We start from the raw sequence: 461,373 nt of genomic DNA on the forward strand, positions 1-461,373 counted from the left end.
TGGGACCTGTGCCCAAAACAGAGAAAATCTCCATGTCATGGCTGCTGCGTTATCTAAAACCAGTTAAAGGACGGCTGGCCTTACTTTTAATCATGTTGCTCACATCAACGGGGCTTCAGCTCTTGAATCCACAGATTATCAAACGTTTTATCGATACAGCAGCAAGTGGGGGAGTCCTCACCAATCTTGTTCAGCTCGCAGGAATATTTCTGGTTGTTGCCGTGTTTAATCAACTCATCACGGTAGCGGTCAGTTATTTGGGGAACGACGTGGCCTGGCGGGCCACAAATCAACTGCGCGGAGATCTGCTGAAGCACTGCCTGCGTCTTGATATGCGTTTTCATAATGTGAAAACACCTGGAGAGATGATTGAACGTGTGGATGGTGATGTAACGAGTATCTCCAATTTTTTCGCGATGTTCATTGTGCAAGTGATCGGGAGTTTTGTACTGCTGGCCGGAATTCTCGGTTTCATGTTCAGTGTCAATGTGCCCATTGCTTTGGTTATGACCGTGTTTACATTGTTATCGATCCTGTTCATGGTGTTCATACGGAATCTGGGAGTTGACTCTTCCAAAAATGAGCGGGCGGCCAGTGCTTCCCTGTTCGGATTAATTGAAGAACGCATTGCCGGGATTGAAGATGTGCAAGCAAATGGTCATGTGCCGTATGTGATGAACCGTTTTTACCGCACAATGCGCACGGTATTCCGTAAGGGAAGAAAAGCCTGGCTGCTGCGGGTTATTCCGTGGAATACCACTGTAGTTTTGTTTGCTCTGGCGGTCACTGCGGTGCTTTTGCTGGGTGTGCATTATTATATGGAAGGTCTAATTAGTATCGGAACATTATTTCTGATCTACCAATATACACAGATGCTGAATGATCCGATTGAGATGCTTGGAGATCAGGTACAGGAGTTTCAAAAAGCAAAATCAGGCATGCTGCGCTCCAGAGAGCTGTTGTCTATGTATAGTGTGATTGAAGAGGGCACAGAGGAGCAATTGCCGGAAGGACCGCTTGGATTGGAATTCAGTCAGGTGCACTTCAGTTATAACCAGGATAAACCGGTATTGCAGGACATTAATTTTGCTATTAAGCCTGGTGAACGTCTGGGAATCATCGGTCGCACAGGTAGCGGCAAATCGAGTCTTAGTCGTGTTCTTCTCCGGCTGTATAATCTGGATCGGGGCACGATCCGTGTAGGTGGAACGGATATCACAAAGCTTTCATTACAAGCGCTTTATCGCCGCGTTGGCATGGTGACACAGGACGTGCAATTGTTTGATGGCACGCTGCGTGACAATCTGACCCTGTTCAATGAGGATGTATCGGATCAGATGATCAAGGAGACGACGGATCGCCTTGGACTTAGCCAATGGATTAATTCACAACCAGAAGGGCTTGATACGTATCTGGCAGCAGGTGGGGCTTCATTGTCCGCAGGGGAAGCACAGTTATTTGCCTTAACCCGCGTATTCCTGACCGAACCGAGTCTGGTTATTCTGGATGAGCCTTCGTCACGTCTGGATGCTGCGACCGAAAGTATGCTGCAATCTGCAATTGACCAGTTAATGAAACAATCCACAGGAGTCATCATTGCTCACCGACTGGCTACGCTGGAGAAAGTGGACCGGATTATGGTGCTAGGTGATGGGAAGGTACTGGAATTTGGAGCGAGAGAAGAACTTGCCAGTAACCCGGCATCTCACTATGCCAGACTGCTGATTACAGGCCGAGAGGAGGAATTGGCATGACTGTAGCAGGATTTATAGGCCGTTTGTTTCGATTCAGGCCTTTGTTATTTGTAATCAATGGATTGTTATGGTGTATATTTCACTCCTTACCGCTAGCCATTGGTATTGGAATGCAATGGTTTTTTGATCGCACAACAGTGGGGTCCAATGACTACATGTGGCTTGCTGTGCCGCTTATCTTTATTGCTTTGGTCCGAATGGCACGGGTGGGCACATTTTTTGTAGCCTTCTATGCATGGGTTACGTATCTGTATCATGTTCAGGCGATTTTGCGAACCAACATGCTCGCAGCGATCATGCGCTGGCCTGGGCGTAATCTTCCGGCTTCACCAGGAGAGGCGATGAGTCGCTTTCGGGATGATGTCGATGAAGTCGTCGAGTATGTAGAATCATGGGTGGACTTCTGGGGACGACTTGTATTTGCTGTTGTGTCCATCGTCATTATGGCGAACATTAATTGGCAGATCACATTGGTTGCTGTGCTGCCATTGGTGGTCGTGACCTTACTCAACAACCTGTCCGGGAATCGGGCTCGGAAGTATGCACAGGTTAATCGTGAAGCGACTGGGCGAATTACCAGTTTTATTGCGGAAACGTTTGGAGCAGTGCAAGCCCTGAAACTGGGTCAGGCCGAAGAGCATGTCTCTTCACGTTTCAACCAGTTGAATGAAGATCGTCGCCAGGCTGCACTTCGAGACAATCTGTTCAAGCAGTGGATGAGATCGATGAATCAGCATGTTCTAAGTATCTGTACCGGATTGATTCTACTGATGTGTGCAGCTGAGATGAAAGCAGGGAACTTTAGCGTAGGTGATTTTGCCTTATTCACCAGTTATCTGGCCAATATCGGATTTAGCATCTCACTGTTTGGTTATATGGTGTTTCAGCACAAAAGGCTCAAGGTATCCTATGATCGTATGCGTAAGCTATTCCGCCCGGGGGAAGAAGACCAGATCATGGATTCGAGGGAAATCTATCTGTATGAAGATCCGCCGGAGCTTGTAAGTGAACAGAGGGACCCTAAGGAGAAGTTGCAATCTCTTGAGGTGAATAAGCTGACTTATCAATATCCGAATTCTGCAAATGGCATAGAAGAGATCAGTTTCCGTCTGAAACGTGGACAATTTCTTGTTATTACGGGAAGGATCGGGTCAGGTAAATCAACACTTGTACGCACACTTCTTGGACTGTTACCCAAGCAAAAAGGGGACATTCACTGGAATGGAGCAGCTGTTGATCCAGCCACGTTCCTGATGCCGCCTAGAGCTGCGTATACCCCGCAAGTGCCAAGACTGTTTAGTGATACGTTGAAAGAAAATATCGTCCAGGGCAAACAGGGGAACACTGAGCAAGCCCTTGAAAAAGCCATTCGTCTGGCTGTGATGGAGAAGGATATCAAACATCTGGATCAGGGGCTTGAGACCCCGGTTGGTCCAAGAGGGGTGATGCTGTCAGGCGGGCAGATTCAGCGCGCGGCCACAGGACGCATGTTAATGACGGAGGCGGACCTCTTTATCTTTGATGACCTGTCCAGTGCACTGGATGTGGAGACAGAACAACAAGTATGGGAAGGGCTGTTCCAAGAGCCGGATGTCACCTGCATCGCAGTTTCTCACCGCAGGGCAGCACTTTCCAAAGCAGATCACATTATCGTGATGAAAGATGGACGCATTGAAGCTGAGGGAAGTTTGGCCGAATTGCTTGCCACCAATGAAGAGATGCAGCTGCTGTGGCAAGGGGAGCAAACCCCCGCGAAAGTCGGGTAGCTTTGAAAATTTAGAAAAGATAATAAGAAAGCAAAAAAAGCCTTACAGACAACTCATTGAAGAGTACGGTCTGTAAGGCTTTTTATTGTTATAACGAGTGTAACGATGTAATATTTTTATCTCATCATTTGAGCAATCAAGGAATACGCAATGATGACCAGGAAGATAATAGTGATATGGTTAATGGAGAAGATAAACATCCGTTTGGACCATTTCTCTGTTTCTTTCTTATCAAAGGTAGCCACACTAAGAATGAGCCAGGCCAAGCTAACCAGAAATGCCACAATAGCGACAAATGGACTCATCGGCCAGAATAAAAAGCTGGAGATCAGTAACAGTACCAGATACACATTTGTCTGAATGTATGTCCGTCTGATGCCTTTAACAACGGGCAGCATGGGAACACCAGCAGCCTTGTATTCGTCAAAACGGCGAATCGCAATCCCATAGAAGTGAGGCATTTGCCATAAGAGCATCGTAACAACCAATGCCCAGATCTCGAAATGACCCAGTTCAGGTGAAATGGCTGCCCAACCGATGAGTGGAGGCACAGCACCCGAAAGACTTCCCACTTCCGTGTTGTAGATCGTTGTACGTTTGGTCCACATCGTGTAAGGGAACACGTAAAGCAACAGACCCAAAATACCAAATACAGCAGCGGATGGGGAAGCGATGTACAACATGATGCCCCCGATGATGGTGATTGCAATACCGAGAATCAGACCCGACTTGGTATCTACGCGTCCCGTAACGGTAGGACGTTTCTTCGTACGTTCCATGATCGCATCAATATCACGATCATACAAGTTGTTAAACACCCCTGCAGCTCCAATAATGAGAGAAGACCCAATAAAGGAAAGGATGATTGGTACAATATTAGCTAAGATTGAAGCATCAAATACATATAAAGCCAAACTTAAACCCGCAAACATGGCGATCAGGTTGGACTTGATGATTCCGATTTTGATCGTATCGAAGAAAACTTTCGGAATCGAGCTATACTCCAGGCTGATATTGGTCTGTGAACCATTGTTCAATGTTTTCAAGAACTCACTTCCTATATCTATACTTATATATTATGTCGCTATTATACCATTCAATACACTATGTGATTTAATTAACGTTTTAGTATTTAAAATAATGTCATTTGATTGTGAACAATTTAAAAACAAGGTTTTTTTTAATTGTTAAATAATTATTTCTGTGTTACAGGAGAAAATCTAAAAATCCGGGTATAACAGTGATTCAAAGTTTGCTCTGTCATTGTAGTGTAAGTGTAAATAATCTTTTATTCAACTCACACAGGCTGGATTGAAGAAGGGAGTTAAAGATATATGTTGCAAAATGGTTAGGTTTTGTTTATTGTAGATATAAGATATCTTTAATGGTTTTGTTTTGTTAGAGTGTGTTCTTGTAAATCTCCGATATTACTTTCTTAAGAGAAAGCGGAGGTTATTTTTAAAACTAAATTAGAGATATTAAATATCTGGAAAGGGTGAATATTATGAGTAATATGGATCAACTCTTGGATGTACTTATTATTGGTGGAGGACCAGCGGGGCTTAATGCAGCCCTAGTACTTGGCAGGGCCCGCAAGAACGTTGTGGTCATTGATGATGAGACACCGCGTAACTGGGTTACAAGGGAGACTCATGGGTTTGTGACAAGAGATGGGGCAAGTCCACGTGAATTCCGGAAAGCTGCCAAAGAACAGATTGCAGCGTATCCTTCAGTTCAATTTGCATCCGATACAGCAACAGCGATAACAGGTAGCGATGGTGATTTTGTAGTTAAAACTACACAAGGGGCAAGTTATCGCACGAAAAAGATTTTGTTTGCGGTAGGTAAGAAAGACCTTCCCTTGGATATTAACGGATTAACAGAGGTTTACGGTAAAAGTGCGTTTGTGTGTCCATATTGTGATGGATGGGAGTTAAGAGACCAATCGCTGGTCATCATCGTTAATGGAGTTAACGCATTACATATGGCAAAAGTCATATCCGGCTGGACAGAACGTTATACGATCTGTACGAATGGATCAGATTCCTTAACCGATGAGCACCGTGAAGAGCTGAAGCAGCATCATGTTACTGTATTCGATGCACCGATTCAATCCATTGACTCTGAAGAAGGGATGGTACAGCAAGTTGTACTACAGGACGGTACTGCGATTCCATGCACAGGGGTTTTCTTCCAACCGAAACTGTTTACCGGATCAGAACTGCCAAAGGCCATCGGTTGTGAAATTTCAGAGTTGGGAACGGTTATCGTTGATGCTTCCGGCAAAACATCTGTAGCGGGTGTATACAGTGCTGGTGATGCAGCATCCGAGATATATCAGGCAATCACGGCTGCGTCTCTGGGGGCATTGTCTGCGGTAAGCATTAATAATGAATTGAATTTCGAGAACTGGGATGAGCCAAGTCAACATTAGAATAAATTAAAAAGCTTCATAGAATCAAAGCGTCATTGGTTCATACAGTAGGGGATTGCATATGCAATCCTCTATTTGTTGTTATTCAACTTAAACGTTGAACGGTTCAAGTGAAAGTTCCCAGCCGGAAGAAAATTTGATATTAAATTTATTATGGTTTATTGTATTATCAAATGATATATATTGCTATCATTTATAAAATTTTCAAAGGAGAGATCACTTATGAATGAAAGCAGAACAGCCATCATATGGCTAACGAATACCTTGCTTCACGGCGTACAGATAAGAGGTGATCATCATGAGTGATGCAGCTTACATTCCACAGCCAAAAATGTATGGACCACTTGGCAATCTGCCTTTGATTGATAAAAATAAACCAACGTTGTCGCTAGGGGTGCTGGCTGAACAGCATGGACCAATATACCGAGTTACCGTTCCCGGTTATACCGGTTTAATCGTATCTGGGCCAGATCTTGTGGCTGAGTTGTGCGATGTGTCCCGGTTTGACAAGTTTGTATACAATGAACTCGATAATGTACGTGCCTTTGGCGGCGATGGTTTATTTACAAGCAGAACATCGGAGCCCAATTGGAAAAAGGCCCATAACATTCTGCTTCCCACCTTCAGCAAACAGGCCATGAAAGGTTATCATCCCATGATGGTTGATATTGCCGAACAATTGATCAACAAATGGGCACGCCTCAATTCCAACGATACGATTGATGTTGCGGACGATATGACACGGCTGACGTTGGATACCATTGGACTATGTGGATTCAATTATCGATTTAACAGTTTTTACAGACAGGACCACAGTCCTTTTATTGAAAGCATGGTTCGGGCATTAAATGAAGCAATGCAAAAGAGTTCACGTTTGAAAATTCAGAATCTGCTTATGGTCAAAACCAAACGACAGTTCCAAGAGGATATTCAGACGATGTTCTCTCTGGTAGATCAGATTATAGAGGAACGTAAAGCGAGTTCAGCACCCGAAGAGGTCGACTTGCTCGCACGTATGTTGAATGGTAAAGATCCGGAGACTGGAGAAATGCTGGATGATGAGAACATCCGTTATCAGATTATTACGTTTCTCATTGCCGGACATGAAACTACGAGTGGTTTATTATCTTTTGCTCTTTACTTTCTACTGAAAAATCCGGAATCGCTTCAAAAGGCGTATGACGAGGTGGATCAGATATTGGTCAGTGACTCACCACAGTACGAGGAAGTTCTTCAGCTTTCCTATATACGCATGATTCTTAGTGAATCGCTTCGTCTCTGGCCAACAGCCCCGGGATTTGATGTATATGCCAAAGAAGACACCGTCATAGGTGGCAAATATCCCTTGAAGAAAGGGGAAAGTTGCAGTATTCTTCTGCCCCAGCTACACCGTGATAGAGAGGCATGGGGAGAGGATGCGGAGCTTTTCCGTCCGGAGCGATTTGAAGATACGGCGAAAGTGCCTCATCATGCGTATAAACCTTTTGGTAATGGGGAGAGAGCGTGTATCGGCATGCAGTTTGCTTTATATGAAGCAACACTTGTGCTTGGCATGGTCCTTAAACATTTTGAGCTGATCGATTATAGCAACTATGAGTTGGATGTTAAACAGACACTGACATTGAAGCCGGGAGACTTCCGGATCCAGGTGAAAGCGCGCGAAGTGTCACAAAAGACGAATAAGTCTACCAGATCTGTGGAAGAGAAACCTGCTCCTGTTGTTCATAAAAATATAACAAGTGACAGCCAGAGGGGAGAAATCCTGGCCGTTGAAGCAGATGGTAAACCTTCGCTCCTGGTGTTATATGGTTCCAATCTGGGAACGGCTGAAGGCATTGCCCGAGAGCTTGCGGAGAAAGGCCGTTCTTATGGAATCCCAAGTGAAGCAGCCACTCTGAATGAGTGGGTTGGTCGCATTCCCCACAAAGGTGTCGTTCTCATCGTCACTGCTTCGTATAACGGTAAACCTCCGCAAAATGCTACGGCATTTGTAGACTGGTTAAAGGGAACAGAGTCAGAGGAAGCACGGGATGTAAACTATGCCGTTCTGGGTTGTGGAGATCGGAGTTGGTCCGGGACGTACCAGAGCATTCCTCGATGGATAGATGAGAAGCTTGAAGAATGGGGAGGTAAAAGACTGTTATCCCGCGGTGAAGCCGATGCCGGAGGTGACATGGAGAAACAAGTCGAGGCGTGGCAACATATGTTGTGGCCTCAGGTGGTGAATGCTTTGGGGATCAACGAGGAAATGGTAAAGGTATCCATACCAAGCACAAGCAGACTTCACATGGAGTTTGTCCGCGAGAAAACGGATATGCCACTTGCACGAACTTATGATGCCAGCTATGCCACGGTTGTAGTCAATAAAGAGCTTCAGGCGCTGGGAAGTGGAAGAAGCACGCGTCACATCGAAGTGTTACTGCCTGAAGGCATGAGTTATAGAGAAGGCGACCATCTCGGCGTGTTGCCTGGCAATCAGAAGCAGAATGTGGATCGGGTACTCAGTCGGTTCGGACTACGTGGGGATATTCCGATCCAACTAACTTCGGACGTCAGCCATCTTACACACCTTCCACTGAACAGACCCGTCAAGATTCATGAGTTACTCACTCACTGTGTGGAATTGCAGACACCAGTTTCCAGAACACAGTTGCAGGAGTTAGCTAATCATACGGTATGTCCACCTCATAAGCGTGAACTGGAAGGCATGTTGGACGAAAACAGCTACAGGGATGATATTCTTGCCAATCGAATCACCATGTTGGACCTGCTAGAAAAGTATGAGGCGTGTGAACTGCCATTCGAAAGGTTCCTTGAACTATTGCCACCGCTCAAGCCCAGGTATTATTCAATATCCAGCTCGCCAAGCCTGATTTCCGAGCAAGCGAGCATAACCGTATCGGTAGTAAGAGAGCCTGCATGGAGTGGCAAAGGCGAATACCAGGGAGTTGCTTCATCGTATCTCGCCGGTTGTCCATCCGGAGAACGTATTCTGATGTTTGTACGTACGCCGGAATCCGAATTTTGTTTGCCGAAAGAGGCTGACATACCCATGATCATGGTGGGACCAGGGACGGGGGTTGCACCGTTCAGAGGTTTCCTCCAGGCGAGAGCTATCATGAAACAGAGAGGTTTGCCACTGAGTGAAGCGCATTTGTTCTTTGGGTGCAGGAATGATTCAGATTTCATATATCGTCAGGAGCTTGAGCAATACGAAAGGGAAGGGATCGTTAAGCTACACACTGCTTTTTCTCGTGCGGAGGGCAAGCCCAAAACGTATGTACAGCATCTAATGAAAGAGAATTCCGAACAGTTAATTCACATGCTGACGAACAAAGGAAAACTCTACGTATGCGGGGATGGAAGCCAGATGGCTCCTGCGGTAGAAGAGACTTTGCAGCAAGCATATCAGGAGGTGCAGGGAGCAACGATGCAGCAAGCGAAAGACTGGCTCATTCAGCTTCAGGCCGAAGGACGCTACGTGCAAGACGTGTGGGCAGGTAAACGAACGGTTGAATCCTCTCAACTTATCTATTAAAACTTAAAATGAAAGAGTAGTTTCAACTTCAATCAGTTGATGGTCAAACAGGTTATACATGGACCGTGATCTACGGAGGTTATGTAACCTATTAATTAATAATGAAATAATACTAATCATCCAAAAACAGCCGTTCGATCTGGAGTTTCACATCCAAATCAGCGGCTGTTTTGATTAGGTGTTTTGTAAGAACGAGTACTGATTCTTATCTGGAATCCTGAATCGTTGCTGTACTGTTGTTGGCGCTCAGGGCGGAAATCGGATCGAAAGGCGGCCCTGTTATTGTACCTACGAGCAGTGCAATATCTACCGCATTGACCGGACTGCCCCATGAATTTCCAGAGAAGACCATAACGGCCTGGTCATTAACAAATCCTCTCGTATTATAAACAACATTGCTAATAACTTCCCCAGTTGTATTAGGGTTAAAGTAGGCTGGCTGACGTAGGGAATAAAAAATATTGTTTTGTACAAGCAAGCCGGTCATATTACCGATTTGGGTCACGAGACCTCGATTGACAACCCAACCTGAAGAAGGGCCAGCTTGAGGAGGACCGAATATCGTATTATTTATTACGGTATGATTGGTTCCGCCTAATTGAATAAATTCAACAGCATAAGGATTATCACTCGTGATCGTTAATCCGTCTACAGTTACTCCACTTCCAATGATGGTGAAAGGGATAACAGCAGCTTGTAACAGGATGATCGTACTAGGATAGCCTTTTAGAGTTATTCCTGCTTTATTAATGGTAATGTTCGCAGTGATTGGGTATGTGCCACCAAGAATATGAACGGTTCCTGTTGGAGATACCGCGGTTACACCTTGTTGAATCGTTCCGAAAGGACTGGCCTGTGTTCCGTCCCCGCCAACTGCACCTTGCAAAACATATACATCAAAGGGATTGGGCTGCACTGTGCCCGTAGCGCCCGTAACACCAGTAGCTCCAGTAGCTCCGGTAGTTCCGGTAGTTCCGGTAGTTCCGGTAGTTCCGGTAGTTCCAGTGGCTCCGGTAGTTCCAGAAGGTCCAGAAGTTCCAGTAGCTCCGGTATCTCCTGTTGCACCAGTAGGGCCTTCTGGACCGCCGGATGGACCCGTATCTCCCGTTGCACCTGTAACTCCTGTAGAACCAGAACTACCTGTAACTCCGGTAGGGCCTGTTGAACCAGTCACGCCTGTGGCTCCAGTGATGCCAGTCGCTCCAGTTACACCAATCGTTCCCGTATCTCCAGTGGCGCCTGTCGGACCTGTAACTCCTGTTAAACCCGTGATCCCGGTATCTCCGGTAACTCCGGTAGGGCCTGTAATGCCTGTAGGTCCAGTAGGACCTGTTGCGCCAGTATCACCGGTCGTCCCTATGACTCCAGTGAGACCCGTGGCACCTGTGGAGCCAGTGCTACCTGTCGTCCCCGTAGCTCCATTAAAATTCTCGCTGCCAAATAATTCGGAATAAACGAGTCGGTGAGCAGCAACCAAAGAGCCGGCACTGTTTTTCCCCCAAAAAGAAACCAAAATGTCCTCAGGGGCTGCTCCTGTAACTGTAATAACGTATTCGAAACTGTTAAGATCGGCAAAATAAGTTCGTGTAGCAACCGCACCGGGTAAGATTGTGAATTGCTCACTTACGTATAAAGCTCTGCTTGTAATTAATGAATATCCCTGGACAAGTATAGTTGCGGCGTTCACGGCACTCTGATTTTCAATTTTAATGGAAACGATCTGAGTTGGCCTTACCCCATTTACGGGGCTATTATCAATAGGGCCAGTTAGCAGGATTGCCAAGTTTCTCACTCCTTTTCTCAAAAATCGAAATTAAGTGTGACTCACACTGATGTATGTTTATTCGAAGACAGGGAAAAGTTCCCTACTTTCTCAGAATCAAATGTATAAAAGGTAATAATTAAAAAAGAGGATGATATGATGACTCTGATATGAAAATGCTTTCAAATAAATTTGAAATAAAAATGATTGACAGTGCCGATCTGAGCGGTTTTAATTATATAGACCGATTGTTATAATTATTTGAAGGAAGTGGCTTTCGTTGAGTGAAAAGTCTAATGCTAGAGAGTCTATTGTCAGCACAGCAGCGAGACTGTTTTTTTCACAAGGATATCATGCGACCGGTCTGAATCAGATCATCAAAGAGAGTAGTACGCCGAAAGGGTCGTTGTATCATTATTTCCCGCAAGGGAAGGAAGAGCTCGCGCACGAGTGTATTCAAAAAGCCAATGAACATATCCTGCTGACATTTGAGAAAACATTTGCAGCCCATGACAATACGGGGGACGCCATTCAGAGATTTATTCATGATTTGGCTCATGAAACAGAAGCAGCCGGGTTTACCGGATTTCTGCCATTCAGCTTCTGGGCAGCTGTGGAGACATCGTGTATTAGTCAGCAGTTACGTATTGCATGTCAGGGTGTATTTGCAGATTGGCAGGATGTCATTAAGAAACATCTGATTCTGGATGGCGTTGGTGAAGAGAAGGCGCGGGAGACGGCACTTCTGATCATTTCTTTGATGGAGGGAGCACTGATTATCAGCCTGACGAATCAGGATAAACAGCCTCTGCTGACGGCTGCTGATTATTTGTCGGTTGTGACGAAGAACGCCAAACAGGTTCAATAATTTATAGCAAGAGACAGAGAAAAAGAAAGTTCGATACGTTTGAGGAGGATGGGATCGTGGAGGTTTCCATGAAGGCTGATTCTGCACAGAATCAACAAGAAACACAGCAATACAAGGTATTTCCGATTTTGTTCGCGATGCTGCTGAGCGGCTTTATTGGTCTGTTTGGAGAAACGGCATTAAACGTGGCATTGACGCCACTTATGGCTCTACTGGAAGTAGGTCCTACAACGATTCAATGGTTAACTACAGGTTACTTGCTTGTGTTGGGAATCCTGGTACCGGTATCCGGTATGTTGCTGCAGTGGTTTACCACAAGACAGCTGTTTACAACATCTTTGATTTTCTCGATTGCAGGAACATTTGTTGCTGCACTTGCACCTAGTTTCGAAATTCTATTGGTGGCACGGGTACTACAGGCGATAGGTACAGCACTATTGTTGCCACTGATGTTTAACACCATATTGGTTATTTTCCCGATTGAAAAACGTGGAGCGGCCATGGGATTGATCGGTTTGGTTATCATGTTTGCGCCAGCAAGTGGTCCGAGTATCTCCGGTCTGATCCTGGCTAATCTGAGCTGGCATTGGATCTTCTGGATCTCCTTGCCGTTCTTCCTGATCTCACTGGTATGCGGCTTGTTGTTCTTGCCGAATATTTCGAAACTGACCAAGCCCAAAATTGACATACTGTCCATTATCCTTTCTACCCTTGGTTTTGGTGGTATCGTATACGGCTTCAGTAGTGCAGGAGGACATGGAGAAACTGGCGGTGGCTGGACAAGTCCGGTTGTTATCTCCACTATCGTAATCGGCGCACTGTCCTTGTTGTTATTCAGCATCCGTCAGCTGAGAATGAAACAGCCAATGATGGATCTGCGAGCGTTCAAATATCCGATGTTTACGATTGGCTTGATCCTGATATTCATCTGTATGATGATGATGCTGTCATCCATGCTGATCCTGCCAATGTATCTGCAACAAGGTATGGCCGTTACAGCGTTAACTGCCGGACTGGTTCTATTGCCGGGCAGTTTGCTGAATGGTTTACTGTCTCCGGTTATGGGTCGACTGTTTGACAAGTTCGGTCCGAAGTGGCTTGTGATTATTGGTCTGGCTATCGTAACGGTTGTACTCTTCATGTACACTGGAATTACACCTACAACAACACTGGCGAAAATCATTACGCTGCATGTGTTCATGATGGTCGGAATCTCGATGATTATGATGCCTGCACAGACGAATGGTCTGAACCAATTGCCACGTGAGTATTATCCTCACGGTACTGCCATCATGAATACGTTGCAACAGGTTTCCGGAGCGATTGGTACGGCTGTTGCGGTAAGTATACTGAGCGCAGGACAATCCCGCTTTTTGAGCGGAGTGGCGAACCCGGAAAGTCCAGAAAATCAACTGGCAGGTTTCACGTCAGGTGTACAGAATGCGTTTGTATTTGCATTAGTTCTGTCGATTATCGGTCTGATTACTTCACTCTTTGTGAAACGGGTCAAAGTAGGATCAACGCCAGGACAACAAGGTCCTATGCATTAATCCATTAACTAACATGAATAATTGATATAATATAAGAGCGATGGGTTCCTAGTATAGGAGCCCATCGTTTTTTTTGTTTTTACATATTGCCCTTTTTTGGTCTTGACGTGAAACGGGTTACAGCCATTAGAGTAATAATGTAGACGGAATACGGCGGTTTAAAGAATGAATTTCAGAGCAAATACTTCATGTTCCGGCAAAATTGTATATGTTCATACTAATATAAAAGGGTAATATAGAATGTATTAGTACAATTTTTAACCAATTCGAAAACGGTTTATATTTTATTTTTAATCAAGGAGACATCATTATGATCATCATTAATCCCATTGGCGATAACATTGAAAAGATGCTGTTGCACTACGAAAAAAACGGCCATCTCACTCTACAGGCTTCGCTTATCAGTAATCGCTCGGTTGTATATAGATTGCAAGACTATTGTCTCAAGGTATATGCTTCACGTGCAAGATTGGATGGGGAGATGGAAAGTGAGGCACTTAGGGCATTGCAGAGTAATCCTTATGCACCTAAATTGTATGCGTATTCACCAGGTGAGTACACCCTGACAGAGTGGATTGAAGCATTCAAACTGAAAGAGTACCGTGTGACATATGGACACATTCCTCCCAACTTGATATACGATATGTTTACGACGGAACTTCAGCAGATTCATGCTGGATATTGGGACTGGGATGTGATCCGATATGAGAATTTGCTCTGGACCAAGACAGGTGAAGTGAAGAGAACGAACTTTTGGTTGTGTGAGCCTGTGAACTCCAGACGTGAGAGCTTATATAACCAGATCATTCGAAGAATTGATAACATCTACAAGGGCGATCAAACCGAAATGGAGGCGATGGAAAAGTACTTTTATCGTCACCAGTTGACTTCATTAGAGATCGAACAAGCTTTCAGCGATTTCAGGTCCCAACGGCCAAGACTGGCGATAGCACAATAAATCTCATACTTAAAACCCCAAAGATATTAGAGAATCTTTGGGGTTTTAAGTATGAGATAACATAGCCTTACTTTAGCAGGGTGTACGTTACTTCTTCACCAGGGCCAATATCTCATCCGCAACGAAGTCCGGGCGATATTGATGGATGTAGTGATCGGTATCTTTAATGGTCACCTGTTTTGAATCATCCGACCAGGATTTAAATTCAACTTGAGTTTTGTCCCATTCGGGTTCACTGGCACCGAGGTAATCAGCGGTCAGTATGGTGAGGGGAAACGGTAATTTTTGCTTGTGATCTACGACCACTTTGGCATTGGCAGCTATTTCACGTAATTCATCCAACGTGTTAGCATTACCATAGTTGTACAACAGCGCAGTTGTATCCAATTTTTTTAGATCGTCGGGTACAAGTTTCAATTCATTACGATTGGCATTGGAAGTTTCGACAACCAAGTCAGATTGCATCGAGAGGCGGAATAGTCCGGTTTGGATACGTAATTTATTCGCAAAACCACCAATTGTGTCTGCCAAAGAGTCATCGTCATTCGAATAATATTCGGGACTCCCGCCATCAATCATGACGATGCCTTTCACGAGATCCGGGTATTTTTGTGCAAAACGGATGGTCTCCAGCGAGCCGAGCGAATGTCCAACTAATACATAAGGCGGCTTCTGTCCAGATACCTGCAATAACTCGTGTAATTCTTCAGCTACGGTATCGACATCACGTTTCTTATCGGTCCGATCGCTATATCCATAGCCAAATCGATCATATACAGCGAATTTAGTGTTGGGAGCAAGCTTTTCATATAATGGATAATAATCTACATAGGGATTAGCAGTACCCCAGCCGGAGGCGAGGACGACTGTTACATCGCCTTCTCCTCCAGTATATAGATGCATATTGTCTCCATGGACTTCGTAGAGCTTTCCAGGGGGGACGAGTATTTTGGCATCCTGCCTTAAACCCACTTGTTGGTAGATCACGCCAGTACCCAGAAGCAACAGAACTATTGCCAGGTCAAATATCAAAAACTTAACTAATCTTTTGCGCCATTTCTTCATGTTCTCTCACATACTCTCCATGTATTTTCTCTATCATATATGCCTAATCTTATACGAGAGAAAACAGAGTCTTAATTCTATCTTAATTAACCGAAAATTGTATATCAACGGCCAATGAATTAATATATAGCTACGATATGAATATATCTTAAACAAAAGTTGAATCACAGATTGATTATATAGAACAGAAGGTATGTATAATGACAAAATACGAAAATCAGCTTCCGACATCAGCCGGCATGAACTTCAAATCCCTAATCAGTATATTGAGAGATTCCATGCGTGGCAATGTAGAGCGGAGGCCATCTGGCACGATGCCTATGGAGATATGTGAACCTGCTGAAACCTTGAATGCATCCGATAATCCACAGGTTACATGGTTCGGTCATTCGGCCTTTTTGCTTGAGATTGAAGGTCACAGATTGCTCTTTGATCCGATGCTGGGCAATCGTCCATCCCCCGTATCCTGGGTAGGTACCAAACGTTATAGCACGAATCTACCGATTCAACCGGAGGATTTCCCGGCGCTTGATGCAATCATTATATCGCATGACCATTATGATCATCTGGATTATGACTCCATCCGCAGATTGAAGGATAAAACAAAGCGATTTATCGTGCCACTTGGCGTCCGTCGTCGAGTGATTCAACTGGGTGTGCCTTCAGAACAGATTACCGAGCTCAACTGGTGGGATGAGTTATCGTTCAAAGGTTTAACATTCGCTTGCACGCCAGCTCGCCATTTCTCGGGCAGAGGATTATTCGACCGTAATTCTACCTTATGGTGTTCGTGGGTCATCGCTGGACAACATACAAAGGTATTCTTTAGTGGTGACAGCGGATACGGTCCTCATTTCAAGGAAATTGGCAGTAAATATGGTCCATTTGACCTGACCTTGATGGAGTGTGGGCAATATGACGAGCGTTGGTCCAACATTCACATGATGCCGGAAGAAACGGTGCAAGCGCATTTGGATGTAGGGGGTAAGTTGCTCATTCCGATTCATTGGGCCGCATTCACGCTCGCCTATCATGCCTGGAATGAACCGGTTGAACGGATTACGAAGGCTGCACATGCTTTGAACGTTAAGATTGCAACTCCCAAAATCGGCGAGAAGGTTGTTCTTCATAAGGAGGATTACCCTACACGTCCATGGTGGAGACCGGAATTAGGATAAAAATAAAAGCGTTCAGCTCATCGAATGAGTGGACGCTTTTTCTATTGCATTTACATCAGGATCGATAGTGCACTGTAAATTAACAACATACCCATGACGATATTAACAGGACGCTCGTATCTTAATAAAAAGCTCTGGAATAACATACCACCAAACGCCCAGGTCATATTGGCACTAATACCGATGAAGGTGAGCAGCAAGGCAAATACGATTAAATGAACATGGGACTGCCCAAGAGGCAGAACAAAAACGGATATGGCAGTAAGCCCATACAGAATGACTTTGGGATTGATGAATTGTAGGGTGAACCCAAATAGAAATGAATAATGATTGACCTTGTTGTCTTGCGAATCTGCAGGTTTACTTCGCATGATTTTGAGTGCCAGATAGAGCATATACACACATCCTAAGACGTTCAAGACAGGTGTGATTCTAGGAATGTATTGATGAAGAATAAGGTTGAAATAACTGGACAGAAACATAATAAGCAGGCAGCCAGTTGCAACTCCACTAATAAAAGGAAGGGTCTTGAGGAACCCCTGATTTCTGGCATGTGTCATGGAAATGATATTGTTGGGTCCGGGTGTAAATGAAGCAATGATTGCATAGGTCACTAAAGGTATGATATTCATGGTTCCTCCACGTTTTCTTAGTTGTGTGATATAATGAACTGAAATGTACGTTATAACGTACGGTCTTTATTATTGTACAATATGTACGTTATAAAGCACAACACATAAATATAAAATGAGGAGGATGGATTTTGAAAAACATTAATAGTATTCTTGCTCAGAACCTGAAACAGCTTAGGGAACAACGAAAACTCAGTCTGGACAAGGTCGCCGAAATGTCTGGTATTAGCAAGACCATGCTTGGTCAGATTGAACGTGGTGAATCCAATCCATCCATTGCAACCGTGTGGAAGATTGCTAATGGCCTGAAAACCTCCTTTACTGCTTTGATTCACGAGCCGAAGTCAGATACTACCGTTGTAACGGGCGATGATATTCAAGTATTGATGGAAGACGAGGGCAGGGTTCGAATATATCCGCATTTTCCTTTTGAAGAAGGACGTCGCTTTGAAATGTACATGATGGATATGGACCCCAAGTCTGCGTTGAATGCTGAACCGCATATTGAAGGTACGGAAGAATTTATTATGGTTTTTGAAGGAGAAGTTACGATTCGGGTAGGGACGGAAGAATATATGGTGAACCAAGGGGAGTCGATCCGTTTCCGTGCAGACAAGCCCCATACCTATATTAACTCCGGTGCTAAGTCGAACAGATTGAACATGGTTATTCATTATTCAAAGTGACAATAAAGCAGCCTGATGTAATGAACTGAAACTCCTTTGTTAGTTGTGTCTCACAAAGGGTTCGGTTCAATACATTGGCTGCTTTATTGATGTGTGCACTATGATGGAGCCCAACCGCTCGCGATAGGGGACTCTGAGTTAAGGCTTTTCTTTGGCCTGACGCTGGATTTCCTTGGCTGTTAATGCTTTATCATATACTCTTACATTATCCAAGCTTCCGTTGTAGAACGGATCAGCCGTATAACGACTCTTGCCTACATAAGCTTCCGTTACCTGCAGATCTTTCGGGTTAAAAGTAATCTCAGAGCTGCTTGCAACCGATGTACCATTTACATACAGAGTTCCTACATCGCCCTGAAGGGTTACAGCCACATGAACCCACTCTTTAACAGGCAGTGGATTTGCTGCAATCAGGCTCTGATCCCGTCCCTCATTATGGATGGTGAATTGTAATGCCCCATTATGTTGGGAGGGAGTAAGGAACATATGCCTCGTCAAGCCATTTCCAAAGTCGAAAATACGCTGCCAAGACCCGCCACCGTCCCAATTGATCCAGGCGCTAAACGTGAAATCCGTTGTATCTGTAATGAGTCCAGGTAACTGAATGTAACTGTCGGTTCCGTTAAATGTGGCAGCCTGATTTTTGCCACCAGCAGTAGAACTGACCACATTAAAGGCTTGTCCGTGATATTTGTTTTTACTGGAATCCTGTGCGACTTTGGCAAGTTTCTTGTGTTCAAAAGTATACTCCCCGAGCAATGGGCTTACCGCTTGCTGTGGAATGATAACGTTAAACGTTTTGGAGCTTACCGCAGTTCCTTTACGAATCGTGGCGGTTAATTTGACTTTGGCATCACCCTTACCAGCGCGTGGTCGCTGCACTACACCTGTAGCGGATAGAGCCGAAGCATTGGAGCTTTTCCACGTAATGTCTGCATCACTTGTTCCCTTGGTAGGCAGAGACAGATTGAAGAACACGTGATCCGTATTGCTAATGCTCAGGTCCTTTTTCACCGCATCTACAATGTCCTGATCACTCCGTTCAACACCTTGACTTCCCCAGATGGCAATTCCGGAGGAGGAGAGGGCGCTAAAGGTCAGAACCGTACTTTGAGATTCCGAGTTCCATTCATGTGTGAAAACGCCTTTGTACACAACGTTATTCGAAGTGATCTGAACCTTGTTGTCTGCGTCAAGACTCCAAGTTCCTGTCACGGCACCATGAATCTGCCCATCTGCCGTGAACTGAGCGGTCTGGGATGACTTAATGTCCGCCGTGATGTCCTTACCATGATTCACCCATTGGTACTGACCAGCGATATCCTGAGTTGTCAGTTGCGTTGTATCCTCTCCCAAAGCCGCATAGCGATATGGAGAAACAACGGGCCAACCATCTGCATTCATATGCATCTCATGTACGCGAACTTCATGCTCTTCGCCACGCCCTGGAAAGCGGGTATGGAAGATAAGAAACTGTTTGCCAGTCTCCGGATCAACATAAGCAGAGTTATGTCCTGGCGATACATAGCCGCTACCTAGGCCTGTGCCCGGATCACCGATCTGTCTCTCGAACAGGAAGTTCCCCATTAATTTGACTCCAAAAGGCTCAATAGAACGATCATCAAACAATGGTTTATCCTTGTCAGCTTTAACGTTGATCATATCGTTTCCTTCCGCATCGAGGAAAGGCCCATCCGGTGTTTGGGAGCGAGCAACACGAATGTTGTATCCTCCATCAGCACCTAGTCCACCGTAAGACAGGTACAGATAATAATAATCGGTTTCGGGACTGTAGAGCATGTAAGGTGCTTCAATACGACTATGATTGCCTCCGGTCAGCTTTTTGCCATAACCTTGATTCGGCAGTGGTTTGCCTGTCGTTGCATCCATCTCCAGAATGAAAATCCCCCCGGAGTATGAGCCATACACCATCCATAACTTGCCGTTTTTATCATAAAAGACATCCGGATCAACCACATTGGGATGAATCGTTGCATCGTAAATGGTACCATCCTCACTGATCTGATCCCACATGCCGGATTTCAACAGAATGCCTTGATCCTTATAAGGCCCTTCGATGTTGTCTGCGACAGCAATGCCGAGCGCTGATCGCGGGGAGTCCCCTTTACAAGCATTGTAGTACATATAAAATTTGCCGTCCGCGAGCTGAATGACATCTGCCGCCCATAACGTATCCGTCTGCGCCCATTCCAGCGCTTCAGCGAATTCCTTGGTTACATTGGGGACAACAGGATTGTTATCTGTAACGCCGGATGCGACCAAATCCCAGTTCAAAAAGTCTTTGGACTTGGCTACTTGCAGATGAGATCCAAAAATATAAAACGTATCATCCACTTTAATGACAGAAGGGTCATGAACGGAAACATTTTTGAATGATGGAGCAGGAGTTGCGATAGTTGTGGTGGAGGATTGCGAGTTACCCAAGGTTGCCCCCAAACCATTTGCAAACACCGAGACCGGCGCCAAAGTTGTTGCAGTAATTAATGCGGTGCTTAGTACAGAAATGTTAAGTACGCGTACCCAATAACGTTTCATACGTTTCCCCTTTCCTAATCCCCGGAATGAAAAATTAACCGATACTTGGCAACACACGATATAAGGTTTGGCAGCCCTCCTTTGGAGCAACTCCTAAATCAAGCGCTTTCATTTGTTATATTATCAATTGGTTTATATGTTTGTAAACCATAAATATAAAGTTTATAAGACTAAAAATGAATAATTAAAGAGAGACGGGAAGAGCCGATACGGCTCATTACACTCAAATAAATCAGTTGTCTTTCTCAAATTAGGATTGAAATTGGGATCGATGATGCGATATTATTACGTTTAAGTAATGTGTTTAACTATATATCAATCATTTTATATTAATGCGAATCAAAAGGGTAAATCGACAATCCCCAACTACATAGGAGGTAAGAACATGAGCACATATCAAAATCAATTAATCGCACAATACACGTTCGAGGATACCGTTCAGATCGGAAAGGACAGTTCCGGTAAGGGACATGATGCTATAGCCAAAGGTGAAATCCTACCTGTGGTATCCGAGGTGAGAGGTAGATCAGCGGTAACTTTCAACGGGGGAGCGAATGGAACTTCTTATCTGCAATTACCTTCAGATCTGCTTCGGGATGTAAGCGATAACACAGGAATTACGATTGCCACTTGGGTGTTTCTGGGTAAGGGGTCTAATGTGTGGGAACGCATTTTTGACTTTGGTAAAGGGGAGAAGGGACCGTATTTATTTCTGACACGTCAGCTTCTGGGTACGTTATACGCTGGTGATAGTCTGGTTGTCCACCCAAGCCGGGGAGTTGCAAGTGGAGAATGGATACATATTGCACTCTCCGTAACAGGTAGCCACGGGGGGACGTTGAGCAGTGCAGGGCCAATTGTATATGTAAACGGGGAGAAGGCGGCAGATGGATCGATCAGTCAGACGTCCAGTGGCAATTATGCCAAATTACGCGAATGGTTTGACTCTTTCACCGATTCTGAGAATTATAGCCAGAATTATATTGCACGTTCCCAGTATGCAGCGGATGTGGACTTTGCAGGTTCGTTATCCGACTTTCGGATCTACCAAGCAGCGCTTACCATGGATGAAGTCATTGAAGTCATGTGTGAATCACTGACAGATGAAGCGATTGTGAAGCTTGCGGCGGACAAGTACTTGTCCTTCCCCAACCGAATCATCACCAAGGATGTGTCACTGCCGGCACACTTGTTGGGTGGTAAAGTGTCTGTTGGATGGAGTTCCAGTAAGCCGGAAGTCCTGACCGAGAACGGAGAGGTCCAGGCAATCACATCGGCACAAGAGGTTACGCTCCGTGCGCTTCTGAACAGAGGTGATAGTGAGCAGAGTCAACGCTTTGACGTGTCTGTTGTGCCCGCGCATCTCCCGCCTTATACGGTCACCATCCATGGAGATCAGAAGGTAGCTGATATCAGTGAAGTCATGTATGGGCTGTTCTACGAGGATATTAATAACGCGGCAGATGGCGGAATCTATGCAGAGCTTGTTCAGAATCGATCATTTGAATCTTTTGCATTTGATACGTACTCGCATGACTCTGGAGAATGTGGTTGTTCGACAGGTCGAAATCGTGAACCTTTGTTTGCCTGGTCAGGCGATACGGAGAAAATGCTCGTACAACATACGGATGGACTAAACGTTCATTTTAACGTGGAAGACCCTGAAGTAAATGCTTATTATGTAACGGTTCAGGATGGGGCAACGATTCGAAATCGTGGATTCTCAGACTCCAACCAGCATTGTGCCATGTCCATCAAGCAGGGTGAATCCTATGACTTTACCGTATGGGCAAAAGCAGAATCGGCAGGAACAATCACCGTTCAATTGCAGGATGGAAGGGACATATCCATCAGTGATTCGGTAACACTGCATGTTGAAGGCGGGAACACATGGAAGAAATACGGTTTGTCTCTGATTGGAACGGAGACTGTACTTGGTCAACTGGCACTTACGTTTGCAGGTGACATCTCGATCGATATGGTGTCCTTAGTCCCTCAGAATGTATGGGGAGCTGATCCGACAGAAGAGGGAATATCGGCTACGGCACATGCCAACTACACAGGTAACCCGAACTATCGATTGAGAAAAGATCTAATCCAGGCACTCGCAGATCTGCATCCAAAGTTCTTGCGTTTTCCGGGAGGATGTATCTCGGAGGGATCTTTTATCTGGGATAACGTATATGACTGGAAGGATTCTGTGGGTCCGGTTGAGCTCCGCAAAGAAAATTATAATGTCTGGGGTTACATGATGACGATGGGCCTCGGTTATATGGAGTACTTCCAACTGGCGGAAGATCTGAATGCCGCTCCGGTTCCAGTCATGGCTTGCGGTGTGTTGTGTCAGGCACGCTCGGATTATGCTCACCCTGCGGGTGGCGCTTTAAGGGATTATTATATCCGCAACTTTACAGATCTGATTGACTTTGCGCTCAGTACAGACTTTGAACACAACGAATGGGCGGCGGTACGAAGCCGGATGGGACATCCTGAACCATTCGATCTTCGTTATCTGGGTGTAGGTAATGAGAACTGGGGCACTGAATTTTTTGCCAACTTCGAAGTATTCAAACGTTCGATAGATGAGTACATGAAACAGAACTATCCTGATCATGAGCTGCATATTATCTCGACGGTTGGTGCTCAGGCGGATGATGATGCGTATCAGGAAGGATGGAAGTTCCTCAGCGGAAATCTGACCGGATCAGCTCAAGTGGCTTTTGCCGATGGTACTGAGGTGATTGAGGAGACGGTAACCTGGTATGAGAACCAGGACAATTACATGGACACCATCGCAGATGAGCACTACTACCGCTCCAATGAATATTTGTTGAATAACGTAGATCGATACAACTACTATGACCGGGCCTATCTTGAAGACGGAAGTATCGATTGGAAAGAAACATCCAAAGTATTTGTGGGAGAATATGCTTCCACGGACAAAAACACTCTGGCAGGAGCGGTCGCAGAAGCTGCGATCATGACCGGATTTGAAAATAATGCAGACGTTGTTCGTTTGGCTGCCTATGCGCCATTGTTCAACAAAGTACTAACGGACGGTACCTACCGCTGGACGCCGGACTGCATCTGGTTTGATGATGAAACAGTATGGTATACACCGAATTATTATGTACAGCAGCTTTTTGCAAAATATGTAGGAGATCAGGTGCTCGAGACTTCATTCTCCACCTATAGCAAAGGCAAACCGCTGAATCTCATTCCGCGTGGCGGCATCGAGATTGCAACAGGTCATGCAGACATCGTGGTGAAACGAGTCACGGTCACGTCCAATGTGGATGGCGCCATATTGCTAGATGAAGATTTCAGGGAACGCACAGAGCCTAGTGAGGCATGGAACCAGATTCCCGGATCGGAAGGATATACGTTGGCCGAAGGAAAAGGACTCATTTTGAAGGCACAATCAAGTGGATTGAATGGATTGTACCTGTTGAATGACGAATGGACTAACTACAAGGTGCAGGTTGAGGCTGAAAGAATTTCAGGTGAGGATGGTTTTTACATCGGCGTGGGACTGACAGATATCTCGTCCGAGAACAAGGATGTCATTGAGTACGCAATCAGTTACGGGGGAAGTGCCACAGCGGTGAAGGTGTACAAACAAGGGATTGAGGGTTATACCTTAGGAGACTATTCATCCAGTTCGGCAGCGGGTAACCTGAGAGCGGCCAACTATGAACCACTCGAGAATGGGACCGATTACACAATCACGGTTAACTATGGTGGAGATACAGGAAAGAATCTGATCTGCTCCTATACAGACGGTCGCAATATCAGCAAGGTTCTGGATTACAAGCTGGAAGCTTACAACAGGGAAGTATTCCACTCTGTTACAAAGGACGCACGGCATGTGTATGTGAAACTGGTGAATGCAGATGGCGTGGATAAATCAACCCGGATTTGCCTTCAGGATCTGAAGGTTGATGCTTCAGCCAGATTGATCACACTTACTGGAGAAGATCATTTGGTGCATGTGCCGAATGTGAATCAGAAGAATGATGAGAAAGTGGTTCCCCAAGAACAGGAGATCAAGTTGAATGGTGAATCAGTGATCGTTGGTTTGTCAGCTCATTCGGTAAATGTTCTTATTATGGATCTTCTGTAAGCAAAATATATAAATAAAGGCCCCCTTAAGCAGACATCTGTCGTTTGCGATAAGGGGGCGTTTTGCTATTGAACTTGTTTTGAACTAGAAAGCAATTACTTTTCCACAAAAGGATTAACATGTCCTTAGTACGGTATGTTAACCAATAAGGACATGGTCCTCTGCATAACCGATTTTGGATGTGCGTTTCTTCTGAGCCAGTGCAAAAGCCAGAGTTAATGGTCCCAATCGTCCTGCAAACATCGTAATAGAGACTATAATTTTACCGGCAACACTCAACTCACTTGTCAGACCCATCGAGAGTCCTGTGGTGCTAAATGCTGAAGTGGCTTCAAACAGAACATCCAGAAAATGATTTTCAAGAATGCCTTCGGATATCGAGAGAAGAATGGAGATCCCTAGTACAAAGGCGAGAGAACTTAAGACAACAGCGAGTGCACGCATTACTGTTTCTTCTGCAATTTTACGCTCAAAAGCATGAATCTGTCCGCCGCCCCGAAATGTTTGTATGGTCGCAAGAACAAGGACCACAAAAGTATTGATTTTAATTCCTCCACCTGTTCCGCCGGAAGAAGCCCCAATGAACATTAGAATAATAATGAAAAATTGGGATGTGGCCAACATACTTCCAATGTCAATGGTATTGAATCCAGAGCTTCGAGGAGCGGTGCCCTGAAATAGAGAAGCCCATATACGTTCACTGTAAGATAAATCAGCGAACGTTGAAGGATTCCAACTCTCGAGTAAAAAAATGGTGAGGAATCCAATCAAGTAAAGAGAAAAACTACCGATTAACACAATTTTTGAATGAAGAGAGAGCTTTCTCCATGAACGTTTGCGGAATACATCCACAACCACAATATAACCCAAGCCGCCAATGATAAAGAGCGTAATGACCGTAAGATTAACAATCGGGTCACCAACAAATGGGGTGAGGCTGTCACTCCAAAGAGAGAAACCCGCATTATTGAAGGCAGAGATGGAATGGAATATGGCGTAATAGAAAGCTTGTCCCCATCCCAAATCGCTCTGCCAGCGCAATGTAAGAACCACTGTAGCCAGCGCTTCAAAAGCAAAGGCTATAAGTACAATATACATGGATAGCTTAACCAGACCTTGAGCTGAGGAGGTATTGGTGGCTTGTTGAATAAGAAGCCTCTGTTTCAAGCCAATCCGTTTCCCCAGAATAATGGCAACCATTACACCGAGTGTCATGAACCCTAGTCCACCAACCTGAATCAAAATCATGATAACGACCTGTCCGAATGTTGAAAAGACACTCCCTGTATCCAAGACAATCAGCCCATTTACACATATAGCAGAGGTTGCTGTGAACAAGGCATCAAGTAAACCGATGGAAGTCCCAGTACTTGAAGATATGGGCAGTGCAAGCAATATGGCTCCGATCCAGATGAGAGTGAAGAAGATCATCATGATGAGTTGGGGAGGACTCATATTATTTTTCAACTTGTTCACAATCGATTCAATGTTCGTCAGAGCCGAAGTTCCCGTTACGCGTTTATCTCTTTGTTTCATAATCACTCTCCAGATTTCGAATGTCATCGTTACTACCTATTAACAAGAGCATATCTCCCGCACGGACGGTGTCTTCCGCCATGGGCGAGATATTCAGGTTATTCCCCGTTTTGATGGCGATAACGGTACATCCATATTCAGCCCGAATATTGAGTTCTAGCAATGTCTTCTGATTCATGCTTAAGGGAGCTTTGATCTCGACCAGATTATAATCTGAAGACAATTCAATGGAATCTATGATGTTGTCTGAACTAAGCTGATTACCGAGTCTCGTGGCCATGTCACGTTCAGGGTAAACAATCTGATCCGCACCGATCTTGCTAAGCACACTACCGTGGTTATCATTTTTGGCCTTGGCTGTTACTTTGGGCACATTAAGTTCTTTCAATAACAGAGTGGTCAGTATACTTGCTTGCAGATCTTCGCCGATCGCAACAATGGCGTGTGAAAAGTTGCTTGCCCCAAGCTCCATAAGGACTGATTTGTCAGTACAATCTGCTTGTACGGCATGGGTTGCCACCGTTGAAATTTCCTGAACAAGAGTTTCGCTTTTGTCTACTGCGAGCACTTCATGCCCATTTTTAATGAGTGTGTGTGTCAAGCTTGAACCGAATCGTCCAAGACCAAGTACCATAAACTGTTTTTTCATAATATCCCTCATTGTAATCAAAATAAATAACGGTTTACTCTATATCCTAATAGGTAAATATTACATTACGTACACAGGATTGTAAGGTTTCATATTGTAGTTAACAAACCCTGTCCAACATATCTATGTCTATGCATATCTCCAAAAGAGTTCATTCTAATGCCTCAAGAATAGAATTGCAACTGATTCGTTTCTTTTTTGGGATATGCTGTTGAACTGTGGAAAGCAGTCAACAAAAGATACCCAAAGTAAATAGCCCACACTATTGCGGTGATCTGGCTGCTCCTATAATAAACGTTGAAGGAGGAGTCAGCTATGCGTTCCAACTACAAACAATTTATCCGAAACGTTCCGCTTCATCTTATGATTCTGCCTGGACTGCTCATTATTATTGTATTCGGTTACATTCCGATGGCAGGTCTCTCTATTGCCTTTCAGAATTTCTCTCCCATTGCCGGATTCAAAAATCTAAATTGGGTGGGTTTGGACAATTTCAGGTATCTGTTCGATCTGCCGGGGTTCTCGCAGGTTGTATGGAATACGGTATTTATATCGACGATGAAAATTGTGTCCGGCTTGGTAATTCCGGTACTTGTAGCCTTATTGCTCAACGAGGTTCGCAAGACAGGATTTAAACGAACGATTCAGACGGTGATCTATATGCCTCACTTTTTCTCATGGGTTATTCTGGCGGGAATCATCGTGGATGTGTTATCTCCAAGCACCGGGATCGTTAATATGTTGCTGAAAGCCGTGGGCATTGACCCAATTCAATTCCTGGCCAGTAACGAGTGGTTCCCTTACATACTTGTCATCACAGACCAATGGAAAGAATTCGGATTTGGGACCATTATCTATCTGGCCGCCCTCACTAATATTGATAAATCTCTGTATGAGGCCTCTGTTATGGATGGTGCGGGAAGATGGAAGCAGACATGGCATATCACGCTGCCAGGCATTCGCCCGATCGTCATTTTGATGGTAACGCTTAGTCTGGGTAACGTACTTAACGGTGGCTTTGACCAAGTGTTCAATCTCTATAATCCATTGGTATATGAATCAGGAGATATTCTGGATACGATGATCTACCGGATCGGATTGCAGGATGCTCAGTATTCTGTATCGACAGCGTTGGGTCTGATCAAATCTGTCGTGTCTTTCATTTTTATCGGACTTGGTTATTTCTTGGCCTATCGGTTCGCGAATTATCGGATATTCTAGAAAGGAGGCAGAATCATGCACCATGCTTCAAGAGCCTATCGGTGGTTTCTAGGGTTTAACTACGTCATCCTGACGATTCTTGCCTTGTTATGCCTGTTCCCGATTGTGAATATATTAGCGATTTCATTTAGTTCAAGTGATGCGGTAAAAGCGGGTAGCGTCACATTCTGGCCTGTCGATTTCACGTTGTCCTCCTATCAATACATTCTGGAAAATCAGCAATTCCTGAACTCATTCGGCACAAGCCTTCTTCGTGTCGTTCTGGGGGTTACAACCAATCTGATCTTCACGGTTCTCGTAGCTTATCCGCTCTCCAAAGAGGCTGCTAAATTCCGTTCAAGAACGTTCTACGCGTGGATCTTCGTATTCACCATGTTGTTCAGTGGAGGGTTGATCCCGGGTTACCTGGTGGTTAAAGAAGCGGGGCTGTTGGATTCCATCTGGGCTTTGATTCTGCCGGGCGCCGTTCCGATCTTCAATGTACTTCTAATGCTTAATTTTTTCCGGGGATTGCCGAAGGAACTTGAAGAAGCTTCCTGGATGGATGGGGCAGGACATTTCCGCACCCTATGCAGCATCTATCTTCCTATTTCTCTTCCCAGTATCGCGACCATTACGCTGTTTGCCATGGTGGGACACTGGAATGCCTGGTTCGATGGCATGATCTACATGAAGAGCCCGGAAGGCTATCCGCTGGCTACATATCTTCAGTCCATGTTACAGCAGGTAACGATGATTCAGAGCGAGATGATGACGCTGGAGGATGCAACGCTCTTAAGTCAGGTATCGGATAGAACAACCCAAGCTTCCCAGATCTTTTTGTCCGTTATTCCGATTCTGCTCGTGTATCCGTTCCTGCAACGGTATTTCGTTCATGGGCTTGTCGTTGGAAGTGTAAAGGGATAAGATCGGTAGGAGGAAAACCGATCGATGGAAGGAGCCGATTTCTGGCTCCTTTTTTGCTATTGAGGAGAGGGGAGATGGAATATTGAGATTCATTCGGGGGAGATGGAGAGAGTCATCCATTGTCGTCAAACTGATGATTGCTTTTGTACTGGTCATTCTGCCCTTGTACGGGATAAGCATAATGATTACGCAACTCAGCTCCAAACAAATGCAGACGGAGGTGGAGAAGGCACATGAGTCCAAATTGTACTTCTACCATAATCATCTGCAATTCGAATTGGAGCGAATGAGTGCGCTGGTTACCGAATTTTCATTTGATGAACCCATGTCCACGCTAAGTACACGAGCCGCGATTATGAGCAGATATGAAGTCACGTCCAGTCTGAACAACATTCACAATAAGCTGGGTCAGATTATGGTAACGAGTCCCTACATTAGTGATGTGGTGTATTATGTTCCCGCTCTGCATAAACGAGTCAGTGCGGTGGACGGGATTCGGGACGTAGAGGATACCGAGTGGAAGAATCTGCTCGCGACGATGGGGAATCTGAATGGCGAATTATCGCATTCCAATAACGATCTCTATTTCCTGAAAAGTAATCCGTATAACATGAACCATGAGGAGCCACCTAATTTCATATTAGGGATACGCTTGTCTGCTGAAGAACTGAAACACCGTTTGCAGCAGCTGTCGGAAACGGGTGAAAGTGAGATTACACTGAGTTTTGGTGAACAGCAACATGTAGTGATCTCTTCTTCAGAGCAGCCAGCACCTGTAAACCCGATTCGAACAGTTTCACCTGAACCATCCGAGTCCATGCAAGTTACGAAGTTCCAATCTGATCCATATCTATATTATTCGTTACATGATAAGGATCACTCGTTCACGCTGACAGCCACTATTCCGCAAGATGTGCTGAGCGCACCGCTGGAACAATACAACGTATGGTTATGGATGGTGACCTTCATGTCGGTTGTGATCATTGTTGTCTTCTCGTTTTCGATCTACAGATCGATTCACCAACCCTTAGCGGTGCTCATTCGAGGATTCAGGATGGCAGAGCAGGGCCAGACAAGCGTACATATTCCTTCATCCAGAAGGGATGAATTCGGCTATTTGTACTCTCGATTCAACCATATGATAGAGCGCTTACATATTTTGATCGATGAGAATTATGTTGCACGGATTCGAACAAGTGAAGCGGAACTCAAGCACCTGCAATCCCAGATTCAACCTCACTTTCTATACAACAGTCTATTCAGCATCAAGCAAATGGCTGAAGTGGAGAACGTGGAGCTCATTCAGGAATTCACCGACTACCTGGGTCAATATTTCAGGTATATGTCCCGTGATTCTCATACGGAAGTATCGTTGGGGGCTGAGATTGACCATGCGCTGGTCTATGCGTCCATTCAGAAAATCCGGTTTGGTTCGAGGATTCAATTGGAATTGGAGGATCTGGGTGCAAGGTACAGAGTTATTTCTGTTCCCAGAGTCATGATTCAGCCGATCGTAGAGAATGTGTTTGAGCATGCACTAGCCAAACGTAGCCAGGGAGGTATTCTACAGGTTTCGTACCAAAAGGATCAGGATAACCTGTCTATTCGCATCGAGGATGACGGGGATCAGTTAACCGACGCAACATTGAATTACTTGCAATCTGCCTTCGAGGAAACAGAGCGGAAACATGGAAACGAAGAGATAACCGGGCTCATGAATGTGAATCAGCGATTAAGAATCAAATTCGGGGCTGCCTATGGTCTTACAGCGCAGCGAAGTGAGCTTGGTGGATTGTGCATTATAGTGAAGATTCCATGGAAAGGGGAGTAGGATTATGCAGCGGATGCTTATTGTCGATGATGAACCTGTTATTCTGGACGGACTGTATGCGTTCTTTCAAAAAGCAAATCTTCAGGACATGGAGATAATCAAGGCATACTCTGCCTATGAAGCTATTGATTGGTTGAACTCGGTAAAGATTGATATTGTACTCAGCGATATCTGTATGCCTGGCATGGATGGCATGCAGTTGATTGAGCAGATTATGGACCGGTGGCCACGATGCAAAGTTCTATTACTAACGGGACATAACGAATTCGATTATGCACACCAAGCGATTCGAAATCCTTGCGTTGTTGATTACCTGTTAAAGACAGAGGGCATGAACCACATTCGGGCTGCAGTAGAACGGGCATTAGCACAGATCTCGGAAGAGAATGATTTTCGCTACCAAGCTGCCTGGTTTCGCAGTAAATTACCGCGAGCGCTGCCCCAGTTACAGCGTCAATTGCTGCTTGATGTACTTAAGCGAACGGATAGACATGATACCGTTTCACTTCAAGAAGAACTGGATGCTGTGCAGCTACCTTTCGAATCCGATCAACTCGTTATTCCAGTGATCATCCGGGTAGAAGAATGGAACAACTATCAATCCCAGGCGGATCGCAGTCTAATCCGCTATGCCGTTGCCAATGTTGCGGAGGAGCTGCTGCAAGACAAGGCCAGGGTGAAGGCGATTGATCTGGACACTCAGGTCATCGCGTGTTTTATTCAATCGCAAGAGGCGCATTCGTCACACATATCTAATACGCAAGGGGAACGAGGGAGTCAGCCGGACAGCTGGAACCAGACCCTTCGTTTTGTCTATGGCACACTGGAGTCTGTGCAGCAATCCTGTGCGGACTGCCTGAACCTGTCTGTATCCATTATGGTCAGCGAGCAAGCGGTAGAGTGGAGCAGGGTTAATCAGGCGATCGCGCAGTTACGCCTGTCGATTCATGAGAGCCCCGGGTTTGGGATGGAGAAGCTCTTGCGTGTAAATATCCAGGATGAATTGCCATACACCCCTAGCATTATGAATCAACAGGGTGTTGTAGCGCTGCATCTGGATCAGATCAAACAGCGAATAACCGCCGGGGATCGGGAATGGATAGAGTCCTTCCATAAATGGACTGAGGCGGCGAAGGAGGGGCTTCAAGATCCGTTCTTTCGTATGAAAACGTATACGGGTGCAGCTAGTATACTCATTGAAGTCCTGCATGAACTAGGGTTGTATGAGTCGGCACTGGAAGAAATATCGCTGTCCCGAATGCTGCATTTTGACATCCATACGGCATGGTCCGATCTGGTCATCTTTTATCAATCGGCATACGAATGGATGATCTCCAAACGAAGCGATGCCCGCGTGAACGACCAATCACAGATTCTGATTACGATCCATCAATACATCAAGCACCATCTGGAGGATGACCTCTCACTCACACGGATCGCACAGGAAGTCTCTCTTAACCCTTCTTATCTGTCGCGTTGGTATAAACGAATTACAGGTAAAGGCATATCCGACTACATCCATGACCGTAGAGTGGAGCGAAGCAAAGAGTTGCTTCTGGGTTCTTCTTGCAAGATGCATGAAATATCTGCGAAGGTTGGATTTAGTGATCAACATTATTTTTATCGTTTCTTCAAAAAAGCAACAGGCTGCACCCCTCAAGAGTATCGGGATCAGAAAAGTTAAATGATATTTCAAATGGTAAATCAAAGATACCAGATGTCAACGGGGTACACTCGAAGTGATAGCGCTTTCTTTATAAAATAAAATTATATATAAGATGAGTCAAATTAAACCTTGAACGGAGAGAGCAGAAAAAAACTGAAGAAGCGAAGCGTTCACCTTTATCAACAGATTTCACCCATAGAAAAAGGGATAAAGGAAATCTGGGGATAACAGTGATCGGAAGGTTATTCTGCTATCGGAGTGGATGTTTAATATTTATAGTTCATCTTATATACCTCACGGGAGGAGAAAAAAGGGGGATTCGCATGAATATATCATTCAAGAAGTTCTCATTATTAACATTAACCATGGTGCTGGCCACCACGCTTGCTGCCTGTTCGTCTGGTGCGGGAAGCGCCGAGAATGAAGCAGCGCCGAATACACAGCAGGATGCGGGAGGACCACTTACGAAATATGACCCACCCATTAAATTGACTTCCACCATGAATGAAACAGGGAAAGAATCGCTCGCCCAAGGAGATACACACGCCAACAACATCTGGACCAGAGGGTACAAGGATGAACTCGGTATTGATGTAACGTACGAATGGATCGTTCCGGATGCCAATTATAACGATAAGATGAATGTCACGCTGGCGAGTGGTGATCTGCCGGATGTACTGAAAGTAAGTGCTGTTCAATTCGAACAACTTCATGAAGCGGGAATGCTGGAGGATCTGACCGAAGTATATGACAAGTATGCATCCGAACTGGTGAAGGAGTTCATGGCTGCTGAGGATGGAGCAGGTCTGAAGCCGGTAACGAAGGATGGGAAAATATATGCCATGGTAAGCTTCCCGGGCTCGCTGGATTCTTCTGATATGATCTGGATACGCCAGGATTGGCTAAAAAAGGTCGGTCTTGAGGCACCCAAATCCATGCAGGATGTCATCCAGATTGCAGAAGCCTTTACCTTCGAAGATCCAGACGGAAATGGCAAAGATGATACGTACGGTATTGCCTTGAACAAAGATTTACCTATAAATGCGTTCTTGCTCGGTTATCATGGTTACCTCGAAACCTGGATTAAGGATGCTTCAGGTCAAGTCGTGAATGGAACGATCCAACCGGAAGTGAAAGAAGGATTGCGTGAACTTCAGACTCTGTATCAGAAGGGTGTGCTTGATCCCGAATTTGGCGTGAAGGATTTTGCTAAAATGATGGAGGATGTGAATGCAGGTAAGTCAGGCATGTTCTTCCTGCCACAATGGGCACCATTTCAGGTTAGCAGCATGATTAAGAAAGACAAAAACATCGACTGGATGGCTTACCCGGTTCAATCGATTGATGATCAGCCAGCCAAAACACAGAATCATCTTAGTCTGGGCGGTATATTTGCCGTTCGCAAAGGCTACGAGCATCCAGAAGCGTTGATTAAACTTCTTAATTTTCAGGCTGAAAAAATGTTCGGTGAGTCTGCCAAGGAAGAACGGGCTGCTTATTTGAATGGACTGACAGGTCTTGGTTTTCATAATGCGACAGTCTCCAACCTGCCAGCCAACAAAAATGTGAAAGCACAGGATGAAGTAGAGCAGGCGCTCAAAACAGGAGATACCTCTGGATTGGAACTCGAAGCGAAGCTGTTCTATGACGATATTATGGATTATCGGAATGGGAATCTCGATAAGTGGCATATGGAGCGTATCTTTGGCCCAGAGAGTTCACAAGGTGTGATTAAATACTATCGGGATAATGACCTGATTGTTATGAATGAATTCATCTATGCACCAACGAGAACGATGAATACCAAACAGGCAACACTTGATAAACTGAGAGCCGAGACGTTTCTGAAAATCATCTATGGTAATTTGTCGATTGACGAGTTCGATAACTTTGTAGCCAATTGGAAGAAACTTGGCGGGGATCAGATCACACAAGAAGTGAACGACACCATCGCAGCTAACCAATAAAAGGATTGAATTTCATAAGATCAAAGAAAAAATGAAAAATGGTGCGCTCCCATAAGGAGAGGCACCATTTTTTGGGGCTAATTATTTTCGTTTCAATAACAGAACCCCACTGATTTCAGACGTTTTGTAGCGGTATACCACTTTGAATCCAATATCATTGTCCAGCAAGCAGTTCAGTGCATTGATCAGCCGTGCACCAGGAACCAGTGTGAATGTACATGGAGATGTATTACCAATCACACGTACACTTTGGATTCTGCGCGCAGAACCGGGAATGAGCGGATTTCTAGACCAGTAGATTAATACCAGATCCGGTTGTGGAACAGCATTGACACGAGCCATACTAATCATCTCTTTTCTATTAAAGGTTCTTAATAGTAGATGAAAAGTAGAGGAAAGGGTGTTAGACGGAAGACATGATGTTTAATAAATAGACTCTACTTATTCGTTGAGTGCTGTTTGGATGGCAACTTGTCCCCTGGCGTTCCCTTGCCGTTGTTTTTATTGTGACGCGCTTTTTCGGCATTTTCGTTAACTTTCTTCACAAAATCTTGAGTACTTTCCATTGTAAATTACAGCTCCTTCCATAAGCAAAATGTGTATTCCGATTGTTAATATAACCACTGGCAAGTGATATTATTTTGGTGACATCGCTAAATTTAATTCTGATTCCACATTCCTAGGTCAGTTGGGACATACTGGACATGGGAGGTTCATGCATCTAAACTAGATAGACCAGACACACTAAGAAGGGATGCGCAGATCCATACCATGTTGCAGAAATTCGGGTTTACACAATATGAAAGTCAGGTATACGAGGCTATATTCGCGCAGGATGAACCACTTGATGCCACATCGATTGTAAATTACTCCAACGTTCCCAAAGCCAAGATCTATGAAGTGCTTAATCGCCTGATCGACAAGGGAACGGTGCTGACAACGATGGATGGGAAGAAGAAACTATATATGGCGGTGGATCTTCAGTCCATTATCCATAAGATCAAGGCTGATTTTGAGAAAGATATTGAGGAATTGAAAAGTTACAAAATCAAACGTACATTCACCGATGAACATATCTGGACGTTAAAAGATGAGTCGTCCATCGCATCGAATATCGAACAGCTTATCGAGGAAGCAGATTCATCAATTCTTTTTCTGGCCTGGAATGAGCGAATGGAGAAATATCGTGAACTGCTGGAGCAGAAGGAAAAGCAGGGCGTATACGTTGAAGTACTTGCCGTTGGGGGCATGGAGACATCCTTAAACCGGATATACTCGTTAATCCCATTGCTAGATGCACCGGAACCTTCACAGCTGCTTATTGTGGATCATGCATATCTGCTGTTTGCCGGTGTGGAGCATGATTCATGGCGAGCGATCAAGACGATGTCCAAACCGATTGTTAAAGCGATGACGGATTATTTCTACCATGATGTTGCACTTACTCAGATTACCAAAAAATACGGTGACCAACTATTACAGGATGCTGAAATCGAGAAACTGCTCACCAGGTTGATCTATTAAAACTATTCTCTCGCAGGATAGTTTTTTTTGTTATATCTTTGTTTGAAAAAAACATGAAAATAACTATTGAAACTTTCATTTTTATGGGTTACTATCGTAGTTGTAACTTTTTGAGGAGGATTCAAAAATGAATAAGAAAGTATATGTGCTTGCTATCGCAGCATTTGTGGTCGGAACCGTTGAACTGATCTTGGGCGGGATTCTGGACCTGATTGCTACGGATCTTCATCTTTCCCTAGCGAAAGCCGGGTATTTAATCTCTATTTTCTCACTTGTCTATGCGTTGTCTGCGCCGATTTTATTAAATATGACGGCCAGATTCGAGCGTAAAAAGGTATATATGTGTACACTATTTGTTTTTCTGATCAGTAACCTGATCTCTGCATTCAGTACCAGCTTTTATATGCTGATGGCGGGCAGAGCACTCGGAGCCGCAACGGGTTCACTTATTTTTGTGCTCTCCCTGACCCTTGCAGCACGTATTGTGGAACCACAATACAAAGGACGTGCCGTGGGGATCATTACCATGGGAGGCAGCGCATCGCTTATCCTGGGTGTACCACTTGGTATCTTTGTAGGTAACTTGGCAGGCTGGCGTGAGGTGTTTATGTTGATCGCTGTTCTAACCACAGTGGTTATGATGGCCATCTGGATTGCAATGGACCGTGTTCAGCCTATTCCTGCCGTATCTCTGAAGAAACAGCTTACGGCTCTGTGGAATCCAAAAATGTTGGCAATCCATGCTACAACTTTGCTTGTACTGGCGGGGCACTTGACTTTATATGCGTATTTCACGCCATTTTTGCAAGAAACGCTGGGTGCCAGCGCCACGATGGTTACCTTTATCTATATGATGTTTGGGATCGCCGCTGTTGCAGGTGGAGGCATAGGTGGCATGTTATCTGATCGTCTCCATCCTGCCAAAGCCATTGTTATTGTGCTGATTCCCTTTATTGTGACTATGGCTGTCATTCCGTTCAGTGTGGGATTGCCTTTGATCGCCTTCTTACTGCTGTTAAGCATCTGGAGTGCACTGAGTTGGACCGTTACGCCTGTACAGAATAGTCTCATTATCAAAACTTCGCCGGAAACAGCTGAAACGCTAATCAGTACCAATTCAGGAATTGCACATGCAGGTATTGCACTGGGTACTTATATCGGTGGCATGGTAATTGATCATTCATCGATTCTGAACACTGGATGGGTTGGTTCTGTGCTGGTTTTGCTTGGTTTGGTGTCTGCCATCTATGCCATTAGCGTTAAGGAAAAAACCGTTCAGGCGGTTGCTTAGAATAAAGAAATTGGAGATTGGACAAAAGGTTTGAACCTCTGCATTCCCATAGTCTAATGGGTGTAGAGGTTTTTTTATTGTTGATACACTAGAGTACGCGTCAGTAGATTAAACCATTTTCATATCGAGAAAAACTTGCTTTATTCATGGTAATCTATATAATTAAAAGAGTTTTAAAAAGTGTTATTTAATGTTGAATTACATGATGTGTAAAGAGGGAGCGGTGATCATGACTACGAAGACGGAAAAACAAAAAATGCTGGATGGCGAGCTGTACATGGCTTCGGATCTTCAATTGTCTGAGGACAGAGAGTATGCAAGAAAAATGACGCGGACGTTCAATCAAACGACGGAAACGGACGGTGAGCTTCGCACCAAGTTATTGAAGGAACTGTTGGGATCTACAGGTGAACACCTGGGTATGGAACCTAATATTCATGTGGATTATGGATATAACATTCATGTAGGCAATCATTTTTATAGCAATTTTAACTGTACAATATTAGATGTGTGTGAAGTTCGTATTGGAGACCATTGCTTGATGGGGCCAGATGTACATATCTATACGGCTACTCATCCACTCCATCCGCATGAACGCAATACGGGTGCAGAATATGGCAAGCCAGTCACGATTGGCAATAATGTATGGATTGGTGGCAGAGCCGTTATTAATCCGGGGGTTACCATTGGAGACAACGTGGTCATTGCTTCTGGGTCTGTGGTTACAAAGGATGTTCCCGATAATATGATTGTTGGCGGCAATCCTGCTAGAATCATTAGAGAGATTGAGCTTTAATTTATTTTTAGATAGAAGATGGGAAGTGCTTACGAAATGATGACTGAAAAAGAAAAATCCCAATTAGGGCTCTTATATAACGCCAATTATGATCAAGAGTTAATTGAAGAGCGTTTACATGCCAAGGGACTTTGTTACGATTATAACCAGCTTCATCCAGCCAAGATCAATGAAAGAGAAGCGTTAATCAAGAAACTGCTGGGGAAAACGACGGATCGTTTCCTGATTGAACAGCCATTTTTATGTGATTACGGCTATAATATTGAAATTGGTGAGAACTTCTACAGCAATCATAATATTGTCATGCTGGATGGAGGAAAAATCAGTTTTGGAGATAACGTTTTTGTTGCTCCCAATTGTGGATTTTATACGGCAGGCCACCCTTATGATGTTGAGCAGCGCAATGAAGGTCTGGAGATCGTTGGTCCCATCACGGTGGGCAATAATGTATGGATCGGTGGCGGTGTGACAGTTCTTGCTGGTGTGACGATTGGAGATAATACGATCATCGGCGCAGGGAGCGTAGTGACCAAGAGTATACCGTCTGGTGTGATTGCTGCGGGTAATCCTTGCAGGGTCATTCGCAAGATAACGGAAGAAGACAAAACAAAGTACAGCAGGGATGTAGTGAAGTGTCGAGGGACAAGAACATATTCCCATTGAAGTCGCTATTTTAGCGGCTTTTTTTATGTTATCGGTACAAGAACATGTTCCTATTTCCGATTAGACATATAACTAATCTTTATTTTCCCCTTAATTCATTCAACTAACGGAATCGATAGCGTTATGAAACAAAAAAGCAGTCGATTTACGAGATCGGTTGCTTTTTTCAACTAACGGCCATTTCTCGTGAAAAGATCGGGTACATAGAAGGAGCACTTATTTTCTTAAATGGAAACGATGGTATGCGTTATGTTAATCTGTCTAATAGTGGACACCATTCAGAGAGAGGGATGTTACTTGAGAAGAAACTTATTATACATCGAAGATAATGAGAAGATAGGCAAATTGGTAAAGGAGGAATTAGAACAGCGAGGTTTTTCGGTTCAATGGCTACTTAGTGGTGAGGGAGCTGAAAAAGATGTACATCAGTATGAAGTCGTTATTTTGGATATCATGTTACCTGGCTTAGATGGATTTACTGTGGGAAAACGATTAAAAAAGGCAGCTCCTGATGTTCCGATATTGCTGTTATCTGCTCGAACATCGATCGATGATAAGGTAGATGGTTTACAATTTGCCGATGACTATGTAACGAAACCATTCCATACAGATGAATTAGTTGCAAGATTAGAAGTACTAATCCGGCGAAGTGGCGGAATACATTCCGAACGCATTTCATTAGGAAATCATATTGAAGTAGATCTAGGGGTCAAAATGATATTTGATAAACGCACAGGTGAAGAAATTATATTGACAGGGAAACAACATCGAATATTAATGTACTTCTTACGCCACCCTAATCAAGTTCTGCCAAAAGAACAAATCTATGAGGCTATTTGGGAAGAAACTTATATTACTGGTGATAAAACATTAATGGTACATATCCGTCGGCTGCGTCAGAAGTTGGAACGTAATCCAAATTCCCCGGAGATTATAGAAACGTTGAAGGGAATAGGATATCGGGTGAAATTATGAGACAGAATAGGTCATTATTTCGCCGTTTTCTAAAAGTACATTTTCTATTTATCTTTTTTCCTCCCATAGTGCTTATTTTCTTCAGTGCGTTTGTTGGGTTTGCGGGTAGTATCCATGAAGAAGATCTGAATACGTTGAATTTATTTTATATCACTGTTCTATTATTTAGTTTTATCATGGTTGCATTTGTTGTTTTGTCTTGGTTGTTCTTCTTGAAACTTCGCAAACGTCTCACCTACTTACAAGAATTCATGTCGTTTTCAGCTACAAATCACTCATTTCCTAAACCAATATCGGTTCAGAGTGATCGCATGGATGAAATAGACCAGTTAGGGAGTTCCTTTAATTGGATGATTCAGCAGCTTGAGGACAGCCGCAAGCGGGAAAATGAAGAGGAATCATTAAGACATCGGCTCATCGCGAATTTATCTCACGACTTACGAACGCCACTTACTATTTTGAGAGGACATGTCACCAGGTTAAATGAGGAATCAATTAGTTTGGAAGGACAAAACTCATTAACGGAAATGAACCATACAATTACAAGAGTCGGAGAGCTAATGGATGATTTACTTTCTTATACCTTGATTACATCAGGGAAACATCCTTTTCATCCGACTTCAACAGATATTGGACGCTTAGTAAGAGCATCAGTTGCTGCGTGGTATCCTGCATTTGAAGAACAAGCAATTCGGATCGATGTTGATTTACCGGCAGAGAAGACTTTTTATTGGGAAGTAGATCCTAAATGGATGACACGAGTTCTGGATAACTTATTTCAGAATGTTCTTCGGCATGCAGCAAAGGGGGAATATGCAAACATTGTAGTTGATATAGAAAATGAACAGATTATTATTGAAGACAGAGGTCCGGGTATGAATAACTCATCCGATGAGCGCGGGGTGGGGATTGGCTTATCGGCTTCAAAATATATGTTGAAAAAAATGAAGTTGAAAGCTGTCTTTACATCCAATAAAAATGGCACAAGAATAGCTATTGGCAGGGCTTAACCTAAAGTTAACCCAGAAGTAAACAACATGATATCCGAGATGCAACTTTGCTTCTTTATAATTACAACCATAACAGAAGGGATGTGTTATGGTTGATTACCATTAATAACTTAGTCAAACACCGAGGAACCCAAAAAATCTTATCAGGTATCAGTTTCAAAGCCAGACCAGGTAGAGTCACCGGTTTTTTAGGTCCAAATGGGGCAGGGAAAAGTTCTACACTTCGTATCCTGCTTGGATTAGATCGTGCCTCCTCAGGGAGTGCACTAATTAATGAAAAGCCATTTGCAGAATTACACAATCCTTTAGTAACTGTAGGCGCTGCAATGGATGGATCGGGAGCTCATCGCATGCGAACAGGACGGGCGCACTTACGTTGGATTGCTCGTGCCGCAGGCTTGCCTCGCTCACGTGTCGAGGAAGTTTTGGAAATAGTAGGTCTTACTACTGCGGCGGGAAAAAGAGTCGGGAGTTATTCACTTGGTATGGGGAAAAGACTTGGGATGGCAGCTGCACTACTTGGCGATCCAAAAATATTGATTTTGGACGAACCCGTAAACGGGCTCGACCCGGAAGGGATTCGCTGGATTCGGACATTTTTACGTGAACGTGCCGCGTCTGGAAACACCGTGTTACTATCCAGTCATCTAATGGGAGAGCTTGCAGAGACGGTTGATGATGTGGTGATTATTAAGCATGGGAAAATCGTTGCAGATGGAACATTGGAAGAAGTCATAGGTACCCATTCCACGCTAGAGGAATCCTTTTTTGCCCTGACATCTGAACGTGCAGGGAATGCTCTATGAGAGCAATCAACGCTGAACTGTCTAAATTACTTTCCCTGCCGGGCATTTGGCTTGCTCTTTTTATTGGAGCATTTGCTCCAGCGGTCTTTGCTGCATTGGATAGTCTAACACAAAAAGCGGATATTATAGCTGGAATCAGCACACGCCTAGCGGAAGTCGGCTATATTGGATTAGGTTTTGGGGTACAAGGCGTCATCATCCTTGGTGTGCTTGCTGTAAGCAGTGAGTATTTGACAGAGAACAGTGAATCTGGTGGAGGACAACAGATGACAACCAGTTTATCTGTTGTTTCATCCCGACTTTATGTTTTGTTGGCAAAAGGAGGCGCCGTAACAGTAATTAGCGCATTGCTTTGTATGGTTGCTATTATAATAATGGTGCCAACAACGCATCTTATTCTTGATGAATATGCTCCTGCATTTGAATGGTCCAGACTGTTCGGTGCCCTTTGTTACTGGATATTTACCGCTCTTTTAGCAGTTGGGTTCACTGTTCTAACTAAAAATGGCGTTATACCTCTTGCTGTGCTCATGATCAACTCATCCATCGTATCATTTAGTGTTCTGCTTTCTAAGATTACGACGTTGGCGATGTACTTACCCGATCGGGCTGGCATTGATATGTTTATGTCTATGAGTGACAGATTCCACACTCCGTTCATAGGCGGTTTAGTCATGTTTGCTTGGGTATTTGTTCTCTTCATTATTGCAGCTATTGTATTCTATAGGAGGGACGTTGCAGCATGAGTGTCTCTTCTAGTAAAAAGATAACACCAATTCTCAGTGCTGAACTGGGCAAACTCGTTACATTACCATGGATATGGTTCACTCTTACGGGAGCGTTCATTGTCAATTTAGTTCTAGCTGTAGCGTTTACTTCTATTGGCCAACAAGGGGCTGCAGGAACTCAAAGGATGGTGGATACAGGACTTGCGTCTATGGGATATCTTCAAGCAGGGTTCATTATTCTTGGAATCTTAACAACTTGTTCGGAGTATACCGGCGGACAGATTCGAACCACTTTAACTGTGACACCTTGGCGTGGGTTTCAATTATCCGCGAAGCATCTGGCATTGGCTATTATAGCTATTCCCGCGGCGTTTATTATGGTTGCATCAGGTGTGCTATATGCTTTTGTTATGATGAGAGACACAAAAGTGATTGAGATGAACACATTAATTAAAACATTAGTAGGTGCAACAGGCTATTTAACAATGACTAGTCTTCTCAGTGCAGCTATAGGTGCTTTAATTAGACGAACGACTCCTGTACTAGTCATTCTGCTTGGGTATTATTTTGTTGTCAGTCCATTGGCAAGAAATTATCTGCCTGGTATTAAACATGTTTTTCCGGATACGGCAGGATATTATATGTATAGGTCGCTTTCCTCTGATGAAATGAATGTCCTTACACCAATGCAAGGGACAGGCATTTCAATGTTATGGACACTGATCTTTATTATATTTTCTGTTGTATTATACCGTAAGCGAGATGCCTAAGCGATCAATGGTCAGAGATATTCATAAAACAAAGGTAACCAAAAACTTGTTGTTGTATAATCATGGTAAACACAGATATGTGAGGAGAGAGTTTGCACAGAAAAAGGTTTTTTAAGGATGCTGAAGAGGTCATAGCAAGAATAAGTAATTATGTAACTTTTGCTGCGTTTGGTATCGTGTGTTTTTACAAGAGGAATGGAAGTCAAGAATCAAAATGAAGAATGATTTAAGCAATAAACGAGATGGAGGTGAAATTGTCCAGCAGCTACCGTTCGAATTAATCATAGTCCAAAAACTAGACGTTAAAGATAGCACGATGAATGTGTCAACAGTAAATCATTACGCTAACGGGAAACGATAGCTCTATAATACAAAGAAAGCAGCTGATTAATGTGATCAGCTGCTTTTGTTCAGAATAGTTAAGTACCCATCACGACACAGTTGGAAATCGAAGGATATTTAAAGTCAATTTCAATTGTCCAAGGCAAGAACATTGTGTCATCGCGGATTAAATTGTTATCTAAATATTATCTTGAGATAAATTATGTGGTGGGATAAGGCTCAAATCATTCTCTGAAGGCAAAATCTCCGTTCCACTTCTGAATAGAGTGGGAACTTCAAACTGTCGAGTGGGATATTTAATCTGTTTCATTAAGCTAATAGCAGGTTAGCTTACCTAAATGTAAGTCAAGAGGGAACAGAACTTGTTCTCTTTATCGATTAGATAAATGTCAAAACAAAATCATTTACTTAAAAAAAACATATAGTGAAGAATATTATATTAGCCATTGAGAATACCCGATGTTTATCATCGGGTATTTTTAATAAATCCCCCAGACAGAAAACATGCCAAGGTATCGTATAACCGACACTTTTTCATGTGATAATGTCTGGGGGATAGAAGAATGGATCTGTTACATTTGCTTAAAGAACCTTAACGTTGCAAACTTTTTCCGTTACTACTGATCACTTCTTTGTACCAATGGAAGGATTTCTTGCGATAACGTTCGAGTGTTCCTGATCCATCGTCATGACGATCCACATAGATATAACCATAACGTTTTTTCAACTGGGCAGAAGACGCACTGACAACATCAATGCAACCCCATGATGTATAACCCATAATTTCAACGCCGTCTTCAATGGCTTCGCCAACCTGAACCAGATGATCATTCAGATACTGGATTCGGTAGTCATCTTCTACTGTTTTCTCACCGTCCGCACCTGTGATCAATTCGTCCACAGCTCCCAGGCCATTCTCTACAATAAACAGTGGTTTTTGATAACGGTCATAGAACATGTTAAGCACATAACGCAATCCTTGCGGGTCAATCTGCCATCCCCATTCACTTGCTGGCAGATAAGGGTTTGGTACACCCCCAAGAAGGTTACCTTCACCTGCGATTTGTTTCTCCGGGTCTGCTGTCTGACAGATACTCATGTAATAACTGAAAGAGATAAAGTCTACTGTATTCAGTAACATTTCCTCGTCGCCAGCTTCCATCTGAATCTCGATTCCATTTTCACGGAAGTAACGTTTCATATAACCAGGGTAGCGACCTCTTACGTGTACATCGCCGAAGAAATAGTTGCTATGTTCGAATTCCATGACTTTAATCATATCGTCTGGATTTGGTGTCAGCGGATAGGTAGGCATACTGAGCATCATACAACCAATCTGTGCCGTAGGAATGATCTCATGACAGAGTTTCACAGCGGAAGCACTGGCTACAAACTCATGATGGATCGCCTGATAGAGATCTTGCTTGCTAAGCTTCTCCTTAGGCGTGTAGATGCCTCCACTCATGAAGGGTGCTTCAAGAATGGAGTTGATTTCGTTAAAAGTAAGCCAGTATTTTACTTTGTTTTTATACCGTTTAAATACGGCAGTTACATAACGCTCATAGAATCCAACCATTTTCCGGTTAACCCAGCCGTCGTATTCTTTGGACAAGTGAAGAGGTGTCTCATAGTGGGATAGTGTAACCAGTGGTTCAATCCCGTATTTGTGACATTCGTCAAACAGATCGTCGTAGAATTGCAGACCTTCTTCATTTGGTTCCAGCTCGTCCCCTTTTGGGAAAATCCGGGACCAGGCGATGGAAGTACGGAATACCTTGAAGCCCATCTCGGCAAACAGTTTCACATCTTCCTTGTAGCGATGATATAGATCGATACCGATCAGTTTCATGTTATCTTCGGTTGGTTCTTCCGTGATTGGCCCCATGATGCCTTTGGGAGCTACATCCTGTGTAGATAATCCTTTGCCACCTTGATTGTATGCACCTTCAGCCTGATTGGCTGCAATTGCGCCACCCCACAGGAAATTTTTCGGGAATTGATAAGTATGATTTTGAGAGTTGCTCATGTGTATCGCTCCATTCATCAAATTGATTTTAAGAGGTTGTTCATGTATGACATAAAAAAAGCTTAAACGTTGTAACGGGTTACACGTCAAGTTTTACTTTTGACCCAGATTTGATGCATACTATTATTCTAAATAAGTTCAACTAAATTTACACGAAAACGGAGAGGACAGAAATAACCAGAAGAAGCGAAGCGGTCGCCTGAAAGCTTTCTGAAAGAAAGCTACATCGGAAGCATACGCTATCCCCGGATTTTCCCGTTTAGATAAGGGAATCAAAAAATCTGGGGATAACAGCGATCGGAAGGTTGTTCTGTCATCGAAGTGCCAGTGTAAATAATCTTAGTTGAACTTATATAGTTCGTTAGCAAGAAGGGAGTCTCCGATGTCCAAGTTTGATGAAATAATGAAGCGGTCCGGTTACTCAAAAGCGACTGTGTCACGCGTGATTAATCATTCTCCGCATGTTAGTGATGAAGCAAGACAGATCATAACGGATATTATGAAACAGTTGAATTATATTCCCAACCGGAATGCGGTATCGTTATCTACAGGACAGACAAAGCAGATTGGAATTGTGACCTCTACCACAGGTGAGATCATTCTTACATTCATGAATCAATTCATTGATACAGCCATGGATTTTGGGTTTCAGACGATTATCTATACATCCCGTGGAGATCCGGAGATTGAATTGCAGGCATTCGAAGATCTGCGCAGTAAACGAGTCGATGGGCTAGTTATTATTGCTTGTGTCAATGATCCTCGGAAATTAAAGGCGTATATGGAATACGGTCCGATTGTCTCCTGGCAGCGAATGGGGAATGACGAGATTCCGTCTGTTGCGATGGATCAGGCAGAAGGATACAAGTTAGCTCTGGAGCATCTGGTATCAAGAGGATACACCCGAATTGCGAATGCATTTGGCAGGGCTGAAAGTTTGAATACCCAGAGCCGCCGTGAAGCCTATGAATCTTTCATGAAGAGCAGAGGGTTGCATGTGTGGACTGAAGCGTATCAATATTCCGTATTTAGCTCCTCCGATGGCGAAGAAGCGATGCGAAGAATGGCTGAGGGGCCAGAACTTCCACAGGCCGTATTATGTTCAAATGATTATGCAGCCATCGGCATTCTGAGTGAAGCACGCAGACGAAATATTCAGGTACCGGAACAACTTGCCATTGTGGGGTTTGATGATATCGAGCTTTCCCGTGTTCTTGGAATCACGACCATACATAATCCGATTGCGGAGCAAGCTACCCAGGCTTTCCATCAATTGTGGGCCGTATTGGGTAAAGTGGAGTTGCAGATCGAACAGCTGACATACCAGCTGATTGAGCGTGAGACGACTTGAATCCGTAAGATCTGATGCTGGAATCTGGTTTTATGGATTCAATAATTATTCAAATTTGAAGCATCTTCGAGTCAAACTCATACGTTATACTGAAGATGTGCTTTAGAACGACATATCTGTACAGAGATGTCGCTGAGGTTTTTTGTATCATGTTACAAGTTACATATTTCACAAACGATTAGCGGGAAAGGTGAGAATGGACTTTATGAAGACAGTGACAGGCCGATTCAGAATTGCGGGCATATGGGAGGGTGTATCCTTACTTCTATTGATTTTTATTGCTATGCCTCTGAAATATTTTGCAGATATCTCTTCCGCTGTAGCCGTAATGGGCATGATTCATGGTATTTTATTTCCCTTGTACCTTATTGCGCTAGTTCACTTGGCTCTGGTCAAAAAGTGGAAGATAACGCGCTGCCTGATGGGTGGACTCGCCGGTCTATTGCCGTTTGGAACTTTTGTATTTGAATCTTATCTTCGGAAGAGAAATTGGAAATAAAGATCAATAAGAAAAAATGAAAACAGGCGACTAATTCAGATGTTATCCGAATTGTCGCCTGTTACTTTCTATACAAGTACTACTTTACTGTACCTTGCTGACGATCAGACAGCAGGCTTACGCCAATATCGCCAGAGGCATTTGACACAGGTGCATACGCCGAGAAGGAAGTAACAACTACCAGGGCAGTGAACAGAAATACGAATGATTTTTTCATACCATAACCTCTTTCATATGGGGATATATTCCATTTGATTCTAACGCACATAGGTTATACTTGAAAAGAAAAAGTTTAAAATGAGCAAGCTATTGATGACTGAAAGGATTGAGCTTCTATGAAAGATATTCATGAGTTAACATCCATAGAAATGGTTGAAGAAGCTATTCAACAACATGAATTGGTTTTTTTGTATGTATCTCGTCCAGAGTGCAGTGTATGTCACGCTTTACTCCCCAAGATCAGGGCATTGCTTGAACCTTATCCATCGGTATATCTGGGTCACATTAATGCTAATGAAGTGGAAGAGGTTGCATCCAAGTTTCTTGTTTTCACCGTTCCAACAATGATCATGCTTGTGGAGCAGAAGGAATATATTCGAGCGGATCGTTTTGTTCGCTTGGAACGTCTGGAAGAGCAGCTGCAACAGATTCAATCCATGTATATCCAGGATGAGGAATAGAAGCTAAAGCTTCATGAACGGCGGCTCATACATGAGCCGTTTTTTTGCGCCCGCAGTGGCGTATAGCTATGAACAAAGTTACATGATGCCTGAACTCGCAAATTAAAGTGTTGCGATGAAAACGGTTTTATGATAATTTAAACATTATAAAAACGTTTTTATAGTAAAGGAACAAAACTTATGGCAAAGATAACGATTAAAGATGTAGCAAGGGAAGCGGGCGTATCCATATCTACTGTCTCCAACGCCTTAAATGGTGTGGATGTCTTGAACCCGGAGACCAAATCACATGTTCTTAAGGTGGCAGAGCGTTTAAATTATGTGCCCAATCTGAATGGCAAGCTGTTGAAGTCCGGTCAAACCAAAATGCTCGGTTTTTTCACTACAAGTGTATCGGGTCCGTATTTCTATAAGCTGGTTGAATCAATGTCTCGCGAATGTGATCGTCTGGGGTACGGGCTGAATGTATTTGTGACCAAGGATAAACACGTAATTATGAGTAATATTCTGGGTCGGCGGGTGGATGGTGTCATTATATACGAAGAGCTTCGGATCGATGAGCAAGATATTATCGCCATGGAGAAAGACAAGATCAAGGCTGTTTTTCTGGATCGGGTCTATCAGAGCGATACGATGGGAAGTGTCATTTTTGACTCGTATGTGGCGGCCTATGAAGCAACCAAGTATTTAATTGGGCTGGGTCACAAGAAAATTGCTTATATTTCGGGCGTGGACACAATGTTTGACAGTGTGCAGCGTAGAGACGGCTATCTGGCTGCCTTGCGTGAATACCAGCTTCCAATCGATGAAGATTACATTATACAAGGGTATTTTGAGGAGGAGAGTACGTATAGTGCGATAAAATCTTTTCTTCACTTACACCCGGGCAAGCGGCCTGATGCATTTCTTGCAGGGAATGACTTGAGTGCAATTGGCTGTATGCATGCGTTGAAGTCTGAGGGTTTTGAAGTGCCACAAGATGTTAGTGTCGTGGGTTTTGACGATATTGATATCGCACAGTATTTTTCTCCACCGCTTACAACGGTAAGAAATCAAATTGCAAGACAGGGTATCCTGGCCATCAATCAACTGGTGGGTATGATCAAGGAGAAAGAACAAGGTGCTGCACAAAAATTGGCGGGTGAGCTGGTGGTGAGAGGTTCAAGCCATGTGAAGATCGACCGGAAAGACTACCGTACATAAGTTGATTCAGCTTCTTCTCCGGTCTTTTTTTACTTAAATATAAACAAAGGGGTTTTTTATGTCGAAAAATAAAAACGTTTTTATGAACATGCATGCATGATGGAGGGGAGTAAAAAAACGTGGATAAATTAGCCGTAGAGACATCAACCGGTAAAAATGCGATCAGTCCCAATGGGAAGAAACCCATCGGACAACGGATCAAAGAATTCATAGTCGATTATCGGAGACAATGGGAGATTCAATCGATGATTATCCCGGGCATTATTTTTATGATTATTTTCTGTTATATCCCGATTTACGGTTTGACAATTGCCTTCAAAAATTACACGGTCATTGATACGCTGGCTACCGCTCCTTGGGTAGGGCTGGATAATTTCAGAATCATTTTGTCAGACAAATACTTCTGGGATGCGGTCGTGAATACGCTGGGGATCAGTTTTTTGAAATTAGGTATCGGGTTTGTCATTCCGATCATTCTCGCGATCATGATCTACGAGTTAAACAGCGGACGCTTCAAGAAGTTTGTGCAAACGGTTTCATATTTACCTCACTTTTTGTCCTGGATCGTACTTGGGGGAATGCTGATCACGTGGTTTTCAACCACGGGCTTATTTAATCAGTTGTTACTTAGCCTGGGAGTGATCTCGCAACCGCAGAACATCTTGCTGGATGCAGGTAAGTATTGGTGGATTGCTACGTTATCGGATATTTGGAAAGAAGCAGGTTGGGGAACGATTCTGTATCTGGCGATCATGGCAAAGATTGACCCAACATACTATGAAGCTGCCAAAATTGATGGTGCAAGCCGTCTCAGACAGATCTGGAATATCACATTGCCTAATATGAGATCAATCATCAGCCTAAATCTGATTCTAACTGTAAGCGGTTTATTGGGGTCGAATCTGGATCAGACCCTGGTTCTCATGAACTCTCAGAACCGCGACAAAGCGGAAGTCATCAATTCGTACGTCTATCGTATGGGGATGTCTCAGGGTGACTTTTCATATGCAACGGCCGTTGGCTTGGGTGTCTCAATCATCTCTGTCATTCTACTCGTCACGGCAAACAAAATCACAAGCAAATTAAACGATAATCAATCTGTGTTGTAGAAGGAGGCAGCCCGCGTGAATGGAAAGGTGGCAAAAGAAGATCTCGATAGTCGGATCTTTGATACCTTAAATATGATTTTGCTAATCATCTGTACGGTCGTTATTCTCGTTCCTCTCTGGAATGTCATCATTTCTTCCTTTAGTTCAGGCAAAGCGCTGGCGGAAGGTGGATTCATCTTCTGGTCACCGGAATTCTCGCTGGAGAATTACAGAGCTGTATTCAACGATCAGGGCATCTGGCAGGCTTTCTTCATATCAGTGTCCAAAACAACGATTGGCGTTGTTACACATGTGTTCTTCTGTGCCATGGTTGGTTACGGTCTGAGCAAAAAGTACATAAGAGGCCGTAAATTATACGTTGCCATGGGTGTTATTACCATGTTCTTCTCGGGCGGTATGATCCCGACGTATCTGTTAATCAAATCACTTGGCTTGCTTAACAGCTTCTGGGTGTACATTATCCCGGCGCTATTCAGCTTCTATGATGTCGTGATTCTGATGAATTTCTTCCGGAATGTCCCGGATTCGCTGGAAGAATCGGCCAAGATTGACGGCGCAGGGGATTGGCATATTTTCCTGAAAATATTCATTCCGCTCTCCATGCCAGCCATGGCGACAATTGCGCTATTTAATGGGGTGGGGCAATGGAACGACTTCATGACAACCAAGTTATATATTACCGATCAGTCACTGTATCCACTCCAGATGATGCTGTATGAGATTATCGTTCAGTCCCAGACACAATCCATGCAAAATGTCGGGGGTTCCGCTGTCATTGAAACAACGACCAAAGGCGTGCAGTTGGCCACCATTGTCATTACAACACTCCCTATCGTGCTGATCTATCCCATCGTTCAGAGATACTTTATCTCGGGAATGATGCTCGGAGCGGTCAAGGAATAGGAGCAACAAATACCCCATTTTGAGGAGGAACAAAAATATGTTGAAGTTGAACAAGGCATCAGGCAAAAAAGGGATTAAATTGCTGGCAACACTGCTCACAGCCGTACTTATGATTACAGGTTGCAGCGGTGGATCGGGGGGCTCCAGTGAAGGGAATTGGGTATCCATTGAAGATCGTTATACGGTTGACCCGGAAAAGCCGGCTTGGCAGTTGGATAAAAAAGAAGAGGCTACCGACCTGACCTGGTACGTCAATGCAGACTGGTGGAACACTGATTTTGGCAAGGATATTGTCACCAAGAAAATCAAAGAGGATCTGAACATCAATATTAAATTCATCACGGGTGATGATACCAAGTTAAACACCTTTTTCGCAGGTGGAGATATGCCTGACTTGCTGACCGTATTTGACTCCAATTCTCCAGTGGTGCAAAAAGCTGCAACCTGGGCTATGCCGCTGAACGATCTGGCGGAAAAATATGATCCTTACTTCAATAAAGTTGCGGCTGCCGATACATTGAACTGGTTCCAGTTGGCAGATGGTAAAACGTATGGTTACCCGAACTATTCCAATACGCAAGAGGATTATGATAGCGGTAACATTCCTGCCAAAACGGCATTTATCATTCGTAAGGATGTGTATGAAGCACTGGGTAGTCCTGTCATTGGAACACCAGAAGAATTCCAGAGTGTGATGAAACGAATTAAGCAAGAATTCCCTGCGCTGATTCCGTTTGGGTTCAACTCCATTGGTGAAGGAACAGGTTCACTCGGGGATACGTTGCAAGATTTCATCGGTGTTCCGCTGGAGACGGAATCAGGAGAATTCTATGATCGCAATCTGGATGAAGATTACCTCACGTGGTTGAAAACATTGAACACCGTGTACAGAGATGGCAATATCAGTGATGACAGTTTCGCGGATGATGGCACGGCTTTTGAAGAAAAAGTGAAGTCCGGTAAATATGCAACCATGCTGCTCGACGGTACACCTCAACAAGGAGGGAACCTGCAGATCTACATGAGCGCCAATCCGGGCAAAGAATATATCGCCATTGATGGACCGCAGAGCACTAAAGGCAATGCACCAACATTGAATCAATCCGGAATAACCGGGTGGATGATCAATTTCGTTTCCAAGGACTGTAAAGATCCGGCCAAGGCCATTCAGATATTCACATACTTGTTGAGTGAAGAAGGACAGACGCTTATGAATTACGGGATCGAAGGGGAGACCTTCCAAACTAAAGCTGACGGTAGCGTGGAATTGCTGCCAGCGGTGAAAGACTTGCAACTCAATAACGCAGATCAATTCAAGAAGGATTATCGGATGGGTGAGTTTATGTTCTTCGGTCATGACCGCCACAAAGCACTCAGTGCAGATGCTTTTCCGGAAGCCATTAAACAGATGCAGGAGTGGGGCAAAGGCAAGCTGAAACCTCACTTTATTCTGGAGAATATTAGCCCGGATCAAGGTACACCTGAAGCTCGTGCGTTGTCAGCAATCAATACGAAGTGGAATACAACACTGGTCAGTATGGTACGTTCCAAGGATGATGCCTCGTATGACAATGCACTGGCTTCTTACAAGTCATTTTTAGGTGAGAACCGTTGGGAAGAGATTGTGAAGGTACGCAGTGAAAAGATGAAATTGAACAAAGAGAAACTAGGCATTCAATAATAGAAATACAAAGGAGAATCCTATGACTACATTCAAAATGTACAGATCCACGGGTGAAGAAAATTTATTTGTATCTCTCTCCCGAGAACAATTAAAGCCTCTGGATGCTGATAAGGAGACAACGACCATCCATCTGGATGATCAGCTAACGTATCAGGAGATGGACGGATTTGGTGCTTCTTTTACCGATTCATCTGCCTATTTGATCAACCAAATCTTGAGTGAGGAGCAACGGGATGAGGTCATGACCCGACTGTTCCATCCGGAGAAAGGGATCGGGCTGTCAGTCATCCGTAATCCGATGGGCGCTTCGGACTATGCGAGAACGGTATACAGTTATAACGATATGCCAGAACAGCAGACAGACCCGGAATTAACCCAATTCAGCATTGCACATGATGAAGGGGACGTTATTCCTTTAACGCAAAAGGCGTTGGCATTGAATCCTGAACTGAAGCTGTTTGCTTCACCATGGAGTGCACCGGGATGGATGAAAACGAGCGGATCGATGATTACCGGACAATTAAAGACGGAATGGTATCCCGTTTATGCTGAATATTTCGTGAAATACATTCAAGCGTATGGCAAGCATGGATTACCGATTCATGCCATTACACCACAGAATGAGGCGCTTTATGAACCAGGGCACTATCCTGGTATGTTGATGCCAGCCGAGGCCCAAGCAGATTTTATCAAAAACCATCTTAAACCAGCCTTTGTGCAAAACGATATTCAAACCAAGATTCTCTGTTACGATCACAACTGGGATCAACCGGACTATCCCCTGACAGTAATTGAACAAGCGGGAGAGGAAGTAGATGGTGTAGCCTGGCATTGGTACGGGGGCGATGCTTCTGCTCAAACGAAGGTTTATGAAGCTTTTGCAGGTAAAGAAGTGCATTTCACTGAAGGTTCGGGTGGAGAGTGGATTCCGCCATTTGAGCAAGCCTTCTCAAATGTGATGCGAACGGGAATTCAGATTCTTCGCAATTACAGCAAGTCCTTTGTACTTTGGAATATGGCACTAGATGAGAATAATGGGCCTACGGTTCCTGGTTTTGGTCGCAGTACGTGTCGTGGTATCGTGCAAGTGAATCAGCAAACAAAGGAACTTACGTATACACTTGATTATTATGCTCTGGCTCATTTCAGTGCTGTGATCCGTCCGAAGGCTGTTCGGATCGAAACAACATCCAGTGATGATGGAATTTGCTCTGTGGCTTTTAAAAATGCCGACGGTTCCGTAGGTTTAGTCCTCTTCAATGATGGGGAGGAGACGGGCAACATACAGGTTAAGCTGCGAGACGATGTATTGATGAAGTTCCAGCTGGAAAGCAAAAGTGTCTTGTCCGTATTAATCACAGATTGATAAATTTGATGAGTTATAACCAGGCTTCATCAGAAAAGAAACAAAAAGAAGCGATATCCGGAGTGTACACGGATATCGCTTCTTTTTGGTGAAATTCATCTATTCAGAGTTATATTATACGGGCTGAATAGCGAGATGGGGTGTCCCGCTACTCTCATCAACGAACAGTATATATTGGTTGCCAGCTGTCCCTGTTAAGACCAGACCGGGTTGACCTGCAACACCAGGATTGTAATATCTGAATTGTTGCAAAACGGGGAGGGAGACTGGAAGAGTAGGTTGATTGAGTGCCATTAATTGTGTAGCGGCCTTAACGCTATCTCCAGATTCAATCACTCCGCCTACACCCAAATGGTTGACAATCGAGGAGCTGGCGTTGATTTGAAGGCTGCCTGTTATGGTCTGACTGCCATTGACGTTTAGATCGACACCAACGGTTTGATTACCATTAACTTGATTTCTGATCTATCGACCAGCCAGTATTCCTCAATGTGAGGAAATGATTCAGTTTTGGCGTGAATTGGCGCTGAAGCATGGCCTGAAAGGGATCCATTTTGTGCAGACCATTGGTGGATTCCCTACATTTAATCGTCAGATTTTTGATGCGAGTATGGAATTTGAACCACATTATACGTTTGCACATGGACATATGAATGGAATCTGGATCGAAATGAACATCAAGGGACAGCAGCATATTGCTGTGAATTACGACAAGGTATGGTCCTCCATTCTCGAACGAACACCACACCGTAACGGAGAAATTGTCTATCCAGGAGCTTTTGTCAATTGGGATAATACACCGCGGAGAGGCGTTGACGGACAGAGTACGCTTGGGTCCACCCCAGAGAAGTTTGGGCTGTATCTATCCAGACAGATGGAACGAGCGAGGACGCTGTACAAAAGTGAATACCTTTTTGTTAACGCCTGGAATGAGTGGGCGGAAGGGGCATATCTTGAGCCGGATCAAAACTATGGTTATGCTTATTTGAGAGAACTCAAGAAAGCAACTCAGCATGAATCGAACAGAAACAAGTCTGTAGGAGGGAGTTCCGAATGAGGGAACTCTCTCTGTTTTGAGGTTGTTTACAGACCATGTTTCGTTGTAAGTAACGTTTTTTGTTTGCGGTACTCCGTTGGAGTTAACCCTGTATGTTTTTTGAACTGTCTGGAGAAATAGTACAAATCACTGAAACCGAGATGTTCGGCAATGGCAGTTATTGTGTTCGGGGTGCAGGCCAGCAACTCCTTGGCCTTATCGATTTTTTTGCCAGTAATATAGAGGATCGGAGGAACTCCGATCTGCTGCTTGAAGAATCGAATGAAATAATTTGGATGCATGTAGGCGATCTGAGCCAGATCCTGAACCGAAATATTCTCTTCGATGTTGGAATCAATATAAGCCAGGATGGTAGACAGTTTCTCCATGACAGGAACGTTAATAAAAGAGATCTGATCCAGATCCAGATTCATTAGATAGTGGGATAGTAACTCGGTCAGTTTGCTCTTGGCCATCATATGGGCATAGACTTCATCGGATTTTGCATATGTAAGGATACTGCTGAAGATTGCTTGAATCAACTCAGGTTGATCTATCGTACAGATGTGTGGGAATTTCAGAATTTGGAACAAATTGATTCCCCCAACCTTCGCGCTAAAGTGACACCAATATTTGAGAAAAGGACGGTCGTTAATGGCAGAATAAGACTGTTTGATCCCCTCTGGCATTAAAATAAGCTGATTAGGCGCAGGATAGTACTCCTCATCCCCAATTTTGAGCCAACCTTCACCTTCGCATATGAAATAAAACTTGCTGTAATCAGGCGTGTAATCCAGGTCCCGCCAATCCGTATCGCACCGATTGTAGTTGACCATAAATAATTCGACTTGGAGATTGGACAGGTAGTTCGTAAGCAAAGTTTGGTGATTCATACTTTTCATCTCCATACAAGGTTATTATTGTCCATCTAAAAGTTAGTGTTCTGCATGTCTATCCTTCGGCTGTAGCACTACAATACAGCTACAGACAATAACAGAAGGGATGAGAACATCTCATGGACAAAAACGAATATTTGCAACAGATTGAAGCAACGATTAAGAGCGGTAAATTCAAGGACAATTGGAGTTCGCTTAGCGCCTTTCAAGTTCCCGAATGGTACCCAAAAGCGAAATTCGGTATATTCATTCACTGGGGGCTATACTCTGTACCGGCCTATGATAGCGAATGGTATTCGCGAAATATGTACATACAAGGCACCAAAGCTTATGAACATCACCTTGAGGTGTATGGGCCTCATAAGGACTTTGGATATAAAGACTTCATTCCGATGTTTCGTGCAGAGAAGTTCGATGCAGACGAATGGGCAACGTTATTCAAACAGGCTGGAGCCAGATATGTTATGCCTGTGGCTGAGCACCATGATGGTTTTCAGATGTACAAAAGCTCTATCTCTCACTATAACACATATGAAATGGGCCCCAAACGGGATCTTCTGGGTGAGATGAAGGTTGCATACGAGAAGCAGGGGCTGACCTTATGTGTGTCGTCTCACCGCGCCGAGCACTGGTTCTTCATGTCTCACGGGAAGGCGTTTGATTCAGATATTAAGGAACCCCTGGAGCGTGGGGATTTCTATTGGCCTGCCATGCCTGAACCCAAGGATCACTTCGACTTGTATGACTCACCTCCAACCGAGGAGTATCTGGAGGACTGGTTGATTCGCTGCTGTGAACTGGTCGATCAATATCAGCCAAAGGTCTTCTATTTCGATTGGTGGATTCAAACGGTTGCGTTCAAACCCTATCTTAAAAAATTTGCTGCCTATTATTATAACAAAGGTGAAGAATGGGGTGTGCCTGTAGCTATCAATTATAAACATGAGGCCTATATGTTTGGTACTGCCGTTCCGGATGTGGAGCGGGGACAGTTCGCTGAGCTTAAGCCCTATTTTTGGCAAACGGATACAGCTGTCGCTAAAAACTCATGGTGTTATACGGAAGATAATAACTATAAAACGGCTGAGGAGATCATTCGGGATCTCGTCGATATTGTAAGCAAAAACGGAAATTTACTGCTGAACATTGGTCCCAAAGCAGATGGCAGCATACCGGAAGAAGATCGCGACATTTTGCTGAGCATTGGCAAGTGGCTGGAAGTGAATGGGGAAGCGATCTATGACACGTCATTCTGGCGTACGTTTGGCGAGGGTCCGACAGAGGTGAAGGAGGGGCAATTCACGGATGGGGATACGAAGATATTTACGAGTGAAGATATACGGTTTACGTTAAAAGAAAGCAGTCTGTATGCCACGGTTCTTGCTTATCCAGATAACGGAGTGGTGCAGATTAAATCCCTGAAGGAAAATTCTCACCATTATCAAGGGGTCATTCAAGATATTCAGGTACTTGGCTATGAAGAACAGCCGCAATGGGAGAGAACAGCGGACGCACTGACGATCACAACGACAACTGTGAAAAGTAATGCGCCTATTGTTTTCAAAATTAAATTGGACTAATCAACAAAGATAAATTGAATACTGTAAATATAAAAAGGGCGCATCCAGGAGTATTGTACTCATCGGATAGCGCTCTTTTGGTTGGGCTACTACTCATATAATAATCACGAAATTCTTACTTGCTAATATACTGATACCATCACACCAATGATGTTCGCCCGTAATGGAATGATTGAGACTCACTAAGGAGGATCTGCAAAAAAGATGAAACCAAAGAAACGCATCAGATATGGTTGGAGCGGATTTAAGAAAAAAAAAGCTGAGGACTGTGACCATCCCCAAGAGCAGCAACAAGAACACCATCACGAGCACCATCATAATCACCAGAATAACCATCATCATAAGTGTTTTGACAAAGAAGCCGAATTGCTTCTCAAATTAATTGGTGAGTTGAAGGGCGCAATTGTACAGGTTTTTGCCAATCCCACTCCGCACAATGTTTCACTTCTGATTGAGGTACTGCGTAAATTACTGGCTCTGGTTCATCATTCGGATTTGAAAAAGGGAACCAAGGCAGACCTCGAAGCGGTCTTGGAGCTTACCATTGTATCTGTAGAGGCCGTTCCATTTTCTCCGATCAGTGTGGGAACCAATTTGCAGCAATTGCTGGATGTGCTCCTATCTGTCATTTTACAGGGGAATATCGATTCGTGCGAGAAAGATAAACTGGTCATTTTAATCCGGGCGACCGAATTGGCTATCACAACAGGGCTTAGAAACATAGGGAGTCAAGGTCCGGTAGGACCTGCAGGGCCAGCGGGTCCTCAGGGCGTACCTGGTCCACAAGGCCCGGCTGGCCCTGCAGGTTCTCAGGGTGGTGTAGGTCCAGCAGGTGCTACTGGCGCAACGGGTGCGGCAGGCCCAGCAGGTGGCGCAACAGGAGCCACAGGTGCAACGGGGAGTACAGGAGCTGTTGGGGCAGCGGGCGTTACAGGAGCAACAGGTGATCCTGGCGTAGCAGGAGTCACCGGAGTCACAGGGAATACGGGTGCAGCTGGACTAGCGGGAGTCACCGGGGCAACGGGTGCAGCCGGAATTGCAGGGGTAACCGGGGCTACCGGCGCAACAGGGATTGCGGGAGTTACTGGAAGCACTGGTGTTACAGGAGCTACGGGTTCGGGCGCCATTATACCGTTTGCTTCTGGCGGACCTGCCATATTAACAACGGTTCTTGGTGGACTGGTCGGAACGACAAGCCTTATCGGTTTCGGCAGCTCGGCAACCGGAGTCAGCATTCTGGGTGGCACCATTGATTTAACGGGAACGATTGTTGGACCACTCATTAACTTTGCGTTCTCTGTTCCACGGGATGGCGTTATAACTTCCATTGCTGCCTATTTCAGTACCACAGCAGCCTTGGCCCTGGTTGGTTCCACGGTGACCATCACTGCGCAATTATTCAGTTCACCTACTCCTGATAATGCATTTACTGCGGTTCCGGGGGCGGTCGTTACACTGGCACCTCCACTCACCGGTATTATTGCATTGGGTAGTATCTCCAATGGTATAACAACCGGATTGGCTATACCGGTGACTGCACAGACACGTCTTCTGCTTGTATTCTCCGCCACGGCAACTGGACTTTCTCTTGTGAATACCGTTGTTGGTTATGCAAGTGGCGGCGTGAACATTACATGATGAGATATAAATTTTGATATGAACGACATGGGAGTTCTCATGTCGTTCTTTTTCTTGATTTGAAATTTTGAGCATAAAGTCTTGGTTATATAGAACTTTGAAAAGCTATTATTCATCAAAAACATGCAGAAATACGAAAAATAAGCTGAAATACGTAAGCGACATTAGACACATAAAAGCATTAAATAGACTTATTTTCTATATTTTTCAATAAAGTGCTTGTATATATCGAATAATGATTTTATACTATACCAATAAAATCCAATTAAATTCCTAATCGACTATTATATGTAATTAAAATATTTGACTACTCACTCGAATCACGATCGAAAGTCATATCCACCACTCCTTAGCAAGCGTTCTGCTAACGCTCCAGATTACCCTTCCACATGAATGCTTATAGACATTCACTCACATGGTTTAATCCGATTCTTTCAATCTCCTAAACTTCCAAGTAATAAACATAGACTGATCTGTTATCTCTTCTGACTCATATTGATTCCTAACCAGACCTGTAAAGGAGGTGAGGCTTTATGTGAAATCCAGGGTATCTATTTCGTCCGCAATAAAGGTTATTTTACCGTTTTATTCTGCAGAGAAGGGCATATGTACCAGACTAAATCAAAAAACCGGGTAAAAGGAGTGGAAAAGTTTGATAAAGATTAATCGGTTACGCAAGCCCATCTCCATGGGGCTCTCGCTTCTCCTTGCATTTTCGATCATTCATCCGGTTTCAGCTGAAAACTCCACATCATCCAAATTGGATATGAAATCTGGACTTGCTAAAGTTACGGAGTCCAAAGTAAACGCCAAGTTGACCAAAGAATTTGATGGTAGTGAATATGTTACCTATCTGGTGAAAATGAAGGAACAGGTGGATACAGCAGCAGTCTCCAAACAGGCCCTGGAAAAGGCGACTATCGCCAAACAAACGGCTTCAGCAACGAAGCTGTCCGTCCGGAATTCGGTCGTCAGCTCTCTGCGGGAAACGGCCTCACGTACACAATATCCATTGGAAACTTATCTGGAAAAGGAAGTTGACCTGGGCAAGGTCAAAGAATATAAAAGCTATTTTATTGTCAATTCACTGGCAGTAACGAGTACCAAAGAAGTCATGGAACAGATTGCGCTGCTGCCTGAGGTGGAGAAGATTCTACCGAATGAGACACGATACTTACAGAAAGCCGAAGTGAGTAAAGAACCGGCGAATGCGGTATCAGGCAAAGATGCTGTCCAAACGCCAGCTAAAGACTCTTCAGTCGGAGTCAAAGACAAAGAGCCTGCTGCAAAAGACAAGCTTGCGACAGAAAACGTGGAATGGAACCTGGATTACATCAATGCGCCAGCCGTGTGGGATCGGGGCATCGATGGAACAGGGATTGTTGTTGCCAATCTGGACAGTGGTGTAGATTATACCCATCCGGCGCTTCGCAGCAAATGGCGGGGACTGGATGCTTCAGGCAATATCGTTGATCCCGAACTGAGCTGGTATGATCCGCACAGTAATGCTTCCCTCCCTGCGGACGGAGACGGGCATGGTACGCACACGATGGGTACGATGGTTGGCTCTGAAGCAGATGGCACCAACCAGATCGGGGTTGCTCCCGGTGCGAAGTGGATTGGTGTGCGGATATTCAATCCGGAGACAACAGATGCCATCATTCTGGATGGCGGACAGTGGTTGATCGCTCCGGTTGATGCGGAAGGCAATCTGCATCCTGAACTTGCACCGGATGTCGTCAACAACTCATGGGGCGGCGGCCCGGGACTTGATGAATGGTTCCGACCTATGGTTCAAGCCTGGCGTGATGCGCAGATTTTTCCCGAATTCTCTGCGGGAAATGTAACACTGACGAATCCGGGTGGTCCCGGCTCCGTTGCGAACCCGGCCAATTATCCCGAAAGCTTCGCAACGGGAGCCACAGATATCAATGGTAATCTGGGTTCCTTCTCCCTGCTGGGCCCATCCCCGTATGATGAGATCAAACCGGAAGTATCTGCCCCTGGGGTGAATATCCGTTCATCAGTTCCGGGCGGAGTATATGAGGGAGGCTGGAACGGAACATCCATGGCAGGCCCGCATACAACTGCACTTGCTGCACTGCTGCTTCAGGCCAATCATTCCCTTACGGTGGATCAGCTGGAGCAGATCATTACAGATACAGCCACGCCGAGAACGGATAGTCAGTATCCGACCTCTCCTAATAACGGCTACGGTCACGGCATTATTAATGCCCTTGATGCTGTGGGTTCTGTACTCGAAGGGATCGGCACAGTATCCGGCAGAGTGGTTACAGCCGGAGATGATCTGGAAGAGCCAGTACTGGCACATACCCCTGTTAATTCAGCCTTTACAGGCATTGATATACCATTAACCGCTCATGTGACAGATAACGTCGCAGTAGTCTCCGTCGAGGCTTTTGCCAAAACGACAGGTACCAACCAGTACGTTTATCTACCGATGAACCGGATTGCTGGGGATAACAAAGATGGGACATATACAGCGACAATCCCTGCTTTTCTCATTGAGCCACAAGGTGTAGAGTATTATATCCGCGTAAATGATTACGGCAACAACGGATTCGAAAGTCAGGTATATAAAGTGGCTGTGTCCAATGGTGTTCAGCCAGGGTACCTTCAGGATTTTGAAGAAGATCAGCTGGGCTTCACGACTGGCGGAACCGGAAGTACTTGGGTATGGGGAGCACCAACCAGTGGTCCTGGAAGTGCATACTCCGGTGACAAGGTGATTGCAACCAATCTGCAAGGAACTTATGTGGCGAATAGCAATGCATATCTGCTTGCGCCGCCAATTGATCTCACCGAGAGTCCGGAAGGGGCATTGTTATCCTTCAAGCACTGGTATGACTTGGAGAATAACATCGACTTCGGCAAGGTATACATCGCTTCCGAGGATAGCGATTATGTGTTCGAAGAGCTGTTAACCTTCACGGGTACAGGTGGCAATTGGAAGACACAATATGTGGATCTTCGCGAATACGCGGGACAGCAGGTGTTCATCAAGTTCAATCTGACGAGCGATAATTCATTGCAAAAAGCTGGCTGGTACATTGATGATTTCGCTGTAGAAGAGCTGGATGAGATTGCTCCAGGCGCACCTGCCGGATTGTCTGCGACGGCCGATATTCTTGGTAATGTAGCCTTGAGCTGGACGGGTCCGAGTGATGAGGATCTCGAATCCTATATCGTATATCGCTCCACAACCGCAGGTTCAGGTTATGAATCCATTGGAACTGCAACAGGAACAACGTTTACAGATACGGCTACGGTGACAGATTCGACGTATTATTATACCGTTTCCGCACTTGATTATAGTGGCAATGAAAGCGACAAATCGAATGAGGTCTCCATTACAGTAGAGGTGCCTCAGGATATCTACATCGATCATTTCGATGGCAGTGATGATAATGGCTGGACTCATTCAGGAACCAAAGATGAGTGGGAACGCGGTATTCCGGTAACGGGTCCTGCCAGCGCGGTTTCTCCACCGAATGTCTGGGCGACCGATCTCGACAATACGTACGAGAGTGGTTCCAACTATTCACTCGTATCTCCGGTCATTGATTTGACGGATGTATCCGAAGGAACACTTACGTTTAATCATTGGTACGAGATTGAGAGTGGATACGACTACGGATATGTGGAAGTCACCAAGGATGGTGGGACCACATGGTCAGAATTGGGCAAATTCTCTCATACTACAAACGGTAAACAATGGACACCCGTATTTTATGATCTGGATGCACTTACCGGTAATGAAGTTCAATTCCGGTTCCGCCTGACCTCAGACAACAGTGTTGTGAAGACAGGCTGGTTCATTGATGATTTCCGTGTACTGGGAGTTGCTGCGGAGACGGTAACGGAGGACAGTGCGGTTGTGCTTAACAATGACAAACCAAAACCGTCCTATGATAATCCATGGTACAAAATTTCGCGGACAGACAAAGCGGAATTTAACAAAACGAAACAGCAACAACCGGAAGTTGAAAAACCAGAAACAGGTTCGGTTAATCCACAAAGCCTGCCTGCAAGTGCAACGGTTACCGTACTGGAAACCGGACGTTCGGTGAAGACAGATCCAGCTACAGGCAAGTATAATTTCACACACGTAGCAGGTGATTACACGTTAAAAGCTGAAGCATATGGATATTATCCTCAAACTCAGCAGGTAACGATCACGGATGGCAATGGTGCCAAAGCCAACTTTAATCTGGAGGAAATCCCTCATGGGCAGATTGAAGGTGTAGTAACCGATGAGCGGACAGGCCAACCATTGGCTGATGCTTCCGTCCTCGTGGTGGAAGATGCCAATATAGGTGAAGTTCGCACAGGTTCAGATGGCAGCTTCAATATTCAGGTATTGGAAGGAAGTTATACCCTGTCCATCCGGGCTGCGGATTATTACAGTAAAACCGTAACTGTAACTGTACCTGGTAATGGGACAGCAGAGGCAAATGTTGCCTTGAAACCATTCATCGGTTTCCCAGGGGAAATTGCTTATGATGATGGATCAGCAGAGAACGCACGAGCTTTTAACGCTGCGGATAACGCTTGGGCAGTTCGAATGACACCAGAGCTGGAGACCGCTCAACTGACAGGTGCATCGTTCCGATTCTGGAACACAGAGTGGCCTGTGCCTGGAGGTACAACGTTCCAATATGCCGTATATGATGCATCGGGTGCGGGTGGAGCTCCAGGACGACAGCTGGCTGGACCATTCGACGGTACTGCACTTCGTAACGATCAATGGACAACCGTTGAATTCCCAGAACCGGTCATTGTAACGGGTGACTTCTATATCGTGTATGTACAAAGCGTAGCCGGAACAAGTGCTCCGGGACTCGCTACCGATGAGAATGGTACGAATGCTGGTCGAAGCTGGCAGCGTGTAAGCGGAGCATGGAGTACTTCACCGGTAGAAGAAGGCAATTACATGATTCGTGCAGTCGTGAGATATCCGGTAAATGCACCTGTGCTCACAGTACCTGCAAACACGTATACGAATCAATCGACCTTTACTGTGTCGGGAACGTCTCCGGCATCTGGAGCTCAGATCAAGATCTACAACGGCAAGGATCAGGCTGGCACCACAACAGTGGCAAATGGGAAGTTCTCATACGGTGTGAAGCTCCGTTCTGGCATTAATGCGATTACTGCGGAGGCAGTGGTAGACGGTAAAACAACGGACCGTTCACTCCCCATAGTCATTATTCTGGATCAGACCAAACCAGAGTTAACGATTCTCACGCCAGCTCAAGGGGATCGCATCAATGCAGAAGTGGTTCACGTAACGGGTAATGTCGTGGAACAATTCCTCGATAAGGTAACCGTTAACGGACAAACCGTACAAGTGGGTAAAGACAGAAGCTTCAGTCACCGTGTATTGGTCAATGAAGGCGAGAACACAATTACCATTACAGCAACCGATATCGCTGGTAACAAAACAACTGTAACCCGCACCGTCTATGTGGAAACGGCGTTGCCAGAACTTACGAATATTACTCCGGCTGAGGATGTTCGAATCACATCAGGGGAGAGTGTTACCGTTTCATTTGACAGTAAACCTGGTCTGCAAGCATCTTTCCGTATTCAGTTACCTTTGAATCTGAATGACCAAGGCGCAGGAGAGATTCCATTGCTGGAGACTGAACCTGGTCGTTACACGGGTACGTACACAACACCTTCATCCCTTGTTCTGGATGGTGGAGTCATTGTGATTCGTGCTCAGGATGCAGCAGGCAACAAAGTAGAAGCGGAAGCAGCTGGACGATTGTTCGTCAGCGCAGCACAAGAACAATCCGTTCCAGAACCAGATTCGAGCCCTGAAGAGAATGGAACGGAAGTGAGTCCACCGTCCGCTGAGGGTCTGCAACCTTAATTATGCAAAGTATGACTTGGACGATAACTGCATTTTGACCGTGTAAGCAAGAAGCCGATAAGCCGAGGTATCAGGGCTTGTCGGCTTTTTGTTGTATCTCGATTCACATTTGACGCCTAATTTATCTACGCCAAATAAATTTATTAATAAACTTTTGGAAATGAAGCATCCATGGGGTGCTTTTTCTTTTGTTCTCACATGAAAGCAGGTGAGTTGTCTCCTTTCTTCACATTAATGATATAACATGATATATTAGGATGTAGAACATGAGAAGTATGGGTATTTATGGAGGTGCTTGTATTGGGGAAAGATTCGGCATCCAAGCCGATGTATGAACAGATCTTTGAATCCTTGCGCGAACGGATACAGCTTCATCAATATCAAGTGGGTGAGCGTGTTCCTTCGGAGAAGGAATTATGTGATGAATTCGGAGTGAGCCGGATTACAACTAAAAAAGCGCTTGAGATGCTGGCGAGTGAACAATTAATTGTTCGTCAGCCGGGACGGGGTTCTTTTGTAGCCGACACAGCAGATGTGTTACAGGAAAGATCTAACAGACCTGCTCCGCGTTCTGCGATCAAAGATCCAGAGAAGAAGCTGCTCATTGGTCTGGTCATTACTAATTTCAGCGATATGTATGGTACAGAACTGTTATATGGGATGGAAGAAGCTTCGCGAGAGCATGATTGTTTTCTCGTACTTAGACGTTCCTTCGGGATTCCCGAACAGGAGGAACAGAGCATTCAGGAACTGCTGGAACTGGGTGTGGATGGATTGATTATTTTCCCGGCACAGGGTGAATATTTCAGCGATGAGATTCTTAAACTGGTCGTTAATAAATTCCCGTTTGTCCTGATTGACCGGTACTTGAAAGGCATCCCGGCTTCATCTGTCAGTACGGATAATGTAGGCGCGGCGCGAGAAGGGACGAATTATCTGTTCGATCTCGGTCACCGACACATCGCTTTTCTGACGCAGCCTCCGGCGAACACTACACCGATCGAAGAACGAATTGAAGGCATTATTGAGGCTCACAATGATCAAGGAGTTCTGGTGAACAGGGAACTGTGGTTAGAATCTTTTCTTTCGACACTGCCAAGTGTGTTTGATCCTCAAGTCGAGGTCCGTGATGTGGAGACACTGGTGGAACATTTACAGAAATACCCTCAGATTACTGCACTCTTTGCTGCGGAGTATCATATTGCTTTACTTGCAGAACAGGCAGCGGATCGGCTTGGTCTGAGAATCCCGGAAGATATGTCCATCATTTGCTTTGACAGTCCAAACGCTGCCGAAGGAAGCCGAGTAACCCATATGAGACAAAGCCAGTTTGATATGGGAAAACAGGCATTTGAGATGGTGCTTCAAAGTATGCAAAATAACGAAATGACAGTGAACAGAGTTGTTTTGCCTGCCCAATTGGTGAAGGGTAAGTCAACGAGTATGGTGAAACAAAAGGGTTAATTATAGCAACTTAATATTCATTGTGTTCAATCAGGGGCTTCGTGTAAACGAGGCCTCTTTTTGGTGTGGATAAAATGGGGAGAACTGCTTTGAATGGTATGTTATTTGATGCCGTTAAATTAAAATAACATGCTAATATACAAATAAATATATTGACATAACATTATATTCGTTTTAGGATGATGAAAGCGGTTAACAAACTGGATTACATAAGGAGGACAACATGCTGACACCCAGAGATGATCAAGAAATTTCCCCCTCGATATACGACATGATTGATCGGGTTAACAAACGTATGCCGGAATATCCGGAACTTAACCAAATGTTCAAAAATTGTTTTACCAATACGATGGCAACCACGATTCAGCGCAAAGAAGATGGAACAACTTTTGTGATTACGGGAGATATTCCTGCCATGTGGTTACGTGATTCTGCTGCTCAGGTCAGACCTTATCTGGTTCTCGCTTCAGAGGATGAAGATATTGCCGACATGATCGCTGGACTGGTTGAACGTCAACTGAATTATATTCTCCTGGACCCTTATGCAAACGCTTTTAATGAGACGGAGAGTGGAAAAGGACATCAGCAAGACCTGACGCAGATGAATGATTGGATCTGGGAACGGAAGTATGAGATTGACTCTCTGGCTTACCCGATCCAACTCAGTTACCTCTTGTGGAAGAACACGGGCAGAACAACTCAATTCAACGATACGTTCCGCAAAGCAGCCAAGGTCATCATGCAGTTATGGCAAGTGGAACAGCATCATGAGACGAAATCACCCTACACGTTCCAACGTCTGGATGCTCCTGAAACCGATACGCTCACCCGAGAGGGACGAGGTACTGAAACGGTATACACAGGCATGACTTGGTCGGGATTCCGTCCCAGCGACGATCGCTGTGAATATGGATATCTGATTCCATCCAATATGTTCGCCGTGGTGGCGCTTCGATATCTACAGGAAATTGCTGAAGCGGTGTTCGAGGATGAAACGCTGGCAGCGACTGCTCAGCAGTTGGAGGAACAGATCAACATAGGTATTCAGGATTATGGCACCGTTGAACATCCGGAATATGGAACCATATATGCATACGAAACGGATGGGAAAGGCAATTACAATCTGATGGATGATGCCAATGTGCCGAGCCTGCTGTCTTTACCTTATCTCGGATATGTGGAGGAGAACGACGAGGTGTATCAGAATACACGCCGTTTCATTCTATCCTCGCACAACCCGTATTTTTATGAGGGAACAGCAGCAGCGGGAATTGGTAGTCCGCATACACCGGAAGGGTACATCTGGCATATCGCTTTATCGATGCAGGGGCTGACTACGGAGGATCGCAATGAAAAACTACGATTGCTTCAGCTCATCCATAAGACGGATGCGGATACCGGACTGACCCATGAAGGTTTTTCGGCCAACAATCCACATGAATATACACGTCCATGGTTTTCATGGTCCAACATGCTCTTTAGTGAACTGATGATGGATTATTGCGGATTCCGCGTACAGAAATAGGATAGGAAAGCAAGAGATAACCTGCGAGTACATCATAACGTTCGGAGTTCATTGAATTCCGACAAGAGGAGAGCGAATCATGAGAAAAATATCATTGAAAATGCCGGTAGCAGCAGTTATGACATCCTTGCTCATTCTTACTACAGCCTGTTCGGGTGGAAGTTCAAGTACAGGCACAACCAGTGATGGCAAGAAGGAAGTAACCGTATCATTCCGTTCTTCAGGATCTGAAGATACACTTACGAAATTCTTCCAATCAGGCTTGGTGGATCAATTCGAGAAAGAAAATCCGGATATCAAAATCAATATCGCGCCTGTACTGGCAAGTGAGGGTGATTATACGTCCAAAATGGTTCTGCAGATGAAATCCCCGGATACGGCGCCTGATGTCATTGCCGAAGATACATCCATCATCAAATCCGATGCTGCTGCGGGATATCTGGAGCCGCTGGATACACAGGTTCAGGGATGGTCTGATTGGGAAGATCACATCATCGACAACCTGAAGGCAGGGGTTACCGGAGAAGACGGCAAAGTGTACGGCGTTCCGGCTACTTCGGATACACGCGGAATCTGGTACAACAAGGAACTGTTTCAACAGGCGGGACTTGAAGTTCCGTTCAAACCTGCAAGCTGGGCAGAAGTACTCGAAGCAGCACGTACCATCAAGCAAAAGCTGCCGGGTGTGACGCCACTTAATATGATCGTGGGCAAAGCAAACGGGGAAGGTGTCACCATGCAAACACTGGAAATGCTGCTCTATGGTACGGCGGACACGCTGTATAACGACACGAGCAAGAAATGGGTCGTGAACAGCCCGGGGCTGCTGGATTCCTTCAAATTCATAGATCAAGTGTTTAACACGGATAAAACTGGTCCGACCATGCAGGTTGCCCTGAATGGACAAGCTGGCAGTATTGCATTCCAGCAACAGTTCCCGCAAGACAAACTGGCGATGGCTGTAGATGGTAGCTGGGCAGGTTCGACATGGGCCGAGAACGGTGCTGCTCCAATCGCCAACGTTGAAGAGAAGATAGGCTTTGCACCATTCCCAACACAAAATGGGGAAGAACCTGGAGCAACTACGATGTCTGGAGGATGGGCTTGGTCTGTTCCTGCACAGGCGAAGAACAAGGAAGAAGCATGGAAATTTATCGAGTTCCTGATGAATAAGGAAAATGCGACTGCACGCGTAGTAGCGGAAGGTAGCCTCAGCCCACGTAATGATTCTACGGAAGTTGAAGGTTATACGGATCGTCCATATACCAAAGAAGCACAGGAACTCTTGAATGTGGCCCACTTCCGTCCAGCGAACGATCAATATGCAGCGGTATCCGCACAATTGCAAAGCATTGTTGAGAGTATTGCCTCTGGCAAGCTGACGCCGGAAGAGGGAATTACACAATTGAAGGACAACGTATCCCGTTCCCTGGGCGCTGAAAGCATCGAAGAGAAATAAGGATATCGATATATTCGGAGGGGGAGGCACAAATCTCCCCTTTTTCCGGTTCGAATGGAGAGTGACTTATGAAAAGGAAAGCACCAGGTTCATTTCTGTTTCTCATGCCTTCCGTACTGTTATTACTTGTGTTTTTCATTGTTCCCATCATTCTGACGATCTGTTTTGCCTTTACGAATATGGCTCTTACCGGGGCGGCAGCCAAGAGTTTGGAGTTTGTTGGATTCCAGAATTTCATTAATATGTTCCATGATCCGGACTTCCGGATTAGTGTCTGGCGCACGCTGGTTTTTCTCATCTTCTCCGCAGTGATTGGTCAGGTGTTGCTTGGGTTCATACTGGCCCTTCTAATGAAGGAGAAAAATGTGACGTTCCGCCGGGTCATCGGGATCATCGTCATTGCCGGTTGGGTGACACCCGAGATTGTCGTGGCCTTCTGTATGGTGGCCTTTTTCAGTGACAATGGTTCATTGAATCAGATCCTCGGCTGGTTTGGAGCGAATCCAGTCTCCTGGTTGTTCAGTTTCCCTATGGTGAGTGTCATTATCGCGAATATCTGGCACGGCACAGCCTTTTCAATGATGGTCTATCAGTCGGCACTGGATGATATCCCGAAGGAAGTTGAAGAAGCTGCGATTATTGACAGTGCCACCGGGTTCCAGATTGTCAGACACATTACGATTCCAATGGTAAAAGGGTCCATCGTGACCAACATGATGTTGGTTACCCTACAGACACTGGGTGTATTTACGCTGATCTATACGATGACGGGTGGTGGCCCGGGTACTTCGACACAAACCTTGCCGATCTTCATGTACAACCAGGCTTTTGTGAACTATCAATTTGGATACGGCACAGCCATATCTCTGGTTCTGTTGTTCATCGGTATTATCGCCAGCCTGTTCTACATGCGATCCATGAAAGTGAAAGTGTAACCATGAAGGAGGTTCGATCCCAATGGTCAAACATGGGCTTCAACGTAAAATCCAGTACGGGATTCTAGTCTTTCTAGGGCTCTGTTTTTTATTGCCGCTGCTCTGGATCATTCTGGCTTCATTCGACCCAAACGCGCAACAGGGCATCAAAATGCCCAGTACCTGGACCATTCAAAATTTCAAGGATGTGCTCGGGGATTCGAGCAATCTTCGTTCATTCGGTGTAGGCCTTATTCTGTCGGGAGGGCAAGCGATATTGGTTGTTCTGGTATCAGTTCTTGCTGCTTATCCTTTATCCCGTTATGAAATGAGATTCAAAAAAAGCTTTCTGTTATCGATTCTGTTCATGACAGCTCTTCCGATTACTGCCGTGATGGTTCCGGTATTTCAAATGTTTCTGTTCTTCAAAATGCAAAATAGCATCATTGCCACGATGCTGTTCCTGACCGCATCCTCACTTCCTTACGGTATCTGGATGATGAAAAACTTCATGGATTCGGTGCCGATTGATCTGGAAGAATCGGCATGGATCGACGGTGCATCCGTGTGGAACGGATTGAGACGAATTGTGGCGCCATTGATGTTGCCTGGTATTGCAACGATAGCGATATTTACCTTTTCGGGAAGTTGGGGCAACTTCTTCGTGCCATACATCCTGCTCCAGACACCGGAGAAACTTCCGGCATCAGTCACGATTTATCAATTCTTTGGCAGTCACGGTATGGTTGAATACGGCAGATTGGCTGCATTCTCACTACTTTATACAATGCCTTCGGTTGTGTTATATATCTTCTCCCAGCGGTACATGTCAAAGGGCTTCAGCATGGGCGGGGCAACCAAAGGTTAACGACAGGAGGTACGCAACATGACAACCAAAAAGACGGCACATCTTATCTCGCATACCCATTGGGATCGCGAATGGTATATGCCTTATGAACACCATCATGTACTGCTCATTGAGCTGATGGATAAACTGCTGGACACGCTTGATCAGGACCCGGAATATCGTTATTTCCATCTGGATGGGCAGACGATTATTCGTGAAGATTATTTGCAGGTTCGGCCCGAACAACAGGAGAGACTCGACCGTTATATCCGCGAAGGACGCATCCATTTTGGTCCATGGTATGTGTTACAGGATGAGTTTCTGACTAGCAGTGAGGCCAACTTGCGTAATCTGCTCATCGGTCATCGTGATGCTCGACCTTTGGGTGTGATATCCAAGACGGGATACTTCCCGGACTCGTTCGGAAATATGGGACAGGCACCGCAGATTTTGCAACAGGCGGACATTCACAACGCGATCTTTGGACGCGGGGTAAAGCCTACGGGATTCAATAATGCGGTGGTTGATGCAGACAGTTACGAATCTCCCTATTCCGAGATGATCTGGCGTTCGCCGGATGGTTCGGAAGTGCTCGGCATTTTGTTCGCGAATTGGTACTGCAATGGGATGGAAGTTCCCGTTGATTCGGAGAAAGCCCGAGTATATTGGGATAAAAATCTGGAGGATGCCGAGAAGTTTGCCTCGACTCCACATCTGTTGTTCATGAATGGTTGTGATCACCAGCCGATCCAGACGGATCTTCCCGAGGCATTACGCACGGCAGCTGCCTTGTATCCTGATGTGGAATTTATCCACTCCAATTTTGACGAATACATTGACGCGGTTACGAAGAATGTCCCTGAGCATCTGGCGACTATTGAGGGCGAGCTTCGCAGTCAGCACACGGATGGTTGGGGAACACTGGTGAATACGGCATCCGCACGGGTGTATCTGAAACAGTTGAATCAGCAGGGGCAGACGTTGCTTGAAAAAGTAGCCGAACCACTCGCTGCCATGGCCCATATAGCCGGGGTAAAAGATTATCCGCACCATCTGTTGACGCATGCATGGAAGATGCTGATGCAGAACCACCCACATGATAGCATCTGCGGGTGCAGTGTCGATGAGGTTCACCGTGAGATGGTGACCCGATTCGCCAAGAGCAGACAACTTGCAGAAAAATTGGTTTCCCAGAGTGCGCAGGCGATTGCTGAGTCCATTCATGTGCAAACTGCTGAGGCTTGGGGAGAGGAAGCTGTGCCGTTCACTGTGTTCAACACGAGTGGGTGGAATCGAAATGGAATCATCGAGATGGACCTGATTGTGGACAAAGCATTTTTCCCAGAAGGTCCTAATCCCCAGGCGCTTGCGCAGAAGGTGGAAAAAGACGCACTGCCAGTGTATCAGCTGGTCGATTCGGATGGACGTACGTATTCGGCAGAAATCAAGGATCTGGGTGCACATTTCGGCTATGAACTTCCGAAGGATCGCTTCCGACAGCCTTATATGGCTCGTAAAGTAAGAGTGACTTTCCAGGCGGTGGATGTACCTTCTCTGGGTTATAAGACGTATGCTCTTATTCGGGTAGAGAAGCAAGCAGAGATTGCTGAGATTGCTGAGATGCCCGATACGAGCGACGTCATCGAGGTGCAGGGCATGATGATGGAGAACGGTCAATTGCGGGTGACGGTTGAAGAGAATGGTACGGTAACGATTGAAGATAAGGTCTCCGGTGCTGTATACAGGGGATTGAATTCATATGAGAATACCGGTGATATCGGCAATGAATACGTCTATCGTCAACCTGAGGGAGAAACAACGCTGACCACGGAGCATCTGAAGGCAGACCTGCGGATTGTGGAGCAGTCTCCGTATCGGGCAGTTATGCAAAGTGTATTACGCTGGGATATTCCTGCTGGAGCAGATGAACTGTTCGAGCTGGAGAAGCGCCAAATGGTTCCTTTTACAGAACGGAAGGCACAGCGAGTCGAGCAGAATGTTCCGCTTGTGATTACGACAACGTATACGTTGGAAGCAGGCAGTAATATGGTCAAGGTGAAATCCGACTTTAACAATCAGGCCAAGGATCATCGACTGCGTGCACTCTTTCCATCCGGACTGGTGACAGACAATCATTATGCAGATTCCATCTTTGAAATCGCCAAACGTTCCAATACACCGGCCAAAGAATGGGTGAATCCAAGTAATGCGCAGCATCAGCAAGCGTTTGTACATGTGACCGATGGTGATCATGGCTTGATGATTGCAAACAAAGGGCTGAATGAATACGAGATTTTACAGCATGAAGAGGGCAGTACGATTGCAGTTACGCTGCTGCGTGCCTCTTCGGAACTGGGAGATTGGGGTGTGTTTGAAACACCGGAAGCTCAATGTCTGGGATCTCAGAGTGTGGAATATGCGATTATTCCATTTGCGGGCGATGCTGCACAGTCAGGTGCATGTGCATCCGCATACGTGTATCCGATTCCGTGGACGACTGTACAGCAAGGGGCACTTGCGTATACATTTGAGCGAGAAAGTCATGCCGGTGCCGATGGGTACAAGGTGGAACTACCTTTGACGAAGCAATGGTTAGCGTGGAATTCGCAAGGTTCGACACTGGCATTCTCCACATTGAAGATCGCAGAGGAAACCGGAGATTTGATTGCTCGCTGGTATAATTTGAACTCTGAATCGGTTGAGTTGAACGTGCAAACTGGATTCGAATGTGCTTCCGTCTATGAGAGCGATGTGCTGGAACGGGTTAAGGGCACGTTGGAGGGACACAGCCAGATGGTATCCGGGTACAAAATCGTTACACAAGGGTATGCGTTACGTTGAGTTGATTATTGAACATCATAACTATAGAAACCTCCTGTTCACGGTAGAGTGGACAGGAGGTTTTTGGATGTTTTCTTCTAATTGGGGATATCAAATCAAAAAATAGAATAAAAAAATATTGCAGTTTCATCTTTAAATTTTGATTCCGTTTCCTCTACTATTTTCTAGCACAATTAGTCTGTCTATTGAGGCAAATTTAATTTCCTCGTATCTTTATTTCTTTAGAGTTCAACCGAATTTCTCTCCTTGTATGGACTAATTATAATATGGTCTATTTTTGTTTGACAATTTTTTTGTCTTTAGATACTATAACATAAACGACAGTGATCACTGACATTCTTTGAAAAGAGGAATCAAGTTGTCTAACAATACAAAATTAAGCAGCAAGGAGAAATTAATGACGGCTGCTATCGATTTAATTTCAAAAAAAGGTTATAGCTCTGTAACAACTCAAGAAATTGCCACTACTGCTGGTTTAAGTGAGAAAACATTATTTCGACAATTTGGGACGAAACAAAACTTATTAGAAACAGCTTTTGACCACTATCACTACTCAGAAGAAATGGCAAAGATATTTAATGAAAGGTTAGTATGGGATCTACAAACGGACTTGTTATTGATCTGTAGAACATATCATGAAATTATGAATCGTAATCGAAAAATGATTATGATTAGCTTAAAAGAAGAAGATAATTTACCTGGGTTCAGAGAACGAACAATAAAACATCCTCGTCAACTAATGGAGGTATTAACTAATTATTTTAATGCCATGTATGACAAAGGAAAGTTGATAGAAACGAATCCTGAATTACAAGCTTTTTCTTTCATGGCACTGAATTATGGTACGTTTATAAATCATCTAGATGAACAATCTAATTTTCCAACCCTCTCATTGGAAGATATAATTAAAGAGACTGTATGGATATTTTCTAGGGCGTTAACTCCCTAGTTTTTTTTCAACAAAATGACAGTAAGTACTGACTGTCATTTGACTATTCATTCAATGCATACAAAGAATCGAGGAAAATGATATGAACACCAAAGCTGCTACAACAAATGAAACAGGCCCACTTTTACTGCGTGTGCTAGTCTTCACACTTATCATTTCAGTCATGAACGGAACCATGTTTAATGTGGTCTTGCCAGTAATTAGCAAAGAATTCCAACTCACTGCATCACAAGTAACTTGGATTGTTTCAGGCTATTTGATTGTGTATGCGATAGGTACAGTTACCTATGGGAAACTGACAGATAAATTTAGTATTAAAAGTTTAATTACGTTTGGTCTGTTACTTCTGACGGTTGGATCTCTTGTGGGAGTAGCTGCTACACAATATTGGATGATCATCGTTGCACGTATCTTGCAAGCCGCTGGTGCGGCTGTGATACCTGCGTTGGCTATGATAATTCCTGTTCGTTTTTTTTCACCTGAGAAGCGTGGGCGCGCTTTGGGAACCTCTGCAATAGGTACGGCTCTTGGAGCAGCACTTGGTCCAATTATCGCCGGATTTGTCTCAAGTGCTTTAAATTGGAAATTTCTCTTTGTCATACCTCTGCTTTCTCTTATCACATTACCTTTGTATAGAAAGTATTTGGATGATGAGCCGGTGACAAACGAAAAGATTGATTATATCGGCGGAATTTTATTGGCAGGAACGGTTGCTACATTCTTACTCGCACTTACACAATCCAATATGTGGTTGTTAGTAACTGGACTAGTTATCCTAGTTTTGTTTATCATTCGAATTCGCTATGCCTCTGTCCCCTTTGTGAATCCAGCGATCTTTAGAAATAAACAATATTCTAAAGGGATGGCTATTGCATTTGTATTAGTCGCTGTTGGATTCGGCATTCCATTCCTGACACCGCTCATGTTGTCGGATGTTAATGGTCTGTCACCTGCATCAATCGGGCTCATTATGTTACCTTCAGCTCTTATTACCGCCATTCTTGGACGTAAGGGTGGAAAATTAGCGGATGAGAAAGGGAATCCATTTCTACTGTATATCGCATCAACACTTCTTGCTGGAGGTTTCATTATTCTATCGTCAGTGGTGGGGATGTCGCCTACGTATATTCAAATATTCCTTACCTTAGGTGTAATGGGTCAATCTTATATACAAATTGCTATGTCAAACACCATCTCACGAACTTTGCCTAAAGATGAGGTAGGAATCGGTATGGGATTGTTATCGATGTTTAACTTTATTGCAGCAGCAGTATCCACGACTGCGATTGGTAAGCTACTTGACGGTGGAGCAACTACTGTTCACTTGAATCCGTTTGTTCATGATAAGGTTGCTTTTGTGTACAGTAACATATTGCTGGTGCTGGCTTTAATAGTCGTTGTAATGGCAGTACTTTATTCTCTTCAATTTGGACGTAAATCCAACAATAAATAAACATCTTATTGGAATTGAAAGAATATCTTCTGCGGACTAGACCCTAATGATCAGTCGAGTATGCGTTCTGTGTAATAACGAGATTTATCAAGCGGTCTGCTTATGTACACGATTCCGATGTATAAATATCTAATAAAAATATATGTCGTGATTTTATACATTTATTGTCGTGAGTTTCTATTAAAAATAGATTAAGTCTGTGATAACTTATAGATAAATGTCAGAATATTATATAGTATGGAGGTAAGACACATTGACCATTCGAATTGGGAAAATTAGCTTGTGGCATGTTCACGCATGGGATTACATCAAGCAGGCACAGGAACATGAGGATACAGTTATCGCAGCTGTTTGGGATGACGATGCCAAGCGGGGGCAGGAAGCGGCTGAACGTTTAAACGTACCATTCTATGCTTCACTCGAAGATATGCTCGCCAAGGATGACATCGATGCCGTTATTGTAGATGCGCCAACCCGCATCCATGAAGAGGTGATCACCGCTGCTGCAAAAGCAGGTAAACACATCTTCACGGAGAAGGTTATTGCATCAACACAGGCGGAATCTAACAGAATCCTTAATGAGGTAAAGGCAAACAACGTCAAGATGACAGTTTCCTTACCACGTCTGAATGCAGGGTATACGTTAACGATTCAGGATGTACTTAACCAGGGATTGCTTGGTAAAGTGACTTATGTAAGAGCGCGTTTATCGCATGATGGAGCAATATCGAACTGGTTGCCTGAACACTTCTATGATCTGAAGGATTGTCAGGGCGGTGCGCTGATTGATCTGGGCTGCCATCCCATGTATCTCGCCAAATTGTTTCTGGGTCAGGAAGTAACAGCGGTTAACGCGAACTTCGGATATATTACAGGCAAAGAAGTGGAAGATAATGCAGTCGCAACCTTGTTTACGGATTCTGGAGCAGTCGGCGTTGTTGAAGCTGGTTTTGTGAACAGCCATTCTCCATTTACGATTGAGGTTCATGGTACGGAAGGTACGCTTCTGTACGGAACACCCGAAGAAAAGTTATTGATTCGCACGAAAGCAGCAGAGGGACAGTATCAAGAGTGGACTGAGCTTCCTTTGGCAGACCAAAGAGAAAGCGCATTCAATCAATGGGTTGCACATATACAGAATGATACGGATGCAACCGAAAACGTGCAGATTGCTATGGAGCTGACCCGGTTGATGGAAGCAGCGAATCTCTCTGCCAAAGAAGGGCGCAGAATCACTCTGAATGAGTTGAAGGGTTAGGTTTTATTAAGGAGGTATGCAATCTTGAGCCTGTATCCTTATGAGAAAATGCTTGAACGGCAGGATCTCCTGGAGAGACTGGATATTTCAATGGTTTGGGGACATTATGAGATTCGCGTGATGCGATTTCATCTGACTTCTTTTCCAGCGGGCCGAGTTGTGGATTTCCATAATCATGCGGAGTTTGAGTTTCATTTTATCCCAAGAGGTAAAGGTAAAGTTATTCTCGATGATCAGACACATGCACTCTCGGAAGGTATGCTTTATTTGACTGGACCGGGTGTACTTCATTATCAGGAGGCTGATGCCAAAGAGGACATGGATGAATTATGTCTTCATGTGGATATCGTTCACAAGCCAAGAGAGCATGTTGATCCCTGGGAAGCAGCAGAATCTGAGGAAACGATGGAAAAGCTGAGAACGCTTCCGCTTACTCCAGTGAATGATTATCATCGGGCAATGCATTGTTTTTTGGAAGCCTACGAGGCATGTGATCAGAAATTGTTAGGTTATTATACGTCGATCAAGCAACTGGTTATCAGCATATTACTCAAAACCGTGCGAGCATACGACACCGGGGGGAATCGACCGGAAGCCCCTGTGCGGGATATGTCGGTGTATCGCTATGAGTATGCAGTGCAGTATATGGAGGCGAATCACCCTACAGTGGTCACGCTGGAGCATGTAGCTGAGAAACTTCATATTAGCAGCAGACAATTGCAGCGAATCTTCTACCAGGTACAGCCGGAGATGCCGTTCAGCCGTGTACTGGAGGATATTCGTCTGCGCGCCGTGTGCCGCAATCTGGAGGAAAGTAACGTATCCATTGAACAGATCGCTCTTGCTTCAGGCTTCAATAATGCCAACTATTTGCATGCTGTATTTCGCAAACGTCTGGGGATGACCCCGTCGGCTTTTCGCAAAATGAAACAACCAATACTTAAGTGAGGGTGAATATATATGAGTAAAGTATATCGTATCGGAATTATTGGCTGTGGTGGAATCGCGAATGGCAAACATCTGCCGAGTCTGAGTAAACTGGATAATGTTGAACTGGTGGCTTTCTGCGATATCGTTCAGGAACGTGCAGATGATGCCAAACAGAAATATGGCTCTACTGATGCTGAAGTCTACACGGATTATCAGGAATTGCTTAAGGATGAGTCTTTGGATATTGTGCATGTGCTTACGCCGAATATTTCTCATGCCGAGATTTCTATTGCTGCTCTGGAGGCGGGGAAACATGTCATGTGTGAAAAGCCGATGGCGAAGACATCTGCTGAAGCACAACTCATGCTCGAAGCGGCAGAACGTACCGGCAAGAAACTGACCATCGGATACAACAACCGTTTCAGAGAAGACAGTCAGTATTTGAAGAAGGTGTGCGAAGCAGGTGACCTGGGTAATATTTATTTTGCCAAAGCACATGCAATTAGACGTAGAGCAGTACCAACATGGGGTGTTTTCCTGGATGAAGAGAAGCAAGGTGGCGGTCCGCTGATTGATATTGGTACGCACGCACTTGATCTGACGCTCTGGATGATGGATAACTATCAACCAAAAGTTGTGCTTGGTACGACCTATCATGAGCTTTCACAACGTGAAAATGCGGCCAATGCCTGGGGCCCGTGGGACCCAAAACAATTTTCCGTAGAAGACTCAGCCTTTGGTATGATTGTGATGGAAAATGGAGCAACGATCATGCTGGAATCCAGTTGGGCACTGAACTCACTGGATGTGGATGAGGCAAAATGTAGCTTGAGCGGTAGCGAAGCGGGTGCGGATATGAAGAACGGGCTGCGCATCAATGGTGAGAAATTCAGCCGTCTATACACCAATGAGATTGAACTGAGTGCAGGCGGGGTAGCTTTCTACGATGGTAAGAGTGAGAGCGCACCGGATGTTGAGATGAGAAAGTGGATTGAAGCGATTGAGAAGGACCAGGAGCCAGTCGTTACACCGAAACAAGCGCTGGTTGTATCTCAGATCCTGGAAGCTCTCTATGAATCTGCTCGCACAGGCAAGGCTGTATACTTGAATAACGGTAGCGAAGCATAGAACAGACATAAAACAATTAGATTACAGAACCCTTTGTCCTGTTATTTGGGGACAGAGGGTTTTTGGTGTTTTGGTTACTAGCTATTGGTCCATACCAGACTCTATTTCGGCACATATGATGAGAGAAAAATGAGCTGAAAAGAGGGTATGTCTTGACTAAACACAAAACGGGTCATGGTGTTTCCATTGTTGTATGTACCAATCGGCCGCAATTTTTTGATAACATCCTGCAAAATTACAGTCGGCAGCTTTATAAAAGCAAAGAATTGATCATTGTCCTGAATCATGACAGTATGAATCTGGCATTATACCAAAACCGGGTTCGAAAATATGCGAATGTTCATGTATATCAAGTTCCTGAGAGCATTTCCCTAGGACAAAGCCTGAACGCCGGCATGACGAGGGCTCGTTTTTCGTTGATTGCCAAATTTGATGATGATGACTACTACTCGCCGTATTATTTAACAGAACAGGTGAGAGAACTGAGACGGACCAAAAGTGATATTGTTGGCAAACATTCGTGCCTGGTCTACTTGGGTGCGTCCAAGACACAGTTGGTCAGATCTCCAGCTGAAAAAAATAAACCGGTTGAATTTGTTCAAGGGGGCACTATTTTATTCAAAAGAGAGATCTTGAAAAAAGTCCGCTTCACGGACCGTTCAATAGGGGAAGATGTGACCTTCCTGAGACAATGCAGGAAAAGAGGATTCAAAGCGTACGCGACCTCTCCTTACAATTATGTCTATCACCGCAGACAGAACAAAAAAAGTCATACCTGGAGAGCGGATGACAGCTTTTACCTGGAGGGAAGCAAAAAACTTGCGGTTACAGAGGATTTCAGACCCTATGCTAATAAAAAGTTATAGTCTGTAATCGTAGTGCCCATGTGTGTCGTCAAATAACGAAAGCGAAGATGCATCTGCTGCGTGTAGATGCATCTGCTGCGTGTAGATGCGTCTTTTTTGTGCCAAAATGCTTCAATTTGGTGGTGGTGAGAAAAAAATATGAATTTACTTGAAAAAAAGTATTGCATATAAGTTTAGTCGGAATTATATTAATGGTATAAGGTCTAGACCATATACAGATCGGAGTGTTTAGATGTCCAGTACGTTTTCATTTCGTTTTGAGAAAGTATCTACCAAAAAGGTTAGTGAATTCATTAGGGAACAACTGGAAGAAGCCATTATTCTGAAAGAATTAATGAGTGAAGAACAGCTTCCAGCCGAGCGAGATCTGGCAGAGATTTTTAACGTAAGCCGCATTACCGTTCGTGAGGCACTCTCTTCACTGGAAGAGAAAGGCTTGATTGAGAAAAGGGTGGGTGCCAAAGGCGGAACATTTGTACTGCCTCTGACAGCCAATTCGCATAAGCGCACGAGAGAAGAAATTAAACGGGATTGGTCACAGATGCTGAAGGTGTTTGAATTTCGAACCATCATCGAGCCAGAGGGAGCTTTTCTCGCTGCTGAGCGGATCACCGCAGGCGAACTGGAGCTGCTTGAGAATTACATGGAACAAAGTATAGAGCCAGACTGCACAAGGGAATGGTTCAGGGCGCTGGATGTGAAATTTCATCTGACCATCGCCAAGGCTTCGGGGAATCCATACTGTGAGAGAGCCGTCAGACAGATCCGGACCAAAATTAATCCGGCGCTCGACTTGATGCCTTATGATGACCGGATACGTTCCGTCAACCACGGTGTACATATGGAGATTCTTGAAGCATTGAAAGCCCATGATAGCATCAAGTCCAAGGAGACGATGAAAAGGCATATCGAATTCTCGGCTGACGCGATCTATGCCCGTTTGGTTTCTGAATCGGAAGAAAATGAAGGGAATGACAGCAAATGAATCGTTCAGAACTAATACAGCTGGCTCAGCCACTGCAAGCCCAGTTAAGCGCTTGGCGCAGAGATTTACATCAGCATCCGGAGATCGGTTATGAGGAACATCGCACATCCGCTATCGTAGCCGAGCATCTGGAAAGCCTGGGACTCGAAGTTACACGCAATGTCGGAAAAACCGGGGTTACAGGCCTGCTTCGCGGAGAGACCGATGGACCAACCTTTGCCTTGCGCGCAGACATGGATGCTCTGCCAATCCAGGATCAGAAAGCGGTGGAATACCGCTCGCAAGTGGAAGGCAAAGCGCATCTGTGTGGACATGACGCTCACACCTCCATCCTGATGGGAGCCGCCCAACTGCTTACTGGTCTTGGAAGACCGAAATCAGGCAACATCAAATTTATTTTCCAGCCAGCCGAAGAGGGACTTGCAGGTGCAAGAGCCATGATCGAGGACGGTGTTCTGGAGAATCCGAAGGTTGATGCCATCGCAGGATTACACATGACACCTGGACAGAACACGGGAACCTTGGGTGTAAGTCAAGGCGTTGCGTTTGCGTCAGCTGATCCCTTGATTATCAAGGTGTTTGGCAAGGGTGGGCATGCAGCTCGTCCGCATGAGGGTATTGATGCGATCGCGGTATCCGCTCAGGTCATCACCGCATTGCAAAATATCGTCAGTCGGATGGTTGATCCACTTGAACCGGCAGTAGTCACGATTGGCAAAATCACGGGAGGTTATATGGGAACAGCCATCGCCCCCGAAGTGGAGATGATCGGTACGGTTCGTACACTCTCACCTGCCATTCGTGAGCGGATGCCAGCTTTGATCGAGCAAGTTGTTAAAGGGGTCTGCGATTCTTTCGGCGCAGGATGCGAGGTAATTTACGGCGATGGTTACCCTGTTGTTGTGAATGATCTCGGCATGGTTGACCTGCTAACAGAGACTTGTGATCAGGTTAATGCGGAGAAGGGATGGACTTATATCAAACCCTCCACAGGGGGCGAGGATTTCGCTTTTTATTGTGAACAGGTTCCGGGTGTGTTTTTCAGACTAGGATCTGGGAATGATGAGGAACGTACTCGCTATCCACTCCACCATCCCATGTTTGATCTTGATGAGACAGCGATGCCTTATGGTGTTGGCATGTTGTCTGCAGTAGCACTTGAATTTTTGGCACGGAATACATCTTCTGAGGGGGAGCAATCACAATGAAAAAAAGACAATGGACAGGCTTGTGGATCACGTTACTGGCAGTCGTAATGGTACTCAGCGCTTGCGGAGGAAAATCGACAAGCACAAATGATGGTTCCGCAACAGAAGGAACGGGCAGTGGAAGCGCAAGTACAACACTGACCGTTGCTGCGGCAACCGATATTGAGAGTTTCGATCCGCACAATAACAACAACACTTCCAGTGAGGCGGTTCTGGTCAACGTTTTTGATTATCTGATCAAAAATGACAGTGAACAGAAAAAAGTTGCGGGACTTGCGACATCATGGGATCAGGTTGATGATACAACGTGGAGATTTAAGCTGCGTGAAGGTGTTACCTTCCACAATGGCGATCCATTCACTTCAGCAGATGTAAAATACACGCTGGAGCGCGTAGCCAAGGACGAGACACTGAAACAAAACAGTTATTTCAAAAATATCGTAGAAGTTAAAGTGGTGGATGACTATACCGTAGACATCATCACGGATGGTCCAGATCCGTTGCTCCTGAATCGTCTGTCCAAAATGGGAGCAGGCATTCTGCCAGCAAAATATATTGCAGATAAAGGATTCGATGCTTTCCTGAAACAACCGGTAGGCACAGGCCCTTACAAGTTCAGTAAATGGACCAAAGATGATCGTGTGGAACTTGTGAAAAACGAGAACTACTTCGACGGTGAACCCAAATGGAATGAAGTGGTATTCCGCGTTATTCCTGAAGCGTCCACTCGTGTATCCGAATTGCTTGCTGGTGGTGTAGATGTTGCGTCTTCCATTCCATCCACTGACATTGCACGGATCGAAGGCGAAGCAGATAAGAAGATTGTCAAAGCGCCAATCCAGCGTGTGCTTCAGTTGATCTTCCGTCAGACAGAAGGCAGTATCACAGCTGATCCAAAAGTACGTGAAGCCATTGACCTGGCTATCGACAAACAAGGCATTGTGGACAGCATTGCCGGCGGAGCAGGTATCGTAACCCGCACATCCGTAACACCAGGCAACTTCGGTGCTGATCCTTCATTGTACAAAACGTCACTCTATGACCAGGAAAAAGCCAAACAACTCCTGCAAGAAGCTGGCTATGCGGAAGGTGAAGCTGAGATGACCATCTCCGTTTCCGCACAGTACAAAGAACAGGCTGAAGTTGTCGCAGCGATGCTGGAACAAGCCGGATTCAAAATCAACCTGGATGTCCTGGAAGCAAGTGCATTCAGTGAACGTTACAGCTCCAAATCATTCAAAGAAATCTTCATGATTGGTATTGGTAACTCCTTGTTCGATGCTTCGAATAACTACAATCGTTATATGTTGGAAGAAGCGAAAGGTGAGTCGGATTACAACAATCCTGAAGTAGAGAAACTGCTTCAATCTGCATTGGTGAACATGGACCCTGCGTCTCGTGAGAAAGAGTATCAGCAAGTACAACAGATTTTCTCTGAAGAGCGTCCAGCCGTATATCTGTACCAAATGGAAGGTGTATACGGAACAAATGATAAAGTGAACTTCGCGCCGCGCAGTGACGAGATGTTCTATGCTGACGAGATTACACCTGTTGCACAGTAACATCGGGTATAACAACCGGTCATTGAAAAGATAGGCCGTGAACGGCAGGGACTGGATAACCATGTTCCTGCCGTTCTTTTTTAAAAGGGAGGTGAACAAGGAATGGGCAAATACGTACTTAAGTCACTACTGCAGATCATTCCGGTGCTGTTCATTGTTTCATTAATTGTGTTCATTTTGGTTCGAGTCACCGGTGATCCGGTTGCGCTAATGTTGCCTGAAACGGCTACCGCTGAAGATCGTGCTGTCTTGACCCAGGCACTTGGTTTGGACCAGCCTTTATATACGCAATACGTGAAGTTTCTGGGCAGTGCAATACAGGGAGACTTTGGGCAATCTTTTCGCTACAATCAGCCTGCATTGGAACTTGTGCTGGAGAGGTTGCCTGCCAGCTTTGAACTGGCGGTAGCGGCTATGTTTTTTGCCGTGCTAATGGCTGTTCCACTTGGTGTCATTTCAGCTGTCAAACGCAATACGTTTACCGATCTTATTATTTCAGGAATATCCGTTATTGGTAAGGCGATGCCAAACTTCTGGATGGGGATTATGCTTATCCTCTTGTTCTCCGTCATGCTGGGTGTATTGCCAGTATCCGGCCGCGGAGGATTGTCACATCTGATTTTGCCGGCATTTACACTTGGCGTTGGACTGGCTGCGCAGATGACCCGGCTGATTCGCTCCAGCATGCTGGAGATTCTGAATCAGGACTATATCCGAACAGCCCGCAGCAAGGGGCTTGGCCGAATGGTTGTCATTGTGAAACATGCATTTCGGAATGGATTGATTCCTGTCGTAACGATTATGAGTTTGCAGTTTACAAGTCTGATCGGGGGGACTTTGATTACGGAAACGGTATTCTCCTGGCCTGGACTGGGGCAATTGCTGGTCGTTGCAGTCAACACCCATGATATGGCGATTGTACAGGCAGCGGTGTTTGTCATTGCCTTTATCGTTGTGGTAATCAACATCTTGACGGATGTAGCTTACAGGCTACTTGATCCGCGCATCAAATACGACTAGAAGGAGGTGCAATCATATGACAGGCAGCAATGAAATGCCAATTCCGGGTACAGAACAGGAACAAGACAATGGGCGTGCACCAACGGGATTTCGTTATATCTGGCAACAACTGATCATCAGCAAGACCGGAATGTTTGGTGCTGTGCTTGTATTGTTGGTTGTGTTAATTGCCATAGGTGCACCTCTATTGACGAGTCATGATCCGGCAGCGGTGAATCCGCTCAACCGACTTAAACCACCAGCATGGCTTGAGGGCGGAACGGCCGAATACTGGCTGGGTACCGATAATCTCGGCAGAGACATGTGGAGTCGAATTGTATATGGTGCTCGAGTTTCCTTAATCGTGGGGATGGGTGCCGTGATTGTATCAGGAATCATTGGCGCGATTCTGGGGCTGGTATCCGGATTCTACGGGAAATGGCTGGATGCTGTCATCATGCGTGTAGGTGATGCATTCATGGCCATTCCAACCATTCTGTTCATGCTTGTTGTGATGGCGATTGTTGGTCCGGGTATTACAACGCTGATCTTTGTCATCGGTGTAACGAATTGGGTTCCATTCACCCGTGTGGTAAGAAGTGAGGTTCTCAGTATCAAGGAGCGGGATTTTGTTCATGCGGCCAGATCAATTGGCGCGAAAAATGGAAGATTGATTCTCAAACACATTCTGCCGAATATCCTTTCATCCTTTATCGTCATCTGTGGTATGAATGTCGGCACAACGATTATTATGGAAGCTTCACTCAGTTTTCTGGGTCTGGGTATCAAACCACCCGATGTGTCCTGGGGAGGGATGCTCAGTGATGGCAGACAATATGTTGCTACAAGCTGGTGGGTTGCTACATTCCCGGGGCTAGCCATTACATTTACCGTACTCGGTGTTATTTTCCTTGGAGATTGGCTGCGTGATGTGCTTGATCCACGTACGGAGACAACCCATAAATAAACGGAGAAGGGAGCTATCAATATGAATCAAAGACCAATTATGCCGGAGGATCTGAGTCACTACCGTTGGATCAGTCAGCCGGTGATCAGTCCTAACGGACAAGTAGCTTATGTGGAACAGACCATAGATCAGGATAAAAACGAATATAACACACAAATTCGAGGAATTTCGCTCGATGGTGATAAAGATATTGCACTTTCGGATGGAACAAAGGATTCCTCACCTGCTTGGTCGCCTGATGGCACACAACTCACATTCATTCGCTCAGTGGATGGTGGCAAAGGACTATGGACGCTCCATTCAGATCAAAAAGAGCCAGTCATGCTGATATCTCCCGCACGTAAAATATTGAGCTATATCTGGTCTCCGAACGGGCAGTACATTGCGTTTACCAGCAAAGTACAACCGGAGGCCCAACAGAAGAAAGCTGAGGCCCAACAGGAGTCTGTACCTGCACTGCGAGGTAAAGTCTTTGAGCGTACAACGCCGAAGGCGGAAGGGGCTGGCTGGTGGGATGGTCTATACAGCCAGTTGTTTGTATATGAGAGTAAAAGCGGGGAGATCACGCAGGTGACTTCCGGGCTATGGAATATCAGTGCTCCAGCGTGGTCGCCAGATAGCAAGCAGCTTTCTTTCATTTCGAAGCAAGTAGAGGATGAGGAACTTGATGCAGATCTACTGTACTTTACGGATATATACAGCGTTCGATTGGGAGAGCGTGATCTCTTCAAAGTGACGGATTCCAGTCTGGCGATAAGCCAGTTCTCCTATTCGCCCGACGGGCAGCAGCTGATCCTGATCGCCAGTGATCGTGAGTATGGAAGTGGGAGCCACAACAGCTTATACGCTGTCCCCGTTCATCGAGGTATACCCAGGCCAATCGCACCTCAAGTAGATATGCAGCTGGGTAACGCGGCGCTTGGTGATATGAAGTCAGCAGGTGCGTCTCCTTCTCCAATCTCGGATGCCCATCATCCAGAACGTGGTGTATATGTACTCGGAACGCATAACGGGGATGTGGACGTGTATCGCATTCAAGATAATGGAGAGTGTAAATCCGTTACGGGCGATGGTGAGAAGGATGTGTATCAGTATACCTTAACACCAGATGGTTCATCGCTGGTAATCGCTGCGTTGACTGCTGAACACCCTGGAGAGTTATATCGCGTGGATATCGACAGTGGTGAAATGTTCAGACTCACCCGGCGAAATGATGAATTCATGGCTGAATTGGCTGTAAATGTGCCAATCCGTGTAGAGTTTAAGTCCTCTGATGGATGGCCGATTCAAGGTTGGTTAGCCACACCGGCAATACGTGACTCCAATGGGAAATTGCCATTGATTTTGCAGATTCATGGTGGACCGCACGCGATGTATACGGGTACATACAGTCATGAAATGCAGACACTCGTTGCGCAAGGGTACGCTGTGCAGTGGATCAATCCTCGCGGAAGTATGGGATATGGTCAGGAGTTTGCCAGAGCTTGCCGTGGTGACTTTGCCGGAGGGGATTACCGGGATCTGATGGAAGCTGTTGATTATGCCCTGGCTACACATGATTTCCTTGATGCATCCCGTCTGGGTGTAGCGGGTGGCAGTTATGGCGGAGTGATGACCAACTGGATTGTAGCGCATACCCACCGTTTCAAGGCGGCTGTAACCCAGCGTTGCATCTCCAACTGGTTGTCCATGTATGGAACGAGTGATATCGGAATTTCCTATGTCGAGGGAGTCATTGGTGGTAATCCGGCGGAAAACGCTGAATTCCTGTGGTCCCGTTCACCTCTTGCCCATGCACATCACATTGAGACGCCACTTCTGATCATGCACGGAGAGCAGGACTATCGGACACCGATTGCGCAAGCGGAGGAATTATATACTACGCTAAAACGATACGGCAAAAAGACCAAACTGATTCGTTACCCGGGTTCCAACCACAGTTTGCTGAAAAGCGGTAAACCTTCACTTCGGATTGATAGCTTCGAACAGGTGAATGCCTGGTTCAATCAGTACCTCGGGAATGAGGAGGGCGAGCAATGAGTCAGACTCAGCTGTCCATTCCTGTAGGCCTCCTTGTAGAAAATGTTCTGACAAGCGGGGAATCAAAAGAAGTGATTATTGAATGTTTGCAACGTCGAGACTATTCCCGGTTGTTGCCTCTGGTTAAGGAATCCACGATGGATTTTGATGAAAGACTACAGACAGCAGCTGATATCGGAGACGATTGGGAAAAGGCGATACGTCAAGGTTATGAGTTCAAGTTTTTGCATATTAACGGGTTGAAGCGATTGCTCGATTTCCGGTTTGACCGTAAGGTGGATCGGGATTACGTTCAAGATGAACTGTCACTGAAGCATATTCAACTGACCGTAGAAGAGATTGAATTGCTACAAACGTTAATTGGCAGGCAATGGCTCGTGCAAGCAGAAACAGAGCAAGCAGAAGAGGGCAGAACAGATAGGGAGTTATCTTCCTGCATTCCTGTCCGTATTCAATTAAAATTCCCTTAATATGGACCAGAAGAAGCCGCGATGATCGCGGTTTTTTTTGCTATGTACAGGTAGAAATGTGGATGACTGAATTCAAAAGTTGAAATCGGACTTCGTATGATTTATATTTGTATTAAATGATAATATTATCTATCAAAAAATACGGGCGCAAAGAGGGGGACCTAGGATGTCCATTCAAAATGTTTTGGGAAAAATTCAAATATCGGATGATGTGATCTCCAAAATTGTCGGCAAGATTGCAAATACTACCAGTGAGATTTCCTCCATGTCGACAGGACTTGTAGAAGGCATCACCAAAAAGTGGAGCGGGAAAAGTCTGCAAAATGGCATAGCTATCCGCAAGGTAGAATCAAGACTGGAGATAAACGTAAAGGTTGTCGTGTGTTATGGAACGAAAGTGCATGAAGTCTGCAGGGAATTGCAAAACAATGTGAGATTGCATGTGGAACAGCTGACCGGATTAACCATTGATACGGTGAATGTGATCGTTGAGGGGTTATCATTCAACCAACCTGCTGCCCAGCTTTAATTCAATTTCAGCTACCTAGAGGAGTGACAGCGATGAATAAGATTTCCATAACAAAAGCCAGTCCACAATCATTAGTCGGCGGGCAGCTAAATCAGATGGCACTTGAATATATGGCCTATTCGCTTGCAGGTACCAAGGATAAAGGCATTATAGAGAAAACATTTAACAAGTTATGGCGTTCGAATCAGAACCGATTCAGTCACCAATATGCTTATGAAGCTAAAATGGGCAACCAAACGCTGGGCATGATCGTATGTTATCCGACCACTATCATGAACAAACTTGCTTTACCAACGTTCTCCAAGCTGTTTGAACTTCGGAAATGGAGCCTGATCAAGTATAATCTCCAACACTGGAAAGAGTTCTACTCCATGGTGACATTAAAAGAAGCGGAGAACGATGAGTACCACATCGGAACATTGGCTACCTTGCCTGAAAGCAGAGGACTTGGTGTAGGGACACAGCTCATTCAATTTGCTGAGGAGCAAGCTGTAACACAAGGTCTGTCCAAATCTTCACTTACGGTTAAAAAGGAAAATCTACTAGCTATTAAACTCTACGAGCGTTTGGGATACCAGAGAGTAGGGGAAATCAATAAACCTTCGTTATCCCTGTACAGGATGTCCAAAAATCTGGTGTAACGTTTTCAGATACGAATAGAAAAAGCAGCTAATTGGAGAGTTTCACATATATAAGCCCACATTGGAACGGTTAAAAGTGTGAGCTGGAGGGGCGCTTTATGTGTCCCTTTTTTTAGTTTTCAGATTTTTCTCATAAAAAAAGCAACTTGACTTTTGTGTGTGATTAAGCAGGTACTTGACAGGGGTGTGGTATAGTATAAAAAGTTCTTTTAATGAAGAAGACGGAGAAATATACAATGTGGGGTGTAACCAGTGTATCAATATAAGGATCAGGATTATGAAGCAGTACATTTTGAGGGACGTGATCTGCGCTATGGAGAACTCATAAGCTGTGTTTTCAAACAGTGTACATTTATGAACGCTTCTATGGAAGAAATCGAAACGAGTAACTGTCGTTTTATCGAGTGTGACTTCAAAGGGGCTTCCATGAATGGTTCGATTCATACGGAATCGGCTTTTGAAAATTGCACCTTCGGTGGTGCGAATCTCTTTGCTTCCAAATTCAGCTCCTGCAAGATGACAGGCTCAGACTTTTCAGGTGCGCAAATGGATGGCATCACCCTAAGTCACGGCGATTGGTCCTATACCAATCTGAGACATACACGTTTGGGGAAACAGGATCTGCGAGGAATTCGTTTCTTTGAGGCTGACTTTACGGACACGGATTTCACCAAAGCGGATTTGAGAGACTGTGATCTTACCAGAGTTATATTAAGCAGAGCCAAGCTGCAAGGGGCCGATCTTAGAGGGGCTAATCTGGAAGGAATCGATCTGAAATCGCTGGATATCAAAGGCGTACGTTTGGATCGCGAACAAGCTGTTCTGTTTGTACGCTCGTATGGTGCGAAAGTAGATTAAGTTGAACATACACAGCAGCAAGCCGCCCTTGAGGCGGCTTTTTTGACGTTAAGCTTTCCCAATTCAAACAAATTGGCAGGAATAAGAGATCTAAACAAGAAGTAGTTAACATAAGTTTCAACTAAAAGGAGGTTATCATGACAGTCACATTAATTTTTATTGTTGCTATTATTGTCATTGGGCTTATAACCGGCACGATCACTACAATTATGGCATTTAGACTGCTACGTAACAATAAAGAGCAACATCATCTTCGCAAGAGCATTCTGATGGACGGAATTCCAGCAGAAGCAATAATTCATGATATTGTACAGACTTCATCCAGTATGGATGGAAGGCCTGGCGTGCGATTGGATCTGACTGTAACCCAAGTTGACGGCCGCACCTTCCCAACAATTGTAGAGACTTATATTCCAATCACACATATTCCCCATTTTCAGAAAGGAAATGTCATTAACGTAAGATACATTGCGATGGGGAATGAACGAAAAGTTGAGGTAGAGGATGCCTACCTTCCGTGAGGTGCCGCAGGGTGGTAAGCTTCGGTTATCAGGCATATCAAAAACCATTACCTGAAACAAATCAGGTAGTGGTTTTTAACGTTAATTTAATTGAGTTAATCCTCTTCTTTTGACATATTTCGTATATACCTTGCTTTTCTTCATGAAGTGAATTTCATTACGTTTTAACGCTGTGCTTGTGGGCTCGTTTCAACCGCACAGCAACCCAGCTCATGATCAGAGCAGCAATGAACAGAAATACGGTCACACCTGCGATGACAACAAAGAAGGATTGGTCAAATGCAGCAAAGGCGGCATTTTTGAGCGATTCAGCAGACGCAGCAGGCAAGCTTCCGGCAGCGATAAGTGCTTCATCCAGACTGTCTTTCGCATTGGCTGGCACACTAATTCCCACAGGGATCTTCATAGCGAGTGTGTAGAAAAGGGTCGACATGCTGCCGATGATTGCAATACCGGATGCCCCGCCCAGCTCATAACCTACTTCCTCAATGGAAGCGGCCATACCCGCTTTGTGTGGTGGGGCATAACTCATAATGGAATGTGATGCAGCGGTCATCCCTGATCCAAGACCTGCACCAAGTAGTGCCAAACCGAGAATTTGCCCGGTGAACCCGGCATTGAAATACATCAGATACGTCCCCATGCCAAGGGCAGCGATGAAAAGAGTGAAGCTTTTGATATATACAACATCCACACGGTGCATAATGGCCCCCGTAACAGGTCCGGCGATGAGTGCTGCAATAGGTATGGATACGGTGAATAGTCCAGCCTGAAGAGGTGACATGCCTTCCACCAGTTGAAGCCGCTGAGTGACCATATACTGCACACCCATTTGTGCAAACAAGCCAACCAGTGCGGTAATAAAGCCGGTGCTGAATCTTGGGATTTTGAATAAGGATAGATCCAGCAGCGGATTGGGACTGTTATTCTGACGGCGAATAAAAATGATCAGAGACAGAACACCGATCACAGCAGCAATGATAGCGAGTGTGAGAGATCCTTCGCGTCTTGTGAATTCCTTAATGGAATAGATAATTCCGACCATGGCAATCATGATCTGAATAGAACTGGTGAAGTCCCACTTTTTCGAGGTATCCCCGTGATGTTTAGGGATCATTTTCAAGGCGAATACAAACGCGATAATGGCTATGGGCAGGTTAATCAGAAACACAGAACCCCACCAGAAATGTTGAAGAAGCAGTCCACCAACAATCGGTCCTAGTCCAGCACCGCCTGATGCAATGGAACCCCAGATGCCGATTGCCAGTGCGAGTTCTCGCTCATTCGTAAACGTAACTCTGATAATCGACAATGTCGCTGGCATCATCATGGATGCACCTACGGCAAGAAGAATTCTGCTCATGACCAGCATAGCCGGTACTGGAGAAAAGGCAGCGGCAAGAGAAGCAGCAGAAAAGACGAGCAAGCCCAGGGTAAATATTTTTTTATGACCAAGACGGTCTCCGAGTGTTCCCATTGCAGGAAGCAGACCCGCCATGACAAGGGAGTAACCGTTCAGAATCCATAATTTCTCCGAAGCTGATGCACCGAGATCATGGGTCAAGCTGGGTAAAGCGGTGTACAGGATGGTCATATCCATCACAATGAGTAATAGTGCACTTGAGACAATAACTAGAATCATCCAACGTTTGAATTTTGACATGTTTCCCTCCGGCGATATGAATAACTTACAATTCAAGACTAAACTATCGGGTAACTCTATAGTCAAACTTTTCTTTACAGACTATAATGCATGTATATTGATAAAACTTAGACTACATATGTACATGGAGGGCCCATAGATGGCTGGACATCATGCACAACATTTTACCACCAGTGAATTTGCCAAGATCTGCGGAGTGACCAAACATACCTTGTTTCATTATGACGAGATTGGGCTGTTAAAGCCTGAATATACCAATGCCAAGGGCTACCGCTATTATGGTATGCAACAAACGTATGTGCTGGATGTCATACATGTGCTGAAGAAGGCAGGAAGCTCACTCCAAGAGATTAAGTCGTTCATTCAAAATCAGAATACACCATTGTTAATTGAGCTGTTTGAACAGAAATTAAAGGCACTTGAGTTGGAGCAACAACGAATCAAACGTATGCAAAAGCTGCTAAGTGGTGCCATTGAAATGACGAAACAAGCCACGGATGTTTCTCCTGAAGGGCTGCATATCGAACAATGTGAGCTGGAGTATTTTATTACTGTTCCACTGGAACAAGGGGATGGGGATAAGGAATTCTTCCGTAAGTTCATTGAATACAGGACCCATTGTGATGAACAGATGATCGACTATGAGTTTCCGGTATGGACGATCTTAACTCAGGAGCACTATGAGGCAGGAGATTACTATCCGGATTACTTTGGCAACAAAATAAAAGCTCCCATTTCAGGGGAAACGATATGGATTAAGCCAAAAGGGATGTATGCCGTCATGAATCATCGAGGTTCATACGAAAGCATGCCAGAGACGTATTCCCTCATGAAAGAGGAGATAGAAAAAGAGGGACTGCGAGTCTGTGGACATGTGTATGCACTGGACCTGCTCACTTATTTCGCAGAAAGTAATCCCGATGAGTACATCATCAAAATTTACGTAGAGGTGTGTAAGCCAGAAAACACGATGGTTTAACGGTATGGGGATGGAAGATGAGATCGAGGCTGTACTGCCTTGACCCATGTCGTATTCCATGTTAAGTTTTCTGTAATAAATTGTGAGTTTTCAAAGGGGGTATGGAGTGATGACAGAATTAGAGGTTGTGGATGTTTATGTGGACCTGTCAACAAACATGAACAGTGGCATGGTTCACAATATGACTAATCAGAATCTGACACTTTATCCTCCTATGCATAGATCTACTTGGCGCTGAGTGGTTTATCGCCAGGTTTCTTTTATTGTATAAGCGAATCTAAATTCTGATTATGTTCAAATATTAAAGTGAGGGAATCCATGCCATGTTCCATGGTGAAATCCCATCAGTTTACTTTTATATTTCACATAAAAAGGATGATATGCATGTCTTTAATCAACGTTACCAACCTGACTTTTGCCTATGAAGGCAGTTACGATAATATATTTGAAAATGTTAGTTTTCAGTTGGACTCCGATTGGAAATTGGGTTTTACCGGAAGGAACGGCAGAGGCAAAACGACATTCCTTAATCTGTTGCTTGGCAAATATGAATACAGCGGACATATCTCGGCGAATGTTAGCTTTGAATACTTTCCTTACCAGGTAGAAGATAAGGGAGCCATGACCGTTGATGTCATCGGTGAGATTCATCCTGAATATCTGCACTGGCAAGTTGTGCGCGAGTTTAACCTGTTAAAAGTGTCAGAAGATGTGTTGTATCGACCTTTTGATACGTTATCCAACGGAGAACAAACAAAGGTGATGCTGGCTGTTTTGTTCCTGAAGGATAATCGGTTTCTGCTCATTGATGAACCTACCAATCATCTTGATCTTCATGCGAGACAAATTGTAGGTGATTATCTCCGCAGCAAGAGTGGATTTATTTTGGTGTCTCACGATCGGGCGTTTCTGGATCACAGCGTGGACCATATCCTTTCCATCAATAAAAGTAACATCGAGATTCAGAAAGGCAATTTCTCCGCTTGGTGGGAAAATAAAAGAAGGCAAGATCAGTTTGAACTTGCGAGTAATGAGAAATTAATAAAGGATATCAAGCGTTTATCCGATTCAGCCAAACGGACCGGTGGATGGTCGCATGAAGTTGAAAAAACCAAAAACGGTACGAGAAATTCCGGCTCCAAGGTGGATAAAGGATATATTGGGCACAAGGCTGCCAAAATGATGAAACGTTCCAAAAATATCGAACAAAGGCAGCAATCTGCGATTCAAGAGAAATCCAAACTTCTCAAAAATATCGAGAGTGCAGAACGTTTACAGATTCATCAGCTGGAGTTTCACAAGCAGGAACTTGTCGAATTGGAACATGTGTCGATATCATACGGCTCTAAGACGGTGTGTAAGGATGTCAGTATCTCGGTTGAAAAAGGGGATCGTATTTCCCTATACGGTAAAAATGGATCTGGCAAATCAAGCATTCTTAAACTGATCTGTGGCGAAGATATCCCTTATACAGGTCTTTTCCGTAAGGATCATCAGCTTAAAATCTCGTATGTGTCGCAGGACACATCTGATCTTGGAGGGCATTTATCTGAGTATGCGGCCACACAGGGGATTGATGAAAGCCTGTTTAAATCGATACTTCGAAAGTTGGATTTTTCCAGACTGCAATTGGAGAAAGATATCTCAACGTTTAGCGCAGGGCAAAAAAAGAAAGTGCTCATTGCCAAAAGTCTTAGTGAGAAAGCTCATCTGCATATCTGGGATGAACCACTAAACTTTGTAGATGTTATTTCACGTATGCAGATCGAAGACTTACTCTTGGAATACTCGCCAACCCTTCTTTTTGTAGAGCATGATCGTGAATTTTGTACAAATATCGCAACGAGAATCATCGAACTGTAAGTATCGTGAAAGATAACCATGCTAAGAGCCGCCAAATGGCGGCTTTTAGTATTACTCGTGAGGAAATATGCTATAATTTTATAATCTCATCCAATCATTTGATGGATGACTAGATCAATTGTAGACTAATTCGCCAAGAGGTGTAATACCAATGAAAAAGGAAATGACAACAATCAAACAAACCAGGCTTCATTCCATTCTGGACGAGGCCACCAAATTGCTGATTGAAAAACCGAATGCTTCCATGAATGAAATTGCAGAATCTGCAAAAATCGGGATCGCTACGTTACATCGATACGTGGAAAGCCGCGAACAGCTTATGGTATATCTCGGATTACGCGCAATCGAGGTGGTCAGTGAGACCATGAAAGAAATCCAACTGGATGAGGAGCACTGTGAAAAGTACATACCTGAGCTGATCGAGGCGCTGATTCCATTAGGCGACAAAATATATTTTCTGGCTCATGACACCACCATTAACTATAATCCCGAAATTGAAGGAGCAGATCTGAAACTGAGAGAACCGGTACTGCATGCGGTCGGTCTGTTACAACAGAAAGGTTATTTCCGCTCCGATCTCGATAAAACCTGGATTGTCGATGTGCTGTATTCCATCATGTTCCTGACATGGCAGCAGGTTGTAAGTGGTCATATCGCGAGAAAAGCAGCCCCTGCACTTGTAGTGGATACGTTTTATCATGGATTTAAGCAGCGTTAGGTCAGGGTCTATCCAATGAAAAACAATAGATTTTAATACGAATGACACCCCAAAAAAGTCAACTGTATCGGTAGATACACAGACTCTTTGAGGGTGTTTTTTTGTGTTCACATCAGCGTTTCTCAGTGCGCAAGCTGCAAAGACTTGATTTTCTCACATATTCAAATATTAACAGTGTTCAGAATTTAAGATTTTCAGTTTACAAAAAATGATATAAATTTCTAGTAGATTCAAATCATTACCAAATAAAGACAAAATATTCAAACGAGGGGGCCGGGCAGAAATACCTGCAATTGTGCAGTTCAAAATCAGCTTATGTACTCATTCCATCAACCCAAATCAGGAGGGATTCCATGCTTTACACCATTATTGTGCCAGTCAACCAGGACTATAACATTTTGAACCTGTTCACAGATTCGCTGCTCCGGACGGTAAGCCCATCCACTCAGATTATTTTCATCAACGATGGTTCCGGCTCAGCAGTCTTTCAACATCTGGATAAACTGAAGCAAGAAGTAAGAGAAGGTGTGACCATCGAGATTCTTCAGCATGATTTTCCACTCGGTTGCGCCGTGTCGATTAATAGCGCACTGAGTCTTGCCAAGGGAGAGTACATTTTCTTCCTGGATTCTGACACCATTCTTCAACCGAACTGGCAACCGATGATGAAAGAGACACTGGATAGCGATATTACGATTGGCATGATTGGAGGGGTTCTGTTGTATCCGCAAACAGGAGGCGTGCAGCATTGCGGCATTGCTTTTGCGGACACCATCGGCCGACACCTGTTCCTGAACGCATCTCCTGATGACATCCCAAAAGAAACCTTCTCTGTTCAACTGGTGGTGTTCGCCATGTTTGGCATGAAGCGGGAGGTGTATGAGACCATCGGCAACCTCGATGAGAAGTTCTTTAACGGATACGAGGACTTTGATTATCAGATGCGGGCACGAGCTGCCGGATACGATACGGTCATTAACCCAAATATTCAGGCGTATCACTGGGAACGCAGCAGCGGCATTCACCGCAACTTCAACCGTAAGAACAATCTGGCACGCTTCTGGAAAAAGTGGGGCGGTCAAATCGAGGCTGATGTGTGGCCATTCGTTTTCAGTCATCTGAAAGCACAGCTGGAAAGCCAAGAGGAATACCAGCATCTGCCGATTGTCGGGATTGACCTTGCCGAGGTTCGAAGTGATGCCGATACATTCTGGACCAAGCTAGAGGAAGCCGAATTTGCAAATGTAGCCGAAGTACGGGACTATTCAAACCGCTTTAATTCCAATGGGGCCATCTGGCTGCCACAGGTACTGGGCAAGGAACTGATTCATAGTGAGAACCGGTTACTGTTTTTGGTAGACAATTTCGCCCGTTTGCTGGAGAACCGCTACTGGATTGAGATGAGACATGCTCATCGAGCCAAGGATCTGATCATTGACCTGTATGGCAATGTGATCACGATGGATCGCATCTACGATGGATGCTGGCCTGGAACCAAAGTTCGGTAATTCACTCACAACGAAAATAAACAGGGAGGTACTTAAGGTGAAAGAAAAAGAGAGCACGCTCGATCGTGCCGTACGATTTACCCGTAATCTGGAGTGGTTGGAACAAGTCGAAAAGGTAATTCCGAGCGGATGCAGCACTTTAGCCAAAGCACCTGAACGTTTATTCCCGGGACATACACCCGTGTGTTGTGCAGAGGCTTACAATTCCCGATTCACAGATATTGACGGCAATGAATGGTTGGATTGTGAGATGGCCATGGGTACGGCACCATGGGGTCATGCTAGACATGAAGTCCAACTCACTGTCATTCACCAGCTGAAAAAAGGGACAAGCTTTTCGATTCCGGCCGACATCGAACTTGAATGTGCAGAGTTGATTCTGGAGCGGTTCGAGGGGCGCTATCCGTCACTGCGCTTCACCAAAAGTGGTGCCGATGCAGTGAGTGGGGCTGTACGTCTAGCCCGCGCTGCAAGTGGAAAAAGCAAGGTTATTGCGACAGCTTATCACGGGTGGCACGATTGGTCCGCCTATGGTTATTATGGCGGCCAGACGAAAGAACGTGGCATCCCGGTAGATATCGAGCGTTCAACGATCTGGGTGAACAAGCCGACAGCAGAGCGAATTGAGGCCCAGATTACCTCATCTCCCGAGGATATCGCATGTATAGTTCTATGTCCCAATGAGTGGAAAAAGGAAGCGCTGGGGGAAGTGGTAACCCTGTGCCGGTCCCTGGACATCATTATCATATTCGATGAGGTAACTTCCGGTATTCGGATGGGCAAACAGGCTACAGCAGGAGAATATGATATCTGGCCTGATCTGCTTTGCATCTCAAAAGGTATGGCAAACGGTTTACCTCTCGCAGCGGTTATGGGACCTCAGCATCTGATGTCCTTGTCAGGACAGGTCAGATTCAGCAATGCCCATTCCAGCGAAACGACAGCGCTCGCAGCAGCCATTGCCTGTGAACGACTAATGAAGAATGCGAAAGTATGGCCGACTTGGCGAGATCCGACAACCCGGATCATGGATCGTCTGGAATCTGAACTTGTGTTACTCGGATTGACGGATCAATTGGAAGTGAGAGGGACATATGCAAGCTTCTGCATTCAATCCTTGGCTGAAGATAACTTCCAAACAGATCCTTTCCGCGAGTTCATGGTGAAGAGAATGGCTCACTTCGGCATTTTCACCAAAGGCTACTTTATTTTCTCCGATGCTCATACACGTGAAGAGTTGTTGTGGGTTGAGGAAGCTCTGTTGCAGATCCTGTCAGACTGGAAAGAGATTCAGAAGCAGGAACATCTTCATTCCATGCAACTTTCGAAAACGTTTGAAGCTTAATCCATAGATCATAATCGACAATCGACTAGGAGGAATTATTCAATGAAAGCACTCGTATATCAGGATCTCAAACAGGTGGCATACCAGGATATTGATGAGCCATCCATTCAAAAACCTAATCAGGTAAAAATTAAAATCTATGGTTCCGGCATCTGCGGGACAGATCTGAATATTGTCAAAGGCAAAGTGCCTGCGAATAAAGGAACGATCATTGGTCATGAAGGTGTGGGCACCGTAGTTGAGGTGGGTGATGAAGTTCGTGGTTTCAAGATCGGTGATCGGGTATTGGTTGATCCCACGCAATCTTGCGGTACCTGCTCTTATTGCCGCGAAGGTCTGTTTATCTACTGCGAGAATTTTGATGACTATCAAGTAGGGATGACGACACACGGAACCTTTGCTGAATATTTTGTTGGGGACGAAAAGTATATCTATGCTATCCCGGATTCCATGAGTTGGGAAACGGCCATGATGATCGAACCACTGGGATGTGTACTTCAGACGTTCATGAAAGCAGGGACTAAGCCAAGTGACTCTGTACTGGTCCTCGGTTCTGGAGCAATCGGTTCCCTGTGTCAGCTTGTTAGCAAACGATTGGCAAGGCTTACCGTAGGCACGGAAGTTGATCCATACCGCAAAGAGTTCGCTTCAGGGATCGCGGATCATGTGTTCTATCCTCAGGATCTGACACTGGATAAAGTATACGAGATCAATAATAACAAAAAGTTTGATATTGTAGTGGACGCGGTTGGTAACCAGCTTCATGTAGGATTTGAGCTGATTGCCAAAGGCGGCAAAATTATTCCTATGGGATATGACGACAGCTATGAGGTGACATTCAAATCAACAGCCGTGATTAATGATGGTATTAGTATCATTGGCGCGGTGGCTAATCACTCGATGATCAGTACGGCACTGAAATTTGCCCAAAGTATCCCGGAACTGGAACAGATGGTGACAGCCAAGGAACTGCTGAGTGACTATGAACAGGCCTTTAATGGAACGATTGGTTATGACATGCATACTGGAGAGAAATTGCCGATGAATTCGGTCAAAACAGCTCTTATCCTATAAGCATGTAGACATTAGCGGGTTTGCCGCTGCGAGAAGTTGGAATTCGCAGCGGTGAAAACCGCAGAAGGAAGGGATATCGATTGAAATTGCTTCAAGATTTGCCGAAGAATCCACGCTACTCCATTTTACTCGAACCGGTATGGGCCATTCCGGGCACGATCGTTCTCTTCTACGCTCCTTTATATATGAAGGAAGCCGGACTTTCGGATATTGAAATCGGTTTAATCAATTCGGTGAATCTTTATTTTGCCTTTATCTTTCAATTGTTTGCGGGTTCCATTACGAATAAGCTGGGCCGGAAACGAACAACGCTGATCTTTGATCTGCTTGCCTGGAGTGTTCCCATGTTCATCTGGGCCTTCTCCCAGAACTTCTGGCTGTTCCTGATCGCTTATTTACTAAACGCAACATCCAAGTTTGTAACGGTCGCCTTTAACTGTCTGATCATAGAGGATGTGGAGGAACACAAACGATCCAAGGTATTTGCCATTCTCAACATGATCATTACAGGAGCCGGGGTATTAACACCTATTGCCGGCGTTGTCATTGCTGATTATGGTATTGTGCCTACACTCGCCAGCATTTACTTTGTCGGGGGCATCCTGATGACTGCCATGTTCTTCATTCGTAACCGATACACGGATGAGACCGAGGTCGGCAAGGAGCTTATGGGGTTGCATAGCAAAACCCGCGTCCTTCAGAGTTTGGGTTCAAGTCTGCGCCTGTTCGGCAAGTCATTCTACAAACGGAGACTTTTTCCGATCATTTTGATTACGGTTTTATCCAATCTGATTCTGCAGCTGAATTTCTTTCAGGTCATTTTCTTCAAGGAACAGTTGAAGTTTGATGACCGTGTCATTTCGTTTATCCCAGTAGTGACTGCGGTAACCGTCATGCTGCTCTATCTGGTGATCATTCCGCGACTGAAACGGCGTTCGGAAGAAAAGTATGTTGGTTTTTCCATCGTACTCAGTACGGCAGGAGCCATTCTATTTCTATTGATCCCTGTGGGGAATATCGCGATGTTGTTTCTCACGCTAATCGTGCTCGCTGCGGGTAACTTCATTCTGCAGACATATCGGGATTCCCTGCTGATGAACCGATTGGGTACGCATGAGAAGGCTGATATGTTCTCGGCCGTGCAGACAGTCATGACGCTTACAGCCATTCCATCCGGTTACCTGACCGGCTTGCTCTACCATCACAATCCAACGCTGTTGTTCAGTGTCATTCTTGGTCTGTACGTCGTGCTGATGGTCATTATGTTATTCCTGCCTGATCCCCAGAAGCACTCCCAAGTGCTGGAACCTTACAAAAATATGTAGAAGAAGGGGTTTTCTGTATATGGAGCGAATATGTAGTACAGAAAAAAACTAGAACTACCTCTAGAACATATTTTAACTTGGGAGGCTGCTAAGAATGACTAACATAATGACAACAGAAGCACGGAAGCAATGGAGCTGGATGAACGAGCCCGAAACCTGGTCCTATACCGATCAGGGAGGTGTGCTGGTGGAAGCGAAGGCGGACACCGACTTTTTCCAAGATCCAGCGGGGAAGCACATTCGTGCAACGGCTCCTTTCTTGTCCATGCCTGTGCCTGGCGAATTCGAAATCACAACCCAATTAACCGTAGATATGAAAAATCAATATGATTCCGGATGTCTGATGGTGATGGCGGATGATCTTAACTGGTGCAAAATTTGTTTTGAGTATGATGGAAAAGTGCCTACCATTGTGTCCGTGGTGACACGTGATGGTTCATCCGATGATTGCAATTCAGTTGAAGTCTCCGTTCCTAATCCCTACCTGCGTATACGCAAAGTAGAAGACTGCATATCATTCTTTTATTCACCCGATGGGGATGAGTGGAAACTAATTCGATATTTCGGCATGCCGATCAAGGGGGAACTACGAGCTGGATTAGTTGCACAGTCGCCAACTGGAACGGGCTGTTCGTGTCACTTTGTATCTGTGAACGTCACCCATCCGGACTTGACCGCACGCTTCTAATTCGCTCCCCCGGCCAACCATTGGAGGGAGAATGGATTCATGGTAAAAGCATTTATATTTGATTTTGATGGACTCATTGTGGATACGGAGACGCCTTGGTACTATGCGTTTCGGGATATATATGAAGAGCACGGACTCGAACTGGGTCTGGAGCTGTGGTCGAAAAATGTGGGGACATCCTTTGAGGAGTTTCATCCGTTTCTATATCTGGAGCAGGCGCTCCAAAAAAAGATAGATCATGATCATATCAAACTGCTCTCTGAACAGAAATACGAAGCTTATTTGGGACAAGCTGCCATTCTTCCAGGGGTATATGAATTGCTGCAGACTGCCAGGGAAAAGGGGATTCAGCTTGCGGTTGCTTCCAGTTCCACCCGGGACTGGGTACATGGTTACTTGCAGAAGTTAGGCATTTTCGACTATTTCACAGTCGTTCATACTTCTGAGGATGTGAAGCGAGTCAAACCTGATCCTGAACTGTACCTTCTTGCTCTCCAAAGTCTTGGAATCGAGGCTTCCGAAGCGATCGTGTTCGAAGATTCGCCTAACGGACTGAAGGCAGCCAATGCAGCAGGTATTCGTTGTATCATCGTGCCGAACGAGGTAACGCGAGGTCTGGAATTCGCCATGCATGAACTGCGGTTATCCTCGCTGGCCGAGATCAATGTGGAGGTTCTTTAATCCAGGTATTGCTTGCGTAGCTCGATAGGGGAGATCCCTTCGTATTTTTTGAACACTGATCCAAAGTAACTGGCACTGTTGAAACCAACCGCTTTGGCTATTTCATGAGCCGTGGTGGCACCATTCTCAATGAGCATTTCCTTGGCTTTCAACAACCGATATCGCGTCAGATACTCCAGTGGAGTCATTTGAAATTCTTTTTTGAATATGCGATTGAGATGCTGCTCGGTAACGTCCATCTGTTGAGCCAACATGGGGAGAGAAATATCCTGATGATAATTCTGTTTGATAAAAGTAATGAGTTCATCCAATCTTAATCGGGCATCAGAACGTTCGTAAGCACTATAGCGTTCACCTTCAATGGTTAATCTGACCAAAAGCATGTACAGTAACGCAGATACGTGCCAGATCTGATCCTTGTGCCGGGACTGCAGCGCCAACGTTATTTCATGCAACAGGATATGAAGCATTCCATCCGGCTTGAAGGCGCGCAGCTCCCCGATCTGCAAGGAATGCAAGAATCGTGGCAATAAATAGCCATTGAAAGACAGACAATCAAATCGTAATGAATCACTCAGATTGTGGTAACGGTACGTTACCTCCGGAAACAAAATGAGAGCGGTCCCTTTTTTGATCGAAAACTCATGATTCTTTGCTGCGATTCGCCCTGTTCCTCCGATGCACTGTACAATGCTGTAATCCCGTGAATGGTCGCTCCAATTCATCAATTCATCAACGGTCAACTGGTTTTGCCCTGTAATCATGAGCGGCATATCGGTATCCAGCGGATTCCCCATGCTAGGTTTCGGCATCGTCGTGTTATTCCTCTTTTCGTTAAAGGATCATGTGCGTAAGTGGCGTGGTTACAGCGTTAAAAGAAACCCAGAAAGAATTATATTACATAAATGGAATTATTTTAATTGATTGGAAACCAATAATAGAACGTTTTCAAATAAATGCTCCATCAATTCCATATGGGATGGATGAGTGTGAACCGTGGCCCGATTATTCTCTGTTAATGAATCTAAAGGTACGCCTGCCTTGCCAACTTCATGCGAAACGGTATACGCTATAATGAATGAGTGATTAAGGAAAGGAATGCAAAACATGAAGAAAGTCATCGTAGTCGGATCGGGTATTCTGGGGGCATCAACAGCCTATCAATTAGCCAAACATGGCGCAGAGGTAATCATCATAGACCGAAAAGATATAGGACAGGCAACGGATGCAGCTGCTGGGATCATCTGTCCATGGCTGTCACAGCGACGTAATCAGGACTGGTATCAGCTCGCCAAGGCTGGTGCGCGGTTCTATCCTGGCATCATAGCGGAGCTTGAAGGCGAAGGTGAAACGGAAACCGGTTATGCTCATGTGGGCGCGCTTAGTATTCATACGGATATGGACAAAATCAACAAGATGGAAGAGCGGGCCCATCTTCGCAAAACAGATGCACCGGAGATTGGCGACATTACACCTCTGGATGCAAAAGAAACCCGTGATCGTTTTCCTTTACTGGAGGAACATTATCAATCCGTACACATCAGCGGTGCTGCACGTATAGATGGAAGGGCGCTGCGCGATGCCTTGATCCGGTCTGCACAGCGAAATGGCGCTACGCTGATTCATGGAGATGCTACGCTTCAATTCGAAGCGGATCAGGTCATCGGTGTGAGTGTTCATGATCAAAGTTTCCTGGCAGATGAAGTCATTGTCTGCGCAGGTGCTTGGGCCAATTCACTGCTGAAACCACTCGGCATACACTTTAAAGTGCACTATCAAAAGGCACAAATTATGCATCTACATGTCACGGGTGGGGAGGATACAGGCCGTTGGCCTGTGATCATGCCACCTTCCGACCAATATCTGCTGGCCTTTGATCAACAGAAGATCGTGATTGGTGCCACTCATGAAAATGATGTGGAAGGTTATGATACAAGAGTAACTGCAGGGGGCATGCAGGAAGTTTTGAATAAAGGTCTGGAACTGGCACCAGGGCTAGCCAATAGCACATTTCAGGAAGTAAGAGTTGGATTCCGTCCCTTCACACCTGGCTTTCTGCCTGTAATGGGCGCTGTCCCTGGCTGGCAAGGCCTGATTACAGCAAATGGACTTGGGGCCTCTGGCTTAACCATGGGGCCTTTTATCGGGAGTCAACTGGCCAAATTGGCTCTTGGCATGGAGCTGGATATCGATATTGAGCCTTACCATATTGGCAAAGCAATGGATGAAATTGAAAGAGGTGAACCATGACATATTCACAACGTTTATCCGATGGAGCGAACTCGTCCGATATCGTATATCTGGAACATCAGATTGGTATGACGAAAGAAGAACTGCAAATAGCCTTGGAGGAACGCGAAAAATACGAACGCGAATTGGCACATCTCAAGTCATCATCCATTGGAAATGCAACGAAAGATGACTCGGATGAGCAAGCCTTAATGGAAAAGTCGAGCCAAACGCAGAACTTGATTGAAAACCTGTCTGCACAGCTGGAGCAGCTACAGGAATCATTGGCGAAACTAGGCGATTGATCGGTTCGTATGGCTTATCTTTCTGAAACACCGACAGAAATAATATACGATACGTATAAAACAAAAACCCCTTATGTTAAGGGGTTTTTATGATTTAGTTCAAATGGTTTATATCAATAAATGAACGTATGGTATAAAATGGAATCAGGTGCTGAACTGTCAATTCAGGTACCCATGTAACCAATCACAAAACGATGCTGAGAGGTGGATTCCAAATGTATAAAGAAGTGATACGCGTTGAGGACATCACGGGGTTTCAGTCCAGATCTGAAGAGTTTTTCCCACTTCACTGGTTTCGAAAAATGCTGTCCGAGCATCCTGTGTACTATCACGAAGATACAGACACCTGGAATGTGTTCAGATACGATGATGTGAAGCAGGTCCTCAGTAATCATGAATATTTTTCAGCCGAAGGAAACCGGACGACCATTGCCGTTGGAGCAAAGAACAATGAAGGCACACCTCCAGACAAATTCAATATGTCAAGTATTGATCCTCCCCGTCATCAAAAGAGTCGTTCGTTGTTATCTGCTGCTTTTACACCGCGTAGTCTGAAAAACTGGGAGCCACGAATTCGCAACATCGCAGAGCAGCTGGTAGCAGATATTGAGCCAAATAAGACCATTGATATTGTTCAAGCGTTGGCCGCTCCACTGCCTTCGATGGTTATGGCCGATCTGCTCGGTATCCCCCTTACAGACAGCCATCGATTCAAGAACTGGGTAGATATTCTGTTTCAGCCCTCCAATCCAAAGACGGCTGAGGAGAGTGAACTGAAAAAACAAACTGCAGCGCAAGAGTATTATCAATTCCTATACCCCATTGTAGTTCATAAACGGACCCACCCTGGTGAGGATATCATTACCGACCTGTTGAACGTTGATGTTGAAGGTGAGAAGTTCACGGAGGATGAGGTTGTTCGCACAACCATGCTGTTGCTCGGAGCTGGAATTGAGACAACCAGTCATATGGTTTCAAATACATTCTATTCATTCCTGTATGATGACCCCAGCTTGTATGATCAACTAAGACAGAATCCCGAGTTGGTTCCGCTCGCAGTCGAAGAAATGCTCCGTTATCGGTTCCACAATGCCAAGCGACATCGGACAGTGAAGCAGGATAATCAATTGCTCGGAGTGGATTTGAAAAAAGGTGATGTTGTGATCTCCTGGATGAGTGCAGCCAATATGGATGAGCAGATGTTTGAAGACCCGTTTGAGTTAAACATTCATCGTCGTAATAACAAAAAACATCTTACCTTTGGGAATGGCCCACACTTTTGTCTGGGTGCCCCGTTGGCAAGAATGGAACTCAGCATTGCCTTGACGGCATTTGTGGAGAAAATTGCGCGGATTGAACCAGTGGATTCATTTGATCTGGAGAATAATCTGGCCACTTCAGCTCCGGGGCAGTCGTTGATCCATCTGCCAGTGAAGATAGTTGGCTAGAGCGAAAGGTTCATACGGGATACAACCTAAAAAGCGGCAGATCAGACGTAAACGTCTTGATCTGCCGCTTTGTTATGCAAGCAAGTATGAGGCTGGACACCTTAATTTGAATTCATGGAAACTTTTTGTCTTACAACCTGTTTAATTTCTTCCTCTTTCGCTTGTTTGGTACGTTTGATAAAGAAGGAAAGAACCAATCCCACAACAGCGATACCGATGATAACAACATATGCATCATTAATACCCTGGATCATGGATTCTGTAGCAAGCTGTTTTTGACTGAGACCATTGGCTGCACCAGTCGCTATCATATCCTGTACGTGTGCCGTTGTACGGGAGGTCATGACACTTACGAGCAATGAAGTACCTACAGCGCCAGCCACTTGTCTGACGGTGTTGGAGATAGCTGTACCGTGTGCACCAAGTCTTGGTGGCAGTTGGTTAAGTCCCGCAGTCTGAATCGGCATCATGAGCAGAGCCATACCAATTCGGCGGCCGGTAGACATTAATACCAGGTAACCATAACTGGTTGAATCCGTTAAGTCGATGAAACCAATGGTCGTCACGATGGTGATCACCATCCCGATAACAGCGAGCCATTTCGCTCCAAATCGGTCAAACAATTTTCCGGCTACTGGCATCAGGAAGCCCATGACAAGCGCACCCGGAAGGAGTAATAATCCGGACTCCAGTGCAGTGTAACCACGTGCGTTCTGGAGATACAAGGGAAGCAACATCATGTCAGCATACATGATCATTGTAATCGCGATACTAATGACCGTGGTCAAGGAGAACATGTTGTATTTGAATGCCCGCAGATCAAGCAGCGGAGTTTCAGAAACGAGCTGTCTCCATGTAAACAGGGCAAGAGAAACAATTCCAGCCCCAATGCAGATAAGAACTTCTGCACTTGACCATCCCAGACTTCCTGCTCTGCTGAAACCATAGAGCAATGCGCCAAATCCGATCGTGGAGAGCACCACACTGATTGTGTCGAACTTTGTGTTGACCCGTTCGGATACATTCTTCAGGTATACAAACGCAAAAGCAATGACAATAAGAGTTAATGGAATCATGCCGTAGAACATCGTTTGCCAAGAGTAGTTCTCGAGGATATAACCGGCAAGGGTAGGCCCGATTGCAGGGGCAAAAATGATGGCAAAGCCAACCATACCCATTGCAGATCCTCGTTTTTCAGGGGCAAACAAGGTCAAAATAACGTGCATTAAGAGCGGCATGATAATGCCGGCACCCGCTGCCTGAATCATGCGTCCTGTCAGCAATGTGCCAAAGTTATCTGCAAGAGCGGATACGATGGTACCAATCAGGAAAATAAACATGGAAGCTTGGAATAATTGCTTGGTTGAAAAGCGTTGCATGAAGTAGGCCGTGATGGGGATAAGCACCCCGTTCACCAGCATGTAACCTGTCGTTAACCATTGTGCTGTTGCGGCGGAGATGTTAAAATCACCCATCAGTTCCGGTGTAGCGACACTCATGATCGTTTGATTCAACGTTGCAAGGAAGGCTCCCAAAATCATGATAAACAGGATGGGGCCTTTCTTTACGGATAATTCTTCTTGTGCTCTAGCCTGACTCAATCCTTTTCATCCTTTCAATCCACACGTGACTAAATTTACAACGTGTTGTATAGTTTACATTGTATTTATTAAATTATATACATATTCGGACAGATTACAATTTACGTTATGGCGTGTTATCGTTGTTTATTTTACAAAAAAAATAAATTTGTTGTGTAAATCAAAAATAAACGACTTATCGTTTAAAATTGTAATGTTTAAAATTTAAAGGAGGAATACATGTGAAAGACGAGAAGAAATCGGCCGTGGACCCAAGGATTTTGCGAACTCGTCAGTTAATCCGGGGTGCATTTGTTGAATTGCTGCAGGAAATGGATATTGAGAAGTTGTCAGTCAACAAAATTGCTGAACGAGCGACGATCAATCGGGTAACCTTCTATCTGCATTATCGGGATATTACAGATATGATGGAGAAGATGGCTGACGAGATGATCGAGCATATTGAACGGATCGTGGATGAATATGCCCCTCATTTTGAGAAACAGAGAACGGAAGAGGCTTGGCCTGTTCTGGTCAAGTTGCTGGAGCATTTTGCAGACAACGCATCGTTCTATCAGGTGGTACTTGCCACGAAGCGCACACCAATCTTTACCGAACGGCTGCTCAAATTGTTAAGTACGCTGGTCAAAGCCAAGATTGATCGGGTGGAGATCGAGGATGAACTGGAAGAGTCCGGCATTCACAAAGAAATCGCAATCTGGTACGGTTCTTCGGCCCTGATTGGGACCATTGTTTCCTGGCTGCGCAATGATATGCCTTATTCACCGCATTTCCTGGCTAAACAATTCTCGTTGATTCGCTCGTACTCTTATAATGACCTGATATAATCATGCTACAATTGCACCTAAGGTTAATAGAGGAGGAATAATGTAATGAAATATAGTGCAGAACGTATCTATGTGAGATTTTGGAATGTGGAAGATGCCTCATTGCTTCTGGATCTACAGGTTCGCAACCGTGCGGAAATTGAAAGAATCTCAGCGAGTAATCGGGATGAGTCTTTCTATAGCTTGGAGGGGCAAAGGTCACTCATTGAGAGCTGGAACAAGAAGAGAGAAGAAGGAGATCGCTATTCCTTTGGTATTTTTCTACATACAACGGATGAACTTGTCGGTGAGATTTCCGTGTTCGAGATCATACTGGATTCTACCCCAAAATGGATCGTTGGTTATGTGACGGATACTCTTCATCAAGGAAAAGGATATATGAGCGAAGCCCTGCAATGTGTACTGGAATTTGCCAAACACGAAACTGAAATTACTCGAATCGAAGCTGGCGCTGTGCCCGATAATACAGGTTCCATCCGTGTCCTTCAAAAAGCAGGATTCAAGGAGAATGGGTCGCAGCCTGTGCCAATCCAGGGAACGTTGAAAGAACATACGATGTTTGCTGTGGATATACTATAAGCAAGATGTTTTACCATTTACTATATCAGTTGAACTATATATTTAAACGTAACGGAGAGGACAGAAAAAACTATGGCTACTATACTCGTTGCAGACGACGATGCGAACATTCGTGAACTCGTCTGTCTATTTCTCAAAAACGATGGATTCACCACAGTGGAAGCTGCGGACGGTAAAGAAGCTCTCACTATATATGGCGAAACTCCAGTGGATCTGGTTGTGCTAGATATTATGATGCCTGTCATGGACGGCTGGGCACTGTGTAAAGAACTCCGAAGAGCCAATCCCGACCTTCCGTTACTCATGCTGACGGCGAGAGGAGAGACGTGGGAGAAGGTGAAAGGATTCGAACTGGGTACGGATGATTATTTGACCAAACCGTTTGATCCATTGGAGCTGACCGCTCGTGTCCGAGCATTACTGAAACGATACAAAATTGGCTCCACTCACATAATCCAGTTTGGCAACGTCATTCTGGACCGCCAGACGTATAAGGTGATGAGAGGCACAGAGTCGCTTACGTTACCACTTAAGGAGTTCGAATTGCTGTATAAGCTTGCTGGAACACCAGGACAAGTCTATACACGTGAGCAATTGATCGATCAGATATGGGGTGTTGATTACGCGGGAGATGATCGAACAATAGACGTACATATTAAGCGCCTGCGCGAACGATTCGCGACAACACCTGATTTTCGGATTGAAACGGTGCGTGGGCTAGGGTACAGACTTGAGGTCTATGAATGATCCGATCCATATATATTCGTGTGGTCCTGACCTTTTTGGGGTCTGTCATCGCTGGTACGGTCATTTCATTTTTTGTGTCTACTTGGATATTCGAAGAAAAATTGAACGAAAACGCGCAAATTAACTTACGCAACTTCGGCCAAGACGTTTTGCAGATCTATAAGGCCCTGCCAGAGAGTGAGGCGGACTTGTACGTAAGTGGAATGAAGCAGCTCAGCTCCTATCATATTCGAATTTTCGAAGCTTCAGGTGAGTTCAAGACTTATGGAAAACTTAACGGACATAAATCTGCTACAGTGACGAGCGAGCAACTAAAGAAAGTGTTAGCTGGGGGCGTTGTTCAAGACTCAACGAATGGGATTGCTACAGGGTTCATAGGATTACCGTTGAAAACGGAGATGGAAACAAAAGCGATGTTTTTGGAGACACTCTCACCGCCTTCAACCTCTTTTGTGATTAAGTGGGGTTTAATCTTCGCAAGCTGTTCGTTGATTGCAGGAAGTTTGTTGATTCTGGTTGCTTCTATATATCTGGTGAGACCGATCAAGAAATTGACACAAGCGACCAAACGGATTGCAGCTGGAGATTTCAACGTCAAGCTGAACATTAAGCAAACGACTGAGATTGGTACGTTGGCCCGGAGCTTTGAAGAAATGATGCGCGATCTGAAGCAGTTGGAGCAGATGCGGAGGGAATTCGTTACAAATGTGTCGCATGAGGTTCAGTCTCCGCTCACCTCGATATCCGGTTACGCTTCGGCACTGAAGCAAGTAAATCTCTCAGAACACGAGCGAAACCGTTACCTGGATATTATCATCTCCGAAGCAAAACGAATGTCCAAAATGAGCGATAGCCTGCTCAAATTGAGTTTGCTTGAATCGCAGTCACAGCAACTACGGCTGAGCTCCTTAAGCCTTGATGAACAGATCAGGCGGGTTATTGTCGCGCTTCAACCGCAATGGTCTGAGCGCAACATTCATTTCGAACTTGATTTAGAGAACGTTAAGGTAACAGCTGATCACGACCAGTTAAATCAGGTATGGACGAACATCGTCGGAAATAGCATCAAGTTTTCCAAGGATGGCGGCATGATTAAAGTCAGTATCAAAGTGGATATTAAAACTGTGACTGTTCGAATATCCGACACGGGTATTGGTATTCCCCTTGAAGACCAGAAGCGTATATTCGAGCGCTTTTTCAAGGCAGATCGTTCCCACAGTCGTAAATATGACGGGAGTGGTATGGGACTTGCTATCGTTAAACAGATCGTGTCCCTTCATCAGGGGGATATCCGTGTGGAAAGCGAACCTGGTCAAGGCACAACCTTTATGATCACGTTACCCATCCATCCACCAACGGATACTTAGGCTCTCAGCATAGGCCAATGAATAGAATACCTATCGGAATATCCTAGACCGAATGTTCATGTCATGTGTAACATGCAAGCTTCCTTGTATGTTACATATGGCATTTTTTTTGCTTGTTCATACTCCGTTCATATTCCGGTCATGGGGAGTACATCTTTGTTGATTAGGATTTCTTAAGAAGACTGTTAGGCCAATATACAGATGAGGATAGGAGCAGATGAATGTGAAACAACAAGCAGACAAAGAAGTAGAGAGTAAAAGCAAAATCAAGAAAGTGTTAAGCACTTTGTTTAAAGTACTATGCGCAATCATTATAGCAATCCTACTTTTTGTAGCTATCGTATATACCGTCAATAAGATTAGCAGTTATTCGGAGCAACAAAGAATGGAGCCGTATGGTCAACATGTATCCGTAGACGGGAAAAATATGAATGTGTTCATTCAAGGGGAAGGCGAGGAAACAATTGTGCTTCTGACTGGTTTTGGAACAGCGGCACCAGCGCTTGATTTTAAGCCTCTCATCTCCGAGTTATCTCCATATTATAAAGTTGTCGTTGTTGAGCCCTTTGGTTACGGATTGAGTGATCAGACTGAAAAGGAACGCAGCACAGCAAATATCGTCAGTGAAATTCATGAAGCGTTACAGCGTCTACATATTGATCGTTATATCCTCATGGGTCATTCCATTTCGGGGATCTATAGCCTGGATTACGTGAACAAATATGCAGATGAAGTAAGTGCATATGTCGGGTTGGATAGCAGTGTTCCAGCGATAAGTGAACAGAAGATTGATTCATCAGACACACAACCGATTAAATGGTTCCGCAACTTGGGTTTCGCCCGAGTGCAACTGAAACTGAGTGCCGACCCTTATGATGGACTGCCTTATGATGAGCAAACGAAAGAACAATTGAACATTCTGATACGCAAAAATATGTATAATACCACGCAATTAAATGAGGCAGAAAGTATGTATTCCAACTTTAAAACATCTGAACAACTAACGTTCCCTGTTCATCTTCCAGTTCTTTTCTTTGTTCAAAAGAATCATCCGGCAGCAGACAATTGGGTTCCGGAACACGAGAAGTTATTAGAGAACTCTGTGCGTGGTGAAGTGGTGCTGCTGGAAGCAAATCATTATTTGTATCGTTCCCATGCCAAAGAAATTGCTGAAGGTGTCAGAGCATTTATGATCCGTGATGAGAGAGAGGAATTCAATTGAGATTATTTGAGATACTGTTAGTTCTATCCTGTTTGGCTTTACTAGTAGACCTCCTATTTATTACAAGAAGTGCAAAGAAAACAGGATTGGGTTTGGGGATAGGAAGTAGCGTTATACTCGTAGTTCAATTGTTAGTTGAGGGATACAGATGGCAGTTGCTTGTGGTATATATCATGACGGCTCTATTCATAATCATCGTTTTATTCAGACATTCCGAAAAGATGGTAAATCTTAAAATAGGGAAGTTCTTGAAATATAGTTTATCTTCCTTAATCGTCATTCTGCTTGTTGGTTCTACCGTCTTGTCTGTATACTTACCTGTTTTTAATCTGCCGAAGCTTGATGGTCCAGAGAAGGTGGGTACTCAAACATTTCATTTAACAGACCAGAACAGAGACGAAATCTTCACTGAAGATCAAAGCGATAAGAGAGAACTAATGGTTCAAGTTTGGTACCCAACTGAAAACAGCAATAATAACAAGCGTGACACGCTGTTTCCAAAAGATAAAGAAATGTTCAAAAAGTATATTCAGAGCTTCTCTGCTTCTTTAAAACTGCCCGAATTTTTGCTCGACTACTTGAAGTATAGCCAAACCAACTCTTATGAAAATGTAGAAATATTACCTTCTTCAAGTCCTTATCCCGTGGTATTACTATCTCATGGTATGGGAACCAGTAGAGTTCTACATGTATCACAGGCCGAGAATCTGGCCAGTCATGGGTATATCGTGGTCACCATCGATCATACGTATAGCACCTTCGCTACCCTTTTTCCAGATGGCCGTGTAACGGATTACAAAAAAAGTACGACTACACTAGATGAACGTACAAAAACAGGGAGTATATGGACGAAAGATGTGGAGTTTGTAATCGATCAAATCGAAAAGCTGAATTCAGGTGCAATCGAAAGTCAGTTTAAAGGGAAAATCGATCTAGATCACATCGGCGCGATGGGGCATTCTTTTGGGGGTGCAACCGCGTTTAATGCAACGTATTTAGATCAGAGAATCAAGGCCGGGGTTAATATGGATGGGTCACTATATGAAGTTGAAAATAGAGATGATATAAACAAATCGTTTATGTTCATCCGATCGGGAAGTTTTGAAGATTGGTTCGCCAACTTTGAAATGGATAGAAATTCGGATGATGAAGTAACTAAATCTCTTTCAGATGAGCTGCACATTATGAAAAATGTTATGAATCATGGGGGAAAAGTGATCTATGTAGAAGGAACCCAGCACTTCAATTTCACGGATCTTCAATTCTACTCGGAGTTGATTAAACTGTCGGGCATTACAGGAGATATCAATGGTAAAAGAGGAGCAAACATCGTAAATCAATATGTACTCGATTTCTTTAACAAGCAACTGAAAGGAACGGGTGGAGATCTGATTCAGGGACCAAACGACTTGTATCCGGAGGTGAAATTTGTAGACCCAGAAGAAATCAACTAACCAAAACACTTAAAATTCAGGAGATGATGTGAATGGGACGACAAAAGGGAAAACGCACTTCAATCGCCGTGTTAACGCTGGCATTAACGATGTTAGCTCCAATGTCTGCAATGGGCGCGCCTGCTACAAGTAGCAGTGATCATACGTATGAACCAACCAAGAAAACGGTGATGGAGAAAGCCAAGTTACTCACCGAGAAACATGGAATCACAAGTCTGCAATATGCCCTTATCGATGGTGGCGAGATTGTGGTGTCCGGTCAGACGGGCAAAAACGATAAAAACAACAAGGTGCCTCTTACGCCGGATACGATCTATGGCATAGGATCAACGAGTAAAATGTTCCTCACAGCTTCTGTTATGAAGTTAGTTGAAGAAGGTAAGGTGGATTTGGATCTGCCTGTTGTGAACTATATACCTGATTTTCAGATGAAAGATCATCGCTACAAACAAATCACACCACGCATGCTGTTGAATCATTCTTCCGGTCTGCTGGGCAGCACGGGCAGCAATGCCACATTGTACGGGGATAATGATACGTACTCACATGATACGTTTCTCGAGCAATTAGCGAGTCAAAACCTGAAGGCAGATCCCGGCGCGTTCTCGGTGTATAGTAACGATGGGTTTACGTTATCCGAGATTATGGTTGAACGTGTTAGCGGCATGAGTTTTACAGCTTTTATACACCAATATTTTACGGAACCTTTGGACATGAAACATACCAAAACACCACAGGATGTGGTTGACACGGCAGCAATGGCGGGAATCTATTCTCCTATGTATGAGGGTCAGCTTCCACAAGAGAATTATAATGTTATCGCTACTGGAGGCATTTATTCCACCGCTGAAGATCTTGCGAAGTTTTCACAAATCTTCACGGGAGAGGTCCAAGGCATTCTTACCGATAAGTCTGTAGAAGCCATGGCGCAAGAAGAATACAAAAAAGGCATGTGGCCAGAGGGTGGCGATACGTCTATATCTTACGGTTTAGGGTGGGATAGTGTAAATCTGTACCCATTCAGTGAATACGGTATCAAGGCAGTAACAAAAGGTGGAGATACCATATCGTATCACTCATCATTAGTCGTACTGCCGGAATATAATCTGGCTGCAGCCGTTACCTCATCAGGTGGGACAAGTGCCAAAGATCAGTTCATTGCGAGTGAATTATTACTCAGCGCACTTGAGGAAAAGGGGATTATTACAGAACGGAAGCCGGAAAAATCGTTTGGTGTGCCCGTGAAGGCAGATATACCTAAAGAAATAGCCACGAATGCAGGTATATATGGCGGCAATAATTCAGTTAAGAAGATCGAAATGAATACTGCTGGACAAATGACTGTATCCACACCTTCAGCTCCAAGTGATCCGGCTCAAAAATACACCTATACAGCGGATGGTACTTTTGTTAACGATGAAGGCACGGAAAAGTTGAAATTTGTTAAGGAGAAGAATGGAAGGACTTATCTGTGGTATCGATCTTATATATCCTTACCAGGACTTGGACAATTGGCTTTCTCCGAATATAAAATGGAGAAGCTGGAAGCCAATGAATTATCCCAGGATATTAAGGCCTCATGGGAGCAACGTGAAGGTGGAAAATATTACCTGCTGAATGAGAAATATACATCAACGGTTTATCTCAATTCGGCACCAATTCTCCCTATTCATTTGGACAAAGAGACCCCTGGGTATGTATCCAATACTAAGATTATTGGAGCAAACGAAGCAGTCACGGAGCTGCAAATCCCTGGCCTGGCTGGACGTGATACAAAGGAGATTTACTTTGCTAAAAAGAACGGAGTAGAGTACATTACAGCCGTTGGTAGCATATACGCCAGTGAGGAAATGGTACAACCACTCTATTCGGGTAAACAATCTCTAGCAACGATTCAAGCAGATGGATATGCCAGATGGTTTTCGATACCAGCAACGGTGAAAGGAAAAGTCATGACGGTTAAAATGCCTGCAACTGGCGCCTTTGCCGTATATGATCAGAAGGGTATTTGTATTAATCACACCGTAGTCAGCGGTCAGAATGAGGTTGTTTTACCAGAAAACGGCCGCATTGTATTTGCAGGTGACGTGGATTCCACATTTGAAATTTCATTAAAAAAGTAAATGGATTGGTTCGTTGATCCAATGAAAATATAAAGACATAAAACCTTCTCCATGACGTAGAGGAGGTTTTATGTTGTTGTTGCAGAGCGTATTCAAATTTTGGAATTCAGGATGGAATTAATTCCCCTCCGAGGCTTTTGCCTGCTTGATCCGAAAGGAAATTGTAAAGCTCAAGAGAACGAAAAGCAATTGAAGAGACAAAGCTAATATAATCCCGGTCAACAATCCCCAATTTAGTGAATGACTAACGGCAATGAGCGCTCCGCCGATTCCAATGCTTACCCCCGGACTAAATGCATCTGTAAACTGAAGGCTGGCAGATATCTCTCCTTCTTCACCCGTTTTCGTGTGCTGTAATGCAATCGCCCCGGTCGTGGGATGTGCCAAACCGATGCCAAATCCAGTGAAAAGCTGTGAAATTACTGCAAATATGATCCCGCCTTCAGGGAGGCCAACAGCAAGAATGACCGTAGCAACTCCAATGATCATAAATCCTATACCAATGGTTACCCGTTTCTTTCGGCCCATCCCATGGTCTTTAGCATCGAACTTTGACTGAAGCCAGGCTGCCGCTGACCAGCTTAATGCACCCGCAGCTACAATTAATCCCGCCATATCTGCTGGAAGCTTTTTCACATCTGTCAAAGCCAGGACAACATAGCTCTCGGTCGCATTATAACTAGCAACAAAGAATCCTCTTGAAGCAATCGTGGCCGGTAAACCTCTTCTGGCACTTAAAGTTCCCTCAGGCAGCAGCTTTCGCAAAGGCTGAATCATGATAAGCAATCCTGCTACCGAAAGTACAATTCCTCTCCAATCCGATATAAATCCTAGCCCAGCAAGCAACATTCCCGTTCCAATGGTCAGTAGTACTGCATAACCTTCTTTTCGGTTATTCTTGGAAGGGGTATTCCTTCTAACTGTAAATTTTCGGAAAGCAGGAAGAGTCAGCATGACAGCCAAACCAATGAAGGGAAGCACAAGCCAAAAAACAACTCTCCAAGATATATGCTCCGCTATAAGGCCAGCAATATAAGGGCCAATTAGTGCAGGTATAATATATGCGCCGGAAAACAAAGCAAGTATTTTTGTTCTCAGCTTATCGGGATAACCTAAAGTAATGCTGTAATACACACACGTAATGATCCCGCCTCCACCAAAACCTTGAAACACTCTTCCTATAATTAGGGTAATCATATTCACGGAAGTAGCCGCAATCACAATGCCGATCACAAAAAAAAGTATCGATATGCCAAACGATGCGAATACGCCGTTTTTGTTGATCCGCGCCCCAATGATCATGGTTCCAAGGATTTGTGCCAAAAGAAAAGAGCTGAATATCCAACCGTACAAGTGGAGCCCATTCAATTTTTGAGCCAGGCTTGGGGCAATCGTAACAACTGCTAAACCTTCAAATGCGACGGTAGTGACAGCAAGAATAATCCCTATGGTCAATGCTCTGTACTTGGCGTCGAAAACACCTGCTTCTTTTGGTGTTATATCCATTTTAAAAATCTCCTTTTAGAATAAATTTTAATAGTCCCAACCATAGTTGCTGCAGCAACTATATGTCCAAAAAGTTATCCCCCCCTTTAAAGTGGAGAGGACTCATCTGTGGACTATAGATCTTTTACGTTGTTATACATTACAGTAAGAATCCTTCTAAACATCTCAACCTCCTCCTTGGATAATCCCTGGATCGTTTTATTATATGCGTCCATGGAAGGAGCAAGAATTTCATCTTTCATATCTCGTCCTTTAGGAGTTAAATAAACACGTAAAGATCTTCTATCCGTCTCATGAATCACACGATAAATAAATTCCTTCTTTTCAAGCTTAAACAGCATTCGTGCAACATTGGTCTGGTCCTTGTGCAGTCTCTCGGCAAGGTCCTTTTGAGTAATCCCTTCTTGTTCCCATAGTACGACCAGGATTTCCCACTGATCCACTGTGATGTCAAACGGAGTGACTACCTTTTGATAGTAATTATTCAGTTTAAGTGCCGCGCGCTGTACATTAACACCGATATATTTTTCTAATTCCAAGGTTTTCCTCCTAAATAACCGTCATGATTATAGTTGCTGTGACCATTATAATTCCGCCTCTTTTTTGTGTCAATCATATTTATTGGAGTGAAAACGCCGCCGCTAATCTAAGCATTATCTCCATTTAAACAAGTTTTCCGGTACGCACTAAATTGTAAATCATCATGTACTAAAATTATTTTGCCTGTTCATAATCGGTTCATATAGACGTCACGAGCAGTCCATTTACATGGGTTAAGCTTATTTTAGCGCCAAAGCAAGATACTCTAATAAAGAGATACTGACAGGAGAAGATGCAGATGATACAACAAGAGAAAATGAACGCGGTCAAGAGAGCAATCAAAAAACGAACATCAATTGCAGCTTTAACCCTAGTGTTAACGATGTTAGCCCCGCTATCTGCAATGGCGACACCGGCTGTCATGAACAACAGCAACCTTACGTATGAGACAACAAAGAAAGCCGTGATCGAAAAAGCCAAATTACTGACCGAGACATATGGTACGACGAGTCTGCAATATGCGCTCATCGATGGTGGAGAGATTGTGGTGTCCGGTCAAACGGGCAAGAACGATATAAACGACAAGGTACCTCTTACTTCGAACACTGTCTATGGCATTGGTTCAACCAGTAAAATGATGCTTACAGCCGCTGTAATGAAGCTGGTTGACGAAGGCAAGATTGATTTGGATGCGCCTGTTGTGAACTATATGCCTGACTTTACAATGAAAGATACCCGATACAAACAGATCACACCCCGTATGTTGCTGAATCATTCCTCCGGTCTTCTGGGCACCTCAACCAGCAATGCCACATTGTACGGAGATAATGACACGTATTCACATGATACGTTTCTGGAGCAATTGGCGAATCAAAACCTGAAAGCAGATCCCGGCGCATACTCCGTCTACAGCAACGATGGCTTTACGTTAGCCGAGATTCTGGTCGAAAGAGTGAGCGGCATCGGTTATACCGCATTTATACACAAGTATTTCACGGAGCCTTTGGATATGAAACATACCAAATCACCACAGGATGTGGTTAATCCGTCAGACATGGCGGCAATCTATTCCCCTTTTTATGAGGGACCACTTCCAAAAGAGAATTATAATATCATCGGTACTGGAGGTCTGTATTCCACCGCTGAAGATCTGGTCAAATTTTCAAGAATATTCACGGGAGAAGTTGATGGTATTCTTTCCAGTAAGTCTGTAGAAGCTATGGCGCAAGAAGAGTATAAAAGAGGCATGTGGCCAGAGGATAGCGATACGCTGATGTCTTACGGGTTGGGGTGGGATAGTGTGAACTTGTTCCCATTCAACGAATACGGCATTAAGGCCGTTATGAAAGGTGGAGATACGTTATCTTATCAGTCTTCACTGGTGGTACTTCCGGAATACAATATGGCTGCAGCCGTTATCTCTTCAGGCGGGTCAAGCTTAACCAATAATTTCATTGCGAATGAATTATTACTCAGCGCACTTGAGGAAAAGGACATCATTACAGAACGGAAGCCAGAAAAATCATTCGGCGTACCCGTGAAGGCCAATATGCCTAAGGAAGTCTCCAAGTTTGCAGGTATATATGGTGGCAATAATTCAGTTATGAAGATCAAAATAAATAAGGCTGGACAAATGACTGTATCTTCACTTACAGCTCCGAGTAATCCGGCTCAAGAATACACATATACAGCAGATGGTACTTTTGTTAATAACGAAGGTACAGACAAGTTGAAATTCGTTGTGGAGAAAAATGGGAAAACCTACTTGTGGTCACGATCTTATATATCCGTTCCAGGACTCGGACAGCTGGCTTTCTCAGAATATAACGGGGAGAAGCTTGAAGGCAATAAATTATCCAAGGAGATTAATGCCGCATGGTCAAAGCGCGATGGTAAAAAATATTATCTGGTGAATGAGAAATACACATCCATGGTTTATCTCAATGCTTCATCGATCCTGCCTATTCATATGAATCAAGAGAATCCAGGGTATATGTCCAATCATAAGATTATTGGAGCAAACGAAGCAGCCAATCTTTTGCAGATTCCGGGTACTGCCGGACGTGATACGATGGACATTCGATTCTCTAAAAAGAACGGTGGAGAGTATCTTACAGCCTTAGGTTATGTATACGCCAGTGAGGAACTGGTAAAACCAATCTATTCGGGTAAACAATCCGCAACAACCATTCAAGCAGATGGATATGCCAAATGGTTTTCGGTACCAGCGACTGCGAAAGGAAAAGTCATGACAGTGAAGTTGCCTGCAAATGGAGCCTTTGCTGTCTATGATCAGACTGGAATTTGTATTAATCACAGCGTGGTCAGCGGTAAGAATGATGTTGTTTTACCAGAAAACGGCCGTATTGTATTTGCAGGTGAGGTTGGTTCTTCATTTGAAATTTCATTAAAAAAGTAAAATGAATGGATTTCCAAACGGCTGAACACCAAACGAACTCAACAGGAGAGAACCATCATGATGAAAAAAATATTAATCATTTTGCTCAAAATATTCGGAGCCATCGTTATCGCTTTTGCATTTTTTATTGCCACTGTTTTTATTGTTAATGTATTTAGCAACAAATCGGAAGAAGGGAAAATAAAACCCTATGGTCAGTTTGTAGCAGTTGACGGGAAAAACATGAATGTGTTGATTCAAGGAGAAGGCAAAGAAACGGTCGTATTGCTTCCTGGATACGGAACACCTGCCCCAGCCCTTGATTTCAAACCTGTGATCGATGAGCTATCTCCATTTTACAAAGTTGTTGTCATTGAGCCTTTCGGTTATGGATTAAGTGACATTACTGAAAAAGAGCGTACCACGGAAAATATGGTTAGTGAAATTCATGAAGCGTTACAGCAACTTGGTATTCAACGTTACACGCTCATGGCTCACTCCATTTCAGGGATATACGGACTGGATTATGTGAACAAATATCCAAACGAAGTAACTTCCTTTGTCGGCATCGAGAGCAGTGTCCCAACGCAGGGAGGTAACGATGATCCATTCCCAACTGAAACGTACAAACTGCTTAAAAAATCAGGATTCTACCGATTGTTAATGAAACTGGCCCCTGATCAACTGATTGCACCTGATGTTGATGATGAGACCAGAGAGCAAATTCGAATACTTTCACTCAAAAATACGTTTAATCCGAACAACCTGAATGAAGGTGAAAACTTTGGTCCTAATTTCAAAGCAGCTGAGAACCTGTCCTTCCCCAAAGATCTTCCTGTGATTTTCTTCTTACAAGCGAATGATACGGAAACAGAAGGCTGGATACCCTTGCATGAAGAGCAAGTCAAAGATTCTGTGCATGGAAAAGTGATGACATTTGATGGAGAACATTATTTGCATCACACCCGATCCAAAGAAATGGTTCAAGAATATAGAAAGTTTATGAGTGAGATAAAATAGTGTCGCCAACAAAAGAAGTCGCGAAATCGCGGCTTTTTTCTGTTAGGGAGATGGTGAATATACATACTTCGTTATCTATTGGAAAATTTAGGTTGACACTTCTTTTTGTCGCGTATACAATCGTATACATGAACACGTTGTATACATATGTATACACGTAATGGGGGTGGCACAAATGAGAGATCGTCCTATCGAAGAGATGGATGGAAGTGTACGTCAAGGTGAGCGTCCGAGACGCGATATGAGTGACAATGAGCAACGTGGTGAACGTTCCAGACGTGGAAGAGGTCATGGTGAACATGAGGGAAAACGGGGCCGTGGTGCGCAGACATTCCGTCGCGGCCGAATTCTTGTATTTCTGGAACAAATGCAGAATCGGAGAACAACGCTTGTCCGACAACTTGGACAGGAGGAGTATGAACATATTCGCCCGGTGATCAGTGGGGAGTTAAAAGCTATTGATCAGGTCATCGACGAGTATATCCATCTTTTCGAGCTGCAAAATGAAGATGTAAACCCCAATAAGGATCTGGAGAGTGAGAGTGAATAAGTATGATTCGTCGTTTTTTTTCGTATTATCGTCCTTATAAAAAACTGTTTTTGATTGATTTTGGATGCGCTGTACTCGCAGGTCTTCTGGAGTTGGCTTTCCCCCTTGCCGTCAGCAAATTCATTAATGAATTGTTGCCAGGTCAGGATTGGCCTCTCATTATGCTTGCCTGCGTCGTGCTGTTATCCATCTATGCACTTAATACCGTATTGAACTATGTAGTTACATATTGGGGACATATGCTGGGCATTAACATTGAGACCAACATGCGTGAGAAGATGTTCGCTCACTTGCAGAAGCTGTCCTTCCGTTTCTTTGATAATCGTAAAACAGGCCACTTAATTGGTCATCTTACGAATGATCTGAATGATATCGGCGAGGTTGCTCACCATGGACCTGAAGATGTATTCATCGCAGTAATGACATTAATCGGATCGTTCTGGCTGATGGCTAACATTAATCTTGAGCTAGCGCTGCTTACCTTTATCATTATCCCAATTATGGCTTGGGTCATTATCGTATTTGGTGGCCGCATGACAAAGACGTATCGGCGACTTTTCGGAGACGTCGGCAATTTCAATGCGCGTATTGAAGATAACGTCGGCGGTATGCGTGTTGTGCAATCGTTCGCCAACGAAGAACATGAGAAAGAACTTTTTGCAGTGGACAATCAGAATTTCCGTAAAACCAAACTGCTTGCCTACAAAACGATGGCAAAAAGTATCTCGGTCAGTTATATGATGATGCGACTGGTTACTGTGTTTGTCATGATCAGCGGGGCTTGGTTTTATATCGATGGCAGAATCAATATGGGTGACTTTATGGCTTTCCTGCTTCTGTCCAATATCTTCTTCCGCCCGATCGAGAAAATCAATGCCGTCATAGAAAGTTATCCAAAGGGCATCGCTGGTTTCAAGCGTTATCTGGAGATCATTGATACAGAACCAGAAATTGCGGATAGCAAAAACGCCGTTGAATTCGAAAGTGTGAAGGGTGATATTCGCTTCGAGAACGTCTCGTTCGGATATGAATCCAGTCGGCGTATTCTGAGTGATATCAGTCTATCTGTTCGACCAGGGGAAACCGTTGCTTTTGTGGGTCCTTCGGGTGCAGGCAAGACGACAATCTGCAGTCTGCTGCCCCGATTCTATGAGGTTGAAGAGGGACGTATCACTGTGGATGGCGTCGACATTCGTAACGTTAAGCTTCAATCCTTGCGCAAGCATATTGGAATCGTTCAACAGGATGTATTTTTGTTCTCGGGTACCATTAAGGAGAATATTGCTTATGGTGATCTGAGTGCAACGGATGAACAAATCTGGGATGCCGCCCGTCGTGCCTCGTTGGAGGAATTAATTCTTACGTTGCCAGACGGTATGGATACAGTCATTGGGGAGCGTGGAGTCAAGCTGTCCGGAGGACAAAAACAGCGTTTGTCCATCGCACGTATGTTTTTGAAAAACCCGCCCATTCTTATTCTGGATGAGGCAACCTCTGCGCTGGACACGGAAACGGAAGCACTGATCCAGCAATCACTCGCTGAATTGTCGGTGGGCAGAACAACACTTGTGATTGCACACAGACTGACAACTATCAAGAATGCAGATCGAATTATCGTAGTGAACACAGATGGTATCGCTGAGCAGGGCAACCATGAGGAATTGGTCGCTGCTGGAGGAATATACAGCCGTCTTCATCAGGTGCAATATAGTCACTCTTAATCCATATAAATTGAAGTATAGAATGTTTACACTGTACACTCCGATGACAGAACAACCTTGCCGCGCATATGCGCGGCTTTTTTTATTGATTAGATATTAAAAATGAAGTTATAAAATGCTATGCAAAATATAATGTTGACAACGTCCACTAACGTGACTATTATAATGTTGACAATGTCCACTAAAAAGGAGGGTTTGACATCAACTCTCAGTACATAAATCCAGATATCTTGGCTGACATGCGACGTTTTAACCGTTTTTATACCAATATTCTTGGTGTACTCGATAAGCATATTCTTGGAACAGGGTACTCGTTTGCGGAAGTACGGGTCATTATTGAGATTGGAATTCGGGGAGAGAGCATCGCGAACAATCTGGTAGATACACTGACCATTGATCGCAGTTACATGAGCCGAATCGTGAACAAGCTGTCCAAGGAAGGACTGCTGGTGAAAGTGAATTTTGCTGCCGACAGCCGGGTCAGTCTGATTCGTCTGACAGCCAAGGGTGAGGAGCTGTATGCCCAATTGAATGATCGATCCGATCAACAGATCCTGAAGCTGATGCAAGAATTGAATGAAGAAGAGATTCAAGAGGTGTACACCTCCATGATGAACATACAAGAGAAGTTGAACAAGAAGGCAGGAGAGACAACACGATGATACGATTTGAATGTGATTATAACGAAGGTGCGCATGAACGAATTTTACAAAGACTGATGCAAACCAATATGGAACAGACGAGCGGGTATGGCACGGATGAGCATTGTGAACGGGCGAGAATGCTTATTCGTCAGGCATGTGACAATGAGCAAGCTGATATTCATTTCTTGGTTGGCGGTACACAGACAAATACAACGGTGATTGCATCTATTTTGCGTCCATATCAAGGTGTAATTGCAGCGAGCTCAGGACATATTGCGGTTCATGAAACCGGAGCTATTGAAGCTACGGGACATAAGGTGCTCACAGTTCCAAGCGAGGACGGAAAGATCACGCCAGAGCAGGTTAGAGCAGTCTATGATGCACATATGAATGACTCGTCACCGGAACACTGTGTTCAACCAGGAATGGTCTACATATCCCAACCAACGGAGAATGGAACGATGTACGACAAGGCAGAGCTGCAAGCATTGCATACAGTGAGCAGAGCATGTGGTCTTCCGTTTTTCGTGGATGGAGCACGTCTTGGATATGCACTCGCTTCACGCGATTGCGATATGACACTTGCTGAACTTGCACGCTTGTGCGATGTGTTTTACATCGGGGGAACCAAGATTGGCGCATTGATGGGAGAGGCGGTTGTTATCCTGAATGATGCACTGAAACCGGATTTTCGTTATATGATCAAACAAAAAGGTGGCCTGCTTGCCAAAGGCAGATTGCTGGGAATCCAATTCGAAACATTGTTCGAAGATGGTCTGTACCTCAATATTTCTCGCCATGCCGTAGATATGGCCTTGAGAATTCATGACTCACTCGAACAGCAGGGGGTACACTTCCTGTACGATTCACCAACCAACCAGCAGTTTCCGATTCTGCCTGATCGTTTGCTTGAGAAATTACGCAGTGGTTATACCTTCTCCTTCTGGGAAAAGGTTGACGATACACACAGTGCGGTGCGGTTCTGCACCAGCTGGGCAACTCGTCAAGAGAATGTGGATGCACTGACTCGTGATATCACTCAATTATTGCACGAAGAGATCCACGTGCCAGAACGGGTCGAAGCATTGGTCTAATCTTGAAGGACAACCTATTGTGGTTGTCCTTTTTTGGTTTGCCTTTTGTGTGATAGTTGTGAGATAGGGAGTGCATACTCGGTTACTCACTCAAGGCCATGTCATATTTCTCTTTCAGCCGTCGGATATCGGCTCTTGGCGGCGCACCGAACATGCGTGCATATTCCCTGCTAAACTGAGAAGCACTCTCGTATCCAACCCGGAATGCTACATCTGCCGCATCTGCAGATTCGGCCATCAGAAGTCGGCGGGCTTCCTGTAACCTTAATTGTTTCTGGAATCGTAATGGACTCATGGCTGTGATCTCTTTGAAGTGACGATGGAATGAAGAGACGCTCATGCTGGCGGTCTCAGCCAGATCTTCAATGCGAAATGGCTGTTCCCAATGATGAACGATGTACTCAATCGCTTCTCTGATCCGATAAGTGCTGCTACCTTCAACCGCAATCTGCGCCAGTTCTCCTCCGTAAGGCCCTTGAAGGAGGCGGAACAGGATTTCTTTAACGTACAACGGAGCCAGAAACGGAATCTCTCCCGGCGTATCCAGCAATCGAACAAGTCGGAGTACAGCGTCCTGAATGGACGATTCCATCTGACCTACAAACATAGCTCGTCTGGCGTTTTCGTTGAATGTTACCTTGATGTTGCATTCGTTAAGTACTTCGAGAATTTGGTTCGGTGTAAATTCGAGCTTGAGACTTAAGTAGGGTGCATCGGTGGATGCCTTGATAATCTGCCCGATGACCGGGAGATTCATGGAAGCAATCAGGTAGTTGGAAGGTCCATATTCATAACGCTCCTGTGCGAGCAATACTTCTTTCAACCCTTGAACAATCACACAAAATGAAGGTTTATATACTCTGTATGCCGGCTCACTAATCTTGGAATGGTGATAGACAAACAAGGAAGGAATCGCTGTTTCCATTGCACCGTTATGGTGGGAATGGCGTTCGATCAGGTCACTTAATTCCTGTTTTGGTTGAAATAATTCTTCGGTCATACGTATCCTCCTCACAGATTTAACCTACATACATTATAAAGCTTACCGTACAGAATCAAAAGGAGGCCTGAGAGGATCAGGCAATCAATTAAGACGATTGATATACCGCTTGCAGCCCATGACTCGGCATACTAAGAGTATGTTAACAGAGCCAAGCGATTAAAGTTTATTTGAAAAGTTGGGTGAACAAGGTGAAGAAGTGGTTATCAAACCATGTGAGGCAAATTTTGATTGACAGGCTCGAATCACAAATTAAGTATGAAGAAAATTCCGTACATCGAGAGATATACTTCACATGCTGGTTAGAGCTAGTTACCGAAGATTTCGAGTGAACTTCAGTTTACAGAACAAATTCAAGGAGAGTGTGAAATATGGAATATGTGGGCTAACACGAAATCTCAGTTGATCCGAATTCTTAATGCTAAAGTCGCCATTTGGCGGCTTTTTTTATGGTGATTTGATGAGTGAATTGACAGTTCCTTTATATTAAAGTTATTATAGATACATTAGATCCTTAATTGAGAAGGAGATTATAATCTATGAATAACGGACATTCATCCGGCCAAACGAACGAATCGTGGAGTGGTCATTCCGCTCCTTTCGCTACGTTACAGGAAACACCTATCTTATCCTTGCTCCAGCCATCCCAAGGTGAACGAATCCTTGATGTAGGTTGTGGCAATGGGGATCTGACAGCCAAAATTGCAGCCGCAGGAGCGCTGCCAACAGGCATAGATTTTTCAGAAGAGACGATTAGGCAAGCTAAACAGAAATACCCTGATATGAATATTAAAGTAGCAAATGCTTGTCATTATCGGACAGAAGAACCGTTTGATGCTGTCTTCTCTCATGCCGTTCTGCATTGGATAAAGGATGCTCCAGCTGTAGCACAATCAATACAGTTAGCGCTTAAGACGGGCGGGCGATTCGTGGCTGAGTTTGCTGCAAATGGTAACACGGCTATATTAATTACAGCGGTACAGGAAGAACTGGATGCCCGTGGATACAAATGGGAAGGACGGAATCCATGGTATCACCCGACCATTGTTGAATATGCTAATCTTCTGGAGCAACACGGATTTCGAGTTAGTCTGGCCCAGCACGTTGATCAATTTACCCCGTTCAAGCCAGGTGCCAGAAAGTGGTTGACCAGTTTCGCGGAGTATTTATTCAGTGGTATCACACCTGCGGATCAGGATGTTATTATGGATGCTGTTGAGAAAAGGATACAGCCACTACTGATGCGGGATGGACAGTGGTATCTGGACAGAAGCCGACTGCGAGTCGTAGCTATTAAAGAATAGGGGAATACGGGATGAAAATGGACAAACCCAAGATTCAGGAGCAGTTGCTCGAACCGGAAACGATAGCATTCCTGGAATCCAAAGTAGAGTACAAACACAAACTGATCGAGAACATTACATTGGATCAACAGGAAGCGAGTAAGGTTTCCTTTGAAAATGTTGTATTTAGACATGTGACAATCTCGGAGTCTGCCTTGGAACAATTTGAATTCACCGATGTACGGTTCGAACACTGCGACTTCTCCAATGTCAATCTCTCTGGTGCCTTCATGCATCGGATCGAATGGCATAATTGCAAGTTTGTCGGAACTGATTTTTCCAATAGCCGATTGCAAAATGTCAGTTTCTTTCATGGTCTAGGCGACTACAGCAATTTCCGTTTTGCCCATCTGAAACAGGTCTCCTTCTCGGAAAGTACCTTGATTGGTGCGGATTTTGCCTATCTGGCGCTGCAAAAAATGGAGTTCAGTCAATGTAACATCGACCAAGCTTCCTTAACGGGGACCAAAATGAAGGATTTGGACCTTAGCGATTGCGAATTTGACTCCTTGGTGCTGACCATGGAAGATCTCAACGGTTGTGTGATTTCACCACATCAAGCCGCCACATTTGTAGGATTAATGGGTTTGATTATCAAATAAATGGCATGATCACATATAAGGGGTTGCCAAGATAGTGGAAGTGTGTATAATTGGAGACACATTAGAATAAAAACAGGTTTTCTAGGGTTCCGCGATGGATGTGTCGGTCTGGTCCGAGAGAAAACCCGCAACCTGTTGGTTGTGCCACGGAGGGATAAAAGCCTGGGAGATGAACTGCTACATGCAGTTTGTTTCCCGGGCTTTTTTTGTTTTTACGCTAATGTACCCATACTAGGTGTAAAAAATGAATTAGAGAAAGGGAGTTATAGGAATGAATAAAACGTGGATGTCGGTTGTGATTGCTGCGTTGTTTGAAGTGGGTTGGGTCATTGGATTGAAACATGCCAGTGGTCTGCTGGAATGGGGGTTTACGTTGGTTGCAATTATCATTAGTTTCTCCTTGATGATTGCAGCTTCGCGGACACTGCCTGTGGGAACCGTATATGCAGTATTCGTTGGCCTGGGTACCGCAGGCACGGTACTTGCAGAGATTATTTTGTTTAATGCGACTGTTCAAACCGGAAAAATGGTGCTCATTGGTGTACTTTTACTCGGCGTAATTGGTCTTAAAATGCTGAGCAAAGAGAAGAATAAGGAGGTGCAGCTATAATGAACTGGGTATTTCTTATCTTGGCAGGTATATTTGAGATGATCGGAGTGCTGATGATAAACAAGTTGCACAAAGACCGTAGTCTCATTTCACTGGTTCTATTGGTAGCCGGGTTTGGTTTAAGCTTCCTGTTCCTGTCCATTGCGATGGAAACTCTTCCGATGGGAACAGCATATGCCGTGTGGACGGGAATCGGAGCCTCCGGTGGTGCCATTCTGGGCATGGTGTTTTACGGAGAACCTCGAAATGCCCTAAGAATTCTGTTTATCGCTATGGTGCTCGGATCGGCAGTCGGCCTTAAATTGGTCAGTTAAACAAAGTGATATTAAAAAGATAATGTACAGATTACGTTTTTAATGGTATCCTTATACGTTACGTGTGAAATAAAAGATGCGTCTTATTGATAGATGTGCGTAAATGAAGGAGACAACATGACATTTAAGGACTTGAATATTATCCCCTCTATTATGGAAGGGTTAAGCAAAGCAAACTATACTAATCCTACCCCTATACAGGAACAGGCCATACCAGCTGTATTAGCTGGCAGAGATCTGCTGGGATGTGCACAGACAGGAACAGGCAAGACAGCAGCATTTTCGGTGCCGATCATTCAATTATTAAGCGAAAGATCCAAAGGACAAGGATCAAAGTCCGCACGACATATTCGCTCATTAATTTTGACACCAACACGAGAACTGGCTATTCAGATCGCGGATAACATCAAGGTATATAGCCGGTATACGGACATTCGTTGTACGGCAATCGTTGGCGGCGTTTCGCAAAAAGTACAAGAGCGTGCGCTGAATCAAGGTGCAGATATTATTATCGCAACGCCTGGCAGATTGAACGATCTGATTAACCAGAAACGGATTGATCTGAAGATGGTTGAAATTCTGGTTCTGGATGAAGCAGACCGGATGTTGGACATGGGCTTCATTCATGATGTGAAAAGAATCATTGCCAAAATGCCGAACAAAAAGCAGACGCTGTTCTTCTCAGCTACGATGCCTCCTGAAATCACCAAAATGGTTAAAACCCTGCTGGTTGATCCAGTCAAAGTAGAAATCACACCGGTATCTTCCACAGTAGACCGCATTGAGCAGTCTATATATTTGCTGGAGAACGGCAAGAAGCAACAGATGTTGAACCAAATTTTGGAGGATAAATCCATCGTCACGGCATTGGTGTTCACACGCACGAAGCGCGGCGCTGACCGGGTTACACGTGATTTGGCCAAAGTTAATGTTACGGCACAGGCTATTCATGGCAACAAGTCTCAGAACGAGAGACAACGGGCACTGAACAACTTTAAGAGTGGTGCAACACGTGTATTAGTTGCGACAGATATCGCGGCAAGAGGAATTGACGTGGAGGAACTGTCACATGTCATTAACTTTAACCTGCCTAACATTCCGGAAACGTATGTTCACCGTATTGGCCGTACAGGGCGGGCAGGCAAAAGCGGGATGGCCATCTCGTTCTGCGAGAAGGACGAACTTCCATTCCTGAAGGATATCGAGAAAGTAATCAAAAAGACGATTCCTGAAGTGAAAGGTCATCCGTATCCAATGACAGGTGTACCTGTGTTTGATAAAACCAGCAAAGCATCAGGCAGTAAACCTTCGTTCAACAAATCGGCTGCAGGCAAACCGGCGAAGTCCAAAGCTAACCCGGCACGCAAGCCAAAATCCGAATGGTTTGCCAAGAGTGGTAAATCAAACAGCAGTCGTTCAAACGACGGTAGACCCAATAGTAGTAGATCCAACAGCAGTAGCAGTAAATCAAACCATGGCTCATTCAGCCGCAGCAGCAAAACTAGAAATGATAGAGCCAATTAAGATCTAAATAAATCCAGACAAAACCTTCTCCATTCATATGGAGGAGGTTTTATTATGCGCTTTTATGTGTAACAACCTTATTTACATACGAACTTACATTCGGTATCATTATATCGTTCACTGGTGAAAGGGAGGTACTGACTTGAAGGATACGATAATTGAATACAGTTTGAAGAAAAAAGGTGCGACCAAGGATTATCCATTTGGTCCTGATCCTGTAACCATTAAGGTCGGAGGGAAAATATTTGCATTACTTTTCGAAGACAAAGAAGAAAATGGTCTATTAAACTTAAAATGTGATCCTATAATTGCAGAGAACCTGAGAGAGCAGCATGAAGCGGTTCGACCAGGATATCATATGAACAAAAAACACTGGAATACCATTACGCTGGATGGTTCATTGTCCGATGAAGATGTCTACGTCATGATTGATCACTCCTATGATAGGGTTGTCCAATCCCTTCCGAAAAGGATTCGGGATTCTCTGAACGGTAAGAGATAAGAAGAAATAAATGAGGTAGGTAAAAGGCTAATGGTCTGCTTCACTAACAGAATGAATATCCTATGAAAATGAAGACATATTTGAAGTCCATTTGGTTCCATTACCTTGGAAATAAACAAGATCGAACGGCCTTGTATAATGTGGCTTCCCTTGTTATCAATGCTGTAACAGGGATAGGCAAGTTAATCCTGGGCATATATCTGCTTTCGGGATGGTTCATTACAAATGCTGTATATTATCTGATTCTGTGTGTGGCGAAAGGCCAAGTGCTCCATAAATATACAGTTACCAAGAGAATGGACTCTCCCGAAGAAAGATACAGATTGGAGCTTTCGGTATATAAGCGCGGGGGTCTGTTCCTGTGTTTACTGGGTGCGTCCTATTCGATGGTCTGCCTGCGAATGTATCTAATCGGCGATGCTTTCATATATGAGGGTATTATCGTGTATATCGTTTCTACAGTTGCTTTTACCAAGTTGGTTTTTGCCGTGTATGGTACCTGGGCTAACCGTCATCTCCATAACCCGATCATATCTACATTGAAAATGATTAACTTCACCGATGCGATGGTATCCATCGTGGTGACCCAAGCGACATTACTTACCATGCAAGGCTCACCTCTTGCATTAAAAACCAGTAGCTTGTTTGGCATGGGGTGCAGCGTTTTATTTTGTTTGATGGGGGTCTGGATGATGTTCCACAAAAAAAGGGAAACAAGCACGGATCCAAACCGATCTCCTGGCACTGAATGTTAACATTGAAGCATTATTGGCAATCCACTAAAGGAGTGATATCTATGGATCAACAACAACAATTGGCAATGGTACAACGTATGCGTCAAAATGTCGTCGGTACAGGTGCAGCTCTTCAACCCAGTTCCACGTATGCGGTCACAGTAAAAGAAGTCATGATTCCTACAACTAAAGGGGATACACGTGTACTTGTGTATACACCGGATAGGGATCATTCCGCGCCTCTGCCGGTCTTCTTTAATATGCATGGGGGTGGTTTCATCTTGGGACAAGCAGAGATGGATGACCCATGGTGTCGTCTGATCGCTGACCGTGCTGATTGTGTGGTCGTTAATATCGATTACAGTCTTGCACCAGAGCACAAGTTCCCAACGGCGGTCCATGAATGTTACGACGTTGTACAGTGGGTCCACGCCAATCCGCAATCCTTATCGGTTAACCCGTCTCTATTCGCTATCGGGGGGCATAGTGCTGGTGGTAATCTTGCTGCAGCAGTATGTTTATTGAACCAGCAACGTGGAAGCGAGCTACCTATTGTACTACAGGTTATCGATTATGCCGTGTTGGATGTGGCTACAGATCCGGCCGAGAAACCGGGTTTTGAAGAAGCCATTCCAGCCGATATCGCCAGAACGTTCAATGCCATGTACCTTGGAACGTCAGAAGATGCGCAAGACCCGCTGGCTTCACCTGTGTTTGCAACATCATTAGAGGGACTTCCAGAAGCATTGATTATTACCGCGGAGAAAGATTCACTAGCCCAAGAAGCAAGAACATATGCAGCAAGGCTGGAAGCAAGCGGTGTGAAGGTGACTCTTAAGGAGTACGAGGGAGCTGCTCATGGATTTACGCATTCTGGGGATCTCCAGATGGCTGAGGATGCCTGGTACCGAATGAGTGACAAGATCAGAGAAGCATTTTCCAAATAACTTGCATCAGAATGACACTTAGAAGGAATCTGGTTATCTTGAAGTCGCCTAAAGGCGGCTTTTTTCGTTCATTAGTGTGATTGCTTCAATGGCTTGGTGAAACCAAGCTTCTGAGCTTGCGGATGTGTTAATAAACTAGATTAGGAGCCTTATTGAGATTATAACGATATCGTTAAGGGTAAGAGTTGTTAAATTAGAGGAAATAATGACCAATACCAGGAGGTTTATTATGAACCAATATAACAGTCCATCCGATATCGCGATTCTTGGCATGGGAACGGCTCTACCTGCTCACCCTGTAGCACAGTCAGATATTGCAGAATTAATCGCTTCTTCTCTTCAGGATCGGCCAGATTTGGCCCGTTTTTCCAGACGAATATTCAAGTCCTGTGGTGTTGAAACACGATATACTGTGGAACCGAGCTATCTGGGTTCACTGGAAGAATGCCGTTATCTGCCCTCTGGTGAGCGATCAGACATCCCGACAACCGAAGAACGAATGAATACATACAAGCGAGAGGCGCTTCCGCTCGGGATTGAGGCTGCTGAGAAAGCCCTGAAGGATTCAGGCGTATCTCCTAAGAGCATCACGCATATCATCACGGTCAGCTGCACCGGTCAATATCTTCCGGGTCTTGATGTTATGCTCATCCGTCATTTGGGTTTGTCTGCCCGAGTTAATCGACTGCCGCTGATCTTTCAGGGGTGTGCCGCAGGGTTGAAAGCCATTCAGATGGCACGAGATGTCGTGCAGGGTGCTCCCGGATCACAGGTCCTTGTGGTCTGTGTAGAATTGTGCACCATTCATTTTCAGCCCGTACAAGATCGGGAAGCGCTGTTTGCAGCTTCATTCTTCGGAGACGCTGCTTCTTCCTGTGTAGTGGGTACACCAGAACCTCAGCACAAGAATGTTCTGAGTCTGGGCACGGGTTATTCTGTGCTTCTTCCGGATTCGACTGAAGATATGACCTGGGAGGTGGGGAATCTGGGGTATGACCTGTATCTATCCCCACGTATTCCGAAGCTGTTAGGTGTTCATTTGGAAGAGGAACTACGTCTTTTATTGCAAAGTGAACAGCTGCCTGAACTGTGGGCCATTCATCCGGGAGGACGTGGGATTGTGGACTCTGTGCAGAATGTAATGAAGCTGCGAGACGAGCAAACGAAGTATAGCAGGGATGTCCTCAGAATGTTTGGTAACTTATCCTCCAATACCATTCTGTTTGTACTGAACGCGATGCGTGAGGACATGAAGGCACAGGGTCAATCCTCTACGGATGGTGTAGCCATGGCATTTGGACCGGGACTCACCGCAGAGTTGATGAAATTCACTTATGTCCCCTCATTATCTTCAGTGATGGAGGAGCACGATCATGTCCTTTTTTAGAACATTGTCCATTCGAGCCAAGGAAGATGAACTGATGGATGACTTTTCTCTGGGAGGGGAGGAGCTGCGTGAAGCGCTTAGACATCTGAGACGTCTTAACAAAATATTTGCAGCACCTGGCCCAACTCTGGCTGGTGTAGAGAAGTTATGGAACTCCGTCGGTAAGCCGAATAAGCTGACCCTGCTGGATGTGGGCGCAGGTTCAGGAGATGTGAACCAGAAACTATTGCAATGGGCGGATCGTCAGGGTGTTCAGCTGGAGATTACACTGGTTGATCTGACGGAAGAGGCGTGTGAGGAAGCGAGACAACTATTCCGTCACGAACCCCGAGTCCGGGTACAACGTGCCGATCTTACACAACTGCCGGATGCTTCAGCAGATATCGTGACAGGTTCCCAGTTTGTACATCATTTTGACGGAGATCAACTGGTTGATATGGTTTCTCATATGCTGAGAGCATCCAGATACGGTGTCGTTATTAATGATATTCACCGCCATCCCGTATCCTATAAGGCGGTCTGGATTACAACACGAATGATTTCGCGCAATCGGTACATTCGTCATGATGGGCCTCTTTCCGTAGCCAAAGGTTTTACAGGGAGGGATTGGAAGGAACTTAAACAACGGCTAAATCATGATACGATGACCTATGAATGGAAGCCATTATTCCGTTACTCTGTTGTTATTCCCACGAAAGGCAGGTGATCTTACGTGTCGAAATCGATAGATGTGATTGTCATCGGAGCCGGAATTGCCGGCAGTACATGTGCAATGCAACTGGCAGGGAAAGGACATCGGACGCTTTTGCTGGATCGCCAGGAGTTCCCGCGGCACAAAACCTGCGGTGAGTTCATGTCACCCGAAACCAAGGAGATGTTAGAAGTTCTGGATATTCACCTTCTGGACCAGGCGAAGAAACCCAGCACCATGGATCATGCCAAAATCGTTATGCCACAAGGCGGAGTGATCGAAGCACCGCTGCCGGGATTTGCATATGGCATTAGCCGATATGAGCTGGACCAGATTTTGCATCAGAAGGCGCTGAAGGCCGGAGCCCAGATTGTGACCAAAGCGACCATAACGAGCATCGAGCAGCTTGAGGATGCCACTTATGAGGTTCAAGTGAAACAGGGAGATGAGCGGATCAGCTACAGAGCCAAAGCCGTTATCGGAGCACATGGGACCAAAAAGCCGCGCGGGATGGCTTCTGCACCTGATCTGCGGGACCAAACCATATACGTTGGCGTCAAGTCTCACTTCAGCGGGATAGAGATTCCCGCACGGGTAGAGTTATATTTTTGCGAGGGTGGTTACGTGGGCATTTCTCCGATTGAGGATGGCATTGTGAATGTCGCCGCATTGTTGACACTGGATACCGTTCAGGGAAGTGGCAAGTCTGTAAACGATATTTTACAGGCGGCATCCCTGACAAACGTGAGTTTGGCAGCCCGTTTAGCCGAAGGAAAGCCTGTAGATGGAACGCAAGTGTCGATTGCACCGCTGCATCTGTCCAATGTTCCAGAACCGTGGTCCCAATATCCGCATATTGGGGATGCCATGCTGATGATACCGCCCTTATGTGGAGACGGAATGTCCATTGCCCTTCGCTCTTCACTCCTGTGTGCAAGGTGGACTGACAAGTACCTGCAAGGCGACATTGAACATGCCGATTGGCAGAGTAATTACACGCTGGAAGCAAGCCGTGAATTCACTCAATTGCTCAGACGCGCAAGAAGAATTCAAAAGCTGGCTTTTGCCAAAACCAATAAATTCTATCCTGGTCTGGCCCGGATGATCCCCGGTCTAGCCGCTTATGTTGTGAAGGCCACACGGTTATCTGAGATGAACGCAGCGCGCTAATAGGCTGAAAGTTTGCTCAATACTTATGCGAAAGAGGTTGCTGACGGCGGCCTCTTTTTTGGTGTACAAACATTAATTTTGTGGAGACAGTTTGGAAATTCGGGAAATGCTCGTATAATAGAATCTAATGTAATGATAGAGAGTTAATTCAGATGAAATGTCGGGAGGCACTATTTAAGATGAACTATTCATTTTCCAATCGTATCGCAGCACTGCAACCATCCATTATTCGTGAAATTCTGAAGGCTTCTTCGGGACAAAATGTGATTCCATTCTCTGCGGGAAATCCTGCTCCGGAAACCTTTCCTATTGAGGCGATTCGCACATTCACTCAATCCATTCTGGAGCATGACCCGGTCACAGCTCTGCAATATGGGATTACGGAAGGATATGTTCCCCTCAGGGAAGCATTGACTCAACATTTGAAGACAGGATTTGATACGGGGAAGGCATCCGATCAATTGTTCATCGTATCTGGAGCACAGCAGGGCATTGAACTTGCGTGTAAAGTGTTCTGTAATGAGGGTGACACGATTATCTGTGAGAGCCCAAGCTTCATCGGTTCTTTGAACTCCTTCCGGGCATCCGGTGCGAAGCTTGCGGGTGTTCCGATGGAGATGGACGGTATGGATATCGAGAAGCTGGAACAGGCACTGCAAACAGAGCCCAATGTAAAACTGATCTACGTGATCCCAAGCTTCCAGAATCCGACCGGTGTGACGACGAGCCTGGAGAAACGTAAAGCCATATACGAACTGGCGAAGAAGTATGGCGTGATGATTCTGGAAGATAACCCGTACGGAGAACTTCGATTTAATGGAGAGGATGTACCGACCATCAAGTCTATGGATGATGAAGGTCTGGTCATCTATGTTGGATCATTCTCCAAAATTCTGTCGGCGGGACTGCGTGTTGGTTTTGTACAAGCGCCACATGAAGTCGTGGAGAAGATGGTTGTTGCCAAACAGGGAGAAGACGTACATACGGCCATGCTTCCACAGATCCTGGCATACAAGTTCATGACAGAGTATGACTACGCGGGGCACATTAACAGCATTCGTGAGGTATATCGGAGAAAAGCAACATTGATGATGGACATGCTGCAAGAGCATATGGGTGAGTCCATTACCTATACCCAACCGGATGGTGGACTGTTCCTCTGGTGTGATCTGCCAGCACATGTGCCAATGCTTGATTATGCCAAGACAGCGGCAGCTCAAGGGGTTGCGGTTGTACCGGGAAATGCATTCCTGGTGAACGAACAAGACCCTTGTAATGCCATCAGACTTAATTTCTCAACCCCGTCAGACGAACAGATTGTCAAGGGTGTAGAGATTTTGGGGCAGGTATTGAAAGGGTATAACGCTTAAAAATGCTTCAATGTGATATATCTACGAAAAGCCGCCAATTGGCGGCTTTTTGGGCTTTTTCTCAGTCTTAATTATCGATTAATGCACTTAATTCTGCCTGAAATACCTTTTGATTTTTCTGATTGAAAGTACTCAGCAGCACCGTAACAATTCCATTTCCTTTGCGTCTGGGAGACAGTCCAATAACTTCTGCAATGACATGAAGTTCATCATCCGGAAAGACCGGTTTCAGGAATTGAATGTTATTCATTCCGGTGCCCGCCACGACATGCTCTCCATAGACCCCGACCTCAATCCATAATTTAAAGGAGATATTCATCGTTTGCATGCCAGAAGCAATTAAACTGCCGAAGCGGCCTTGCTTGGCCTTTTCCTCATCCAAATGCATGTACTGTGGATCATAGATTGTGGCAAACTCAATAATATCACGCTTGGATAATGCCAAGGATGTGGTTTCGTAGCGCTGACCTATTACATATTCACTAAATCTCATGAAGCACCTCGGTTTCTTTAATATGTTTTTTCGTAGTTGATGTTTTGCTAAGAGACATGACCGAACTGACGTGTTAAAATGCTAGTGAACTATCCATGTGTATTGCTGTGTTACGCCATAATGGACTAAACAGATGAAACTGTCTTTGAGGAGTATATATGATGACAACGATTAAAGATGTAGCCAAGATGGCTGGTGTAGCCAGTTCGACCGTATCTTGCGTACTCAACGATAAAGGGAATGTAAGTGAGCCGACAAGACTCCGAGTACTTGAGGCAGCGAGCCAACTCAATTACGTTAGGCATGGTCCTGCATCGGAATTAAAACGAAATAGTACACAAACCATTGGTATTATTGTCCATGACATGTCCAGCCCGTATTTCTCGGATTTGGTGAACGGAATAGAAACCGTCGTCATGAGTCATGGATACGATATGATCGTATGTAGTTCGTTGGGTGGAGAGAAGTCGACAGCCCATCGTTACATTCGTGAAAGAAGAATTGACGGAGCTATTGTTATCGCTCAGAATATTCAAGATCAATTGCTGATTGAAGCATCTGAAGCAGGGTTTCCGATTGTTGTCATGGATCGGGATCTGGATGCTCAACATATTGTAAAGGTTTTGATGAGTGATACGCAAGGCGGTTACCTGGCTACCCGTTATCTGATCGATAAAGGGCATCAGACAATAGCTTATATTAGTGGCCCGTCACAATCGGAATGTAATCTCCATCGTTATCGAGGTTATTTGAAAGCCTTGAAGGAGGCAGGCATTGAAGAGAACCCCGAATGGAAAATTGGCGGACAATACATGAAGCAAGATGGCTACAATGCAGCCAAGAAACTGCTTGAAGGAGAGTTGCCATCCGCTGTATTTTTTGCCAATGATGAAATGGCGATCGGCGGCTTGGAAGCCTTCAGGGAGCATGATATCTCAATACCTGAGCAGTTATCCGTAATTGGTTTTGACAATATACCTGCATCTCAGTACATGAATCCACCTCTAACCACATTTCGTCAGCCGAAGAGGGATGCAGGCCAGCTTGCAGGTCATGTTCTCTTTCAACTGCTGAATGGAGAGATCGTAGAGACGTTATATACACTGGACATCCAATGCGTGGAACGTGATTCTGTTCGGCTCCTCAACCTGAGTTGAGGAGTTTTTTTTCATTCTATAGAAATTTTAAATACTTAAAAAGAAAGGAGAGTAGCCATTAATGCATAATATAAAGACGAGGAGTTATTTGCATTGGAAATAAATGGAGGGTGATACGATGGGCGTACCCACTTTTTTGGAGACAGGCCATATGCAAGAAGGTTTTCCCATTCGGGTAATTCATACAGGAAATCAGTTCAATTATGCTGCACACTGGCATGATGAGGTTGAGCTGGTTCTCGTCAATGGTAAAAGCGCCAGAATTGGTGTGAACGACCACGTGTGTGAGTTGGAAAAAGGGGATGTGCTGCTAATCAAACCAGGGGATGTGCACTGCTTTTTGCCGGGGACCGAACATTTGACCATTATCTTGTTCCGACTCGAATTGTTAACCGGGAGTTTCACGACCGAAGCCGAAATTCAGGATCTCGGACAACTTTTCAACAAAACAACAGTTATTCCTTCGAATACGGGAAGTCAGAACAATTTGACTCAATATATAGATGACATCATTACCGAGAAGAAAAATCAGAAGCCCGGATACCGATGGTTAATGGTATCCAGGTTGTATGATCTCATCATACTTTTATTGCGTACAAAAGTACCGGTTACCACCGATGAATCTTCATCTTCAGGATGGGCATGTACTTCATCCAAAAAATTTGAATTCCTTGAATCGGTCTGTGAATACCTGGAGGAGCACTATGCTGAGTCCATTAAGCTGGAACAGGTGGCGGAACATATTAAATTTAGCAAGTTCCATGTCTGCAAGCTGTTCAAAGAGATCAAGGGAGTAACACTGATGGAATACTTGAATCATTTTCGAATTATCAAGTCCGAGTGGGCCTTATTGTTCCGTCAGGATACGATTCTGGAGATTGCGATTGGACATGGATTTAACAATGTTAACTCCTATAATCGTCTTTTCAAAAAATATAATGACTGTACACCCTCCGAATTTCGTAAGAAACATCGTACGAATATCACAAAATATGGAGGGTAATGCACAATATTTGTGGAGAAAGCCCTCTCCAAAATCAATATACTCTAATAAATTGTAAGCGTTTCCTTTTTGAAGGAGGGGGCCTATGAAGAAGTGGTTTAAGCCAACTATTGTATTTGTATGTGCAGCGATGTTGTTAGCTGGTTGTCAGTTCAGTCCATCGAGCCAAACCAAGCAACAGGAGATTACTGTGTGGAGTTTTACGGATGAAGCAGGGTACGCCATCGAAAAATTCGAACAGAAATATCCTGACATCAAAGTGAACTTTGTCAACATCCCCGGTAATTTCTATATCACCAAGCTGAAATCTGCGCTACAGACAACCTCGAAGGCTCCAGATGTATTTATGATTGAAAATGCGAATATTCGAGAGCTGATTGACGTTCCATATCTGGAGAATTTATCAGCTTCGCCGTATAACGCCAATGAACTTATCCAGGAACAATATGCTTTTGTTCAGGCCAATGAACAGGACAGTGAGGGAAATGTCAGAGCGATAGGTTATCAGGGAACACCAGGGGGCATCTACTATCGTCGGGATTTGGCGAAGAAATATCTGGGCACCGATGATCCTGAGCAGGTGGGTTCACAGATCGATACATGGGAGAAGATCTTCGAGATTGGAGAGAAGGTGCAGCAACTTAGCGGGAATAAAGTACATGCATTGGCGAATTGGAATGCTATATCGAATTCATATGATGGTATACCTTGGGTGAAGGACGGCAAACTTGTCATCGATCCAACGTACTTGGAAGTGCTCGATCTTGTACGTGAAGCACGTGAGCGGAATGTACTTGCCGAGTATGAAGATGGAAGTGCAGGTTACGCTGCATCCATGCAAAAAGGAGAGGTCATGTTTTATCCCGGGGCAACCTGGGGTTTGCAATATACATTCAAGGCAAACGCTCCGGATACCGAAGGCATGTGGGGCTTAGCCCAGGGTCCGTCAGCCTTTAGTTCAGGTGGAACCTATATCGCGATGTACAGTAAAAGTGAGAAAAAGGATTTGGCCTGGAAGTTTATTAAGTTCTATAATTTTGACCACGATTTTCTGTCCGAGTTAGCGCAAGAACAGGATTATTTCACCAGCAACATGGTTGTGAATGATGAACTTGCCCCGTCTCTCTCATCTTCTTATTTGGGAGGACAGAAGCATTTCGAGTTTTTCTCGGAGGCGGCAAAACGGGTACCTGTATACGAACGCACCAAATATGATGCCACGATTAACAATGATATCTACAAGATTGTACTCCAGTTATATCTCAATAAGGACATTCAGACCAAAGATGAAGTCGTAAAGCGAATCAAACGTGATGTTACCTTGAGATTTCCGGAACTGGAAGTGGATTAGCTTAGGACGTGTCTCAAAACTCGCTGAAGTGCATCTTTTACCGCCTTTTCGCCCCATGCTGTCTCACTTTCCCTTGACGTGCCCCGGCACGCCTGCGGAAAACTTCCTTGCTTGGAACGAAAATTCGGCAAAATCTGCTTCCTTCGGAGTTTTCAGACACGCCCTAGAAGTAAGCGAATGAATATACACATCCGATGATAACTGGGGGGATAGAACATGTTTGCCAAAACGATTCGCAAGGACCATTACGGCTACTACTTCATTGCTCCGTTTTTTATTATTTTCACCACTTTTGGGCTGTATCCCATTTTATATTCCCTCTACATCAGTTTCACCAACTTTGATGGGATCACGACACCTGATTTTGTAGGGATCGGTAACTACGTTGCCGTATTACAAGATCCGTTGTTCTACAAAACCTTGTTTAATACGTTATTCATCTGGGGCGTATCTGTAGTTCCACAGCTCACAATCTCACTTGTGTTGGCTTTTATCTTGAATGATAAGCTGCTCAAAGGACGGGACTTTTTCAGAGCCGTATACTTTTTTCCCAACATCGTTACGGCGGCATCACTTGGATTGCTTGTCAGCTTGATTTTTGACTGGCAGTCTGGCGGGCTGAATCATTTTTTGGTGCAGACCGGCATAATACAGGATCCAATTAACTGGAAAAATGACCCCTGGTTTATGCGTCTGATTGTATCATCCATTTTGTTTTTTCAATACTTCGGCTATTCCATGGTCATCTACCTAGCTGGTCTTCAGGGCATTGATCCTTCATTGCTGGAAGCTGCACAGATGGATGGCGCGAAAAAGAAACATATTTTCATCCATATTATCGTGCCGATGCTCCGTCCAATTATTCTGTTTCAGATGATTACATCCATTATTGGTGGCATCCAGATTTTCGATCAGCCATTTACACTAACCAACGGCAATGGCGGTCCTGACCGAGCAGCCATGACGAGCATTATGTATCTCTATAATGTAGCATTTCAGAGCACACGATTTGGTTACGGCGCTGCCATCGCATTTTGCCTGTTTATTATCATCATATTGTTGTCTGTTGCATCCTTCATCATGACCAAGCGGAAGAGCCGTTCATAGGGAGGGGAGTTCTTATGCAAACTGCAAAATCAGTTGAACAACCAAATGCGGCGATTCAGCAATATGCCAATACAAGGGGGCTGACGGCAGGCAAAATCATCATCTATCTGTTGCTGACAGGTCTTGCCGTGCTCTGCATTATTCCATTTTATCTGATGCTTATCTATTCCACACACAACAATGCAACGATTGCTTCAACGTTCACCTTTCTTCCCGGATCATTCTTGATTGATAACTATATGAATATGGTATCCAAAATCAACATATGGCGTGGGTTTGCCAACAGCATATTTATTGCCGGAACATCGACCGTATTGTCTCTGTATATTGGGGCCTTAACTGCGTATGGATTTGCCAAATTTAAATTCAAAGGACGAAACGGGTTGTTCCTGTTTCTGTTAGCAACCATGATGGTACCGGGTCAACTGGCTTTGATTGGCGTATATCGACTATTCAGCATGATGGGACTTCTGGATAGTTATGCCGCAATTATTTTGCCTGCTGCGGCTAATGCGTTTAATGTATTTTTTATCAAGCAGTTCATGGATAGCAGCATCCCGGATGAGATTATTGAATCTGCGCGGGTGGACAGTGCCGGTGAGTTCCGGACGTTTAATCAGATTGTACTGCCTATTCTGGGGCCGGCTATCGCCGCCCTTGGCATATTCACGTTTATCGGATCATGGAATAATTTCCTGACACCGCTTGTGCTGTTTTTCTCCCTGGATAAATATCCGCTCCCAGTATTGGTTGCGCTAGTGCAGGGGTACTATGGGATGGATTATGGACTCTTGTATTTGGGGGTAGCGATCTCAATCCTGCCTATTATTATTGTATTCTCTATATTTTCCAAACAGATTATTGGGAGTGTTGCTTTGGGTGCAGTGAAAGGATAGGGATCAATAGAAAATAGGGAATTGCAAAGAGCAAGATCAACGGATTCGCAGAAATGATTAACGTTTTATATCATCAGAGTCGCTCATGAGGGCGGCTTTTTTGGCATTCTATATTTTGCGTATATATCCCATCTGATAAGTAAAGGATACCTTTAACTGAGAATATCTGGACGGAGTGTTTACGGAAAGGGGAGGCGTCATGGACACATCAGAGATAACACAACAGGACCTGCCATTAACCGGAAATCTTGCTATTGATCAAGAAATGTTACGCTCCGTTTTTGCGGGTTGCTCGGACGTTGTATTTCATACATTCCAAACCGCGTGTCTTACATCAGCATTATGCGTATATTGTGTTGGTGTATGCGATACGGAGCGGCTGGAACGCCAGGTACTAATGCCCCTTCAGGAAACAGGGATCGAAGCTGCGCAAGTTCCTCTAGCTTCAGTTAAGCATGTTGAAACGACTACTCAGGCAGTACAGGCCATATTAGAAGGAGAAGCTCTGTTACTGCTGGACGGTTCAATAGGCGGAACTACATATCCTCTATACCAAGCTGCAAATCGTTCAACGGAGGAACCGTTAGCTGAATCGACCGTGCGTGGTGCACGGGATGGGTTCACAGAGTCGTTGACCATGAATATGTCTTTACTGCGCAAACGCCTCAAAACACCTGCATTGAAGATTCATACACGTAACATGGGAGAACGTACAAACACCAGTATTTCACTTGTATACATGGAGGGGATTATTGACCCCAAACTTGTTAAGGAAGTGCAGACACGACTTGCCGATTTAAAGCTCCAAGACGTACTGGAGAGTCAATACATTGAAGAAGGGATTGTCGATGAGCGATATTCACCATTTCCACAGATGATTGCGACGGAGCGCCCGGATGTCGTCGTTTCCAACTTGCTGGAAGGTCGTTTTGCTATTCTCGTTGACGGAACGCCTTTTACCCTTATCGCGCCAGTGACCATTTTTTCCATGTTACAATCCCCTGAAGATTATTATCAAAATGTGTTCATGAGTGTTTTTGTACGCTGGCTGCGATACATTTTTTTTGTTTTATCCATGCTGCTTCCATCGGCTTATGTAGCGATTACGACGTTTCATCAGGAGATGATTCCTACCGTATTACTTCTCAGTATTGCTCGGGCGAGAGAAGAGATCCCTTTTCCCGCACTGGTGGAAGCGCTCATTATGGAAATCGCCTTTGAAGCATTGCGTGAGGCTGGCGTCCGATTGCCAAAGCAGGTCGGATCAGCGGTCAGTATCGTGGGAGCCTTAATTATTGGGCAAGCGGCGACGAGTGCCGGAATTGTCTCAGCCCCCATGATTATCATTGTCGCGATTACCGGTATCGCTTCTTTCATGATACCCCGCTATGCTGCCAGCATCGCGACCCGTCTGCTACGTTTTCCCATGATGTTTCTTGCAGGAACACTGGGACTTACGGGTGTCATGCTGGGAGTCATCTTGGTTGTCATTCATCTAAGCAGTCTTCGTTCATTTGGAACACCTTATCTCTCACCGGTAGCACCTACGATGGCTAAGGAACTTAAGGATGTATGGTGGCGTCCATCCCCAAGGAACAAACCACACTAGAACAATCTACATTCGAGCAAACAGGGAGCGGGATTACATATGTTGACGGACAAAGGGAAAATATCGGTGACTCAATTGGCATTTATGGTCTTTCCCGCCATTATCGCGACGGCTATCTTATCTGTGCCTGGAATTACAATGCACTATGCGGGACATGACATGTGGATGACTCCAATCATAGGTTCTATCGTTGGTTTGGCTGCTATTGGTATTTCCGTTGGACTTGATCGTCTGTATTCAGGAAAAACGCTCATTCAATCCAGTGTATTGATCGTCGGTCGGATTCCGGGCAAGTTATTCGGTCTGATCTATATCGCTTTCTTGCCCCACCTGACGGGCTTGATTATTCGGGAATACGGTGAATTCATTGTCAATAATGCACTTCCGCGTACACCTTTGTTTGTTGTGATGGGTACGATGGTTGTTGTATGTGCGATTAATGTTAGACTCGGAATTGAAGTTGTCGGACGAACCTCTCAGGTGTTTGTTACCCTGCTGATCGTGCTGCTGGCTTTGATCTTTATATTGTTGATTGGTGAATTGAATCCTGCCGAGCTGTTTCCTTTTATGGAGAAAGGTCCAATTCCCATTATTACCGGGGCTGCTGCACCTGCTGCATGGTTTAGTGAGTATATTGTGTTGGCTTTTCTGCTACCTTATGTGAATGAAAAAAAACGAATAACCCGGGTCATGCTGGGTTCCCTTGTATTTACAACAACTGCAATGACAGTTACCAATCTGTTTTGCCTGTTTTTAATTGGTGATTTGACGGATACATTTGTATTTCCAGTCATGATCGCAGCAAGATACATAACCATTGCAGACTTTCTGCAGCATATCGAATCCCTTATTATTGCCATCTGGATTTTCGGTATTTTCGTTAAAATTTCCGTTTTTCTATATATCTTTGCTACATCAACCGCGGAATGGTTTGGTTTGCGGGACTACAAACCTGTGGTTGGTCCACTTTCGTTTCTGTGCATGGTATTTGCTTACTGGGTTGTGTCCGGTGGATCTGGTGTTTCCAGTTTGGTTAGTGCTTCAGCCAATTTGTATACGATCAGTATTTTATTAATCCTTCCGGCTATGATCTATGGTGTTGCATGGCTGAAGAAAGGGTGGGCACATTTTCGGAAGAATCGAGCGAACACCTGATTGATGGGGGGAGGAGCACTTGCGAATATTTAGAGTACTACTAATGCCAATATTGTGTTGTGTGCTTTTAAGTGGATGTTGGGATCGTATCGAGATTAACGATTTGGCTATCGTGCTGGCTACTGGTATAGATTATGAAGATGGCAAAGTACAGTTGACTTCACAGATTTTCATTCCGCGAAAGGCGAGTGCAGGAGATAGCAGTGGGAGTGGAGGCAGTCCAAGCGGGGTAACAATGATTCGAACAGCGGAAGGACGTACAATTGCCGAGGCATTGAATCGGTTACAACGTAAAGTTCCACGAAATATGTTCTGGGGCCACTGCGAAGTCATCATCATTAGTGAGCAAGCTGGCAAACGCGGTATCCGCGAGTATATCGATTTTTTCCTGCGTTACCCTCAGTTCAGGGAGCATGCATATGTCTTTTCCAGCGAAAAGGCAGCGAAAGATATCCTTGCGTTACTTGATCCACTGGAGCGAAGTTCTGCTGAATCGCTACGTGAGATGGCCAATCTGAAGTTAGGTACACGTGTCACTGCCCTTGAACTGGCTAAATCTATTGAAGGTCCGAGCTGTTCCGCTATTTTGTCTCGCATGTTAATCTTACCTCCGGAGCCCGATCAGGATAAACTGACGACAACGCCATATGTGAAAGGCCTGAGTATGTATAAGAAGGATCGCTATGTCAAGACGATCAAAGAACCACTAAGCGTAGGTGTATTACTACTTGCAAAAGAACTGAACAACATTATCATGCCCGTTGAGTTTGAGCCGTTAGAGGGTTCTTTCTCGATAAGACTCCTTGAAAATAAAACCTCCTTGAAGCCGCGAATTGTAAACCAACAGTGGAGTATGAAGGTCGACATCCAAACCAGGGGAGAAGTGGTGTTAAATACGACGGATGCCAATCTGACTGATCCCGCTGTACTAACTAAACTGGAAAAGGAATGGTCGGCTAAGCTCACATCTTTGGCTCATGATGCTTTAGCCATGTCTCAGAAAGAGCTGCGCTCCGATTTCTTTAAATTCGCAGTTGAATTCCGCAGATATTATCCGCACCAATGGAAGGCGCAGGAGAAGAACTGGGAAACCATTTATCCTGAATTGGACGTGGAAGTCAACGTAGATGCACACGTAGAACGTACCGGAAAATCAACAGGACCACAGGGGATACCTGATGAGGACGAAAGTTGAACACAAATGGCTCCTGTTACAAGCCTGAGAATAGAGGTGATTGCATGAAACTAGGCTCAATCCTTGGGATTTTGATGCTGGCGACTGCGATAGTGTATGGAGAGTGGAAGAGCAGCAAAGAGAAGCGAGCCAGAATAGTAAGCGCGGGAATTACTGCAGTGGCGGCAGTAATTGGGATCATTCTTCTCTTTCAGCCCCGTTTGCCTGGTCCTACCCAGATTGTGAAGTTTTTATTTGGAAGTGTGGATAAATTTATGAAGTGAAATGATGGAGAAAGAATGACCAAGTCTCTGAGTACCAGAGGCGTGGTCATTCTTTTATTTAAGTGAGCTGTATCCAGTCAGAATGTTTACTCTTTGATCACAGAAGCATTCACGGCATCTTCCATTTTCGTATTGTAGGAACGGAACAGACCCAGACGCCAGAACGCGGCTCCTTTGAGGTTATAACGTTTGGCGAGACCGAGCTTATCATCAACAGAGGACGGCGTTTCACTGCTTAGACTGATTCCGAGCAAAAGCTTGTTCTTTGGGACACCGGCCTGTATGGCTAATTGGATCGCCTGATCCACAAGACTATTTGGCTCAGGTACCTGAGATTTGGTGCCAACCGGATTATACTGATAGGCCATAATGATCAGATCATCTGCGATGGAGGCAAGTGTTTTGTAATCATACCCTTTATAAGCACTATTTAGCGGCGGTACCGCCAGAGATAAAGCTGTGTCGAGGGGCAAGGAGCTTCTTAATTGCTTCACGTAAGCATTGAGCAGCCTCTGTTGTTCTACCGCATCCAGTTTGAAGCCCAGTCCTTCAAAATCCAGAACAACTCCGCCAAAACCATGCTCTGCTACAGCAGCAGTTATACCTTCAATCGATTTCTGCCGCAGACTGCTGTCGCTCAGAACTTTGGTCAGTTCGCCGTTTCCATCCAATGCATACACCATGAGCTGTGGTTGGATCTGTTGATCTGCTGCGTCAGCAACGATAGACTGCGGTGTAACATCACCCGCAGCAGCAGGGAGACGGTACTCATCCCCTTGGAGCGTGAACTGACCTTCACGATCAATGCGGCTCCAGCCAAAGGCCACGGAATTCATGGAAGTAATAAGGTCCTTTTCTTGAAAGGATTGCAATGCATAGAAGGCTCTCAGGTGCATCTCGCGTTGTGGGGAGATAAGGGAGACCGTCTTGGTTGCCTGATTCCAGCTTGCACTTACACCGAATTGATTACTAAAAGAACTGAGTGGAATAAGCACGCGTCCTTCGCGCTGAACGGGTGCTGCAGCAAGTGTAACTTTTTTTCCATTTACGGTCGCTGTGGTGCTGCCAACTTGTAATAGTACCTCAGTAGTTTGTCCTTTCACAGTGTTCGTTGCTTTTACAGTCTGTGATCTGCTGTTCCAGGTAATATCGATACCTAGGGCTTCCCCGACCGTCCGAAACGGGACGTAAGTGACACCTTTATCAACTCGTGGAGCTGCATCAAACTTCAGGGGAACATCATCCAAGTGTACTGAAATGGCTGGGGCAGCATAGGCTCCACCGATATTGGGTGTACTTCCAAGGATAGAGAGAGCAATTACAGTAACCGCGGCGATTTTTCCTACACGTTTAATAAGCATGATTTGTGTCCTCCAACTCCGAACATGATAGTAGAATTTTGTTATGAACAGTAATCTAGTAATCTAGCATAACAAAATTTGCAAGTAGATCCAATATTCAATTGAGATCCTAGTCATAACGGTAGCAGAAAAACGAATATACTTTACTATATATTGCGGAAGGAGTGTGCTTTTTGCCAAACTCTACGGGTTTTATTTACAATCCAACATCGGGTGAAACCCAATCCACTCAACTCATTGTAACGTGCATTAATGATTCCCTTAATGCTCCAGTCAGTATTGAGTTGGAAATTTTCAGATGGGACACCACTCAAACTGCGCGCATACCTATAGGTCATGATCTGTTTGAATTACTACCTCAAGCGACCCGAAGCTTAATCTATCCATTGATCAATGCTGCTTTTTACGAGGTGCAAAGCGATTATTTTAGTGCTACAAGTACGATCATTCATGTATACGGTGTTAATTCTACAGGTCAGATCATCCAACGTGTACTTCAATCGGAGATGACATTAATTGACCGGTTCACAAATATCCCTTAAAGGAATCGAGGTGAGCAGATGGTAGTTGTGAATATTACCGGGGCTTTGGCAGGCAGTCAATTCGAACCCTCAATTGCAGTTAATACGCTGAACCCGAATATTATGTGCGTGGTAGCTGTGGATACCAGTACCGGGCCAACATTGACTGGTTTCTATCGTTCCATTAATGGAGGCAGTACCTGGACCACCACTGTGCTTCCTCAACCGGCAGGGTATGCAGGAGCAGAGGCGCCTACGATAGACTATACGTTTCCGAATACCTTTATCGTTACCGTACATTTGTTTAACGGGATCAATGATGGGACGATTGCGAGTTATACTTCTTTTGATGATGGACTTACGTGGCAGCCACCGGTTATCGTCCAAGCGGGGTTCGGTACTATTGTTCATAATGATGAGCCTTTAATAGCTGTTGATCGTTCTCCAGGTAGCCCTTATCGAGGCCATGCATATGTCGGATATACTCCGCTTGCTACCGCATCTTCCGCTATATTTACGCAAAGATCGCTCACTCAGGGGATAACCTGGGAGCCACCTGACCGACAGTCGAATCCGCGAGGAATTCATGACCGGGCAGCGTTGGCTGTTGGATTCTCGGGTCAAGTCTATGCAGGATATATCATTACGGGTCCTGCCAGTCCGTCCGCTTTATTACGTATTTCGTACGATGGGGGCATTACCTATCAACCTCTTCTGGAAAGACAGGCAACGTTTATTTCATCCGTAGTACCGGCACCTTCGCCTTTACCTGTGCCAAATTATGCTTTTCGAGTGCAGACCAACCTAAGTCTGGGAGCAGATATTTCCGTTGGACCTAACAGTGGAACTGTGTATGCCGTTTGGAATGATGCACGTGCCGGATATACCGATGTTTTACTCTGTGAATCTCCGGATGGCCTTTTATGGTCAGACCCCATCAGTATCACAGGCGCGCCACCGGGTACACAGAATTTTTTCCCGTCGATAACCGTATCACCTTTTGCAGGGACGATCAGGGTTATTTATTACTCCAATCGAATTGACGGATTCCTGCTGGACGTTTTTGTTGCGGAATCATTTGATGGCGGGACCAGCTTCTCCAATCGACGTATCACAACTACATCTTTTAATCCAAACGGCAACTCTCCGATGCCCACAGTACTCATTGGAGATTATATTACTGCGGCTACAGTTAGTCCGGATAATCTCGCAGCAGTGTGGATGGCCACAACGCCGCCCACGGGTAAGCTGGATGTTTATTTTGGTAACTGATTCAATGTAAACTGGAACACCCCCACACCTTAATCTTTATGAACAAACAGATTAAGAGTATGGGGGTGGAGGTGTTCATTTTAATCCGAAACGACAAATCCGTCGAAACTCTCTGGGCCAACTCGAACCGTTCCGAGCAGGTTGGTACTGATAAATGCGCTGTAGGTTAATTGTGGCACGATCGGTGTGTTAAAGTCATTGGCAGAGAAAACGATCACTTCAGGGTTAAGCAGACCGTTCAGACCGTACGTGTAGTTTCCGGAGTAAACAATCGGATCGGTTGCAACTGTACCTCTTACAATAATAATCCTCACTTGAAATAGGGCAAGTGGTAATTGTACCGTTATGGTTCCTTTTAGGGAGACTCTTAGGTTGGGTCCCGCTCCGGCAGTCTGCAGACCAATCTGGCCGAATAACTGAGGCGTGTTAATCACTGGAATCGGTATGGAAATAGAATTAAACAACGCAGCATTTTGCGATGATCTTGCATCCAGAAATTGTGTCAACATATATACCTCCTATCCGTTCAGATAGAATAATATATTCATCATTCAGATTTTCGCATGGACGGAGGGTGCAGCGCTGGAGATATTAAAGACAAACCGACTGCCCGTAGGACTGGACTCTTTAAGCCATACAACGCCACCCATTAATTCAGCGAGTTGTTTACAGATGGACAAGCCCAGCCCCGCTCCGCCATACTTTCCTGAATTACCATGAATCTGGGAATAGGATTTGAACAACAGATCCTGACGATCCTGCGGGATACCGATGCCCGTATCTCTTATCTCGTAGGATGCATGGAGAGTACCTTTTTTATCAGCAGATACCTCAGTAGAGATACATACTTCCCCTTTTTCAGTGAATTTAAGCGCATTCCCAACGAGATTGATTAGAATCTGACGAACTTTGTGCTGATCACCCATAAGCATCAGATGATCAGTAATATTGTATTCTGCGTACAACCTAATTCCTTTTTTCTGTGCTTCAGAAGAGAATAATTGTAATACATGTTCAACTGTTTCAGTGACACTATAAGATTTGATCTCCAGAGAGATCGCACCAGTTTCTGCTTTGGAGTAGTCTAGAATTTGATCCATCATCGACAGAAGGCTGGTACCACTTGACTCAATGACATTAACATATAACGATTGATCCTCACTCAGCCTGGTCGATTGCAACAGATTGGCCATTGCAAGAACACCATTCATTGGCGTCCGGATTTCGTGGCTGAGAACGGCCAGCAAATTTTTCTTTTCTTCAAGCACTTTTGCAGCGGTCTCTTCCGCCTGTTTTAACTGTTGCAGAGTTGTTTCCATCTCAAGAAGACTCGTGAAAAATGAAGACAAGGCCAGAAGCAGATCCACGTCCTTTTGTTGATAGGAATAGAAATCCTGATCAAATGAGCAGAGGGAGCCGTAAATTTCTCCGTTCTCATTATGTATGGGCACACCGACAAATGAGCATCCACCTACGAATTCGGTTGCGTCCATATGTCTGGTTAGTGGATGGGTTAGATTATTATTGATTACTAACGGGCCTTGGGAATGTTCAGTCACAAGTGCACAGTATGACTCGGCGTTATCAACGACCAGCCCCTCACCCAGAATTAGTTTGTCACGATTATATACGTTCAGAACTTTGGTAGATAGATGATCCAACTGGGCAATACAAAACGTATTTGCAGGAATTAACCTGCTTGCCGTGTCCATGACGTTAGCAGCCGAATCATATAATTTATGTGAGACAATGGATAGTACATCAATGAATTCTGTTTTCAACATATTGATTTGACTCCTCCTGATTGTAGAAATTCGTTGTGCACTGTATTCAGTATATATGAATTGTAAGAAGAGAGCATGGTTGGTTTTGACAGTGGAAGACGGAAATGAGAAAATATATTGCTGTGGAACATGTATATATTAATAAAGTTTTGGAGGCAAATCAATGAATCAGCGTTTTCGAATTACCCGATCCATGCAAGAAAGCAATGCGGAACAATCCATCTCGCTGGAAGAGTGCAAACTCTACTTCGAATCCCAACCCGATTTTACCTATTCACCGGTTCTTAACATTGTAGGAGCTGAGAGCACCATGACCATCGAGGGGGACTTTTTTATGTGGGACCTTGAGGGTGCACAGATTGCTTTTCGTTTGTACATGGGGGATCTGTATGTAGCTATTTCTAACGAAGCTATTGTTCCCAAAATGATTGAGATTGCAACGGATCTACGTGCAGATATCGTTGAAGGATAAGAAGTACAGAACTAGAGTTTGATAATAGCGTAACCATGTTGGTTGTAGTCTGCTTTAGACACTCCTGTAAAAATGAGACTAAAGGTTCATTTATATTCCATATGTTAGATTGTAATATATGGAATATAAAACATTTTACAGGAGGGTAATGAAGTGAAAAAGACCAAATTAATACTTGTTGTATTCATGAGTATGATCCTTGCCTTATCAATAACTGGAATAGGATCGAGTTCAAAGGCTTCTGCGGCTACGGCACGTACACCCATTGTATTGGTACATGGATTGACTGGTTCAGATAGCAATTTTACAGCAATTGAGAGTTATTTACGTAGCCAAGGGTGGACAAGAGACGAATTATTTGCGATTGACCTTCCTAGCAAACAAGGAAACCAGCTGTTGAACTCCGCAGCAATTAGTCGATTCGTAGATGATGTTCTGCGCGAAACGGGTCATACAAAAGTCAATATTATAGCTCATAGCATGGGTGGAGCTAATAGTCTCTATTACATACTTAACCGTGGAGGCGCTTCCAAAGTGGATAAGTTGATTACCCTTGGCGGGGCTAATCGATTGACCACAACGACAGCTCCGAGTGGAATAAAGGTGACTTCGATCTATTCCACCAGTGACACGATTGTGTCCCCGGTACTTTCCCGGTTGAACGGGGCGAACAACGTTTCGGTTTCCCTCGTATCCCATATCGGTCTGCTGTTTAACTCACGGGTGAATGCCCTGATCAAAACTGCATTGAATGAGTAGCTGAACATACAAAATGTGCATTCTTTCATAATATAGTGAATGATTGACTTGAACACGACTGACCATTCATGGGCAGTCGTGTTTGCGTATTATCCGGAAATGGCTCGCTGAGATAAGATTCAAAAATAGGTACATCCATTCTATAATTAGAAATCAGAATAAAAATAGAACAAGTTAAAGGAGTATGTATACATGCAACTTCAACCGAATGATCGAATTAAAGTTCATCCAGGCTTTTGGGCTGGATTACATCAATTAGGGATTGGTGCCGACGACATCGCTCGCACAGCACAACTATCTCTTGAGACAATAAATAAACCTGTAGTGACCCAATCTCAATACTTCGCAATCTGGCAGGCCTACTCTGATCTCAATGGGGACACCGCTGAAGGAATCATCAAACTTGCAACCGGATATGAAATATCGAAGTATCCTCCGCCTGTACTGGCGATGTACCATGCTCGTGATTATCGTGATGCGTTGAATCGCATGGTGCGTTACAAGCAAATGTGTCCTCCCGAGAGTTTGCAGATTACCGAAGCAGGTGAGGAATTGTTCATTGAACTCGAATGGTTACGTAAGGAGCAACAAGGTCCGCCATTACTGGTGGGTATTACGCTGGCATTTCTGATCGAACTTGGACGGAGGGGTACAGGACAACCTTTGACTGCAAAACGGGTTGAGTTCTCCCAACCGATGGGTGACGTAGCAACCCTTGAGGCTTACTTCGGCTGCCGAGTCGATACAAATTCCAACTATAATCGGCTGACGCTGGAACGGAAAGATCTGAGTCTTCCATTTCTATCGTATAACGAGGAGTTACTGGAGATTCTGACCCCGGCTCTGGATCGGTCGCTGGACGAACAAGAGAGCAATCGTTCCGTTACTGAAGTGGTCAAATGGATTATGAAACGCAGCCTCACAGGAAAGCGCCCTGACATCCAAACAGTTGCCAAAGAGCTTCGCATGAGTGATCGTACTTTGCAGCGGCGACTGACGGAGGAGAACACAAACTTCAAGCAATTATTAACGGAGGCCAGACGTGAGCAGGCCCGAGCGTACCTTGCAGATCCTTCGCTCGATATCAAAGAAGTGGCATTTCTGGTTGGATATGAAGATCAGAATTCGTTCTATCGTGCTTTCAAGACCTGGGAAGGGGATACACCTTCCAATTGGCGTGTAAGGCAATAATTCTGGCGCAAAGTGCTAGTTACTAGACTCTTCAGACTGCTTAATATTATATCTATCCGGTGTATGAAGCTGTCGGCAATGGTCAAGAAACAGCTGCCGGATAGTTGTAATCATGAAGGAGAAATGCAGGATGGATATGGGACTAAAAGAGAAAACAGCTTTAGTTACAGGATCAACAAAAGGGATCGGTAAAGCGATTGCTATAGAACTCGCCCGAGAAGGAGTAAATGTTCTCATTAATGGACGTAATGATGAAGAGGTGGAACGAACAGTTCTTGAAATCAAGTCCACTTTTCCAAAGACCTCTCCGCAAAAGGCTACCGCTGATCTTGTGGATCTGGCGCAACGCCAAGCTTTATTCGAGAAATTTCCTGAAGTTGATATATTAATCAATAACATGGGGATATATGAAATCATGAGTTATGAAGACATAAATGATGAAGTGTGGGAGAAATATTTCCGTACTAATGTACTTGCTGCCAATGGCTTGTCTCAATTTTATTTACCTAAAATGGTGAAGAACAATGACGGGCGTATTATTTTCATCGCAAGTGAAGAAGCCCTTATGCCTTCAGGCCAGATGCCCCAGTATTGCATGACCAAGTCAATGCTGTTGTCATTATCCAAAAGTTTGTCCAAACTGACAGCAGGGACCGAGGTTACCATTAATACGATCCTGCCAGGACCGACACTGTCTGAAAACGTACAAGAAATTATTGAGGGCATATATCCTGATGAGACGTTGACTTTCGAGGAAAAAGAGAAAGATTTTATGAAGAGTAATCTGCCACAGTCCGAATTACAGCGATTCATCAAGCCAAGTGAAATAGGCAGACTCGCTGCATTTGTATGCAGCCCAGATGCTTCAGCCTTCAGAGGCTCTCCCATCCGGATGGACGGGGGCATGGTTCCCACCATATTTTAAAATTGTTCAGGATACAGGATAGTATCCATAAGATGTCGCCAGTCTTGGCGACTTTTTTATTTGTAAAATAATCTATGCGAGGGGCGTCAATCGAGTTTATAATACAGGTATGATTTTCGAAAACGATTTCTGTTCATTGGAAGCGATTACTTTTATCGATTATATGAATCTAAAAGGGGACACTATCATGATAGCTGCATTAAATCTGGAAGGCATATGGAAACTCCAACTCGATGAACATAAGGTGGAACGTGGTCTGAATTTCTCAGACGTTATTACATTGCCAAATACTACTTCTCATGCGGCCAAGGGCAAGAAAAACGAGAATGTGTTAATCGGTGCGCTGACGGATGAGTACTTATTTGAGGGTTATGCCTGGTTTTCACGAGAGATTGAAATTCCCGAACAGTTGGCTGGCAAATGTTGCTTCTTGCATCTGGAACGAACAAGAGTTACCACAGTCTGGATTGATGGGGTGGAATGCGGAACACAAAACAGTCTGAACACACCTCACCGTTACGAGATTGAGGCAGGGCTAACCGCCGGGACTCATACCATTACCATTCGAGTGGACAATACCAATTATCCAACCAAAGGTGGTCACCTTACATCCGAAGACACGCAGACGAATTGGAACGGCATCACCGGGAAATTGGAACTTCAATTTTTCGAGCGTGTTTTCCTGGATAATGTCCAGGTCTATCCCGATCTTGCGACTCGATCTTTCGAGATCAAGGCAGCACTTGTTGGTGACCTGCAAGAAGTACGAATCGTGGTTTCGGCTGTTGCAGTCAGTGCAGATCCGGTGTATACGACCGAGGAACAGATTTTCGCCCCGGATTCGCAGGAAATCCAGCTGACGTACAAGATTGGCGAAGATGCGATGTTATGGAGTGATGATGAACCTAACCTGTACCAACTTCATATTCATCTGCAAGATCAGGACGGCGAAGTGCTGGATTCCACCGAAGTATGGACGGGATTAAGGGAATTCCGGGCTGCCGGAGACAAATTCACCATTAATGGTCGCAAAACGTTTCTTCGAGGCAAACATGACGGGCTGATCTTTCCGCTCACGGGATACGCGCCAACAGATGTGGATGAATGGGTTCGTATTCTCGCTATCTCCAAGTCCTACGGTATCAATCACTACCGTTTCCATACCTGTTGTCCTCCGGAGGCTGCTTTTATTGCAGCGGATCTGCTCGGCATCTACATGGAGCCTGAACTTCCGTTCTGGGGAACCATTACGGATGAATCTTCGGATGGGCATAATCAAGCCGAGCAGGATTACTTGATTAGCGAAGGATTTGCGATGCTGCGTGCTTTTGGTAATCATCCTTCGTTTGTCATGATGTCCATGGGGAATGAACTATGGGGAAGCAAGGACAGATTGAATTCGATCCTGAAGGCATACAAAGCATATGATCATCGTCATCTATACACTGAAGGTTCGAATAACTTTCAGTTTGTGCCGGACATTTTGGAGGAAAGTGAATTCTTCTGCGGGGTTCGTTTCTCGAAAGAACGCCTGTTTAGAGGTTCATATGCGATGTGTGATGCTCCGCTTGGTCACGTGCAGACCGACCTGCCAAATACATTGAAAGATTACGATTCAAACATTGTACCTGAGCAAGGCAGCGATGCTGACCCTTCTGGTCAGACTGGGGACAAAGAGATTCAGATTCAGTATGGGACAGGTTCCAAAACAGTGCAGGCCGAAGCTGGAAGTGACCAACTTGTCTCACACGTACCAATCATCTCGCATGAAATTGGACAGTACGCCACGTTTCCTAATTTCGAGGAGATCAACAAGTATACGGGTTCTCTCAAAGCCAAGAATTTCGAAGTATTTCGAGAGCGTCTGAATGCCAAAGGGCTGGGACATCTGGCGGAAGCATACTTCAGAGCCTCTGGTAAACTCGCGGTCGCATGTTACAAGGAAGAACTGGAAGCTGCTTTTCGTTCGCAGCAACTAGCCGGGTTCCAACTGCTGGATCTCCAGGATTTCAGTGGTCAGGGAACAGCGCTTGTGGGTGTACTGGACGCATTCATGGATTCCAAAGGCATGATTACACCTGAGGAGTGGAGAACGTTTTGTTCCGACGCTGTGTTGTTGGCGAGATTCCCCAAATATAATTATCAAGCGGGTGAATTGTTCGAAGCACGCATTGAACTAAGTTACTTCCGGAGACAAGCATTGGATGGACTTCAATTGAAGTGGGAAATTCAAAGCGAGCAGATCGAAGGAAGCGTCCTATTGGAAGGGAAAGCAGACCTGCCAGCGACCCATGGAGAACATTATGTGAATGTCGCGGATCTCAGCATTCGCATTCCTGAGGTCTCCAATATGACCAAAGTGGAGCTTAGACTGTCCATTCCGGGTACGGATATCCGTAAGTCTTACGACCTGTGGATCTATCCGAGCCAACTGGACGTGGAATTGACCGGATTAAATCTCTTTACCGAACTTTCCGAAGCAGCGCTGGTGTTGCTAGAGCAGGGAGAGGATATCATGCTTTTCCCAAATCCCGACCAGATTCAACATGCGATTCAAGGTTTCTATAGCACCGATTTCTGGTCTTATCCTATGTTTCGTTCCATATCAGAGAATATGAAAAGAGAGGTTCCCGTGGGCACAATGGGATTGTTGATTCAGAGGGATCATCCAGCATTCGAACATTTTGTCACGGAAGATTACTCGACCTATCCGTGGTGGAATATCGTATCCAACTCGTCCTCGATGATTTTGGATGAACTTGGGCCAGAAATTACGCCGATCGTGCAGACCATTGACAATTTTGAGCGAAACCACAAGCTCGGCTTGTTGATGGAGTGTCGGGTCCGGAAGGGGAGAGTGCTGATGGGAGCGCTGAATCTGGAGCGTCTGATGACTACATTGGAGGGCAGACAGTTGTTATACAGCTTCCAGCGTTATGTACAAAGTTCCGCTTACCAGCCAGTTGCACGTCTGGAAGTAGAGGAACTTCGCAAGTTGTTTAACTAAGATATAGGGAGAAGAAGTGTCAGGTTTCCCTTAAATATGCCAATGAGCCCCTTCCGCGAATGGAAGGGGCTATAAGACATGCAGAATGAATCGGTTCATTTTCCCATTAAGCGTTAGATGAACCTGCACTTTTTAGGATTACATTCCAATCTTCTTCTTCAAAAAGTATGTTGTCTTTATCCTCTGTTACTCCGATCCGGACCTCAAGGATCACCATCCTGGCTTCAGCCAGAATAGAAAAGAGACTCTCCTTGGTAATCGCGAACTGATTGCCCATATTCACTTGCATGACCTTTCCGTTGACAAGCACTTGCCCACTGCCTGCAAGCACGGTCCATGCTCTACACCCAGTTCTATGCCAGTTCAACCCGATATGTTTGCCCGGTAGAACCGTTATGTTTAATGTGGTTACAGTTGTATTCTCATCTTCTAACGAACTCTCAATGACACGATAACTGCCCCAGGTTGCTTCACCATACATCGGTTTTAATGGCAAGCTACCCAATTGCGCTTTAATTTCATTTGAATTATTTTTGTTGGCAATGAGAATGCCATCCGGACTTGCGGCAGCGATAATACCTGGCACGCCAATGACTTGGATGGGGTAGGGAAGCTCGTTAATAATATAGGAATTGGAGGAAGAACCCGAGATTCCACCGTGTCCGATTACATGTGTATCTAACTGTGCGCACAGCGTATCCCAGCTTCCGATATCCTGCCATAATCCCTTATAAGGCAGGACTACGGCCCGCTGTGCCTTCTCTGCAACATGCTTGTCAAAACTTCGTTCAGGCAACGCTTCATACAGGGACGACAATTGATCATAATGAACCGGAAGCCCCATTTTTTTAATATGGGATATCATAAACGCGACGGTGAATGCGTACACACCGCAGTTCCATAGTGCCCCACGTTGTAGCAGAGTTTCAGCAATGGTGGCTTCGGGTTTTTCTATAAATTGTGTTATGGGCGCATAAACATTACGTTCTTGCCCACCCGGCAGGATGTATCCATACTGTTCTGAAGCATGTGTAGGCCTTGTCCCAATTAAAGCGATATCGGCTTGAGAATGTTTCAATATGTCCGGCAGTAATTGGAAGTTGCTGAAAAAATCTTCACCTGCGAACACATCAGCTGGCGCGATACAGATCACATCGTCATCTTTGGCCATTCGGAAGGATTGCAGATATAAGGTCGCTAAGGCCGCCGCAGTAAAAGTGCCTCGTTTATAAGGTTCCCCGATGACTGGTATTTTGCCTTGAGTATGTCGAGCCGTAATATTAGCCTGGTCCTGATGTGAAATAATGAGTGTTGAATCCGTTAGGCATGAACTGTCAAGCTGGCGGCATACTCTGCTGATCATGGATTCCCTACCTCCAGCGGGTGATGGAAGTATATCTATGAACAGCTTGGAGCGAAGCTCATTGGATAACGGCCAGAGCCTTTTGCCAGAGCCACCGCACAGCAGTACGATATGCATGGGCTTCCTCCTTAAGCTCAGGGAGCTTTACTATAGATTTTCCGTTTATGAAAGGAAAGAGAACGATATTTAAGAGCCAGATTACGGATTTGTTGCTCTTTTAACGAAGAAGCGTTCACATTCAGACTTTTATTCATGGAACTTCTAAGGACCATGCTGCCTGGGTTTTTCGTATACATAAAATTGGCATACGTTTCATACTCGGAGAAACCAAACTGTTTCTTCTTATTGATATTGGAGATGATCGCTTTGTACCATGGCAGCTTATGAGCCGCTTCAATTTTCTGTTTTAAGGCAGCGAGTTTCGATTTGTCGAACAGCATATAATGAGTGACAAAAGAGCGGGGACGCGGAGCTTTCATGCCTAACAACTTGCGGTAGGTATTGAAATATTCCGGCTGGCTCCAGTCACGGCAGTAAAAGACTGTTTTGCCTTCTACAAGAAATGAATGAGGTTTAATCAGTACGGTATCTGCATCCATGACTAGAAAGTACTTTGCCTTCACAATGGAATCTCCGTTCATTTTGAGCAGCTGCTGATATAACCAGCCTGACCGATTCCATCGGGAGGACTGGTAGTGTATGTCGTTTTTGGTTATAGGCAGGACGGATCGCTCATTAACAAAAATGCAGTTTTTAAGGGAACAGAGTTTTCTGATTTTGGTGCTGACCGGAGAAACAATATATATGCTTCCAATGGGATGTTTTACATAACGGCGAATGTTATCGATGACGAGGGGAAGGGTAGCCAAATCTTTCTCGATCGCTGGTATAAGAACATCAATCTTAGGCGCATTATTCAACCGGATTCCAGGCAGGACGGACATCTTCTCAACTCCTTGCACAAATCGTGATGACTCATTATATGGTATGTGTGCAAAAGTGTTTTGGTCAGGGCATGTGCAAATATACATTTTTACGAATAGGGGCTTTTGTTGAGGGTTCCTTTATCGGTATTACATATAATGCTTGCAGGATCTTGATCAAACAGCAGGCTTTGATTCGGTTGCTGAAGGGAGAGTTTACGACATGGGAGTTGATAAGTTGCAGCCGTTAAGAAGCAAGTGGTTAAAAACAAAATTGATCATTAATAATGAATTAATTAAACCGTTTATCCCCGACACACAGAAATATAACAAGACGAATCTGAAATCCATGATCAGCAAATATGGAATGGTCTATGTCAAACCCGAGAGAGGTACTTTCGGGATGGGTGTTATTAAGGCAGAGATGGAAAGTCAGCAACATTTTGTCTATCAGATAGAGCAAAAACGCCTGACGTTTGACAGCTTTGAATCGTTTTATAACAGTCTGACTCGTCTGGTGAATAAAAGAAGTTATCTGATTCAGAGAGGAATCCATCTGCTTAAGCATAATAACAGACGTTTTGACATCCGAGTCATGATACAGCTAAGCCCGACCAAACAGTGGGAAGCTACCGGAATCATCGGCCGACTGGGTCATCCAAAGAAAATCGTAACCAATTATCATAGTGGTGGTACACCGATGGATATTCACAAGCTGCTACAATCACATGCATCCACTAAACGCAGGAATGAACTGGTTCAGGAGATGAATGAGCTTAGCCTGCGCATAGCTCGTCATATGAAAAAAAAGTACCCGCATCTTAAGCAAATTGGTGTAGATATCGGCCTTGACCACAGTCTGAAACCCTGGATTATTGAGGTGAATGTCAAACCTGACCCATATATATTCAATCAATTAAAGGACAAGACGATGTATCGCAAGGTAATACGATATTACCGCCACGCTGTGCCCAAAAAATCAGAATAACAGACCGCACTTTTCATAGAAATGGCTGGAGAAGGTTTCAAGTTCAAGAGTCGCCAATGTGGCGACTTTTTTTGTTGATCTGCGTTTGAGGGTCGGAATAATGCATTTCATCCCAATTCGACTCCCAAACCTATGCTAAAATAGTATATTCGAGAGTGAAATTCAGAGTCGATGTCGATGAAAGGCGGATGTTCCCCCATGTTCAATATTGCAATCTGTGATGATGAGGAGCAGCAGCGAGAACGTGTTAAATCGATGCTGGTCTCCTTATCTCTAAAAACCAATTTTGATTTTCAAATTAGCCTATTCACATCTGGTGAACAACTGCTCTCGCACTACAGGGAGGTTGGGGATACATTCAATATTCTCATCTTGGATGTCGAGATGGGCGGAATGAACGGGATTCAGACCGCTAAAGAGATCAGGAACATGAAGTTTCTGGATGTACAGATTATGTTTCTGACCAGTTACCCGGAATATATGGTGGAGAGCTTTGATGTCATGACCTTTCAATATCTGATCAAGCCAATTCAGCCGCAAGTTTTCGAGGAAAAGATGATTAAGCTGTGTCAATATTTTCAGGCATTGGACAAAAAGTATATATTAATCAAATCAGATTATGATGAACTGCTTTTGAAATATGATGATATTCTCTGGATTGAGGTCGTCAAAAGTTTAACGATCAAGAACAAGTTGAATTTTGTGACTCAGGAAAATGTATATGAGACCAAAGGCATTTTATCCAGCTACGCTACCGGTTTGAAAGACCATGGTTTCTTGCAGATTCATCGCTCAATTATCATTAACCTGATGCATGTTCAGAAGTTTTCCGGCACCCAAGTCGTCATGTTGAATGGAACGGAACTGCCCATAGGTCGCTCCAAGGTCAAGGAAGTCAAGGATGCCTATACCAAATACATGATTATGAGGATTCAATGACATGGATACGTATATGATATTTTCTATCTTCTTCGTGACTTTACTTATGGCATTTCAGGCGAATTTTTATTTTGATTCTGTGTTGGGCAAGTCCAACCGTAAACCGCGTAGAGCGATCTATTTCTTGGTATTTGTCATGTTGGGTTATTTTTATTGGGTTTCTTCCTTCTCTGATATTGGTTCCACTGCGGTTGCTCTGCTATTAATCTTCAGTCTGGCACAATCCTATGAAGTAGAGTTTAAAATCAAGCTTGTTTTTACCATCCTGTATGGGGTTCTAATTACTATGGCAAATGCCATCGCTGTATATATTCTCGGTGTTCTGGAATCCGCGGATTACAGTTCAATGGATCAGTTTAACGGAGAAGACCACTGGGTTCTCTCCAAGGTTATGCTGCTTGGTTGCAGCATCATGTTCGTTGTCATTCAAGTTGTCCGTCTCGTCGCCAAACGTAGAAGTTTTGCCGTTCACTATCGGTATTATTTGCTGTTTCTCATCGTACCGATCATTACGATCTATCAGATCAATGTGGCCTCCATATACAGTGAAAAGAACATATTTTACGTCTTTTCTGTACTGGGCTCTCTTTTTCTCAATGTGTTCATAGTCTATGTGTTCGATAATATGGTGGAAAAGGTACAGCTTGTGCATGCAAATGCCCAGTTACAGCGTCAGATGGATCATCAGGATGCCAACTATGAGAAGACCGTTCACAGTTTCAAAAACATTAAAAGCATCATCCATGATATTAACCAGCAGTTTCTGTATATTGATGAATGTATCCAACGTAACGAACTGGCGGCGGCAGGTGACCATATCAAGTCTACACTGAATACGATTGAAGGTGCTTACCAGCGGGTGAACTCCGGCAATCTAGTCATTGATGCACTCGTTACAAATACCTTGGCTATGGGGCAGGCAAACGGGATCAAAATCGACACCAAAATCCAGCTTCACTCGCAACATGTGCAGATTGATCGATATGATCTGTGCGTGGTGCTCGGTAACATGCTCGATAATGCGATCGAGGCTTCCAAGAAGGTCAGACAAGCCGAGGATCGATATATCCTGATTGCCATTCACTCCACATCATCTGCACTTGTCATCCAGATTATGAATCATGTGGAGCAACCGATAGTTGACTTGAAAAGTGACAAGCCCAATCCGGAGTACCATGGGATCGGTCTAACCAATATATCGAGAATGTGCGAGAAATATGGTGGACATATGAGTATTGAGCATCAGCATCGGAAATTTAACAACATGGTCGTACTTCCGTTCCACACCGACAACCCCTGAATCTACCATTCAGGGGTTGTTTTTTTCCATTCAGGGTCCGTTTGCGTTCGAACAGTCTCTTCCCGGATATGATGAATTCATTCATAAGAACATTTGAGGGAGGACATAGGATGAAGAAATTAATTAGTCTTTTATGTACAGCGGTGCTTGTAATTACGCCGCTGACATCTGTCAGCGCAGAGGTGAATAACAGTGCAACGATTGAGGCACGGGCGGAGCAGATCGCCAAGGAGATGGTGCAAACCTACGGTGTCACCAGTGTGCAATATGCGATCATGGATGAAGGGGAATATATTTTATCAGATAGTGTCGGATTGCACGATAAGGCATCACAGAAGCCAATAGACACGGATAGCATGTATGGCATAGGCTCGGTTAGCAAAATGGTTGTTACAGCAGCCGCTATGAAGCTGGTCGATTCCGGTAAAGTAGATCTTGATGAGCCGCTTACTTCGTATATCAAAGAATTTAAAATGGCAGATGCGCGATATACTCAAATCACACCACGCATGTTGATGAATCATTCATCCGGTCTTTACGGTACACATTATGGAAACAGCATGTTGTTTGACGATAACGACACCCGCAATCATGATGAGTTATTGCTCAAGCTTCAGTCCGAAAAACTGAAATCCAAACCTGGCGCATACTCCGTCTACGCCAATGACGGTTTTCAATTGCTTGAAATCCTGGTTGAACGGGTGAGTGGTTTGAGCTACAGCGAATATATCGCCAAGTATATCAGCGAGCCGTTGAAGTTGGAATCAACGAAGACACCACTAGATTCCTTTGACAGAGCACAGTTATCCGAAACCTATTGGCCTACACTTGAGATGAAGATGCCTACCGAAAATGCTAACATTATCGGCACCGGCGGAGTGTACTCTACCGCAGAAGAATTGAGTCAATTCGGAGAGGTTTTAATGGGGAACAGACCGGATATTCTGTCCGAATCTGCTGTGAAGGCCATGCAATCTCATGAATATCGTAATGGCATATGGGTATCAGATGAACAAAATACGATCAATTATGGCTTGGGCTGGGACGCGGTTGACCTTGCACCGTTCAGCGATTATGGGATTACCGCGCTTGCCAAGGGCGGAGACACCATGCTATATCATGCCGTGTTAATCACCATACCGGAACATGATATTTCAATGGCGGTTCTATCCTCTGGCGGATCTTCCGTCTACAATCAGATGTTTGCCAGCAAAGTGCTGCTGGACGTTCTGGAGGATCAGGGCATCATCGACGATGTTCAGCCTGATCAGAAATTCTCACCACCTGTCAAAGTGAAGATGCCGACGAAGTTGAATGCTTACTCAGGTCTGTATGGTACGGTAGGTGCAACGCTGGACATAAAGATCAATGATGGTGAGATGCAACTGCCTGCCTTGCTGGGAGGAATTATTCCTGAGCAGACCTATGTGTACACAGGCGACGAACATTTTACAAGTGCGGATGGCAGTGTAAAAGCTAGCTTTGTGAAGGAACGTAATGACAAGGTGTATGTTAAAGTTCAGGGCATGATTACGTTACCCGGCATAGGCCAAACGGTAATGAACACGTATGATTATCAAAAACTGGATCATAATGCACTGGATGTAGCAACAAAAGAGAAATGGACAGCTCGTGACGGCTCGAAATATTACGCGTTGGATGAAAAAATAACATCGATCTTTTATCTGCTTCCATCGATGCTGATCAAGAACCTTTCCGTTGATGCCAAAAATGGCTATGCTAATGGCACGCAAATTATGGATGCGAACAACGCAGAGAATATCGCCGAGATTCCTGTGATGAATGGAAGAGACGCGTTTGATCTTAAATTTTACACGAAGAATGGCGCCGAGATTATGCTCCAGGATGGGCAGGAATACATTGCCGAGGATGCGATTACTCCAATCTTTGGTGGAAAGAAAGGAATTACAACTATTCCGGCAAACGGTCAAGCCCGGTGGTATGCGATCGATGCCCGATCGGGTAACAAATCCATCACGGTGGATTCTCCGAAGACCGGAGGTTATGCAGTGTATAATGATAAAGGGGAAATGGTTGACTTCTCTGTAGCAACCAATCAGGAATCGACGAAGCTCCCGAAAAGTGGTTTTATCGTTTTTGGTGGGGATGCCGGTGATGTATTCCAGATCCAACTAAAGTAAAGCAGAAACTTCATTAATGAGTCACGTTCGCAACTTATCACCGAAAAAATACAGTTATCAAGAAGTCGCCTGGTGGCGGCTTTTTTGATATTTTATTTGAATAATTTAACAATATGGTAACTATTTGGACCCACCACACGTTATGTTTATGTAGTTATATATAAGGCTAATTTTTCAACTGGAGGAATCACTATCTATGATCAATAGACATAAACGTCAAACAACTATGCAATGGAAAAGAAGAGCAGGAAGACCCATCATTGCAGGCCTTACTGCCGGAATGCTGATGGTTCACGGCGTTATCGGCGTGTTGCCATCGCAGGCACATGCTGAAGCATCGGATGTATCCATCCGTAACTGGTATTCGTATCAACGAATCACGGTACCTGAACTGAAACCTTCTTGGACAGCAAAAGTAGATAACTATCTGAATATGAACGAGACGTATGTTGGAGTTAATGCCATCGCAGAAGAAGGAAAAGTATTCACGTTTGCTGGATCAAAGCTGATTGCACTTGATGCGACAACAGGTAAACGGTTGTGGACTTACGGCAAAGAACTGACTCCTTATATTACCTATCAAAGCGGGATTCTCTACGGACTGACCATTGATCACAAGCCATATGCCTTGAATGCGAAGACAGGCATTGCAAAATGGCAGTCAGGCACATCCACCTGGATTGATACGTATAACCGTACGGAAGCTCTGATTCCAACGGTGGATACCCTCTACGTGATTAAGGGGAGTACAACGTTTGCACTGGATATCCAGTCAGGCAAACTGCGCTGGGAAGCAGATGAACCATTAGGTGAAGGTAATGGTACTGAGTATCTGAGAGAATCTAATGGTGTGGTGCTGAGAACCTTTTTCGTTCAAGGGGCACTTACATCCTTACAGCTTAATGCATATGACAAGAAAACGGGCAAGAAGTTATGGGGTCATTTTGGTCAGGGGGAAGCTATTCAGATCAAAGACGGTCTTGTATACTCAGCGGACTACTATTCTTCGATGTTGGAAAATGACGAGTCTTCACCAGAACGCAAATGGAAAGTGAATGCGTACAATCTGGAGACCGGTGTGTTAAAAGGAAGTCAGGAGTATAAGTGGACCATGCCGGGGGATCCACCGTATGTGAATGGGTATGGAGGGATATTTTCCAATAAAGACAAACTATACATTTTACAAGGGGATAATATAGCGGAGTATCCGTTGACCTCAACCAAGCCGGGTCCCGCGCCACTTCGAACTTTTCAGCGCCCTTACGGAGAAAATATGGTGTGGCTTGGCATTACACAGGAAAGGTTGATCTTCAAAAACGACAACACGGGAGAACTCACAGGCATTAAGCTGGCTAATGGTCAAGAGGTCCAGTGGCATGGTGATGCCCCCGTTTCTCAGATTGATGTTTACGGCAAAGGGATGTATCGAGCGCAACGTAACGGCACACTGCTTGTCCTCAACATGATGTCGGGTCAGTCGGTCTTCCGCGTCTCCACCGGTGGAGATCTGCACAGCACGACGTTGAAGACAAACGGAATGATCATCATCCAAGCCGAAGGCAAACTTCTCGGCGTTAAGCTGCCAGCGTCGCTGAAATAAGTGATTTAGAATGAAAAATATGGGAGAAGACTGGATTACGGCATAGCTTGCTCATAATCCGGTCTTTTTTTATTTTTGCGCATAAAACACTGCAAAGTCCAAGTACTTGTACATGCAGTCTGCCACGCGAAACCCCGCTTCCTCCAACCACATCAATTGATCCTCCAACGTGGCATTGATATCCACCTTGCGTCTTTCGATCGAAGCCGAGATGGCTTCCTCAGACAAACCACTTTGTTGAATCGCTTCTAACCAGCGCTTGCGGTAATAGGTCTCCGTATCGGGGGTTCTTCCCTGAACCTGATCTGCGTTGATGAAGCATCCGCCTCGTTCTAACAGCTTATGTACAGAATCAAACACCTTTTTCTTGTCAGCGTGGGTCAGATGGTGAATGGACAGGGAGGAAATAATCATATCGTAGGAACTGGTGAAATCGTACTTGGAGTAATCCCCGATCACATACTGTACTTGGTTTGCATCAGCAAACCTTCGACGTGCTCCTTCGAGCATTTGATCACTAATATCGATCAGGGTTAATCGCGCGTTGGGATACTTTTGCAGGACCAATCCGGAGAGCAGTCCCGTTCCTGCACCCAGATCAAGAATACGTGGAGAATCGAGCGGGCTTTCCATTAGATCCAGAGCCATTCCATAAAAATCATCAAAACAAGGGATAAGCTGCTTTCGCTGCACATCATAATCTTGGGCTACTTTATCAAACAGCTGCTTTACTGAGAATTCCATGTGCTCATCACTCCTTGAGGTTTTCTCCATATTTTACAAACTGGAAGGGATCAAGGGAAATACTGATTATGGATAAACTCATAGGTTGGACCTATGGGTTCCGAGTCTCTGCCATGGGTAATAACATGTAAGCGCAGAATATAGACAGGGAGGAATGAACCTGATGATTCAACCACGTTCTATTATGATGAGCATCTCGTTAATCGTTATAGTTCTAACACTTGCAGCTTGCTCTGGTAGTAATGAACCTTCGGCTATCCCGGAACCATCAATGCCAGTAGGTGGAACAGAAGAAGCGAATGAAACGAAGCGTCCACAGACCGAAAGTTTTGAAATGTTGACCGCAGATGGCAATCAATCACTAGAGGCGACCTTACAACAAGGAGGAGAATTTTCCTTGTACGTATTCGAGAAATTCACATTTGATGCTGCTCAAGGCCGTCTGTCACTGACTAGTAACGGTGACTATTATGTGGATATTGAACCACTGCCTTCGGATTATAATCTGGCAGAATTGGAGACAGCGGGTAAAGAAGAATTAGAAAAAACCGGTAAGGTATCCGATTATAGTGGAGAACTGGTAGAACACCCGCTTGGTTATGCCGAGCTCTATCTTCAGGCCTCAGGTGAAGAAGGAATTAGTGATTATATGGTCTGGAAATCAGAAGAAGGGGACGCATTTCTATTCCGTCTTCATAATCCAAAAGGAGAAGAGGCCTCTGATTTCGCCAGCCCGGTCCTTGTTTCGTTATCCACCGTTCAGGGTGATTCGTAACTTAGATGACCATAATCTTTTCAACGAAAGTCGCCAACTGGCGGCTTTTTTTACTTTTGCAGATTACATGGAGAAGTTGCGAGGTGATGTATTCACTTCCATTTGACTTAGAGTACGCTCTAAGGTGTAGACTAGCATCAGCAACGATCCCAAAGGAGATGAACAGAATGACACAGGAAAATAATACTAGAACTTTACAACATAAAATGGGCTCTGGCTTCAATCATAACAGTACAGCGGAAGATGTATTGAGAGATCTGGACTTGTCAGGACAGCTTGCTATTGTAACGGGTGGATATTCCGGCCTCGGGTTGGAGACGACACGTGCGCTTGTTAACGCGGGAGCCCGTGTAGTGGTGACTGCGCGTCGTCCAGCGGTTGCGAAGGAAGCACTTTCTGGTCTGGAAGGTGTTGAAATAGATGCATTGGACCTCGCTGATTTATCCAGCGTTCGTGCTTTTGCCGAGCGGTTTCTGGCGAGTGATCGGAACATTGACATGCTGATTCTTAATGCGGGCATCATGGCTTGCCCGGAGACGCGGGTTGGTCCTGGCTGGGAAGCTCAATTTGCAACCAATCATCTGGGCCACTTTGCCCTGACTAATCTGTTATGGCCAGCACTTGCAAGTCAGGGGGGAGCACGTGTTGTTTCCTTGGCATCAGCGGGACATCATTTCTCACCGATTCGTTGGGATGACATCCAATATGAACATGGCTATGAGAAATTCCCTGCCTATGGACAGTCCAAAACAGCAACGATTTTATTCAGCGTTGAGCTTGATCGTCGAGGTGCGGAGCACGGAGTACGGGCTTTCTCCGTTCATCCAGGCGGAATTATGACACCACTACAGCGTCATATGCCAAAAGAGGAAATGATTGCTCTGGGCTGGATTGATGAATCTGGACAAGTGGCCAACCCTGCGTTCAAAACACCTGAGCAGGGGGCAGCAACGCAAGTCTGGGCAGCAACTTCACCTCAGCTTGAGGGAAAAGGCGGTGTCTACTGCGAGGATTGTGACATCAGTGAAATGGCTCCAGAGGATGGAGGTTTCTACGGGGTCAAGAAGTATGCTATCGACCCTGAGCAAGCTATTCGTTTATGGGAGCTATCGGCCAAGCTGACTCAAACAGACATAGAACTCTCATAATCATGTAGTTGCGGCAACAAAGCAACGGCTTGCTTCCATGCAGGAGCTCACGGAAAAGTTCAAAATCTAAAGAGAATACGATTAATTATAATGAAAACAACATAATTTCAAACAAAATCTCCTATTTAGCATATAATAAAGAAGGAGCATCTCATTTTCGCGATGGTGCAATCATTTCTTTATGAATTCAGGGAGAGAAAATCATGAATATTTTTGAGCATCAGATACCTTTGGAAAAAGTGAAATTCAATGAACCGCTAAAAAATCATACGTTTATTAAAATAGGTGGCAACGCAGATATTCTCATCCATCCAACAACGATAGACGAAATCACTAAAATCGTGGAAATTGCCAACTTACATCAGTTACCTCTGACGGTTATTGGGAAAGGCTCAAACGTCATTATTAAAGACGGGGGCATCCGGGGAGTAACGATTTCTCTTAGCCACTTCGATCAAATTAAAGTGAGTGAGGACAGCATGATTGCGCAGAGCGGCGTTGATATCATTGATGTCTCCAGGCTTGCTTTGGAGCATAGCTTGACCGGTTTGGAGTTTGCTTGCGGTATTCCCGGCAGCACGGGGGGCGCACTTTACATGAATGCCGGTGCTTATGGCGGTCAGATCGCCGATGTTGTTGAACGTGCGACTGTGATCACCAAAGACGGTACAGTGTTGGAGATCCCGCGAGAGGAGATGAAGTTTGGTTATCGAAATAGTCTCTTCAAAATGGATCACTATATCATACTGGAGGCCGAATTCGGGCTCAAAAAAGGAAACAAGGAAGATATTGCGAGCAAAATGAAGGAATTAACGTTCCTGAGAGAATCCAAGCAGCCGCTTGAATTCCCCTCTTGTGGAAGTGTATTTAAACGACCCGAGGGACATTTTGCAGGGAAACTGATTCAGGATTGCAACTTGCAGGGCACTCGCATTGGAGGTGCTGAAATCTCCATGAAGCATGCAGGTTTTATCGTAAATGTGGATCACGCTACTGCCCAGGATTATATGGATCTGATCCAATTTATTCAGAAGAAAGTATATGATACGTTCCAAGTTGAATTGGAAACCGAAGTAATCTTTCTGGGAGAGTAACTTCATTGGAATCATTAGGAGGTCGCCTTTGGCGGCCTTTTTTGCATGTGGGAGTGGTACTGAAACAAGTATCCACATGCTAATTATGGTAATATCAGAGTGATTGTATTTAATATTTCATCGTTATCATAAGGAGTGTACATGGAGATGTTCAAGCGTAACAGGAGAATACTGCTAATCACTGCAATGGTAATTTTACTATCGCCCCTGTCAATCTTGGCATATATGTATATGAATGAACGTGCTGGCGGCCTAGCCGATCAACGGATATCCAAGGTTTGGGGATTAAGTGAACCTATACATATTCCTATAGCGAACAGTCCTGAGAGGGCAGTTCAGGAATTTAGAGGTGAGTTTTATACCCCCCAATTCATTCATCAGGAGGCTGTGGACGGGGGCATGATTTTGTTTACGCACAAAAAGGGTCGGGAAAACAACAGTAATCTGCAGATGGAGTATACCCGCAAGAACATATTCGGATGGAAATGGGTATGGGGTGGAGGATATTCCATTAATGAATCAGTTGAATCCAAGTTTGCACTGCATTATATGAGCATACCGAAACTGGAGCAAGTCTCCACTCCTTTTCCCATGTTATTTGGTAATATTGAGGACTCTTCCATTAAACGTATATCCGTAGAGACACAGGAAAATGGAACAGTAATCGCGACCGAAGCGAAACTGATTGAGGTGAGTCCGGGACATCTAATTTGGTATGTTTTCCTTCCTCCGTCAGCGGCTATTCCATATGTAATTGAGGGATTTAACGAAGAAGGGAAACTCATTACCCATGAACAAATTAAAGATGCCAATGATAGCGGATCGTTCACTCTGGGGAAATGAGGTATGGACTATTAAGGACATAATGTGAAAAGTAAACAACACCATAATCGCTTCAGAGGTCGCCTATGGCGGCTTTTTTTGTTGCCAAAGTAGTACCAACCATTCCGCCAGTGAATGAACCGATCCTGCAAACCCGCGTCACGCAAGCGATTGGCTCATGCTATGGCTGATTGAACGATTGTTGCTGACCCCGCTCTCCCTTAACATGTGAACAGAGGAGCCTGCTCGTCATTCACCATCATTCTGTCAAAGGGGGCCCGCGATCGTATGGCTGAGCTGTCGGAAACATCAACGTTGCAACCCAGGGTTACAGTCAACAAACCCGTCAAACCAAGTTATCTGCGTAACATTCGAAAACACTGGATGTTGTATGTCATGATCCTGCCCGGCATTTTGTTCTATATTATTTTCAAGTACATTCCACTTGGCGGAAGCGTGATTGCATTTCAGAACTTTCAGATTATGAAAGGCATATGGAGCAGCCCATGGATTGGCCTGGATAACTTCAAGTTTATTTTTACGTATCAGGATTTCTATCATGTGCTTCGGAATACAGCTCTGATTGCCTTATACAAACTGGTGATCGGATTTCCTGCTCCCATTCTGCTAGCGCTATTGTTCAACGAAGTGAGAAAAATGCTTGCCAAACGCTTTTTGCAGAGTCTGTTTTATCTGCCTCATTTTCTCTCCTGGGTTGTTGTCGGGGGGATCGTGTTTGAGGTGCTAGCCTCGGGTGGTTTTGTAAATGCTGTCCGTGGATGGTTCGGGTTCGAGCCGATCCTGTATATGCAGCAGGAGCAATATTTCCGACCTATTGTTGTCCTGTCCTCCATCTGGAAAGAGGTAGGTTGGGGAACGATTATATACCTCGCTGCGGTAAGTGGCATTGACCCCACGCAATATGAAGCGGCTGTGATGGATGGAGCAAATCGCTGGAAGCAAACGATCTACATTACATTGCCTGCGTTGTTCCCGACGATCTTAACCCTGTTCCTGCTGAATATCGGCAATTTCCTGGAACTTGGCTTTGATCAGATCTACAACCTGCTGACACCGATGACCTACTCGGTAGGGGATATCATTGAAACGTATGTATACCGCTCTGGTGTCCTGCAAGGGCAATATAGCGTAACAACAGCGATTGGTCTATTTCAGTCGGTGATTGGCTTCATTCTGCTCTGGGTCTTCAATCGGCTTGCGAGAAAATCAGGAGAGGGGTTGTGGTAATGATCAAGCAGACGATTGGAGAAAAGCTGTTCCAAACCGCCAACTACATTTTCCTGACACTTGCGGCCTTTACGATGCTCCTTCCATTGCTGCATCTGCTTGCGGTTTCCCTGAGTTCGCCGGTTGCGGCAGACTCCAAAGAAGTATTTCTGTGGCCCGTTTGCTTTACTTTCGCGTCATGGAAACACATTCTACAAAGCTCGGGCTTATGGCAATCGTTTGGTGTAACCGTATTTATTACGGTAGTGGGTACTGCGCTTAGTATGTTATTTTCAGTGTTGACCGCTTTTCCGTTATCGCGCAGAGAATTCATGATCCGCAAACAAGTGATGCTGGGCATCGTAATTACGATGATTTTCAATGCACCGATGATTCCGTTCTTTCTGACGGTGAGGGAGCTGGGCATGATGAATTCCATCTGGTCCCTGATTATTCCTGGTGTAATTGGCACATTTAATATGGTCATTCTGCGTACATTTTTCATGAGCTTGCCCAAAGAACTTGATGACACGGCCCGAATCGACGGTTGCCATGACTTCCGAATTCTGTTTCAGATTTATTTGCCGCTATCCAAGCCGGTTCTGGCTACGGTCAGTCTGTTCTATGCGGTGGGATACTGGAACACGTTCCAGCGGGCGGTACTGTTTCTACGTGATCCAGGGCTCTGGCCTTTGCAGATGAAGCTGCGAGCGTATTTAACCAGCCCGGAGGAACTGGCCCAGGTAAATATGTTTCTTGGGGATTACAACTTCAATACAACCACGTTAAAGGCAGCGACGATACTTTTTGCAAGCGTTCCCATTATTTTGGTGTATCCTTATCTACAGAAGTATTTTGTGAAAGGTTCATTGCTCGGATCACTGAAAGAATAAACCATGTTCAGGGGGATGATTCCATGAGAAAACAACTGAGTCGCAAGATGATGCCGCTAATGCTCAGTCTAGCCATGCTGTTGGTCGCTGGTTGTGGCTCTGCTACTACAAGTTCCGGAAATGACGTTGGTAACGGCGAAGGCAGTGGTGGAGCTGTAAAAGTCAAAGTATTCAAAAGCCATATGGGCGTTGGCAGCTTGCCAACTGCGGATAATCCGCATGTGAAATACATTGCTGAACAGACGGGGGTCCAGTATGAGCTCATTACAACGCCTCCCGGTTCGGAGCCATCCGAATACTTGAACCTGATGATTGCCTCCGATGAACTGCCAGATATCCTGCGTCCGATTGGAGGCATTGAGCAGACACTGATTCAGCAGGGAGGCGCGTTACCACTGGATGAACTCCTGCCTGAATATGCACCCCATGTGTGGGAGAGTATTCCTCAGGAAGCTTGGGATATCGTTCGCTCTGCTTCCCCTGATGGCAAAATCTATTATGTACCCAAGGTATTCCTTGTGCCTGAACGTGCACCGTTAATTCGTCAGGATTGGGTGGATAAGGTGGGCATGGAGATGCCAAAGACCACTGATGATTATGTCGAGCTGCTCACAGCTTTCCGTGACAAGGACCCGAATGGCAACGGCAAACCGGATGAACTGCCAACAAGCGGCAGGGAATTCGGCAGATGGATGGACCATTTGTTTGCGATGTACGGGGTAGCGATGTGGGAAGGTTATCCCGAATGGGATGAATACGATGGAAAGATCCAGTACGCAGGAACTACCGACAATATGCGGGAAGCAATCAAGTTCATTCGCATGTTATATGTGGAAAAACTGCTGGACAATGAAACCTTCCTGAACAAAGGGGAAGTGTGGCAGGCCAAAATCAATAATAACCTCGTAGGCAGCTGGTACCATTTGCCTGCAAATGTGCGAGATCGGTACAATGCGATGCTGACCCAGGCACCAGATGCCTACATTGCAGCGATGCCGTTACCCAAAGCCGCAGGGTTTGAAGCTTTTGTCACCCAGAAGAGCATGGGTGAACCGGAATGGATGATCCCAGCCACCAAACAGGATAATGCGCCAAATGCGCTGAAGCTGCTGGACTTCTTCTATAATCCTGAAAATGATGAGTTCGGTCGCTTTGGTCTTGAAGGTGAGCAGCATGAAGTCAAGGATGGACGCAAAGTCATTCTCCCACCTGCTGACAACAAACCGCTTGCCTTGGGTATGAAGAATCTCACTACAGCAGAAGACATGAATAAGCGAATTGAAGAGACATATCCGGAAGATCAGCAGCAAATGGTCAAAGACATGTTCGAAGTCAGTACTGCCGATGCACGGCAAATTGCGGGTGACGGTCTGCCAGCCTCTGTGTATGAAGGTTTTCCTGATATCCAGTCTCACAAGTTGTTTCAAGAGGTATTGACCAAGATTGTCATCGGCGAGCTGCCAATCGAGGCTTATGATGAATATGTGAAGAAATGGAATGCTTCCGGGGGCGAAGTGGTCACCCAGCGTGTACAGGAATGGTATGAGAAGGTGAGAAAATGAAAAAGAGATATGCCCTATGTGGGGTCAGCGGCAGAGCATTGGGACAATTTGCAAAACCAATTCATGAGCTGTTCTCTCATAATTCAGAGGTTGTCGCCCTGCTGGATAGAGATCCTGCACGGTTTGAAGTCTATCGTACCCGTTTTCCTGAGCACACAGAAGTATCGGTATATGGCGCTTCGGATTTCGGGGTCATGGTCGATGAGACTCGGCCTGACTGTATCATCGTGGCTGGCAGGGACGATACTCATGCCCACTATATTGTTGCCGCGTTGGAGCGGGATCTCGATGTTATCACCGAAAAGCCGATGACGACTACAGGCGCTGATGCCAGATGCATTCTTGAAGCAGAAGCAAGGAGTAAGGGCAGCGTCATCGTAACGTTCAATTATCGGTACATGCCGATCCACATGCGCATCAAGGAATTGATTCAGGAGGGGAAACTCGGTCGCGTCACTTCCATCGATCTTAACTGGTATATCGATACCCATCACGGCTCCAGTTATTTTAAACGGTGGAACCGTGAACGGGCATTCTCGGGCGGTCTGTCGGTCCATAAAAGTACTCACCATTTTGATCTGGTCCAGTGGTGGATCAATCAAAAGCCAGTTGAAGTTTTTGCCTATGGAGCACTGAACTATTACGGGGCTGAAGGCGAATGGAATCCGGCACAGGAGGACGGAAGACATTGCCGTACATGCCATGTCTCAGAAGATTGCGCCTATTATTCCCGCTGGACGTCCCGGAGTCGTCAGATTCGGGTACCGGATGACCATCTGAACCAACTCGGTACAGCAAGCCAGCAGGAGTTTCCCTACACTTCATACCGTCCCGACCAGTGTATCTTCGATTCCACCATTGAGATTGAAGACACGTATGCCGCAACCGTGAAATATAGCGGCGGCGCGCTGATGAGTTATTCGGTCAATTTCTCACTTCCATACGAAGGGTACCGTTTGGCGGTAAATGGCACGAAGGGCAGGCTAGAAACATTGGAGTATCACATGCCGGCCCGGACGCCTTTTCCCACACCCGTCCAGACGATCGATTACTTTCCGCTCTTTGGTTCAAAAGAAACGATCCATGTTGTTCATCGTGAAGGCGGACATGGAGGAGGAGATCCACTGCTGCTGGAGGATATTTTCCTCGGCGAAGATAAGAGACGCCCTTACCGAATTCTGTCTGGCGCTGAAGACGGCGCTTATTCCGTTGCCGCTGGAGAAGCAGTGTGGCGATCTGTGGAAGAGCATCGGCCTATTTCCATAGACGAAGTGCTGGGTGGTTGGAACAGCAGAGTGCCCACGCACAAAGGGAGGGAGAAGTGACATGAGCAGACCTGTGTATTTTGAACCGGAGGAGAGCATGGCTTATCACAGTGGTGAAGACGTTATGCACGCCCTGATGAGCATTGCGGGAAGATATATTGGAGCCAATCCTCCGCATCCCCCGGTCTACAGAGTGAGTAGGCCAGGACTTGTGCGCAAGTCCAATGATCACCGCTATGATTTTCCATTGGAGGATCTATTCCCCGACATGCAGAGAGGACAACAGGTCTATGCATGGGCCAAACTGTGGAGTGACAGTGATCAGGAATTTATTTTTCATATCACCTGCTTCGGACCTGTTAGGCTATATCATAATGGTGTGCTGATCTACGGTTCTGCACCTGAAGAGGAATATCCAGCTATACCTGTTCTGAAACTGAAATGTGGAATGGTCAGAGGCTGGAATCATTTCGTTCTTGAATTCAAATTAGGGGAAAAGGGGGTAGGTGGCCAGTTTGGCACTGGCTCCCGGAAGAACAAACCACTCCACTTCATTGTGCCTTCGCTCGAACGAGATGGGGAAGAAGGCTGGCTCTACAGCGAGCCGTTGGATTTTCCGTTGTCGGAAATTCCTTCTGGCCCCATGCGAGAGAAGGCCACTGGCGTTAACTGGTTGCCACGGGAGGAAGCCCCCGAGAAGGCATCGCCTTATGGACAGTTGGCACGGATGTATGGACTGACCCGTGGCATGTCTGCGTATGCATGGACGAAGATAAGTGGTACGAAATGTGGCAAGGAGACTGTGCTAATCTCTGGTGAGGCTTACAGCCCGATTGAATTCTCGGTGGAGGGTAAGGTGGTATTCCACCAAGAGCAGGCCGGACGCTTTTGCTTGGAACTGCCATTGTCTGCTGCCGCGCAAGATCTGACAGCGAACTGTGTATGTGGAGACCGGGATTGGGGATTCCGTATGGATGCAACTACAGATGAGATGTTGACACCCGCACTGGATGTGAAAGGGCACAGAGGCAAGTGGCTGTACCTGGGTTCTTTTCAAGCGGAACAGGAGATTGATCTGGCTTCCTGCCAGAAGATGAAGCGGACTGCTCGTAGCGGAACAGGTGAAGACGTATACTGGCGAACAGAGTTGCCAGACGGAGAGGTACGTCCATTTCTGGAAAATGAATGGTTCGGCCGATGGAACTATCCCCTAGGCGTCACATTATACGGATTGCTTCAGCTCGGCAAAGCAGGTCAGCGATCGGATATTCGAGATTACGTGCTGAATCACATTGAATTTGCCTCTTCACGTTTCAGCTACTCCTTATGGGACAGAGAGCGTTATGGTGCAGCTGGGCTGAATAATCAGCTCTCCCATATCGACAGCCTGGACGACTGTGGATCTTTCGGCGCCACCATGCTGCTTGCCGATCGGGAACGCAAGTTGGACGGCGTTTCAGAGACGGCAGCTCATATCGCTGACTATATTTTGCATCAACAGTCCCGTCTGGAAGATGGCACTTTATACCGCAAGATTGGTGTCTCCAGATCAATGGATAACACGATGTGGTGTGATGATCTGTATATGAGCATCCCGTTCCTGTGTAGATACGCCGAATGGTCGGGTGACGATAAGCTGCTGGATGAAGCGGCAAGACAGGTTCTTTTGTATAAAAAGTATCTGTATATTCCAGAGCGTCAAATCATGTCCCATGTATTCGATGTGGAGCGAGGTGAGCCAACACGGACCCCGTGGGGTCGGGGCAACGGCTGGGTGTTGTTCTCTATATCGGAGCTGCTGACGGCCCTTCCTCAAGAGCATCCATCCTATACAGTTCTCATTCAGTTCTACAGGGAATTGTGTGAAGGGTACTTGGCATTGCAGGGCAGAAACGGACTGTGGCATCAGGTATTAACGGACCCGGAGTCGTATGAGGAAACATCCTGTACCTCCATGTTCATCTATGCGTATGCCCGAGGGGTGCGAAAGGGCTGGCTTTTGGATCCGAAACCCTATGCACAAGCGGCGTATCAAGGGTGGAAGGGGATTTCGGAGCGCACAATTGATAAAAGAGGCAATGTATACGGTGTATGTCGTGGCTCCAGCTACTCCTTCACGAATCACTATTACAAGCATGAACTGGGTTGGAATCTGAATGATACCCATGGGATCGGCATTGTACTTCTTGCTGGGCTTGAAACTATTTCCATGCAAGAATGGCAGATAAACACGCCGGTTTTCGCTATGGAAAGGGTTGGAACACCGGAGAAATTGGAGAAATCATCTTTTTAGAGGGAGAAAATAGGCTGTTGGACCGGGTCGTATTGGGCATATGGGAACGGTATAATATCGGTATATTGCATATGAGGTGGGATAATTGTGACCCTTTCCTTCTTAAAGTGGCTAAAATTCAATTTCACCAATACCCAGACCCGGCTGCTGCTGATTCTGACTGTTGTTGTCTTCATGATTATTATTGCGGTGAAAATTGCACTGAACAGTAATGTATACCGATTTCTCACCAATGAAGTACAGGGATCATACCGCAATATTACGGAACTGGTACAATTTCTGGAAACCTTAATCAGTAGTACGTCCTTTATTAAGAGCGCTTACATCTTTGACATGAATCGGGAGAGCATTGTTGCCTTCCCACAAGGCTACAGCTCCAGCAAGGTTAATTTCCCGGATTCGGATTGGGTTAGCGTTGCCGATGAACTTGAAGAGCGTCCCATGCTGGTCAAACAACGTGAGATTTCCACATCTTCTGGTGCGTCCATGCCGCAAATTACACTTTACCGAAAAATAATGATCGCTGGCGAGTTGAAAGGGATTATCGCAGTTAATTTCAAGACAGAGAAGATGTTCGAGCACATGCTGCTCTCATCCGTCTCCGACCTTGACAGCCATCGGTTCATCCTCGACACCAACAACCAGCCTTTATATGATCTCGGCAATTATGCCGTCGGAGAGGAAGCGGTCAGTCATGTACTCACCCAATTGGATGGTGAAAAGCTTGGTGAGTTTAAACATGAAGGTAAGCTTTTACTGGCTTCACAGACCATTTCACCGTACACCGGATGGCGTTATCTGTCCGTGATATCACAAGACAGTCTCCTGGCTAATGCACAGAAGATCCGCAATATTGTTTTTATCGTATCTTTGTTGGCTCTTGTAGCAGGAGCGGTTACGATCACAGTTTACAATGCAGCTGCTTTTAGACCGGTAAGACGCATGAGACAACTGCTCAGCGGATACGACCAGGAGAGAATCCATCTGGAGCAGATTGATCTGGAGAAAATAACGGGTCAACTGCTAATGGATCATGCTCAGCAGGCCATCAATCTCAGGCAGACCCTTCCGGAAGCTTCATCCAAATTTCTGACGGATATCTATAACGGACATATGACAGGAAGTCGGGAAATTAGCGAGAAATGGTGCCGTTATTTCAAGGATTGGAGCGATGAGCCACTCTCTATTGCCATGTTGTCGATTGACAATTATAAGGCCTGGTGTGAGCGCTTTAGGAAGTCAGATCACTCCCTGCTGAAATTTGCCATTGGTAATATCATAGCTGAACTGTTGTCTGGACAATGGCGAGTGTTATCAGCCGATCTGGGCAGAGACCGGATGCTCGTGATGCTGCAACCGCTTCATTCTGGCGGTAGCAAGAGCATAACGACAGCAATAAGAGAGACCATTGGCATGATTCCTCGTTTACTCAAGTTTCAGGTGTCGAGCGGCGTAAGCGGGGGGCACGACGGATTCATGCGACTTCAGCGAGCCATGCATGAGGCGGAGAGTGCGCTGGATTACAGATTCTACCAGGGGTATGAACGAGTTATTTCATTTGACGAGATCTCGGGTCTGCAACCGACCGAGAACACATTGGAAGAACATGAATTCATGACTCAACTGACGGAGACCGTCGAAGCAGGCAGGGGTGAAGAAGCCCTGAGAACTTTTGACAAGATAGTCGGTCGAATGACCCACGAGCAATGGCATCCTTCATCAGCGCTGGCCTTTCTTGAAGCTGTTGCAGCTACACTTGAACGAATTCGCCTGAAGCGCGAGACAGAAGGTTTCGGACTCGAAATGGTGGATATGCAGACCATGCATCTGGAGGCTGTCTGTGAAGTGCTGCGAAGCCAGATCGAAGGTTTGGCAGAATGGTTCGGTAGTCTTATGCTCAGCAAGGATTTCATACTGTGTCAACAGATGATTGCATTTATGAACAACCACCTGGAAGACCCGGTAAGCATTCAGGAGATTGCCGAGCATGCCGGGATCGGAAGCAGTTTGGCAAGCCAGTTGTTCAAGCAGGAAATAGGTGATACCATCCACGGATATTTCACTAAGCTTCGGATGGAACGTGCCTGTGAACTATTGCTGGATACGGATTATAGAATTTCCGAGATCGCAACGATGGTGGGTTATCAGCATGAGAACAGCTTTATTCGTGTGTATCGAAAATACAAAGACATTACACCGGGCAAGTACAGGGAGATAATGCGAAGCCGCAGGGGTGTACTACGGGAATCTTGACCCATAGAATGACAAGGAGGCAGAGCCATTGATGGATCGACAATCGGTCGTCACCAGGAATCATCCGGTATTAACGCAGATTGAGCCGAGATCGCCTTTATCTGTAGGTAATGGAGAATTTGCATTCAGTGCTGATTTTACGGGACTACAGACATATCCAGATCTGTATGAAATACCTCTTGGTACCCAATCCAACTGGGGTTGGCATTATACGGGCGGTCATCATGTATTCGGAGATGAGGATATTGTCTATCAGGCATTTGAGACATATGGCCGCAAAGTGCCATACCCCATGAAGCCCGAAGACAAGGAAGAAGCCTATCACTGGCTTAGGCAGAACCCGCATCGACTTCAGCTTGGACGCATTTCATTTCGTTTGCTAGGAGAAGATGGTCAGGAGACGGATGTCACCCATGTCGTCCCGGTACGTCAGGAATTGAATCTATGGACCGGAATTCTGCACAGTGAATTTACCGTGCAGGGGGAAGAAGTGCGTGTAGAGACAGCCTGTGACCCACGGCTCGATTGTATCGCCATTCGTGTACAATCCGAATTAATCCGTGAGCAGCGTCTGCAACTGTTTGTTGTATTTCCATCGCCCGATATGACACACCGGAGCTGGTCAAAATCAGTATTCCCCGACTGGAAGCAACATGACAGACATTCTACTGTGCTGACATCGGTCACTTCAACTTCCGCATCATTGAAACGTGTGCTGGATGAAGATGAGTATGCATTAGAATGGATCTGGGACGCAGGCCAACTGGAACAGACGGGAACTCATGAATTCACACTATCTCCCAAGGCCGTACCAGACTCGGACATTTGGTCGTGCAGTGTATCTTTTGCTGCACATAAGCCGGAAACCGTGCTAGCAAATACAGTGTTGCGATCAAGCTCGGTCCACTGGAATCATTTCTGGAATGATGGCGGAGTGATAGATTTTGAAGGCAGTTCAGATCCGCGTGCCGCTGAACTGGAGCGTAGAGTGGTCCTATCCCAGTTTCTGAGTGCGGTGCACAGTGGTGGGTCCATGCCACCACAAGAGACCGGATATATGTATAACAGCTGGTTCGGCAAAATGCATCTGGAGATGCATTGGTGGCATGCAGCGCATTTTCCGCTCTGGAATCGGACCGATCTGTTGTGCAAGAGTATGGACTGGTACCTGACCATCCTGCCAGAAGCACACGAACTGGCACGCTCTCAAGGTTATGTCGGTGCGCGATGGCCCAAAATGGTGGGTTATAACGGGCATCAGACTCCGTCGCCGGTAGCTCCAGGATTGATCTGGCAGCAACCACATCCCATGGCACTAGCTGAGATGTGTTATCTGTCCCGGCCTGACCCTGCCATGTTAACAAGGTATAAGGATATCGTATTTGAAGCGGCTGAATTTATGGTGTCCTATGCCCATTGGGATGGGAAAAGGCAAGCGTATGTGCTAGGTCCGCCGCTTATCCCTGCGCAGGAGAATCACGCGATGAACGATAGTTTGAATCCGCCCTATGAACTGGAGTACTGGAAATTCGGTTTGGAGATAGCCATCCTGTGGGCAGAGCGTTTGAATCATCCAGCCAATCCAGACTGGCGAAGAGTGGCTTCGCACATGGCTAAACCTCGACATGAGAACGGAGTTTATCTCGCACACGAGAATTGTCCGGACACTTACACCGTTAAAAACCATGATCATCCCTCGATGGTTGGAGCACTTGGACTATTGCCAGGTTCATTAATCGATCCGGAGATCATGAGAAATACGTTGCTCAAGGTCAAAGAATGCTGGGACTGGGAATCCGCCTGGGGTTGGGATTTTCCGATGTGCGCGATGACCGCAGCCAGATTGAATGAACCAGAGCTTGCAGTGGATTTCCTGATGATGGATGCCACGAAGAACACGTATATGCCTAATGGACACAACTATCAGAGAGCAGGGTTGTGGGCATATCTTCCCGGGAACGGTGGTCTCCTAACCGCTGTCGCCATGATGGCCGCCGGCTGGACAGGGGCAGGAGAACAAGCGAATCCGGGATTTCCACGGGATGGAAGCTGGACTGTGAAGTGGGAAGGCCTTCATCCATTGATGTAATCATCAGAACGTTAAACCCCGAATGAACGGTACAGATGGCATAATCCATCAGAAGGAGGATTTTGATATGGTTGGAACTTCGACAAAGGCAGTGACACAGGAACGCAGAATGTCTGTCAAAATAGCAGATACCTTGCTTTCCGAATGCCAGAATGGCAATCATCCCAAGATTGCAGGCAAATGGGGCTACGTTGGCGGGATGACGCTGATGGCATTGGAACGCGCCGCCGAATGGAATCAAGAATCTCGCTATGCGGAGTTTGTCCAGCGTCACATGGATGACCTCATCGAGAATGACGGTACCATTCGGACCTATCGGTTGAATGATTACAACCTGGACATGATCAATGAAGGCAAAAATCTGTTCAGCCAGTGGAAGAGCTCAGGCAATGACAAATATGCTAAGGCAATTCAACACCTGGTTGACCAGCTTAAAGGACAGCCTCGGACAAGTGAAGGTGGATTCTGGCATAAGAAAATATATCCGTTTCAGATGTGGCTGGATGGTATTTATATGTCTTCACCCTTTCTGGCGGAATATGCGAGCACCTTCGATCATCCCGAGAGCTTCGATGAAGTGGCACGACAGATTTTGTTGATCGAGCGAAAGACCCGTAATCCGCGTAATGGCCTACTCCACCATGCCTGGGATGAGAGCAGGGAACAACGCTGGTGCGCTCAAGATACTGGTCGATCCGTTCATGTGTGGGGCCGGGCCATGGGATGGTATGCAATGGCCGTTGTGGATGCACTGGAGCACTTTCCCGTGGATCACCCACAGCGCGGACAGATTATGGGCATATTTGAACGAATGGCATACGCTATTGCTCATGTTCAGGATCATGATAGTGGACTCTGGCACCAAGTGATGGATCAGAACGGAAGAGCGGGCAATTATCTGGAAGCCTCTGCTTCCTGTATGCTGACCTATGCACTCGCGAAAGGCCTCCGGTTACATTATCTGGCTGAACTGGACCGTGAAGTCGTTGATCAGGCCTATGCAGGAATATTGAAGCGGTTAGTCACTGAAGATGAAAAAGGGGTGCATCTGCACCACATCTGTCATGGTGCCGGACTCGGTGGGAAGAAGTATCGGGACGGTTCTTATGAATATTACATCAGTGAACAGGTCGTTAGCGATGTGCAGATGGGCGTAGCCCCATTCTTGCTAGCCAGTATTGAGATGGAGAGACTTGAGGCGGAAGAAGCGTGAACCAACACACTGATCAGACAGACACTACAGGCATACGGCCGGACAGGAACAAGTTGTTGATGAAATATCCCTCTTCTTGGTGGCAAGGGATGTGGCGAGAAGCGCTACCTTCTGGAAACGGTAAACTTGGTGCTTCAGTGCAAGGCGGAATTCAGGCGGAAACTGTGCTCTTGCAGCACAGTGAATTATGGCATTGGGGGCGCAAAGATGAGCTGCCCGATGTCAGTCATACCTTATCAGAAACCCGTAAGTTAATGGATGAGGAACGATATTTAGAAGCAAGCTGGCATCTGACCCGTACACTGCAAGCAGAAGGTTACGCGTCCAGGCTGTCCTCCCGATATCCACTGGCTACCATGACGGTGGGCATGACGTGTAATAACGCTTTTCGCAAATATCGGCGGGAACTGGATATGGACACAGGGGAAGTTCTGGTACGCTGGCAGGACGGAAGTCACAACTATACAAGAAGTCTGTTCGTCTCGCGTGCAGACGATTGTATTGTCTACGAGATCCAGACTCATAGAGTGAAAGATGTAGCAAGTTCGCAGGGAACAGGTTCGGCTGAGCATTCACTGCTGTCGGGGACGATAGGCCTGCAATTCCCGCAGGGCGACCGGGTAAGAGAAGAGGATGAGTTCAACGTACTGAAGTCGTCTATAACGATAAGAATCGATCGGGATGATAGTGGAGACTACCTGTGCTATGGCGGGCAAAATGACGATGGACAGGACTACGGTGCGGTGCTGCGACTGATTCAATTGAACGAAATCCCTAGTGCGAGTCATGATCAACAGAAGGAAAGCGAAACTAACGAAGATATGCTTAGCAGGCAACTTCATTTCCATACCTCTGGAAAAGTGCTTGTGCTTGTTAAAATGTTTGCTACGGGCAGACGAGCGCAGGAATGGACACGGTTGAAGCAGGAACTCACATCGCTTGAGAGCGACTACAATACGTTGCTGGATCGGCATATCTCACTGCATCAACCTTTGTTTCGGTCCGCTGAGCTAGATCTGGATGATGAAACGGATGACGGGCGCTGCAATGAAGACTTGCTTTTGGAAGCCTATGAAGGTGAAGCACCTACAGGGTTCGTGCGCAAAATGTGGGCCTATGGTCGATATCTGTTTATCAGCGGAACCTCTGAACATAGCGGATTGCCATTTGGATTATACGGCTTGTGGGGTGGAGATTATCGCTTGATCTGGGGCCACAATATGGCGAATGAGAATGTGCAAATGATGTATTGGCAGACTGACGTAGGTGGTTTATCCATTCTGAATCGTTCGTTGTTCCGCTATTACAACAGATTAATGGATGACTTTCGGGACAATGCCCGCAAGTTATATGGTTGCCGTGGGATCTACATTCCCGCTGGAACAACACCGGGTATCGGGGTGCCTAACCAGATTGTTCCAGTAATCATGAATTGGACGGGAGCAGCAGGATGGATCGCCAGACATTATTATGCACATTATCAGTTCACTGGGAATAAGCAGTTTCTGCTGGAGGAAGCCTTGCCCTTCATGAAGGAGGCTCTTCAGTTCTATGAAGATTTTCTGGTGCTGGGTGAAGACGGAAAATACAAGATATACCCGTCTGTTTCGCCAGAGAATACACCTGAGAATTTTATGCCTAAGCATGGACAGCCACTGGCGCATCCTATGCCTACAGCCATTAATGCCACCATGGACATTGCTATTATTAAAGAACTGCTACAGCATGTCATTGCAGCCAGTCGACTAACTGGAGTGCATACGACTAAGATTCCGTGCTGGGAAGCCATGCTGGAGCATATGCCCGACTATCTAATTGATACGGAGGGAGCTGTGAAAGAATGGCTGCATCCTGCGTTTGAAGATCGACGTGATCATCGTCATCTTTCACACCTGTATCCTGTTTTTCCAGGACAGGAGCTCACCCATGAAGAACAGCCAGAACTGTTCCAAGCGTTCGAGACAGCAGTTGATCAGCGAAGGCTTGGTGCTCAGAGTGGTTGGTCCCTTGCACATATGTCATCCATATATGCTCGACTTGGCAATGGTGAGCGGGCGCTGGAAAGTCTCGATATTCTTGCGCGCTCCTGTGTTCTGAGTAATGGGTATACCTTGCATAATGACTGGCGCAATATGGGAATATGTATGTCCATGCCCGCAGCTCCGATTCAGCTGGATGCCAATATGGGCTGGGTTAATGCAGTACAGGAAATGCTGCTCTATGTGTCAGAACATCGCATCAAGCTGCTGCCGGCATTGCCAGAACGGTGGGTACGAGGTTCCATTCATGACTGGTGCATACCAGGAGGTAGAATGTCCTGTACATGGAATCGGAGCACGGGCTTCTTCCGGGCAGAACTTGTCGCGGACCGGCGGATCCATACGAAACTTCATATTCCTGAATGGGTGAAAGGAAGCGAGATGCTCAGCAGAAGTGCCTGTCTATGTGAACTGGATGAGAATGGCATCTATGAGCTTGAAATTGAAGCTGGAGGGAAACTGGTGCTGAAGCAGACAACAGTATTTGATGCTTAAGACGTATACAGAATTACCATTTAGGTGAGAAATGCATTAATACAGCAAAAAAACAGCGGCATTCGAAGACTTTAGGTACGAGTCTAAGATTGCTGCTGTTTTACGGTTAGAGAATGAATAATTAACTGGACTTTGAATCACCTGCGGTTCGATTGGCCTTTACATATTTGAGCTGCGCAACGATGATAACGCTGATGATGACCAGCAGGAACCACGAACTGATCTTACTAAAACTAACCAGTTGCCAGGCATCATGCTGATCAGGGTATTTCCAGGCATTGAAGAATGTAGCGATATTCTCAGCAGTCCAAATGAAGAAACCAACAATGATAAAAGCAAGCGATAAGGGCATTCGATAGGTCGTTGCTCGTACCCGGTAAATAATCCAGGTTTTCCAGAAGACAATGAATACAAGCGCCGTCAGCCACCAGCGAAAATCGGGCATAAAATGATGAGTGAAAAAGTTAATATAGATGGCTGCTCCGAGCAGCATCGAAGGTGCAAAACCAGGCCATCCGGTCATGTCCATTCGCAGTCTTCGCCACACCTGACACATAAAACTGGCTACACTTGCATACATGAATCCACTATAAAGAGGGACACCCAGGATTTTGGTGTATGCTGGCTCAGGGTAAGACCAAGATCCCATCCATACTTTATAAATCTCCAGCACCAGGCCAATAATGTGAAATACACAGATGACCTTGATTTCATCCTTGGTTTCCAAGCCGCTTCGATACATCAGGTACTGCACAGCAAGTAATACGAGCAGAATGGCATCATACCGATGAAGGAAAGGAATAGGAATTACACTGGACAGGGCCAGTGTTCCAAAGATCGCTACGGGAAATATGCAGCTCATGGCCTGATGATAGCCAAAATGAAGTAGTTGTATTAGAGATTTCAAGTCGAGTTAAACTCCTTTCCAAACATGTTGGAGCAAGATTCATTTAGAATTCAAGGTTCTTCATCACGGTCGTTTTTACCTACACTTCATAATATAGATATGATCCATGAATAAAAAGAGAAAAAACCACGCAAATCTGTTCTTGTTTTCAAACTGGAATCATCATGAGAGGGCTCTATGAGAGGTCGACAGGGTCACTCCATGTATATTCTCTTGTGGTTATGTTAAAATGAAATTCGTACAATTACATTAGACAAGGAGGCCGCTATGCAACCGATTAAACCTCAAGACATTCAGCTCCGGATCAATAATCTTGCTGATCAGGACTTATACGTACATCTAGAACTTACGTCAGGTGCTTACGCACAACACATGGACAGTACAAAACATCCAGCATCGGCATTCATTACTAATGCGGCCATACGATATACGCAGGGGTCCATTTCAGGTACAGGTCCATACCGTGTTGGTCTGAAAACAACGCAGGGATGGCTTTACGCCGAAGGACTTACACATATTGATGAGCAGGAACAAGAAAGACTGATTCTCGCCGGTCACGACAGCCAAGGTAAACTAGTTGTGGCGTTACAATTAAGTCGAGAAATGTTCTGATGAAAGCGGAGGATTGAATAACCATGAATACTACACACAATGAGCAAGAGCATGAGCGTATCTTGGTGGTATATCCACATCCAGATGATGAAGCTTTCTCTGTATCGGGAACGTTAGCCAAATACATAGATGGCGGTGCCCATGTAACCTATGCTTGTCTAACACTTGGCGAGATGGGGCGCAATATGGGGATTCCTCCATTCGCCAACCGAGTGACGTTGCCTCCCATCCGTAAAAAGGAACTCATCGAAGCTTCTGAAGCGATTGGTATTCAGGACCTGAGAATGCTGGGTTTCCACGATAAAATGCTGGAGTTCGAAGACCCACAGTTATTGGAAGATACCATTACGTCGCTACTTAAAGAGTTGAACCCCACGCTGGTCATTACGTTCTATCCAGGGTACAGTGTTCATCCCGATCATGATGCAACGGGAGCCGCTGTTATACGTACAATCGCTAAACTTCCTGTGGATGAACGTCCGATGGTTCACTGCGTTGCGTTCGCTAATAATCAGGAACAGTACATTGGCAAACCGGATGTATTCGTTGACGTATCCGAATTTTTGGATCGGAAAATGGCGTCGATTCGTGCCCACCGTTCACAATTCCAAGCAGCAGAGCTTGTAGGAAATCGTGAGCTGAATAACGAAGAAATCAAGAAACGTTTTGGCAGAGAAACATTTTGGACCTATCCATTTGAATAAATGATTCAACGGAAGTCGCACACGTTCAAACGGGACGAAGCAGAGGTTTATCCCTGCTTCGTCCCGTTTACGTTAATCCATCATTGCTGCCCTTTGCGGGAGTAGATCAAACTATACCCGGATTATATAGGCAAATCTTTTCTATCAAAAATAATAATTCCTGCAGCATACAGAAGTGCTGCAAGTCCTGCGAACACAGCCATTCCCACATACGCGTAGCTGTCACCTGCGAACAATCGCACCGGATCGAACAAGGAATATAATGACATATTGCTAATCCAGCTTAACGTTTCTCCTGAATCGCCCAGCATTTGCAGTAGTACAAACGCTACAAGGAACACCGGCCCCGAATCCAAGGCTATACTTGCTTTCATTTGCCAAACAAGATGCGAAAAAACAGATGCCATTGATGGCGTAATACATCAGAAGGGCGTAAAGATTAAGCCAAATGAAATTGTTAATATCCATAAGCCCCGGAAACATGATAGATGATACAACAAGAGTTAGTACCGTAATCCAGCAAAAGATCGCTGTTATTGAAATCAGACTGTAAACCGCTTGGGTAACAGCAATACGTTTTCTTGAGTTGGACGTTGAAAGCAGATAGGACATACTTCCTTTATCAACATGAGCGGCCATTATTCGGTGGTTCGTAATGATGGAAACAATCATGGGGAACAAATAGAGAAGAAGACTGTAAAGTGTTCCGGAAAGAAAGGTGAGCAAAGTGGTTCCAACGTTCATTCCCATAGCATTGATGAGCTCAGGAGGAAGCATGTTCAACATTTCTTTTAGTGCATCGACACTATCAGGATCGAACATACCTATCAGCATAATGGAGTAAAAAGAATAAATGGCTACAATAAGAAACCAAATGAACCGATTGGCCCGCATGTTTGCTTTAAATAATGCCCAAGACATATTAAATTTGCTCCTTCCCATAAAAGTCCATGAAAATTTGCTCAAGCGTTTGGGGAGGGCACTCCATATCAATAACCTTACATTGGGAGAGTACCCTGAGCACTTGGTCATATCCATCCGTAATCTTAATCTCCACACGTAAGGGACCCAATTCAGTATAAAGGAGGCCATTATTTTGAAGGACCTTCATATCCTCCGCATGCGCCAGAGCGACTACAACGCTCTTCGGCAGTGTCGTTTTTAACGAGTTTATGTTTTCCACGGTTACAATTGACCCTTCTCGTATGATGCCCACACGTTCACAAGTGTGATCGACTTCATCAAAGAGATGGGAAGACATGAGTATCGTTTTGCCCCGGTTTTTTTCCTCAATAATCAATTCGACAAATCTTTTCTGCATCAGCGGATCCAACCCGCTTGTAGGTTCATCAAGGATAAGCACCGCAGGGTCGTGCATAAAAGCGGCGATCAACCCTACTTTTTGTTTCATCCCCTTGGACATTTTGCGGATCTTCTGACCCGAATCCAACTCGAATCGGTTGATTAATTGATCGCGGAGCGATTTGTCCTTACGACCTCTTAAATCATCAATAAATTCCAGAAAATGCATGCCTGTCATGTTATCGTAAAATGCGATCTCACCAGGCACATAACCCAAATTCTTCTGTATTTGTGCTGCTTCCTTTCTGCAGTCTAAGCCGTTGATACTAGACATCCCGCTGGAGGGATTCACAAATCCCATCAGATGACGTAGAGTAGTTGTTTTTCCGGCTCCATTGGGCCCAAGAAATCCAAAGACCTCTCCTTCTTCAACGTCAAAACTCACATCCCTAATTCCCTTACCGTTTGAATAGATCTTGGTTAAAGAGTGGACCTTGATCATTGACCTCAACCTCCACGGATAATTATGTAACAATATTCTTTTCAGTTACATAATATTACTAGCTTGAATAGATGTCAATAAAAATATAACATAGAGATATCTTGTTACATAATTCGCGGAGGATAGGACGGTAGATTCCATGAATGGCTTCGAAAAACGCAGAGAACAGAAAAAAAAGCAAATTCTGCAATCACTAATCGATATGATCATGACTCGAAATTTTAAAGAAATCGGTGTAAGGGAGATCGCGCAACATGCTGGTGTTTCTCCTGCATCCATATATAACTTTTTTGGAAGCAAAGAAGAATTGGCCAAGGAGATTTTTTACCATCAAATAGAGGAGTCGGGAAAGGAATTCAGTCTTGTAATGAACTCCGATATTCCTTTTGAAGATAAGATGAGTAAAATGTATGAGGTATCCGTAAACAATCAAGAGACGTTGAATAGTGAGGGCATTAAGAATTTTATGTTCGAAGATCCAGCATTCAAAGAGCATGTTGAGGATTATGCCAGAAATGTTGTCATCCCTGAGCTTATGAAGCTGATCGAACAAGGCAAAGCCGAGGGAAAAATAAAAGGAGGCGTATCGGCAGAAGCCATCATGATTTTTATGAATGGAATTATGACCATGTTGAGCGAACCGTCTTTTGCAGAAAAACTTAACGTAAATGTGCGAAAAGACTTGGGCAAGCTGTTTCTTTACGGAATTCTGGGTAAGAGGGAAGAAGAAGACTATTGATCACAATACACCTTCGTTTAGGAAGTCGCCTATATGGCGGCTTTTTTTTAATTTACATCACAATATCGACACAAAAATGTAGTGTCTATAGCCTAATTGAGCTATATGGAATAAATAACATTTTAAGTACACTGTGATCAGGATTGTGATAACGCTTCATTTATTACGTTGCTTCAATGAATGAGAGACATGAAATGTTGGATTTTAAGTGGAATGGAGGGATGGTGTGTACAACCAACGTATACATGGGATTAACGCAAGACTGGTTGAATGCATTGCCACAGCAATAAGTAACTGTAACAAGAAGCCAGAATTGCGCGTGAAGATTCATGGGTAATCCTCGGGCAGGATTGGGTGCATTCGACAGTTGTAAGAAGAGTCGGGTTACGGGTGTAATTTTTCTAATCGGAATGATGATGCTCCTACTATCTCTTCCGCAAGGTGCAATCATGGCCTCCTCCGGACATCGTGAGCTCATTCCCCTTCAGCCTATGATTGACCGTTCTACACCTGGAGAAGTCATTAAACTTGCATCAGGTCGTTATTCTGGACCGGTGACGATTGACAAAAACATCACCATTCAGGGTGATCCTACGGTCGTAGTTGTTAATGCGGAAGCCACCTCTACGATAATGATTCGCTCGGATGGGGTGAAATTGAGCGGTTTTACAATTGAACATGATACGAATGAACAGACTGCAGCGATTCAGGTTGAAGGGAAAAACAGTGAAATTACGGATATGCATATTCAGACCCAAGGGTATGGGATGATCATCCGGAATTCGAGTCATGCAACGATTCAACGGAACAACATTACTTGGTTGGGGGCTGATTCTGCTTCCAGTCGCCAGAAGGGCAATGGCATTGATCTGTACAACTCCCATGATAGCTACATTGAGGCCAATGAGATCACTGGCATGAGGGATGGAATCTATCTGGAGAACAGTCGAAAGTCTACCGTGCAAAATAACAGGCTGTTACATACAAGGTATGGCATCCACTGTATGTACATTGACGGCTCTTCTGTCATGGACAATACCGGAGAGGAGAACATGACAGGTGCCATGATTATGGGTGTCAAGAATACGGTCATATCGGGGAATTCCTTTCGCAAACAAAGTACCAATGTTCACTCCCAAGGGATTCTGTTGTATGACGTACATCAATCTTCTGTTCACAACAATGTAGTGGAGGGTAATCGTGTCGGCATGAATATTGCAGAATCCTCAGGCAATGAGATCCGTGGCAATGCGGTGCTTCGGAATTTTGTTGGAATCCAGCTGGTCCTGGCAGAAGGTAATGAGTTTACACGTAATCGATTGGTATCCAATGTCATTGAGGCTTCCGCGCTGGATAGCCCGAATAATGTCCTGATGGAGAACTACTGGGACTCTTTTCAGGGGCTCGATCTGAATCAGGATGGAATCAGTGAAATTCCCTATGCCATCAATCCTTTTTATGAGCAACTGGTCAGTCGAAATTCTGCGTATCAGCTCTTTTTCCAATCACCGGGTATGGTCTTTCTGAGTGACTTGTTTACAGAAGGCAGAGAACAATGGACTACCGACAAATCGCCACGAATGAGCATGGATACGAAATCTGATCTGAACATGTCAGTGGAAAGTGCTACAGGTTCCAAGATGGTGTGGATGTTCGGGTTAGTTCTGTTGGGTATGGCAACTTTTATAATCATCTATATGGGGGTATTACGAAAATGAACAAAGGCTTGAATAGAAGATGGACATTGGTCATGGTACTTATGTTTGGCATGGTATTGTTAACCGCTTGCGGAACAAAATACGCGGCATTGCCGATCAATGAGGACGTGGATATCTGTGCGATCTGTAAAATGCAGGTGAAGGACGACGCATATGCAACACAGCTCACTACGAAAGACGGCCAAAATTACAAGTTCGATGATATCGGTTGCATGAACCAGTGGAAAACAGAAAATGGCACCGATAACATCGGCATGGACTATGTACGTGATTATAATGATAAGGAATGGATTGAATACAGCAAAGCCACGTATGTATACGACGCTTCATTACGCACGCCTATGGCCTATGGCATTCTTAACTTTAAGGACAAGCCCTCGGCTGAAGCTTTCATTGCAGAGCAAGGTGTGGGAACCATTATGACCGCTGAGGATCTTGCTTCTCATGACTGGAAGCAGAACACGGAGAATATGGACATGATGGGTGAACATGGGCATGGTAAGCACGGACATGATGATGAAGGAGACAGTAATGAGATGCACCAGGAAGGTGAGAAGAAAGAAGAGTCAGGCCACTAGGAATGACAATAGAAAATGGTGATCAATGATGTCAGATATGATACAGATTGCAAGACGAGAAGTGAAAATGGGATTTCGCAATCCTTGGGCGTATTCGTTTCTGATCCTTTTTTGTACCTTTAGTTTAAGCTTGTTACTTCTGAATTCACAGAATCTGGTTGAAGGATATTCGGGAACCACAGGTTCCATGTTGAATCTCATTCTCTACCTTTTGCCATTAATGACGCTATTCCTCGGTTCCTTCTCACTAACATCCGAAAAGGAAGACGGTAGCTGGCAACTGCTATCCACGTATCCCATCGGCACGATGTCTTTTATTGTGGGCAAGTATCTCGGGCTCTCGATTGTTTTAATCACCATTGTTGCGTTTGGATACGGCCTGATGGGGGTCATTAGCGGAGTAATCGGGAATCCAATGGATGTCATGACATATCTTCTCTTTCTGGCATTTTCCTGTGGACTGGTGTTGTTATTCCTGACACTGGCTCTCTTTATCGGTTCGTTGTCGCGTAATCGGTGGCAGTCGTTGACGATCTCCGTGACCGTATGGTTTTTCGCAGTCATTGGGTGGCCGACCTTATTGCTCTCTGTGCTGGGACTGATGCCTTATCTGTGGGTGAAACCGCTGCTGGTTATGCTAACGCTCATCAATCCGGCCGAGCTGGTGCGCTTGTATGTCGTGATCAAACTTGGGGGCGGCTCTATTCTGGGACCAGAATATTATCGATGGGTGGAGTGGGTGCAGCAACCCAGTGGCAGTTGGATCTTCATCGGGATATGCCTGTTCTGGATTGCCTTCTCTGTCGTAGCGGTATATGCAATCTGGGAGAGGGGGCGTTCTCATGGATAAAGTGGGACTCGAAGTGATGGAATTGTGTAAATCCATTAAAAAGCAACAAATTGTTCAGGATATCTCCTTTCGCATAACTTCAGGCCAAGTGCTTGCCCTCTGTGGAGGGAATGGCGCAGGGAAGAGCACAGTGCTGCGTATGATCGCCGGAATTCTTCGGCCTACCTCCGGTGAGGTTGTGGTGAACAATGTGCGATGGTTGAAGGAGCGCAACCGTTATTCACAGCAGATTGGATATATGCCGGACGATTATCAATTTAATCAGGGACTGACCGCAGAGGAAGTACTTCTGTTCTGGGCTTCTCTAAGGAAAGTTCCCAAGGAGAGAGTGCAGGAAGTACTGACCATGGTAGGGTTGGCGGATCAAAAGAACAAACGGGTTACGACCTTCTCCAAAGGCATGCGCCAGCGTGTGTTATTCGCTCAAGCTGTGCTGTCCAAACCTCCACTGCTCATCATGGATGAGCCAACAAATGGATTGGACCCATTCTGGATGCAGGAATTAACTCAGCTGCTCAAGGGAATCAAACAGGATGGTCACATGGTCGTGTTCTCGACCCATCAGTTGGAGATTGCAGACGACATTGCGGATCAGGTGATATTCATGAACCATGGACGTAATGTTGGAGAGGGCTCGACTCACGATTTTTGTGATCAATTCGGTTCGCTCCATGCAGCATTTCATCAAAGTCTTGGTTTAAAGTGAAGGTGAGTTTATTGCAGAAAAAGAGTTTTAAAAGCAGACGTACACTTACAATTTTGATTGGTGTAGTTGCATTGCTCGCAGGTACATGGGCCATTTTCGAAAATGTATCGACACCCGAATCTCAGCGAGGCAACGCTATTGAAGCAGGTGCAAAAGCCCCTGAGTTCACAGCGGTTAATTCAGCAGGGGAACAAGTCAGCCTGTCCGATTATCAGGGCAAAGCCGTCATGATTAACTTCTGGGCTTCATGGTGCACACCTTGCGTAAGGGAGATGCCGCTCGTTCACCAGATTGCTCAGGACTATCAGAACGATGTGGAAACCCTGTTTGTTAACGTGGGGGAATCGAAGGGCACGATCCGTGAGTTTATGGATAAGCAGGCGTTTGATTTTCCAGTGATTATTGATGTGACGGGCAACATATCAGGTATGTATCGTATTACAGGTTTGCCCGCAACGATGGTTATTGATGGGGATGGGGAGTTCCGTCACATACTGCTCGGTGAACTGACCGAAGATATGCCGTTGCAGCAATGGCTGGAAGAGAGTATCTAGTCGTAAGCTTTGGATGGTGGTGAGAAAAGGGCAGGAACGCCAGAGATCGCCATGTTACAAGTGAAATGAATGTACGTTAAAAGTAACTACAAAAAGTAACCATATAAAAAGCCGGACACCCATTTAACGAAGGGGTGTCCGGCTTTACTTTTGAAGCTATGCTGCTTCGCAGCTGATTACAATACAGCAGCTGAAGCGTGATTGGTGCGAGCGATTCTGGTTGCGTCAACCATGTTACGCAGGGAAGCTACCGTTTCTTCCTGTCCACGGGTTTTTAATCCGCAGTCCGGGTTAATCCAGAACAACTTCGGATCAAGAACACGCAGGGCACGTTCAATCATGCTGCTCATTTCATCTACGCTCGGAACACGTGGACTATGGATGTCATATACGCCAAGACCGATACCGAGCTCATACGTATTTTCTTCAAAACTATGAATCAGTTCACCGTGACTACGGGATGTCTCAATGGAGATAACATCTGCATCCATAGCTTCAATGGAATCAATCATGTCATGGAATTCGCAATAGCACATATGCGTATGAATTTGAGTCGTTTCATGCACTGTGCACGTAGAGATACGGAACGCTTTGACAGCCCAAGCCAGGTAATCGGCTTGTTCATTTTCTTTCAGCGGAAGTCCTTCACGAACAGCCGGCTCGTCAACCTGGATCATACCAATGCCTGCCTGTTCAAGTGCTTCGACTTCCTGTCTCAACGCATACGCTAATTGATAGGCAATCTGCTCACGAGCAATGTCTTCGCGTACGAATGACCAGTTCATGATGGTAATCGGGCCAGTCAGCATGCCTTTGACAGGACGCTCAGTCTGCGATTGGGCATATTTCGTTTCTTCCACCGTCATTTCACCCGTAAATGCAACATCGCCGAAGATAATAGGTGGCTTCACGCAACGTGAACCATATGATTGTACCCAGCCGAACTGTGTAAAGGCAAAACCGGCCAGTTTCTCGCCAAAGAATTCAACCATGTCGGTACGCTCAAACTCACCATGCACCAGTACGTCAATTCCGATCTCTTCCTGAATCTTAATCCAGATATCAATCTGCTCCCGGATGAAGGCAGCATACTGTTCGTTGTTCAACTCACCCTTGCGCCACAACTGACGTGCTTTTCTGACTTCAGCAGATTGTGGGAAACTACCAATCGTTGTTGTCGGGAAGAGTGGCAATTGCCATTTGGCCTGTTGGGCTTCATGACGTTCTGCAAAAGGACGCGAGCGTTCTGGCTGTTGAACACTGATGGAAGCAACGGCTTTCTGTACAGCGGTACGGTTCCGATCTTCGGATTGCTGAAGCGCCAGAAGAGGAAGCTCTGCTTCGTCTATTTTGGCGGTAATCTCTGCACTTGGTGAAGATAAGGCTGTAGTCAAAAGAACAATCTCATCCAGCTTTTCATCTGCAAATGCGAGTGCATTCTTCAGTTCAGATGTAAGTTTTGCCTCGCGGTCTGTGGTTACTGGCACATGCAGCAGGCTGCAAGATGATTGCACGATGATACGTTCAGGTGTCACGAACTCAGTCAATTCATTCAGCAAATTCAGTTTTGCTTGAAGGGAAGCTTTCCAGATCCCACGTCCATCAATAATACCTGCTCCGAGCACTTTGTCTGCCGGGAAACCGGATGTCCGAATAGATTGTGTGTTACCAGAGAGCCCGTGTACAAAATCAAGTCCTACACCTTGAACTGACAGTGCAACAATCTCGTTGTAGTTTTCTACAGATTCAAAGTACGTTTGCAGCATGATATTCAGGCCTGGAACGGCTGCGGCAAATGTTTTATATATTTTATTCAGACGCTGTACGTCTTCATCGCTTAATTTGGTTACCAGGATAGGTTCGTCGATCTGCACCCACTGAACGCCTTCGCTTGCAAGTTCTTGAAGCAATTGAGTGTAAAGTGGCAGCAAGCGGTCCAACCAAGCGTCTGTCTCGGATTTATCATAACCTTTGGAGAGCTTCAGGAAGGTTAACGGTCCAACAATAACCGGTTTGCCTTCAATGCCGAGTTTTTCTTTTGCTTCACGATAAGCGAGAAGTGGTTTGTTTTCCGTCAGAGTTGGGGAAGCCCCGTCCAGCTCAGGTACTATGTAGTGATAGTTAGTGTTAAACCATTTTGTCATTTCACTTGCTGCGGCATCTTTTGTTCCCCGAGCGATGCCATAATATACGGACAACGGAACAGAGCCACCATCATAAGCAAAACGTTTAGGAATAATGCCAAACATCACGGCCGTATCCAGGATATGATCATAATAGCTAAAGTCATTAACTGGAATAATGTCGATGCCTTTCGCTTGTTGTTTGCGCAAATGTTCGATACGGATCTCCTGCAAACGTGCGTGAAACTCTGTTTCCTCCAGCTTACCTGCCCAGAACGCTTCCAACGCTTTCTTCCATTCCCGATCAGCACCAATACGCGGATATCCCAATACACTACTTTTTGTCATTGTTTAAAACCCCTCTGCTTTTATGTTACACAAAATTTATCACAGATCCGGAGTTATAATGTAATTCCATTAAATTATACCTAGTTATAGCCTAGGGCTATACCAAAAAGAATATTTAGTATGAAGTATAGAACTTGAAGAGATCATTACGTTTGAAATAGACACCACTAATGTTACAATGGTTAACTATGTTCATACGAATGAGTGAAAGGAAGGCGGTACGCATGAATCTGTATCACATCCAGTCCACCGTGCACGGAGTCAACAGAGTAACATCATTTTTGGAAGACAATTATATTGGTATTGCTTGGTCAGGTACAGGGGATCTGGAGCAAACGCCCCCGGAGCTATGGAAGGAACAGTTGGTTCAATACTATAGCTTGGATGAAGCAGAATTGGCGAGCACACTCGCGACACTACATATGTTTGTTAACCTCATGCAGGATGGAGATTATGTAATAATTAGCGATGATGAATGGACGTATGTTGGGGATATCGGGGATTATTATTACGACGATTCCGCTGGCACAGAAAACGACTTGATCTGTCACCGTCGGGGAGTTACATGGTTGGGTCGTATTCCTCTCGCTGAGCTGAATGGCAAAGTGCAGGCACTGCAAAATGATTCAGCCATCCTTGCGAAGTTTGAGTATCCCATATCACAAGCACATCTGGATCGAGGTCTTGCAGTCAGTATAACAGCCGAAGCAACCAACTCTCTCTCAACAGGGGTAGATGAAGCCACAATTCAAACAGCTCTCCAGGTGCTGAGAGAAGCGTTACACAGTGAAGAAGAAGAGCTGCGAATTCGTGCGGCTACAGCCATTTTGCAATATGCCAAGCAATAGGAAGACTATGCTAAGACTAAGAATGGTTATTGGGTTTAGACGGTAACCATTCGCGGATCAGCAATTTTAATAACTATAACCCCTGAGTAAGTTCTGAGATCTGTTCATTTACATTCCCATGACTTCGTCCACCGTGATAACAAATCACAGATGTAATGTCGAGTTCGATATACTTTTTCAAAGAGAATCGAGCTGTCTCTGTATCCAGCGTAGTTGGTTCATGAATGCCTCCAAGCCTGCCGTCTACACTGAACATTGAATCCCCGGCGATGAGCGTCTTGCTGTCCATCAAGTATAGACTGATATGACCTGGCGTATGACCAGGTGTATGAATAACGCGAATTCCACCGCAAAACGGCAGTTCCTGACCATCAGACACCGTTTCATCTACTTTGCCCTTTGGAGAATGCTCAAGGTGACCATCTTTGAGAAGAGGGAGCTGTCCCTCAATATATGGCTTATCCAGCTCATGTGCATATATCTTGACTTGTGAGCCACACTCTTTCAAAATCTCGGGAAGACACCCGATATGGTCCACATCCTGATGTGTGAAAATCACTGCTTTAAGTTGGCTGATCGGCACACCTACCTTTTCGAGTTCGATACATAAATCGTCATATTGTCCAGGGAAACCGGTATCTATTAACACAGCCATTTCTTCATCCCATATCAGAACAGGGTGAATTATATTCCCCTCAAAATCAAGCTGAAGCATTGCTATTCCCTTTGAAATTTCCATAATATCAGACCTCCGAGAGTTGGAATTCATATACATCGTTACTCGTTATATTTCTTATGTAAACGAATAAAGACGGCAAAAAGATACGTTCAGATGCTTATAGAAATATTCAATGAATGAGGGAATTGACGCTTGCTGTTGGGAATGATAATTTAGATATATCATTTAAACCAATAAGTCCAATAAGATAAAGGGGGTATGTGGGATGACACATATCGTGCATGCAGCAGCTGAAGATATTCGAAGCGAAGATTCGCTGTTACTGATCAAGGAACTGAGTGAAGAACTCGGGTTGTTATATGGCGGTGATGGAACTGCAAGATTTCAACTGTCAGACGTTGAGGTGCCACGTGCGGCTTTTATCGTTGCCAGGATCGACGGGTATCCGGTTGGTTGCGGAGCACTTAGACCCCTTGATGAAACATCTGTAGAAGTTAAACGCATGTATACACGCAGTGGTTACCGCCGTAAGGGGATTGCCCAAGCTATATTGGCCGAGGCAGAGCGTCTTGCGAACGAACTTGGTTATACCAATCTGAAACTGCAAACAGGTCCCTTGCAACCAGAAGCTGCAGCGCTGTATGAGCGTGTAGGGTATTATCGAATTCCTGTTTTCAGCGGAAATTGGGACAGAGTGTTGGCATATCAGAAAGATCTGGTACACGAAAAAGTATAATTCTACGAATCACAGCTTTTATTGTGCTGAACGGACAGAGGAACACAAGATAAAAGTAAAAAAGTCGCCGATTGGCGACTTTTTGCGTTTTAACATACTCCATTTAGTCAAATTATCTCATCTGAGTATATAGACAAAAGCGTTCAATCCGTTGCGCTATTATTGATCGAAGGTTCTTGATGTTGGACACCCCATTCACATAGGCCTTCCAAAACGGGCAATAACGTTTCAGCTTTGGCCGTCAGACGATACTCGACTTTAGGAGGGACTTGGGGATACTCTTTTCGTTCGACCATACCATCTGCTTCCAATTCTTTGAGCTGTGAACTCAGCGTTTTATACGTGATGGCGCCAATCTGTCTTTTCAGTTCATTAAAGCGGACGGGCTGGTTTTCTGCCAGGAGATACATAATCACCATTTTCCATTTGCCACCAATGACTGACAACGTGTATCCAAAAGGGGTATCTTGAATGTTTTTCACTTTACCGTGATATTCAGCCATACTCATCATTTACACTATCCTTTCGGGTAGTACCTATCATATTAGACCGTACTATTTATTTGTTTGGGCTCAGTTTATACTAACCTTACTTTGAAGTAAAGGAGATTTACGATGACTCAAAAAACAATACGTCTGCTTATGCCACAATGGCAAGGTGGAGATAATCCGAACTACTCTTTTGGAGCGGAACTGCTTGCTTGGCTCGCACCTGACAGTAATCAAACTCTCATTCATGTCCCTGTCGAAGCATATGATGGAACACCTCTGGTAAGCGAGAACGGAATTAAAGGCAGAACACAGCTGCTTCAGCAATTGCTGGCTGCCCAGCATATTATTCAAGCTCACCAGCCTGATCGCATTGTCATGTTTGGTGGTGACTGTTTGGTTGAACAAGCCCCGTTTGCTTATTTAAATGAACGATATGGCGGAGAACTGGGTTTGATATGGATTGATGCTCACGGTGATTTGGTTAGATACGAAGGCTATGACAACGGTCATACTTTACCGCTCGGGAACCTTCTTGGGGAAGGAGACCCGGAGTTTGCCAAACATGTGAGAGTCCCTTTGAAGCCTGAACATGTCTTCATGGCCGGGTTGACAACCCCCACGGAACAGGAAACCGAAGTGATTCAAAGATTGGGTATCCGAACGGCTGGAACTGAAGAATTAACCCATGACATGGATTCGATTAAGAAGTGGATTAAAGAGACTGGGTTCAAACATCTGGCAATTCACCTTGATCTGGATGTGCTTGATCCCAACATGTTCCGTTCATTGTTATTCGCCAAACCAGGGGAACCTTATGTGTTTTCACCAGCGGGAACCATGCAAATCCCTCACTTGCTTCATCTGATCAAAGAACTGTCTGAAGAAACAGATGTAGTTGGATTAGGAATAACTGAGCATATGCCGTGGGATGCCATTAACTTGAAGCATTTGCTTGGAGAAATTCCTATTTTGAACCAGTGATATAGGTTATAAGTCGCCAGAATATATCAGGATACTGATATATTAAGTCAATATTAAGGAAGATCATCAATACAAATATCAATATTATTATATGGGTGGTTCAATGCAAATCAGAATTCAAACAAACTGAGGAGACTACACCCAGATGGTCACGTTATTGTTAATCATTATTTATCTCGCATTTATAGGGCTGGGATTACCTGATGCTTTACTTGGCAGTGCCTGGTCCGTTATGAAACACGATATACATGCGACAACAGAAATGGCTGGTTATATATCTCTAATCATTTCATTTAGTACAGTAGTGTCAAGTCTGTCTGCCAGCCGATTGTTACACCGGTTCGGAACGGGTAAAGTCACATTGTTCAGTATACTCTCAACAACGATCGCGCTGTTGGGATTCTCATTCTCTGAGAATTTTGTGTTTTTACTGATTCTGGCGATCCCTCTCGGTCTGGGTGCAGGTTCGGTGGATGCGGCACTAAGTAATTATGTAGCATTGCATTTCAAGGCCAAGCATATGAACTGGTTGCATTGTTTCTGGGGAATTGGCGCAGTGACAGGCCCACTCGTTATGGCATATTGGCTGAATCAAGCAAACAACTGGCGTGCAGGATACGTAACTGTGGGGTTGATTTTGCTTGGGATCGTGGTGGTCTTATTATCAACTTTGTCTCTATGGAGGATTTTTGAGAAGGGAAGAGTAGAGGGTTCAGGTGATGAGAAGAAACGCGTGAGCAACCGTGAGGCCATACGTATCCCCGGCGTGAAAATGTCGATGCTTGCGATGCTCTGTTACAATGGTTCCGAAACTGCTGCCGGTCTGTGGATGGCTACTTTCTTCATTGTTAGCAAAGGAGTTTCTCCAGGTACTGCCGCAGCACTATCCTCCCTATTTTTCATTGGCATTATCTTGGGACGTGTAATCTCAGGCTTTCTTTCGACTCATGTATCCAGCAAAAATCTCATCAGATATGGTGGAATCGTTGGATGCTTCGGATTGGTTATCCTGGTTATGCCGATTCCTTACTGGATTGCTGCAGGGGCTTTATTTATCGTGGGATTGGGCGGAGCACCGATCTATCCGAGTATTGTTCATGCGACACCGGAACGCTTCGGTGAGAAGGCATCCCCAAGTGTAATTGGACTTGAAATGGCCAGTGCCTATACAGGTTCAACACTCATCCCGTTAGGTATGGGACTTATAGCCAGCCAATGGGGAATGTCAATGGTACCCCTGATCCTGCTGATTCTGTTCAGTGTTATGTTCGCGGCTACAGAGCTGGTTAACAGAAGCAACAAGGCTACGCGCCTGACCGTTTAGCTCCTGCTATAGGTCATTATGGCTCTGCCACTATACAACAAAGGAACAACCATCGCTGGTTGTTCCTTTTGGTGTGTGGACTTTTTTTATAAGAAAATCAGCAACAAAGTACCTGCGGCAAAACAGTAATACGAAAAGTATTTCAGGTTGCCTTTGGCCATAATGCCCATAAACCATCTCATGGAGAAATACGTGACGAAAAGCGTCGTGATGAATGCGATCAGATAAGGGATAGCCAGCTGTGATCGATTCGGATCATTGGCGATGTCGGATACCCCCATAATGAGTCCGCCAATACTTATGGGAATGTACAACATGAAGGAGAACTTCAAAGCTGTTTCCTGTTTCATGCCAACAGCGATGGACGCAATTACAGTTGCACCTGAGCGGCTAATGCCCGGAATAAGAGCGACCGCCTGAGCCAGACCTACCAACAATGCATCTTTTGTAGACAGATCACCGTCTTGCTTGCGACCACGGAGATTACGAATCAGCCATAAGGCAACCCCGGTGATCAATAGCGCGATGGAAACGGTATATACGGACGAGAAAATTTCTTCAATCCGGTCCTTGAACAGGACTGCAACGACAGCAGCAGGGATCGTACCAATAATTATGTATAAGCAAAACATGAAGTCTGCTCGATATTCTTCTTTACGAGTACGCAGGTAACCTAGTGCACCAATGATCAACTTTTTGATATCTTCCCGGTATATAAAAATAATAGCGATAAGTGATGCCGTGTTCGTTAAAATCTCAAATGACAATCCATTCTGCTTCATGCCCATAAGTCTCTGAGCGATGATCAGGTGACCGCTTGAGGAGACGGGGATTGGTTCTGTCGCACCTTGAACAATACCTAAAAACAAATACTTTAACCACAATATAATCTCTTCCATGTTTTCCTCCTTGAATACGTTTCATTGGCTTTCCAATGTGTTCCTTTATTTGTATTATTATTTACTCTATTGATGATAGCTGTTTAACGTGGTGACTTGCAAGTTAGAATTCATAGAGTGAGTGAAATAAACTTGTCTTGTAAAAACATTCAGAGCATGTTATCGTTGATAACGATTATCAATATCAATGAAGAGGTGGGTTTATTTTGCTGAAACAGAGAACACCAATATGGTTCATGATGTCACTCATCTTGCTACTAATACTGAGTGCATGTGGACAATCTGCCAAGACCAATAGTACAACCGCGGGCAGCACCAATGCAGCTGCGGATACAGAAACCAAGACGGACTCGAATGCAGCTTCTTCCGCTGAAACCAGTGCCACTACTGAAGAGGAGCTGGTTACATATCAATCGGATGCAGGCGAAGTACAGGTACCGAAGAATCCTAAGCGCATTATTGATTTGACCTCATTTTCGACAGGCTACTTTGTAGCCCTTGATGCACCGGTAGTCGGCGCTTTATCAGGAGCGATGAACAACAAATATATCAAGGATCAACTTGCAGCAGCGGGTACCAGTGATCTGGGTGAAGAGCCTACACCAGAGAAACTAATCAGTTTAAAACCTGACTTATTTATTGTGTACACTGGAACAGAAGGCATCGACAAGCTGGAGCAGATTGCACCTGTCGTACAGATTACATTTGGAAAGCGTGATTTCAAGGATCTAATGCTTGAAATGGGTAAGCTCACCAATAGAGAAGACGCCGCAATAGCCTGGAATGCTAACTGGGAAGCGAAGATCAACGAATTGAAGCCCAAGGTTCAGGAAACTGTAGGCGATCGCACCGTGTCCATACTGAATCCGTACGCCAAAGGATTATTTGTATTTGGTCATAACTATGGTCGAGGCGGTGAAATTATTTACGGGGAGTTTGGTCTCAAGGCACCAGCCAAGGCTCAAGCTGAAGCAATTGATAGCGGGACCGGATGGGCTTCAATTTCCATGGAACTATTGCCGGAGTATGCAGGTGATATCATCTTCACCAGCCCGTGGTCGGGAGATACGACTGATCCCAAGATCGTATATGATAATACATTATGGAAGAACTTGCCTGCGGTGAAGGCAAATCATGTGTTCCAGCTTGACCCGACTTCAGACTCGTACAACGATCCGTTAACGTTGGAAGGTCAGCTGCAATTTATTTCCGATAGCCTGCTTACCGCGAAGTAAGATTAGACTGCATAAACGGTAATACTGGAGCATTTCCAAACGTCGTTACAAGACGGGGAAATGCTCTTCTTATGAGCTTAGAATGTTATATACGTTGATCTTGGATGGTTTTTGACCAATGTAATTAAGCTTGATACAATAGGATAACAGCTGGTGGACATTAAATATCAAGCGGGGTGATCTAGATTGCAGCAAAAGAGTGAACGTTTGGATGTTTGGTTGGCTTTCTCTAACATTCATACCCATCTGAACGAGAAGCTGGAACAAGCTCTGCTTCAACAATATGACTTATCTTTGAAGGAATTTTATGTGTTAAATTTCATATATAATGCGGAGGGTAAGGAATTACGCCTACAACAGCTTCAAGAACTGGTGGGGTTGAGCCAAAGTGCTACTTCCAGGCTCGTCGTTAGGATGGAAGCCAAAGACTGTGGGGCGCTGGAAAGACATGCATGTGAAGATGACCGGCGTGGCATTTACACTCGTATTACGGAGCTTGGAGAGAATAAATACAAGAAAGCACTTCAAACGTTTAATCAGGTCTTGCAAACTGAATTGGAACAGGATGGATTTGAGACTCGATTAGAGAATCTCACTAAAGAATTGTTCTAAGGCCAGGGTGAATATAGGGTAATGTAGTCATTTACCCTATAAGAAGACTTGACACTCCTTAATATATCCTTTAAATTAAATGCATGCGCATGAATTAAATATGGATGCGGTGATTCATTTATTAAGGAGGTATTGAACATGAAGGTATTCGTCGTAGGATCAAATGGACAGATTGGTCAACAGCTTATTCATCTTTTGAAGAATAGTGAAGAGCACACTGTTCTTGCTATGGTACGAAAACAAGAGCAGGCAGATTCATTTGCAGCACAGGGTGTGGAAACGGTGCTTGCCGACTTGGAAGGTACGGTTGACTCACTTGTAGCTGCTGCAACGGGTTGTGATGCGATCGTATTTGCAGCTGGTTCTGGCGGTACAACGGGATATGATAAAACACTCCTGATTGATCTGGATGGTGCCGGGAAAACCATTGAAGCGGCTCAAAAAGCGGGTATTGATCGATTTATCATGGTGAGTGCGATCCAAGCCAATAATCGTGAGAACTGGCATGATAACATCCTTCCATATTATGTAGCGAAACACTATGCTGATAAATTGTTAGAGAGCAGTGGGTTAACTTATACCATTATACGTCCAGGGATTCTAATGAATGAGCCGGGAACAGGTAAAGTTTCTGCTGCTGAGAATATTACATCCGGTAACATCACTCGTGAAGATGTAGCTCATGTGATTTTGGCCAGTTTGAGTGAGAAGAATACCTACAGGTGTTCATTTGATCTAATCGCTGGTGAGGATACAATATCTGAGGCATTGAGTGGGCTCTGATCCAAAACAAAATTTTCGACGATATCAGATGAGTTAAGAGAGGGCTATACAATGATTATGTTGATGCTTTTGACCTTCATTTTAGGTATCTTCATTGTTGTACGTCAATTTTGGCCACTGCGCAATCTTGAATATATAGATTATCAAGTATTTCTCAGACAAGAGCGTGATTTTCGGCAATATAAAGTGATCGATATTCGAGATGCGACGGATTATATGGCTAATCCTACTCCGGATACGATTAATATCTCATTGGGGCGCCTTGCTTTCACCTGGGAAAAATACCTTCTTCGAGAAGATAACGTAATTATAATGTCACCTGGTATGCTTCAATCCAAAAAGGCTATACGTATTTTGCGAAAGCATGGGTTTGAATGTCTTTATGTGATGAAGTAAATGAACTAAAAGATACATGCGAGTTCTTAATCATAAGGAATTATTTAGCGAAGGCACTTTTTTGATGCTTGCGCATGCATTTTTATTATACATGATTCATGAAAAGGGGAGTTTTATTTTGATGACAGATTTGTTTAGTCCATATTCTTTTAAAAGCCTGGAGCTTAAAAACCGTGTCGTAATGGCACCAATGTGTCAATATTCAGTTGAGCAAAAAGATGGTATTGCAACAGATTGGCATTATATGCACTACGTTAGTCGTGCCGTGGGAGGAACAGGTCTCATTATCATTGAAATGACAGATGTGGAGCCGGATGGCCGGATCTCAGATTATGATCTTGGGTTATGGTCAGATGAACAGATCCCGGCTCTGAAACGAATCGTAGATGCGTGTCACAGTTATGGTGCCAAGGTCGCTATCCAGATCGCTCATGCGGGCCGCAAAGCAGAAGATGCCGAGGTTCCAGTAGCTCCATCGGCGATCGCCTTTGATGAGAATTCCAAGCAGCCAAGAGCGCTCACAACGGATGAAGTAAAAGGAATGGTTGAGAAATTCCGTAGTGCAGTAGCCCGTGCTGTGAAAGCTGGTTTTGATGCGATTGAGCTTCATGGCGCGCATGGATATTTGATTCATCAGTTCCATTCTCCACTATCAAACAAGCGAGAAGATGAATATGGTCAAGATTTAACGTTATTTGGACGGGAGATCATTCAGGCTGCAAAGGCAGAGATACCAAAAGACATGCCCCTGATGATGCGTATTTCAGCCAAAGAATATGTCGAAGGTGGCTATGGCATTAACGAAAGTTCCGAGTTTGCCAAAGCTTATAAAGAGGCAGGCGTTGACGTATTTGACATCTCATCTGGTGGCGAGGGACCTATTGGTGCATCGGGCAGACCAGGAACTCACGCAGCTTATCAAGTACCTCTCGCTAAAGCAATCAAAGAAGCTCTTGATGTACCCGTGATTGCTGTTGGAAGACTGGACGACCCGAAATTGGCGAATGCAGTTATCGGCAATGAAGAAGCTGATCTCGTTGCAGTTGGCAGAGGGCTGTTAAGAAATCCTTACTGGGCTTTGGAAGCAGCTTCTGCTTTGCGCAAGACAACGGACGTTCCAAAACAATATACGAATGGTTTTTAATGTATTAAAGACTTCATGTTAACGATTTAATGATCTTCATTAATCCTTGCATATAGGGAAGGACTCCGACTGACAAAACAGAAGGAGTCCTTTTTGGGATTAAACTAGAGGTAAGGGAACGATACTAGCCAGTAACCAGTCAAGTAGTCGTCTCATCGGTTTTACCTCGCAGGCGTTTAATGTCTTCTCTGGGTGGGAATCCGAACATGCGAGAGTATTCACGACTGAATTGGGAAGGGCTCTCATAACCTACCCGAAATGCTACATCTGCTGCATCGGTGGACTTGGATAATAACAAGCGGCGAGCTTCTTGCAGCCTAAGTTGTTTTTGAAACTGAATCGGGCTCATGGCAGTCACTTCTTTAAAATGTCTGTGCAGTGAGGCAGTGCTCATATTTGCCAAATCCGCCAATTCCTCAACCCGAAAATTCTGATCAGAATGATTCATAATATATTCAATAACGTCTCTGATGCGATAGGTATGGCTGCCCTCCATGGTAGCTTGTTCCAGAGCAATCCCATGAGGACCTTTCAGCACTTTATAGAGAATTTCCTTTTTGAACAAAGGAGCGAGTAGTGGGATATCTTCCGAATGATCTTCTAACAAACGGGCTAACCTGACAACCGCATCCAGCAGAGAAGGCTCAGCTTGGCTGACAAACATCGCACGCCTCGTTGTTTTCCGCGGTCTTGCTGGAAAATCGGAATGGTTCAATACCTCGAGAATCTCACTGGATGTGAATTCAAGTTTCAGGGCCAGATAGGGAGCCTCAGACGAGGCTTGAATCACTTGTCCACTAACCGGCAAGTCAACGGTTGCCACGATATAACTTCCTGGACCATACCGGAAACGATCCTGTCCCAGCAGGACCTCTTTCTCACCCTGAACGATAATGCAGAAGGATGGTTCATTCACCCTAAATATAGGTTCAGTAACGACCGATTCACGGATTAGAAATAATGAAGGGATCGCCGTCAGGTGCACCCCATCCTTGTCAGAATGACGGTCAATGAGTGTGGCTAATTCGTTCTGTTGTTCGTGTATTTGATCAGACATGCAAAGTTCTCCTTTTTCCCTCACAACATAATAATCACATTCTATCGTATATTGACCGAAGGCGGTAAGAAACGGATAGGAATAGGCAAACATTTGATGTGAATGGATAAGACATTCTGATTGCTGGTTGCATATTCACAAGTACACAGGTCATGATATACAACAAGTACAGAAGATATACACTTATGGTTCAGCTAATACATGATCAGAAGAGAATGAAAAGGGTATCTGCATCTTTTATTTACTGATCGTTCCCGATGTGTTAGATTGATTTTGGGAGGGAAGTTGAATGGCTAGAAGTAAAGAGTTTGAAGTGAACGAAGTATTGGATAAAGCAATGAAGATCTTCTGGGAACAAGGTTACGAGAAGACGTCGATGAGTGATCTGGTTGAGCATATGGGAATTCATCGCAGAAGTATATATGATACATTTGACGATAAACATTCGCTGTTTTTGCAGGCAATGGATCGTTACAGAGGAAAGGTCAGTACCACATTACTTGCAGAAATCAAGGCATCCAAGACGGCAGTGGAAGCACTGCATAAAATTTTCGATGTTATGATCAGTGAAGCAGAGGAGACACCATCGGGTTGCTTGATTGTGAACTCGGCTGTGGAGCTGGGCGCACGTGATCAGGAAGTGGACAACCGATCTCTTGAATCGTTTAATGAAGCTGAGCGTATGTTCGAGCAGATTATTCAATGGGGGCAGCGGGAGGGAGAATTCTCTTCTGATCATGATGCGAAGGAAATGGCAGAGTACCTACACAATATTTCTGTCGGCATCAGAGCCATGGCAAGAACCTCGACGGATAAGGAAAAATTAAACCGGATTATCCATGTAACGATGAAACTTTTGGAAAAATGATGAGTAGAGACATACCCAAAAAAGTAGCTTGAAATCCGTTAGAGGACTTCAAGCTACTTTTTTTGTGCGCTAATTTTAGAAAATAGAAAGCATGAACCATCAATTGATGATGGCATTTTCCATCGGTTTAATTTTGTGAATCTCTTCGGTTCCAGCCTCCAAAGCTGTTTCGTAGTAGGAGCGTTTGTGCTCAATGACTTCCATGGTTCTTCTTAGTTCCTCCATTTGTGCTTCCACTATAGCTTTTCGCTCCGTAAACATGTCATATCTTTGCTTCAGCGAGGAGTCCCCTTCAGAGCACCATTCAATAAAGTCCTTAATGTCTTTAATAGGCATGCCGGTCAGCTTCAGACATTGGATGATCTTTAGAAAGTCAATGTCGGAGTCTTTGAACAAGCGTGTTCCGCTTGTGGTTCGTTCTACAAAAGGCATGAGTCCTTCCTTGTCGTAATAACGCAATGTATATACCGTAAGGTCTAATTTTCTGGCAACTTCACCGATTGAATAGGTCATTTAGAATGAATTCCTTTCTATTAGGGGTAGACTTCGAGTTAACTCTAGGATTGATCCGAGTGAATTCTAACATGTTGGATTACTGGATGTCAAAGTAAGTTCGAGATAAAAAAATAAGATAAACATTTGACCTAGAGTTAACTAGAGGGGGTAAGATTATTTTGAACTTTAAATTACTAGGAGGTTATCCCATTGATTATAGCTAAAGCCAGAGCCGTTGACGGACCAGATCAACAATTCAGAAGTGCTGAAATTAAACGACGTGATCTGGATACCAATGATGTATTAATCGAGATTAAATATGCAGGTATCTGCCATTCTGACATCCATACTGCCCACGGTGAATGGGGCCCTGTGAATTATCCACTCGTTCCTGGACACGAAATTGCCGGAATTGTGACCGATGTAGGAACCGGAGTCTCCAAATACAAGGTCGGTGACCGAGTAGGGGTTGGATGTATGGTTGACTCTTGTGGTGAATGTGATAACTGCCGCAAAGGTGAAGAGCAATACTGTCTTAAAGGAAATATTCCCACGTACGCTGGGGTAGACAAATACGGTGAGCCTACGCAGGGTGGATATTCCACTCACATTGTTGTCGTAGAGGATTTCATTGTTCGCATCCCTGATAACATTGGACTTGATGCTGCTGCACCTTTGCTCTGTGCCGGTATTACGACATATTCACCACTGCATCACTGGGGAGCTGGCCCAGGTAAGAAAGTTGCCGTTGTAGGTATGGGTGGTCTTGGTCATATGGCTGTCAAAATTGCACATGCGATGGGTGCCGAAGTAACGGTTCTCTCCCAATCCTTGAGCAAAAAAGAAGATGGACTGCAATTTGGTGCAGATCACTACTTTGCCACAAGCGAACCGGAAACATTCGAGAAACTTGCAGGCACATTTGATCTGATGATTAACACGGTAAGTGCGAATATTGACATTAACGCTTATTTCTCACTGCTCACACTGGATGGTACACTCGTGAACGTGGGTGCTCCTGCTGAGCCACTAGCCGTAAACGTATTCTCTCTTATCGGTCATCGCCGTTCATTCGCAGGTTCCATGATTGGTGGTATCCGTGAGACGCAGGAAATGCTTGATTTCTGTGCAGAACATGATATTGCACCTAACATTGAGGTCATCTCCGCCGATCAGATTGACGAAGCATATAAACGTGTACTGGCTTCCGACGTGAAATATCGCTTTGTTATTGATATCAGCACTATGTAAGTGTGAACTTTGCAATAGTGATAGTTAAAGATAGAAGAAAGCAGCTGCCGCCAAGGTCAGCTGCTTTTTGCTTTTCAGTTTGTTAATTGCTGATCGTTCTATAACCCGCCATCTCATCGCAACGAACAGAAGGTAACGGCGTCTAATAACTAGTAACTAGTTAGAAAAATATGAAAGGAGTGTAAGGAGAAAGATGACGGTATCATTTTCACATCAGCCTGAAGGGTATGAATGTCCATTTTGTCGTATTTGGGGTATCGAGCGACCTGATCAGGGAACAAAACAAAGGGATATCATCTATCAGAATGAAAAGGTAACCGCATTTATAGCGGGCAAATGGTGGCCAAACAATAAAGGACATGTTCTTATTGTTCCGAATGAACATTTCGAGAATATTTTTGAACTCCCTGCGGATTACGCTGTTGAAATTCACCGCGCGGCTCAGCTTATAGCATTTGCAATGAAAAGTACATATGGATGTGATGGGATTTCGACACGACAACATAATGAACCTGCTGGCAATCAAGACGTATGGCATTATCATCTCCATGTTTACCCTAGATACGTGAATGATCAACTGTATCTGTCAAATGGTTCTCCGTCCGATCCAGATGAACGCGCTCTCTATGCTGATCAGTTGCGTTCTTGGATAAAGGAAAACATCTAAAGTCTTTGCGGGTAAGGACTACTCTATGATCATAGATATCGGCCTATTAAAGAGAACTTTGTTGTTACAAATTTTTTTGCATTAAAACAACCGATAAGGGGTATTGAATTTGATATTCATGATAGAATGAGTATGTATGGGGCAAATTAAATAGTATATTTCATGATATTAGGGGGAACCAATGGAGACCTTTGCAGAATTTATAGCACGCATCGATAACCCGGAACACCAGGCACGAACGGAAGAAGTTTTGAACTGGGTCACTGAAAAATTCCCGAATTTAAAACAAAAAATAGCCTGGAATCAACCGATGTTTACCGACCATGAGACCTTCATCATTGGCTTTAGTGTATCCAAGCAACATTTGGCTGTTGCTCCCGAGAAGGCAGGAATTAATCGTTTTTCGGAAGAGATCACTCAGGCGGGGTATGATCACACCAAAGAGTTGGTGCGAATGAAGTGGAAACAGGAGATTGATTTTTCGTTACTTGAAAGAATGATTGAGTTTAATATAGCGGATAAGGCAGAATGTTCAACATTCTGGCGCAAATAAATCGCGATATAAAAAGAAGACCCCCAACTTCCAGATACGGAAAGAGGAGGTCTTCTATATTTTAAGCAAAAGGGATTATTGAGCACCTACTACAGGGTGAGGTACATAGGGCTCTTCAAGGAATGAGACGTCTTCTGAGGTCAACTTAACAGAAAGAGCACCTACCGCATCTTCCAGATGCGATATTTTGGTGGCACCGATAATTGGAGCCGCTACAGTGTCTTTTTGCAGCAACCACGAAAGTGCAATGTGTGTGCGAGGGACACCGTATTTTTCTGCAATGGATGCAACTCGTTCAACAACAAGCCGATCCGCATCACTTGTCGCATTGTACTTGGATTTCTGAATTTTGTCTGTCTCGGATCGGAGTGTCGATACGGACCAGTCACGAGTTAATCTGCCTGAAGCAAGAGGACTGTAGGGAGTTACACCAATCTTCTCTTCCTTGCATAAAGGCAACATTTCTCGTTCCTCTTCACGGTAGATGAGGTTCAAGTGGTTTTGCATGGAGACAAACTTGGTCCAACCATGTTTCTCTGCTACATGTAATGCTTTTTGGAACTGCCAAGCGAACATGGCTGAGGCCCCAATATATCTCACTTTACCGGACTTCACCACATCATGTAAGGCTTCCATGGTTTCTTCAATAGGCGTATTGTAGTCCCAACGATGAATGATATAAAGATCTACATAATCCGTTTCCAATCGTTTCAGGCTTTTATCGATCTCACTCAGGATGGCTTTTCTGGAAAGGCCAGAACCGTTGGGTCCTTGATGCATTTGTCCGTGTACTTTGGTAGCAATGACAACTTCATCCCGATTTGCGTAATCCTTTAACGCCCGACCAAGATATTCCTCACTTGTACCCAAAGAGTATATATTCGCTGTATCGAAGAAATTAATGCCTAGATCCAACGCTTTTTTGATCACCGGGCGAGAATTTTCTTCATTCAGTACCCATTCATGAACCCATTTACTGGCGTCCCCAAATCCCATACATCCGAGGCAAAATCGAGATACGTCCAAGCCTGTGTTACCAAGTTTCGTATATTCCATGTTATGTTCAAATCCTTTCTAATGTTTATTATTGCCACCTGTAAGGTGACCTATTTACACATTATTATGTCATAACAAATGGAACAACCTGTACCACATTACTATCAAAGTTTTGCCTAATCCTATCAGAATATCTGAATTCGTTTCTCTCGTTGGAGATTCAAAGGGCTTGTTCATGAATAGCAGCGAGAGGGGATTTCCAAGGAAAACTATTGTTTAATGATTGTTTGATGAATCCAATCACTAATTTTGGTTAATTTAAGATTTGCTTTGATGTTATCCTCCAACTCTTCATATCGTGGAAGAAGATCTGTATGCCCATCAATCCATTGGTACAATCCTTTAAGACCTGCTGCTGTCTCACTTCCCAACAAAGGCTGAATCGCTGCTTCAAAATGATCAAAAGGTAGAGACATGAAGCTGATCTTTTCACCTAATACAGCACTGAATTGTTCCGCTAATTGTGCACCTGTCAGGGCTTCTAATCCGGGTGCTGGGATAATACTTCCTGCCAATTCCGAATGAGTCAAGGCATAATAGTGGAATTGAGCTGCATCGTTTAAGCTAATCCAGGAGATCGGCTTGTCTGCTGGTACCGGGTAGGCCAAAACACCATTGTTCAGTATTCCAGGAATCAGGAAGTTTTCCAAATATACAATGGGTTCCACAATGATATATGGAAGACCACTTTGCTGCAATTCATGGATAACTTCACGTTTCAATTCAATTCCTTTGGAATGCGTGATAGGGTCAGGAACATAGGTGCCCGTGTTAACTACAATCAATTTAACGTTTGCCTGTATAGCAGCATCAATTGCATTTTTGGTATATTGTCTGATCTTATCCGGATTGAACTCCACCGGGAGGTTCAGGAATACTTTACTTATACCTTGATGCGCCGCATGGAGCTGTTCCACATCTGATAGATCCCCGATGAAAGCTTCAATGTTTTGTTCCTTTAGTGTTTTGGCTGTTGCCTCATTTCGAGTAATCGTGCGAACCTCACAACCGTGTTGAACGAGTATTTGAGCGACAGCGCCGCCTTGAGAGCCCGATGCTCCATATACTAAAAATCGATCATTCTGTGTCATAGTGGTCAATAACTTCCTTTCAATATGTCATTGGAATGGATGAGTTAACACTCAGCATTGACCTCAGCATAACGGATTTAGAATAGGAGCGTAAGTACGCACATTAATGATATAAAGTATCCCTTGGGATACTATGAGAAGGCGTTTTACATATGTTTCGATCCCCAATCACCTAGCTGGAACAAGATCGAAGTCAGGCTTTGTCCTTTTTCTGTAAGAGAATATTCGACTTTAGGCGGAACTACAGGGTGGGTAACACGGTTTATCAAACCAGCTTCTTCAAGTTCTCGTAATTGCCTGGTTAACGTGCGATGCGTAATGGGGTCAAGCATTTTCTGCAATTCATTGAATCGAATTGTTGAATGGCGGATGAGCCGATTTATAATTAATAGCTTCCATTTCCCACCAATCATATTGACTGCAAACTCAACAGGACAACGGTCCTCCACAGGTTCTATATTCATGTTTATGTATCCCTCCCAAATGCATCAACTTATGCTTCATGTTTCGTTCATTTTATCGAATTTATAAAGGGGTGTATAGCTTACCGCATTCAGGGTATGAACCATGCCCAGGACACAAAAAAGATGCCCCCAGTGTAGCTCAAGAGACATCTAGTTAATATGAATTATTTTTCAATTCAGACAGAACAGAAAAAAAGCATTGAACGTGAAAAAAAGCCATGATATAATCTATAGCGCAATTGACATTTCTATTGAATATAAAGGGTGAATCATTATTTCTCCTAATTTAATTTTACATCCGACATTCCGATTTGTCAATGCTCTTTTTTTGGTCCTAATAAATGGAAAATGGAGTGAACTCATTCATGGATAAAACAAACGAATGGAAGTTGGAAGAGGAAAGATTAGTACAGGTGAGGAACAAACTTCAGGCACGACTCGACGAGTTAGAACCGAAGGTTGCCGGACTGCATGAACAGGCTGCCGAAATTCGTAAACGGTTCTGGGAAGAAGTGACAATTAATACGGGTTCGTACACGGATTTTGAAGATGCATTTTATACCATTAATCAGCAGTCCAGAGTGTTGGCCGAGAGGGAGCGTGGACACAAGCTGTTAACACAACAATGGAAAAATACAAAGAGACTGCTTCCAACGCCGTATTTTGGCCGTTTCGACTATAAGGAAAAAGGCATGACATGGACTGAACAGATCTACATCGGTGTATCATCCTTCATGGATGAAGATGGATTGAACTTTCTAATCTATGACTGGCGTACGCCAATTGCGAGTCTGTACTATGATCACTCTCCCGGGCCAGCAAGTTATGACACACCTTCAGGACGAATCGACGGAAAGATGGAGCTCAAGCGTCAGTTCCAGATTCAACATGGGCAGCTTCATAGCATGTTTGATTCAACTGAGACGATTGGTGACGAATTGTTGCAGCAAGTGCTCGCCAAGGGTGCAGACTCACAAATGAAGAGCATTGTAGCAACAATCCAGAAGGAACAAAACGCCATTATCCGTGATGACCGAAGCCGAATGCTTATCGTTCAAGGGGCAGCTGGGAGTGGCAAGACGTCCGCTGCGTTACAGCGAGTGGCCTACTTACTATATAAACACCGCCAGACCGTCAAAGCAGATCAAATTGTACTTTTCTCGCCGAATCCGATGTTTACCAGTTATATTTCCACCGTGCTTCCGGAACTTGGCGAAGAGAACATGCAGCAGACAACTTTCCAGGAATATCTGAATTATTGGCTGGATTCCTCCTTACGACCAGAGGATGCCTTTGATCAGATTGAATATGTGCTGACAGCCCAAGAAGATCCGGGTTATGAAGCTCGTCTGGAGGCGATTAAGTACAAAGCTTCCGAGACATTCCTGCAAGTGCTCCAAAACTACGGTAAGTGGCTGGGGCGGGAGGGCATGCGGTTTAACGGTATTCAATTTCGGGGACGTGAATTCATCACTGCGGACCAAATTAAGACTCAATTTTACAGTTTGGATCAAAATCTTACCTTGTCTAACCGTATTCTTCTTTTGCAGGAATGGTTGCTGAGAGAACTCGTTTCGTTGGAACGTCTGGAACGGGAAGCAGACTGGGTTCAGGAGGAATTGAATTATCTGGACACGGATGAGTATGTGGAAGCTTTCCGCATGTTGCACAAAGAAAAGCCTGTGTTCGATGTGGCGGAAAAATACGCAGCTCGAGATAACGGTAATAACAGCGCAGAGCAAGATGAGGGTGCCTTTAACTTTGGAGTGCGGGAAGAGGAGTTGCTTCGTCAGAAACTGGTGAAAGACATGTTTAAACCGTTAAGAAAGAGTGTGCGGAAATTCCAGTTCGTGGATGTGAAAGGGATATACGAACAACTATTTGTAGATGAAGCCGCTTATCGGGAACAAACGAATGGGGCAATCCCCCCACAGCACTGGCCTGAGATTTGTAAACAGACCAAGGCCATGATCCTTCAGAACAAGCTTTTCCATGAAGATGCTACTCCGTATTTATATGTAAAAGAGATGATCGAAGGCGTCCGGACGAACACAGAGATTCGTTATGTCTTTGTCGATGAAGGCCAGGATTATTCAGCGTTTCAATACGAATATCTCAAGAAACTGTTTCCTCGTGCCCGCATGACGGTGCTGGGGGATTTCGGGCAGGCGATTTTTATGCAGGCTACGGATTTGGCAGCATCCAACTCGCCACTGGTTCACCTTTACGGAGAAGGCGAAACTACATTGATCCGGCTGGTACGCAGTTATCGTTCAACCAGAGAGATTGTTGAATTCACGAAATGCATGCTACCAGGGGGGGAAGAGATCAGACCGTTTGAAAGGGGAGATGAGAAGCCTCTTTTAACAAGAGTGAAGGACGAAAAGATGCGTGGTGCGCAGATTCTCGCAGACATCGCCTCGCTTAAGGCTGAGGGGTTTGATTCCATCGCTGTGATTACGAAGACCGCGGCTGAAAGCCGTGACGCCTATGAAAGGTTGCAAAGTCAAGGCGGCGAAGGGTTACAGCTCATAACAAAAGACACACAGATTTTCGAAAAAGGAATCATGGTTATTCCTGTGTATCTCGCGAAAGGCGTTGAGTTCGATGCTGTCCTGGTCTATGATGCTTCACCCGTCGCTTACAGCCAGGAATATGATCGCAAGCTTCTGTATACGGCATGCACACGGGCCATGCACAGACTTCATCTATACACAACGAGTGAGTGGTCACCGTTTGTGCAGGCATTACCTGCGAATCTGTATGACATAAAATCATAATCCATATGTAAATCCGTTCTCAATGAAGGACTAAAGAAAGATGCTCGGAGCCTTTTTTTAAAGGTTATCGGGCATCTTCTTTGTATAAAGACATGGATCATAAAAGTTATTCTTTACTGATCGTTCCCGATGTGATAGATTGTTAGTGGGAGTTATGAGAATGATCATTCTCATAACAGCTCAAAAATGAATACATTCTCAATGAGAGGGAGTAATAATAAATGAATATTTCCAAACAAGTTGCTATTGTAAGTGGGGCTAATCGAGGCTTGGGCAAGGAACTTGCTCTTGAACTGCTGGCGAGAGGAGCCAAAGTGTATGCTGGCGCGCGAAACCCTGAATCCATTGATCTGCCGGGGGCTATTCCACTGCAACTCGATATTACGGATCCTCAATCTGTCATGGCTGCAGCTGAGGTAGCTAGTGATGTAACCCTTCTAATTAATAATGCCGGTTCCGCTACGGGTGCTTCTCTGCTCACAGGTGAGCTGAACGATATTCACTTGGAATTCAATACACATGTATTCGGTACGCTTTCAATGATTCGTGCGTTTGCACCGGTAATAGAGAAGAATGGGGGAGGTTCGATACTGAATATCCTGTCTGCTCTATCTTGGCTCAGCCTTGGTAACTCAGGTGCATATTCAGCTGCAAAATCCGCTCAGTGGGGAATTACGAATGCATTACGTCTCGAATTAGCCCCTAAGAATGTTAGCGTTGCCGGATTACACGTCGCGTTCATGGATACGGATATGACAGCAGGTATTGACGCACCAAAAACGAGCCCAACGGATATTGCCAAAATTGCAATAGATTCCATCGAAGCGGATCTCTACGAAATTATTGCTGATGATACCAGTCGGAATGTACAACAGGGTCTTGCTGGTGGTGTTGCTGCCCTTTACCCGCAATTGTTTCAAAAATAAAGAGGCGTAGATGCATTTTCTCGCTAAAAATAAAACAACCCCCGCCAGATCTGGTGGGGGTTAAGTCTGTCATGAATTCTCTAATTCCATTCCTTCAAGAACGGTGAGAATATGAGGTTTAACCTTTAACTGCACCGGCAGTAAGGCCGCTGACAATATATTTTTGCCCGAATAGATACAGGATGAATACAGGCAGGGAAGTAAGCACGAGATTAGCGAAGATCAGGTTCCAGTCCCGGCTATATTTGCCGTAGAAATTGTAGATCGACAGTGGCATCGTCCATGTGGAACTGTCTGTCAGGAAGTACACAGGAATCGTGATGTCATTCCAGACGGACATGAACACCATGATGGCTACCGTTGCGTTAACGGGCAGAATGAGCGGTGTGACGATGCGGAAGAACACCCCGAACACACTTGCCCCTTCCAGAAATGCCACTTCGTCCAGTGCTCGTGGAATGGTTTTGATGAATCCACTATACAAGAATACACTGAACGCTGTATTTAACGCAGCGTAGATCAGGATAACACTTGTGATGCTGCCGTAGAATCCCAATCCCTGTACAACCCGTATGGTTGTAATAATCGACATTGGCGCAATCAGTCCCATGAAGAAATACATGTAGATCGTGCCGGATAGTTTGGTTTCCCGACGTGCCAGAATGAATGCCGCTGCCGAAGAAGCGACGATATTAATGATGGAAGATACGCCAGTAATCAAAATGCTGTTGAGGAACGCTCGCGACAGTCCGCCTTCTTGGAAGACACGAACATAGTTCGAGAACTGCCATGTTTCCGGAAAACTCAGGGAGAAGCTAAGCACCTCGGCGCTGGTTTTGAATGAACCAAAGATCAGAATGACAAGTGGCAACAGAACGATAAGAGAGGCCAGAATCAGGAAACCTTCCACGATATAGTTGCGGATGGCGAGTTTGCGTGTATAGCCCATGTTATTCCGTAACCTCCTTACGCCGCATGAAGATCAGTAGCGGTATAGCGATAATGGTAACGACCACGAAGAGAAGGGTGTTGACCGCCGTACCAAGTCCCCAGTTGCCTTCGCCGAAAGATCGCAGAATGATCGTACCTACGACCTGGGAAGCGTTACCCGGGCCACCACCGGTCATGACATATACTTCGGAGAATACTTTGAGTCCACCGATCAATGTCAGCATCAGGTTAATGTTAATCGCGGGCAGCAAGAGTGGTAGTGTGATTTTGAAAAAACTTCTCCACGAACTTGCGCCATCAATCTTGGCTGCCTCGTAATACTCTTGAGAAATGGACTGCAGGCCCGCCAGATAGATGGCCATCTGGAACCCGGCACTCTGCCAGATCGAGACGATGGCAATCGTCCAGATCACAATCGATGGGTTGGTAAGCCAAGCTTGGCTTAACGAATGTAATCCTACAGATTCCAACAAATTGTTGATTGTACCTTCGGTACGCAACATGGGAGTGAACAGAATGCTGATCACAAGAATGCTGAGTATGGAAGGGGAGTAGAAGATGGCGCGCAGCAGGTTCTTCGTTCTTAAACGCATGTTAAGTCCTACGGCCAGCAATAGGCCGATGACATTTTTGCCAACGACGGTGACGATTGCAAATATTGCCGTGTTTTTCAGCGCCAGAATAAGCGTTTTGTCTGAGAAAATTTTCTTGAAATTATCCCACCCGATGAACTTCAGCTCCAGCCGATCCAGCCGCCAATCCGTGAATGAATAATAGAAAGCGGCGAGAGCAGGCACAACAAAAAAGATGGAGTAGATAATCAGTGCGGGAAATATCATGTAATACGAGTACAGATTTTTAGTCCTTTTCATGTCTCACACTCCATTATAACCAGGCAGCATAACGATCGATCCTGTTATGCTGCCTTATATTTCACTCTTTAGAAACCTTCTACACCTTTATCCTGCATTAGCTGACTGAACTTCTCATCCCAGAATTTCAGTACTTCTTCCGGTGACAATCCACCTGCAAATTGATCCTGTAACAACCGATACAGTTCGCTGCGATCAACCAGCATATATGCATCCGTTGTCAGCACGGTTTTCTTCGGCGTAATATAATTGTCTACAATATCCTGTTTATAAGCAGGCAGTTCCGGTGTAGTAACGTCACTGAAATTGGATACGTATCCTTTGGAGTCCACGATCTGTTGTGCGACATCCTTGGAAGCGATGTAATCCAGGAACTGTTTGGCTTCATCCAGATGTTTGGATTTCTTCGGAATGAACAATTGCCCACCCAGTGGACTTGCACCCAGACTGGCATTGTCTGACGATGGAATCGGGAACACGCCCAGTTCCATATTTGGATCTTGCTCAGCAACGCCTTCAATTAACCAATCGCCCATAAACATCATGGCTACTTCCTTGTTCAGGAATTTACCTACGGCCATGTCATAGCTGTCGCTAAGCACATCCGTGTTGGTGTAACCTTTGGTGTAAATTTCATATTGTTGTTCCAGGAATGTTTTGAATTCCGGGATATCAGACCATTTTTTCTTATTGCTGTTCAACTCATCAAAAAAAGTCGGTTCATTTTTGGCTACAAAATCGGCAAAAGCTGCAGCAGGCCAGATGTTGGCAGCCCAGGCATCTTTGTAAGGCATGAATACGGGAGTAATGCCACTTGCTTTGATTTTTTCACAGAGCGCCAGAAATTCTTCGTAGTTGATTGGAATCGACAACCCGAGTTCTTCAAAGATTTGTTTGTTATACACGACCCCTTGCATTCCCGTATCTTGGCTAACATGGAAACTGTAGAGGTGACCACCAGATGAGAGGACGTCTTTGTTCACGATTCTGCTCGCCCAAGGTTCGTTATCGAGAATCTCGAAGTTACGTTCAAGGTTCAGGTCCGTGACTGCGCTCGCCAGATTATATTGAATAATGTCAGGTGTTTCATCTACAGCCAGTTTGGTTTGCAATACCGTCGTTGTTTGTTCCGCTGGAATCAGCTGCAAATTCACGCGGATATTCGTTTGTTTTTCGAATGCATCGAGAATGTCCTGCTGGATGAAAGCAGAGTCCTGAGAACTTTTAGAGATGGCCAGCTCCAATGTGACTTTGCCACTCTTGCTATCCCCACCAGCAGCTGTGCCAGAATCGGTACCTCCTGATCCACAAGCGGTTAACGAGATCGATAATAGACTAGCCAGAATAATGGATACAGCCTTTTTTCTTTTTATTGTTTTCAATGCAAATCCCCCTCTAAAACGTTTGATGAATCCGTTTACAAATCCGATTATAGATTCTTTTATCGCCCCGGTACATGTCTGTGCTTGAACGTTGATGTGTAAAATCCTGAACTTGAAATCGCTATCATTTCATGGAGTACCGTGATACAGTAGGACATAAATCTAAGGGATTTCACATCATGTCAGAACAGGAGGGTAACTCTGAGAATGGCAAAGCTCATACATAAGGCAACTCAATTCAGTTTGCAAACAAAGGTGTTTTTGACATTTCTGGCTCTACTTTTGTTCGTGCTGGGCTGTTTTATCGTGTATGTCAATGTGATCGTTGTCCGCCCGCTCAAACAGAAAACAGAGCAGGATACGCTCGTTACAGCTACGAAGGTAAGAGAGCAAGTTGATCTCTACGTAGAACAACAGAACCAGATGTCACAGCGAATATTATCCAGCAAAAATATATTTGCAGCCATGGACAAGAGCTCCTCAGCGCATAGTAATTATGAAAGGCTGAAACAGATTCGGATCATCAAAGATATCATGTTTCAGGCCATCGGGCCGAGTATGAATATCAAAGACATGTCCATCTACGACAATCACGGGATTCTCCTGACAACATATCTGGGTTCAGGCAACCCTCCCGCAATACTGAATACCATGATGGAGAGTAGTCAGATCGGACGAGATTGGACAGAAAGTGGTTTTGTGCTGCTGCGTCAAGACGATACGATCTCCTTTGTGCGCACGATCAATGATCAGAACGGCAAGGTGTACGGTTATCTTAGCATCCAGATGGAACAGGCCTATATACAGAACCTAACGGAGGGCATTACCGCTGGCGATGTCTATATTCTGAATGAACAAGGCGAGCAGATGACGGGCTCGGAAGAGGGTATGACATTTACCAATTGGACAAAGCCTGCATCAGACGAGGGACTGGATGTGGACAAAAACGACAATTATATCACACATTCCACTTCACCCAGTACAGGTTGGATCACGTATATCATAACGCCCAAAAAATCTGTTCTAGGCTCGATCCATTCGGTTCAGACGATGTCCATTCTGCTAATTACGGCACTGATGCTGGTTTCATTTGTGTATATCTTCTTGTCGACACGTAACCTGCTACTGCCTATCCGCAAGCTACGCGGTCAGATCTGGCGCATGAACTACAGCAATATGAATCTGAAAGTGGATGAAACGCCGAAGAATAACGATCTTTTATTGCTGAACGAAGCTTTTCAGGATCTGATGGAGAGGCTGCAGCAATCCATTGACCGGGAAAAATCGGCGCTTCATGAAGAAGTAAAGGCACGTAATTCGGCGCTGCAAGCCCAGATTGCACCTCATTTTATTCATAATGTCTTATACCTGATCAGTATTGCCGCCCAAGAGGGGAAGACCAAAGTTGTATCGGATATGTGCAAACATCTTTCGGACAGTCTGCGTTATATTGTCTCTTCACCATACGCGCATGTGACTTTGGCTGAGGAGCTTCAACATACGAGACATTATCTGTCCCTTGTACAACAAAAGTACGAAGAGGATCTGGAGTGGGACATCTGTGCTGACGAGCTGGCGAACGATATCCGGTTGCCGCGGTTGGTCATTCAGCCGTTTGTGGAAAACTGCATTGAACATGCCTTTGCCAACACCACGCCGCCTTGGCGTATCCAGATTACCGTGAAGCAATATAACGGATTATGGGCTTTGGAGATCAAAGATAACGGAGAAGGCTTTCCACCGGATAAGATCCAGGAGATTTTAACCAATATTCAGGCATCGGGTTCTGGAATGAACCAGACTGCCGATGGTGGGACAGCCCTTGGTAACATGGGAATTATCAACAGTGTCAATCGACTCAAACTAATGTATAACAACCGGCTCTTTATTAATATATTTAACAATCATGCGGAAGAGCAACATGGAGCAACGATTCAAATCATCGGCTCACTGACGAGAGATTTTTACTAGCGAGGAGGGACAGGCGATGTATAACGTTATGATCGTTGAGGATAGCAAACCGATATTACGTAATATTAAAATGCTCTTGGAGACGCTGAGCTTCCCGATTCGTGTAGCGGCTACGGCAACGAATGGAGAAGAAGCCTTGGCAGCGATCAAGCAGTCACCGATTGATCTGCTGTTGACCGATATACGAATGCCGAAAATGGATGGGCTGTCCCTGATTGAGCAAGCCAAAATTGCCAACCCGGATCTGAAGGTCATCTTGATTAGCGGTTATAGCGATTTTGAATACACAAGAAAAGCATTGAACCTGCAAGTGTTTGACTATTTGTTAAAACCTGTCGAGCGAGAGGCGCTTGAAGAAGTCATGGGTCGGGTAATTGACCAACTTGATCAACAGATGTCCAAGGAACTGCTGGATTTGCAGGAAATCATTCATCCCCAATGTGAGACTACGCCGAAACAGGGGGAGGCGTTTCCGCCTTTATTCAGCCAGATGATGATCATTATGAGCAAACAGCCTTTTACCGCAGGGCATGAACGATGGGTGCAGGTGAAACTTGAGGGTATAGTGCAGGATTTTTTTGCATTCCATCCTTGTCGTGTATACACTAGTCAAACCCCATATCAATTTGTTGCTTTTATCAACAAGAGTGCACTTGAGGTGTACTCTTCCGTACATGAATGTCTTGAGTCGTTGCGACGGCATTTGGTTGCGCATGACATCGATGCGATCATTGGAGGACAACTTCTATTCACTGAGTCTGGTAATCTGCCTGAGCTCTATCACCGCGTGTCGACCATTTTGTCGGAGCAGCAACGGTTGAAACAAGGAATGGTGTTGGATACCGGGAGTCCGGTGTCGATGGCCAGATCCGAGACAGGTTGTCTGGATCTGGTGCAGGAATCTGCTTTTGTACAGATGATTCAGGCTCGGCAGAAAGAACGGTTTGCTCTTAAGTTATCCGAATTGCTGAATCGATGGGCAGAGGAAAATGTACATATGACCGAGGTGGAGCGGTTTATCGGATTGATCGTAGACACGTTTGCTCATCTGTACGAGGAACAAGGGGCGGGCATGAGATTGGGTCTGGAGCTTCGGTCAAGACAATTCGCCCAAGCACAGTCCTATGCCGATTTTTGCCGAGAACTGACGGAATGGACGGAACAGTGCTTCGATATGCTGCAATCCCACGTTCGAAAAAGCAAGGCGATTCTGTTCGAACAGATCGACGATTACGTAAAACTAAATAAATACTCTCAATTATCTATCAACGACATTGCCATGAAGTTTCACGTTAGCCCGTCGTATGTCAGCAGAGTGATCAAAAATGCAACGCAAATTACGTTTGTTCAGTATTACACCCGGCTTCGCATTCAGGAGGCCTGCAGACTGATGGAAAGTCAACCCGACATGAAGTTTAAGGAAGTATCCGATTTGTTGTCATTTAGCGACCAGCACTATTTCTCGAAGGTGTTCAAAGAGTATACGGGGCTAAGTCCTACGGATTATAAACAACAGATGTCTGGTATAAAGACCCAATCATAGTTAACAAACCCTTTTTATTTATGTTATAATACTAAACAAATACGGCTTGTTACTGAATTCATTCAGGCAATACCTATGTATATACATGCTCAAAGTTTCTTTGGGTGTGCATATATATGGGTTTTTTTGCGTTTACTGGCCGATTAGTTCTACCAAAAATGAATAAAGAGAGGAAGATTGAACTTGAAAAAGGAAAGTGAAAAAAGGTCATTTTATAAGAAAGGAGGAGCCGTTTTACGATTAATGAGTACTCGACTCATTGCAGCTTTCCTTGCGGTACTTATTATCCCCACTGCACTTATCGGATATTTCTCGTATCATAGTGCCAAAGATCAAGTACAACAAAAAATGACAGAACCCATCAATACCATATTAACGATGACAGGACAACATATTAACAATCTGGTGGGGGAAAAAGCAGCATTATTGAGTTACATAGACAGCATGTATGGTTCCAATCCCAGTCAGGCGAACAACGAAGCAGTACAATTAGGAATCGACCAGTTAGCTGATACATATCCTGATATTCTTGCCATAACCGTAGGCAACGACCAAGGCAGTGTTATATCTTCTCCAGCAATTGAGGATGCAACATATGATCCACGCAGCACAGAATGGTACACCAATGGTATAAGTAACAATGGATCACTCTATTTTTCGAGTATTATGAATGATCCGGCATCCGGGAAGATTTACGTAGAGATTTCAAAAGCTCTTTCAGATGAACATGGTGTAGCAAGTATTAAACTTGATCTGGAGCGATTAGCAAATGAAATATCGCTTGTGGATGTCGGAGGGAATGGGAGTCTGATTGTGGTTGACTCCAATCGAACGATTGCGGCTTGGTCCGGTGCGATTGCAAAAGGTGGAGGAGGAGAGCTCGGCGGAGCACTTATTGAGGGAATTCCAGTCCATCCTAATACGGCTTCAAGTTCCGATGAACCGATGGCATTTTCCCAATTTGTTAGAACGGATCTGGCGTATGATCTGGAAGTGTATAACGGTATTAACGCTTTGACGGGTTGGAATGTCATTGCTTTGATGGGCCATGAAGATTTTATCGCCGCAGCGAAACCCATTATGGTATCGAGTCTAACTGTCATTGTTATATCTGTATTGATTGCCGGTGTAATTATTTTCTTCATTCTGAGATCTTTTATCGTACCTATGCAAAAACTGCGAAAGGCCACCCGTAGCGTAAGCGAAGGGAATCTGTCTGAACGGGTGAATCTGAAAACCGAAAACGAATTTGGTATATTGGCAAATGATTTTGACCAAATGACCATCTCCCTTCAATCGGTGGTTGCTGAACTTCATCAGACGTCATCGTTGTTAAGCCACTCTTCCCAAATGATTCAGGAAAGTACAGAACAAACCACCCAGTCGGTTCAACATGTAGCTGAAACCATGCACCAGACTGCTGAATCAGCTATTGTTGGGGCGGAGAATTCGGAACAAACCGCGAATGCCGTAGAAGAGATGGCGAGAGGCATCAGTACAATTGCAGAATCTGCGAGTGCGATTGTGGATTCGGCTGAAGAGACGGAGCGCGCTGTTGCTAATGGTGGGAAAACGATAAACCAGGTCGGAGAACAAATGGAACATATTCTCGGAGCTGTTGAAGAAACCTCGGCATTGATTAATGAGCTGTCCAGTCTATCCGCTGAAGCCAATCGAATGAATGAAGCGATTGCGGATATCTCTCGGCAAACCAACCTACTATCACTGAATGCTTCTATTGAAGCATCAAGAGCAGGAGAACACGGAAAAGGTTTTGCGGTCGTTGCTGGTGAGGTTCGCACATTATCGATGCAATCCAAACAAAGTGCGGACGAGATTGGCGCTACTATTGGCAAAATGCTAGATCTGATTGCGAAATCCACATCTCTTATGAATGATAAAGTTCGTAATCAAGTCGGTGAAGGAATGCGGATCAGCCAAGAAGCTTCAGCAACCATATCGAACATCGAACAATATACAACGCATATAGTGGATCAAATTCAGGATATTTCCGCTGTCTCAGAACAGTTGTCTGCCAGTACGGAAGAAGTCTCGGCTACAGTTGCAGCGATGAGTCACATCTCTAAAGTGTCGGCTGATAGTGCTCAGACAACTTCAGCAGCAGCCCAACAGCAAATGGCGGCGATGCAGGAGATATCGGCATCATCTGCACAGCTATCCAAAACAGCTGAGAATATGCAAGAACTGGTTCGCCGGTTTAAACTCTAGAGTAGATGTATGTAAGTGTATAAGGAAACGTAAATAGCCAAGGCGCTCCCCAAATTGGAGCGCCTTTTTGGGCTTAGAGAGATTGGTGAAATTAGTAAGAATGTGACACCTCATCCCCGAACATATCCTTTTGATTCTTTTTCCGGAAACTTCGTGGTGATTCACCAACGATTTTGGTAAATAGAATCGTAAAGTAATTGGGGTTATCGTACCCAACCAGTTTGGCAATTTCCCATATTTTTTTGTTGGTTGAGACTAATAAGCGAGTGGCTTCACCCATTCTTCGTTGGATCAGGTAATGATAAGGAGAAGTACCATAGTGATTTTTGTACATATGAATTAAGTAATAAAAATCGATATGAAATTGATCTGCCAATTCTTTGAGTTTAATATTTTGCCGATAGTTGGTATCCAAATAGTCTTTAATGCTCTCAGCAAGGGTATTACTCCCAACGATCTCCCCACTAGGAAGCTGTTGACGGGACTGCCGATCGATGATCAGAAGTATTGCTTTCAGGACATGCCCAGAGATCAACTCGTATCCAGGTTCCCGGATTGAAAATTCATTGAAGAGAGTCTGCATTAACGAATGGAGCTCATCGGAATATCGGTTTGCTCGAATGATCGGATTGTTAGAGGGAGGAATGACCCAATCCTCAAGGGTCTGGGTGCCTTCTGTAAAACGAAAGCCGCAATAAAAGGTGGATAACGGGAATTCAGGATTGGACTTCTCCTCGTGAAGAGTACCCTTGTTATAAATGAGCATGTCCCCTTTTTGAGCCCAGTGTTTGGTGCCGTCAATGGTGAACAATCCTTTGCCTTCAGTTACGTAGATAATTTCATGCAGATCGTCATGTTTATGAGTAGGAAAGCTCCAATGGGGATTGTCGGCCAGTTTTCCTACATAAATAATGGTGCAATCTCGATTTGGATGCAGTTGGCCGAATTCGTGGTGTGTATTCATCTATGTCTTCCCTTCAGAATTAGTAATGAAAGTCTGTGTTGAAATGACAACATATATAATGTTTTGCAATAAAACCACAACAACCTTGATTGTCGCCATGGCGTATCTGACAGTACAATTTCACTATCCAAAATGTAACTATATATCGAAAGTGAAGGGATGGGAAAGCAGAAAATACATGATTACGGATCGTCAAAAGAATTGAAGCGCTTGCAACAATAGAAAGGATTAGTGAGTATTGATTTATGACTAGAAATAGAGAGAACCTACTTATTTTAACGCTTACGCTCGTTAGTTTTGTACTGGGAACAACCGAGTATGTCATCGTAGGTGTGTTAAAGGAAATTGAAAGTTACATGAAAGTATCCCTTGCTGCCGCGGGGATGCTTGTCTCCGGTTTTGCGATTGCATACGCAGTGGGTACACCATTTGCTGTGGCCTTCTTAGCCAAAATATCCAGAAGAAGTTCCATATTGATTGGATTTGCAATCGTGTTGGCATTAAATCTATTGACCGTGTTCTCAACAACGTTCTCTTCGTTGATGGCCATTCGCATCGTGTCAGCCGTTGCTTGTGGACTTACGATATCGCTTTCGATCTCGATTGTAAGCGACGCAGTGAACCGGGAGCGAAGAGGGGAAGCTATCGCCTGGATTTTGGGCGGATTTTCAATCGCAAATGTGCTAGGTGTTCCGCTTGGTACATTTATCGGACAACATCTGAGCTGGTCCATGACGTTTGTTGTTACGGCATGCATAGGTGTTGTGCCGTTGATGTTCATGTTCCGTATTCTGCCACGCCAAACAACAACTGTTGCAGGTTCGTTCAGTGATCAGATGTCTCTATTTGTGAAGCCAAGGATATTGCTGGCCTGTCTAATCCCGGTACTTGGAAACAGCTGTATTTTCGTCGTTTTTACGTACATTACGCCACTCCTCAGTGAGACGATGGGTGTGCCAGTGAAATGGATTAGTGCCGTACTCCTGATCTATGGGGCCTGCAGCATCCTGAGTAACTGGATTGGTGCCAAAATAGCCAAGGGTGACTTCCTGCCCAAGCTCAAGCGGCTTTTCGTCATCCAGGCGATCCTCTTCCTGGGCATGAGTTTTGCCGTTTCCAATCTGTGGATCGGCTTGGCATTCCTGTTCCTGATTGGATGTCTGTCATCCTCCATGAGTGCGGCATCCCAGTTATATTTGTTTGATGTGTCAGGATCGATCTCGCCGGGGTCCAAAGCATTTGCATCTACACTCCTGCCTGTTGCGGCCAATGTGGGTATAGCGTTAGGCTCCGGCGTTGGAGGAATTGCTGTTAATATGGGTGGTGTCCAGTGGGCTCCTCCAGTTGCTGTGATGCTTGCCTTGCTGGCTTTTGTCGTTACCCTGATATGCCAGCGTTCCATCCAAGTGAATTCAGACGAAGCAACCACTGTAAAAGCAGCTTAGATGAGATGCTGTCTAGACTAAACGGATGAATGCATATATATGGTATATGAACTACAAACAAAGTCGCTGTTATGCGGCTTTGTTTGTTTTTTTAGTTTTCCAGCATTCTGGATGAAACGGGTTCTCGTAGATGATAGAGGTAGGATAATGCAATAATTCAGTGAATTTATATATGAAGAGATCTGATAAAATGAATGAAAAGCTGGGAGGTAAAGCTATGAAAAAGCCCATGATCGGTGTACTGCCTTTGTATGATACGGACAAAAAAAGTTACTGGATGCTTCCAGATTATATGAACGCCATAGAAGGAGCAGGTGGGATTCCAATTATGCTGCCTTTGACAACAGATACCGAGATCATAGCAACGCTGGCTAATCAGTTCGATGGGTTCCTGTTCACCGGGGGACATGATCTCAATCCTGAGCTGTATGATGAGCATGCAGAGGTTACCTGTGGAGAGTTGTGTATTGAACGCGATATGATGGAGTCGATATTATTACAAAAGGTAATTGAGCTTGATAAGCCTGCCTTTGGCATATGCCGTGGACTACAACTATTTAACGTTATGTTGGGTGGAACGTTATATCAAGACATTCCGACTAGCCTTCAACTTCATGGGAACAAGATCGTTAATCACAAGCAAAGTCCGCCGTATACGAATCTTGTACATGATGTACATATTGAGGAAAATAATATCCTATACGATATTTTGCAAACAGATACGATAAAAGTGAACAGCTACCACCATCAGGGAATCAAAATGTTATCGGATAAGTTAACGGCCGTGGCCGTCGCTGAAGATGGACTTATCGAATCCGCGGTCATGCCGAACCGCTCGTTTGTTTTGGCTGTGCAGTGGCATCCAGAGTACAGCTACAAAGTAGATGACTACAGTCAGAAGTTATTTGCGGCGTTTGTTAATGCTGCTAAATCCCCACGCTGTAGTACCCATATTGAAGACATCACCGCATAAAATGTGAAAAAGAAAAAAGACCTCCTGTTTATAAAAACAGAGGAGGTCTTTGTATTAGTGAATCTAGTCATGATAGTAATCGTGGTATTACCATTGTAGTGGCAGGTTTATTTTGATCCAGACTTCGTGTTGGCATGCTCTTCAGCATTCAGGGAAGCAATCAGCTTCTCGCCTTCAACATCCAGGTTTGGCAGAATGCGATCCAGCCATTTTGGAAGTGCCCAAGCTTTGTCTCCGAAAATAGCCATGATGGCAGGGACCAAGCCCATACGGATGATGAAAGCATCAATCAGAATGCCTACCGCCAAGGTGAAACCAATCTGTTTGATCATGACATCATCCGTGAAGATAAATCCTGCAAATACAGAGACCATAATCACTGCTGCGGCAACAACCACGCGACTTACCTGATTGTACCCATGAACAACGGATTCAGTTCCGCGATGACCATGAACATAGGATTCGCGCATGGAGCTGACCAGGAAGACCTGATAGTCCATCGCTAGGCCATACAGGATACCTGTCACGATGATCGGCATAAAGCTCAACAGCGGGCCGCCGGTATCGAAACCAAAGAGCGAATGCAGCCAGCCCCATTGGAATACAGCAGTTGTGATCCCGAATGTAGCCAGGATACTAAGCAGGAAGCCAATCGTTGCTTTGATGGGAACGATGATTGAACGGAATACGAGTAACAGGATAATCAGCGAGAGCAGGATGATGATGCCTACATAAATAGGGAACACCTGCGCCAGTTTGGCTGACATATCGATGTTAACAGCTGTGAGTCCCGTAACTCCAAGTTTCACATCATAGGTCTGTGCGATGCTGGAATCAGCCGCGCGTAGATCAGTGACCAGTGTTTTCGTGAGATTATCGTTAGGGCCCGTTTTTGGAATGAGACTGAAAATAGCTAAATCTTCTGTCATACCAAGCGGTGTGACTTGTGCAACGTTATTCTGACCTTGGAGTTCCATCACCAGACCGCCCAAGAGTTCCGGTGTAACTTTTGCGGAAGACTTATTAGGCTCTGCGACCAGAATAAGGGGTCCATTGAATCCTTCTCCGAAGCCTTCGGAGATGGCATCATAGCTTTGTCTTGCAGTTGTATCCAGATTCGCTGAGGAAGCTCCGGGGATACCCATTTCCATTTTGGTGATCGGCGTCGCGGCAAAACCAAGAATGACGATGATGGCAATAATGGAAGCCCAACGATTCTTGATAACGAATTTCACCCATCTGTCCGCGACTCCGTGGCTAGTGGCTTTAGGATGTTTCGTGCTTTTCTCACGAGCTTTGGAGGAACAGATTCGTTCTCCTACCAATCCGAGTAAAGCCGGCAACAGGGTTAAAGCAACGAATACGTTGATGAGTACGGTGGCAGCTGCGACCAAAGCCATCGTAGACAAGAATGTGAGACCGATGACAAGCATACCGCACAGTGCAATAATGACGGTTAACCCGGCAAAAAATACTGCGCTGCCCGATGTACCAATGGCTCTGGCTGTTGCTTCTTTTGCGCTCAAGCCTTGATCAATAATCATTCGACGCTGGCGATTAACAATGAAGAGAGCGTAATCGATTCCAACCGCCAATCCAACCATGAGAGCCAGGACGGAAGTGACACTAGGCATTTCGATGAATTTGGAGATGGAGAACGCACCACCAACCCCAATGGCAACTCCGAGCAGTGCAGTGATCAGAGGCAGACCTGCGGCAACAACGGAGCCAAGGGTGATCAGCAATACAATGACAGCAATGACCAATCCGACAATCTCTGCCGAGCCGACCCCAATGGATACCGTTTTGAGCGTTTCGCCGGGCAAGACCGTAATGTTGGTTCCTTGCTCTACCGTCATAACAGATTGAATAACGGAATCAAACACATCTTGGGTTATGGCAGATTGCTCAACTGTAAATTGGAACTGGAACAATGCAATGTTTCCATCCGAAGAGATCAACATGCCTGGCACTGGAACACCATCCACCATCAAAGGTCCATAAGGTGGAGGAGTGGTTATTGCAGATTGCGCCATATCGGTAGACTGTGCATTCTGAGCCATCTCAGCGGCAGCACCCGAATTGCCTGCTTCAGCTGCATAGTCCGCAGGATTAATGACTTTGTCTAATCCGTAAACTTCAGTAACACCTTTCATCATGGCAGCCATATTTTCAGGCGTATCCAAACGCTCGTTGTCCGGTGCCTTGAACACAACACTTCCTTGGCCGCCGGAAGCGGCTGGCAGTTCTTTTGCCAATTGATCCAGAACCTTCTGTGACTCGGTGCCTTCAATCTTCATTTCAGAACTGATGTGAATACCATTGATGCTGATCATGGAAATGACAATTCCCAGAATTAAAACCCAGCCAATGATGAATGTTGCAGGTTTGCTAAAAGCGGTTTTCCCCACTCTGTATAATAATGTAGACATTTCTCTATTTTACACTCCTCTATGATGAATGTGGATGGTTGGCATGTTCGAATCCTGCCCGCAAATGATTAAACGTAATTTCCAAAAATTGATCGAAGGTTAAAGCACCGGGCTTGGTATCTTCAGTAATGACTTGTCCGGGCAGCAACACATTGAGTCTTCCATCAATTAATGGCAGTATCGATCCATATAGTGCGTTAATCAGAAGATAAGTATAGATCTCGTCATATTTCCCGTTAGATAAGTCTAATAAGGTATCTTGTGCCTGCGTCTGCATCCGGTGCATGGCTCCAAGATAATGTGGTTCTAACACGGGATAGGTCTGAGATAGTGATACTAGTTGATGAAGCCTTCCTAAGAGTTCTGTTGTAAGCTGCATCTTGATCAGGTTATACAGTACGTCAAGCAAAGAGGCATTGTCGGGCATTTGGGTAAGTAACTCTTCGAGTTCGGTTGTATTCTGAACGGATATGGCGCCTCTTGCTACGGCTTCTTCTTTACATGTGAAATAGTTTGCAAATGTTCTACGTGAACAACCCACCTGATGCACGATATCTTCGACCGTAAAACCATCGAGTCCGTGTTCAAGAGTCAGTTCAAATGCAGCACCAGCAAGTGCTTTTTCAGTCGCTTCTTTTTTCAAATGTCGCAAGTTTCGTTTAATCATTATTCTCCGCTTATGCGTTCACCTCCAATATCAATGAATATGGTTTAATACTTTTTAAGAAGAGCACACTTACTGAATATGCACTTTGTGAGATTTATCATAACAATTAGTTGCCCATTGTGCAAATTTACTCATTGTGCAATTTTATAACGCATCTATACTGCGAATCAATACTTCAACTCCTGAGGAATGAATGTTAAAATCAGAGAAAAACTTGGGGCGATGACGGGACATGAGTAGTCGTAAACAAAGTTTATTGGAAACAGCACTTGCACTATTTTTAGAGCATAACTATGCAAATACAACAATCCAGATGATCCTGGATCAATCAGGTGTATCCAAAGGCACATTCTACAAATTTTTCAGTTCCAAAGAAGACTGTTTATATTCGATTATTGATCAGCGTATGCAAGAGGATGTTTTCATTCGTAAAGAACTTGAACAAAACCACTATACATCGGATTATGATTTGCTCGTAGATCAGATTGCGATTCCTATGTCTGTGCCTAATAAAGAGCGAGTATGGGAATTATATTGGACGGGTTTTTATTCCGGGGAGATCAACTCAGCCAAACTGGCTACATTTCACCTAAAATGGCTGTCCACACGCTTGATTCAGGTATACGGGAACGACATTAGCCTATATGCCAACGAAGGGGCAATATTGTGCTACGGCATATTACATCAGATTGCCAACACATCAAGAAGTCTAAATACGCAAAAACCAGTATGGAGCGAAGTGGTTCCAAAAGTACTAACGTACATTGAAGTGATCCTGAGAACAATGCACCAGAGAAATGAACATATTTTCGACTTTCAGTCTCTCTATTTCCTGAATGCCGATCAGCGTAACCATGATACGGGTCTGGAGATTGATAATGTATTGATCGAATTGGATGAGTTCAACAACCGTGTTCAAAAATCCAGGGAATCTGCATCATTGAAGCAACTTTCGAAGGGGCTTTTAGCGCTATTACAGGATCAAGAGGATCTAAATATTCCTGTTATCGAAGTGGTGCTTCAAGCGTTTCACAAAGAGTACAAATCCAGTGCGTTTCAATCTGAAGCCAATAGACTGACCGAAGCCTGTTGGTGGTACTTGGAACTGGTGAAGTAACGTAATTAATATGGGGGTTGGCTCATAGCCGACCTCTTTTTTGTTTTTTTTTGTTTGTAGTTATTATTAATATACTATTAGTATATTAATAAATTGTTGTTATAACAGTTGTTTTGTACTGTTTAAACTATGATATTTGAAATTAAATATACGAGTAGTATATAATCGGAATGAACATATATTTCCATAGATTTGAAGCACTTCACTTCGAAAGGAAGATTTATATGAATAATTCGAATAACCAGACCTCAGAAAAAGTAGAATTTAATTTGTTTAGCGAAGAAAATAGTAAAGATCCATTTGCCATGTTTGCACAGATGCGTGCCAAAGGTTCCGTTGTCCCTATTCCTAATCCAATGGGTGGAGCAGGGCAAACCTGGATTGTAACTCGGATGGACGTTGCCATGGAAGTGCTGAAAGATCACTCTCGATTTACGGTAGATATGAACGCTATTGATCGTGGCAATGATATTCGAAAGAATCTCTCAGACGAGCTTGGTTCATCGGAACCCCAGACTTTTTTTACCGGAAAGTCGATGCTCTTTGTTGATGAACCGGATCATCGTAGACTCCGTAGCCTGGTTTCCAAAGCGTTCACTCCAAGATATATGGAAAGCCTGCGTCCACGCGTCCAGGAAATTGCCGATGAGTTGATTGACCAATTCGAAGGAAAAGGAGAGATGGATCTTGTCAAAGACTATGCCTATCCTTTCCCAATCAACGTTATTTCCGAGATGTTGGGTATACCTCAGGAAGACCGACCTCAGATCCATGTATGGTCTGAAGCCATTGCAAAAGGTCTTGGTTTTGGTAAACAAGACCCTACAGTAGCGCAGCACTTGCGATCATTCGCAGAGTACACCTCACAGCTTGTGGCGAACAAACGAATAGAACCTTCAGATGACCTCATCAGTCAATTGATTGCGATTGAGGAGGAGGGAGATCGACTGAATGAAGATGAATTAATATCCATGATTACGTTATTAATATTTGCTGGACATGAGACAACTTCCAATCTAATTGCAACCGGTTCTTATCTTCTTCTGACACATCCTGAACAACTGGAACAACTGAAACAAGATCTGAATCTGGTTCCTTCTGCAGTGGAGGAGTTGCTACGATATAACGGCCCCGCGACTTCTTCAGGTCCTCGTTATGCAACACAGGACACGGAGTTGGATGGACAATTGATTCAAAAGGGAGATGTTGTGATTCCCCTTCTGAAATCAGCGAATAGGGACGAGCAGCAGTTCACCGATCCGGAAGAATTGGATATTGAACGCAAAATAAAACGGCATTTGGCCTTTGGACACGGCATCCATATGTGTCTTGGCGCTCCACTTGCTCGGGTGGAAGGGGACGTAGCGTTTACTACGCTTTTACGTCGGCTACCCGATCTTCAGCTCCGTGTTCCTCAGGAAGAGATTCAATGGCACTCCGCTTTGTCTTCACAGGGATTGGCATCGTTGCCCGTAAAATTCTAATCGTTTATATAAATGTGACTCACTTGAGTATGACGAATTGTCGTCATACTCTTTATTTATAATGATGATAGAATGGGATGAACAAGAAGCATTCCAATGGCGTGAACATGCTTAATGCAAAACATAAAATTGAGTACATAAATTTTGTTGTTGAGGTACACATTATGAATAAAGATGAATTTTTAATGCATAAGCGGCACATGATCAATTAGCGGGAATTGCTGGCAGCAACATTATGATCACGTATGAAGAAGTAATTGAGAAAAGTCCTCAAAAGCCTGAAATAGTGGGGGAATTACTGGGCGCAGAAGGCGTGAAAGTATTCGAAGGATATCATTTTTAATCTTGGTCCTCGTTCGGACAAAAAAATAAAATTTTTAATTATTGCTTGATTTTTTTTTCAACGTCTGATAGTGTAAGACCTGTGATTTTGGGAAGTTTATTTATCAATATGAATTAGAGCTTTCCAGCAGATAATTTTGACCACTTCACCAGGAAGTTAAGGCCATACGGACAGCCGGGTCAAACGCCGATTGGCAACTTACGTTGCTTTATTGATTGAGTTCAAAGCTCAAATTTTATAAGTTGGTTACTTTACAACCAGTGCAATTGCACATCAACTTGTGAAACGGTCAATAAGAGTGGTAAAGGCGAATTATTTGCTATATAGACTCTGATCCAATATTGATATACATGAAGGAGCTTTCCGCCAAAGGAGTTCTTGTGAACTTTTTTGGTCATGGAGACTTCACGTCTTTTTTATGATGTATATCGATAAGCAAGTGTGATGATGCGCGATTGCGGGCATTTTTCACCTTGCTTTTTTTGTTGTCTTGTTGTCATCGTATTAAACCAATTAAAAAAAATACATATTGGGATAGGAGAATGTAAAATGGGAAAAGCACTAATCATCGGCGCCGGCGGCGTTGCTTCCGTGGCAGTACACAAATGCGTTCAAAACAGCGAAGTTTTTGAGGAAATCTGCATCGCGAGTCGTACAAAATCCAAATGTGATGAACTCAAAGCCAAGCTGGACGGCGGAAAAACAAAAATTACTACAGCACAAGTTGATGCTGACAATGTTGACGAACTGATCGCTTTGATCAACGAAGTTAAACCGGATATCGTTATGAACCTTGCTTTGCCGTATCAAGATCTGACTATTATGGATGCTTGTCTTGCAACTAAAACAAATTACATGGACACCGCTAACTATGAGCCACATGATACAGCGAAGTTTGAATACAGCTGGCAATGGGATTACAAAGAGCGTTTTGAACAAGCAGGCATCACTGCATTGCTCGGTAGTGGATTTGACCCAGGCGTAACTGGCGTATTCTCCGCTTATGCCCTGAAGCACTACTTTGACGAAATTGAATACATCGATATTCTGGACTGCAATGGCGGCGACCATGGCTATCCGTTTGCAACCAACTTCAACCCTGAGATCAACATTCGCGAAGTATCTGCGAACGGAAAATATTGGGAGAATGGTGAATGGATCGAGACGAAGCCAATGGAAATCAAACGTGTCTACGACTTCAAAGAAGTTGGCGAGAAAGACATGTACCTGTTGTACCATGAGGAACTGGAATCTTTGGCAAAAAATATGCCAGGTCTGAAACGTATCCGTTTCTTCATGACATTTGGTCAAAGCTACCTGACTCACTTGAAAGCTCTTGAAAATGTAGGCATGACTTCAATCGAGCCTATTGAATATGAAGGTAAACAAATTATTCCACTGCAATTCCTGAAAGCAGTACTGCCTGATCCGGCATCCCTTGGACCACGTACTGTAGGTAAAACAAACATTGGTTGTATCTTCAAAGGTAAAAAAGACGGTCAAGACAAAACATATTATGTATACAATATCTGTGATCACCAAGAGTGTTACAAAGAAGTGGGTTCCCAAGCGATCTCTTACACAACAGGCGTTCCAGCTATGATTGGTGCAGCAATGGTCATGACAGGCAAATGGAACAAACCAGGCGTATACAATGTAGAAGAGTTCAACCCAGATCCATTCATGGAAGAGTTGAACAAATGGGGCCTCCCATGGGTAGAAGACTTCAACCCGGTACTCGTTGATGAGCTGCCAGAAGAAGTTAAAGAATCGGAGCTTGTTCGTTAAAATGCGGTTCGAGCAATTACCGACACCATGTTTTGTTGTTGACGAGGCGCTTATCGAGAGAAACCTGAAAATCCTGAACGGTGTTATGCAGCGTACAGGTGCCAAAATCGTACTTGCTCAAAAAGCATTCTCCATGACTGCGATGTATCCGCTGATTGGAGAATACCTGAGCGGTGCAACGGCGAGTGGTTTGTATGAAGCGCGTCTGGGCCATGAGGAAATGGGCAAAGAGAATCATGTCTTTGCTCCAGCATATCGTGCAGAAGAGATCGACGAGATTCTCTCCATCTGCGACCATATTATTTTCAATTCTTTTTCACAGCTTGCAAAATTCAAGGATAAGGCGCTTCAAGCTGGCCGTAAGGTCGGCTTGCGCGTCAATCCAGAATGCTCTACCCAAGAAGGACACGAGATCTACGATCCGTGTTCTCCGGGTTCGCGTTTTGGCGCGAAACTTGAGGATTTCGATGCAAACATGTTGGAAGGTGTCTCCGGATTACACTTCCACACGCTGTGTCAGCAAAATTCCGACGATCTGGAGACTACGTTGAACGCAGTTGTCGAGAAGTTTGGACAATGGTTGCCGCAAATGGAATGGATCAACTTCGGTGGTGGACACCATATCACACGTGAAGATTATGATATTCCAAGACTGGAAGCATGCATCAAGCGTATGCAGAACGACTATGGCCTGGAAGTATATCTGGAGCCTGGAGAAGCTGTTGCGCTGAACGCAGGTTATCTGGTGACCTCTGTGCTGGACTTCCATAAAAACGGTATGGACATCGCTATTCTGGATACTTCAGCTACGTGCCATATGCCGGATGTGCTGGAAATGCCATATCGTCCGCCGCTGATCGGTTCGGGAGAAGTAGGCGAGAAAGCCCATCTGTATCGTCTTGGTGGACAAACATGTCTGTCTGGTGACGTAATTGGGGATTATTCATTCGATCAGCCTCTACAAGAAGGCGACCGTCTGGTATTCGAGGACATGGCGATTTACTCCATGGTGAAAACCAATACGTTCAACGGCATGCCGCTTCCAGCGATTGCTGTTAAAAGAAAAGACGGCGATTGCGAAGTTGTTCGCGAATTCGGATATCAGGATTTCAAAATGAGGCTGGCATAATACTTCATTATATAGTAAGCATTAATATAGAATTGAAAATAGGGAACCTGGAGACAGGTTCCCTTTTTAACGTTAACTGAAGTTTAACGATTAGATTTAATGATGTTTATCAGTGAGGTTAGGTGAATGTTTACCGGTAATGAGCCGACTTAGCTTCGACTTCAGTTTTCGGGTTAATTTTGTGGTTTTGAGGCTGCTCTCGCAGCATACGGAAAGATCGGTTCTCTTAGTTCAAAGTCATACGTCAACCCATCCACAATGCCGACTACACTCTCACTGTCATACAACTCCAGCAAAAATCCAGCCATTTGTTCCGCCGTATGGAATTTGGTAACTCTGCCTTCATATTCAAACTCATCTACATTAAAGGAATGTTTCGCAAATTCCGTCTCCGTTGCAGCCGGGGCGAGAACTTTGGCTTGCATTGCTGCGTTCTTGCCTTTCAACTCTTGCGCAAGTCCTTCCGTAAAGGCACTTACATAGAACTTGGTCGCACAGTAGGTTACTGCATCGGCTACAATCGTATATCCACCACCAGAGGAGATATTAATGATCTGTGTGCCATTAACATCTGCATAATCACGTACATACAGGGAAGAAAGAATCGTAAGAGCTTCTATATTAAGATGAAGCATCTGTTCAATCTTGGGTAGATGTTGTTCGCCAACGGATGCGAAATTCCCGAATCCTGCGTTGTTAATCCACGTCTCAATGGCATAAGGCTGAAGACTTTCATAGAATTCATGTACATTAGCGGCAATGGACAGATCCACTGTACGAATGACAACATCCAGATCAGGATTGATTTCAGCTACTTTTGCTTTTAATTTGTCCAATTCATCGGTTCTGCGTGCTGCCAGGATCATATTTTTGCCACGGGCTGCAAAAGCTAAAGCCGCTTCATATCCAATGCCCGAACTTGCACCGGTAATCACTGTGTATTTCATGGGAATTCCTCCTGGATCTGATTTCATTTTTTATTGTGATATGACCACGAGTTGATTATACTGATTAGAGCTTACTCTAAGTCAAGCGGGAAAATGGAGGGGAGGTTAACCATGCATACCATTGGTGAAGTGGCAGAATTACTCCATATCAGTGCACATACGTTACGTTATTATGAGAAGGAACAGATTGTAACCCCTCTCCGAGATGCGAGTGGAGACAGGCGATATAACGAGTCACACCTGAAATGGCTGCAATTTGTAATTAAATTAAAAGAGACTCAGATGCCCATTGCTACCATTAAGAAGTATGCGTCCTTGTTTCAGGAAGGGGAGCATACGGCGGCGGATCGTTTGAAGCTGCTGGAGGAGCATAAAGAGTCGATTCAAAAACAGATGCACATACTTAACACAGCAGATGAGATGCTTGAGCATAAAATTTCGTCGTATCGAACATTCATCGGACAATGATGTAACACACATCAATGACGTTCTATTGCCAAAACAGTGATTTTTATTATAGACTATTTTTTATCGGTTGTTCATCAAGGGGGAAATGCAATGCATCAAATCAGAAAACAAAAGTCAAACAAGTTAAAGATCCTCTCCAAAGTATTATTGATTATCATTGGGGGATTTATAACGGCATATGGTCTCGAAGCCATATTGATCCCGAATAATGTCTCAGATGGTGGTGTCACAGGTCTGAGTATCGTAGGATCACAGTTGTTCGGATTACCACTGGGGATGCTCATCGGGATTATTAACATTCCATTTGTGTGGCTCGGGTACAAGCAAATCGGAAAAAGCTTTGCGTTATATTCGATCATCGGTATTGCTTCACTCGCTATCAGCACCAGTCTGATGCACCATGTACCAACCATCATTGAAGGTGATACCTTGCTCGTTACCGTTGTCGGCGGGATTATCATTGGTTTTGGTATGGGACTTGCATTACGTAATGGCGGGGCATTGGATGGCATAGATATGCTGGCAGTACTCCTTTCGCGAAAAGTACCTTTTGGAACCAGTGATCTCATTCTGTTCCTCAACATGTTTGTCTTTATTGTCGTTTCTACCGTGTTTGGCCTGCAAGGCGCGATCTTGTCAGGACTTGCGTATTTCATTGCTTCTAAAGTAATACATATTGTTGAAGAGGGCTTGAGCGGCTCCAAAACGTTTAAAATTATTACGAATCAACCTGAGATTATGGTTGAAACCATTCGGGATCGCTTAGGCCGTGGAGCAACGTATACCGAGGCTTACGGTGGCTACTCGAATGAGCAATTCAAGGAAATTACTTGTGTTATTAACCGGATGGAAGAGAGTAAAATTAAAGATATCATTCACGAAATTGACCCAACTGCCTTTGTAGTTGTATACGATGTAGCTGAAGTAAGAGGCGGCAATTTCAAAAAGAAAGATATTCATTGATACGAAAAACAAAATGAACTTAAACGTGTTAGTCAACCAGGAACTTCTGGTTGGCTTTTTTGTTTGTTCACAGCTTAACTTGGAGTTTTAAAAGGCGGATTTCCTTGTTAATTTAATACGAATATTTAAATTTGCAAATGAAATAAAGATGGTTTATTATTATATCAAATGATACAAATAACTATCATTATTTTAAATTAAGTGTTGATCACAAAACAACAACATGAATGCAGAAGAGGAGAATGTTTTATGGCGTGGTTATTTCTTATTCTTGGAGGAATCTTAGAGATAGGTTGGGCATTAGGTTTGTCATTCTCCGATGGTTTTTCGAAAATCGAGATCGTAATCCCCACGGTTATTTTAATGATTGGCAGCTTCTACTTCTTTGCAAAATCCACTAAAATACTTCCTGTATCAACCGCTTATGCGGTGTTTACCGGTCTTGGTTCATTTGGAACCGCAATTGTGGGAATGATTTTTTTGGGGGACTCCGTAAGTGCAATTAAAATCGTGCTGGTCATGATATTAATCAGTTGCATCATCGGTCTGAAATTTGTATCGAGTGAACCTAAACAAAAGGCAGGTGTATAGATATGAGTTGGTTTTTCTTGATCTTGGCTGGTTTATTTGAAGTTGGCGGTGTAATATTTCTGAAACTTTCAGATGGATTCACCAAATTGAAACATACATTTACGTTCGCTCTGTTTTTGGGATTAAGTTTTATTTTTCTTTCCCTGTCTTTGAGAGAGATACCAATCAGCATTGGTTATGGAATCTGGACAGGTATTGGGGCATCGGGCAGTGTACTATTAGGAATGTATGTATTCAAAGAGCCCAAAAATGCTAAGAAATTGGCTATCGTTAGTGGGATCATCGTCAGTATTGTGGGATTGAAACTAGTCTCTTAACTGGATAAATTAGCTGTACTAACAACGGAACCATATCCATCTCATCTATATTCATGCATAAGTACAGCTCTCTTATGGAAAACTTCTGTAGTACGAATTAAATTGCATGACTTCAAGTATGTATGGGAGGTTAGCATAGTGACAAAACAGGACCCGCAAGAGCTTTTGAAGCAAAAACATGAACTGGATGAACAAAAAAGACAGTTCACTAATTTTTCGCGGAATATTTCAGGTCATGGTGAGGTTGAAGCTGGTCAAGAGTTCAGTGTTGACCGGGTATCAGATGATCAAAACCGTATGAAATCGGTTGAGAACAAACGCGGCGAAGCCTAAAACGTTACAACATAAGCCGATCCTTTCCTGGATCGGCTTATTCGTGCGCAGCAGTGTGATAAACAAAGAATATGTATTGTAATTGCACATAGAAGAGTATATAGGTGGTGGTCAATCGTTGGAAAAGGTCGTATATTATTAATATGTCGATTGTGGGATTGAATATGGACCACATCGCAAAATGATAAACGATCTTACATAGAAGGACGGGAAAAAATGGATTTTAAACCGCTAGCTTCATTTATCGACCGCATTACATCCTGGCGTGTACCGTGGGCAGAGGTGCTGGTGATGCATCGAAATGATACCGTTTTCCATTATCGTAATGGATACGCCAATCTGGAAAAGAAAACACCTATCGGTGATGGAGCGATCTTCAATCTATATTCCATGACCAAAATTATGACCTGCGTGGCAGGGCTGCAACTGGTGGAGAAAGGGGCAATGCTGTTAAGTGATCCCTTGTCTGATTTTCTGCCAGAGTATGCTGAGATGACGGTAAAGAAAACGATGCCAAACGGGGAGATCCGACTGGAAAAGGCGACAAGAGCCATTACAGTACGTGATTTGTTCACCATGACTGCCGGGTTCTCGTATGACGTTGGTTGTCCAAGCATTCAAGAAGCTGTAAAAAGCACCGATGGAACATTGCCAACACGTGATTTCGCGAGAGCGCTTGCCAAGGAACCGTTGTTGTTTGAACCAGGGACACACTGGAATTACAGCATGTGTCATGATGTGCTGGGAGCCTTGGTGGAAGTGGTAAGTGGCAAACGCTTTGGTACGTATCTAGGGGACGAAATCACCGGACCACTTGGCATGAACGACACAGCATTCAATCTGAACGATGAGCAGCAGAAGCGCCTGATTCCACAGTATGCTTACAATGATGAGCTTGAAAAGGCTGTACGTTTGGACGGCAATGGATTCCGTGTGGGTACGGAGCTGGAAAGCGGCGGTGCAGGGTTGTTATCAACCGTTAGCGATTATGCACGTTTTCTGAACGCGCTTACTGGGCATGGTACGAGTCCCGAAGGTGTGCGCATTCTGTCACAAGCTTCAGTAGAACTGATGCGAACGGATCACCTGAACGAGATGACTCGTGCTGATTATTCGTGGGATCATATGTATGGATACGGCTATGGACTGGGTGTTCGCACACATATCTCCAAAGCAGGAAGCGGCTCACTGAGTCCAATTGGCGAATTTGGATGGAGCGGCGCTGCTGGTTGTATGGCTATTATGGATCCGGATTCAGAGCTTACAGTTATGTATGCACAGCACCTGCTGAATAGTCAGGAACCATACGTTCAACGACGCTTACGTAATGTGGTTTACTCCTGTCTGTAAATGATATCGTATTCGAAGTTTAAGAGCCGCTAAATAGCGGCTTTTTTATGTTACATGAGTCGAAATCTATTCATTAGATTATTATTTCTTTATTAGAAACGGTATGTTATCATTCTTAGGAAAATAGTACTAGTAGGAGGATATGCTTATTGAACATGAACCTATATTCATTACATAGTTTGATCAAGGTTACACGCTAGCAAGTACCTGTTTGAATGTTGAGATTGTGAACGATTCATAATTAGAAAAAGCTGTTAGATTTTTATTTTTTTACTCAAAGGAGATTCAATCATGATACACCCTAAACACAACGCAAAATGGGCTTCTTTGGCCCTACTGACTTTAATCGGCTATGTTCTGAGCGCATTGCTTATGCTACCACTCAATGCTGCTGCCAAAGGAGAGCAAATCTCAGCCAAAGAGCTCCAAAGTATGAGCCGGCTTTCATTTACGCTTCGTGATGCCAAGCAAACGGCTTATACCGTTTATATTTTCGCTTATGATGAACAGAAGACCACGCTGACCGAAGAAAATGGTTGGACCAACAATAAAAAAGGCGACAAGAGTTATTCAGGCACGTATCGTGCAGCCTTGCTGAAAAAAGGTGCAGCATACGGAACTGTTCAGGCAGCAAAATTGGATCTGAATACGATTATTTTGCCTCAAACCTGGAACTTCGTTGTGAAGAGCAAAGAGGCCAGTACACCAGACATGCTGATGATCACCGATTGGGGAACTTCTAATTTTAATGAGGTGAAAACGTATATTGTTCGTTCCGGGGAATTGCGCCGTGTAACATATGTCGATAATAAGGGGAAAAAAATTGACGATTCCTACTCTGCAAGCAGAGATGATGGAATCCGTACTCTTTCAGGTGCCCGAGTACAGTTCAAAAATTACAACAACCTTCAATTTGTCTATGGAGTTAATACGTTTAAGTTGAATGTGAACAAATTGGAATTGCGGTTGGAAGATACGCGTAACCTCCGTTCAAAAGCTTGGCCGAACTCGGGTGTTGGCGATCGCGCTTACCTGAAAAGCTTGAAGGAAGCTGCTTTAAAGGGCGTGTTGCCAGGCCGGACGGACGTTAAGATTGGCATGACGCTTCAAAATGCTCAAAAAAAACTTGGGAAACCAACATCTCGTTCAAACGAGGAATGGGGAGCGTACTATTATTATTCTAAATTCGGCGTCGGGTTTGATTCATACATGCACGAGCTTACCAACAAATCACGTATTGCCGTTTTTGATTTGTACAATGAAAAGCAGAATCTTTCACCATGGAATGTGAAAATATGGATGGGGAAACCTTCCTCAGAATACTACAATGAAGTTGTTGGTGGTTATGAGATGGTATACCAATTAGGTAATCACGCCATTGTATTTAACTATGAGGAAGAAGAGGACTTGATTGACTTTACGAGTATATATTAAGGTATAACACAGTAAGAAACAAAAGAATATCGTATACGAACTTACAAAAAAAAGCCGCTAATTAGCGGCTTTTTTTGTTATCCATGGATGTGGACGGATAGTCTATTTTATTGGAGTGTTATTAGAGCTTTGCACAGAACGTACACGATTGACCAAATAAATGCCGACCGATACAAACAACAATGCAGCCAGATTCTTCAGTTCCAGAATCGTTTCCCCCAGGAATAATGCTGATAATAAAGCTCCAAACACAGGGATTAGAAAGTTATAAACAGACACTCTTCCGACCTTGTTGTACTTGAGAAGCATATTCCATAGACAAAATGCGACGGATGACAGTAAGGCCAAGTAGATCAAGTTACTGGTGGATTCCAAGGTGAAATGAGTAACCCGACCGCCGAGTGATAGACCTAACAGCGTAAGTACCAGTCCCCCAACCAACAGGCTGACGCCTGTTATGATCAGAACATCGATCGTAGCGGTGAGACGTTTTGCATAGAGGGCTGTAACGGAAAAAACAAGTGCTGCTATAATCACGAACCCTTCACCTGTGAATGAAAAGGAAAAAGCAAGCAGATCCGTATGGAAGTTTACGATGATTACGCCAACGAATCCGAGCAAGCAGCCAACGATTTTATTTCTGCTTAATTTGTCGTTTTTATAGATGAAATGGGCCAGAACAACACTGAAAAAGGTTGTCGTTGCGTTCATAATGGAGCCTTTGACACCCGTCGTATTGGCTACGCCAACGTAGAAAAACATATATTGCAAACCGGTTTGCAATATACCTAACATGATGAGACCTGTCCACTGAGGTCTGGTTAATTGGAGCTTCTGTTTTCTAACGATACGAGACAGGAGCAAGAGCAGCAAGCCCGCCAGTGTAAATCGATATCCTGCAAATACATACTTGGAAGCAATATCTTCCGGCAGAATGTTAAATGCGATATATCCAAGTTTGATGGATGGGTACGCACTTCCCCATAATAAGCAACACAGGCTTGCCACGAGCATGACAAAAATGGGATCACTAAATTTACTCGGTTTCTCAAGGGTATTTCTCTCTATCACTTTCGATCTTCTCCTCACATTTCATGCACATATGTATGTATGAATCTATTAATATCCTCCCTGACCATATCACATATCGCCAATGTTTTGTAATGAAAATTAATGATATTCCCGGTAGGAAAAAAAATGAAGCCTTTGCGCAATATTTCATAGGAGATTGCTGATTCTTTATGTTGATCTTGGTGCCATCGCTCTGAGTTTTAATCGAGTGGTGGCTTCTTTACGTCTATGAAGTATCGACCTCCCTTACAGGTGAAAACCATGATATAGATGGATTCCACTGCACATTCATATATACTTGGAGAAATTTCCAGATTGAAAACGCTTGTCAAACAGAAAAGAATATGATAATTTAATGTCTGTAACCGGTTACACATAGAGGAGAGCAACTTATGACAACAATTAAAGATGTAGCTCAACTGGCTGGCGTATCTGTTGCCACCGTATCCAGGGTCATTAACGATAGAGGTTATGTTCATGCGGACACACGCAAGAAAGTGGAAGATGCTGTGAAGGCGCTTAACTTTTCGCCGAATGAAGTGGCCCGCTCATTATATAAGCGCAAGTCCAAACTGATTGGCCTGTTGTTGCCGGATATCGCCAACCCTTACTTTCCGCAATTGGCCCGCGGCGTAGAGGACCGGATGCAGGAACAGGATTACAGACTGATATTCGGAAATAGTGATGAGGATGAACGGAAGGAGCAGGATTACATCCAGACGTTTATCCAGAACAACGTGGTCGGTGTGATCTCTTCAACGAACTATCCTCATTCTTCAATATATGAAAAACTGAAGATTCCCGTTGTGTTTCTGGATAGAACATCATTGGATCGTCCATCCGTGTATGCGGATGGCAGGGAAGGTGGAAGACTAGCTGCAAGGGAGATCATCAAACGCGGCAGTCGCCGGATCACAGTTATGCAGGGACCGTCACAGATCAGACCCGCTCAAGACCGTTTTGAAGGGGCGATTGAAATCATCCGTGATGCTGGGTTAGACTACCAGGTAATCCAGACGACCTCATTTTCAATTAACGAGGCAGGTGTATGGGCTGAAGAATTATTCAGAAAGTATGCGGACACAGACGGGGTCATTGCCAGCAACGACATCGCAGCCATGGCCGTACTGCATGAGGCATCACGAATCGGAAGAAAGGTTCCTGATGACGTACAAGTGATTGGTTTCGATGACATTCCGATGAGCAGGCTGTTATCGCCGGCATTGTCCACCATCCATCAGCCAGCATACGAGATGGGAAGAGAAGCGGCGGGATTACTTATCCAGCTTGTGGAACAAGCTGCAATAGAGAACAAAAACATACAGTTACCCGTAAGTTTCATCGAACGGGGCACTACGAGAAAGGTGAAATCAGATGGCTAAAATATGTGTAATAGGAAGCAGTTCAATGGATCTGGTTGTTACTTCGTCAAGACGGCCGGGGGCGGGTGAAACCGTTCTTGGCGACAGCTTCAAAACGGTCCCTGGCGGTAAGGGAGCCAATCAGGCTGTTGCTGCTGCACGACTGGGTGCCGAGGTTGCGATGATCGGCCGGGTAGGCGACGATGCTTTTGGCAAAGATATTTTAGAGAACTTTAGAGCAAATGCTGTAAATACGCAAAATGTGAAACCGGTTACACATTTAGAAAGTGGAACGGCTCATATCATTCTGGCAGAAGGTGATAATAGTATCGTAGTGGTTGAAGCGGCGAACCGGGAAGTCACTCCTGCATATGTCGATGAAGCAGCTAAAGTGATCCGCGATGCAGATATCGTACTAATCCAGCAGGAAATTCCGGAGGAAACGGTTGTGCATGTGAGTACATTGTGTGCAGAATTCGGAACACCGCTGCTGCTTAATCCAGCACCGGCGAGAACATTACCGCAAGAAGTGATCGACAATGCCGCATATATCACGCCGAACGAGCATGAAGCCGAGATTTTGTTTCAGGGCATGAGTCCGGCACAGGCATTACGTCAGTATCCAAACAAGTTGTTCATCACGGAGGGCAGTAAAGGTGTACGTTACTTTGATGGTACTGAGGAAATTTTAGTCCCAACTTATAAAGTTGAGGCTGTCGATACTACTGGGGCAGGGGATACGTTCAACGCCGCATTTGCAGTTGCTTTAGCTGAAGGAAGAGCGTTGCAAGAGAGTATACGCTTCGCCAATCGGGCTGCATCGTTGTCCGTCACCAAGTTCGGAGCGCAGGGCGGCATGCCAACCCGTGATGAAGTAGAGGAGAGCTTGTAATGAAAAGAAATGGCATGTTGAATAGTCACATTTCCAAGATTCTGTCTGATCTGGGCCATACGGACATGATTGCGATTGCGGATGCAGGTCTGCCGGTACCGGACGGGGTACTCAAAATTGACCTGGCCCTCAAACTGGGAACACCAAGTTTTCGCGAAGTGGTGGAAGCGATCACTGAAGATATGATCATTGAGAAAGTCATTGTGGCTGAAGAGATTCGCGAAGGCAATCCTGTAGCCATGCAATTCATCACAGAGAAATTTGGGGTAGAAGCAATCGATGCTTCGGTCAGCCACGAGCAATTCAAAGCATTAACACGGCAGGTGAAAGCAGTCATTCGTACAGGTGAAGCCACACCCTATGCCAATTGCATTTTACAATCGGGAGTCCATTTCGGTTAAAAGGAGGTTGCGTAATGCACATTCAGATGCAAGACATTCATAAAGCGTTTGGAACGAATCAGGTGCTGAGCGGAGTGGATTTTGAACTAAAGGATGGTGAAGTTCATGCCCTGATGGGGGAGAATGGAGCCGGGAAATCCACACTGATGAATATTCTGATTGGTCTCCATCAGAGAGACCAAGGGACCATCATGATCGACGGAGAAGAAAACTATTTTGGAAGTCCAAAAGAAGCCGAGAAACTGGGTATCACATTCATACATCAGGAGCTGAATGTGTGGCCTGAAATGACGGTGCTGGATAATCTCTTTATTGGTAAGGAGATGACATCATCGTTCGGATTGCTCAATACAAGACAAATGAAAGCGCTTGCCAAAGAACAGTTTACCAAGCTTTCCGTAGACATACCACTGGAACGTCCTGCGGGAGAGTGCTCTGTCGGGCAGCAACAGATGATTGAGATTGCCAAAGCGCTAATGACAGATGCCAAGGTCATCATTATGGACGAGCCAACAGCAGCACTTACGGAGCGCGAGATCCAGAAGCTGTTTGGTGTAATAAGCTCGCTGAAGAAGGAAGGCGTATCCATCGTGTATATTTCTCACCGAATGGAGGAGATATTCACGATCTGTGACCGGATTACCATCATGCGTGATGGAAGAACGGTGGACACGCAAGCTATTCCGCAGACAAGCTTTGATGAAGTGGTGCGGAAAATGGTAGGTCGTGAACTTACCGAGCGTTATCCTGTCCGGAATCCTTCTTATGGTGAAGTTGTCCTCGAAGTAAGGAACGCAAGCAGCAAAGGTCTATTCGAGAATATTAACTTCACGGTGAGAGCGGGGGAAATACTCGGTTTCTCAGGACTCATGGGTTCTGGACGAACAGAGATCATGAGAACCATCTTTGGTTTGGATACGTTGGATAGCGGTGAAATCTTCATCCGCGGCAAAAAAGCGAACATTCGTAAACCGGCAGATGCAGTGAAACATGGAATCGGGTTTATTACAGAAGACCGCAAGGATGAAGGGTTGGTATTAGACTTCTCTATTCGCGAGAATATGGCGTTGCCAAATCTGTTCAGTTTCTCAAGCAAAGGTTTCATCTCAACTTCAAAAGAACAAGAATTCGTAGATACACTGATCAAACGTCTACAGATCAAAACGCAATCCTCCGAGACGGCGGCAAGGAATCTATCCGGGGGTAACCAGCAGAAGGTGGTTATCGCGAAATGGGTTGGTATCGGACCAAGCGTGCTTATCCTGGATGAACCTACCCGCGGAGTGGATGTCGGGGCGAAGCGCGAAATCTATGAATTGATGAATGAACTGACAGACCGCGGCGTTGCAATCATCATGGTATCGTCGGAGTTGCCTGAAGTGCTCGGCATGAGCGACCGAATCGCGGTTGTGCATGAGGGACACATCAGTGGCGAGGTTGCAAGGGAAGTAGCAACACAAGAACACATTATGACATTGGCCACAGGGGGACAGTGATATGACAACAATGCAGGAAAACAAAACGGCTAAAAGCGGATTCCGTTTCTCAAACGTGATACAAAAATTGGGACCGCTACTTGGCTTAATCATTCTTATTCTCATCGTTTCGGTGTTGAATCCAAGTTTCTTGGAACCACTTAATATCTTGAATTTATTGCGTCAAGTCTCGATTAATGCGCTGATTGCCTTCGGTATGACGTTTGTTATCCTGACGGGTGGAATTGATCTGTCGGTCGGCTCAATTCTGGCTTTATCCAGTGCTTTTGTAGCAAACATGATGTTGTCCGGCCTGGATCCGATCTTGTCCATCATTATTGGTGTAGCACTCGGTGGTGTCATGGGTATGGTGAACGGACTGATGATTACCAAAGGTAAAATGGCTCCGTTTATCGCTACACTTGCTACCATGACGATATTCAGAGGACTGACGTTGGTGTACACCAATGGTAATCCAATTACAGGACTCGGGGATAACTTGTTGTTCCAATTGTTCGGCCGCGGTTACCTGCTGGGCATTCCAGTACCTGCAATCACGATGCTGATTACCTTCATGATTCTGTGGATTGTTTTGCATAAAACGGCTTTTGGCCGCAAAACGTACGCCATCGGTGGTAATGAGAAAGCTTCCATTATCTCGGGTATCAAAGTTAATCGCGTGAAAATTATGATCTACTCCCTGACAGGTATGCTCGCTGCTCTGGCAGGTGCAATTCTGACATCGCGTTTGAATTCAGCGCAACCAACGGCAGGAACATCCTACGAGCTGGATGCAATCGCAGCAGTTGTATTGGGTGGTACAAGTCTGGCTGGAGGACGTGGACGTATCGTTGGTACACTGATCGGTGTTCTGATTATCGGCGTGTTGAATAACGGATTGAACTTGCTTGAAGTAAACTCATTTTATCAAATGGTTGTAAAAGGTATCGTTATTGCCATTGCCGTCCTGCTGGACCGCAAGAAAACAGCATAAGGAGAGAAGCGAATATGAAAAAGTGGACTGTAACACTCATAAGTATGCTGATGATCATCGTTCTGGCCGGTTGCTCTCTGGAGCCACCAGAATGGGCTAAACCAAACCCTAACAAAAGTAACGGACAGAAGAAAATAGGTTTGTCGATATCTACACTGAACAATCCATTCTTTGTATCACTAAAGGACGGGGTCATGGCTGAAGCCAAAAAACAGGGAATACAGGTCATCGTGGTGGATGCGCAGAACGATTCGGCCAAACAAACCAATGATGTGGATGATCTCATTCAGCAAGGCGTTAGTGCACTGCTAATTAACCCTGCGGACTCTGCAGCGATCTCCACAGCGGTTCAATCCGCTAATAGTGTGGGCATTCCTGTAATTACGCTGGATCGCTCCGCCGATAAAGGCGAAGTGGCGGCACTAGTGGCATCGGATAACGTTAAAGGTGGACGCATGGCAGCTGAATACTTTGTTGAACAACTTGGTGAGGGAGCAAAAGTCATTGAACTTGAGGGTGTACCTGGCGCTTCCGCAACAAGAGAACGGGGTAAAGGTTTCCACGAAGTGGCTGACAAGCAACTCGATGTGGTTTCCAAACAATCTGCTGATTTCGATCGGTCCAAAGGATTAAATGTCATGGAGAATCTGCTTCAGGGTAATCCTGACGTGCAGGCAGTATTTGCCCATAATGATGAGATGGCACTTGGTGCAATTGAAGCGATTCAAAGCTCAGGTAAAGACATTCCGGTCATCGGATTCGACGGCAATGATGATGCAATCAAATCCATTCAGGATGGGAAATTGACGGCAACAGTCGCTCAGCAGCCTATACTGATTGGCCAACTGGCGCTGCAAGCAGCTCTGGATGTATTAAGTGGCAAGCAGGTGGAGTCATCGATTCCTGCTGAATTGAAGCTGGTAACCAAGGAAAATGTGAACGAGTAAATCATCATAAAACATGTATCTTCTTGGACATGAACATAGAACTAAACCAAGCCGCTAATTTAGCGGCTTTTTTCATTTTGGAAGAAGCGTGTGGGCATCACATCAATCAGATTATTGAAAAGCATATTACAGAGGTGCCCCAATTGAATAATGTCCACTTTGTCGTTTTGGACTGCTCAAAAAGAGCATTTTTGGATATGTATATCCAATCCATGCGTTGCTATACTAGCATGACGTTCCACACAGTCTTCACAATACATAAGGAGGAGCTAATCTCAATTATTCATTCCCGTTTGGAATAGAAAGAAGGTGGCTGACATGAAACATATAGTAGAAGAAAATCTTCAAACTGTAAGACAGCAGATGGCATTGGCCTGCCAGGCTTCAGGTCGCAACATCGAGGACATCAAGTTGTTGCTCGCGACCAAAACGGTACCGCTTGAGAAATTACAAATAGCTATTCAAGCAGGTGAGGTCCTGTTTGGAGAAAACAAAGCTCAAGAACTCCGAGACAAATTCCCACTCATGGAACAAAGCAAGCAGGTGGAATGGCATTTTATCGGACATCTGCAAACAAATAAAGTAAAGGACGTTGTTAAATATGTTACTCTCATCCATTCCGTAGATCGTCTGAAACTGGGTCAAGCGTTACATAACCAGCTTCTCAAAGAGAATAAGACCTTAGATATTCTTGTGCAAATTAATACGTCCTACGAAGAAAGTAAATTTGGTGCCTCTCCAGAAACAGCCGTTGAGCTTGTAGAACAGTTGTCTCAATTCGAGACATTGAATGTGAAAGGTTTAATGACGATTGGAAAACTGAATGCGACAAACGAAGAAACACGACATTGTTTTCGATTGTTAAATCAGATCCGTACGCAGATTAAAGAGAAAATTATTCCACGCGTAGAAATGGATATTTTATCGATGGGTATGTCTGGAGACTTCCAAGTCGCCATTGAAGAAGGAGCTACAATGATACGTGTAGGAACAAGTGTATTTGGTCAACGCTACTTACCGGACGAGTATTACTGGAATGAAAACACACGCATCGATGATTAAGTGAGAGGTAGTGTTAAATATGAAGACAGCATCCCCTTCGTTACGTGGCCGTGATTTGATATCGCCGGTGATCGCCGCTTTAATATCCGTAATTGTTAATTACGGGGGTACGTTTATCCTTGTTTTTCAAGCTGCAAAAGTGGCTGGTTTAAGCCCGGAAATGACTGCTTCCTGGATTTGGTCCATCTCGATTGGGGTAGGAGTAACAGGAATTTGGCTCAGTTATCGATATAAGGAACCGATTATTACAGCCTGGTCTACACCGGGTGTGGCGTTTCTCGTTTCAGCATTAGCGGTAACCCCTTATCCAGAAGCAATTGGCGCTTACATGATTTCAGCAGTCGGATTTATTATTTTAGGTTTGTCAGGCATGTTTGAACGTTTCGTTCGACTTATTCCCCCAGGCATCGCTTCCGGATTGTTAGCTGGTATTTTACTACAGTTTGGTATTTCGGCCTTTGGAGGGGCGAAGGTAGATCCTTTGCTTGTGATTGTACTGTTTGCAGGCTATATCGTGCTAAGAAGGTTTACTTCTCGTTACGCCATTGTTGGCATATTGGCAATCGGTTTGATTTATTTGATATGTATGGGGAAAACAGACTTCAGTACGATCCAATTGGCTGTCGCATCGCCTGTATTTGTTGTTCCGGCATTTTCGTTAAATGCTTTACTTGGCGTTGCGCTACCGCTGTTCATTATTACCTTGACAGGGCAGTATATGCCCGGAATGCTTGTTCTGCGTAATGATGGATTCAAGACAAGTGCCAATCCTATTTTGGCTGTAACAGGTTTGGGTTCGCTTCTTGCAGCCCCATTCGGATCACATGCTTTTAATGTGGCAGCTATTACAGCAGCGATTTGTACAGGAAAGGATGCACATGAGGATTCAACCAAACGTTATATTGCAGGTATTGCTTGTGGTGTTTTTTATATTTTTGTCGGCATTTTTGGCGTAACATTGGCTGCTCTGTTTTTGATTCTTCCTGCTACCTTTATTGCAACACTAGCGGGATTGGCCTTACTTGGAACCATCGGTGGCAGTCTTGCCAATGCATTAACGGACCCTAAGGGACGTGAAACTGCATTGATTACGTTTTTGGCGACAGCGGCGAATGTGACTTTGCTTGGTGTGGGTGGTGCATTTTGGGGACTGTTTGCAGGAATGATGGCACATCTACTGATGAATAGTAAATTTCCCAAAAAACAAATTGGAACGAATAAATAACCGTAATATTGAGAGGAAGATATTCATGAAACATTTGGAGAAGCAAGATAAAGTAATAGGAAAGGCTGTTCAGCAAGAGCTTGCACGGCAGCGGGATACGATAGAACTGATTGCATCAGAGAATTTTGTGAGTCAAGCTGTGATGGAAGCAACCGGTTCAGTGTTGACCAATAAATATGCAGAGGGGTATCCGGGCAGAAGATATTATGGCGGATGTGAGCATGTCGATACAGTCGAAGAGATAGCAAATAGCCGCCTTAAAGCACTTTTTGGCGCTGAACATGCAAATGTGCAGCCTCACTCCGGTTCTCAGGCCAACATGGCAGTATATTTTGCCTCGGTTGAGATTGGGGATACAATACTTGGCATGAATCTATCCCAAGGTGGTCATCTAACACACGGAAGTACTGTTAATTTTTCAGGTAGGTTTTACAATTTTGTTTCATATGGTGTCGATGCACAGACGGGCCGCATTGACTTTGACGAAGTACGTAAACTTGCTTATAAGTATCGTCCACGCATGATTGTTGCAGGTGGAAGTGCATACCCGCGGACCATTGAGTTTGAATTATTTGCCCAGATTGCCGCCGAAGTGGGAGCTCTTTTCTTTGTAGATATGGCGCATATAGCCGGAATTGTTGCGGCAGGTTTGCATCCTAACCCGGTACCACATGCCCATTTTGTTTCAACTACCACACATAAGACCTTACGAGGACCACGAGGGGGAGCTATTTTGTGCAGGGAGTCCTGGGCAAAGGCGATAGACAAAGCTGTATTCCCTGGGACTCAGGGCGGGCCATTCATGCACGTTATCGCGGGGAAAGCGGTGGCATTAGGCGAAGCATTGCAATCCGATTTCACAACATATATTGAAGGTGTTCTGAATAACGCCAACGTATTGGCAGATACTTTATTGAATGAAGGACTCACCCTTGTATCGGGAGGAACAGATAATCATATCGTGTTGGTTGACTTACGAACTATGGGCCTTACAGGCAAAGAAGCCGAAGCTTTACTGGATGAAGTAGGGATTACGGCGAATAAAAATGCAATTCCTCACGATACGGCAAGTCCTTTGGTTACAAGCGGTATTCGTTTTGGAACTCCGGCTATGACTTCAAGAGGGCTTGGAGCCAGGGAAATGAAAGAAATTGCTCAGCTGATAGGGCTTGCTTTTAAAAATCCAAAGAACTCGGATGTAAAAAATCAAATATTAGGTAGTGTCCGCGAAATTACTTCGCAATTCCCTTTATATGAAGGGCTTAAATAGCTCAACAGCAGACACAAATAGAGCCTGCAATTGTTTCTGATGGCTAACAATTGCAGGCTCTTTGATTTTCCATGCTTATATTGAAACTCACTTTTTTGAACAGAAGAGATATACCGTAAATGAGATTTAAGACACGCGCTAGTAGGCTATACCTACACGAGACTGTATATACTCATCAGAGATTAATTGCTGATAAGCAAACTCCGCAGTATCGATTACAGATATAGAAGTTCCACCGTCAGGCAAGTAGTCGCGCTCAACCCGGTACTTACCAAGAGATTCTCCATCGTATAAGTAGGTAGGACACACGATAGTCCATTCTAACTCTGAAGCCTTCAGAATGTTGTACATTTCCAGATGCTCTTCAGCAGCTCGCGTTGACTTACGTTTGGACTCAGGGGATTGAAAACGAAGCAAGCCAGGATCCGTTCGACTTTCCAATATTCCTGCTGTACCAATGGTAATGATTCTTTTGATACGCTCCTGAGCCATAGCCTCAACAATATGTCCCATGGATTGCGATAATGTAGTCGTTCCATCGGTACTTAAGGAACTAACAACGAGATCCACACCCTGTATGGCGTGATGAATATCCTCTTTGACTAGAGCGTTTCCTTGATGCAGAATGAAATTGTCATCGTTGATTTGTACCTTTTCCGGGCTTCTAACCAGTGCAGTTACATGATGATTGGAACGCAGGGCATTAGAGACGAAATGACTTCCAACCCGTCCGGTGGCTCCTAACACTAAAATTTTCATTACAAAAAACATCCTTTCGAATCCGATTGGAGAGTAGTTCTCCATCATAATACAATCTTTGCAAGCCGATGTATGCCTTCCTCAATCTGCGCCTCATCCACTTTTGCAAAACCTAATATCCATCCTTTTCGATGACTCTCCAAGCAATATCTACTAAGCGGATACACACGCACACCTTGATCAAGGGCAGCATTTGTCAGCGCTTCTTCGTCAAATGACGTTTCAGATTCTAGAAGCATATGTAATCCCGTTTCCACACCACTTAATGTAAATCGTGAGCCTAGCCCAGAAGCAACAATGGCTTTGGTCATGACTTCGTGTCTGCGTCGATATATGTTTCGAACTCTTCTCATATGGCGCATAAAATGACCACGCTCAATAAAATGAGTTAGCGTTAATTGTTCCATAATCGGCAGATGACGATAGGTTAATTCATGAACTTGAGTAAGGCGATCGATGGCTATTTTGGGGCCGATGATAGCCGATAGACGAATGCCAGGTGCAACCATTTTGGAAAAACTCATCATATAAAGCGTATTCTGAGGTTGCTGACTAAATATAGTTGGAAGTGGATCTCCACGGTACCTAAATTCGCTATCGTAATCATCCTCAACAATCCAATATCTATGATGAGCTGCCAAGTGCATCAATTGTTGCCTGCGAGGCTCCGACATAATAACACCAACGGCACATTGATGAGAAGGTGTGACAAATACGAGTTTTGTCTGTGGGTGAATATGATCTACACATAATCCATACTCATCAACCGGAACGGGATCGACTTGCATCCGGCGGTATTTCATCGCCATCCAAGCGGCAGGGAAGCCGGGATCTTCAACCGAAGCTCTGTCTCCCTCACTTAAGAGAGCTTGGGCAATTAAATCAATGCTATGTTGTGCACCTGAGGTTAACAAGATTTGATCAACATCGATATGAATGCCTCGTTCAAGTGACAAATAACGCTGAATCTGTTCTCTTAACGCCAGTAACCCTCTGGCATCGCCATAAGCCCAGAGATCCAGATTGGGTTCAGTGGAAGCTTGCAAAAAGGATTGCCTCCAGGCTTTTGTAAAACTTTCATCTAAATAAGGCTCGTGGGGATTAAAATCAATTTCTATTTTGCGATTGTCCCTATTGCCAAACCAACTATGCAGATGACCAATCGATTCGTTCAGTGCAGGCAGTTCGGGCGGAATAGGCCCTTGCATCGTGACGCCTTCTGATGAACGAGGTGCATAGGTCCAATCACTAACCCTTGTCCCGGCCCGACGGGAAGTTACTGTATACCCTCGACTGAATAATTCCTCGTACACAATCTGTATGGTTGACCGTGAAACACCAATTAATTGAGCAAGTTCGCGTGAGGGGAGTAGCAATTCGCCTGGTTGCCATTTCCCGGTTGTGATATTATGAATCGCTTGATCCAAAAGTTGCTGCCAGATCGGGCGATGGTCATTCCGATTAACTTTTAGCATTGCTTCAACTCCATTACTCATGCTGAATTATGGATTGCATTTATTTATGTACTTAGTCATGTTATTGGCACTCCATTGATTGATATACCATTATAGCAAAAGTTTAATTTGCAAACAAAACAAAGCTGACTAAAGCGATTTTTACTGTGTGTCCAACCTATTTGGGTTGATCCTGCTTGGTTCATACTCGATTCATATTCAAGCCACAGACAGTTCATCTTCTTCGGTTACACTACGGGAGTACTTACACAGAGATTCCTAATCCATAGACTAGACAGGAGAAGATGAGATTGACACGAAAGAAACGAACGTCTATCGCCGCCATAACCTTGGTGTTTGCAATGATGTCCCCAATGTCGGCCATGGCCACGCCCACTACCAGTAACGGTAGTAGCCCTACGTATGATCTAACTAAAAAGGCAGTAAGCGCAAAGGCCAAGGTACTCACTGAATCATACGCTACGACAAGTGTGCAGTACGCACTGATGGATGAGGGCGAGATTGTGATCTCCGGTCAGGCAGGCAAAAATGATCTAAAAAACAATATTCCCCTTTCTTCAGACACCATGTATGGCATAGGTTCAACCAGCAAGATGATGCTCACAACCGCCGTAATGAAGCTAGTGGACCAAGGCAAGATCGATCTTGATGAGCCTGTCGTGAAGTATATTTCAGATTTTAAAATGAAAGACAAGCGTTACCAACAGATTACACCACGTATGCTACTGAATCATTCATCCGGACTTCTCGGAACGTCAAGTAACAGTGCAATACTGTTTGGAGATAATGATACCTATGCGCATGATACATTACTGGAACAATTGGCGACGCAAAATCTGAAGGCCGATCCTGGCGCATACTCGGTGTATAGTAATGACGGTTTTACATTGGCTGAAATTCTGGTTGAGCGGGTCAGCGGCATGAGCTTCACAACTTTCATGCACCGGTACATAACCGAACCTCTTGGTATGGCGCATACCAAAACACCGCAAGATATTGTGGACTTTAGCCAGATGGCAGCAACATACGCCCCTTCGCATGAGGAACAACTCCCGTTAGAGACTACAAATATGATTGCCTCGGGAGGCATCTATTCCACCGCTGAGGATTTGGTTCAGTTCTCGAAAATCTTTACAGGTGAGGTTGAAGGTGTTCTTTCGGAGGAATCCGTAAAGGCCATGGAGCAAGAAGAATACAAGAGAGGCATGTGGCCAGAAGAAAGCGATTCTTCTATTGGTTACGGCCTAGGCTGGGATAGCGTGAACCTGTTTCCTTTTAATGATTACGGCATCCAGGCAGTAAGCAAAGGTGGCAATACAATAACTTATCATTCCTCCTTGATTGTGTTACCGGAGTATAATATGGCTGCTGCCGTAACTTCTTCGGGTGGTCATAGCTCAACGGATCAATTGCTGGCAACTGAGCTGTTGCTTGGCGCGCTTGAGGAGAAGAATATCATTCCAGAGCGTAAGCCGGAGAAATCACATGATGCACCGGTGAAAACAACCATGCCGAAGGAACTTACACAGCACACAGGCATGTACGCGGGTGGGGCAAACATGTTAATGAAGATGGACGTAACAGATGACGGGCAATTAACGCTATCTAATCTGTCGTCTCCTAACAGTCCTGATCAGACCTATACGTACACCGCTGATGGCTCATTTGTTAATGAGACGGGTACGGAAAAGCTGAAGTTCGTTCAGGAAGTCAACGGGAACACATATTTGTGGTCTCGCTCGTATCAGTCTGTTCCTGGGCTTGGGCAAGTTGCTTCCTCGGAATATAAGGCAGAAAAGCTTGAAACCAATGAATTGTCGGAAGAAGTAAAGGCCGCATGGCAGAAACGGGAAGGCAAAGCCTACGTGTTGGTTAATGAAAAATACACATCAACACTGTACAACGCAGCGATGCCGATGATTCCCATTCATACTTTTAATGAGCTACCGGGTTATGTCTACACGAATAAAATCGTTGGAGCTAACCAAGCTGTGAACCAATTGCAAATTCCTGGATTAGCAGGCCGTGACACGATGGAGTTTAATTTCTATGAGGAAAATGGCGTGGAATACGTTACAGCTGGAGACAACGTTTATGCTGCTCAAGACATCATCAAACCGATCTATACGGGAAGACAATCAAAGACAACCATTCAAGCGAATGGTCATGCCACATGGTATTCGATTCCAGCATCAGCTGCAGGTAAAGAAATGAAGGTCAAGATGTCTGCAAACAGCGCATTTGCTGTATATAACCAAGCTGGCATAGGCATTAATCATACAGTGGTCAGTGGACAAAACGAAATTGTGTTGCCTGAGAACGGAACTATTGTGTTCGCGGGTGAAGCTGGTTCGAAGTTCGAGATTGTATTGACAACCAGAGAAAATTAATAGATGATAAAAAACTGTACAACAGAAAGTCGCGGATAACGCGGCTTTTTTGAGTTTTAAATTTTAAATAATACGTTTTAAAGTAAAAGTACCTTTTTTCAGATTCACGATGTAATATTGGGTTTCGCAAAGCTTACCTGGAGGGTAAGTATTAAGAAGGCTTTTACTGGTTGGAAAAAATGATGGAGGAAAATGTTGCAAGTGGAAAGGCAAAGCATTGATTGTTAATATACAGTAAATAATAACAATCAAATGGGCAGAAGATCGACAAAAAGCATAACCGTAATACCGATTCCAAAGAAAATAATGATTATTCGGACAACACCGAGACGGGGAGGACACATGAAAACAACGAAGATCTCATTTTTTATACTTTCACTGATGCTGCTCCTGGTGAGCGGTCTATCAGGATGGGTGGGGAACGCCGCCGCAGCATCCGATTCCGGTAAAACCTATGTTATCGGAACTGATGTCACATTTGCTCCATTCGAATATGAAGATGAGAATGGTGATTTTGTTGGTATCGACATGGATTTGCTGGATGCCATCGCGAAAGATCAAAATTTCAAGTATCAAATCAAATCCCTGGGATTTAACGCGGCTGTACAGGCACTTGAGGCGAATCAAGTCGATGGTGTGATCGCAGGGATGAGTATTACGGATGAAAGAAAAGCAAAATTTGATTTTTCTGATACTTATTTTGAATCAGGTGTCGTTATGGGTGTTAGTGCCAACAATGACACAATTAAGAGTTATGAAGACCTTCGTGGTAAAAAGGTCGCTGTAAAAACGGGAACAGAAGGGTTTAGTTTTGCAGAGTCCATCGCTTCAGAGTATGGATTTACGATCGTTCCGTTTGATGAGTCATACCAAATGTATGAAGATGTAAAAACCGGTAATTCCGTAGCCTGTTTTGAAGATTATCCTGTACTGGCCTATGGGGTTAATCAGAACAACGGTTTGAAAATTGTTACCGACAAAGAAGAAGGCGCTCCTTACGGTTTTGCAGTAAGCAAGGGGAAAAACCAAGAGCTTCTGGAGATGTTTAATACAGGTCTAACCAATATCAAAGCTAACGGTGAGTATAAACGCATTACCGAAACATATCTGGGTGAGAACGCTCCGACTGTTGCTAATCAAGGTCGCTGGGAGCTAATTCAGAAATCTCTTCCTGCACTTTTTAAAGGTCTGGGAAACACACTTTTATACACGATTGTGTCCCTTTTCTTTGCGTTTATCATCGGTCTGATTTTCGGATTTATGAAGGTGGGACAGAACAAATTCCTTCGTGGTGTTGCCACCGTATTTGTGGATATCTTCCGCGGTATTCCGCTGATTGTCCTGGCATTCTTTATCTATTTCGGGATTCCACAGGCGATGGGCTTCACGATGCCATTGTTCCTGGCGGCTATTCTGACACTTAGTCTGAATGCAGGGGCGTACGTAACCGAGATTATCCGAGGCGGGATTCAATCGATTGATCGTGGTCAGATGGAAGCTGCTCGTTCATTGGGTCTTCCTTATCGCAAAGCGATGATAAAGATTGTTATTCCGCAGGCAGTGCGGGTTATGATTCCGTCCTTCATTAACCAGATGGTTATCACGTTGAAGGATACGTCAATCTTGTCCGTTATTGGTCTCGTAGAGTTGACACAATCGGGTAAAATTGTTATTGCAAGAACGTTCTCCTCTTTTGACATTTGGTTAACGGTTGCGGTTATGTACCTGATTGTCATCATCACATTGACCAAAATTGCTGATTATCTGGAGGTGAAGGTTCGTCGTGGCTAAAATAAAAATTGAAGGTTTGAAGAAAAGTTTCGGCACAAATCAGGTTCTCAAGGGAATTGATGTGGCGGTCAACGAAGGAGAAGTCGTCTGTGTCATCGGGCCTTCCGGTTCGGGAAAAAGTACATTCTTGCGCTGCATCAACCAATTGGAAGATATCACAGCTGGTCGAGTTATTGTAGATAATCAGGATCTCAATGATCCTAAAACCAACATTAATAAAGCGCGTGAAAATATTGGCATGGTATTTCAACATTTTAACTTATTCCCTCATTTTAACGTATTGAAAAATATAATGTTTGCACCAAGAGAATTAGGGGTTTTAAACGCAGAAGAGGCTCGAAAAACAGGTCTTAGCCTTCTGGATCGTGTCGGGTTGTCTGATAAAGCGGCTAGTTTTCCCAGTCAACTCTCGGGGGGGCAAAAACAACGGGTTGCTATCGCTCGTGCGCTTGCTATGAACCCGGATGTGATGTTATTTGATGAACCGACTTCAGCACTGGACCCTGAAATGGTAGGAGAAGTCCTTGGTGTTATGAAGGACCTCGCGAGCGAAGGCATGACGATGATGATCGTTACCCATGAGATGGGTTTTGCCCGTGAAGTAGCTGATCGTGTGATCTTCATGGATGGTGGTTATATTGTCGAGCAGGGCACTCCTGAAGAGATATTTGGAAATCCGAAGAATGAACGGACGATCAGCTTTTTGGAGAAGGTACTCTAGAACTGAATCGAGAATGAACACATTGAAAGTCGCTATTTGAGCGGCTTTTTTTGTTATATTTATGAGGTGATTTAATAGAAAGACCGATTATAACTAAGCCAAGAAAGTGAGGTCTATACTCTTTGGAAAACGTGTCACAAGAAGATCAACTGCAATCCATCAAAGCTTTTCAATCAACCATCCGAAAATCGGAAAATGCCTTAGTGAATATGACTGAGAAAAGGAATAACACGACATTGCTACAGAAACGTCTCCAAGCTTTATACATCGGACTAGCACTGTTGGAAAAGGTATGGAATCAGAAATCTCATCCCTACACGGAGGAAGATATCGCAGAAGCTCGTCTTGTCTTGATGGGATTGTTCCCATCTCTTGAGAGCATGTATGCCAAGTCCAAAGAAGGTAGCCCACAAAAGACTCTTCTGGAAAGAAGAATCAAAGCATTTCATCTGGCCGTTCAAGCCATGGATACATACTGAAATGCTTATGTAATGCATTTTAACGACTTGAAATGAGAGAGAGGTCTGTCTAATGAACGACAGACCTCTCTTTTTCTTTTGCAAGCTTAGGAAAACCGATAGAGACGCACACCATGCGCAGGTACAGTAGTAACTAAGGAATTCTCTGTAATTTCAGCTTCTTCTCGGCTCCACAATTCGGTACCTTCGGTAATGCTGGACAATCCAACCTCATCAATGGACAGATCCACAGGTAGAGCATCCTCACCGATGTTGAACACAGCGACGTAAGATGAACCATCTGCATGCTGGGCAGTCCACACAATAAGATCTTTTTTGCGTAAGGCTTCTCTGGCTCCGTAACTCTCGCGATGCATTCGCAGAACCTCACGATTGGTCAACAGGGATAGTGTCCAGTCATCATTATCTCGCAGTTCACCACCAAAGATGAGCGGGGAACGAAAGATGCTCCACAGTGACATCATCGTCAACTGCTCGTCAGGTGTGAACCGAGTCCAGCGATCTGCTCCACCACCGTCTACAGAACGGATACCGATATGACCCAAAGGCAACATATCACAGTCTGGCCAGCAGCCTGCTTTGGGAAAGCCTTGCCAAGTCCGGCAGCGGTCGAACATATCCAATAAGAGCGGCCACAGGTCCCAGAAATCGTCCGTGACACGCCACATGTTGGCATGATCAGCCAAGAATTCTGAGTATTCCACCGGAGCAGGGCCAGGAGAGAGACTTAGTACCATGGGCCGACCGGAGCGCTCAATCGCTTTGGATATCATTGCGATCTCAGGCTGATGGGTGTCATAGAGCCTGGAAGCAGCAATATCGTCGACCTTCACCAAGTCAACGCCCCATTGTGCATACAGTTCAAAAAGGGAATCGTAGTAGGCCTGAGCGCCTTCTTTTGAGCTATCAACACCATACATATCTGTATTCCACGGACAGATGGAATTCGGATGAGCAATATCGCGCGCAGTGGCGGTTGTGCCCAGGATCGGAGTAGCGGCATGTGCAGCTTGACGTGGAATACCGCGCATGATGTGAATGCCAAATTGCAGCCCAAGACTATGAACGTAGTCGGCTAATGGCTTAAATCCCTGTCCACCTGCAGCGGAGGGAAACCGATTCTCGGCAGGCATAAGCCGCGAATATTCATCCATGATGAGTGGAACGAACGGACGATATTGCGAAGAATTGGCCAAAGGCTCGTACCATTGAATGTCGACCGTAATATAGCTCCAGCCGAAGTCTTTAAGATGTTCTGCCATGTACTCGGCGTTGCCACGAATTTCGTCTTCCGTAACGGCCGCGCCGTAACAATCCCAGCTGTTCCAGCCAAGCGGTGGAGTTGATGCTGCAAGCGTATGATTCATGGGAATGCTCCTTTATGGATTAATTATTGCTCTCGCTCAATTCATCATAATAAAGGATTTTATTAATATCTACAGTAATGTTGAGTGTGGAATAGCAAAATATTGCGGTTAGTCGAAGAACAATTTACGGTACACAAGGCTTTCTCCGCCACTACGAAATTCACCTGGCGTAACGCCGGTTATGCTGCGAAAGGCTTTGATAAAATAACTTCCGCTGGAATACCCGACTTGCTCGGCGATGACTTCAATGCTAAGCGTAGTTCCGCGCAGCAGTTCCATTGCTTTTTCTGTACGTACACGAGTCAGATAAGCACCTGGGGTCAAACCTGTACTGGAGGAAAAGCGACGTATAAAGTGATATTTGGAAAGGGAAACATGCTCCGCAAGGTGATCGATACTGATCATTTTGGAGTAGTTGTTTTCTATGTATTCAACGGCTATTTGAATGTTTTCAGACCAATTCTCCCTGTTGCGCAATGTCGTTTTCTGTAATCGAGTCAACTCTGTCATGAACTGATATACGCTGGATGATGCGATCAGAGGATCAGTGATTCTGCCTGTTGCCGCATCTGTCACGATCATCCGCAACAGTCGAATGGGTGTACAATCAGCGGGTAAATAGGGAACTTCTCCAGCTTCCCGAAGGAACTTTCGCCAATGGGGCAGAATAAGAGTGGGCCTGAACAGCAGGAACAGAAACTCCCAAGGTTCTTTTGATGCTGAATGGTAGTAATAGCGATGAGCTCCCGGAATTTCAGCCAAAAAAGCTTGTCCTGCGCTAACATGATGAATGCGATTATTCGACTCAAACACACCTTCACCCGAGATTGTATATTGGAATAACAGGAGGGGCCCGTCCGAACGTTCGAGTCCATCCCAATGATAAGAAGGATCGGTTATTGAATCACATCCAGCCGCATACAGTACACATAGTTGGAGCTCCTTGTCTTCCGCGAATCGAAACCCATAGGTTCCTCTAGGGATATTCATATCAGCTCTCCTTGTTGCCCTGATGTTTTACTGCGCTCCGCGAATGAAAATATCTACTAGCTTTTGGCCCAATGAAAGATTGGAACCATATTTATGCAGGTTATCTTCCCGATTACCCATTAACATCAATGTCGAGAAGGTCTCTGCCAGGAAAAACGGATCGTCCGTCCGTATTCTGTTTTCATCCATTGCCCGTTGGAAATGGGAGGCTAACACTTCGTGAATCTGATGCTCGGCGTTGCGTATATCCTGAATTTGAGCTGGTTCAAGAAAAGGTTCAGCTTCTCTGAGCATGGTTTCAATCTCCGCATGTGGATTACCCAGTCTGGCCTCTGCCAGACGAACAAGCCCCGACTCCAGATTCTCGGCTTGATCAAGGATATGCGAGGTTAACCGGCTCACATTCTGTAACATTGTTGTAAAGGCAACCTTAAAAAGCTCTGGTTTGCTGGTGAAATGATAATAAATGGTTGGTTTCGACACGCTACATGTTTTGCCAATTTGCTGAAGCGTGACTGTTTCGTAGCCATACTCCATGAATAACTGTGAAGCAATTTGAATAATGGTTTGCTGAATTGAGATATCGTCGTTGCCATGTTTGGGTCTTCCAGGCAATCGTTTGGGTGATTTTTCTGTCATTGAATTTCCCTCCATGAATATATTATGACAAATAACGATAGTTAGCAAAATCATCTTGTAATTATACTTACCGGTAAGTATAATTATGTAGAGTTAAAAAAGACATATCATTATCCTCATACTAAGGTGGTTTTAAGGTTGAAAACTGCACAACGTACTAACAAATGGAAAAAAATAATTATGTGGACTATCTTGTCCATCGTTATTATTGTGGCGGGCGTTGTCGTATATCTTAATTCGGTAACGTATAGTCCCTCTGAGCGAGCTGAAACTGCGATGACAAGTGATGCTCAGGTTAATGTAGCCAAGATTAAGGACGGTTACCGATTTGAACCCGTGGGTACAGAGATAACCCAACCGAATATTATTTTTTATCCAGGCGGTCTGGTTAAACCTGAAAGTTATTCTCCGCTTGCCAGAGAAATGGCAGAACAGGGTCACCGCGTATACATTGCGAACATGCCAATAAACTTGGCGATTTTCGGTCAGAACAAGGCTGATTCCTTTATCGAGGAACATCCTGACGAAGCGTTTGTTATTGGTGGCCATTCGTTGGGAGGGTCATTTGCATCACGGTATGCGGCCGAGCACAATGAGAAGTTGGAAGGCGTCTTTTTCCTGGCTTCTTATGCAGATGAAGGAGGTAGCTTGAAGAATACGGACTTGTCTATCTTACAGATTACAGGCTCGGATGACGGAGTGCTTAACAGGGAAGACTGGGAGAATGCCAAAGCAAATCTTCCGGAAGACACGACATATGTGAGTATTGAGGGTGGAAATCACGGTCAATTTGGCTCATATGGCATGCAAAAAGGAGATAATCAACCTGCAATTACAGAAGAAAAGCAGTTGGAAGAGGTAGTTATAGCCCTAGAGAACTGGATGGGTAAATTAAAATAATGTATTAATGAATGTATGGAATGGTAATGATCGTGGTACGATTTAAGTCGCTATTTTAGCGGCTTTTTTTGTTGAATGATAAGCATATGCATCAATGGAGCAGAGCAGGCTTAGCTGTTCTTACCAATTGGATTTGTCTCAATGATTGGTTTACAGAATTGCTTTAATTACTACAAATCGTTAACATTAGAAGCATTGTCATCGAAATAGCACCAAAACGGAAGACAGCAAGAGCAAGAACATCAAAAGGAGAAAAGATTATGTTTTTCAGAAAATTTGCTTACACGTTAGTGATCATCCTCGCTGCATTATTGTTCTCGGGTTGTACGTCAGAGTCTTTGCGTGATCTTGGATCACCTCAAGTTTCGGAGGATATGGGATTTGATGAGGTTGCCGACTATATCTCGGAGCATAATGAACTCCCACCAAATTACATTACCAAGAAAGAGGCAAGAGATCTGGGATGGGAACCAAGCGAAGGTAACCTGCGAGAAGTTGCTCCAGGCAAAAGCATCGGCGGCGACGTGTTCAGGAACCGGGAAGGATTACTCCCCAACAAAAAAGGCCGGATCTGGTACGAAGCCGATATAAATTACTCTGGAGGACGGCGCGGAAGCGACCGAATTCTATACTCCAATGACGGTCTAATCTACCAGACGACAGATCATTACAAGTCATTTGAACAGTTAAAATAAATGGAGGAAATGATATGAGCATCATTCAGATTAACGGAAACGACTTTCATAGCAAGGAAGAGCTTCATCAAATTTTGCAGAACCAGTTGGAGTTAGACGAGAGCTATGGAGGCAATTTGGACGCTCTATGGGATGTCTTGACTGGGGCTGTAAGCATGCCGATTACTTTTCAATGGATTGGGTTCGAGAAAAGTAAAGAAATTCTTGGAGAGTACGCTGATCAAGTCATGGAATTGTTGCGGGAAGTTGAAGCAGAAATCCAAGGATTTACGTTGGAATTATATTATTGAAAAGTAGTTTGGCTTTATGAGGCGATGGGCAACCATCGCTTTTTTGGTCTTCACATTTTTACTGAGACACATGTCTATATCATGCTATTTTCATGGCTTAATAATCAAGGTTGGGGTGATTAGACTTCCTTATACTTTAAACATGGAATAGGGTAGGCAGGGTTGTAATCGTTTACTAACGGTTGAATATGTAAGCGTATACTATTTCAAAGCGAACCATCGTATTGTCTGGATTGGTTATTACAACTAACATCATTTAGGGGGCAAAAAAATAATGAGAGCCGTATCAAAAGTGCTAGGAGCATGTCTCGTAACAAGTGTTATGTTAGTTTCCGCCGGTTGCGGAAATGCTGCAGAGAATTCCGAATCAAATACGAGTGACCCCAACAGCCCGATCACATTTACCTTCTTCGGCGCAGATGCAAGTCCCAACTGGAACAAAATGCAGGATGCTGTAGGGAAAAAAATTACGGAAGAAACCGGTGTAAGCATTGATGCAGAATTCGATATTTCGAGCGGAGGCGGAAACGACCGCATTTCCCTAATGGCTGCCAGCGGTGATTATCCGGATTTGATTTTCCCCAAAGGTAACTTGACCAGACTCGTTGATGCGGGGGCAATGATTGATTTGACGGATCTGATCGAAGAACACGCCCCCAACTTGAAAAAGATCTACGGTGAGCACTTCAATCGGTTGAAATACAGCAATGACGATCCTTCAATCTATTGGATTCCAACGAATGGTGCAATCGATCAGGTCAGCTTTGATGCGACGAATGGTACTGCCATTCAACATCGTGTAGTCAAGGAACTCGGGTATCCTGAGATCAAAACCTTAAACGATTTCGAAAATGTGCTACGTGAATATTACGAGAAACATCCGACCACAGATGATGGGCAACCCACAATTCCGCTGACGCTTAGTGCAGATGGATGGCGGCGAATGATCACTGTTACTGATCCCGCTGTCATGTCTACTGGAGGACCTGGAGATGGTGAATATTTCATCAATCCGGATACCTACGAAGCTGTTCTGCATTACAAACGTCCCGAGGAGAAGGAATATTTCCGGTGGTTGAACAAGATGTACAATGAAGGATTGCTGGACAAGGACAGTTTTGTTCAGAAGGATGACCAGTATAAGTCCAAAATCGCCAGTGGTCGCGTGTTATCCTTGCTTGATCCAAGCTGGGGATTCAGTGATGCGGAAAATGCTTTGAAAAGCGCAGGAAAAGACGATATGACCTACGGATTCTATCCGGTCACGCTAGATGACAGTTTTCAGCGGAAAGACTTCCAGAATATCGGCTTTGATGGTTATGGCATTGGCATAACAGTCGATTGTGAAGATCCTGTCCGGGCTATTAAATTTTTGGACTGGATGTCTTCAGAAGAAGGGCAAGTATTGAGAAACTGGGGCGTTGAAGGCGAGCAATATAATGTGGAAGACGGTGTTCGCACCATCCCGGCCGATGTACAGGAACGTAAAAACAAAGACAATAACACATTCACCAAAGAAACCGGAGTAGGCTTGTATTACATTTTTGGTGCTCACTACGGGGATGGCGTCAAAGATTCAACGGATAACTACTATACAACCAATTATCCTGAACAGATTCAGCAAAGTTATTCTGATGAGGAAAAAGAAGCTTTGAAAGGTTATGGCATCACCACATGGAAGGATTTGTTCCCTTCCGAAGAGGAGTTTCCGGTGAAAGAGTGGGGCGCGGCTTACAATATGCCGATTCCTTCGGATAGCGGGGATTATAACGTTGTGTATCAGAAAACGCAGGATATTATTCAGAAACGGATCGCCGAAGCGATTACATCCTCTCCAAGTGCCTTTGAAGGCATATATGACAATATGATTGCCGAACTTGATAATGCAGGTGCAGTAGCCATGGAACAGCAGTATACGGAGTGGATTAAAGATCGCGTTCGATTGTGGACGGGTAAAGAGATCAATTAACTGGCGTATAATCACAGTAATGCATTGTTTGCAGATCCGAAGTATATCCAAAACTAAAAAACATCGAGCCATGCAGGATGGCTTGATGTTTTTTAGTTTACATTGAATGAGCTCATCATTATTTTGGCAAAGCTTCAATTACATCACGTCTTTGTTTGATATATTTACCGGGGGAGATGCCGACCATTTTGGTAAAACTGCGAATAAAGTTGGCATAGTCACTAAAGCCCGATTGAAAGCATGCATCCGTAATACTTAATCCTTCAGACAAGTGGAATTTGGCCCGTTCAATACGACGACCCAAAATGTAGGAACGGATGGTTAATCCAGTATGTTTCTTGAACTGGCGGCTGATATAAGTACTGTTCATGTAGAACACTTCGGCAAGTTTGCGAAGCGTAATATCTTGATTTAGATGTGTTTCAATATAATCCATGGTTTCACGAACTAGTTCAGGCATAATGTCATTGGGAACAAAGGAATTGTTATGAAACCAGATGTTAATCATGACCAACAATTGGGCTACGGCTGCATTTATTTTGATATCGGTGCCATAAGCATCAGAAGCAAGCAATCCTTCCAGTTCGTTCGTACATTGCAGCATCTGCTTCAAGTTATCGTCGTCTAAATGTACGATGTTGCCTGTTCCTTTGGGGCGATGATCAAAACATGACGATAGATTGGTTGATGGTGTGGAAAGCTGAAATAGATATGTTTTTTTGAGATTGATTGTAATTCGCTCATACTCAGATTCATCCAGAATAAAGGCTCGGTGCATCTCCTCGGGTGACATCACAAGCAGATCGCCAGGTAGCACATGGTAGCATCGATTTTCTACATAAAAGTGAACGTTGCCACGAAGAAACAGGTAGATCTCGTATGCATTATGGCGATGATAGATCGTTTCCAGCTTATACGTCGTTACGCTATGTAGATATAAGAGCTCAGGCTGGATGGGATCATAAAAACACTCAGAGGATCCACTCATGAAGTACCTCCCGTCATTTCACGCAATAAATAGAGCGGTTAACGCAATGAAATTGTACTCAGCTTACCTTAAAATGTAATCATCCTATCATGATACCTTTTGTATTGCAAACGCTTTCTCGGAAAAAGGCATAACTAAAAACAATTATAGGGGGATTCTTTTGATGAATCATCATTCTACACCACATGCTGGTGAGCAAAAGCAAGACCAAGCTGCCAATCTGGAGCGTATTCCAGGGGAGATTGGAAAGCTTCGTCCCAACGGTAACCCTTTGGTGGCCCACAAATTTGGAGCCGATCCCTATGCTTTGGTATTTAACAATCGAGTCTACTTATATATGACTAGTGATAAGCTGGAATATGATAAGGACGGTCTTCCTCAGAAAAACAGCTACAGTTCAATCAACCGGATTACGGTCATTTCTTCGGATGACTTAATCAACTGGACCGATCATGGAGAGATCAGAGTTGCTGGACCTCAAGGCGCAGCAACATGGGCTTCGCAATCCTGGGCCCCGGCAGCTGCTCATCGAATCTTGGATGGCAAGGACTGTTTCTTTCTTTATTTCGCCAACAATGCCAGTGGAATTGGTGTATTGTCTGCACCAACACCTGTAGGTCCATGGATAGACCCTATAGGAAAAGCACTTATTACAAGAGAGACGCCGGGAGTGGAGGAAGTAACCTGGCTATTCGATCCGGCTGTCATTGTAGATGATGATCATCAGGCCTACATATATTTCGGTGGTGGTATTCCACAGGGGAAAGCAGAAAGACCGGATACGGCAAGAGTGATGCGATTGGGAGACGATATGATCAGCGTTGTTGGCAGAGCGAAGGTTATTCAGGCGCCTTATATGTTTGAAGATTCAGGGATACATAAATATAATAATAGTTACTATTTTACGTATTGTTCCAATTTTATTGAGGGTGATCGGCCAGATGACAGCCCACCAGCTGGTGAAATTGCATATATGACCAGTGTTCAGCCAATGGGGCCATGGACATATCAGGGTACGTTGCTCCAGAATCCGGGCCACTTTTTTGATGTTGGCGGCAATAACCATCATGCTATATTCCAACTGGCCGATCAGTGGTACATTGCCTATCATGCTCAGACATTAAGCCAGGCCATGAATATTCCCGATGGTTACCGTTCAACACATCTGAATCGAGTCGAACATGATGAGGCCACCGGTAAGATCCAGAAGGTACATGCAGATTATCAGGGCGTAGATCAAATCAAGTGTTTTGATCCCTATGGGCGGGTAAGCGGATCGACGATTGGATGGAGTAGCGGAGTATCAACAGAGCAATATCCTGACTCTGGTGAGATGTCTGCATCAGATTCGAATATGATCTCCGCTAAGCTGCATAATGACAGCTGGATAGCTATATCCAAGGTCGACTTTGAAAGTGAAGGACCTACAACCTTCACAGCCACGATTGCGAATCAAGGAACCGAAGGTACGTTAGAACTTCGACTTGATCGTACAGACGGACTGTTAATTGGAGAAATCATTGTTCCACCTGCAACCGAATCTCTTCAATGGATGGAACTAACAACTAATGTTACGGGTGCGAAAGGTGTGCAAGACTTGTATATTAAGCTTAAAAGTTCAACAGACAGCCCAACCATCCTTTTAAGAGAATGGAAGTTTAATAGACAAAATGAGGTGTAATTAAAGCATGTATTCGAATCCGATTATTTGGGCCGATTACCCGGATCTTGATGTTATTCGTGTAGATGACACATATTATATGGTCAGTACAACCATGCACATGATGCCGGGATGTGTCATCCTGCGCTCATATGACCTGATCCATTGGGAAGTAGCCACATATGTATACGACACATTGGACGATACACCTGCCCAACGGCTGATGGATGGTCATCACGTTTATAGTAAAGGCATGTGGGCTGCATCACTCCGCTATCATCAAGGGATGTTCTATGTGATCTTTGTTGCGAATGATACCCGTAAGACATACTTGTATACGTCGACCTCCATCTCGGGAGTGTGGAAGAAGCAGATCGTGGAAGGGTTTTATCATGATTGCTCCATATTTTTTGACGATGATGAACGAGTCTATCTCGTATACGGTAATACCGAGATCTATCTGACCGAATTAAGCTCTGATCTGTCCGGGCCCAAACCTGGTGGAGTGCATCGCTTGATTGTAAAAGACGAGCAGCCTCATCACCTTGGTTATGAAGGGGCACATTTTTACAAGATCAATGGTAAATATATTGTGTTCCTGATTCATATCACGAAAGCTTCCGGACGGAGAACACAGGCGTTTTATATGGCAGACTCTCTGGAAGATGTCTTCACTGGTGGAGAAGTATTTAATGACGATATGGATTATTTCAATTCAGGTGTTGCTCAGGGCGGTATCGTGGATACGCCGGATGGAGACTGGTATGCAATGCTGTTTCAGGATCATGGGGCTGTTGGCCGGGTTCCTGTTTTGGTTCCGCTACACTTTGATCAAGGTATACCGGTCTTTGCAAGCAAAGCGCCGAAGCAGATTAATATCCCAAGCACGAGACCAGAGCACCGTTATAACCCGTTAGTGGGTAGCGACAGTTTCAATTATGAACCCGAAGAAGATGGAAACATCCGCCTCCGTGATTTTTGGCAATGGAATCATACACCTAATCATGAACTTTGGTCCGTTACAGAGAAACCGGGAGTGTATCGTGTTCGAACGGGACAGATCAGCCCAAATCTGACGTTTGCGGTCAACACACTAACCCAGCGTTCAATGGGGCCCGCTTGCGAAGTAATAGTTACGCTTGACGGCAGTCGTCTGAATGATGGGGATTATGCCGGGTTGTGCTTTTTGATCGGTTCGTACGGTATGATCGCTCTCACGAAGCAGGATAGCAAGTTTTACTTGGTCATGCATGCCAGAGATAGTGAGGATTCCACCATATTTGGCAATCTGATCGACCAGAAGCCAGCCACTGAACATGAACGTATCCCGGTATCAGATCCAGTAGTTAAACTAAAAGCATTCGGAAATTTTGAGAACAATCTGGATGAGTGCTCTTTTGCCTATTTCGATGGGGTTGAATGGAGAGATATAGGGATTGTCCACAAAATGATATATAAACTGGATCATTTTATGGGTTGCCGAACGGGGTTGTTTGTATATTCAACTGAAATAGCTGGAGGAACAGCTGACTTTTCGAATTTTGAATATCGTGTGATTAATCCTGATGAGAAACAATGAAAATACGTAAAAGCCGCCCCCAACGGCGGCTTTTCGTATTCAATGAGTACAAGTTGTTGTACAATGATATGGATTAAAGTTGACAGAGAGAAGAGAGTTGTTCAAACCGAACTGGGGGCATGTCGTCATGTATAAGAGATGTCTGGACATAACAAGATGGACCTTCATTCTGTTCCTTGCTGTATCCATACCAGCAGGTCATACCGAAGGTAATACCAAACAACATCATCCGCAGCAAGATGGGCAGCAGATTCAACTTCCCGCTACGTTTGAGAGGTATTCTCCTCCCATCGTGGTCTCTTTTGTCAGGGAAACTGGAGATGACCTTGAGCGCATGATTAGTCAGTTACCTGGTGAGACGATACTGGATAATCGCTGGACTCGTTTGTACGAGAAAGAGCTAGGTATTCAAATTCACTATGACTGGACTGCTAAGGGAGATGTATACAATCAGAAGTTGGGTGTATCCCTTGCTGCAGGACGTTTTCCAGATGTAGTGAAAGTTAATCCATATCAACTTAGACAACTGAGCAACGCTGGAATGATCGAAGATTTAACCCATGTGTACCAAGAGCATGCTTCCCCACTTACAAAGAGTATATTGGAGGCGGAGGGAAGAGGCGCATTTGATGCGGCAACCATTGATGGCAAACTCATGGCTATTCCCGAATCATCTTCCTCCATTGAGACAGCGCAGTACCTGTGGATTAGAACCGATTGGTTGGAGCAACTGGGGCTACGGCCGCCTGAAACGATGGAAGAGCTTCTCCAGGTTTCGAAAGCGTTTACAGAGGGAGACCCCGACGGGAACGGAGAGCATGATACGTACGGACTTGCGCTAACGAACCATCTATGGGATCCAGTTATGGGAGCTGCAGGGTTGATGTCCGGCTATGGTGCCTACCCTAATATATGGGTTAAAGATGCAGAAGGAAACCTCACTTATGGAGGTATTCAGCCTGAAGTTCGGGAGGCTCTGAAAGTACTGCAAACGTTGTATCGTGAAGGCCAACTTGATCCGGATTTTGGTTATAAAAGTGGAAACAAGGCGTTTCGTCTGGTTCAGGATGGAAAAATAGGAATGCTTTACGGCGAACAGTGGACATCCTTTATGCTTCAGAGCACCCGTGATACAGATACAGGTATAGATGTAGAATGGCAGGCATATCCGATTGTTGCCAAGTCAGACCGGAGCCTGTTCGTACCGCTACGTTCCAACACTGGGCAATACTTTGCTGTAAAAAAGGGCTTCTCTAATCCGGAAGTTGTTGTAAAGCTCATGAATCTGCATCTGGACATCAACTGGGGGGATCAGGCACAGTATGAAACATACTACAATGACGACTCCCGAGCTGTGTGGATGCTTTCACCGGTAACTCCTTTTCCCGGTAATAAAAATATAGATGCATACAAACAAATTCGGGATGCCAGAAGTACAGGAGACTTCTCGGCTCTGCAGAATGAAGCTCTCGCCATTCACAAACGCATTGTGGCCTATGAATTGGAAGATGTAGAGAGCGGCTGGGGCTGGAAACAAACCTATGGGCCTTCGGGTGCTTTTAGCATTGCAGATTCTTACGAGAAGAACGGCCAACTTCTCTATGATCAATTCACGGGTGGAATTACGGACACAATGGTTGATCGACAAATTATTCTTCGGGATCTTCAGCTTGAAGCCTATATGAACATTATTCTAGGCAGGTCGATAGATGAGTTTGATCAATTCGTTGAGAACTGGCGCAAGCTGGGGGGAGATCAGATCACATCGGAGGTTAACGCGTGGTTTCGCACCAGCAAGCCAAAGGAGCACTAATGTTCACTTTATTCTTACAAGGAACCCACTCAGCCTTTGGCATTGGAGGTGAATGTATTGATCAAGATCCCTGCTAAATCATGGTTTAACAGTATATTTGCGCGATTAATAATCACCTATCTGGTATTTGTGCTTCCTCTTATTCTTCTTGGCGTGTATCTGTATCATTGGAGTTATGACAATGCAAGCCAGGAAATATCGTTGTCAACGGAGAGACGGTTGAATCAATATGTGGTGGAATTGAACAGAGAGATAGAATGGATGGAATTACAGCAGTTTGATATCGTTGAGGATCGAAAACTCAATCGTCTGGCCATTCTCTGGGACATGATGGATCAGGTTGAGCGGCGTGATACATTAAATTACCTGACTGAACGACTCGCTTCATTCAAGAATAGCACTGCTTATATCAAAAACGTTCATGTACATATCCCTTCTGTTGGCAAAAGTATATCCGCGATCCAAGGCATCGATGATTTCGATAAAAGTTCTTACCTATATTTCAGTTCAGGCATGCAAGGAAAAGGTACACGTTTCACTGTGAAAGAGGACGCCTTGAACTTAAGTGCCGTCAGGCTGACAGGCACGAGAGGAGAACCCCCGCTTTTTGTCATTCAAGTGGAGCTGGATACATACCATTTTCAGAATGAACTCACACGGCTTAATTTGTACCCGGAGAGTTCAACTTTTCTGATTGAGGACAAAACGGGGCATGCCATCACAGATAAACATCAAGCTAGTGTTATTCTCGCGAATTACCGTGAGCACAGTGTAAAGGGTACACTTGATGGCTTTCGGATGAAGGTGGGTGACACCATGTACCATGTTAGTCAGTTGCATATGGACTCCCTGGGCTTATCCGTAGCTACATATCTACCCGAGGCAATTGTTACGAAGCCACTTAGCAAGTTCTATCATTGGGCTTGGCTGTTTGCAATTACATCATTTGTTGCCATCACGGCGTATCTCTATTCAAGTTACAAGTTGATTCATATCCCGTTGCTGTTGTTGGTGAAAAGATTCAAAAAAATGGAGGGAGGCATGCTTGATGTCCCCATTGCGCATAACCGAAAGGATGAATTTGGCTTCCTCTACACCCGTTTCAATCTAATGATTGAAAATCTTCAATCCCTTATCGATCGAGATTTTAAGAAAACATTGATGATGCAGCGGGCCGAGTTGAAACAGCTTCAATCGCAGATTAATCCTCATTTTCTGTACAATAGCTTCTTTATTCTGAATTCACTGGCAAGGACAGGAGAAACCGAACGTATTGAGCAATTTACGAACATGCTCGGAGAGTATTTCAGGTTCATTACCCGGAATGAAACAGATCATGTGAAGTTGAAAGTGGAAGTTGAGCATTCACGAATCTATACAGAGATTCAACAATTACGATTCTCCAGACGAATCAAAGTTGATTTTGGGTCACTACCTGCTGAAATGGAACACATTAAAGTTCCCAGACTCATTATTCAGCCTATTATTGAGAATGCCTACGAACACAGCCTTGAAAAGAACACGGACTCCGGACTTCTAATTATTGGGTTTACTATGGAAGGTTCATATGCCGAGATCACCGTAGAGGATAATGGTAATGAGTTGGAAGAGCAACACATCCAAACTCTTCAACAACGCTTGCATAAGGACGGAGGTACAGACGAAATGACCGCGTTAATAAATATTCATCGACGTCTGGTCCTGACGTATGGAGAAGGAAGTGGCCTTTTCCTATCCAGAAGTGAACTGCAAGGGTTAAAAGTCACAATTCGAATCCAGTGGAAAGAGGGAGAAAACGAATGTATCGACTTTTGATTGTAGATGACGAGGAGATTATTACGGATAGTCTCTATGAAACGTTCGCCAGACATATACCCGACCAGCTTGATGTATGTAAGGCCTACTCTGCAACAGAAGCATTGTCCTGGATGCAGCGTTCGAGAATTGACATTGTTCTAACGGACATCCGCATGCCGGGCATGAGTGGCTTGGAACTGACAGAGCGGATTCAAGCCAGTTGGCCGAATTGTCGCGTCATTTTTCTGACAGGACATAGCGATTTTGATTATGCATATCAAGCTTTTCAGATGGCTAATGTGCGTTACTTGCTCAAAACGGAAGGTTATGACAAGGTGATGTCTGTTGTAGAAGATGTGATGGAAGAGATCCGGCGAAGTCACAGCATGGTTGAGTTGTTGGAACATTCTCATAAAGTCAATTCGCAGCTTGCTCTGATACAGCAAAAAGAGTATTTACGGAAGTTACTTCAAGACTGTACAGCGGTTATAGATTCTACTATGGATATGCAGGACGAATTATCCAAACGAGATATAAGATTACAGATCAACTCGCCTGTTTATCTCATACTGGGTCGGTTCAATAATCTGCCAGAAAAAGGTTCGGACCTCACACAAGTTCAAGAATCTGTTCGCATTATCGGCTCTTCTCTGATGAATGAACGTACAGTGTGCGCAAGTGTAACGGACCATTATGGGGATACGATCTGGCTGCTTCAGCCGAAGCAGCAGGAAGAGATGACAAATGATAAACTTGTGCGATTTCTAGAAGGCACACTGGAACTGGTACAGGAAGCATGCATGGTCTCACTGGGCGTATCCATTGCATTTTCATTAAGTAGTCGCAGCTGCAATTGGTCCGAGTTAACCAAACAATATGAACGTCTGAGATTACTCCAGTGGATGAAAATTGGGGATGGTGTATCCATGGTACTCACAGATCATCGTAATGATCTCTCATCTGATGTACCCAAAGAATCCATGCGGATCTCAAACCGGATCGAGATTATGTCAGGATATTTGGAAACGGGACGAATTCAGCCATTTTACGATATATTTGAGGAGCTTGCAGGCGAACTGCTGCAACAGGAAATTACGATGGAACGTGCCATGGAGACTTACTACAATCTGGCCTTATTATTGCATTCAACGATCAATCGTTGGGGTCTTCAACAGAAAATCCCGGATCAACGAAGCTTGCTGCACTTAGGGGAGTATACATGCATGAAGGATGCAGTACAATTTCTATATCGTGCTGCCGATGAATTAGTACGCTACAAAAGATCAAATGAACAGGAACGCGCTAACGTTGTCATTCATTCCTTATGCAGTTACGTCAAGGAGAACCTGGAGAAAGATCTCTCTCTGGTGAGACTGGCAGAACTCCATCATTTTAATCCATCCTATCTATCGCGATTCTTTAAGCAGGAAATGGGAATAAACGTGTCAGAGTTCATTGACGACTGCCGAATACGGAAAGCCAAAGAATTGCTTCAGAACACAAATCTTATGGTACGTGAGGTCGCACTTCAAGTGGGGTATGAGGCTGCACATTCGTTTACCCGACTTTTTAAGAAAATAACGGGAATGACTCCCCAAGAATACCGGGAATCCCTTTTGGTACGTTAATGGTGAATCCTCTGGAATTGACCAAACCCAAATAACCACAAAAAAACGCAGAATGTATTCTTCTTCCTGCGTTTTTTTGTGGTTGTTATCTAATTGATAAACAAACCGATTCGGCAATCCACCTTTAGGCCGTGTGGATTTTTTGTCTTCTATAAGCATTGGGACTCGATCCGGCATACGCTTTGAACTTTTTATAGAACCAATCAATATCCTTATAGCCTACCTCAATAGCAATCTCATATATGCGCAGATTCGTGGAAGACAACAACTGCTGGGCCTTTTCCATACGTTGCTGGAGCATATAATCATTGAAAGACATCTTCTCTTCCAGCTTGAACTTCTGTCCAAGGTACGCACAGTTAAAATGAAGCATGTCAGAGATCTTCTTCAGCGTGATTTCATCACTCAGATGATCCCGTACATAGGCCTTGACGATACGAATAACATGACTGGAGTGCATGGGTTTACCGTTCATTTGAACGGGTGTTTTGAAGAACGACGACGTTTTGTGTGCCGGGTCGGTTTCAAGGTGGGATCTAAGTCCATGCAGACTGTTAAGTAAAGAAGAAGGACTAACAGGATACGGGAGATAATCATTTACCTGATACGTCAGGGCTTTGCGTACGAACCTGAAGTGATCTCTTCCACCCATAAGGAGGATAGGTATCTGACTTTTTTTTCGAATGTCGTTGCATAACCAGAGCCCCGCGGTATCAAACCTCTCTGTATGTACCATAACAAGGGAAAAGTCTCGTTCTGACAATGCGGTCAAAGCCTCGGCCGATGAGAACACACAATTTGCGATAGTATATTGAGCTTTGCTCCGTAGCAACATCTGTTGCAACTCTCCGCACAAACGACGGCTGAAATCCACAAGTAAAATATCATACATGAAGCAATACCTCACCTTCTGCTGAATTGTAATGCGCTAGATTAACTGAAATTTGACTTAATTTCATTATGGTAATAAAAGAAAGCGCATACAATGTGCATATTTTTGTAGACAGTGCATTTCTTTACCAATTAAAACCTATAATGCACTTTGCTCGTGCAAAATTACGTGAATCTATATTCAGCCCGGGTAAACATCTGTATTTCGGCAGGTTGTTTGCGCTTTCATTTGAACGATACACTGTGATAGCAAACGACAATCAGGGGGGAAGACGATGAGAAAACACAAGTTCATGCTACTGAGCCTGGTATTTGCGGTCTTGTTGGTGATTGCTGCATGCAGTTCTGCACCTACCGCTCAACCCGAGCCGGAAAAGACAACACCACAGGAGGAACAAAAACCCGCGGAAACCGAGCCAAAGAATGAAAACTCCACGCCAGAAATGGACTTTGACATGGGTGGCAGAACCATCAAGGTTGTTGCTTGGTGGGACATGGAAATACAGGGGAACAACCCGGACAACATTCAACGCCTTGAGAATCTCGAAGCGCTGAAGAAAAAACACAACTTTAATATTGAATATGTTTCCATCGATTTCGGTGAATATCAGGAAAAAGTAGTTGCTTCCCTGATGGCCGGTGAACCGCTTGGCGATCTGGTGAGACTGGGCAAAAACTATGCCATTCCGGCATTGACCAAACAGGATCTGTTATGGCCGGTGGATGATTATATTAAAAACGACAAGGTATTCAACCAGAAAACAACCAAGGAATACATGCAGTATGAAGGCAAAGGTTACGGCTTTACCGAGGACCAGTCCTCGTTTATCAACGGAATTTTCTATAATCGCACACTCATGCAAGAGCTCGGCTTGAAACCACTTCAAGAGTATGTAGATGCCGATGAATGGAACTGGGATACGTTCATCAGTGTTGCCAAGCAAGCGAACAAGGATCGAAACAATGATGGCAAGCTGGACACATGGGGACTCGCTCAAACGGGCTTGCTGGAACCGATTCTGTATTCCAACGAGGCTTCTCTGACCAAAGAGGATAAACAGAACCTGGAAGATCCAAAAACGAAAGAAGCGTTGAACTTCCTGTCCAAACTGGCTACCGAGAAGGTCGGCAGAGCTTCTGAGGGCGGCGATTGGACAGAGCCATCCACGTTCTTCCGTCAAGGGAACACCTTGATGTATTCAGGTGCCATGTACGAAGTCGAAGGTATTATGACGGATATGCAGGACTACGATATTGGTTTTGTACCGTTTCCAAAAGGTCCAAGTGCAACAGCGTATCACTCCGGTGAGTCACGTTACCAAGCGATAACAATTCCAAAAGCGGTAGAGAATCCGGAACAACTGATGTACATCTGGGAGAAAATTAATGAGATCGAATCGATCTATGAGTATCCAGGACAATCCACACTGGAGACACATCTGACCGATGAAGCAGATATCAACAACGCCAGAGAGGTTGCGGAAGGTATGTTGGTTCTCGACCATAACACATTCCCGTCATTGCCGTTCTGGGATTTTGATGGGGAACTCAAAGAAGGGGTATCCGTATCTACGCTGATCGAGAAATACAAGGCTCCTTTCCAGGCTGCGATTGATGAGGTTTACAAATAAGTATCACGTTACACGGGCAGAACGCACCAGTGAAGGTGCGGTCTGTCCGGGTTAGTCAATCGTCCAGTTCTCTCAACGCTTACAGGAAAGGGGATACATTCAAACATGCGGTCACGTAAGAAAAAGGGACTAATCCTGGTGCTTGTCCTGGCCTTGGTGCTCTCCATATGGACACTATATCCATCGCGGGATCGTAATCCGGGAACGGTACATGCGCTTGAGGACTTTGAGGCGGTATCGGGAACCGAGGATTCATTCAGTTATGAGCATTATCTGACTGCTCATGACAATACGGCCAAACCGGATGAAATTGTACGCATCGAAGGCGAATCTTATGTTCAGGCAGAGGATGGGGAATTTGAGGTTGTGCAAGGGTACGCCGGATTAGACGGAAATGCCGTAATTACGCCGGAAACTGGAACCATTCGCTGGGATGTTCCCGTTCAAGTGAGCGGTTTGTACAACATTCGCATTCACTATTATCCCGTAGAAGGTAAAAGCTCCGGGATCGAACGCAGGCTTGAGCTTAACGGTAAGGTCCCGTTCAGAGGGGCCGATATTCTTCTGTTTGACAGGGTATGGGGGAATCGCGAGGACAACGTCCGGCAGGACGATCGTGGCAACGAGCTTAGACCCAGACAAGTGGAACAGCCCGAATGGCAGCTGACTTCCTTCAAGGACAGCGCAGGGTACTTTGAGGAACCGTTTCAGTTTTATTTTGAAAAAGGCAGTCAGAAGTTATCGCTCACTTCATTAAGAGAAAGCATGGCGATCGATTATATCGAGTTATATCAAGAAAGCGAAGTTCCTTCCTATGCAGAGCTGGAGCAAACCTATGCCTCACTTGGCTTGAAACAATCGGCTCCTGTCATGTTGAAAGTTCAGGGGGAGGAAGCTGTTAGCAAATCATCTCCTACACTGGCACCAATCTCGGACCGATCAAGTCCTTCACTCGAGCCTTATAATGTATCGAAAATTCGGATGAACGCTATCGGGGGAATTAACTGGAAACTGCCGGGCGAATGGATTGAATGGGAAATTGACGTGCCTGAAGACGGATTGTATCAAATCGCGCTTAAGGTGAAGCAGGATCAATTGCGTGGCATCTATGCCACCCGCAGTCTGACGATTAACGGCGAAGTTCCGTTTAAGGAAATGAAACGCATTCGATTTAATTACAGCCCGGCTTGGCAAACTCAGGTGTTGGGTTCGGGAGAGGATCAGCCATATCAGTTTCATCTTGAAAAAGGGAAACACCGAATCCGAATGACGGTTACACTTGGCGACATCGCTCCGCTGCTGCGGACCGTGGAATCCAGCGTGCTGGAACTGAATGAGATGTATCGCAAAATATTAATGATCACCTCCAACAGTCCGGACCCACTGCGGGATTACCAACTGGAACGGCGTATTCCGGAGATGACGGAGGTGTTTGAACGACAAGCTGACACCTTGCGTTCCGTTGCAGATTACCTGGAAAAGGCCACGGGTGAGCAAAGTGACAAAGTGGCCGTACTTCACGCCATGGTATTGCAGCTTGAAGATATGGCCGCCAGACCAGAGACGGTTCCCAAACGGCTGGATACGTTCAAAATTAACGTAGGTGGTCTCGGCACATGGATTCTATCGGTACGTGAACAGCCGATTACGTTGGATTACCTTGTCGTATCTCCGCCGGGTGAATCGCTGCCAAAAGCGGAAGCGAGCACCGTCCAGCAGGTGAAGCACGAACTGGGCGCATATGTTGCCTCGTATACCGAAGATTACGACAGCATTGGCAACGTGGAACAAAAGAAGGATGCCATTACTGTATGGATCACGACCGGACGAGATCAGGCCCAAGTACTGAAAGGCATGATCGACGATTCGTTTACCCCGGATACGGATGTGTCCGTGCAGTTACGTCTCGTTCCGCCTAATATTTTGCTGCCCGCAACACTCTCGGGGGAAGGCCCAGATGTAGCCATGCAGATGGGCGAAGACATTCCGGTGAACTATGCGATGAGGAATGCAACGGCGGATCTGAGCCAGTTCCCTGATTTCGAGGAAATTTCGGGCAGGTTCCGTGAAAGCGGATTGACGCCATACCGCTACAACGACGGGGTATATGCCCTTCCGGAGCAGCAGCATTTTCCAATGCTCTTTTACCGCAAAGATATTCTGAATGAACTGGGCCTCGAACCGCCGAAAACGTGGCAAGACGTATATAACGCCATCGCCGTGCTGCAGAAGCATAACATGGAGTTTTATCTGCCGATTGAGGATACGCTGAACAATGCCAACCTGGTTCCGAATTCAACCTTTGCGATGTTGTTATATCAGAATGACGGAACGTTCTACACCGAAGACCAGAAGAAAAGTGCACTGGATTCGGAGATTTCAATGGACGCATTCAAACGCTGGACGCAATTTTATACCAATTACAAGTTTCCGCTCAAAGCCGACTTTCCGAACCGCTTCCGTACCGGGGAAATGCCGATCGGGATTGCTGATTACACCACGTATAACATGCTGACGGTTATGGCTCCGGAAATCCGCAATCTCTGGGACTTTACGATTGTTCCGGGTACACAGCTTCCGGATGGGTCCATACGGCATGAAGTGGCCAGCGCTACGAGCGCGGTAATGATGCTCGAAAATGCCGACAACAAGGAAGCGGCGTGGAAGTTCATGAAGTGGTGGACTGATGATCAGACCCAGATTGAATACGGGAGAGAAATGGAAGGTCTTATGGGAGCGGCTGCCCGTTACCCAACGGCCAATATCGAAGCCTTGAAGCAATTGCCTTGGCCTGTGAAGGATTATCAAAATCTCGAGAAACAATGGGAATGGGTACAGGGAATCCCGCAGCTTCCTGGAGGTTACTTCACGGGACGACATCTGGACAACGCCTTCCGCAAGGTGGTCAATGCAAATGAAAATCCGCGTGAAGCCTTATCGGACTATGTGTTGTACATTGATGATGAAATTGAGTTGAAACGCAAGGAATTTAATCTGAAATAGAGGAAAGGGAGGGTAACGGTTGCAAGCTAAAACTACCAAGACAGCCGCCGCTCCTGCCGTCCATACCCGCCAGGTCGGCTGGTGGTCCCTATTGAAGCGGGATCTGTATCTCAGCAGGCATTATTATGTATTGATGGCACCGTTTATGCTGATTTTTTTCATGTTTACTGTCATTCCGGTCGGCATTTCACTCGGGCTCAGCTTTTTTCACTTCAATATGCTGGAACTGCCGCGATTTGTCGGCTGGCAGAACTATTCCCGGCTTTTCCTGAACGATGACGTATTTCTGATCGCGCTCAAAAACACGCTGCTTTTTGCCGTAATTACAGGCCCTCTCAGTTATATTGCCTGCTTTTTGTTTGCGTGGATTATCAATGAGCTGTCTCCTAAAATTCGGGCGGTCATGACGCTGGTTTTCTATGCCCCATCCATATCGGGCAACGTCTTTTTCATCTGGCTGATCATCTTCTCGGGTGACAGCTACGGGTATATGAACGGCTTCCTGATGCGCCTTGGCGTCGTACTGGAACCGATCCAATGGCTCGCAGACGAGAAGTATGTACTGGCAATCGTCATTATTGTACAGCTGTGGCTGAGCCTGGGAACCAGCTTCCTGGCCTTTATTGCAGGACTGCAAACCATTGATCGTTCTCTGGTTGAAGCAGGAACCGTAGACGGGATCAAAAACCGCTGGCAGGAGCTATGGTACATCACCTTGCCTTCGATGAGACCGCAGCTGATGTTTGGTGCGGTAATGCAGATTACCGCTTCCTTCGCCGTAGCTGAGATTTCCATCGCACTGGCAGGTTTCCCGAGCGTAAACTATGCGGCACACACAGTTGTCACACATCTGATGGACTTCGGAACCATTCGTTTCGAGATGGGGTATGCCTCGGCCATCGCAACGGTCCTGTTCGCCCTGATGCTGGGTACAAACGTTTTCACGCAAAAAATGCTTAGAAAGATAGGTGAATGACGATGACCAGCAAAGTACGTGCCGTGTTTGGCATGCCAAAAAGGCTTAATCGGTCATTTACCGTCAGCCTGATGTTATTTGCATTGCTGGGCGTGTTCGGCTCCTTTATGGTGCTTCCGCTCATCTATGCAGTCAACAATGCATTCAAGCCGCTGGATGAGCTGTTTATTTTCCCGCCGCGCTTCTGGGTTAACAATCCAACAACGGAGAATTTTGCCGATCTGATCAACCTCATGGGCAATTCGTGGGTGCCGTTATCCCGCTATATTGCCAACACATTGCTCATTACGATACTTGGCACAGCGGGGCATATCCTGCTTGCATCTGCAGCAGCTTATCCGCTGGCGAAATATCGTTTTCCGGGCTCCAAAGTGTTGTTCACCATTGTCATTCTGTCCCTGATGTTCTCGCCGCATGTTACGGCGATTCCGAACTACATGGTCATGTCCTGGCTTGGCTGGATTAACACTCATGCGTCCATTATTGTGCCATCACTTGCGTTCTCGTTGGGACTTTTCCTGATGAAACAGTTCATGGAGCAGATTCCCGATGCTTTGCTGGAGGCAGCCAAAATCGACGGAGCCAATGAATACCGGATATTCTGGAGCATCGTGATGCCCAATGTGAAGCCGGCATGGCTCACGCTCATGATTCTGCAGTTTCCAGCGTTATGGGGAACGGATGGCGGGAGTTTCATTTACAGTGAAAATCTCAAAACGCTGCATTATGCGCTCAGTCAGATTGTGCAGGGAGGGATTGCAAGAGCGGGTGTAGGTGCGGCTGTTGCCTTGCTGCTGATGATCGTACCGATCACTCTGTTTATCATCTCTCAGAGCAGTGTTATGCAGACGATGGCCACTTCGGGCATGAAAGAGTAGAAAGGAGGCAGCGAGGTGCGGAGAAGCACATGGAAAAAACGTAAATCGATCATCATGGGCATGATCTGCCTCCTGTTGTTCGTTCAAGAGGCGCCCTATGTGAGTGCAGACGGTAAAACGGATGCGTATCATTATTCCTTCTGGGGTGACGCAGTTCCTTCACCGGCGGCATATGAGGCAACAACCATTATCACCGGCAAGAAGCTGAACACAACTCCTATGAAAGAGCCAAGTGACATGCATGTTACAGCCAATCAGCACGTCTTTGTGCTCGATTCGGGCAATGGCCGCATCATTGAGATGGATCGCAACTTCAAGCTGGTACGGACAATTGATTCATTCAAGCAGGAAGGCAAGGAAGATCATTTTAAAAATCCACAGGGATTGTACGTCACGGAAAAAGGCCATCTGCTGGTCGCTGATTCGGATAATCACCGGGTGGTGCATCTGGATGAACAGGGGAAGCTGGTCAAGATCGTGTCTGAACCAAAATCGGATCTGCTAAAAGCAGACTTCCAGTTTAAACCGATAAGGATTGTTATGGACAAAGGGGAGCGTATCTACGTCATGGCTGAAGGCGTATTTGATGGATTCATGGAGTTCAGCGCCGACGGTACATTCTCTTCCTTCATTGGAGCGAACAGAGTTCAGGTGGACCCGGTGGAGTATCTGTGGAAACGGTTTGCAACACGGGAGCAGCGGAGCCAGATGGTGATGTTCACTCCAACGGAATTTACCAATCTGGATATGGATGAAGAGGGCTTCATCTACGCCACTAGCGGAGATCGCGGCAAGGATCCGGTCAAAAAGCTGAATGCCCAGGGTACAGACATTTTGCGCAGAGAAGGCTATCAGACTCCGCAGGGTGATTTGCTGTATACACAGGAAGCAGGGCCATCCCGCCTGATTGATGTGGATGTGGGTGACAGTGACATGTATTCCGTACTGGATTCCAGCAAGGGCCGAATCTTCACCTACAATGGAGACGGATACCTGCTCCATATTTATGGCGGCATCGGGAACCGGCTGGGCCAATTTAATACACCTGTTGCCCTGGAACGTGCGGGAGACCGGATGTTAGTTCTGGATAAAGCGCTGGGTGAAATCACCGTCTTTCAAACAACTGAATACGGACGTACACTCCACGAAGCGGTGCGCAGCTACTATAACGGTGATGAAGATCAATCTTCGGTGCTGTTTGCGCAAGCTGCCGAGATGAACGCTAACTTGGAATATGCGTATGCAGGAATTGGCAAAGCATTGCTTCGTCAGAAGGAATACGCCGAGTCTGCGAAATATTTCAAGCGCAGCATGGAGCCCAAAGGGTATTCCAAAGCTTTTCTTTTGTACCGCAAAGAGCTGATGCGTGAGCATTTTTCATGGATGATGTCCGGTATATTCCTGGCTGTCGCTGCGATTGTCACCGTCATCATCGTTCGCAGGCAGAAAAGGAGGACTACGAATGCAGGCATCAAGTAAGCAACTATACCAGTACCCGCTGCATCTGATTTTCCATCCGTTTGACGGATACTGGGAACTGAAATATGAACGGAACCAGAGAAACTCACTGCTGATTGCTTTCATGATCCTGGTGCTTCTGGTCATCACCAAAATTTTGCATGCCCAGTACAGCGGTTTTCTCATTAATCTCAGTAATCCAAAGTATCTGAACAGTCTGCTCGAAATGTTATATGTCATTATACCGGTACTGTTTTGGTGTGTGGCTAACTGGTCGTTAACCACATTGATGGACGGGGAAGGCAAGTTCTCCGAAATTTTCATGTCAACCTGTTTTGCACTGGTACCGTTGTTACTCATTCATTTTCCATGGATCTGGCTGAGTCTTGTGATCTCTGCGCAGGAAACTGCCTTTTATTATTTCTCCAATGCACTCGCCGTTGCATGGACGGTATATCTGTTATTTGTGGGGAATATGACGGTTCATCAGTACACACCAGCCAAAACGGTGCTCACGATGCTGCTGACACTTGTAGCGATGGCGTTTATGGCATTTCTGTGCCTGTTATTCTTCAGTCTTGTACAGCAGATTGTATCGTTTGTTGTAACCATCTATCAGGAATTAGTGCTTCGGGGCTAAGGGAGGAGGAAATTGTTATGAATTATACCGTAGCCAAAAAAATAACAGGAATGCTGCTCGCGGGAAGTCTGCTTCTTGGCGGTTGTCAATTCTCGCCAACACCGCTCGCTCACGAGACAGTGACTGCCGCTGATCCGACGGACTTTCCCTCCCTGCCTCCCGGAGAGAAACTGAAATCATCGTTCAGCGATGTCCGCCTTCCCGGCATGGTAGGCATTGCGCAGAATGCTGCGCTGCAATTGTTCATTAACGAGGAGACTGCCGAGATTGCAGTGATTCACACGCAGAGCGGCCAGATCTGGCGCAGCAATCCTGCAGATCGTGAGCAGGATGGGGTTGCAGCCGGGATAAACAAAGACCTTTTGTCATCACAAACGAAGCTCAGCTTTTTCAACAGCCTCGGACAGAGCAGCACCGTGAATTCCTTCACGGATAGTGTTGCACACAAGCAGATAAGCTACGAGGTGCTGCCAAGCGGCGTGCGGGTCCACTACCAGTTTGGAAGCACTGAGCGATCCATAGAAGACTTGCCGATGAAGATCAGCAAGGAGCGTTTCGAACAAAAGCTGCTTGCACAGCTAGACAAGGCCGGGCAACGGGCCTTGAAGGTCGGCTATGCGGAAGACAAGGATGAAGGCGCTTACGTCCGGATTGATAAGGCGATGCAAGGATTGCAATTGTCCCGGGCCTTGAAGGCTTTTGACACAGCCGGTTACACATCGGAGGATCTGGCTCAGGATCATGCCGAGTTTGGCATTGAAGAGGAACGAAGTGGACCACGACTATTTATGCTTACGATGGAATATGAGCTGGATGGAGAGGATCTGCTTGTACGTGTTCCGTCCTCAGGCATTCATTTTCCGGAGGAATATCCGATCAACAGCATATCTGTAATGGATTACTTCGGGGCAGGGGGTTCAGAAGAAGAGGGCTCCATACTGGTGCCGGACGGTTCGGGAGCGCTGATCCATTTTAACAATGGCAAACTGCAGTATCCTGCCTATCAACAAGATATATATGGACCGGATATGACCATGAAACTGCGGGAAGCAAGTTCGAATGAAGCCAGAGCCAGGTTGCCGGTATTTGGACTGATTCGGAAAGAGGGGGCTTTCCTGGGCATTATTGAACAAGGGGATGCCGTTGCAGTTGTGAATGCCGATATCAGCGGTAAGCTGAACAGTTACAACAACGTATATCCCAGCTTCTATGTGGTGAACAAGAGCGATGTGACGCTTCAGGCAAGTGATATGGTTCGTACACTTCCGAAATTCCAGAAGAAACCGACCGCGTCTGATTTCGTCGTTCGATATGCTTTTGTCGGGAAGGATAAAGCCTCGTACTCAGGGCTTGCATCTCTCTATCGGGATTATCTGATGCAAAACGGCGGACTTCCCGAGTTGAACGCCAGCAAGGAGCAGAATAATGTTCCCTTTTATCTGCAACTGTTCGGCGGCATGACAACAAGGCAGCATATGCTGGGCATACCGTATGATTCAACGGAGGCTTTGACCACGTTTGATGAAGCCAAAAACATTCTCTCCGCCTTGACGGAGAAGAAGGTATCCAATATTCAGGTGCGCTATGCGGGATGGCTTAACGGCGGACTCCATCATCGACTGCCGAATTCTATCCAAGTAGACGGCGCGGTAGGCGGGAAAAAGGGATTGCGGGAATTCAGCGCATACACACAAGAAGCGGGTATCGGTTTCTATCCCGATATTGCTCTGCTGAATGTGCAATCCAAAAAAGGGTTTAAACCGTCCAAAGAAGCTTCACGCACATTAACTCAGGAACCGGCGGTCTTATATCCGATGAACCAGGCCATCCAGCGGCGGGACCGGGATCGTTCACCATCCTATGTGCTTTCGCCCAACATGCTGGAGGACGTGACGGCAGACATGTTAGATGAGCTCAGGTCCCTTCAAAAGGATGGACTGTCGCTAAGCCTGAATGATCTGGCAGCTCAGTTAAACAGCGATATGAATCCGAAAAAGCTGGTGGACCGAACACAAGCGCTTGGCTCCGTAAAGAAGGCACTTGAACAGATCTGGCAGCAGGCTGGCTCGCTTGTTGCTGAAGGCGGGAACGCTTATGCCCTGCCGTATGTAACTGGTCTGACAGATGCGCCGATGACCAGCAGTCGTTTCAAGCTGGAGGATGAAGAGATTCCGTTCTATCAGCTCGTTGTACACGGCAGCATCGGTTATACGGGGACGCCATACAATCTCTCCACATATACCAATGCAAGGCAATATGTGCTGAAGCTGATTGAATATGGAGCCAGTCCTTACTTTGCATGGTTCAATGCGCCAAACCATGTTGTGAAAGAAACGGATTATGATGATCTCTACGCGGCGAATTATGAACAATGGATCGATCTGGCTGCCGAGATCTACAACGAGGTGAACCAGGTGAACCAACCGTTTGCTGGACGTTCCATGATGTCCCATGAATCCCTGGAGGAGGGCGTCTTCCGGACAACATATGAAGGTGGCGGGTTCGTAATCGTCAATTATAACGACTTCCCTGTAGAAGTTAACAACGATACAGTGGAAGCCCAAAGCTATGTGACTGGTGGTGAGCAGCTCTGAAGACGCTCCTGAAATGGAAATGGGGAAGTCGTACGTATGCTCAGCAGAAAGCCATGTGGGGCGTAATCTACGTGCTTCCCTGGCTCATTGGTTTTGTGTTGTTTTTCTTCATTCCGCTGTTAGCCTCTCTGCGATACAGCATGAGTACAATTCAGGCTAACGCGGAAGGCATAGCAATTCAGTTCAACGGTGTTGCCAATTATATTCAGGCGCTGACCGTCAATACAAGCTTTAACCGTGCGTTAATTGAGGCGATCACAGACGTGCTCATCAACGTACCGCTTATCGTTATATTCAGTCTGTTCCTTGCCGTCATCCTGAATCAGAAGTTCAGGGGCCGGGCTGTAGCGCGGTCGATCTTTTTCCTGCCCGTTATTCTGGCATCGGGAGTGATTATGACACTGGAGAGCACCAGCCTGATTGAAGCGGTTAATCAGAGCAGCACAGGTGGCAGCTCACTCGGGACATTTGAACTCGAAAATCTGATGGTTAACGCCGGAGTGAGCGATTGGATCGTTACGTATCTGAGCAGCGCCGTAGATCGGATCTATCAGATCGTCAGTCAATCCGGTGTGCAGATTTTGATCTTTTTGGCAGGGATCCAGACGATTTCCCCTCAACTGTATGAGGCTTCGAAGATGGAAGGGGCAACGGGTTATGAAGCCTTTTGGAAAATTACGTTCCCAATGGTCAGCCCGCTTATTTTTGTCAATGCGATCTATACAATCATTGATTCGTTTGCCAATAACGCCATGACGGAACTGATCCGGGATACCGGCTTCGTCAAATTTGACTTTGGATTAAGTTCTGCCATGGCATGGGTCTACTTTCTGGCCATTGCCATCATTCTGGTTATCGTAAACATCATTTTCTCGAAGCGAGTCTTCTATCAAGATTAGAAAGGAGGGTGTCCCACGTGACAACATCACGATTATTATCGCTGGAGCATTGGAAAGGCTGGCTGTGGGCCATGATCCGATTCGTTCTGATTACCGGGCTTTCCTTCGTTATCCTGTTTCCCATATTTCAGAAGGTTTCCACATCCATCAAAGCTAAAGGTGATCTGTATTCGGCAGTGGTGGTGTGGATTCCACAGAACTTCTCCATCGACAATTTCAAAGAGGCGATACGCGTAATGGATTACTGGGCAACGCTGTTTAATACGTTTGCCCTGTCTGCAACGACTACACTGCTGACTACAGCATCCTGTGCACTTGCAGGATACGGATTCGCCAGACTGAAATTCAGGGGAAGCAACTGGCTGTTTGCTGGTGTAATTCTAACGATTCTTGTACCGCCAACGACCATTCTCATTCCGGTATACCTGAATCTGAAAAGCTTTGACCTAATGGGGCTTATGACGCTTATAGCCGGCAAACCTGTTAATTTGCTTAATACCTATTGGCCGTTTATTCTGACGGCAATTACGGCCAATTCACTTAAAGCCGGTTTGTACATCTTTATCTTCCGGCAATTCTTCAGAGGTATTCCGAAGGAAGTGGAGGAGGCGGCCTATGTGGACGGCGCGGGCATCGGACGAACATTTTCAAGAATCATGCTGCCCAATGCCATTCCGTCCATGGTAACAGTCATGCTGTTTTCCTTCGTATGGCAGTGGAACGACAGCTTCTATACGACGACTTATCTGACTTCAAGTAAAGTCATGTCGACTCAGTTATCGTCCCTTCCGTATAATCTGGCCCAGCAGGTTACTGACGGTGCAGCTTCCCAAGCCGATCCGTTTTATCTGAGTATGATCCAGGATACAGGAATTCTTCTTGCCATTCTGCCTTTGATCATCATCTATTTGTTTGTGCAACGATATTTCGTAGAGAGTGTAGAGCGTACGGGAATCGTCGGTTAAGTTAAGTTCTTCTGTACGTTTGGAGTGGGATCAGACTGGAAGAGGGAGGAGGAACTTCATGCAACATTCCATCTGTGAAAAGGGGGCATGTAACGATCTTATGAACTTCTCCTCACAGCAGAACCGCGATCCTTCCCTGCGCAGGATCCCCCTGCTGGTGTGGAACGGGCTGCGTGAGCGGGCGCCGACCTGAGCGATCTGTTTGAACAGAGATACTCTGACGGAGCGTACCTCGCAATATTGCAAGGCAATATATCAGATCAGGAGGAATTAAATTGAAGAAGTTCATGACATCTTGTAAACTTGTACTCATTCTGGCTTTATTGATCACAATTGCTCCATGGGGAGGCAGCCGTGCCGAAGCATGGGTGGGCATGCCGATGGGCAAGCTTCACGTAAACGGCAAAAACCTGGTGAACAGCAACAACCAGCCTGTGTTACTGAACGGTTGGCATCAACCCTCAGGTGCCTACTGGACATATCAGGACAGCAATTATTATCTCAATTTGCACGGTAATAACCGTCATGCAGCTACACTGGCGTATCTGAAAGACATTACCGATACTTTTGCTGACACCAGCGCGAAGTACGGAAGCAATCATGGCTGGAATATGAATCAGGTACGTCTGTTCATCGATCGTCAGGACATGGGAGATGTGGCTGCTGGTACATATAACTTTGCCGGTGTGCAGACCGTTACGCAAAATGTAATTATTCCGTACATTCAATATGCCAAAACAAAAGGTGTCTATGTTGTTCTGGGACTGGACTTCACATTGAAGGATGATCAGGCGACAACACCTGCCAACCTGCAAAAATTCAACGAAATCTGGGGTTATCTCGCTTCACGCCCGGAGATCAAAAGTGCAGACAACGTTCACTTCGAGCTGATCAACGAACCGGTGAAATCCTATGCCAATGGACATTGGGGTGGATACAACGGGGAAAATGACTTTGTGGATCACTGGAATGACTTGCGTAATTTCCAAAATTCCATGATTTCAACAATTCGTAGCAAAGGTGCGGACAACGTCATCTGGGCGGCAGGTCTGGGATACAACCAATTTTACAGCTTGACGGCAAGCCATCCATTGACTGATCCGCTCAATAACTATGGATATGCGGTTCACTGGTACCCTGGTTATGGCGCATATGACAACTTCTCTATCCTGCAAGACCAGTGGAATACCAACGTGAAGGCAGCTGCTGACAAATATCCGATTAATATTACAGAGGTAACCTGGTTCAAAAACAAACCTGGCGATTCGGCCTACTGGAACTTGTTTAATGGCAGCAATGAAGGTTTTGGCACCAATACCAAAACGATTTTCAACGCATCAGGCAATGTCAGCATTGCAGCTCATATGAACGGATTCATTCTAAGTGAAGGACCACGAAGCTCCTTTGCCGACCCAACGGCTGGACTGAAATGGGATGGAGATGCTTCACGGAGTGCCATGGGACGATTCCTGTTCAACTGGTACCATGAACGTGCTCAGACTTACCCGGGCAGTGGACAAGGCGGCGGACCGACAACGGGTCTTGTATCCGGTGCAACTTATAAAATCGTAGCCCGGCATTCCAACAAAGTTGTTGATGTGCCAGGTGGTCAAAATGAAAATAATCTTCAGCTCCAGCAGTGGAGTGATCTGGGCGGTAACCCTCAGAAGTGGGTTCTGACCTCGATCGGCAGCGGCAACTATACACTGACAAGTGTGAACTCGCCGGACAAAGTCATCGATATTCGCAACGGTACCCTCACCAATGGGGAAGCGGTTCAACTCATGAGCAATCTGAACACAACCGCTCAGCATTTTAAGGTCAACGATCTTGGTAACGGGTACTGGAGTATCATCAACGTGAACAGCAATAAAGCGATTGAAGTGGCAAACGCTTCCACTTCGGATGGAGCCTTGCTGCAGCAGAACACCTACACAGGTGCTACAAATCAACAATGGAAATTTGTTGCCGTTAGCAATTAATAAGCACAACGTTAAATAAAAGCCTTCCCAAGTCCTTCCATGTCTTGGGGAGGTTTTTTGCGTTTATTTTTGATACTTTGTGATGGGTGTGATGCGAAGGTAAAATACAACTATATTTGTGCGCTAACCCGCAGAACGACAATTATTTTCATGTAAGCATTGTACGCTACAGTATGTAAATGTACCATAAGGAAGAAGTTGTACCTTCACCAGGAAGAAATGCCCGGTGTATCATTGAACAGCTACCTTATCACAGAGAAATCTAAGCGCTTTATAAAAAGAGGGAGGGTACATATGCAGCTCCTATGGTCCAAATTTTCACCCGTGTTCCGCCGATTCCTCATTTCGTATCTTGTCATTCTGATGATTCCTCAAATTGCGGGATATGCCTCTTACCGAGCTTCTATTGAAGCGGCCCGTTCCAGCTCCATTGAAAACAGCTTGAAGTCGCTGAGTCTCGGGAAAGAGATCATTGAGCGAAATCTTCTTCAAGTCGAAGCTTTTACCAGGCAGCTTGCCGTCAATCCCGATTTGCAAAATTTAATTGCTGGCCCAAAGCCGCATGATCTCTACAATGTCTACGGTATGAACCGTATGCAGCGGAGTCTCTCCATGTACAGCAGTACCAATGATTACTTGTCCCATTTCTTCATTCACATTCCAAACTACAATGCCATCATCACACCAAGAACTGTGTATTATCGTCCAGAGCATTATTATGCTGCCAATCAGCTGGACGGTATGTCGTTTGATCAATGGCATGACCAAATTCTCAAACAACCACACTTTAATGAAATCATACCGCTTCGAAACTATAAACGTGAAATACTCGGCACTGTGCTTGCAGACGTTCCCGCCATTACGTTTCTGCAATCTCTGCCTTTGAACAGCTTCAACAAACCGCAAGCGACGATTGGTGTCATGATTGATCAGGATCAGATGGCCAGCCTTACTCAACATATTGTGGATCAATATGGCGGCTGGACTCTCGTCACTGATGCGGAAGGACAGATCATTTTCTCCCATGGCATTGAACAAGCCGAAGCCGAGCAAATGGCACAGAGTCACCAGAGAGAAGATAACGCTGCGGAAACGGAGCTGAACGTGCAGAATGTACAGCCTGGAAGTGATGGTCGGCTGCTGATATCGATGCAGTCCAGTCAAAATGGATGGAATTACATGGCAGGGATTCCGGAGAAAGCACTCATGACAAAAGCGGACCAAATCAAACAAGTCACGCTGGTCTTTACTTTGGCAACCATTGCCTTGGGACTGTTATTCGGGCTGATTCTGGCCTATCGGAATAGTGCACCCGTATACAGATTGTTGGCCTCTTTTCGGGAACAAATCACCGATTCCCCAGGCAGACGGGGCAATGAATATGATTTTTTGGCAAGCCATATTAACAATCTCATTGCAAATAATGACTCACTTAAAAACGCCATGAATGAGCAGATTCCGTTATTGAGAGACGGTTTTATCAAACGTTTGTTAACCGGAGAAGTCTATACCTCACTTGAGTTGGAGGTTATCTCATCCCAGGCGCACATTTCTCTTCATAGCAGCAAGGGCTTGGCAGGCTTAGTGAAGGTAAACGGATATGCCAATCCGGACAGTGAAGAAACTATCCATGAACTGGGTGTCGCAAGGCTGCTCATCAAACAGGTACTTACAGAGTGGAATGCGCAGCTGCTGATCACGGATTGGGGAACAGACCAGATCGCTTTTGCCTGTCCATTGGATGAGAACTCACTGAATGAAGCTATAGGGAGATGTGAAAAAGAGTTGAACACCTTGATGGAAGTGATCTACCGGGAGCATCGGATATCCACAACAATTGGTACAGGTGCAGCTTACGAGGTTTGGAATGATGCAGGGCGTTCCTTTGACGAAGCCAAACAAGCTCTGGATTATGCCATTCATATGGGAACAGATCATCTGGTGAGATTTGAAGATACGATGAAGGAAAATGAAATGTTTTATTATCCGATTGAGTCTGAACAGCGCCTGCTGAACACGATCAAAGTCGGTGAGCCTGAAGAGGCGATACGCATTCTGGAGCAATTGTTTCTTCGTAATTTAGAGGAGCGGGAACTTTCCTACGAGATGACACAGCAGTTCATCATGGAGCTGAAGGGGACTTTTCTGAAGCTGGACGAACCCAAATTCAAGCTGGATGCCTCCCTGCTGGAGGAATATAAAACTCGTGTGACATCCATTCAGATGACAGAAACGATCACTTCTCTGCGTGCAAAATTCAAACGGTTAACGGAAGACATCTGCGGTGATTTCCAGAGAAGAAGAGCAGGAGCACATGCGGATACAGTAAACGAAATGATTTGTTTTATCCAACAACATTATGGGGATGCAAACTTGACGATCTATCGGATTGCCGAGCACATGAGCAAGTCCGAGAAGTTTATATCCCAACTGTTCAAAGAACATACGGGAGAGAATCTTTCCGATTATGTAGAACGAGTACGCATTGAAGCTGCCTCGAACTTGTTGCATTCCACCGGTCAGACCATTGACGAGATAGCGGAGGCCACCGGGTATAATAGTGCACATTCATTCCGCCGAGCTTTCAAGCGGGTACGCGGCATTTCTCCGAGTGTGTTTCGGAAAATGGACGTTCATAGCGGTTAATGTAGGTTGTTTCTCGGGAACTATATTCGCTTTTTGTACTTTCTCAGCGTAACTGTACCTTTACGCATCCCCAGCGCAATCTTATGATTACTCAAAAAGTAAGCGCTACCAAGTCGAGCTGCAGTTTAGCACGATTTGGAGCCAAGAATGGGGGGATGATTCTGAGAACCACAATGACCAGTGAATCAAAGTCCGTGGAGAAACCGAGTAAACCGTTTGCTTTGAAGCAAGCATTATCCAGAAGCTGGAGGCGACATTGGCAGCTGTATCTGCTGATCCTGCCACCGATTGCTTACTTTATTATTTTCAAGTATGTACCCATGGTGAATGCGGTCCTGGCTTTTAAAGATTACAACGTCATCAAGGGGATCTGGGGCAGTCCGTGGGCCGGAACCAAGTATTTCGAATTACTTTTTCAGAATCCGGCGTTTGTCACGCTGATCAAGAACACGCTTTACATTTCGTTTTACAGCCTGATCGTTGGTTTCCCGATTCCTATATTACTGGCGCTGGCGCTGAACGAAATCAAAAACATACGATTCAAAAAAACAGTACAAATGGTGACGTATGCTCCATATTTTATCTCTACCGTTGTTATGGTCTCCATCATTATGCTCTTTCTGTCTCCTAGACTGGGTATTGTCAACACGATTGCAGGCGCCCTTGGTTTCGAAGCGGTGAATTTTCTCGGTGAGCCCGGACTATTTCGATCCATCTACGTATTCTCCGATGTGTGGCAGGGAATGGGGTACTCCGCTGTGATATATCTGGCTGCTCTGGCAGGTGTTGATCCATCCCTATATGAAGCCGCCAAAGTGGACGGAGCCAACCGAATACAGAAAATCATTAATGTTGATCTGCCTGGACTACTTCCGGCAGCCGTCATCATTCTGATCCTGAGTGTAGGGAATATCATGGCTGTTGGGTTCGAAAAAATATATTTGCTGCAAAATCCGCTCAACCTGTCTGCTTCGGAGATCATCTCCACGTATGTCTATAAAATAGGATTGCTGAATGCCAATTATAGCTTCGCTACTGCGGTTGGCCTGTTCAACTCGGTGATTAACCTGATTCTGCTATTAATCGTAAACGCGGTCGCCAAGCGACTGTCCAATACAAGCTTATGGTAACGGGAGCGAAAGGAGGAGAACCAACTCATGCCTAACACACAGATTAATGCAGGTCGTTCGCGGATCAAGAGCAGCAGTACGATTCGTGAATCCTGGGGAGACCGCGTATTTATAACGGTTGTTTACTTCATGCTGACAGTGGTGCTGATTGCCGTGCTGTATCCCTTGATATATATTGTGAGTTCTTCGCTCAGCAGCCCAGCTGCCGTGTCCTCGGGAAAAGTCTGGTTGTGGCCCATTGACCTGACGTTTGACGGTTACAAGTCTGTATTGCGGAATGATCAAGTCCTTACCGGGTATGCCAATTCCCTTTTCTATACAGCCTGCGGCACCTTAATCAGCGTGGCACTGACCATTATGATTGCTTATCCATTATCCAAAAAAACGTTTGTTGGCCGCAGCTCGTTAATGATGTTTATTACCTTCACCATGTTGTTCTCAGGCGGTTTGATCCCTACCTATCTGGTGGTCAAAACCATGGGACTGATTGATACCCGCTGGGCGTTGCTGATTCCCAATGCCGTCTGGGTTTGGCAAGTCATCATTGCCCGTACCTTTTTTCAGAATTCGATACCGGAAGAATTGTCCGAAGCAGCAGACATCGATGGCTGCAGTGACATCCGATTTATCTTCAGTATTATCCTGCCACTCGCCAAACCGATTATCGCCGTGTTGTCACTTATGTACGCTGTCGGTCAGTGGAATGCATACTTTGACGCCCTCATTTACCTGAAATCACAGTCGCTCTATCCGCTACAGCTGATATTGCGCAGTATTCTTATTCTGAACAGCAGTACGGGGAACATAGATGCATCGGAAATGATCAAACAGCAGCAGATGGCTGAACTCATGAAGTACTCGTTAATTGTGATGGCCAGCTTGCCGGTGCTAATCATCTATCCTTTTGTTCAACGGTATTTCGTGCAAGGCATGCTGATTGGCTCAGTCAAAGGATAAGTTCATTTTTTCTATTATTCATGAAGGAGAGGATTATATTGAAAAAAGCGGGATTCATCATTCTTGCCTGTATGCTGTTTACCTCATTGGTACTTGCCGGATGTTCAAATTCTGATAAGGGGAACGGGGAAGGCAGCAACCCGTCAGGCAAGACAGCCATTAATGTGTTTGCTCACCAGGGTTCGGATACCAACCTGTCCACTAACAAATTCACGAAGAAAATGGAAGAAAAGTTTGATATTCAGTTCAACTGGACCACGGTTCCATTCGACGGTGCAGCGGAGAAAAGACAGATTTCACTGGCTTCTGGTGATTATCCGGACTTGTATCTGCTCATCCCTTGGGTAGATCGTTTCTCCCAGACAGACTTGTTGAAGTTTGGTCAACAGGGGGTTATTTTGCCGCTGAATGATCTGATTGAGCAGCATGCTCCCAATATTAAAAAAGTGCTTGAGAGCAATGACTATTATCGGGCCATGAACACTGCTCCTGACGGAAATATCTATGGTCTGACGGGTCTGAATGAATGTTTTCACTGTTCATATCCAAACAAGATGTGGGTCAACACCAAATGGATGGAACAACTGGGCCTGACCGAACCCACGACGACAGAAGAATTTAAAGAAATGCTTCGGGCATTTAAAACGAAAGACCCGAACGGGAACGGCAAAGCCGACGAAGTACCGCTAAGCGGTTCGACTGAAAATTTCGGTGTGCACATTATTCCGTACTTGATGAACGGTTTTATCTATGACGACGATCGGAATTATCTCATTGTCAATCAGGGGAAAGTGGAGACCGTAGTGAACAAACCGGAGTGGAAAGAAGGGCTTGCCTATATTAAATCCCTGTACGATGAAGGGTTGATTGATCCAGGGGCATTTACCCAAAACGTCGGGGCCTTCAAAAAAATTGGAGATAACGCTGATGCACAGCTTCTCGGTGCGGGAGCAGCGATGCATCCATCATTATTCGTAACCACTGCCGAAGGTTCTCCTTACGGGAATGATTACAATCCCATTCCTCCATTGAAGGGACCCCATGCTGCTTATGCTACGTACAACTATCCGATTGATCCCGGAGCGTCTTTTGTACTGACAAACAAAGCCAGTGAGGAAACACAGATCGCGGCCATAAAGCTGCTGGATTATCTCTATACCCAGGAAGGAACCATGGCATCATATCTGGGAGAAGAGGGCGTAAGCTGGCGCAAACCACAAGAAGGAGAAGTGGCGCTCAATGATCAGATTGAGCCGTTATATAAAGCCATTCCGCTTCCTCCTGGAGAAGAACCTCGTAATGACAGTTGGGCTGCATTGAGTCAGTACAATCATTATCAGGCATATCGGGACTCCGAAGTACAGGGGACAGACATCTATGCCAATGATGGTGGTGAGCGACGTCTCTATGAGGCGACATTGTTAATGGAAGGCAAGGAACCGAAAGAGATTTTCCCTCATTGGGCATTGTGGGTAGATCCGTCCCAAGCTGATGAAGCCAGCATGATGCAGACCAATCTCAAGGATTACATCGATCAGAACGCCCTGCAATTTATTACAGGCGCCAAAAGTCTGGATAAGGATTGGGATGAATATGTGAAAGGCCTGGAGGGACTGAACATTAATCGCTATCTGGAGATTATGCAGTCTTCTTATGATACTTCTTCTGTTTCCAAATAATTAAAGTATCTAAATCATACAGAGCGGGAAAAGTTACTGCCTGTATTTGCATAACCAAACGTTCCCGGTTCGCAGTCAACATATGCGAGCCGGGAACGTTTTTTATTGATATAGATTAAATCGTAATATCATTGCATCCTACTTAGAATTGAGATTGAACCTGTCCTGCAAGCCAAACGTTCACAGGACAGGTATAACGGCTCATGCACATTCCCTTAGTTTAGTACATGCGATATCTTCCGCTTAGAGCGAGCATGCTGAAAAAATACAGGCAATTGTCGTAATAACGTCGCTCTCCCTGACGCAAAGGTGTGTTCCAGAACTTGCGAACGAATGTGTCAGCATGTGGACCGTCTGCAGCCAGTGAAGCCATGGCATTGGTAGCCAGCAAACCTACAGGATGCAGTGAATGTTCGTCGAAAGGTTCACCTTTTATTGTATAACGACGATAATCGGACATTTCAATATCACTGAAGAAGGACTGAATCCGATTGGATTGTTCGATCTGCCAGTGATCCTTGCGGAACCATTCCCAGTCCAGCGCTATATTCGCAGCAACACGGTAGGCATCACTGTAGAAATGTCTGAAATCACCATGCGGCTGTATTGGAGCCGGGGAGCCATCATAGTTCGCATATTCAGGTGATAGTCCGGTTACGGGATGGCAGGCTGTATGAAGGTAAGCACGACTAGCGGCCGCCGCTTCTTTCCAGAAGCTCTGATCTTCTTCATTCGCATATTTCGAGAATAGTTCATAAAAATGAGGCAGATGGTAGGAGGGGTCGCTAAACGGTGTTTCTGGTATGAATTTGATCAGTTTTGTTTCCGGGTCCCACATGGGATCGCCTTCGCCGTCTTCTCCCTGATGTATACATGCACGAAGGATCTTGCGGGCTTGGGCCTTGTAATCATAAGGTTCAGCGCCATCTCCCCAGCGGTTGGAGGCAAAAAAAAGTGCCAGGGCAAAAAACTCCTCACCATCAGGAGCAGGACCTTGCGAGAGTCGGGTTCCGTCAGGCTTGCAATGCCAGGCAAAATAATCTTTATAACGCCCCGCTTTATGTTGCATAAACGTGTGTGAGAAATTCCAGAGTCGATCAAATTCCTCCTTTTTGTTCATCTGAACAGCAATCATCATGCCATAGGACATGCCCTCGGAGCGAACATCGAGATTACCAGTGTCCAGCAAATAACCCTTGTCCTCACCCATGGGGTAATATATTCGAGTATTTTCATCGCCATAAAACAGCTCGCTCCATGTTTCTTCCAATCTATTCGTGATCTCATTCTCATCGTAGCCTAACTTCAAAAACAGATTTGTATATGTACCCGTATCCCACGCGCCTTGACCCGTGATATTCATGAGTATCCTCCTTCATAAATGCGGTTTTTCAAAATTATAACATGGAAATAGTATACAAATTAAAGCGTTTACATGAAAAATTATAGGTGTTCTGATCTGGATGTAATTCTACTCAAATTAAAATGATATATTGGTTAAAATCCTATACTTTGTCAGGTTGTTGTAAAATTATGTAAGGGATACACTTTGGGAGAAGGATCACATCTGATCTAATAATAATCCAAGCTGTGATCCTTTAAATGTTGTTTGAGGATGGTCAGAATCTAACCGGAAGGATGTGATGATGATTTATGCTCCAGGATTCAGGAGATGCAGGTGAAAACACGGAATTCACTGCACCGCGCGATCCAGTTGGAGTGACAGCGTCGGCAGTCAAACCCGCAATTGATTTTGAGTCACATGGATATCGCGACATGATTGGCCGATCTCTTCTGAACAAAGGAAATAATGTCAGATTAAAACGAGCCATTGAGAAGGCAAAAAACGGCGAACCTGTCGTTATCGCTTATATTGGAGGCTCCATTACCCATGGTGCTGGTGCAGTACCTATTCATCTCCAAAGTTACGCTTATCGGTCGTATGAGTCGTTCAAGTTTATGTTTGCGCTTTCAAAAGATAGTCCGATTCATCTGATTAAAGCAGGTGTGGGTGGAACTCCTTCCGAACTGGGGGTTGTACGTTATGATCGTGATGTGCTGAGGGGAAGTGCCGTTCAGCCGGATATTGTCATAATCGAATTCGCAGTCAATGACGCAGATGATGAAACCCAAGGTAAATGTTACGAGAGTCTGGTACTCAAAGCACTTACTGCCGATAACAAGCCAGCGGTCATCTTGTTATTCAGTGTATTCGAAAATGACTGGAATCTACAGGATCGTCTCGCTCCGGTAGGCTGGTATTATGATCTGCCAATGGTAAGTGTGAAAGATGCTGTCGTAGATCAGTTCAACAAGACAAAAGGTGATGGCAACGTTATTTCCAAAAAGCAATTTTTCCATGATATATATCATCCAACTAACATAGGGCATCGAATTATGGCCGATTGTTTGGAATATTTGTTCGACGTGACGAATCGTTCTGAGTGGGATGAGAAAGATCATGATATTGAAAAAGCTCCGCTAATTGGAAATGAATTTGTTAATGTGAAGCTGTTGGATCGGAAAAACGGCAATCATATTGCCCGAATCGATGCAGGCTCTTTTTGTAAAACGGACACGGATCTGCAGATGGCTGAGATGGATGCTCATGACTATGGTACACCTCAATTCCCCAACAACTGGATGCGTACAGGAGAGGGAAAAGAGAATCAGAGCAGCTTTCGGATAAGTTTGCAGTGCAAACGCCTCATTCTGATCTTCAAGGATTCGGGTAACGACGAATTCGGAACTGCAGATATCAGGGTAGATGGGGTATTCGTCCAAAAAGTCGATCCGCGTCAAGTGAACTGGACCCATTGCCATGCCACACTTCTGCTCAACGAAGAGCAAGTGGGGGAGCACTCCATCGAGATTGAAATGGCGGAAGGCCATGAACATAAATGCTTCACCATTCTGGGTTTTGGCTATGTGGATTAACTGAAGACTGATAGTCACTCATATGTTCGGAGGAAAAGAGAATGGAATTGATCTCATCAGCAGTAATGGGATATGACCAGTATCGGGAGAATATACCACGTGGAGTCATGGAGACGGTAGAGTATCCTTCCACCACGGTTGGCAATTCCCGTAAAGCGATGGTGTACACCCCACCAGAATTTTCTTCGACAACGATGTATCCTGTACTTTTTCTTTTGCATGGTATTGGTGGAGACGAAACCGAATGGCATACTCATGGTTCTCCGCAAATTATTCTAGATAATCTGTACAATGATAACTTACTTGAGCCGATGGTTATTGTTTTCCCCAATGGTCGCGCAATGTCGAATGACCGAGCCGAAGGAGACCTGTTTGAACCTGAGAAAATCAAAGCATTTAAACGGTTCGAATCCGATCTGCTCAACGATTTGATACCTTACATGGAGTCGAACTACCCTTTGTATAAAAGCCGGGATAAAAGGGCAATTGCTGGTTTATCCATGGGCGGAGGTCAATCCTTAAATATCGGATTAAGTAATCTAGACCATTTTGCATGGATCGGTGCTTTCTCCGCAGCCCCAAACACCAGAAGTCCGGAGCTACTTGTCCCTGATCTTTCGAAAGCGCCTTCATTACTCTCGCTGTTATGGATCTCTTGCGGTGAACAGGACAATCTTATAGAGATTAGTCTTGGGGTTCACCAATATCTTGCGCAACACGGAGTACCTCATATTTGGCATGAGGAAAGTGGAGGACATGATTGGCCCGTGTGGAAGAACGATCTGTATCTGTTTTCGCAACGTCTTTTCAAGTGAATTTGCTGAAGAACATTCATATCGGATTGCAGCATCAACCAAATCTATTAAAATATCAGGAGGTATAATCTATGTTTAAATTTAGCAAAAAATTGTTAACCGTTGTTCTCGCATCTGCCATGAGTTTTGGTGTCTTCGCAGCCACATCGAGCGCAGCAACAGATTATTGGCAAAATTGGACAGATGGAGGAGGAACGGTCAACGCCGTGAATGGATCGGGCGGGAATTACAGCGTGAATTGGCAAAATACCGGGAACTTTGTTGTCGGGAAAGGGTGGACATACGGTACGCCTAATCGAGTGGTCAATTATAATGCCGGCGTATTCTCTCCTTCAGGTAACGGCTATCTCACCTTCTATGGTTGGACTAGAAACGCTCTAATTGAATATTACGTGGTGGATAGCTGGGGAACGTATCGTCCTACCGGAACGTATAAGGGCTCGATGACTAGTGATGGCGGCACATATGACATCTATACAACGATGAGATACAATGCACCTTCCATTGATGGTACTCAGACTTTCCCTCAGTATTGGAGTGTTAGACAGTCCAAGAAACCAATCGGAGTCAATTCTACCATCACGTTCAGTAATCATGTGAATGCATGGGCGAGCAAAGGGATGTACTTAGGTAACAGCTGGTCCTATCAGGTGATGGCAACGGAAGGTTATCAAAGCAGCGGAAGCGCAAACGTGACGGTTTGGTAAAAATGATGTGATGCAGTTTAACTTCTGCACCTGTATTTGAATTCAATTTTCCGGTAGCGTTGAGTAACGTTATTCTCCAGACTAACGGACCTCGACGTTGCCGGATTTAAGCTTAGTAAAGGAGAATAATGGAATGAGGAAACTGGTATGGTTAACTTTAATCGCCATAGTTGTTAGTCTAAGTGCTTGTTCAACAAGTAATACCACAGTAAACGATGACTTGGTATTTGTCGAAGGAGGAGCCTTCAAGAGCAGTAAGCCAAGTCAGATTGATAGGAATGAAACGCTCGATTCCTTCTATATTGGTAAATACGAAGTAACTCAAAAAGAATGGATGGAGGTTATGGGGGAAAACCCTTCTGGCTTCAAGGGAGACGACCTGCCTGTTGAAATGGTCAGCTGGTATGACGCAGTGGAATACTGTAATCAAAAAAGTATAAAAGAAAACCTGAAACCTTATTACAATATAGACAAAGACAACCAGGACATGAATAATCACAATGAAAACGACACTATAAAATGGAATGTAACGATCAACGAGGACGCCAACGGTTACCGTTTACCCACAGAGGCAGAATGGGAATACGCTGCAAGCGGAGGTCAAAAGAGCTTAAATTACACATACAGCGGAAGTAACAATCCTGATGAAGTTGCTTGGTACTGGGTAAATGCCGGCGAGAACATTCTGACGGGTGACTGGAGCTGGCCCGCTATTGAGAGCAATCGTAATCAAACCAAAAAAGTCGGAACTCAGAAGGCGAATGAGTTAGGCATCTATGATATGTCTGGGAATGTGAGAGAATGGTGCTGGGACTGGTACAGCGATTCGGAGAGTCCCAATCAATCCTGGCGAGTTGTGAAAGGCGGAGGCTGGATCGGCGGTGTCAATAACAATGAAATATCATTTCGAGGCAAATTTGATGCAAATGGTTTTGGTCCCGATCAAGGATTCCGTATTGTGCGTGGAGAATGAAAAATCTTTCTCCTGACAAAGATTACTTCTGAGCTAAACCTATACTTTGTCGGGTGAAAACCTATAGTTTAACAGGTTGTTGTACCAAAATGTAAGCGTTACACTTGAATTGTTCTCCCGGCGCTTCGCTACAATCGGAGCGTTCTTATAGTACGGTCCGATGGAACCATGTTCTATGTTATTGATTAATGACGATGAGACTGGTAGAAATTTTGTTCTCCAAGTTGTGCGAGCAGACAACAATCCTGCTGTTGTTCTGCTGTTTAGCGTTTTCAGAACAACTGGAATTTACCTATTGATATAGATAAAATACATGCAGCTGATCAAGGATAAAAGAGAGGTGAGCTAATGTACAAGGTCATTGTCGCGGATGATGAGCCGTTTATGCTAGAAGGATGGAGAACAATGATTGACTGGCGAACTTGTGGATACGAACTCTGCGGAACGGCAACGGATGGGGAGGAAGCACTTGCTTTATTCAACTCGGTTGAACCGGATCTTGTCGTCACTGATATTCAAATGCCTGTTATGGATGGTCTTGGTTTGATTCACACCTTGCGAGAAGATCTCGCGTATACCTCTAAAATCGTTATCGTTACAGGATACTCGGATTTTAATTACGCGAAGCAAGCCATACGGTATCAGGTCGATCAGTATGTGCTTAAACCTCTTGTTCCCGAGGAAATTCATCAAATCCTTATGGAAATGATTGAACCTCTGGACAAACGCAGAAATGAGCAAAAACAGCAAAATGGAGTCATGGTTACAGATGAAGCCTATGACAATCATCTTAATGAATATCGGATAAGCGAAGAATATAATTTAGAGCAAATGATGAACATCTCCAAAGAGATCTTGGCGTTGATTGAAGCAGAAAACACCTATTCCATCGATATTGCAGTGAGTGCACTGCTAGAGAAGAGTGAGAAAGCAGAGGTATCACTGGAATGGATACATCATGTCATCCGATATATCCATGGGGAGTTGCTACGAAAATATGGAAAAAGAGAGGGTTGCAGAGAAATACTATGTGAAAAAGAATGGCATGCGGCTGCGAGCTGGTCTTCCGGCACATTGCAAGACCTGTGTGCTCGACTGTCCAAGCAACTTTCCCAGTCTGAATTGAAGCAAAAGACGGGTACGGGAGTGCTGGTTTCAGAAGCAGTGAATGAATTGAAGCAGCACTATCGAAGTAAAATTAAATTACAAGATGTAGCTAATCGAATTCACGTGAATTCTGCCTACCTGGGTCAACAGTTCAAGCGGGAGATGGGGGTCAGTTTCAGTGACTATGTGCACCAGCTTCGTGTTGAGGAGGCCCGTAAACTCCTGCGACGTACCAATATGAAGATCACTGACATTGCATTCAGGCTAGGATATCATGATGCTGAATATTTCACCCAAAAGTTCAGAGCGCATACAGGGGAGCTTCCGTCAGTCTATAAAAACAAAAACCAAGGGTGATCATATGCGTCATAAATTCTGGATGTTCCGTAAGGTTAATGATATTCCTCTCCGATCCAAATTTCTGCTTATTTATGTACTTAGTATTCTCCTTCCTGTAATAACGATTAATATCTTCTTTTATCAACGAACCTCTGCGGATATCAAGATTAGAGAACAGGAGAATCTGCGTAAATCCATCGACAGGGCTGCGGGGGAACTGCTTGGCATGATAGATGAGAGCGTTGCTCTGAGCCGAATTATTGCAGCAGACGATTCGCTCTATGAGGCACTGGATCGGACCTATCACTCCCCCGTTGATTATTACAACGTGTACCATGCATTCCTGCGAGATAAATTAACACGGTATATGTCAGCGAATATTCTGGAGGTGCGTATCTATACGGATAACGATACCATTCAGACGGGCAGTCATTACATCGTGATGAAAGACAAGAATGTACTCCCTGGATTGAAACAGCTGAAATCCACCAGTGGAGGCATTCTTGTCGTTGATTATATTGAGCCATCCGGATTTAACGCGGGAAGAAGGATCAGTGTGATTGGCAAAATGGATACGTATACCTCGTATGCGAATTATGCGAAGTATTCCAAGATTGATCTGGAAGTTAGCCGGGTGTATAGCATCTTAAATCGTGAATCAGACAGTCTTCAGCTGCGTCTGGTGGACAGCAACAATCGAACTGTCGTTTCAAGTGGGGAATTCAGCGAAACCGACTTATCTCCCCCTAATAATGAATCAATGCTCAAGGAATCTGGGGATTCTGCTTACACACTCGAAAAATCGTTGGGGAATCTAGCCTACCTAAAGGGTTGGAAATTGATTGGAGTTGCCGATACACGTCACCTTGACCATCTGCTGCAAGAAGCCTTTAAGTCAATTCTGGGGTTGCTCGCATTAAGTATCGTGGTCCCCTCTGTATTGATCTATATTATTTTGCGTTCCTACCACTATCGGATTCGCAAGTTATCCAGACATATGGAGAAGGTTCGTAACGAACGATTCGATCTCATTGAAATTCACGAAGGCCGCGACGAAATTGGCGGGCTTATTCGTACATTTAACATCATGATTGGTAAAATTCATACGCTGATTAATGACGTATATAAACTGGAAATCCGTCAAAAAGATCTGGAGCTGGATCAAGTGAGGACTGAATTGTCCATGCTCCAGAGTCAGATGAATCCCCATTTTTTATTTAACACATTGAATGCCTTGCTGGTCGTTAGTACGAAGAATGGATATACGGAAGTAATTGAGATTATTAAAAGTCTGTCCAAACTGATGAGACAGTTGCTCAGTCATTCTGACAATCTGATTCCTTTGCAAGAAGAGCTGCAATTTACGAATCTTTATCTCCAGATTGAGAAGTTTCGCTTTGGAGAGCTGTTCGATTACACCTTCGAGGTTGATCCTGATGCAGCTTCGTTGCTCATTCCCCGAATGAGTATTCAACCGCTCGTCGAAAATGCCTGTAAACACGGCTTGCAGGCGCGAAAAAATGGAAGAGAGATCAAGATAACGGCGAGACGAAACGCTTCTGAACTGGTTATTCAGGTGATCGATAATGGAATCGGTATGGATGCAGGGAGGCTAACCGAGCTCCTGCGAGATATTCGTTCTGAAAGACCCCGGAACGGCGAGCATGTAGGACTCCGTAATGTCTACCGAAGGTTGGAACTCTTTTATGAAGGAAATGCGATATTTGATCTAAGCAGTGTACCTGGAAAGGAAACCATTGCAGGGTACCGTATACCAATCTCCAAGCTGGAACAGAGGAAATAGGAGGTAAACTCTCATGTACAAAGTACTGTTAGTCGATGATGAACCGTATGCCATTGAAGGTTTACAGCTTCTGATCAATTGGGAAAAGTATGGTTTTGAAATCAAAGGCGTGTGCGCCAACGGTGAGGAAGCCATTCGGATGATGGAACAAGATCGACCCGATCTCGTGGTGACTGACATTCGTATGCCTGTGATGAATGGGCTGGAACTTGTAGAAGAAGCACGACGATTGGAATATGAGTCTGTGCTGTTTGTCATCACGAGTGGATACAGTGACTTTAATTATGCCAGACAAGCTATTCGATTAGGTGTCTCCAACTATTTAACCAAACCGGTTGACAGTACAGAAGCAGAGGATATGTTGGTCCGTCTCCGTATGCAATTACAGGAGCGTGAAACCCAGGAGCGTATACGGGAACATGCAAATGAGCAAAGGATCAAAGCGTTTTTGACTGCACTGATTAAGGATAAGCAAAATATATCGGAGGAGGAGAAGTCGGAGTTACTTCCTCGTTTAAACAAGTCCCATTGGGCATACCTGCGGATAGCCTTTCAGGGAGATATTCAGGAAGTCTGTTCAGTAGTTGAACAAACGGCTGAAGAAACAACTTCCTGTTATGTGATAGATAGAACAAGAGACTCATTGGGACTTGTATGGGGGGAGGAAACGAATGATAGAAATGAGACATTTGAAGCAATTAAAGCTTTTACCCAGCGTTTGATGAACACCATGCAACATAACGGCTGCGGAGATATTCATATCGCGGTTGGATTAACGGTCAACAAACTGGAGCATTTATCTGAATCCTTCCGCTCCGCTCAGGAAGTTGGGCGTTATTTGTTTTTTAATCAAGAGCGTCTTTTGTTTGCCGAAGATATTCAGCTTGAGAATTGGCAGTTTGATCCTGAAACGCTGTCAGAGGTGGACCATATTTGCGATTTGCTTGAAAACGGTTCTGTGGAGGAACTCTCCTCTGCGATTCGGAGTGCTTTTGAACTGTTTGTACAGATGAAGGCTGCGCCAGAGATTGTACATATTTTCTCTACCCACATTATATTCCGCGGACTGTCCCTGTGTAGAGAATTAGGAGGAGAACCTAATGCTCTAATGAATGAATTGGCGAGCGGAATTCTGGAGAAGGGCCATCGAAATATAGAAGAGGTTGCTAACAATCTGGAACATTTCTGTTTGCAATGCAAGTCAGAACTGGCTGTTTTCCGGGAGAGACAAATGGGTGGCATCCAGGCGACGGTTGCTGAATATGTGCAGATGCATTACAAGGAGACATTTACGATCCAGGAGCTCGCAGAACGATTCTACGTGAATCCTGTCCATTTAGGGCAATCCTTTTTGCGAAAGTATGGTAAGGGTGTAATTGAGGTAGTACATGATCTAAGAATGGAAGAAGCGAAGCGTCTGCTCCAGCAGACGAATCAAACATCCAGTGCGATTGCAGAGCAGGTAGGGTACCGCAGCTACCAGCATTTTCTCAGACACTTCGAAAAACGAACAGCCATGAAACCTGTAGAATACAGGCAAAAGTATGCGAATTGATCGATGAAAAAGAAGAACCCCTCCTGAATAAGACCTGCAATTACAGGGGGGTAGACCTTAAATGTATATATTTTGTAACCGCATACATTTCTTCATACTAAAAACAGTAAGACATACCACTTCCAAGGAGGGCAAGTACATGGGGGGACTTAAGAAAAAGAAGCTTTGGGGTTCCGTATCACTCGTTCTGGCTTTGAGTTTGGCACTTGCAGGATGCAGCGGTGACAAAGAGAAAGCGACTACAAAGGATGGGAAAGAGGTACTGAACATCACGGCCTTTATCGGAACGCCAAATCAGGCGCCAGCTAAAGATAACCGAATCTACAAGAAGATCCAGGATGAACTCGGCGTTAATCTTGAGATGGAGTTTCTTGTGGGTGATCTTCAACAGAAGCTCGGCGTTATGATTGCCGGAGGCGATTTCCCGGATCTGATCACAGCAGACACCAAGTTGGTCTCAGCGGGTGCGGTTATTCCGCTCGAAGATCTCATTGAAGAGCATGCACCTAATCTGAAGAAACATTTCGGTAAAGACTGGAACCGGATGAAAGATTCCAGTGACGGACATATTTACTGGTTGCCTAACTATGGAGTGTATACAGGGGAGTTCATTAGTAACTATTATTCTGGTCCTGCATTCTGGATCCAAAAGTCCATACTGAAGGATGCTGGGTACCCAACTCCTAAAACGTTGGATGATTTCACAAAGTTGATCCGTGATTATGCAGCCAAGAATCCAACGATTGATGGTCAACCGACGATTGGTTTCACTACATTGGCTTCAGACTGGCGGACGTTCCCTTTGCTTAACCCACCTGAACATCTTACGGGTCACCCCAATGACGGGGGCGTAGTCGTAGATGATAGTGGAGTCGCAACCGTTTTTGCCGACAAAGATATCTCCAAACGGTATTATAAAGAACTAAACAATCTGTATAACGAGGGATTGCTGGATAAAGAAGCCTTTGTTCAGAACTACGATCAATATCTGGCCAAAATTTCTTCGGGACGTGTGCTTAGTATGTTCGACCAGCACTGGAATTTCCAAGCCGGAGAAGACCCACTCGTAGCACAGGGGAAAATTGGCCAGACATACGTAGGCTTCCCGCTTGTCTATGATACAAGTATCACAGATCATTATCTGGATCGTCCGGTCATTAACTTGAACAATGGTTTTGGTATCAGTAAAGATGCTGAAGACCCTGTTGCACTTATCAAATTCCTCGATAAGCTTATGGACGAGAAGTACCAGAAGCTCTTGTCATGGGGTGAAGAGGGTGTAGACTATCAGGTGAATGAAGAGGGAAGATTCTATCGTACACCAGAGCAACGGACAGAGCAGGATGATCCGGCATGGAGATTGGTTAACAAAGCAGAAGGTTTTTATGCTGCGGCACCAAAGCTCGAAGGAACATTTGAAGATGGCAATGCAATTGGAGCGATCAACCAACCTGAGGAATTCTATGACAACCTCAAACCGGAAGATAAAGAACTTCTGGATGCATATGGCTTCAAAACGTGGAGTGACTTCTTCTCTCCTGCACCAGAAAATCCAGTGTACTATCCAGCATGGCAGGTCGATCTGAAAGAAGGCTCTGATGCTGCGGTAGCGAACAAACAAATGACAGACACCTCATTGAAATTCTTGCCTAAAGCAATCATGTCAAAACCGAATGAGTTCGATAACATTTGGACTGAATACGTAGACGCTTACAAGAAGATCGATGTTAAATCCTATGAAGATCGGATTAATGAACAACTGAAATGGAGAATCGAGAACTGGTCTGTTAAATAAAAAAATGCGGCAATGATGCTCTCGGAAGGTATCAACCAAAGGATTACTCAGGCGAGTGCCTTCCGAGACATCATGTTAAAGTCGCTGCAAGCCAATAGGAGGAGTGAAAGATGGCGAACACGCCTGGAGCCATACCAGAGCAAACTACCCGTACAGTCGTTCCCAAAGCACCACTGTTAAAACGATTGCGCGGACAAAGACAACTCATGTTCATGTCATTGCCCATCGTTGCGTACATTCTCGTATTCTCGTATTATCCCATTTGGGGCTGGGTTATGGCCTTTCAGAATTACAGTCCTGCGAAGAGTTTCACGCAGCAGGAATGGGTCGGGCTCAAACACTTTAAGTTTTTGCTAACAGACGATGCATTTCTTAACGTGCTTCGTAATACCATTGCGATGAGCGTCATCAATATGGTGCTCGGATTTGCGACAGCAATTATATTTGCCATTTTACTTAATGAGATCAAACATAAGTTTTATAAACGAACCATTCAAACAATTTCGTATTTACCTCACTTTCTCTCATGGATTATCGTGACAGGTATCGTTGCAAGTTCACTATCTGTAGATGGTGGGATTGTGAATGTGGTGCTCATGAAGCTGCATATCATTCAAGAACCTATCATGTGGCTTAGCGTTCCGGAATACTTCTGGGGCATTGTAGGCGCATCCCATGTATGGAAAGAAGTTGGCTGGAATGCCATTATTTATTTGGCGGCCATCACGTCTATCGATCCTTCCCTCTATGAAGCGGCAGAGATTGATGGTGCGAACCGATATAAGAAAATGCTGTATGTGACCTTACCCGGAATCAAATCCATTGTTATCATTTTGCTGATCATGAATATGGGCTGGATTTTGGAAGCTGGATTCGAGGTTCAGTATCTGTTAGGTAATGGTGTGGTTGTCGACTGGTCACAGACGATAGATATATTTGTCCTGAAATACGGACTACAGATCGGGAATTATTCTTTGGCTACTGCGGCAGGTATCTTCAAAACAGTAGTTAGTATCACGCTGATCTTTGCGGCGAATTCAATTTCCAAACGGCTCGGGGAAGACCGATTAATATAAGGGGGACTAGAGATGGGAATCAATAAATCTCGGCTTGAACCGATTGTCTTCCATACGTTAAATGGTATACTGATGATCGCAATCGCGATTGTTACCCTGTATCCGTTTGTGAATACACTCGCCGTATCATTCAATGCCGGTAATGACACCATCCGGGGTGGGATTTATCTGTGGCCTCGGGTATGGACAGATCAAAACTACAGAGCAGTATTTGCAGGAGGGACCATCTTCAGCGCCTTTGGTATATCTGTGGCGAGAACGGTTTTGGGGACAGTTTTAAGTCTATTCTTAACCTCCATGCTGGCTTACACACTAAGCCGAAAAGATTATATATTACGAAAGCCCATTACCATTACAGTTGTTCTTACGATGTATTTTAGTGCAGGTCTTATTCCAACCTACTTCCTAATGAAAGATTTGCATTTGTTAAACAACTTCCTGGTGTACATTATTCCTGGGCTGATCAGTGCCTTTAATATGATTGTTATTCGAACTTATATCCAGACACTACCGGAGGGATTGATCGAATCCGCCAAAATTGATGGTGCTGGAGATTTCAGAACATTCATTTCCATTATTCTACCGCTGTGCCAACCTGTTCTCGCTACTGTTGCACTGTTCATTGCAGTCGGTCAATGGAACTCTTGGTTTGATACGTTTCTGTATGCATCTTCCAAACAAAACCTGAGCACGCTGCAATATGAGTTGATGAAACTATTATCATCTTCTATGAATTCCAACAGCAGTGCAGCCGTGGCCAATGGTGCAGATCTTGGCGCTGCGCGTAACATGGTCACACCTGTATCTATTCGGGCAGCGATTACGATTGTTGCCGCATTACCGATCTTAGTCGTATATCCATTTTTGCAGAAGTATTTCGTTCATGGCTTGCAGCTTGGAGGGGTAAAAGAGTAAACTTAATGCAGTTCCAGATAACCGATCAAAACGGTCACTAGGTGACCGTTTTTTTCATGTTTTTTTAACGACGGGCGGTAGTATGTCAATTGCACACGAATCTAATTTATTCAATAATGTTGTTGACAATTAAATTAAAGTTACTATAATTTATATTTACTTGATTCACCAGTCAGTCTCTTTTCAGGGTGCCACTGCGCGCGAAAGCCCTATATCAAGAACTGTCCACAGCGCCTGACCATCCCGAGCTCTTACCATTTTATCAAGGAGACTGAAGAGAAAATGAAAGTATTAATTGTAGAAGACTCCATTTTCGTACAGAAATTGCTTACAAAGCTGATTGTTGATCATATTCCAGAATGCGAGATTCAGATTGCTAACAATGGAGAGCAAGGATACAACCTATTTAAGGAATTTCAACCTGATTTTATAACCACCGACCTGCTGATGCCTGGTTTGAACGGACAAGAAATGCTTCGAATGATTCGAGAAACGGATAGCAATGTCAAAATTATTATCTTATCTGCAGATATTCAGAAGACAACTAGGGATGAAGTTGAAATGTTAGGCATTTCTGGTTTTTTGAATAAACCGTTAACCGCAGAGAAGGCAACGACCATGATTCAACTGATTCAGGCGGCCTATCATGCTGAATGATTTACAGAAGGATTTGCTTACTGAACTAGTAAACGTTTACGTGGGACAAGCGGCTAACATGTTGTCAGAGATTGTAGACAAGCGTATCGTTTTGAATATTCCGGAAGTGGAACTAATCTCCATATCCGATGTTGATCCTGGAGATCGAAGATACAACATTTTCTTTAGTGAAGGTCACCTGTTTAGGTCATCCTTACAGTTTGGATACGAATTTCAGGGAAAAGCATTTCTGATGTTTCCTGTTGAGCAGGCTAAAGTATTAGCAAACATCTGTCTTGGAGAACTGGGTGAGAGCGTTATACCGAACGATCCGAACCTGATGGATACGGATTTGGACGTTTTGAAGGAAGTTAGCAATGTCCTGCTTAACGCCATTATTGGAGAATTCGGTAATTTCCTGGAGATCAAACTGGAATACGTCCTGCCTGATATTGAACTGATCTATGTCACCAATTCCGATCAGCAAATATTGCTTCAGAATGAAGTCTATGTCCTGGTTTTACATACCTCGTTTTTACTTGCCGATACGGATGTGACAGGTATCATTGTCATAGCATTAAGCATGAACTCCATATCGAGCCTGCTGGCCAAAATGGACGCTTTGTTGGAGGCGGACAATGGATAATCTTATTTCACAAGCTTTGAACAAAGCCCATATGGGAATAATGATCGTGGACAGGCATTTGAAAGTTGTTGTGTGGAATGCCTGGTTGGAGCGCTTTACTGGCAAGAATGTAGAAGAGGTACTAGGCTTGAATCTGCTTGAGGTCTGCCCACGGTTTAAGTCAAATATCTATCTAAATATCTTGCAAAATGCGCTGTATCATGGACAGAGCAGATTTTGCTCAAGCGCGTTACATAAGGCATTCATTCTTCCTAATGAAGGAGAGGATGAACAATTATTCAGACAAAATATGCATGTTGAACCGCTCTATCATGAAGATCGGAGTTATGCCCTCATTCAGATTACTGACATGACACACACCAATACCAGGGTATATAAACTTAAAAATCTGATCAAAGAACTGGAGACGGAGTACGCCAAAATCAAAATCTCCGAAAAAATCAGCAAGCATTTGTCTTTGCATGATCCACTTACAGGTCTGCCTAATCGTCTTGCTTATAATGACCGTCTTGCCTGGGCTATCAGTAATGCTAAAAGAAACCATAACAAACTAGCTGTCATGTTTGTGGATGCTGATGGGTTTAAACAAGTGAATGATACATATGGACACCATGTTGGCGATCAAGTGTTGCTGGAAATGGCAAAGCGATTAAGCGAAACAATTCCAAGTGCGGACACTGTAGCTCGGCTTGGCGGGGACGAATTCATCATTTTAAGCCATCTGAAAGATGATCACGATGCTGAAGTCATCGCCAAAAGATTGGAAGCTGCATTCAGTACCCATTTCAAAATTGCCGGAAACTATATCAACCTTTCGATGAGTATTGGTATCAGCCTATTTCCCAAGCATGGACAGGAGCCTTCCGAACTTCTGAGACATGCGGATGGAGCCATGTACAAGATTAAAAAGAATGGCAAGAATGGTTATGGAATCTATGAACCTGAAAATGCTTAAGAAATCTAAAAATGTCTTTTAATAAAGTTGCTACAATAGCAACTTTATTTGTCTATACAATTAACATAAGACAGATTGTCAAACCAAGTGCGACAGTTCCTCTGTGAAAGATTCGTGAGCGGTTCTCCAGCCCAAGCATTTTCGGGGTCTGTGGTTAATCAGATCCAGTGAGTGTCCGAGATCTTCATCCTCTACTTGAGCGAAGTCGGTGCCCTTGGGATGAAACTCCCGCAGTAGTCCATTCCCATTTTCGTTGGAACCGCGTTGCCAGGAAGAATACGGGTCAGCAAAATAGACGTGAAAGCCATGTGTGTCTTCCAGGTTTGCATAGCAAGCAAATTCCTTGCCTCTGTCAGCCGTGGCTGTAAGGAAGGTGCCTTTAGGGTACTGGGAGATGGCTACACCAAGCGCAATTTCCATGGACAAAGCGGTACGATCCGGCATGAGAATGGCGGTATACAGCCGGGTTTTGCGTTCAATGAGCGTGGCTACGCATCCTTTACTTTTCCCACGACCTGATACGACGGTATCCAGTTCCCAGTGCCCAAACGTTTCTCGGGAACGAACCTCATTGGGGCGATCCGAAATGGATCTGCCGATAGCGAATTTACCGCGAGTTTCTGTGGGTTTCTGACGCTTCCCTTTGTGTCGAAGGACCTGTAACACGCCTCGAACTAGACGTCCGGCATAGAGCCAACGATAGATGGTTTTAAAGGAGACCGACGGCAGACCTTGGATGCGGAAACGTTCTGTGATCTGTTCCGGAGACCACGTTGCCTGCAGTTTTTCCTCCAAGGAAATAGCTAAGACTTCGGACCATTTACCAGGTGAGACAGAAGCCTTACGACGCTCCTCATACGCGCTCTGAGCCTGTTCTGCCTGATAGGCTTGCGATGAAGTAGCACGATTCAATTCACGACAAATCGTCGAAGGATGTCTTCCTAATTCTTTTGCGATGCCTCTTGAACTTTGACCTTGCCGATGGAGGATTTCTAGCTTGCTGCGCTCGATTATGCTAAGATGTCTGTAGCTCATGGTGGATTCTCCTTGTGTGAATGGTTGTTGTGGTGACTTCATTCTACACGAATCCGGCCATGGGCCATTTTTTATTTATTTCCAGCGGGTGTCGCACTTCATATTACAATCTGTCATAAGAAAAAATACGTTTTCTCCTCTATTACTGTACGGAATGCCGATTATCTTAATCATAGTGGGGTATTTTATATTCAAAGGGTCCAAGAAGCGCAGGGGTGTAAAGACGTATGAGTCGGTGGCTCCTGATGGTCAGCAAGCTAATATTAAACCATAGGATTAATGTTGCTACCACAATATTGAGAGGGACCAGAGTATGGCCCGATTGACAGCCGCTATATTAGCGGCTTTTTTGGATTTTAAATAAGTAGAAGTCTGAAAGAGGCGATAGTCAACACAACAATAGGGATCACAAAACCCAATATCACATTCAACAACATAGAATTAATCACTCCCTTGTGGGTGGTTTCACTATTGTTGACTGAAATACATCTTATAAATATGTCTTTGATGTTAAGGTAAGAAAACTAGCGAATCTATTTCCAAAAAATTGGAACAGTGTTATGATATAAAAGGGAAATAAAACTAATTATTGCAATAAATTTAATATATTTACAGAGAGGGATTAAAGATTGAAACTATAATCCAAATATTTTTTATTATGAGGAGGATAAACTATGAATAAGAGAAAAACGAAGAAAGTTAGTATGGTAATGATTTGTATTCTATCGTTATTTTTGGCATCTTCAACAGTCCTGGCTAATACTGCATCTTCACCGTATAGTACACCCAAAATTAAGGGACACACGTACACTTTCACATCTGAAGTATGGACTCGAAATTTTACTACAGGTACGACTGCTGAAGCCGTTGCATCAGTGAAGGCTTCAGCAAGTGTTCCAAATGGATATATGGGAGCTATGGCTAGATTGTACACATCTGGCGGAAGCTTAAAAGCTTCAAGTTCCATGACATATAATACATCGAAAACCTCTAGTTTTTTTGTCTATTCTCCAAGAATAACGACTAAAACGACGTATTATGCTCAGAATGTTGGTGAATTCTATAATGGGAATGGATACACTCGGTATACTGGATACAAGTCGCCAAACTTAAAGTTATCGAACGTAAATTCATCAAATGTTTTATTTGAAAACAACACTGAAACATCGGAAACGATTCACGAATTATTGCTTCAAACTAAATATGATGTCAATTCACAGGGCGATACCTATGGCTCAGCATTATCTGAACCAATCATTGGGGTTGAACCCGATTTGATTGCTGCAATTGGCACCAATGGAATCGAGGGTTATCTAAAAGCTGAAGATCTTACACCTAAAATCACTACCATCGAAGAAGCCTTAGCACAAACACAAGTGAATGGTACTGTTCGAACGATTCATTTGTATGATGTAGAAGGAGACAATATTATTGGAGAATTTGATGTAGTTACTGATTATAAAGTAGAATAGAAATTTTTCAGAGTAAAAGAGCCGCTAAATTTGCGGCTTTTTTGGGTTAAGCTATCCATTTCAATTAAGTTGCTTAGCCGTATTCTTTGCCGAAGTCCTCCATCTTTTCAAGGATCGGTAGTAACTTCATTCCCTTGTTTGTTAAGGAATACTCAACTCGCGGAGGAACTTCCGGATATACATCACGTTGAATAACACCATCATTCTCCAACTCTTTAAGCTGCTTTGTGAGGGAGCCTTGGGACAGATCTCCAAGGAATTTTTTGATATCCGTATATCGACGTGTTTCGTCTTTTAGGTACCATAAGATGAAATATTTCCAACGCCCAGAAAGGACATTCTGAGTAAAAGCTATGGCGTACATATCACTTTTTCCATCTATAAACTCTTGTTCAAATCCTTCATTGCAAACTCTCATTCATATCACTCCTGATCCAAAGGTACAAAAAGATGTACTATGTTCATTTAAATTGCCCTCTTTGCAAACAAAACAAATACACCTATGATGGTGTCAACACCAAAACAATTTTAGTTTACCTAAAATGTGAAAGAATAATAATGTTATCTCGATTGAATAGTTAGCAAGCTAAATAAAATATATCATAGAAATGAGTGACTTATAAGGGCTGGAGACAAATCAATATTCAATCATACTATAAATATTAACAAGGGAGATGTTTAACAATGAGTAAAAAAATTCGTACAGGTATCATAGGAGCATCCATTAATAACGGGTGGGCGAGTGGTACACATATTCCAGCTATTCAGCATTTGGATGAATTCGAGCTTACAGCGGTTGGGACAAGTAATATGGTGAGTGCAAAGAAAAGCGCAGAAGCTTTCCGGGCAGATCATGGCTTTGATAATATGGAGGAGTTGGCTCAGCACCCTGATGTGGATATGGTTGTAGTCAGTATTAACGTCAAGGAACATTATAATGCAGTCAAAGCCATCGCTCCAGCTGGCAAACCAATCTATTGTGAATGGCCACTGGGTTCTAATACAGAGGAAGCGCTTGAAATGCAGGAATGGGTAGCGTCCGCACAACTGCCAAATGCGATTGGATTACAGGCTAGACAAGCCCCGGTCGTTCAATACGTAAAAGATTTATTGGCAGACGGTTATGTGGGTAAAGTGTTGTCTGCCAACCTGAAGATCGCTATAGATGGCATGGGTGGCGTAGGTGACAAGTCGACTGCGTACTTGTATGACCGGAAAGTTGGAGGGAACTTGCTGACCATTGTAGGGGGCCATAATCTGGATGCCTTCACTTTCATGCTTGGGGACTTTACAGAATTGTCTGCCACCACAGCTCAACAGTTTCCAGAAGTTGAATTGGTTGATATTCAGAAAGTCATCAAGAAAACAACGGATGATCAGATCATGATTACAGGAAAATTGACTAATGGGGCAGCAGCCAGTGTCCATATTCAAGGTGGAGTTAAACATCAGACAGGACTCACACTTGAAATCTTCGGAGACAACGGCACAATTGTGCTGAGCGCTCCTGCATCCATTCAATTCGGATCGCACCAATTACGCGGTGCAGGATCTACGGACAACGAGCTTCGTGAACTAACCATTCCCGATGTCTATTTCTCGGCTCCAAATTCTCTATATAACGACTCCGGATTTGTTCTAAACATGGCTCAGGCTTATCGCAAGTTTGCCAAAGATATTCAAGAAGGCACTACCTTAGCACCTACTTTCGCGGATGCGGTGAAACTTCATCAGTTACTGGATGCCGTCGAGAAATCAGCCCAGACCGGTGAACGTCAATACCTATAACCCTCCCTGAATGGAACAAAATCGGATCCATCCATATACTTAGCATGCTAAATATATTCGCGCTATAGTAAGGGCACACATTGTGCCTTTCCAGAACGAAGGAGAAAATCGTTATGAAAAAAAGAAGTGAAATGCAACTGGCTTTACAGATGGTTTCGGGTTATGGAGCCGAATTTAGCGCATGGAGAATGCCTGGCACGGATCCTGCAGCTTACACCAATATGGATAGTTATGTAGAACGGGCTAAATTAGCTGAACAAGGAAAATTTCAAATGATTTTCATTGCTGATACTCCAGCATTATCCAATAATTTAGGTCCACAGACGCCTATGTTTCCTATGGACCCCATGTTGGCACTTATGGCAGTAGCAAGAGAGACACAACACATCGGGCTTGTTGCTACCCTCTCTACAACATTTAATTATCCCTACAACATTGCACGTCAGTTCAAAGCACTGGATGTTATCAGTCATGGACGTGTGGGCTGGAATGCGGTTACCACATCCGACCCCCTAGCGGCGGCTAATTTCGGTGGCCGGGTTGAAAATCGCCAAGAACGCTATGACAAGGCACATGAAAGCATACAAATTGTTCAGGCCTTGTGGGGGAGTTGGGAACCAGACGCTTGGACGTTAGATGTAGAAGGAGGGGAATTTGCTGATATGGACAAAATCCAGCCTATAAACCTTCAGGGTCAGTATTATGCATCTCGTGGTCCTTTGCCCATTCCCCCCTCTGAGCAAGGGCAGCCAGTGATTTTCCAGGCAGGGGGAGGAGGAGAAGGATTAGAATTAGCTGGGAAATATGCTTCCGGAGTGTACGCCAATCCTTATGATTACGTCTGCCCGTGAACACAGACAAGCCATAAGGCAAAGTGCTGCCCGTTTCGGTCGAAACCCCGATGATATCAAAATGTTTGCAGGGTTTATGTTTTCTATGGCTTCAACGGAGGAAGAAGCTCTGGATCGTCGGAAACAGCTTATGAGCTTCAATCCTCAGGAAATCCCCAGCAGGGTAAGTTACCTCGGATCCATGGTTGGTTTACCATTGTCGGTAAACTCAGTAGATATAGATCAACCTTTAGCGGCAGACTTGTTAAAAAATGCTTATGCCAACCCCATGGACCCCCGTTCTCCGAGAGCTTTAAAGTTATTAAAAGATGGACTCTCTGTAAGGGATGTTCTCGCTCACGGGGTCATCAACTATCATCCGGTTGTTGCAGGCACCCCGACACAGGTTGCTGACTTCTTGGAAGAATGGTTTTTGGCTGAAGCATGTGACGGATTCTCAGTTGTGCCCGATGTATCTTTTGATGGCGTTGCAGATTTTGTGAATCAGGTAGTACCTATCTTGCAGGAACGCGGTTTGTTCCATAAGGAATATGAAGGAAAAACACTACGCGAGAATATGGGCGTTCCTTACGAATACGGATTGCAGGAACATGGAATCAACGAATAAAGGAGAGCTTTTTAATGAATAACACACTCGAATTGCTTCATAACCATACATCGTTTCGTTCTTACACATCTCAACCCCTAACTGAGGAACAAATAGATGCAATATTTCAGGCAGCAAATCAAACTTCATCGTTCAGTCTTCTGCAGGCGGTATCCATTATACGCATCACAGATCCAGTACTTCGAAAAAAACTCAGACATCTCTGTGTCGATCAACCCTATATTGAAGAAGCGGCTGAATTCTGGGTCTTCTGTGCAGATTTCAACCGAAATCATGAAATCGCTCCGGATGTGGATATTGAATATATTGAATTTCTGTTGATTGGTTCATTCGATGCTGGCCTGATGGCACAAAATGCGTTAACCGCGGCTGAATCGCTGGGACTTGGCGGAGTGTTCATTGGTGCGGTCAGAGCTAATATTAGCGAACTATCTGACGTATTGAATTTACCTAAATATGTTATCCCTCTGGTGGGGTTATGTATCGGTAATCCAGCTGGAGATAAGCCAGAACTGAAACCTCGGCTCCCTCAATCCATGGTATTGCTTGATAATCAATACCAACCAATGGATCAAGAGAAATTAGCAATCTATGATGAGACCATGTTGAAGTATTATGAAAATCGACCGACGAGAGCCCCTTTCACTGTGAAAAAAGTAAAAGGATGGAGTGACCATATCCAGGATCACCTCGAGAGAAGTATTCAGCCGCAAATGATGGCCTATTTGAACAAGCAAGGTTTTGCCAAAAAATAAGCTTTACGATAAAATGCAATCTTTGTTGTGAAAATTGGATAGGAAGAGGCCCTTATAACGACACTAAGGTGAATTGACACTTAAATATCCCCATGATACATTTAGTCTGCTAAATATAATTCGGATGTTAGGGAGGGATCGTTCATGACAGATGCAGTAGATTGTGATATTCGACAGTCCTTAGATCGAATTTCCTCCCAAATGCGTCGAAACTATAGTGAATCTCTCCGGGAACTAAATCTCTATGTAGGACAAGATAATTTGTTGTATCGGCTGTGGTTGGGTGATGGGGTAACACAGATGCAACTAAGTGAACATATGAAATGCGAACCACCAACGGTTACAAACATGGTCAAATCACTGGAGCAGAATGGATTTATATATCGCAAACGTGATGAACAGGATGCAAGGATCATGCGTATTTTTCTAACCGATAAGGGGAAAGAATTAGAAAAACCGGTTGAGGATAAATGGAGAGAGCAGCAAGAGAAACTACTTCAATCCATTTCTTCGGAAGATCGGCTGATATTGAGGCAATTCATGCAACAAATGGAGCGAAATATTTTATAACTTAAGCTTCACGTAAGCTAAATCAAATGAACGAAGCAGAGCCGCTAATTATAGCGGCTTTTTTTATTGCCAATAGCTATACTTCCTTGTCCAGAACAAGAATTTGTACTGTCCGTTTCGGAATTTAGGATTATACCTCTAATGCTGGGATAAGATTGTGATAATTCAAGTTAATTTTGTTCATTTAGATGCTGAAGAGATTACAGTACACTGAAAGGACATACAAACGGAACACACTAAACAAGAAAAATGTGAGGAATATAATTCGTTGGAGGTTTTAACGTGAAGACCAAAAATATCTGGTTTAATCAACCTGCTGGAACATGGGAAGAGGCATTGCCTATCGGAAATGGAACTCTTGGAGGCATGATTTTTGGGAAAACACAGATTGAGAGAATTCAGCTTAATGAAGATAGTCTGTGGTATGGTGGTCCGATGCAGCGGAATAATCCTCAAGCACTTGAATCTTTATCTCAGATCAGAAGCCTGATTTTTGACGGTAAGATTAGGGAAGCAGAAGAACTCGCAGCAGATACTCTGGTAGGTGTTCCTGACGGGCAAAGACATTATGAGCCATTGGGGGACTTCTATATCGCTATGGACCACAGTGAACATGAACCGAATGAATATCAAAGACATCTCGATCTGGAACATGGCAAGGTAAACGTGAATTATACCGCAGATCAATCCATTTACAGCCGTGATTATTTTGCCAGCTACCCGGATCAAGTGCTCGTTGCTCATCTCAAATCTAGCGTACCTGGAAAGTTATCTTTCTCCACTATTTTTGGCAGGGGAACCATTCTGCAATCAACATCCTATTCAGATATTCTTAAGCATCCTGTTGGTTTCCAATCCTATCTGGACCGGATCGAGAAGCGTGGAACGAATGACTTGATCATCCGGGGAAGAAGTGGGGGAGAAGCAGGAATTCGATTTTGTTGCGCGATTCGCCTTATATCTGAAGGGGGGCAGGTTCATTATTCAAGCGGTCAGCTTTCTCTGAAGGATGGTAATTCAGCAACTATTCTAATCACGGCTTGCACGGATTACCGAGTACCCAAGGAACAACTCGAAGTGGAGTGTCTCCGAAGAATTGAAGCCGCTTCCGCAAAACCATATAGCGAACTGCTCACCGATCATGTCTCGGACTATCAATCCTTATTCAAGCGGATGGATATACATCTCGAAGATGAACATAAAGATGTGATATGTTCCGAACTTCCAATCGATCAGCGCCTTGAGCGGCTTAGAGCTGGTAAGCATGATCCGGAACTGTTGAGTCTATACTTTCAATTTGGTCGCTATCTGCTTATCTCAAGCAGTCGTCCAGGTTCTTTACCTGCAAACCTTCAAGGGATATGGAATAAAGACATGCTTCCTGTATGGGATAGCAAATATACGATTAATATTAATACACAGATGAACTATTGGCCTGCAGAAAGCTGCAATCTGTCTGAATGTCACATTCCATTGTTTGATTTTATAGATCGACTGCAAGTCCGGGGAAAGGAAACCGCTAGAACCATGTATGGATGCAAGGGGTTCGTTGCTCATCACAATTCGGATATCTGGGCAGACACTGCTCCGCAGGATGTATGCATGACATCGACGTTTTGGACTATGGGAGGAGCATGGCTTTCATTACATCTATGGGACCACTACGAATACAATAAGGATGTTCAATTTCTAGAAAAAGTTTACTCCACGATGAAAGATGCGGCTATGTTTATTCTGGATTATCTAATAGAGGATCCTTCCGGCAATTGGGTGATATGTCCTTCGTCCTCACCGGAAAATCGCTATATATTAGATAATGGAGAGTCGGGGGCTTTATGTTTTGGTGCTTCAATGGACAATCAGATTATTAGAGAACTCTTCACGCGTTGCATTGAAAGTACCCGAATATTGCAAGAGGATCAGGAATTTGGAGAATTACTCCGTGGTGCTTTAACCAAAATACCGGAGACCTCCATTGGCAAACATGGGCAGATCCAAGAGTGGAGTAACGATTATGATGAATTGGAACCTGGTCACAGACATATTTCCCATTTATTCGCTTTGCATCCTGGAACGCAAATTACGTTGCAATCAACACCTGACCTGGCCAAGGCAGCTCGTGTAACACTCGACAGAAGACTGGAACACGGTGGTGGACACACAGGATGGAGCCGGGCGTGGATTCTCAACATGTGGGCACGATTAGAGGAGTCGGAACTTGCACACGATAACATCGTGGAACTTCTACGTTCCTCCACGTTACCCAATCTGTTTTGTGACCATCCTCCATTTCAAATTGATGGGAACTTTGGAGGTACTGCAGGGATAGCAGAGATGCTTCTCCAGAGTCATAACGAAGTAATCAGATTGTTACCTGCTTTACCAGCAGCGTGGCCAAAAGGATATATTCGTGGTATTCGGGCTCGTGGCGGATTTGAAATAGATCTGGAATGGGAAAATGGTCGTCTGTTCAATACCAGAATTCGCTCTATTGCAGAATCAAAAGTAACCCTATCCTATCTGGACCAAAAGATAGAATTAACCTTCCCTGGCCCCAATGCCATGATTGAATTAAAAGGGGATAAATGGAATAACAAATAAGCACTTACCGATTACCTGAGCGAATACCGGCTGACAAAATTGCCGGGCGAATTCGCTCTTTTTTTTTTGTGAAATAAGATATAGGCAAAAGTTGGCGTGTTTTTGTTCAATGCAAATAAAATTTATCAAACAGGTATTCTGAGGTCTCATTCATTCAGATATATGACCTCCTTATCGTTTCGCGCAATAAATATAGCCGTTTGTGCAATGAAATTGCAGACGTGAACCTATAAAATGTAACCATCCTAACATGATGGATACGGTTGTCAGACCTATAATCGTTATGATCAAGAATTCGGCTATGGCAAAAAAGGATGGATATCTGAACGCTTCTGTCATTCGGAAGGACTGGTCATGGATCGATCATCGAACTACAACAGTCACCATATTAGATTCCGCCGATAGAGAGAGATGCTACCGGCGGTTTATTTTCGTTGGAGGAAAGGGGACACACGGATGTTAAAAGTATTACTGGTAGATGACGAGATGTATGTACGAAAGGGGCTGTATGAACTCATAGATTGGATGGATCTTAATATGGAGATTATCGGAGAGGCAGGGAACGGTGCAGAGGCATTAAATCTGATTGAAAGCCTGCAACCAGACGTGATTATAACAGATATCCGCATGCCAATCCTGGATGGATTGGAACTGATACGTGCCGTAGAGAAAATGCCACATCTGGAACCTGTGTTCATTATCATCAGTGGTTATCATGACTTCAAATATGCACAGCAGGCAATCAGGTACGGCGTTCATGACTATATCCTGAAGCCTATTGATGATGAAGAACTGACGGCAACGTTGCAGAAGTCGGCTAATCTGATTTGCAATAAAAGAAAACATATTCTTTTGGCTGAGGGACAGGCCAGTAACATCATGCTGGAGGATGTGATCAAAGGCCATGTACAGAAGGAAGATGAACATCGATATGCCGAGATGCTCGGGATCAATCGTAACTCCAGTCTGCTCATGACTTTGATTGAACTTCAGACCGGATTAGATGCAATTAAAATTACGATTGAACAGCTTCGTGAAGCAGTACATTCTCTGGAGAGTAATTTATGCAAAATGTTCATCAGTGAGCAACAACGTGGCATGTTTACTTTATTACTGTTGTGGCCTGATCATCATCAAGGGGGCTCGGCGTTACAGGATAAACTGCATAATATTCAGATAACACTGAGCAAAAGGTTTAACCTGGATATCGGTCTTTACGCAGGAACACTCGTCAAAGAAATTGGTGATGTCCCACAATCCCTTATGGCGGCTGAAGAAGCTGCCAAGCATAAATATGCTGAAACTGGTGGTGTCGTGCGTTATACGGAGATCAAGGACAAACCGCTGTTTGTTTTCAATGTATACCAGGACGAGGTGGATCACTTAATTTTGAGCCTGGAAGAGGGGAATAGGCCTGCGTACCACAAGATTGTAGAAGAGAGATTCAAATTGTTTCATATGAATCGATTTTCTCCTCAAGCTGTATCGGGTTCTCTTTTGCGTTATATAACGGGTATTCTCGCTGTGGTCAACGAAATGGGTGGTAATGATGAAGGGTTAGAGCAGCTGAAGGAGCTGGCACAACAAAGTCATGAAGGTTGGAATTTACGACTATTGCAGCATGCATTTCTCATCGCGCTGGAGGAGGCCGAGGATTATGTCTCGCATTTGCGAATGGAACGATCCAAAGGGGATATCAGCAAGATCAAACGATATATTGATGCAAATTATACCGAGAACATCAGTCTCAAAAGCATTGCTGCACTCTTCTATATGAATCCCGTTTATCTTGGGCGATTATTCCGCAAAAGCTACAATCAATATTTCAATGACTATCTGCTGAACCTGCGGATTCATGAGGCGAAGAAGTTACTGCGCCAAACGGATCTGAGAATGTACGAGGTCGCTGCACGCGTAGGATTTCAGAATGCGGATTATTTTGTAACCCAGTTTGAGAAACTGGTTAAGTTATCGCCTACAGAATATCGAAATCTCCTTATGGGAAATGAGCAGCGAGGTGCACAATGCCAAGATGGAACCTGAACTACATGAAGCTTCGAGATAAGCTATTGCTGATGTATGTCCTGTCCGTGTTTATCCCCATCGTTGTTACCAATGTGGTGTTCTACAATGTCACATCCGCCAATATTCGCAGTCAGAAAACTCGTGATGCCGGCATGGCACTGAACAATCTGAAGAATGACCTGCGGGTAACCATTGATCAAGGCGTCGGCCTCTCTTATTCGTTATATACTGACCCTGTATTCAATGACACCATCTCCCGTTCATTTCAAAGTCATTTTGAGTACATTGACGCTTATAATTCCTATCTAAAAGGGCAATTCTCCGGTCAAATGAATCAGGGAATTCGCTGGTATCAAGTGTATACCGATAACTCTACCATTTTATCTTCCGGTTATATTGATCGTTTAACTGACGATGTCCGCAACTCGGACTGGTACGTTCAATTTCAGGCATACTCCGCCCCTTATCCGGCACTGATCTCATCGGATCAGATGTTAAGTCTGGTTCAAAGGCTCGACAATCTGGACACTGGGGGGAGAGAGCAGTTACTTAAAATTGATCTGAATATGGATATGATCAAGCAGTATTTTCACAACAGCGGATTTGATGGAAAAGTGTATCTTCTTGATCCGGGAGGACACATCCAATTTTCAAATGATCCCACAGCAGAAGAAGCTCAGACAGGGAAACGTTACAGTGAGATCCAGTTTCCGAACAAAATGATTCCCTTTGAACTTACGTATACAGGTATTAACTATCTGGAAGGATGGTCCCTGCATGGAGTGATGGATGAAGAAATTGTGTTGAAGGAGGTGCGGAAGTCCCGTTCCTTCGTCGTATGGCTGGCTTGCATTAATTTTGTCCTGCCTTCTATTATCATTGCGGCTATGTCCAGATCCATCCATGTCAGGCTGGTGCGTATTCTAAAACATATGAAAAAAGTAAAAACACAGAATTTCCAGACGATTCCGCCTGAAGATGCAAGAGATGAAATAGGTCAACTCACGATGGAATTTAATCGAATGACCGAGACGATCCATAACCTGATTCATGAGGTATATCTCGCCGACATCCAAAAGAAAGACCTGGAGTTGAAGCAGCAGGAAGCACAACTTCATGCGCTCCATAGTCAGATCAACCCACATTTTTTGTTTAATACGCTGGAGTCGGTACGTATGCGGAGCCTCATCAAAGGCGAGAAAGAGACTGCCAAAATCGTGCATAACATGGCCAAGATGTTTCGCAAGTCGATTAGTTGGAATCAGAATAATGTGACAGTACAAGAAGAATTGGAACTCATCGAGAGTTTTTTGCAAATTCAGAAATATCGCTTTGGAGAAAAACTCCAATATACCATTGAGGCAGGTCCTGCGGTACTGATGTACCGCATCCCCAAGATGGTTATCCTTCCCTTTGTTGAGAATGCAAGTATTCATGGAATTGAGTCATCTCCGGGTGTAGGCATCATTCAACTCTTCGTTTCAATGGAAAATGACCAGCTCCATATCAGACTAACGGATAACGGTATAGGGATGTCACAAGCTAAATTGGAAGAGTTGTTAAGTTACCTGGATCAAAACACCGATATGGGAGAGCATGTTGGCATGAAAAATGCGTATAGCCGCTTAAAACTTTGTTATAAAAATCACTTTACATTCGACATCCAGACATGGGAAGGAGAAGGAACACGTATCCAAATTAAGCTTCCACTTGATCCATCAGCAATGCCAGGCGACTAAATATGAGGGATATACTTTTCAAAGTAGGAAGTACACTTTCATGGGTAACTTTGAAAGCGCTATCTTGATATATTGAGAAGGCTTAAAGACACAAACAATACTTTAAGGGGGCATTTGCTACATGTTTAGAAAAAGAAACATTATAACAGGTCTGGCCATTTTACTGGCTGTAACCCTGGCAGGTTGTAATAAAGCCAACCCGGAAGCCTCTTATCCTGACAGTAATGACAATACCCCGGTCACCTTTAAATATTTCACGTTTGGCGGTGGCAAGAAGGACATTCTGGCAAGCAGCACGACCATTGGCAAGAAGCTACAGGAACAAGCTGGCGTTGACTGGAAGATGGAATATCTGGTCGGTGACGGTGCAACCAAGGCAGGAGTGATGATTGCGAGTGGGGATTACCCCGACATCATCGACTCCAGTGGTGAAATGGCTAAATTGATGGATGCAGGATCTTTTATCCCGTTGGATGAACTGATCGATCAATACGGGCCTAACATTAAGCGGGTATACGGGCCTTATATGGACAAATTCAGACAGGAGGATGGAAAGATCTATTTCTTGCCATACACTGCCAACATCGGTTATGTGTCAGAGCCTAATTTTCAGACCGGCTTCTATATTCAGCGTGCTGTGTTAAAAGAGTTTAACTACCCCAAGATCAAAACGCTGGACGAATATTTTGACTTGATTGAGCAATACAAGCAAAAGCATCCGCAGATCGATGGAAAAGAAACCATCGGCTTCGCTACACTTGCGGGTGAATCGGGCAGCTTTTTCACCCTGCTAAATCCAGCTATGCATCTCGCAGGTTATCCAAACGATGGCAGTGTGATGGTGGATATGCAGAGTCATGAAGCCAAACTGGTAGCCGGATCTGATTATCAGAAACAATGGATTCAGAAGCTAAGCGAGGTTAACGCACAGGGGATGTTTGATCCAGAATCGTTCACAATGAACCAGGATCAGTATCTCGCCAAGTTGACATCCGGTCGGGTGCTGGGATATTTCAGTTACTCCTGGCAGGTTGGAGACGCAACGAACAATCTCAAGAAGGCTGGTATAGACGATAAACGTTACGTATCTCTACCGATCGTATTTGATGACAGTGTCAAAGACCAGTATGTGGACCCGCCAGGTTTTGTGAACAACTATGGTGTCGGAATTACCGTAAATGCCAAAGATCCCGTGCGAATTATTAAATATTTTGATAATTTGCTTAAGGAAGAAAACCAGATTCTGGTTCAATGGGGGATTGAGAACGAGACGTATAGTGTTAATGATGAGGGCCGCTTTTACTTTGAAAATGATGACCAACGCAAGGCACATGAAGATCCGGAATTAAGTCGTAAATTCGGCTTTGACTACTTTAATTACAGCTGGCCTCGTTACGGCAATAACTCCGTATTGGAGGACGGAAACGCCTATGGGCCGGGCAATCAACCAGAAGTGGCTACCTTTAGCTACACGGACGGAGACAAGCTTTTGTTAGAGAAATACGGTGTGGAGACATTTACAGAATTATTCAGCACACCGGATGAGCGTCCTTGGTCTCCTGCTTGGTCCATTGCATTGGAGCAGGGCTCTCCTGAACAGATTTTCATCACCAAGGCAGAAGACCTTCAGAAGAAATATTTACCCAAAATGATTATGGACTCACCTTCCACTTTCGAGAACACATGGAATGAATATAGGAGTCAATTGAATCAACTCGACAAGAAAACATACGAAGCTACGATAACACAGGCAGTTAAGGATCGTGTAGCTGGCAAATGGTGAGTGTAATCCATATGAGAAAACACGGAACGGGGGAATATTCACATGTTAAAACCAAAATTTAGAACAGCGGGTTTAGCCATATTACTAACAGCTTTGCTGGCTGGGTGCAGTCAGAACAACTCGTCATCATCACCTTCAGCCACAGGTGATGATGAGAACAGCCCAGTCACGTTCTCGTATTACATGTTCTCTCCAGGCAAGAAGGATGCTCTGGCAAGCGAAACAACCATCGGTAAAGCGTTGCAAGAGCAGACGGGTGTGGACTGGAAGTTGGAATATCTGGTAGGTGATAGTGCTACCAAAGCCGGTGTCATGATTGCCAGTGGAGACTACCCTGATGTCATTAGCTCCAGTGGTGAGATGTCCAAGTTACTGGATGCCGGTGCCTATATTCCGCTGGATGATCTAATTGAGGAATACGGCCCTAATATCAAAAGGGTGTATGGACCATATTTCGATAAAATGAAAAATGCCGAAGACGGAAAAATCTATGCGCTGCCTTATACAGCTAATCAGGGTGAGTATTCAGGTAGTCCAAATGTGGGCGGAGGAGCTTTCTGGATTCAACGCTCTGTGCTCAAAGAGTTTGATTATCCCAAGATCACTACACTGGATGAATATTTTGATCTGATCCAGGATTATAAGGAAAAACATCCAACTGTCGACGGTGCAGAGACCATCGGATTTGTGTCACTTGCGGGTGTGGCCAATAACTTCTTCACACTGCAAAATCCAGCGATGCATCTTGCCGGTTATCCGAACGATGGCAGTGTCATGGTGGACATGAGTACCCATGAGGCAAAAGTCGTCGCCGGAACAGATGCTCAGAAAAAATGGATTCAGAAGTTGAATGAAATCAATGCTCAAGGCATGCTTGATCCGGAATCCTTTACGATGAACAAAGACCAGTACTTGGCCAAGCTGACTTCGGGTCGTGTGTTAGGATACTTCAATTATGGCTGGCAGGTTGGAGACGCGTCGAAAAACCTGCTCTCGGCAGGCATTGATGAGAAACGTTATGCACCACTTCCGATTGTGTTTGATGAAGGAATTAAGGATCAGTACGTTGATCCTCCCGGCTTTGTCAACAACTATGCAACAGGTATATCGGTGAATGCCAAAGACCCTGTTCGTATCATTAAATATTTCGATAATTTGCTGAAGGAAGAGAATCAGGTTCTGGTGCAATGGGGAATCAAGGACGAGACGTACAGTGTGGATGAAAAGGGACGATTCTATTTTGCAAATGAGGATCAACGCAAAGCCCATGATGATCTGGAGCTGAGCCGTAAATTCGGGTTCACTTACTTCGGATCAGACTGGCCGCGATATGGCGGTGAATCTACACTTACCGATGGTAATGCTTATAGCCCTGGCAACCAGCCAGAAGTAGCCGCTGCATCTTACACCGAGGGAGACAACAAGTTCCTTGAAGCCTACGGTATCCAAACCTTTAGTGAATTATTTAACAAACCGGAAGAGCGGCCATGGTTCCCCGCATGGTCCATCGCCCTTGAGCAAGGATCACCTGAACAGATCTTCACCACCAAATCGGATGATCTGCAACGTAAATACTTACCGGAAATGATCTTGGGAGCACCATCGAATTTTGATAAGCTGTGGGATGCCTACATGGCTGAATTGAACAAATTGGACAAAGCTGGTTATGAAGCGACCATTACCAAAGTTGTGAAGGATCGTGTAGCAGGAAAATGGTAATACGAACACTTTAAAACAAACTGTTACATGCGCAGGAGAAGACGAAAGAGCATAAAGTCCGGCTTCTTCTCGCATGAATAACAGCACAGGAAAGGAGCAGGTTCACCGTGGAGAAACCTAATGTCTCCCTTAACTCGATGCCTCCAGCCTCGAGTCCAAAGGGAACCAGAGCACACTCGTTTTTTAAGCGACTTGTGCAGCAACGAACGCTTGCCTGGATGTGTATTCCTTTTGTCATCTGGGCTTTTATCTTCAAGTACCTGCCGTTATGGGGATGGACCATGGCTTTTCAGAATTTCAAACCGGCGAGGTCCTTCTCCGATCAGCAGTGGGTAGGCTGGCATCATTTTAGTATCTTGTTTGAGGACAATACCTTCTACCGGGTGCTGCGAAATACACTCGTTATGAGTTCCATTAAACTGGTGTTAGGATTTGTGACAGCAATTACACTGGCCCTCTTGTTGAATGAGCTGAAAAATGTCATATTTAAGCGTTTTGTGCAAACCGTCAGTTATCTGCCTCACTTTATCTCGTGGGTTGTTGCTTCCAGCATTGTATTAACAGTCCTCTCACCAGACGGAATTATCAATCTGCTGCTGATGAAGCTTCACCTGATTGACAGTCCGGTATTATGGATGGGGAAAGGTGAATACTTCTGGGGTATTCTAGGGGCAACTGAGGTCTGGAAAGATGTCGGTTGGAACACCATTATCTATCTGGCAGCGATTACGGCAATTGATCCGGCGCAATATGAGGCTGCCGAGATTGATGGAGCCAGTCGCTTCAAACGGATGTTATATATCACCCTGCCTGGCTTGAAACCGGTTATTGTGATCTTGTTGATCATGAACATGGGAAGTATTCTTGAATCCGGATTCGAACCCCAATATCTGCTGGGTAACGGGATGAATATGGACTATTCGGAGAATCTGGACATCTTTGTATTGAAATATGGATTAGGGATGGGGAACTTTTCCTTAGGTACAGCAGGCGGCATATTCAAAACTGTGGTCAGCTTCATCTTCCTTTTCTCCGCGAACTATATAGCAAAAAAAATGGGAGAGAGCAGACTATTCTAAAAGGAGGCCTAAGCCATGCGTAAAGGAAACACATCCCGCTTTCGGAATAGCAGCACCGGGGATCGAGCGTTTGACACCATTAACATCGTCTTCATGGTATGTCTGATGATTGTGACGATTTATCCCTTTGTTAATATGATTGCTGTATCCTTCAATAATGCAAATGATGCCATTCGGGGTGGAATATATCTATGGCCTCGTGTATGGACACTGGACAACTACAAATACATTTTTGGCGAATCCGATATCTATCACGCAACTCTGATCTCGGCGCTGCGTACGGTCATTGGAACCGTGGTGTCCGTCTTCTGTACAGCCATGCTCGCGTATACGGTTAGTCGTCAGGAATTTGTGCTTCGCAAGTTTGTTACGATGTTTTTTGTCTTCACCATGTACTTCAGCGGGGGGTTGATCCCCGGTTATCTGCTGATTCGAGACCTTGGATTGATTGGTTCCTTCTGGGTATATATCATTCCGGGTGTAATCGGTGTCTTCAATATGATTGTCATCCGTTCATTTATTGAAGGTCTTCCTGAAGGCATTCTGGAGTCAGCACGCATTGACGGGGCAGGGGAGTTCACGACATTTATCCGCGTTGTCCTGCCGCTAACGATTCCCGCAATGGCAACCGTATCACTCTTTGTAGCCGTGGGACAATGGAATTCCTGGTTCGATGTATTCTTGTACAACTCTTCCAATAAAGAATTAAGCACATTGCAATACGAGTTGATGAAGATTCTGCAAACTTCGACGACCTCAGCGACATCATCAGCTAGTGATGCTTATCAGTCTGCCGAGAGTAATGCAACGGCTGTCACACCAACCTCGATTCGGGCGACCATGACCATTATTGCAAGTGTTCCTATTCTGATGGTGTATCCGTTCTTACAGAAATACTTTGTACAGGGCATGACGATTGGAGGCGTGAAGGGATAGTCAATTCCCTGAATATAATTTCATAGAAGTATGAAAACGCAACAAACTGTACCGTAGTAGCGTCTATTCATCCATAGAATACAACAGGAGTGAAACAAATGCATGTAAAATGGAAGACGATTATTGGTGCTGTTGTCGGCTCTATGCTTATAGGGGTGGGAACGGCAGCTGCGGAAGAAACGTTTGTTGATCTAAAGTATTCCAAGTGGGCAGAGGATGGCATCACGTATATGGCGAAACGGGGAACAGTAGCCGGATATGGCAATGGGATCTTCAAGCCAGAGGCACTTGTGACAAGAGCACAAGCTGTCACTTTTATGGTGCGGGAGCTTTATCCAGATCAACTTCAAAGAGCAGTGGAAGGCACAACCTATTCGGATGTGCCAACTACACACCCGTTCCATCGAGAAATCATGATAGCTGCTAAAAATGGACTTGCAAGTGGTTTTCCTAACGGAACCTTCCGTCCGGACGCACCGCTTAGCCGCGCAGAGACTGCGGCCTTCCTTACACGGGCTTATTCACTAGCGGAAGGTAAGAATCCTGCTAAATGGACTGATACGGACAGGCATTGGGCTGCAGCACCGATTCTTATTATGAGTTCAAACGGCTTGGTCGGCGGTTATTCAGATGCCACCTTCCGTCCGAATCAAGCTGTCACGCGTGCTGAATATGCCGTATTTATGGCGAGAGTAATTCGCTTCGAACGTGAAGCGGCCATTCGGACACAAGATTGGGATAAGCTGATATCCTATATGACGGTAAGCGAGCAAGTTGGTCAGATGCTTATGCCCGACATTAGGCAATGGAATGGTAAAGCGACGACGACCGTGAATGAAGGACTGAAACGCACGATCCATGATCAGGACTTGGGCGGACTTATTCTTTTTGACAAAAATATTGTAGACGTGACGCAGCTTACAACGTTCACACATGATATCCAAAGAGAAGCAGGTGACATTCCTCTATTTCTTAGCATCGACCAAGAAGGAGGCGTTATTAAGCGAATACCAGGAGGCACGAACCTTCCCGGGCAGATGGCGCTTGGCGCAACTGGAGATGCAACGCTAGCCGAAGCAGCTGGTCAGCTGACAGGGGAGGAGCTGAAGGCATTAGGATTGCAGATCAATTTTGCGCCAGTGCTGGACATCAACAGTAATCCAGATAACCCCATCATTGGTATACGTTCGTTTGGCTCGGATGCGGATTTGGTGACACGGCTTGGTCTGGCAACGATAAAAGGGCTACAGCAATCAGGGGTGATGGCGGCAGTTAAGCATTTTCCGGGACATGGAGATACAACGGTAGATTCCCATCTTGGTATGCCTGTGCTTGCCCATAACCGAGAACGGCTTGATGCGGTAGAATTAAAACCGTTTCGGGCTGCGATTAAAAATGGGGTAGAGATGATTATGACCGCGCATATTGCTTTCCCTGCCATAGACAACGAACATGTCACTTCGCTCAAAGACGGTGAACGTGTGCCGATTCCTGCCACCTTATCGAAAAAGGTACTGACAGGACTTCTTCGAGGAGAGTTGGGATACAAAGGTCTCATCGTGTCGGATGCCTTTACCATGAATGCAATTGCGGAGCATTTTGGGGAGAATCAATCAGTAGAACGCGCCGTTTCCGCAGGTGTTGATATCATCCTTATGCCAAAAGATTCAGCAGCGGCCCATCAAACGCTGGTGAACGCGGTGAACAATGAAACGATCAAGGATGAAACCATACATGCATCTGTGAAACGAATCTTGGAGATGAAAGCGAAATATGGTTTATTTGAACGCAGTCAAACTCTCGCGCAAAAGCTAACTAAACTTAACGGTATCATCGGATCGAAGGCGCACCGAGCAGTGGAGCAGACAATCGCAGAGCGGGCGGTCACTGTACTCAGCAGTCGCGAAGGTGTGCTTCCTGATCCAATGAAGCAAGGCGACCGGGTTGTTATTGTCGCAGCCGAGCAGGAACAGGCGAAACAGCTTGAGAAGCAACTGTTGCAGGCCGCTAATAATCTGTCGTTAAAAACTGAAATTGTACTTGTTGGTCAAGGCAACATGAATGAAACGCTCCAAGCAATTGGCAAAGCCAATTATGTCATTCTTGTTTCTTACCAGTTCCGCAATGTGGCCAGCCAGTTCGGTTGGGGTGATTATCAAACCTTGATTAATGCGATGAACAAGAGTAATCAGCGATATACGCTGTTCTCACTCGGTAACCCTTACGAGATGATCTATTTACAGAACGTGCGCTCAGGGCTTGCTGTGTATGGAAAGCAGGAGCCAAATACGTCTGCCGGGATCAAAGTATTGCTTGGTCAACTGAAAGCTGGAGGACAGTTGCCGGTACTAACGGATTAAATGATACTTTATAGAACATTAATGTAACCCAGTGAAAAAGAGAAACTGGGTTGTCTCGAAAAAACTCCCTTAAAGTCGCTTTTATAGCGGCTTTTTTTTTGATTTACAGGTCATTATTCTTAGGTAGAAGAACTTGACCCGATCTCAGATGGCATACTAGAACGTATTGCACCCCTGATGTTAAAAAAAGATTGCTCAATTTTAACCGCAATTGAAAGCGAATACATATTCTCATCATAATTGTACGTATAGGAGGTATGATTTAAGCAATCTATATACACCAGAAGTCAATAAAATAACGAATGTAACCGCTTATTTGAAAACGAACGTTCAAAAAATGCTGTGGTTAATAACCGACTAGAGGTGAAGTGATATGGATTATAAAGAACTGTCCAAACAAATCGTGAAAAACATTGGTGGAGAGAAGAATGTAACTTCTTTGATGCACTGTGCAACACGGTTAAGATTCGTTTTGAAGGACCCGGACAAGGCAAACAAAAACAAATTGATGGAGCTAGACGGGGTGATTCAGGCCTTGGAGGCAACTGGTCAGTATCACGTCGTCATCGGTAGTCAAGTATCAAAGGTCTTTGATGACATACAGCGTCTTTATTCATTTAACAGTGATTCCGGAGACGACGAAGAAGTAACATCCACGCCGCAGGAAAAGCAATCAGATGAAGTTAAACCTGCAAAAAGGAAAAATCCGATCAGTAAACTGCTGGAGACGGTCATCAGCATTATGGGACCTTTGATTGGAGTTATGGCAGCAACTGGTATTGTCAAAGGATTCTTGGCGTTGTTCCTGTCACTAGGATGGATTATGGATTCGAGTGGAACTTACAAAGTACTCTATGTCGTCGCGGACGTAATCTTCTACTTTATGCCAGTCTTTGTTGGCTTCTCCGCAGCTAAACGTTTCAAAATGAACGAACTGGTAGGTATGGCGATCGGTGCAGCATTATTCTATCCAACACTGGCAGAATTGCTTAAGGCTGACCCGATCAGCGTACTAATGTCAGGCTCCCTACTGGAAGCCCCCGTTTATACGACATTTGCGGGAATCCCTGTTTTGTTAGCCAGTTATTCAGCGACAATTATTCCTGCAATTCTGGCCGTGTATTTTGCTTCCAAGGTCGAGCATGTAGCTAAAAAATATATACCTTCGGTTATCTCAAGCTTCGGAGTTCCACTGGTGGTTCTGTTAATCTCTATTCCAGTTACATTGATTGTAATTGGACCACTAGCCATGCTGTTAAGCCAGATGATCGCTAAAGGTATTCTCAGTGTGTACGGCTTGAGTCCAACATTAATTAGCGCGCTTTTAGGTGGATTGTGGATTCCAATGGTTGCTGTGGGTTTGCATGGTGCTATTGTACCGATCGCCCTGACGAACTTCTTCACTAACGGTTATGATGTCATCTTCCCAATGATTACAGGTCATTCGTTTGCGATTGCTGGTGCAATTGTGGCTATGGGCATGAAAAATACCAACAAAAAGCAAAAAGGACTTGCTTATTCCGCCGGATTTAACTCGGGGCTTATGGGAGTCATTGAACCAGCCTTGTATGGCTTCCTGCTTGCTGAGAGAAAGATTTTAACGATGGTTTGTATTGTTTCCGGTATTGGTGGGGGAGCCATTGGATATTTCGGAGCCAAACTTTTGCAACTAACGCCGAGTGGAATCTTCGCTCTGCCAGGATTTATTGATACTCAAAACACTGGAACACAGGTAGGGTTTATCGTTGTACTGGTTGTTATGATCCTGTCATTCGTTATACCTTTTGCTCTTACATTACTGATGTATCGTGGTAAAAAAGAAAATATTTCAAACAAATAGATTCAATAGGGAGAGAGAAACCATGATGAAAAAAGATTTTTTATGGGGTGCAGCGATGTGTGCGACTCAGAGTGAGGGCGGCTATCTCGAAGGTGGAAAGGGTCTCACGCTAGCTGATCTTTTCCCCGCAATCAGCGAAGGTCGTTGGGATGCGATCTATAATATCGAAAAGGCGATGAACACAAAATACGATTACTATCCAAGTCATAACGCGATCGATTTCTATCATCGTTACCCGGAAGATATCAAGTTGCTGGCGGAGCTGGGGATTAATTTTCTTCGTACTTCAATTAACTGGGCTAGAATTTTCCCGAACGGGGACGATCCTGAGCCAAATGAAGAAGGGTTGGCTTTCTACGATCGATTATTCGCAGAATGTGCGAAGTATGGAATCACTCCTGTAGTTACATTAAACCACTTCGATACTCCGCTTGCTCTGATTCACAAAGGCGGTTGGAAAAACAAGAAGGTCATTGATTACTTCGTCACCTATTGTGAAACGGTATTCCGAAGATATAAAAATCACGTCAAGTATTGGATCACATTCAATGAAATCAATATGGTCCTGGGTATTCCAGCAGTTGGTGGTTTGATCGATCCTAATAAGGAAGAGAACATTCTGGAAGCCAAATTCCAAGCCGCTCACAATCAGCTTGTATCTGGAGCACTCGCTACAAAGGTTGGACATGAGATCAATCCTGATTTTGAGATCGGATGCATGATCGGAGCAGGTAAGAACTATGCCTACACATGTAACCCAGAGGATGTCTGGGCAGCTTATCAAGCGGATCAGAATGAGTTCTCACTAGTAGACGTACAAGCCAAAGGGAAATATTCCGACTATATGCTGAGTTACTTTAGAAGAAACGAGATCGATTTGAAAGCTACTGAAGAAGAAATGGACATTCTGCGTAAATATACCAGTGATTTCGTAGCGTTGAGCTACTATTCTACGCGGCTCGTATCCTCGGATAAAGAAGACAAAGAGAAGACTGGCGGCAACATTAATGGTACATTGAAAAACCCATATCTGGAGGCTAACGAATGGGGCTGGCAGATCGATCCGACAGGATTTAGAATCACGTTGAATGAGCTGTATGACCGATATGACCAGCCGCTCTTTATTGTCGAGAATGGTTTCGCAGTTAGAGAAACTCCGGACGAGAATAACTATCTGGAAGACGATTACCGTATTGCCTATTTCCGTTCCCATATCAAGGCAATGCAAGACGCCATGTCCGACGGAGTCGATATCATAGGCTATACCACGTGGGGGACGATAGATATCGTTAGTGCCAGCAGCGGAGAAATGAGCAAGCGATATGGCTTGGTCTATGTCGATCTGGATGATAAAGGGCAAGGAACGGGTGACCGCTTCAAAAAGAAATCTTTCGACTGGTACCAAGAGGTTGTTAGGTCAAACGGTGAAAACTTGTAAGTAAGGTTCTGTAACTAAATCTCATGAGGTCGGCTCGTCTAACGAGTGGCCTCTTTGATGTATGGTCTCTGATCCAAAGAAAAGAAACAAACGATATTTTGCATCTAAGATGAATGTATCAGGAGATGCCAGACGGGGAAAAGTATCGGAAAGACTAGACGAAAGTCTCGTATCCTGTATCAGATTTGCAAGATGAAAGCCGCCGGCAAACCTGTTGTAGCAATTCTAATGAATGGTTTTCGCCTGGCATAGGTATGGAAACGCTGAAAAATTGACGTATTGTTAGAAACATGGCATCTTGGTAGTTAGATAACAAACAACCACTTGAGTATGGTGCGTATAATTACTAAATGAATCTAAAGAAGAATTAAAGGTAGCCATGAACGCGAAATGTTTTTGCGTTTATGGCTTTTTTGGAGGCTTGTTATGAAACTTGTAAACCCGTGGGAAAATATCGCGATTCAACAAATCATCCCTGGAAGCAGCATCCATAATTTTGATGGGAAAGTTCATATCCTTTATGTGTTGAAGGGCTCTATCGAAGTTGAAAGTGAAGAGGAATCGATCAAGGTCGAGTCGCCAGGGTTTTATATTTTACCGAGATCCGACTCCTTTCAGTTGACGTCAACACAGACTCTTTCCTACGATATCGCACTCTATTATAACTATGATAAGAATCAGGGAGACAACGGATACCAGTTCGAGTTTCGTGGCGATTCGAGAAAAGGCGGGAATGGTAGTGACGAGGAGATGAGTCATCTTGCCAATAAGCTACTGTCCGGATTTTACTTGGAGAAAAACAGCATGTCTGACGTCGAGGTATTTAACCTCTACTTCTCAATGTTGAGCTTGCTGGAGAGAAAGTATTATAAGGAAGTTCCCATTCGCAGTAATAAAAATATGCGCAGCCGAATTGAAGAGATTAAATTCTACCTGGGTAACAACTTCGAGAAAGATATCAAGTTGAAGGAAATCGCCAAGAAGTTCTTCGTATCAGAACAGTATTTGTCACGAATATTCTCTGAAATCGTTGGACAATCGTTAAGCGACTATCTGCTGGGGCATCGAATGCGCAACGTGGAAAGACAACTGCTCGAGACAAACGATCCGGTAACCTCTATTGGATACGAGGCGGGGTTTACGAATATCAATTCCTTCAACAGACTTTTCAAAAAGAAACATGGCATAAGTCCGAGCACATTCCGTAAAACGAAGACGCCTAATCCGGTTATTCGGAATATTGAATCAGAGGAATGCGATCAAAAAGAATTAGAAGCCGTTCTGCAGCATGTGAATCAGGAGAAGAAGCGTAAAATTCGAATAGAAGCTCAGAATAGCGAAGATATAAGGATCTCGTCCGCAATCTTGAATGTAGGACAAGCTTCAAAACTGCTGATGACTGAGTTGAACGATCAACTTGCTGTATTTGAAAAGTACAAGATATTTGAATTCTCAAGAGTAAGTGGACTCCTGAACAGAAACATGCTTCGCGTAGAAGGAAATACTCCTGATTACGCACTGGTTGCAAAAGCGATCGGAAAGCTTGTGGCCAGAGGCTGGAAGCCGTTTATTGTACTTAATCCTCCCGAAGCTGCCGAAGTCGTTACGAGTGTTGGTCATAACCATAGAACATACTCCTTGGAAAACTGGCTAAAGGAAATTCAAGAATTGTTCCGTCTGTTACTTAATCAATACGGAAAATCAGCGTTGGTCCAATGGAAAATCGAAGTGGTCAGACCTAGCCCATGGCATTATGAGACGGGTATTAATCATGGTTGTGAACGTTTCAAGGGAAAACTTCGCAGTTATGACTTATCCCTGGATGAAGAATTTGTTAAGTACTACGATGAAGTACGGAAATTACTCAAAAAGGTGGAACCCGGTTTACAGGTTGGGATCGGAGGCATTGTGTTAGAGAATAAGGAGACTCATCAGCATGGCTTTCTGGCTCATCTTGTGCATGAGGGTATCGAACCAGACTTCTGTGGAATTTCCGCACTGCCGTATTCCAAAAAGAACAGTACCACTAACGGTAAATCTGCAATCGTCAAGTCAACCAAAGAAAACTATTTATTGATGATGACCCAAAGCCTGATTACGTATCTGGAGGATAATCTGAACGTACCAGACCTCTATCTCACCGAATTCAACATTACGTCATCGAGTCGCGATCAGTTGAACGATATGGCATTCAAAGGATTATATATATTTCACCAACATCTGGGTCTCACTGACCTCTACAAAGGCATTGGATATTGGTTGGTGTCAGATTTTGCTTACCCAAATGAAATTGCGGAGGAAACCATTGAGTTTAGTGGTGGTCCCGGACTTCTAACCGTGAGTGGCATTCCCAAAATCGGCTTTTATGCCTATGAATTCCTGAACAAACTTGGAAATACATTGCTTTTTCGGGATTCATCCTTGTTCATCACCAAAAACGAAGATGAGGATATTACAATTTTGGCTTATTTATACGCTCCGGTAGACCCATCATATTTTAGCTCGTTCGAAAAATACGATATGAACAGTAACAAATTCATCTTTCACAATCCTGCATCCAAAAATATGATATTACAACTATATAACCTGCCTGCAGACTGCCGTAACTACAGAGCTGTCGTAAAAAAAATAAGCTTCAACGATGGAAATGCGTTAGATGAGGCTTTAAAGATGACCAGTCTGAATTCATTCGACATGGAGACTATAGATTACTTAAAAGTCCGGAGTACCCCGGTAACTTACTTGAGACATATCCAGGCTCGTGGGGGAACTCTGGAAATGGATATTAAGATTGAGCCTCAACAGATACTCTGTATTACGTTGGAGCGAATGTATTGAGAACTATATTTTCTAATCATTAGGTTGTATGTATATAAGTAATTGCTCTAAATTAACCATCAAGTCTTAGAGAAATTAACATCATCAAGATTGTAGGAGTAATTAGTAGGTAAAATGCAATCTTTGTTATGAAAAAGTAACTAAAATATGATATGTAATCGGTTACTTCAGTCCAAAAAATCGGATAAACCCCATGTTGAGATTACAAGTATAAGTTATTAAATTATTAACATGGGGTACGAAGTGAAACAGGAGGAATGGCTTTTGTTTAAGAAAATGAGTGCATTATTTAGAACTGAGAAACAACCACAAGAGCAACAAAGTACAACAGTTGTTGCAGATGAAGTTCAACCATCTATTTCTGACGAAATACTGCTTAGTCCTATGATCGGGCAATTAATTCCATTGAGTGATGTAAAAGATCCTGCTTTTGCTATGGGGGCTATGGGGGATGGAATCGCTATTGAACCCATGGAAGGAAAGGTTTTATCACCAGTAGATGGTGTTATTATGAATACGCCTAAATCCAAACATTCATTATTTATCAATAGTAAGAATGGCGCAGAAATATTAATTCATGTTGGGATAGATACGGTTAAGCTTAAAGGAGAGCATTTCAATGTTCTGGTTCATGTAGGACAACAGATAAAAGCTGGAGATTTACTTATTGAATTTGATTTAAACATGATAAAGCAGAGTGGGTATGAAGTAACTACACCGATAATTATTACGAATAGTTCGAACTACTCTCAGATTGAAAAAAACGAATATAAAAAAGTAATTATCGGCGAACAAATCCTGCAACTACATGCCGAAGTTTAAATTTACTAATATAGAGTGCAATAGCATATCCCATATAAAGCCGCTGTCATAGCGGTTTTTTTGGTATGTACATAAGTTCGTTTACTCTTGAGTGCACCAACCCGAAGGCAGAAAAGATGCAAAAGACTGATCCATCTGCTGGAATCAGTCTTTTGCACTTTCTGGATATGCCGTCACTCATGTATTTCCTCGCTACAGACAAAATGGAGCAGCATCTTCACAAACTGCTCCCTGATCCGTGTATCCATTTCATCGGATTTGGACGGATCGATCTTAACGATCCTCTGTAGCATACCCATCATCGTTGTGAAGATGAATTGAGCAAGCTCGAGTGGGGGGGACGGATTCTTGATACTGCCGTCAGCAACGCCTGTAGTTAAAGCATGCAAGAGGAAATGGTCTTCTTTCCCGTGCTGGTTGAACTTATCATACTTTTCTCTTAATTCAGGACTAAAATCATACATCTCATAGTTGATATCAAATAATTGAATAAACCGGATGTAGTCTGGATGATCCTGGGCAAACACAACCCATACATTCAACATGACCTTAAGTTGTTCTCGCCCGTTCATGTCCTTCGTTGATGTACGACTAATCTCATCTGTTAAATGTTCGATCAGTTGCATCTGAATGGCTAGAAGAAGCTCAGCCATAGACTGAAAATGTTTATAAAAGGTCACTCTACTAAGTTCAGCTTTCGTACATACATCCTTAATCTTCACCTGGAGCAATCCATATTTCAAAAAAAGCTCCTTACCTGCTGCAATCAAATCATCACGATGTTTATTTCCCAATTGTTGATGCCAGTTTTCATTCACTTGTATACAATTGTCCTTTCTTCGAACGAAATGCGTTCAAGGTCAGTCCGAGAGAAGCGAGCAGCATAATTGCACCAAAAATATACGGGAAGTTTATGTTTTTGTCAAACAATAGTCCTGCGATCAGCGGCCCAATCACCGTTCCGAGACTGGAAAATGTGGTGTTCAGACCGGATGCATAACCTTGCCGATCTCCCGCATTCTTGGATATTAACGTGCTGACCGAAGGTCGCAAAAACGAATTAAAGGCAAAGAATAACGCAGAAGCGAACAACAGAAACACAAGGTTGACTTTAATTAACATTAACAATAAAGCTATAGGTGTGATTATCAAGGAGAGACGGATCAACTTAATTTCACCGATTCTCTGTACGAACCAATCCAAAAGCCAGATCTGAACAACGATACCGATAATCGCGCCCAAGGTAATAATGATGGAGATTGTTGCAGCATCAAATCCATATTTTTGCTCTGCAAAAAGAGCGAATACCGTCTCATAACTCATGAGGCCAAAGGTCATGACAAGCAATACAATCAAATATTTGAAATAGGGGACTTTAAAAGAACTCCAGATTTTTTTGCCCAAGTGATCTCCTTTTTGAAGACGGATGGAGACCGTTCTTTTCTCCGGGGGAAGTGTCTCAGGCAATAGCAACGTCATTAGGGCCGCAATCAGTCCCAGCCCCGCTGCGAAGAAATAGGGCATGCGAATGCCCATCTCGGCGATGAGACCGCCCAGACCAGGTCCCAGAACCATCCCCAAGTTCATAGCTGCGCCGAAATAGCCCATGCCTTTTGCACGTGTTTCTGGCGTTGTAATATCGGCGACATATGCGAGGTTGGCAGGAACCATTAAACCAAGACTGATTCCACCGATAAAGCGTGCGACATAGAGGAACGGTAATGACGTCGACAGCGCAAATATGATATCTGAGATGACAGACAGAAACATACCTGCGATGATCAACTTTTTGCGTCCAAATCGATCAGACAGTTGTCCCCCGAGAGGTGAAAAGAAGAATTGAGCCGCACCAAAGGCGGCAACTAAAAATCCTGCTACTGTGCCTCCCGCATGAAAAAGCTTCAAATACTCTGGCAATATGGGGATGATCATGCCTTGCCCCAATAAAGCGATAAACAGATTTAACATCAGAATGAACAGTGGAAAGCGAACTGATTTTGGTAATGTACTCATGTACGTCATTAACCCCTTCGTTTACAACTTGTTAACCTTTACATCGTGTAAACCATTTTAAATGATTTGAAGGAAATATGTAAATCTTTTTTTTAATGAAGCAGTCTGATGAGTAGAGTTATAATTGGATTCATATGGAGGTGGGAACACGTGAAATTAGAGGAATTGTTTACGGTACATGTGAACATCGAAGAATCATTTGATTTGCAGAATAGCGAAGATGATTCGGTTGTCATGATTACTTTTACAGGCAGCGTAACCGGAAAGTACTTTGAAGGAATCGTGCTGGGTGGAGGAGTGGATACGCAGATCATCGGGAAGAATGGTGGTCCGCATACTCTATCGGCAAGATACATGCTCCAAGGCAAGGACTACACAGGGCATACATGCAAAATTTATATCGAAAATAACGGAATCATCGATAAAACGCTGAAAACTGCTTTATTTCGTACTTCCCCCAAGATGATTACAGACAGCAAAGCCTTATCCTTCTTGAATCGTGAGACACTTGTTGGAGAAGGTCATCCGACGGAGTCAGGGATAGATATAAAAATATATAGAAAACCGCTGTAATGCGGGATAAATAGCAATTATTTGTTTATTGTATGGCAGAGAAGATAGCTTTTTATAACGAAAAGTCAGAGTCGCTAAATAAAGCGGCTCTTTTTGTCGTATGAAACTTTACGTCAATTTTTATATGTATTCTTTTACAATCAATTAACATAGGATGGATACTGCGCAGACACTTCTCACCTATAGTATGATGAGCGAAAATAAAACTAATACGAGCATATCAAGGGAGAAAACGATTCAATATGATGATCAAAAAAATCGGGATTTCAGTAGCATCACTCGCCATGTTAACGTCTGTAAGTGTGTTTGACGTATATGGTGCAGGCTCCAAACGCATGATCGAAGTGTCTGAACAATCGGCTAATGTGGTCGTGAACGGACAAAGGGTGGAAGGAGAGTCGTTTCTCTACAATGGAGTTACTTATGTACCGGCAAGAGCTGTTGGAGAGGCCCTGGGGCAAGAGGTAGACTGGGATAACAACACCCAATCGGTATTTGTTGGAGCAAAAATGAACGATCAGCAGGGATACCGCGGCACCAAAACGCCATATCCTTTTAAGGCAACAAGTTATACAAAAGCTCCTAATGGATATGAACCCGTATTTATTAACTACATAGGGAGACACGGTTCCAGACATCTATCCAGTTCCAAGTACGACAAGACGCTCTTTGAACTGCTTGACATCGCTGAGAAGGATGGGCAGATCACTAATCTGGGCAAAGAGCTGAAGAAGGAAATTGGCAATCTGATGAAGGTTGAAAAAGACCACTATGGATTGTTATCCACTACGGGTGGAGAAGAACTGAAAGGAATAGGAACCAGAGTCGGGCAGAATTTCAGAGAACTATTTACATCAGATAAAAAAGTAATTGCTCAGGCCACCTTCAAAGATCGAACGCCCCAGAGCAGAGATCAGTTTATTGACGGGTTAGAGGAAAGCTTGGGAGATAACAAGGTAGACATCCTGGCTTCAGCCTTTGAAGAAGGGAAAGACCCCTATCTACGGCCCTACGACCTGGCTACGAAGTATAACGAGTACTTAGAAGATGGAGACTGGGTTAAATTATACGAGGATTATGTCACACAGAGGACTGGAACGCGGTATGCAAAAGAGGTCCTTTTGCAATTTTTCTCTGAAGACTTTTATCAACGGCTGAACGCTGGAGAGTTTGAACTGAAAGATGAGAAGGGAAAAGTGAAGCTCAGCAACCCAACCGAGGCTGCTTCTAATTTATACGAACTCTACATCATATCTTCGAATATTAAAGGAGAAGGTGACTTCGAATTCGGGCGGTATTTCACGGCTAATCAGTTGAAATGGTACGAGAGCATTGACAATATCAATGATTTCTATGAAAAAGGTCCATCTTTAACGTCAACGGATCTGCCGCAGAATATCATTGCACCTCTGGTCAAAGAGTTGATCGTGTCTACCGAACAGTCCATTCAGCAGAAAGACACGGCTGGTATATTTCGTTTTGCTCACGCAGAAACCATCATTCCATTATCTTCATTCCTGGATATCGCCGGAGCTAATGTGAGCATTGATAAACCGCAGGACGTGACCCAAAACTGGAATGGCTCGGTTATCTCACCGATGGGGGCAAATATCCAATGGATTCTGTATTCCAATGGTAAGGATATTCTCGTAAAAATGCTTAGAAATGAAGGAGAGATTGCCTTCCCGATTGAAACAAAGACCTATCCGTACTATAAATGGGAAGATGTGAAGACATATTACGAAAACAAACTGCAGAAGGTAGGCGTAAGCTTGGACAGCAGTTTGGAAGACAATATCGAGCTTTTACAGAAAGAATTCTAGTTGGTGAACCCATATCAAATGTGGATGAACATGAAGAAAGCAACTCCTAAACGGGGCTGCTTTCTTTTTTTATTTGGAACGAAAAGAATGAACGCAAAAAAATCCTAAAACAAAATGTGACCAAATGCCGTCCGTAAGAGTGTTAGAGGTATAAAGGAGGGCATACAACCATGCAGCGATCAGTGCCCCAGCTGGGCGATCATGTGATGAAAGTCTATGAGACATACGCGGATACGCTGTTCCGGATTGCCATGGTGCACCTCGGCAGACGAGAAGACGCGGAGGAAGCCACTCAGGATACCTTCATCAAACTAATAGAAAAAGCACCTACATTCAACGATGCGGAGCATCAGAAAGCATGGTTGATTCGGGTCATCACCAATCATTGCAAATCCTTATTAGGCAGAGGCTGGCGTAAACGGGAGGTTAAGCTGGAGGGAGTCGATCCCCTTACAACAGACAACCCTGAAGATCACGCGCTGATCGAACTTGTGCTGTCACTGCCCGTCAAGTATAGATCGGTGGTTCATCTGTATTATTACGAAGATTATCCGATCCGAGAAATCAGCGAGATCCTGGAGATTAGCGAATCAGCAGTGAAAATGAGATTAAAACGAGGCAGACAGCTGTTAAAACTGGAGCTGGAAGGAGAGGAACTGTAATGAACGAAGAACAATTCAAACAAAACTATAAGAAAGCGGTGGATAATATGAAAGCAAACGAACAAATGAAGAAACGGGTAGAGCAATCCTTAAACACGCAACATCAGGGACCAAAACGTCAACGTAAACCATTATACATTGCAGCAAGTGTCGTTATCGCTGCCAGTATTGGCTTGGCTGCGCCAAGTGTATGGCAACAATTCAATGGACCAGCCGCACCAACACCACAGGTGGCAGCGGTGACTCCAGGCACGTCGTTCGATCCGATCGTGATTCCGAAGATGGAGTTGCCGGATTCACAGGTCAAAGGCGCGATGGCTGATATGGTGCAATTGGTCGTGTATGGAGGAAACGTCTATACACAGTCCCCAACATTGCTTGAAGGCGCCAATGCACTCAACCTGCGGGGGGATAAACTGGGGACCACCACTGGCGGCATTGATGAGCTGAGCGGCCAGGATAAATACTCGGAACTTGCTTCCAACATTGGCGAAGCTGACATCTATGCGGTCAATGGCTACGATAAGGACTTCCGCATCATGTCTTACACCGAGATCGATGGTCAGGTGTATGCTCAACTATTTGACAAGAACAACGGGATCACCATTGGTACTGGTGCCGATCTGATCGGCAAGCTACATCTCGAAGGCAACATCACTTCTGCGCAATGGGAAACGTTTGACAGCTGGAATAACGGATTGCAGCAGCTTCAACCGTTAGCAGCGGATGAAGCACTGGACAGCTTTATCTCGGCGTTATCTGCTGCCAAACCAATCGCAACGAGCCCGGAATTGGAAGAGAACCTCTACGGCAAGGAAGATCGCAAGATCATCTATCTCACATTGGAAGATAAAACGCAGGTCCCACTGGTTCTATTCGGTGAAGGTCTGGTTCGTTACGGTAATGTTCCGGCATTCCTGGAAGTGGAGAAAGGCACATTTCAATCATTCTGGAACAGCTTGGGTGAGTAACGCGAAGACAGTAATATGGATTCATGAAGAAGAGCGAACATGGCACGCAAGTGCTTTGTTCGCTCTTTTGATTATCGGTGGGGTTAGATTAATTAGAATTTTTGTAATACACCAAGTGATCGGTCCATTCATTATTTTCGTGAATAAACCCTTTACGTAGACATTCAAATTCCATACCAACACTCTCTGCCAGTTTCATGGAAGGGGTGTTATCCACATTGATATGAGCCTCTATACGGTGGAATTTCAGATGTTCGAATGCAATATGAAGTGCTTCATTCACTGCTTCTTTCCCATAACCTTTTCGCCAATACTGATTATGGATCGTGTATCCGAAGCTTCCCCATTGAAAATCATCTCTTGCCAAGGTAGCAATATCAATCATACCCAGATGTGTACCATCATGCTTTCTAAACACACCAAATACATAAACGGCATCTGTACGCGCTAACTCTTGATGTCGATCTACCAGATCACGAAACCAATCCAGTGTGCATTCACTCATATCCATTTTGCCTGTATCATGACGGTGTTGGGAGGGATGACGGTTTTCGAACTCATTCAACCAATTTTCATAGTCGTCTTTCTGTAATGGTCGGATGACTAGCCGTTCTGTCTCTGAAATATGATCAAATTTTTCTGGTTTTAATATCAAAATGACAACTCCTCTGTATTGAATGTATGCTCATGGCATAGCACTGAAATAGTCCATAACCACGCTGCGAAACTCTAAAGCGGCTTTGGAAATATATCTGTTTTTGTGCGAAAGTAGAGCGATTTCCCGAACGAGCTTGTGTTCCTCTACCTGAAGATATCTAATGCGCTCATGCGGGTTTCTGGCTGTGCTAGGTATAAACGCGAGACCGATCTCCGCTTCCACAAGGGCTGTTAATCTTGCAGGCTCATCACCTTCATATACATACTTCGGTAGGAAACCAGCGGATTGACATACGGAATCTACCATATCACGAACCCCATACCCTTGCTTCACCCCAACAATCCGCTCGTCCTTAAGCTCGGTTAATTGAATGCTGCTTCGATCTGCATATCGATGACCCATAGGAACAGCGACTACAATCGGATCGTCATATAGGATCTGACATTCGATATCGTCACCATGAATCGGAGGGGAGGAGAGACAAAAGTCCACCTCGCCCCGATGTAGAAGTCTGGACATGTTTTCTAACGAAACCATTTGCACATGGAACTGAATATCCGGTTTGTTTTTCCGGAATTCCCGCAGTATGCCTGGCAATGTGCTCGCCGTAGTCACCGCCAATTGCAGTGTACCCTGATCCGGGTTGGAGAGGTCAGCAATTTCCCGCTTTCCTTGTTCCAATTCAAATAAGGCTTTTTCAGTTCGCTGAAGAAATGTTCTTCCAAAGTCGTTTAATCGCAGCTTTCTCCCGATTCGATCAAATAAAGGGACTCCCAGGTCATCCTCTAATCGTTGTATCGTTTTGCTCAGGGAGGATTGCGTGACATGCAGCTTTCCTGCAGCTTCCGTAACATGTTCGCATCGGGCCACCGTCAGGAAATATTTTAGTTGAAGAAGTTCCATTTGCACCATTCCTTCATTCCTTCTAGTTCATCAAATCATAACATATAATGCGTTGGAATAAATGAATGTTTTCAAGTAAGATGACAGCAGAAGAAGGAGAGGTGCACCAATGAACGTTCGAAATAAAGGATTGATGTTAGCTGTTGGACTCGGAATTATGTTGAATCCGTTGAATTCCTCCATGATTTCGGTGGCTATTTCAAGGCTACAACAAGTGTATCAACTTAATTTTACAGCCGTTTCGTGGATTATTTTATCATTTTACATTGCCAGTGCTGTCGCTCAACCCGTCATGGGCAAATGTAGTGATTTGTTTGGCCGCAGGAAGATATTCCTCATGGGTCTTATTATTGTTTTTGTATCATCCATGCTAGCTCCGTGGTCTCCCAGTTTTTCGTGGCTCATCGTATTCCGAATCATTCAATCGATTGGCACAAGCATGATGGTGGCCGTCGGAATGGCGATTGTCAGAATTAACGTGACTGACAAGCAAGCCTCCGCCTTGTCCACCTTGGCTATATTCCTTTCTGGAGCGGCTGCGATCGGGCCCTTTATTGGTGGAGTATTGATTCATTGGTGGGATTGGCATAGCATATTCATCGTTAATATTCCGTTTGTCTTGGCAAGTTTTTGGTTCGCCTGGAAAACAATCCCGAAGGACGAGCAATCCCCGTCTATCTCTGGTCACATGTCCATTCGGAAATGGCTTGCGTTAATTGACGCACCAGGCATCCTGATGTTTACGGTAGCCTTGGTAACTCTGCTCATCGGTTTACTTTCAGTAAATTCCACAGGAGATATTTCAACATGGCATCTGCTGACAGGAGCGATCGGGTTAATCGCACTCGTTATGTTCATTCGACATGAATTAAAAGCAGACACGCCTTTCATCCCTCTGCGAACCTTTGCCACATATCCCGAGATGACTTGGGTGAATGTGCAATACATGCTGGTAAATATCCTGTTTTACGCACTATTTTTTGGAGTTCCTACGTATTTGAAGCAGATACGACATCTCAATGAAGTTCATACAGGAATGAGTATGCTAGCTTTGGGGTTATGTTCAGTCATTATTGCTCCGATTGCAGGGCGCTGGATTGACAGATCAGGATCACGGCCAGCGCTGATCTTATCCGCTTCTTTAATGACATTGGGCTCTATATTGATCGTTGTTATGAATGAAACTTCTCCAATCTTCATAATCATTGTTGCCTTAGCTTTATTTGGAATAAGTAACGGCCTAAACGCGGTTGGCATGCAAGCAGCACTGTTCAAAAGCACACCCAAAGAAATGATTGGAGTCGCATCGGGTATTTTTAATACATCACGCTACCTGGGGACCATCTTATCGTCGTTATTCATTGGAATTGTTATGGGAGATACATTTAATGTGACAGGATTTCACATGCTTGGCATCATCCTTACGGTATTAGCTGCATCATTGATCATCATGAGCGTACGTCGCGAGGCAGGTCCGGTGAGTCCGGAGCAAGTAAGCAAGTAAATAGCGAATCTGCCGTGCAATAGCACGTTTACACCCAATGAATCAATAGCTCCATTGGGTGTATTTTTTGTTTTTCACCAAGTTGTCAGAAAGAGTTGATCCTTTCTTGAACGTTTAAGGTAGAAGACGTGTCTTTGATTGAATTAGGTAAAAATAAAGATATAATAATTTTGATTAATAGGCTTGGTCAGTACTTGAAGTGCATCAATATCAGATTTTCATAGGCATCCAGCGCTTGTTATAATCGGGAGCCAACAGGAGTAAACGCATTAAAGGTGTGGCAAGATATCGTCGTACCTACCTTTGTGAAATATTTCGCAACTATGCATTGAGCTTGGCCGAAGCTGATATTGATTGTTTCAAAATTGAACAGAGTTTGAAGGGAGGCAGTATAACGAATGGCTATTGATACGGTGTTATGGAGCAGGCTGGTGACTGGTTTGACGCTCGGGTTCCACGTTATTTTTGCAACACTTGGTGTCGGTGTGCCTCTGATGATCGCTATTGCAGAGTTCATCGGCATTCGGAAGAAGGATCACCATTACATACTTATGGCGAAGAGGTGGTCACGAGGGTTTGTCATTTCTGTCGCGGTTGGTGTCGTGACAGGCACAGCGATATCGCTGCAATTGGCTCTGGTATGGCCGAATTTTATGAAACTGGCCGGGAATGTCATTGCACTGCCACTATTTATGGAAGTATTCGCGTTCTTTTTTGAAGCCATCTTCCTGGGCATTTACCTGTACACGTGGGATCGGTTCAAAAATCCGTATATCCACTGGTTGCTGACCATTCCAATTGTCGCCGGGGCAGGTATGTCTGCTGTTTTTATTACTACAGTGAACGGATTCATGAACCAGCCTGAAGGCTTTGTGATGGAAGCAGGCCAATTCATGGCAGTGAACCCCGTGCAAGCGATGCTGAATACGGCGACGTTCTCCAAAGTGTTCCATGTATTAAGCTCGGCTTATCTGACAGGAGCTGCCCTGTTAGCAGGAATAGCAGCCTTTGCGATGCTGAGAAAGGGAGTGTCCGCCTACCACAAAAAAGGCTTGAATCTCATGATGGCCGTTGTACTGGTATTCAGTTTATTAAATTCCTTAGCTGGAGATGTATCTGCCAAGTTTTTGGCTGAGCATCAGCCGGAGAAGCTCGCAGCTGCCGAGTGGCATTTCGAGACGGAAAGCGGAGCGGATTTGATTTTATTGGGATGGCTGAATGCTGAACATGAAATTATAGGCGCACTACATTTGCCGAAGGTGCTCAGTTTCCTTGCCTTTGGAGACTTTGATGCCGAGGTAACCGGGCTGAACGAATTTCCACCAGATGAGCATCCACCTTTACTTGTGCATTATTTGTTTGATCTAATGGCTGGAATCGGATTTGCTCTGCTTGCGATCTCAAGTCTGTACTTCCTGTTTGTATTCTGGAAGAAACGTAATCAGTTTAACAAGTGGATGCTTCGTATGGTTGCACTCAGTGCACCGCTCGCTTTTCTGGCCGTTGAGATGGGTTGGTTCTATGCAGAGATTGGGCGGCAGCCATGGATCATCCGAGGTTATATGCGAGTGGAAGAGGCCGCTACTTCTTCACCGAGTGTGAGAATTTTATTTTTCGTCTTCTTGCTTCTCTACATCCTGCTAGGCGTTATGTGTGTCGTTGTACTGAGACGGTTGTTCAATAATAATCCTGCTGAACTCGAGATGGAGAAATGGTTGAAGGAGAAGCATGATCAATCAGCCGAGAAAGGGGGTCAGGCATAATGAGTTATGAATTAATTGGTATTTCGGTACTCTGGCTGTTCTTGTACGGCTATCTTATTGTAGCTTCCATTGATTTTGGAGCAGGTTTCTTCGCCTTTTATGCACGCCTGACGAAGCAGGATCACCTGATTAATCGTCTGATCTCCCGTTATCTATCACCGGTCTGGGAGATCACCAATGTATTTTTTGTCTTTTTCTATATTGGCATCGTTGGATTCTTTCCGGATACTGCTTACTATTATGGCTCCGCGCTGCTTGTTCCGGGAAGTATTGCCGTCATTTTACTTGCCATTCGTGGTTCATTCTATGCTTTCGAAAATTATGGTTCTAAAAAAAGTATCGTGTATTTGTTCTTATATGGAGCTACGGGTCTACTTATTCCAGCGTCATTGTCAGTGGCACTGACCCTGTCTGAAGGTGGCTTTATTTTGAAGCAGGGAGATACCGTTTCCCTGGATTACTGGGCGTTATTTACCAATCCGTTATCATGGAGCATCGTTGGACTGGCAATCGTATCCGTATTGTTCATTAGCGGGTCATTTCTAACATTTTATGCTTCTCGGGCAGAGGATCATTCGGCATTGAAGCTAATGCGTAACTATGCTTTGTTCTGGAGCACACCGACCATTATTCTCGCGCTGACTGCATTTATATATTTGGGTCAACACAATGAGCGTCATTTTCAAAATATGATGGATCTATGGTGGCTACTGGCGCTTTCCGTTGCGTTTTTCATGATTGCCATGTGGCTGTTATATAACGGACGCCGTTACGGTTTAGCTTTTATATGCATCATGCTGCAATTTCTCACAGCCTTTTTTGCTTACGGGATTGGGCAATATCCTTACATTCTTGATCCATTCATCACCATTCAGAGCAGCGCCACACCACCTGCAATGGGCTTTGCACTCGTCGTTGTGTTTATCGGTGGTCTGTGCCTGTTAATTCCTTCTCTAATCCTGGTCTTCAAACTGTTCCTGTTTGATGCGGATTATGTGAAAGGGAAAAAATAAAGGAGGAGCGTTCAATGAAAAGGAGAGGCAAATCCAATCTGATCTCGCAGCAAATGTCTTTACAACGAAAAAACAGACTTCTCCTTGCGATCATTTCGCTGGCCCTTGGTGTAGCTATTGTAAGCCAGGCCACCTTGGTAGCTGAAGCAGTCCAGCGAATCTTTGTAGAGAAAGCTTCCTTTTCATCCGTGATGCTGTTGCTTGGCCTATTGCTGGCTGTCATGGCTGTACGCTCACTGTTGTCGTATGGTAATGGGAAAGTGGGCTTGCATATGGCAGCACGCGCCAAGACGAATATGCGAGCATCTGTGTTGCAGAACCTGACCCGCGCTTCCATGCCTTCAACCCTGAGTGGACAGACGGGAGGAAAGGTCAGTGTTGCTTTGGATGCTGTGGATGAGGCTGACAGTTATTTCAGTCAATATATGCCTCGAATGATGGAAGCCGCGATGATCCCGATTCTGATTCTGGTTGTTACGTTTACGCAGCACGCCAACACAGGCTGGATTATGCTATTCACGGCACCGTTTATCCCGCTGTTCATGATTTTGGTTGGGCTCCAGACAAAGAACAAATCAGAAGAAAAATATGCGCAACTTGCCGAGTTTTCCGGTACGTTTCTGGATTCGCTTCAAGGGCTGGTTACGTTGAAAATATTCGGACGGGCTAAACGTCAGCAGCAGGAGATTGAACGCAGCAGTCTGGGGTATCGTGATGCCACCATGGGCATTTTGAAGATTGCATTTACAAATACGTTTATACTGGAATCGATCGTGATGTTAAGCATTGGTATTGTTGCGCTTGAATTGGCTATTCAGTTACTTGTGTTCAAATCGATGAGCTTCCACACAGCCTTTCTTGTGTTGTTACTCGTGCCCGAGTTTTACAGTCTGTTGAAGAATACGGGAACGGCTTTTCACAGCGGTCGAACCAGTATGGGGGCCATTCGTAAGGTGGAACAAATGCTTGAGGAAACTAGTGTCAAGAGCACACAAACGAAGCCTGAGAATGTTGAGAAGGCCACACATACCAGTGATACTAATGGTCAGATCGTGCAGCAGACTGGGGTACACGCCCCTCGCGCCGAGTTCATAACAATGCCACCAACCATTGAACTGAACGATGTCCGATTCCAGTACACACCTGATTCCTTTGGACTTGAGACAGGACAGATCTTGATTGGACCGGGAGAACAGATCGCTATTGTAGGCAAAAGTGGCTCCGGTAAAACCACGCTGCTTCATCTCATTGCCGGTTTACTGAAACCAGATTCGGGAGCGGTTCTGGTTAACGGAAGCGAGATTTCACAACATGATGAGGCTGCATGGTTTGAACGTGTTAGCTATATTACACAGCATCCGTATATTTTTGCAGGTACATTTTCCGAAAATATCGCGATTGGCGCAGGTCGGAACGTCTCCAGAGCTGAAATAGAGCAGGCGGCAGAGGAAGCAGGGCTTGCTGGTGTTGTCGCACAATTGGAGCAGGGCTTGGATACGTTTGTTGGTGAAGGTGGCCGGGGGCTGTCTGGCGGGGAAAAGCAAAGACTTGCTTTGGCACGTGCTTTTCTGAAGCGACCAGCTGTCATTTTGTTCGATGAACCCACCGTAGGATTGGATTTGCACACCGAGCGGGTAATGCAACAATCCATTGCGGCATTAGCCAAAACGGCAACGATGATTACGGTGGCACACCGTTTATATACGATTCAACATGCAGACAACATTTTGTTTATGGACAATGGGGTGTTGGTGGATTCAGGACATCATGAAGCGCTTCTGGCGCGCCTGCCTCAATATGCGGAGATGGTGGATGTACAACGGAAAGGAGGGTTAGCATGAATGAGCTGACGATTCTGTCAAAAGCGATGATTCAGGAGCGCAAGGATATCTTGCTTTCGATATTGGGCGGATTTATCGCCGGCATAGCAGGGGTAGCTCTCTTTTCCGCAAGTGGTTATATGATATCTCAAACAGTATTTGCGCCACCGCTGTACACCTTAATTGTACTCACCTCCATGGTCAAACTACTTGGTTTCCTTCGAGCGGCAAGTCGCTACGGGGAACGCTTGTATTCGCACAGGGCGACATTCTCCATGCTGAGCCGTTTGCGGACGTCCTTTTTTGCCAAACTGATCCCGGTAACGCCAGGTATATTGAACAAAAACCGAAGCGGGGATCTGCTTGCGCGGATCGTGGGTGATGTGGAAAGTTTGCAAAATTACTTTTTGCGGGTCGCGTATCCACCCATCATGGTCGTTATGGTGTTTTTGGCTACCATGCTGTTCACTTCGGCCTTTTCGATCTGGATTGCGTGTTTGTTAGTACTAGGTATGTTGATTACGGCATTTGTTGTACCAGGTATTGTCTTGTTAGGTCAGCGAAAAATACACGGACGTGTCCGCCAGCAAAGGGCTTTGCTGTCCACGGAAGTAACCGAAGTGTTGTATGGTTTCAGGGATCTGAAAGTATACGGCCAATTGGAACAGCGTGAGCAGCAGCTTCAGCAGGCTTCCGCTGCATTGGCAACAGAACAGAAACAAGCCGCTTCGCACCTGCTGCGTGGGCAATCCATGCACGTTTTTGTGACGTATCTCGTTACATGGGGTGTGCTAGCACTCAGTGCCTTCTTAATTGTGAATGGAGCGTTTGCCGGTGTATTCCTCGCCATGCTGATCCTGGCCACGCAGACCGTATTCGAAGAAGCTGCCGCAATGGCTATATTACCTCTATATAAGCAGGATAGTGAACACGCTGCTCAGCGACTGGCGGAAACGGTGCAGACCTCTGATGTGCAACCTGTTCAGCCAAGCGGTGACGTGTCAGCCGATCAGGCGGTTTCGATTGAACTATCCGGTGTTAGCTTTCAATATGAAGGGGAATGGAGACCGGCGCTGAGGGAGCTCTCCCTGCAACTTGCAGCAGGCTCCAAAACAGCGATTGTAGGGTCGAGCGGGTCAGGTAAGTCAACGATTATTGATTTGTTACTCAAGCTGCGTGTACCAACGTCTGGCGATATACGGTTAAACGATGTTCCGGTGCAGGAACTGAATGAGGAGAGTATTTGGCAAAGGGCAAATGTTGTGTTGCAGCAAAGCCATTTCTTCCGGGGAACCATCCGGGACAACCTGTTGCTGAATGGAGAAGAACATTCAGATGAACAACTGTCGGCTGTGCTGGATAAAGTCCAACTGCCGAATAAGTTATTGACCGACATGGTATATGAAAAAGGGGAGAACCTGTCGGATGGTGAGAAGCAGCGGCTGGCTCTAGCACGGGCCATGCTGCGCAAAGGACGGTTATGGCTTCTGGACGAACCAACTTCTTCGTTGGATTACGTCACAGAGAAACATGTGCTCCAGCATCTTCTTGCACAAGCATCCGAAGATACATTTCTTCTGATCTGCCATCGGCTGACGGGATTGGAAGAGATGGATCGGATTGTGGTCATGGACCAAGGCAAGATTGTAGAATCGGGTTCTTTCTCCGAGCTGATGGAGCAAAAAGGCTATTTTTATGAAATGAAACAAATTGAACGACAAATGATTGGAGACGTCGGGGCGTAAGAATCTAGTCTATTGAGTAGACAATACGGTCGATTGTCGTTAATGAAGAAAACTTCAATAAATCAATTTTATAAATTTAACTAAACCCCAAAGGATGCGGTGCATATACTCCTTGGGGTTTGTTTTGATATAATAGTTTTTTATGTCTATAAAGGAGATGGAAGATGGGAAAATATAAGTGGGATATTGTTTTTTATTTGGCCGTATTTTTATTTGTTGTGTACATGAAGATGAATGACCAATCTCTGTTTTGGATACTTGGAGTTGTTCTCACCGCTACTCTGATCATGTTTACCATTCGTATTTTTTATCCTCTGGGTTGGGAAACACGGATGGACCGCGTCGAGGCATTTCTACGCAGACAGGAGAATACCCCAAAGCTTTATATCTATTACGCTCTTGCAAACAGACTTGATGATGAATTGGAACACACAATAGAGCGCATCAGAAATGAGGACACCAATAAAAGGACACAAGCAGTATATAATGCAGCTTACGGCTCCTATCACAACGACTTGGTAGCTGTTCGTACTGCGGTGCAGAATATGCGTAGATCGGATTATCGTACATATTATGAAACGTATTTACTTATGGAAGAAGGAAGAAGTGAGCAGGCGAGGGAACACTTGAAATCCATTAACAAGGTCTGGATGAGATCTTCGCTTCTTGCAGCGATTGAACTAAAAGCGGGACAACGCGAAACTGCGATTCAGCTAATACAAGAAGCAATGCATGCTGTCAGAGGTGTCCATCGTTATATGATATTTAAGGAATCAGAGAGATACTAAGGGTGAACAAAAATCTTCCTTGGCATATAGTACAACTGACACGGACAAAAGCTTGTTCCATATAGGAGCAGGCTTTTATCTTTTGTCTTAAAGGAAGGACAGGAAGGACAAGAGTATACAGAGGCGCTAAACTGTTCGGCATAGTGGGGAACACCCGAATTAAAATGCTCTCCAACCAATTAGCCTATATGATGAGAATCTTAGCGTCTTTTAGTAACCTTTACATAATAGCAGATGATTCAGCCGTTTTAATTTTCTTGGTAAGCGGCTTTTTCCTTAGTGTCCTATCATACAAATATGGCTTTCCGTGATAATCCCGTGCATGCTGTTGTTTCTGCTTTTTATGTATATCAACCTTGATCTCCAGATTGGCAACGTTATTCTGGAATTCAGAAGCAACTCGTTTGCACCATTTCAATCCACTTTCTTCAGATGCACTGAAATGAACACGTAATAGATATCCGTTCACCGTTAATTCAAACTTGTATAAATTCATGATATGTATCCTTTCCAGGTGGGCATGTTATGTTACACCAAATACGATAACCTGATTATAACAGGAACGTATGTTCTGTAAAAGTGTTATTTATGATACCCGCAATTCAATAAGGTTCGCTAGACATCTTTGCAAGAGTCCGTTTAATGGTAAAATATCTAAAAATGGTTCATGTTGGGGGATACGCATGTATAAACTGATGATCGTAGATGATGAATTGCTCATGCGGGTTGGAATTCGTTCCATGCTGAATTGGGAAGAGTACAATTTCTATGTTGTTGGTGAGGCGGGAAATGGAAAAGAGGCATTAAGCCTTGCGCTTGAAGTGATGCCTGATCTAATTATTACAGATATCAAGATGCCGATTATGGATGGGCTACAGCTTATACAAGAGGCCTCCTGCGTACTGAAAACCTGTAAGTATGTCATCCTGAGTAATTTTGACGAATTTCATTATGTGAAAGAGGCGCTAAAACTTGGCGCTTCAGATTACTTGATTAAAAGTGAGATCACCGAATCCTCCCTTATTGACCTCCTGAGCACGGTTGGACAGAAACTGCAAAGTGAACATGTTCACCCAACCAACACACCCTCTATAACACAGGACTATTCCAAGAGCCTAAGATATCTAAAGGATAGTTTCTTCCAAGATATTGTAAGCGGATTCATTAGTGAGGAGGATATCATCACCAAAGCGGAAGAACTACATTTTCGTATACGTTCGGACCAGTTGGTTGTCATGAAGTTCATCGTGAATTATTACGAGGATGCAAAGCGGAAATATGTAGAGAAAGGGGAAAAGCTGCTCCGATTTTCGATTCTTAATATTATGGAAGAGATTATTCCTTCGAAGTGGGAGAAAGAGATTTTTGTTGAAAGTTCCTCTGAATATTGGGTGATCGTCAATGTACTTCCTGAGAGCCAATCTGTACATGCCGACTTGAATAAACTATGTAATAAATTGCTGTCTTCAATCAAGGATTTTATGAATCTATCGCTCACGGCTGGGGTGAGTAGAATGACTTCCGGTTTTCTTCACATCAGGAAGGCCTGCCAAGAGGCAGAAACGGCTCTCCAACAGAGTTTCTTCACAGGAAGCAACCAGGTGTTGCATTACGATGATATGGTTCAATCCCCAGATCGACATGAAGTTAAGGGGGCTTTAAGCCCGCAACAAGAACGAGATTTGTTGAAGTTATGGGTAAGCAAAGACAACAAAATGGCGGAAGAGTTCCTTGAAGGAATCCGATCCAACCTGGAACAGCTACGAGCGGATGAGAATAGCATTCGCAAGCAATATATCATGGTAATGGAAACGATACATTCCCATTTATCCCGCGCTACGGAAAGAGGTGCTCCTTCTTTAACAGAAAAATCACCCTATGAAATCGTTCTAAAGGGGGAGTATTGGGAGGATATCCACCAAGATATGCTTGCTCATATTGCATATTACTTCCAAACCGATTCCCAAATCAAACAGGAAAGCACGTACACCGATCTCGCCACTGAATTGATCGACAAGTATTATGCGGAAGATATCTCACTGCAAAGTATCGCTAGCCAAATCAGTGTGAATCCGTCGTATCTCAGCCGTGTGTTCAAACAGGAACGAGGAGAGAACTTTATCACGTACTTGACCCGAGTTCGAATTGAACATGCGAAGGCGTATCTATTGAGCAGAGGAATGAGAGTGTATGAAATCGCAGAAAAGGTGGGCTACCATAATTACACGTACTTCAGTAAAATTTTCAAAAAATCGGTAGGGGTCACTCCGGAGGAATATCGAGAATTACAGCAGGGATGAATGTAATCGGTGAATAGAGGTGCAGCATATGAAGCATGTTCGGCCCTTCCGAATCAAGTACAAAATTATGGTGATCTGTATGACGGTCATTATCCTTCCGGTATTGGTGATGACCATCAATTCGTATTACTCCTCAGAGCGGTTATTGGCACAGAACTATACAACGTTGCTAAACGATCTGGCCAAACAAACGAATATCCGCATTGACGAGTTCCTCAAGGAGATTGAGAAAATTTCGCTGCTAGCCAGCAATGGCCTTAGTGACAATCTGTCTGCGACTCATGAAGGGAGTTTCCCTATACAGGATTTCCTGCGAGAGGGTGATGAACATCATGAGATTGCCGCATACAATATTCTGATGAATTATATCATGATGAAAGATCGCGTATTCTCCATCTACCTCTACAATATGAACGGGGGGCAAGACCTTTTTGTCAGTCCACATCAACCCATTGATCCAAACTTCAAAGTAGCAAACGAATTGTGGTTTAAAAAGTTCATGCATGATAAGGATCGAACCATTACCCTCACAACACGAATCGACGAGCAATTGGAGAATAAAATACTGGCAGTGTCACACGCACGCAAAATTCATGATGTGACTAGTGGAAAACTGCTTGGCGTGATCGTTGTCAGCATTGATATCAAATTCATTGAAATCGTCAACCGCAACTTGCAGGAAGGGCTGCGCTCCAGATTCATGATTGTTGATGAGGATGACAAGATCGTATATAACGTGAACGAACGATTAATCGGGACACTGTTCCGTGACAACGTTCGTCCGCCTGAATCACTAAATGTCGTGGTGACCAGTCCCCTTAGTCAGCAAAAATGGACAACTTACTTATATATGCCTTTGGATGAACTGACTGCTGATGGCAAAATATTGGGCCGTAATCTGGTGACGCTTGCCATCGTTATTGTTCTTTTTGCTGCCGTCATATCCATCTTTTTATCTCACGTGATCACAACTCCCATTAAAAAATTGCTGCGGAATATTGCTCTAGTGGAGAAAGGTCAGTTCGAACAAGTTGTACCTATTGGCTCCAGAGATGAGATTGGCCATTTATCCATTCGGTTCAACAGAATGTCACACGAATTGAAACGGTTGGTCGAACGGATGCAGCAGGAAGAGATAGATAAAGCCAAGGCCGAGATGCGTGCGCTCCATGACCAGATCAAGCCTCATTTTCTGTATAACACCCTTGGGTCGGTGAAATGGATTGCCTCGATGCAGCAGGCTGATAAAATCGTGGAAATGACCGATGCACTAATCTCGATGCTCCGCTATGCAACAAAATCTGATGGAACTCTCGTAACCATTTGTGAAGAACTCGATAATATAGCGAATTACGTAACGATTCAGAATGTCAGGTACTATGGTTGTATTCAGATGAGATATGAGGTTGAGGATAGACTGCTGAATTATCGCATGCCCAAAATGATCCTGCAGCCGATTGTGGAGAATGCGATTTTTCATGGTCTGGCCGAACTGGAAGAAGACGGAATCATCACTATTCGGATTCAATCACAGCTGGATGAAGTTGTGATCGAAATCTGTGATAATGGCGTGGGGATGGATCATCAAACGATGCAGAATCTATTGGAAGAGAAGTCCGGTGCACGTACGGGAACGAATGGGATTGGATTGCATAATGTGCAGCGGCGAATTCAACTTCATTTTGGGAAACCCTATGGAATACAGGTGGAGAGTAAAATGGGTGAAGGTACCATTTTCTCCATTCTGCTGCCTGCCATCCTAGAAGCCAAATAGTCATTCATGCTTTCATTTATGCATCTCATAATGCAGTACAGCGATCATAAAAATAAGTTTAGATATAAACAAAGGGCTCGCAGTATGAACTGCAAGCCCTTTTGTTCACCCTTTGACGCTACCTAACACCAAACCTTTGGTGAAATATTTCTGTAAGAATGGATACACAAGCAAAATCGGAATGGCACCCAGGAACATCTGAGCGGCGCGCCCCGTCCTGGCGTTCATCATGGACAACAGCTGCGTATAATCTGACCCAGATTTCAGCATGATTTGCTCAAAACTTTGCAGAAGGGTCTGGAGGTAACTTTGTAATGGATAATTGTCTGGATTGTTCATATAGATAATGCCATCGAACCACGAATTCCAGTGAGCAACGATACTGAACAAACCAACCGTAGCCAGAGCGGGCTTGAGAAGTGGGAGTAGAATACGAAGCAATACCTGTACAGGCCCAGCACCATCGATAATGGCTGATTCTTCAATCTCCTCGGGCAGCCCCCGAATGAAATTCATGAGGATAATCATACTGAATACGGGGAGGGCCCCAGGCAGGATCAGAGACCATATGGAATCGATCAGTCCCATTTTGACGACTACCAGATAGGTTGGAATTAGACCTCCACTGAATAACATGGTTACGATGAAAAATCCCATATAGATATTACGCCCCATCAATTTTTGTTTTGATTTGGAGAGGGGATAAGCCGTGAGTACGATCAGAACCAGATTCACCAACGTTCCGATAACGGTTCGTTGAATGGCTACCCAGAGAGAGGAGAAAAATGATCCTCCAGTTAATGCAAATTCATAGGCTTTTGTCGTAAATTCCACAGGCCAGAACGTAACACTCCCCGCAGATACAGCCGCGCTGCTGCTGAATGAAACAGCCAGCAGGTTGATAAACGGCAGGATACATAGGAGAGAGATTAGAAGCAATATGGTGTAGTTTATGATAAGAAATACACGTCTGCTCATACTTTTATCATAGATCATAATGTAAGTTCCTCCTTCTTAGAAGATACGATAGCCAGCCACTCTGTAAGCCAGGATGTACGATACAGCAACGAGAACACTGGAAATGATCGATTTGAATAACCCGACAGCGGTACCAATTGAATACTGTGCTTGTTGAATTCCTAAACGGTAGACATAGGTATCAATAATATCACCGGTCTGATAAACAACAGGGGAGTAGAGATTATAGATTTGGTCAAAGCCAGCATTGAGTACGTTCCCAAGTGAAAGTACGGTCATTAAAACAATGGTTGGCATGAGGAGAGGCAACGTGATGTAGACGGTCTGCTTCCACCGTTTCGCTCCGTCGATCACTGCGGCCTCATAAAGTCCCGGATCAATACTGGTCAGAGCTGCCAAATAAACAACCGTGCCAAATCCGAAGCCTTTCCATATGTCACTCACAATCATCGTCCAAGGAAAAATAGAGGGTGTGCCAAGGAAGGAGATCGGTGCAATCCCAAATACACTTAGAAATGTATTGATAATACCGTCGGAGCTAAGGATATCCAGCATGATGCCAGCCATAATGACCCAAGAGAGGAAGTTCGGAATGTAGACAAGTGTTTGAAATGTACGTTTAATTCCACTGTGTAGTACCTCGTTAAGCAATAATGCGAAAATTACGGGTACGATTATACCACCGATAATCTTAAAGACAGACATGTACAATGTATTCCAGATCGTTCTTACGAAGTTCGGCTGATTAAATATGTGGGTAAAATTATCCCACCCTACCCATGGCGAGTTGAAGCCGAGACCCGGATTGTACTTCTGAAACGCAATAATAAGTCCGTAGAAAGGGATGTAACAAAAGATGAAGACCAAGACCAGGCTTGGGATCAACATGAGATGGTAAGGACTCTGCTGCTTCCATTTTCTCAACATACATATTCCTCCGTTCCTTGTACGCCAAATGTAATCGCTATCAAATAAAGGGGAGAGATCACCCTCATCCCCTCTTTGTGACAAACGAGATTATTTCTTCCCGTAGGCTTCATTAACTGCCTGAGTTGCGTCATCGCCCCCAGCTGCACGCCAATTTTGGACAATAACATCGAAATAATCGATACTTTCGCTACCCATAATGATCTTGGTGAAACCTTCGGTCAGGATATCATCCAAGGTTGTGCCGTAGCTTGAAAGTATTTCTGGCGTAACACCCCATAAGGCCGTCTTTGTATAGTTCTCGCTGTCCAGTACTTTCTTGGCAAGACCATACGCGTTCTTTGGAGCCCCTTGTTGCAAATAATCACCAACTGCTCCTGGGGTTGCATTCTCTATGAATTCCACACTGTTGTTATATTTTTGCCACATACCCGAAGTCGTGAGTCCACTGGTATCCTTGGATTGAAGGGCAGCGGAGACCGCCTCAAATTGCTCGTAATCGGAATTCGGATTAAGTACACGGAACGCTCCAACAACATGGGCAATATCGTTGTCCAGCAAGGCGGATAACGTTTCTGTGGATTCCTTGCCATTGCCTTCATCCACAATATAAGCATAGTCGTTCAAAATTTTGATCACTTCTTCAGGACTTTTAAATCCCTTTTTCATGACGATATAATTGTTGTTAGCGAAAAAGATGGATTGTTTGGCTTCTTTCCCATCAACGGTAGGGATGATATAAGGGTAGAAGATGGCGTCCTTACCCAGATTGGATACCGTATCGACACCCGGATTATAACCCCACCATTGGTAATAAGGCTGCATTCCCACTTTGCCGGCTACGATATCCGCGTTCATCGCATTAAAGTCTTTGATTGCAAATTCCGGATCAATGATGCCTCGCTTGTACCATTCTGACCACTCAGCCAGCGCATTTTTCATCTCAGGCTGCACGGAGCCGTACACGAGTTTTCCAGTGCTATCCTCCATCCACATATCCGGATGCGCATTCCATGCAATGGCAAGCAGGTTGAGGTAATCCAACGATTGGTCTACCGCTATACCATAACCACTGTGCTTTTCCATGAATTTTAGTGCAATATTTTTGATGTCTTCCACAGATTTTGGATCTGGGACTCCCAATTCTTCTTTCCAGTCGTTCCGGATCCAGATGAAGTCTGGTTGTTCAATTAATCCCCAGTGCATCTGTGGTATCCCGTATAGCTTACCGTCTTTCTTTCCAGACTCGTAACTGTCCGCATCTGCTTCCATGTAACCTTTGAGACGATCTGAAGCGTGTTGATCAAATACCTCGGTAAGGTCCATGACCATATCTGCTTCGACTAACTGTCTCAGTTGTGATGGATTAACTCTGAATACGTCAGGAAGATCGTTCGATGCGATAGCCAAATTGAGTTTTGTATCGTACTCATCGCTAACCCAGTCTGTTTTGACATCAATATTAAACTTCTCTTTGTATCGCTTAATCCAAACATTGTTGGTGATATCGTCGCCCTTTGGATATTTTGCAGAGGAGTATTCTGATGTTACGGTATGAATGGTTGTCGTTCCAGCCTCGTTGGAATCCGTGTCCGTCGTTGAACCTTTATCAGCACCGTTTCCATTGCTACAGGCTGCGAGTAATAAGGTTGACATGCACACAGACAAGACTAAGGCTTTCGTTTTCTTGTTCATTTCTTTTCCCCCTTATCAGTCATATTTCAATAACGCTTTCTTGAAAATATTCTAAACGAGAAAGGGGGAACGGGATATAAAGGTTATTGACGAGAACTGGTATCTTTTTTTACTTTTGAGTTGTAGCGGAGAAAAGAATAATGAGCTTTGTGCACTTTTTTTACTTTGTACTCCTTCTTTTTTTACTCATGTCTCCAAAAATTGCTTTAGATGACGATCGATAACGAGTGAATCCTCTTCGTTTGCTCCGATTCCAAAGCAGTGTCCCCACTTGGACTGTATAGGTTGATACACCGCGTTTGGCATATGCTGAGCATCATACGCACTGTCTTCTGGCGTGAAGAACAAGTCACTTGATCCTGGCATAACGAGTGCAGGAGAGGTGATCTTGCTTAACGCCTGTTCGAAGTTGCCGTCATCTACGGGATTATCGCTAATGTCTCCATAGATTCCTGTACGCAGCATGGTAATCAAGTCGTTAGCATCGAAGGGAAGAAATACCTGATCCCAGTAATCTTCTACATAAGATTGCAAGGAGTCGTAACCCTCAGATTGATACAATTTCTCCAAATAGTACGCCTGCGAAAACCCCCATGGAGCATAAGCTCTTCCCATCGCTGCGAGACCAGCAACCGGAGGGCGTTCATATCTACCATTTTTATAATTCGAATCTGCCTGTAACGCCGCGATCATTGCTTCGAATACCAACTGTGTATGGGGTCTGCTCTTTGCCGTTCCGCCAAAGGGGGCAATACGCTCGACCATCTCAGGATAACTGGTTCCCCATTGATAAACCTGCATGGCTCCCAGAGACCAGCCCACAACAAGTTTGATTTTGGAGATACCGAATTTTTGAGTGATGAGTTGATGTTGGGCACGTACATTGTCATACATGGAGATGAGAGGGAAGTTGTTCTTATCATATGGGGCAGGGGTATTACTAGGAGAAGACGATAACCCGTTACCCAACATATTGGGCACAACGATAAAATAACGACTGGGGTCCAGTGCCTTGTCCGTTCCAATTAACCATTCATTATCTGTGTGAATTCCAGCAAACCATGTTGGGACAACAATAACATTGTCCTTTGCCGCGTTTAAGTTTCCATAGGTCTTGTAAGCGATAAAGGCTTGAGGGAGCTGTTGTCCCGATCGAAGTAATGTATCTCCAAGGTTATATGTTTCATAATCGTTCATAGATTGATTCTCCTTATAAAATAGTAATAACTTGATTTCACTCTACAATACGTCTATTATCAATTCAACGAAACGTTATCGAACATATCATTCATTTTTTTTGAACTTGGGAGGTACGTGACTCATGGAAATACGCCAGCTAAAAACCTTTTGGACACTTGCATCGACCTGCAGCTTTAGTCAAACTGCTGAATTATTGAGCTATGTACCCTCTACCATAACCATGCAAATCAAATCGCTGGAAGAAGAGCTTGGTGTAAAATTGCTGGATCGATTAGGCAAAAAGGTCGTGTTAACGGATGCTGGCCAACAGTTTCTGCCTTACGCCACTAAGATTTTAAACGATGTAGAGGAAGCAAAGTGCATATCCAGTCAGCACGGAGAATTGGCGGGAACGGTTGTGATCGGAGCAGACGAAGTGCTGTGTGCATATCTTCTTCCAGCCTTGTTCAAACGCTTTCGAGCAGACTATCCTGGTGTGCGGTTATTGTTCCGCCCCTTGTCTGGGCAAGAGCTTAAATCGAGTCTGAGAGAAGGGCATGCCGATGTCGTTTTTGTATTGGATGAGCCTATTAATTCCAAAGACCTTCAATCAGAGTTTTTAAAGGATGAGACCTTTCAAATGGTGGTTTCTCCCGATCATATGTTAGCATCGCGTTCCGAGTTGGTCATTGATGACTTCCACAAACAGCATTTTTTGCTGACCGAAAAGAACTGTTCGTATCGCACTCATTTTGATCAATCCATAACAAAGAAAGGTGTGGATGCTCTGACAGAGCTGGAGTTTCATAGTGTAGAAGCCATTAAACAATGTGTTGTGGCTGGCCTAGGGATCGCTTTATTACCTGAAATGGCTTTGAAGAAAGAGTTGAGCGAAGGGGAAGTGGTTGCTCTGCCGTGGGATTTATCAGATGTATCCTTTTCTGCGCAAATGCTCTGGCATCGGGAAAAATGGATCTCTCCGTCCATGGCTGCTTTCATGGAGGTCGCCAAGAGTGAGTTGATTTGATTGTTCAGAATTTGTTTAGATGTATGTGTTAAGATATTCTTCATGGAGATCGTGATGTTAAATGGAATCAACCTTCAGCAACATGATACAGATATATATGGGGGATTAGCAATGGAGAGAAAGATTAGAAATTCTGCAAAAGCATTGATCATTAAAGACGGGAGAATGCTTGCAATGAAGCAGGATGATAATGATGAAGTCATCTACATCCTGCCTGGTGGGAGCCAGAATGCAGGTGAAACCTTGACGGATGCTGTGAAGCGTGAAGTTGCGGAAGAAATCGGAATAGATGTAGAACCGTTATCACTGGAATTTGTCATTGAAGGGGTATACGGTGAAGCTCTTCATCGTGTAGATTTTGTTTTTTTATGCGAGTACATAGGATTGATAGACCAAGATAGTTCTATTCTGCCAATTGACGAAAATCAAGTGGAATATGAATGGCTCGAAATTAAAAATATAAACGAACTACCTTTATTTCCTTCAAAATTACGAAAGCAGATCATTAGATTGGTTGAGGGAGAAAAAACGGTTATGTATTTAGGAAATGAGGAAGATGACGACCTGAATAGTTAGATGTGTACACGTCGTAAACAAGCGGCCGTCTTGTATTTATAAAGGAAAGACTATTTCAAAGGACATGATGGTCCAGTGAAATAGTCTTTTTGCCGTTGAACAAATTGTGCAGAGCGATTAGATAATGAACATCTATGATAAGGGGTTACATTAGGCCAGGAGTTATATATCTTGTTGCTTCACGCCTGCTGTCATATTTTTCTGACCCCACATTACCATGGATTCAATTAAAGGAACCAATTCCTTGCCTGATTCTGTGAGCGAATACTCCACTCTCGGTGGCACCTCGTTATATTGCTCCCGATGCACGATGCCGGAATGAATCAAATCCTTCAAACAGTTCGTTAACATCGTTCCGGTAATGCCAGGCAGTCTTCTTTTTAATTTATTGTAACGTATACAGTCATTTTCACTGAGGATTGCCAGGATCGGAAGATTCCACTTGCCTCCAATGACCTGAAATGCATAAGTCGCTGGACATAACTGATCAAAATTAAACTCGTATTTCACTTAATACCCTCCAATAGTATACTTTTTGATACTAAGTCAGAAAAAGAATCGTACTTGTTCAGAAGATTGTAGACATTATAATCAAACTAACACAAGAAAATCAATTCATAAGACAATATAAAGGCGGGATAACGTGAGTAACGAATCTATGATGTGTGATCTGGAAACAGGCGTATGTGGTGTGAATGAGGAAGAGGCGATGCAAGAAATCAATCTGAATCACGTTGAGAAAAGGATAACTCTTTATTACGCAACAGATCCGATCTGCTCTCACTGCTGGGCGCTTGAGCCTGTGCTTCATCGGTTTATTGAGGAATACGGCCATTATTTTACGCTGCAAATCAAAATGGGTGGGCTACTGGCTAACTGGAATGGTTTCTCGGATGGCGCTAACGGGATTAAGAAACCTTCGGACGTTGCAGCGCATTGGAAGGAAGTGGGTGAACATTCACGCATGTCCATCGACGGTTCCTTATGGCATGATAATCCAATACTTTCTTCTTATCCGCCATCTCGCGTATTTAAGGTCATTCAGAGTACACACCCTGGTAAAGAGCAGGACTTTTTAAGACGTGTGCGTGAAGCCGTATTTGTATTTAATCGAAATATTGGAGAAGATGATGTGCTGACGGATATCGTCAATCAACTGGGCTTGAATGGAAAAGAAGTGGTTGAGGCGGCTGCACAGCAATCTGCACAAGATTTATTAGAGGAAGACTTTGAGCGTGTCGCTGGTTTGGGAGTTAGAGGTTTCCCATCCATTATCATTGTGAATGAAGAGAATCAGGGTATAAAAATTGTCGGAGCGCGTTCTCTTGAAACATATGTGCAAGCACTTCAGCAGGTGCTCGGTGGTGATCTGAAACCCAAACAGATAATCTCGTTGGAGCAGAAAATCAATGAAGGACACCTTCTTTTTTCTAAAGAAATGGAGGTCTTGTACAGTATCGAAAAGACTGATATTGAATCATATGTGAAATCTGAATTGGCAGAGCACACATGTCGTATGGGTTATATTTTGAATGAGATGTATATTGAGCATATCTGAGGCAGGAAAATACAAGAAATCAAATCCAAAGCAGGTCAGCGAGATGACTTGCTTTTTTTGTACATCTGCGGAAAAACTGATTTGAATTGAAAACGAGGCTTGACCTTGGGTCTGACCTAAGGTTTATGCTATGTACAGGAAGAACAGCGAAGGTGGAGATGACAGTGAATGCTGAAATTACAATTAGCGAATTGGCCCAGCTGATGCACGTATCGGTACATCAAATTCGTTATTTTGAGGAAAAAGGAGTGTTGCATCCGGCTTACACAGGTGATAATCAGTACCGGATGTATGGCATGGATGAAGTATACAGGCTTGCCCATATTTTATTGCTGCGTAAGATGGGGCTGTCCGTTCAAGTGATCAAAGAATGTCTTACACGTCTGACTCCCGAAGAGATCACACGACTCTTTCATCAGGCACTGACCGATACCGAAGCCGAGATTAAGAAACTTCAGGAAACCAAGCATTTTATGGAGAAGTTGTTGGAGGAAAAAGCAAATCTTGCCGATCCGATGGAGACAGCATATAACATCATTCAGCGCGAAGCCACGCCGCTATCGCTATGGTTTGAGATGGAGGCTACTGCCACGCTGAATGCGCAGACACTTGTACAGCACAAAGGCAAGATCACCAATCTGTTTGAAAAAGATCTCCATTATGTCTACGATTCGTCCGGCATCGTAGGCATGTACACTCCCACTCAGGAAGGAATGCATCATCTGATGCTGCCAGCGGGTACGTACCTGTCCTGTCATCTATTTGTGGAAAATGAAGAACAACTGACTGCTCACATTCAGCATTTTTATGCTAACGCCGAAGAGGTGGGGTATGTCTGTCAGGGGCCGCTACTCATGGTGGAAAAATCGTATTTATCGTTGTTCACACCCGACAAGCTTCATTATGAATTACTGTCACAGATCATAACAGAACAGGAGGTATCCTTATGACACATCTCGTTCAGATTGAACACCTCCAGCCTGATCGTTACAAAATAGCCAGCGAACTGATGGCTTATGGATTGGGACATAAATTCCAGAGATCCACTGCAATGTCCTTGTCAGATCTGGCTACAGCCTTTGAGCAGATGCTGCATCATGTTCCCCGAGATACTGGAAATCTGCGCGTGGTCGCACGAGAAGACCATGTCATTGTGGGCACGATGTCGTTGAAGTGGAAACCAGGCTCTCATGAACAGAGCTCTGGAAAGGTGAAGGGTTCCCAGGTGTGGGACGCTTGCAATCACATCAGCGCTTGGAGACGCCTCCTACTGTTAACCGGAATTCATTTGCTGAAACACGAACCTGTGACGCAGGAATGTTACATCGAGGATATCGTTGTGCATCCACAACATCAGCGCAAGGGAATCGGCAGACAATTACTCGCTTGGGCGCAGCAATACATGCTGCAATCCCCGCAGATGTCGTATCTCAGTCTGCATGTGGCAAGTTACAACCTGAAAGCCATTCAGATGTACGAACGTTTGCAGTTTCACACACAAAACAGTACAAAAAGCTGGATGACCGGCATGCTTCTCGGTGAACAACAATGGAATTATATGACCCGCAAAGGAGAATATCATGCTTCAACGTAAAGGAATCTGGATTTCACTAGTCGTCTTCATTTTATTAATTGTTGGTACAGGAACGTACATTATTGTGCAACAGGACTACAGTATAGTCGAACAACACATCGAAATTCAAACCCCACAAGGCAAACTGACAGGTACACTGTCTCTGCCTGAGAACGAATCAGGCAAGCTGGGACTCGTGCTTTTCATCCATGGTGATGGTCCGATTGATTCGGCACATAGTGATGGATATAAGCCATTGTGGGAGCGCCTTGCTTCCTTAGGATACGCTTCGTTGTCGCTGGACAAACGCGGCATAGGTGGTTCCGAAGGCAACTGGCTGAATCAAAGCATCGATGATCGCGTAGTTGGAGCCGAGCAAGCTATCGCTTGGGCAAAAGAGCAGCCGATGATTGATGGTTCCAAAATTGGTGTATGGGGAGCGAGTCAGGCAGGGTGGGTCATTCCCAAGCTTGCAGGCAAGGAAAATCTCGCATTTAGTATTCTCGTTTCTCCAGCGATCAATTGGCTGAGACAGGGGGAATACAACACAAGGAGTCAAATGGCCAAGGATGGATTTTCGGCCGCTGAGATACAAGCACAGGTGGATTACAATAACAAGATCAATGATGTGTTGAAACGTCATGGTTCTTATGAGGAATACATTAGGCTTGCACGTCAAGGTGAGGAGCAGATGAATAAGGATCGTTGGAACTTTGTGAGTAAAAACTTCACAGTGGATGCAACGGAGGATTTGCACAATTTCAAAACACCAGTCCTGCTATTGCTTGGAGAAGATGACGTCAATGTCGATATCAAGGATACCGAGCGTGCATATCGTCAGGAAGTCAAGCCGTCGTATTTGCTTCACGAGAAGATTCTCCAAAACACAGAGCATTCGATGCTTCCTACATCCATTGCAGGCTCGGAATGGAGAATGGGGCTGAGATTCCTCTTTGCTCCAAGAAGTATTACCACCGCTGGGTATATGGACGAGATTGAACAATTCCTGACCAAATTGGCGTTATAAAGAGAACAGGTTGAGCACCGATTTTATATCGATTCGTATTAGAAGGTATAATAAAGTTCTGGAGGTGAACGAGATGCTGGAATTAGAGTTTACTACTATAGAGGAGTGGGATGAAGCAATGTGGGCACGGATGGAGCGGATCTATCATGAGGCCTTTCAAAGCGGTGCGAAGACAAAAGTGATTCTGCGCAGTATGCTGGACCGAGGGGTTGGTTATTTACACACGGGCGTGCATCAGGGAAAAGTGGTTGCGATGGCTGTTACTGGACTAGAGGGGAAGGCTGTGGACCGCATTCTGATCATTGACTACCTCGCAGTTGATCAGAAGCTGCGCGGGTTGGGCATAGGAACCTGGATGCTGGAGCAGCTCAGAGCCTGGGCGTTAAGGGAACATGAGATCAGAGGGATCCTTATCGAGGCGGAGTCCGGGACAACGGGGGCTCATCAGGAACGCATTCAGTTCTGGCAAAGCAACGGGTTCATCCTGACCTCCTATGTCCATCAATATAGAATGGTGCCAGAACCATATCAGGCAATGATGCTGCCATTGGATAGAAGTACGCATGTGCCTGACGATGGTGAGGCACTGTTTCGTTATATCAATGCTTTTCACAAGGTTGCTTACCGGAAGAATTAGACCCCTCAAACGATTTTACTTTATCCAATAAAGCGCTGGTCATTTTTCAATTTCGGCACACGGATGTACTATCGCACAGGCAAGTCGTCCACCCATTGCGTAGACTGAAGTAGATCAAGTCAAGTGAGGTGAATTCCATGGCTAAAACCAATGAAATACACGTCCGGGTGAAACGGCTCAAGGATCGCCCAGTCTGCGTGACTCTTCATAATGGCGAAACGTACGTCGGGTACATCTCTGGCGTTAACAGCGAAGGCGTAGTGCTTACCGGGGGCGGAAAGCTTACTCAGGCTGCAATCACAGCAACCTCATCTGAAGGCAGTGCTCGCAAAACCAAACCTAAAGCAGGGGTGAAGAGAAAAACAGCCTCCTCTCGGAACCGTAAACGGGTGAACAGTACTTGTAAGTCGCAGGTGCGATCCCGGTCGATGTCTCGTTCAACGTCTCGGCCAGCTCAGGTATCCTCTTTCATGCCTATGCTAGGCTCGTTGTTAGGTGGCTTCGGCGGAGCTGGTGGTGCAGGCTCAATTGGAGGTATGTTAGGCGGTGGTATGCGGTTGTTTGGCATGATCCAGCGGTTTACACCTGTGGTCAAAATGGGGTATGGCATGATTAAGCAGATTCAGCCATTTATGGGGGCAGTTCAAGGGCTGATGACTCCAGCAAGCCAAGCAGCTCAGGCTGAAGCCGAAGGTGACGAGGAAGCACAACAAGGATAATACTTGAAATGAAAATCGTGAAATAGAACACAACCTGCGTTGCATTTGGGAAAGAAGCATTGCTAGTATGTTGGGTGATCTGATTTCTTTCTGATCTGGTCTGTTCCTTATCTTCTCCGCTAGATGCTTAACTGCAAGCTGCTCTCCGTAAGCCAAACGGAGGGTGGCTTATTTGCTTATGCTGTATATGAGGTTCGAACCAGCTCAATATAGTATGCTTGCTCAGCGCTAACGAACTTCAGAAACCTTATTCGGGTCAATATCAAGCCGTTAAAATTCTAACGAACAAGACACACCCTATTTGCTGCAAAATGTAGGTGAAAAGGGGCTGATTCTGCATCATAACTTCTCCTGTGTTCGTTAAATTCCTTCGTTGCGAGGAATGAAAACTGAGGTTTCAAATACGCGTCTAACATCTAAATTTGATACCATGTAGTTCGACCGACCATTGTCATACAGCAAAAAGCACCGCGCGCTGGGAGCTGCACGCGGTGCGAAAAGCATTGCTGTTGTTGCAGAGTGGAAACCGATTCTATTCCGCTGTTATTAAGCCTTTAAGCTTGTTTGGTTTTGAGGCGAATCACGTTCCATGATGCTTTGTTCAAGACTGCTTGCACTTTACCCTGATCAACCGTTGTATATCCGCCGTTGTGAGGAACAACGTTACGTGGGTTTTCTTTGGTATTGGTGGCTTTCAAGTCGTTGTTCTCCAATACGATATGCTCCACAAATGTGGTTTCTCCGAAGGAACGCAGATCCACATTCAGTTCCAACTTCTCATCCAGATGTCTGTTCACCGCAAAGATTGTGATCGTGCCGTTTTCTTCATCATGCACACTGATTGCTTCGAGATAAGGCACATCTGTGAAGTCTTTGGAATCATATTTAGGTGAAGAGGTGATGGATCGCAACACCGTACCACGACCGAAGTTGGATGCATGCATGAACGGGAAATAGGTCGTCTGGAACCAGATCGCTCCGTTATTTTCCGTCATGATTGGTGCAATGGTGTTAATCAACTGAGCAAGGCAAGCCATTTTTACACGGTCGGCGTGTTTAAGTATGGTAATCAGATAACAACCCACAGCTAGTGCATCTTCATGTGTATACACATCTTCAAACTCTGGAGGCGCAATCTGCCAACGTTCTTCCATACGGCTTGTGCCGATGGATTTCCAGACATTCCATTCATCCAGAGACAGCATTAATTTCTTTTTGCTGCGTTTCTTGGCTTGTACAAAATCACAGATTGAAGCCACACTATCAATAAATTGATCCAGATCCAGCGATGTCGCCAGGAAGTCATACGTGTTCTCTTTATTGTTGTTGTAATACTGATGCAGGGACAAGTAGTCCACATTTTCATAGGTGAGATCCAGCACGGTTGCTTCCCAATCTGCAAATGTACTCATGTCACGGCTGGAACTGCCGCAAGCCACAAGCTCGATATCCGGGTCTACCCATTTCATCGCTTTAGCCGTCTCATTGGCAATACGCCCATATTCATATGCAGTCATTGCACCAATCTGCCAAGGGCCGTCCATTTCGTTGCCTAGACACCAGGTTTTGAATTTATGCGGGTCCTTGTAACCGTGAGAGATACGCAGATCACTCCAGTATGTGCCAGATGGGTGGTTGCAGTATTCGATCAGGTTTCTGGCCGCATCAATACCGCGAGTACCCAGATTTACAGCCATCATCACTTCGGTTCCAACGAGTTTGGCCCAATCTGCAAATTCGTTTGTTCCAACTGCATTCGTTTCAATCGTCCACCAAGCGAGTTCAAGTCTGCGTTTGCGCTCCGCTACCGGGCCCACACCGTCTTCCCAGTTGTAACCGGATACGAAATTGCCACCAGGGTAACGAACGATGGGTACGTTCAAAGCTTTAATCGCTTCAATGGCATCCTGACGGAACCCTTGAGCATCTGCAGTAGGATGACCTGGATCATAAATACCGCCGTATACGGCCCGTCCCAGATGTTCTATAAATGAACCATAGACACGCGGATCTACTTCAGCAATCTGAAAGTCTTTATCGATAAGCATTTTGGATGTAAGCATGGTAAGTACCTCCATTGGATGAATTCATATTCTTGAAAGAAGTAACAGCGATATTGAATTCGCTTAAAAGCAAAATCAATTCATTGATTTGTTATCTAATATGTATCATAATGCTTATGTATTGAGCAAGTTCATTTTGATGAGTTCGCTAAATAACGAATCCTGAGATTGAAATAGATCGATTTTACTCAAAAAGGAAGTGAACATCATGATGCTTGGGACAGATGCAGCTTCATTGCTAATTTACGAGGCACTGGGAAGTGAAGCCCGATTAAACATTGTGCGCCTGCTGCTACAAAACAGAGAAATGCATATCAATGCGCTTGCCCAAGAGCTTTTTCTGAGCAAAGCTATTGTAAGTACACATGTCAGCAAGCTGCAAAAAGCCGGAATTGTCGGCAGCCGAATGAAACGGGAGAACGGCGGAACGTATAAATACTGTTTTATTCTGCAAGAATTTATGACTATTAATCTCTCCCCTGAACCAGTTGATGCTCCTTTTCATGAAGTCTCTATTCCGGTTGGTCAGTATACGGATTACGAAGCCTGGCCCACCTGTGGCATTGCAACAACAACGCAGATGATTGGGCAATATGATACCCCGGCCTGCTTCATGGACCCGGATCGGGTCAATGCAGGTATTCTTTGGTTGGCACGAGGTTTTCTGGAATATAAGATTCCCAATTATCTGAATACAGAACAGCATCTCCAGGAAATTGAAATTTCACTCGAACTCAGTTCGGAAGCTCCCCAAGTTAATGAAAACTGGCCTTCCGACATCCGTTTTTCCCTTAATGGTCATCACCTCGGAACCTGGACAAGCCCTGGCGATTTCGGGGATCGGAAAGGTAAACATACACCACTATGGTGGAAATTGGACGTCAACCAGTATGGTGTATTGAAAATGCTGCGTATTAACGGGGAAGGCACGTTTATGGATGGTCAGCGCATCTCGGACGTGCGTGTTCAAGACCTGAATCTTGGTGCATCCACCTATTGGACCTTTGGATTGAAGCCAGAAGAGGGAGTAGCTGGCCGAGGCGGACTTACCCTGTTTGGCAAAGGTTTTGGCAACTATGATCAGGATATTCTGATTCGATACTATTATGATGCTCGGGAAAACAAGACTCCAGATGAATAGGTTATTCGTTTTGATGTCAGTTTATAGAGGGAAAGTTCCACGATGAACCACCTGCAGAACAATTCCAGAGTAATGGTATTGACAACGATTACATAGCTGATATAAGATACAGCTATATAAGGAGTGTCACTGATTCGATCAGGCACCACCAAAGTCTGGATTCCACAAGTTTGTTTATTACTTGTGAATTGGACATTGGTGGTGCTTTTTGCATACTGGGGGTGATTGCATCATGAGGTTTAAAAAATCGTTAAATAACAACATCGCACTGGCGGAAGACGCCGAAGGCTACGAAGTCATTGTCATCGGAACGGGTGTTGGCTTCAAAAAAGTAAAGGGACAGCCGATTGAGCAGAGCCAGATCCAGAAAATGTTCCGAATTGGCTCGAATGATAAATATCAGCGAGTTGAACAATTTCTCAGTGATATCCCACTGCAAGTCATCGATATTACGGATCAGATTATTGAAGAAGGCAAGACGATAATCGGAAAAAAGCTGAATGACTCGATCCTGTTAACACTTGCGGACCATATTCATTTTGCGCTGGATCGTTTCAAAAAAGGCGTGGATGTGCAAAATCCGCTTCATTGGGACATTCGCCATCTATATCCTGCCGAATACCGTGCCGGAGAATGGGCAGTTCGAAAAATCAATGATGCTTTTCAAGTCTCATTTGCCATCTGGTGAATCAAGCTCTATTGCCCTTCATTTCGTGAACTCACAATTCGACTCGGGCAGTATGAACCAAACGATTAAAATTACACAGATGATTAATGACATTTTAGGTATCATGACAGAACATTTTGGAATGGCACTGAATCAGGAATCTGCTGATTTTTCCAGGTTCATCACCCATCTGAGATACTTTATTGTTCGTCAGTTGAACCGGGAAGTGCTCTCGTTTAAAGATCAGCAATTTCTATATGATGTATTGTCGGAGCGATATCCTGTCAGTTTCCAATGCGCACTCAAAATAAAGGAGGCGATGGAGCAGCAACGCGGATTCGTGATTACTCCCGATGAGATGGTATATCTCATGATCCACATCGAGAGAGTGACATCCCGTACCGCTACGGATTGATCTCCATACAACCTGTTTGAAGTTATACCATCATCAATATGAATTGAATATGGAGTGTTACTGATTCGATCAGGCACCACCAAATGTTTCCGACTCCGCATCTGCAGCGGGCCGGTATTACATTTGGTTTTTTTTTCGCCAAAAAAGGAGGAAGCAGCATGAATCATCGGGAGTTGTCCAAAGAAATTATCCAGTTAACAGGAGGGCAAGAGAATATTACCCAAGCCTGGCATTGCATCACACGGCTTCGTTTCAACGTTCGAGAGCAAAACAAAGTTCAATTGGAACAGATCAAAGCACTCGATGGTGTGCTCGGCGCACAGTTTCAAAACGATCAGTTTCAGGTGGTCATTGGCAACCAGGTTGCAGCCGTATATGAGCAGATCGAGGATCAGATGAAGCAGAGTGGCATATCGAAGCCCGAAACAGACGCGCCACGCTCTAAAGGGATTAATGCTGTTTTGGATACGATCTCCGGCATTTTCACTCCGATTCTGCCTGCCATCGTAGGTACCGGGATGTTAAAGGGGATTCTGGCATTGCTCGTTACACTTGGAGCAATACAGGAGAAAAGCGGTGAGTATCAAGTTCTGTCTTCCATCGCAAACGCGGCCTTTTATTTCTTGCCTTTTCTTCTGGCTCTATCATCAGCCCGAAAGTTCAAAGTGAATGAATATATCGCCCTGACGCTTGCAGGTACTTTATTGTATCCTACGATGCTGAATGCGTATCTGGCAAACCAGCTTGAACCGATTCGTTTTCTCTCGCTGCCCGTGTCCATTGTGAATTACACCCAGTCCGTTATTCCCATTATTCTGGGCGTGTGGCTTCTGAGTTATGTACATCGCTGGGTGGATCGTTTTATTCCCGGTCCGGTCAAAGTCATCTTTACCTCGATGATTGTACTAGTCATCACGGTGCCGATTCTATTAATTGCGATTGGCCCCCTAGGGAATTACATGGGCATCTATCTGGAAATGGGCACTTCCTGGCTCTTTGCCCATTCGGGTCCGTTAACCGGCATTATTCTTGGCGGCCTCATGCCTCTGATTGTTATGACGGGAATGCATTATGCGTTCTTCCCAGGCACATTGCAGAATCTGAGCAAACTCGGATATGACGTACTTTTGCAGCCGATCAACCTGATAACGAATATGAGCCAGGCTGGTGCAGTCACGGCTGTTTTCCTCAAGACCAAAGATAAAAGAATGAAATCCATTGCTTTATCCAGTGGTATATCCGCCTTGCTTGGCATTACTGAACCCGCACTGTACGGTGTCACCTTGAAGCTGAAAAAACCATTTTACGCTTCACTCATCGGTGGAGCAGCAGGGGGTGGCTTTATTACCGCAGTGGGTCTGAAATGCTTCGGTTTTGCTGTACCAGGATTGCTTTCACTTCCGTTATACATTGGGCCGAATGGTGGCATGTCCAACTTCTGGTATGCATTAATCGGAATAGGCATCAGCTTTAGCGTTTCCTTCGTGGTGACTTTGCTGCTCAAATGGGATGAGCCAAATACACGCAATTCCGCCATGTCCGACTCAACACAAACATTAACCAAACAGGATCAGGAGACAACCACTGCCTTTTCTCAAGAAATGGTGACATCTGTAACAGTACATTCCATTGAGGAAAAGAAAGGGGAGGTTTTCAGCCCGCTCATTGGTGAATTGGTGCCGCTATCAGAGCTTCCGGATCAAACGTTTGCCGAGGAATTGACCGGGAAAGGTATTGCCATTCGTCCGCAGGATGGACGTGTTACAGCTCCTTTTGACGGAACCGTCACGTTGGTTGCCAAAAGTAAACATGCGATTATGCTGACCTCATCCAGTGGAATCGACATTCTCATTCATGTTGGACTAAACAGTGTGTCGCTCAAAGGGAAATATTTTGACGTGAAGGTTGCTGCCGGACAAGAAGTGAAGAAGGGTGATTTGCTTCTAGAATTTGATATGGATGGCATTCAGGGTGCGGGTATTGATCTTGTGACACCAGTCATCGTAACCAATACGCCGGATTACCTCGATGTAGTACCAGTTCAGGTGAAGGGGGTGATTCCAATGAATGAATTGCTTCTCCTCACCGTTCGTTGACAGCTTCATGAATACCACATACAAAAAAGGAGAGAAACAATATGACAAAAACGATTAAACACTCATTTCCCGAAGGATTTTTATGGGGCGGAGCTACTGCTGCCAATCAGCTCGAAGGTGCATATGACGCAGACGGCAAAGGACTCTCTACCTCAGACATGGCTCCATTCGTTCCTCATGAGGAGCGCAATGGCAAGGATTTCACCTTCGACGTCGATTCTGTTCAATTGGAAGAATACCTGAGCGGTAACACAGACGTATATTTCCCGAAACGGAACGGCGTGGATTTCTACCACCGCTACAAAGAAGACATTGCCTTGTTTGCGGAGATGGGTTTCAAAGTGTTTCGTCTTTCGATCGCGTGGACACGGATCTTCCCGACAGGAGAAGAAGCAGTTCCCAATCAAGCTGGTCTTGCCTTCTATGATAACGTGCTCGATGAACTCTTGAAATACGGCATTGAGCCGCTCGTAACGATCTCTCACTACGAGATGCCCGTAGAGTTAACCCGCAAATACAACGGCTGGGAAAGCCGCGAGATGATCGATCTGTATCTGAAATTTGCCAATACGCTGTTTGACCGTTACAAAGACAAAGTGAAATACTGGATTACCTTCAATGAAATGAATATGATGCTGACAAGTCTGTATACTGGCGGCGGCATTCTGGAAGATAAAATTAAGGGTACACCGGAGCAGGTAGCCTATCAGGCAACGCATCATCAATTTGTAGCAAGCTCACTGGCTGTCAAAAGTGGTAAAGAGAAGATGCCCAATGCTCAGATTGGCTGCATGATCTGCCGTCTGGAAACGTATGCTGCTTCTAGTAAACCGGAAGATGTGTTGCAGACGATGAAGGAAGATCAGATGAACCTGTTCTACCCAGAGGTACAGGCACGGGGCGAATACCCATCCTATATGCAAAGATATTTTGAGGAAAATGGCATTGAACTGGTTAAAGCTCCTGAGGATGATGCCATTATCCGGGACAATACCGTGGACTTTATTGCTTTCAGTTATTACATGACGTATATCGGAAAATATGACCCAAATGACAACAGCAACTCAGGTATGCTGGTAAGTCAGATCAAAAACCCTCATCTGAAAGCTACTGAATGGGGATGGCCTATCGATCCGATTGGTCTTCGCGTCGCGCTGAACCGATTGTATGATCGTTACCGTATGCCGCTCTTCATCGTTGAGAACGGGATGGGAGCTATCGACACACCGGAAGAGGACGGGGCAGTGCATGACCCTTATCGCATCAATTACTTGCGCAGCCACATCGAACAGATGAAAGAAGCTGTCGCTGACGGCGTTGAATTGATGGGTTTCACTAGCTGGGGACCTATCGATATCATTAGCTGCTCCACTTCTGAAATGGGCAAACGTTATGGTTTCATTTATGTAGATCAAGACAATGCCGGCAATGGTTCATTAGAAAGAACCCGCAAGGATTCCTTCTACTGGTACAAACAAGTTATCGAGTCCAATGGAGAGATTCTTTAATAAATAAAACGTTTATCTCTTACAAGCCGCCCTTCAGGGCGGTTTTTCATGGTTTTTTTGGGATGAATTAGGTATAATGGCGGTATTCAAACAAAAGGAGTGAATTTTAAATGTCTAACAAGGTGATTGTGCTTTAGGTTCACAAAAGGATATTTGCGTTACAGGGATTCCTTTTGTGGACATTGCAGTGCGGGAAACCGTCCCAACAATGTTTACTGGAGGAGATCATAATTAACTTTAACGAAGCTGTTAACATTAGCAATACGCATATACTGGCATTGGTATCCGAGCTGTTTGACCTGGAGGGTTACGATATTCAGCTTATTCCGCCTCATGAGGGTGGACGTAATGTCGTTTACACTTGCGAGCAAAAGGGGCGTAAATCGCTAATTCTACGGGTGTCTTTTTTGCCTGACAGAAAGCGGGCAGATTACATGGCCGAACTGGAGTATGTCCGGTATCTGTTTGAGCACGGTGCAAGTGTCTCGAATGTAGTTAGCTCGAAAAAGGGTCATCTGTTAGAAGAGATCACTTATAATGAGCATACGTTCTTTATCTGTATGTTTGTAAAAGCCAAGGGGAAGTTGCTGGTAGAAAACCATTATCAGTACCGTGAAGGGGTCCCAATTAGCGAATACTATTATAATAGCGGAAAAGTTCTGGGCAGGATGCATCAACTATCGAAAGGGTACACTCCCGTCCATCGCCGGCATCATTTGATTGACAATTACAGCGGTGAATATATCGATAATCTGGTACCTGAATCATTCCCTCTGCTTAAGGAGAAGATGGTTGAGCTCCTGAATACCTTACAAGGTTTGGATACAAACCAAGAGACATTCGGCATGATCCATTTTGATTATAATGACGGGAATTACTCGATCGATTTTGATACCGGTCAGATCACCGTGTATGATTTTGATAATTCATGCTTCGGTTGGTATATGTATGATCTGGCAGATCTATGGACGCACGGCGTCGGCTGGATTCAGTTTGAGCCGGATGCGGATAAACGCAAACAGTTCATGGATGACTATTTCCAAACCGCCCTCGCTGGATATACTTCCGAAACCAAGATCGAAGATTCGATGCTGGAGAAGCTGCCTTTATTTATTCAAGTCACTCTCTTGGAGAATATTCTAGGTCAATTTGAGGAAATGCAGCGTGCTGGCGAAGAACCAGAAGCTAACGAAGAACTGTTGTATCTCATTAAATGTCTGGAAGAGGCTATACCGTATAAAGGATTTTTCCATGAGATGTATTCCACTGAAGCTCCTTTTGAGTATGAGGAACGCTGAAGGGAGCTGTACGTAAACTAAACCCTGAATAACCAAGGATTCATCAAGTGGGGAGGCAGCCGGATTGACCGGTTGCCTCTTTGTTTGTCTGCGGCATGTTATTCGAATTTGGAAGGGGGCACGTTGTAGAATTTTTTGAATGCTTTGGAGAACGTAAAGGGGTCGGGATAACCTAGAAATCCGGCAATTTGCTGGATCGTATATTTTTTCTCGTACAGATAGTCTCTCGCCCGGTTCATTTTGATCTGATTGATATACTGCCCCGGTGTAATACCGAGAATTTTTTTGAACAAAGAAATAAAATATTTCTCAGAGACGCCGGCAATATCTGCAAGTTCGTTAACTCGGATGGCACGATGCAGATTTGCATCCACGTATGGAAAGACATTCTGCAGAACCTCCAGACTTCCTTCGATCTTCCTCGGTTTTCGGTCTTTCAGAAACTCACCGTGATACAGGCCTTGCCCGTGTAATTCCAAAATTTTGGCGATGACGAGAAGCAGAGAGGCTTTCAAGTAAAGTGGACTGGCGGAAGCGCCGCTACTCTGCTTGAATCTTCGATAGGACGAGGTGAACAGCGTTGATTCCTCTTGAATCAGATTGCCAGGTACGATGCCTGGGAGTTGAAACTCGCTGAGAATTCGTTTCTGCTCAGCGATGCTGAAATCAAAGTGCATGTATACGAATCGGCACAACTCTCCAGTCGTGGAAGCCGTGTAGGGCATATCCGGATAAAAAAACACGACGTCACCCGGGTTCGCCATATGCTCGATTCCATCGATGGTAATCTTGAGGGAGCCTGCTGTAATGAACCACAGATCATAATCGGAATGAGACTTGTGCTCCGTCCAATTGCCGTCATGCGTTTGTTCCAAATAAGAGCTCATGCGAAGTGTGATATACTCCGAAAGTTCGTCGATTATACTCATATTTACAGTTCCTGTGTGCATCTAATCCAACCTAATCCTCTCGACTTTATGACATCCTTTATATTTCACTATCATAACAAAGGATTTATCTCTTGTTAACTATCGTACGATATGACATGTTTTGAAAACTATCACACATTCCGATTCCAGCTCACTCACCTATAATGAACTTATATCGTTAAGAGGAGGGGTTATTGATGAATGCTACAAGTACACAACATCCAAAGGTAGTTGTTATTGGGGCGGGCAGCCTGTTTTTTGGTCGGCAGTCCATCTGGCAGATGGTACACTCCCCATATTTGAATCAGGGAACGCTGGCTTTGGTGGATACGGACGAGGAACGGCTTTCGAAAATGGTAAAACTAGCGGAGATGGTCGCCAAGGAGAACAACGTATCCCTAAAGATTGAGGGTTCAGTGGACCGAAGAGAGGTACTACCGGGAGCCGACTTCGTTGTGCTCAGCTTTGCGGAAGAATCGGTGAAATATCGGGGCATTGACTGCCAGGTTTCTCTAAAGTATGGAATTCGTATGTGTTCCGGCGATACAATTGGCCCTGGTGGAATCTTTCGCGCGATGCGGGAACTGCCGGTTATTATGGAATGTGCTAAAGACATTGAGGAGTTGTGTCCGGATGCTTGGGTGATCAATTATATTAACCCGTCTACCGTTCATGGCATCGCATTACATCGATATGCACCCAGTCTCAAATCATTTGCGCTGTGCGATAGTCATCATATGCCGCATAAAAAAGCCTATTATGCTGTACGAGCCGGAATCATTGAAAATACAAGCCAGTTCACCGAAGAGATCAACCAGAAATTCGATTTTCGTATCGCGGGTGTTAATCATTTCACTTGGCTGCTCAAAGCCGAGTATGAAGGAAAAAATGTGATGCCCACAATTGCAGAAGCCATGCGCAAGCTGGCAGGTGATGAGAATAACGGCGGTGATCGCGGCGCAAAAGCTCTTTTTAACGATGCGATTACCTTTGAACTATATGATATTTTCGGAATCATTCCCACTTGTACGGCGCATACGAAGGAATACGTGCGGTATTGGCAGGGTCTCGGCAAAACTGCGGACACCATTCCTCCATTATCGATCTGGGAGACAGAGGACAGGCATGAGCGTCATGACGAAATGTGGCGTCAGGTGGATGACTTTCTTGCAGGGAACATCCCGATTGCCGATTATATGAGCACCTTTGGACCGGATCATGCGACCGACATCATTGAGAATATGGTGGGGAACTTGGGCAAAAAGTTCTTTATCAATACGCTCAATCAAGGCGCCGTAACCAATATGAATAACGATTCGTTCCTGGAACTCCTGTGCGATGTAGATATGGATGGAGTGAAGCCACTCCATGTAGGCGAAATGCCGCGCGGAATTAGAGGGATGCAAGAACTTGTACTGGATACGCATGAGCTTACGGTTGAAGCTGTTCTGGAACAGAGCTACGAGAAGCTGAGAAGGGCGATGCTCACCGACCCGCTCGTGAATTCCATCAGTGACGCGGACAAGATCATCCATGAATTGTTGGAATTGGAGCGTAAGATGATTCCTGACGTTTGGTACAAGGATAGACTGCAGTATAGCTAAGAGTAGATAACGATCAAAGACCACGTCGGTTCCTTCCAAGGGACTACGTGGTCTTTGTTTTTATCGTTTGTCATGTATCAAGAAATCCTACTCCACTTTAAACAATCCAGCATGGTCTTCATAGTACGAAGTAATAAAATTACGAAATTCTCTTACAGCAGGAGATAACCATTTTTGTTTGACCCAGGAGAGGCTAATTGGATATATAGCGGAATCATCAGCAATTTTTACATAACGTAACCCCAGTGCTCTACATACGGAGATCGGAAGTAATGCAACACCCTGATTAAGCCTGATAATTTCAAGCAGGGTATGAGAATCGACCTCAAATGCATGATTGGGCAGGAAACCTGCTTTTTCACAGAGCATGGTGGTAAATCGGCTGTACTCCTTATTATCGGCAAGGGCAATAAAGGGCTCATTTGCAACAACATTTAATGAAATTCTTGTCTCTCCGCCGTATGCATGATCCGTGGGCACAACCAGAACAATATCCTCCTCAACCAGGACAACACTCTCAATCTCCTCATCCTGAATCGGATGCCCCGTAATCCCCAGATGCATGTCACCTTTCTTCAAACCTGTAATAATTTCACTGCGGGTCCCAATACCCTGATGAAGCTTGGTTTCGGGGGAACCGTTGATATAGTCACTAATGAGACCTGTGAGGAACCGAGTATTCGTAATTGAGATCCGGATTGTATTGGATATTTGCTGTTCCTCCGCTTTAATCTCCATCTCTGCATTTTCAATTTCAATAAAAATCCTGTTCACATGTTTCAATAAAATTTCACCTGAGGGATTCAATTGAATGTTTCGTCCTCTCCTATGAAATAGAGGGGTACCCAGTTCATCCTCAAGTCTTTTAATCGTCAAGCTTAGGGAAGGTTGAGCAATATTCAATTGCGCAGCTGCCTTGGAGATATGCTCAGTATAGGCAACGATCTGAAAGTATTTGAGCTGAAGCAATTCCATTTATCTGCACTCCTTATTTATTCTGATAAATATATATAGTACTTATTATGTATTATATTAAATTTAAATATTGATGTAGAATTTTTTTATGAGATACAGATCAAATTTTAACTAACAAAATTCAACTAAATTTATAAGGTAGGTGTCTTTGATGAAAATCGATGTGAATAACATAGCTAAAAATCTGAATACACCCCTAACGGCTCCGGCATACCCGATGCCACCGTACAAATTCGTGAATCGTGAATACTTGAATATTATTTACCGAACTGATGAAAAAGCGTTGTGGGCAGCCGTACCAGAACCTCTCGAAATTACGGAACCACTGGTTAAATTCGAAGTGATGTGGATGCCAGATGTTTCTGGACTGGGTGCTTATACAGAAGCTGGACAAGTTATCCCTGTACAATTCAATGGGGAGGAAGGCGATTATGTACATTCGATGTATGTAGATAATTTCCCCGCGATTGCAAGTGGTCGAGAGCTCACCGCCTATCCGAAAAAGCTGGGTGCGCCCAAGTTGTATACCGATTCAGATACACTTGTTGGCACACTAGATTATGGGACGCTGCGTGTAGCCACGGCAACGATGGGCTATAAACATGTGGAGATGGATAAGGAGTTCGCCAAACGTGAAATATGCCGACCTAATTTTATGATTAAGATTGCTACGGACTATACCGGGAATTTAAGAATATGTGATCTGATCCGTACTCAAATTACGGACATCGAAGTGAAGGAAGCTTGGACAGGACCTGCCCGACTTCAACTGTTCGAACATGCGCTTGCACCTCTTGCAGATCTGCCTGTGTTGGAAGTGGTGTCCGCTTCTCATATCCTTACCAACCTAACCTTAAACGCAGCACAACCTGTATATAACTATCTGGAAGAAAAATAAGGAGGAAATTAAAATGAGAATTGCAATTGTAGGCGCAGGATCTTTGGGAACCATCGTCGGGGCATACCTTGCGGATGGGGGACTGGACGTTGAGTTAATTGATGCATATCAGGAACATGTAAATGCTTTAAATCAGACAGGTGCTAGAGTAACAGGTACTACAGAGTTTCAGGCCAAAGTAAACGCAATTACTCCTGATCAAAAATCAGGACAGTATGACCTCGTTTTACTATTAACCAAACAACTTTATAACGATTCAATTCTTCAGGAATTACTTCCATTTTTGAAAGAAGACAGTATGGTGTGTTCCTTGCAGAACGGGATTCCGGAAGAAAAAGTGGCGTCCATCGTGGGTGAAAAACGTGTCATTGCAGGCTCCGTTGAATTTGGCGCTACGTTCATTGAACCAGGTGTATCAAGTCTGACTACCGAGTACACTCAATTTAAGCAGTATGCTTTTCAGATTGGCGAATTAAATGGTGAAATCACCGAACGAATTCAACGTGTGAAATCGGTGTTGGATCTTGTGGGTGGAACACATATTTCCGATAACCTGGTTGGAACCAAATGGTCCAAATTGTTGATTAACAATGCATTCAGTGGTTTGTCCGCTGCATTGAATGGGGAATACGGAGACATTATCGATCATGAAGCCGGCATTGTGAGTGCAGCTCATATTGCGGACGAGACGATTAAAGTTGCTCGTGCCAATGGGGTCACTTTGGTTAAAATGAATGGATTCGACATCGCTTCACTCGAACTGAACAGCACAGAAGATATTCCTGAACGGGTGAAAACATTACGTTACGTGATGGAGCCCTCCAGACTGCTCAAAGCAAGCATGCTTCAAGATCTGGAGAAAAACCGCAAAACAGAGATTGATTATATTAACGGGGTTGTTTCCAGCAGGGCAGAAGGTACTGGAATTGTGACACCTTATAATGATTTAGTTGTAAAACTGGTCAAATCTGCTGAAGAAACGCGAACCGTTCCTGATTTTGACACGAACATAAAAGCTTTTGAAGAACTATTAAGTGCACAATAATAATTTCAATTATTTCAACTGAAAGTCGCTAATATAGCGGCTTTTTTGTTGCATCAGTAAATCTAGTCAGGCTTGAATTTACGACGGATAGAATATTCTTTGTAATTTTTGTTTCCTAATATTATACAAAAAGGGGGATTAAATTTGATATAATGTAGACTTGCTGGTTATTTTTCTATTCGAAGGAGATTCATTATGAGGTACTCTTGGTGGGAATTCGGGTTTTATTTGGTTGTATTAATGTTTGTCTTGTTTATGCAAATAAACGAATATCCTCTATTTCTGATTGTGGGGGTTGTAGTCGTTACCATTCTTATCGCGTTTATTAAGCATGTTTTTTATCCTTTAGTATTTGATAAGCGTATAGATCGTTTAGAGTCCTTTTTATCCAAGCAACAAAATACACCTGGGACATACATTATTTATGTTCTTGCAAACAGACTTGATGATGAGGTAGAACTAGTTATGGAGCAAATTATGCAGAAATATAAGAGAAGAACAACACAAGCACAGTTCAAGGCAGCTCACGGATTATATCGCAAGGATATGTTTGCCATTCGGCAAGCTGTACCTCATATCGGCTTATCGGACTACCGTACATATTACGAAACCATTCTACTCTTGGAAGACGGGAAAAGTGAAGTAGCGCTTGAAAGACTTCAATCCATTAAAAAACAGTGGATGCGATCAACATTGCTCGCGGGTATTGAACTCAAAGCAGAAAACCGTGATACCGCTATTCAGCACGCGCATGAAGCACTTAACTCTTCCAGAGGTGTTAATCGTTATGTTTTATATAAGGAATACGAAAGAGTATTACCAGAGGTTGTTGAACACATATCGTAAGATGGTGAAAATGTTTTGAAAAAATAAACCGTGCTTCACGGTTTATTTTTTCCATTTGCTAGTACAGGTGCCAGTCCTTCCTTAGCAAAAATAGAGGGGAGAACCGTCAGTAACCTCTCACGCGTAAGAGGATCATCGTAATTCCAGCCAGCTTCTACTACAAATACATTACCGGGTGCCAACATGCCAACCAAACTTTGGAGTGGAGAAGGAATATTTAAATGCATCTCCTTCTGAGGTATCATCACGAAGTTTCGGTCTCCAGCGTATTGTGTGATTTTATTGTGATCGATTTGTATCCAAGGTCTGCCATTAATGATCAGTTGATTTACGGATTCAGTGGGTCGAAAGCCAAGTGATTCATACACGGTAGCAGCAAATCCCGTCTGTCCCATAACATATATGTTTCTGCCCAGCACCAGATAAACAGTTGCTCGTTCTCCTGCAATATAATCATCCGCCAATTGTCGCCGTATCCTCCTGACACTCTCCTCATAGCGGTCGATCCACTGTTCAGCCGTTCTGCTTCGACCGAAAAGATCCGCAATATAACGAAGACGCTCAAAAGTGCTGGTTGATTCGTGATAAACGATGGTAGGGGCAATGGCATCCAGTCGAGGTAACTGCTGCTCACTATAGTTGCCTAACAGTATAAGATCAGGGTTCAGTAGGGAGACTTGTTCCGGTACGCCTTGCAGTCCAATATCCGGGATCTGATGCAGTTTGTTTCGATATATGACTTGTGATTTCATTGTAGTTATACCCGCGCCGACTGGACGGATACCGATAGCAAGCAACTCACCAAGGGTATTGGTACCTGTGGCCACGATTCGTATAGCCGCATCTGGGAGGGAAATCTGCCTGCCGAGGGAATCGGTTATCGTTCTTTGCCTGGTACGTCTTAGTATATTGGCGTATTCCCGGGGAGGGTGTCCTGTGAGCTGATGAAAGCGTCGACTGAAATAATACTCATCCTTAAAACCGACTTGTCGGGATATTTCACGTAAGGTCTCGGTAGAACGGGACAGTAGTCTTTTAGCGTGCTGGACCCTAATCTCTGTCAGGTAGTCCGTCGGCTTCTTGCCAGTCATCACCTTAAACAATTTGCTATATTGCCATCGTACCATGCCGGCCATTTCGGCCAAAAGCTCTACGGTAAGATCTTCGTTGTAGTGCTGCTCCATATAGCTGAGTGTACGCTGTACCGCTTGATCATTTTGCACTGGCGGAGCAGCGCTTTCTAGCTGAGCCATCAGGCTAAGTATCAGTTGCAGCCGGACCTGAGTAACTGCTGATTTTGAATGATGCGTAGGCGTAAATTTCTTCTCCTGCAACCGATTTTGCTTGTTTGATTGCAAAGGCAGCGGAGAGATCCAGTCCTCTCCTGTCAACGCCAATTTTATAGTAGAAAGAGACAGCCTGTAAGGAAAGCCCAGAATAAGAGGAGGGCAAGCCGGAAGCAGAGTCAACTGATCCACTTGAAAAGCAAGAAAGGTAAACCGAGCTATATGCGCTTGCTCTTTTATCGTTTTGACAATGTATGATTGCTGAGTAGGGAGCAGAATACAACTGCCTTGGCTCAGATCTTGGGAGATGTTGTTTGTTAACAGCCGAATTCCATGATCCAGAGCAATAAGCAATGTATATTCATTGGCAGCCTTGCTCTTGGTTGATGGATTATGATGATTGGTTTCCTGCAGTGGTGTGAGCTGAAGCAGATCATGCTGCTGCAGTTGGATGTAAAGGGAAGCCATTTGCATTCTGGAGCACTCCGATCTAGTGATAATAATTCTCAATTACTAGTTTACCACATTTTACACGTTAGAGAATGTTTCGTTACAGACCTTATTACACGCAGTAAAAGTTTACAAAATCCAAAAATCCTCCATAACCCAAAGGGGTTGGAGGATTTTTGACGTTATCTATGCGATATTATTGATTCATCCATTTCGGTAGTTCATCAAGCAATTGCTCCAGTGCCAGCAGGTTGTCGGTATTCCAATCGGCTGATGCTGTGTAAACGTGTCCTTGCTGAACGGCCGGCAATGTTTTCCATAGTGTGCTCTGTAACAACCGATCAGATTCAGCTCGACTTTCGTCATTATCCAGCGTTAGGACAAAGAGATGATCTCCTGCATAGTCCGGCATTAGTTCTTCCGAAAGTTCGACGAATGTTAGCTCCTTGTCGATAATGTTTTGCTGGATTGCTGGTGGAATTGCAAATCCGTGCTCTTGATACAAGACTACACCCAATGAACGATTGCCCATCGCATAGAGCTGTTTACCCAACTGCAAGAAGATGGTCGCTGTCTCGCCCTCTGCCACATTCAGCTTGTCCCACATCGCTTCCGCTTTTGTATCAAATCTGCTGATCCATTGCTCTGCCTCATCCTGTTTGCCAAAAATGTTGCCAAGTTCGCGGACGCGTTCCGTAAATGGTAACGCCGAGTTGAACGGAATGGTAGGCGCAATCTTCGAAAAAGCGGTGTTTCGGTCAGCATCTTGGTTATAACCATTCAAAATCAAGTCAGGCTGCAAGGCTGTTATTGCCTCCAAATCACCAGGATTTCCGACATCCTCAATACCTTCTAATCGGTCTACAATATAGCTTTCGGAAGCATGAATCAGATTGGCTCCAACGACGGGAATATCCATGGCGAGGAGATCTCCAAGTGTTGAACCAAGATAGATCACCCGTTGCGGCTGAGTGGGTATTTCAATCACTTCGCCTGTTTGGGTTGTATAGCTTTTTGTCGTTTGTTCGTTGGTCTTCACAGCTTCTTGTGAAGGAGCGCTTTCCGAACGGCTGCATGCTGCAAGGACGGATAGAAGAAGGAAGCATGCTCCCCATATGAATAGGTGTTTCTTAATTGTACTGTTCATCATTGTTTCCCCCTAAGTTCTCTTTTTCTCATTGATAACCATTATCAATTACAACGTAATTATAGGTGCCTTTTCAGCGGCTTACAATGAAAAAAACGCAGTGAATTTATTTGTACAAATGTCAATGCGTGTATCTATTTGTTCGTTGCTTTATTTTCAATCCGCAGGTGTGTTGTCATCGGAGTATGCGTGATCAAAAACAGCTTGCTGTATAAGGAATTAATAACCTTTGGATAATAATTACATTGACAACTGCAGGTTTTTCCAAAATAATAGGATGTAATTGAATACTGGTACCTTTAATTCAGTCCAGAGAGGCTGGCAAGGGCAGCGGATTTCATAATCACGCGAGAATCAGGGCTTATCCCGTCATGGGATGCTCTGTGTCTTCGCGCGGGTTATGATGCAAAAAGGGCTACTTGTCAGTGTATAACTTGACGAGTAGCCTCTTTTTTCTGCTTTTTTTGGTATCAGATACACTTTATGTTGGGGGTATTCTGATGAGCAAACAAGATCAAGAATTTTCATGGCAAGCCGTGCCGAAAGCGCAAAGAAACCAATTTTGGAAGACGTTATCCGTCATGCTCGGTTTCACTTTCTTCTCTGCAAGCATGCTGGCAGGAGGCACATTGGGCGTCAGCTTGACGTTCATGGAGTTCATTGGCATCGTACTTGCAGGCAATTTGGTGCTCGGTATCTATACAGGGGCACTGGCACATATCGCTGCCAAAACGGGCCTGTCCACGCATTTGCTCGCTAAATATGCGTTCGGTGCGAAAGGGTCGTATCTGCCCTCGTTCCTGTTAGGCTTCACTCAGGTTGGATGGTTCGGTGTTGGTGTGGCCATGTTCGCAATCCCGGTTGCCAAAGCCATGGACTGGAACGTGTACCTGCTCATCATCGTGTTCGGACTTGCCATGACAGCATCAGCCATCTTCGGCATGAAGTCACTTGTCATTCTCGGATATATCGCGGTTCCTGCGATTGCCATTCTCGGTGGTTACTCCATGTTCGAAGGGGCAGGTTCGCTGGGTGGTCTGCAAGGGTTGCTTGAATACACGCCGACTCAGTCGCTTACCACGGCGGCAGCATTAACGATCTGTATCGGATCATTTATAAGCGGCGGAACACTGACACCTGATTTTGCGCGGTTTTCCCGGACATCGAAACAGGCAGTTACCGCAACAGTGATTGCATTCTTCCTGGGTAACTCACTCATGTTTCTGTTCGGTGCAGTTGGTGCGATGGCCTATAACCTGGCCGATATCTCAGAGGTCATGTTCCTGCAAGGGTTAATGATCCCGGCAATTATTGTTCTGGGCCTGAATATCTGGACAACGAATGATAATGCACTGTACGCTTCGGGTCTTGGTTTTGCGAACATCACCAAAATCTCAAAGAAATTCTTCGTCATCGTTAACGGCATCGTGGGTACCGTATTCGCCATGTGGATGTACAACAACTTCGTCAGTTTCCTGAACGTTCTGGGCGCGGCGGTACCGTCCATCGGGGCTATTATTATCGCAGATTACTTCATTGTGAAACGTAGAAACTATAAGCCATTTGCCGACATGTCATTCAAAAATGTAAACTGGGTAGCGATGGTGGCTTGGGCCATCGGCGTGGCATTCGCCCAACTGGCTCCTGGCGTAACACCATTGAACGCACTGCTTGGTACAGCAGTGGCCTATATCGTCTTGATGCTGATTGTTCCTGCCAAAGAAACTAAAGAAATGGGGAAAATAAATGATTATACAGAACGCAAAATTGCGGGGTAAAGAAGGACTATGGAATATCGTTGTGAAAGACGGAAAGTTCGAACGAATCACACAATCGTTGGAAGTGACCGAAAACGAGGAAATCCTGGATGTCAACGGATCACTTGTGCTGCCACCTTTCATTGAGCCACATATTCATCTCGATACAACGCTAACCGCAGGCGAGCCAGAATGGAATCTAAGCGGAACGCTGTTTGAAGGCATCCAGCGCTGGTCAGAGCGCAAGGCTTTCTTGACACATGAGGATGTGAAAACACGCTCCAAAACGGCACTCAAGTGGCAATTGGCACAGGGCATCCAGCATGTACGAACACATGTGGACGTTACCGATCCAAGCTTGATTGCTGTTAAAGCAATGCTTGAAGTGAAAGAAGAGATGGCTCCATATATGGACATCCAGCTTGTTGCTTTTCCACAGGAAGGCATTCACTCTTATCCAAACGGGGCAGAATTACTGGAAGAGTCACTGAAAATGGGCGTTGACGTGGTCGGCGGCATTCCACACTTCGAATTCACACGGGAATACGGCGTTGATTCAATGAAAGTTGCGTTTGATCTGGCTGAAAAATACGACCGTCTGATCGATATCCATTGTGATGAAATCGATGACGAGCAATCCCGTTTTGTTGAAGTTGTTGCCAAGGAAGCTTACGAACGTGGACTGGGTTCACGCACAACGGCAAGTCATACAACCGCGATGGGGTCCTATAATGACGCTTATACGTACAAGTTATTCCGTTTGCTGAAGATGGCTGATTTGAACTTTGTCTCTAATCCATTGGTCAACATTCACCTGCAAGGACGATTCGACACATATCCGAAAAGAAGAGGGCTGACGCGTGTCAAAGAGTTGCAGGAAGCAGGTCTGAATGTGTGCTTTGGTCACGATGACATCTTCGATCCTTGGTATCCGCTCGGTACAGGCAACATGCTGCAAGTACTGCACATGGGGATTCATGCTTCGCAGTTGCTTGGTTACGACCAGATCGTGAATTCAATTGACCTCATTACGAAAAACAGCGCAAGAACGTTACACATTGAGGATGTATACGGCATTAAAGAAGGTAAACCTGCTAACTTCATCGTACTTGAAGCAGAGAATGAATATGAGGCTGTTCGCAAACAAGCCGGCGTACTTTATTCCTACAGAGGCGGTCGTAAAATTGCGGAATCCAAGCCGCGGGACACGTCCATCATCTTTGAGGGTGGTTCAGAGAAGGTTACTTTCAATAAATAATGAAGAAGAACTAATCCCATTAAAAGTCGCTATTTAAGCGGCTTTTTTTGCTTTTTCACTTTTATACCGCCTGGCCTATACGATGTATTTTATAAGGAACATGAAAGGTGTCAACATACAAATAAAAAAACCTCCCTATGTTTATAGAGGAGGTCTTTGTGTACTCATATTTTTGCCACAGAGAGTAGAGTACTGCTGCTTGTTTTTTTACAACAATCCAGCCCATTTCAGACCATGCCAGATCCCATCCTGCTCTGCACTTGCTGTAACATGAGATGCCAGTAGTTGAAGTGAATGAGGGGCGTTGCCCATGGCAATGCTGCAGCCTGCATAACGGAACATCTCCAGATCATTGAAGTTATCGCCAAAAGCATACACCTGTTCAGGGGAGAATCCCAAGCGGTCTGCGAGTCGGGAAACCCCTTCGGCTTTGGAGCCTCCGGCGGGTAGAACGTCCATGGACAACGGATGCCAGCGTACAAAGTGGAGATCACGAAACCTTTCACGGTATACCGTTTCCTCTTCTGGTGAGCAGAATAACATCGTCTGATAGATGAGTCTATTTGTACAAAAGCTTTTGCTAAACCCAGGATACGTGACACCAAGCGAAGTTAGACAAAGGTCTACATGCGGATGATATTCCTGACTGCAGCTCATCTGTGAATGATCCAGATAAACGAGAGGATGTCCCGACAACTCAGCAAATGCAGACAATTGCTCCAAAGCTTCCGAACAGATGGGATTACTGTGAATGAGTTCTCCTTGATGCATCACATATTGTCCATTGAAACTAACATAAGACTCCAGCTCCAATTCAAGCCGAACCTGTTCCAACATAAAAGGAGATCGTCCTGAAGCTAAAGCGACCACATGTCCGGCTTCCTTTAACGCAAGAACGGCTTGTTTCGCGGAAGCGGGAATTCGATTATGGCGGTCGAGCAGCGTACCATCAATGTCAAAGAAAATCAGTTTTGGGCTTTGAGTCATAACGTCACACTCCTTCACCGCCGACGGAAGAAAGACTCAAACTTACTTGTTCATTCAGGGCGAAAGGAAGAGGGGAGATGACTTCCCAACGTTTCGTATCACTACGAATATCATAGTGAAATTCTTTCCCTTGAAACTGAACATTGGCGATCTCGCCCAATATGCCGACTTCACTGGAAGGTTGTAAATGGAACTCATCGGGTCTAACGGGATACAACCCGTTGGATTTAAAATAGTTCGCAACATGCTTGCCAGGCCAAGCAATATTTGTACCGCCTTCAGGGATAAACATATCTGCATCCCAGTGTCCCTTGACCAAATTCGACTTCGATACAAATCTCGCCACGAATTCGGTCTCTGGCCGCAAATAAATCTCCTGCGGCGTTCCTGCCTGTTCAATCCGACCATCCTTCATCACTATAATTCGGTCAGCCATGGCAAGGGCTTCGCCCTGATCATGCGTAACATAAACTACGGCTGATTTCGTATTCCGATGTACTTGTTGAATCTCACGCCGCATATCCATGCGAAGCATGGCATCCAGACTGCTGAGGGGTTCATCCATCAGCAGTAATGAGGGCTGGGGAGCGATGGCGCGTGCAATAGCGACGCGTTGTTTTTGCCCTCCGGATAGCTCATGCGGCATACGTTCAGCCAGATGGGACAGCCCAGACATATTCAGGACTTCCTGAATGCGGTCCTGCTCGTTATTTTTAATATGAGGAGGTGTTGATTTATGTGTTCGGATGGGAAATCGCACATGTTCGGAAACATTCATATGCGGCCAAAGTGCGAAGGACTGGAACACCATGCCAATTCTGCGTTTCTCCGGAGGTAGCAATGTCCCTGAACCTGCAACTACCTTGCCGTCCATGAGTACATTACCACTACTAGGCTGCTCAAATCCGGCAAGGATGCGCAGCAATGTGGTTTTTCCACAGCCTGACGGTCCAAGAATCGCCACGAATTCGCCATCCTTAATCGTTAAATCAATGGAATGAAGAGCCTGGTAACTTCCGAAAGATTTGCTAACCTGTTGAATCTGGATACTCATGACTTCACTCCCTTACGAGTTGCCCAGCGTTGAGCGATGAGCAAAATTACGCCGCCTGCCGCAATAAGTGCGACAATCAGACTGGACAATGCAGTTGAATAGAGGGTATCTCCTGCCTGTTCAAAACTAAATATGGTAACACCAATGGTCTGTGAACCTGATGAATATAACAATGCCGATACAGTAAGCTCGGTCAGGGCAGTCAGGAAGACCAACATACCTCCGGTCAGAATACCAGGTAGCAGTAAGGGCAGCAGAACAGCAGTCCATTTACGCCAGAAACCGGCTCCGGATATCCGCGCGGCTTCTTCCATGGATGCATCCAACTGCATGAATGAAGTGACACTTGAACGGATCTGAAGAATAAGGAATCGGCAGATGTAGGCAATAAACAAAATGGTCATGGTGCCATAGATGCCAGGGTTCCAGCCGGGAACCGGCTCCATCCATACCAGAATCATGGACAGTGCGAACACAATGCCGGGTAGTGTATAGGGAACAGCAGTGGCCAGTTCGGCCATTTTATTGAATTGATTAGGCTTCCGAACTCGTATATAAGCAAATCCTGAACCAATAATCAGACAAGCCAGCATCGTGACTAGAGAGAGGACAAGGCTGTTCTGGATCGCCTGCCATACACGCTCATTCTCGAAGAGAATATATCTATAATTGTCCAGGGTCATATTGGCACGAGTCAGCCCGAGACCATACGCTCTTTTTAAAGACATCGAGATCATTGAAGACAACGGAATAATTGTAATCAGTGCGAGACCTGCCCATATGGAGAAGGTCAGCGGCTTGCGCATGCGACCCAAATTATACCTTGGGGTAAGATCGGGTTGCATCGTATCCGAAGCATGACTTTTACGTAAAAGAATCCACTGCAACAGACTGCCGATTACCGCAGCAGCACCGAGTAGTACAGATAACGATGCACCACGGGCAAATGCCGAAGGGCCGAATCCAATAATCTCTTCATATATAAGTGTACTGAGAACGGAAATATTCACAGGTGTGCCCAGGAAGGCAGGTATTCCGAAATTGTCCAGCGAAGCCAGGAAAACCAGCAATCCGCCCGCCGTGAGACCCGGAAGAGCAAGAGGCAGTGTAATACGACGGAAGACCTCGATCCTGCTGGCACCACCAGCTCTGGCCGCCCACTCCAGATCACGCGGGATTTTGCGGAGTACATCCAAAGTGAACATATACACCAATGGAAAATGATGAATACCCATCACAAACACGATGCCGCCCATACTGTACATGCTCCAAGGAGCCAGATCGGGATGAATCCATTGCAGCAGATGTGCGAGCCAGCTCTGTGACCCGGTAAATGAAGACCAGGACAACGTGAGAACATAAGAGGGAAGAATAAAACAAAGCATGATTCCCATATGAAGGGCTGATTTGTGTCGTATATCCGTATAGGCGACGACCCAGGCCAATGCAGTTCCAATCACGAGTGAGAACACAGTTGAACCGATGACGATATATACAGTATTGCGTAATGTGGACCAGAAGCGCTCCTGCTGAAGCAATTCGTTATAATGTGATAACGTTAACCCTTGCTCACCCTGAAAGCTGAGAAGAACCAGCTTCAGGATGGGGTATACAAAGAATAATAGAACAGCTATAGCACCCAACAGGGCGATCAATCGATTCCAACGAAACAGGCTGGGGAGGGAGAAACCGGACTTGCGCTCGTTATCTTGTCCCCTAAGAATGATCATGTTTCTCTTCAATTTCTCCATTCAGACAGCTCCAATCCTTACTCGCCAAACACATTAATGAATTGCTGTTTATCTGTTTCACGATCCGCTGCAAGTTTGGCCGCATCGCCAGGCAAAATCTTCATTTCTGATACACTTTTCAATCCTTCAGGTGGGGCAATCCCTTCACGAATAGGGGAGTAACCGATCTCGGCAGACAACTTCTGGCCCTCTTCAGAGAGAATGAAATCTACAAAGGCTTGAGAAGCCGGTACGTTGGCAGCTTCTTTCATAATCCCGATCGGTTCTGTAATGATGGGAACACCTTCTTCTGGATAGATCAGTTCAACTGGAGAACCTTTCGCTTTTTCGCGCGCTACGAGGTAATCCACAACGACGCCATATGATTTTTCACCGCTGGCAACAGCTTTCATCACGGCACCATTTCCTTTAATCACGGCCATGCCATTCATCTTGGTTTCCTGTAGAAAATCCCATCCAAACCCATCTGTTCGACTAAACACACCGATGTTGTATGCTGCTGCACCAGAATATAAGGGACTCGGCATAATACTTGCGTCCTTACTTTCCGGCAGGGTCAGCACTTGCCAAGATGTCGGTTGAGTAGTGACTTTTTGGGTGTTGGTAGCGAGTACCGTTGCCATAACCTTCGTACCGGCGTACATACCGTCCGGATCAACCAGATCTGTCGGGATTTCACTTAGCTCTGGGGACTTGTACGATTGTAGAAGGTCATCTTTTTTCAGATTTTCAAAGGTAACTGCATCGGCCAGCAGGAGTACATCCGCCTGTGTTTTACCCGCTTGACGCTCTGCCTGAAGCTTGGCAGTGACTTCTTCGGTTCCGGAACGGAAGATGCTGACTTGAACATCAGGATATTTATCGTTAAACGCCTTTACCAGTTTGCCTGCATCTTCTTCTGGTTGGGATGTATAGAATGAAAGCTTACCTGAGACTGTGCTCGAAGCTGCGCCTGAACTATCTTGATCTGTCGTGGCTTGTCCCTGTGCAGAACAACCGCTGAATACAATCATGCCTGCCAAAAGGGGCAGTAATAACGACTTTTTGAATGGAATCACAGATAATCTCTCCTTTGGTGTCTAGCTGATAGATTAGAGTAAGAACGTATGGATTGCCTGTGCAACGCCATCTTCAGCGTTGCTGGCAGTGACAACATTAGCGATTTCCTTCACATGAAGCTCTGCATTTCCCATGGCGATTCCTAATCCTGCCCATTGCAGCATGTCCAGATCATTATCATAGTCTCCGGCTGCAGCTACCTGCTCGCGTTCGATCTGATGTGCATGACATAAACGTTCCAGTGCGCCTCGTTTACTGACTCCGGCTGAATTAACATCAAACCGCAAACTTCCTGTTCGTGTACATTGGAATAACCCTGATTCTTCAAGGGTACGAAATAGGTTTTCGCGTGAGTCGTGGTCTGTACAGATCACGGCTGCTTTGAACAGCATGCCTGGCATCTGGTTTACAAAGGTTCTGAAATCCTTTCCGACTTCAACGAAGCGAATAAGATCAGCCTCTATAGCATCAAGTTCATCACGTTCTTCGAAAGAATCCAATTCCGGTCTGTTGACCCTATTGTTGATGGCCCAGTTCCTATTGATATCATTAATCTCTTGAACATAGAGGACATTGTATCCATAGAAATGGATGTAGGCTCCTTCTTGCTGGATGACATCCAACATGAACAACATATCTTCTATTTTCAACGCAACGCCATCAAGCAGTTGTCCTGTCAAGGGATCTACCGTCACGGCACCGTTTAGTGCAACCAGTGGAAAATTCATGGAGACTTCCCTAGCGTGTGACCATACGGAAGCGGGAAATCGCCCAGATGCAATCGTGACATTCACTTCCGCTGAGATTAATTGTTGAATGGAACTTCGTGTCATAGGTGTTATTATTTTATCTGGATTGAGCATTGTACCGTCCAGATCAAGGGCTAACAATCTGTACATGAACATATTCCTCCCGAATCGATTAACTTACACAACATACATACGAAGTGGTTCGGGTATATCCACAGGCCCTTGGAAAGAGCGACTTGCTTCATCCCGCATGAACTCCAGATCGCCATCTCCGGGAAGATGGACAAGGACGAGCTGCTTGACGTTAGCCTGACCAGCAATCATGCCTGCCTGAAGTGCATTCATATGTCCTTGGCCAGTTGTGTGTACGCTGCCTTCACAGATGGTAGCCTCACATAGAAAGATGTCTGCATCACGAGCAAGTTCGATAAGAGAATCACAGTACGAGGTATCACCGGAATACACCAGCACCTTCCCTTGATATGTGATCTTAACGGCATAACATGTAATGGTATGCTGCACCTGTACAAATTCGATTTCTGCGCCAGCAAGCTGAATTTTGGATGAAGGATCAATCGAGATGACCTCGGTATGTTCACCATATAGACCATTCAGAATATCCACTGGATTATCCGGTGCATACAGCTTCAGTTTATTCAACATGCGACCATTGCGGATCGCACCCGCTGCAGCATATTGAAGGACTCCCAGATCGGCGATATGATCATGGTGCAAGTGAGACAAAATAACACCTGATAGATCTTCCACGCATGTCTCACTGGGGAGTTTACTCATAACGCCGCTGCCACAGTCCAACAAAATCTGCCCTTCATCTGTGGTTACAAGGTATCCCGCGGTTGCTCCGCCAGAGGCGGGATAACCACCCCAGTAACCTAATATCTTCACATTCATCTTTGCACCTCTGTCTGTCTTGATCTACATTCTTTACAAATGTTCCGTACAGTTACAATTGTAAAAAGGGTTTGTTTCTCTCGTGTCAACCGAAAGTCAATCTTTTGTAAAACTGCTTTTGGCAAAGTTATCCTGGCTTGACTCCGCCGCGAATCCCATTTTATAGTGGGAAATGTGTTAGAAGGGAAATTTAAACGTCAAAGGCGGACTTATATGTGAATATAGACGAACGCAAAAATATGATAAGAGTCTGTAAGATGTATTATTATGAATCCTGGACACAGGAGAAGATTGCGGAGAAGTTAGGTGTATCCAGGCCAGTCATCTCCAAGATGCTGCAACGTGCGAAGGAAGAGGGCATTATTGAGATTGTCATTCATGATGATGATTACGAAACGTCCAAATTGGAGAAAAAACTGGAAGACATATTTAACCTCAAACAGGTGTTGGTCGTCCCAACCAAGGATCTGAATAAAGAGTTGTTGTCGAGTGCTGTAGGCAAGGCTGCCGCTCAATTTGTCCAAAAATTGATTAAAAACGGTGACCGTGTAGGTGTCTCATGGGGCAATACGCTCTATCATATGGTGCGAGAGTTCCCTTTGGAGAAAAAAGAGAATGTCAAAATTATTCCACTGGTGGGTGGAACAGGGAATTCGCGCAATGAAATGCACTCTAATCAGATCGCCTATGAGTTATCCAAAAAAATGGGCGTAACCTGTGATACGTTATATGCTCCGGCCGTTGTGGAAACAGAAGAGTTAAGGGAGCAGATTGTTGGCATGCCTAATATTTCGGCCGTTCTTAAAGAGGGGGAGAATATCAATCTAGCGCTGGTGGGGATCGGAAATCCGTATTCCATGTCAACGATGGAACGATCGGGTTATCTTAATGAGCAAGTGTTAACTGAATTAAAGGCACTTCACACGGTAGCGGATATTAATTCTGTGTTTATTACTCGTGAAGGTACAATCACCGAGCATCCCATTAATCATAGAGTCATTGGCCTTGGACTGGAGCAGTTAAAGAAGACTAAAACGGTGGTAGGCATGGCCTTTGGTTTGCACAAAATAGACTGCATACTGGCTGCTTTGCGGGGTGGATATATTAATATGCTCATTACGGATGAAGCCACAGCAAGTCATATTACGAAAATTTGATGTTCGAGAAACATCCTTTCGTTTCGCTATTGAAACTCATTTTATGCACTTTGAGCCAGGAGAACCAAAAGGTTCTCCTGAGCAACTATAAGAAGAACTCACTATTTAGCCTACCTTTATGGCTTCACTAGAAGCCTGCTTCCCACCTTTTTTACGAACAAAACTAATGATCAGCAGTAGCAGTGGTAACAAGCCAAATAAAAAAATGGAGATATTGCCAAGAAAATCACCTAAAGCTAATGTTTCCTCCAGGTTTTTGGGCAAGTAAGCAATTACATATAAGACTGGCAACATCGCGAATTGTATGCTCGTAATATTTTTGAGACGAAACAAATCTCGGATCCCGATTGCCGCAAAATAGTGTTTAAAAGCATACGTTGCAAAGATCTGCATCAGCCAAAATACAATAAACAGTGATTCATAACGCTCAAAAAGAAACCCCTCAATTTCAAAACTTCGAACCATATCGAACGTTGGCCACATCCGTGTTTGAATTCCTGGCAAAGATAAATTCCCTACAACGGTGACAATCGTGATCAAATAGATAATCGTGCAAATAAGTATGCTGTATATAGCAGCTTTATTGCTCGCTTTCACGTCCACCATGTAAGCTGTGATGATGAGTAAAACTTCATATCCAGAATAGGAGAGACACGAAGGTTTAAGACCCTTCAACACAGGCATGAATCCATCGCCCAGGAGTGGTCTGAGGTTATTAAGTTCAAACATCTTGCTGCTTAAAAGGAAAACCAGTGCTAGCAACACAAGCGTAACGGGCAACACAATGGAAAAAACTCGGATGATGATTTTTAGACCACCTGTTAACATATAGATACCAATCCATAAACTAACCATGATGGTAACCCAACTAGGCGTGCGCTCAAGGATGTACATACTTGTAATTTCGGCCATGACTCTGACTTCGAATGAACAAAGAACAACAAAATACACGATAATTAAAAGTCCCAATAGATAAGCAATCCATTGACCTGTGATTTCGGGTATAAATTCGAACACCGTTTTACCGGGGAATCTACGACACAAGGTTACAAGGAGAATGCTGATTGTGGTTACAATTAATCCTGATAAAATAACAGCAATCCATACATCTGGTGTTCCTACTGCTTTACTAATTGTGCGAGGGAGTGTTAGAATTCCAGCTCCGAGTATTGAATTGATAACTACAATAATGACCTCGGAGGTATTAATATTAGTTGTGGATTGCTTCATTGGACTTCGCTCCAAACCGGAGAATATATTTCTAGGTAGTATCGCCCAACGCAGTTGTTTTATGTAAAAATGCTGTACTGATATAATGTAGTGATATCCAATAATGAATTGAAGATGAGGATGTAGGTTATGCCAAAGAACGATAATATGTTAGCCATTCTATGGATGCTGAATTCAGGCAGCAAGGTAACTGCAAAACAGATGTCCGAAAAGTTAGAAATCAATATAAGAACCGTATATCGATATATTGATGCATTATGCACCAGTGGAGTACCGATTATTTCCGATACAGGTCACAACGGCGGGTATAGCTTGCTGAATCAGCATATCAAAGCACCTCTGTTATTTGATATTGAAGAAAAAAAGGCACTTCTCCAAGCTGCTGTGTTTGCAAAAGAAGCTGGATACCCTTTGAGTGAGGCATTGGACAATGCAACATCCAAATTGAGAATGTATTCAAATCAGGATCAGGAAAACACACTTCGTCGTCATTTAGCAGGGTTTAACGTTATCAATCGCATGGGAGATCCATCCGTTCAGCCGATCTTGGCGGAATTGGAGCAAGCCGTGGCTAATGATTGCTCTGTCGAAATTGATTATCGCAGAAGCCGTGATGAACAACCCAAGAATAGAGTAATAGACCCTTATGGAATGGTTTACTGGAATAATAAATGGTATACCATTGCGTTTTGCCACTTGAGAAATGAGTTCCGCAGCTTTCGGGCAGATCGGATTCTGCGAATCAACCCTACTCCGCTCCGCTTTAAGCGTTCGGAATCTTTTTCTGCTCGTGAATTATTTATGCAAAATTTATTACCTGATGTAGTGGGCAAAGAGGGGGTAATTTCCTTGGTTATCGAAGGCCGATCAGAGGCATTGGATGACTTGGGGCTGCATTGGTTTATGGGACATTATCTGAAAGAGCGGACTTCTAATCATGCCATCTTTTTATTTGATGAAAAATCAATTGATACATACGTCCCCTATTTTCTCCTATCCTATGGGAAATCCATTCAAGTCATCGAACCACAGCGTGTGAAGGACAGACTTGTTGCTGTTGTATCCGAGTTAATGGAATACTATCAACTTTAACAACTTCACTGACAGTATTTGAACTTATCGGATTTTGATCTGTGAACTTGATAAAAAAGTTGCGAAGCTTTGCTGCTTTGGATATGATTATCTAATGTTCGATTAAAAAAATACTTATGTAATCAATTAATGATAAAAGATAGTGAGGTAAGAAAAAATGATCGCAAAAACAGAAGAAGATTTTAATGGCTTGAAGGAAATTGGCAAAATTGTAGCTTCTATTAGAGATGAATTGGTTCAAAGAACCATCCCAGGGATAACCACTAAAGAACTTGATGATTTGGCAGGAGAGCTTTTTGAGAAAGCTGGCGCAGTTTCTGCTCCAAAAAGTGAATATAATTTCCCGGGATTTACTTGTATTAGTGTTAATGAAGAAGTGGCACATGGTATTCCGGGAGATCGGGTTATTCAAGAAGGGGACATCGTCAATATTGATGTGTCTGGCTCCAAGAACAGTTATTTTGCAGATACGGGAATCTCGTTTGTCGTAGGCAAAGGTGAAGAAGTGTTAACGAAAATATGCGACGTTGTTAAACTGGCATTTGAAGCAGGTCTTAAAAAGGCAAAACCAGGCTCCAAAAAAAGCGGAATCGGGAAAGCCGTATTCCAAACTGCCAGACAGCATGAATTAACGGTTATTAAAAACCTTACAGGACATGGTGTTGGACGTGGAATACACGAAGCACCTGACCACATCTATAATTATAATGATCCATCGGATGATGAATTGTTAAAAGAAGGCATGGTTATTGCTTTCGAGCCATTTATCTCAACTTCAGAAGAAGAAGTAGTTCAAACTGGAGATGGCTGGACCTTTGTTACTAAAAACAGCTATGTAGCTCAAATAGAACATACCATTATACTTACTAAAAATGGTCCGATTATTGTCACTCTTTAAGGTGTTCAAACTGAAAGTCGCTAAATTAGCGACTTTTTTTGTTTTTGTTTTATTGGTACGTCAAAGCAAATCAAAATATAAACGTTCACTTATTAATTTATGTTGAAATTATGGAAGGATTTAACGTATATTTAGATCTGATCTTTATGTTATAGACAGAGGTGATTGATTGAACACATCAAAAAAGCGCGTTCAAGTCATTGATGGACTGCGCGGATTCAGTCTGGCCGGCATTGTGCTGGCAAATATGCTGGCTTTCCAATATGGAATCTATGGCCAGAGCAAACCCCAACTGTTCGGGATCGGCGGAGCAGATCAGGCTTTCCTCTCGTTCCTGCTGATCACTGTGGTGGGCAGTTTTATGCCGATTTTTGCATTTATGTTTGGCTTTGGAATGGTTAAGCTCTCGGAAAGTCTAAAATCACGAGATTTACGACCAAAGTGTCATCTGGCACGCCGTTTTCTACTACTGTTTGGAATCGGATTATTACACATCATCTATCTGTGGGAAGGGGATATCCTGGCTTTTTATGGCGTACTCGGTTTCTTCCTGCTCATGTTCCTTAATCGGAAGCCTATAACGCTGCTCATTTGGGCGGTACTGCTACTCATAGGAGCGGGGATACTTGGTCTCCCGGCATCTAATCCGATGAACCCACTGGCGATTGAGTCCATTCATATGGAGAACTACATCATTCAAAGTCAGGATGTATACGGTAGTGGCAGCTACACGGAGATAAGGAATTTCAGTAATAACGGCGACCCATTCGGCGGGGATATGGAGGTGTCATTCGCCCTATTGATCCTGCTGCTAGCTCCACTCATGACAGTACCAATGTTCCTGCTCGGTATGCACGCTGCCAGAATCGGCACATTTAGCGATCCCCAAACGATGCGGACTATGTATCTTCGCCGGGCATCGTTATTGATTCCGGTAGGTTTGATACTCAAAGCATACGGTGTATTGGCGCCACAATTGGGTGCGGAAGGTTGGCTTGGAATCGGAATCGGGGGGACGCTTGGAGGATCGTTGCTTGCGCTGGGATACATATACGTATTTGCGCTGTTGTATGCTGGATACCGCCGTTCCAGCCTGATGGACAGGTTCGAGGCGGTCGGCCGTCTCTCGTTGACGAATTACCTGATGCAGAGCGTAATCTGTACGACAATTTTCTATGGATATGGCCTGGGACTGTTTGGAAGTGTTGGCGTGTTTATCGGAGCGATTATTGCACTTGCAGTCTATGGCATTCAATTGTGGCTCAGTCCGCTATATCTTAAGAAATTTAGCAATGGGCCTGTCGAGTACCTGCTACGGATTTGGACATATCTGTCCTGGAAAGGGCAGCCAAGAAAGAAGAAAAGATCGAACTTAACTACGAATGAAAACGCTCCTGGTGTTCAGTAAGCATAAAGTGTTATCGTGAAACGCAAAAAGAAGCTCGTTCCACCAAAAGAAAGGGCTTCTTTATGCCGTAACGATCATCTTCCTAATGTTTCCTGTTATAATTAGTAATTATTTATAGATTCAACTATTAACCCTAATACATAAGCTAACTATTATAGTGCAGACAGTGGAAGGTAATGCGAAATGAAAGATGAAAGCATATACATTCAACTGTTTCCACTCAGGCTTGAAAGGATCATTATTGTGCTAAAAATAATTAATTTTCTTCTTTTCTTGCTGATCATTTGGGTAGTCATCTTTTATCCTTTTCGTTTTGCTTGGTTTGAAGGTTTGAAACAGATTCCCGCAGATCTTCATGGTGTTTATTTACTATTCTTGTTCTTTGGATATCTGATCTGTTCATCGGCTATGGGGCTTATGGTTGGCAAGATGTTTTTTAAACGAAAAGGAAAAGGACAGTAATAGGACAGTAGTTACGAATTGGAGTAAAATTTCGTGCAGACTAAGAGGAGACCCCGTTCAATTGCAATGTGGGTAAGAGTATTCAAGTAGGGGAAGATTTTCTGACCCATTACAACGTACAATTCTTGATGTTGATAAAGCATCATTCAAAGTCGCTAAAGTAGCGGCTTTTTTTGTTTTGAGTGTGGGAGAGCGCGTACTGTCCGCAAGTTACTTTTCATTTCGGTAAACCGAAACCACGTTTGTTAGAAGCTCGCCTTTAACAAACGTGGTCGAGAGGGCGGCTAGATAAGACGCTAAGAGCTTGAGTTTGTCCTTTCCGCCAGTTTAGTAATCAACTCGATATCTTGTTCGGTTAATTGTTCAAAAAAATGTTTGCGTATTGCCTTGGAGAGGAAGGGACGGGCATCATCTAACATTGATTTTCCAGAAGAAGTGATACTGACTTGTACTCCACGATCGTTGTCTAATGGTTTCTTAATCACGAGACCACGTTTTTCCATACGCTTCAGATGATGAGATAACCGACTTTTATCCCAGTCCATAGAGTCGGCTAATTCCTGTTGGCGAAGGCTACCATCCCCAAAAAGGACTAATCGGTCCAATACTCCAAAATCACCCTCTGACAATCCTGAGTGATCGGCCATATCTTTGACGATGCGACCGAAGATGGTCTGAAAGGAACCTTTCCACATATGCCATATTCGCATTTCTTCTTCGTTAAGTTCATTTTTATCCATAGGAGCATAATAACATGGTTGACGTGTCAACTTCAATGTGCTAAATTTGATCCAAGGTTGACGCGTCAACCTAAATTCATATGAACCCACCAATCACAAAAAAAAGGAGATTATAACTATGCAAGATAAACCTGTCGCTCTGGTCACTGGGGCTAATAAAGGTATCGGCTTTCAAATTGCGAAGGATCTCACGGAACACGGATTCACCGTGCTCGTTGGATCTCGCAGCCTAGAGAATGGAGAAACTGCCTCAAAAAGCATCGGTTCGAATTCACACGCTCTCCAGCTCGACGTTACAGATGAAAATTCTATCGCTGCTGCTGCAAAACGTATTGGGAACGAATTTGGTCGTCTCGATGTACTCGTGAACAATGCGGGGATCTCGCACGCAAGCAGATCGGGTGAACCATTTCCGAACGGTGGCGCAGCGAGTGGTCTTTTGACCGTTGCTTCGCTTGAAGATATTCGTACAGTTTATGAGACTAATGTTTTTGGTGTTATTGCTGTCACGCAGGCGATGTTGCCACTTTTGCAGGAGGCCCCGGCAGCACGTATCGTCAACATAGGCAGTACCGGTGGCTCCCTTAGCTGGAACTCTATTCCGGAAAACTCGCATCGTGCGATGTTTGGTGCCTATTCGGCATCAAAATCGGCTGTTCATGCGGTGACACTTGCCTTTGCATTTGCGCTTGAATCAACAAACATCAAGGTCAATGCGGCATGTCCAGGCTTCACATCGACTGCGCTTAATAATTTTGCTGGTACTCGTAGTGTTGAACAAGGGGCTCGTGAAGCGGTCCGGCTGGCGATGATTGGAGCGGATGGTCCAACAGGAACATTCTCAGATGAGGATGGACCCATTGCTTGGTGATCATAGTTATACAATGAGGGTGAGCAACTTAAGGAGGATTTCATGATGCGCGTTTTCGTAACAGGAGCAACAGGCTACATCGGTTCCGCTGTCACCCGCGAACTTATTCAAAGGGGGCATCAGGTCATCGGTCTCGTGCGTTCAGACAGTAGTGCTGCGAAACTAGAAGAGTCCGGGGCCGAAGTACACCGCGGTGACATCAACGATCTTGACAGCCTCCGTAGTGGTGCAGCTGCTGCGGATGGCGTCATTCATCTGGCATTCCATCACGACTTCTAGAACTTCGCTGGAGCACTCACAACAGATCTGCATGCCGTAGAAGCGATGGGGGCGGCACTTGAAGGAACTGGTAAACCTTTCGTAATCACCACGCATGTAAATGGAGTGGCAACGGAGAACATGGTGTTAGCGCTGGCAGGGCGTGGAGTGCGTACATCGATTGTAGAGCTTTGTCCATCGGTACACGGTGAGGGTGACACAGGATTTGTGCCGAGCCTGATCAATATTGCCAAGACTAAGGGCTTCTCGGCCTATGTGGGAGAGGGGAACAACCGTTGGCCGGCTGTACATCGCCTTGACGCCGCGCATCTATATTGCCTGGCGTTAGAAAAGGCACCCGCTGGTTCACGACTAGATGGGGTCGCAGATGAAGGAGTGCCATTTTGCGACATCGCGAGTGCGATTGGTGAGCAGCTGAATGTGCCGGTAGTCAGCATTTCACGCGAAGAGGCAGATGCCCATTTTGGCTTTCTCAGCACACTCGCAGCGCTCGATATCCCGAGATCAAGCGTTGCAACTCAGGAACTTATGGGATGGCGGCCAGTGCAACCTGCACTGATTCCCGACCTTAAACAGTCTCATTACTTCAACAACTGATTGGAATTTTCACGCCTTTTAAAAAAAATAACAACCATTAATAGAAGCCACTCCATTCGTCAGGGGTGGCTGCTTCTTTTGCTAATGTATTCTTAAGACATGGGAAAAATAGGTTCTTGAATTTCTTTCCCGATGTACAGCCGAATCCGAGATTGTGATAGGCTGTATCTACAAAAGTATTACACGTTCTAAATGGAAGGGGATAATTTACTTGGATCAGGAACTTGCGACCACGATCGCTATTGAATTTAAGAACAATCAGAAGGTGTTGAATGCGATCGGAGACGAGACTCGGCAAGCCATCCTCATAGCCTTGATTCAAGGGCCGCAAAAACCCGGCATGCGCGTAGGAGAGATCAGGATGAAGACTCACCTTTCCCGACCGACCGTATCACATCATCTGAAAATCTTGAAAGAATCACAGATAATAAGTGTTCGTAAAGAAGGAACTCTCAACTATTACAGCCTTGACTCCGGTAGCAAGTTGAAATTGTTGAAAAACCTGGTGAACCAAATAGAAAAGTTGCTAGCGCAATGCGAACAACAAGCATCGGAACAATAAATAGAAAACACGGGGAGGGGGAGTTGCGAATGAATCAGACAGTCGCAGCGGCAAACGGAGTGGTCATTCCTCAACTAGGGTTCGGCCTATATAAGATCAAAGACGGGGGGACCTTCGAGAGGACAGTCGAGGAGGCTATTCGAATGGGTTATCGCCATTTCGATACGGCCAAAATTTACGGTAATGAAGCGGCGCTAGGTCGGCTCATCCAAAACAGCGGCATTCCCAGGGAGGAGTTCTTCATTACCTCCAAGGTATGGACGACAGACCTGGGGTACCGTGCGACGAAAAAGGCGTTCGAGCGGACTTGCCAGCAGCTGAACCTAACATATCTCGATATGTATTTGATTCATTTTGCCGGTCCTCAATACGTGAATGCCTGGAAGGCGATGGAAGATTTATACGACGCAGGTAAAATCAAAGTTATAGGTGTAGCCAATTTCGAGATCCGGCATCTGGAGCATCTGAAGAAACATTCCCGGATTTCGCCGATGGTAAATCAGATCGAGACCCATCCGGAATTTCCGCAACATGAATTGCATGATTATATGGTTCGGCATCGGATTCTGCATGAAGCTTGGGGACCGTTGGGGCAGGGAAACAAAGCGCTGCTGGAGCATCCGGAGCTGGCGGCAATTGCCCTTTGCCATCAGAAGTCGGTTGCGCAAGTCATTTTGCGCTGGCATCTGCAACGCGGAATTATTGTCATCCCCAAATCATCGAATCCTCAAAGGATAAAAGAGAATAACGAAATATTCGACTTTGAGTTGAATGAGAAGGAAATGGAACAAATACGACGATTGGATACGGGTAAGAGATATTCAGTAAATCCGAATGGCTACATGGTCAACCCGATTTATATCAATTTGATGAAGTTATTTATTCGCTCTCATTGATGGATCATATTTCTCCGGTACTGGTAGGGCGTAACTCCGTATTCCACTTTGAACAACTGGATAAAATATTGATTTTTTCGGTAACCAACCATCTGCGCTATATCGGCTACACGGAGTTCCGAATCTTGAAGCAATTGAGAAGCCTTCTCCAACCTCTTCCTGGAAATGTAGTTTGACACATTTTCTCCTGTCTCCTGTTTAAACAGTTTGGAAAAGTAGACGGGATGGAGATGTGCAACTTTCCCCAGTTCATCCAGGCTAAGGCCATGTGACAGATGCTCTTCGATATACGTTTGTACTTTGTCAACGATGGTTTGAATGGACATCTGTTTGTTGTTTCTGATTTGACTGACCCGATCCATGAGAGTTGAAGCTAGTTCATCAGGATGTCGTAACTGGTTGAATATCCACTCCACGGTTTCAGAGGGATCGCGATCCTTGTCCGTCAGATATACATATAGAATGGTCTCCATGAGAAAGATTATTTTTTGCTTATGGAGATGGATTTGATCATATTTTTTAATGATATTTCCGGCCGACTCCCAATCACCGCATGACGGAGAATGGTTGAATATGCCATTGAAGTCTTCTAAGTGTACGTCCTCATTAAGAAAGAACCTGTAGAACATCTGTCGGGTCACGTTTCGATCAGTCAATGAAAAGGGAGGAGACGCGATCGATTGCTCCAGTTTGATGGTCAGTTCTGCAGCAGCTTCTTCCGGAACCAGACCGAACAGCCACGTTCCGGCAGCCCACACGAGACGATCCAATTTGTCTCCGACAGCGTGTTTTATAACATCCTCATGTTCCTGTGTGAAACCCTCCAGCTTGAAGCAGCAAAAACGGCGTTCCCCTAAAAATTCAGTATACGAATCATATTCCTTCCTTAATGTCTCGTTATGACCAAGAAGTGAAAGCAGATACCCCAAGCCATTGAAGTTCTCCCATGCGACAGATTGAGAGGGCCGTATCTTTGTAATATGGTTGATGGCTTTGGACATGGCTTTCTCCACATCATCTTTGTCTACAGGTTTGAGTAAATAGTCGAGCGCACCTAAACGAATTCCTTGTTGCGCGTATTCGAACTCAGAGTAGCCGGAAAGGATGATCACTTTGGTAGGCAAGCTATGTTGGTGGACATGTTGAAGCAGATCAATACCCGACACCTCAGGCATTCGGATGTCAGTGATTAGAATATCGATATGATTTTGAGTCAACATGTCTCGAGCTTCAATCGAATTGGTCATCGTCTCGATCTGATCAATGCCAAAGGTGTTCCAATCGAGTAAATGCTTCATATATTCAACGACATAATGTCCGTCATCCACAATTAATAATCGCATTAGTTATCTCCTTTCACCTCGGGAATGCTGATGAGCAACAGGACGGACAAGCCGCCCCAATCATTAGTAGTAAAATGTAACCCGCTACGTTCGCCGTACGTATTTTTCAGACGTTGATTTACATTCCAGAGCCCTACGCCTTTAATTCCTTCAGGCGGGGTATCACTCTCAAGCCGAGCTTCCAGGCTGCGGATATCATCCAGTGAAAGACCTTTGCCGTCATCGGAGACCTTGATCGTTATCGCAGTCTCTATCTGTTTTACATCAATCGTCACCCGATGGGCACCTTGTTGTCCTTCAATGCCATGTTGAATCGCATTTTCAACCACTGGCTGGATGATCAGCGGCATTAGGGGAAGGGAGGACAATTCCGACGGCAGATCAATGCTGTACTCCATTTTTTTGCTAAGAGCCATAATAATCAGGAAATGTTCCGCAAACTGAAGCTCGCTTTCCAGCGTGACTTCATGCCGGTCCAACTTGGTTAAATAACGATAATATTCAGCCAGATGTTTGCTCATGCGCATGACAGAATCAGGTGAAAATTGAGCCACCGACATAATGAAAAACAAACTGTTGTACAAAAAATGAGGATTGATCTGAGCTTGCAGTTGTTGAAGTTCCGCACTTCGTCTTAGTTCCGTTTCAGTCTTCAAGGATACGAACAGATCCTGGATCTCAGTAACCATATGATTAAAACTTCTGAACAGGCTGTAAAACTCTCTATCCGTATTTTCGGTTATACGTGTATTGTGATTGCCTTGTTCAACCTGTGAAAACTTCCGCTCCAACAAACGAATATTACGGTAATAGTTCCGGTAAAACGTAAAGATCACAACCAGACCAAGCGTGAAAACGGCTAAAATGCTGGCAAAAAAAACTTTACGGTTGCGGTCAATCGGTTGCAGAAAATCATTTGTCTGTGTATATGTAATCAGGTAGGCGTCGATTGATTCAATATATCGGGAAAGAACATAATAGTCGTCTGAATTGGTGTGATAATCATATTTCAAAGTGATCTCCGGCTGTGGAGAAAGTATTTCAGTAACCGCTTTCAACAGATCGTTATCGACTTCTTTCTCACTCCATAACTGATGGGAATTAAACCAAAAAAAAGCATTTGAGCTATCGTTGTTCACAGCCTTTTTCAGCAGATTTTTCAAATAATCGGTATTCAGCTTTACACCAACGACGTACTGAGTCGGTTCATTTTCCCCAGATTTTTGGATGTAAGGATAGAGGGCGAAGTAATACAAGCTATTGCCGACGATTTGCCATCCCCGTTGATGAACATCCTTGAACGGAAGTCTCGCCTCAGGCGTACTGTTGGTGGACAGAAATGTTTCTTCAGACTTCCAGTAAATGCCGATCGATTCAATCGATCGACTGGATAGGAGCGTTTGCCGCAAGCGATCAACGATATCGTTTTTCTTCATTTGGGAATCGTAATTGCTCAGCTCGATAACATGCCTCTGATAAAACCGGACATCACTGTCTGCCGCATACTGAACCCCGTACATATTAGCCTCGTATATAATCCCGTCAAGAATGCCTTTCACATAATCAAGCTGGTTTTTGGAAGCACCGATCAGATTCTCCTCAAGTGTCTTGGAGCTCAATCGGTTCATCACGAAAAACAAACTCAACGTCAGCAGCAGAAAAAAAACAAAAAAATAGAAGAATCGCTTCATATACATTTTTCGGATCATATGAGTTTCCTTTCATATCGCAAGGCGTAGAAGTATAAATTCCTATCGGATTAACTTTAATATAAGCCAAACCTTCGAAAAGCGGAAGGGCAGCATCTGCTATAAATGAAAGCGTTTTAAAATTGATTCAGGATGAGGTGATGATCTTGAAATTTTGGCATTTTGGAGTGAGAGCGCTTTTGTTAAGCTTAATTGCGAGGATTACTTTCGAAGAGCCAACATAGAGGAGGTATGCAACATTAACGAGACTGTGCCCGTCGGATCTGCAAAAAAAACACAACCAAAGATTCCCCGCCGAACTTCATTCAAAAAGGAAATCAAGAAAAGCTGGCCTTTGTACGTACTGTGTATTCCCGCATTTGTGTTTGTCTGCATCTTTTCTTATGGCCCGATGGTAGGTTTGCTCATGGCATTCCAGGACTACAAACCATGGCTGGGCATCACAGGTTCACGGTGGATCGGGTTAGATAATTTCGAACGAATTTTCCAGTACAAAGAAGCCACACAAGCGATTGTTAATACGTTAATTATCGCTGTTTCTAAAATTATCGTTGGTATCATCGTTCCGATCGTCATGGCTATCCTGCTGAGTGAGATCCGAAATATGGGCATTAAGAAAAGTGTACAGACTCTGGTGTATCTGCCGCATTTCTTGTCCTGGGTCACGGTCGCGGGGTTAATGATCGACATTCTCGGATTAGACGGGGGAATCAACCACATCTTAACAAGGGTTTTCGGCAACGATCCCATTTACTTCTTGGGTGATCCTGATCTGTTTCGGTTCACGGTTGTGGTCAGTGATGTGTGGAAGAGCTTCGGCTTCGGCATGATTGTCTATCTGGCGACCATTGCGGGAATTAATCCTTCCTATTACGAAGCGGCTGAGATCGATGGTGCCACACGCCGGCAGCAAATTCGATACGTCACCTTGCCTAGCATGTTGCCCATGATCATCGTCATTTCTACACTGAGTCTGGGGAATATTCTGGATGCGGGTTTTGATCAAGTCTTCAATCTGTACAATCCGCTTGTCTACAGTACGGGAGATATCATTGACACCTATGTCTACCGTTCATCCTTGTTAAACGGGCAATACGGGTTCGGGACCGCTGTAGGATTGTTCAAATCGGGGATTAGCTTGATCTTGATCGTTGTCTCTTACAGGCTGGCCTATAAGTATGCCAATTACAAAATATTCTAACAAGGAGGGAGAGGGAACATGTACCATAAAACGACAGGTTATAGAGTATTCTCCTATTTTAATTACGCGTTCATGATACTGGCGGGTCTGGCGTGTTTTCTTCCACTGCTCCATCTGTTGGCACAATCGCTCAGCAGCAAAGCGGCCATTAGCGGTAATATGGTTTCATTTTGGCCGGTCGGGTTCAATGTGGATGCCTATATCAAAACGTTCAACAATTCTAATTTCAACGGTGCCATGCTGACATCCATCACTCGAACCGTATTGGGTACAACCATCAGCATGTTTATTCTTACCTGTGCAGGATATGCCCTGTCCAAGGAATTCCGGGGACGCAACGTGCTCATGTGGTTTTTTATCTTTACCATGCTCTTCTCGGGGGGATTGATACCTTCTTACATATTGATCACAGCCCTTGGATTAAAGGACACCATCTGGGCTCTTGTGTTACCGGGCGCTTTTGGTGCTTATAATCTGATTCTTCTCGTTAATTTCTTCAAAACCATTCCAAAAGCCTTGGAAGAAGCAGCATTCATTGACGGAGCGTCCTTTTTCGTGATCCTCAGCAAAATATATTTGCCGTTATCTCTGCCTGGCATAGCGACCGTATCCTTGTTCATTATGGTGGGGCACTGGAACTCCTGGTTTGACGGGATATTGTACATGTCGGATGCAAGTAAGTATCCGTTAGCTTCGTTTTTACAGACGGTCGTCGTGCAGAGCAATATGCAGAATATGGCGATGAGCCAGTCTGAAGTGGCAGCCATGTCTGAACAGAGCATTAAGGCAGCGCAAATTTTTGTCAGTACGCTGCCGATCATTTTGGTCTATCCTTTTTTACAACGTTATTTCGTGAAGGGAATTGTACTAGGAGCCGTCAAAGAATAGTTAGGATGACGAAAAATTGGATCGCTATATAAGTTTAACTAAAATTTACACGATAACGGAGAGGACAGAAATAACCTGAAGAAGCGGAGCGTTCGCCTAAAAGCTTTCTGAAAGAAAGCTGCATCGGAAGCATACGCTATTACCAGAATTTCACCTTTGTAAAAGTGAATCAAAAAAATTCTGGGAATAACAGCGATCGGAAGGTTGTTCTGCCATCGGAGTGCCAGTGTAAATATGCAATTAGTTGAACTTATATAGAAAACAAATTGAGCTTGAGTGAAGGGGGCATCTTTCCATGAAGAAAAGAACCGATTTATGGAAAATGGTAAGTATGGTTATGCTGTCGGCTATTCTTGTGGCTGGTTGTAGCAAAGGGGAGAGTGCTTCCGAGACCGCACCGGCATCGGTGCTTAAGGACGGAAAATATGATCCATCGTTTACGATCACCATCGCTAAACAACAGGATGAAAATGCTGGAAAGTACATCAACGGTGAGACGTTGAATGACAATGTATTGACCCGCTGGGGCGAACAAAATCTGGGTATCAAAATACAAACCACCCTGCTGGGAGGTGATGCTTCACAATATAATACCAAGCTGCGGCTGGCACTGACGGGTTCAGAGAAACTACCAGACGTTCTGCCTGTCTATGACACCATGCTGGTCAATGATCTGATCGATTCGGGACAGGTCAAGGAGATTACAGAAGACATCTCAACTTACATGCCTGACCGGATTAAAGACATATACAAACAATACCCAACAACCTTCAATCCAGTGGTTAGGGAGGGCAAGGTCTACGGGATGGCGATCGCACCGAATCTGACGGAAGGCGAAGTCATGTTGATCCGCCAGGATTGGTTGGACAGATTGGATTTGGAAGCGCCAACAACGATTGAAGAGTTTGAGCAAGTCATCGCGGCGTTCACCAATGAGGACCCGGATGGGAACGGGAAGAAAGACACATACGGCTTTACTTTTTCAGGTAAAGATTCCTACAATACGGGCTGGGTTAGCGACCCGGTCATGATTTTCAGCGCATACACGGGCAAGCACCTTCCAAGACAATGGCATAACGACAACGGCAAACTCACCTATGGATCTGTGGCTCCTGGCAACAAAGAGGCACTGGCCAAGTTACGTGATTGGTATGCAAAAGGGTACTTGAACAAAGAACTGGCCACCCAAGGGGCCTGGGATGCACTGTCTGATTTTACGGAGGGGAAAGCTGGTATCATCATTGGTCGTCCTTGGCTGTACGACAGTGTGAAGGACGTAGAGAAAAATGTGGATGGTGCACAAATTAGTGCTTATCCGACCATTCAAGGCGTGAACGGTGATAAGACCTACCAATCTGCCCAGTTGAACGACGGTGTGTTCATGTTTAACAAGGACTTTCAGAACATGGAAGCTTTCTTCCTGTACTACGATAAAATGTACGACGCAGCGTTCAGCACGGGAGAGTTCAAATACGGCTACGCTCAAGGATACGACTACGATATCGTTAACGATGAAGTCACTTTTGATCCAACGAAATTCAATACGCCATTAGAGGCCGTGCAGGGCGTTGGGAAAATGGCATTTACCAAAAATACACCGAGTGTTGATGGTCCCGGCCAATCCTACTACGATCTGGCGAATGGAGTTAAAGCCGACACGGGCGTCCTCATTCAGAGTGCTTCAAAAGATCAAACGACGCAGGACGGATATCGGATTTCGTATGAAAACAGAGATGTTTTATTACCAAATGAGTTTAACGGTCCACCAACGCCAACGATGCAAAATGTGTGGGAACAGTTGACCACCATGGAACAAGAGACGTTCACCAAAATCATATATGGCAATGAGCCGCTTGAAGCATTTGATACCTTTGTGAAACAGTGGCATGAAAAAGGCGGAGACACCGTGATCGAAGAAGTTAACGAATGGTACAACCAAGCTAGCGAGACGGATGTAATGACACTGATGAATTTGAAATAAAGTCAAGTTTCACCTGGATCAGCCTTCCGGCAACAGGAAGGTTGGTCTTCTAAAAAAGGAGATGATGAGACATGATCAAAGGTAAATCGTGGATGGCTATCGCCATTGCATTGATGTTGTTAACACTTCAATTAACGTCCTCAGCTCAGACCGTTCACGCTGCCGCTGGCGAAGAGACCCACATTGCTGCAACACTGTTTGTATTGAAGAACGAATCCGAAGTATCCAACGCCAAAATCCATTGGGCACCTGTAACGGGAGCTACAGCATACGAGTTGTACAGATCCGAGAACAATTCGCCGTATACGTTATTACAGACCCTAACCGGTATAACGACGGATGATTATGACCTCAACATAGGTAGCACGTACAAATACCAAGTGAAAGCATATGGAGGAACTTCCTTAATTACCTCCGCTGTCTCAACAGAATATATCCCATACAGCCTTCCAGAGAACCTCACGACTTTTGATAACACAACGCAATCAACGCTTATGCTCCCGAATGAACTTAAAGTTGGAGGCACCTACTACAGATTTAATTTCGTGCAAAAGTCATCAGGCGGTTTTGGCGAAATGATTCAACAGACATCAACGGATGACATCACATACGGTAACGACAAAGTGGTCCTGTCCTACACGGATCATCCAGATCTGGCGAATTCAAAATTTGAGGGGATCAATATCCTCTACCATGCGCCAACGAACAAGTTTGTTTTTTGGGCTCACTATGAAAACAGTACAGACTACACGCTTGCCAGAGTATCGGTGGCTTCAGCCACGCCTGGAGAAGACTTTACATTTCACAAAAGCTTTCGGCCGGAAGGGAACCAATCCCGGGATATCTCCATTTTCAAAGATGATGATGATTCGGCGTATCTGATCTCTACGGCCAATAATAATTCGGACACGATTTTGTATAAATTGACTTCTGATTGGCTGGATGTGGATCATCAAGTTTCTGTTATTTATCAAAGTCAACACAGGGAACTGCCCAAGATGATCAAAAAAGATGGCATTTATTATTTGTTCTCTTCCCAAGCGGCAGGCTGGTATCCGAGCATACCCTTGTATTCTTCAGCAACAAGCATAGACGGAGATTGGTCTGAATTACGGACGATTGGTAACACGTCAACCTTCTCGGCGCAGTCGGGTTCCGTCATGCGGGTGAAGCCAGATACGGGTAACAACGTGGTTATGGTTGCATATCGCTGGATGTTTGGCTGGGCAGGCACGCAAAATGGAACAACGGAGGAACGGCTGCTTCCCGTTTGGTTCTCCGATGGTTACGCATTTTATGATTATTTTGATCAAGTCCTGTACAACACAAGTGATGATGTTGTCGTTCCCGTTCAGAATGGAAAACTGCTGTCACAAGGTAAACCGGCAACAGCCCAAACGGCTACTGGAACGAACCCGGAAAATTATGCTAATGATGGAAACTACCAAACCGAATGGGTCGGCACAGGCAGTTCCTGGCCACATTGGTGGAAAGTCGACCTCGGCTCTGTTCAACAATTGAATAATGTGCAAATCTCCTGGTGGATGCAAAAAGGCTCCGAAGGTTTTTATAAATACAAAATCGAGACCAGTACGGATAATGTAAACTGGACCGTGGCTTTGGATCGAACCAATAATACATCTTACGGGTTCACATCAGATACTTTATCAAGCACTGCTGCCAGATATGTACGAATTAATATGCAAAATGCGGCACTTCATAACAACCCTAACAATTGGTACACGCCAAGACTTTGGGAAGTGAAGGTATTTGGATCGGAGACCAATTAACGATGTTCCTAAAAGAAGAGAGGTAACGGTGTGAATAATCAATTAACCAATGGTGGCATCTGGAATGATTCAAGCGGTAATCCAATCCATGCTCATGGTGGACATATGTTATTCCATGACGGCTATTATTACTGGTATGGCGAAGATCGGAGAGACGATATTTATGTGAGTTGTTACCGTTCCAAGGATCTATTCAACTGGGAGTTTCGGAATCATATCCTGACGACCTCTATGCCAGCTACACACATTCGAGTTCGGACGAATCTGGCATTAGTGAATGACAAAGGCGGAAAGGTAAATCTCGAACGGCCTAAAGTTCTGTTCAACGCGGTGACAAAAAAGTTCGTACTCTGGGCTCACTATGAGAATGGTAACAATTACAACGATGCCGCATGCGCCATTGCCACATCGGATTCTCCAGATAGTCATTTCGTGTATCATGGCAGCTTTAATCCGTACGGGTATATGTCGCGTGACTGCACTCTCTTTCAGGACGATGACGGGAAGGCATATTTTATTTCGGCTGCCAGAGACAATGCGGACCTGCACATCTATCGTCTGCAGGAGGATTACCTTAATGTCGAAAGTCTTGTCGGAAAGCTGTGGCAAGGGGAATATCGGGAGGCACCAGCTGTCTTCAAACGAAAAGGGAAGTATTATATGGTGACCTCATTTTGCACGGGTTGGGCTCCCAATCAAGGGAAATACGCGAGGGCTGATACGATGGATGGTTCGTGGGGGATGCTAAGCGACTTTGGCGATGAAACGACGTTTCAAACGCAACCAGCGTTTGTGCTGAAACGATCCGCTGAGGAGTACCTGTATTTTGCAGATCGCTGGAACGGGTCGGATTACTTTCAATCCAGCTATGTGGTCCTGCCCATTGAATTCAATGGGGACATTCCGATTCTACATGAGTATTCCACGTTATCTTTGCGAGAGGACGCACATCTGATTCATTTTGAACGATAATTTGAACGATAAAACGACTGATGAGAAAAGACTTTGATCCTACTGAGAATATGCAGGTTCAAAGTCTTTTTGAGTGAATTTTATAATTTCAAATCTAACGAATAGCGATCACGAAGTACTGATAAGTGGTGGAGCTCATGTCCAGCCATAACAAATGCAATCGATCGAGCTGAAGCAGTGTTATCACTCACGATCCCTCTACAGAGCCATGCTTCCGGGGTGAGGCGACGAAGCATAAGAATGGTTGAGCGACGTGTGACGGCATATTCTTCGCTCAAATCGGCCAGGGTATACGAATCGAAAGGGTGGGTCTGCATAAGCACGTCCTGATCGTAGCCGGGATGATTCGCTTGGTCACCTCTGGCGATGCGAAGCAATCGGCTGCTCATGATGCGTTCATTATCCAAAAGGTGTCCGATGACCTCTTTCACACTCCATTTGCCTTCGGCGTAACGATAGTTTGCTTGCTCCTCTGTTAATGATGAAAGCAAATTTTGTACGATGTTGGCCTGCTGCTCTAACATTTCAATTAGGTTTCCTTCAGGAACAAGCCGGATGTACCCGTCATAATAAGCTGCATATTCATCTGTAGTTGGTCTTTCAACCATGGTAATACCTCCTTTGGGATTCGTAGATCTGGAATATATTGTAGCATAAATCTTACTTCAAGCATTGAAATTGGCCCTTCCGCTTGATAGGTGGAAGGGCTGCTTCATGTAATTGGAACAGTCTTATAGCGTTTGGGTGTACCACTTCTAATCCGTACGTCGTATCCCCTTATTTTGCACAAATTTCTCCAAAACCGCAAAATCCTCCGTCACTTTTTTGAACGGCAACGTGTCGAGCACCTGTTCCCGGTAACTCTTTTTAGCCGCTTCGCTGAGACGGGAGTCAAGTATGCTGAGTATGCCAAGGTCCGTTTCACTACGAATCAAGCGTCCCGTTCCTTGCCGCAACCGAAGAAGCATGTCCGGTACAAACACCTCCATGAACGGATTCTCCGTTACAGATGCCTTATATTCATAAACAGGATCCGATGGAACAGGGAAGGGCAGCCGGAAAATAATGACCTGCGACAGGTCAGACCCCTCGATATTCACACCTTCCCAGAATACACCGGTACCCAGGAGAACACCTTTGCTTTTCCTGAATTCGGCGATGACACTGTCCTGGGAAGATCCTTCTTTTTGAATATGGACTGACCATGTGTACTCATTAGCCCTTGAGATCAACTTTTTGTGAATGTACTTCATGTCCTCTTTTGCTGAAAAAAGGACGATGGTTCTTCCCTGAGTTAGATTACAGAGTTGAACCACTTCATTGTAGGCTGCTTCAAGATAGTTTTCGCGTTGCTCATGGTGGTAATAGGGAACTTTGTTCGAGATATACATCATGGCATGGCTGGTGTAGTCAAAAGGGGAGGGTTGACGCTCCAGGAAATCTCCCTTATAACCAAGGGAGTGCGTCATATAAGAATATTGTTCCTCCAGCGTATCCCCGCCTTGGCACAGCGTTGCTGATGTTAGGATTACAGGTACCTTGCCATTAAATAAAGCGTATTTCAGAAATTGGCTTATATCTTTGGGACAGATGCTGATTGTGGGTACTCCAAGGGGACTGCTTGCCCATAAAAGATAGTTGTCCTCCATTTCAGATAAGACACGAATGAGGGTAATAAGCCCGTTGATGCCTTCAAAAGCGTCATCGATCTCCCGCTCGTGTCGTGAGGTCAAAATGGAAAGGCGTAGGCTGAGATCTTTTAAATCGTTTGAGACCTGGTTCAACGGTATTCCTTTGATCTCCGACACTTTGATTCGGTCGTTATCCTGTTTGGCATGGTGGAGCAGATCCGCGTTTACCTGTTTGAAGATGCGCTCAGCGCAGTTTTTGATGAACTTGGACTGGGAGAAGAGACTTTTATCGCCGGACTGCTTCGTGAGAAGCTGCACCGTGTTATCCAGAATGCGGCAGACTCCCCGATAAGTGAACTCAAGTGTTCTGGCATCTCGAACTTTTGCTTCCAGATTATGCGCTTCATCAATGACGATCAAAGCAGGCTGTTCTGAGATGATGCTCTTGGTTCCTTCTTTTTTCTTCATCAAATCTCGTATGAGCAAGTCCTGGTTCACGATAATAAAATCAATCTCGTGAGCCTTTGCATTTAATTTCGATCTCATATCGTAAAACAAACATGTATTTTTGTGATGACAACGTTCAAATTTGCAATCATTCACGGAAACGTGGGACCATACGGCATCACTAACTCCAGCTTTAATATCGGCTCTTTCATCAATTTCATAATCTAATATGCGCTGTGCAAGGGTAGATACGGAGGAGTTAGCATCATCAAGACTGATCCATTCCGCTGCTCTACTTCGGCAGGCATACTGCCCCATGCCTTTTCCCACCACGGAGCGAACCGTTGAGAATCCCAACCGACTACCAATGATCCTTAAATCTTTATGTATCTGTTCCGAGAGCTGAATGGAGGAGGTAGCTATAATGACTGGTTTCTGAGACATTTGATTCGTGAGCAGACTTGGGATCAGATATCCAAAAGACTTACCAATTCCGACACCAGCTTCAATCATGGCATTATGTCCATGGATATAAGCATCGGCGATATCGAGAGACATTTCTTGCTGTCCGATCCGCTCTCTAAGGCCAATTCGGGGGAACCGGTCATAAATTCGGAAGATGGCGTTCACCAAAGAACGTTCGATTTCCTTGTCCGGTTCTTGCTTATTTATTTTATAAAGTTCATTTAACCAATTCATAACGATCGCCCCTCTTCCGAATGATGATCTTCTTGTACTTACTTTGGAGACGATTTACCTCACAATGCAGTTGTAACGGCATTTTTTAATCTGGATACGCCTTCCTGTAACTGTTCATCTGACAAATGTGCAAAAGATAAATAGATACCATACTTCGTACCAACAGTCGTTGAACTGCTGACTTCTGAGTATACCACATCTTGTGACCTCGCCAATTCCCGAAAGGCCTCATAAGTGGTCACATTACCTCGCCACCAGCCAAACACGTGGAGACCTGCTTCATTCTCCACCCAATCAAACCATGTAGAGAGGTGTTTGTTCAAAAGTTTGAGTAACAGATGGAATTTGCGACTGTATAATCGATTCATTCTGCGCAGATGACGCTCATATTGACCACTTGTCATGAATGCAGCTAATGCCCGTTGTTCGATCAGGTTGACGGGTCTTGGCTCGTATAATGCCTGTGCCTTTCTAAAGGTGTCAGCCAAGGTAGGGGGGAGAACCACATAACCAAGTCGTACTTCTAAAGGCAAGGTTTTGGTAAAGCTGCCCAGGTAGATTACGCGGCCTGCTTTATCGAGTGTTTTCAGTGGTTCAACATGCATTCCGCGATATCGGAATTCACTATCATAATCATCCTCAACAATCATGGCATCATTTCGCTGTGCCCAGTCCAGCAGGGTTTGTCTGCGTTCCAGGCTGAGCATTTCACCAGTAGGAAATTGTCGTGACGGCGTGACAAACAACATACGTGCTTCCCAGTCTTGGGGTACAACGCCCTGACCATCGAGATTAGCTTCAATCAACTTTGCACCCGCAGCCAATATGGCTTTAGAAATCCCGACATAACAAGGACTCTCTGTCACGACATAATCCCCAGGATCTGCAAGTAATTGAGTGAGTAAAGCTATAGCTTGCATGGAGCCTGCAGTTACTGCAATATGATCCGGATCGACTTGAATGCCCCGCATCCTCCGAAGATAGGCAGCAATGGCTTCTCTCAATTTTGGATCCCCGGTTGAACTAACCATGGCAGAGGTTGTTTTCAGGTGATGCTCACGCTGCCTTATCTCTGCATACAATCGATTATTCCATTCATCGTAAGGAAACTTGGAGAAATCAGGTTGATATTTGCTAAAGTCGATCACTTCGTCGCTATTCATTCTGGAATCATGTGTATGAGCATTGGCTGGTGTATTTCTTTGAATCGACGGCTGTTCAAACTGCTGAATACGATTCCCCCAGGCGGATAAGTGATGCGTACAAGCTTTCTCGGTGGACGCATTATTGTTCAAATCCAACTGGTAAGCAACAAAGGTTCCTCTTCCATGCTCTGAATGAATGTAACCTTGCGCAGTCAACGTATCATAGACCTGATTCACGGTTCCTCTGGAAATGTGATACGTCGCAGCTAACTCTCTTGTAGAGGGTAATTTCTCGCCATGTATAAGATTACCTTCATGAATTGCATCACGAATGGCATGATAGAGAGCCTTCATCTTGGTATATTTTCGGTTCAAATATGAACTGTAAGCTACATGAAATTGCATAGGACCTCCAGAGTTATCATTAAAGTGGTACAATAAAAATCAAAATTATTGGATCTTTTTATATGACCATTCTCATTCTATACTAAATCATAGATTAGAGCGATGCCTTTATTGAAAACCACCCAAAAGTTACTTAGGAGGAATACAATCATGCAAACAGGTACAGATCGTGTAAAAAGAGGAATGGCTGAAATGCAAAAAGGTGGCGTCATCATGGACGTTATGAATGCAGAGCAAGCTAAAATCGCTGAGGCGGCAGGGGCAACAGCTGTTATGGCTCTTGAACGGGTACCTTCCGATATTCGCGCAGCTGGCGGTGTAGCTCGTATGGCAGATCCAACCATCGTTGAAGAGGTTATGAAGGTTGTTTCTATTCCAGTTATGGCTAAGGCACGTATCGGTCATTACATAGAAGCCAAAGTGCTTGAATCCCTAGGTGTGGACTATCTCGATGAAAGTGAAGTTCTTACTCCTGCAGACGAAGTGTTCCATATCGATAAACATGAGTTTACTGTACCATTTGTATGTGGAGCCAAAGATTTGGGAGAAGCTCTTCGCCGGATTGGTGAGGGTGCATCGATGATTCGTACAAAAGGTGAGCCTGGAACGGGCAACATTGTTGAGGCAGTTCGTCATATGCGTCTGATTAACAGCCAGCTCCGTAAAGTGCAAAACATGTCCAAGGACGAGCTGTACGCTGAAGCCAAAAATCTGGGTGTAGCTTATGAGTTGCTTCGCGAAGTTCATGAAAATGGAAAACTTCCTGTCGTTAACTTTGCAGCAGGCGGTGTAGCTACTCCGGCGGACGCAGCATTAATGATGCACCTGGGAGCAGACGGTGTGTTTGTAGGATCAGGTATTTTCAAATCCGATAGCCCTGAGAAATTCGCTCGTGCAATCGTTGAAGCTACAACACATTACACCGATTACAAACTGATTGCTGAAGTATCCAAAAACTTGGGCGCCCCGATGAAAGGGATCGAAATTTCCAAATTGGCTCCAGAAGAGCGCATGTCCAACCGCGGTTGGTAAGATAACAGGGCATTTAGTTGAATAGGTAGTTTGAACTTTTATATAGAATAGCCGATCAATTGAACCTTAATTGATCGGCTTTTTTGTTATTCTTGGCGAAAGCAAAAGCAAAGAAGGCAAGGAAAATATCCATTTCCATATCAATTGAGAATGATTATAATTATCATTTACGAGATTCGACATTTACTGTATACTGACAATAGTTATTTTACATATGGGTTTAAATGACAAGAGAGAATTCAAAAGGGAGAGATTATTTACATGTTGGTATCCGTTAAAAAAGGGATGTTTCTTTGTTTGATTACTGCAATGATTCTGGTGCTCGCAGCGTGTTCAGGCAACAATGGTGGCAGCGAAGATGCAAATGGCAGTTCACAGCAAGCTGCGGAGAGCAGCGCCACGAATGCAACAACAAATGGGAAACAAACCGACGCTGACGCTTCAGCACCTGCCGAAACAACTTACCCGGTAACCGTTTTAAACTATACAACAAAGAACGGCACATGGGTGAAGAAGGATCAAACGTTTGACAAGGCACCTGAACGAGTAGTTGCCAATACCCAAGGTGCAGCCGAGCTGATGATTCGCCTTGGTTTGACAGACAAACTTGTAGGTGTAGCTGCGTTGTTTGGTAGTGTACCTGAAGATATTGCGGACGAGTTTAAACAAATTCCTGTGCTAGCTGAAGGCTATGTAGGCAAGGAAGTGACAATAGGGGCTACGCCTGAACTGGTTGTTGGTCGTGGTGGATTGTTTGAGGATGCGGACTGGGGTGTTGGTACAGTAAGCAGCTTGAATGATATGGGGATCAAAACATATGTACAAAGCACCAGTGTTCCTGATGCATCGTTAGATAGTCTGTATCAGGATATTACTGAATTAGGTGAGATATTCAACGTACAAGCCAATGCAGCGGCATATATTGAGACGCTTAAAGCACGCGAGAATGCCTTGTCGGCCCGAGCTAGCGCTGAGACGATCAATTATGCATCATTTTCGGATAATGGTGATGGAACCATTGGCATTTACAACGGAAATGGTGATACGTTTATTGAAAGTGCAATGTCATTAATCAATATGCATAATATGCTGATTAATGAAACCGGCACACTCAGTCTGGAGAAGTTAATCGAGATTAATCCGGATGTGATGATTATTTCGAGATATGCAGGTGGTATTGATCCTGAGCAGACGATTGAAAAGCTGCTTGCCAACAAGCAGGTACAAAACATTAACGCAGTTAAAAATAAAAAAATCTACATTATTGATTTCAACAACTTCTGGGGATACGGAGATTCCATCTTCACAGGCGTTGAAGGACTTGCTGATGATCTAGGCTTGTAATGGAAATTTCGGCTTAGTGACCATTCGTGCCTCAAGATCGTTTCATGGGCCAAGAGCATAGTACCAATGAAAGTCGCTATTTTAGCGGCTTTTTTTGTTATAAAAGAACCAAATTCCTGTCTAAAGCTGATCAAACTTTTATTGGAACATAACGTTACTATTGTAAGATTAAAAATTACATGAAGTGGGTGAATCGCTGTGAGAATGAAGCACTTGAAAAAAGTAGTTGTCGTTGCATTAGTGATGTCGGTGTTATTACCATTGGGGGCGCAAAAATCTGAAGCAGCATCCAAATATGTTGATTTGGAAATTCAGTGGGCAGACGGTCGTATTAACCATGTTCAGACGTTAATCAAGGATGGAGTCACTTATGGAAGTTTTTTCTCACTGGGTATTAAGGCAGGCCTAGTGTGGGGGATGGAAGATGATAATACAGCCGTACTGAAGAACAGTCAGAAGCATATTGTTGTGCACTTGGGAAGCAGCATTGCCGAGGTAGATGGTCAAAAAGTAGATATGGGCACAGAACCTGTGTCGTATATTAGTCACCTTTATGTGCCCATTAGATTTCTTGCATCTGCTTTGGACGGGGAAGTGACTCATCGAGATACGAAGACGAATAAGATAACTGTGACTGGGCTGAGCAATTATACCGATACTTTTTATGGTAGCGACATGGGTTACACCTATGTCATTCGCACTGCAAAAGGAGACCTTGAGATTACGAATGCTTCTACTGGACAAAAGAGTTTGATACCCTTAGGGATCAAGGACATGAATGTGAATACTCATGATCTTAAGATAAATTTCAAGAGGAGCCCCCAAAATCTACTTATTGTCATCATTGAACACACTAATCGTAAAACGGAAGACTACGATCTGTACACCTTGGTATTCAAAAATAAAGGTCTGATTCGCAAATCCATTGCTCACGGGGTAACGGACCAGCAGGAAATTTTGAATTCAGATAGTACCATTCAACTCATCGATGACAACAGTATACGTATTATTGAAGATGGAAGTGGTAAAGTACTTGAAGTCCTTTCTCGTTGAATAGATATCTGATCCGATATTCATGAATTTCATCCCTCACCAACTGATTTTAATACAAACATCTCAAAGAGCCGCTGATCAGAGTGATCAGCGGCTCTTGCATATTTCTTCCCGAATCTTTTCAAAACCAAAAATAGTTAGGCTATCTTTTTGTAAATCTGAATACAGTGGTTTTAAATTTTTATAATGATATTAAACTAACAAGATAGCTTGACTTGTGAATGAATTATCAGTATAGTGTGAATCAGTTCACACTATACATTAAGGAGTAGTCTATGCCAAAAAATACTTTCTTTCGTTTAGACGAAGCAAGGCGCGAGGAAATATCGAATAGCGCTATGCATCTTTTTGTTGATAATCTTTACGAGGATATAACTATGAAGATGGTTTTGGATAGTTTGTCCATGCACCCCGGAACATTTTATCGGTATTTTGAAGACAAAGATGACCTTTATTGTCACTTAATACGTAATGTGACCCAGAAAAGAGCTGCATACTTCAGTAACAGTAATGAAGATTCCCTTTACAGCTATTTCCTTACTGGCTTATTTGGTAACGTTAACGGCATGGTGACCGAGCCACTGAATGAGTTGGAAATCAAACTGACTAAAACATTTTCATATATTCCTGAGGACATTTTGCTGAAAGTATATGTGAATGTGTTGAAGGGCGAGTCATTCCCCATGATCAAGGACATTTTACGCCGAATGAGGGTTGATGGATATCTTCGACCGGATGTTGACGACGACCTGATTTCTTTTATGTTTGAGTCAATGCAGCTTAATTTAATCTTGTTTTTTAGGGAATTCGATATTAAGGACTCTAATCTGCAACATAAGATCAGCAAGTACTTTGCTGAATTTATGGGTCATGGACTGCTTGAAGATCATAAATATTTTGAAATGGTTAGCGATCTCAAGGGGGAAAAAAATGAAAACCTATGACGTATTTCCAGAACCAATTGGCGCCTATACTGTCGGTCGAACCCAGATGGATTTTGAGTACACGGCATCAGATTACTCCAAAAGAGAACTGACCGCTTTTGTGTACTATCCGTCCGACAGTAGCGAAGGTAAGACTACATCAACGTACATGTTTCCTGAAGTCTACGAGATGTTTAATGAGCAGCCACTTGTCACTGCGTTGAAGGATGTTTTCTCTATAGATATCAAGACCCAGTGTTACGATGACCTTGCTCTCTCCGGGAAGGAAAAGCGCTATCCAGTGTTATTCTATGTTTGCGGCGGGGGCGGTTCTCCAGAATGGGGTACAGTGCTCTGTACAGACTTGGCAAGCATGGGGTATGTTGTGGTAAGCATCGGCCATCAGAATAGCACGATGTATAAACGTAAAGATGGGCGCCTGTTTAATGTATCCAAGGATTTTTCGGATGTCATTACAGGGTTTGGTGAAGATCCGAAGATGCTGGCGTTGGCTGGTAAGATGGAGATGCGGCCTGACGATGAAACTGCCATTGAGATGTGCCGTAACGTGCTTGCACTGCCGATCCTTTCCAAGATAACAGAGTATAGTGAATCACAGGCAGAAGATGTAAGGTATGTAGCCGATTATCTTTACAAACTGGACTCTGGAGAGCTGAATTCCATCTTTAAGGGCAGATTGCTGCTTGACATCGGCATGGGCATAGTCGGACATTCTTATGGAGGGCCTACCACGGCGATGGTTTGCCGGAATGACGACCGGTTCGCCTGCGGGATTGGCTTGGATAGCGGTGCGTTTGGCCTTCTTGACAGCGATCTTAAGAAACCCTTCTTGCTACTGTTTTGTGAACCTAACTATAATATGAATGCGATTATTGGCGTTAACAATAGCATGGGAACCTATTATTTCTCAGTTGATCGTGTTGCACATTTGGATTACTGTGACATCGTGTTTACCAGTGTTAATGAGGAACTCAGAGGTGAACGGGATGCTATGGAGATGCGAAATCTTGTTACAGACTATGCAAAGAACTTTTTTGATCATTACATACTGCAGAAGGCGACAAGTGTGGAAAGTCTGGCATACGATGGTGTGGAATTGATCAGGAAGACCAGCAACAAGTGACATAACCGAGAGACTGCTGGTTAAAGCATGTCAATTAATGCATGTCAAAGACCTAACCGTACATACGCAGAGCCGATAACCCCTATTACGTGGTTATCGGCTCTCTGACTCAGTTATTGCATATTGACATCCTGGTTCCATTAACTGATGCTTATTCGGACTTCCCCGCCAATGTTTACTTCGCTTCAGGCTCCATCAACATGATATGACATTCCTTTTCGGCGGAAGGCTTGATCTCGACTCCCTTAGGGACAATATACATCTCGCCCTTGGAAATCTTCACTTGTCCATCACGAAAATCAATTATCATTTCCCCTTCGAGCACAAAAAATAACTTATCGGTCTCCTCATGAACATGCCACTCAAAATCTCCAGCAATCTTAACGATCTTAAATTGATAGTCATTCATTTCACCAATGAGTTTCGGAGACCAAAGATCGTTTAATTTCGAAAATTCCTCATTCAATTGAATAGCTTGATAGTGCATCGTCATTCCTCCTGTGTATTAATCCTATATGTTCAGTATACTGATCTAAGCTTTGGTATAACATGGATGCCTATTGAAATCAGGATGGATTATTGATGAACTTCAGACGATACTCCGTAGGAGAAATACCACATTGTTTCTTAAACACTCTGCTAAAATAAAAGGGGTCAGCAATGCCAACGGTCTCGGCAATCTGTTGTACAGACGCATCACTTGCCAATAACATTTGCTGTGCTATGTTTATACGATATTTCAATACATATTCTGCTGGACCCATACCTGCATGTCTTCTAAACACATAGGATAGTCGATTTCGATTAACGTTATTTTGTTCTGCAAGGGATGCGACAGTCAGACTTTGATCATAGTATTCTTGAATATAGGTAGAGACCCGTTCGAATAAAACATCTGATTCACAACTATTTTGCCTATGATCAACACATATTAAAGTCTCATTCAGTACATCGCGAAACAGCATCTCGGTCTGAAACTTTGAAATACCTCCGCGCTGATTATACACATGCCAAAGACGCGTGATTAATTCGATCAGACGTGGGGATTGACCCGTTGATAATTCAAAATGCTGATGGGAAAAGCTTGTCTCTTCGAGGTCCGAACTACATATTCGGTATAAAACGAGGATGTATTCCCAGTCCGTTCTATGAAACACGGTTTGATCCAGTTTCATTTTCGCGCCCCCATGTACAACTTTTCCTGGTGAAAAGATATAGGGCGTACCATCAAATTGAAATTGTATTTTTCCTGTAAGAGGAAATACAAATCCAGGAAAAGAATCGGTATAGTCAGCCTGGGGAACCCCTGGATTTCTAGCATATCGATATACTCCTTCGACTTGAAAAGGAATGTGTGCAAAATGTGCTGCTAACTGATTAACGTCTACTTTCACATTACGTACCTCATTTCAAAAGTGTTTGCCGGTCATTCTAAGATAAATCGTTGTGCACCTTACTCCAACATTATTGATAACGATTATCACTGTCAACATATATAATGAAAAGGTTGCTTTCGGCTAAATAAAAACCAGCGTTCCATATGGGCAATAGAATCCATCTTGTGTTAACATGTGCACTAACTAATCCAATTGCTTGTTTGAGAAGGAGAACCCATGTCAATTCGAATAAAAATGCTGCTGTCCTTCACGGGCATGCTTGTTATAAGTCTGCTGTTCATCCTGCTTACCGCAAGTCTGTATACGATTGCGGCCACAGGGGATCTACAGAGTTTCCGCGACATATACAAGGTACATTATCAGATCAACCCCCTGACTGAACAGGGAGAATCGATCTTTCAAGAGATGAAGTTTCTGGCCAAAAATGACCCGGACGACCTGCAGAATAAGGTTTTGCTGCGTGAATATGATATGAAGCTTCGAGCTGAGAAGTCAGGGCTCTACGTCAGACGGGAGAATAGTCAGGTCTTCGAATCACTGACCTTCAACCAGCCAGAACTGAAGCAAGCACTGCCTGCCTATGATCTTAACAATTATCAGATTCGGAGCACCTTCAATATTGGTGAGCGATTTTACGCGTATGCAAAATTTGATTTTCAATATTCAGACGGGGAACGTGGGAGCATCTTTGTCATTCGTGAGAGAAGCCCCTTTGCGGAGCTTACTCGTAAACTGCTACCTGTGATGTCATTCCTGCTTATTGGCGTCCTCATCATTGCAAATCTACTCTTGTTCCGCTGGATCACGCGCAGCTTCATTAAACCCTTGAATCAACTACGAAGTTCAGCCGAACATATTAAGGATGGCAATCTATCCTTTGAACTTCAGCTAAACTCCAATGACGAGGTTGGTCAACTCAGCGAAGCGTTTGAGAGTATGCGGAATCAATTACAGCTCTCCTATGCGTTACGTCAGCAGGACGAAGTGAACCGCAAAGAGCTTATCTCCAACATTTCGCATGATCTCCGTACACCCATTACCAATATCAAAGGGTATATTGAGGGTATTCGTGACGGAGTGGCTAATACTCCAGAGAAAATGGAGAGTTATGTTAATATCATTCACTCCAAAGCAGTTAGCATGGATAAGCTGGTGGATGAACTGTTTTTGTATTCCAAGCTCGACTTGAACCAAGAACCTTTCCTGTTCAAAACAGTTGATCTCGCTGATTTCCTAGAAGATAGCATTGAAGAGCTGAGATACGATCTGGAGGACAAAGGCGTTGCCTTAGAGTGGAATAACCAGGTATCTGGTCCCGCTATAGCTGCTGTGGATCCGGAGAAGTTAAAACGTACCGTTGTTAATGTGGTGGATAATGCACTCAAATACATGGAGAATGAACACAAACGATTCGAGATTACACTTCAAGCGGATGAGAAATGGATTACGATGACCTTTAAGGATAATGGCAAAGGCATCCCGGAAGAGGCACTACCTTATATATTTGAACGCTTCTATCGTGCAGAACAATCCCGCAATTCCTCAACGGGTGGAAGTGGACTCGGGCTGGCAATTGCCCGCCAAATCATTGATGGACATGGGGGCTTCATCTGGGCTGAAAGCCAGCCCAATGATGGCACGAGCATATATATCAAGCTGAAACGGCTGAATGAAGAGAGGGACTAATAAAGTTATGGCAAATATTTTGATCATTGAAGATGAAACAACGATTGCGGAACTGGAACGGGATTATTTTGAGCTCAACGGATTTTCTGTGGATCTCTGCCATACTGGTGATGAAGGCCTGAAGCAGGCACTGGAGGGGGACTATCATCTGATCATTGTTGATCTGATGCTTCCGGGACTCGACGGCTTTGAATGTTGCAGGCGTATTCGCGAAGTAAAGGAAGTGCCCATCCTTGTTGTTTCCGCGAAAAAGGAAGAAATCGATAAGATCCGGACATTTAATCTGGGAGTGGATGACTTTATTACAAAACCGTTCAGCCCAAGTGAGCTGGTTGCACGAGCAAAGGCTCATTTGACCCGATACGAGAGACTACTTGGCAAAAACAAACCAGCTGAGCAGGATGAAATCCACATTCGCGGGCTTCACATTGATAAAGGATCACGCCGCGTTTTTGTTAATGGAGAAGAGGTGGCGATTACAACCAAGGAATTCGAGTTACTTGTATTTCTTGCAAGTCATCCCAACCGTGTATTCAGCAAATCGGATCTGTTCGAGCGGATCTGGGGCATGGATTCCACCGGAGACATTGCAACGGTTACCGTCCATATTCGCAAACTGCGCGGCAAGCTGGAGACAGACCCAAAAAATCCGGAGTATATTGAAACCGTCTGGGGCGCAGGCTACCGGTTTACTGCATAAGTTTCGTGAAAATTTAGAGCCAGTTTATATTTTGTTAATAACTTTAGCCTTGGGAGTTTCTTTTTGTCCTCTATTCTATAGATACAGGCAACTACAACCTATAGAGGAGGAATTCAATCATGAATTCTACAACCCGCAAAATCGCTACATTTCTAACCATAACTGCATTAGGTACAGCGGTATTCCCGTTAACTGCGAATCAAGTACATGCAGCTACATACGTTACTAACATTGCGGCAACAACCACACAGCTTACCCAACAACAGATTGAAGCTGCTATCAAGGATCTGAATAGCTTGGGGATCATGAACGGATATGCAGATCAATCCATGGGTGAACATCGAGCAATTACCCGTGCGGAGTTAGCTTCATTGGTTTTCAAAACGTTTAATTTGGAGAGCAAGACGGGAGAAATCGTAGAATTAACGGATGTCAATTCCAATGCATGGTATGCGCCATATGCGTCAAAGCTTGTTGAACTTGGCATCATGCAGGCTAACGATGGACAATTCAATCCGCAAACTCAAGTGTCGGATGCTGAACTCGAACAGGTCGTATCCAAAGCGATGCAACGTGATGTAAAGTCCGTTCACCATTGGATGAGCGAGTTTTACTCCGAGAACGGTACAGCAACTCGCGGCGAAACAGCAGTGCTGTTGCAAACTGCACACCAAGCTATTCCTTCGGAGCAAGCTCAAATCAAGAGCGTTAGATCTCTGAATGCCATTACGTTAATCGTCACATTCGACAAGCCGCTGACAGCAGCGAATGAAGCTTTTGCCAAGGCACAAACGGACTTTGCGTTTAGTGGCGGGTTGACGTTAACCAATATGCCCCGTTTGAAAACAGGGTCAATTGCGACTTACATCGTTCCAACGTCCGTACAAGATGCTGGTGAAGTGTACAACCTGACTTACAAAGGCCAAGACGCAGGTTCCTTTGAAGGCAGTGCCACGAAAATAAACATGACAACGGCTAGTCAAGTAACAAATGATACATTCGAGATTGAAGCACTGCAAGTGAACGGTGTCGTGGATTATGGTTACATCATTTCGGCTTACAGCGGTGGTCGAGGAGCTAATGCATTTGTGTTGAATGATCAAGAGCAAGCAGGAGGAGAAACGTATCAGATCATCTCTTCCATGCAGGCAAGACAAGTTGTAATTACGCCAGAAGGTGGCGAGCCTATCGTTGCCAGATATGTTCCGTTCACGCAATCCACAGATGGCAAACAAGAACCGAAGTTCCGTTTGCCTGAGGGACAAACGCTGAAATCAGGTGTCACATATACGGTTTCTTCGGATTGGGCCAACATCGAAAATGCTTCATTTACGGCGAAATCGTTTGATGCACTAGTGGTTGCAAGTGCTCAAGCAGTGAGCGAAACCTCCATTGAAGTTACACTTGACCAGGACCCTGGGGATGAACTGTTCTCTGGTCGAAGTGTAACGTTAACTTCACCTAGCGGGGATGTTCTGACGGCTACTTATAAATATTCAAGTCGAAAAGGTGCGACGGGTGTATTCGACCTAACAAATGATGGAAAGTTGACTCCGGGTACTACGTATACAATAAATCCAGTTGGGGATTGGAGTATCGCTTCTTCGGTCACCTCGACACTGGAGTAAAGGAGGCAGTATGAGTAAATCGCTGATCATCGTTGTTCTGATAAGCAGTATGTTGATCGTTCAAGGCTGCATGCCTGAAGTGAAAAACGACTCCAATGTGGAGGAAAAGGCCATGACTTCAGCAGATGAACAGCTGTTCAAGGCAGTAGAGGACAGCGATACTAAACGCATCGAACAAATGATTCAAGCAGGCGCCAATATCAATGTTCAAGATCAGAGTGGACGAACCGCTACAATGATTGCAACCTACAATAATGATCTAACATCGGCTAAAGTGTTAATTGAAGCGGGGGCAGATGTGAATATACAGGACGATATGAAAAATACCCCGTTTCTGTATGCTGGCGCTGAAGGATACTTGGATATTTTGAAGCTGACAATCGAGGCGGGAGCGAACCCAGCGATAACAAATCGATATGGAGGGACAGCACTTATTCCAGCTTCGGAGCATGGATATGTGGATGTAGTGCAAGAACTCCTGACTCAAACTTCGGTGGATGTGGACCATGTGAATGAATTGGGATGGACAGCACTACTCGAAGCGATCATTCTTAACGATGGCAATTCTCTGCAGCAGGAGACGATACAATTACTCATTGACCACGGAGCAGACGTAAACATATCGGACCGTGATGGGGTGTCACCACTCAGTCATGCGAAGAATAATGGCTTCAAAGAAATTGAAGACATTTTGGTACAAGCTGGTGCGAAATAAACCCCTTTTAGGGTGAATAAATTAACAAACATGTTGAGATATATGTAAAAATGGTTTTCATGGAGCGCCTGATTCCTTCTATGCTGAAGGGCAGGCGCTTCATTCAATCCATCTTACGTGTATGAAACTGGCATAGTCTTAACATGACATGATTAGATACGAGAACGAGGATCTTAAAAATTGAATATCTCTGCTTTGAAGTTTGCTATAGTGTACCACTCTGCTTCCAGATAAAATGGAAATACCAACCATGTAAGCGTTATCTATTATTATACTGCTGTACATGTTGGAATCATTCATGGAGGTGTATGATGAAGAGGAAGTCTTGGTATACTTTGGTGGTAACTGGTGTCATCTCTTTATTTTTTTCGGTAAGCGCTTTCGCGGGTTATGTTTTCTGGGAACCTCTAACCTATTTTAACGCAAGCACGTGGCAAAAAGCGGATGGGTATTCCAATGGGAGCATGTTTAACTGTACGTGGAGGGCTAACAATGTTAATTTTACAAGTGACGGCAAGCTTAAGCTTGGTTTGACCAGCTCTGCACAGAACAAGTTTGATTGCGGAGAGTATCGCACCACAAATACGTATGGGTACGGCTTGTATGAAGTCAGTATGAAACCTGCCAAGAACACAGGTGTAGTTTCGTCTTTTTTCACATACACAGGCCCTGCACATGGCACCCAATGGGATGAGATTGATATCGAATTTTTAGGAAAAGACACAACCAAAGTGCAGTTTAATTATTATACCAATGGGGTTGGTAATCATGAGAAGATTATCAATCTAGGTTTTGATGCATCCCAAGGCTTCCATACGTACGCATTTGACTGGCAGCCGGGACATATCAAATGGTATGTAGATGGTGTATTGAAGCACACGGCAACCAGCAATATTCCTAAAACACCCGGAAAAATCATGATGAACCTGTGGAATGGAACAGGTGTAGATAGCTGGCTCGGTCCTTATAACGGTGCCAATCCACTTTATGCGGAATATGACTGGGTTAAATATACGAGTAATTAAGCAGACTGGAGCAGCCGTTAGCGGTTGCTTTTTTCTATATTTTGGCATTGTATTTATTCAATATATGTATTCAATATCCAATATCCTAAATTAATGCAATAAATGTTGCAATATTAGTATGGGCATAAATATCAAACATTCATTATGATTAACCTGTAAGCAACATTACATAGACTGGGGGAACGAAGTTGGACACAAGTAAAAAGAGACGAGTAGGCAGTTTGGTCATGATCGGTGTATTGGCCCTATCTGCAGCCTTGAGTGGGTGTAGTAACGGGAACGAAAAGAAAACTGAATCAAGTACACCAGCGACAACGTTGGAGCTCAAAAATGGGAAGTATGATCCACCAGTATCCATTACGTATTTACGACCATGGGGTCCAGACGTGAAGTTTAAGTCAGGCGAGGATCAGGATAACAACGTCCATACCAAATGGGCTAAGGAGAAACTCGGAATTGAGTTGAAAAACCAGTGGATATCTCCATCCACCAATAATGCATTTGAGACAAAACTGCGTCTATCGCTTGCTTCCAATGCGGACATGCCGGACATTATTTCGTATCGCGGCGAATTCAATCTGGTGCGTGAATTGATTGAGTCCGGAAAATTTGTCGATGCGGGCGAGTTGTTTGACAAATATGCCAGCGACACATGGAAAGCAGCCGTAAACGAAGATCCTTCCGTATGGTATCCATACATGCAAGATGGCAAAAAGATCGGTATTCCGATTCTTGACTATTCCTATAATGGTGATCCTGTCATGTGGATCCGTGAAGACTGGATGAAGAAATTCAATCTGGAAGCACCTAAAACTATAGATGATCTTGAAGTCATTATGGAAACGTTTACGAATCAAGATCCGGATGGCAATGGGAAGCAGGACACTTACGGACTCACCATTGGCTTCAAGAACTGGCTGAACACATGGATGTCTGAAGCTGGGTGGGTATTTGGCGCTTATGGTACAATGCCAAACCAATGGAATCTGACGGCAGATGGAAAACTTGAATACGGTTCCGTTACACCTGGTGCAAAACAGGCTTTGGCCAAATTACAGAGCTGGATGAGCAAAGGGTATATCCCGGAAGAAGCCGGCGTGTATGACGAGACAAAAGCAGCTGAAGAATTTACTGCCGGAAAAGCAGGTATTGTGGTCGGTCCTCACTGGATGCCATCCTGGCCGCTGGAGGATGTGAAGAAAAACAATCCTGAGGCTGAATACAAGGCGTATCCAATTCCTTCCGGTCCAAATGGTCAAGCAGGCAGACATGGTACGTCAAACGGAAATGGCGTAGTTCTGATTAACAAAGACATGAAAAATCCGGAAGCCTTTTTCACCTATCAGAACTATCTCTTTGATCACTATGCGAATCCTAAAGAGGGCGATGAGTTTGAGCATGGATTTGCGGAAGGATACGATTGGGTTATGGTAGATGGGAAACCATCAACCGATGCAAGTCTTACGGGTGGTTATGCTCCCGAGAAGTACACGTTGACTTTTGATGGAGCGCGTATTCCCAATCTAAGTATGACAACACTTGCCAAGCTGGCAAGCGGTGAAGAAGCAACTACACCATTTGAGAAAAAAATCAAATCAGGTGTACCAGTACCTATGCTTGATGCAGCCAAGATTGTTTTGGATCAAAAAGATATCGTGTTCAATCAAATGTTTACCGGTGCACCTTCAATGACGATGCAGATGAACAATGACATTTTGACGAAGATGGAGAAGGATACCTTCTCTCAAATTGTATATGGCAAAACCTCTGTGGACGCGTTCGACTCATTTGTTGAGAAGTGGAAGTCTTCAGGCGGAGATCAGATTACGAAAGAAGTTAACGAGTGGTATGATTCCGTGAAAAGCGGAAAATAGGATGACAAAGGGCTGGCTGAAATGATTCATCCCGGCCACATAAGCACCAAAAAGGCATTGCAGGAGAAAATCTCCGGCAATGCCTTTTTGTAATTGATATAGAGTAGGGGAAACCGGAGAGATTACTAGAACGTCAAGTCTGGCCTAAGTATCTTAAACCGGCAGATTTTCCCGATATTCTTGCGGTGTAAGATCATAAAATTTCTTGAAAACTCGAATGAAATATGCGGTATTGTTGTAACCGACAAGTTCTGCAATCTCAAACACTTTGGCGGTTGATGTTCGCAAATGATAGGCTGCTTTCTCCATTCTTAACCGGTACACATAGGCAGTAAGTGCTTCACCTGTCTCCGCCTTGTATACCTTGGACAAGTAGACTGGGTGCAGATGCACATGGTCGGCAATTGCAGGCAGTGATACATCTCCAGCCAGATGAAGGTCGACAAAACTTTTGACGCTGCGCACAATGGTGCTGTGATTGTCTCTAAGCTCTTGTTCAGCATCATCTCGTATGTAATGAAGTGTACGCACGGACCAGTCCTGTAGCTGCTGCGCAGTGGAATAGCTGGGAGCTTGAAAGTAACGATAGGACTCTGCTGGTATCAAAGAAGAGATTTGTTTGCCATTTTTATGAATGATGTACGCAAACGCGCCCGCAATAGCAAAATACACCTCAAAAGTTGACTCAGCAATATCATGATGTTCATTGGAATGCAGCAGTTCCTCAAAAATGTGTTCGATTTTCTGTTCCACATCCTCAAAGCGACCAGCTTCGAGCAGGCTAATCAACGTTGGTGGCTGATAAAGCGACCTAATCGTATGTAGAGGATTGGCATCCGTTTCATCGGAAGCGGTGACAAACAAACCTTGCACCTGACCCATCCGTTTACGCATGGACATAACTGTTCGCTCATAGAGTTCTCCAATTTCGTGGGGAAACTTGCCCCAACTGGAGACGGAAATGGAGATTGCACCTTTCAGGTATAACTGAACATTGGTTTGAATCTGGGCAGCGTACTGCTCAAGCAATGTCTGAGGCGTCTCGCTCCTGCTGTAACTCATCGTTGGCGGATGCTTCATGCTAACCAGAACAACAATGTAATCGTGAACGTCACGTGTATGCCAGATATGAAAATGATTATGCATCACTTCACTAATGATATTACATATTGCATATTCCATTAGGGCCAGGTCGCCGTGCGCCATCTCGGATAGATGTTTCTCCATACGGATAATCAGCATGCCGAGATCCTCTCCTACGGAGTAGGGAAGTTCCAGCAGATCAAGCTTGTCTGCCAGCGTCTTCTGATCATAGACTTTTCCAGTCAGCAACTCATGCAGCATCGTGGATTGAAGCAATGGCAGATGATCCTGAAAGGCGTGTAAGGCTCTTTGATGTGATGCTGCTGTTTCCCACTTTTCTTTAATTCGATGAACAAGACGTTGCACGGATTCGATCAGATCTTCATCACTAACAGGTTTCAGCAAGTAATCAAAGCTTTCCTGCGCAATAGCCTGTTTCGCATATTCAAAGTCTGCGTGACCTGATAACAGAATCGTCTGCACATGCGGCCACTTTTCATGAATCGCTGTAATCAGTGCAATGCCTGACATTTCAGGCATACGTATATCCGTAATTACAATGTCAATGTCGTGGTTGTCCATAATTTCCAGCGCCACTGCACCGGATAAGGCTTCATGAACTGTACCGATCCCGCAGCTTTCCCACGGAATGGTCTCTGCCAGCGTTTCCACGACGGAACGTTCATCGTCAACTAATAATATTTGCAGCATGGGTCGTTCACCTACTTGTCTGTATTGTCGTGCCATGTGATGTTAACTTTAATCCCACCCATTGAAGAATGATCATAAGATAGTCCAGATCCTTCACCGTACAGAAAAGATAAACGCTGATGGACATTCCATGTACCACATCCCATATTCTCATCCAGCGGTTTAAGAAGATTATCTCTCAGATGATCAAGCTGTTTCTCAGACATGCCAAGCCCGCTGTCCTCCACGATAATTGTGTACACATCATCCTCGCAGTCCGCATAGATTTTAATCTCACCATCTACCGATTTGGGCTCCAGACCATGAATAATAGCGTTCTCAATAATAGGCTGGAGGGTTAGTCTGGGAACTGTTTTATCTAAAATATCATGGGGCACGTCGATTGTAAAATGCATTCGTTCCAGACGAAGTGACTGGATTTCCAAATAATTTTTGACCATTGTCAGCTCTTCACGAAGCGTGGCTTGATCCTTTTCGGACCTGGTTATGTATCGGTAATACTCCCCCAGATTCAGTGCCATGGCTACCACGGCCTTTTCATTTTTCATTCGGGCCATGTTCTTGATATAGAACAGGCAGTTATATAGAAAATGCGGATTAATCTGCGATTGCAACTGTTTGAGCGTGGCTTCCCGACTTCGTAATTTCTCCTCATATACATTCTCGATTAATTCTTGAATTCGTTGAGCCATGATGTTGAAACGTGCAAATAACAGGCTGAACTCATTGCGTGCAGAATGATGAAGCCGAACGGAAAAGTCCCCGGTTGACAAGCGATTCGTCCCTTTCACCAACTGTAAGAGTGGAAGCTGCACACTTCGGTAGAGTGTATATAATACAACAACGCTCATCACGATCAGAACGGCAATTGAAGCGTAAAAAAGATTCCGGCTGCTCGTAATCGGTTTCAAAATTTGCTGCATAGGCACATAGTCAACATAATACCAGCCGAGGCTCTTGGATTGAATATAAGAGACGTAATATTCCGTTTTGTTCAACGTTGTACTGAATCCACCGCTGGCCTGCAGTTTTGCTTCTTTCAGGGAAGGCAGGATTGCGTTCAAGGTTTCCTTTCCAGAACTATTGCTGATTAATCCATAATCGGGATGGAACATGAATGGGTCACCTTTATTATTTAACTTGTTTTGATTAAGAAGTGCAGTTAAGTGATGAACTGGAAAACTGATTTTGGTAATCAATCTGGCTTTGCCAGGTCTCGCCATCGCTGTCGTTGGATCGGTAGTGTACCAGATAAACTGATTGTCGGCATAGGTCCAGGATTGCGAGAGAGGCTCCTTAAATTCATCATCCCTGTACGGAATGTAAGCATAATAATCCGTTGATATCACTTTTTGCATCCTTGGGAAGTATAGTGTGATGGTCGAATGCCATTTGCTTGCTGCGTTGTACAGATTCATTTTCTCCAGAATGGCACTTCCAACTTTCACACGTTCATAGGGAATGTCCTTGTAGTCGGGGCGTTGATATTCCTGAATACTCGAATCTTGCCCAATAGACATTCCATACAATGAAAGTTGGTAAATATTGGATTCTACTGAGTCAGCAAATGTCGAGAGATGATTCATCGTATTGTTCTGAATCTCGTGTTCGATAACACGCACGCTTTCCCGGTTCGAGTATGTATAGAGAAACAGCACCAGAATAAGCAGCATCACAAACAACAGTGTAATTTTGGTAAAGACATTCAAGCGTGTGAACAAAGTCCAACCTCCTTAATCTTATTAAAATATTGATATCGTTGTTGCAATATTAGGATATAGATCACAAATTTCCATTGCTATAATTTTAATATACAAGTTCACGATGACTTGTAAAATACAAAATTTAGAACATGGGGGATGCAGGAGTGAAGGAACATACGTTAGAAACGCCGCATAAACGGCGCTCCACCAGGGTTAAACAGCGCTGGAATATGCAACGGAACTGGACCTTGCATATGATGCTCATTCCAGCTGTATTGCTGGCACTGGTGTTTCAGTACATACCGATGGGTGGCATTGTAATTGCTTTTCAGGATTTCAAACCATACTTGGGATTTTCTGAATCCAAATGGGTGGGTTGGGACAATTTCCGATATTTATTCTTATATCCGGACGTAGGTCAGGTGATCTGGAATACGCTGGTCATTGCATTTTTCAAAATCATCGCAGGACTGTTCGCTCCATTCCTGTTTGCCATTTTGCTCAATGAAGTGCGCTTGACGGCATTCAAGAGAGTAAGTCAAACGCTTGTGTATCTACCGCATTTCCTATCATGGGTTATTCTCGGTGGTATTCTGCTCGATATCCTGTCTCCACAGGGCGGCATGGTGAACCAACTTGTCGAAGCCTTTGGCGGAGAACCGATCTTTTTCCTTGGAGATGGTACATGGTTCCGGATAACACTGATCGTCAGTGATGTGTGGAAAGAATTTGGTTTTGGTACGATCGTATTTCTGGCTTCTCTCTCAGGGATCAATCCAGCGCTTTACGAGGCTGCGGAGGTGGATGGGGCCAACCGATTTAAACAGACGCTGCACATTACGATTCCGGCATTAATGCCGATTACAATCGTACTGATGACACTCTCTATCGGTAATATCCTGAACGCCGGTTTTGATCAGGTATTCAACTTGTATAATCCACTTGTGTATGACAAAGGCGACATCATTGACACTTTTGTATATCGACTCGGGATTCTGAACGGGAAGATGAGTTTTGCCACAGCAGTAGGGTTGTTCAAATCTGTGGTTGCTACCATTTTGATTGTTATATCTTACAGAATGGCTTACAAACTAGCTAATTATCGAGTTTTCTAGAGAGGAGAAAAGGGCTTGTATTATAAAACAAAAGGATACCGCATATTCAGCATCGCTAACTATACTTTTCTTGGGATATTATCGATACTCTGCATTTTACCAATTATTCATATATTGGCTGTTTCATTCAGCAGTATGGCGCCAGCATCATCAAACCTGGTTACCTTCTGGCCCATTGGGTTCACAACGGACGCATATGTGAAAACATTCGGGAATTCAAACTTCATCAACTCCTTGATCGTATCACTTAAACGGACTGTAATTGCGACGATCATTGGTATAGTCATCATGCTCTTAACCGCATTTCCGTTGTCGAAGGAAGATATCAGTTTTAAAGGTCGCTCCTTATATACGTGGTTTTTCGTATTTACCATTTTGTTCAGCGGCGGTTTGATTCCAAGTTACATTCTGATCCAGAAGCTTGGCTTGATGAATACAATCTGGGCACTTATTCTGCCTGGCGCACTGTCCGTGTGGAACGTTATTCTCATGATGAACTTCTTCCGCGGTCTGCCCAAAGAACTTGAGGAAGCAGCTTATTTGGATGGAGCAGGTCATATCAAAACGTTGATTCTGGTCTACGTACCACTGTCGCTTCCAGCTATCGCAACCTTGTCCTTATTTACGATGGTGTATCAGTGGAACTCCTGGTTCGACGGCATGATCTATATGTCTGATATTAAAAATTATCCACTTGCTTCTCTGCTACAAACTATTATCGTTCAGCAAGATCTCAGCAAAATCAACGTCGATCCTTCCATGTTGGAGAATATCTCGCAGCGGACTGTACGCGCAGCACAGATCTTTATCGGCGCGCTTCCGATCCTGATGGTATACCCGTTTTTACAACGTTTCTTCGTTAAGGGGATCGTTATTGGAGCAGTCAAGGAATAGGCTATGCAAATGCAAGGATAACTGAGCTGAGGGAGGAAGAAGGATGAGAAAAGGACTGGCCTGTATGATGGCATGGAGTTTAATGGCTTCTCTCGTTTATCCAGCAACTGCTGGAGCAGAAAGTGTACAGGGTCAAGCGGAGGTGGGAAATGTGCAGGCGAAAAGCCTGCACTTCTCTGTTCCCTATACAGACCTGACCGGGCATTGGTCACAATCTGCAGTTACACGTTTGCAAGACTTGAATCTATTGAAAGGTTATACGGACGGTACATTCAAGCCCAGTCAGGTCATTAGCCGAGCTGAATTCGTCATGATTCTGGATCGGGCCTTTGGTTTCACCGGTAATGCGGCGACTGGCTCATATGTGGATATGACTTCAGACGATTGGTACTATGACGTCATGGTACGAGCGAATGGTTCTGGTATCATCGAAGGGACAGAACGTGAACATCTGTCACCACAACAACCGATTACACGCCAAGATGCAGCGGTTATGGTAGATCGAGCTTTTCAACTTTCAGCGGCTACCAATGAAGAGAGTGAACAATTGAAATTTCAGGATGCAGATGAGATCTCCGGTTATGCAAAGAAAGCGCTTACCTATCTGGTGAACGAAAATATTCTTAAAGGTTTCCAAGGCAAATTAAATCCCAAAGCCCCGATTACACGAGCGGAGACGGCAGAGTTACTGTCAGCGATGATTGCAGATGTAAAAAGCACTCCTGAAACATATGAGTCCCGGGTAGATGGCAACTTGATTATTAAATCAACGGATATCACGTTGAAAAATATGGTTGTCAATGGAAATCTACTGCTGGCAGAAGGCATAGGCGAGGGATCTGTTGTTCTTCAGGGCGTAACGGTTACAGGAAGTGTCATCATTAAAGGCGGAGGCAGTCACTTCATCAACATTAACAACTCCAAGCTGAAGCGAGTAGTCGTTGACAAACGTGGGGAACCCGTCAGAATTGCCATTACGGAAGAAAGCAACATTCAGGAGATGCATGTAAAGCAGAAATCCATTCTGGAGATCTCTTCAAACAGCCTGATTGATTCCATGAATATTCATGCAGAAGCGAGTCAGACTCGAATGGATACCAAAGGTACGATCCAAAAATTGAGTGTAGATGCCGATGATGTTGTGATCAACGGAGAGAAAGTAAAACAAGGATTGCGCACATCCATGGTGGGTGAAGCCCAACAACCTGTTTCTTCGCAGCCTGGTGGTTCAACAAATGTGACAAGCACACCCACACCATCTTCTCCAGACGGGCAATCACCGTCTACACCATCAACACCAAGCAATCCTGCGGGCGAAAAACCGGTTCCAGCAACAACGATTCCGCATGATCAATGGGAGCTGGTCTGGAATGATGAGTTTAACGGGCCTGCGATTGATTCTTCCAAATGGACCGTGCAGGATACAGGGCTCGTTTATAATAATGAAATGCAATATTACAGCCCGGATAACACTAGCATTACAAAAGATCAGAATCGAAGCGTGTTGCAGATTGAAGCGAAAAAGGGGCCGAAAAATGGTAAGGATTACAGCTCTGGCAAACTGATCTCCATGGGAAAAGGCGACTGGACCTACGGTAAAGTGGTGGTACGTGCGAAGCTTCCTATAGAAAAAGGCATGTGGCCTGCCATATGGATGATGCCAACAGATGAAGCGCATTATGGAGGATGGCCTGCCTCTGGAGAAATCGATATTATGGAGCTAATTGGTGGCAAAGAGAGTAATAACAAGGTATATAGTACATTGCATTATGACAGTGTGAAGCCTGACGGTTCCCATGGACATGATCAGGGAAGCCTTACTCTTCCGAAGGGAGAAACTTTCGCTGACGATTATCATGATTTCCAGGTGGAATGGTTGCCGGGTATGATTCGTTTCTATGTGGACGGTAAATTACATCATGAAGTGACTAACTGGCAAACGAAGGCTGCGGGCCAACCCGAGTATTATACGTTCCCTGCACCATTTGATCGTCCATTCTATCTAATTCTCAATTTGGCAGTTGGAGGAGACTGGCCGGGCTCACCTGAAAGCAACTTTACTTCCGAAAAGATGAATGTTGATTTTGTGCGAGTATATTCTTACAAAAATCTAGACACATGGCCTGATGTAACAACAAATCCCATCGAGCCTGTACAACAGCGGGAACCACAAGCCGATGGCAATCAAATCTACAATGATCGTTTTTCAGAAGGATCTGCAGACAATGGAGTGCCTCTTCAGTGGAAATTCATCACAAATGCTGATGGAGCTGGCAGTGTCAAAGTTGTAACGGATGAGCAGAAAGGGAAAGCAGCAGAAGTTACCATTGATGCATCGGGTACTGAAAACTACTCGGTTCAACTGACTCAGATGCCGATGTATATCAAGAAAAACAAAAAGTACAAGATACAGTTTGATGCGAAAGCATCTGCTGACCGTACCATCATGTCCAAACTGAACCAATTTGAAAAAAGTTGGACCAATTATTCGGGTGATAACACCTTTGCACTCACGACAGATTGGCAATCCTATGACTATACCTTCAATATGCGGGATGGCACGGATAACAATGCCAGATTCGAATTTAATCTGGGGCTGGATGATACAACCGTTTGGTTTGCCAATGTCAGACTGATCGAGGTGGGTGAGGCTGATCCGTTAACTGTCGAACGAAACGCGCTACCTGATGGCAACTTTATTTACAATGGCACATTCGATCAAGGCAAGGAGCGTCTGGGATTCTGGTCAAGCAACATTCAGGACAGTGCGGCAGCCAATATAAGTGTAAATAACTTTTCGAAATTCCCGATTATGGAGCGTCAGCTGGTTGTTGATGTTACTCAAACGAATAATGACCCACAGCAGGTTTCGGTAAACCAACCGGATTTGAAGTTGGAAGCGAATACAACGTATGGGTTCTCCTTAGATGCCAAGGCAGATACAACGCGAAGCATCGATATTGATGTTGTCAGCAGTACTGGGCATACAGTACAGGTTCATCAAGGACAAAACCTCTCCTTGAACCAAGAGATGAAAACATTTACTGGAGAAATCATTATTGGAGATGGAGCATCAATCGCACAATCCGAGCTAAGACTGTTATTTGGCAGTTCTAAAGGTAAGGTATACGTGGACAACGTTCGTTTGACGAAACGCGGAAAACCTCTGTCAGTGAATGGCTACGCACATGTTCCTGCTACCGAAGCCTGGATGATGCAGGGCTTGCAACTCGAGGACTCCGTAGAAGGAGGAAAACATGTCAGCTACATGGATCAAGGAGATCTGCTGCAATATAAAATCGATGTAGCTCACGACGGAGTTTATGTTCTGTCTGCCCGAATGGCCAGTGGAAAAAGTGATTCCAAGGTTCAGTTCAGCATTCAGGATGAACAAGGGACAACCGTTGCACAATCAGACCTGAGTCTCGGAGACACGGGTGGATGGCAAGCCTATCAAACGGTGTATTTTCCAGGGGTCAACTTGACAGCAGGCAAACCCTATTATGTGAATTTTGAAGGAGCAGATTATAATACACGTTGGGTGGATATTTCACAAAACAAAATTCAGAACAGTGAGCTAACAGCTGATCTGAATCAGTGGGAGCTAATTCCTAATGATCTGACAGCCTCACATGACGAGGGCGCAGGATTAACGATTAAATTGCCTGGTACAAGTGAACATTGGTGGGATGCTTTGTTGCAACAAGGTCAGATCAAACTGGATGCAAACAAAACGTACCGACTTACCTTCGAGGCATCTGCTTCCAGTCCTAAATCCATGCAAGCGGTTCTTTCTCAGAATGCAGGCGATTTTGTGAAGTATTTTGAAGAAGAAGTGGAATTAACCGCCGATCAAAAGTCGTATAGTTACACCTTCACTATGGGGGATACTTCCGATTCGGCAGCTATGCTTGCATTTGGATTAGGATATCCGCTATCTACAGGTGAACACTCGATTCACATCAAAAACGTTCAATTATATGAAGTTAATCCAAATGCAGATCAAGGAGGGCAGCCAGCTCATGTTAACCTTATCCCCAATGGAGACTTCTCCAAAGGTGAGGAAGGTTGGTTTACCCATGCGGACGGTAATGCAGCGGACCTTGAGATCCAAGTTAGCAATCAACAGCTTCAAGCCAAGATTGGTCATGCAGGCCAGCATCCATGGGATCGTCAAGTCATCAATGAAGGATTTGGCATACAGCAAGGTTTTAAATATAAATTAACGTTTAAAGCCAAAGCGGAGAAGTCCAGGAAATTGGGATTGGGGATTGGATGGGTCGATGCAGCTGCCAACTATGAATGGCATGGTTTCTTTGGGGCACGAGTTGATTTGACTCCAGAAAAACAGGAGTTCACGTTTACATTTGATGCAACAGAAGACAGCTATGCGAATACTCGAATCTCATTTGATGTGGGTAACATTGATGGTGTGCAAGATGGCAACACAACCGTCTCATTATCCGAGGTCAGCTTGATTAATCTGGGTCCTGCCAATTAACTTCTGAATTCTCTATATTATTTAGGCTACAATAAATGAAGAATCCGATTCCGTGATGCCGGAATCGGATTTTTTGATCTCTCCGTGAAGAGAAGGATTAGATTGTTATCGGATGGATGGGATTAAATATCTAGTTTGCGAGTACTAATCCATTTGACCATTTCAGGATCATTATGGGAGAAGAAAAGGCTCTGTTTGGTATCTAGCGCAGTAATCGACTCAATATCTGCTTGGCTTA

At 44.6% G+C, this 461,373-nt stretch carries 385 protein-coding genes, 1 pseudogene and 1 riboswitch (1 of these 387 cut by a window edge); of the genes and pseudogenes, 296 read left to right on the top strand and 90 right to left on the bottom strand.

The genetic code is table 11. The features are described from left to right. The first annotated feature begins 8 nt into the window (after positions 1–8). Positions 9–1,754, top strand: coding sequence for an ABC transporter ATP-binding protein (locus MKZ13_RS13855; RefSeq protein ID WP_339184748.1), 1,746 nt, complete (start codon positions 9–11; stop codon positions 1,752–1,754). Then, complete coding sequence (locus MKZ13_RS13860; protein WP_339184750.1) at positions 1,751–3,520, top strand: ABC transporter ATP-binding protein; 1,770 nt, start codon at positions 1,751–1,753, stop codon at positions 3,518–3,520. Before MKZ13_RS13855 ends, MKZ13_RS13860 begins: the two co-directional genes overlap by 4 nt. A 116-nt stretch (positions 3,521–3,636) precedes the next feature. On the opposite strand, the gene cyoE is transcribed toward MKZ13_RS13860, so the two are convergent. Continuing rightward, entirely contained in the window at positions 3,637–4,566 is a 930-nt protein-coding gene (cyoE, locus tag MKZ13_RS13865) for a heme o synthase (protein WP_036608378.1), read from the bottom strand. Between the two features lie 467 nt (positions 4,567–5,033). Between cyoE and MKZ13_RS13870 the strand changes: the two genes are divergently transcribed. Together MKZ13_RS13870 and MKZ13_RS13875 are read left to right on the top strand one after the other, a co-directional pair. Then, entirely contained in the window at positions 5,034–5,954 is a 921-nt protein-coding gene (locus tag MKZ13_RS13870; protein WP_339185392.1) for an NAD(P)/FAD-dependent oxidoreductase, read from the top strand. A gap of 298 nt (positions 5,955–6,252) precedes the next feature. Next, positions 6,253–9,492 carry a cytochrome P450 gene (locus tag MKZ13_RS13875; RefSeq protein WP_339184753.1) on the top strand — a complete coding sequence of 1,080 codons (3,240 nt, stop codon included), beginning with the start codon at positions 6,253–6,255 and terminating at the stop codon, positions 9,490–9,492. Between the two features lie 205 nt (positions 9,493–9,697). Here MKZ13_RS13875 and MKZ13_RS13880 read toward each other — a convergent pair whose 3' ends face one another. Continuing rightward, the gene (locus MKZ13_RS13880) at positions 9,698–11,275 is read right to left on the bottom strand and encodes a collagen-like triple helix repeat-containing protein (RefSeq protein WP_339184756.1); all 1,578 of its coding nucleotides are present in this window, start codon (positions 11,273–11,275) and stop codon (positions 9,698–9,700) included. A 259-nt stretch (positions 11,276–11,534) separates the two neighbouring features. On the opposite strand from MKZ13_RS13880, the gene MKZ13_RS13885 reads away from it, so the two are divergent. The 3 genes from MKZ13_RS13885 to MKZ13_RS13895 all read left to right on the top strand — a co-directional run bounded on the left by MKZ13_RS13885 (position 11,535) and on the right by MKZ13_RS13895 (position 14,630). Next, on the top strand, positions 11,535–12,122 hold the full coding sequence (locus MKZ13_RS13885) for a TetR/AcrR family transcriptional regulator (RefSeq protein ID WP_221819514.1): 588 nt from the start codon (positions 11,535–11,537) through the stop codon (positions 12,120–12,122). A 68-nt stretch (positions 12,123–12,190) separates the two neighbouring features. Then, positions 12,191–13,672, top strand: a complete 1,482-nt coding sequence (locus MKZ13_RS13890) for a DHA2 family efflux MFS transporter permease subunit (protein ID WP_221819641.1) — start codon at positions 12,191–12,193, stop codon at positions 13,670–13,672. Positions 13,673–13,982: 310 nt separating this feature from the next. Next, positions 13,983–14,630 carry a hypothetical protein gene (locus tag MKZ13_RS13895; protein ID WP_339184758.1) on the top strand — a complete coding sequence of 216 codons (648 nt, stop codon included), beginning with the start codon at positions 13,983–13,985 and terminating at the stop codon, positions 14,628–14,630. Positions 14,631–14,717: 87 nt separating this feature from the next. On the opposite strand, the gene MKZ13_RS13900 is transcribed toward MKZ13_RS13895, so the two are convergent. Then, entirely contained in the window at positions 14,718–15,695 is a 978-nt protein-coding gene (locus MKZ13_RS13900) for an alpha/beta hydrolase (protein ID WP_221819512.1), read from the bottom strand. A gap of 200 nt (positions 15,696–15,895) precedes the next feature. On the opposite strand from MKZ13_RS13900, the gene MKZ13_RS13905 reads away from it, so the two are divergent. Beyond that, positions 15,896–16,873, top strand: a complete 978-nt coding sequence (locus MKZ13_RS13905; protein WP_339184761.1) for an MBL fold metallo-hydrolase — start codon at positions 15,896–15,898, stop codon at positions 16,871–16,873. 50 nt (positions 16,874–16,923) lie between these two features. Here MKZ13_RS13905 and MKZ13_RS13910 read toward each other — a convergent pair whose 3' ends face one another. Further along, positions 16,924–17,505 carry a LysE family transporter gene (locus tag MKZ13_RS13910; RefSeq protein WP_339184763.1) on the bottom strand — a complete coding sequence of 194 codons (582 nt, stop codon included), beginning with the start codon at positions 17,503–17,505 and terminating at the stop codon, positions 16,924–16,926. A gap of 131 nt (positions 17,506–17,636) precedes the next feature. Here MKZ13_RS13910 and MKZ13_RS13915 point away from each other — a divergent pair, with 131 nt between their 5' ends. Next, on the top strand, positions 17,637–18,191 hold the full coding sequence (locus tag MKZ13_RS13915; RefSeq protein ID WP_339184765.1) for an XRE family transcriptional regulator: 555 nt from the start codon (positions 17,637–17,639) through the stop codon (positions 18,189–18,191). A 138-nt stretch (positions 18,192–18,329) separates the two neighbouring features. Here the strand turns inward: MKZ13_RS13915 and MKZ13_RS13920 are convergent, their stop codons facing one another. Further along, positions 18,330–20,747, bottom strand: a complete 2,418-nt coding sequence (locus MKZ13_RS13920) for a family 43 glycosylhydrolase (RefSeq protein ID WP_339184767.1) — start codon at positions 20,745–20,747, stop codon at positions 18,330–18,332. A gap of 385 nt (positions 20,748–21,132) precedes the next feature. Between MKZ13_RS13920 and MKZ13_RS13925 the strand changes: the two genes are divergently transcribed. After that, positions 21,133–24,870, top strand: coding sequence for an alpha-L-arabinofuranosidase C-terminal domain-containing protein (locus MKZ13_RS13925; protein WP_339184769.1), 3,738 nt, complete (start codon positions 21,133–21,135; stop codon positions 24,868–24,870). A gap of 138 nt (positions 24,871–25,008) precedes the next feature. Here the strand turns inward: MKZ13_RS13925 and MKZ13_RS13930 are convergent, their stop codons facing one another. Beyond that, positions 25,009–26,406: a TrkH family potassium uptake protein gene (locus tag MKZ13_RS13930; RefSeq protein WP_339184771.1), complete on the bottom strand. Its 1,398-nt coding sequence runs from the start codon at positions 26,404–26,406 to the stop codon at positions 25,009–25,011. Then, positions 26,390–27,055, bottom strand: a complete 666-nt coding sequence (locus MKZ13_RS13935) for a TrkA family potassium uptake protein (protein ID WP_221819505.1) — start codon at positions 27,053–27,055, stop codon at positions 26,390–26,392. Before MKZ13_RS13935 ends, MKZ13_RS13930 begins: the two co-directional genes overlap by 17 nt. A gap of 315 nt (positions 27,056–27,370) precedes the next feature. Here MKZ13_RS13935 and MKZ13_RS13940 point away from each other — a divergent pair, with 315 nt between their 5' ends. The 5 genes from MKZ13_RS13940 (at position 27,371) to MKZ13_RS13960 (ending at position 34,646) form a co-directional block, all read left to right on the top strand. Next, positions 27,371–28,276 carry an ABC transporter permease subunit gene (locus MKZ13_RS13940; protein ID WP_221819504.1) on the top strand — a complete coding sequence of 302 codons (906 nt, stop codon included), beginning with the start codon at positions 27,371–27,373 and terminating at the stop codon, positions 28,274–28,276. A gap of 15 nt (positions 28,277–28,291) precedes the next feature. After that, a complete protein-coding gene (locus MKZ13_RS13945) occupies positions 28,292–29,182 on the top strand; it encodes a carbohydrate ABC transporter permease (protein WP_339184774.1) in 891 nt (296 codons plus the stop codon). An 82-nt stretch (positions 29,183–29,264) separates the two neighbouring features. Continuing rightward, on the top strand, positions 29,265–31,013 hold the full coding sequence (locus MKZ13_RS13950) for a histidine kinase (RefSeq protein ID WP_339184778.1): 1,749 nt from the start codon (positions 29,265–29,267) through the stop codon (positions 31,011–31,013). Between the two features lie 4 nt (positions 31,014–31,017). Further along, entirely contained in the window at positions 31,018–32,697 is a 1,680-nt protein-coding gene (locus tag MKZ13_RS13955) for a response regulator (RefSeq protein ID WP_339184780.1), read from the top strand. A 305-nt stretch (positions 32,698–33,002) separates the two neighbouring features. Further along, complete coding sequence (locus tag MKZ13_RS13960; RefSeq protein ID WP_339184783.1) at positions 33,003–34,646, top strand: extracellular solute-binding protein; 1,644 nt, start codon at positions 33,003–33,005, stop codon at positions 34,644–34,646. Positions 34,647–34,727: 81 nt separating this feature from the next. Here MKZ13_RS13960 and MKZ13_RS13965 read toward each other — a convergent pair whose 3' ends face one another. Both MKZ13_RS13965 and MKZ13_RS13970 read right to left on the bottom strand, forming a co-directional pair. Then, positions 34,728–34,988, bottom strand: coding sequence for a hypothetical protein (locus MKZ13_RS13965; protein ID WP_047842808.1), 261 nt, complete (start codon positions 34,986–34,988; stop codon positions 34,728–34,730). A gap of 95 nt (positions 34,989–35,083) precedes the next feature. Further along, complete coding sequence (locus MKZ13_RS13970) at positions 35,084–35,212, bottom strand: DUF4023 family protein (protein WP_047842809.1); 129 nt, start codon at positions 35,210–35,212, stop codon at positions 35,084–35,086. Between the two features lie 205 nt (positions 35,213–35,417). Between MKZ13_RS13970 and MKZ13_RS13975 the strand changes: the two genes are divergently transcribed. The 9 genes from MKZ13_RS13975 (at position 35,418) to MKZ13_RS14015 (ending at position 43,209) form a co-directional block, all read left to right on the top strand. Continuing rightward, on the top strand, positions 35,418–36,170 hold the full coding sequence (locus MKZ13_RS13975; protein WP_036670754.1) for a helix-turn-helix domain-containing protein: 753 nt from the start codon (positions 35,418–35,420) through the stop codon (positions 36,168–36,170). 127 nt (positions 36,171–36,297) lie between these two features. Further along, positions 36,298–37,461: an MFS transporter gene (locus tag MKZ13_RS13980; protein WP_339184784.1), complete on the top strand. Its 1,164-nt coding sequence runs from the start codon at positions 36,298–36,300 to the stop codon at positions 37,459–37,461. Positions 37,462–37,690: 229 nt separating this feature from the next. Next, complete coding sequence (locus tag MKZ13_RS13985) at positions 37,691–38,257, top strand: sugar O-acetyltransferase (protein WP_036670756.1); 567 nt, start codon at positions 37,691–37,693, stop codon at positions 38,255–38,257. Between the two features lie 39 nt (positions 38,258–38,296). Then, entirely contained in the window at positions 38,297–38,920 is a 624-nt protein-coding gene (locus tag MKZ13_RS13990) for a sugar O-acetyltransferase (protein ID WP_339185393.1), read from the top strand. 297 nt (positions 38,921–39,217) lie between these two features. Further along, positions 39,218–39,895 carry a response regulator transcription factor gene (locus tag MKZ13_RS13995; protein ID WP_339184786.1) on the top strand — a complete coding sequence of 226 codons (678 nt, stop codon included), beginning with the start codon at positions 39,218–39,220 and terminating at the stop codon, positions 39,893–39,895. Further along, on the top strand, positions 39,892–40,905 hold the full coding sequence (locus MKZ13_RS14000; protein WP_282321567.1) for a HAMP domain-containing sensor histidine kinase: 1,014 nt from the start codon (positions 39,892–39,894) through the stop codon (positions 40,903–40,905). Before MKZ13_RS13995 ends, MKZ13_RS14000 begins: the two co-directional genes overlap by 4 nt. An 83-nt stretch (positions 40,906–40,988) precedes the next feature. Next, positions 40,989–41,711, top strand: a complete 723-nt coding sequence (locus MKZ13_RS14005; RefSeq protein WP_339185394.1) for an ATP-binding cassette domain-containing protein — start codon at positions 40,989–40,991, stop codon at positions 41,709–41,711. Then, the gene (locus tag MKZ13_RS14010; RefSeq protein ID WP_339184788.1) at positions 41,708–42,457 is read left to right on the top strand and encodes an ABC transporter permease; all 750 of its coding nucleotides are present in this window, start codon (positions 41,708–41,710) and stop codon (positions 42,455–42,457) included. The genes MKZ13_RS14005 and MKZ13_RS14010 overlap by 4 nt, the downstream gene beginning before the upstream one ends. Continuing rightward, the gene (locus MKZ13_RS14015) at positions 42,454–43,209 is read left to right on the top strand and encodes an ABC transporter permease (protein WP_339184790.1); all 756 of its coding nucleotides are present in this window, start codon (positions 42,454–42,456) and stop codon (positions 43,207–43,209) included. The genes MKZ13_RS14010 and MKZ13_RS14015 overlap by 4 nt, the downstream gene beginning before the upstream one ends. A gap of 934 nt (positions 43,210–44,143) precedes the next feature. Here MKZ13_RS14015 and MKZ13_RS14020 read toward each other — a convergent pair. After that, a complete protein-coding gene (locus MKZ13_RS14020) occupies positions 44,144–45,577 on the bottom strand; it encodes a glycoside hydrolase family 1 protein (RefSeq protein ID WP_339184792.1) in 1,434 nt (477 codons plus the stop codon). A gap of 382 nt (positions 45,578–45,959) precedes the next feature. Between MKZ13_RS14020 and MKZ13_RS14025 the strand changes: the two genes are divergently transcribed. Beyond that, complete coding sequence (locus MKZ13_RS14025) at positions 45,960–46,928, top strand: LacI family DNA-binding transcriptional regulator (protein WP_339184795.1); 969 nt, start codon at positions 45,960–45,962, stop codon at positions 46,926–46,928. A gap of 205 nt (positions 46,929–47,133) precedes the next feature. Then, positions 47,134–47,427 (top strand): DUF3817 domain-containing protein, encoded by a 294-nt coding sequence (locus tag MKZ13_RS14030; RefSeq protein ID WP_339184797.1) that lies wholly within the window; start codon positions 47,134–47,136, stop codon positions 47,425–47,427. A 79-nt stretch (positions 47,428–47,506) separates the two neighbouring features. Here the strand turns inward: MKZ13_RS14030 and MKZ13_RS14035 are convergent, their stop codons facing one another. Next, positions 47,507–47,644 carry a hypothetical protein gene (locus MKZ13_RS14035; RefSeq protein ID WP_221819496.1) on the bottom strand — a complete coding sequence of 46 codons (138 nt, stop codon included), beginning with the start codon at positions 47,642–47,644 and terminating at the stop codon, positions 47,507–47,509. A gap of 118 nt (positions 47,645–47,762) precedes the next feature. On the opposite strand from MKZ13_RS14035, the gene MKZ13_RS14040 reads away from it, so the two are divergent. The 6 genes from MKZ13_RS14040 to MKZ13_RS14065 all read left to right on the top strand — a co-directional run bounded on the left by MKZ13_RS14040 (position 47,763) and on the right by MKZ13_RS14065 (position 54,372). Further along, positions 47,763–48,107: a thioredoxin family protein gene (locus MKZ13_RS14040; protein ID WP_339184800.1), complete on the top strand. Its 345-nt coding sequence runs from the start codon at positions 47,763–47,765 to the stop codon at positions 48,105–48,107. A 180-nt stretch (positions 48,108–48,287) separates the two neighbouring features. Beyond that, on the top strand, positions 48,288–49,310 hold the full coding sequence (locus MKZ13_RS14045; RefSeq protein ID WP_076330992.1) for a LacI family DNA-binding transcriptional regulator: 1,023 nt from the start codon (positions 48,288–48,290) through the stop codon (positions 49,308–49,310). A gap of 119 nt (positions 49,311–49,429) precedes the next feature. Continuing rightward, positions 49,430–50,419 carry an ABC transporter permease subunit gene (locus MKZ13_RS14050; RefSeq protein WP_206099103.1) on the top strand — a complete coding sequence of 330 codons (990 nt, stop codon included), beginning with the start codon at positions 49,430–49,432 and terminating at the stop codon, positions 50,417–50,419. A gap of 15 nt (positions 50,420–50,434) precedes the next feature. Then, a complete protein-coding gene (locus MKZ13_RS14055) occupies positions 50,435–51,322 on the top strand; it encodes a carbohydrate ABC transporter permease (protein WP_076211802.1) in 888 nt (295 codons plus the stop codon). Positions 51,323–51,359: 37 nt separating this feature from the next. After that, positions 51,360–53,003 carry a sugar ABC transporter substrate-binding protein gene (locus tag MKZ13_RS14060; protein WP_339184804.1) on the top strand — a complete coding sequence of 548 codons (1,644 nt, stop codon included), beginning with the start codon at positions 51,360–51,362 and terminating at the stop codon, positions 53,001–53,003. A 22-nt stretch (positions 53,004–53,025) separates the two neighbouring features. Then, on the top strand, positions 53,026–54,372 hold the full coding sequence (locus MKZ13_RS14065) for a glycoside hydrolase family 30 beta sandwich domain-containing protein (protein ID WP_339184806.1): 1,347 nt from the start codon (positions 53,026–53,028) through the stop codon (positions 54,370–54,372). 114 nt (positions 54,373–54,486) lie between these two features. On the opposite strand, the gene MKZ13_RS14070 is transcribed toward MKZ13_RS14065, so the two are convergent. After that, the gene (locus MKZ13_RS14070; protein ID WP_339184808.1) at positions 54,487–54,708 is read right to left on the bottom strand and encodes a hypothetical protein; all 222 of its coding nucleotides are present in this window, start codon (positions 54,706–54,708) and stop codon (positions 54,487–54,489) included. Between the two features lie 163 nt (positions 54,709–54,871). Here MKZ13_RS14070 and MKZ13_RS14075 point away from each other — a divergent pair, with 163 nt between their 5' ends. Beyond that, positions 54,872–55,429: a glycoside hydrolase family 99-like domain-containing protein gene (locus MKZ13_RS14075; protein ID WP_339184810.1), complete on the top strand. Its 558-nt coding sequence runs from the start codon at positions 54,872–54,874 to the stop codon at positions 55,427–55,429. Positions 55,430–55,455: 26 nt separating this feature from the next. Here the strand turns inward: MKZ13_RS14075 and MKZ13_RS14080 are convergent, their stop codons facing one another. Further along, positions 55,456–56,301, bottom strand: a complete 846-nt coding sequence (locus tag MKZ13_RS14080) for an AraC family transcriptional regulator (protein ID WP_339184812.1) — start codon at positions 56,299–56,301, stop codon at positions 55,456–55,458. A 122-nt stretch (positions 56,302–56,423) separates the two neighbouring features. Here MKZ13_RS14080 and MKZ13_RS14085 point away from each other — a divergent pair, with 122 nt between their 5' ends. The 26 genes from MKZ13_RS14085 to MKZ13_RS14210 all read left to right on the top strand — a co-directional run bounded on the left by MKZ13_RS14085 (position 56,424) and on the right by MKZ13_RS14210 (position 91,835). Next, complete coding sequence (locus MKZ13_RS14085) at positions 56,424–57,884, top strand: alpha-L-fucosidase (protein WP_339184814.1); 1,461 nt, start codon at positions 56,424–56,426, stop codon at positions 57,882–57,884. Between the two features lie 204 nt (positions 57,885–58,088). Further along, entirely contained in the window at positions 58,089–59,522 is a 1,434-nt protein-coding gene (locus MKZ13_RS14090; RefSeq protein ID WP_339184816.1) for an exosporium glycoprotein BclB-related protein, read from the top strand. Between the two features lie 652 nt (positions 59,523–60,174). Beyond that, a complete protein-coding gene (locus tag MKZ13_RS14095; protein WP_339184818.1) occupies positions 60,175–65,421 on the top strand; it encodes a S8 family serine peptidase in 5,247 nt (1,748 codons plus the stop codon). A 291-nt stretch (positions 65,422–65,712) separates the two neighbouring features. Next, the gene (locus MKZ13_RS14100; RefSeq protein ID WP_339185395.1) at positions 65,713–66,885 is read left to right on the top strand and encodes a GntR family transcriptional regulator; all 1,173 of its coding nucleotides are present in this window, start codon (positions 65,713–65,715) and stop codon (positions 66,883–66,885) included. A gap of 223 nt (positions 66,886–67,108) precedes the next feature. After that, a complete protein-coding gene (locus MKZ13_RS14105; RefSeq protein ID WP_339184820.1) occupies positions 67,109–68,410 on the top strand; it encodes a glycoside hydrolase family 125 protein in 1,302 nt (433 codons plus the stop codon). A 79-nt stretch (positions 68,411–68,489) separates the two neighbouring features. Then, positions 68,490–69,869 (top strand): extracellular solute-binding protein, encoded by a 1,380-nt coding sequence (locus MKZ13_RS14110; protein ID WP_339184822.1) that lies wholly within the window; start codon positions 68,490–68,492, stop codon positions 69,867–69,869. Positions 69,870–69,937: 68 nt separating this feature from the next. After that, a complete protein-coding gene (locus tag MKZ13_RS14115) occupies positions 69,938–70,804 on the top strand; it encodes a sugar ABC transporter permease (protein ID WP_036608294.1) in 867 nt (288 codons plus the stop codon). Positions 70,805–70,826: 22 nt separating this feature from the next. Beyond that, entirely contained in the window at positions 70,827–71,651 is an 825-nt protein-coding gene (locus tag MKZ13_RS14120; RefSeq protein WP_076211825.1) for a carbohydrate ABC transporter permease, read from the top strand. An 18-nt stretch (positions 71,652–71,669) separates the two neighbouring features. Next, positions 71,670–74,471: an alpha-mannosidase gene (locus MKZ13_RS14125; protein ID WP_339184825.1), complete on the top strand. Its 2,802-nt coding sequence runs from the start codon at positions 71,670–71,672 to the stop codon at positions 74,469–74,471. Positions 74,472–74,829: 358 nt separating this feature from the next. Then, on the top strand, positions 74,830–75,420 hold the full coding sequence (locus MKZ13_RS14130; protein WP_260632633.1) for a TetR/AcrR family transcriptional regulator: 591 nt from the start codon (positions 74,830–74,832) through the stop codon (positions 75,418–75,420). A gap of 82 nt (positions 75,421–75,502) precedes the next feature. Beyond that, positions 75,503–76,873 (top strand): MFS transporter, encoded by a 1,371-nt coding sequence (locus tag MKZ13_RS14135; protein WP_221819484.1) that lies wholly within the window; start codon positions 75,503–75,505, stop codon positions 76,871–76,873. Positions 76,874–77,126: 253 nt separating this feature from the next. Further along, positions 77,127–78,131: a Gfo/Idh/MocA family oxidoreductase gene (locus MKZ13_RS14140; protein WP_221819483.1), complete on the top strand. Its 1,005-nt coding sequence runs from the start codon at positions 77,127–77,129 to the stop codon at positions 78,129–78,131. Positions 78,132–78,155: 24 nt separating this feature from the next. Continuing rightward, a complete protein-coding gene (locus MKZ13_RS14145) occupies positions 78,156–79,079 on the top strand; it encodes an AraC family transcriptional regulator (RefSeq protein WP_260632632.1) in 924 nt (307 codons plus the stop codon). Positions 79,080–79,091: 12 nt separating this feature from the next. Next, positions 79,092–80,189 (top strand): Gfo/Idh/MocA family oxidoreductase, encoded by a 1,098-nt coding sequence (locus MKZ13_RS14150; RefSeq protein WP_221819482.1) that lies wholly within the window; start codon positions 79,092–79,094, stop codon positions 80,187–80,189. A 152-nt stretch (positions 80,190–80,341) separates the two neighbouring features. Further along, positions 80,342–81,055 (top strand): glycosyltransferase family A protein, encoded by a 714-nt coding sequence (locus tag MKZ13_RS14155; protein ID WP_339184829.1) that lies wholly within the window; start codon positions 80,342–80,344, stop codon positions 81,053–81,055. Positions 81,056–81,287: 232 nt separating this feature from the next. Further along, positions 81,288–82,040: a FadR/GntR family transcriptional regulator gene (locus MKZ13_RS14160; protein WP_221819480.1), complete on the top strand. Its 753-nt coding sequence runs from the start codon at positions 81,288–81,290 to the stop codon at positions 82,038–82,040. Then, a complete protein-coding gene (locus tag MKZ13_RS14165) occupies positions 82,037–83,248 on the top strand; it encodes a M20 family metallopeptidase (protein ID WP_339184831.1) in 1,212 nt (403 codons plus the stop codon). Before MKZ13_RS14160 ends, MKZ13_RS14165 begins: the two co-directional genes overlap by 4 nt. Then, positions 83,245–84,810 carry an ABC transporter substrate-binding protein gene (locus tag MKZ13_RS14170; protein ID WP_221819478.1) on the top strand — a complete coding sequence of 522 codons (1,566 nt, stop codon included), beginning with the start codon at positions 83,245–83,247 and terminating at the stop codon, positions 84,808–84,810. Before MKZ13_RS14165 ends, MKZ13_RS14170 begins: the two co-directional genes overlap by 4 nt. 102 nt (positions 84,811–84,912) lie before the next feature. Then, positions 84,913–85,830, top strand: coding sequence for an ABC transporter permease (locus tag MKZ13_RS14175; RefSeq protein ID WP_017688654.1), 918 nt, complete (start codon positions 84,913–84,915; stop codon positions 85,828–85,830). 16 nt (positions 85,831–85,846) lie between these two features. After that, positions 85,847–86,776, top strand: coding sequence for an ABC transporter permease (locus MKZ13_RS14180; RefSeq protein ID WP_091030896.1), 930 nt, complete (start codon positions 85,847–85,849; stop codon positions 86,774–86,776). Positions 86,777–86,797: 21 nt separating this feature from the next. Beyond that, complete coding sequence (locus tag MKZ13_RS14185; RefSeq protein ID WP_339184835.1) at positions 86,798–88,816, top strand: S9 family peptidase; 2,019 nt, start codon at positions 86,798–86,800, stop codon at positions 88,814–88,816. Continuing rightward, positions 88,813–89,286, top strand: a complete 474-nt coding sequence (locus MKZ13_RS14190; protein ID WP_237175528.1) for a hypothetical protein — start codon at positions 88,813–88,815, stop codon at positions 89,284–89,286. Before MKZ13_RS14185 ends, MKZ13_RS14190 begins: the two co-directional genes overlap by 4 nt. Before the next feature lie 166 nt (positions 89,287–89,452). Continuing rightward, a complete protein-coding gene (locus MKZ13_RS14195) occupies positions 89,453–89,815 on the top strand; it encodes an Asp23/Gls24 family envelope stress response protein (protein WP_076211848.1) in 363 nt (120 codons plus the stop codon). A 32-nt stretch (positions 89,816–89,847) separates the two neighbouring features. Next, positions 89,848–90,456, top strand: coding sequence for an N-acetyltransferase (locus MKZ13_RS14200; RefSeq protein ID WP_339184838.1), 609 nt, complete (start codon positions 89,848–89,850; stop codon positions 90,454–90,456). Between the two features lie 252 nt (positions 90,457–90,708). Continuing rightward, complete coding sequence (locus tag MKZ13_RS14205; RefSeq protein ID WP_339184840.1) at positions 90,709–91,314, top strand: pentapeptide repeat-containing protein; 606 nt, start codon at positions 90,709–90,711, stop codon at positions 91,312–91,314. Between the two features lie 137 nt (positions 91,315–91,451). Then, the gene (locus MKZ13_RS14210) at positions 91,452–91,835 is read left to right on the top strand and encodes a hypothetical protein (protein WP_339184842.1); all 384 of its coding nucleotides are present in this window, start codon (positions 91,452–91,454) and stop codon (positions 91,833–91,835) included. Positions 91,836–91,992: 157 nt separating this feature from the next. On the opposite strand, the gene MKZ13_RS14215 is transcribed toward MKZ13_RS14210, so the two are convergent. Then, a complete protein-coding gene (locus MKZ13_RS14215) occupies positions 91,993–93,498 on the bottom strand; it encodes an MFS transporter (protein WP_339184844.1) in 1,506 nt (501 codons plus the stop codon). 139 nt (positions 93,499–93,637) lie between these two features. Between MKZ13_RS14215 and MKZ13_RS14220 the strand changes: the two genes are divergently transcribed. The 9 genes from MKZ13_RS14220 (at position 93,638) to MKZ13_RS14260 (ending at position 103,679) form a co-directional block, all read left to right on the top strand. Then, entirely contained in the window at positions 93,638–94,477 is an 840-nt protein-coding gene (locus tag MKZ13_RS14220; RefSeq protein WP_339184846.1) for a MerR family transcriptional regulator, read from the top strand. A gap of 384 nt (positions 94,478–94,861) precedes the next feature. Next, complete coding sequence (gene abc-f / locus MKZ13_RS14225; protein ID WP_339184848.1) at positions 94,862–96,340, top strand: ABC-F type ribosomal protection protein; 1,479 nt, start codon at positions 94,862–94,864, stop codon at positions 96,338–96,340. A gap of 151 nt (positions 96,341–96,491) precedes the next feature. Then, a complete protein-coding gene (locus MKZ13_RS14230) occupies positions 96,492–97,058 on the top strand; it encodes a helix-turn-helix domain-containing protein (RefSeq protein ID WP_036608234.1) in 567 nt (188 codons plus the stop codon). 353 nt (positions 97,059–97,411) lie between these two features. After that, positions 97,412–98,566, top strand: coding sequence for a glycosyltransferase (locus MKZ13_RS14235; RefSeq protein WP_017688647.1), 1,155 nt, complete (start codon positions 97,412–97,414; stop codon positions 98,564–98,566). A 37-nt stretch (positions 98,567–98,603) separates the two neighbouring features. After that, entirely contained in the window at positions 98,604–99,911 is a 1,308-nt protein-coding gene (locus MKZ13_RS14240; RefSeq protein ID WP_221819469.1) for an aminotransferase class III-fold pyridoxal phosphate-dependent enzyme, read from the top strand. Positions 99,912–99,953: 42 nt separating this feature from the next. Further along, positions 99,954–100,985, top strand: coding sequence for an alcohol dehydrogenase catalytic domain-containing protein (locus MKZ13_RS14245; protein ID WP_221819468.1), 1,032 nt, complete (start codon positions 99,954–99,956; stop codon positions 100,983–100,985). A gap of 80 nt (positions 100,986–101,065) precedes the next feature. Then, positions 101,066–102,310 carry an MFS transporter gene (locus MKZ13_RS14250; protein ID WP_221819467.1) on the top strand — a complete coding sequence of 415 codons (1,245 nt, stop codon included), beginning with the start codon at positions 101,066–101,068 and terminating at the stop codon, positions 102,308–102,310. 94 nt (positions 102,311–102,404) lie between these two features. Then, positions 102,405–102,998, top strand: a complete 594-nt coding sequence (locus MKZ13_RS14255; RefSeq protein WP_339184854.1) for a DUF1349 domain-containing protein — start codon at positions 102,405–102,407, stop codon at positions 102,996–102,998. A 39-nt stretch (positions 102,999–103,037) separates the two neighbouring features. Next, positions 103,038–103,679: an HAD family hydrolase gene (locus MKZ13_RS14260; RefSeq protein WP_221819465.1), complete on the top strand. Its 642-nt coding sequence runs from the start codon at positions 103,038–103,040 to the stop codon at positions 103,677–103,679. On the opposite strand, the gene MKZ13_RS14265 is transcribed toward MKZ13_RS14260, so the two are convergent. Next, the gene (locus tag MKZ13_RS14265) at positions 103,676–104,491 is read right to left on the bottom strand and encodes an AraC family transcriptional regulator (RefSeq protein ID WP_145317646.1); all 816 of its coding nucleotides are present in this window, start codon (positions 104,489–104,491) and stop codon (positions 103,676–103,678) included. The two genes, MKZ13_RS14260 and MKZ13_RS14265, sit on opposite strands and share 4 nt — an antisense overlap. A gap of 295 nt (positions 104,492–104,786) precedes the next feature. Here MKZ13_RS14265 and MKZ13_RS14270 point away from each other — a divergent pair, with 295 nt between their 5' ends. The 3 genes from MKZ13_RS14270 to MKZ13_RS14280 all read left to right on the top strand — a co-directional run bounded on the left by MKZ13_RS14270 (position 104,787) and on the right by MKZ13_RS14280 (position 107,661). Further along, positions 104,787–105,929: an FAD-binding oxidoreductase gene (locus MKZ13_RS14270; protein WP_221819464.1), complete on the top strand. Its 1,143-nt coding sequence runs from the start codon at positions 104,787–104,789 to the stop codon at positions 105,927–105,929. Beyond that, positions 105,926–106,213 carry a hypothetical protein gene (locus MKZ13_RS14275; protein WP_221819463.1) on the top strand — a complete coding sequence of 96 codons (288 nt, stop codon included), beginning with the start codon at positions 105,926–105,928 and terminating at the stop codon, positions 106,211–106,213. Before MKZ13_RS14270 ends, MKZ13_RS14275 begins: the two co-directional genes overlap by 4 nt. Positions 106,214–106,428: 215 nt before the next feature. Further along, positions 106,429–107,661: a cytochrome P450 gene (locus MKZ13_RS14280; protein WP_221819462.1), complete on the top strand. Its 1,233-nt coding sequence runs from the start codon at positions 106,429–106,431 to the stop codon at positions 107,659–107,661. 101 nt (positions 107,662–107,762) lie between these two features. Here MKZ13_RS14280 and MKZ13_RS14285 read toward each other — a convergent pair whose 3' ends face one another. Next, positions 107,763–109,202, bottom strand: a complete 1,440-nt coding sequence (locus tag MKZ13_RS14285) for a DHA2 family efflux MFS transporter permease subunit (RefSeq protein WP_221819629.1) — start codon at positions 109,200–109,202, stop codon at positions 107,763–107,765. A 281-nt stretch (positions 109,203–109,483) separates the two neighbouring features. On the opposite strand from MKZ13_RS14285, the gene MKZ13_RS14290 reads away from it, so the two are divergent. The 7 genes from MKZ13_RS14290 (at position 109,484) to MKZ13_RS14320 (ending at position 117,581) form a co-directional block, all read left to right on the top strand. After that, entirely contained in the window at positions 109,484–110,089 is a 606-nt protein-coding gene (locus tag MKZ13_RS14290; protein WP_221819461.1) for a TetR/AcrR family transcriptional regulator, read from the top strand. 45 nt (positions 110,090–110,134) lie between these two features. Next, positions 110,135–110,668: a GNAT family N-acetyltransferase gene (locus tag MKZ13_RS14295; protein WP_221819460.1), complete on the top strand. Its 534-nt coding sequence runs from the start codon at positions 110,135–110,137 to the stop codon at positions 110,666–110,668. A gap of 72 nt (positions 110,669–110,740) precedes the next feature. Then, complete coding sequence (locus MKZ13_RS14300) at positions 110,741–111,415, top strand: response regulator transcription factor (protein ID WP_221819459.1); 675 nt, start codon at positions 110,741–110,743, stop codon at positions 111,413–111,415. Beyond that, on the top strand, positions 111,412–112,782 hold the full coding sequence (locus MKZ13_RS14305) for a HAMP domain-containing sensor histidine kinase (RefSeq protein ID WP_339184860.1): 1,371 nt from the start codon (positions 111,412–111,414) through the stop codon (positions 112,780–112,782). Before MKZ13_RS14300 ends, MKZ13_RS14305 begins: the two co-directional genes overlap by 4 nt. A gap of 217 nt (positions 112,783–112,999) precedes the next feature. Further along, on the top strand, positions 113,000–114,004 hold the full coding sequence (locus MKZ13_RS14310) for an alpha/beta hydrolase (RefSeq protein ID WP_339184862.1): 1,005 nt from the start codon (positions 113,000–113,002) through the stop codon (positions 114,002–114,004). Between the two features lie 173 nt (positions 114,005–114,177). Beyond that, positions 114,178–115,458, top strand: coding sequence for an alpha/beta fold hydrolase (locus MKZ13_RS14315; protein WP_339184864.1), 1,281 nt, complete (start codon positions 114,178–114,180; stop codon positions 115,456–115,458). A gap of 32 nt (positions 115,459–115,490) precedes the next feature. Then, positions 115,491–117,581, top strand: coding sequence for a serine hydrolase domain-containing protein (locus tag MKZ13_RS14320; RefSeq protein ID WP_339184866.1), 2,091 nt, complete (start codon positions 115,491–115,493; stop codon positions 117,579–117,581). Positions 117,582–117,698: 117 nt separating this feature from the next. Here the strand turns inward: MKZ13_RS14320 and MKZ13_RS14325 are convergent, their stop codons facing one another. Together MKZ13_RS14325 and MKZ13_RS14330 are read right to left on the bottom strand one after the other, a co-directional pair. Beyond that, positions 117,699–119,087, bottom strand: a complete 1,389-nt coding sequence (locus MKZ13_RS14325; RefSeq protein WP_221819627.1) for an MFS transporter — start codon at positions 119,085–119,087, stop codon at positions 117,699–117,701. Positions 119,088–119,200: 113 nt separating this feature from the next. After that, a complete protein-coding gene (locus MKZ13_RS14330) occupies positions 119,201–119,626 on the bottom strand; it encodes a MarR family transcriptional regulator (protein ID WP_221819454.1) in 426 nt (141 codons plus the stop codon). Positions 119,627–119,925: 299 nt separating this feature from the next. On the opposite strand from MKZ13_RS14330, the gene MKZ13_RS14335 reads away from it, so the two are divergent. The 6 genes from MKZ13_RS14335 to MKZ13_RS14360 all read left to right on the top strand — a co-directional run bounded on the left by MKZ13_RS14335 (position 119,926) and on the right by MKZ13_RS14360 (position 127,054). Beyond that, a complete protein-coding gene (locus MKZ13_RS14335; protein WP_339184869.1) occupies positions 119,926–122,046 on the top strand; it encodes a serine hydrolase domain-containing protein in 2,121 nt (706 codons plus the stop codon). A 57-nt stretch (positions 122,047–122,103) separates the two neighbouring features. After that, positions 122,104–123,045, top strand: coding sequence for an alpha/beta hydrolase (locus MKZ13_RS14340; RefSeq protein WP_339184871.1), 942 nt, complete (start codon positions 122,104–122,106; stop codon positions 123,043–123,045). A 175-nt stretch (positions 123,046–123,220) separates the two neighbouring features. Next, positions 123,221–123,595, top strand: a complete 375-nt coding sequence (locus MKZ13_RS14345; RefSeq protein WP_235200730.1) for a hypothetical protein — start codon at positions 123,221–123,223, stop codon at positions 123,593–123,595. Positions 123,596–123,597: 2 nt separating this feature from the next. Continuing rightward, a complete protein-coding gene (locus tag MKZ13_RS14350; protein ID WP_036670808.1) occupies positions 123,598–125,316 on the top strand; it encodes an ABC transporter ATP-binding protein in 1,719 nt (572 codons plus the stop codon). A 239-nt stretch (positions 125,317–125,555) separates the two neighbouring features. Further along, positions 125,556–125,978 carry a MarR family winged helix-turn-helix transcriptional regulator gene (locus MKZ13_RS14355; protein ID WP_339185396.1) on the top strand — a complete coding sequence of 141 codons (423 nt, stop codon included), beginning with the start codon at positions 125,556–125,558 and terminating at the stop codon, positions 125,976–125,978. Beyond that, positions 125,975–127,054 carry a low specificity L-threonine aldolase gene (locus MKZ13_RS14360; protein WP_339184873.1) on the top strand — a complete coding sequence of 360 codons (1,080 nt, stop codon included), beginning with the start codon at positions 125,975–125,977 and terminating at the stop codon, positions 127,052–127,054. The genes MKZ13_RS14355 and MKZ13_RS14360 overlap by 4 nt, the downstream gene beginning before the upstream one ends. 82 nt (positions 127,055–127,136) lie before the next feature. Here the strand turns inward: MKZ13_RS14360 and MKZ13_RS14365 are convergent, their stop codons facing one another. Then, a complete protein-coding gene (locus tag MKZ13_RS14365) occupies positions 127,137–128,054 on the bottom strand; it encodes an AraC family transcriptional regulator (RefSeq protein WP_339184875.1) in 918 nt (305 codons plus the stop codon). 539 nt (positions 128,055–128,593) lie between these two features. Between MKZ13_RS14365 and MKZ13_RS14370 the strand changes: the two genes are divergently transcribed. The 12 genes from MKZ13_RS14370 (at position 128,594) to MKZ13_RS14425 (ending at position 139,248) form a co-directional block, all read left to right on the top strand. After that, the gene (locus MKZ13_RS14370) at positions 128,594–129,358 is read left to right on the top strand and encodes a methyltransferase domain-containing protein (protein WP_339184877.1); all 765 of its coding nucleotides are present in this window, start codon (positions 128,594–128,596) and stop codon (positions 129,356–129,358) included. 11 nt (positions 129,359–129,369) lie between these two features. Beyond that, positions 129,370–129,999, top strand: coding sequence for a pentapeptide repeat-containing protein (locus tag MKZ13_RS14375; RefSeq protein WP_339184879.1), 630 nt, complete (start codon positions 129,370–129,372; stop codon positions 129,997–129,999). Positions 130,000–130,069: 70 nt separating this feature from the next. Next, positions 130,070–130,170, top strand: a riboswitch (guanidine-I (ykkC/yxkD leader). 100 nt (positions 130,171–130,270) lie between these two features. Next, positions 130,271–130,609 (top strand): multidrug efflux SMR transporter, encoded by a 339-nt coding sequence (locus MKZ13_RS14380; protein WP_339184881.1) that lies wholly within the window; start codon positions 130,271–130,273, stop codon positions 130,607–130,609. After that, the gene (locus MKZ13_RS14385; RefSeq protein WP_339184883.1) at positions 130,609–130,923 is read left to right on the top strand and encodes a multidrug efflux SMR transporter; all 315 of its coding nucleotides are present in this window, start codon (positions 130,609–130,611) and stop codon (positions 130,921–130,923) included. Before MKZ13_RS14380 ends, MKZ13_RS14385 begins: the two co-directional genes overlap by 1 nt. A 117-nt stretch (positions 130,924–131,040) precedes the next feature. Next, entirely contained in the window at positions 131,041–132,447 is a 1,407-nt protein-coding gene (locus MKZ13_RS14390; protein ID WP_339184885.1) for a DEAD/DEAH box helicase, read from the top strand. Positions 132,448–132,589: 142 nt separating this feature from the next. Next, complete coding sequence (locus MKZ13_RS14395) at positions 132,590–132,949, top strand: MmcQ/YjbR family DNA-binding protein (protein WP_237175496.1); 360 nt, start codon at positions 132,590–132,592, stop codon at positions 132,947–132,949. A 62-nt stretch (positions 132,950–133,011) separates the two neighbouring features. After that, positions 133,012–133,704, top strand: coding sequence for a hypothetical protein (locus tag MKZ13_RS14400; protein ID WP_339184888.1), 693 nt, complete (start codon positions 133,012–133,014; stop codon positions 133,702–133,704). Positions 133,705–133,745: 41 nt separating this feature from the next. Beyond that, positions 133,746–134,630, top strand: coding sequence for an alpha/beta hydrolase (locus tag MKZ13_RS14405; RefSeq protein WP_339184890.1), 885 nt, complete (start codon positions 133,746–133,748; stop codon positions 134,628–134,630). A 229-nt stretch (positions 134,631–134,859) separates the two neighbouring features. Further along, positions 134,860–136,017 carry a type III polyketide synthase gene (locus tag MKZ13_RS14410; RefSeq protein WP_339184892.1) on the top strand — a complete coding sequence of 386 codons (1,158 nt, stop codon included), beginning with the start codon at positions 134,860–134,862 and terminating at the stop codon, positions 136,015–136,017. Next, complete coding sequence (locus MKZ13_RS14415; RefSeq protein ID WP_339184894.1) at positions 136,004–136,723, top strand: methyltransferase domain-containing protein; 720 nt, start codon at positions 136,004–136,006, stop codon at positions 136,721–136,723. The genes MKZ13_RS14410 and MKZ13_RS14415 overlap by 14 nt, the downstream gene beginning before the upstream one ends. A gap of 6 nt (positions 136,724–136,729) precedes the next feature. Then, the gene (locus MKZ13_RS14420) at positions 136,730–137,878 is read left to right on the top strand and encodes an FAD-dependent oxidoreductase (RefSeq protein WP_339184896.1); all 1,149 of its coding nucleotides are present in this window, start codon (positions 136,730–136,732) and stop codon (positions 137,876–137,878) included. A gap of 179 nt (positions 137,879–138,057) precedes the next feature. Beyond that, the gene (locus MKZ13_RS14425; RefSeq protein WP_221819436.1) at positions 138,058–139,248 is read left to right on the top strand and encodes a PLP-dependent aminotransferase family protein; all 1,191 of its coding nucleotides are present in this window, start codon (positions 138,058–138,060) and stop codon (positions 139,246–139,248) included. Positions 139,249–139,315: 67 nt separating this feature from the next. Here the strand turns inward: MKZ13_RS14425 and MKZ13_RS14430 are convergent, their stop codons facing one another. Then, positions 139,316–139,741, bottom strand: a complete 426-nt coding sequence (locus MKZ13_RS14430; RefSeq protein WP_339184899.1) for a MaoC family dehydratase — start codon at positions 139,739–139,741, stop codon at positions 139,316–139,318. 161 nt (positions 139,742–139,902) lie between these two features. Here MKZ13_RS14430 and MKZ13_RS14435 point away from each other — a divergent pair, with 161 nt between their 5' ends. From MKZ13_RS14435 to MKZ13_RS14475, 9 genes are all read left to right on the top strand, one after another. After that, on the top strand, positions 139,903–140,898 hold the full coding sequence (locus MKZ13_RS14435; protein ID WP_339184901.1) for a LacI family DNA-binding transcriptional regulator: 996 nt from the start codon (positions 139,903–139,905) through the stop codon (positions 140,896–140,898). A gap of 118 nt (positions 140,899–141,016) precedes the next feature. Beyond that, positions 141,017–141,901 (top strand): AraC family transcriptional regulator, encoded by an 885-nt coding sequence (locus MKZ13_RS14440; RefSeq protein WP_339184903.1) that lies wholly within the window; start codon positions 141,017–141,019, stop codon positions 141,899–141,901. Between the two features lie 85 nt (positions 141,902–141,986). Then, entirely contained in the window at positions 141,987–143,252 is a 1,266-nt protein-coding gene (locus tag MKZ13_RS14445; protein WP_339184905.1) for an extracellular solute-binding protein, read from the top strand. Between the two features lie 216 nt (positions 143,253–143,468). Then, entirely contained in the window at positions 143,469–144,359 is an 891-nt protein-coding gene (locus MKZ13_RS14450; protein WP_036608160.1) for a sugar ABC transporter permease, read from the top strand. 14 nt (positions 144,360–144,373) lie between these two features. Next, positions 144,374–145,255 (top strand): carbohydrate ABC transporter permease, encoded by an 882-nt coding sequence (locus MKZ13_RS14455; RefSeq protein WP_339184907.1) that lies wholly within the window; start codon positions 144,374–144,376, stop codon positions 145,253–145,255. Positions 145,256–145,454: 199 nt separating this feature from the next. Beyond that, complete coding sequence (locus MKZ13_RS14460; protein ID WP_339184910.1) at positions 145,455–146,864, top strand: spore germination protein; 1,410 nt, start codon at positions 145,455–145,457, stop codon at positions 146,862–146,864. Positions 146,865–146,903: 39 nt separating this feature from the next. Next, positions 146,904–148,019 carry an endospore germination permease gene (locus MKZ13_RS14465; RefSeq protein WP_339184912.1) on the top strand — a complete coding sequence of 372 codons (1,116 nt, stop codon included), beginning with the start codon at positions 146,904–146,906 and terminating at the stop codon, positions 148,017–148,019. 43 nt (positions 148,020–148,062) lie between these two features. Continuing rightward, positions 148,063–149,214, top strand: coding sequence for a Ger(x)C family spore germination protein (locus MKZ13_RS14470; RefSeq protein ID WP_339184915.1), 1,152 nt, complete (start codon positions 148,063–148,065; stop codon positions 149,212–149,214). Between the two features lie 44 nt (positions 149,215–149,258). After that, on the top strand, positions 149,259–149,477 hold the full coding sequence (locus MKZ13_RS14475; RefSeq protein WP_339184917.1) for a hypothetical protein: 219 nt from the start codon (positions 149,259–149,261) through the stop codon (positions 149,475–149,477). 86 nt (positions 149,478–149,563) lie between these two features. On the opposite strand, the gene MKZ13_RS14480 is transcribed toward MKZ13_RS14475, so the two are convergent. Next, a complete protein-coding gene (locus tag MKZ13_RS14480; protein ID WP_339184919.1) occupies positions 149,564–150,838 on the bottom strand; it encodes a stalk domain-containing protein in 1,275 nt (424 codons plus the stop codon). A gap of 173 nt (positions 150,839–151,011) precedes the next feature. On the opposite strand from MKZ13_RS14480, the gene MKZ13_RS14485 reads away from it, so the two are divergent. Together MKZ13_RS14485 and MKZ13_RS14490 are read left to right on the top strand one after the other, a co-directional pair. Then, on the top strand, positions 151,012–151,380 hold the full coding sequence (locus MKZ13_RS14485) for a hypothetical protein (RefSeq protein WP_221819426.1): 369 nt from the start codon (positions 151,012–151,014) through the stop codon (positions 151,378–151,380). Positions 151,381–151,398: 18 nt separating this feature from the next. Further along, the gene (locus tag MKZ13_RS14490; protein WP_221819425.1) at positions 151,399–152,631 is read left to right on the top strand and encodes a sialidase family protein; all 1,233 of its coding nucleotides are present in this window, start codon (positions 151,399–151,401) and stop codon (positions 152,629–152,631) included. Positions 152,632–152,711: 80 nt separating this feature from the next. Here the strand turns inward: MKZ13_RS14490 and MKZ13_RS14495 are convergent, their stop codons facing one another. Together MKZ13_RS14495 and MKZ13_RS14500 are read right to left on the bottom strand one after the other, a co-directional pair. Continuing rightward, positions 152,712–153,137: a hypothetical protein gene (locus MKZ13_RS14495; protein WP_145317541.1), complete on the bottom strand. Its 426-nt coding sequence runs from the start codon at positions 153,135–153,137 to the stop codon at positions 152,712–152,714. Between the two features lie 45 nt (positions 153,138–153,182). Beyond that, a complete protein-coding gene (locus tag MKZ13_RS14500) occupies positions 153,183–154,415 on the bottom strand; it encodes an ATP-binding protein (RefSeq protein WP_339184922.1) in 1,233 nt (410 codons plus the stop codon). A gap of 163 nt (positions 154,416–154,578) precedes the next feature. Between MKZ13_RS14500 and MKZ13_RS14505 the strand changes: the two genes are divergently transcribed. The 5 genes from MKZ13_RS14505 (at position 154,579) to MKZ13_RS14525 (ending at position 160,769) form a co-directional block, all read left to right on the top strand. Then, positions 154,579–154,887, top strand: coding sequence for a hypothetical protein (locus tag MKZ13_RS14505; RefSeq protein WP_221819423.1), 309 nt, complete (start codon positions 154,579–154,581; stop codon positions 154,885–154,887). 186 nt (positions 154,888–155,073) lie between these two features. Continuing rightward, positions 155,074–155,646, top strand: coding sequence for an alpha/beta fold hydrolase (locus MKZ13_RS14510; RefSeq protein WP_223869139.1), 573 nt, complete (start codon positions 155,074–155,076; stop codon positions 155,644–155,646). Positions 155,647–155,838: 192 nt separating this feature from the next. Next, positions 155,839–156,837 (top strand): helix-turn-helix domain-containing protein, encoded by a 999-nt coding sequence (locus tag MKZ13_RS14515; RefSeq protein ID WP_339184924.1) that lies wholly within the window; start codon positions 155,839–155,841, stop codon positions 156,835–156,837. A 130-nt stretch (positions 156,838–156,967) separates the two neighbouring features. Continuing rightward, positions 156,968–157,762 (top strand): SDR family NAD(P)-dependent oxidoreductase, encoded by a 795-nt coding sequence (locus tag MKZ13_RS14520; protein ID WP_339184926.1) that lies wholly within the window; start codon positions 156,968–156,970, stop codon positions 157,760–157,762. A gap of 187 nt (positions 157,763–157,949) precedes the next feature. Then, positions 157,950–160,769: a glycoside hydrolase family 2 TIM barrel-domain containing protein gene (locus tag MKZ13_RS14525; protein ID WP_339184929.1), complete on the top strand. Its 2,820-nt coding sequence runs from the start codon at positions 157,950–157,952 to the stop codon at positions 160,767–160,769. A 106-nt stretch (positions 160,770–160,875) separates the two neighbouring features. Here the strand turns inward: MKZ13_RS14525 and MKZ13_RS14530 are convergent, their stop codons facing one another. Beyond that, positions 160,876–162,249 (bottom strand): sugar phosphate nucleotidyltransferase, encoded by a 1,374-nt coding sequence (locus MKZ13_RS14530; protein ID WP_339184932.1) that lies wholly within the window; start codon positions 162,247–162,249, stop codon positions 160,876–160,878. 17 nt (positions 162,250–162,266) lie between these two features. Next, positions 162,267–163,076, bottom strand: coding sequence for a DUF6492 family protein (locus MKZ13_RS14535; protein ID WP_339184934.1), 810 nt, complete (start codon positions 163,074–163,076; stop codon positions 162,267–162,269). A 202-nt stretch (positions 163,077–163,278) separates the two neighbouring features. Between MKZ13_RS14535 and MKZ13_RS14540 the strand changes: the two genes are divergently transcribed. The 5 genes from MKZ13_RS14540 (at position 163,279) to MKZ13_RS14560 (ending at position 170,044) form a co-directional block, all read left to right on the top strand. Further along, a complete protein-coding gene (locus tag MKZ13_RS14540) occupies positions 163,279–164,043 on the top strand; it encodes a YheC/YheD family protein (RefSeq protein WP_339184936.1) in 765 nt (254 codons plus the stop codon). A gap of 198 nt (positions 164,044–164,241) precedes the next feature. Beyond that, the gene (locus MKZ13_RS14545; protein ID WP_339184939.1) at positions 164,242–164,982 is read left to right on the top strand and encodes a LytTR family DNA-binding domain-containing protein; all 741 of its coding nucleotides are present in this window, start codon (positions 164,242–164,244) and stop codon (positions 164,980–164,982) included. A 1-nt stretch (position 164,983) separates the two neighbouring features. Then, a complete protein-coding gene (locus tag MKZ13_RS14550) occupies positions 164,984–166,282 on the top strand; it encodes a GHKL domain-containing protein (protein WP_339184941.1) in 1,299 nt (432 codons plus the stop codon). Positions 166,283–166,392: 110 nt separating this feature from the next. After that, entirely contained in the window at positions 166,393–168,444 is a 2,052-nt protein-coding gene (locus MKZ13_RS14555) for a serine hydrolase domain-containing protein (protein ID WP_339184943.1), read from the top strand. 196 nt (positions 168,445–168,640) lie between these two features. Next, positions 168,641–170,044: a PQQ-binding-like beta-propeller repeat protein gene (locus MKZ13_RS14560; RefSeq protein WP_339184945.1), complete on the top strand. Its 1,404-nt coding sequence runs from the start codon at positions 168,641–168,643 to the stop codon at positions 170,042–170,044. Positions 170,045–170,113: 69 nt separating this feature from the next. Here MKZ13_RS14560 and MKZ13_RS14565 read toward each other — a convergent pair whose 3' ends face one another. Continuing rightward, positions 170,114–170,788, bottom strand: a complete 675-nt coding sequence (locus MKZ13_RS14565) for a methyltransferase domain-containing protein (RefSeq protein ID WP_339184947.1) — start codon at positions 170,786–170,788, stop codon at positions 170,114–170,116. 163 nt (positions 170,789–170,951) lie between these two features. On the opposite strand from MKZ13_RS14565, the gene MKZ13_RS14570 reads away from it, so the two are divergent. The 13 genes from MKZ13_RS14570 (at position 170,952) to MKZ13_RS14630 (ending at position 189,956) form a co-directional block, all read left to right on the top strand. Continuing rightward, positions 170,952–171,563 carry a hypothetical protein gene (locus MKZ13_RS14570; RefSeq protein WP_339184949.1) on the top strand — a complete coding sequence of 204 codons (612 nt, stop codon included), beginning with the start codon at positions 170,952–170,954 and terminating at the stop codon, positions 171,561–171,563. Between the two features lie 167 nt (positions 171,564–171,730). After that, positions 171,731–172,711, top strand: a complete 981-nt coding sequence (locus tag MKZ13_RS14575) for an SDR family NAD(P)-dependent oxidoreductase (RefSeq protein ID WP_339184950.1) — start codon at positions 171,731–171,733, stop codon at positions 172,709–172,711. A 203-nt stretch (positions 172,712–172,914) separates the two neighbouring features. Continuing rightward, on the top strand, positions 172,915–173,805 hold the full coding sequence (murB, locus tag MKZ13_RS14580) for a UDP-N-acetylmuramate dehydrogenase (RefSeq protein WP_101313699.1): 891 nt from the start codon (positions 172,915–172,917) through the stop codon (positions 173,803–173,805). A gap of 186 nt (positions 173,806–173,991) precedes the next feature. Then, on the top strand, positions 173,992–174,648 hold the full coding sequence (locus MKZ13_RS14585; RefSeq protein WP_339184952.1) for a hypothetical protein: 657 nt from the start codon (positions 173,992–173,994) through the stop codon (positions 174,646–174,648). A 363-nt stretch (positions 174,649–175,011) separates the two neighbouring features. Next, positions 175,012–175,875, top strand: coding sequence for an ABC transporter permease subunit (locus MKZ13_RS14590; RefSeq protein ID WP_339185397.1), 864 nt, complete (start codon positions 175,012–175,014; stop codon positions 175,873–175,875). Positions 175,876–175,877: 2 nt separating this feature from the next. Next, positions 175,878–176,747 carry a carbohydrate ABC transporter permease gene (locus MKZ13_RS14595; protein ID WP_339185398.1) on the top strand — a complete coding sequence of 290 codons (870 nt, stop codon included), beginning with the start codon at positions 175,878–175,880 and terminating at the stop codon, positions 176,745–176,747. Between the two features lie 23 nt (positions 176,748–176,770). Next, positions 176,771–178,309 (top strand): extracellular solute-binding protein, encoded by a 1,539-nt coding sequence (locus MKZ13_RS14600; protein ID WP_339184954.1) that lies wholly within the window; start codon positions 176,771–176,773, stop codon positions 178,307–178,309. Next, complete coding sequence (locus MKZ13_RS14605) at positions 178,306–179,634, top strand: Gfo/Idh/MocA family oxidoreductase (RefSeq protein WP_339184956.1); 1,329 nt, start codon at positions 178,306–178,308, stop codon at positions 179,632–179,634. Before MKZ13_RS14600 ends, MKZ13_RS14605 begins: the two co-directional genes overlap by 4 nt. 1 nt (position 179,635) lies before the next feature. Then, on the top strand, positions 179,636–181,867 hold the full coding sequence (locus tag MKZ13_RS14610) for a glycoside hydrolase family 88 protein (RefSeq protein ID WP_339184958.1): 2,232 nt from the start codon (positions 179,636–179,638) through the stop codon (positions 181,865–181,867). Between the two features lie 87 nt (positions 181,868–181,954). Then, the gene (locus tag MKZ13_RS14615) at positions 181,955–184,120 is read left to right on the top strand and encodes an AraC family transcriptional regulator (protein ID WP_339184960.1); all 2,166 of its coding nucleotides are present in this window, start codon (positions 181,955–181,957) and stop codon (positions 184,118–184,120) included. 31 nt (positions 184,121–184,151) lie between these two features. Next, positions 184,152–186,209, top strand: a complete 2,058-nt coding sequence (locus tag MKZ13_RS14620; RefSeq protein ID WP_339185399.1) for a glycoside hydrolase family 65 — start codon at positions 184,152–184,154, stop codon at positions 186,207–186,209. A 67-nt stretch (positions 186,210–186,276) separates the two neighbouring features. Next, entirely contained in the window at positions 186,277–187,422 is a 1,146-nt protein-coding gene (locus MKZ13_RS14625; RefSeq protein ID WP_221819404.1) for a glycoside hydrolase family 88 protein, read from the top strand. Further along, positions 187,419–189,956: a glycoside hydrolase N-terminal domain-containing protein gene (locus MKZ13_RS14630; RefSeq protein WP_339184963.1), complete on the top strand. Its 2,538-nt coding sequence runs from the start codon at positions 187,419–187,421 to the stop codon at positions 189,954–189,956. The genes MKZ13_RS14625 and MKZ13_RS14630 overlap by 4 nt, the downstream gene beginning before the upstream one ends. A gap of 121 nt (positions 189,957–190,077) precedes the next feature. Here MKZ13_RS14630 and MKZ13_RS14635 read toward each other — a convergent pair whose 3' ends face one another. Beyond that, the gene (locus MKZ13_RS14635; RefSeq protein WP_339184965.1) at positions 190,078–190,863 is read right to left on the bottom strand and encodes a DUF817 domain-containing protein; all 786 of its coding nucleotides are present in this window, start codon (positions 190,861–190,863) and stop codon (positions 190,078–190,080) included. Between the two features lie 267 nt (positions 190,864–191,130). Between MKZ13_RS14635 and MKZ13_RS14640 the strand changes: the two genes are divergently transcribed. Both MKZ13_RS14640 and bshB2 read left to right on the top strand, forming a co-directional pair. Beyond that, positions 191,131–191,475 (top strand): YojF family protein, encoded by a 345-nt coding sequence (locus MKZ13_RS14640; RefSeq protein WP_017688572.1) that lies wholly within the window; start codon positions 191,131–191,133, stop codon positions 191,473–191,475. Between the two features lie 23 nt (positions 191,476–191,498). Next, complete coding sequence (gene bshB2, locus MKZ13_RS14645; RefSeq protein WP_339184968.1) at positions 191,499–192,179, top strand: bacillithiol biosynthesis deacetylase BshB2; 681 nt, start codon at positions 191,499–191,501, stop codon at positions 192,177–192,179. 122 nt (positions 192,180–192,301) lie between these two features. Here bshB2 and MKZ13_RS14650 read toward each other — a convergent pair whose 3' ends face one another. Genes MKZ13_RS14650 through MKZ13_RS14660 form a run of 3 tightly spaced genes read right to left on the bottom strand, consistent with a single transcriptional unit; the run spans position 192,302 to position 193,983 of the window. Further along, a complete protein-coding gene (locus tag MKZ13_RS14650) occupies positions 192,302–192,448 on the bottom strand; it encodes a hypothetical protein (RefSeq protein ID WP_339184970.1) in 147 nt (48 codons plus the stop codon). A gap of 4 nt (positions 192,449–192,452) precedes the next feature. Next, the gene (locus MKZ13_RS14655; protein ID WP_339184972.1) at positions 192,453–193,100 is read right to left on the bottom strand and encodes a hypothetical protein; all 648 of its coding nucleotides are present in this window, start codon (positions 193,098–193,100) and stop codon (positions 192,453–192,455) included. 1 nt (position 193,101) lies between these two features. Then, on the bottom strand, positions 193,102–193,983 hold the full coding sequence (locus tag MKZ13_RS14660; protein ID WP_339184974.1) for an ABC transporter ATP-binding protein: 882 nt from the start codon (positions 193,981–193,983) through the stop codon (positions 193,102–193,104). Positions 193,984–194,122: 139 nt separating this feature from the next. Between MKZ13_RS14660 and MKZ13_RS14665 the strand changes: the two genes are divergently transcribed. The 6 genes from MKZ13_RS14665 to MKZ13_RS14690 all read left to right on the top strand — a co-directional run bounded on the left by MKZ13_RS14665 (position 194,123) and on the right by MKZ13_RS14690 (position 199,128). After that, positions 194,123–194,722, top strand: a complete 600-nt coding sequence (locus MKZ13_RS14665) for a TetR/AcrR family transcriptional regulator (RefSeq protein WP_221819399.1) — start codon at positions 194,123–194,125, stop codon at positions 194,720–194,722. 329 nt (positions 194,723–195,051) lie between these two features. Continuing rightward, positions 195,052–196,440, top strand: coding sequence for a NosD domain-containing protein (locus MKZ13_RS14670; RefSeq protein WP_339184977.1), 1,389 nt, complete (start codon positions 195,052–195,054; stop codon positions 196,438–196,440). After that, a complete protein-coding gene (locus MKZ13_RS14675; RefSeq protein WP_339184979.1) occupies positions 196,437–197,018 on the top strand; it encodes a nitrous oxide reductase accessory protein NosL in 582 nt (193 codons plus the stop codon). Before MKZ13_RS14670 ends, MKZ13_RS14675 begins: the two co-directional genes overlap by 4 nt. Before the next feature lie 28 nt (positions 197,019–197,046). Further along, complete coding sequence (locus MKZ13_RS14680; protein WP_339185400.1) at positions 197,047–197,868, top strand: ABC transporter permease; 822 nt, start codon at positions 197,047–197,049, stop codon at positions 197,866–197,868. Next, entirely contained in the window at positions 197,861–198,574 is a 714-nt protein-coding gene (gene ccmA / locus MKZ13_RS14685; RefSeq protein ID WP_339184981.1) for a heme ABC exporter ATP-binding protein CcmA, read from the top strand. The genes MKZ13_RS14680 and ccmA overlap by 8 nt, the downstream gene beginning before the upstream one ends. Before the next feature lie 2 nt (positions 198,575–198,576). Beyond that, positions 198,577–199,128, top strand: coding sequence for a redoxin domain-containing protein (locus MKZ13_RS14690; RefSeq protein ID WP_339184983.1), 552 nt, complete (start codon positions 198,577–198,579; stop codon positions 199,126–199,128). 176 nt (positions 199,129–199,304) lie between these two features. On the opposite strand, the gene metE is transcribed toward MKZ13_RS14690, so the two are convergent. After that, positions 199,305–201,599 carry a 5-methyltetrahydropteroyltriglutamate--homocysteine S-methyltransferase gene (gene metE, locus MKZ13_RS14695; RefSeq protein ID WP_339184985.1) on the bottom strand — a complete coding sequence of 765 codons (2,295 nt, stop codon included), beginning with the start codon at positions 201,597–201,599 and terminating at the stop codon, positions 199,305–199,307. 224 nt (positions 201,600–201,823) lie between these two features. On the opposite strand from metE, the gene MKZ13_RS14700 reads away from it, so the two are divergent. Next, positions 201,824–202,447: a hypothetical protein gene (locus MKZ13_RS14700; protein WP_339184989.1), complete on the top strand. Its 624-nt coding sequence runs from the start codon at positions 201,824–201,826 to the stop codon at positions 202,445–202,447. A 73-nt stretch (positions 202,448–202,520) separates the two neighbouring features. Here the strand turns inward: MKZ13_RS14700 and MKZ13_RS14705 are convergent, their stop codons facing one another. Continuing rightward, positions 202,521–203,186, bottom strand: coding sequence for an MBL fold metallo-hydrolase (locus MKZ13_RS14705; RefSeq protein WP_339184992.1), 666 nt, complete (start codon positions 203,184–203,186; stop codon positions 202,521–202,523). A 205-nt stretch (positions 203,187–203,391) separates the two neighbouring features. Between MKZ13_RS14705 and MKZ13_RS14710 the strand changes: the two genes are divergently transcribed. Further along, a complete protein-coding gene (locus MKZ13_RS14710; RefSeq protein WP_339184994.1) occupies positions 203,392–203,862 on the top strand; it encodes a GNAT family N-acetyltransferase in 471 nt (156 codons plus the stop codon). 143 nt (positions 203,863–204,005) lie between these two features. Here the strand turns inward: MKZ13_RS14710 and MKZ13_RS14715 are convergent, their stop codons facing one another. After that, positions 204,006–204,371 (bottom strand): helix-turn-helix domain-containing protein, encoded by a 366-nt coding sequence (locus MKZ13_RS14715; RefSeq protein WP_339184997.1) that lies wholly within the window; start codon positions 204,369–204,371, stop codon positions 204,006–204,008. A gap of 105 nt (positions 204,372–204,476) precedes the next feature. Here MKZ13_RS14715 and MKZ13_RS14720 point away from each other — a divergent pair, with 105 nt between their 5' ends. Next, on the top strand, positions 204,477–205,334 hold the full coding sequence (locus MKZ13_RS14720) for an arginase family protein (protein ID WP_339184999.1): 858 nt from the start codon (positions 204,477–204,479) through the stop codon (positions 205,332–205,334). A 145-nt stretch (positions 205,335–205,479) separates the two neighbouring features. Next, positions 205,480–206,658 (top strand): MFS transporter, encoded by a 1,179-nt coding sequence (locus MKZ13_RS14725; protein WP_339185001.1) that lies wholly within the window; start codon positions 205,480–205,482, stop codon positions 206,656–206,658. An 86-nt stretch (positions 206,659–206,744) separates the two neighbouring features. Here MKZ13_RS14725 and MKZ13_RS14730 read toward each other — a convergent pair whose 3' ends face one another. Next, positions 206,745–207,557: an undecaprenyl-diphosphate phosphatase gene (locus MKZ13_RS14730; protein ID WP_221819389.1), complete on the bottom strand. Its 813-nt coding sequence runs from the start codon at positions 207,555–207,557 to the stop codon at positions 206,745–206,747. A gap of 206 nt (positions 207,558–207,763) precedes the next feature. Between MKZ13_RS14730 and MKZ13_RS14735 the strand changes: the two genes are divergently transcribed. The 5 genes from MKZ13_RS14735 to MKZ13_RS14755 all read left to right on the top strand — a co-directional run bounded on the left by MKZ13_RS14735 (position 207,764) and on the right by MKZ13_RS14755 (position 211,727). Further along, positions 207,764–208,792 carry an ABC transporter substrate-binding protein gene (locus MKZ13_RS14735; protein WP_339185004.1) on the top strand — a complete coding sequence of 343 codons (1,029 nt, stop codon included), beginning with the start codon at positions 207,764–207,766 and terminating at the stop codon, positions 208,790–208,792. Between the two features lie 186 nt (positions 208,793–208,978). Continuing rightward, positions 208,979–209,404 carry a MarR family transcriptional regulator gene (locus tag MKZ13_RS14740; RefSeq protein WP_237175444.1) on the top strand — a complete coding sequence of 142 codons (426 nt, stop codon included), beginning with the start codon at positions 208,979–208,981 and terminating at the stop codon, positions 209,402–209,404. Positions 209,405–209,542: 138 nt separating this feature from the next. Then, the gene (locus MKZ13_RS14745) at positions 209,543–210,187 is read left to right on the top strand and encodes an SDR family oxidoreductase (RefSeq protein ID WP_221819388.1); all 645 of its coding nucleotides are present in this window, start codon (positions 209,543–209,545) and stop codon (positions 210,185–210,187) included. 51 nt (positions 210,188–210,238) lie between these two features. After that, the gene (locus MKZ13_RS14750) at positions 210,239–210,583 is read left to right on the top strand and encodes a rhodanese-like domain-containing protein (RefSeq protein ID WP_145317423.1); all 345 of its coding nucleotides are present in this window, start codon (positions 210,239–210,241) and stop codon (positions 210,581–210,583) included. Between the two features lie 121 nt (positions 210,584–210,704). Then, complete coding sequence (locus MKZ13_RS14755; protein WP_339185009.1) at positions 210,705–211,727, top strand: NADH:flavin oxidoreductase/NADH oxidase; 1,023 nt, start codon at positions 210,705–210,707, stop codon at positions 211,725–211,727. A gap of 139 nt (positions 211,728–211,866) precedes the next feature. Here the strand turns inward: MKZ13_RS14755 and MKZ13_RS14760 are convergent, their stop codons facing one another. Continuing rightward, on the bottom strand, positions 211,867–212,784 hold the full coding sequence (locus MKZ13_RS14760; protein ID WP_221819386.1) for an AraC family transcriptional regulator: 918 nt from the start codon (positions 212,782–212,784) through the stop codon (positions 211,867–211,869). A gap of 289 nt (positions 212,785–213,073) precedes the next feature. On the opposite strand from MKZ13_RS14760, the gene MKZ13_RS14765 reads away from it, so the two are divergent. Further along, positions 213,074–213,652, top strand: coding sequence for a TetR/AcrR family transcriptional regulator (locus MKZ13_RS14765; protein ID WP_339185011.1), 579 nt, complete (start codon positions 213,074–213,076; stop codon positions 213,650–213,652). A 99-nt stretch (positions 213,653–213,751) separates the two neighbouring features. Here the strand turns inward: MKZ13_RS14765 and MKZ13_RS14770 are convergent, their stop codons facing one another. After that, positions 213,752–214,165, bottom strand: a complete 414-nt coding sequence (locus tag MKZ13_RS14770) for a MerR family transcriptional regulator (RefSeq protein ID WP_339185013.1) — start codon at positions 214,163–214,165, stop codon at positions 213,752–213,754. A 192-nt stretch (positions 214,166–214,357) separates the two neighbouring features. Between MKZ13_RS14770 and MKZ13_RS14775 the strand changes: the two genes are divergently transcribed. The 3 genes from MKZ13_RS14775 (at position 214,358) to MKZ13_RS14785 (ending at position 216,618) form a co-directional block, all read left to right on the top strand. Next, entirely contained in the window at positions 214,358–215,398 is a 1,041-nt protein-coding gene (locus MKZ13_RS14775; protein ID WP_339185015.1) for an NAD(P)-dependent alcohol dehydrogenase, read from the top strand. A 193-nt stretch (positions 215,399–215,591) separates the two neighbouring features. Further along, positions 215,592–216,065: an HIT family protein gene (locus tag MKZ13_RS14780; RefSeq protein ID WP_339185017.1), complete on the top strand. Its 474-nt coding sequence runs from the start codon at positions 215,592–215,594 to the stop codon at positions 216,063–216,065. Positions 216,066–216,246: 181 nt separating this feature from the next. Then, a complete protein-coding gene (locus tag MKZ13_RS14785; protein WP_047842909.1) occupies positions 216,247–216,618 on the top strand; it encodes an iron chaperone in 372 nt (123 codons plus the stop codon). 75 nt (positions 216,619–216,693) lie between these two features. On the opposite strand, the gene MKZ13_RS14790 is transcribed toward MKZ13_RS14785, so the two are convergent. The 3 genes from MKZ13_RS14790 to MKZ13_RS14800 all read right to left on the bottom strand — a co-directional run bounded on the left by MKZ13_RS14790 (position 216,694) and on the right by MKZ13_RS14800 (position 219,229). Continuing rightward, a complete protein-coding gene (locus MKZ13_RS14790) occupies positions 216,694–217,674 on the bottom strand; it encodes an aldo/keto reductase (protein WP_221819379.1) in 981 nt (326 codons plus the stop codon). 209 nt (positions 217,675–217,883) lie between these two features. Continuing rightward, a complete protein-coding gene (locus MKZ13_RS14795; protein WP_339185021.1) occupies positions 217,884–218,765 on the bottom strand; it encodes an NmrA family NAD(P)-binding protein in 882 nt (293 codons plus the stop codon). Positions 218,766–218,911: 146 nt separating this feature from the next. Further along, on the bottom strand, positions 218,912–219,229 hold the full coding sequence (locus MKZ13_RS14800; RefSeq protein WP_017688544.1) for a helix-turn-helix domain-containing protein: 318 nt from the start codon (positions 219,227–219,229) through the stop codon (positions 218,912–218,914). A gap of 365 nt (positions 219,230–219,594) precedes the next feature. Between MKZ13_RS14800 and helD the strand changes: the two genes are divergently transcribed. Further along, positions 219,595–222,009, top strand: a complete 2,415-nt coding sequence (gene helD / locus MKZ13_RS14805; protein WP_339185023.1) for an RNA polymerase recycling motor HelD — start codon at positions 219,595–219,597, stop codon at positions 222,007–222,009. Between the two features lie 221 nt (positions 222,010–222,230). Continuing rightward, the gene (locus MKZ13_RS14810) at positions 222,231–222,935 is read left to right on the top strand and encodes an SDR family oxidoreductase (RefSeq protein ID WP_221819376.1); all 705 of its coding nucleotides are present in this window, start codon (positions 222,231–222,233) and stop codon (positions 222,933–222,935) included. Between the two features lie 118 nt (positions 222,936–223,053). On the opposite strand, the gene MKZ13_RS14815 is transcribed toward MKZ13_RS14810, so the two are convergent. The 3 genes from MKZ13_RS14815 to MKZ13_RS14825 all read right to left on the bottom strand — a co-directional run bounded on the left by MKZ13_RS14815 (position 223,054) and on the right by MKZ13_RS14825 (position 226,140). After that, on the bottom strand, positions 223,054–223,884 hold the full coding sequence (locus MKZ13_RS14815) for a carbohydrate ABC transporter permease (RefSeq protein WP_221819375.1): 831 nt from the start codon (positions 223,882–223,884) through the stop codon (positions 223,054–223,056). A 1-nt stretch (position 223,885) separates the two neighbouring features. Further along, positions 223,886–224,758 carry a sugar ABC transporter permease gene (locus MKZ13_RS14820; protein WP_036616033.1) on the bottom strand — a complete coding sequence of 291 codons (873 nt, stop codon included), beginning with the start codon at positions 224,756–224,758 and terminating at the stop codon, positions 223,886–223,888. Between the two features lie 68 nt (positions 224,759–224,826). Continuing rightward, positions 224,827–226,140, bottom strand: a complete 1,314-nt coding sequence (locus MKZ13_RS14825) for an ABC transporter substrate-binding protein (protein WP_339185027.1) — start codon at positions 226,138–226,140, stop codon at positions 224,827–224,829. Positions 226,141–226,347: 207 nt separating this feature from the next. On the opposite strand from MKZ13_RS14825, the gene MKZ13_RS14830 reads away from it, so the two are divergent. The 3 genes from MKZ13_RS14830 to MKZ13_RS14840 all read left to right on the top strand — a co-directional run bounded on the left by MKZ13_RS14830 (position 226,348) and on the right by MKZ13_RS14840 (position 231,883). Next, a complete protein-coding gene (locus MKZ13_RS14830) occupies positions 226,348–228,111 on the top strand; it encodes a histidine kinase (protein ID WP_339185030.1) in 1,764 nt (587 codons plus the stop codon). A 16-nt stretch (positions 228,112–228,127) separates the two neighbouring features. Further along, positions 228,128–229,654, top strand: coding sequence for a response regulator (locus tag MKZ13_RS14835; RefSeq protein WP_339185032.1), 1,527 nt, complete (start codon positions 228,128–228,130; stop codon positions 229,652–229,654). 243 nt (positions 229,655–229,897) lie between these two features. Then, positions 229,898–231,883 (top strand): methyl-accepting chemotaxis protein, encoded by a 1,986-nt coding sequence (locus MKZ13_RS14840; RefSeq protein WP_339185034.1) that lies wholly within the window; start codon positions 229,898–229,900, stop codon positions 231,881–231,883. A gap of 91 nt (positions 231,884–231,974) precedes the next feature. Here the strand turns inward: MKZ13_RS14840 and MKZ13_RS14845 are convergent, their stop codons facing one another. Further along, positions 231,975–232,847, bottom strand: coding sequence for an AraC family transcriptional regulator (locus MKZ13_RS14845; protein WP_339185036.1), 873 nt, complete (start codon positions 232,845–232,847; stop codon positions 231,975–231,977). Between the two features lie 245 nt (positions 232,848–233,092). Here MKZ13_RS14845 and MKZ13_RS14850 point away from each other — a divergent pair, with 245 nt between their 5' ends. After that, positions 233,093–234,292 (top strand): MFS transporter, encoded by a 1,200-nt coding sequence (locus tag MKZ13_RS14850; RefSeq protein ID WP_339185038.1) that lies wholly within the window; start codon positions 233,093–233,095, stop codon positions 234,290–234,292. Between the two features lie 217 nt (positions 234,293–234,509). Further along, on the top strand, positions 234,510–235,265 hold the full coding sequence (locus MKZ13_RS14855; protein WP_339185041.1) for a gamma-glutamyl-gamma-aminobutyrate hydrolase family protein: 756 nt from the start codon (positions 234,510–234,512) through the stop codon (positions 235,263–235,265). Positions 235,266–235,372: 107 nt separating this feature from the next. Here MKZ13_RS14855 and MKZ13_RS14860 read toward each other — a convergent pair whose 3' ends face one another. Beyond that, the gene (locus MKZ13_RS14860) at positions 235,373–237,697 is read right to left on the bottom strand and encodes an MMPL family transporter (RefSeq protein ID WP_339185044.1); all 2,325 of its coding nucleotides are present in this window, start codon (positions 237,695–237,697) and stop codon (positions 235,373–235,375) included. Between the two features lie 19 nt (positions 237,698–237,716). Continuing rightward, the gene (locus MKZ13_RS14865; protein WP_339185046.1) at positions 237,717–238,349 is read right to left on the bottom strand and encodes a TetR/AcrR family transcriptional regulator; all 633 of its coding nucleotides are present in this window, start codon (positions 238,347–238,349) and stop codon (positions 237,717–237,719) included. 247 nt (positions 238,350–238,596) lie between these two features. Between MKZ13_RS14865 and MKZ13_RS14870 the strand changes: the two genes are divergently transcribed. The 4 genes from MKZ13_RS14870 to nspC all read left to right on the top strand — a co-directional run bounded on the left by MKZ13_RS14870 (position 238,597) and on the right by nspC (position 244,225). Beyond that, a complete protein-coding gene (locus MKZ13_RS14870; RefSeq protein ID WP_339185048.1) occupies positions 238,597–239,481 on the top strand; it encodes a TetR/AcrR family transcriptional regulator in 885 nt (294 codons plus the stop codon). 224 nt (positions 239,482–239,705) lie between these two features. Next, complete coding sequence (locus MKZ13_RS14875) at positions 239,706–240,965, top strand: cytochrome P450 (RefSeq protein WP_339185050.1); 1,260 nt, start codon at positions 239,706–239,708, stop codon at positions 240,963–240,965. Between the two features lie 892 nt (positions 240,966–241,857). After that, the gene (locus MKZ13_RS14880; RefSeq protein ID WP_211083176.1) at positions 241,858–243,096 is read left to right on the top strand and encodes a saccharopine dehydrogenase family protein; all 1,239 of its coding nucleotides are present in this window, start codon (positions 241,858–241,860) and stop codon (positions 243,094–243,096) included. A gap of 1 nt (position 243,097) precedes the next feature. Continuing rightward, entirely contained in the window at positions 243,098–244,225 is a 1,128-nt protein-coding gene (gene nspC, locus MKZ13_RS14885) for a carboxynorspermidine decarboxylase (RefSeq protein ID WP_221819364.1), read from the top strand. A 173-nt stretch (positions 244,226–244,398) separates the two neighbouring features. Here nspC and MKZ13_RS14890 read toward each other — a convergent pair whose 3' ends face one another. Further along, the gene (locus tag MKZ13_RS14890; RefSeq protein ID WP_339185053.1) at positions 244,399–245,172 is read right to left on the bottom strand and encodes an SDR family NAD(P)-dependent oxidoreductase; all 774 of its coding nucleotides are present in this window, start codon (positions 245,170–245,172) and stop codon (positions 244,399–244,401) included. 111 nt (positions 245,173–245,283) lie between these two features. Here MKZ13_RS14890 and MKZ13_RS14895 point away from each other — a divergent pair, with 111 nt between their 5' ends. From MKZ13_RS14895 to MKZ13_RS14925, 7 genes are all read left to right on the top strand, one after another. Then, positions 245,284–245,640: a MerR family transcriptional regulator gene (locus MKZ13_RS14895; RefSeq protein WP_237175416.1), complete on the top strand. Its 357-nt coding sequence runs from the start codon at positions 245,284–245,286 to the stop codon at positions 245,638–245,640. Between the two features lie 90 nt (positions 245,641–245,730). Next, the gene (locus tag MKZ13_RS14900) at positions 245,731–246,603 is read left to right on the top strand and encodes a YitT family protein (RefSeq protein ID WP_221819361.1); all 873 of its coding nucleotides are present in this window, start codon (positions 245,731–245,733) and stop codon (positions 246,601–246,603) included. 249 nt (positions 246,604–246,852) lie between these two features. Beyond that, positions 246,853–247,194, top strand: coding sequence for a multidrug efflux SMR transporter (locus MKZ13_RS14905; protein ID WP_339185056.1), 342 nt, complete (start codon positions 246,853–246,855; stop codon positions 247,192–247,194). Positions 247,195–247,196: 2 nt separating this feature from the next. Continuing rightward, positions 247,197–247,511, top strand: coding sequence for a multidrug efflux SMR transporter (locus tag MKZ13_RS14910; RefSeq protein ID WP_076212062.1), 315 nt, complete (start codon positions 247,197–247,199; stop codon positions 247,509–247,511). A 138-nt stretch (positions 247,512–247,649) separates the two neighbouring features. Continuing rightward, positions 247,650–247,844, top strand: a complete 195-nt coding sequence (locus MKZ13_RS14915; protein ID WP_221819359.1) for a hypothetical protein — start codon at positions 247,650–247,652, stop codon at positions 247,842–247,844. A gap of 216 nt (positions 247,845–248,060) precedes the next feature. Then, the gene (locus MKZ13_RS14920; RefSeq protein WP_339185061.1) at positions 248,061–249,194 is read left to right on the top strand and encodes a serine hydrolase domain-containing protein; all 1,134 of its coding nucleotides are present in this window, start codon (positions 248,061–248,063) and stop codon (positions 249,192–249,194) included. A 291-nt stretch (positions 249,195–249,485) separates the two neighbouring features. Continuing rightward, the gene (locus tag MKZ13_RS14925; protein WP_339185062.1) at positions 249,486–250,628 is read left to right on the top strand and encodes a DUF4309 domain-containing protein; all 1,143 of its coding nucleotides are present in this window, start codon (positions 249,486–249,488) and stop codon (positions 250,626–250,628) included. A 102-nt stretch (positions 250,629–250,730) separates the two neighbouring features. On the opposite strand, the gene MKZ13_RS14930 is transcribed toward MKZ13_RS14925, so the two are convergent. Beyond that, complete coding sequence (locus tag MKZ13_RS14930; protein ID WP_339185064.1) at positions 250,731–251,699, bottom strand: DMT family transporter; 969 nt, start codon at positions 251,697–251,699, stop codon at positions 250,731–250,733. A 392-nt stretch (positions 251,700–252,091) separates the two neighbouring features. Between MKZ13_RS14930 and MKZ13_RS14935 the strand changes: the two genes are divergently transcribed. From MKZ13_RS14935 to glyA, 9 genes are all read left to right on the top strand, one after another. Continuing rightward, positions 252,092–253,081: a LacI family DNA-binding transcriptional regulator gene (locus tag MKZ13_RS14935; protein WP_339185066.1), complete on the top strand. Its 990-nt coding sequence runs from the start codon at positions 252,092–252,094 to the stop codon at positions 253,079–253,081. Beyond that, complete coding sequence (rbsK, locus tag MKZ13_RS14940; protein WP_339185067.1) at positions 253,074–253,952, top strand: ribokinase; 879 nt, start codon at positions 253,074–253,076, stop codon at positions 253,950–253,952. The genes MKZ13_RS14935 and rbsK overlap by 8 nt, the downstream gene beginning before the upstream one ends. Next, positions 253,952–254,353: a D-ribose pyranase gene (rbsD, locus tag MKZ13_RS14945; protein WP_221821049.1), complete on the top strand. Its 402-nt coding sequence runs from the start codon at positions 253,952–253,954 to the stop codon at positions 254,351–254,353. The genes rbsK and rbsD overlap by 1 nt, the downstream gene beginning before the upstream one ends. Positions 254,354–254,367: 14 nt before the next feature. Continuing rightward, a complete protein-coding gene (locus MKZ13_RS14950; protein WP_221821050.1) occupies positions 254,368–255,849 on the top strand; it encodes a sugar ABC transporter ATP-binding protein in 1,482 nt (493 codons plus the stop codon). Position 255,850: 1 nt separating this feature from the next. Then, entirely contained in the window at positions 255,851–256,822 is a 972-nt protein-coding gene (rbsC, locus tag MKZ13_RS14955) for a ribose ABC transporter permease (RefSeq protein ID WP_036615973.1), read from the top strand. Positions 256,823–256,836: 14 nt separating this feature from the next. Then, entirely contained in the window at positions 256,837–257,769 is a 933-nt protein-coding gene (gene rbsB, locus MKZ13_RS14960; protein WP_036615972.1) for a ribose ABC transporter substrate-binding protein RbsB, read from the top strand. Positions 257,770–258,087: 318 nt separating this feature from the next. Next, a complete protein-coding gene (locus MKZ13_RS14965) occupies positions 258,088–258,831 on the top strand; it encodes a YggS family pyridoxal phosphate-dependent enzyme (RefSeq protein WP_221821051.1) in 744 nt (247 codons plus the stop codon). Positions 258,832–258,850: 19 nt separating this feature from the next. After that, complete coding sequence (locus MKZ13_RS14970) at positions 258,851–260,056, top strand: benzoate/H(+) symporter BenE family transporter (RefSeq protein WP_221821053.1); 1,206 nt, start codon at positions 258,851–258,853, stop codon at positions 260,054–260,056. A gap of 25 nt (positions 260,057–260,081) precedes the next feature. Beyond that, positions 260,082–261,326 (top strand): serine hydroxymethyltransferase, encoded by a 1,245-nt coding sequence (glyA, locus tag MKZ13_RS14975; protein ID WP_339185071.1) that lies wholly within the window; start codon positions 260,082–260,084, stop codon positions 261,324–261,326. 138 nt (positions 261,327–261,464) lie between these two features. Here the strand turns inward: glyA and MKZ13_RS14980 are convergent, their stop codons facing one another. Both MKZ13_RS14980 and MKZ13_RS14985 read right to left on the bottom strand, forming a co-directional pair. Then, a complete protein-coding gene (locus MKZ13_RS14980; protein ID WP_339185073.1) occupies positions 261,465–262,085 on the bottom strand; it encodes an SDR family oxidoreductase in 621 nt (206 codons plus the stop codon). Between the two features lie 44 nt (positions 262,086–262,129). Then, positions 262,130–263,560, bottom strand: a complete 1,431-nt coding sequence (locus MKZ13_RS14985; protein WP_339185075.1) for a PLP-dependent aminotransferase family protein — start codon at positions 263,558–263,560, stop codon at positions 262,130–262,132. 284 nt (positions 263,561–263,844) lie between these two features. Here MKZ13_RS14985 and MKZ13_RS14990 point away from each other — a divergent pair, with 284 nt between their 5' ends. From MKZ13_RS14990 to MKZ13_RS15005, 4 genes are all read left to right on the top strand, one after another. After that, positions 263,845–265,950: a serine hydrolase domain-containing protein gene (locus MKZ13_RS14990; RefSeq protein ID WP_339185077.1), complete on the top strand. Its 2,106-nt coding sequence runs from the start codon at positions 263,845–263,847 to the stop codon at positions 265,948–265,950. A 342-nt stretch (positions 265,951–266,292) separates the two neighbouring features. After that, positions 266,293–267,741, top strand: coding sequence for an amino acid ABC transporter substrate-binding protein/permease (locus tag MKZ13_RS14995; protein ID WP_339185080.1), 1,449 nt, complete (start codon positions 266,293–266,295; stop codon positions 267,739–267,741). After that, positions 267,734–268,462: an amino acid ABC transporter ATP-binding protein gene (locus tag MKZ13_RS15000; protein ID WP_339185083.1), complete on the top strand. Its 729-nt coding sequence runs from the start codon at positions 267,734–267,736 to the stop codon at positions 268,460–268,462. Before MKZ13_RS14995 ends, MKZ13_RS15000 begins: the two co-directional genes overlap by 8 nt. 122 nt (positions 268,463–268,584) lie before the next feature. Then, the gene (locus MKZ13_RS15005; RefSeq protein ID WP_339185085.1) at positions 268,585–268,941 is read left to right on the top strand and encodes a hypothetical protein; all 357 of its coding nucleotides are present in this window, start codon (positions 268,585–268,587) and stop codon (positions 268,939–268,941) included. An 86-nt stretch (positions 268,942–269,027) separates the two neighbouring features. Here MKZ13_RS15005 and MKZ13_RS15010 read toward each other — a convergent pair whose 3' ends face one another. The 3 genes from MKZ13_RS15010 to MKZ13_RS15020 all read right to left on the bottom strand — a co-directional run bounded on the left by MKZ13_RS15010 (position 269,028) and on the right by MKZ13_RS15020 (position 271,937). Further along, the gene (locus tag MKZ13_RS15010; RefSeq protein ID WP_339185087.1) at positions 269,028–270,308 is read right to left on the bottom strand and encodes a glycoside hydrolase family 27 protein; all 1,281 of its coding nucleotides are present in this window, start codon (positions 270,306–270,308) and stop codon (positions 269,028–269,030) included. A gap of 108 nt (positions 270,309–270,416) precedes the next feature. Beyond that, a complete protein-coding gene (locus MKZ13_RS15015; RefSeq protein WP_221821069.1) occupies positions 270,417–271,298 on the bottom strand; it encodes an AraC family transcriptional regulator in 882 nt (293 codons plus the stop codon). Between the two features lie 27 nt (positions 271,299–271,325). Next, positions 271,326–271,937 carry a TetR/AcrR family transcriptional regulator gene (locus MKZ13_RS15020; RefSeq protein ID WP_339185090.1) on the bottom strand — a complete coding sequence of 204 codons (612 nt, stop codon included), beginning with the start codon at positions 271,935–271,937 and terminating at the stop codon, positions 271,326–271,328. A 138-nt stretch (positions 271,938–272,075) separates the two neighbouring features. Here MKZ13_RS15020 and MKZ13_RS15025 point away from each other — a divergent pair, with 138 nt between their 5' ends. From MKZ13_RS15025 to MKZ13_RS15040, 4 genes are all read left to right on the top strand, one after another. Next, positions 272,076–272,837, top strand: a complete 762-nt coding sequence (locus MKZ13_RS15025) for an alpha/beta hydrolase (protein WP_339185093.1) — start codon at positions 272,076–272,078, stop codon at positions 272,835–272,837. Positions 272,838–273,097: 260 nt separating this feature from the next. Continuing rightward, positions 273,098–273,532: a ribonuclease domain-containing protein gene (locus tag MKZ13_RS15030; RefSeq protein WP_036615937.1), complete on the top strand. Its 435-nt coding sequence runs from the start codon at positions 273,098–273,100 to the stop codon at positions 273,530–273,532. A gap of 14 nt (positions 273,533–273,546) precedes the next feature. Beyond that, a complete protein-coding gene (locus tag MKZ13_RS15035; protein ID WP_221821074.1) occupies positions 273,547–273,822 on the top strand; it encodes a barstar family protein in 276 nt (91 codons plus the stop codon). Between the two features lie 274 nt (positions 273,823–274,096). Then, positions 274,097–275,791, top strand: a complete 1,695-nt coding sequence (locus MKZ13_RS15040; protein ID WP_339185096.1) for an ABC transporter substrate-binding protein — start codon at positions 274,097–274,099, stop codon at positions 275,789–275,791. 118 nt (positions 275,792–275,909) lie between these two features. Here the strand turns inward: MKZ13_RS15040 and MKZ13_RS15045 are convergent, their stop codons facing one another. Beyond that, a complete protein-coding gene (locus MKZ13_RS15045; protein WP_221821079.1) occupies positions 275,910–276,779 on the bottom strand; it encodes an AraC family transcriptional regulator in 870 nt (289 codons plus the stop codon). Positions 276,780–276,942: 163 nt separating this feature from the next. Between MKZ13_RS15045 and MKZ13_RS15050 the strand changes: the two genes are divergently transcribed. The 5 genes from MKZ13_RS15050 to MKZ13_RS15070 all read left to right on the top strand — a co-directional run bounded on the left by MKZ13_RS15050 (position 276,943) and on the right by MKZ13_RS15070 (position 285,256). Continuing rightward, on the top strand, positions 276,943–278,460 hold the full coding sequence (locus MKZ13_RS15050) for a glycoside hydrolase family 43 protein (RefSeq protein WP_339185098.1): 1,518 nt from the start codon (positions 276,943–276,945) through the stop codon (positions 278,458–278,460). Positions 278,461–278,467: 7 nt separating this feature from the next. Further along, positions 278,468–280,018, top strand: coding sequence for a glycoside hydrolase 43 family protein (locus tag MKZ13_RS15055; protein WP_339185100.1), 1,551 nt, complete (start codon positions 278,468–278,470; stop codon positions 280,016–280,018). Positions 280,019–280,097: 79 nt separating this feature from the next. Beyond that, entirely contained in the window at positions 280,098–281,831 is a 1,734-nt protein-coding gene (locus MKZ13_RS15060; protein ID WP_339185102.1) for an extracellular solute-binding protein, read from the top strand. Positions 281,832–281,888: 57 nt separating this feature from the next. Then, positions 281,889–283,646 carry a histidine kinase gene (locus MKZ13_RS15065; protein WP_076327598.1) on the top strand — a complete coding sequence of 586 codons (1,758 nt, stop codon included), beginning with the start codon at positions 281,889–281,891 and terminating at the stop codon, positions 283,644–283,646. After that, positions 283,631–285,256, top strand: a complete 1,626-nt coding sequence (locus MKZ13_RS15070) for a response regulator (protein WP_237175387.1) — start codon at positions 283,631–283,633, stop codon at positions 285,254–285,256. Before MKZ13_RS15065 ends, MKZ13_RS15070 begins: the two co-directional genes overlap by 16 nt. A gap of 124 nt (positions 285,257–285,380) precedes the next feature. Here the strand turns inward: MKZ13_RS15070 and MKZ13_RS15075 are convergent, their stop codons facing one another. Further along, the gene (locus MKZ13_RS15075) at positions 285,381–286,148 is read right to left on the bottom strand and encodes a helix-turn-helix domain-containing protein (protein WP_047842955.1); all 768 of its coding nucleotides are present in this window, start codon (positions 286,146–286,148) and stop codon (positions 285,381–285,383) included. Positions 286,149–286,422: 274 nt separating this feature from the next. Here MKZ13_RS15075 and MKZ13_RS15080 point away from each other — a divergent pair, with 274 nt between their 5' ends. From MKZ13_RS15080 to MKZ13_RS15145, 14 genes are all read left to right on the top strand, one after another. Then, entirely contained in the window at positions 286,423–287,778 is a 1,356-nt protein-coding gene (locus MKZ13_RS15080) for an extracellular solute-binding protein (RefSeq protein WP_076317898.1), read from the top strand. Positions 287,779–287,883: 105 nt separating this feature from the next. Further along, entirely contained in the window at positions 287,884–290,781 is a 2,898-nt protein-coding gene (locus tag MKZ13_RS15085; RefSeq protein ID WP_339185106.1) for an extracellular solute-binding protein, read from the top strand. Positions 290,782–290,800: 19 nt separating this feature from the next. Continuing rightward, the gene (locus MKZ13_RS15090; RefSeq protein ID WP_036615906.1) at positions 290,801–291,757 is read left to right on the top strand and encodes a sugar ABC transporter permease; all 957 of its coding nucleotides are present in this window, start codon (positions 290,801–290,803) and stop codon (positions 291,755–291,757) included. A gap of 2 nt (positions 291,758–291,759) precedes the next feature. Continuing rightward, on the top strand, positions 291,760–292,635 hold the full coding sequence (locus MKZ13_RS15095; protein ID WP_026081082.1) for a carbohydrate ABC transporter permease: 876 nt from the start codon (positions 291,760–291,762) through the stop codon (positions 292,633–292,635). Positions 292,636–292,650: 15 nt separating this feature from the next. Further along, complete coding sequence (locus tag MKZ13_RS15100; RefSeq protein ID WP_339185109.1) at positions 292,651–294,114, top strand: NHL repeat-containing protein; 1,464 nt, start codon at positions 292,651–292,653, stop codon at positions 294,112–294,114. Further along, positions 294,098–294,733 (top strand): YIP1 family protein, encoded by a 636-nt coding sequence (locus MKZ13_RS15105; protein ID WP_036670948.1) that lies wholly within the window; start codon positions 294,098–294,100, stop codon positions 294,731–294,733. Before MKZ13_RS15100 ends, MKZ13_RS15105 begins: the two co-directional genes overlap by 17 nt. A 17-nt stretch (positions 294,734–294,750) precedes the next feature. Beyond that, positions 294,751–297,327, top strand: a complete 2,577-nt coding sequence (locus tag MKZ13_RS15110; protein WP_339185112.1) for a DUF5696 domain-containing protein — start codon at positions 294,751–294,753, stop codon at positions 297,325–297,327. Positions 297,328–297,380: 53 nt separating this feature from the next. Beyond that, positions 297,381–298,226, top strand: coding sequence for a sugar ABC transporter permease (locus tag MKZ13_RS15115; protein WP_082219083.1), 846 nt, complete (start codon positions 297,381–297,383; stop codon positions 298,224–298,226). A 17-nt stretch (positions 298,227–298,243) separates the two neighbouring features. Continuing rightward, positions 298,244–299,191, top strand: a complete 948-nt coding sequence (locus MKZ13_RS15120; protein WP_036615897.1) for a carbohydrate ABC transporter permease — start codon at positions 298,244–298,246, stop codon at positions 299,189–299,191. A 275-nt stretch (positions 299,192–299,466) separates the two neighbouring features. Continuing rightward, positions 299,467–301,173, top strand: a complete 1,707-nt coding sequence (locus MKZ13_RS15125) for an RICIN domain-containing protein (RefSeq protein WP_047842959.1) — start codon at positions 299,467–299,469, stop codon at positions 301,171–301,173. A 294-nt stretch (positions 301,174–301,467) separates the two neighbouring features. Further along, positions 301,468–303,819 (top strand): helix-turn-helix domain-containing protein, encoded by a 2,352-nt coding sequence (locus tag MKZ13_RS15130; RefSeq protein WP_339185114.1) that lies wholly within the window; start codon positions 301,468–301,470, stop codon positions 303,817–303,819. A gap of 275 nt (positions 303,820–304,094) precedes the next feature. Further along, complete coding sequence (locus MKZ13_RS15135) at positions 304,095–304,949, top strand: ABC transporter permease subunit (protein WP_076212151.1); 855 nt, start codon at positions 304,095–304,097, stop codon at positions 304,947–304,949. 27 nt (positions 304,950–304,976) lie between these two features. Beyond that, positions 304,977–305,906 (top strand): carbohydrate ABC transporter permease, encoded by a 930-nt coding sequence (locus MKZ13_RS15140; protein WP_339185116.1) that lies wholly within the window; start codon positions 304,977–304,979, stop codon positions 305,904–305,906. Positions 305,907–305,944: 38 nt separating this feature from the next. Beyond that, a complete protein-coding gene (locus MKZ13_RS15145) occupies positions 305,945–307,585 on the top strand; it encodes an ABC transporter substrate-binding protein (protein ID WP_339185118.1) in 1,641 nt (546 codons plus the stop codon). Positions 307,586–307,805: 220 nt separating this feature from the next. Here MKZ13_RS15145 and MKZ13_RS15150 read toward each other — a convergent pair whose 3' ends face one another. Further along, positions 307,806–308,948 carry a glycosyl hydrolase family 8 gene (locus MKZ13_RS15150; RefSeq protein ID WP_339185120.1) on the bottom strand — a complete coding sequence of 381 codons (1,143 nt, stop codon included), beginning with the start codon at positions 308,946–308,948 and terminating at the stop codon, positions 307,806–307,808. A gap of 290 nt (positions 308,949–309,238) precedes the next feature. Here MKZ13_RS15150 and MKZ13_RS15155 point away from each other — a divergent pair, with 290 nt between their 5' ends. From MKZ13_RS15155 to MKZ13_RS15215, 13 genes are all read left to right on the top strand, one after another. Then, a complete protein-coding gene (locus MKZ13_RS15155; protein WP_339185122.1) occupies positions 309,239–310,522 on the top strand; it encodes an SGNH/GDSL hydrolase family protein in 1,284 nt (427 codons plus the stop codon). A 41-nt stretch (positions 310,523–310,563) separates the two neighbouring features. Further along, entirely contained in the window at positions 310,564–311,337 is a 774-nt protein-coding gene (locus MKZ13_RS15160; RefSeq protein ID WP_339185124.1) for an alpha/beta hydrolase-fold protein, read from the top strand. Between the two features lie 71 nt (positions 311,338–311,408). Further along, positions 311,409–312,044, top strand: coding sequence for a glycoside hydrolase family 11 protein (locus tag MKZ13_RS15165; RefSeq protein WP_221821105.1), 636 nt, complete (start codon positions 311,409–311,411; stop codon positions 312,042–312,044). Positions 312,045–312,177: 133 nt separating this feature from the next. Continuing rightward, positions 312,178–313,017 carry an SUMF1/EgtB/PvdO family nonheme iron enzyme gene (locus MKZ13_RS15170; RefSeq protein WP_339185126.1) on the top strand — a complete coding sequence of 280 codons (840 nt, stop codon included), beginning with the start codon at positions 312,178–312,180 and terminating at the stop codon, positions 313,015–313,017. 348 nt (positions 313,018–313,365) lie between these two features. Next, the gene (locus MKZ13_RS15175; protein ID WP_237175375.1) at positions 313,366–314,481 is read left to right on the top strand and encodes a response regulator; all 1,116 of its coding nucleotides are present in this window, start codon (positions 313,366–313,368) and stop codon (positions 314,479–314,481) included. A 4-nt stretch (positions 314,482–314,485) separates the two neighbouring features. Further along, positions 314,486–316,267, top strand: a complete 1,782-nt coding sequence (locus MKZ13_RS15180) for a sensor histidine kinase (protein ID WP_237175374.1) — start codon at positions 314,486–314,488, stop codon at positions 316,265–316,267. A 13-nt stretch (positions 316,268–316,280) separates the two neighbouring features. Then, positions 316,281–317,822 (top strand): response regulator, encoded by a 1,542-nt coding sequence (locus MKZ13_RS15185; RefSeq protein ID WP_339185129.1) that lies wholly within the window; start codon positions 316,281–316,283, stop codon positions 317,820–317,822. 139 nt (positions 317,823–317,961) lie between these two features. After that, positions 317,962–319,617: a sugar ABC transporter substrate-binding protein gene (locus MKZ13_RS15190; RefSeq protein ID WP_339185130.1), complete on the top strand. Its 1,656-nt coding sequence runs from the start codon at positions 317,962–317,964 to the stop codon at positions 319,615–319,617. A gap of 110 nt (positions 319,618–319,727) precedes the next feature. Next, positions 319,728–320,693, top strand: coding sequence for an ABC transporter permease subunit (locus MKZ13_RS15195; RefSeq protein WP_083657036.1), 966 nt, complete (start codon positions 319,728–319,730; stop codon positions 320,691–320,693). 12 nt (positions 320,694–320,705) lie between these two features. Beyond that, entirely contained in the window at positions 320,706–321,608 is a 903-nt protein-coding gene (locus tag MKZ13_RS15200) for a carbohydrate ABC transporter permease (protein ID WP_017688457.1), read from the top strand. A gap of 282 nt (positions 321,609–321,890) precedes the next feature. Beyond that, on the top strand, positions 321,891–322,265 hold the full coding sequence (locus MKZ13_RS15205; RefSeq protein WP_036615858.1) for a response regulator: 375 nt from the start codon (positions 321,891–321,893) through the stop codon (positions 322,263–322,265). Further along, complete coding sequence (locus MKZ13_RS15210; RefSeq protein ID WP_017688455.1) at positions 322,255–322,890, top strand: hypothetical protein; 636 nt, start codon at positions 322,255–322,257, stop codon at positions 322,888–322,890. The genes MKZ13_RS15205 and MKZ13_RS15210 overlap by 11 nt, the downstream gene beginning before the upstream one ends. Then, positions 322,883–323,845, top strand: coding sequence for a sensor domain-containing diguanylate cyclase (locus MKZ13_RS15215; RefSeq protein WP_339185133.1), 963 nt, complete (start codon positions 322,883–322,885; stop codon positions 323,843–323,845). The genes MKZ13_RS15210 and MKZ13_RS15215 overlap by 8 nt, the downstream gene beginning before the upstream one ends. A gap of 78 nt (positions 323,846–323,923) precedes the next feature. On the opposite strand, the gene MKZ13_RS15220 is transcribed toward MKZ13_RS15215, so the two are convergent. Beyond that, on the bottom strand, positions 323,924–324,880 hold the full coding sequence (locus MKZ13_RS15220; protein ID WP_076210700.1) for an IS30 family transposase: 957 nt from the start codon (positions 324,878–324,880) through the stop codon (positions 323,924–323,926). A gap of 674 nt (positions 324,881–325,554) precedes the next feature. Between MKZ13_RS15220 and MKZ13_RS15225 the strand changes: the two genes are divergently transcribed. Continuing rightward, positions 325,555–326,352, top strand: coding sequence for a peptidase (locus MKZ13_RS15225; protein WP_339185135.1), 798 nt, complete (start codon positions 325,555–325,557; stop codon positions 326,350–326,352). Between the two features lie 73 nt (positions 326,353–326,425). Here MKZ13_RS15225 and MKZ13_RS15230 read toward each other — a convergent pair whose 3' ends face one another. Further along, entirely contained in the window at positions 326,426–326,770 is a 345-nt protein-coding gene (locus MKZ13_RS15230) for a helix-turn-helix domain-containing protein (RefSeq protein ID WP_339185137.1), read from the bottom strand. A gap of 266 nt (positions 326,771–327,036) precedes the next feature. Here MKZ13_RS15230 and MKZ13_RS15235 point away from each other — a divergent pair, with 266 nt between their 5' ends. From MKZ13_RS15235 to MKZ13_RS15315, 17 genes are all read left to right on the top strand, one after another. Further along, positions 327,037–328,140: a Gfo/Idh/MocA family oxidoreductase gene (locus tag MKZ13_RS15235; RefSeq protein ID WP_339185139.1), complete on the top strand. Its 1,104-nt coding sequence runs from the start codon at positions 327,037–327,039 to the stop codon at positions 328,138–328,140. Between the two features lie 113 nt (positions 328,141–328,253). Beyond that, entirely contained in the window at positions 328,254–328,991 is a 738-nt protein-coding gene (locus tag MKZ13_RS15240) for an LLM class flavin-dependent oxidoreductase (protein ID WP_339185141.1), read from the top strand. Continuing rightward, positions 328,972–329,598 carry a hypothetical protein gene (locus MKZ13_RS15245; RefSeq protein WP_339185143.1) on the top strand — a complete coding sequence of 209 codons (627 nt, stop codon included), beginning with the start codon at positions 328,972–328,974 and terminating at the stop codon, positions 329,596–329,598. Before MKZ13_RS15240 ends, MKZ13_RS15245 begins: the two co-directional genes overlap by 20 nt. A gap of 14 nt (positions 329,599–329,612) precedes the next feature. Beyond that, positions 329,613–330,353: an oxygen-insensitive NADPH nitroreductase gene (nfsA, locus tag MKZ13_RS15250; protein WP_339185145.1), complete on the top strand. Its 741-nt coding sequence runs from the start codon at positions 329,613–329,615 to the stop codon at positions 330,351–330,353. A gap of 144 nt (positions 330,354–330,497) precedes the next feature. After that, positions 330,498–330,923 carry a MarR family transcriptional regulator gene (locus tag MKZ13_RS15255; RefSeq protein WP_221821121.1) on the top strand — a complete coding sequence of 142 codons (426 nt, stop codon included), beginning with the start codon at positions 330,498–330,500 and terminating at the stop codon, positions 330,921–330,923. A gap of 282 nt (positions 330,924–331,205) precedes the next feature. Then, positions 331,206–333,524 (top strand): glycoside hydrolase family 95 protein, encoded by a 2,319-nt coding sequence (locus MKZ13_RS15260; RefSeq protein ID WP_221821122.1) that lies wholly within the window; start codon positions 331,206–331,208, stop codon positions 333,522–333,524. Between the two features lie 456 nt (positions 333,525–333,980). Next, positions 333,981–335,567, top strand: a complete 1,587-nt coding sequence (locus tag MKZ13_RS15265) for a response regulator (RefSeq protein ID WP_339185148.1) — start codon at positions 333,981–333,983, stop codon at positions 335,565–335,567. 5 nt (positions 335,568–335,572) lie between these two features. Further along, a complete protein-coding gene (locus tag MKZ13_RS15270) occupies positions 335,573–337,288 on the top strand; it encodes a sensor histidine kinase (RefSeq protein WP_339185151.1) in 1,716 nt (571 codons plus the stop codon). A 121-nt stretch (positions 337,289–337,409) separates the two neighbouring features. Beyond that, positions 337,410–339,071, top strand: a complete 1,662-nt coding sequence (locus MKZ13_RS15275) for an ABC transporter substrate-binding protein (protein ID WP_221821125.1) — start codon at positions 337,410–337,412, stop codon at positions 339,069–339,071. A 42-nt stretch (positions 339,072–339,113) separates the two neighbouring features. Continuing rightward, positions 339,114–340,790, top strand: coding sequence for an ABC transporter substrate-binding protein (locus MKZ13_RS15280; protein WP_221821126.1), 1,677 nt, complete (start codon positions 339,114–339,116; stop codon positions 340,788–340,790). Positions 340,791–340,927: 137 nt separating this feature from the next. Further along, complete coding sequence (locus tag MKZ13_RS15285; protein ID WP_076210914.1) at positions 340,928–341,869, top strand: ABC transporter permease subunit; 942 nt, start codon at positions 340,928–340,930, stop codon at positions 341,867–341,869. Between the two features lie 15 nt (positions 341,870–341,884). Next, the gene (locus MKZ13_RS15290) at positions 341,885–342,805 is read left to right on the top strand and encodes a carbohydrate ABC transporter permease (protein WP_076210798.1); all 921 of its coding nucleotides are present in this window, start codon (positions 341,885–341,887) and stop codon (positions 342,803–342,805) included. 98 nt (positions 342,806–342,903) lie between these two features. Beyond that, positions 342,904–345,165: a glycoside hydrolase family 3 N-terminal domain-containing protein gene (locus MKZ13_RS15295; protein ID WP_076210796.1), complete on the top strand. Its 2,262-nt coding sequence runs from the start codon at positions 342,904–342,906 to the stop codon at positions 345,163–345,165. 373 nt (positions 345,166–345,538) lie between these two features. Beyond that, on the top strand, positions 345,539–347,005 hold the full coding sequence (locus MKZ13_RS15300; protein WP_076210794.1) for a PTS transporter subunit EIIC: 1,467 nt from the start codon (positions 345,539–345,541) through the stop codon (positions 347,003–347,005). A gap of 22 nt (positions 347,006–347,027) precedes the next feature. After that, complete coding sequence (locus MKZ13_RS15305; protein ID WP_218639188.1) at positions 347,028–348,443, top strand: family 1 glycosylhydrolase; 1,416 nt, start codon at positions 347,028–347,030, stop codon at positions 348,441–348,443. A 426-nt stretch (positions 348,444–348,869) separates the two neighbouring features. After that, positions 348,870–351,281 carry a helix-turn-helix domain-containing protein gene (locus tag MKZ13_RS15310; RefSeq protein WP_076210792.1) on the top strand — a complete coding sequence of 804 codons (2,412 nt, stop codon included), beginning with the start codon at positions 348,870–348,872 and terminating at the stop codon, positions 351,279–351,281. Positions 351,282–351,545: 264 nt separating this feature from the next. Further along, on the top strand, positions 351,546–352,103 hold the full coding sequence (locus tag MKZ13_RS15315; protein WP_076210790.1) for a PTS glucose transporter subunit IIA: 558 nt from the start codon (positions 351,546–351,548) through the stop codon (positions 352,101–352,103). Positions 352,104–352,276: 173 nt separating this feature from the next. Here the strand turns inward: MKZ13_RS15315 and MKZ13_RS15320 are convergent, their stop codons facing one another. Together MKZ13_RS15320 and MKZ13_RS15325 are read right to left on the bottom strand one after the other, a co-directional pair. Continuing rightward, entirely contained in the window at positions 352,277–352,897 is a 621-nt protein-coding gene (locus MKZ13_RS15320; RefSeq protein ID WP_260632783.1) for a TetR/AcrR family transcriptional regulator, read from the bottom strand. A 16-nt stretch (positions 352,898–352,913) separates the two neighbouring features. Next, entirely contained in the window at positions 352,914–354,116 is a 1,203-nt protein-coding gene (locus MKZ13_RS15325; RefSeq protein ID WP_076210787.1) for an MFS transporter, read from the bottom strand. A gap of 150 nt (positions 354,117–354,266) precedes the next feature. Here MKZ13_RS15325 and MKZ13_RS15330 point away from each other — a divergent pair, with 150 nt between their 5' ends. From MKZ13_RS15330 to MKZ13_RS15345, 4 genes are all read left to right on the top strand, one after another. Continuing rightward, complete coding sequence (locus MKZ13_RS15330; protein ID WP_221821127.1) at positions 354,267–354,689, top strand: DUF3237 domain-containing protein; 423 nt, start codon at positions 354,267–354,269, stop codon at positions 354,687–354,689. Positions 354,690–354,931: 242 nt separating this feature from the next. After that, positions 354,932–356,512, top strand: coding sequence for a histidine-type phosphatase (locus MKZ13_RS15335; protein WP_221821128.1), 1,581 nt, complete (start codon positions 354,932–354,934; stop codon positions 356,510–356,512). Between the two features lie 170 nt (positions 356,513–356,682). Continuing rightward, positions 356,683–357,174, top strand: a complete 492-nt coding sequence (locus tag MKZ13_RS15340) for a sigma-70 family RNA polymerase sigma factor (protein ID WP_036615805.1) — start codon at positions 356,683–356,685, stop codon at positions 357,172–357,174. Continuing rightward, positions 357,174–358,145 carry a hypothetical protein gene (locus tag MKZ13_RS15345; RefSeq protein ID WP_221821129.1) on the top strand — a complete coding sequence of 324 codons (972 nt, stop codon included), beginning with the start codon at positions 357,174–357,176 and terminating at the stop codon, positions 358,143–358,145. The genes MKZ13_RS15340 and MKZ13_RS15345 overlap by 1 nt, the downstream gene beginning before the upstream one ends. Positions 358,146–358,233: 88 nt before the next feature. Here the strand turns inward: MKZ13_RS15345 and MKZ13_RS15350 are convergent, their stop codons facing one another. Together MKZ13_RS15350 and MKZ13_RS15355 are read right to left on the bottom strand one after the other, a co-directional pair. Continuing rightward, entirely contained in the window at positions 358,234–358,800 is a 567-nt protein-coding gene (locus MKZ13_RS15350; RefSeq protein ID WP_221821130.1) for a GNAT family N-acetyltransferase, read from the bottom strand. A gap of 30 nt (positions 358,801–358,830) precedes the next feature. After that, entirely contained in the window at positions 358,831–359,706 is an 876-nt protein-coding gene (locus MKZ13_RS15355; protein WP_339185401.1) for a LysR family transcriptional regulator, read from the bottom strand. 109 nt (positions 359,707–359,815) lie between these two features. Between MKZ13_RS15355 and MKZ13_RS15360 the strand changes: the two genes are divergently transcribed. The 6 genes from MKZ13_RS15360 (at position 359,816) to MKZ13_RS15385 (ending at position 368,339) form a co-directional block, all read left to right on the top strand. Further along, positions 359,816–361,210 (top strand): MFS transporter, encoded by a 1,395-nt coding sequence (locus MKZ13_RS15360; RefSeq protein ID WP_221821131.1) that lies wholly within the window; start codon positions 359,816–359,818, stop codon positions 361,208–361,210. A 398-nt stretch (positions 361,211–361,608) separates the two neighbouring features. Then, on the top strand, positions 361,609–362,973 hold the full coding sequence (locus MKZ13_RS15365) for a cytochrome ubiquinol oxidase subunit I (protein WP_221821132.1): 1,365 nt from the start codon (positions 361,609–361,611) through the stop codon (positions 362,971–362,973). Next, positions 362,973–363,986, top strand: coding sequence for a cytochrome d ubiquinol oxidase subunit II (locus MKZ13_RS15370; RefSeq protein WP_174806461.1), 1,014 nt, complete (start codon positions 362,973–362,975; stop codon positions 363,984–363,986). The genes MKZ13_RS15365 and MKZ13_RS15370 overlap by 1 nt, the downstream gene beginning before the upstream one ends. A gap of 14 nt (positions 363,987–364,000) precedes the next feature. After that, positions 364,001–365,827 (top strand): thiol reductant ABC exporter subunit CydD, encoded by a 1,827-nt coding sequence (gene cydD / locus MKZ13_RS15375; RefSeq protein ID WP_221821133.1) that lies wholly within the window; start codon positions 364,001–364,003, stop codon positions 365,825–365,827. Further along, complete coding sequence (cydC, locus tag MKZ13_RS15380) at positions 365,824–367,551, top strand: thiol reductant ABC exporter subunit CydC (RefSeq protein WP_221821134.1); 1,728 nt, start codon at positions 365,824–365,826, stop codon at positions 367,549–367,551. Before cydD ends, cydC begins: the two co-directional genes overlap by 4 nt. A gap of 164 nt (positions 367,552–367,715) precedes the next feature. Beyond that, entirely contained in the window at positions 367,716–368,339 is a 624-nt protein-coding gene (locus tag MKZ13_RS15385; RefSeq protein WP_221821135.1) for a hypothetical protein, read from the top strand. Between the two features lie 220 nt (positions 368,340–368,559). On the opposite strand, the gene MKZ13_RS15390 is transcribed toward MKZ13_RS15385, so the two are convergent. Then, positions 368,560–368,835, bottom strand: a complete 276-nt coding sequence (locus MKZ13_RS15390; protein ID WP_221821136.1) for a hypothetical protein — start codon at positions 368,833–368,835, stop codon at positions 368,560–368,562. A 187-nt stretch (positions 368,836–369,022) separates the two neighbouring features. Between MKZ13_RS15390 and MKZ13_RS15395 the strand changes: the two genes are divergently transcribed. Then, positions 369,023–370,639: a helix-turn-helix domain-containing protein gene (locus MKZ13_RS15395; protein ID WP_221821137.1), complete on the top strand. Its 1,617-nt coding sequence runs from the start codon at positions 369,023–369,025 to the stop codon at positions 370,637–370,639. A 28-nt stretch (positions 370,640–370,667) separates the two neighbouring features. Further along, a complete protein-coding gene (locus MKZ13_RS15400; RefSeq protein WP_221821138.1) occupies positions 370,668–372,413 on the top strand; it encodes a sensor histidine kinase in 1,746 nt (581 codons plus the stop codon). A gap of 105 nt (positions 372,414–372,518) precedes the next feature. Here MKZ13_RS15400 and MKZ13_RS15405 read toward each other — a convergent pair whose 3' ends face one another. The 4 genes from MKZ13_RS15405 to MKZ13_RS15420 all read right to left on the bottom strand — a co-directional run bounded on the left by MKZ13_RS15405 (position 372,519) and on the right by MKZ13_RS15420 (position 377,210). Then, a complete protein-coding gene (locus tag MKZ13_RS15405) occupies positions 372,519–373,409 on the bottom strand; it encodes a carbohydrate ABC transporter permease (protein ID WP_307412710.1) in 891 nt (296 codons plus the stop codon). 18 nt (positions 373,410–373,427) lie between these two features. Continuing rightward, the gene (locus MKZ13_RS15410; RefSeq protein ID WP_221821140.1) at positions 373,428–374,318 is read right to left on the bottom strand and encodes an ABC transporter permease subunit; all 891 of its coding nucleotides are present in this window, start codon (positions 374,316–374,318) and stop codon (positions 373,428–373,430) included. Positions 374,319–374,408: 90 nt separating this feature from the next. After that, the gene (locus tag MKZ13_RS15415; RefSeq protein ID WP_339185163.1) at positions 374,409–376,013 is read right to left on the bottom strand and encodes a hypothetical protein; all 1,605 of its coding nucleotides are present in this window, start codon (positions 376,011–376,013) and stop codon (positions 374,409–374,411) included. Between the two features lie 186 nt (positions 376,014–376,199). Continuing rightward, complete coding sequence (locus MKZ13_RS15420) at positions 376,200–377,210, bottom strand: alpha/beta fold hydrolase (protein ID WP_339185165.1); 1,011 nt, start codon at positions 377,208–377,210, stop codon at positions 376,200–376,202. A gap of 124 nt (positions 377,211–377,334) precedes the next feature. Between MKZ13_RS15420 and MKZ13_RS15425 the strand changes: the two genes are divergently transcribed. Next, the gene (locus MKZ13_RS15425) at positions 377,335–378,219 is read left to right on the top strand and encodes a LysR family transcriptional regulator (protein ID WP_339185167.1); all 885 of its coding nucleotides are present in this window, start codon (positions 377,335–377,337) and stop codon (positions 378,217–378,219) included. A 42-nt stretch (positions 378,220–378,261) separates the two neighbouring features. Continuing rightward, positions 378,262–378,795 (top strand): NUDIX domain-containing protein, encoded by a 534-nt coding sequence (locus MKZ13_RS15430; RefSeq protein ID WP_339185169.1) that lies wholly within the window; start codon positions 378,262–378,264, stop codon positions 378,793–378,795. Between the two features lie 162 nt (positions 378,796–378,957). On the opposite strand, the gene MKZ13_RS15435 is transcribed toward MKZ13_RS15430, so the two are convergent. Next, positions 378,958–379,305, bottom strand: a complete 348-nt coding sequence (locus MKZ13_RS15435; protein ID WP_339185171.1) for a helix-turn-helix domain-containing protein — start codon at positions 379,303–379,305, stop codon at positions 378,958–378,960. A gap of 133 nt (positions 379,306–379,438) precedes the next feature. Between MKZ13_RS15435 and MKZ13_RS15440 the strand changes: the two genes are divergently transcribed. The 6 genes from MKZ13_RS15440 to MKZ13_RS15465 all read left to right on the top strand — a co-directional run bounded on the left by MKZ13_RS15440 (position 379,439) and on the right by MKZ13_RS15465 (position 384,309). Next, positions 379,439–380,353 (top strand): DsbA family protein, encoded by a 915-nt coding sequence (locus tag MKZ13_RS15440; RefSeq protein WP_339185173.1) that lies wholly within the window; start codon positions 379,439–379,441, stop codon positions 380,351–380,353. A gap of 164 nt (positions 380,354–380,517) precedes the next feature. Beyond that, positions 380,518–381,303 (top strand): MerR family transcriptional regulator, encoded by a 786-nt coding sequence (locus tag MKZ13_RS15445; RefSeq protein ID WP_339185175.1) that lies wholly within the window; start codon positions 380,518–380,520, stop codon positions 381,301–381,303. After that, positions 381,300–381,947 (top strand): GNAT family N-acetyltransferase, encoded by a 648-nt coding sequence (locus MKZ13_RS15450; protein WP_339185178.1) that lies wholly within the window; start codon positions 381,300–381,302, stop codon positions 381,945–381,947. The genes MKZ13_RS15445 and MKZ13_RS15450 overlap by 4 nt, the downstream gene beginning before the upstream one ends. After that, positions 381,934–382,953, top strand: coding sequence for a CocE/NonD family hydrolase (locus tag MKZ13_RS15455; RefSeq protein ID WP_339185180.1), 1,020 nt, complete (start codon positions 381,934–381,936; stop codon positions 382,951–382,953). Before MKZ13_RS15450 ends, MKZ13_RS15455 begins: the two co-directional genes overlap by 14 nt. Positions 382,954–383,026: 73 nt before the next feature. Beyond that, the gene (locus MKZ13_RS15460; RefSeq protein ID WP_339185182.1) at positions 383,027–383,590 is read left to right on the top strand and encodes a GNAT family N-acetyltransferase; all 564 of its coding nucleotides are present in this window, start codon (positions 383,027–383,029) and stop codon (positions 383,588–383,590) included. A 137-nt stretch (positions 383,591–383,727) separates the two neighbouring features. Further along, positions 383,728–384,309, top strand: a complete 582-nt coding sequence (locus MKZ13_RS15465; RefSeq protein ID WP_339185184.1) for a hypothetical protein — start codon at positions 383,728–383,730, stop codon at positions 384,307–384,309. A gap of 554 nt (positions 384,310–384,863) precedes the next feature. On the opposite strand, the gene MKZ13_RS15470 is transcribed toward MKZ13_RS15465, so the two are convergent. Next, positions 384,864–386,372 carry an alpha-N-arabinofuranosidase gene (locus MKZ13_RS15470; protein WP_339185187.1) on the bottom strand — a complete coding sequence of 503 codons (1,509 nt, stop codon included), beginning with the start codon at positions 386,370–386,372 and terminating at the stop codon, positions 384,864–384,866. Between the two features lie 208 nt (positions 386,373–386,580). Between MKZ13_RS15470 and MKZ13_RS15475 the strand changes: the two genes are divergently transcribed. From MKZ13_RS15475 to MKZ13_RS15500, 6 genes are all read left to right on the top strand, one after another. Then, a complete protein-coding gene (locus tag MKZ13_RS15475; protein ID WP_339185189.1) occupies positions 386,581–387,513 on the top strand; it encodes an ArsR family transcriptional regulator in 933 nt (310 codons plus the stop codon). A 232-nt stretch (positions 387,514–387,745) separates the two neighbouring features. Beyond that, positions 387,746–388,201 (top strand): CAT RNA binding domain-containing protein, encoded by a 456-nt coding sequence (locus MKZ13_RS15480; RefSeq protein ID WP_339185191.1) that lies wholly within the window; start codon positions 387,746–387,748, stop codon positions 388,199–388,201. Positions 388,202–388,280: 79 nt separating this feature from the next. Beyond that, positions 388,281–388,595, top strand: a complete 315-nt coding sequence (locus MKZ13_RS15485) for a PRD domain-containing protein (RefSeq protein ID WP_339185402.1) — start codon at positions 388,281–388,283, stop codon at positions 388,593–388,595. 158 nt (positions 388,596–388,753) lie between these two features. Continuing rightward, the gene (locus MKZ13_RS15490) at positions 388,754–390,691 is read left to right on the top strand and encodes a beta-glucoside-specific PTS transporter subunit IIABC (RefSeq protein ID WP_339185193.1); all 1,938 of its coding nucleotides are present in this window, start codon (positions 388,754–388,756) and stop codon (positions 390,689–390,691) included. A gap of 41 nt (positions 390,692–390,732) precedes the next feature. Beyond that, positions 390,733–392,199 carry a family 1 glycosylhydrolase gene (locus MKZ13_RS15495; protein ID WP_339185195.1) on the top strand — a complete coding sequence of 489 codons (1,467 nt, stop codon included), beginning with the start codon at positions 390,733–390,735 and terminating at the stop codon, positions 392,197–392,199. 173 nt (positions 392,200–392,372) lie between these two features. Next, positions 392,373–393,497 carry a phosphotransferase gene (locus tag MKZ13_RS15500; RefSeq protein ID WP_339185197.1) on the top strand — a complete coding sequence of 375 codons (1,125 nt, stop codon included), beginning with the start codon at positions 392,373–392,375 and terminating at the stop codon, positions 393,495–393,497. Between the two features lie 98 nt (positions 393,498–393,595). Here the strand turns inward: MKZ13_RS15500 and MKZ13_RS15505 are convergent, their stop codons facing one another. Continuing rightward, positions 393,596–394,447, bottom strand: a complete 852-nt coding sequence (locus MKZ13_RS15505) for an AraC family transcriptional regulator (protein ID WP_221821156.1) — start codon at positions 394,445–394,447, stop codon at positions 393,596–393,598. 176 nt (positions 394,448–394,623) lie between these two features. Here MKZ13_RS15505 and MKZ13_RS15510 point away from each other — a divergent pair, with 176 nt between their 5' ends. Beyond that, positions 394,624–396,030: a glycoside hydrolase family 4 gene (locus MKZ13_RS15510; protein WP_339185199.1), complete on the top strand. Its 1,407-nt coding sequence runs from the start codon at positions 394,624–394,626 to the stop codon at positions 396,028–396,030. 87 nt (positions 396,031–396,117) lie between these two features. Here MKZ13_RS15510 and MKZ13_RS15515 read toward each other — a convergent pair whose 3' ends face one another. Beyond that, on the bottom strand, positions 396,118–397,005 hold the full coding sequence (locus MKZ13_RS15515) for a LysR family transcriptional regulator (protein ID WP_221821158.1): 888 nt from the start codon (positions 397,003–397,005) through the stop codon (positions 396,118–396,120). A gap of 151 nt (positions 397,006–397,156) precedes the next feature. Here MKZ13_RS15515 and MKZ13_RS15520 point away from each other — a divergent pair, with 151 nt between their 5' ends. The 3 genes from MKZ13_RS15520 to MKZ13_RS15530 all read left to right on the top strand — a co-directional run bounded on the left by MKZ13_RS15520 (position 397,157) and on the right by MKZ13_RS15530 (position 399,794). Continuing rightward, positions 397,157–397,903, top strand: a complete 747-nt coding sequence (locus MKZ13_RS15520; RefSeq protein WP_221821159.1) for an acetoacetate decarboxylase — start codon at positions 397,157–397,159, stop codon at positions 397,901–397,903. Positions 397,904–397,916: 13 nt separating this feature from the next. Further along, on the top strand, positions 397,917–398,948 hold the full coding sequence (locus MKZ13_RS15525; RefSeq protein ID WP_221821160.1) for a ketopantoate reductase family protein: 1,032 nt from the start codon (positions 397,917–397,919) through the stop codon (positions 398,946–398,948). A gap of 195 nt (positions 398,949–399,143) precedes the next feature. Next, positions 399,144–399,794, top strand: coding sequence for a hypothetical protein (locus tag MKZ13_RS15530; RefSeq protein ID WP_221821161.1), 651 nt, complete (start codon positions 399,144–399,146; stop codon positions 399,792–399,794). 35 nt (positions 399,795–399,829) lie between these two features. On the opposite strand, the gene MKZ13_RS15535 is transcribed toward MKZ13_RS15530, so the two are convergent. Together MKZ13_RS15535 and MKZ13_RS15540 are read right to left on the bottom strand one after the other, a co-directional pair. Then, entirely contained in the window at positions 399,830–401,554 is a 1,725-nt protein-coding gene (locus MKZ13_RS15535) for an AraC family transcriptional regulator (protein ID WP_339185201.1), read from the bottom strand. A gap of 172 nt (positions 401,555–401,726) precedes the next feature. After that, positions 401,727–402,680 carry an ABC transporter substrate-binding protein gene (locus MKZ13_RS15540; protein WP_339185203.1) on the bottom strand — a complete coding sequence of 318 codons (954 nt, stop codon included), beginning with the start codon at positions 402,678–402,680 and terminating at the stop codon, positions 401,727–401,729. A gap of 497 nt (positions 402,681–403,177) precedes the next feature. Between MKZ13_RS15540 and codB the strand changes: the two genes are divergently transcribed. Both codB and MKZ13_RS15550 read left to right on the top strand, forming a co-directional pair. Beyond that, a complete protein-coding gene (codB, locus tag MKZ13_RS15545; RefSeq protein ID WP_336757880.1) occupies positions 403,178–404,455 on the top strand; it encodes a cytosine permease in 1,278 nt (425 codons plus the stop codon). Continuing rightward, positions 404,424–405,692, top strand: coding sequence for a cytosine deaminase (locus MKZ13_RS15550; RefSeq protein WP_339185206.1), 1,269 nt, complete (start codon positions 404,424–404,426; stop codon positions 405,690–405,692). The genes codB and MKZ13_RS15550 overlap by 32 nt, the downstream gene beginning before the upstream one ends. A gap of 207 nt (positions 405,693–405,899) precedes the next feature. Here MKZ13_RS15550 and MKZ13_RS15555 read toward each other — a convergent pair whose 3' ends face one another. Genes MKZ13_RS15555 through MKZ13_RS15580 form a run of 6 tightly spaced genes read right to left on the bottom strand, consistent with a single transcriptional unit; the run spans position 405,900 to position 412,204 of the window. Next, entirely contained in the window at positions 405,900–406,679 is a 780-nt protein-coding gene (locus tag MKZ13_RS15555) for a Cof-type HAD-IIB family hydrolase (protein WP_339185208.1), read from the bottom strand. A 4-nt stretch (positions 406,680–406,683) separates the two neighbouring features. Then, complete coding sequence (locus tag MKZ13_RS15560; protein WP_339185210.1) at positions 406,684–407,733, bottom strand: ABC transporter ATP-binding protein; 1,050 nt, start codon at positions 407,731–407,733, stop codon at positions 406,684–406,686. Next, complete coding sequence (locus MKZ13_RS15565) at positions 407,730–409,484, bottom strand: iron ABC transporter permease (protein ID WP_339185212.1); 1,755 nt, start codon at positions 409,482–409,484, stop codon at positions 407,730–407,732. The genes MKZ13_RS15560 and MKZ13_RS15565 overlap by 4 nt, the downstream gene beginning before the upstream one ends. A gap of 17 nt (positions 409,485–409,501) precedes the next feature. Continuing rightward, positions 409,502–410,542: an ABC transporter substrate-binding protein gene (locus MKZ13_RS15570; RefSeq protein ID WP_339185214.1), complete on the bottom strand. Its 1,041-nt coding sequence runs from the start codon at positions 410,540–410,542 to the stop codon at positions 409,502–409,504. Positions 410,543–410,575: 33 nt separating this feature from the next. After that, positions 410,576–411,442, bottom strand: coding sequence for a Cof-type HAD-IIB family hydrolase (locus MKZ13_RS15575; protein ID WP_339185216.1), 867 nt, complete (start codon positions 411,440–411,442; stop codon positions 410,576–410,578). Positions 411,443–411,469: 27 nt separating this feature from the next. Continuing rightward, positions 411,470–412,204, bottom strand: a complete 735-nt coding sequence (locus MKZ13_RS15580; RefSeq protein ID WP_339185218.1) for an MBL fold metallo-hydrolase — start codon at positions 412,202–412,204, stop codon at positions 411,470–411,472. 257 nt (positions 412,205–412,461) lie between these two features. On the opposite strand from MKZ13_RS15580, the gene MKZ13_RS15585 reads away from it, so the two are divergent. Next, positions 412,462–413,361 (top strand): sugar-binding transcriptional regulator, encoded by a 900-nt coding sequence (locus MKZ13_RS15585; protein ID WP_339185220.1) that lies wholly within the window; start codon positions 412,462–412,464, stop codon positions 413,359–413,361. 105 nt (positions 413,362–413,466) lie between these two features. Here MKZ13_RS15585 and MKZ13_RS15590 read toward each other — a convergent pair whose 3' ends face one another. Further along, a complete protein-coding gene (locus MKZ13_RS15590) occupies positions 413,467–414,591 on the bottom strand; it encodes a GerAB/ArcD/ProY family transporter (RefSeq protein ID WP_221821171.1) in 1,125 nt (374 codons plus the stop codon). A 129-nt stretch (positions 414,592–414,720) separates the two neighbouring features. Here MKZ13_RS15590 and MKZ13_RS15595 point away from each other — a divergent pair, with 129 nt between their 5' ends. From MKZ13_RS15595 to MKZ13_RS15610, 4 genes are all read left to right on the top strand, one after another. After that, positions 414,721–415,683 (top strand): YafY family protein, encoded by a 963-nt coding sequence (locus tag MKZ13_RS15595; protein ID WP_339185223.1) that lies wholly within the window; start codon positions 414,721–414,723, stop codon positions 415,681–415,683. A 157-nt stretch (positions 415,684–415,840) separates the two neighbouring features. Then, positions 415,841–416,581 carry a type I methionyl aminopeptidase gene (gene map, locus MKZ13_RS15600; protein WP_221821173.1) on the top strand — a complete coding sequence of 247 codons (741 nt, stop codon included), beginning with the start codon at positions 415,841–415,843 and terminating at the stop codon, positions 416,579–416,581. Positions 416,582–416,750: 169 nt separating this feature from the next. After that, entirely contained in the window at positions 416,751–417,989 is a 1,239-nt protein-coding gene (locus MKZ13_RS15605; RefSeq protein ID WP_339185225.1) for a DUF418 domain-containing protein, read from the top strand. 183 nt (positions 417,990–418,172) lie between these two features. Beyond that, positions 418,173–418,451, top strand: coding sequence for a hypothetical protein (locus tag MKZ13_RS15610; RefSeq protein WP_339185229.1), 279 nt, complete (start codon positions 418,173–418,175; stop codon positions 418,449–418,451). A gap of 296 nt (positions 418,452–418,747) precedes the next feature. On the opposite strand, the gene MKZ13_RS15615 is transcribed toward MKZ13_RS15610, so the two are convergent. Continuing rightward, complete coding sequence (locus MKZ13_RS15615; RefSeq protein ID WP_339185231.1) at positions 418,748–419,191, bottom strand: MarR family transcriptional regulator; 444 nt, start codon at positions 419,189–419,191, stop codon at positions 418,748–418,750. Positions 419,192–419,309: 118 nt separating this feature from the next. Here MKZ13_RS15615 and MKZ13_RS15620 point away from each other — a divergent pair, with 118 nt between their 5' ends. From MKZ13_RS15620 to MKZ13_RS15635, 4 genes and pseudogenes are all read left to right on the top strand, one after another. Next, positions 419,310–420,062: an SDR family NAD(P)-dependent oxidoreductase gene (locus tag MKZ13_RS15620; RefSeq protein ID WP_339185232.1), complete on the top strand. Its 753-nt coding sequence runs from the start codon at positions 419,310–419,312 to the stop codon at positions 420,060–420,062. A gap of 45 nt (positions 420,063–420,107) precedes the next feature. Beyond that, positions 420,108–420,938 (top strand): annotated as a pseudogene (locus MKZ13_RS15625) (SDR family oxidoreductase). A 211-nt stretch (positions 420,939–421,149) separates the two neighbouring features. Beyond that, positions 421,150–421,500 carry a metalloregulator ArsR/SmtB family transcription factor gene (locus MKZ13_RS15630; RefSeq protein WP_339185234.1) on the top strand — a complete coding sequence of 117 codons (351 nt, stop codon included), beginning with the start codon at positions 421,150–421,152 and terminating at the stop codon, positions 421,498–421,500. Between the two features lie 29 nt (positions 421,501–421,529). Further along, a complete protein-coding gene (locus MKZ13_RS15635) occupies positions 421,530–422,396 on the top strand; it encodes an aldo/keto reductase (RefSeq protein ID WP_339185236.1) in 867 nt (288 codons plus the stop codon). Here MKZ13_RS15635 and MKZ13_RS15640 read toward each other — a convergent pair. After that, positions 422,390–423,739, bottom strand: coding sequence for a response regulator (locus MKZ13_RS15640; protein ID WP_339185238.1), 1,350 nt, complete (start codon positions 423,737–423,739; stop codon positions 422,390–422,392). The genes MKZ13_RS15635 and MKZ13_RS15640 overlap by 7 nt on opposite strands. Further along, positions 423,739–425,436, bottom strand: coding sequence for a histidine kinase (locus tag MKZ13_RS15645; protein ID WP_339185240.1), 1,698 nt, complete (start codon positions 425,434–425,436; stop codon positions 423,739–423,741). The genes MKZ13_RS15640 and MKZ13_RS15645 overlap by 1 nt, the downstream gene beginning before the upstream one ends. Positions 425,437–425,602: 166 nt before the next feature. Here MKZ13_RS15645 and MKZ13_RS15650 point away from each other — a divergent pair, with 166 nt between their 5' ends. The 5 genes from MKZ13_RS15650 to MKZ13_RS15670 all read left to right on the top strand — a co-directional run bounded on the left by MKZ13_RS15650 (position 425,603) and on the right by MKZ13_RS15670 (position 432,280). Further along, positions 425,603–426,649 (top strand): ABC transporter permease subunit, encoded by a 1,047-nt coding sequence (locus MKZ13_RS15650; protein ID WP_339185242.1) that lies wholly within the window; start codon positions 425,603–425,605, stop codon positions 426,647–426,649. A gap of 18 nt (positions 426,650–426,667) precedes the next feature. Beyond that, positions 426,668–427,537, top strand: a complete 870-nt coding sequence (locus MKZ13_RS15655) for a carbohydrate ABC transporter permease (protein ID WP_047843039.1) — start codon at positions 426,668–426,670, stop codon at positions 427,535–427,537. Positions 427,538–427,832: 295 nt separating this feature from the next. Further along, complete coding sequence (locus MKZ13_RS15660; RefSeq protein ID WP_339185245.1) at positions 427,833–429,518, top strand: hypothetical protein; 1,686 nt, start codon at positions 427,833–427,835, stop codon at positions 429,516–429,518. Positions 429,519–429,589: 71 nt separating this feature from the next. Then, complete coding sequence (locus tag MKZ13_RS15665) at positions 429,590–431,308, top strand: discoidin domain-containing protein (RefSeq protein WP_339185247.1); 1,719 nt, start codon at positions 429,590–429,592, stop codon at positions 431,306–431,308. A 30-nt stretch (positions 431,309–431,338) separates the two neighbouring features. After that, positions 431,339–432,280: a family 43 glycosylhydrolase gene (locus tag MKZ13_RS15670; protein ID WP_339185249.1), complete on the top strand. Its 942-nt coding sequence runs from the start codon at positions 431,339–431,341 to the stop codon at positions 432,278–432,280. Between the two features lie 80 nt (positions 432,281–432,360). Here the strand turns inward: MKZ13_RS15670 and MKZ13_RS15675 are convergent, their stop codons facing one another. From MKZ13_RS15675 to MKZ13_RS15685, 3 genes are all read right to left on the bottom strand, one after another. Continuing rightward, a complete protein-coding gene (locus MKZ13_RS15675; RefSeq protein WP_339185251.1) occupies positions 432,361–432,888 on the bottom strand; it encodes a DinB family protein in 528 nt (175 codons plus the stop codon). A gap of 147 nt (positions 432,889–433,035) precedes the next feature. Further along, positions 433,036–435,057, bottom strand: coding sequence for an ATP-dependent DNA helicase (locus MKZ13_RS15680; protein WP_339185253.1), 2,022 nt, complete (start codon positions 435,055–435,057; stop codon positions 433,036–433,038). A 59-nt stretch (positions 435,058–435,116) separates the two neighbouring features. Beyond that, positions 435,117–436,607 carry a PLP-dependent aminotransferase family protein gene (locus tag MKZ13_RS15685; RefSeq protein WP_339185255.1) on the bottom strand — a complete coding sequence of 497 codons (1,491 nt, stop codon included), beginning with the start codon at positions 436,605–436,607 and terminating at the stop codon, positions 435,117–435,119. Positions 436,608–436,754: 147 nt separating this feature from the next. On the opposite strand from MKZ13_RS15685, the gene pdxS reads away from it, so the two are divergent. The 5 genes from pdxS (at position 436,755) to MKZ13_RS15710 (ending at position 442,103) form a co-directional block, all read left to right on the top strand. Then, positions 436,755–437,639: a pyridoxal 5'-phosphate synthase lyase subunit PdxS gene (pdxS, locus tag MKZ13_RS15690; RefSeq protein ID WP_200869424.1), complete on the top strand. Its 885-nt coding sequence runs from the start codon at positions 436,755–436,757 to the stop codon at positions 437,637–437,639. A 261-nt stretch (positions 437,640–437,900) separates the two neighbouring features. Next, complete coding sequence (locus MKZ13_RS15695; protein WP_339185257.1) at positions 437,901–438,983, top strand: ABC transporter substrate-binding protein; 1,083 nt, start codon at positions 437,901–437,903, stop codon at positions 438,981–438,983. A 204-nt stretch (positions 438,984–439,187) separates the two neighbouring features. Further along, positions 439,188–440,036, top strand: coding sequence for a copper amine oxidase N-terminal domain-containing protein (locus tag MKZ13_RS15700; RefSeq protein ID WP_253508591.1), 849 nt, complete (start codon positions 439,188–439,190; stop codon positions 440,034–440,036). A 275-nt stretch (positions 440,037–440,311) separates the two neighbouring features. Further along, on the top strand, positions 440,312–440,980 hold the full coding sequence (locus MKZ13_RS15705) for a TetR/AcrR family transcriptional regulator (RefSeq protein WP_221821194.1): 669 nt from the start codon (positions 440,312–440,314) through the stop codon (positions 440,978–440,980). Next, positions 440,967–442,103, top strand: a complete 1,137-nt coding sequence (locus tag MKZ13_RS15710) for a choline esterase (protein ID WP_221821195.1) — start codon at positions 440,967–440,969, stop codon at positions 442,101–442,103. The genes MKZ13_RS15705 and MKZ13_RS15710 overlap by 14 nt, the downstream gene beginning before the upstream one ends. A 175-nt stretch (positions 442,104–442,278) precedes the next feature. Here the strand turns inward: MKZ13_RS15710 and MKZ13_RS15715 are convergent, their stop codons facing one another. Together MKZ13_RS15715 and MKZ13_RS15720 are read right to left on the bottom strand one after the other, a co-directional pair. Next, entirely contained in the window at positions 442,279–442,590 is a 312-nt protein-coding gene (locus MKZ13_RS15715; RefSeq protein WP_339185260.1) for a cupin domain-containing protein, read from the bottom strand. 79 nt (positions 442,591–442,669) lie between these two features. Beyond that, a complete protein-coding gene (locus MKZ13_RS15720) occupies positions 442,670–443,497 on the bottom strand; it encodes an AraC family transcriptional regulator (protein ID WP_339185262.1) in 828 nt (275 codons plus the stop codon). A 219-nt stretch (positions 443,498–443,716) separates the two neighbouring features. On the opposite strand from MKZ13_RS15720, the gene MKZ13_RS15725 reads away from it, so the two are divergent. The 6 genes from MKZ13_RS15725 to MKZ13_RS15750 all read left to right on the top strand — a co-directional run bounded on the left by MKZ13_RS15725 (position 443,717) and on the right by MKZ13_RS15750 (position 451,128). After that, positions 443,717–445,186 (top strand): HAMP domain-containing sensor histidine kinase, encoded by a 1,470-nt coding sequence (locus MKZ13_RS15725; RefSeq protein ID WP_339185264.1) that lies wholly within the window; start codon positions 443,717–443,719, stop codon positions 445,184–445,186. 7 nt (positions 445,187–445,193) lie between these two features. Further along, positions 445,194–445,886: a response regulator transcription factor gene (locus MKZ13_RS15730; protein WP_237175289.1), complete on the top strand. Its 693-nt coding sequence runs from the start codon at positions 445,194–445,196 to the stop codon at positions 445,884–445,886. A 119-nt stretch (positions 445,887–446,005) separates the two neighbouring features. Further along, on the top strand, positions 446,006–447,514 hold the full coding sequence (locus MKZ13_RS15735; protein ID WP_339185268.1) for an S-layer homology domain-containing protein: 1,509 nt from the start codon (positions 446,006–446,008) through the stop codon (positions 447,512–447,514). A gap of 70 nt (positions 447,515–447,584) precedes the next feature. Next, positions 447,585–448,229 (top strand): ankyrin repeat domain-containing protein, encoded by a 645-nt coding sequence (locus MKZ13_RS15740; RefSeq protein ID WP_339185403.1) that lies wholly within the window; start codon positions 447,585–447,587, stop codon positions 448,227–448,229. A 311-nt stretch (positions 448,230–448,540) separates the two neighbouring features. Beyond that, entirely contained in the window at positions 448,541–449,254 is a 714-nt protein-coding gene (locus tag MKZ13_RS15745; protein WP_221821745.1) for a glycoside hydrolase family 16 protein, read from the top strand. 188 nt (positions 449,255–449,442) lie between these two features. Next, on the top strand, positions 449,443–451,128 hold the full coding sequence (locus MKZ13_RS15750) for an extracellular solute-binding protein (protein WP_338706048.1): 1,686 nt from the start codon (positions 449,443–449,445) through the stop codon (positions 451,126–451,128). A 153-nt stretch (positions 451,129–451,281) separates the two neighbouring features. Here the strand turns inward: MKZ13_RS15750 and MKZ13_RS15755 are convergent, their stop codons facing one another. Further along, the gene (locus MKZ13_RS15755) at positions 451,282–452,958 is read right to left on the bottom strand and encodes a response regulator (protein WP_339185270.1); all 1,677 of its coding nucleotides are present in this window, start codon (positions 452,956–452,958) and stop codon (positions 451,282–451,284) included. After that, positions 452,934–454,643 (bottom strand): sensor histidine kinase, encoded by a 1,710-nt coding sequence (locus tag MKZ13_RS15760; protein WP_083669649.1) that lies wholly within the window; start codon positions 454,641–454,643, stop codon positions 452,934–452,936. The genes MKZ13_RS15755 and MKZ13_RS15760 overlap by 25 nt, the downstream gene beginning before the upstream one ends. 212 nt (positions 454,644–454,855) lie before the next feature. Between MKZ13_RS15760 and MKZ13_RS15765 the strand changes: the two genes are divergently transcribed. The 3 genes from MKZ13_RS15765 to MKZ13_RS15775 are packed head-to-tail and all read left to right on the top strand — an operon-like array spanning position 454,856 to position 461,135. Then, positions 454,856–455,740 (top strand): ABC transporter permease subunit, encoded by an 885-nt coding sequence (locus MKZ13_RS15765; protein ID WP_237175766.1) that lies wholly within the window; start codon positions 454,856–454,858, stop codon positions 455,738–455,740. A gap of 15 nt (positions 455,741–455,755) precedes the next feature. Beyond that, positions 455,756–456,634: a carbohydrate ABC transporter permease gene (locus MKZ13_RS15770; protein WP_221821204.1), complete on the top strand. Its 879-nt coding sequence runs from the start codon at positions 455,756–455,758 to the stop codon at positions 456,632–456,634. A gap of 43 nt (positions 456,635–456,677) precedes the next feature. After that, on the top strand, positions 456,678–461,135 hold the full coding sequence (locus MKZ13_RS15775) for a carbohydrate binding domain-containing protein (RefSeq protein ID WP_339176692.1): 4,458 nt from the start codon (positions 456,678–456,680) through the stop codon (positions 461,133–461,135). 122 nt (positions 461,136–461,257) lie between these two features. On the opposite strand, the gene MKZ13_RS15780 is transcribed toward MKZ13_RS15775, so the two are convergent. After that, positions 461,258–461,373: the 3' end of an aldo/keto reductase gene (locus MKZ13_RS15780; protein WP_221821208.1), read on the bottom strand. Its footprint extends 736 nt past the window's final position; 116 of the gene's 852 nt are visible here — the last part of the coding sequence; its start codon lies off the right edge, out of view; its stop codon occupies positions 461,258–461,260.

The organism is Paenibacillus sp. FSL R5-0701, from assembly GCF_037973995.1.
GTDB lineage: Bacteria > Bacillota > Bacilli > Paenibacillales > Paenibacillaceae > Paenibacillus.

Excerpts from the sequence above, each read along its gene's own strand:
- MKZ13_RS13860 (WP_339184750.1), top strand. The coding sequence starts at position 1,751 with ATGACTGTAGCAGGATTTATAGGCCGTTTGTTTCGATTCAGGCCTTTG.
- MKZ13_RS13870 (WP_339185392.1), top strand. The coding sequence starts at position 5,034 with ATGGATCAACTCTTGGATGTACTTATTATTGGTGGAGGACCAGCGGGG.
- MKZ13_RS13875 (WP_339184753.1), top strand. The coding sequence starts at position 6,253 with ATGAGTGATGCAGCTTACATTCCACAGCCAAAAATGTATGGACCACTT.
- MKZ13_RS13890 (WP_221819641.1), top strand. The coding sequence starts at position 12,191 with ATGAAGGCTGATTCTGCACAGAATCAACAAGAAACACAGCAATACAAG.
- MKZ13_RS13895 (WP_339184758.1), top strand. The coding sequence starts at position 13,983 with ATGATCATCATTAATCCCATTGGCGATAACATTGAAAAGATGCTGTTG.
- MKZ13_RS13900 (WP_221819512.1), bottom strand. The coding sequence starts at position 15,695 with ATGAAGAAATGGCGCAAAAGATTAGTTAAGTTTTTGATATTTGACCTG.
- MKZ13_RS13905 (WP_339184761.1), top strand. The coding sequence starts at position 15,896 with ATGACAAAATACGAAAATCAGCTTCCGACATCAGCCGGCATGAACTTC.
- MKZ13_RS13910 (WP_339184763.1), bottom strand. The coding sequence starts at position 17,505 with ATGAATATCATACCTTTAGTGACCTATGCAATCATTGCTTCATTTACA.
- MKZ13_RS13920 (WP_339184767.1), bottom strand. The coding sequence starts at position 20,747 with ATGAAACGTTATTGGGTACGCGTACTTAACATTTCTGTACTAAGCACC.
- MKZ13_RS13925 (WP_339184769.1), top strand. The coding sequence starts at position 21,133 with ATGAGCACATATCAAAATCAATTAATCGCACAATACACGTTCGAGGAT.
- MKZ13_RS13930 (WP_339184771.1), bottom strand. The coding sequence starts at position 26,406 with ATGAAACAAAGAGATAAACGCGTAACGGGAACTTCGGCTCTGACGAAC.
- MKZ13_RS13935 (WP_221819505.1), bottom strand. The coding sequence starts at position 27,055 with ATGAAAAAACAGTTTATGGTACTTGGTCTTGGACGATTCGGTTCAAGC.
- MKZ13_RS13940 (WP_221819504.1), top strand. The coding sequence starts at position 27,371 with ATGCGTTCCAACTACAAACAATTTATCCGAAACGTTCCGCTTCATCTT.
- MKZ13_RS13945 (WP_339184774.1), top strand. The coding sequence starts at position 28,292 with ATGCACCATGCTTCAAGAGCCTATCGGTGGTTTCTAGGGTTTAACTAC.
- MKZ13_RS13955 (WP_339184780.1), top strand. The coding sequence starts at position 31,018 with ATGCAGCGGATGCTTATTGTCGATGATGAACCTGTTATTCTGGACGGA.
- MKZ13_RS13960 (WP_339184783.1), top strand. The coding sequence starts at position 33,003 with ATGAATATATCATTCAAGAAGTTCTCATTATTAACATTAACCATGGTG.
- MKZ13_RS13965 (WP_047842808.1), bottom strand. The coding sequence starts at position 34,988 with ATGGCTCGTGTCAATGCTGTTCCACAACCGGATCTGGTATTAATCTAC.
- MKZ13_RS13970 (WP_047842809.1), bottom strand. The coding sequence starts at position 35,212 with ATGGAAAGTACTCAAGATTTTGTGAAGAAAGTTAACGAAAATGCCGAA.
- MKZ13_RS13975 (WP_036670754.1), top strand. The coding sequence starts at position 35,418 with ATGTTGCAGAAATTCGGGTTTACACAATATGAAAGTCAGGTATACGAG.
- MKZ13_RS13980 (WP_339184784.1), top strand. The coding sequence starts at position 36,298 with ATGAATAAGAAAGTATATGTGCTTGCTATCGCAGCATTTGTGGTCGGA.
- MKZ13_RS13985 (WP_036670756.1), top strand. The coding sequence starts at position 37,691 with ATGACTACGAAGACGGAAAAACAAAAAATGCTGGATGGCGAGCTGTAC.
- MKZ13_RS13990 (WP_339185393.1), top strand. The coding sequence starts at position 38,297 with ATGACTGAAAAAGAAAAATCCCAATTAGGGCTCTTATATAACGCCAAT.
- MKZ13_RS14000 (WP_282321567.1), top strand. The coding sequence starts at position 39,892 with ATGAGACAGAATAGGTCATTATTTCGCCGTTTTCTAAAAGTACATTTT.
- MKZ13_RS14010 (WP_339184788.1), top strand. The coding sequence starts at position 41,708 with ATGAGAGCAATCAACGCTGAACTGTCTAAATTACTTTCCCTGCCGGGC.
- MKZ13_RS14015 (WP_339184790.1), top strand. The coding sequence starts at position 42,454 with ATGAGTGTCTCTTCTAGTAAAAAGATAACACCAATTCTCAGTGCTGAA.
- MKZ13_RS14020 (WP_339184792.1), bottom strand. The coding sequence starts at position 45,577 with ATGAGCAACTCTCAAAATCATACTTATCAATTCCCGAAAAATTTCCTG.
- MKZ13_RS14025 (WP_339184795.1), top strand. The coding sequence starts at position 45,960 with ATGTCCAAGTTTGATGAAATAATGAAGCGGTCCGGTTACTCAAAAGCG.
- MKZ13_RS14030 (WP_339184797.1), top strand. The coding sequence starts at position 47,134 with ATGAAGACAGTGACAGGCCGATTCAGAATTGCGGGCATATGGGAGGGT.
- MKZ13_RS14035 (WP_221819496.1), bottom strand. The coding sequence starts at position 47,644 with ATGAAAAAATCATTCGTATTTCTGTTCACTGCCCTGGTAGTTGTTACT.
- MKZ13_RS14040 (WP_339184800.1), top strand. The coding sequence starts at position 47,763 with ATGAAAGATATTCATGAGTTAACATCCATAGAAATGGTTGAAGAAGCT.
- MKZ13_RS14045 (WP_076330992.1), top strand. The coding sequence starts at position 48,288 with ATGGCAAAGATAACGATTAAAGATGTAGCAAGGGAAGCGGGCGTATCC.
- MKZ13_RS14060 (WP_339184804.1), top strand. The coding sequence starts at position 51,360 with ATGTTGAAGTTGAACAAGGCATCAGGCAAAAAAGGGATTAAATTGCTG.
- MKZ13_RS14065 (WP_339184806.1), top strand. The coding sequence starts at position 53,026 with ATGACTACATTCAAAATGTACAGATCCACGGGTGAAGAAAATTTATTT.
- MKZ13_RS14075 (WP_339184810.1), top strand. The coding sequence starts at position 54,872 with ATGATTCAGTTTTGGCGTGAATTGGCGCTGAAGCATGGCCTGAAAGGG.
- MKZ13_RS14080 (WP_339184812.1), bottom strand. The coding sequence starts at position 56,301 with ATGAATCACCAAACTTTGCTTACGAACTACCTGTCCAATCTCCAAGTC.
- MKZ13_RS14085 (WP_339184814.1), top strand. The coding sequence starts at position 56,424 with ATGGACAAAAACGAATATTTGCAACAGATTGAAGCAACGATTAAGAGC.
- MKZ13_RS14090 (WP_339184816.1), top strand. The coding sequence starts at position 58,089 with ATGAAACCAAAGAAACGCATCAGATATGGTTGGAGCGGATTTAAGAAA.
- MKZ13_RS14105 (WP_339184820.1), top strand. The coding sequence starts at position 67,109 with ATGCTGACACCCAGAGATGATCAAGAAATTTCCCCCTCGATATACGAC.
- MKZ13_RS14110 (WP_339184822.1), top strand. The coding sequence starts at position 68,490 with ATGAGAAAAATATCATTGAAAATGCCGGTAGCAGCAGTTATGACATCC.
- MKZ13_RS14115 (WP_036608294.1), top strand. The coding sequence starts at position 69,938 with ATGAAAAGGAAAGCACCAGGTTCATTTCTGTTTCTCATGCCTTCCGTA.
- MKZ13_RS14120 (WP_076211825.1), top strand. The coding sequence starts at position 70,827 with ATGGTCAAACATGGGCTTCAACGTAAAATCCAGTACGGGATTCTAGTC.
- MKZ13_RS14125 (WP_339184825.1), top strand. The coding sequence starts at position 71,670 with ATGACAACCAAAAAGACGGCACATCTTATCTCGCATACCCATTGGGAT.
- MKZ13_RS14135 (WP_221819484.1), top strand. The coding sequence starts at position 75,503 with ATGAACACCAAAGCTGCTACAACAAATGAAACAGGCCCACTTTTACTG.
- MKZ13_RS14150 (WP_221819482.1), top strand. The coding sequence starts at position 79,092 with ATGAGTAAAGTATATCGTATCGGAATTATTGGCTGTGGTGGAATCGCG.
- MKZ13_RS14160 (WP_221819480.1), top strand. The coding sequence starts at position 81,288 with ATGTCCAGTACGTTTTCATTTCGTTTTGAGAAAGTATCTACCAAAAAG.
- MKZ13_RS14165 (WP_339184831.1), top strand. The coding sequence starts at position 82,037 with ATGAATCGTTCAGAACTAATACAGCTGGCTCAGCCACTGCAAGCCCAG.
- MKZ13_RS14170 (WP_221819478.1), top strand. The coding sequence starts at position 83,245 with ATGAAAAAAAGACAATGGACAGGCTTGTGGATCACGTTACTGGCAGTC.
- MKZ13_RS14175 (WP_017688654.1), top strand. The coding sequence starts at position 84,913 with ATGGGCAAATACGTACTTAAGTCACTACTGCAGATCATTCCGGTGCTG.
- MKZ13_RS14180 (WP_091030896.1), top strand. The coding sequence starts at position 85,847 with ATGACAGGCAGCAATGAAATGCCAATTCCGGGTACAGAACAGGAACAA.
- MKZ13_RS14185 (WP_339184835.1), top strand. The coding sequence starts at position 86,798 with ATGAATCAAAGACCAATTATGCCGGAGGATCTGAGTCACTACCGTTGG.
- MKZ13_RS14190 (WP_237175528.1), top strand. The coding sequence starts at position 88,813 with ATGAGTCAGACTCAGCTGTCCATTCCTGTAGGCCTCCTTGTAGAAAAT.
- MKZ13_RS14195 (WP_076211848.1), top strand. The coding sequence starts at position 89,453 with ATGTCCATTCAAAATGTTTTGGGAAAAATTCAAATATCGGATGATGTG.
- MKZ13_RS14200 (WP_339184838.1), top strand. The coding sequence starts at position 89,848 with ATGAATAAGATTTCCATAACAAAAGCCAGTCCACAATCATTAGTCGGC.
- MKZ13_RS14210 (WP_339184842.1), top strand. The coding sequence starts at position 91,452 with ATGACAGTCACATTAATTTTTATTGTTGCTATTATTGTCATTGGGCTT.
- MKZ13_RS14215 (WP_339184844.1), bottom strand. The coding sequence starts at position 93,498 with ATGTCAAAATTCAAACGTTGGATGATTCTAGTTATTGTCTCAAGTGCA.
- MKZ13_RS14220 (WP_339184846.1), top strand. The coding sequence starts at position 93,638 with ATGGCTGGACATCATGCACAACATTTTACCACCAGTGAATTTGCCAAG.
- abc-f (WP_339184848.1), top strand. The coding sequence starts at position 94,862 with ATGTCTTTAATCAACGTTACCAACCTGACTTTTGCCTATGAAGGCAGT.
- MKZ13_RS14230 (WP_036608234.1), top strand. The coding sequence starts at position 96,492 with ATGAAAAAGGAAATGACAACAATCAAACAAACCAGGCTTCATTCCATT.
- MKZ13_RS14235 (WP_017688647.1), top strand. The coding sequence starts at position 97,412 with ATGCTTTACACCATTATTGTGCCAGTCAACCAGGACTATAACATTTTG.
- MKZ13_RS14245 (WP_221819468.1), top strand. The coding sequence starts at position 99,954 with ATGAAAGCACTCGTATATCAGGATCTCAAACAGGTGGCATACCAGGAT.
- MKZ13_RS14255 (WP_339184854.1), top strand. The coding sequence starts at position 102,405 with ATGACTAACATAATGACAACAGAAGCACGGAAGCAATGGAGCTGGATG.
- MKZ13_RS14260 (WP_221819465.1), top strand. The coding sequence starts at position 103,038 with ATGGTAAAAGCATTTATATTTGATTTTGATGGACTCATTGTGGATACG.
- MKZ13_RS14265 (WP_145317646.1), bottom strand. The coding sequence starts at position 104,491 with ATGCCGAAACCTAGCATGGGGAATCCGCTGGATACCGATATGCCGCTC.
- MKZ13_RS14270 (WP_221819464.1), top strand. The coding sequence starts at position 104,787 with ATGAAGAAAGTCATCGTAGTCGGATCGGGTATTCTGGGGGCATCAACA.
- MKZ13_RS14275 (WP_221819463.1), top strand. The coding sequence starts at position 105,926 with ATGACATATTCACAACGTTTATCCGATGGAGCGAACTCGTCCGATATC.
- MKZ13_RS14280 (WP_221819462.1), top strand. The coding sequence starts at position 106,429 with ATGTATAAAGAAGTGATACGCGTTGAGGACATCACGGGGTTTCAGTCC.
- MKZ13_RS14285 (WP_221819629.1), bottom strand. The coding sequence starts at position 109,202 with ATGATTTTGGGAGCCTTCCTTGCAACGTTGAATCAAACGATCATGAGT.
- MKZ13_RS14295 (WP_221819460.1), top strand. The coding sequence starts at position 110,135 with ATGAAATATAGTGCAGAACGTATCTATGTGAGATTTTGGAATGTGGAA.
- MKZ13_RS14300 (WP_221819459.1), top strand. The coding sequence starts at position 110,741 with ATGGCTACTATACTCGTTGCAGACGACGATGCGAACATTCGTGAACTC.
- MKZ13_RS14305 (WP_339184860.1), top strand. The coding sequence starts at position 111,412 with ATGATCCGATCCATATATATTCGTGTGGTCCTGACCTTTTTGGGGTCT.
- MKZ13_RS14310 (WP_339184862.1), top strand. The coding sequence starts at position 113,000 with ATGAATGTGAAACAACAAGCAGACAAAGAAGTAGAGAGTAAAAGCAAA.
- MKZ13_RS14315 (WP_339184864.1), top strand. The coding sequence starts at position 114,178 with ATGACGGCTCTATTCATAATCATCGTTTTATTCAGACATTCCGAAAAG.
- MKZ13_RS14320 (WP_339184866.1), top strand. The coding sequence starts at position 115,491 with ATGGGACGACAAAAGGGAAAACGCACTTCAATCGCCGTGTTAACGCTG.
- MKZ13_RS14325 (WP_221819627.1), bottom strand. The coding sequence starts at position 119,087 with ATGGATATAACACCAAAAGAAGCAGGTGTTTTCGACGCCAAGTACAGA.
- MKZ13_RS14335 (WP_339184869.1), top strand. The coding sequence starts at position 119,926 with ATGATACAACAAGAGAAAATGAACGCGGTCAAGAGAGCAATCAAAAAA.
- MKZ13_RS14340 (WP_339184871.1), top strand. The coding sequence starts at position 122,104 with ATGATGAAAAAAATATTAATCATTTTGCTCAAAATATTCGGAGCCATC.
- MKZ13_RS14345 (WP_235200730.1), top strand. The coding sequence starts at position 123,221 with ATGAGAGATCGTCCTATCGAAGAGATGGATGGAAGTGTACGTCAAGGT.
- MKZ13_RS14350 (WP_036670808.1), top strand. The coding sequence starts at position 123,598 with ATGATTCGTCGTTTTTTTTCGTATTATCGTCCTTATAAAAAACTGTTT.
- MKZ13_RS14355 (WP_339185396.1), top strand. The coding sequence starts at position 125,556 with ATGCGACGTTTTAACCGTTTTTATACCAATATTCTTGGTGTACTCGAT.
- MKZ13_RS14360 (WP_339184873.1), top strand. The coding sequence starts at position 125,975 with ATGATACGATTTGAATGTGATTATAACGAAGGTGCGCATGAACGAATT.
- MKZ13_RS14365 (WP_339184875.1), bottom strand. The coding sequence starts at position 128,054 with ATGACCGAAGAATTATTTCAACCAAAACAGGAATTAAGTGACCTGATC.
- MKZ13_RS14370 (WP_339184877.1), top strand. The coding sequence starts at position 128,594 with ATGAATAACGGACATTCATCCGGCCAAACGAACGAATCGTGGAGTGGT.
- MKZ13_RS14375 (WP_339184879.1), top strand. The coding sequence starts at position 129,370 with ATGAAAATGGACAAACCCAAGATTCAGGAGCAGTTGCTCGAACCGGAA.
- MKZ13_RS14380 (WP_339184881.1), top strand. The coding sequence starts at position 130,271 with ATGAATAAAACGTGGATGTCGGTTGTGATTGCTGCGTTGTTTGAAGTG.
- MKZ13_RS14385 (WP_339184883.1), top strand. The coding sequence starts at position 130,609 with ATGAACTGGGTATTTCTTATCTTGGCAGGTATATTTGAGATGATCGGA.
- MKZ13_RS14390 (WP_339184885.1), top strand. The coding sequence starts at position 131,041 with ATGACATTTAAGGACTTGAATATTATCCCCTCTATTATGGAAGGGTTA.
- MKZ13_RS14400 (WP_339184888.1), top strand. The coding sequence starts at position 133,012 with ATGAAAATGAAGACATATTTGAAGTCCATTTGGTTCCATTACCTTGGA.
- MKZ13_RS14405 (WP_339184890.1), top strand. The coding sequence starts at position 133,746 with ATGGATCAACAACAACAATTGGCAATGGTACAACGTATGCGTCAAAAT.
- MKZ13_RS14410 (WP_339184892.1), top strand. The coding sequence starts at position 134,860 with ATGAACCAATATAACAGTCCATCCGATATCGCGATTCTTGGCATGGGA.
- MKZ13_RS14415 (WP_339184894.1), top strand. The coding sequence starts at position 136,004 with ATGTCCTTTTTTAGAACATTGTCCATTCGAGCCAAGGAAGATGAACTG.
- MKZ13_RS14425 (WP_221819436.1), top strand. The coding sequence starts at position 138,058 with ATGAACTATTCATTTTCCAATCGTATCGCAGCACTGCAACCATCCATT.
- MKZ13_RS14430 (WP_339184899.1), bottom strand. The coding sequence starts at position 139,741 with ATGAGATTTAGTGAATATGTAATAGGTCAGCGCTACGAAACCACATCC.
- MKZ13_RS14435 (WP_339184901.1), top strand. The coding sequence starts at position 139,903 with ATGACAACGATTAAAGATGTAGCCAAGATGGCTGGTGTAGCCAGTTCG.
- MKZ13_RS14440 (WP_339184903.1), top strand. The coding sequence starts at position 141,017 with ATGGGCGTACCCACTTTTTTGGAGACAGGCCATATGCAAGAAGGTTTT.
- MKZ13_RS14445 (WP_339184905.1), top strand. The coding sequence starts at position 141,987 with ATGAAGAAGTGGTTTAAGCCAACTATTGTATTTGTATGTGCAGCGATG.
- MKZ13_RS14450 (WP_036608160.1), top strand. The coding sequence starts at position 143,469 with ATGTTTGCCAAAACGATTCGCAAGGACCATTACGGCTACTACTTCATT.
- MKZ13_RS14455 (WP_339184907.1), top strand. The coding sequence starts at position 144,374 with ATGCAAACTGCAAAATCAGTTGAACAACCAAATGCGGCGATTCAGCAA.
- MKZ13_RS14460 (WP_339184910.1), top strand. The coding sequence starts at position 145,455 with ATGGACACATCAGAGATAACACAACAGGACCTGCCATTAACCGGAAAT.
- MKZ13_RS14465 (WP_339184912.1), top strand. The coding sequence starts at position 146,904 with ATGTTGACGGACAAAGGGAAAATATCGGTGACTCAATTGGCATTTATG.
- MKZ13_RS14470 (WP_339184915.1), top strand. The coding sequence starts at position 148,063 with ATGCCAATATTGTGTTGTGTGCTTTTAAGTGGATGTTGGGATCGTATC.
- MKZ13_RS14475 (WP_339184917.1), top strand. The coding sequence starts at position 149,259 with ATGAAACTAGGCTCAATCCTTGGGATTTTGATGCTGGCGACTGCGATA.
- MKZ13_RS14480 (WP_339184919.1), bottom strand. The coding sequence starts at position 150,838 with ATGCTTATTAAACGTGTAGGAAAAATCGCCGCGGTTACTGTAATTGCT.
- MKZ13_RS14490 (WP_221819425.1), top strand. The coding sequence starts at position 151,399 with ATGGTAGTTGTGAATATTACCGGGGCTTTGGCAGGCAGTCAATTCGAA.
- MKZ13_RS14500 (WP_339184922.1), bottom strand. The coding sequence starts at position 154,415 with ATGTTGAAAACAGAATTCATTGATGTACTATCCATTGTCTCACATAAA.
- MKZ13_RS14505 (WP_221819423.1), top strand. The coding sequence starts at position 154,579 with ATGAATCAGCGTTTTCGAATTACCCGATCCATGCAAGAAAGCAATGCG.
- MKZ13_RS14510 (WP_223869139.1), top strand. The coding sequence starts at position 155,074 with ATGAGTATGATCCTTGCCTTATCAATAACTGGAATAGGATCGAGTTCA.
- MKZ13_RS14515 (WP_339184924.1), top strand. The coding sequence starts at position 155,839 with ATGCAACTTCAACCGAATGATCGAATTAAAGTTCATCCAGGCTTTTGG.
- MKZ13_RS14520 (WP_339184926.1), top strand. The coding sequence starts at position 156,968 with ATGGATATGGGACTAAAAGAGAAAACAGCTTTAGTTACAGGATCAACA.
- MKZ13_RS14525 (WP_339184929.1), top strand. The coding sequence starts at position 157,950 with ATGATAGCTGCATTAAATCTGGAAGGCATATGGAAACTCCAACTCGAT.
- MKZ13_RS14530 (WP_339184932.1), bottom strand. The coding sequence starts at position 162,249 with ATGCATATCGTACTGCTGTGCGGTGGCTCTGGCAAAAGGCTCTGGCCG.
- MKZ13_RS14535 (WP_339184934.1), bottom strand. The coding sequence starts at position 163,076 with ATGTCCGTCCTGCCTGGAATCCGGTTGAATAATGCGCCTAAGATTGAT.
- MKZ13_RS14540 (WP_339184936.1), top strand. The coding sequence starts at position 163,279 with ATGGGAGTTGATAAGTTGCAGCCGTTAAGAAGCAAGTGGTTAAAAACA.
- MKZ13_RS14545 (WP_339184939.1), top strand. The coding sequence starts at position 164,242 with ATGTTCAATATTGCAATCTGTGATGATGAGGAGCAGCAGCGAGAACGT.
- MKZ13_RS14550 (WP_339184941.1), top strand. The coding sequence starts at position 164,984 with ATGGATACGTATATGATATTTTCTATCTTCTTCGTGACTTTACTTATG.
- MKZ13_RS14555 (WP_339184943.1), top strand. The coding sequence starts at position 166,393 with ATGAAGAAATTAATTAGTCTTTTATGTACAGCGGTGCTTGTAATTACG.
- MKZ13_RS14560 (WP_339184945.1), top strand. The coding sequence starts at position 168,641 with ATGATCAATAGACATAAACGTCAAACAACTATGCAATGGAAAAGAAGA.
- MKZ13_RS14565 (WP_339184947.1), bottom strand. The coding sequence starts at position 170,788 with ATGGAATTCTCAGTAAAGCAGCTGTTTGATAAAGTAGCCCAAGATTAT.
- MKZ13_RS14570 (WP_339184949.1), top strand. The coding sequence starts at position 170,952 with ATGATTCAACCACGTTCTATTATGATGAGCATCTCGTTAATCGTTATA.
- MKZ13_RS14575 (WP_339184950.1), top strand. The coding sequence starts at position 171,731 with ATGACACAGGAAAATAATACTAGAACTTTACAACATAAAATGGGCTCT.
- murB (WP_101313699.1), top strand. The coding sequence starts at position 172,915 with ATGAATATTTTTGAGCATCAGATACCTTTGGAAAAAGTGAAATTCAAT.
- MKZ13_RS14585 (WP_339184952.1), top strand. The coding sequence starts at position 173,992 with ATGGTAATTTTACTATCGCCCCTGTCAATCTTGGCATATATGTATATG.
- MKZ13_RS14590 (WP_339185397.1), top strand. The coding sequence starts at position 175,012 with ATGTTGTATGTCATGATCCTGCCCGGCATTTTGTTCTATATTATTTTC.
- MKZ13_RS14600 (WP_339184954.1), top strand. The coding sequence starts at position 176,771 with ATGAGAAAACAACTGAGTCGCAAGATGATGCCGCTAATGCTCAGTCTA.
- MKZ13_RS14605 (WP_339184956.1), top strand. The coding sequence starts at position 178,306 with ATGAAAAAGAGATATGCCCTATGTGGGGTCAGCGGCAGAGCATTGGGA.
- MKZ13_RS14610 (WP_339184958.1), top strand. The coding sequence starts at position 179,636 with ATGAGCAGACCTGTGTATTTTGAACCGGAGGAGAGCATGGCTTATCAC.
- MKZ13_RS14620 (WP_339185399.1), top strand. The coding sequence starts at position 184,152 with ATGGATCGACAATCGGTCGTCACCAGGAATCATCCGGTATTAACGCAG.
- MKZ13_RS14625 (WP_221819404.1), top strand. The coding sequence starts at position 186,277 with ATGGTTGGAACTTCGACAAAGGCAGTGACACAGGAACGCAGAATGTCT.
- MKZ13_RS14640 (WP_017688572.1), top strand. The coding sequence starts at position 191,131 with ATGCAACCGATTAAACCTCAAGACATTCAGCTCCGGATCAATAATCTT.
- bshB2 (WP_339184968.1), top strand. The coding sequence starts at position 191,499 with ATGAATACTACACACAATGAGCAAGAGCATGAGCGTATCTTGGTGGTA.
- MKZ13_RS14650 (WP_339184970.1), bottom strand. The coding sequence starts at position 192,448 with ATGTCATTATATTCCTTGTTCGATCCGGTGCGATTGTTCGCAGGTGAC.
- MKZ13_RS14655 (WP_339184972.1), bottom strand. The coding sequence starts at position 193,100 with ATGTCTTGGGCATTATTTAAAGCAAACATGCGGGCCAATCGGTTCATT.
- MKZ13_RS14660 (WP_339184974.1), bottom strand. The coding sequence starts at position 193,983 with ATGATCAAGGTCCACTCTTTAACCAAGATCTATTCAAACGGTAAGGGA.
- MKZ13_RS14665 (WP_221819399.1), top strand. The coding sequence starts at position 194,123 with ATGAATGGCTTCGAAAAACGCAGAGAACAGAAAAAAAAGCAAATTCTG.
- MKZ13_RS14670 (WP_339184977.1), top strand. The coding sequence starts at position 195,052 with ATGGGTAATCCTCGGGCAGGATTGGGTGCATTCGACAGTTGTAAGAAG.
- MKZ13_RS14675 (WP_339184979.1), top strand. The coding sequence starts at position 196,437 with ATGAACAAAGGCTTGAATAGAAGATGGACATTGGTCATGGTACTTATG.
- MKZ13_RS14680 (WP_339185400.1), top strand. The coding sequence starts at position 197,047 with ATGTCAGATATGATACAGATTGCAAGACGAGAAGTGAAAATGGGATTT.
- ccmA (WP_339184981.1), top strand. The coding sequence starts at position 197,861 with ATGGATAAAGTGGGACTCGAAGTGATGGAATTGTGTAAATCCATTAAA.
- metE (WP_339184985.1), bottom strand. The coding sequence starts at position 201,599 with ATGACAAAAAGTAGTGTATTGGGATATCCGCGTATTGGTGCTGATCGG.
- MKZ13_RS14700 (WP_339184989.1), top strand. The coding sequence starts at position 201,824 with ATGAATCTGTATCACATCCAGTCCACCGTGCACGGAGTCAACAGAGTA.
- MKZ13_RS14705 (WP_339184992.1), bottom strand. The coding sequence starts at position 203,186 with ATGGAAATTTCAAAGGGAATAGCAATGCTTCAGCTTGATTTTGAGGGG.
- MKZ13_RS14710 (WP_339184994.1), top strand. The coding sequence starts at position 203,392 with ATGACACATATCGTGCATGCAGCAGCTGAAGATATTCGAAGCGAAGAT.
- MKZ13_RS14715 (WP_339184997.1), bottom strand. The coding sequence starts at position 204,371 with ATGAGTATGGCTGAATATCACGGTAAAGTGAAAAACATTCAAGATACC.
- MKZ13_RS14720 (WP_339184999.1), top strand. The coding sequence starts at position 204,477 with ATGACTCAAAAAACAATACGTCTGCTTATGCCACAATGGCAAGGTGGA.
- MKZ13_RS14725 (WP_339185001.1), top strand. The coding sequence starts at position 205,480 with ATGGTCACGTTATTGTTAATCATTATTTATCTCGCATTTATAGGGCTG.
- MKZ13_RS14730 (WP_221819389.1), bottom strand. The coding sequence starts at position 207,557 with ATGGAAGAGATTATATTGTGGTTAAAGTATTTGTTTTTAGGTATTGTT.
- MKZ13_RS14745 (WP_221819388.1), top strand. The coding sequence starts at position 209,543 with ATGAAGGTATTCGTCGTAGGATCAAATGGACAGATTGGTCAACAGCTT.
- MKZ13_RS14750 (WP_145317423.1), top strand. The coding sequence starts at position 210,239 with ATGATTATGTTGATGCTTTTGACCTTCATTTTAGGTATCTTCATTGTT.
- MKZ13_RS14755 (WP_339185009.1), top strand. The coding sequence starts at position 210,705 with ATGACAGATTTGTTTAGTCCATATTCTTTTAAAAGCCTGGAGCTTAAA.
- MKZ13_RS14760 (WP_221819386.1), bottom strand. The coding sequence starts at position 212,784 with ATGTCTGATCAAATACACGAACAACAGAACGAATTAGCCACACTCATT.
- MKZ13_RS14765 (WP_339185011.1), top strand. The coding sequence starts at position 213,074 with ATGGCTAGAAGTAAAGAGTTTGAAGTGAACGAAGTATTGGATAAAGCA.
- MKZ13_RS14770 (WP_339185013.1), bottom strand. The coding sequence starts at position 214,165 with ATGACCTATTCAATCGGTGAAGTTGCCAGAAAATTAGACCTTACGGTA.
- MKZ13_RS14780 (WP_339185017.1), top strand. The coding sequence starts at position 215,592 with ATGACGGTATCATTTTCACATCAGCCTGAAGGGTATGAATGTCCATTT.
- MKZ13_RS14785 (WP_047842909.1), top strand. The coding sequence starts at position 216,247 with ATGGAGACCTTTGCAGAATTTATAGCACGCATCGATAACCCGGAACAC.
- MKZ13_RS14790 (WP_221819379.1), bottom strand. The coding sequence starts at position 217,674 with ATGGAATATACGAAACTTGGTAACACAGGCTTGGACGTATCTCGATTT.
- MKZ13_RS14795 (WP_339185021.1), bottom strand. The coding sequence starts at position 218,765 with ATGACACAGAATGATCGATTTTTAGTATATGGAGCATCGGGCTCTCAA.
- MKZ13_RS14800 (WP_017688544.1), bottom strand. The coding sequence starts at position 219,229 with ATGAATATAGAACCTGTGGAGGACCGTTGTCCTGTTGAGTTTGCAGTC.
- helD (WP_339185023.1), top strand. The coding sequence starts at position 219,595 with ATGGATAAAACAAACGAATGGAAGTTGGAAGAGGAAAGATTAGTACAG.
- MKZ13_RS14810 (WP_221819376.1), top strand. The coding sequence starts at position 222,231 with ATGAATATTTCCAAACAAGTTGCTATTGTAAGTGGGGCTAATCGAGGC.
- MKZ13_RS14815 (WP_221819375.1), bottom strand. The coding sequence starts at position 223,884 with ATGGGCTATACACGCAAACTCGCCATCCGCAACTATATCGTGGAAGGT.
- MKZ13_RS14820 (WP_036616033.1), bottom strand. The coding sequence starts at position 224,758 with ATGAAAAGGACTAAAAATCTGTACTCGTATTACATGATATTTCCCGCA.
- MKZ13_RS14830 (WP_339185030.1), top strand. The coding sequence starts at position 226,348 with ATGGCAAAGCTCATACATAAGGCAACTCAATTCAGTTTGCAAACAAAG.
- MKZ13_RS14835 (WP_339185032.1), top strand. The coding sequence starts at position 228,128 with ATGTATAACGTTATGATCGTTGAGGATAGCAAACCGATATTACGTAAT.
- MKZ13_RS14840 (WP_339185034.1), top strand. The coding sequence starts at position 229,898 with ATGAGTACTCGACTCATTGCAGCTTTCCTTGCGGTACTTATTATCCCC.
- MKZ13_RS14845 (WP_339185036.1), bottom strand. The coding sequence starts at position 232,847 with ATGAATACACACCACGAATTCGGCCAACTGCATCCAAATCGAGATTGC.
- MKZ13_RS14850 (WP_339185038.1), top strand. The coding sequence starts at position 233,093 with ATGACTAGAAATAGAGAGAACCTACTTATTTTAACGCTTACGCTCGTT.
- MKZ13_RS14855 (WP_339185041.1), top strand. The coding sequence starts at position 234,510 with ATGAAAAAGCCCATGATCGGTGTACTGCCTTTGTATGATACGGACAAA.
- MKZ13_RS14860 (WP_339185044.1), bottom strand. The coding sequence starts at position 237,697 with ATGTCTACATTATTATACAGAGTGGGGAAAACCGCTTTTAGCAAACCT.
- MKZ13_RS14870 (WP_339185048.1), top strand. The coding sequence starts at position 238,597 with ATGAGTAGTCGTAAACAAAGTTTATTGGAAACAGCACTTGCACTATTT.
- MKZ13_RS14875 (WP_339185050.1), top strand. The coding sequence starts at position 239,706 with ATGAATAATTCGAATAACCAGACCTCAGAAAAAGTAGAATTTAATTTG.
- MKZ13_RS14880 (WP_211083176.1), top strand. The coding sequence starts at position 241,858 with ATGGGAAAAGCACTAATCATCGGCGCCGGCGGCGTTGCTTCCGTGGCA.
- nspC (WP_221819364.1), top strand. The coding sequence starts at position 243,098 with ATGCGGTTCGAGCAATTACCGACACCATGTTTTGTTGTTGACGAGGCG.
- MKZ13_RS14890 (WP_339185053.1), bottom strand. The coding sequence starts at position 245,172 with ATGAAATACACAGTGATTACCGGTGCAAGTTCGGGCATTGGATATGAA.
- MKZ13_RS14895 (WP_237175416.1), top strand. The coding sequence starts at position 245,284 with ATGCATACCATTGGTGAAGTGGCAGAATTACTCCATATCAGTGCACAT.
- MKZ13_RS14900 (WP_221819361.1), top strand. The coding sequence starts at position 245,731 with ATGCATCAAATCAGAAAACAAAAGTCAAACAAGTTAAAGATCCTCTCC.
- MKZ13_RS14905 (WP_339185056.1), top strand. The coding sequence starts at position 246,853 with ATGGCGTGGTTATTTCTTATTCTTGGAGGAATCTTAGAGATAGGTTGG.
- MKZ13_RS14910 (WP_076212062.1), top strand. The coding sequence starts at position 247,197 with ATGAGTTGGTTTTTCTTGATCTTGGCTGGTTTATTTGAAGTTGGCGGT.
- MKZ13_RS14920 (WP_339185061.1), top strand. The coding sequence starts at position 248,061 with ATGGATTTTAAACCGCTAGCTTCATTTATCGACCGCATTACATCCTGG.
- MKZ13_RS14925 (WP_339185062.1), top strand. The coding sequence starts at position 249,486 with ATGATACACCCTAAACACAACGCAAAATGGGCTTCTTTGGCCCTACTG.
- MKZ13_RS14935 (WP_339185066.1), top strand. The coding sequence starts at position 252,092 with ATGACAACAATTAAAGATGTAGCTCAACTGGCTGGCGTATCTGTTGCC.
- rbsK (WP_339185067.1), top strand. The coding sequence starts at position 253,074 with ATGGCTAAAATATGTGTAATAGGAAGCAGTTCAATGGATCTGGTTGTT.
- rbsD (WP_221821049.1), top strand. The coding sequence starts at position 253,952 with ATGAAAAGAAATGGCATGTTGAATAGTCACATTTCCAAGATTCTGTCT.
- MKZ13_RS14950 (WP_221821050.1), top strand. The coding sequence starts at position 254,368 with ATGCACATTCAGATGCAAGACATTCATAAAGCGTTTGGAACGAATCAG.
- rbsC (WP_036615973.1), top strand. The coding sequence starts at position 255,851 with ATGACAACAATGCAGGAAAACAAAACGGCTAAAAGCGGATTCCGTTTC.
- rbsB (WP_036615972.1), top strand. The coding sequence starts at position 256,837 with ATGAAAAAGTGGACTGTAACACTCATAAGTATGCTGATGATCATCGTT.
- MKZ13_RS14965 (WP_221821051.1), top strand. The coding sequence starts at position 258,088 with ATGAAACATATAGTAGAAGAAAATCTTCAAACTGTAAGACAGCAGATG.
- MKZ13_RS14970 (WP_221821053.1), top strand. The coding sequence starts at position 258,851 with ATGAAGACAGCATCCCCTTCGTTACGTGGCCGTGATTTGATATCGCCG.
- glyA (WP_339185071.1), top strand. The coding sequence starts at position 260,082 with ATGAAACATTTGGAGAAGCAAGATAAAGTAATAGGAAAGGCTGTTCAG.
- MKZ13_RS14980 (WP_339185073.1), bottom strand. The coding sequence starts at position 262,085 with ATGAAAATTTTAGTGTTAGGAGCCACCGGACGGGTTGGAAGTCATTTC.
- MKZ13_RS14985 (WP_339185075.1), bottom strand. The coding sequence starts at position 263,560 with ATGCTAAAAGTTAATCGGAATGACCATCGCCCGATCTGGCAGCAACTT.
- MKZ13_RS14990 (WP_339185077.1), top strand. The coding sequence starts at position 263,845 with ATGAGATTGACACGAAAGAAACGAACGTCTATCGCCGCCATAACCTTG.
- MKZ13_RS14995 (WP_339185080.1), top strand. The coding sequence starts at position 266,293 with ATGAAAACAACGAAGATCTCATTTTTTATACTTTCACTGATGCTGCTC.
- MKZ13_RS15010 (WP_339185087.1), bottom strand. The coding sequence starts at position 270,308 with ATGAATCATACGCTTGCAGCATCAACTCCACCGCTTGGCTGGAACAGC.
- MKZ13_RS15015 (WP_221821069.1), bottom strand. The coding sequence starts at position 271,298 with ATGAATATCCCTAGAGGAACCTATGGGTTTCGATTCGCGGAAGACAAG.
- MKZ13_RS15020 (WP_339185090.1), bottom strand. The coding sequence starts at position 271,937 with ATGACAGAAAAATCACCCAAACGATTGCCTGGAAGACCCAAACATGGC.
- MKZ13_RS15030 (WP_036615937.1), top strand. The coding sequence starts at position 273,098 with ATGTTTTTCAGAAAATTTGCTTACACGTTAGTGATCATCCTCGCTGCA.
- MKZ13_RS15035 (WP_221821074.1), top strand. The coding sequence starts at position 273,547 with ATGAGCATCATTCAGATTAACGGAAACGACTTTCATAGCAAGGAAGAG.
- MKZ13_RS15040 (WP_339185096.1), top strand. The coding sequence starts at position 274,097 with ATGAGAGCCGTATCAAAAGTGCTAGGAGCATGTCTCGTAACAAGTGTT.
- MKZ13_RS15045 (WP_221821079.1), bottom strand. The coding sequence starts at position 276,779 with ATGAGTGGATCCTCTGAGTGTTTTTATGATCCCATCCAGCCTGAGCTC.
- MKZ13_RS15050 (WP_339185098.1), top strand. The coding sequence starts at position 276,943 with ATGAATCATCATTCTACACCACATGCTGGTGAGCAAAAGCAAGACCAA.
- MKZ13_RS15055 (WP_339185100.1), top strand. The coding sequence starts at position 278,468 with ATGTATTCGAATCCGATTATTTGGGCCGATTACCCGGATCTTGATGTT.
- MKZ13_RS15070 (WP_237175387.1), top strand. The coding sequence starts at position 283,631 with ATGTATCGACTTTTGATTGTAGATGACGAGGAGATTATTACGGATAGT.
- MKZ13_RS15075 (WP_047842955.1), bottom strand. The coding sequence starts at position 286,148 with ATGTATGATATTTTACTTGTGGATTTCAGCCGTCGTTTGTGCGGAGAG.
- MKZ13_RS15080 (WP_076317898.1), top strand. The coding sequence starts at position 286,423 with ATGAGAAAACACAAGTTCATGCTACTGAGCCTGGTATTTGCGGTCTTG.
- MKZ13_RS15085 (WP_339185106.1), top strand. The coding sequence starts at position 287,884 with ATGCGGTCACGTAAGAAAAAGGGACTAATCCTGGTGCTTGTCCTGGCC.
- MKZ13_RS15095 (WP_026081082.1), top strand. The coding sequence starts at position 291,760 with ATGACCAGCAAAGTACGTGCCGTGTTTGGCATGCCAAAAAGGCTTAAT.
- MKZ13_RS15105 (WP_036670948.1), top strand. The coding sequence starts at position 294,098 with ATGCAGGCATCAAGTAAGCAACTATACCAGTACCCGCTGCATCTGATT.
- MKZ13_RS15110 (WP_339185112.1), top strand. The coding sequence starts at position 294,751 with ATGAATTATACCGTAGCCAAAAAAATAACAGGAATGCTGCTCGCGGGA.
- MKZ13_RS15115 (WP_082219083.1), top strand. The coding sequence starts at position 297,381 with ATGTGGGGCGTAATCTACGTGCTTCCCTGGCTCATTGGTTTTGTGTTG.
- MKZ13_RS15130 (WP_339185114.1), top strand. The coding sequence starts at position 301,468 with ATGCAGCTCCTATGGTCCAAATTTTCACCCGTGTTCCGCCGATTCCTC.
- MKZ13_RS15140 (WP_339185116.1), top strand. The coding sequence starts at position 304,977 with ATGCCTAACACACAGATTAATGCAGGTCGTTCGCGGATCAAGAGCAGC.
- MKZ13_RS15150 (WP_339185120.1), bottom strand. The coding sequence starts at position 308,948 with ATGAATATCACGGGTCAAGGCGCGTGGGATACGGGTACATATACAAAT.
- MKZ13_RS15155 (WP_339185122.1), top strand. The coding sequence starts at position 309,239 with ATGCTCCAGGATTCAGGAGATGCAGGTGAAAACACGGAATTCACTGCA.
- MKZ13_RS15160 (WP_339185124.1), top strand. The coding sequence starts at position 310,564 with ATGGAATTGATCTCATCAGCAGTAATGGGATATGACCAGTATCGGGAG.
- MKZ13_RS15165 (WP_221821105.1), top strand. The coding sequence starts at position 311,409 with ATGTTTAAATTTAGCAAAAAATTGTTAACCGTTGTTCTCGCATCTGCC.
- MKZ13_RS15170 (WP_339185126.1), top strand. The coding sequence starts at position 312,178 with ATGAGGAAACTGGTATGGTTAACTTTAATCGCCATAGTTGTTAGTCTA.
- MKZ13_RS15175 (WP_237175375.1), top strand. The coding sequence starts at position 313,366 with ATGTACAAGGTCATTGTCGCGGATGATGAGCCGTTTATGCTAGAAGGA.
- MKZ13_RS15180 (WP_237175374.1), top strand. The coding sequence starts at position 314,486 with ATGCGTCATAAATTCTGGATGTTCCGTAAGGTTAATGATATTCCTCTC.
- MKZ13_RS15185 (WP_339185129.1), top strand. The coding sequence starts at position 316,281 with ATGTACAAAGTACTGTTAGTCGATGATGAACCGTATGCCATTGAAGGT.
- MKZ13_RS15190 (WP_339185130.1), top strand. The coding sequence starts at position 317,962 with ATGGGGGGACTTAAGAAAAAGAAGCTTTGGGGTTCCGTATCACTCGTT.
- MKZ13_RS15195 (WP_083657036.1), top strand. The coding sequence starts at position 319,728 with ATGGCGAACACGCCTGGAGCCATACCAGAGCAAACTACCCGTACAGTC.
- MKZ13_RS15200 (WP_017688457.1), top strand. The coding sequence starts at position 320,706 with ATGGGAATCAATAAATCTCGGCTTGAACCGATTGTCTTCCATACGTTA.
- MKZ13_RS15205 (WP_036615858.1), top strand. The coding sequence starts at position 321,891 with ATGAAAGTATTAATTGTAGAAGACTCCATTTTCGTACAGAAATTGCTT.
- MKZ13_RS15210 (WP_017688455.1), top strand. The coding sequence starts at position 322,255 with ATGCTGAATGATTTACAGAAGGATTTGCTTACTGAACTAGTAAACGTT.
- MKZ13_RS15215 (WP_339185133.1), top strand. The coding sequence starts at position 322,883 with ATGGATAATCTTATTTCACAAGCTTTGAACAAAGCCCATATGGGAATA.
- MKZ13_RS15220 (WP_076210700.1), bottom strand. The coding sequence starts at position 324,880 with ATGAGCTACAGACATCTTAGCATAATCGAGCGCAGCAAGCTAGAAATC.
- MKZ13_RS15225 (WP_339185135.1), top strand. The coding sequence starts at position 325,555 with ATGAATAAGAGAAAAACGAAGAAAGTTAGTATGGTAATGATTTGTATT.
- MKZ13_RS15230 (WP_339185137.1), bottom strand. The coding sequence starts at position 326,770 with ATGAGAGTTTGCAATGAAGGATTTGAACAAGAGTTTATAGATGGAAAA.
- MKZ13_RS15235 (WP_339185139.1), top strand. The coding sequence starts at position 327,037 with ATGAGTAAAAAAATTCGTACAGGTATCATAGGAGCATCCATTAATAAC.
- MKZ13_RS15240 (WP_339185141.1), top strand. The coding sequence starts at position 328,254 with ATGAAAAAAAGAAGTGAAATGCAACTGGCTTTACAGATGGTTTCGGGT.
- MKZ13_RS15245 (WP_339185143.1), top strand. The coding sequence starts at position 328,972 with ATGATTACGTCTGCCCGTGAACACAGACAAGCCATAAGGCAAAGTGCT.
- nfsA (WP_339185145.1), top strand. The coding sequence starts at position 329,613 with ATGAATAACACACTCGAATTGCTTCATAACCATACATCGTTTCGTTCT.
- MKZ13_RS15255 (WP_221821121.1), top strand. The coding sequence starts at position 330,498 with ATGACAGATGCAGTAGATTGTGATATTCGACAGTCCTTAGATCGAATT.
- MKZ13_RS15265 (WP_339185148.1), top strand. The coding sequence starts at position 333,981 with ATGTTAAAAGTATTACTGGTAGATGACGAGATGTATGTACGAAAGGGG.
- MKZ13_RS15270 (WP_339185151.1), top strand. The coding sequence starts at position 335,573 with ATGAAGCTTCGAGATAAGCTATTGCTGATGTATGTCCTGTCCGTGTTT.
- MKZ13_RS15275 (WP_221821125.1), top strand. The coding sequence starts at position 337,410 with ATGTTTAGAAAAAGAAACATTATAACAGGTCTGGCCATTTTACTGGCT.
- MKZ13_RS15280 (WP_221821126.1), top strand. The coding sequence starts at position 339,114 with ATGTTAAAACCAAAATTTAGAACAGCGGGTTTAGCCATATTACTAACA.
- MKZ13_RS15285 (WP_076210914.1), top strand. The coding sequence starts at position 340,928 with ATGCCTCCAGCCTCGAGTCCAAAGGGAACCAGAGCACACTCGTTTTTT.
- MKZ13_RS15290 (WP_076210798.1), top strand. The coding sequence starts at position 341,885 with ATGCGTAAAGGAAACACATCCCGCTTTCGGAATAGCAGCACCGGGGAT.
- MKZ13_RS15295 (WP_076210796.1), top strand. The coding sequence starts at position 342,904 with ATGCATGTAAAATGGAAGACGATTATTGGTGCTGTTGTCGGCTCTATG.
- MKZ13_RS15300 (WP_076210794.1), top strand. The coding sequence starts at position 345,539 with ATGGATTATAAAGAACTGTCCAAACAAATCGTGAAAAACATTGGTGGA.
- MKZ13_RS15305 (WP_218639188.1), top strand. The coding sequence starts at position 347,028 with ATGATGAAAAAAGATTTTTTATGGGGTGCAGCGATGTGTGCGACTCAG.
- MKZ13_RS15310 (WP_076210792.1), top strand. The coding sequence starts at position 348,870 with ATGAAACTTGTAAACCCGTGGGAAAATATCGCGATTCAACAAATCATC.
- MKZ13_RS15325 (WP_076210787.1), bottom strand. The coding sequence starts at position 354,116 with ATGAGTACATTACCAAAATCAGTTCGCTTTCCACTGTTCATTCTGATG.
- MKZ13_RS15335 (WP_221821128.1), top strand. The coding sequence starts at position 354,932 with ATGATGATCAAAAAAATCGGGATTTCAGTAGCATCACTCGCCATGTTA.
- MKZ13_RS15340 (WP_036615805.1), top strand. The coding sequence starts at position 356,683 with ATGCAGCGATCAGTGCCCCAGCTGGGCGATCATGTGATGAAAGTCTAT.
- MKZ13_RS15345 (WP_221821129.1), top strand. The coding sequence starts at position 357,174 with ATGAACGAAGAACAATTCAAACAAAACTATAAGAAAGCGGTGGATAAT.
- MKZ13_RS15355 (WP_339185401.1), bottom strand. The coding sequence starts at position 359,706 with ATGGAACTTCTTCAACTAAAATATTTCCTGACGGTGGCCCGATGCGAA.
- MKZ13_RS15360 (WP_221821131.1), top strand. The coding sequence starts at position 359,816 with ATGAACGTTCGAAATAAAGGATTGATGTTAGCTGTTGGACTCGGAATT.
- MKZ13_RS15365 (WP_221821132.1), top strand. The coding sequence starts at position 361,609 with ATGGCTATTGATACGGTGTTATGGAGCAGGCTGGTGACTGGTTTGACG.
- MKZ13_RS15370 (WP_174806461.1), top strand. The coding sequence starts at position 362,973 with ATGAGTTATGAATTAATTGGTATTTCGGTACTCTGGCTGTTCTTGTAC.
- cydD (WP_221821133.1), top strand. The coding sequence starts at position 364,001 with ATGAAAAGGAGAGGCAAATCCAATCTGATCTCGCAGCAAATGTCTTTA.
- cydC (WP_221821134.1), top strand. The coding sequence starts at position 365,824 with ATGAATGAGCTGACGATTCTGTCAAAAGCGATGATTCAGGAGCGCAAG.
- MKZ13_RS15385 (WP_221821135.1), top strand. The coding sequence starts at position 367,716 with ATGGGAAAATATAAGTGGGATATTGTTTTTTATTTGGCCGTATTTTTA.
- MKZ13_RS15390 (WP_221821136.1), bottom strand. The coding sequence starts at position 368,835 with ATGAATTTATACAAGTTTGAATTAACGGTGAACGGATATCTATTACGT.
- MKZ13_RS15395 (WP_221821137.1), top strand. The coding sequence starts at position 369,023 with ATGTATAAACTGATGATCGTAGATGATGAATTGCTCATGCGGGTTGGA.
- MKZ13_RS15400 (WP_221821138.1), top strand. The coding sequence starts at position 370,668 with ATGAAGCATGTTCGGCCCTTCCGAATCAAGTACAAAATTATGGTGATC.
- MKZ13_RS15405 (WP_307412710.1), bottom strand. The coding sequence starts at position 373,409 with ATGATCTATGATAAAAGTATGAGCAGACGTGTATTTCTTATCATAAAC.
- MKZ13_RS15410 (WP_221821140.1), bottom strand. The coding sequence starts at position 374,318 with ATGTTGAGAAAATGGAAGCAGCAGAGTCCTTACCATCTCATGTTGATC.
- MKZ13_RS15415 (WP_339185163.1), bottom strand. The coding sequence starts at position 376,013 with ATGAACAAGAAAACGAAAGCCTTAGTCTTGTCTGTGTGCATGTCAACC.
- MKZ13_RS15420 (WP_339185165.1), bottom strand. The coding sequence starts at position 377,210 with ATGAACGATTATGAAACATATAACCTTGGAGATACATTACTTCGATCG.
- MKZ13_RS15425 (WP_339185167.1), top strand. The coding sequence starts at position 377,335 with ATGGAAATACGCCAGCTAAAAACCTTTTGGACACTTGCATCGACCTGC.
- MKZ13_RS15430 (WP_339185169.1), top strand. The coding sequence starts at position 378,262 with ATGGAGATCGTGATGTTAAATGGAATCAACCTTCAGCAACATGATACA.
- MKZ13_RS15450 (WP_339185178.1), top strand. The coding sequence starts at position 381,300 with ATGACACATCTCGTTCAGATTGAACACCTCCAGCCTGATCGTTACAAA.
- MKZ13_RS15455 (WP_339185180.1), top strand. The coding sequence starts at position 381,934 with ATGCTTCAACGTAAAGGAATCTGGATTTCACTAGTCGTCTTCATTTTA.
- MKZ13_RS15460 (WP_339185182.1), top strand. The coding sequence starts at position 383,027 with ATGCTGGAATTAGAGTTTACTACTATAGAGGAGTGGGATGAAGCAATG.
- MKZ13_RS15465 (WP_339185184.1), top strand. The coding sequence starts at position 383,728 with ATGGCTAAAACCAATGAAATACACGTCCGGGTGAAACGGCTCAAGGAT.
- MKZ13_RS15470 (WP_339185187.1), bottom strand. The coding sequence starts at position 386,372 with ATGCTTACATCCAAAATGCTTATCGATAAAGACTTTCAGATTGCTGAA.
- MKZ13_RS15475 (WP_339185189.1), top strand. The coding sequence starts at position 386,581 with ATGATGCTTGGGACAGATGCAGCTTCATTGCTAATTTACGAGGCACTG.
- MKZ13_RS15480 (WP_339185191.1), top strand. The coding sequence starts at position 387,746 with ATGAGGTTTAAAAAATCGTTAAATAACAACATCGCACTGGCGGAAGAC.
- MKZ13_RS15485 (WP_339185402.1), top strand. The coding sequence starts at position 388,281 with ATGATTAATGACATTTTAGGTATCATGACAGAACATTTTGGAATGGCA.
- MKZ13_RS15490 (WP_339185193.1), top strand. The coding sequence starts at position 388,754 with ATGAATCATCGGGAGTTGTCCAAAGAAATTATCCAGTTAACAGGAGGG.
- MKZ13_RS15495 (WP_339185195.1), top strand. The coding sequence starts at position 390,733 with ATGACAAAAACGATTAAACACTCATTTCCCGAAGGATTTTTATGGGGC.
- MKZ13_RS15505 (WP_221821156.1), bottom strand. The coding sequence starts at position 394,447 with ATGCACACAGGAACTGTAAATATGAGTATAATCGACGAACTTTCGGAG.
- MKZ13_RS15510 (WP_339185199.1), top strand. The coding sequence starts at position 394,624 with ATGAATGCTACAAGTACACAACATCCAAAGGTAGTTGTTATTGGGGCG.
- MKZ13_RS15515 (WP_221821158.1), bottom strand. The coding sequence starts at position 397,005 with ATGGAATTGCTTCAGCTCAAATACTTTCAGATCGTTGCCTATACTGAG.
- MKZ13_RS15520 (WP_221821159.1), top strand. The coding sequence starts at position 397,157 with ATGAAAATCGATGTGAATAACATAGCTAAAAATCTGAATACACCCCTA.
- MKZ13_RS15525 (WP_221821160.1), top strand. The coding sequence starts at position 397,917 with ATGAGAATTGCAATTGTAGGCGCAGGATCTTTGGGAACCATCGTCGGG.
- MKZ13_RS15530 (WP_221821161.1), top strand. The coding sequence starts at position 399,144 with ATGAGGTACTCTTGGTGGGAATTCGGGTTTTATTTGGTTGTATTAATG.
- MKZ13_RS15535 (WP_339185201.1), bottom strand. The coding sequence starts at position 401,554 with ATGCAAATGGCTTCCCTTTACATCCAACTGCAGCAGCATGATCTGCTT.
- MKZ13_RS15540 (WP_339185203.1), bottom strand. The coding sequence starts at position 402,680 with ATGATGAACAGTACAATTAAGAAACACCTATTCATATGGGGAGCATGC.
- codB (WP_336757880.1), top strand. The coding sequence starts at position 403,178 with ATGAGCAAACAAGATCAAGAATTTTCATGGCAAGCCGTGCCGAAAGCG.
- MKZ13_RS15550 (WP_339185206.1), top strand. The coding sequence starts at position 404,424 with ATGATTATACAGAACGCAAAATTGCGGGGTAAAGAAGGACTATGGAAT.
- MKZ13_RS15555 (WP_339185208.1), bottom strand. The coding sequence starts at position 406,679 with ATGACTCAAAGCCCAAAACTGATTTTCTTTGACATTGATGGTACGCTG.
- MKZ13_RS15560 (WP_339185210.1), bottom strand. The coding sequence starts at position 407,733 with ATGAGTATCCAGATTCAACAGGTTAGCAAATCTTTCGGAAGTTACCAG.
- MKZ13_RS15565 (WP_339185212.1), bottom strand. The coding sequence starts at position 409,484 with ATGGAGAAATTGAAGAGAAACATGATCATTCTTAGGGGACAAGATAAC.
- MKZ13_RS15575 (WP_339185216.1), bottom strand. The coding sequence starts at position 411,442 with ATGTACAGATTGTTAGCCCTTGATCTGGACGGTACAATGCTCAATCCA.
- MKZ13_RS15580 (WP_339185218.1), bottom strand. The coding sequence starts at position 412,204 with ATGAATGTGAAGATATTAGGTTACTGGGGTGGTTATCCCGCCTCTGGC.
- MKZ13_RS15585 (WP_339185220.1), top strand. The coding sequence starts at position 412,462 with ATGTATTATTATGAATCCTGGACACAGGAGAAGATTGCGGAGAAGTTA.
- MKZ13_RS15590 (WP_221821171.1), bottom strand. The coding sequence starts at position 414,591 with ATGAAGCAATCCACAACTAATATTAATACCTCCGAGGTCATTATTGTA.
- MKZ13_RS15595 (WP_339185223.1), top strand. The coding sequence starts at position 414,721 with ATGCCAAAGAACGATAATATGTTAGCCATTCTATGGATGCTGAATTCA.
- map (WP_221821173.1), top strand. The coding sequence starts at position 415,841 with ATGATCGCAAAAACAGAAGAAGATTTTAATGGCTTGAAGGAAATTGGC.
- MKZ13_RS15610 (WP_339185229.1), top strand. The coding sequence starts at position 418,173 with ATGAAAGATGAAAGCATATACATTCAACTGTTTCCACTCAGGCTTGAA.
- MKZ13_RS15615 (WP_339185231.1), bottom strand. The coding sequence starts at position 419,191 with ATGGATAAAAATGAACTTAACGAAGAAGAAATGCGAATATGGCATATG.
- MKZ13_RS15620 (WP_339185232.1), top strand. The coding sequence starts at position 419,310 with ATGCAAGATAAACCTGTCGCTCTGGTCACTGGGGCTAATAAAGGTATC.
- MKZ13_RS15635 (WP_339185236.1), top strand. The coding sequence starts at position 421,530 with ATGAATCAGACAGTCGCAGCGGCAAACGGAGTGGTCATTCCTCAACTA.
- MKZ13_RS15640 (WP_339185238.1), bottom strand. The coding sequence starts at position 423,739 with ATGCGATTATTAATTGTGGATGACGGACATTATGTCGTTGAATATATG.
- MKZ13_RS15645 (WP_339185240.1), bottom strand. The coding sequence starts at position 425,436 with ATGTATATGAAGCGATTCTTCTATTTTTTTGTTTTTTTTCTGCTGCTG.
- MKZ13_RS15655 (WP_047843039.1), top strand. The coding sequence starts at position 426,668 with ATGTACCATAAAACGACAGGTTATAGAGTATTCTCCTATTTTAATTAC.
- MKZ13_RS15660 (WP_339185245.1), top strand. The coding sequence starts at position 427,833 with ATGAAGAAAAGAACCGATTTATGGAAAATGGTAAGTATGGTTATGCTG.
- MKZ13_RS15665 (WP_339185247.1), top strand. The coding sequence starts at position 429,590 with ATGATCAAAGGTAAATCGTGGATGGCTATCGCCATTGCATTGATGTTG.
- MKZ13_RS15675 (WP_339185251.1), bottom strand. The coding sequence starts at position 432,888 with ATGGTTGAAAGACCAACTACAGATGAATATGCAGCTTATTATGACGGG.
- MKZ13_RS15680 (WP_339185253.1), bottom strand. The coding sequence starts at position 435,057 with ATGAATTGGTTAAATGAACTTTATAAAATAAATAAGCAAGAACCGGAC.
- MKZ13_RS15685 (WP_339185255.1), bottom strand. The coding sequence starts at position 436,607 with ATGCAATTTCATGTAGCTTACAGTTCATATTTGAACCGAAAATATACC.
- MKZ13_RS15695 (WP_339185257.1), top strand. The coding sequence starts at position 437,901 with ATGTTGGTATCCGTTAAAAAAGGGATGTTTCTTTGTTTGATTACTGCA.
- MKZ13_RS15700 (WP_253508591.1), top strand. The coding sequence starts at position 439,188 with ATGAAGCACTTGAAAAAAGTAGTTGTCGTTGCATTAGTGATGTCGGTG.
- MKZ13_RS15705 (WP_221821194.1), top strand. The coding sequence starts at position 440,312 with ATGCCAAAAAATACTTTCTTTCGTTTAGACGAAGCAAGGCGCGAGGAA.
- MKZ13_RS15710 (WP_221821195.1), top strand. The coding sequence starts at position 440,967 with ATGAAAACCTATGACGTATTTCCAGAACCAATTGGCGCCTATACTGTC.
- MKZ13_RS15715 (WP_339185260.1), bottom strand. The coding sequence starts at position 442,590 with ATGCACTATCAAGCTATTCAATTGAATGAGGAATTTTCGAAATTAAAC.
- MKZ13_RS15725 (WP_339185264.1), top strand. The coding sequence starts at position 443,717 with ATGTCAATTCGAATAAAAATGCTGCTGTCCTTCACGGGCATGCTTGTT.
- MKZ13_RS15730 (WP_237175289.1), top strand. The coding sequence starts at position 445,194 with ATGGCAAATATTTTGATCATTGAAGATGAAACAACGATTGCGGAACTG.
- MKZ13_RS15735 (WP_339185268.1), top strand. The coding sequence starts at position 446,006 with ATGAATTCTACAACCCGCAAAATCGCTACATTTCTAACCATAACTGCA.
- MKZ13_RS15740 (WP_339185403.1), top strand. The coding sequence starts at position 447,585 with ATGCCTGAAGTGAAAAACGACTCCAATGTGGAGGAAAAGGCCATGACT.
- MKZ13_RS15745 (WP_221821745.1), top strand. The coding sequence starts at position 448,541 with ATGAAGAGGAAGTCTTGGTATACTTTGGTGGTAACTGGTGTCATCTCT.
- MKZ13_RS15755 (WP_339185270.1), bottom strand. The coding sequence starts at position 452,958 with ATGGCACGACAATACAGACAAGTAGGTGAACGACCCATGCTGCAAATA.
- MKZ13_RS15765 (WP_237175766.1), top strand. The coding sequence starts at position 454,856 with ATGCAACGGAACTGGACCTTGCATATGATGCTCATTCCAGCTGTATTG.
- MKZ13_RS15775 (WP_339176692.1), top strand. The coding sequence starts at position 456,678 with ATGAGAAAAGGACTGGCCTGTATGATGGCATGGAGTTTAATGGCTTCT.